Origin of the sequence: [Actinomadura] parvosata subsp. kistnae (assembly GCF_900323885.1) — a bacterium.
In the GTDB taxonomy this organism is placed as follows: Bacteria; Actinomycetota; Actinomycetes; order Streptosporangiales; family Streptosporangiaceae; genus Nonomuraea; species Nonomuraea composti.
In genome coordinates this window covers 2,906,147-3,357,853 of sequence record NZ_OOHJ01000018.1, presented here as the reverse complement: position 1 = coordinate 3,357,853, position 451,707 = coordinate 2,906,147, and the positions used below count along the sequence as shown (strand labels likewise).

Here is a 451,707-nt window from a genome sequence, read left to right as displayed (position 1 = left end):
TCACCCTCCTCGAACGGCTCGCGGAGAAGCGCCCCACCATCCTCGTCATCGAGGACATCCACTGGGCCGACCGCTCCAGCCGCGACCTCATCGCCTTCCTCAGCCGCAACCTGCACGCGCCGCAGGTGCTGATGGTCATGACGTACCGCTCCGACGACCTGCACCGCCAGCACCCGCTCCGGCCGGTCCTCGCCGAGCTGGGCCGCGTCAACGGCGTGCACCGGCTCGACCTGCCCCGCCTGTCGCGCGACGAGGTCGCCCAGCAGATGACCGCGATCCTCGGCAAGACCTCCGAGTACGGCGCCGTCGAGCAGGTCTACGAGCGCAGCGAGGGCATCCCCCTGTTCGTCGAGGCGCTGCTGGAGTGCGGCGTCGACTGCACGTTCCCCGAATCCATGCAGGACCTCATCCTCGGCTCCGTCGAGCGGCTGCCCGAGGAGACCCAGCGCGTGCTGCGCGTGGCCGCCGCCGGCGGCAACCGCGTCGGCCACGCCCTGCTGGCCGCCGTCAGCGGCCTGTCCGACGTCGAGCTGGAGAGCGCGCTGCGCCCCGCCATCGCCGGCAACGTGCTGCAGATCGCCGACAACCGCGCCTACGTCTTCCGCCACTCCCTCATCCGCGAGGCCGTCCACGACGAGCTGCTGCCGGGCGAGCACCAGCGCCTGCACGCCAGGTTCGCCGAGGAGATCTCCAAGGACCGCCGGCTCGTCCCGCCCGGCCGCGCCGCCGTCGAGCTGGCCCACCACTGGTACGGCGCCCGCAACGACCGCTGGGCCCTCATCTCCGCCTGGGAGGCGGCGCAGAAGTCGTTCAAGTCGTACGCCTACACCGAGGCCGTCCAGCTCCTGGAGCGCGTCCTCATGCTGTGGGACCGGGTGCCCGACGCCGCCGACGTCATCGGCGCCGACCACACCGCCGTGCTGGAGCGGGCCTCCGAGGCCGCCAACGCCGGCGGCGACGTCGACCGGGGCCTGAAGTTCGTCAAGGCCGCGCTGTCGCAGCTCGACGAGACCAAGGAGCCCGAGCGGGTGGCCCAGGTCATCAAGCGCCGGGCCGCGTTCAAGAACTCCAAGAACCAGACCGGCGTCATCGACGACCTGCGGCACGCGCTGCAGCTCGTTCCGGAGGACAGTCCCGACCGGGCCGAGGTCGTCATGACGCTCAGCCGCCACCTCATGCTGCGCGGCCAGATCGAGGAGGCCGACGGCCTCATCGCCGAGGGCCTGCGCCTGGCCAGGCAGTACGGCGACCGCTGCCTCGAAGGCGACCTGCTGATGAACCAGGCGCTCGGCCACTCGCTCAACGGCGAGACGGAGAAGACGATCGCCCTGAACGAGCAGGCGCTGCGCATCGGCCGCGAGAAGCGCTCGCCGCGCCTGATCACCCGGGCGCTCGGCAACAACATCGACGCGCTGCTCGACATGGGCCGCGAGGACGAGGCGCTGCGCCTGGCCGAGGACGGCTACGGCATCGCCAAGCAGTACGGGCGGCTGCGCGGCAGCGGCCTGTTCATCGCCAACAACTGGGCCGAGTCGATGGAGGTGCTCGGCCGCTGGGACGAAGCCATCGAGATCGTCGAGAGCGCGCTCAGCCACGGCCCCGTCCTGCGCCACCGGCTCGCCCTGCTGCGCGTGCGCGCCGACATCGCCATGGCCAGGGGCGAGCTGCAGCTCGTCGAGGCGCTGCTGGCCGAGATCGGCGTGTTCAAGGACCACCAGGAGGAGTTCGTCCAGGACCTGGTCAACAACGCCCGCCTGCGCATCGGCTACCGGCTCACCACCGGCGAGCCCGCCGCCGCCCTCGACGAGGCCGAGCGGGTGCTGGCCCGCCCCAAGCAGCCCAGCAAGGCCATGCTCGGCTGGCGGCTGCTCGCCCTGCTCCGCGTCGTCTGCGACGCCGCCCAGGACGTCGAGCCGGCCCGCACCGAGACCGTCCGCAGGCAAGCCGCCGAGGTGGCCGCGGAGCTGGCCGTCATCGGCCCCGTTGTGGAGGCGTACCGGCTGACCTACCTCGGCGACTTCGACGCCGCGGCGGCGGCGTGGGAGCGGCTGCGGCGCCCGCACAACCAGGCCAAGGCCCTGCTGCGCGCGGCCGGCGCCGCCGCGGCGGCCGGCGACAGGGAGGGCGCGGCGACCCGGCTCAAGGCGGCGCTCCCGCTGGCCGAGGCGCTGCGCGCGGCCCCGCTCGTCGCCGACATCGAGGCGCTGTCGCGCCGCGTCGGCGGGCTCCCGCCGGCGCAGGAGCCGTCGGAGCTGCTCACGCCGCGCGAGCTGGAGGTGCTGCGCCTGGTCACCCAGGGCCGCACCAACCGCGACATCGCGGCCGAGCTGTTCATCTCGGCGAAGACGGTGAGCGTGCACGTGTCGAACATCCTGGGCAAGCTCGGCGTCACCACGCGCGGCGAGGCCGCGGCCGCCGCCCACCGCCTGTCGCTCCTGTCGTCCTAGAGGCTTTTGTCGTCCTAGAGGCTTTGTCGCCCTGGAGGCTTTTGTCGTCCTTAGAGGAACGCTTCCACCAGGAGGATCACCCCGAAGACGGCGAACGCGGCGGCGGCGCCGTACCTGATGGCCTTCTCCGGCAGGTGCTTGCCCAGCAGGCGCCCCACCAGGATGGCCAGCGCGTCGGCCGCCACCATGCCCACCGTCGAGCCGATCCACGTGCCGACCCAGTCGTCGTAACGCGACGCCAGCGTGATCGTGGCCAGCATCGTCTTGTCGCCCAGCTCGCTCAGGAAGAACGCCACCGTCACCGCGATCAGCGCGTTCCTGGTGGTGCGCTGGGCCTTCTTCGACTCCTCCTCGGTCAGCTCGTCGCCGCGCAGCGTCCAGACGGCGAAGCCGAGGAAGGCCAGGCCCGCCACGATCGAGATGGCCGTCGTCGGCAGCCAGTCGCCGACCAGGCCGCCCAGCGCCACGCTGAGCAGGTGCACGACGGCCGTGGCGACCGTGATGCCGAGGATCACGGTCCAGGCTTTGAAACGGGTGGCGAACGTCATCGCCATGAGCTGGCTCTTGTCACCGAGCTCCGCCACGAAGATGGCAACGGTGCTGATCCAGAACGCTTCCAACGGTCCTCTTCCGCGCGGCCAGGCCGGAAGCAGGCACCCGGGGAGAGATTTTCGGGCACGACTTCGGCCCGGCAGCGTCTTCACGTCATGACTGCCAGGCCGAAGGTCTCGTCCGCCCGCTCTAAGAAGGCCCGCGCGACCGGGCACCCGGAGGCGCCAGTATGTCGATCACGCGATTGGGACTACTCCCCTTCGGTAATTCCAACCCACCATAACAGCCCCAGGCGGGTGCCTATTCCCCGAGGTCGCAGCCGACCAGCACCGGCTCGTTGACCAGCGTCACCCCGAACTTCTCGCGCACCCCGTCACGCACCTCCCTGGCCAGGGCCAGGAGGTCGGCGGCGGTGGCCGCGCCCGTCGGGTTGGTGAGGGCGAGCGTGTGCTTGGTGGAGATGCGTACGGGGCCGCGCTCGTACCCCTTGGGGAAGCCCGCCTGCTCGATCAGCCACGCGGCCGGCACCTTGACCAGGCCGCCGGGCAGATCCCAACCCGGATGGCCGGGCGCGCGCACGGCCAGCTCCGCCGCCTGCTCCGCCGTCAGCACCGGGTTCGTGAAGAACGAGCCCGCGCTGCGCGTGTCGGGATCGTCGGGGTCGAGCACCATGCCCTTGCCCCTGCGCAGCTCCAGGACGGCCGCACGGGCCCGGTCCAGCGGCACCCGGCCGCCCGCCTCGGTGCCCAGCCTGCGGGCCAGCTCCTCGTACGCCAGCTGGCCCGACAAATCCGACAGGTCCAGCGCGTACGTCACCGCCAGCACGACGTACCTGGACAGGTCGCGCTTGAAGAGGCTGTCGCGGTAGGAGAAGCCGCACTGCCGCGCCTCGATGTCCACCACCTGCCGGGTGCGCCGGTCGTAGGCCCGCACGCACCTGATCGTCTGGGCGACCTCCTGCCCGTACGCGCCGACGTTCTGGATCGGCGTCGAACCCACCAACCCCGGCACGCCCGACATGCACTCGATGCCCGACCAACCCTCCGCCACCGCGCGGGCCACCAGCCGGTCCCAGTCTTCGCCCGCCTCGACCACCAACACCACCTGCTCGCCGTCGCGCGAGACGGTCATCCCCTGCGTCGCGACCTTGACGACCAGCCCGTCGAACCCGTCGTCGGACACCACGACATTGCTGCCCCCGCCGAGCACCAGCGTCGGGACGTCGTTCCTGTCGGCCTCGGCGATCAGCGACACCAGCTGCTCCGCCGAGGTCGCCTCGGCGAAGTCGCGGGCGGGGCCGCCCAGGCGCAGCGTGGTGTACGGCGCGAGCATCTCCATGAGCAACTAGCTTAGGAGGCACTCAGCATGCGCAGCACCCCGTCGTAGTTGCGGCGGGACTCGCGGTCCAGGTAGCCGTCCGGCACGTCGTGCCGGCCCAGCGACTCCACCGGCGGCGTGTCGTCCGGCACGATCAGGTCGCCGCGCAGCGCCAGCGAGAGCTCCAGATCGGCGTACGCGCCGTAGCAGGCGTCCTCCGGCAGCGCGGCCAGCGCCTGAGCCCTGCGCACCGCGATCACCCCGCCGGTCAGCGCCCGCACCCGCCCAGGGCCCGCCTCCCGCCACTCGGGCCCCGCGCCGCCCGGCCCCTCCCGCCACTCCGGCACGATGCCGATGCTCGTCCGCGCCACCGAGCCGTCCGACGGCTCCAGGCCCCGCCAGCCCGCCGCGACCGCGCCCTCCACGACCTCCGCGACCAGCGGCGTCAGCGCGTCGCCGCGCAGCACCATGTTCGTGTCCATCAGCACGTGCACCTCGGACTCGTCCAGCCGCAGCAGCTTCGCTCTGCCCTCGCCCCACGTCGCCGTGCCGCCCCGCCAGTGCGGCTCCTCCGCCACGTGCCAGGCGGCGATCCGCTCCGGATACCGCCCGGCCAGCTCGCGCAGCACGTCGCCGGCGCCGTCCACGTTGCCGAGGTCGATCGCCAGCACGCGGGCGTTCGTGTGCGCCACGATCGACTCCAGACACGCGCGGACGTCCTCCGGCCAGCCGTCCACCAGCAACCCCACGCCGACCGTGACGTCCTTGGTCTCCACGCGCTGCCGCTCGGTGTTCACGCCCATGTCGTCGAGCCGGTTGGTGGCCAGCGTGCCGTCCCAGACGCGCTGGGCGTGCAGCATGCTGTCATCCGGGTTGCCGTGCTGGCCGGGGTCGCCGGAGAAGCCCAGCTCGGCGGCCGGGTTCATGCGGGCGTGCTCGCCCGAGGTCCGCCGGGACCCGGCCGTACCGACTCCCGGCGCTCCCCCACCACCTGTGGAAGCACCTCCCGCGGTGTCCCGTCCGGTGCCCGTGCCGCCCGCCACTCCCCCCGGCCGGGCGGGCCGCAGGTGGGCGGGCGGCTTGGCATCGGTCACCGCGGAGACGGGGATGGATCGAATCGTCGGCCAGACCTGTCGCGCAGCATCATTCATACGAACACGCGCTACCCGCGAGCCGCCCGCCTTATCACGAGCGCCTTCTCAGGAACCGCCGTCTCACGAGCCGCCGTCTCACGAGCCGCCGTCTCACGACAGCCGCAGCAGGCCGCATCAGGAGAGAGCCGTGTCGGGAGAGCCGTGTCGGAAGAGAGTCGCGTCAGGAGAGCTGCACCACGGCCCGAGCCTTGGACAGCACCTTCGCGTCCCCCGCCTTGGCAGTGAGCCCGACGACCACCCGCTTGTCCTCCAGCTTCTCCTCCACTACCCCGCTCACCGAGATCGTCGCCCCGCGATCGTCGTCGGGCACGACCACCATCGACGAGAACCGCACCCCGAAGTCCACCACCGCCCCCGGATCCCCCACCCAGTCGGTGACGAACCGCCCGGCCTGCGCCATCGTGAACATCCCGTGCGCGATCACGTCGGGCAGCCCGACCATCTTGGCGAACCGCTCGTTCCAGTGGATCTGGTTGAAGTCCCCGGACGCGCCCGCGTACATCACCAGGTTCACCCGGCGCACGTTGTACTCCGCGGCGGGCAGTTCCTGCCCGACCTCGACCTCGTCGTACCTCACGGCTGCGGTCATCTCAGGCGGCCCCTCCCCGCTCGACGATCGTGTTGTACGTCACGCACACCGGCTCGCCCTGCACCGTCCGCACGTCACTCCTGACCGTCAGCACCTCGTTGCGCCCGGCGGTGCGGATGTCGGTGATGGTGGAGGTCATGACCAGCTCGTCGCCGGCGTGGACGGGCCGCACGTACTCGAACCGCTGCTCGCCGTGGACCACCATGGCGAGGTTCAGCCCCAGGTCGGGGTCCACCAGCGCCTCGCCGCCGCTCTGCAGACTGAACACGATGGGGAACGTGGGCGGCGCGATCACGTCCGGGTACCCGGCCGCCTGGGCGGCCTCTCTGTCGCGGTAGAGCGGGTTGTGGTCGCCGATCGCCGCCGCGAACTCCTTGATCTTCACCCTGCTGACCTCGTACGGGGCACTCGGCGGATAGGTCCTGCCCACGAAGTCACGATTCAAGGCCATCGCTGCTCCCTCGCATGTCTCCGTTCCGGCACTGATGGGCCAGACGCTAACAGAACAAGGTTCGGCTGTCGCCGGTGATGGCCTGCTTTTTGCCTGCACCCCGAACGGAACCCACACGAGACCTGTCGAGGCTTCGCACGGGACCTGTCGAGGCGTCGCACGGGACCTGCGCGGGCTTCGCGCGGAGCCTGCCGGGGCTCCGCATGGGGCCTGCACGGGGCTTCGCATGGGGGCCGCACGGGGCTTCGCAAACCCTCCACAAACACGACAAACCGGCGCCCTGCTAGGGGACGCCGGCTGTGCGGTATGTCAATGTCAGGAGGAGGGCAGAAGCCCGCCCTACCCGGGAGGCCCTATCGGGTCTCGCGGTGCGCGCGGTGGCAGCGGCAGTTGGGGCAGTACTTCTTCAGCTCAAGCCGATCCGGGTCGTTGCGCCGGTTCTTCCGCGTGATGTAGTTGCGGTGCTTGCACTCCTGGCAGGCCAGCGTGATCTTCGGCCTAACGTCGGTGGCAGCCACTTGGGAGTGCCTTTCTACGTTCGGGACATGGACACGCCCGTACCCAGGTCTGGCGACCTGGGCTGGGGCAGTAGCGGAGGCCGGACTTGAACCGGCGACACAACGATTATGAGCCGTTTGCTCTGCCTGACTGAGCTACTCCGCCTTGAGCCGGAAAGGCCCGGCCCGTAGAGAATACCCGACGCGGCGAGCAGATTCGTAACTCACCCGGTCGGGCGGGGTGCTCCCAGTATGCCTCAGGAACCCCCGACAATCGAAATCCACGACGACAGCCCCACCTGCCGCCCCGCCACGAGGATGATCCAGACGAGGGAACGCCCAGCGTAGCAGCGCCCACCACCCCTCGCGACCCTGCGCACCACCCCTCGCGACCTCCGCCCACCACCGCCTCCCGCAGCACCGCTCACCCGCCCGCAACGTCGACGAGCCGCCGCAGCCTCTCCTCATGCGGCCCTACGTCCAGCCCCTTCGCCTTGGCCCACCCGTCGTCATGACAGGTCGCCAGGGGCCGCTCATTCGCGTCCCCGATGAGCGACACCACAGTGCCGCTCTCCCCTCTGGCCCGCATGCGCTCGACCAGCTCCAGCGCCGCCCAGAGCGCCGTACCCGACGAGGCCCCCACAGCCAGCCCGGTCACTTCCCTGAGCAGCCGCGCCGCCGCCACACTGGCCGCATCGGCAACGGGAACGACGAGATCGACCAGATCGGCCCGGAACCCCGGCTCAACCCGGGGCCGCCCGATCCCCTCGATCCGCGACGGCATACCCGTGGCGTAGTCAGCGACATCGAGCGTCCACCCCGGGAAGTAAGCCGAATTCTCCGGATCCGCCACCGCGACCCGGCATCTCTCCCCCTGCCGGCGAATCCACGCCCCCAGCGTCGCCGACGTGACCCCCGTAGCCGCCCCGCTCACCACCCAGTCAGGCCGCACCTGCCCAAACAGTTCCTCCGCCAGATCATGCTCAACCGCCCGCCCGAACTGATCAGGAAAATGCCCCTCGATCTTCCGCGCCGCCTCATAGATGGCCACCGGTGGCGTCACGAACCGGCACTCCCCACCCAGTTCCTCGACCGGCCGCGCCCGCGCAGCGCTGTACTCCCCCGGCATGACCACGACGTACGACAACCCCAGCCGCCGCGCGAACCACGCCTGAGCCACCGCCGCATTCCCCCCGGTGGCCTCCACCACCGTGTCCCCCTCGGCGATGAGCCCCTCACGCATCGCCCGCCGGAACAACGCCCTGGCATGCCGATGCCGCAAACTCCCGCTCGGCTGCTTCGACTCGTCCTTCAACAGCAGCCTGACCCCGCCCCCACCCAGCGGAAACTCCACCAACGGCGTAGGCTCCCCGGCCGCCAGCACGTCCTCCCACCCCATCCCGCTCCCCTTTCCCACACCGCGCCAGGACCCGCCGCACTTCGCTAGGAACCCCATCCTTTACGCGCTGCCATGGTCCACCACCCACCGCACTCCGGCTGATGACCTTCCAGGAAACGCCCTCTGAGCCCTTCAGTGGCGGACCGCCGCTACGCGAGCCCAAGTTGCCCGACTCCGTGGTCAAGCTGGACCGATCTCGCGTCTATGGATCTCCGCACTCGAGGGGCACCTCGACCCCGTGGCCATGGTCACGTGGGTACGTCCCGGGCGGCCCCGGTCTCAGGCAGAGGTCGCAGCGATACTCATTCAAGCCTGATACTGATCTGCGCACCGTCCGGCAAATCCTTGACCTGACGATGGATGTCGGCCCTGAAGCGCATAAGTTCCATCGAATCCTTCATGCGCATCTCTTGTGCCTCGAACTTGCCGCCCAAGAAGAAGGGGACGGCGGGAGCGAGCCTGTGGCCGCGCAGGATGGCGCCGTTACGGACCTGCCACTCGTGCATCACCGGGAAGCCGGTCTGGACGTCAGGGTCGTCCAGCATCAAGGAAGCCCACTCCTCGACACCCGAGGCGATCAGGTCACGCTCGGCAGTCTCAGGGTCGAAGGTGAAGACCCCGCCTTCTCCTATCGCGAAGGGGAAGCCGAAGGCATCTTCGGCGAAGAACGTCAGACTGGCGACGGCGTCGCCGTATTCATGCTGCCACAAGCCATCCTCATTCCAGAACTCCCCGCCCCCCGGAATCTCTCCCCAGGGGAATACGTGCAAGGAGGATTCGAAGGCATAGAATCCGTTCTTCTGAAGGAGGAGCGGCCGAAGCATCTCGGGGGCCTTCAGATCCGCGTCGTTCGCCCTGCCCAGCGGGGGCGAACCAAGCGTGACCAGCCGGTCCAGCGAATCAGCCATTTACCTTCACCACTGCACCCTTGTTCATGCTCGACTTCCGTTCGGGCAGAGCTCAGCTCGCTTTCTATCACTCACCCGCCGGCGCGGTGCCGGACGCCGACTCCCTGCGAATCGGCTCAGGTCGTGGTGCCGAGACGGGTGCGAACCTGGGCCAGCAGGCTGTCGGGGAGTGGGGCGTAGCCGTACAGGGACAGGTAGGACTGGCCCGCGTCGCTGGCGGCGTATCCAAGAAAGGCCAGGGCCGGGGGGTCGGTGCCGTGGGAGCAGATGATCTCGTAGGTGACGAGGACGAGGGGGTAGGCGCCGGGTTTCTTGGTGGCGTAGTCGATGTGCACCACCAGGTCGTTCGTGCGGCCGGCGCTCCGGGCTCCCTGGAGTGCTTCGCTGGCGTTCATGGGGTTGAGGGCGGCGAAGTGGCCGGAGGCGTTGCGGAGCTTGGCGACCTTCAGGCGGGCGCTGCTGGCGAAGCCGTACTCCACGTACCCGATCGAGTCCTGGCTGTGCTCCACGGCCTGCGTCATGCCGCTGGAGCCCGTGACCCCCTCCCCGGCGCCGTTCCACTTCCTGGAGGGCTCGTGGGGCCAGTGGCCGGTCGTTCGGAGGTAAGAGAGGAAGTTGTGGGTGGTGCCGGAGTCGTCCGCGCGGTGGAAGGCGCGGATCTCGGTGTGGGGCAGGCGGCTGCCGTGGTTGTCGGCGGCGATCCGCGGGTCGTCCCAGTGGGTGATGCGGCCGCTGAAGATGCCGGTCAGGGTGGCGGGTGACAACTTCAGGTCCGGTACGGACGGCACGTTGTACGCCAGCGCGACGGGGCCGATGACCATGGGCAGGTGGACGGCCCGGCCGCCGCAGCGCCGGTCGGCCAGCGCCTGCTCCTGCGCGTTCATCGGGACGTCCGAGCCGGCGAACGCGCTGCGTCCGGTGATGAAGTCCGCGATCCCGGCGCCTGAGCCGTTGGCCTCGTAGCTCACCCGCAGCCCCGGGTGCATACGCTCGAACTCGGCGCGCCAGGCGTCCATCGCCCCCTTCTGGGCCGTCGAGCCGGAGCCGTGGGCGGTGTCGGTGACCGGCGGGGCGTGCGGTTCGTCCTTGGTGCCGAGGAGCAGGATCCCGCTCACCAGGGCGACGCCGACCGCCACGGCGAAGGCGACGACCACGGCCGCCACAGCGATCCACGTTGACCTTGCCATTTCCCTCAGGCTATGGACCTGCGGGGATGCCGCCCGTCAGCCACATCTCAAATCTCGGGCTCGAACGGCACAAGCCACGCCAAGCCCCACAACTCGTGGTCTGGGTGATGGTGCTGAGGGCGTTCGTGACCCGATGGTTCGTGGAGGCCGCCACGGCGACCGCGCTCGCCGTCGCGGCGCCGGGAGGAGTGACTCAAGGGGGAAAGCGAAACGCCCGACCCCGTGAACTTCCGGGTCGGGCGTGAGATGCGAGCCCCCAAACGGAATCGAACCGTTGACCTTCTCCTTACCATGGAGACGCTCTGCCGACTGAGCTATAGGGGCCTGTCCGGCGCTGCGGACAGGTGTAACCATACACGGCACTCAGCGATGATGCGAACTCGATCGGGCCGTCGCCGGCGGCTCGGCCCGGCGGCGCGCGGGCAGCTCGATGACCTCGCAGAGATCGGCCAGGTCAACGTGCCTGGCGACTTCCTCGACGGAGGTGCAGTCAGCGACCAGCCATCCGTCTTTGCGCACCCGGAGCACCTGCCGCCCCGCGCGCACCGCGCCGACGACCTCGTAACCGTCGAGCCCGACCCATCGCCTGTCCATAGCGACACACGTTAGCCGTGGGGTCTCTCATTTTCGGCCCCGTCACAGGCGTTCCAGGTATACCGATTCGGTACAGGTACCTCATCAGTACCGGTAGAACCCGGCGAAGTCCTTCTTGCGGCCGATGTCGTCGACGCGCACCACGGCTCCGGTCTCGGGGGCGTTCATCATCTTGCCGCCGCCGAGGTAGATGCCGACGTGGTGGGTCTTGACCGTCTTTTTCGTGATCTTCCCGAAGAACACCAGGTCTCCGGGCCGGGGCGAGGAGACGCGGCGCATCCTGCGGACGTGGTCGTCGGTGTTGCCGGGGCCCAGCACGTCCTCGCCGTGCGCGAGGGCGTACACCCAGCGGGCGAAACCGGAGCAGTCGAGCCCGCGCGTCCGGGCCGCCGGGCAGGGCTTGATCCGCCCCTGGTAGCCCCTGCACGTGCCCTTGGACGGCCCGGGGGAGGCGCCGTGGCCGCCGCCCCACGCGTACACGATGCCGCGCTGCTCGATCTCGTACGCGATCCGCACGATCAGCGGCGGCAGGGACAGCCCGAGCGGCACGGAGGCCGTGGCGGTCAGCAGGAGCAGCACCGCTGCCACGGCCAACCGCCGCCTCATTCACGCCCCCAAAAGCCCTACGACAAAAGCTCTTGGGAAATATCCTGCCTCATCGTGACTTAAGCGTGAGTTTCACTGAACCGACGGTAACGTACATCCCGACCGTGCCCGTCGATTTCCTGGGCTTCGTGGTGAACGTGAACGTCTTCTTCTGCCCGCGCGGCAGCTCCGCGACCGTGCAGCGCACCGCCGTACCGCTGACGTCGCACCCGGGCGCCCGCACCACGTTCTGACCGCCGAACGCGCGACCCGACAGCTTGATGTCCTTGACCGGGTGCGGCCCGGTGTTGTTGATGGTGACGGTGTACGTCTTCCTGTTCCTGGCCTGGCCCGACACCGTCACCGAGGCGGGCGGGTTGGCCAGCGTGGCGAGCTGCGACTCCGAGCCGTTGAACGTGTTCCCGCCCCCGACCAGCGGCCCCTTGTCGGCCGACTGCCAGAACGTGTGCTTCTTCCAGCCCTTCGGCAGCTCCCCCGGATCGCTGCCCCAGCGGGCCAGCCACAGGGGGTTGGACTTGAACTTGGCGGAATTCCCCGTGCACGTCTGCCACCAGCTCGTGGTGGTGTAGATGATCGCGTGCCGGCCGGTCGACTCGTAGTACTTCTTCGTGAAGTCCTTGAGCCAGGTCACCATGTCCTCGGGCGACAGGTCGTAACAGTTGTTCTTGCCGTTCGTGTCCTTGTACGGATTGTCCTCCATATCGACGACACCCGGCAGCGTACGGCCGTCGCTCACCCAGTTACCGCCGTGCTGCAGGAAATAGTCGGCCTGGGTCGCGCCATCGGTTTCGTGCGGTTGCGCGAAGTGGTAGGCGCCGCGGATCAGCCCGGCCGCGGCGGCGCCGTCGTACTGGGCGCTGAAACGCGGGTTGGTGTAGTCGGCGCCCTCCGTGGCCTGCACGAACGCGAATTTCCCGCCCCCGGCGACAACACTCGCCCAGTCGATGTCGCCCGTCCAGTTGCTGACGTCCACACCGGGCACCCCGTCGGCCGCGTGCGCGACGCCCGTCATGCCGACCGTGGCGATTGCCGCGAATAACAAGAGACGTTTCACGCCGGAGATCCTGGCGGAGCCGCGCAGAATTCCGCAAGTCCAGGAATATCAATTTCCCGCGTCATTGGGAGCCGGCGCACGGGGCCGATCCCCAGGGGCCGCGCCCCGGCCGCCCATTCCTTCCAGCGCTCGTCCCCGACCTCCCCGTCGAGGTGGATCGGGTGCCGTACGCGCTGCTCGTAGCGGCGCCTGGCCACCTCGGGCGGCACGTCGCACCAGACCTCGCGCACGCGTGGGCCCGCCTCGACGCCGGCCCGGCGCAGCCCGGCGAGCACCACCGGCCGCAGCGGCGCCAGCCAGGGGCTTTCCAGCACCGCGCCGCGGCCGGCCGCCGCCAGCAGCGTCCACATGCTCTCCCCCGCGGCCATCCCCAGCCGGCTGCTCCACTCGCGCGGCGACAGGTCCTGCGGCCTTTCGAGGACGTCGGCCAGCGTCTCCTTGATGGCGTCCTTGCTGATGACGGGCCAGCCGAGCGCGTGCCCCAGCGCGCGGGCCACCGTGGTCTTGCCGGAGCCCGGCAGGCCGTTGACGAGCACGACGAGATCACACATGCGCGGAATGCTCGCAGAAATCATCCCCGGAATGGGAGAAACCGCACTTCGGAGCCCCGAAATTCGGTACGTCAGCAGCCCCGCTCCCGACGGTGTTTTCGCAGGTCAGAGCCGTTTATGAACATCACATTCGCGTTTGCCAGACCCCTCCGAACGTGCGCAAACTGGATCCGATTCCTTGAAAGCGCCCCCGACCAGGGGTTTCTTCGCCATGCCCGGAGGAGGGCGACCATGATCCACGCCCGTGGACTGACCCGAGTGTTCAAAGTGAAGAAGGAGAGCGTGCAGGCCGTCCGCGGCATCGACCTCGACGTGGAGGCCGGCCAGCTCGTCGCGTTCCTGGGGCCGAACGGCGCGGGCAAGTCCACCACTTTGCGCATGCTCACGACGCTCCTGCCACCCACCTCGGGCACGGCCACGGTGGCCGGCCACGACGTGGCCCGCGACCCCGCCGGGGTGCGGGCCCGCATCGGGTACGTGGGGCAGCGCAACAGCGCGGGCGAGGAGTTCCTCGTCCGCGACGAGCTGGTCACCCAGGGCCGCTGCTACGGCCTGCGCCCGAGGGAGGCCGCGGCCCGCGCGGACGAGCTGCTCGACCTGCTCGACCTGGCGCCGCTGGCCAGGCGACTGCCGGGCACCCTGTCGGGCGGGCAGCGCCGCCGCCTCGACATCGCCCTGGGCCTCATCCACCGCCCCGACCTGCTGTTCCTCGACGAGCCCTCGACCGGTCTCGACCCGAAGAGCCGCGCGGAGGTCTGGGAGCACATCCTGCGCCTGCGCGAGGCGTACGGGACGACGTTGTTCCTGACCACCCACTACCTGGAGGAGGCCGACAGCATGGCCGAGCGGGTGGTGATCATCGACGGCGGCCGGATCATCGCGGACGGCACCGCCGAGCAGCTCAAGAACGACCTGGCCGGCGACCACATCGTCATCACCACCGCGACCGAGCGGGAGGCGGAGACGGCCGTTCAGCTCGGTGGCGGCGTCCGGGAGGGCGTCACCGTGCGCCTGCGGGTCGCGCACGCCACCGCCGCGCTCCCCGGGCACCTGCGCACGCTCGACGCCGCCGGCGTCAAGGTCGTCACCGCCGAGACCATCCGCCCGACCCTCGACGACGTGTTCCTCACCCTGACCGGAAGAAGCCTCACCGATGACGACATTCCTGCGTGACACCACCACCGTCTTCTCCCGCGAGATCAGGCCCAGCCTGCGCAACCCGGCCGGGCTGCTGTTCGACATGGGGCAGCCGCTGCTGTTCCTGTTCCTGTTCGGGTCGCTGCTGGACGGGGCGGTCGGCTCGTCCTGGCAGTGGTTCGTGCCGGGGATCCTGGTCATGATGTGCCTGACCGGGCCGATGAGCGCCGGTTACACGCTGCTGGTCGAGCTGATCGGCGGCGCGATGGAGCGGCTGATGGTCACGCCGCTGAACCGTACGGCGATGCTGGTCGGCAAGAGCGTGAAGGCCATGCTGACGCTGCTCGTGCAGGCGGTGCTGATCATCGTGCTGGCCCTGCCGCTGGGCTTCGAGCTGCACCTGGCGGGCGTGCTGGGGGCGCTGGCGCAGCTCGTGGTGTTCAGCGTGGGGCTGGGGGCGCTCTCGTTCGTCCTGGCGATCAAATCGGCGCCGGGCGGCACCCTGTTCTACGTCGTCAGCCAGTCGATCATGTTCCCACTGCTGCTGCTCTCGGGGGTGCTGCTCCCGCTGGAGACCGCGCCCGGCTGGTTGCGGGCGCTCGGCCAGGTCAACCCGGTCACCTACGTCGTGGACGCCCAGCGCGCGCTGTTCGCCGGCGACCTGGCCAACCCGTCGGTCCTGTACGGCACCGCCGCCGCCTGCGCCGTCGCCGCGATCGGCCTCCACCTCGGCAACCGCGCGATGCGCCGGGGCGTCTGACCCCGTTTTGACATCCGTTTCCCGTCGCCACCACAGTGAGCGGGTGACTGTTGTGGTGGCGACGCGGACGGTGCCCTGGATCCCGGTGGCGCACCGCCTCGACGTGATCCTTTCGGACATCCTGCCGCCGGTCGAGCAGACCACGTCGGCGTTCGCGTTCGTCTCCGACACCGCCGGCCGGACGCTGATGACCTGCGTCGACCGCGAGGGCCGCGGCTGGGACATCCCGGGCGGACACGTGGAGCCCGGCGAGGGCCTGGCCGAGGCGGCGGCCAGGGAGCTGCACGAGGAGACCGGCCTGCGCCTGCCGCCCTCATCCCTGTCGATCTTCGCCTGGCAGCGCATCGAGCTGCTGGAGCCGCCGCCGGCCGGCTACCGCTACCCGGCGCTGACGTACATGGCGATGTTCCGGGCGGCCGTGCCGGGGGCGGGCGCGCCGACGCGGCCGCCCGCGGGCTCGGAGAGCACGCACGCGGGCTGGCTCTCGCGCGCGGAGATCGAACGTGTCTGCCCGCAGCGCACCTGGTTGACGCTGTTGCCCGCATGATGGAGGCATGATCTGGCGATCGCCGGAGATCACCCGGCTCAACCCCCACCTGACCGTGCCGGCCGCCGACGAGCGGGCCATCGCCGACGCCTGGCTCGACCACCACCGCGAGACCCTGCTCTGGAAGTGCGGCGGCCTGACCGCCGCCCAGCTGAAGTCGCGCCACATCGAGCCGTCGCACCTGTCGCTGCTCGGGCTGCTGCGCCACATGGCCGAGGTGGAGCGCGACTGGTTCCGCACCCGGTTCGCCGGCGAGCGGGTGCCGTACCTGTTCTGCACCGACGACGACCTGAACGCCGAGTTCGACGTGGACGGGGCGGACGCGGCGGCGGACCACGCGACCTACCTGGCCGAGCTCGACGCCGTCCGCCGCACCCTGGCGGGCCACTCACTCGACGAGACGTTCACCGACCCGCGGCGCGGCATCACCATGTCGCTGCGCTGGGTCCACACGCTCATGATCCAGGAGTACGCCCGCCACAACGGCCACACCGACCTGCTCCGCGAGCGCCTCGACGGGGCCACCGGCCACTGAGTCACCAGGCCACCGGCAGCTCGTACACGCCGTAGACGAGGCCGTCCTCCTTGAACGGGATCTCCTCCAGGCCGACGGCGGCCCGCAGCGTGGGGATGCGGCGGTAGAGCGTCCCGAGGACTACCTGGAGCTCCATGCGGGCGAGCTGCTGGCCCAGGCACTGGTGGACGCCGTACCCGAACGCCACGTGCCGCCGGGCGTCGCGCCGCAGGTCGAGCCGGTCGGGGTCGCCGGGGAACGCGTCCGGGTCGCGGTTGCCCGTCGCCTGGTCCAGCACCACGCCCTCGCCCGCCCGCACGGTCAGGCCGGCGATCTCGATGTCCTCGGTCGCCACCCGCCGCAGCCCCTGATGGGTGATCGTCAGGTAACGCAGCAGCTCCTCCACGGCCGAGACGGTCAGCTCGGCATCGCCCGCACGCAGCGCGGCGAGCTGGCCGGGGTGCTCCAGCAGGGCGAGCGTGCCCAGCGCGATCATGTTCGTGGTGGTCTCGTGGCCGGCCAGCAGGATGAGCACGCCCATCTGCATGGCCTCCGCCTCGGCCAGCTCACCGGCCGCGACCCGCTGGGCCAGCTCCGACAGCAGGTCGTCGCCCGGGTCGGCGGTCTTGCGGGCCATCAGGCGGCCGAGATACTGGGTGATCCGCAGCCCGGCCTGGGCGCGCTCGTCGAAGGTGACGTCGTGCTTGATCAGGATCCGGCTGTTGGCCTGGAAGAAGCCGTGATCCTCGTACGGCACCCCGAGCAGCCTGCAGATCACCAGCGACGGCACCGGCAGCGCGAACGCCTCCACCAGATCGACCGGCTTCGGCCCGGCCAGCAGGTCGTCGATGAGACCGTCCACGATCTCCTGCGTGACCGGCCGCAACGCCTGCGCCCGCCGCGTGGTCAGCGGCGCGGTCACCATCCGGCGCAGCCGGGCGTGCTCGGGGTCGTCCATGAGGATGAAGCTGAAGCCCGCCTCCGGCCCGGCCTCCACCATGTGGGGGTAGCCGGGGCGCCGGAGGTCGGCGCTGAGCCGGGGGTCGCTCAGCAGGGCGCGCTGCTCGGCGTGCCGGGTGACCAGCCAGGGGGTGCTGCCGTTCCACAGGCGCACCCGGACGAGCGGGGCGTCGCGTTGCAGGTCCCGGAGCTGCGGCGGCGGGTCGAACGGGCACTTCTCCGCGCGCCGCATCGGGAATCGCGGGATCTCGGTCATCGCCCACCTCCGGTGGTCCGCCCCGAGCCTGCCCCCGCGCCGTCCCGCCGTCAAGCAAGGCGGTGGGCCGTCAAGCAAGGCGGTGGACGGTCACAGCACGTCGGGGGACGGCACCCGGACCAGCCCGGTCACCTCGGTCAGCGCCCGCCTGGCGAGGTTGCGGATCTCGGCCCAGTCGGGGTCGGTGGCCAGCCCTACAGCGGTCCACTTGTCGGCGTTGGCCTGCCCGCCCATCCTGCCGAGCAGGTCGTCGATCTGCCGCAGGCACTCGTGCAGGGCCGGCGACAGCAGCCCGGGGGCCTGCTCGTCCACGTTCGGCACCAGCCCGTTGGCCCAGTCGAAGTCGAGCGCCAGCTCATCCTCGCACCAGCCGTGCCGCCGGCACCACGCGACCTGCTCGTCGGCGGTCGCGGCCAGCATCACCAGCGTCTCCACCAGGCGCAGCACCTGCACCAGCACGGCCGGCTCTTCTTGGTCGGAAGCCATGGGCCGGACCCCCGGGACGAGGTCGCGATGAGAGCGTCACGATGAAATGCGGAGGTCACACCTCCCGCCACTCTCAACGTATAGCGCAACGGGGGGCTTGCGGCAAGACCCCGGTCGTGCCGCACAATCGACAGCCGCGAGTCACCCCAGATCGGAGCCTATGACTGTGAACCCGGCCACCACCAGCGCCTTCGACCTTCCCGCGCACCTCGCCCCCAAGGCGGACCCGGCGCTGATCGCCCGCGACGAGCAGCACTTCGCGGCCATCGCGCGCAGCCTGGAGCAGGCGATCGCCGAGCTGTCGGAGCGCCTCGACGCCGAGCGCAAGGCGCCCGGCGGCAAGGGCCGGCAGGCTCTGGACCGGGACCTGGAGATCCACCGCCTGACCGGCCGCCTGCGTGCGCTGCGCCGCTTCGGCCTCGACCTCTGCCTCGGGCACATGGTCAGTACGGACGACCCCGAGCCCGTCTACATCGGCCGCCTCGGCCTCACCGACAGCGACGGCCGCCGGCTCCTGCTCGACTGGCGCTCCCCCGCCGCCGAGCCGTTCTTCGGCGCCACCCACGGCAACCCGATGGGCCTGGCCAGCCGCCGCAGGTACCGCTGGACCCGGGGCCGGATCAGCGACTACTGGGACGAGGTGTTCACCCCGGACGGCATCGAGGGGCGCGCCGCGCTCGACGACCAGTCCGCCTTCATCGCCAGCCTGGGCAGCAGCCGCTCGCCCCGGATGCGCGACGTCCTGGCCACGATCCAGGCCGACCAGGACGCCATCATCCGCGCGGGCTCCCGCGGCGCCCTCGTCGTGGACGGCGGCCCCGGCACGGGCAAGACCGTCGTCGCCCTGCACCGCTCCGCCTACCTCCTCTACTCCGACCCTCGCCTCGGTCACCGTAAGGGCGGCGTGCTGTTCGTCGGGCCGCACCAGCCGTACCTGGCGTACGTGGCCGACGTCCTGCCCAGCCTCGGCGAGGAGGGCGTGCAGACCTGCACGCTGCGGGACCTCGTCGCCGAGGGGGCCACGGCGGCGATCGAGACGGACCCGGAGGTGGCGCGGCTGAAGGCGTCCGCGGAGCTGATCAAGGCGATCGAGCCGGCCGTGAAGTTCTACGAGAACCCGCCCACTAAGGGCATGACCGTCACCACCCACTGGTCCGACATCTGGCTGAGCGCCGACGACTGGGCCGAGGCGTTCGCCGCGCCCGACCCCGGCACCCCGCACAACGAGGCTCGCGACCAGATCTGGGAGGAGCTGCTCACGATCCTCGCCGACAAGCACGACGACGAGGACGTCTCGCCCGAGCTGCTGCGCACCTCGCTCCTGCGCAACCGGGAGCTGCTCACCGCCTTCAACCGCGCCTGGCCGCTGATCGAGGCCGCCGACCTGGTCGGTGACCTGTGGTCCGTGCCCGCGTACCTGCGGATGTGCGCGCCCTGGCTGAGCGCCGACGAGATCCGGCGGCTGCAGCGCGCCGACGCTCAGGCGTGGACGACGTCCGACCTGCCGCTTCTGGACGCGGCCCGGCAGCGGCTCGGCGACCCCGAGGAGTCGCGGCGGCGCCGCCGCCAGGAGGCCGCCCTCGCCGCCGAGCGCGAGCGCATGTCGCACGTCGTCGACAACCTGCTGGAGGCCGACGACGACGGCGAGGGCCTGGTGACGATGCTGCGCGGCGAGGACCTGCGCAACAGCCTCGTGGACGAGAGCGTCGTGCCCGCCGCCGACCCCGACCGGCTGGCCGGCCCGTTCGCGCACATCGTCGTGGACGAGGCCCAGGAGCTCACCGACGCCGAGTGGCAGATGCTGCTGCTGCGCTGCCCGTCCGGGAGCTTCACCATCGTCGGGGACCGGGCGCAGGCCAGGCACGGGTTCACGGAGTCGTGGGAGGACCGGCTCAAGCGGGTCGGCCTCGACCGGATCACCCTGGCCTCGCTCGGCGTCAACTACCGCACGCCGGAAGAGATCATGACGGAGGCGGAGCCGGTCATCAGGGCCGCGCTCCCGGACGCCAACGTGCCCACCTCCATCCGCAGCACGGGCGTGCCGGTCGTCCACGGCTCGGCCTCGGAGCTGGGCTCGATCCTCGACGCCTGGCTGGCCGAGCACGCCGACGGCACCGCGTGCGTCATCGGCGATCCGGCGTTCGCGGAGCGGCCGCGGGTGCGGTCGCTGACGCCCGAGCTGTCGAAGGGGCTGGAGTTCGACCTGGTCGTCCTCGTCGACCCCGACTCCTTCGGCGAGGGCATCGAAGGGGCCGTCGACCGGTACGTCGCGATGACACGCGCGACGCAGCGGCTCGTCATCCTCACGAGCTGACAGGGGCGGGAAATGACCGCTTCGTACTTCGACGGCCGGGCCGGCCGGTATGCGGGCGCGGACTGGCACGTCCGCTACGCCGAGCGCCTGGTGGAGCTGGCCGCGCTGCCGCCGGGCGGGCACGTACTCGACGCCGCCACCGGCACGGGCTTCGCCGCCGTGGCCGCCGCCCGCGCGGTCGGCCCGGCCGGGCGCGTGGTCGGGGTGGACGTCTCGGCGGGCATGCTGGCCCAGGCCGGACGGCTCGGCACGGGCCTGCCGAACGTCACCTACGAGCAGGGCGACGTGCTCCGGCTCGACCGCTTCGGGGAGGGCACGTTCGACGCGGTGATCTGCTCGGCGGGGATGTTGTACCTGTCGGTCGAGGAGGCGCTGGCCGCCTGGCGCCGGGTGCTGAAGCCGGGCGGGCTCGTCGGCTTCTCGGCCATGCGGGCCGGCTTCCCGGTCATGGCCCGGCTGTTCCGCGCCCGCGCGGCCGAGCTCGGCCTGGACCTGCGTGACCCGATGGAGGCCCTCGGCGACGAGCGGCGCTGCGCGGCGGCGCTGGCCCGGGCGGGCTTCACCTCCGTGCGCACGGTGCCCGGAGAAGTCGTCCTACCGCGTTCCGACGACGAGCAGGTGTGGCGCATCTACAGCCGCAGCCCGCACTACCCCGAGGTCGGGACGCTCGGCCCCGAGGACCTGTCAGCCCTGCGGGCGCGGTTCCTCGGCGACGTGCGGCGGCTCGACGGGGAGGCTTCGGCGCGGGCGCCGGTCGTCTACGCCTTCGGTCACAGGTGAGCGCATTCGAGCACGATGTGCCCGAGCGGCGTGTGACGCACGCCGGCCAGGCCGAGCCCGGCTTCGGCGGCGATGGCGCGGTAGTCGTCGACGGTGCGCTCGCGGCCGCCGGTGAGCACGAGCATCCGCAGGTTCATCTCGGCCAGCCCGGCCGGGTCGGAGCCGAGGCCGCTGTCGGTCTCGATCACGACGACCTTCCCGTGCGGCCCGGCCGCCTCCGCGCAGCGGCGCAGGATCCGTACGGCGTCGTCGTCACCCCAGTCGTGCAGCACCCGCTTGAGCACGTACACCTCGCCCCCGGCGGGCAGCGGCTCGAAGAAGCTCTGGCCGGCGAACGCGCACCGCTCCGCCAGCCCGCGCCCGGCCAGGTAGCGCCGGCCGCGCTCCACGGTGTCCGGCAGGTCCACGAGCGTGGCCCGCAGGCCGGGGTGGGCGCGCAGGATCTCCGACAGCAGCACGCCGGTGCCGCCGCCGACGTCCACGACGTGCCGCACGCCCGACCAGTCGTACGCCTCGGCCGCGTCGGCCACGTAGTCGTCGCCCGAGGCCATCATGGCGTCGAACGACGCGCTGACCTGCGGCTCGGCGGCGAGATAGTCCCAGTACGGGGCGCCGAAGACCGCCTCCCACGCGGGCTTGCCGGTGCGGACGGTGTGCAGCAGGCCGGTGAACGCCAGGTCCATCCGCCCGCCGAAGCCGTCCAGGTCGAGCCGCTGCCGTAGCTGCGCCGGGTGGTCGGAGGCCAGCAGCGCGGCGGGCTCGTTGACGGCGAACGTGCCCGGCTCCGGCTCGGTGAAGATCCCCCGGCAGACGAGGAGCCGCAGCAGCCGGCCCAGCGCGTCGGGATCGGTGCCGGACCTGCGGGCCAGCTCCTCGACGGGTATGGCGGGCTCGCCGGCCATCAGGTCGGTCAGCCGCAGCGACGCCGCGACCCGTACCGCCATCGGGGTGACCAGGTCCGTCACGGGCCCCAGCACCTGCCAGGCGCGCGCCCACTGCGAGGTGTTGTCCTGCTCGCCGCTCATGGCCGCGGTGTTGTCCTGCTCGCCGCTCATGTCGCGCCCCTGCCTCGTACGGGATCAAGGCTTGCTCGGCAGGAAGCTACCACGCGGTCTTAGCTGCAGAAAGGGGACGTACCACTCCTTTCCACTCTCAACGTATAGCGCACCCGGGGGCTTGCGGCAAGGCCCCCGGCATGCGGCAGAATCGCCGGCCTAGGCCGAAGACCTGCAGAAATGAGAACGTTGTGCGAGTGTTGCTGTCCACCCGTGGGTCCCGCGGCGATGTCGAGCCCATGGCGGCGCTGGCCGTCCAGTTGCTCGGCCTCGGCGCCGAGGTGCGGGTGTGCGCGCCGCCCGACGAGGAGTTCGCGGCGGTGCTGGCGCGGGCCGGCGTGCCGCTGGTGCCGGTCGGCCCGACGGCACGGTCCATGGTGAAGGGGCCGAAGCGGTTCAGGAGCGCGGACATGGCGCAGCGGGTGGCCGACATGGTCGCCGAGACCTACGACACGGTCACCGAGGCCGCCTCGGAGGGCTGCGACGTGGTGGTGGCCACCGGCATGTTCCCCGCCGTGGCGGGCGCGCGGGCGGCGGCCGAGAAGCTGGGCACGCGTTACGTCTACACGTGCTTCCAGCCGACCATGCTGCCGTCGCCGCACCACCCGCCGTTCGAGTACCCGAGCCACCCGCACCCCGCCGGCGTGACCGACAACCGGGTGCTGTGGGACCTCGACATCCAGCACATGAACGCCCTATTCGGCGGTCCGGTCAACGCCCACAGAGCGTCGGCCGGCCTTCCCCCTGTGGACAACTTCCGCGACCACCTGCTCACAGATCACCCGTGGCTGGCCACGGACCCGCTGCTCAGCCCGTGGGTGCTGCCCGCCGACCTCGACGTCGTCCAGACCGGCGCGTGGATCCTGCCCGACGAGCGCCCGCTGCCCGCCGACCTGGAGGCGTTCCTGGACGCGGGCCCGCCGCCCGTGTACGTCGGCTTCGGCAGCATGCCCATGGCGGCGGCCGAGGACGTCGCCCGCGTGGCCGTCGAGGCGGTCCGCGCCCACGGGCACCGCGTCCTGCTCGCCCGGGGCTGGGCCGACCTGTCCCTCGTCGACGACGCCGCCGACTGCTTCGCCGTCGGCGAGGTCAACCAGCAGGCGCTGTTCCGCCGGGTCGCCGCCGTGGTGCACCACGGGGGCGCGGGCACCATGACCACCGCCGCCCGCGCGGGCGCGCCGCAGGTGGTGGTGCCGCAGATGGTGGACCAGCCCTACTACGCGGGGCGGGTGGCCGCGCTGGGGATCGGGGTGGCGCACGACGGGCCGGTGCCGACCGTCGCGTCCCTGTCGGCGGCGCTCGGGACGGCGCTGGAGGCCGGGACCCGGGCGCGGGCGGCGGAGGTGGCGGGCGAGGTCCGCTCGGACGGGGCGATGGCGGCCGCGAAGCTGCTGTTCGAGGGGGTCAGCTCGGAGTGACGTCGGTCCCTGATGCCTCCACCAGCACGTCCCCCGCCGCCGTCCGCACATAGAGGACCGACCGCCCGGCCCGCCGCCGCTCCACCAGCCCCGCGTCCAGCAGCACCCGCAGGTGCCGCCCCACGGACCCGAGCGCCTGCCCGGTCACGGCGACGAGCTGGGTCGTGCTCATGGGGGTGCCCAGGAGCACCAGCACCCCGGCCCGCGCGCCGCCGACGAGCGCGGCGAGCCCGGCCGGGGCGGGCCGCCGGTCGTGGTCCTCGGCGAGCACCCCCAGGCACGGGTAGACGAGGGCGTACCGCTCCCGCCCCTCCCACGACACCCACCCGGCCCGCGGCGTCACCGGCATGAACAGCAGCTCCGCCCCGGCGGCCACCTCACGGGGCGGATACGCGTTCATGTTGACCTGGAAGCGGCTCTCCCCGAGCCACCGCGTACCGGGCCGCAGCGAGTCCAGCACGGCCGCCCAGCCGCCCTGGCTCACCCGCGCCGTCCGCGCCACCATGTCCGCTTCGAGGATGCGCCGGCGGCGCCGCCAGTACGGTCGTACGGTCTCGTCCCAGACGTACGTCAGGAGGGCGGCCGCCCGCTCGGGCAGGTCGTCCCGCTCCAGGGCGGCGGGGAGCGGGCCGCGGAGCGAGACGCGCAGGTTGTCGCGCGCCTCCCGCGCGCCCGCCGCCCGCACCCGGGCGACGGTCTCCTCGAAGCTCTCCCCCTCACGCGAGGTGGGGCAGAAGAAGTCGGCGATCCAGGACGCGCCGAGCGCCGCCCGCACGATCAGCGCCGCCACCGGGTCGTCGGCGAGGCGGGCGCGGTAGCCGGGCAGGTGCGCGCGCAGCCACGCCGCCTCGCCCGGATGCCGGCCAGCGCCCGCGTGCAGCAGCTTCAGGCTCGCGAACGTCTCGGCGAACGGCGACAGCACGAACCGGCTGCGCGCCAGCGTGTCGGTGTCGATCTGCCACAAGCCCATCCGTGTACGACCTTTCGCGCGCCGGCGAAACAGTAAACACGGTCCGGGGGCCTCTCCGAGACTTCGTACCCATGCGCAGCTACCGAGCCCTGCTCCGCACGCCGGAGTACACCCCGTTCCTGCTCTCCTTCACCGCCCACTCCTGCGCCCAGACGATCGGCGCCCTGGCCCTCGGCACGCTGGTCTTCCGTGCCACCGGCTCGCCGTTCCTGGCGGCGGTGAGCATGTTCGGGCCGCAGCTCGCGCAGCTGGTGGGGGCCGCGTTCCTGCTCTCGGCCGCCGACCGCCTGCCGCCGCGGGCGATCCTGTGCGGCCTCTCGCTCGCGTACGCGGCCGGCGCGGCGCTGCTCGCCTGGCCCGGCCTGCCGGTCGCGGCGATCTTCGCCGTCCTCCTCGCGCAGGGGCTGATCGCGTCGCTGGGCGGGGGCGTGCGGTCGGGGCTGCTGACCGAGATCCTGCCGAAGGGCGGCTACGTGCTGGGCCGTTCGGTGTTCAACATGGTGTCGGGGCTGACGCAGGTGGCCGGGTTCGCGGCGGGCGGCGCGCTGCTGACGTCCCTCACACCGCGAACGTGCCTGATCCTGGCGGCGGCGCTGCACGTGGCGTCGGCCCTGGCCGCCCGCCTGGGCCTCACGGCCCGCCCGCCGCGCGTCGCCGGGCGCCCGTCCGTCTCGGCGACCTGGCGGGCCAACGCCTTCCTGTGGTCCGCGCGGCCCCGGCGGGTGGCGTACCTGCTGTTGTGGATCCCGAACGGCCTGGTCATCGGCTGCGAGTCGCTCTACGTGTCGTACGCCCCCGCGTTCGCCGGGACGTTGCACGCGTGCGCGGCGCTCGGCATGTTCCTGGGCGACGTGGCCGTGGGGCGCCTGGTGCCGCCCGCGTGGCGGCCCCGTCTCGCGATCCCGCTGCGCCTGCTGCTGGCGGCGCCGTACCTGATCTTCGTCCTGCGGCCGGAAGGGGTGGCGGCGGCCGTCGTGGTCGCCGTCGCCTCCGCCGGCTTCGGCGCGGGCCTGATCCTCCAGGAACGCCTGATGTCCCACACCCCCGCCGGCCTCGCCGGCCAGGCCCTCGGCCTGCACTTCGTCGGCATGTCCGCCGTGCAGGGCCTCTGCGCGGCCCTCGCGGGCGCGGTGGCCCAGCTGACCTCGCCGGCCGTGGCGATGACGGTGCTGGCGACCGGCTCAGTCGCCGTGACGCTGATCCTCACCGCGCTGGGCCGGCGCGCGGCACCCGACCGGGTGCCGGTCAGCGCCTGATGCGGGCCTGCGCCTGCGCCGTGGTGTTCTCGTGCGGGAACGGCTCGTCGGGGACGGGAACGCCGAGCGCCGCGCACACCGGCTCCCACCCCTCCGACGGCTGCCACTCCAGCAGCCGGTGCGCCGGCACCGTGGCGCGGACCTCGGCGAGATGCCGCTCGTAGGCGGCGACGATCCGGTCACGGTCGTACGGATCGCCGAACGCGCCACCGAACAGCGCCCTGATCACGTCCTGCATCGCGTCGGCCTGCTCGGCGCTCCCGGCGAGCAACGGCGGCCGCTCACCCGCCGGGCCCCCGCCCATCAGGTGGCGGGCCCCCTGCAGCACCGTGCGGTCCATGCTCTCGTACCAGCGCTCGGGGCTCTCCCGCCGCGACAGCAGCACCAGCGCGTCCGGGTACGCGGCGGACAGCTCCCGCCAGAACCACGACACCGGCCAGTCCACCCCCGCCGCGTACCCGGCCAGGAACCCGTCCCAGTCCGGCAGCGTCCCCGCGCAGGCGTCACGCCAGACGGCGGCGTCGCCCGGCCGGGCGAACAGCTCCTCCATGTGGTAGCAGGGCGCCCCGAGCAGCCGCTCCAGCGCCTTGCGCAACGACGTCGTCCCCGTACGCGGGAACCCCGCCCCCACCACGCGTAACCCCATATCGACCCCTTCCTCCAGACCCTGCCTACCACGAGGCATACCAGAATCGTTATTCCGTAGTCGTACGATTACGGATCGCCTAACGTGTATGAGGCTGATCTCTCCGTCGAGAGGAGCCGGGCATGCACACCAGTCCTTCCCCACCCCCGCCGGCCACCTCGCAGGCCCCCTCCGGCACCGCCATGCGAGACGCGACCCGGTACATGTCCGTCGCCGCGTACCTGGATCCGACGTACCGCGAGGTGGCGCTGCGCGAGCTGGTCCGCAACCGGCACCGGGGCGTCGCGCCCTCGCACGGCGGCTTCGACGTCGTGCCCGTGCTGCGGCACTGCCTGCGGGCGCGGTCGTTCCTGCTGGCCCGCGAGGTCGTGCTGACCCTCGTGCTCGTCCTCGGCCTCCTGGTCCTCACCACTGGCACGATCCAATGGCTCGCCGTGGTGCTCCCGTTCGCCTTCCTCACCGTTCGGCCGATACGCAGGCTCCCCTGGACGCACAAGCTCATCGCCTGGCTCGTCTTCTCGGCGCTCCTGGCGGTGCCCATGGCCCTCGTGCTCGTGGCCTCCGTGTCCACGCGCTTGCTGCTCGGCGGAGGCATCCCCACCGATGCCGGGCTGGTGACGCAGTGGCCCATCATGGCGCTCGTCACCCTCGGCGTCGCCATCGCCTACCGCATCGCCGTCTACCGCGTCATCGGCCGCGACCTGCGCCCGGGCGCGCCGCCGCCGTCCGGCCCCGCCGCCGGCGACGAGACGGAGCAACGGCTGCAGTGGATCGGCGCGGCCCAGCACGGCAACATCACGCTCTACTCCGGGCGCAACCCGTTCCTCGGCGCCGGCGACACGGCCCGCGCCTGGACCATCGCCGTCGAGATGGACCGCACGGCCGGCGCGCACAACGGCTCGGGGCCGGTGCGCCCGCTCGTCGAGATCGACCCGCTGGAGCTGCACACGTTCGTCCGCGAACGGCTGGAGCAGATGAGCGCGCAGTCCCACCCGGCGGGCATCATCAACCTGCGCATCCGCGACCAGATCGTCGCCAGTGGCCGGTTCAACCAGCTGCACGGCTGGAACGGCGCGGGCCCGGCGCTGCACCCCCTGGTCGACTCCAAGCAGCTGCGCCCCTGGACGAACCTGCCGGAGCAGGTCGTCTCCGCCGTGATCCGCAGCCCCCAGGCCGGGGCGCGGCACTACCAGCGGCTGGACATCAACTCGGAGGGGCCGAGCGTGCTCGACCCGTCGGGCCGCATCATCATCCCGGCGGAAGACCGGGGGACGTCGGTCACCGCGTTCGTGCACCTCGCGGTCGAGGGCCGCATGCTCTACACCGAGTTCGTCGTCACCGTGCTGCCGCCCGCGGCCAAGGCGTACCGGCACGTGGACGAGCTGCCGCTCTCCTCGCCGCCGCTCCTGGCGTACCACGCGTTGCGCGGGAGCGTCCTCTACCTGTTCCGCGACATCGTCGCCGCGCCCGTGCGGCTGCTGCGCATGGGGTGGCAGTCGTTCCGGCACAGCATCGGCGTGGACGACCCGCGCGCGTACACCGCCTACGACTACGGCGCCCGCCTGAGCCTGCGCGAGCTGGGCGCGGCCGAGCGGGCCGACACCATGATCCACGAGCTGGACACCTTCAAGTACACCAAGCTCATCGAGGAGCGGCTGACCTCGGCCGTGCTCGACTTCCTGGAGGACAAAGGCGTCGACACCACCGCCTACCGGCGCCAGGCCACCGCGGTCTCCATCTCCAGCACCACGCACTACAGCGGCAGCTTCCAGGGCGGCCAGTTCGGCGGGCCCGGCTCCCAGTTCGTCCAGAACACCACCGAGCAGCGCGGCGAGGGCAAGTCATGACCGACGACAGCTACACCTACAGCGGGACGTTCACCGGCAGCCAGTTCGGCGGCCCCGGCTCCCACTTCACCCAGAACGTCACGACATCGGGCCAGAGCGCCGCCGCCCCTGACCCGGACCTGGTGCGGCTGGAGGCGCTGCTCGCCGACCTCATGACGCGAGTCGCCGCCCGTTCCGACGAGATCGACCACCCCGAACGGGCCGGCCGCGACGCGCAGGAGCTCCTCGACGAGGCCGCCCGCCCGGCCGCGGAGCGGGACACGAGCCGCATCGCGGACGCGTTCCGCCGCCTGCGCGACCGGCTCCGCCCGGTCGCCGACTTCGCCGACTCCCTCGCCAAGCTCGCCGACCTCCTCACCAAGTTCCTTCCTTCCTGAACATTTGAGCGTTCGCTTGCCCTCATCACAGGCGATGCCGGGCACCACCGTCGCATGGCAGACCTTCCCTTCCACGACCGGACCGACTTCGACGACGCCGACCGCGGCTTCGTCGCCAAGCTGACCCCCGCCCTGATCAGGGCGGCCGACGGCAAGGTCGTCTGGGACAACGACGCCTACGCCTTCCTCGACGCCGACTGCCCGCCCACCGCGCACCCCAGCCTGTGGCGGCAGGCGCAGCTCTGCGCCAAGCAGGGCCTGTACGAGGTCACCGACGGCATCTACCAGGTACGCGGCCTCGATCTGGCCAACATGACCCTCGTGGAGGGCGAGCGCGGCGTCATCGTCATCGACCCGCTGATCTCCACCGAGTGCGCGGCCGCGGCCCTGCGGCTCTACCGCGACCACCGCGGCGACCGCCCGGTCACCGCCCTGATCTACACCCACTCCCACGTGGACCACTTCGGCGGCGCCCGCGGCGTCACCGACGGCGACGGCATCCCCGTCATCGCCCCCGCCCGCTTCATGGAGCACGCCGTCTCCGAGAACGTCCACGCCGGCACCGCCATGAACCGCCGCGCCGCGTACATGTACGGCCAGTTCCTGCCCCGTGACCCGGAAGGCCGGCTCGGCTGCGGCCTCGGCATGGGCGCCTCCACCGGCACCGTCTCCCTCGTCCCGCCCACCCTCGACGTCACCCGCACCGGCCAGGAGGAGACGGTCGACGGCGTGCGCATCGTCTTCCAGCTCACCCCCGGCACCGAGGCCCCGGCCGAGATGAACTTCCTCTTCCCCGGCCACCGCGCCCTCTGCCTGGCCGAGAACGCCACCCACAACCTGCACAACGTCCTCACCCTGCGCGGCGCGCCCGTCCGCGACACCCGGGTCTGGGCGCGCTACCTGACCGAGGCCATCGCCCTGTTCGCCGACCAGGCGGACGTGGCCTTCGCCTCCCACCACTGGCCCACCTGGGGCCCCGAGCGCATCGTCACGTTCCTGTCGCAGCAGCGCGACCTGTACGCGTACCTGCACGACCAGACCCTGCGCCTGCTGAACAGCGGCCTGACCGGCCCCGAGATCGCCGAGACCATGCAACTGCCGCCCGCCCTCGAACAGGCCTGGCACACCCGCGGCTACTACGGCTCCGTCAGCCACAACGTCAAGGCCATCTACCAGCGCTACCTGGGCTGGTTCGACGGCAACCCCGCCCACCTGTGGGAGTACCCGCCCGTCGAGCAGGCCCGCCGCTACGTCGAAGCCTTCGGCGGCACCTCCGCCGTCGTCGCCCTGGCCGGCGGCTACATTCAGGAAGGCGACCTCCGCTTCGCCGCCACCCTGCTCAACCACGCCGTCTTCGCCGACCCGCGCGACTCCGCCGCCCGCCGCCTCCTCGCCCAGGTCTACACCCGCCTCGGGCACGGCGCCGAGAACGCCACCTGGCGCAACTTCTACCTCACGGGCGCCCAAGAGCTGGCCGGCGGCCCGTCACCCGCCGCGACCGACACCGCCCCGCCCGGCCTCCTGAACGCCCTGACGCCGGCCCAGCTCTTCGACTCCCTCGCCATCCGCGTCAACGGCCCGTCCGCCTGGACCGAACACTTCACCATCGACTGGCACCTCACGGACACCAGCCCGGGCGAGCATCATCGCACCACGATGTCCAACGGCGCCCTGATCCACGAGCAGTCCCCGTCCGGCGGCAGCCCCGACCTCACCCTCCGCCTCACCAAGGACCGCCTGCTCGGGCTGCTCACCGGCGACACCGACCGCGGCCTCGACCACGACGGCGACCCGGCCGTCCTCCAACGGCTGATCGCCGTCCTGGAGACCCCCACCCCGGACTTCGCCATCGTCACCCCGTGACCTGCGCCACCCCCTCACCACGCCCCGGACGCTGAAGGTGTCGACGCGGTTGTCCGGCTCGCTCTCAGGGGCCCAGGCCATCACCAGCATGCCGCCCACCAGCCCCAGGACCATCCCGACCAGAAAACCGCCCAGATTGGAGTAGACGAAGGACGCCAGCGACAACACCAGCGCCACCAGCCCGAGAAAGACCCGCTGAGCCGGCTGCACCCAGACCAGCACCCCTGCCATCACCATGAGCAGCGCGATCAGATAGCTGACCCCCACAGCCCCGAACATGACGGCCACCGGCAAAGCCTCAAGCGCCATCGGAACGGAGAGCAGTTCCACCCCCGCCGCGACGACGAACACCCCACCCCAGAACGGCCGCCCCCGCCGCCATCCCGCCCTCAGAAGCATTCGCGCTCCCCTCGCACCACATCCCGCCCTCAGAAGCATTCGCGCTCCCCTCGCACCACATCCCGCCCTCAGAAGCATTCGCGCTCCCCTCGCACCACATCCCGCCCTCAGAAGCACTCGCGCTCCCCTCGCACCACGTCGAGCCCGAGATCCGGCAACCTGAACGTCGCCGCCGTAGCCGCCCGCGGGCTCAACCTGAGATCACGAAGCGTGACCGCCGAAGCCTGACTGCCGAACGCCCCGGCCGGCCCCCTGAGCCCCGGCACCTCGTCCAACGTGGCAGCATCCCGCCCCAGCTCCAGCGCCCGAAGATCGGCCCCCGTCCGCCCGGTCTCCACATCGAGCACCAGATCATCGATCGTCACCACGTTCCCGCCCCGCCCCCCGGTGAGCCGCATCGTGACGGGCCCGAACGGCGTCCTCACCAGCACGCTCTGGCACAGATCGGTCACCACAGCCCGCCGCACCCCAGTCGCGATGACCGGAATCGACCGCCCCGCCCTGTTCTCCACCACCCCACCGGTCATGGCGAACCCCTGCCCCCGCAACTCCCCCACGGAAAGCTTGAACGCACTACCGGCCACCACGAACGTAGCCCCGATGACCCCCTGAGCCGTGGCACCCACCACCACCGACGTCACCACCGCCACCGGAGCCAAGATCACGGCAAACCGCTTCCACCGCACGCGCCCCTGCTCAGCCATGATCCGGCTCCGCTTCACCCTCGGATACTCGAACGAGCCGGTCAATCACCACGCACGGTGACACTCGGCTCCATTGACGAGCATGAGCGACATCCACCCCGTCCGCCGCCACACTCGCCGCCCCCAACGACGCCCATGACCTGCAACTATCCAAATTTGCCCGAACCCCGAAGCCTCCCGTGGAGTCACGTCAGAGACGCACCTCCTCACTCCCCCCGACCCCTGTCCAGCCACCCCTCCTCAAGATCCGGGCGATACGATCCACCCCATGGCGGATCAAACCCTTCGGCGGGGTACGGGCTGAGCGTGCACCTGAATCGCGGGGAGGCCGTCTCCTTGGTGCAGCGCATCATGGATGGGGAGTACGCGGACGAGCGGGAACTCGACAGCTGGCTGGAGATACTGGACCGCTCATTCGCATGCCCTTCAGGCCATGTCTCCGACCTGATCTTCTGGCCCTCAACAGCTGAACCAACCCCGGAACAAGTCGTTGCCCAGGCGTCCGCTTACCGCCCCATCGCACTGTGACCAGTTACCAAGTTCGCGCGTTGCCGATCGCAGCTCGCGCCACCGCACAACGCAGCCGGCCCCGTGCCAGTTCAAAGCTCAAGCGAAATCAGGCGCCCCGACGGGCGCCTGACGTGTCATTCAGAGATGCCATGGTCCTTCAGCCGGGCAATGAGTTCGTCCATGCTCCTGGGCTGGAGCCAGGCATTGCCGCCCGCCGAAAGTGGCTCTCGTCCTCCGACGAGCGCGGTCTGACCACCAGAGCGCTGTGCGGCCAGAACGGGGTCTTCCAGAACGAGCCCTTGCGGGGGAACCAGCATGAGCTGCGCCGAGCCAGGCAGCTTGGCACCGGGGATGCGTACTGCGCCGGTGAGTGCCTCCTGTGGCAATTCCCTCGGATACGCGAGGATCTTGGTGCCCGACGGCATCGCCTTCTCGAAGTCGGCAACGCTTTTCGCCGGCTTCCATTGGTCTGCCGGCACAGAGTCGTCGCGGACGACAGCGCCCTGATCCCACGCGACGTACGCGATCCCACCGGCAAGGGACCGTGTCTTCTTGACGCCTTTGAGCGGTTCGGTGATGCGAATGCGGAGGACGACTCGGTATTCGAGAGGGCCACCGGCGTACGTCTCTGTCGCGGGCCCCTGTTGCCAGCCGTCGATGACACCGGCGAGAACGATGGGCCTGGCTGCCGCGAGCGCTTCAGGTGAATCGTATGCCGGATAGTCGGACTCCGAGACCCGTAAGAGGGAGACGTCGAGTGAGCCGTTCCGCTCACTGCGAAGAAACTCCTGCGCCGATACGGGCGCTTGCGTTCCGCCGGGACCGCAGCCGGACACCATCGTGGCACCCGCGATCAGCAGAGCGGCAGCGAGATGCTTTTTCACAAGGACATCGTTGACATGCATGTCAAGAGAGTCGAAATGCCTCGCGCGAAGCGAACTCAATAGACTACGGTCCGTGATGTCGACGGACTTGCGTTCTGCGTTGTCGGGGCGCGACTGGAATCAGGTGCGAGACAGGCGGGTGACGTGCGTGAGAGCGCGAGTAGCTGGAAGCGCCGGCACGCGGTTCGAGCTGCGCTCCGGCTCCTTCTTCCCCAGCCTGCGCGAACGGCGCCCATCGTGAACGTGTCCTTCCGGGGAGAATGAGCCGCTTCCCTTCGACCGTCACACGATGGCTCACCTTCTGCCAGACCCCAGTGACTGATCGTCACGACGCCATCGACCGACGACGAGCGGATGTCAATCAGAGGCCGAAGTAATCGAGCTGCGACAGCCCCCTCAAGCAGCCAGCATGGCGACATGACTGATCTCCAGTGGGACGAAGTGAGGGAATTCTTCGATCCCGACTTGATGGGCGCACTGCCCGACCTCTTTGTACCGGGCATCACCGTCAAGGACTGGCAGACCGTCCTGGACCTGGTCACAGCACGCGGATGGAAATGGCAGTACTCGCAAGGCGACACGGCACTGCCGCTGCCCACCGCCGCCGAAGCTCTCGCTCGCCCACCCGAGGCCGAGACGGCGTCACTACGAGTCTGGCCCGCTCCGGGCGTGCTCGCGATCTTCCGATTCATGTCGGACACCGAAATCGACTTCGACGTCGACCTTCACGAACTGCAAGGCCAGAAGGGCGTCGACACCCTCTGCGACTTCCTGCGAGCGATCGGCAGGGAACTCGGCAAGCCGGTGCTGATGACCCCGGAAGGCGGAAGCCAAGAGCACGTGGTCCTCGGCTTCGACCCCGCCGCCGGCAAGGTCGTCCTGCTCGGCGACCCGGGATCCAACTGACCACCGCCGTACGATCAGGCCGGTTCCAGTAGGTGAGCAGTGGGGCTGTAGTCGATCTTCCAGTCCGCGTAGACGCCGAGGCTTCCGTCCCGCAGGCAGCGCAAGCCGACACTGACCCACCGCACCTCACCATCACCGCGCAAGGCGAACCCCACCGCTACAGCGAACTCCTCGCCTCCACACGGGCAAGCACATTCTCCAAGATCCGCCTCATCCACGTAATCGGCACTGTCGGCGACATAGGAGGCGTCCCCGCACGCGACACAGATCCGTCGGACACAACCCGCATCGTCATCGGCCATGACGTTGAAGTGCCTGCCCGCGCATCCACCGCACACAGCCTCCCTCACTTGCTGAACGGCGTAACCACCCGCCCGGTATTCACGGAGAAAGCCGTCAAGACCCTCAAGTTCACCCGACGCGTCGGTCGCCATGGCTCACGAGTGTAGGAACCAAGGCATGGGCGATCATCCCGGAGCCGGAGTGTCTCTGCCGGAGGCATAAGGTGCCGCCACGTGACCTACCGAGCTGGACGAGATCAGAGCCGCACGCCCGACTGCGATCTCAAGCCTGGAGCCGCGCCCCCTCCTCGCGCCGAATCAACGCCAAGAATGCGACCAGCACTGCGCCCGCCACATAGTGCAGGATCGGGCCGTACATGACGATGTCCCAACCACCGAATCGGATGGTTTCCGTACAGTCGTCCAAGCTGACCTGAACGGCGTACGGAATGCTGAACACCCCGGCGATCACCACGAACAGCGCCGCCGTCAGCCACGCGGCGGCGACGCCCCACCTTCCCCGAAGAACGAGAACCGCACACAGACCAAGCGCCATTACGGCGGTGGGCCAGCCGTTCAAGTCCGCGGAGACGGTGCGCCAGTTGAGCTCTGTCAGCCAGCCGATATCCGTAGGGGCCAGTGGCTCGGAGCTCAGCGGACAGGCAAAGCCCTTTGTCGAGTAGGTCGGCCCTTCGGGGAAGTACAGCGAATAGGTACGCAAGGCGGGGGCCGCCAGAGCCGCCAAGGTCAGCGAAGACACGCCCCAGCGCGGGGGAATCGCCGGTAACGGAAGCAAGAACGCCGCCAGGTGATCGTGGACAGGGGCGCCCAGCCTAGATCATCTCTCGCACCCGTTCACACTGGCCCGAAGCTCATCCCTTACCAGGAACCCCGTATGTCTCACACGCGAACGTGACCCGGAGGTCTCTGGCCACGTGCCGCTTCCCCTTGGAACACCACAGCTCACGGATCTGCCTCAGACGGGCTGGCCGACCGGCCGGATGGTCAGGGTGTTGAGGTCGACGCCGGCCGGCTGGCCGAGGGCGAAGCAGATGGCCTCGGCGACGGGCTCGGGGGACATGGTGAGGGGCGGGACGCCGCCTTGCCAGAAGGCGGTGTCGGTCATGCCGGGGTTGACGAGGGTGACGCCGATGCCGCGGCTGGTGGCGTACATGCGCAGGTTCTCAGCCATGCCGGTGACGGCCCACTTGGTGGCGGAGTAGAGGTTGGCGGGGCTGTTCTTCAGGCCGGCGACGCTGCCGATGAGGACCAGCCGCCCGCCGGTGGCTTCGAGATGGGGCAGGGCGGCGTTGGCCAGCAGGGCGGGGCCGAGGACGTTGGTGAGGACCATCGGCGCCCACAGCTCCGGGTCGCCGTCGGCGATGGTGCGCGGGTGGTCGGCGGCGGCGAAACCGGCGTTGGCGACCGCGGCGTGCAGGGCGCCGAAGTGTTCCACGGTGCGGGTCACGGCGGCTTGGGTGGCCGGCCAGTCGGCGGCGTCGGCGATGATCCCGAGCAGCCGGTCGGGGTGGCCGGTCTCGTCGAGGAAGGACTTGAGCCTGGTCTCGTCGCGGCCGGTGACGGCCACGCGGTGGCCGCGGTCGAGGAGCAGCCGCGCGGTGTGGGCGCCGATGCCGCTGGTCGCGCCGGTGATCAGTACGGTCTTGCCGGTCATGGTCGTACTCCTGAGTGGTGGAGGTCCTGCTGGTGCGTCACAGGAGGGCTTCGACGGGCGATGGGCGGGCCGATCACCACGCCAAGAGCTGGCGTCCTCTCTGCTGATCCCAGAAAACCCGCCCGGCCGCACACGAGGCAGAGCGCGCTTATAGGGGGAACAAGCTCAACCTCCTTATCACCGCCACCTGCGCTTACCGTGGAGGGCATGGACGACCGGCCCGACAACCGCGCCCAGATCCGGGACTTCCTCGCCACCCGGCGCGCCAAGCTGACCCCGGAACAGGTCGGGCTGCCTGCCAGTGGCCGGCGCCGGGTCCCCGGACTGCGCCGCGAGGAGGTCGCGGTGCTGGCCGGGGTGAGCACCGAGTGGTACACCCGGCTGGAGAAAGGCCACATCAGCGGCGTATCGGAAGAGGTACTCGACGCGGTGGCCCAGGCCCTGCGCCTGGACCAGGACGAACGCACCTACCTGTTCGCCCTGGCCCGCGCCGCCCGTCCCGTCCGCCGCACGCCTTCCCGCCGCACGGACGCCCAGGTCCCGCCGCCGGTCCAGTGGCTGCTGGACTCCATGACGCTGTCGGCGGCGTGGGTACGCAACGGCCGCACCGACATCGTCACCTGCAACGCGCTGGCCCGGGTCCTGCTCGCCCCGGTCTTCGACAGCCCCGCCACCACGCCGCACACCCACGCCAACCTCGCCCGCTACGTCTTCCTCGACCCGGGCGCGCAGCAGTTCTTCGTCGACTGGGACGAGGCCGCCGCCGTCAGCGCCGCCCTGCTACGCGCCGAGGCCGGCCGCGAACCCCACGACCGCGCCCTGCGCGACCTGGTCGGCGAGCTGTCCACGCTCAGCACCGAGTTCCGCAGCCAGTGGGCCGCCCACAACGTCCGCATCCACCATGCCGGCCGCAAGCGGCTGTGGCATCCGCAGGTCGGGGACCTGGAGCTGACCTACCAGTCCCTCGACCTGCCCATCTCCAACCGGACGGTGTACGGCCTCACCATCTACACCGCCGAGCCGGGCAGCACCTCAGAGGAGCGGCTCAAGCTCCTGTCCAGCCTGACAGCCACCCCTCCGACGCACCCCACCAACCGGCCGCGCTGAATCGCCAACGGCCTGCTCGCGAGCGTAGCCCAACAGGTACTGCGAACGAATCGCCGTGCCCCCAGGCTCCCCGTCACTCCCCGCCGTCTCAGGCTCCGGGAAGATAGCGAGGCTGAAGTGGAAGCCTGATCTTCCGTCGCTGTCGCCCCAGAACAAGCCAAGCAGACCAAGGGCGAAGCGATGGTCGGTCTTCCAGTGGCGAGTTCCACCTTGACCTTTCGCCCTTGGCCCGCGCCCTCCCAGATAGGACGACGGCGACGGAAGATCAGTTAGGAGGTGGCCGGGCCGAATTTGCATCGCACCGAAGCTGCCCGATTGTCTACCGTTGTTCGAAGAGAGAAAGGGGCTTGTCCCGTGATCAGACACGAAGGGCGGTACCGCTGGAGAACCCAGCTTCGCAGCCGTTTGCCATGGCGTCTTATTGATCTTGGAGTGGCGAGAAAGAGTCGCCGCGACTGCGGTGATCATGAGTGGTACAACCATGACGATCAAGTGGATCGCTGCTACCACTGCGAAGTTGGCCAGCGCCAACGCGTTGATTGAGACAGGCATGGTGGCCGGTAGCCGAGCGCAGGCGCCGACCGTTGCAGAATTCCTCGACCTAGCGCATGACCTGGCTTTTCACCTTGACCTGGGTGACGAAGACGAAGCGGTGCAACCACTCGTTCTTCAGCGCGGAGAAGAACGATTCGGCCGTGGTTGTCGTAGCAGACGCCGGTGCGGCGCTCATCGCGGGCTGACACTCGAACTGCGTCATCGATGATCGAAGACGTCGGCCTGACGACGCCCCCGGCGCCGTTCGACGTGGCGAAGCTCTTTCCCGAACTGGCCGGTCAGAGCAAGATCGCCGTCCGGCTGCACCCGCGTTCCGGAGCGCCTTCGCCTGCGGACAGTTCCATGGGCGGTCCGCTGCTCTGGCCCATCGGCGAGCCTTGACCGTTCTGCATGTCTCCTGACCACGAAGACTTCACAGGAGCATGCCCGGGACGTACCTGAGCTGCCGTTCCCGCCGGACACGGACGTGTGCCAGATATTGTGGTGTCCCTTCGTTCACGAGTCCGACTTCCGGCCGGTGGTACGCGTGCTCTGGCGGAAGGCGAGCCTCGTCGCAGAGCTATGCCGCGCTGTCAGGCTTGGGAACTGGAAGGATCGCGGCACGTGAAGGTTCTGAGCTGGGCGGAAACTCAGCCGTGAGTGACCGTGGTCGACCCCTCGTCACCCCGTTCAATTGCACGGCGGCCGGCCTGGTGTTTCTCGCGCGAGACGCGCACCCTGCGACCTGATCATCCCGTCTGCCGTCGTCCTGCCCGAAGGGGAAGCGGCCCAGGGCCGCGGGGACAAGACCGAGGCCGCCCCGGAGCGCCGCCCCCATGTTCACGTCGGCTGATGACCCGGAATCGCCCGGTTTACTGGGACCTCTGACCGAGAATATGATCTCGGTTGGCATCTGCCGCTGAGCCGCGGACCGCTGGAGGAGACCCGTGCCGGGTGCGCCCCTGAGCATGACGCGTCACGCCGCCGCGACGAACGGCGGCTCAGGCGGCCGGAAGGCGTCCGGCCGTCCATCCCGTGCCGAGGGCGTTGAACCAGTTGTTGGGATAGGGATAGAACGACGCGGACGGCAGCCCGGGCACGCCGTACGCGTTCAGCACGCGGATCGTGGCGTCGAGGCAGTTGTTTCCGATGCCGGTGTACCCGGCCGTGAGGTTGCCGCTCGCGGCCGTCTTCGCCGCTCCGACGGAGCTGCCGTCCGTTTTCACGCATTTGTACGACGTGTACGGATGCGCAGGGCCGGGCTGCTTGGCCGTCGCGGGGAAGTGCCGCTGGGTGACGAAGTCGTTCAGCATGCTCGCGTAGTTCCCTTGGGCCGACCAGGCACCATTGAACCCGGGAGCGTAGATCTGGTAGTCCCCGTTGGGGTTCTCGGTCGAGCCATAGATCCACTGGTCGCTCCCGGCGACGAGAAAGCCCCAGCCGATGTGGCCCACGTTGCCGAGCACCGGGACGGGGGCGCCTTCCGGTTCGAGGAACACGCAGGCCTGGCCGGGGCCGAGGGCGTACGCGGGAGATTGAGGGGCGCTCATCAGCGCGGCGGACGCCCCCAGGGCGGCGAGGCAGACGGTGGTGGCGCGGGCCACGGATCGGGAGGTGTTCATGTGCCCCACGATGGCCGCCGGCCGCGCGTAGGTCATGTCAGGTAAAAGACCTAGGCTCAGGAAAGGACGCCGGATGAGAGCGGGTGAGGGCGCCGGCAACGCGGCGCGCGCCGAGCGCGTCCTGGTGATGGCGTTCGTGCTGTTCAGGGTCGGCGGGCTGGTCCAGATCCCGACGGCGCTGATCACCGGGTTCGTCCACTACCGGCTGCCCTGGGGGGCGGTCGGGCTGGGCCTGCTGCTGGTGGCGGAGGCGGCCGCGGTCATCGCGTGGTTCGTGCGCCGGTGGGCCATGCCGGTCCGCGCCGTGGTGCTGGACGTCGCGTTCTGCTGCGCGAGCGTGCTGGCCGGGGCGCCGCTGCTCGCGCCGGAGGGCAGCCACACCTGGGCGTACTTCATGTATCCGTTCTCGCTGCTGGCCTGCGTGGGCGTGGGTGTCGCGATCACCCGCCCGGCGCCGATGCTGGCGGCCACGGCCGCCCTCGCGGCCTCCTACCTCGTCGCGCAGTTCGGCTACATGGGCGGCGGCTGGAACGACCTGCCCAACACCATCAGCTACTTCGTCAACAGCGGCATCGCCTGGCTCCTCGCCGGCCAGCTGAGGCGTTCGGGCAGGTCGGCCGACGAGGGCTGGGCCGTCGCGCTGGCCAGGGCGGAGGAGATGGCCCGCGACAAGGAGATGAACCGCTACAGCCGGATGTTGCACGACCGGGTCCTCCAGACGATGGAGATCCTGGTCAGCAGCGGTGAACTGGACTCGACCAGGCTCGGGGAGCAGTTGCGGGCCGAGACGCGCTGGCTGCGTACCGTGGTGGAGGGCGGGGTGTCCGAGCAGGCGGACGACATCGTGGGCGCGCTGCAGCAGGTGGTCTCCGAGCACACTCGGCGCGGCCTGCACGTCGACCTGACCGATGCCCGGCTGCGCGGCAGGAAGGAGCTGTGCCGCCAGGTCCCGGCCGAGGTCGTGGCGGCGGTTGCGGGCGCCGTGCGCGAACTGCTCACCAATGTGCGCAAGCACGCCGGGGTCAACGCTGCCGTCGTCAGCGCCGGCTTCGAGGGCGGCGCGCTGGTGGTGAGCGTGGCCGACGAAGGCGCCGGGTTCGAGACGGGCGAGCCGCGGGGCGGCACGGGACTGACCCGGTCCGTACGGCAGCGCCTTGAGGAGGTCGGCGGCCAGGTCATGCTGGACAGCGCTCCCCAGGCGGGCACGTACGTCGAACTGCTGGTCCCGGTACAGGTGTCCGACCCGCGGCTGATCCGTTCCGGCTAGGTGTGGCACCACAGCATGTAGTCGCACTCTCCGTTGCCGTACGGGCCGGTCGTGCCGGGATCGGTGACGTTCAGGTCGACGGGGGTGTTCATGCCGTAGTACTGCCGGCACACCCCCGCGTCGCCGTACTGCCACATCAGCGCGGGTAGTCCCGCCGCCGTGGCCGGCGCCCAGGACGGGCCGGGTGAGGAGCAGGCGGCGACGCCGCCCGCGAGCTGCGGCTGGTTGCTCCAGACGCCGTAGCATTTGGTGGCCACGCTGACCTGTGCGGCCGCGATGGTGGCGGCGTTGGCTGAGCCGGTTCCACCGCCGATGCTGCCGAGGTAGGCGCAGGCGTATAGCGGGTAGGCCGTGCCGATCTTGTGGTTGTTGACGGCGCTCGCCCAGCCCTGCCAGTACGCCGTGCTGATCAGTGAGCCGTTCTCCACGTCGAGGTAGACGTGCAGGGTCTGGCCGCCGGGCAGCGAGACGATCGCGCTCAGCGCGGCCGTGATGGCGTCGGCGAACGTCAGGCCCTCGGCGTACCCCGCCCCGTAGCCGCCGCCGACCGCGCTCTGGTCGGGCACGTCGATCGGGACGACCCAGCCGGAGCCGCCCGGGCGATAACCTCGCACGGCGTTGACGAGGGCGCGTGCCTCTCCGTCGCCGCGCCAGGTGTACTGGGGGTAGTACGCGTTGGTGAAGTAGCGTCCCCAGAACACGATCTGGTCGTGAGGCTGGCCCGCGTAGTAGTGGTTGATCACGTGGTCGGCGACCGTGGTGCCGTTGTAGGGCGAGTCGAGCGGGAGCAGGGAGTCGGCTCCCCATTGGATGGTCATCGTCGTCTCCGCTGGTAGGGGGTTCAGTCGTCGTCGCGTAGGAGGCGGAGCGCGCCTGGGGTCTCGATGGCGGAACCGGCCGTTCCGGAGGGGGACAGCACGTGGAGTCGGCCCTGGGCCGCGCTCAGCGCGAACACCGCGTCCGGCGCGGCCCGCACCTCGGTGAGCGGAGTACCGGCGAGCAGGTGACGCGCGCCGCCCGCTCCGGAGGCCGGCAGCCGCCAGAGCCCGCCGGGCTCGGCCAGGCCGTCCACCATCCACAGGCTGGAGCCGTCCGCCCCGAACGCGAGGGCACCGTCGGTGGCCCCGGGGTTCCCCCGGGCGTTTCCCGCGGCTGCTCCGCCGCGCAGTGACCGGATTCCCGCACTTCGGCCGGATGCGGCGTCCAGCAGTTCGACGGTGCCGCCGACCGGATCGGCGAGCGCGAGCCGCCGCCCGAAGAACGCGTGTGCCGACGGACGGGCGAACCGGTGCTTTCGCACCACACCCGGATCATCCGGCGTGGCCCAATGAACCTCTCCGCCGCCGTACCAGAGCATGGCGCCACCCGGCACGGGTACGGTGCCCGCCGTCAGCCCCGCTCGGCCAGGGCCGCCACGTGACAGCCGCTTGCCGTCGAACGCGACCGCGATCACCGTCCCGCGGTCGAAGACGTGGACCCGCGCGCCGTCCGCCGACAGGCGGACGAGCGCCCGCGCGGCCGGGACCACCTCTTGCGCGGGCTCCAGCTCGATCAGATCGGCGCTCCGACCGGCCGAAAGGTCGATCATCTCCAGGGACACGGCACAGGTGTGCCGGAAGCCGGCGCTGTCCGCCTGCTTGCCCGCCGGAGGGTTCCACTGGCGGTTCACCCGGTGCAGGACGGCCGCCCTGCGCCCGTCCGCGCTGAACCGCACCTCGACGTCGTCCCAGGCGAGCGGCGCGTCGTCCACAGGGATCGGCGCGCCGGTGACCGTGCCGAGAGGCCGGCCGTCGCCGGCGTCGTAGACGCCGACGACCGTGACCAGCGCCGCGCCGCCGCGGCGGGACCAAGGGTGCAGGATCCGTGAGCCGTCCGCGCTGCGCCGCACGTCGGAGGAGAGCCCGGGGATCTCTCCGGTGACGCGGCCCGAAGGCTCGTACCCGCGCAACGTCCAAGCGCCGCCGGCGGCCGCGTCCGGGCTCATGGTCCAGCAGACGGCCCGTGGGGACGTGGTGAGCCGCTTCCTCGGACCGGCCCAGGGGGCGACGGCGGCGAGCGGTAAGGCGGCGGCGGCCGACAGGAAGGCCCGGCGGCTCGGGGGCGTGAAGTTCATGGTCGTGCTCCTCGTGGCAGGCAGACGCGCCGGGGAGCCTGTCGGCCCCCGGCGCGAAGGGGATCAGGTGGCGACCAGGACGGAGGGGCTGATGAAGTTCCAGCTGTAGGTGAAGGGGTGGTCCGGATCGTAGTTCCCGGAGGCGTACTTGCCGTACGGGTCGTTGACCAGGAAGTTCCCGTTGTCGTCGTAGCCGACGATCACGGCGTAGTGGCCGCTGCCGCCGAGCCCGTACGTGCCGCCCGCGATGACGAAGTAGCCCTTGTTGATCTCGCTACGAACCCACGCCGCCTGGTCGACCCCGGCCGCGGGCTGGTGCGGGCTGGCGCTGTTCGCCTTGAGGAAGGACAGCAGGTAGCTCAGGTATCCATAGCCGTCGTCGCCGACGACCCAGCCGTACGCGCCCGCCCACCAGTTGCCGTTGCGGTCGGGCGCCTTGTAGGTGAACCGCGTCTTCCCGTCCGGGGAGGTGTACTCGCGGGTGATGTAACCCCCGTACGGCGAGACGTGCTTGTAGGGGGAGCTCACCGTCACCGGGAACTGGTTCTTGAGCTGGTACCCGGCCAGAGCCATCACGGCCGAGGTCGGCGCGCACGCCCAGTTGCCGTCGAAGGCGTCCTCGGTGTCCCAGAGCTGGTGGATGTACACGCTCGGCGTCGGCAGGTGGACGGCGTTCGTGCTGACCCCGCCCGTGACGGTCCTGCTCTTGTCGGCCAGCGTCACCTTGCCCGTCGCCGGCGTGTCCAGCGTCGCGGCCGACACCGGGGCCGACGGGTCGATCACCCGCATGCCGTCCCTGGGCGTGCCGACGGCGACGCCTCCGCGCTGAGCCTTCAGCTGGTAGGCGGCGGAGATGCCGTCCACCAGACGGGTACGGGTGCCGCGGGCGACGTCGGCCGTCCAAACGCCGTTCACCGACGAGGCCCGCGATTCGGACGCCTGCTTGCCGGCCTTGCGGTCGGGGCAGGACTGCACCTCGTACGTCACGGTGGTGCCGTCCTCGCTCCAAAGGCCGTCGCGGTAGTGCACGGCGCGGTCGGTGCCGAAGCGCCGGACCTGCTCGCCTGTCGTGCTGGCCAGGCCCAGCTCGCTGGTGCCCATGCAGACGTCCTTCGCGTCCGTGGCCACGTAGCTCACCCGCTGCTCGCCGTTCACCTGCGGCAGGCGGAAGGCGGAGTAGATCTTGTGCGCGGAGAGGTCGCTCTTCAGCACCGGCGACACCTTCCCGTCGGCGAGGTCGACGCGCATGAGTGACTCCGCGTAGAACAGATCCGCCTGCTCAGGACGAGAGGTGACGAACAGGGAGGTGCCGTCGGCGGCCCAGCCGAGGACGCGCACGTCCCGGCCGGGAACCGTGGCGACCGCCTGGCCCGCGTCCGTGGCGGTGCCGACGCGGATCACGGCGGAGCCGGTACGGTCCTCGGCCGAGGCCAGTCGCTCGCCCGGCCCGAACACGGCCGAGGTGACCGGCGCGGACAGCACCCGCCGGCTGGAGCCGGTGGCGACGTCGAGCACCCACAGGCCGCTGCCGTGATGGCTGTCGAAATCGGGAATCACCGTGGCGCGCGCCCCGTCGGGGCTCAGCGCCGCCTCCACGGTGTAGGCGAGGTCGGTGACCGGGAAGCGGGCCTTGACCACGCCGTCGACCAGCACTTCGTACTGCTTGCCCACGAGCCGGGTGGACAGGGTGTCCGGGGAGACAGCGCTCGTGGCGGGGGAGGGAGCGGCGGTCGCGGGCAGGGACTGCGTCAGCATGGCGGCGGTCGCGAGCGCGCCGGCGGCGAGGATGCGCGAGGTGGGGCGGCTGAACATGGTGTCCTCCGTCAGGACGTCGGGTGGGGATGGCTCAACTGTCCTGTTCGGGAGGGCCGCGCAAAATCCGGGAAAAAATCCCAGATGGGATGTACCACCCCATTAACGGGAGTCATGTGGTGCGTCTACGGGAGCGGCACGAGAAGCTCATGAGAGCGGTCGACAGTCGCCGGCGAAAGCACCACTATCAAGGCATGATTCGCGTTGGGATCGTCGACGATCACCCCGTGGCCCGTCACGGAGTGGAACATATGCTCTCAGCCGCACCGGACATCCAGGTCGAGGCGTCGGTGGCCGACACCGCCCTCCTGCCTCCGCACGACCGGCTCGACGTGGTGGTCCACGACCTCTACCTGGTCGAGGACAGGCCCGCCATCGACGCCGTGGCGACCCTGAGCCCGGTGGTGCCGGTCCTGGTCATGTCCGCCTCACGTCGTCCCGGAGACGTCCTGGCCTGCGTACGAGCGGGGGCCAGGGGATACGTCACCAAGGACGCGAGCGCCCTGCTGATGCTGGCCGCTGTGACGACCGTCGCCTCCGGAGGGTTCGCGCTCTCCCCGCACCTGGCCGATGCGCTGCTCGCCGACCTGGCCGCGCTGGCCGAAACCCCACGGGACGACAGCGCGGAAGGCGCGGCACAGGACGATCCGCTCGTCCCGCTCTCCCCTCGCGAGGAGGAGACGCTGCGCTGGATCGCCCGCGGCCAGACGCACGGCCAGATCGCCCGCCGCATGGGCATCAGCAAGGCCACGGTCGACTCTCACGTGGAGCGCATCCGCGCGAAACTGCACGCGGGGAACAAGGCCGACCTGACCCGGTCGGCCCTGCGTCGCTTCGGCGACGAACTGTAGACCTTCCTGCGGACGGCCGCGGCACTCCTCACCGCGGCCACCGCGTCCACCGCGTTCATGGTGCGGGACCAGCCGAACTGCCGGCCGAGCAGCTTCCAGTGCCAGCAGGACCAAGGCTGACACCAAAACCGCCAAGCCTCGAGCCTGTGACCTGCACACTCTCAGTTCCTCATCATTGCCCGGGCGCCGTCACCTGCCTCGTGCACCACCTGACCGCCTGACGCCTGATGTGGTTTGCGGCCGGGCAACCCGCCCGGCCGCAACGGTCATTCTCCGGCCCGCAACCGCACCCGGTGGCTCAATCGTTGCGCCACCGAATCGTGGATCTCACAGGTGCGTCGGCAACGGCACAGTTCGCTGCGGTTCACCACCCCATGATCGCCAGGGAACGATCAACCGTAGAGCGCCGATGTCACCCGTAGACGGCCGGACACAAAGCGAGAGGCCCGTCACCGCGTTTCCGCTGGTGACGGGCCTCTTCGCGCTGGTGGGGCAGGTGCAAGGTTCGAACTTGCGTAGGCTGAGCCGACGGTTTTACAGGGCGTCGCGGACTGCGGACGAATCCGTGGGCTGACCTCAGCAAGCTGTCGACAACTCGTCGCGCGCGCCATAGATCATCCCGCAAATATCCCGGATCTTGATTCAGGTACCCGGCTTCCCCAATCCAGCGACCCGAGTAGCGTACGGCGACGATGTACCTATGCGCGGATAGCGCGCACCTCACCTGCCTGATCATCCCATCTGCCGTCGACCCGCCCGAAGGGGAAGCGGGCCAGGGCCACGGGTACCAGATGGAGCGCCCCACCGGACGAACGATCTGGTACCCGTGGCCCTGGCCCGCTCGGCTTGTCCCGGGTCGATGGCGGACGGGATGATCAGGCTTCCACCTCAGCCACCTACGGCCCCGCTCCCCGGCACGGCGATCATCCCGGAGCCGGAGCGCCCCCCGCCGGAGGCGAAGGGTTGGTTTACTCACAGTCAGCCGCACCGCCCGGCGAAGGAGCCGTGATGACCGTCAGCGATCGGGTGAAGGTTCTCTTCCACCTGGACAGGGATGAGGATGGGTGGCCTCCGGTGGGAGCGGAGTCGGTGTGGGGAGAGCTCACTGAGGATCCTCATGTGGTGCGACTGGCCAACGTCCCGTTCTTCGTGTGTGGGGTGGCCTGGGGCGATGAGGTCCGAATACGCCAAGCCGATGCTGGCGGCTTGCGGGAGTACGAATCGTTGGTGCGGGAGTCGGGTCATTCGACGGTGCGGATCGTGTTCCACGACGAGGCATGCGTGGCAGAGGTCCGTGCCAGGCTGGCAGATCTGGGTTGCGATTGGGAGGGCGTCTCAGCGTTCCCGAACTTGATCGCGGTGAACATTCCTTCGGAGTTGCCTTATGGGAGGCTTCGGGCCTGGCTGGACGAGAACAGGGCGGCTGGTCTCTTCGATTTTGAGGAGGGATGTATTTCGGATCGTCACCGTGCAGCTTGGCAACAGGTGAACCAATGAGCCCTGCAGCCGCAGTGAAGGCTGTAATCGTGCGGCGGCGTGGCAACCCCGGCCGGTGCGTTCGGTTCGTACGGCGGGGCTGGCGTGCGGTGCCCGGCCCGGTGTCCCGCCGCCGACCGGGACCGGCCCCCAGGCTGCACGCCCGGGGCGGCGGGCGGGCGGAGGGCCGGGGTACGGCGCCGCGCCGCGCCGGCGCTTGACGGCCTACACCGAGGTCTGGCAGGAAGCCCGCACTCTCGCCTTCACACCGGCTCAGGTCGCCTCACCGCTCGCACGGCGACCGTACGACCTGCGGCACGCGGCCGTCTCACTCTGGCTCAACGGCGGCGTCCCGGCCCCAGAGGTGGCCGCCCGTGCCGGACACGGGGTGGATGTCCTGCTCAGGGTCTATGCCAAATGCATCGACGGCCAGGAAGAGAGCGTCAACCAGCGGATCGCGGACGTACTCACCGCATGAGATCACGAACGGCACCACTCGAAAGGCTCTGGCTTCCCCCGGGGCCTTTCGGCGTTGCAGGGCCGCGTCATCCCGCACATACTCCGGATCATGGGCCTCGACCTGGTGAAACGCGCCCGGGTCCATCCCGCGTATATCCCGTGACCACCGACAACCGGCCCGCTCAGGGCTGCATCTGGCTGCACACCCCTGAAACGCAGAAGAGGCCCCGAAGGGCCTCTGATCTGCTGTTACTGCTGGTGGCAGGTGCAAGGTTCGAACTTGCGTAGGCTGAGCCGACGGTTTTACAGCTCGTGACCGTTGTGCTTCTCATATACGCGTCGGCCTGGGGCGGGACCCTATCGTGCGCCTCTAGCACACAAGATCATTGCATGCATATTGCACAGCAGATCGACCACATCCATGGCGGCGCTATGCGCGATCTCTCAGCCGGCACAGGCCGCCGTATTGGTCGCCAGAGGAACAGGGCGCAACGACAAGGTCGCTACCGCCAAGAGCCCACGATCACGAGTCTGTCCGGGGAGGCTACTCTCCTCCAAAACCAGGAAACCAGGAGACATCTTCGTCCTCGTCCTCAGGAGGCGGCGGGAGGATGGTAGCGAGATCGTCATCTACTTCGATCTTGTACTGAGTAGCTATTGCGGCGACGTAAAAGCCCATCTGGGATCGTAGGTCACCGAGCGCTAGTCCAAATCGGTTGGCTCCTATAGGACCCATCCGATAGCCGAAGTTCTCGCCTTGCGGACCAGCAACATCCACGAACTGACGGCAGGCGGCCCGCATTGCCTTCAACGCAGTAGAGAGCTCCCGCCCCATCTCATGCCGCTTGAGTTGTTCGGTAAGGAATGCCCGAATCTGGAGGGCCGAGCGAACACAGTGCCCTTCATCTTCGACGTGTCGATCCCCGAAAAGCAGCCTGCGATCTTCGAGAAAAACGATCACCTCACGGGCAATCCTGCGATCTGTACTCGTCTTTTGCCACTGGATGCCGAAGAGTGGCGTGCTCACTCCTGTGACTTCGTACGGTATGCGACCCATAGCCTGAGCGTAGTGCCCCACAATGGCAAGTGACGAGAATTTCCCGCCATCAGGACTTGATCAACATAGAGCCGCGTCGGTGATTCGTCTTAACATGGTCAAGCCTCGACTGACGGATGCTGTGGATTGGATGCGCTCTGTCAGCTTGGGAATTGCAGGGATCCTGGCTCGTAGCGGCGTTGACCTGCGACGAAGGCTGGTCTCGAGTGACCGTGGTTGACCCCTTGTCACTCCCCTTGATGGCGCGCTATTGGCACGGCGGTCACGACTCTCGGCTGTGCTTCTCCTTTTGCTCGGCCAGATCGCGTAGTCGCCGGATCTCCGCGTAGATCTCCTGATCGCTGAGCACTGTGATAACTGTCAGTCCTTGCGGCCCTGGTTCACTGTGGTACTTGCCCAATGTGTAACAGAGGCCGGCCCGCAGGTCGTTCAGCTCCTGTTGGATCTCATCGCGTTTCACCCTGCGTACCGTCAGTTTGACCCTAGGGCGGTGCGCCGTGCTGTGGTCGTCGTTGGAGGAGCGGATGTCTTCAACCCTCACGTACTCCTCGCCGGAGCGGACATCGATCACGACGGGCGTGTCGTCCGGTAGTCCTTCGAGGTACACGCGGAGCTGACCTACGGTCACCATGCCGGCAGCCTCACGGGTGTGGCGGATCAGCGCAAGCCGCGCCTGGCCTGGTCACTCCGTCTGCCATCGATTCACCGCAGGAGAAGCGGGCCAGGGCACCTCGGGTCCGTCGTGCAGCGTCGATGACACGCGGAAGATCTCGCTTGCCTGGGTTCATCCGGTGGGCGACACTACAGCGTGCACTCCGAAGAGCAAGCCAAGCAGCTGATCGACGAGTTGACAGGCCATATCTATACGGCATTGCGCGACGGTGGCCTGGACGCCGAACCTGTCCTCGAACTTGCCTGCTCGCTGGAGGAGTGGGGTGTGAGCACTCCGGCTACGCAGGAGCTCCTTGAACGCCCTGCGGCCCGCCTGCCCCCGGCCGATCTGACCCGTCTGGGCGAAAGCCTTCTACGCGACACCGGCTTCGAGCCTACCTTCGCCCTCGAACCGAGGATGTGGGATGTGCTGGAGCAGGCGCTGAAGGTCGTGGAGCGCGACGTCCGAGCCGCGGAAATCACTGGAACGCTTCGATTGATCACCCACGACCGGGACGACAATGGTCATGCCTGGGTGGAGTTCCAGGGTGGGTATTGGAGTAACCACGGCACCAGCATCCCGCCCATCGCGGGAGGCGACGTCCAAGGGGCGCTTGCATGCGTGGCCGATGCCACCCAAGAAGTAATCATGGAGCTAACGTGGAAGGTCTGGCCCGTCTGCGCCACTCACGATCGGGGCCTGCGTGCCGAGCTGGTACATGGGATCGCCGTTTGGCGTTGCACGGGCGATGGAACGCATACCGTCGCGCCAATCGGTGAGCTGTCTTGATCGCGTCGCGGCGTTCGGCGTGTATTCGGGATCTTGACTAGCCGGGGATCCACCAGCAGTAGAGCAGTTGATCGCTCTCCTTGGCCCTTCGCGCCAGCGCGACGAACTCCTTGACCAGATCGAGCACATGATCACTGTCGTGGAAGCTGGAGACATCTTCATTCATCCATCGTTGGGCCACTTCGGGCAGGCGGGCGTCATCGACCTCGGCCAGTGCGTCGCGGACGCTCACCGATAGTTCCTCGATCTCTGGTCCCTCGCGATAGGGAGAGCCCTCCGGCAGTGCCAGCCATTCGTCTTCGGTCTTTAGCGCCCCTTCGGGCGGCGGGTACAAGGTGACGGTCTGGACCAGGTCGTTGGAGTAGGGGACGCCCTTGATGACGGCCACGAGTTCGCCGAGGGATCCGGTGGGATCGATCCACTTGGTTTCCACGACGTCGAACAATGGAGCATCGGGGAGGGGTTTGGCTGACGCCCGAAGCTCGTCTGGTCGCCAGGTTGCGGTGGCGCGATCGGGAGCGCGGTAGTAGTCGTGCATGGCGCTCATGTGTGCGCTCCTGTCGACGAGGTCATGATCGTGAATCGTGCCGAGGACAGGCTACGGGCGCGGGAGATACGGGTGGAACTACGGGCAGGCGGGCCGCTATCTGGTGAGCCGGTGCTGAGGAACGAAGCACCGGCTCGTCGATCGCCCCCGGCCAACGACGGAGGCCAGCCCACACGTGGCGATCGTAGGGCTGTATTCGTGCGGCGGCGTGGCGCCAGGGTCGGTGAGTTCGCTTTGGTCGGCGGGTGCGGCGGTCGGTGTGGCGGCCCGTGCTGCGCCGCCCGGGACCGGCCCCCAGGCCGCATGCCCCGGGCGGCGGGCAAGCGACGGGCCGCTGTACGGCGGCGCGCCGCGCCGCCGCTTGATCCTCGTAAGGACAATTCGGCAACGCACCGATCTCTTGCTAATCACGCGTCCCGATACGCTCACCCACCGCTTCATACTCATTCGTCCGACATGCGAATCATCTGGCGATCTGGCTCCAAGCAGGGCATCAAGTGCTCCATACTCTATGCATGCGGCTAGCCTCCATTCACTCCCTACTCAAGCAAGACCATATTGGCAGGATTGTGCTCACCATCGCACGAAAATGGCCTACCAGCAAAGCCACCCGCCTTGAGCGGGCATATAGCATGGCGACACGCCATGCACGACTCGTTTCTTTTTATAGCTCCAACATTCGCAACATGCCCGATGATTTGCGCGACAAAGTAAGGCGCAAGGCGGTCTCCGCAACATGCCGACGCGCCATATATTGGATGATCTCTCCTCGATTGATGTTCGCAATCGCCTCCACTGCGACATTCGCCATCGCCGCATTCGGCATAGGAGTTGCTGCCAGCATCGAGTCTTTCAGGCCCACCACGCATCGTGCCGCACTAACAGCCACCGCCTTTGTGTTCATGATTCCAATCACGCTTTTCGCCACATCAGCATTCCGGGTTCTTCGCCGACATGATTTGAACGAGACGTCCTTTACTATGGTCACTCCAACGGCCAGACACGAAGGGCAGATTGCCCTAGCGATATCGTATCTACTAGCGCTCTATCAAATATCGGCCGCCGCCTTCGAATTTCCGTCATTTATTAGTATCGTCCCGGATATGGCGACATTTGCAGCTTGGGCTATAATATTCGTTCTAATGGCGCCGCTTATCAGCACTTTCTATGCCGTGCGTTATTATTTTGTTCGGCGAAGGTATCCGCGCCCAAGCGGGCTTGATCTAGTTATGCTTCGCCTATTGACGATTACCTACTGGATTGACTGGTGCCGAGACCCTCGGAGGCAAGACCCGCCGCCTATCGCTCCTCAAGGTGATCGTTCCAATGGACGGAAAAATGCTCACGGAGGAGGGAATCAAGCACCTTCAAAACAGAGGGCGGATTCTCGCCCGTGGGCTAACGGCAACTACATCCGTCTATTGGTTGCGGAGCTTGAGAGGGCAGCACAAGACGCAGAGAAGTTCGCGCTCCAGCATGTCCCTTATCGGGACACCGCGACTCGCAGAAAGGCTCAAATTCTTGGCCTCAGATTCGCAGAAGCAATCCGGTCACACAAGGAAGCCTTGGTGCGAACAGCGAAAGTCGAAGATTTAGCCGCCACAGAAGAGTCTCTTATCTTAGGTTTAGAGGCATGGACTAAAGGGGACCTTGAAACACTCCTCGCCGCAGTGCCAGATGCAGAAGTCAAAAGAAAATGGCAACCCGTTTTAGGACGTTTATGGCCAGCTGCAATCCTGTGTGCCGGGGCGTTCGCCATTCCGGCACTGCCTCTGTTTAGCAACGCCCCTGAAGCTGCATCAAGCGCCCGCATTACCTTGCTAATCGCCGCAGTACTTGCGGTATTATCAGGTGGCATTACCCCATCCGAACGCATAAATTCTGTTGTAGACAAGATCTTTCCTGCCACTAAAGCCTAGTCGAGCAGCTCATGTCTTCGAGTATGAAGCGCTCGACGCGCATTTATGAAGCGCTCATGGAACTCCTCTGAAAGCGCTTCGCGTCGGTAGCGCTTCCGCAGGACGTGATCGAGATCTCCGGCACGGTTCACGAGGTCAGTAAGGGATCGTCGATCAATGTCGAACGCAGCCAGTCCCTCATTGACAGCCGCATCGAGATCGCCGCGCCGGGCGTGGACGATACCAAGGTCTATGTGCGCGTCGGCGACTCGCATCGGAGCGTTAGAGGTGCCATCAGGGCGAGTATGCATCTGGATGGTCTCGCGGGCGTGCTCTTCGGCGCGGTCATCATCAGCAAGCCATGTGTAGCAGGTGGCGGCGTAGAAAACCCACTTGGCGTGGTCAAAAACGAAGTGGTGGTCGGGGTGGTCAGGCACTGGCAGGCTGCCGAGCACCTCGGCTCCGCGGGTCAGAGCACGATCGGCTTCGCGGCGGTCCCCGATGCGGGCAAGACCGCGGGCTTCTTGGAGGGTGAGTTGGACCATGGCGCTGCTGGTGCCGGCCACGGCTTGGCCCATGCGGGCGGCGGTAACGACGTCTTCATAGCGGCCTTCGACGAGGGCGAACCACGCTGACATTTCGTGTGCCCAGCCCATGAGTTCGCCGTGTCCGACCTGGCGGCCCATCTCGAAGGCAGCCCGTCGGGCCGTTTCGGCCTCTTCCCTCTCGCCCAGGTCGTAGTGGACGCAGCCCAGCAGGGCGGTCAGCCAGCCGGTGATCACGAGCAGTTCGCGATGCTGGTCCAAGGTGAGGCGTCCGGCAAGCAGGTGGTTGATCTGCGCCAGGCGCTTTTGCGTTCGGTCTCGTAGGGTGCTCGCGGGTACGACAGGGTAAGCCCGGCACAGGAGATCGACGCCTCGGCAAGGGCTTCCAGGGTTCCGCTCTCGACGTCGGATGCCTGGAGTTGCTGGGCGAGCTCCACGGTCCCGTACAGGTCAGCCTCCGCTCGAAGGGCGTCGGCGGGGATCACCCGAGCCTCGATGAGGCCGCTGCCGGTCTGCTTGGTCTGGGAGAACCCGAGAGCTTCCGGCTCCAGCCCAGTCAGTTGCGTCAGTGCCAGCCGATACGGCGTGCGCGGCCAGCGGACCTCGCCGGCCTCCCAGCGTCGTACGCGCGCCTCGTCGCAGGTCAGCCTTTCGGCAATGCCTGTGGGTGTGGCGTTGACCTGGTCGGCCATCTGGGCGCGCGAGAGGTGCCTTTCGTTGCGCCAGGCGCGGAGGCGAACGTTTAGGGACGTAGTCGGGCATCTTCGGGTCTTCCTCCCGGCTGGGGGCTCGAAAGGGGAAATGAGGGGGCCGTTCAGGGGTCCTGCTCAGACTCGGTTGCCGGTGGACTTGTCATCACTCAACCACGGTACGTCACGCGGCCTCCCGCCACAGGGAACGCCGGATGAACGAGGAGATGGCGACGGTGATCCGGCCAGACGAGATGAGCAAGACGTCGCCGTGCCCCGGCTGCCGGGGACGCGGGAACAAGCTGCGCGACTCGCGCCGTGCGCTCCTCATCAGCGACTGCGACACAGATCAGACCCCTAGTGAGGAGCGGGAGTGTCTCGACTGCCTCGGAGGCGGCCAGGCCGAAGGGAACGGATGATGAACTCGATCATGCAGGCCGCGATGAACGGCTTCCTGCAGAACCAGCGTGAGAGCGACATGCTCGTCCGGCTGCGCGACCAGCTCACGCACCTCGGTGTCAACGCCGAGTTGCGCGACGACAACACCGCGCTGGTCGTCTACAAGCGTGAGCCGGGGCTGCCAGTGTGGGTGTTCGTCGGGTTCGGCGGGGCCTACTACTCGTGGCAGAGCGCCGAACAGCGGCACCCCACTCGCGATCCCGAGGGCGCGGCGAAGCTTCTGTCTGAGTACATCGCCAGGTGATGACCGGCGCGGCGAGACAAGTGCGCTCCCTGACCAAAGGAGGTAGGGATTGCCGCCGCCTTATCTCGTCGCGCCTTTCCGGCAGGCAGTTGCAGTGGTGGTCCCCGCGGCGTCCTTCCCCCGCCCGGCCGCTGGGCTGCCTGCCGGGTTCCTCTGTACGGCTCCCGGCCTTGCCCCAACCGCGTGGACAGGCTGTGGTTCGCCGGTTACTCTCAAACTTGGTAAAACAACCTGTCGGCTGTTGGACGGTCATGATGTCGCTAGAGTCCGTGCCGCCTAAGTATGCGCAGCTTGTCCAGACTCTTCAAAGGCGCATCGAGGCAGGAGACTACCCACCGGGCACGCTCCTCCCCAGTGAGAACCAGCTCATCCAGGAGTTCAGCGTCTCCCGTCCCACCGTGGTCGCCGCCCTGCGCGTGCTCCGTGAGCAGGGCTGGATCGAGTCTCAGCAAGGCAAGGGGCGCTTCGTGCGCGGCCGACCGGCCATGGCCTCCGTCGAGCAGAAGCGGCCCGGACAGGCGTACCTGACCACGCCCGAGAACGACACCACCGGCGACGTTGTCGAAGTGGGCGCTGTCACTGCTCCGAACCGCGTCGGTGTGCTGCTCGACGTGTCGCCCAAGAGCAAGGTGTTCGTCCGGCGGCGGCTCATCGTACGTGACGCCGAGCCGACCGAGCTGGTGTCGCTCTGGTTGCCGTTGGATCTTTCCGGCGGTACGGATCTCACCAGTGGTGAGCCGTTGCGGCAGGGGCTGCGGGAGCATCTTCAAGCCCGTAAGGGCGTCCGGTTCGATCACATCGTGGAGCAGATCACCGCGCGCATGCCCTCGGCCGACGAGGCCAGGCAACTGGGCATGCCCAAGAACATCCCGCTCCTGGCGGTCTTCGGCGCTGTCCGTGATGCCTCCGGCCGGCCCCTAGCCGTCGTCGAGGTCCTGCTACCTGCCAACCGGCACGAGCTGGAAGACGCCTACCCGATCACGTGACGGGGCTGCCATCTATGTGCAGCGCCAATCCCAGTCGCTGGAGCTGATGTCGCTGAACTTCACAACGACGGCTCTACCGTCTGCGGTGTCCTCGCCCCAGTCGAGACGGACGTCGGCCGCGATCTCCACTCCAGTAATCGCGGCCTTGCGATAGTAGGCGCCGATCTCCCCTGCCGACAGGCCGGTGCTGAGAGGCAGTCGGATCTCGTAGTGGCAGTAGTCCCCACCACCACCGGAGTTCTTGCCGAATTCGGCTTCGCTGTCGCCAGCGCTGCGCGTCTCAGGCGGCAGCGGGATGGCCAGCACTCGCTCGTGGAAGTCGTCGAGCCGGGCATCGTCGCGCCACATGGGGATCTGGTACAGCAGGAACAGCGCGACCAGCGGGACGATCACGACCACGGCTAAGCAGCCCCATGAGGCTCGCACCAGATTCTCCCCAGATGTCGGGCTATCGGCTTGGGCGCCTGTCTATCGCACTGGTGACACGCCCGTCACCTCACACCTAGTCACTTGACCTAGCAAGCTACGGAGAGTTATCGTCTAGCTACTTGATAGGTCGAGTGCCTGTCATCCAAGAGAGGAACCAACGTTATGGCTCTGCAAGGCCCCATCCCCGTCACCTTCGCCATGGTCTTCCCGCACGGCTGCTACATCGTCGGCGAGGTCGAGCCCGTCAAGGACTTCGACGCCTCGACGAACGGCCGGTTCGTGCAGGCCCGCGACAAGCAGACCGCAGAGCTGGTCTGGCAGGTCGCAGTCATGGACGGTGACCCCACCCTCAAGCCCGCCCAGAAGACGGTGGCCGTCAAGATCCTGGCCCCGGTCCAGCCGGTGCCCCCGCAGCCCATGCCGGGGCTACCGTTCACGCCGGTCGAGTTCGACGGCATGTCCGTCACCCCGTACGTCAACGCGGCCGGACGCCTCGCCTACTCCATCAAGGTTCGCGAGATGCACGCTCCCCGCCAGCTCAACCAGCCCGCCCAGAACAAGGCTTCGGCCGGAAAGGAAGCCGCCTAAATGACCCGACGCCGTACTCCGCGCAACAGCGTGATCCGGCTGACCACCGGGCACGCCGCCCGCACCCTCAACCACCCGTTCCCGTGCCGTGAGCCCGTCCTGGCGCTCGACTTCGGAGCCACCTCCGTCCTGGTCACCACCAACGGACCCGTGACGGCGGAAGACCTGGAGTTCGCCCGCCAGCTCGCCCACGCCGCCCACCGCTTCGCCCGCTCCGTGGAGCGCAGCTTCTACGGCCTCCCCGACGGCAAGGGGGTCGCAGCGTGAGCGAGCCTCGGCCTTACACCTACGTCACCTTGTCCCTGCAGCCCGACTCCGCGCCGCACGTCGGCGTCTCCTTCCACACCTCGCGCCTGAAGGTCCGTGCCGGGCTCCTGCTCAGCAGCCCGCGCCCGTACCTGGACTTCGCCTCCTGCGAGGCGAACGTGCACATCTCCACCACCGGGGCTGGTCAGGTCACCGAAGACGATCTGACCCTCGCCCGCGACATTTTCAACGCCGCCGCTCGCTACCTCGCCGACTGCGAGCAGTTGCACGCCGAACAGTCGGCCAAGGACGCCACCGATACGGCGGCCTGACACATGAGGCGGGGCCGCTGGAAGCGGCAACTTCCGGCGGCCCCTCGGTTCTCCCACGACTTGCTCAATCACGAGAGGTTCCTAGCTTATGTTCAAGCGGCTGCCTGGCGATGAGGCGCGCAACCTCGTCTCCACCACGCCCGATACGGCCGTCGTCTTCCGCCCGGCCGTGCTCAAGACACCCGCCATCATCACCTTCCTCGTCTACGGCTGGCGCTTCCTGTCCGCCCTCGCCCGCACCACCTGGCGGTATCCGGTCGCGGTCGCCGTCCCTGTCGTCCTCGGCGGCATCTGCTACGGGTACGGCTGGCCTGCTGCGGCGTCCACGGTCGGCTTCGTTGTCCTGTCCCTGCTCGCCTGTGCCTGCACCGACGGCGATCTCTTCGCCCGCCTCGTCGGCTTCCGGCTGCTGGCCTGGTGGCGGCTCATGTCGATCTACCGGCGGCACTGTCACGGCGTCATGGACGTTTCCGGCCTGGCCAAGCGCGTCAACGGTCGCATCTACATGCCGCGGCTGCTGCGCGTCACCTGCGACGGCTGGGCCGATCGCATCACGGTCCGGATGCTCGGCGGGCAGGCGGTCAAGGATTGGGCCGACCGCATCGACAACCTCGCCCACGGCTTCGGTGCGACTTCGTGCCGGGTCGCGCTCGTCAAGGGTGGCCGGCTGCTGCTGACCTTCCCGCGCAGCGATCCGTTGGCCGCTCCCATGCCCGCCCTTCCTATCCCGGACGAGCCATCGGTCGGACCGGTCGAGATCGGCAAGCAGGAGGACGGCCGACCACTCCGGCTCAAGGTCCACGGAACGCACGTCCTGATCGCGGGCGCGACAGGGTCCGGCAAGGGGTCCTTCCTCTGGGACACCATCCGCGGCTTGCTCCCCGCCATGCGGGCGAGCCTGGCCCAGATCTGGGCGCTGGATCCCAAGCTGATGGAGTTGTCCTTCGGACGGGAACTGTTCGAGGGCCACTACGCTGCCGACCCGGCCGACTGCGCCGACCTGCGCGACGAGGCCGTCTCCGTCATGCAGAAGAGGGCCGCCCGCTTCGCCGGGCTCCAGCGCTCCCATGTCCCGACGATCGAGGATCCGTTCGTCCTGGTCCTCGTGGACGAGGTGGCGTTCCTGACCGCTTACCAGCCTGACCGGCAACTGCGGCAGCGCATCTCCGCCGCCCTGGCCACGCTCGCCACCCAAGGCCGTTCGGTCGGCGTAGGCGTCATGGCCGCTCTCCAGGACCCGCGCAAGGAAGTTATGAACATCCGCAACCTGTTTCCCGACAAGATCGCGCTCCGGCTGGATGAGTCCGAGCAGGTGGACATGATCCTCGGCGACGGCGCACGCGACCGGGGCGCCCTAGCCGATCACATCTCGCCAGTCCCGGGACTAGGCGCGGGTGTCGCGTACATGCGGCTGGAGACCTCACCCGAACCGATCCGGGTCCGCGCCGCTTACGTCTCCGACACCGACATCCGCGCCATGGTCGCCTACTACGGGCAGGCCGCATGACTCACCTGCTGCACGGGCTGCGCTGCGCCACCTGCCTCACCCTGGACGTTCTCTGGCTCGACCCCGTCCGCGGCCTGGTCGAGTGCTCTGAGTGCGGCCAGACCGCGCTCATCGTCACCGACCCCGACGAAGGGAGGACCATATGACCCATGCGCACGACCGCGCCCTCCCCAGGGCCGTCCGACAGGCCATGCCGATGGCCCGCGACGTGCTCGTAGAGGTCGCCAAGCAACACGGCGTCTGCATCCGCCCCATCCTGCTCAACCGCCTCGACACTCACACCGGCAAGACCGAGATCATCGACGTCCCATGCGGGGCCACCCTCGACAGCAAGTGCCCGCCGTGCGCCAAGCGCAACAAGCAGCTCCGCAAGGCCCAGTGCCGCGAGGGCTGGCACCTCGACGAAGAACCCGCCATCACACCCGACGAGGCCAACGAGGAACAACGCTGGCTGGTGGAGTTCCGCGCCGACTACCAAACCCAGCGCGACGCCGCCGAAAAGGCCGGCGACGACACCACCGAACTGGACGCGATCGTCATCGGCCTGGACGAGGAAATCAACGCCGCAGGCATGCGCGGCAACGTCCTCGGCCGTACCGCCGCCAAGCGCTCCCGCTCCACCAGACGGCGGCAGGATGCGCCCGACCTGCCCAAGCGCAAGATGACCAGCACCACCTTGGGACGCACCTTCCAGGGCACGGACGGCAAGGTCTACCGGCCGTCGCTGTTCGTTACGCTCACCTTGCCCTCGTACGGCAAGGTTCGCGACGGCGCACCCATCGACCCCGACACCTACGACTACCGGCGTGCCGCACGAGACGCGCTGCACTTCTCCAAGCTGGTTGATCGCTTCGTGCAGAACCTGCGCCGCGTCGCGGGCTACGACGTGCAGTACTTCGCCGCCGTGGAGCCTCAGAAGCGGCTCGCCCCGCATCTCCACATGGCGATCCGTGGAACGCTCCCACGCGCCGAGATCAAGCAGATAGCCGCCGCCACCTACCACCAGGTCTGGTGGCCCCAGGCCGACAAAGTCATCTTCGACGGCGACCACATGCCCGTCTGGCAGGACGGCACCGGCTACCTCGACCCGGCCACCGGCGAAGTGCTGCCCACCTGGGACGAAGCCCTCGACGCACTCGACGAGGACGCCGAACCCCTCCACGTCATCCGCTTCGGCGAACAAGTCGACATCCAAGGCGTGCTCGCGGGCACCCCGGACGCCGACCAGTGCATCCGCTACCTGTCCAAGTACCTCACCAAGAGCCTCGGCGACGCCCTCGACGGCGGCCAAGCCCAGCGCGAGCACGCAGTCTGCATGCTGGACGCCCTGCGCTACGAACCCTGCTCACCCACCTGCCCGAACTGGCTGCGCTACGGCATCCAGCCCAAGGACGCCAAGCCCGGCATGCACCCCGGCCGCTGCCGTGGCAAGGCCCACAAGCCCGAACACCTCGGCTACGCCGGACGCCGCATCCTGGTCTCTCGCAAGTGGTCAAACAAGACCCTGGCCGAGCACAAGCGGGACCGCCGCACGTGGGTCCTGGAAGCCCTCGGCCAGGCCGACGAGCCCACCGACCCACACCGCTACATCTGGCGCCCCGTCCCGGCCGGAGACGCCAACGTGCCACCCCTCGCCGTCCGCCTCCTCCGGTCCGTCCACGAACGCCAACGCTGGCGAGCCCACCTCAGAGCACTGGAAGCCAGAGCAACCGGACAAGACCTTTCGGCAGTCGAAGACGTGGGGAGGGCCGCATGACCGCACGAGACGAGCTGCTGACCGTTCGACAGGTCCTCGACGAACTCGGCGGCGTCTCCCGCCGGACCTTCTACCGCTGGCGTGAGGTCGGCAAGGCACCGGAGGGCATCCGCCTGCCCAACGGTGAACTGCGCATCTACCGCAGCGACCTCAACGCCTGGCTCGAATCCCTCCGGAGCGTCGCATGACGACCTCGTACGACGTGAAGTTCTTCGAGATCACTCGCAACAAGTCCAGCAAGACGCCCTCGTACGTCGTCCGCTGGTCCGTGGCCCGCAAGCGCTCCTCGAAGACCTACCGGACCAAGGCCCTCGCCGAGAGCTTCCTGTCAGACCTGCGCCAGGCCGCCAAGCGTGGTGAAGCCTTCGACGTGGACTCGGGGCTACCGATGTCCATGATCAAGGCCAAGGACGCTCGGAGCGTCCTGGAGTTCGCCCAGGCGTTCATAGAGATGAAGTGGCCACATGCAGCGGCCAAGAGCCGGGACAGCATGTCCGATGCCCTGGCGACGGTCCTGCCTGCCCTGACCAAGGACCGGGCGGGCCGCCCTGATGCCCGCGAGCTGCGCACGGTTCTCCGTAAGCTCCTCCTCCTGCCTGAAGACAAGCGCCCGACCGTGCCGCAGCAGCACACTGCCGCCGTGGCCTGGATGAAGGCGGCGTCGCTCGACCTGGCCAGCCTGGAGGAAGCCAAGACCGTGCGGCTCGCCCTGCACGCCCTGACGCTGTGCCTCGACGGCAAGGCGGCAGCGTCCACGACGATCGCCCGCAAGCGCGCCGTCTTCCACGCCCTCCTGGAGTATGCGGTAGAGCTGGAAGAACTTTCGGCAAATCCGCTGCACAAGATCAAGTGGAAGCCCCCCAAGACCACGGAGACGGTGGACCCTCGCGTCGTGGTGAACCCTCGCCAGGCACAAGAGCTGCTGACCGCGGTGACCTACGTAGGCCGACGCGGCAGGGGCCGGCGACTCATGGCCCTCTTCGCCTGCATGTACTACGCCGCCCTTCGACCAACCGAAGCCGTCGGCCTCCGCGTCCAGGACTGCCACCTGCCCGCCTCAGGTTGGGGACGGCTGACGATCGACGTGTCCCGCCCCGAGGTCAACACGCAGTGGACTGACACAGGGGACGCGCACGAGGAACGCGGCCTCAAGCACCGGGGCAGACAAGACGTCCGACCGGTGCCCGTCCCTCCCGAACTGGTCAAGATCCTCCGCGAGCACATCGCCGAGTACGGAACGGCCAAGGACGGCCGGATCTTCCGCAGTGAGCGAGGTGGGGTCGTCGCCTCGACCGCCTACACAGAGGTGTGGCAGGCCGCTCGGGTCCTGGCCTTCACGCCCGCCCAGGTCGCCTCTCCGGTCGCCAAGCGTCCCTATGATCTCCGGCACGCGGCGGTGTCCCTCTGGCTCAACGCGGGCGTGTCAGCCCCGGATGTGGCCGAACGAGCGGGCCACAGCGTCGATGTCCTGCTGAGGGTCTATGCCAAGTGCATCGACGGCCAACAGGAGATCGCCAACAAGCGGATCGGCGACGCCCTCGCCGCATGACCCACACCTCAACCCCGCCCAAAGCTCCGGCCACCACCGGGGCTCTTGCTCTTGGCCGTGTATTGGCCGGAACCAAGGCCCGACCTGCGGAAACGCGCCCAAGATCATTGCACGCATATTGGTGGACCAGCGACAACAGGCCGCTCAGAGCGGCATCTGGCTGCACACCCCTGAAACGCAGAAGAGGCCCCGAAGGGCCTCTGACCTGCTGTTACTGCTGGTGGCAGGTGCAAGGTTCGAACTTGCGTAGGCTGAGCCGACGGTTTTACAGGACATCCTTGGAATCGGCTCTGACCTGCACCTTTATCCTTGTGCCCGGCATGCTTCGCGTGCATTCGACACAGCCATCCCCTAGCGGCACTGTCCGCTGCCCCTCGTAGAGACCTCATTCTGTCAGTGCTTTGCCGTACTCTTCGACCAGCGAGGCCGCAAGTTCGAAGCAGAGGAAGGGGTATGAGAACCGATGCATGTTGTAGACCCTGCGGCGGTGACGCGCGAGCTGGACTGGCGCATGTCGGTATGGGCGCAGCTTCAATCCTTGTCCCGCGCTACCAATGTAGTTCGAGTGACTGCCGGCGAAGTGCGACATCTCGGCGCCTATGGTGGCGCGCAGGGTGTTTGGTCCGACGCCGCAAGAACCAAGTCACTACATCCACATGGCTTCTGCATATCCGTACTCCATACGGGCCGTCACTATGCGGATGACCTGACGAGAAACGGGATTATCTACCATTATCCTGCGACCAAGCGACCAGCGGGAAGGGATGCATCCGAGATCGCCGCCCTCAAGGCTTCCGCCGAAGCACGTCTGCCAATATTCGTCATAACACAACCCAGCGATAAATGGCGTGACATTTTTCTAGGATGGGTAGAGGGATGGGAGGACAGAAGCCAAATTTTTTCCATCAGTTTCGATAATACCTTCCCGGCAAAACTGGAAACAGAAGACACCTCCGACGAAGAACCATTTCAGCTAACACGCAGTTCCGAAAACACCAAGACGCGTAAGACGAAAGCACGCCCCAATCAACGCGTATTCAAACTGCGCGTGTTCCAGCGATATGGCCCCCGCTGCCCACTGTCTGGAGTGTCAGTTCCTCAGATGCTAGAGGCCGCTCACATTATGGGCCACGCCGAAGGGGGGACCGACGACCCGCGCAATGGAATTCCCCTTAATGTGGCCTTGCATCGGGCGTTTGATGCCCATCTTTTTGCCTTCGACCCCGACACACTGGAGGTGGTTATCAGGGACGGCGGACCAAGTCTCGACGATTTGGGAATTCGGTATCCTGCAGGTCTCAAGGATTTGCCTCGTCCCCCGCACCGCGACGCCCTCAATTGGAGGCATTCGGAGTGGTCGAGCAGATAGCGCAAGTTGTAAAGGAACTGGCCACGTGTTGAGATTCCTGCCGCTCATGTTTTCGGTGACTTTCGAGTCGCCGATCTTCGACGAGCGACTCCGCGGTGATATGCCTGTACAAGCAATTAGAGAAGCTCCCGAGATAGAGGAGCTTGCCTACGACATTATGCGTCTGATGAAGGCGAGGAGTTGGCGAATAGGCCCGTACGGGAGTGGCATATGGGAGGAGACCGACCACCTGCTGCGCCTCTGGATCGCCTTTACGTCTCCCGACTTCGATTATGCCGAACACGACCCAGACGACTTAGAGAGAGGCTATCGACCAGAACTTGAGGCGTTCGCTGAGGAAGTGCACGGGATAATAACAGCGCGCGCTTGGGGTGGCTTTGACTACAGTTTCGGCTACTACGACGACCGCCCACCCGAGTTCATGCGAATTGAATAATTTGGCTTGGAGCAGACACCCGACGCGTCACTAGATGTTGATGCCTGTAACAGTAACGCCGTCATGTTCTCGAATAAAAGGTGTGTCGTTGCCGCTAAGGGCATCGAGAACGCGAATGGCAAATGCAGGGACGCACAGTGCGCGAACCTCTTCCGCGGTCACCCAACGAAAATCCTGCGATTCGCTCGTCTCTGTCAGAGATCCACTAAATGGGCGACAGCGAAAAACGAGCGCAACAATGCCGCGTTTCATGTTTTTGTATACGCCAGTAAGCTGCTCCGGCTCAACATCGAGGCCCGTCTCTTCTCTGACCTCGCGCCGCACACCGCTGATGATGTCCTCATCAAGCTCAAGGATTCCACCGGGAGCCTCCCAGTGGCCGTTGTCCCGACGTTGAATAAGCAACGCTCTGCCCTGATCGTCCACAACGACACCAGCGACGCTCACGGAGTGACGCGACTCTTGATCCATGACTCATCCTCTGCGCTAGAACCTAGCTAGACTTCCAAGCTAGTACACGTATGTACGAGTGGAGGAGTTGACGCACAATGGAACTCACCCTTCCTGGCTTGGATCCAACATCGGACCGCCCCGTGTTCAAGCAGATCGCCGATCACCTCCGCGAGGCTATCGAGCGGAAGGATCTCGCACCTGGCGCCAAGGTGCCATCCGAGGCCACACTCATGACGCACTATGGCGTCGCACGCATGACTGTCAGGAGCGCACTACAGCTTCTCCAGGGTGAGGGTTTGACCGTTGCGGAGCATGGGCGTGGCGTCTTTGTTCGTTCGCGCCCACCAGTCCGCCGGCTGGCTTCTGACCGCTTCGCTCGACGTCACCGAGACCGCGGGAAGGCTGCCTTCATCGCGGAGACTGAGGAGGCAGGCGGCAAGCCTTCGGTGGATTCCATCCAGATCAGCGAGGCGGACGCCTCGTCCGACGTGGCGAAGCGGCTAGGTCTAACCACCCGAGACAAAGTCCTTGTGCGGTCCCGCCGCTACTTGATCAATGGTCATCCTGTAGAGACTGCCGTCTCCTACCTGCCTGCAGCGATCGCTGGGGGAACACGGATCGCTGAGCCCGACACGGGACCAGGCGGCATCTATGCCCGCCTGGAGGAGATGGGCTATCGGCTGGATCACTTCGACGAAGAGATCAAGGCGCGAATGCCGCTACGTGAAGAGGTCAAAGCCCTCAGGCTTGCGCCTGGCACGCCGGTCTTTCACCTGGTGCGAACAGCCTTCGCAGAGGATGGGATGGCTGTAGAAGTCTGCGACACCGTGATGTCGAGCGATGCCTACGTGCTCTCATACCAGCTTCCTGCGAGATAGTTGCCCGCCTCCGGCGCCGTGAGCCGCGCGTGGGCGGCCTCCGCCGGACTCGCACGCTTCGACTATGCGCGAGGCACTCGTTGCGGTCACCCGTGGCTGGCGCGTCTTCCTCCTCACTCCCGCACGGAAAGAACCCGCTGCGCGGCTTCACTGACAGCACTTGACTCCTCTAGACGAGTCTGGGATACATGTATCAGAGCTCCTCTAGTCGAGTAGTCGCCTAGGCGAGATCTATGCGCAGCCCGAAAGACCCCTAGGAAGGCGGCTCAAGCCGCGCGCCGAGGGCTGTAGCGCCTGCTGCTTGCGAAAACTTCATCGGGCCACCGCCTCCCACCGAAAAGGCGGTTCGCGTGGGGCGTCGAGCCCACGCCTTGCAGTCCAAATACCCCGAGGCGCACCAATCCGAAGGGACTCGCAATGAAGCCGCCCGGAACGTTCACCACATTCGATGACGCCTACGACAAGGCACAGTCCCGGCTGGTCCGGGACGCCGCCCGTGGTTATCGAGCCCTACTGGCCTCGGTTATCAAGGGTATGCCGCGCCACCTGGTCGAGCAGGCCGCCTGCCGATTCGACCCCGACCTGCACACCGGCCCCGACGCCTTTGCCGAGGAGCCCGCCGACGCCCGAGCCGCCCGCGAGCAGGTTGCCCGCGAGGTGTGCGCCGAGTGCCCTGTGTGGGCCTCGTGCCTGTTCTACGCCCTCGACGCCCGCCCCGATACGGGCGTGTGGGCGGGCTTGACTCCTGACGAGCTCGCCGCGTTCGCCGGCGGCCAGGGCGCCTCGACGCCCACGCCGCGCGAGGCGGCCTGACGGCTTCCTGTTGCGAAGTCGGTGATGGACTCGTGAGCCGTATCCGTGCCCGTTTCTGGGACCCGACCGGCCAGCGCTACGCGCTGCCCACCTGGCCGTGGCGGATGGCGCCGCCGCACCTGCTGACCCGCCGTCAGCTCACCGCCGCTGGGCTTCGGCCCGGTGGTCAGGACGTGCAGGGGCAGGTGTTGTGGAGCTCTCGCCGCTACCGCGCCCGTGGTGGCGTTCGGGTCGCTTTCCTGTACGACGTGCGCCTGGCCCTGCCCAAGCGCGCGGCGACCGTCCGGCAGCGTGCCGCCCTCGCCAAGGCGAATGCCACCCGCCGGACCTGTCCCGAGTGCCTGCGCGATGTCGGCTACGTGCTGTCGCACCGGCTCGGCATCTGCAACGACTGCGCCGAGCAGGCCGCCGCCTGACCGTGCCGCCGTCCACCGTAAGCGGTCCCCGACCCGTGGTCGCAACACCGGTCGGGGACCTCAATCTGTCCCCGCTTCACAAGGAGAGCCAGACTGTGAACCCGAACCCTACCGAGCCGGCCAACCCGCCGCCCGCCCCGCCCGGCGTCAGGGTGGCCGCGGGCCTGGCCACCCGCCGGACCGCCATCGCCGTCGTGTCCGTCATCGCTGGCGTGGCCGCCTACGTTAGCTTCCGCCACCAGCACGGCCTGGCTATGACGGCGGGCGAGCCGGTCGCGACGGCGTGGACGCTGCCCGTTCTGATCGACGGCGTGATCATCATGGGATCGCTCGTCATGCTCGACGCCTCCCGCCGCGGCGACAAGGCGCCGTGGCTGGCCCGGCTCGCGCTGATCGCCGGCGCGGTGGCCACCCTCGCGGCGAACGTCGCGCACGGCTGGTCCGGCGGCCTGGCATCGAGCCTGATCAGCGCGGTCGCGCCGATCGTGCTCGTGGTCGCTTACGAGCTGCTGATGGGCATGCTGCGCCGCACCCCGCGCCCCGCCGCCGAGCCTGTTCCCGAGCCCGCGCCCGAGCCGGTCGAGGACCGCACCGAGCAGGAGGCCGCCGAGCCGAACGAGCCCTTTGCCGCCGTGGCAGCCACGGTCGAGGAGGCTGCCCGGCTGGCTTATGAGGCGAGTGTGATCGCCCATGAGCCGCTGTCGGAGCGCAAGCTGTCCGACCGGTTCAAGCTCAGTCGCACCGCGGCCCGGACCATCATCGGCGAGGTGGTCGATGAGGAGGTCATGGTCACGCTGCGGATGCAGGGCCGGCCGCCGCACCCGGACCACCTGATCGACCGGTTCGGCATCACCGAGCGGCGCGCGGTCGAGCTGATCAACGCCCGGCTGGCCGACTGGCCCACAGAGCCCGTCGAGGACAGCGACCCGGCCGGCGTCGAGCCGGTCGCCGAGCCGCTCGACGCCGGCGTGCGGCACATCGTCACCCGGCTGCGCCACGAGGCGTTGCTGAGCGATGAGGCGTTCACCGACCGGCCCGCCCTGACGACCGGCACCAGCGCGGGAGGTGCCGCGTGATGGCCAAGCGCCGTTTCTCGCCTCCCGCCGAGGTGTGGACGATCCTGCCCACCCTGGCCCTGCTCGGCTTCGCCGGCTGGGTCGCGCTGATGGCCTCGACGGGCAACCCGCTCGGCGTCGTCATCTTCATCACCGGCTTCCTCGCCGCGACGTGGCGCGCGTGCCAGCGCTGGCACGCGCTGAGCGCCGAGATCGACGAAGCGCGGCACCGGTTGAACCGCCCGCGTCGAGGGGGTGGCGCGTGATGGCCCGCAGGAAGTACACCACCCGCCACAGGATCGGCCCCGACTTCGGCAGCATGCTCGCCATGGCCGCGGTCGTCGGGCTGGTCTGGCTGCTGCTGGGCTGGTCGCCGGTCGCGTTCGGGCTGACGCTCGCCTGTGTCGTGATCGTCCTGACCGCCGTCGAGGCCGCCGTGTTCCCGCGGCGCCGCACGACCCGCCGCACCTCGCGCCGGCAAGCGCGCCGCGACGGCCGTATGCGAGGGGGCCGCCGGTGAACCGCCTCTACATCGACCGGCGGGGGCTTCACGCGCGGCAGGCCCGCTACGTGCTGATGTTGGCGGTCTCCTGCACCGTGGCCGCGCTGACCATGCTCGGCCACGTGGTCGTGCTCGCGGCCAGCGCGTTGGACGCCTACGCCGCATCCCTGGTGGGCGTGCCCCGGCTCGCCTACCTCACCGGCCGCATCGTCGAGATCGTGCGCGAGTGCGCGCGCAAGGAGAACCTGTGAGCAACAACGGCATTTTCATCAACGAGGAGCGCGGATCCGCCGGCTACGCGAACGGGAGCGGCGGCGCAGCGCGTCACGCGGCCCCGTCGTCCGGCGGCAAGGGCCGCGTCCCCGAGCTCGCCACGATCCCCTGGTCCGGGCCGCGGTCCATCACCGACTACGCCCGCGTCGGGCGCGGCCTGTGCCGCGAGCTCGGCGAAGAGTTCGCGATGGGATCCGATGAGCTGTACGCGGTGCTGATCCGCTCGTTCAAGGGTCACCCGCTGCTGGCCATGGTCGGCGCCCCGGACGTGCGCCGGCGCGCCAAGCGGGTCGTCAAGCGGCTCAAGCGGGCCGCCGAACTGCAGCGCGGGGCGGGGGTGGAGCTGGTGAAGTTCCACGCCCAGTTCCGTAAGGAATTCGTGGACATCCTGCCCAAGGCCAAGCCTGAGCAGCGTCCCTCGACCTTCCGATGGGATGACGACTGATGCCCGGACGCACCACCACCAGCGGTCGCGAGCTCGCCACCGCCACCATCGAAGAATCCAGCATGGCCAAGGTGGCCGCCAAGGGCGTGTCCAAGCTGCTCACCCTGGTCACCCCGTGGGTGGTCGGCGTGTTCGGCTTCGGCCTGGCCGCCGCCCTGCATTTCATCCTCTACAGCCCCGAGGCGATCGGTGCTTGGTCGAGCGTGGTCACCGTGTGCGTGATTGTGCTGACCGGCGTCACCTACGGCACCTCGCACGCCCGCGGCCCGTGGGGCAAGACCCACACCACCGCGAGCACGTTCCTGGCCGGCGCCTGGACGGTGGCGGTGGTCAACCTCGGACCTTGGCACCCGGTGCTGTGGCGGCTCGGCGTGCTCGGCGGCATCACCATGGCGCTGTCGTGGAACATCCGCTCGGTCATCCGCATGAAGGGCTGGGATGATCCTGGCACCGTCACCGACCCGCTCTCGTTCCTGTTCGGCCAGGGCGCCCAGCGCGCCGGCATGAAGGAGATCGAGGCCCGCACCGTCAAGGCCACCGCGCACAAGGTGGAGGGTGAGGTGCAGCTCGACCACGGCCGGCACATCGCCGACGACCTGCAGAAAAAGGTCGCCTACATCGAATCGGGGATCCCGCTGCCGCCCGGCTCCATCACCACCACGATCGACCCGGACGACGCGTCCAAGGCCAAGCTCACCATCTCCGACCCGCGGGTGATGAAGCACCCGATCATCTGGCCCGGCCCGTCCCGTCCCGGACTGTCGATCGCCGACCCGATCCGGCTGGGCCTGTGGCAAGACCTCGATGAGATCGAATACGTGATCGTCGGCCACCATCTGCAGGTGATGGGGCAGACCGGCTCGGGTAAGAGCATCGGCGGCGCCTGGAACTTCCTAGCCGAAGTCGTCACCCGCTACGACGTGGCCGTGTTCGCCGGCGACATCACCAAGGGCGACCAGACGCTCGGCCCGATGCGCGAGGCCCTGCACCGCTTCGAGACCAGCAAGGCCGGCGTCAAGGCGATGCTGGCCGACCTGCAAGCCCAGATCAAGCCACGCACCAACTACCTGGCCGGCAAGGGCCTGCAGAAGTGGGTCAAGGGCTGCGGCCTGACGTACTGGATCGTGTGGTTGGAGGAGTTCCCGGACATCTTCGACGCGCTCACCGACGCCGAGCAGGACAAGTTCCTGTCCATGCTCAAGGCGATCAGGTCCGCCGGCGGCACCATCGTCATGAGCCTGCAGCGCTCGGACTACTCCCAGATGCCCACCATCGCCCGCGGCCAGTTGGCCAAGATGTGCTTCGGCGTGGACTCCCCCGCCGACGCCTCCTTCGGCCTGTCGGAACGCCAGCAGGACGCCGGCGCCCGCCCCGAGCTGTGGACCAACGCCCAACCCGGCATGGCCTACCTGGATGCCCCGTCCATCCCGGACGCGCGGATCGCGATGCCGCTGCGCACCTTCGCCTGGGGCATCAACGCCGCCGGCACCTTCGACGACGAAGCCGCCAACACCGCGATGCGCGAGCACGCGGCCCGCTGGCCCGCCGCCGGCAAGAAGGTGGACCCGACCACGGCCCGCCTGTCCGTCCTGGCCGGCGGCGCTCACCCGCGCGCCACCTGGCCCGTCGAGCTGGAAGAACCCCACCAGGCCGACCCCGACGCCGAGCAGGCCGACGACGATGAGGAGGACGTGCGCAACGTGGCCGCCGAGTACCTGGCCACCGACGACCCCGACCCCGACATCATCGGCGACCTCGACGATGCGATCCCCGACCTGCCGGACGGACAGCCGCCGCTGACGTTCGCCCCGCCCGAGCACAGCATGACCCCGCAGCAACGCGGCCAGGCCCTGCTGGAACGGCTGCAAGAGCTATGGGACGACGGCGCCCGCGACTTCTCCTCCGGCGACCTCAAGCCGCTGTGGGAGAGCACGGACATCTCCCGCTCGTGGTGTCAGAAGCAGCTCAAACGCCTCGTGGAAGCCGGCGTGCTCGGCGGCTACGACGACGAAGCCCAGCGCTACCTGATGCCCGACCGACCCGAGATCGAGCAGGAGGCGGCCTGACATGGACCCGCTGAGACTCACCCCCGGCCAGTGGCGCGCGCTGCTGTTCCTCGGCGCGCACAGCGCCAGCGCCAGCCGCGCCGGCTACCGGGTCGGGCAGCTCTGCAAGCTCGCCCCCGCCGAGCCGGCCGACCTGCCCGACCTGGCCGCGGCCGGCTACGTCGAGGGCATGCACCCGGACCCGGCGCGCCGCGGACCGTACGGCAACTCGCCCACCCTGGACGCGGTCACACCGCAGATGGTCAAGGACGGCAAGCTGCGCCTCTACCTCACCGCGTCGGGCAAGACGGCGGCCGACCTGCTGTACGGCGCCAACCAGGTGGTGACCCATCTGCATCTGTCCGGCTCGCTGCCGGTGCCGCTGCTGCAGCACGACGCCGGCGCGCCGCTCGACCTGCTGACCCGGCTCCACCAGCGCGGCCTCATCCAGGTCACGCCTGGGGAGCACTTGGGGTGGACCGAGGGGTTCAAGGCGCACGTCTACCGGCTGCGCGCGGCCGGCGACAAGGAAGAACACCCGTGCCAGCGGTGCGGCACGCTGCCCGCGCGCCGCTTGCGCATCTGGGAGAACATCGCCAAGCCCGCCGAGCGGTACTGCCACGGCTGCATCCCGGACAAGGCCACCGTCTACGGAGCGCCCGCCGAGCTGGTCAGCCTCACCCGTGCCGGGCGCGCCTACATCTGGTCGTTCAAGTAGGCCACGCGCCCTCGCGCGTACGGCTGCGCGTGGGAGCGAGCGACACCCCTTGTCGATCTTGCTGCCACGGGTGCCACGCGGGGGTGCCACACCCCTGCCACGGCCGGTGCCACGGGGGTGCCACAGCCGGTGCCACGCACCGTGGCACCCCTCCTGACCTGTAACCCTCCCCCCGACCCCCCGCCCGTGGCAGGGGGCGGGGGTGCCACACCCCTGCTCGCAACCCCTTCACGACGCTTTCGACGATCTCGGAAGGAAGACCCGCCATGTCCGGCGACACCACGATCACCATCATCGGCAACCTGACCGGCGACCCCGAACTGCGCTTCACGCAGTCCGGCGTGGGGGTGGCCGGCTTCACCATCGCTTCCAGCGCCCGCACCTACAACAAGAGCATCGAGAAGTGGGAAGACGGCGAGGTGCTGTTCATGCGCTGCTCGGCGTGGCGCGACCTCGCCGACCACGTCGCCGAATCCCTCACCCGCGGCACCCGCGTCATCGCCACCGGCCGGCTGCGCCAGCGCACCTACGAAACCAGCGACGGAGACCACCGCACCGTCATGGAGATGACCGTAGACGAGATCGGCCCGTCCCTGCGCTTCGCCACCGCCAAATCCCACAAGGCCGCCCGCACCGGCAGCAACGGCCACGACGGCGGCGCGCCCGCTGACGACCCGTGGGCCAGCGCCGCACCATCGAGCGACAAGCCACCGTTCTAACCCAGGCTCTCGCCCCCTGGTGACCAGTACAAGAGCGGAATGCGGCCTCGACGACACGCCGCCAAGCATCACCGTCGAGGCCGCCAGCCCACTCCCCAATCACGAGAAGGAAGGCACCCGTCAGCATGACAGCCACCCGCACCCGCGACCAAGCACACCACCATGGCCGTGCTCCGGCGCCGCCGCCCGCCGCCCCAACCCGCGCCGCCGACCTGCGTCCGGGGCACGCGGTCCGCATCGCCGGCTACGGCACCATCCCCGTGGCCGCCGACCCCGGCCCGGTACTCCCACCCCTAGTGGCCATCCGCTTGGGCTGGTCGGGCCTATCCCTGATCGTCCACCCGGCCACCCCCTTGGACGCCCTCACCCACGCCCCCGCCCAGACGTTCCGAACCTGGTGGTGCCGCCACTGCGACGGCACCGGCCAGTGGCAACCCGAAAGGACAGCGTCCAATGGGGGGCGGTGAGGCCGCGCGCCTGACGATCGTTCGGGCCGGCGATGCGTCGCGTTCCGCCGGCGACATCCGACGCGTCGCGTCCGTCGCCGAGAGACGCGACACGTCGTGTCGAACGGCCGCCGAAGACGACGCGTCGCGTTCCACCACGGCGCCGCTCGACGCATCCCACCCGCGGCTATGTGCATGGTGCGATCGACCCATCCCTGCCACCGCACGCCGCGATGCAGTGTGCTGCTCGGTGCGCTGCCGGCAGGCTCGGCACCGCTTCCTACGCACGGTGGGCAGCGCGCCGCAAGCCGTCGAGGGCGGCCGGCCGCTACGGCTCGCCTACGCCGACCCGCCCTACCCGGGCAACGCTCGCCTGTATCGCGGGCATCGCGACTACGCCGGCGAGGTAGACCACGGCGCTCTGATCGCCCGCCTCCTCACCTATGACGGGTGGGCGTTGTCCACCTCTGCCGGCGCGCTGCCGGCCGTGCTGGCGCTGTGCCCACCGACTGTGCGAGTCGCAGCCTGGCACCGAGGCGAGCGCCCCACCGTAAGCCGCTGGCCGCTCAACGCCTGGGAACCCGTCATCTACGTGCAAGGGCGCCCCGCCAACCCGTCGTGCAGGACCTCCGCGACGCGCCGGGTGGATTCCCTGGTGCATGGCGTTTCGCCGATGACGACACTGCCTGGCCGCGTGATTGGCGCCAAACCGGCCGCGTTCTGCCGATGGATATTCGACCTGCTCGGGGCTCAACCCGGTGACAGCCTGGATGACCTGTTCCCTGGCTCCGGCGCCGTGAGCCGTGCGTGGGCGGCCTTCACCGGCCTCGCAGACCCGTCACATCAGTGCTCCGATGACGCGTCGGTTCCAGCTGGACGCGACGCATCAGGCGAACGCCAGCCGTCGTGCCCGCCGGCCTACGCGACGGCTTCGCTCCTGAGCTCCACCAGTACCGAGCTGACCAGGGAGCGCACATGACCACTCCGACCATGCGCGCGGCGCTGGCTGCAGTGACCCGCGGCTGGTACATCTTCCCCCTCACCCCGCGCGGCAAGAAGCCCCTACGGGGCTTCACAGACTGGGAAGCCCACGCCACCGCCGACCCCGACCGCATCGCCGCGTTCTGGACGCACGCGCCCTACAACATCGGCATCGCATGCGGCCCCTCGAACCTGGTCGTGATCGACCTCGACATCCCCAAGCCCGGCGAGCACCCGCCCGCCGAGCACGCCCGCGACAGCGCCGCCTGCGGGCAGGAAGTCTTCCGCCTCCTGTGCGAGCGCCGCGGCCAGCCGTATCCCGGCGACACACTAACCGTGCGCACCCGCCGCGGCGGCCTGCACCTGTACTACACCGCGCCCGCAGGCGTCCGGCTGCGCAACACCGCAGGCAGCAAGGGCGGGCTCGGCTGGCTGATCGACACCCGCGCCCACGGCGGCTACGTCGTCGCCGCTGGCAGCTACGTCCGCCAGCGCGACGGCACCGGCCCGTACGAGATCATCCGCGACGCGCCGCCGGTGCCGCTTCCGGCTTGGCTCACCGAGGCACTGGCCCCGGCGCCGCCGCCTGCCCCGTGCGGCGACCTGCTCGCCAACCTGCCCGGCCGCCGGCTGAGCAGGTACGGCGAGACCGCCCTACGCTCCGAAGCCGACCGCGTAGCGAGCGCACCCGGCGGAAGCCGCAACTACGCGCTCAACCTCGCCGCTTTCAACCTCGGACAGCTCGTCACCCGTCACGTCCTGCCCGAGCAGGTGGTCACCGCCGCCCTCACCCGCGCCGCCGAGCTCGCCAACCACCGCCACCCCGAGCTAACGCCCAACTCTCCCCGCGAGATCGCCGCCGTCATCACCTCCGGCCTGCGAGCCGGGATGACGGCACAACCGCGCCGCCGCAAGGCCGCACCAGCACCACCGAGGGAGAACCGACCATGAACCAGCAACCGCCCGCCGGCGCGGCCCTGCTCGACCGGCTACGCGCCGCCCTGACCCGCTACGTCATCCTGCCCAGCAACGAGGCCGCCGACGCTGTCACCCTGTGGATCGCCGCCACCCACGCGCAACCCGCATGGGCGCACGCGCCCCGCCTGGTCATCCGCGGTCCCGAAAAGCGGTGCGGCAAGTCCCGCCTGCTCGACATCGTCGAGGCCACCTGCCACGCCCCGTTCATCACCGTGAATTCGTCGAGCGCCGCCGTCTACCGGTCCATCACCGACGACCCACCCACCATGCTCGTAGACGAAGCCGACACCATCTTCGGCCCCAAGGCAGACGGCAACGAAGACCTGCGCGGCCTGCTCAACGCCGGCCACCAGCGCAACCGGCCGGCCAAACGCTACGACGCGGCCACCAACCGCGTGGAAAGCATTCCGACCTTCGCCATGGCCGCACTCGCCGGCATCGGCGCCATGCCCGACACCATCGAAGATCGCGCCGTGGTGATCCGCATGCGCCGGCGCGCCCCCGGCGAGACCGCCGCACCCTACCGGCACCGCCGCGACCGCACCCCGCTCCGCGACCTGGCCTCCGCCCTCAACCAATGGCTACGGGCCGATCTGAGCAGCTTGGAGGAGGCAGAACCCGCCATGCCCGTGGAAGACCGCGCCGCCGACACGTGGGAACCGCTCGTGATCGTCGCCGACCACGCTGGCGGCACCTGGCCCGAGCTTGCCCGCGCCGCCGCCGTCGAGCTCACCGCAGAAGCCGACGACAACGGCCGACCCTCCACCGGGCTACGCCTACTGGCCGCCTGCCGTACCGCGTTCGGCGCCGATACAGCGCTGCCCACCGCCGTCTTTCTGGAACGGCTCAAGGCCGACCCGGAAGGCGAGTGGCACGAACACGGTCCCGGCGGGCTGACCGCGATGCGCCTCGGCACGATGCTGCGCGAGTACGACATCCGCCCGACCCTGATCCGCTTTCCCCACGGCCCGCTCAGGGGGTATCGCCGCGGGGACTTCGCCGACGCGTGGGCGCGCTACTGCCCCGCCGCCGACCCCCTTCCCGAGGCCGCCATTGTGCCCCTGGAGAGGGGAGCTTGCAGTAGCCGTTACAGCCGTAACACCGCAGGTCACGACGGTACGGCTTCCGGCCCTGTAACGGCCTGAGTCGTTACGCCATACCAAGCCGTATCAACCCTGAGCTGCACTGTTACGGCTGTAACGGGTTGATACGGCTCCCCCCTCTCAAGTGGAGATTCGCACCCCGTAGCGATCACGAAAACCCGGAAGGACACGCGCTCATGGCGACCACCAACGCAGGCAAGCCCATGACCGTTGCCGACTTCTGTGCCGAGCTGGGCATCGCCCGTTCCACCTTCTACGACTGGCGCGCGAAAGGCCGCGCCCCGCGCTGCCTCAAGCTGCCCAACGGCGACCTGCGCATCCGCCGCACTGACTACGACCGCTGGCTGACCAGCCTGGAGGACGCGGCCTGATGGACGCCAGCTACGACGTTCGCATCTGGAAAACCGAGGTCTACCAGGGGACTGAGGTCAGTACCTACACCGTTCGCTGGCGGGTGGCCAAAGCGGCATTCAGAGCGCCTTTCCGCCTCAAGGCCCAGGCGGAGAGCTTCAAGGCGGAACTCACGGTCGCCGCCAACAAGGGCGAAGCGTTCAGCGTCGAGGACGGACGACCGCTCTCGTGGAAGCGCGATGAACAGGCCGTTAGCTGGTTCACGCTGGTCTGTGCCTACATGGATGCCAAATGGCCGTACGCGTCGGGCAACCACCGCAGAAGCATCGCTGAAGCCCTCACCGACGCGACTGAGGCGGTGTCGGCAGGGGGCAACGGGCGACCCGCTCAAAAGGAGCTCCGAGCCGCCCTGCGTGACTGGGTTTTCAGCACTCGCACGCGCGATGGCGAAAGGGGCCCCCGCAAGGACCAGAGCCCGGCGATCCGCTGGCTTGCCCCACCGGCGGACATTGAGCATGTGATCCGATGGCTACAGAACAACACCATCGACGTTCGCGAGCTGACGCAATCGAAGCACGGTGCCAGCCTCACCCGCTCGATCCTCGACCGCATCAGCCGGACGCAAGACGGCACTGCCGCTGCGGGCAACACCGTGAAGCGCAAGCGACAGGTCCTCAACAACCTCTTCAAGTTCGCCATAGAGATCAACGCCCTGACAGAGAATCCGCTCCACAACATCACGTGGACCAGGCCCAAGACGGAGGAAGCAGTAGACCCCGGCGTGGTCACCAATCCCACGCAGGCCCGCGCCATCCTCTCCGAAGTCGGCAAGGAAGGCGCCATGGGCAAGCGCCTCGTTGCCTTCTTCGGTTGCATGTATTACGCCGCACTCCGTCCGGAAGAAGTGATTGACCTGCGAAAAGAGAACATCGCAACCCTTCCCGATGCCGGTGGATGGGGTGCATTCATCCTGACCAATGTCGCCCCCGAGGTCGGAACCAAGTGGACCGACGACGGGAGTGCACGACAGCGCCGCGGGCTGAAGCACCGCGCGCCGAAGGCGAAGCGGTCAGTACCCATTCACCCCGATCTCGTTGCTCTGTTGCGCGCCCACATGGCCGAATTCCCTGCTGATCGAGAAGGCCGCATCTTCACTGGGCCCCGGCGCGGCATCATTCGTGACAGCACTTACCTCCCGGTCTGGCACGCGGCACGTAAGCGCGCCCTCACGCCCGCTGAGCGGGCGTCAGGCATCGCTGGCCGGCCGTACGACTTCCGGCATGCGTGCGTCTCCGCGTGGCTCAACGCCGGCGTGAACCCGCCCCAAGTTGCCGAGTGGGCTGGGCACGGTGTCGAGGTGCTGCTACGGGTCTACGCCAAGTGCATCTCTGGTGGGCAGGCCGAGGCCATGCGGCGCATCGAAGCAGCCCTACCACCGGTGTCGCCGAAGCCGCCGGACTCCCCCGAGCAGGCCCGCTGATCTTCAGCGTGTATTCAGCGTAGCCACCCGTAGGGAACCGGCGTGAGCCGTTGACAGCCGGACACAAAGCGAGAGGCCCGTCACCGCGTTTCCGCTGGTGACGGGCCTCTTCCCGCTGGTGTGGCAGGTGCAAGGTTCGAACTTGCGTAGGCTGAGCCGACGGTTTTACAGACCGCTCCCTTTGGCCACTCGGGCAACCTGCCGTGTCTTCCGCTCTCGCGGCGACAGAAAGAAGAATAGCGGACTTCGGAGGTGTACGTGACACCGGTTTGTCCCGAGGCGAGTCTGAGTCGTCCTTGCCGCACCTCCACGACTCCTTCGCCGGCCGATGAGGTGGCACCCGACGTGAGGCCGGCGGGGTCTCGCCTCGCTGACGGGTGGTGGTGGGGCGGGGGGTTCGGGGGTGGGGGGATGGTTTGCGGAGGGGGCTGTAAGGGGGCGTGGTCCTGCACGGCGGGCCGATGCTGGCTAGGCTCGTTCGCTGGGTCCGGGCGTACGTGGGCCGGGCCGGATACGCCGCAGCTGAGAGGATGGGTGCATTGGCCGATTCATCTTTCGACATCGTTAGCAAGATCGACCGCCAGGAGGTCGACAACGCGCTCAATCAGACGGTGAAGGAGATCGGACACCGCTTCGACTTCAAGGGCACCGGGGCGAGCATCAGCTGGTCCGGGGCCGGGCAGAACGTCATCGAGATCAAGGCGAACAGCGAGGAGCGGGCGGGTGCCGCGCTCGACGTGTTCAAGGAGAAGGTGGTCAAGCGGGGCCTCTCCCTGAAGATCCTCGATGCGGGTGAGCCCAAGTTGTCGGGCAAGGAGTACCGGATGCTGGTCAGCCTGAAGGAGGGCATCGACCAGGAGAACGCGAAGAAAATCTCCAAGCTGATCCGGGATGAGGGGCCGAAGGGGGTCAAGGCGCAGATTCAGGGCGAGGAGCTGCGGGTCAGCTCCAAGAAGAAGGACGACCTTCAGGACGTCATCGCGCTGCTGAAGGGCAAGGACCTGGACATCGCCCTGCAGTTCGTGAACTACCGCTAGTTCGAAGGCATGCTGCTGTACGGCTCTGAGCCAGGCGTGCGACGATCGCGGAGAGCGTATCCGGGACACAGGACACAGGTCACAGGTCACAAAGCGAAGGAATTTCCATCGCGTGTCCCGGGACGCTCCGCAAGCCGCAGGCGTCAGGGTCGCTGCCGCCGTTAGTGTCGGTGCCGCTGCTGGTCCGGTGTCCGCATGTCCGGGTATCCCGTATCCGGGTGTCCCGTGTCCCGTGTCGGCGTGTCTGGTCAGTGGTTCTGTTGTCTTTCGCGCCAGCCCCGGGCGGCTTCGGCGTGGTAGCGGGGGCTTTGGCGGGGCTTGACCGTATGCTCGGTTGATGTGACGAAGATCCCCTTGCGCCGGTTCACGGCACGTGTGCTGCCCATTGACGAACAAGGTCGGGTTCTCCTGCTCCACGGCTTCGACCCCGCCCAGCCGGAGCGGCGGTTCTGGTTCACGATCGGCGGGGCCGTGGAGGACGGCGAGACGCTGCAGGAGGCGGCGGCGCGGGAGCTGTACGAGGAGGTCGGGATCCGGGCCGGGGTGGAGGAGTTCACGGGGCCGCACGCCGAGGCGCTGATCGAGTTCGAGTGGGGTGAGTACGCGTTCACGCAGGATCAGGCGTTCTTCGCGATCCGGGTGGGCGAGGCGGCCGCCGTGTCGTTCGATCACATGGAGCAGATCGAGAAGGACACGACGATCGAGCACCGGTGGTGGAGCGAGGAGGAGCTCGAGAGCACCACGGAGGTCGTTCATCCCGCGGATCTCGCGACGCTGCTGCGGAAGATCGCCACTGAAGAGCCGGAATGAGCGGTTGAGCTGCGCCGCGCGGGCGGTCAGCGGCGGTAGCCGGCCATGCGCTCCAGGCGGGCCACGCGCTCCGAGGTGGGCGGGTGGGTGGAGAAGAGGCGGCCGAAGCCGGAGCCGCTGAACGGGTTCGCGATCATCATGTGCGAGGCCGACGTGAGGCGGCTGTTCTCCGGGAGGGGCAGCCTGCGGGCGCCCAGCTCGATCTTGCGCAGGGCCGAGGCGAGGGCCAGCGGGTCGCCGGTGAGCCGGGCGCCCGACTCGTCGGCCTGGAACTCGCGGGTGCGGGAGATCGCCATCTGCACCATCGTGGCCGCCACCGGGCCGAGCACCATCATGAGCAGCGCGCCGAGGAAGCCGGGGCCCTCGTCGTCGTCGGAGCCGCCGAAGAAGACGGCCACGTAGCTGAGCCACGTGATCATGGTGGCGAACGCGCCGGCGACCGACGAGATGAGAATGTCCCGGTTGTAGACGTGGGACAGCTCGTGGCCGATCACGCCGCGCAGCTCGTTCTCGGTGAGCAGCTTGGTCAGCCCGTACGTCACGCACACCGCGGCCTTCCTGGGGCTTCTGCCCGTCGCGAAGGCGTTCGGCTGCACGGTCGGCGAGATGTACAGGCGCGGCATCGGCTGCCTGGCCTGGGTGGAGAGCTCGCGGACGATCCGGTAGAGGGTGGGCTGCTCGACCTCGCTGACCGGTCTGGCCCGCATCGCCGACAGCGCGATGCGGTCGGAGAAGAAGTAGGCGACGCCGTTGCTCACCAGCGCGAGCACGAACGCGATCCGCGCACCCGCGCCGCCGCCCAACCACGCGCCCCCCGCGATGATCAGCGCCGACAGCCCGCCGAGCAGGATGGCGGTACGCAGACCGTTGTGGTGCAAGGTTCCCCCTCTCGTGGTCCGGGTTCACCTCGTCCAACGATCCGGCCCCGGTGCTTCGTTCCCCGCCGTGCTCAGCTGAGGGCGGAGCGCGACCTCTCAGCCCGGCGTCCCCTCGCGCCGCAACCAGCACGGCCTCTCCTCGTTCCGCACTCAGCCCGGTGTCCGCTCGTTCCGCACTCAGCCCGGTGTCCGCTCGTTCCGCACTCAGCCCGGTGTCCGCTCGTTCCGCACTCAGCCCGGTGTCCGCTCGTTCCGCACTCAGCCCGGTGTCCGCTCGTTCCGCACTCAGCCCGAAGCGGACAGGGAGGTGAGATCCAGGACGAGCTGGGGCGCGACCGAGAACAGCACGGCCGCCGCCAGCGCCAGCCCCACGGCCAGCCAGGCGGTCAGCGGTGGTCGGTACGGGGACGGCTCCGGCCGGCCGGCCGGCGTGAAGAGGCGGGCCGTCCAGACGGCGTAGTAGTACAGCCCGATCACGGTGTTGACGGCCATGACCACCGCCAGCCACCCGGCCCCGCCCCCGACGATCTCCCGGAACACGAACACCTTGGCGAACAGCCCGGCCAGCCCCGGCGGCAGCCCCGCCAGGCAGACCAGGCAGAACGCCAGCGTGACCCCCGCCGCCGGGCGGCGCAGCGCGAGGCCGCGGTAGTCGTCCAGCTCGTTGCGGGTCGCGGCCCTGGACACGAGCATGACGACGGCGAACGCGCCGAGGTTCATGGCGGCGTAGATGACCAGGTACGCCATGGACGTGCCGACCGCGCCCGGAGCGGTCGCCGCGACCGCGAGCGGCGCCAGGATGTAACCGGACTGCGCCACCGACGACCAGGCCAGCAGGCGTACGGCGGAGCGCTGGCGCATGGCGAGCAGGTTGCCCGCGGTCATGGTCAGCGCCGACAGGATCGCCACGATCGGCGCCCACGTGCCGGCCTGCCCGGACAGCGCGGTCACCAGGACGAGGATCAGCCCGGCGAACCCGGCCGCCTTCGAGATGACCGACAGCAGCGCCGCCACCGGGACGGGCGCGCCCTGGTAGACGTCGGCCGCCCACGAGTGGAACGGCACGGCGGCGATCTTGAACGCGAACCCGGCCACCACGAGGACCACGCCCACCGTGACGACCGCCGGCAGGTCCATGGCCTGCCCTCCGAAGACCTCCCGCAGGCGCGACAGGTAGACCGAGCCCGCGATGCCGTACAGAAGGGACACGCCGAACAGCATGATCGCCGTGGACACCACCGACACGACGAAGAGCTTCACGGCCGCCTCGGACGAGCGGCCGTCGTAGCGTTTGAGCGCGGTGAGGGCGAAGACCGGGAGCGAGACCAGCTCCAGGGCCACCACCAGCATGATCAGGTCGCGGGACGCGGGCAGGGTCACGGCGCCGACGAGGGTGCACAGGAGCAGGAAATACCACTCCCCGACGGGGATGGCGCCGCCCGCCAGCTCGGTCATCGACATCAGGACGATCACCACGGCGGCCACCAGCACCATGCCGGCGAACACCAGCGTGAACCCGTCGGCCACGAACGAGCACAGCGTCCCGGACCCGGCCAGCCCTGGCGGCACGCAGAACGTCGAGCGCGGCGAGCCGCCCCCGAGCGCCTGCGCGACCACGAACCCCAGAGCGACCAGGATGCCCGCCAGCGTGACCAGCCCCAGCCCGGTCGCCGTGCCCGACCGCGAGGGAAGGGACGGGCCCGGGCGTTCAGCGATGATCGCGCGCCGGCGGGCGGGCAGGAACGCGTCGAGCAGCAGCACCAGACCCGCCGCCAGGGCGAGCACCAGCGGCGGCGCGATGACGAAGTAGTCGATCTGCTGGATCATGAGAGGGCTCCCAGCAGGGCCTGGACGGGCGGCGTGGTCAGCGACAACAGCAGGCCGGGCCACAGGCCGAACAGCAGGATCAGGATCACCAGCGGCGTCCAGGCGGCCAGCTCGTACCCTCTGACGTCACTGGGCGCGAGGCTCACCGCGATGGGGCGTTCGTCAGGTGACTCGTGGCGCTCGGCGGAGTCTCGTGGCCGGCCGTGAGTGACGCGGGACAGCATGACCAGGAAGTACGCGGCCGTCAGCACCGCGCCGAGCCCCCCGATCACCATGTACGTGAGGAACAGCCCGCGCGGCAGCCCGTTCGCCGGCTGGAACGCCCCGAACAACGCCAGCATCTCCCCCCAGAACCCGGCCAGCCCAGGCAGCCCCAGCGACGCGATCGACGCGAACGTCAGCATCGAGCCCAGCCGCGGCATCGTCGCCAGCATCCCGCCGCCGAGCGCGGGCATCTCGGAGGTGTGGTAGCGCTCCTTGACCGCTCCGGCCAGGAAGAACAGCAGGCCGGTGATCAGGCCGTGGGCGACGTTCGCGAACAGGGCGCCGTTGACGCCGACGGGGGTGAGCGTGGCGAAGCCGAGCAGGACGAAGCCCATGTGGCCCACCGACGAGTAGGCGATCATGCGTTTCAGGTCGCGCTGGGCCAGGCAGGCCAGGGCGCCGTAGACGATGCCGACCACGGCGAACGCCCCCAGCCACGGCGCCACCGCCGCCGCCCCCTCGGGCAGGACGGGGATGGCGATCCGGGCGAAACCGTACGTGCCCATCTTGAGCAGCACGCCCGCGAGCAGCACCGAGCCGACGGTGGGGGCCTCGGTGTGGGCGTCGGGCAGCCAGGTGTGCAGCGGCCACATGGGGGTCTTGACCGCCAGGCCGATGCCGATCGCCACGAACGCCAGGATCTGCACGGATCTGGGCATTCCCGCGCCGTGTGCGGCGGTCAGTGCCTCGATGTCCAGTGTCCCGGTCTGGGCCCAGACGAGGAGCAGGCCGAGCAGCATGACGACCGAGCCGAGCAGCGTGTAGAGGATGAACTTGATCGACGCCGCCCTGCGCCCCTCGCCGCCCCAGACGCCGATCAGGAAGTACATCGGGATGAGCACGATCTCGAAGAAGACGAAGAAGAGCAGCAGGTCGAGGGCGAGGAACGTCCCGATCATGCCGACCTCGAGCACGAGCAGCGTGAACACGAGCGCCCTCGGCCTGGCGCTCATGAACCCGCCGGTCGCCCGCGCGCGCCCCCAGCACAGATAGACGAAGCAGAGGAACGTCAGCAGCGCCGTCAGCACGATCAGCGGCAGCGAGACGCCGTCCACGCCCAGGTGCAGGCGCAGCCCGAGCCCCGGGATCCACGGCAGGTCGAGCTCGAAACGCATGCGCGCGGGCCCGCCGTAGTCGTAGAGCGCCAGGAGCGCGAGGCTCAGGGCCAGCGTCACGCCCGAGAAGATCAGCCCGTACGCCGGGAGCACGCCCCGGAACGTACGCGGCGCCAGAAGCAGCAGGAGGGCGCCCAGCAGGGGGACGGCCAGGAGCGCGACCGGGATCCAGCCCATCATGCGACCCCCAACGGTTCAGTCACGTGAACACCACCGCCCCCACCGCGATCAGCAGGACACCGGCCAGCACGCCGCTCACGTAGAGCTGGACGTTGCCGTTCTGGGCCAGGCGCAGCATCCCGGACAGGCCGCGCGCCGACTTGCCGGAGCCGCGCACCGCGCCGTCCACGACCACGTCGTCCGTCCTGACGACGAGCCTGGCCAGGGCCAGCACCGGGCGGACGAACAGGGCGGCGTACAGGGTGTCGACGTAGAAGGCACGCTCGCACGGCGCCCGCAGCGGCCCCAGCAGGCGGGCGGGATCGGCGACCGGGTCGAGGCGCCAGAACGCGTACACCGCCCCCGCGCCCAGCGCCGCGAGCAGGACGCTGACGGCCGCCACGCCGAGCTCGACGTGCGGCTCGCCGGCGAAGCCCAGCAGCAGGGCGGGAGCCGCGAGCAGAATGACGGGCACGAGCATCGTCCGCGGGGCCTCCCTGACGTCGACGACGTGGGCGGTGCCGGGCTCCGGCTCCGGGAGCGCCACCGCCCGCGCCTCGCCGAAGAACGTGCGCAGCCAGGCCCTGGTGGCGTACGCGCCGGTGACGGCCACGGTCGCGAGCGCGCAGCCGTACAGGAAGAAGGCGGCCGCGTCGGTGAGGCCGCCGGACGACAGCGCGCCGTCCATGGCCAGCAGGACGCCGTCCTTGCTGAAGAAACCGCTGGCCGGCGGGATGCCCATCAACGCGGCGAACCCGATCGTCATCGTGACGAACGTGACCGGCAGCTCGCGGCGCAGGCCGCCCATCTGGGTCATCAGGTTCGAGCCGACGTGGTGGATCACCGCGCCCGCGCAGAGGAACAGCAGCGCCTTGAACGCCCCATGGGTCAGCAGGTGGAAGACGGCCGCGGTGTCGGAGCCCGCGGCCAGGCCGCCCGCCATGTAGGCGAGCTGGCTGACCGTGGAGTAGGCGAGAACGCGTTTCAGGTCGTCTTGGGCGAGCGCGGCCAGTGCGGCGCCGAGCATGCCGAGCGCGGCGATGACGGCCAGCACGTCGAGGGTGGGACGGGCGGCGGCGAACGCGGGGAACAGCCTGGCCACGATGAAGATGCCGGCCGCGACCATGGTGGCGGCGTGGATCAGCGCGCTGATCGGCGTGGGGCCCGCCATGGCGTCGGGCAGCCACGTGTGCAGCGGCACCTGCGCGCTCTTGCCCGCCACGCCCGCCAGCAGGAGCATCGTGGCCGTCACCAGCGTGGCCGCGGACATCTCAGGGACGCGGGCCAGCACCTCCGAGACGCGGAAGCTGCCCGCCGCCGTGCCGAGCACGAAGATGCCGAACAGGAAACCGACGTCGCCGAGCCGGGTGACGAGGAACGCCTTCACCGCGGCGCGCGAATTGCCCCGATCTTCCCACCAGTGGCCGATGAGGAGGTAGGAGCACAGGCCCATGATCTCCCAGCCGACGTAGAGGACCAGGAGGTCGCCGGCGTACACGACCAGGAGCATCGCGCTGGTGAACAGGCTGATGAAGGCGCTGTAGGAGGGGTAGCGGGGGTCGTCTTCGAGGTAGCCGACCGAGTAGACCTGTACGGCGAGGGCCACCAGGGTCACCAGGACACCGATGACGCTCGACAGGGCGTCGGCCTGGAGGGTGAGCGAGATGGGCAGGCCGCCGGTGACGATCGTGCCGTACGTCTGGCCGGTGGGTGGGGTGGCGGTACCGCTGAAATAGGCCAGGCCCGGCTTCCACGCCAGCCAGATCGTGAGGATCGCCGCGGCTGCCGTGGGGAGGATCGCGATCCAGGCAGCTCGGGTGTGCGCTTTGTCCCGTCCGTACGTGGGCGTGCTGTTGCGCGGCAGGCTGGTCCGTCCGGACGTCGCCGTGCTGTCGTGCGGCAGATCGATCCGTCCGGACGTGGCCGTGCTGTCGTGCGGCAGGCTGGTCCGTCCGGACGTCGCCGTGCTGTCGTGCGGCAGATCGATCCGTCCGGACGTGGCCGTGCTGTCGTGCGGCAGGCTGGTCCGTCCGGACGTCGCCGTGCTGTCGTGCGGCAGATCGATCCGTCCGGACGTGCGCGTGTTGTTGTGCGGCAGGCGGGAGAGCAGGAGGCCCGCGCAGGCGGCGATGAACGGCAGAAGGACGGCCAGCAGCGGGAACGTCGTCACAGCGGTCCGCCTCCTCGCTTAACCGTGGCGCCTTGGCCGTCGTGCTCGTGGTCGGGATGTGCGGGCTCCGGCGTCGACTGGAGTCTTACCCGGGTGGGGCGGGTCTGCGGCGCTTCCTCAGGCGGTTCGGCCAGGTCGCGCAGGTGATCGATGTCCACCGTGCGGCGGTTTCTGAACAGCGCGAGCACGATCGCGAGGCCCAGACCCACCTCGGCGGCCGCGATGACGATGACGAACAGGGTGAGGACCTGGCCGCTGTGCAGGCGGTCACCCAGCCACACATCGAACGCCACCAGGTTGAGGTTGACGGCGTTGAGCATCAGTTCCACCGACATCAGCACGAGGATCGTGTTGCGGCGGGCGAGCACGCCGTAGACGCCGATGGAGAACAGGAGCGCGGAGACGACCGCCGGATAGACGATGTGCACTAATGACCCCCGCTCTGCTCGGGCGGTGTGTCGTCCACGGCCCGGTCCGGTGGTGTGTCGTCCACGGTCTGCTCTGGTGGGGAGGTGCCGTTCGGGCGTACCGATGACGAGGTGCTTTGCGGCGGTGAGGCGCTCTGCGGTGGCGAGGCGTTCTGCGGCGCTTGCGGGGCGGTCGGCGAGGTGTCTTGCGGCGCTTGTGGGGCGGTTGCCGAGGCGTTATGCGGTCGCGGGCCGGCTGGTGAGGCGTTTTGCGGCGCTTGCGGTGCAGCTGGCGAGGCGTTATGCGGTCGCGGGCCGGCTGGTGAGGCGTTTTGCGGCGCTTGCGGTGCAGCTGGCGAGGCGTTATGCGGTCGTGGGGCGGCTGGTGAGGCGTTTTGCGGTGGTCGTGGGGCGGTGTCCGGTTCGGGTGGGGCGCCGCCTGGGATGTCCGTGCGGGACAGGACGATGGCGCCGATCAGAGCGGCCAGCAGCAGCACGGACAGGGCCTCGAACGGCAGCACCCACGTCGCGAACACGCTGGCCCCGAGCTCCTTGGCGGCTCCACGGCCGGGGGTGAGCGGGGTGTAGGCCGTACGGAAGCCGTCGATCACCACTGTGACGAGGATCGCCGCCGTCGCCACCGCCACCAGCGCGGCGAGCAGCCTGTTGCCGCTGTCGAGGTCGGCGGAGCGGCCGATCGGGGCGCGCGTGAGCATGATGCCGAAGAGCATCAGCACGACCACCGCGCCCACATAGATGAGCACCTGCACCCAGGCCACGAACTCGGCGGTCAGCACCAGGTAACCGCCCGCCAGGGCGCCGAAGCAGACCACGAGCCAGAGGGCGGCATGGACGAGTTGCCTAGTCGTGACGACGAGCAGCGCCGATCCAACCGCTACCGCGCCCAGCAGCAAGAACACGATCTCTTGCCCGGTGGGTGACAGGTAGGAGGGCACCGCCTCGGTCACGACTCCTCCTCGGACTCCTTCGGCTCGTCAGGGCCGAGCCGCCCTGGCGGTCGGATGGATCGTGGATCGGCCATCCTGCGCCGGCGGGGGCTCGCGGAAGAAGTCTGCTCCTCGTTTTCAGGCTTCGATCGCGATTCGGCCGCGGCTGTGGACAACTTGTCTTCGGGTGGCTGTCCTGTGGATGACGCTTGGTCTTGCGCTTCCTGGCCCTGCCTCTGGGGCTCGTCCTGAGCCGCCTTCTGGCCTTCCCGTTGAGACTCGCCTTGAGCCGCCTCCTGGCCTTCCGGCTGGGACTCACCTCGAGCCGCTTCTTGGCTCCTCCCTGGACGCTCGCCTTCCTGGCGATCGCCTTGGGGACGGTCGCCTTGGGGACGGTCGTTCTGCGGGCGCGTCTGCTCCCCGGCCGAGCCCGGCTCGGCGTTCGCCGCGCCTTCCTGCTGCGAGGGCGTGCCGCTCGGAGGCGTGGACGGGAGGGCGCCGGGAGGACGGATGCCTCGTACGTTCGTCATCGGGCGGCGAGGGCGGCCACCAGGGGTGCGTGACGGGGGCGCGGCGGGCCCGGTCTCGGGCGCCGGCTCAGCGGTCGCGGACGGCGCCTGCTCTTCTGGGGCGGTCTCCTGAGGGACGGTCTCCTGTGGGGTGGTCTTCTCTGGGACGGTACGGGGGCGCTGAGCTGCGGGTGTACGCGCCGGACGGTCGGCGGCGGGACGACGGGGGGCGGCCGTCAGCTCCTTCGGGGCTCGGCGCCGACCTCGTGGGCGGGAGGCGGAGGTACGGATGGCACCCAGGTGGCCAGCTTGTCCTTCTCGTGGAGGAGGTTACGGATGTCACCTTCCGCGTACTCGAACTCCGGGGCCCAGAAGAGCGCGTCGAAGGGGCAGACCTCGATGCAGATGCCGCAGTACATGCACAGGGCGAAGTCGATGGCGAAGCGGTCGAGGACGTTGCGCTGGCGGGCGCGGCCACCCTCGGGGGCCGGGATCGTCTCCTTGTGGGAGTCGATGTAGATGCACCAGTCGGGGCACTCCCGGGCGCAGAGCATGCAAGAGGTGCAGTTCTCCTCGACCAGGGCGATAACGCCTCTGCTCCTGGGCGGCAGATCGGGCTTGACCTCGGGATATTGCTGGGTGACTGACTTGCGCAGCATGTGGCGAAGGGTGATGGACAGCCCCTTTGCCAGTCCGACTCCCGGTATCCGCGCCATGGTTCAACATCATGACGCACTTGGCCCCGGAGGTGAATGAGCGGGCGCGTTGTCCCCAGTTTTTCCACAGCTGTCCACAGGTTGACGGGAGGTTATCCACAACCTGTGTGCATGCCCGATATGAACCACGGCATGGCGATAGTCTCTCCGCCATGCAGCACAGCCATCCCGTCCGCCCCAGTGGCCTGAGGTGGACAGCCGCCGTCGGGTGGGCCTGTCTGCCCTTGTTCACGTGCGGCCTGGCGACCCCGGTGACCATCGGGATCGCGGCGTTCTGGCTGCGCAACATCTGGCACGGTGTCGCCGCGGCGGTTTATCTGGTGGGCATCGGCTCGTTCGTCATCGTCATACTGGCGTACGACACGTATGAGGACATCCCGGCGTCTCTGTCCATGATCATAACGGTCGGGCTCTTCGTGAGCTGGTTCGGTGGGCTCGTCCATGCGGCGGTCCTCGTGCCGTTCATGGCTCGTGCCCGGCTCACCGCTCCCTCGTACCCTCAGGTCGACCTGCGGCAGCGCACCACCGCGCCCAGCCACCAGCGCCGGCCGGGCGATCCCGAGTGGGTCGGCCACTACCGGGTGCTCCAGCAGCTCGGTCGTGGCGGGCAGGGGTCGGTCTACCTCGCCATGGCGCCCAACGGGGCGCGGGTCGCGGTGAAGGTGCTGCACGATCTGGTGGACGAGGTGGCGCGGGCCAGGTTCGCGCGGGAGGTGGAGGCCGCGCGGCGGGTGGCCACGTTTTCCACAGCCCGCGTGCTCGACGTGAACATCACCGGCCGGCACGCCTACATCGTCAGCGAGTACATCGAGGGGCCGTCGCTGGAGCAGCTCGTCAAGAAGTACGGTCCACGCGACCAGGACAGCCTGACGCGGCTCGCGCTGTCCACGGCGGGGGCGCTGGCGGCCATCCACAAGGCGGGGGTCGTGCATCGCGACTTCAAGCCCAGCAACGTGCTGATCGGGCACGACGGGCCGCGAGTGATCGACTTCGGCATCGCGCGGGCGCTCGACCAGGTGACGGTGACGTCGGGGAAGATGGTGGGGACGCCGCCGTACATGTCGCCGGAGCAGCTGACGGGGGCGGCGGTGGGGCCGGCCTCCGACGTGTTCAGCTGGGCTGTGACGATCATGTTCGCGGCCACGGGGCGACCGGCGTTCGGAGAGGACACGGTACCTGCGGTGTTCCACCGGGTCCTCACCTTTCACCCCGACTTATCGCCGCTACCGCCTGGGTTACGAGGCATCGTGAAGGCCTGCCTCAACAAGAAGCCGGAGGAACGCCCCTCGGCCTCCGACGTGATGCTGGCTATCGTGCGCTGAGCCGAGCCCACAGGCCGGCTGCGCCGCCATACCGTCGTATCGCGGCGACGCGTTGGGGCCGCACCGAGTGACCGTGGCCATGTCCGGTGACGCGGTGGCCTCGCGGTGATGTGGTGACGGGATGCGGCCGTGACGCCGTCTCGCCGTGCCGTCGTATCAGGGCGACGCGTTGGGGCCGTGCTGAGGTGACCGTGACCGTGTCCGGTGACGCGGTGGCCTCGTGATGATGGGATGACGGGACGTGGCCGTTGCACGGTGGACCGTGACGTCGTGGGCCATGGGCCGTGACGCCGTGGGCCATGGGCCGTGACGCCGTGGGCCGTGGCGCTGGGCTGTCAGCCTCGTGCTGCCGGGGTGCGCATCGGTGGAATTCGCATGACGTCATGGTGGGCTGCCGGATTCGTGGCCGGTCAGGGGGTGGCTTCGTTGGCGTGTTTTGTCAGGGCGAGGTATTCCTCGCGCGACACCCTGTGGACGGCCAGGGCGAGGTTGTGGCGTTTCGCAAAACGTTCCACGTCCTGGGGAGGCCAGAGGCCGGGGATGTGGTGGAGGGCTCGGCGGCCGAAGCGGTCAAGAATGAGGAGGCCGCTCAGGTCCTCGTACCGGTAGAGGAGGAGGCTGAAGGCCTGGCCCGGGTTCTCGCCCAGGCGGAGCTTGGCCACCGTGTGGTTGCCCTGGGTGATCTGGAGCTTGGTCGCGGAGTGCAGGCTGAGGTAGGGGCCACCGTACGGGCCGACGATCGTGCCTCGTTTGACGCGCCTACGGTGGATTCTGGCTAGTGCGGGGCGGAAAAGGAGTAACGCTGGGCTGAACGCCACCACGAGCCATTTGGCTTCGAGGAGATCGACGATCACTCTGCCTATCGTGGACACGCCGCGCCAGGCGGCCCACATTCCCAAGGAGGCGAGATAGACCATCAAGGCTCCACCTGCGATTCCTAACCCTATGCCGACCGGTTTTCGCCATTTCGCCATGGAAGGGCACGGCAGGCCGCGTACGCGCCGCCAACCCGGGGCGCGGGCTGCGAGAACTGCGCGGATCTCGTTCGCGGGGTGGTTGCGGGCGTCCTCTAAGGGGATTGCGGCCTTACGAGCGAATTCTGCGAGGTCGACTGCGTGCCAGCTGCCAGGCAGGTCTACGAGGACCAGACCGTCAGGGTCCAAAGCTGCCAGGCCGTGGATGGTCGTCGGTTTTTCGCCGGAAGTCGGCTGCTGGTCGTATCGGTAGTGGTAGAGGCTGGCCGGTTTCAGGCTGGTCGAGTCGCCGGTGATTTCGTCGGTGACTGTCAGCGTTTGATCGTCGGAAGTCAGGATTGTTTGCGGGCAGCGGCTGTCTTTTGTCGCGCCGGCGCATGGTCGGAGTTGGTTCACGCGTCATACCCCCAATGGCCCCCGGGCCCCCTTGTTCCGATACGACGAATAAGGCGGGCATAAGGTTTCCGGGCTTGCTTGGACGGTTGTGGGTGTGCGATGCGGGGCCTGGTGATGATGCGTTGCCGTGATGCGTTGGGGTGATGCGGTGGAGTGATGCGTTGGCGCGGGCCGAGACGTGACGGCGGGGGCGATGAGGTGGGTCGGGATGCGGCGGTGGGGGCGATGAGGTGGGTCGGGATGCGGCGGTGGGGGCGATGAGGTGGGTCGGGATGCGGCGGTGGGGGCGATGTGATGACGCCGCCTGGGCATGGTGGCGGGCGGGCGAGGTGTTGGCGCGGGCCGAGGCGTGGCTGCGGGTTGGCACGGGCCGAAGCGTGACGACGGCGAGACGATGCATCAGCACGAGCATGGCGCGTGGATGCATCGACACGGGCATGGGGCGTGACGGTGGGGCCAATGCGATGACGCGACCGGGTATGGCGGTGAACGAGCCGTTGGCGTCGGCGCGCGCGTCGGGCACGACGCGCTGGCGCGGGCGGCGGCGGGTGAGGCGATGGGGTGGCGCGGGCCGAGGCGGGCCGGAGGAAGGCGCGCTCGTGGGAAGCGGGGCGGAGGACAGCGCGCCCGTGAGAGGCGGGCCGGAGGAAGGCGGGGCAGAGAACGGCGCGCCCGCGAGAGGGGACCGGAGGAAGGCGGGGCAGAGAACGGCGCGCCCGCGAGAGGGGACCGGAGGAAGGCGGGGCAGAGAACGGCGCGCCTGTGAGAGGCGGACCGGTAAGGGGCGGACCGGTGGGAGGCGGGCCGGTGGAGGCAGGCCGGAGGGAGGCAGGCCCGTGGGAGGGCGCGTCCACGGACGTGGTGTATGGATGGATCTTCGCATGATCCTGTTTCTGCAGGTTAAGCGGTAAGTGTCTGCGGAAGTGGGGCCGGGGTGGGTGTGTCGCCGTGGATCACCCTGATGCGGGCTTTGGCCAGGATGTCCAGGACCATGTAGCGGCGTACCGCGAAGGCGCCCGTGAAGGTCGTCGCCGTGCTCTTTCCCGGGCTGGCGGGGGTAGGGCTGGCGGGGCTGGGCGTCTCGCCGGTCGTCCTGCTCCTCGCCCAGGGGTTCATGTCGCTCGCCGCCGCGTCCGGGCCAGGGGCGTTCGTGCAGCGCACCGGCGCGGCGGTGTCCGACGGCGCCCGACGGGGCTAGGTCGACGGCGATGGGCCTGCTCAGCCTCTGCTACCTGCTCGGCGACGCGTTCGGTCCCGCCGTCGCCGCCGTACTCACCGGCTGACCCCGAGCACCCCCGAAGGGGCGCGGGCGTGCTCACCGGCTGGCCCGAGCGCCCCCTGAAGGGCGCGGGCGTGCTCACCGGCTAACCCCGAGCGCCCGCTGAAGGGCGCGGGCGTGTCAGACTCGACAACGTGCAAGAAACCGCGACGAATCGTGCCACGGATCCCGGCGGCGGCCTGACCGTCGGGGCCGCGGCGTCGCATGTGGGGGTCACCATTCGCACCCTGCACCACTGGGACGAGATCGGGCTCGTCAGCCCGTCCGGGCGTACCTCGGGCGGTTACCGGCTCTACTCGGCGGCCGATATCGCGCGCATCCATCGGGTGCTCGTCTATCGCGAGCTCGGCCTGCCCCTTGAGGACATCGGGGCGTTGCTCGACGCTTCCGCGGTGGACATGACCGTGCCGTTGCGGGAGCAGCGCGCTCAGCTTGTGGAGCGCATTTCCCGGTTGCAGGCGATGGTCGACGCCGTCGATCGCATGATCGAGGCCGCGAACGCGGGGATCCTGCTGTCGGCGGAGGAGCAGGTCGCGATCTTCGGGCAGCGCTGGGAGCCGTCGTGGGCCGCGGGGGCGCGTGAGCGCTGGGGTGACACGCCACAGTGGGTGCAGTACGCCGAGCGGGCCGCGGGCCGCACGCCCGAGGACTGGCAGCGGATCGCCGACGACATCGCCTCGCTCGAAGCCGATCTGGCGGGTGCCAAGCGGGCCGGCGTCAGGCCGGGGTCCGCCGAGGCCAACGTGCTGGCCGAACGCCACCGGGCCTCCATTGGCGTGTACTTCGACTGCACCCTGTCGATGCAGGTCTGCCTGGGCAGGAAGTACGCCGCCGACCCCGGCTTCGCGGCGTACTACGACGCGATCGAGCCGGGGCTGGCCGGTTGGCTGCGTGACGTCATCGACGCCAACGCGCGCGAGCACGGCGTCGATCCCGAGTCGGCCACCTGGGCCTGACGCGCCCCGGTCACCGGCCGTCCCGCGAGGGAGCGGCGGCGGTGGCCACGCCTCCCGCGAGGGAGCAGCGGCGGTGGCCACGCCTCCCGCGAGGTGGCGCCGAAGGCTGTGGGTCGGCCGGTGGTCGTGACGGTCTCCACCGCCCGTGGGTCCTCCCCCGTGCGGTGGTCGGCTTCTGGTCGTGGCGGCTCACACGGCCTGCGCGGTGGGCAGGATGGTGATGTCGGTGAGGTTGACGTGGCGGGGCGAGGCGGCGATGAACGCCACCGTCTCGGCCACGTCGGCGGAGCGCAGCGGGTCGATCTCGGTGAGCAGGCCCTCCATGAGCGGCTGGCGTCCGGGGGCCGGTGGCCGTGCCAGTGGGCAGGCCGGAGGCCGTGCCCGAGGCCGGGGGCAGAGGCCGTGCTGGAGCCCGGGCCGGTGGGCAGGCCAGAAGCCGGGCCGGTGGCCGTGCCGGAGCCCGGGCCGGTGGGCAGGCCAGAAGCCGGGCCGGTGGCCGTGCCGGAGCCCGGGCCGGTGGGCAGGCCAGAAGCCGGGCCGGTGGCCGTGCCGGAGCTCGGGCCGATGGCCGTGCCGGAGCTCGGGCCGATGGCCGTGCCGGAGCCCGTGCCGGTGGCCGGGGTGGAGCCCATGCCGATGGCCGGGCCAGAAGCCGGCCCGGTGGCCGTGCCGATGGCCGTGCCGGAGACCGTGCCGATGGCCGGGCCGGAAACCGGGCCGATGGCCGGGCCGGAAACCGGGCCGATGGCCGGGCCGGAGACCGTGCCGGAGACCGGGCCGGTGGTCGGGCCGGTGGTCGGGCCGGTGGTCGGGCCGGTGGTCGGGCCGGTGGGCAAGGTGGGCGTGGTGGTCGACTTTCTTCAGGCGGCGTCGTCGTGGGCGGTGGCGGCGGACTTGGTGCGCCACGGCGCCAGGTCCTCTTCGATGCGGCGCAGCTTCACCTGGAGCCGGTCGAGGGTGTCGGGGCCGAGGTAGAGGTGGCTGGGCAGGGTGTCCTGGCCGGTGACCTCGTAGATCAGGGCGGCGCCCTTGGCGGGGTCGCCGAGCTGGGTGTGGTTGGCGGTGCCGGCCCAGTCGAGGGTGACGTGCGCGGGCGTGCCGTCGTAGTCGGCGATCCGGTGCGCGGCCACGGACAGGGAGCTGACGTCCAGGAAGTCGGTACGCAGCACGCCCGGCTCCACCACCATGGACTGGATGCCGAACGGCGCCAGCTCGGCCGACAGCGCCTCGCTGATCCCGGCGATGGCGAACTTCGAGGCGCTGTACATGCTGACCCCCGGCTCGCCCTCGAACCCCGACCGCGACCCGATGTGGACGAGCTTGCCCGAGCCCTGGCGGCGCATGACGGGCAGCACGGCGCGGGTCATGTTGACGAGGCCGAAGACGTTGAGGTCGAACAGGGAGCGCGCCTCGGCGTCGGTGATCTCCTCCAGCGCGCCGAGCAGGCCGCGGCCGGCGTTGTTGACGAGCACGTCGATCCGGCCGAACCGGTCCACGGCGGCCTGGACGGCGGCGGGGATGGCCGCGGTGTCGGTGACGTCCAGGGCGACGGTCAGGACGTTCCCGGCCTTCTTCAGGTCGTCGGGAACGTTGCCGGGGTTGCGCACCGCGACGACGACGTCGTCGCCCTGCGCGAGGGCGGTGCGGGCGATCTCGGCGCCCAGCCCGCGGGAGGCGCCGGTGATGAACCAGGTTGCCATGGCGGTGGTCTTCCTTCCGCTGTCCCAGCTACCTGCGGCGGGCGGTTCCCGCCGCTGACATATTCGAGTTTGTCCAGGTCAGCGGGGTGGAAGAAGGCCGGGGACTTCCTGGGAGCGATGTACCTAGGAAACGGTCACCTGGTTCTCGGTGCGCGCGCGCAGCCGCTCGAACGCCTGCGCCGTCGGGCCGGCGGGCTCGGCCTGGTAGACGACGAGCTGCTGGTGCGGCGCGCTGTTGACGGTGAACGCCGAGAACAGGATGTGCAGGTCCCCCACGCGCGGATGGCGCAGGTGCTTGCCCTCCTGGGTCTTGGGCTTGACGTCGTGGCGTGCCCACAGCTCGGCGAACTCGGGGCTGCCCGCCGAGAGGTCGGCCACCACCTCGGCGACGCGCGGATCGCCGGGGTCGTGGCCGTAGGCGGCCCGCAGCTCCGCGGCGCAGGAGTGTGCCGCGCGCTCCCATTCCTGGTAGAACTCGCGGCCCGCCGGGTCCAGGAACACCATGCGGGCCAGGTTGTCGGCGGGGCTGAAGCCCTCGTGCAGCGCGGCCGCCATCGGGTTGCAGGCGAGGATGTCGAGCGCGGGGCCGAGCACGAACGCCGGCGCGGTCGTCCAGCCGTCCATCAGCCGCAGCAGCTGCGGGTCGACGGCGGTGGCCGCGCCGTGCCGCCATGTGCGGGCCTCCGGCGGCTGGACGAGGCGCCACAGGTGCTCGGTGGCGAAGGCGTCCAGGCGCAGTGCCCGCGCCACGGCCTCGACGACCTGCGGGGACGGGCTGGACTCGCGGCCCTGTTCGAGGCGTACGTAGTAGTCGCTGCTCATGCCGGCCAGCAGCGCGACCTCCTCGCGGCGCAGGCCCTTGACGCGGCGGCGGCCGTACTCGGGGAGCCCGACGTCCTGGGGCTTGATCGCTTCGCGGCGGGCACGCAGGAAGTCGCCCAGCGGGGTGGCGCTCATGCCGCCGCTCCTTCTCCGGGCTCGCCGCCCCCGAGAGGGGCGTCCGGGATGTGGGTTGCGATCATGTCCGTCCTTTCGCCGCCCGGCTCTTCCAGCGGTTCGTACGAGCGGGAGACCAGGCCCGCGCATGTCCTCCTTACAGCCTCACCTGTGCGGGGTGGTGGTGGCATCGGCGGGGCTCCTTATTGGGCAGCGATATACCCCGTTTTGCACATTTCCTGCCGAGGCCCAGCGGTGCGGCGGCGCTCGTCCAGCCGTTGGGCACGTGAATCCGCCCGCCGGGATGTCAGGTGAGGACCCTGACGATGCCGGTGAGGGCGAGCTGGGCGAGGGACAGGGGGACCAGGACGGCCCAGGCCAGCTTCTGGAGCTGGTCCTCGCGCAGGCGCGGGTACGTGACCCGCAGCCAGATCACCACGAAGGCCAGGAAGAAGACCTTCACCAGCGTCCACAGCCAGCCCGGCAGGAACGGCCCCTGCCAGCCGCCCAGGAACAGGACGGTGGTCAGGAACGACAGGACGACGATCCCGACGTACTCGGAGAGCATGAACAGGGCGAAGCGCATGCCGGTGTACTCGGTCATCGGGCCCATGATGATCTCCGACTCGGCGATCGGCATGTCGAACGGCGGGCGGCGCAGCTCGGCGAGGCCGGCGAGGAAGAAGACGACGGCGCCGATCGCCTGCCAGGGCAGCCACCACCACTGCCACGCTTCGACGATGCCCGGGATCGACAGGGTGCCCGCCGCCATGGCCACCGAGGAGGCGGCCAGGACCAGCGGCAGCTCGTACGACATGAGCTGGGCGGCGGAGCGCATGCCGCCGAGGACGGAGTACTTGTTGGCCGACGCCCAGCCCGCCATGATCGAGCCGAGCACGCCGATGCCCATGACGGCGAGGACGAAGAACAGGCCGAGGTCGAGGTTGACGGCGACGGCGTCGCGGTCGATGGGGATGGCGATCAGGACGACCAGGTACGGCACCAGCGCCACACCCGGGGCGATCATGAAGATGCGGCGGTCGGCCGCGGCCGGGACGACGTCCTCCTTCTGCGCGAACTTCACCCCGTCGGCGATGAGCTGCGCCCAGCCGTGGAAGCCGCCCGCGTACATGGGGCCGAGCCTCGACTGCATGTGCGCCATGACCTTGTGCTCGGTCTGGCCGATGATCAGCGGCAGGACCAGGAACACGGCGAGGATGACGACGAAGCTCAGCACCACTTCAAGCATCAGGTGGCCCCCAGTCGGCTGGAACTCCTGGCGGAAGGGTCTTGCGGCGGCTCGGCGCGCCGTGGCCCGACTCTCCCGGCTCCTTCGCGCCCGGCCACGGCTTGGCGACGCGCGCGGCCAGGATGAAGTCCTTGCGCAGCGGGTGGCCCTCGAAGCCGTCGGGGAGCAGGAGCGGGACGAGGTTGGGGTGCCCGTCGAAGATCACCCCGAACATCTCGAACGTCTCGCGTTCGTGCCAGTTCGCGCCCCGGTAGACGCCGACGGCGGTGGGGAGGCGTGGGTCGTCGCGCGGTACGTGGGTGCGCAGGAGCAGGCGGCGGCCCGCGGCCGGGTTGTAGACGTGGGCCACGACGGCGAACACGTCGGGCGGCTCGTCGACGCCGGTCAGCCAGTCGAAGAAGGCGAAGCCGAGGGAGTCGCGGACGTGGGTGAGCAGGGCGAGCCAGTCGGCGGGGGCGACGTCGATCGTGGTGTCGCCGAAGGACTCGGAGACCTGGGCGCGGTCGCCGAAGCTCTCGGCGAGGGAGGCGCGGAGGTCCGGCGCGTCACCGGGGTCGTTTGCGGTCACCGCTGCGGCTCCTCGTCCGGGCCCTCGGGGTGGTCGGCGTGGGAGCGGGACCAGACGTAGCGGTCGCTGAGCTTCTCGCCGGCGATCTTCTCCTGGAGCTTCGTGATGCCGTACAGGAGCGCTTCGGGACGGGGCGGGCAGCCGGGCACGTAGACGTCGACCGGGATGATCTGGTCGACCCCGTTGGTGACGCAGTACGAGTCCCAGTACGGGCCGCCGGAGTTGGAGCAGGCGCCGAACGAGATGACGTACTTGGGGTCGGGCATCTGCTCGTAGAGGCGCTTGACGGCCGGGGCCATCTTGTCGGTGACCGTGCCCGAGACGATCATGAGGTCGGCCTGCCTCGGGCCGTTCGCGAACGGGATCACGCCGAAGCGGATGAAGTCGTGGCGGCTCGTCGAGGCGGCGATGAACTCGATGGCGCAGCAGGCCAGCCCGAAGTTGAACACCCACAGCGAGTAGCGGCGACCCCAGTTGAGGACGAAACGCATGGGTTTGGGCGCCAACCGTGAGATCGGGCCCACGGTGGGCATCGGGAGATCCGTCGCTGCCATATGGCCATTCTTGCGCGGATCAGAGGGGAGGCAAAGGAATCACGGAGCCGGGGCGTCCCAGGGTCAGTGGTAGAGGGCCGAGCGGGCGTTCTCCTTGATCGCCTGCGCCACGTGCAGCGCGACCGCGCCGAGCTCCCGGTCGACCGCCTCGCCTGCGGCCTCGGCCGGCACCCGTCCCTCCTGGTGCGGCAGCGCGGCCACCCGCTCGATCCGCAGGTACGTGGGCGGGTGGGTGCTGTCCCAGCGGACATCCTCCGAGCGCGCGGCCTCCCGGCGGCGGTCCAGCTCGGCGGCCGGAACGGCCTCGACGGCGGCGCCGAGAGCCGTCCACAGGTTCTCGGGCTTGGCGGTGAGCGCGCTCGTCTCCAGGAAGCTGATCACGGACGGCGCCCTCGTGGTCGTGGTGTCCAGCAGCGTGATCATGGCGGACGTGCCCGCCGCCCGGACGCCCAGCTCGTCGGCGCGGTACTCGGCGCGCTGGGACGAGCGGTGCAGCGGGAGCTCCATCGCCACCATCAGGCCACGGACGGGCAGACCGACCAGGGCGAGCAGGCACTCGGCGAAGAGCCGGGCCACACCGTCGCCCTCCCGCCAGTCGAAGCGGGTCACGTCGATCAGCACGGCCAGCGAGTGGAGCGCGCTGCCCACGACGAGGCCGTGGCGGCTGTCGCCGTTCGAGGAGTGGGCCATCTCGTGGGCGAGCAGGGCGATCCGCTCCTGCGGGGTGAGGATCAGCCACATCGGGTAGCCGATCTCGATCACCGGGCGGCGGCGCCAGCCGTACGCGTGGGCGGAGGCGTTCACCTCGCCGCTGATGGCGACGATGTCGGTGCGCGGGGCGTGCACCTCGGCGCCGATGCGGTCGAGCAGGGCGAACAGGTGCGGGGCCGTCTCCCGGGTGAGGGGCCGGGTCTCCGGCGGGAACGGGGCGGGGCGGGGCGTAACAGCCAGGCCAGGTCGAGCGCCACCAGGGCCGGGAGGATGGCGAAGAGGGTGCCCCGGGTGAGGAGGTAGACGCCGAGGAGGAGGAAGGCGGGGGTGAGAAGGTGGGTCAGGAGGGCGAGGGTGTGGACGGCGACCCGGGCGAGGCCGGCGGACATCGCGAGCCCCTGCCCCGTGGAAGCGGGCGGGGCGGGCGGTAAGGGCTGTGACGGCGGGCCGGACGGGGGGTGGGAGGACATGGCACAGCAAGATAGCCGGGGCCCACGGCGTGCCGCCCGCCGAAAGCGCACCGCCCAGCAAAGCGCGCCATCCAGCAAAGCGCGCCGCCCACCAAAGCACGCCGCCCGTCGGAAGCGCGCCACCCTCCGAAAGCGCGCCACCCTCCGAAGCGCGCCACCGCCGAAAGCGCGCCACCGCCGAAAGCACGCCGCCCCCGAAAGCACGCCACCGCCGAAAGCGCGCCGCCTGCCTCACATGGCGTCTACGTCCAGGACAGGACGCGCTTGCGCCACGCGTACAGGATGCCCAGCGCGATGAAGCCCAGGAAGACGAACATCTCCACCAGCGTGGTCATCCCGTAGCCGGGCGCGTCGAAGACGGTGGCCCAGGGGAAGAGGAAGACGGCGTCCACGGCGAAGACGACGTACAGGTAGGTGAAGACGTAGTAGCGCACCTGCGACTGCGCCCAGCCCTCCCCCACGGGGTCGACCCCGCACTCGTACGTGGTGAGCTTCTCGGGGGTGGGCCGGGTGGGCCGGAGGAGGCGGTTGGCGAGCAGGGCGCCGGCCACGATGGCGACGCCGAGGGCGAGGAGCGCGGCGACGAGCACGTACGACCCGAAGTAGCCGTCCATGAAGTGATCGTAACCCGCACCCGCTCGGGTACCCACTGCGGTCAAAGTGTCCGGAGCTATCACACAAAATCGGGGTAAATCGTAAGATCGACGCCATACCCTGACATGCATGCACAAATCGCGATTCTTCTCCGGAATCGCCCTGCTGGCCCTCTCGGCCTCAGGGTGCGGTCTGGCCGCCGCCTCCCCCGAGAGGGACGTCGTGGTCCCGGCTGAGCCGACGGCCATCGACTTCGTCGACCCCGCGACCGTCATCGGCCTGTCCACCAGGACCGTGACCGAAGGCGACTCCTCGGGCAGCAGGTACGTGCACATCGACTACCCCGAGTTCGCCGGCGCGACCGCGCTCAACCGCGAGCTGCGCGCCCAGGCCGAGCGCCAGTTGCGCGACTTTCGAGCCAGGAACCGCAATGTCGAGCCCGTGAGCCCGCGCCCCGAGCTGAACGTCGACTGGCAACTCGCCGTCGCCTCCCCGGAGGCGGTCGCGGTGCGCCTGCGCACGGGCGAGTTCCAGGGCGGCAGTTGGGCGAACTCGACCCGGACGTTCTGGTTCGACCCGCGCACGGGCCGGGCGACGGGCTCGACCGGGCTCATGAACGGGCAGGCCGCGCTCGTCCGGCTCGCCGAGCTGGTCCGGGAGCAGCTCAAAGGCAGGGAGCAAGTCAAAGGCAGGGAACTGCTCAAGGGCAGGGAACCGGTCGGAAAGAAGGGGAGCCAGGCCGAGGGCGACGTGTTCGACTCGATGGCGTTCAACCATCGCGGCGACCTCGTCGTGGAGTTCGACGACTGCCAGATGGGCCCGTGCTCGCTGGGCCGGGTGGCCGTGGCGGTCCCGGCCGACCGGGTCGCGCCGCTGCTGTCGGCGCTGGGCCGGCAGGCGCAGCGCAGCGTGCGGGAGACGCGGGCGGGCAGGAGCGCGGACACCCCGCGTTTCGCCCCCACGACCAGCCCGGACGCGGTCAGCAACCGGGCGGGCAGCGTGGACTGCAGGAAGGTCAGGTGTGTGGCGCTGACGTTCGACGACGGGCCGGGGCCGTACACGGGCCGGCTGCTCGACCTGCTGAAGGAGGGGCGGGCGCGGGCCACGTTCTTCACCGTGGGCAGCAACGCCATGGCGCAGCCGGCGCTGCTGCGGCGGATGAGCGTGGAGGGCCACCTCGTCGGCAACCACACGTGGGCCCATAGGGACCTGTCGAAACAGGCCAGCGGCAGGATCACCGACACGCTGGCCAAGACGGGGGACGCGGTGTCGGCCGTCATCGGGCAGACGCCGACGCTGGTGCGGCCGCCGTACGGGGCGACGAGCCAGCGGCTGCAGAACGTCGCGCGCGAGATGGGGTTCGCCCTGGTCACGTGGGACGTGGACACGAAGGATCAGAACGGCGGCAAGGTGGAGGACATCGCGGACCGGGCCGTGCGCGGAGCGCATCCGGGTGCGATCATTCTTATGCACGACATTCATCGGGAAACCGTGGATGCGGTTCCGGACATCCTCAAAAGGCTGCGCGGGAAGGGTTACACCTTCGTGACCGTTCCAGAGTTGTACGGCTCGATGGGGATGCAGGCCGGACGCCTTTACAGGTCAGGGAACGAGCTGCCGCGCAAGCAGCCCCTGACATAGCGCACGTGTTGGGGGGACGTATAGTTGGCGCTCGTGACCCGAACCGTCCTGTTCGCCCGCCTGCATGTAGACCTCTGCAGGCTCGCGTCCGGGCTGTGTCGTCGTTCTCCCACCTCACCCTGACTGACTCCGACCGCGTTTACCCGCTTTGCGCGGCATGCAAACGCGTGACCTTCCGAGGATCTAGCATGGAAACAGAGAACGCGCCCGAAGCAACCGCGCATTGGCGCGTCGAGGAGGACTGAGCTGTGACGAAGCAGGTCCAGCAACTCGACCGCGTGATCATCAGATTCGCTGGGGACTCCGGCGACGGCATGCAGCTGACCGGTGACCGCTTCACGGCCGGCACTGCGGAGTTCGGCAACGACCTGTCGACACTCCCCAACTTCCCAGCGGAGATCCGCGCGCCCGCAGGCACCCTGCCCGGCGTGTCGAGTTTCCAGTTGCACTTCGCCGACCACGACATTCTCACGCCCGGCGACGCGCCGAACGTGCTCGTGGCCATGAATCCCGCCGCGCTCAAGGCCAACCTGGGCGACCTGCCCAGGGGCGCGGACATCATCGCCAACACCGACGAGTTCACCAAGCGCAACCTGCAGAAGGTCGGCTACGCCGCCAACCCGCTGGAGGACGACTCGCTCAGCGAGTGGCGCGTGCACGCGGTGCCGCTGACGTCGCTGACGGTCAAGGCGCTGGAGGGCTTCGACCTGTCCAAGAAGGACGCGGAGCGCTCGAAGAACATGTTCGCCCTCGGCCTGCTGTCGTGGCTCTACCACCGGCCGATCGAGAACACGATCAAGTTCCTGGAGCAGAAGTTCGCCAAGAAGCCCGAGGTGGCCAAGGCGAACATCGCGGCCTTCCAGGCGGGCTGGAACTACGGTGAGACGACCGAGTCGTTCTCGGTCTCGTACGAGGTCAAGCCCGCGCAGCTGGCTCCCGGTGTCTATCGCAACATCTCCGGCAACCAGGCGCTGGCCTACGGATTGATCGCCGCCGCCGTGCAGTCGAAGCTGCCGCTGTTCCTGGGCTCGTACCCGATCACCCCGGCCAGCGACATCCTGCACGAGCTGAGCAAGCACAAGCGGTTCGGCATTCGCACGTTCCAGGCGGAGGACGAGATCGCGGGCGTCGGCGCGGCGCTCGGGGCCGCGTTCGGCGGCGCGCTCGGCGTGACGACGACCAGCGGCCCGGGTGTGGCGCTGAAGGCGGAGACGATCGGCCTCGCGGTCACCACGGAGCTGCCGCTGATCGTGGTGGACGTGCAGCGGGCCGGGCCCAGCACGGGCATGCCGACGAAGACCGAGCAGACCGACCTGCTGATGGCGATGTTCGGGCGCAACGGCGAGTCGCCGGTGCCGATCGTGGCGCCGATGTCGCCGAGCGACTGCTTCGACGCGGCCGTCGAGGCGGCCAGGATCGCGGTCAAGTACCGCACGCCGGTCATGCTGCTGTCGGACGGCTACCTGGCCAACGGCTCCGAGCCGTGGCGCCTGCCCGAGGTCTCCGAGCTGCCGGACATCTCGCAGGAGTTCACCACCGAGCCGAACGGCGCCGACGGCGAGTTCCTGCCGTTCAAGCGCGACACCGAGACGCTGGCCCGCCCGTGGGCCATTCCCGGCACGCCGGGTCTGGAGCACCGGATCGGCGGCATCGAGAAGGCCGACGGCACGGGCAACATCTCCTACGACCCGAACAACCACGACCTGATGGTCCGCACGCGGGCCGCCAAGATCGCCGGCATCGACGTCCCCGACCTTGAGGTCGACGACCCCGACGGCGACGCGAAGGTGCTGGTGCTCGGCTGGGGCTCGACGTACGGGCCGATCGCCGCCGCCGCGCGGCGCATCAGGCGCTCGGGCGGCAAGGTCGCCCAGGCCCACCTGCGTCACCTCAACCCGCTGCCCGCCAACACCGGCGAGGTGCTCAAGCGCTACGACAAGGTGCTGCTGCCCGAGATCAACCTCGGCCAGCTCGCCCTGCTGCTGCGGGCCAGGTACCTCGTGGACATCATCAGCTACAACCGTGTGCGCGGGCTCCCGTTCAAGGCCGAGGAGCTGGCCGGAGTCATCCAGGACGTGATCGACAGTGACTGAGCTGGTCAACGGGAAGGGCCTGTCGCTCGTTCCCAAGACGGACGTCAAGCAGACCCTGAAGGACTTCAAGTCCGACCAGGAGGTGCGCTGGTGCCCCGGCTGCGGTGACTACGCGATCCTGGCCGCGGTGCAGAGCTTCCTGCCCGAGCTGGGGCTCAAGCGCGAGAACATCGTGTTCGTCTCCGGCATCGGCTGCTCGTCCCGGTTCCCGTACTACCTCAACACCTACGGCTTCCACTCCATCCACGGCCGGGCGCCGGCGATCGCCACCGGCCTGGCGGCCAGCCGGCCCGACCTGAGCGTGTGGGTGATCACGGGTGACGGTGACGCGCTGTCGATCGGCGGCAACCACCTGATCCACGCGCTGCGCCGCAACGTCAACCTGAACATCCTGCTGTTCAACAACAGGATCTACGGTCTGACGAAGGGCCAGTACTCGCCCACCTCCGAGGTCGGCAAGATCACCAAGTCGACGCCGATGGGCTCGCTGGACAAGCCGTTCAACCCGATCTCGCTGGCCATCGGCGCCGAGGCGTCGTTCGTGGCCCGCACCATCGACTCCGACCGCAAGCACCTGCAGTCGGTGCTGCGCGAGGCCACCGCCCACCGCGGCACGTCGCTGGTCGAGATCTACCAGAACTGCAACATCTTCAACGACAACGCCTTCGAACAGCTCAAGGACCCCGAGGTACGCGACGACATCACGCTGCGGCTGGAGCACGGCCAGCCGATCGTGAGCGCGTCCAAGGCGGTCGTGCGCGGCGCGAACGGCGGCGTCGAGGTCGTGGCCCGCGACAGCGTGAGCGAGGAGCAGATCCTCGTGCACGACGCGCACAACCCCGACCCGTCGGTGGCGTTCGCGCTCAGCAGGCTCGACGAGCCGGCGTTCGAGCACGTGCCGATCGGCATCTTCCGCAGCGTCGACCGGCCGTCGTACGAGACGCTGATGGCCGAGCAGCTCGACGAGGCCGTGGCGCAGAAGGGGCCGGGCGACCTGAGCGAGCTGCTGATGGGCGGCGACACCTGGCGCATCGGCTGATTTCGCAAACAAAGGGATGGCGATGACCTCTGGTCGTCGCCATCCCTTTTTGGTGGAGCGAATCGGTGGAGCGAAACGTCCGGTACGACCCGGACGATCCCCTACCGGCAGCCCATCGACACGACTGAGGCGGGGGCGTATGTGGCAGGGGACGCGGGCCCTGGTGACGGGCGCGACCGGGTTCATCGGGGCGCGGCTGGCCCGGCGCCTGACCGAGCTGGGCGCGCAGGTGCACGCCGTCAGCCGCAGGAGCCCGGCGGGCGAGGGCTGGCACCAGGCCGATCTGAGCGACGCCGCCGCCACGGCCGCGCTGGTCGAGCGGGTCCGGCCCGAGGTGGTCTTTCACCTGGCCAGCGAGGTCACCGGGGTCCGCGAGCCGGAGACGGTGGCGCCGACGCTGGCCGCCAACCTGGGTGCCGCGGTGAACCTCATGACGGCCGTGACCGGCACCGGCGTGCGCAGCGTGGTGCTGGCGGGCTCGGTGGAGGAGCCGCGTGACGGCCAGGCGCCCGGCTCGCCGTACGCGGCGGCCAAGGCGGCGGCGACCGGGTACGCCCGCATGTTCCACGCCCTGTGGCAGGTCCCGGTGTCGGTGCTGCGGGTGGCCATGGTGTACGGCCCCGGCGAGCCGAACCCGCGCCGGCTGGTCCCGTACGTGACGGCGTCGTTGCTGCGCGGCGAGTCGCCCGAGCTGACCTCCGGCACCCGGCTGGTCACCTGGGTCTACGTCGAGGACGTCGTGGACGCGTTCGTCCGGGCGGGGGCGAGCGGCGAGGCGGCCGGGCACGTGCTCGACATCGGCACCCCCGAGCCCGTCTCCATCCGGCACACCGCGGACCTGATCGCCGACATCGTCGGCGGGCCCGCCCGCCCGGTCTACGGGGCGGTGGCGGCACGGCCGCTGGATCGCACGCAGCGCTCGGACATCGAGCCGGCCGCGCGGGTGCTCGGCTGGCGGCCGGTCACCTCGCTCGCGACCGGCCTCACAAAAACTGTCGAATGGCATTCAAAGCGCGTGTAACGGTCCATCCCGGGCCGCGATAACACTCCTGGCGGCACTCTGATCAGGGGGCGGGATGCGTGCGGTGACGAATCTGACCGTGCACGGCATCGGCGGCACGACCCGGGAGCTGGATCGGGGCGAGGACGCGACGTGGGTGTCGGTCGAGCAGTTCGAGCAGGTGGTGGACGCCGTGGCCGGCCGGCCCGACGTCCGCATCACCTTCGACGACGGCAACGCCTCCGACGTGGAGATCGCACTCCCCCGGCTGCTGGAGCGCGGGCTGAAGGCGGAGTTCTTCGTGCTGGCCGGGCTGCTCGGCGAGCCCGGCAGGCTGGACGCCGACGGCGTGCGCGAGCTGGTCGGCAAGGGCATGCGGGTGGGCTCGCACGGCTGGGCGCACCGCGACTGGCGCACGATCACCGAGCGGCAGGCGGCCGAGGAGCTGGAGCGGGCGCACGAGGTGCTCGGCGAGCTGACCGGCGCGCCGGTGTCGCGGGTGGCGATCCCGTTCGGCTCGTACGACCGGCGGGTGCTGCGCCGCTTACGCCGGGCCGGCGTGACCAGGGCCTACACCAGCGACGGCGGCCGGGCCAGACCCGGCTCCTGGCTGCAGGCCCGCAACAGCCTCAGGCACGACCTCGACACCTCCTGGATCGGCCGGGTGATGAGCGGCCCCTCGCTCGGCCGGCGGGCCGGCAAGCTGGGCATGCGGCTGTACAAGCGGGTGCGCTGATGCGCAGGGCCGCGGTCGTCATCGTCACCTACAACAGCGCGGGCGTGCTCCAGGGCTGCCTCGACTCGCTGCCGCCGGGCGCGAAGGGCGTGGAGCTGGCCGAGGTCGTGGTGGCCGACAACGCCTCCAAGGACGACTCCGTCGCCATCGCCGAGAAGGCCGGGGCGACCGTGGTGCGGGTGGGCAGGAACGCCGGGTACGCGGCGGCGATCAACGCCGGCATCGCCCGGCTCGACCTCGACCGGCTCGACGGCGTCTACGTGCTCAACCCCGACTGCCGGCTGCGCCCCGGCGCCATCGCGCCGCTGCTGGACTCGCTGCGCGAGCCGGGGCGGGGCATCGCGGTGCCCTACATGGTCAACCCCGACGGCACGCTGCAGCCGTCGCTGCGGCGGATGCCGACCGTGGGCCGGGCGCTGGTCGAGGCGGTGGTCGGCGGCGGGCTGGCCGGGCGCATCGGCACGCTGGGCGAGCTGGTGACCGACCCGCGCGACTACGCCGAGCCGGGCGCGTTCGCCTGGGCGACCGGCGCGGCCATGCTGCTGTCGCCGCAGGTCATCCGGGACGTGGGGCCGTGGGACGAGTCGTTCCTGCTCTACAGCGAGGAGACCGACTACTGCCTGCGGGCCGCCGACCTGGGCTACGCCACCTGGTACGAGCCCGCCTCGGTGATCGAGCACATCGGCGGCGACTCGGGGGTGAACCCGATGCTGGCCTCCATGCTCGTCGTCAACAAGGTGCGCCTGTACCGGCGGCGGCACGGGCCGGTGTCGGGGACGGCGTACTACCTGACCGTGCTCGCGGGCGAGGCGGTGCGGGCGCTGGCGGGCCGGCGCACGTCGAGGGCCAGCGTGGCGGCGCTGCTGCGGCCCTCCCGGCGGCTCACGGCGCTGCCGCAATGAGCGCGATGGAGGTCAAGGGGTTCGACGCGCTGACGAGGGCGGAGCTGGACGCGTGGGAGGAGGTCCGGGCCGGCAATCCGGCGCTGGACAGCCCGTACTTCCATCCCGGCTTCTCGGCGGCGGTGCACGCCAGCGGCCGGGCCGTGCACGTGGCGGTGGGCGGCGGCGTGTTCGTGCCGCACCACAGGGACGGGCGGCTGCTGCGCCCCGTCGGCTGGCCCGGCGCCGACTTCCAGGGGCCGATCCTGGCCGCGGGCACCCCGTTCCGGCCGCTGGACCTGCTGGGCGGGGGTGCGGGCGGGTACGCGTTCGACCACCTGGTGGAGGGGGCGCCCGGGTTCGAGCGGTACGTGGTGACGCGCCGGCCGTCGCCGTACCTGGACGTCACCGGCGGCCTGGAAGGGTACCTGGGGCGCGCCTCGAAGAGCGGCAAGGACAACATGGGGCAGGCCAGGCGGCGGGCCGCCAAGGCGGGGCGGGAGCTCGGCGCGGTGCGCTTCGAGGCCGACTCGGCCGACGCCGACGCGCTGGCGCGGGTGATCGAGCTGAAGCGCGCCCAGTACGCCGCGACCGGCGCCAGGGACTACTTCGCCGAGCCCGACCGGATCCGGCTGCTGGAGAGCCTGCTGAAGACGCGCGACCCGGCCTTCGGCGGCGTGCTGTCCACGGTGCACGCCGGGCCGCGGCTCCTGGCGGCGCACTTCGGCATCAGGTCGGGCGGGGTGCTGCACTGGTGGTTCCCGGTCTACGACCCGGAGCTGGCGCGGCTGTCGCCGGGCTGGATCCTGCTGCGGGAGCTGGTGAGCGCCGCGCCCGCGCTCGGGGTCACGCGGATCGATCTGGGCCGAGGCGAGGACGAGTACAAGCGGCGGGCCAAGACCGGCGAGAGCGTGGTGTGCCAGGGCATCGTGACCCGCAACCCGGTGCGCCGGGCGGCGGTGACGGCGCTGGCCAGGGCCAGGGAGATGGCCAGGAACGGACGTTTCCGAAGAAGTCGGTAACGTTCCAATCGGCCTGCCCGACATATCCCTTGGAGGCGGGGGAAATCGCGCGCTGCCCTCCAAAAGACGGTCCACGGTAGACGGTCCAACACGGAGGGCGGCTATGCGGATCAGTGTCTTCGGGCTCGGTTACGTGGGGTGCGTCTCGGCCGCCTGCCTGGCCTCCCTGGGCCATCAGGTGACCGGGGTGGACGTGAACCCGGACAAGGTCGATCTGATCAACCAGGGGCAGGCCACGATCGTCGAGGAGCGCATCGGCGAGCTGATCGCCAAGACGGTCGCCGACGGCCGGTTGCGCGCCACCACCGACGCCGCCGCGGCGGTCGCGGGCAGCGAGGTGTCGCTGGTCTGCGTGGGCACCCCGTCGGCGCAGAACGGCAGCCTGTCCACGGCGTATCTGGAGCGGGTGGCCGAGCAGATCGGCCGGGCGCTGCGGCCCGGTCACGTGGTGGTCTTCCGCAGCACGATGTTGCCCGGCACCTGCGCCGAGCTGCTCGTGCCGATCCTGGAGCTGTCGTCGGGCCTGCGGGCGGGGGTGGACTTCGGGGTGGCGGTCAACCCCGAGTTCCTGCGCGAGGGCACCAGCGTGCGCGACTTCTTCGCGCCGCCCAAGACGGTGATCGGCGAGTCGGACCCGGGCTCCGGGGACAAGGTGGCCGCCCTGTACGAGGGCCTGCCCGGCGAGGTCTTCCGGGTGCCGATCCCCGTCGCCGAGATGACGAAATATGCGGACAACGCCTTCCATGCGCTCAAGATCGGCTTCGCCAACGAGATCGGCGCCATCTGCCAGGCCATGGGGCTCGACTCCCACCGCGTCATGGACGTCTTCCTCGCCGACCGCAAGCTCAACGTCAGCCCCGCCTACCTGCGCCCCGGCTTCGCCTTCGGCGGCTCCTGCCTGCCCAAGGACCTGCGCGGCCTCGTCTACGCCGCCAGGAAGGCCGACGTGAGCATCCCGCTGCTGTCGCACGTGTTGCCGGCCAACGAGGCCCACCTGCAGCGCGCCTTCGAGCTCGTCACCGCACCCGGCCGGCGCCGCATCGGCATCTTCGGCCTGTCGTTCAAGCCCGGCACCGACGACCTGCGCGAGAGCCCTCTCGTCGAGCTGGCCGAACGCCTGCTCGGCAAGGGCTACGACCTGCGCATCTACGACGCCAACGTGTCCCTGTCACGCCTGGTCGGCGCCAACAGGGCCTACATCGCCGACCGCCTGCCGCACCTCGGCGACCTGCTCGGCGACTCGGCGGACGACGTGCTCGACCACGCCGAGGTGTGCGTCGTCGGCTGCAAGGACGCGCCGGTGCTGGAGGCGCTGGCCCGCGCGGGCGACCGCGTGATCGTCGACCTCGTACGCCTTCCTGACGCGGAAACCCATCGGGGCAGAAGGGACTACACAGGCATTGGGTGGTAGAGCGCTCGTCCTCGTCGAGAACCTCTCCGTACCGCTCGACCGGCGCGTCTGGCAGGAGAGCACCGCCCTGCGCCAGGCCGGCTGGGAGGTGCACGTCATCTGCCCCAAGGGCGCCAAGCAGGACACGGAGGCGGAGGTCGTCATCGACGGCATCCACATCCACCGCTACCCGCTGCGCGCCGCCACCGGCGGCCCCGTCGGGTTCGTCCGGGAGTACGGCTCCGCCCTGTGGCACACGCTCAGGATCGCCCGCCGGCTCGGCCGGTTCGACGTCGTGCACGGCTGCAACCCGCCCGACCTGTTCTTCCTGGTCGCGCTGGCCATGCGATGGCGGGGCACGCGCTTCGTCTTCGACCAGCACGACCTGGTGCCCGAGCTGTACCTGTCGCGGTTCGGGCGGGGCAAGGACCTGCTGTACCGGGCGGTGCTGCTGGCGGAGCGGCTGACGTACCGGGCGGCGCACGTGGTGATCGCCACCAACGAGAGCTACCGGACGATCGCGCTGACCAGGGGCGGCAAGCGGCCTGACGACGTGTTCGTGGTGCGCAGCGCGCCCGTCGTCGAGCGTTTCCACCAGGTGCCGGCCGACGCGTCGGTGCGGCGCGGCAAGCCGTACCTGCTGTGCTATCTCGGCGTGATGGGCCCGCAGGACGGCGTGGACTACGCGCTGCGCAGCCTGGCCAGGCTGCGCGGCGAGCACGGCAGGACGGACTGGCACGCGGTCTTCGTCGGCGGCGGCGACACCTTCGACGCGATGGTGGCGCTGGCCGGCGAGCTGGGCCTGGACGACTGCGTCGAGTTCACCGGCCGCATCCCCGACGAGGACCTGATGCGTTACCTCTCGACGGCCGACGTGTGCCTGTCGCCCGACCCGCTCAACCCGCTCAACGACGTCTCGACCATGAACAAGGTCATGGAGTACATGGCCATGTCCCGACCCATCGTCTCCTTCGAGTTACGCGAGGCCCGCGTGTCGGCGGGCGAGGCGGCGCTCTACGCGCCCGCCAACGACGAGTCGGAGTTCGCCAAGCTCATCGCGCGGCTCCTGGACGATCCGGACGAGCGGCGGCGCATGGGCGAGATCGGGCGCGAGCGCGTGGCGGGCCCGCTGTCGTGGGAGCACTCGAAGACGGCACTGCTGGCGGCCTACGAAGCCGCCGTACGGCCGCGATGACGGCGGCAAGGGCCAGGCGCGAGGCCGCCCTACCGGCGGCACGGCGCACGGGTCACGAGCCCGCCGCGGGGTCGCGATGACGGCTGCCCGCGTCGGTGCCCCAGCCGGCCGAGCCGCGGCGGAGCCTGGTCAGCAGCCGGTCCAGCACGAGCACGGCCAGGTAGCAGGCGGCGTCGAGCGGGCCGACCGTCCGGGAGGCCAGCAGCCGGCCGAGCGCGCCGAGCCGCAGCGGGCGTCCAGGACGGCCGAGCGCGGCCAGCTCGCGGTTGCCCTGCCGGACCCGGACCCGCCGGCGCAGGTGCGCACGGACCGTGCGCGGGGCCGCACCACCGACCGGGCCGCGGTCACGACCACCCGCTCGGAGCCGGTGAAGCAGCCGTCCACCCAGCCGTCGTCGGAGATCACGTCGGGCAGCGGGAAGGCCCGCTCGTGCCCCTTCTCCGCGAGCACGTACACGCCCACCCCGGCCAGCGCCCGCGTGGGCGCGATGAGCCGGTCGTGCACCCGGTGCACCCGGCGGACCACCGGCCCGGTGCCGTCCAGGTCCCACTCGGGCACGGGCGCGCAGGCCAGCACGCCGGGCCGGCTCGCCGTCTCGGCCAGGGCCCGCAGCGAGGCCGCGTCGAGGCGCACGTCGGCGTCCACGTAGGCGCGCGGGAAGGTGCGGCAGGCGGCGTCGCCCAGGCGCAGCGCGCCGGCCTTGCCCGCGACCGGCGTCTCCAGCACGCGCACGCCCGGCCGCGCCGCGGCCGCCGCCGTGCCGTCGGAGCAGCCGTTGGCCACCACCACGACGTCGAACTCGCCGGGCCCGGCCCCCGCGAGCAGCAGGTCCAGCCCGGCCGCGACGACCGCTTCCTCGTTGTGCGCCGGGATCACGACACTGATCACAGGCTTCATCGGACGACGCCTTCCGGGAAGGACGGGACATGAAAGTGGAGCAGGGCGAGCTCGACGGGGTGCTGCTGTTCACCCCGGCGCCGCACCGTGACGGCCGCGGCCTGTTCACCAGGACGTTCGACGCGGCCGTGGCCGCCGGCGCGGGCCTGGACCCGTGCGCGTTCATCCAGGACAGCCAGTCGAGGTCGCGGCGCGGCGTGATCCGCGGCCTGCACGGGCGCTCCGGCAGGGGCGAGGCCAAGCTGGTGCGGTGTGCGCGCGGCGCGGTCCACGACGTGCTGGTGGACGCCCGGCCGGGCTCGCCCACGTTCGGCCGCAGCATGGCGGTGCGCCTGGACGACGAGGACTTCGTCACGCTCTACGTGCCGCCGGGGCTGCTGCACGGCTTCCAGGCGCTCACCGAGCAGGCCGACACGTGCTACCGCATCGACAGGGAGCACGATCCGAGCGAGGATCTGGCGGTCCGCTACGACGATCCGGATCTGGGGATAGCCTGGCCCCTTCCGGCGGCGGAGGTCAGCCGGCGCGATCTCGACGCGGGCTCCTGGGCCGAGCTGCTCCCCCGGCTCGGCGCCTGAAAGGTGGCGGACATGCGCGGACGTGTGCTCCTGATCCTCGCCGTGATGATGACGGCGGCGGCCTGCCAGGCCGACCCGGCGCCGCCGCCCCGGACGTCCGCGCCCCCAACGGCCGCGCCCCCGACGTCCCCGCCGCCCGCGATCGTCCGCCCCGACGGCTCCTCCTGCCCCGACCACCCGACGCCCGCCTGCACGGGCGCGCCGCGCGGCCTCCAGCTCAAGGAGGTGCAGCTCAACACGGAGAACGTCGCCTTCCGCGTGCGCAGCTCCGGCACCGTGCTCGACGGCGTGCACATCCCCGGCCACCTGCTGGTCCACGCCGACGACATCACGATCAGGAACAGCGTGATCGACGGTGAGGTGATCAACGCCGACGGGGCGCGCTCGTTCCGGTTCACGATCACCGACTCCACGGTGGGCACCCCGGACAAGTGCGCGACGATGCCCGCCATCGGCTACGACAAGTACAAGGCGACCAGGGTGCTGGTGCAGGGGCACGGCGACGGCTTCCGCTTCTCCGGCGACGACGTGGAGATCCGCGACTCCTACGTCAAGCTGTGCTCGCGGCCGGGCGACCACTCCGACGGCATCCAGGCCTACAACGGCGGCAAGGGCCTGCTGTTCCACCACAACACGGTCGACCAGCGGGGCGTGAAGGACATCACCGCGCCGATCTTCCTCGTGGACGGCAAGTCGCGGGACGTGACCGTCACCGACAACCTCGTCATGGGCGGGACGTACAGCATCCAGGTGCGCAACGCGAGCGGCAAGCAGATCGTGCGCGGCAACAAGCTCGTGGACAAGTCGTGGGTGTACGGGCCGGTCGACTCCGAGTGCGCGAAGACGGAGTGGGCCGGCAACGAACTGGTCACCATCGACGAGAGCTATCGGGTCACCTCGATCGTCGGCCCGCTGGCCTGCGCGGGAGCGAGCTGACCCGCCCTTGAAGGGGCGGGGGCGAGCCGGTCGGCCCTGGCCGCCCTGAGCAACGCGCCCGCCGCCCCCACCAGCACGAACGACACGCCGGTCGCGGTGTGGAAGGACAGCAGGTCGAAGGTGAAGGACCCGACGAGCGGCGCGACCAGGACGGCGGCGATGGTCAGGCCGAGGTCGCGGTCGTCCGGGTCGATGCTCAGGTGCCTGGCCCGCAGGGCCGCGTAGAAGGCCGTGGCGAAGACCCCGGCGAAGGTGAGGGTGCCGAGCAGGCCGGTCTCGACCATGGACAGGATGTACTGGTTGTCGAAGACCTGGTGCTTGGGGGCGTACCAGGTGCCGACGCCGCGGCCGAGCCAGAAGTGCCGGCCGATCTCCTGCGCCGCCACCGCGTAGTCGTGGGTGCGGTACTGGATGCTCTCGTCATGGCCGAGGTTGGAGAACAGCCCGGTGATGGCGCCGAGCAGGCCCGGCACGGTGATCCTGATCAGGAGGAGGAAGCCGGCGGCCACGGCCAGCGTGTAGAGCCGCCGCCGCCACGTCCATCCGGCGAACAGCACCGTGCCCACCGCCGCCAGGCTCAGCATGGCCGAGCGGGACACCGAGAACATCAGGCCGAGCCCGATCAGCCCCGTGCACGCCCACCACCGCAGCACGGGCTCGCCGCGCCGGCGCGCCTGGACGGCGTAGTGGGCGGCCAGCGGCAGCAGCATGGCGCACAGCACGCCGAACTCGATGGGATGCCCGGTCGTCGCGGCCACGCGCCGCAGGTCGGCCCGCTCCAGCACGAACGAGTCGCCCTCGCTGCTGTAACGCAGGATCGGCAGCTCCAGGTAGCGGGTCAGGTCGATCGAGAGCAGGAACTGGAAGGCGCCGATCACGGCGATCACCGCGCCGCCGACGACCAGCGTCTGCATCAGGAAGTCCAGCCGCCGCCGGTCGGTGACGCCGTCGCAGACGACGAGCGCGATGCCCACGAGCGCGATCACCAGGACGAACGCGTGGTCGCTCAGGCTCAGCTCGTCGGAATCCAGGTAACCCCAGGTGGAGTAGCCGAACGTGGCCAGGATCGAGGTGAAGTAGGCGAACAGCGCCGTACGCACCGGGTTGCGGCCCTTGGCCGCGCCGAGCGTGAGCGTGAGCTGCGCGCACAACCACAGCACCGCCGCGACCAGGCTCACCACGTTGGCGGGCGTCAGCGAGAGCGGCAGCCCCTTGATGACCAGCCGGGCGGGCACGATCAGCAGCACCGCCGTGAAGATCGCGGCGACCGTGGCGCCGTCGGCACGCCGCAGCCCGGCCTGGGCCGGCGCGCCGCCTCCCGCGAGGCGGGCCACCGTCTAGGCCCCCTTCCGCGCGGCGGAGACCAGCTCCGGCTCCTCCGCCGGGGTCTCGTCCCGCCGGCGCAGCCGCCCGAGGCCCCTCCGCAGCGGCTTCGCCAGGCTCTCGGCGGCGAAGGCCGCGGTCAGCGCGCCGATCAGCCCGAGGCCGAGCGCCGACGCGGCCGAGCGCAGCTTCTTGCCCTGCTGCGGCACCGGCGTGGTCGGCGGGACGGCCTCGCTGATCGTGATGTACGTGCCCGCGGGCGCCTGCACCTGCCGCTGGCGCACGTCGAGCTCCTTCTTGACCCGCTCGATGGCCTTGCGGGCGATGCGCGTGGCCTCCTGCGGCGTCTGGCTCTCCCCCTGCACGAAGACCAGCGGCCCCGTGGCCAGCGACTCCAGGTTCTGGGTGCCGTTCGTGACCGCGTACGTGGTCGGCCCGTCGCTGGTGACCCCCATGTCGGCGACCATGTCGGGCGTGCTCATGACGCTGATGAGGATGGAGGCGGCCACGTCGAGCCCGTGGTCGAAGTTGAGCAGCGGGTTGACCCTCGGGATCGGCTGGTCGGGGTCGGGGAGCTGGATGCCGCCGCTGGTGGGCGCGGTGAGCACGAGCACGGCGGAGGTGGTGTAGGTGATCGGGATCGTCGAGTACGAGTAGAAGGCCGCGCCCAGGGCCGCCAGGAAGGCGGGCAGTGCGACGTACCAGCGCCGCACCAGGACGAGGACCGTCCCCCAGAAATCCACGCGCCCTCCCTCGCGAGTCCCGCCTCCTACATGTCGTCCGGTAAGGGGTGGAGCGTTACACAAATCCCTGTAACACCACCTTTGATGAGCCGATATGAGGTACGAGGGGCGTCTTTCACCCGGGCCGGGGACGGAGATCACTTTTCATGAGCGCATTGGCCGTCGTCACCCCCACGTACGCCCCTGACGCCGAGCTCTTCGCCGACCTGCACCGTTCCGTGCTGGAGCACACCTCGGACGACACGGTGCACCACGTGGTGGTGGCCGACTCCGACCGCCGGCTGTTCTCCCGGTACGCGGGCCCCCGCTGCCGGATCTGGACCTATGCGGAGATCCTGCCCCGCCGTATCTTCAAGGCTCCGCTGGCCGGCGTGTGGATCGATCCCATACGGCCGTGGCCGCCCCTGCGCGGCTGGGTGGCGCAGCAGGCCGCGAAGGTGGCGGTGACGGCCCGGCTCGACGCGAAGGTGGTGCTGGTCGCCGACTCCGACGTCGTGCTGGTGCGCGAGGTCACGCCCGACCTGTTCATCCAGGACGGCCAGGTCCGCATGTTCCGGCTCGACGACGGTGTGCACGAGGGCATGGCCGACCACGTCACCTGGCACCGGGTGGCCCGCGAGCTGCTGGGCCTGCCGGGGCCGGCGCCGCTGCCGCTGCCGGACTACGTCAGCTCGCTGGCGTGCTGGGACCCGGCCGTCGTCCGCGAGATGCAGCGGCGGATCGCCGGGGCGACCGGCCGGGACTGGCTGCCCGCCTTCACCTCCCACCTCCAGGTCTCCGAGTTCATCGTCTACGGCGTGTTCGTGGACGAGGTGCTGGGGGCCGCGCCCGCGCTCAGCACCGCGATCTGCCACAGCAGGTGGGATCGCACCCCTCTCGACCCTGCCGGAGCCGTCGCCTTCGCCGACCTGCTGCCCCCCGACGCGGTGGGAATGATGATCTCGGCCAAGTCGGGGACGCCCATGGCGGCCAGGCTGGCGGCGATCCGGCGATGCTCCCAGATCACCGGACCCGACGGGAGTCATCCGTGAGCAAGCTGGCGGTCATCACGCCCTCCTACGCCCAGGACGTCGAACTGTTCGCCGACTTACACCGTTCCGTGCTCGAGTTCACCTCCGACGACACCATCCACCACGTCTTCGTGCCGCCGGGCGACCGTGAGGCGTTCGCCCGGTTCGAGGGGCCGCGCTGCCACGTGTGGGTGCGCTCGGAGCTGCTGCCCCGCCGGTACCTGCGCATGCCGGGCACCGACCTGTACGTCAACTACCGCCGCCCGTGGCCGCCGCTGCGCGGCTGGGTGATGCAGCAGACCGTCAAGATCGCCTCGGCGGGCCTGATCGACGCCGACGCCATGCTCGTCGTGGACTCCGACGCCGTGCTGGTCCGCCCCACCGGCGTCGAGTCGTTCAGCAGGGACGGGCGGCTGTGCCTGTACCGGCTGGAGAACGGCGTGACGGCCGAGATGAAGCGGCACGTCATCTGGCACCAGGTGGCCCGCGACCTGCTGGGCCTGCCGCCGTCGCCGCCTCCGCCGCTGCCGGACTACGTGACAGCGCTGACTTTCTGGGACCCGGAGGTCGTCCGGGCGATGCAGCGGCGGATCACGCAGGTGACGGGCCGCGACTGGCTCGACGTGTTCAACTCGCGGCTGCACGTCTCCGAGTTCATCCTGTACGGCGTCTTCGTGGACGAGGTGCTGAAGGCTGACCTGCCGGTCAACACCACGATCTGCCACCTCAGCTACAACCACGAGCCGTGGGACGAGGCCACGGCCACCGCCTTCGCCGACCGGCTGCCGCCCGACGCGGTGGGCATGATGATCTCGGCCAAGTCGCACACCCCGATGGAGGTGCGGCAGGCCGCCATCAGGAGGTGCGCTCAGGTCGTCGAGTCGAGCTGACCGTCGTCGTCCTCGCTCCCGTCGCTCTTGTCCGGCTGCCCAGGAGCCGTGTCCGGCCCGTCACCGATCTTGATGACCTGGATCGGTCCCGTCCGCTCCTGGGACAGCTCCTCCACCGTCAGGGGGAAGCCCGCGGCCGGCGGGTGCGGCCGGGTGCCGTTGAGCGCCTGCTTCTCCTCCGTGGCCGGCTCCTCCGCCACGACCTCGGACCAGATCTCCGGCTCCGGCGCGGATCCGGGCTGGGGCTCGGGCTCAGACTCGGGCGCCGTGCGCCCCCACCGCACCCGCTGGATGCCGTACGCCACGCCGATCCCCGCCACCACGCCGAACATGCCGCCGAAGGCCGCGAACTGCAGGCGGTCGCCGAGCTGGGCCCTGGGCCCCGACGGCGGCATCACGTCCATGATGCCGATGTGCGTGCTGATCGGCGCGTGCAGCGCCGTCTGACGCTTGCCCAGCTCCAGCCGCACCCGCTGCTGCGCCTTGCGCATGACCTCCCGCACGGTGGCGGGGTCGTCGCTCTCCACCTCGACGTAGACGAAGGGCCCGTTGGTGCTGATGCCCAGCAGGTCGGCGTTGGTGCGGCCGTCGTTGATGACCACGTGGGTCGGCCCGCCGTCGGGGGCGCCGATCTCCTTGTAGACGTCGGGCGTGTTGGTGGCCAGGATCAGGATGCCCGCGGTGGTCCGCAGGGCGTCGTTGAACTGCAGCAGCGGGTTGGTCAGGCCGGGCTTGCTCTCCGGCTGGGTCTCCAGCGTGCCGCCGGTGGCGGGCACGGTGAGCACCATGGAGGCGGTGGAGACGTATCGGGTCGGCAGCAGGAAGTACGCCGCCAGGGCAAGCCCGACGGCCACGACGGCGACCGGCACTCCCACGGATCTCTTCGTGGCCAGACCAAGGATGGTCTTCCAGAAGCGCACTATTTCCGCCCCCGTCGACTTTTGTACCGATGCAAACGGGAAATCGCTGAGTTCATCAGGTCTGTTACACCAGGCGGGCCAGGGTCAGCAGCTTGTGCGCGCGATGCGAGAGCGTGCGGCGCTGCCGGCGGGCGTACATGCGCAGCACCTCGCCGCGCGCCCGCCGCCGCTGCTCGTCGGTCAGGTCCGCGTCGTGCACCCATCGCAGCAGCTCCCTGCACTGAAGCGTGTTGGCCAGGTGGGACTGCCAGGGCGGCACGTCGAGCCGGCGGGCGACGCGGCCGATCCGCTCCAGCCGCCAGTTGCGGTGCGAGAGCACCTCGGGCAGGTGCGCCCACGGCCCGGCCAGCGCCAGCTTGGCGGCGAACACCTCGTCCTCGCGCAGCATGTTCCGCCGCGGGATGCCGGTCGCCGCCTCGCGCCGCAGCAGGCCGTAGAGCGGGTCCATCAGGTACGGGCTCTCGTTGAGCAGCCGCAGCATCTCGGCGAGGCGCTCCACCGGGTCGTCGGAGCCGAGCTTGGTGCCGGTGTAGGGCACGCTCACCTCCCCGTCGGGCCCGGAGTAGGAGACCTGGTTGGTGACGAGGATGAGGCGCTCGTCCGCGGCGAAGGCGGCCAGGGCCGCCGACACGCAGGTGGGCTCCAGCCGGTCGTCGTCGCCGATCCAGCGCACGTACGCGCCCTTCGAGACGCGCGCCGCGTGCATGAAGTTGCGCAGCAGGCCGACGTTCTCCGGGTGCCGGTGGTAGACGATCCTGGGGTCCGAGGCCGCCAGGTCGCGGCACAGCTCCTCGGTGCCGTCGGTGGAGGCGTTGTCGGAGATGACCAGCTCGATGTGCGGATGGTCCTGCGCCAGCACCGAGCGGACCACCGCCTCCAGGCGGCCGGCGCCGTTGCGTACCGGCAGCGCGATGGACACCAGCTCAGAGTCGCGCATGCGTCGCCCTCCTTTGGCGTACGAGTCGCATCAGCTCCGCGCGCGGCACCACGACCAGCAAGAACAGCAGCAGCCCGGCACCTCCCGCCACGCACAGCTCGGTAAAGGCGCCGTCGACCACGAGCGACAGCGCGACCATGACGAGCCCCGCCACGGCCGCGCCCAGCAGCGGCCTGGCCAGCCCGGCGCCGACCAGCGCCACGGGCACCCCGGAGCGGTGCAGGGCCACGCCGAGCAGCGGCAGCGCCACCACCACGGCGACGACGGCGTGCGCCACGGCCGCGCCCTGGATGCCGTCGAGGCGGGCGCCCGCCATGAGCGCGGGCACCAGCGCCACGGCCCACGACAGGTTCACCCACATGGTCGCCTTCGTGCGGCCGAGCGCGGCCAGGATGTCGGTGATGAGCAGCGTCAGCATGCGCACCGCCATCACGATCGCGAGGAAGCGCAGCACCTGGGCGGCGGGCAGCCAGTTCGCGCCGTACAGGAACTCGACGACCGCGGGGGCGAGCGTGCCCATCAGCACCGCGATCGGCAGCACCATGCCGGCCAGCAGCGGGACGGCCTGCCGCACGCCGTCGCGCAGGGCCGGCCCGCCCTCCTCGGCCAGCCGGGAGAAGCTGGGCAGCGCGACGTAGCGGACGGCGGTGCCGATCAGGCCGGGCACCCAGCTGGAGATGTTGAAGGCGAGCAGGTAGAAGCCCAGCCAGACGGGGCCGAGCGCGTCGCCGACGATGACCGAGTCCACGTTGAGCAGCAGGCCCTCGATGCCGAGGCTGACGCACAGCGGCAGCCCGAACCGCAGCAGCCGCACGGCCCGCACGCGGTCGAAGCCGAGCTCGATCTTGATCCTGGCCAGGGCGACCACCAGCACGCCGGTGAGCACGCCCCCGCTGAGCTGCCCCCACGCGAAGCTGTAGGCGCCGGCGCCGTTGGCGGCCAGCGTGATGGAGACGGAGGCGTTGGCGACGAACCCGGCCAGGTTCGCCCAGGCCAGCTTGTCCTGCTCGAAGCGGCGCATGAGCGCGGCGCTGCGCACCGCGGTCAGCCCGTAGACGACGTTCGTGGCCATGAGGATGCGGATCACCCAGGTGGCGTCCTCGCTCCCGGCCAGGCTCGCGTAGAACGGCGCGATCACCCAGAAGACCCCGTAGAGGGCGCAGCTCGACAGGATCGCGACGACGGTGGCCGTGGGCGCGATCTCCTCCAGCCGGCCCCGCCACTGCACGGTCGCCGCGATCACCCCGGCGTCGTTGATGTAGATGACGAACTGGGTGGCCGCCAGCGCGATCGCGAACACGCCGAAGTCCTCGGGCACCAGCAGCCTGGCCAGGATGAGACTCATCCCGAACGAGCCCGCCTTCATCACCAGGTTGCCCAGCAGGCTCCAGCGCAGGCCGCGACCGGCCTTGCGGCCGATGTCGCCGACCTCGCTCACGAACTCTCGACCCTCTCCAGCCAGATCTCCCGCCAGAACGGCACGAACTCGCGCGGGCAGTTGGCGTTGTAGACGCCCTCGCAGACCAGGTCCTCGAGGATGATGCACGGGCTCTTCATGGTCAGCATCCGGCCGGTCTTCTCATCCAGGCAGCGCTCGACCCTGGCCCGGACGCGGGCGGTCCTGCCGCAGTAGCGGGCCATCTCCTCCTCGAAGCCCATCCCGCGGTTGAGCAGGTCGTCGTTGAGCGTGTCGAGGATCTCCTCCTTGGACTTGATCCGGACCAGCTCGCCCGGCCGCAGGTCGAGCGTGGCCGTCGGCGTCTTCTTGCCGGCCCGGCCCTCGATGAAGCCCCAGCGCAGCCCGCGCCTGATCCACAGGCGGCGCGGCAGCACCTTCTTGCTCGCGTCCTGGAAGCGGTTGAACAGCCCGACCAGGAAGGTGCGGACGGTCTGCGCGACGCCCACGTTGCCGCTGCGCACGTCGGTGACGTACTGGCCGAGGTCGCGGAACGGCAGGCAGGCCGGCGCGGCCCGCAGCAGTTCGGTGGCCTGGCAGGCGTAGCCGTCGGAGCCCTTGCGCGTGTTGGCGTCCAGCAGCTTGAGCAGCCGCTCCTCCGGGATCTGCGGGGTGGCGGGCGCGCCGGGTTCGACCCGTTTGAGCCACGCCTCCTTCCAGTACAGCGAGCAGGCCGTCTGGCAGCCGCCGTGCCCGCCGCCGTCGCAGCGCGCGCCCGTCAGGTGCACCGCGTTGTCCATGCGCCGCATGCCGCTGCGGCTGATCGTGTCGCACAGCTTGTGCGCGACCTTGTGGACCGTCAGCCGCTGCCCGCAGAAGGCCAGCATCTCCGGCATGAACGGGAGACTGTCCAGCTCGCCCCGCTCGTCCAGCGTGGCCAGGATCTCCGCCGCGCTCCGCACCTCGACGAGGTCCCCCACCCGCAGATTCATGCGCCCTCTCCCACCCGTTTGAGCAGGCCCGCGCCCTCCAGAGCGGCGGCCGCCTCGGCGACCGCGCGGAAGGGCAGGCCCGATCGGCCGGTCACGTCCATCAGGCTGTGCTCACCGTCCGACAGGTTCAACACCCATAACATCGCCATTTGCGCCTGTTTCGTGTCACTCCGGCCACCGAGAGATCCGTACAGGCCGCGCCGGCCGAGCTGCGGCTCGCCGTACGGGCTCAGGTTCTCGTAGCGGCCGTCGTGCTCCAGCACCTCGACCGCCGCCCACAGCGCCTCCAGCGTGTCGGCCATGGCCCGCGGGGAGACGAAGCCCACGTCGTCCCCTGAGGTGTGGTACTCGGGGTAGCCCGCGTACGGCGTCCTGGTCAGGCTGCCCACCGGCAGGTTGAACCCGGGCGAGCAGAACTGGCGCTCGTCGTAGCCGTACGGGGAGAAGTCCACGACCGTGTGCGGCCGATCGCGCAGCACGAGCGCCATCGCCCGGTCGATGGGCGCGTCGCCGCGCCTGCTGCGCTTGTACGTCAGCGCGCCCGCGTCGCCCGCGCAGGCCAGCGTGAGCCCGTGCCGGACGCGCCCGGTGCGCTCGCGGTTGCGCGCCAGCCAGGTGATCGCGCCGATCGTGCCCGGCGCGAACAGGAACCGGTAGGTGAAGCGCGGCTCCTTCAACCGGCCCGCCAGCGCCGTGGCCACCGCGATCCCGGCCAGGTTGTCGTTGGCCAGCGACGGGTGGCAGACGTGGCACGAGATCAGCACCTCGTCGTCGGTGCGGCCCGGCACGACGTGCTCGGCGTACGTCAGGTGCCCGTCGGCCAGCGTCGAGTCGATCACCACCTCGTACGGCCCCTCGTCCATCCCGTCGAGCGTGTCCTGGCTCAGGCAGAACCCCCACGTCTCGGCGTAGTACGAGGTCCGGTACGGCACCAGCCCCGGCTGTGCGGGCAGCGTGTGCAGGTGGGGCCGCAGCTCGGCCAGCGTCATGGTGGCCGACACCGGCACGCTGTAGCCCACGACGTGCAGGTTCGACCTCTGGAAGTCCACCACCCGGTTGCCGGCCCGGTCCTTGATGTAGGCGTCGCGGATGTTCCACTCCTTGGGGATCGTCCAGTCGAGCACCTGGGTCCCGGTCGGCACCTCGTGCACGTCCAGCTCCAGGTGCTCCCCGACGATCTCCAGCGTGGCCCGCACGCCGTCGCCCGTGATGGAGCGGCACAGCGGGTAGAGCCGCTCCACCAGGGCGTGCATCTCCTCCCCGGTCACGTGCGCAGCTCCGCCGAGACGGTCCCGGCCTTGCGGCGGTCGTCCAGCCACGCGAGCCGGGTGAAGCGGCGGCGGAAGTCCTCGGCGCTCAGCCCGTGGTAGCGGTAGGCGTCGGCCAGCTCGACGGCGCCCGCCTTCACCGTCCAGCGGGCGTGGTAGCCGGGCAGCGCCTCGCGGATCCGCGCGAAGGAGACCCGGTAGGAGCGCGGGTCGGCGCCGGTCTCGCCGGTGATCAGCAACTCGGAGCCGGGCACCGCCTCCACGACGTGCTCGGCGATCTCGGCCACGGTCAGGTTGTTCATCTCGCCGCCGACGTTGAACGCCCTGGCGTGCACGGCCTCACGCGGCGCGGTCAGCGCGGCGAGGAAGGCGTCGGCGATGTCGGCCACGTGCACGAGGGGCCGCCACGGGGTGCCGTCCGACAGCACCCGCACCTGGCCGGTCAGGTGGGCGTGGCCGACAAGGTTGTTCAGCACGATGTCGGCGCGCAGCCGGGGCGAGAACCCGAACGCGGTCGCGTTGCGCAGGAACACCGGCGTGAAGCCGTCGCCGGCCAGGTCGACGAGATCGTCCTCGACGCGCACCTTCGACTCGGCGTACGGGGTGACGGGCCGCAGCGGGGCGTCCTCGTCGAGCAGGTCGTCGCCGCCGGAGGCGCCGTAGACCGAGCAGGTGGAGGCGTACAGGAAGCGCCGCACGCCCGCCTCCTTCGCCAGCCTGGCCAGCCGCACGGAGGCGTGGTGGTTGATGTCGTAGGTCAGCTCGGGCGCGAGCGCGCCGAGCGGGTCGTTGGACAGCGCGGCCAGGTGGATCACCGCGTCGAAACCTTCGAGCAGGCTCGCCGGTACGTCCCGCAGGTCCACGCGGTGCCCCGGCGGGTCGTCCGGGGCGGGCCCGAGCACGCACTCGGCGAAGAGCCCGGAGTCCAGGCCCGCCACCTCGTGGCCGGCCTGGGCGAGCACGGGCGCCATGACCGTGCCGAGATAGCCCTGGTGCCCCGTGAGCAAGACACGCATGTCGATCAGCCTCCAGCTAGATCTAGAGCGAGTTTGTGCAGGTAGAAGGCCTCCGCGTAGCGTGCGTGACACTCGATGCCGCGGATCCTGGCCAGCCCGAGGAACGCCTCCCTGTCGAACCACGGGCGGTGCCGCTGCGAGGGGTAGTGCTCCCAGAGCAGGGAGACCTTGCGCTCGGCCAGCGCGAGGTCGAGCGGCTGGTACGCGTTGGGCCGGCCGAGGTCCCCGTCCCATTTGAGGATCTCGTAGCCGAGCGTGAGGTGGTCGCGGAACGCGGTCGGCACCATCCGCGCCAGGCCCCGGTGGTCCTGGTGGGCGTCGCCGGCCTGCGGGGCGAGGATCAGGTCGGGCTCGCAGCGCATGCGCAGCTCCTCGACCGCGTTCTTGGCCTCGTCCCAGTGGGCGGGCAGCCGCCCGTCGGGCACCTTGGCGACGGTCACCCGCAGGTCCGCCCCGGGGCAGAAGGCGGCCAGCGCGTTGCGTTCCTCCTCCTCGCGCACGGTCCCGCCGCCGGACAGCACGAGCGCGTCCACCTGGAGGCCCGGATGCGCGGTGCACATCACGAGGAGGGTGCCGCCGGCGCCGATCGCCAGGTCGTCGCAGTGGGCGGCGAGCAGGGCGACGCGGCTCAGGCCGCTGGGGAAGAGGCGGTTCACGTGCGCTCCCACAGGGCCCAGGGGCGGTCGCCGCGGGCGTAGGCGCGGTCGAGCTCCAGGCGCTGGTTGATGGTGTCGGTGGGGCGCCAGTAGCCGCGGTAGGGGTAGGCCATGAGCCGGCCGCGCTTGGCCAGCTCCTTGCAGCCGTCCACGAGCAGGTCGCCGCCCTCGGGGATGTGGTCGAAGATCTCCTGGCGTAAGACGAAATATCCGCCGTTGACCCACAGCGGCATCTCGGTGACGGCGGTGATCTGCCCTACCATGCCGTCCTCGGCGACCTCCACGCAGTGGAAGGTGCCAGGCGGCGGCACGGCCATCAGCGCGCCGCCCGCGTCCGCCCTCTCCAGCCGGCCGATGATCTCCGGCAGCGGCGCGTCCGTCAGCACGTCCGCGTAATTGGCCAGGAACATCTCATCGCCCTGGAGGTGGTCGCGCACCCGGCGCAGCCGCTCCCCGATCGGCGACTCCACCCCCGTGTGGATGAACGAGATCGTCCAGTCCCAGATGTCGGTGGCCAGCAGCTCGACGTGCCCGCCCCGGAGCACGAAGTCGTTGGAGGCGGTCTCCTCGTACCGCAGGAAGAAGTCCTTGATCTGCTCGGCCCCGTAGCCGAGGCACAGGATGAACTCCTTGTGGCCGAAGTGCGCGTAGTAGCGCATGACATGCCAGATCAGCGGCCTGGGGCCGACCAGTTGCATCGGCTTCGGGGCGTCGCCGGCGCCCGTACGCATGCGGGTGCCGTAACCCCCGCAGAACAGCACGACCTTCACACGACCTCCAGAGCGGGAATGGGGAAGACCAGCCGGCCGCCCCAGTCGCGGATGTAGGAGAGCTGGTCGACCAGCTCGTCGCGCAGGTTCCACGGCAGGACGAGCACGTAGTCGGGCCGGTCGGCCGCGATGCGCTCGGGCGCGAAGATCGGGATGCGCGCCCCGGGGGTGAACTTGCCGTGCTTGTACGGGTTGCGATCCACCGTGTACGGCAGCAGGTCGGGCCGGATGCCGCAGTGGTTGAGCAGCGTGTTGCCCTTGCCCGGAGCCCCGTACCCGACCACCGTGCTGCCCTCCTCGGCGGCGGTGATCAGGAACGTCAGCAGGTCGCGCCGGACCTTGGCCACCCGCTCGGTGAAGTCGATGTAGCCGGACAGCTCGTGCAGCCCGGCCGCCTTCTCCATGGCCAGCACGTCCGACACCCGCTGCGACGGGGCGCCCTCCGGCGCGGCCCACAGGCGGATCGAGCCGCCGTGCGTGGTCAGCAGCTCCACGTCCACCAGCGTCAGCCCGCCACTGGCCAGGGCCCGCTGGGCGGAGGCGACGGTGTAGTACTGGAAGTGCTCGTGGTAGATCGTGTCGTACTGGTTGAGCTGCATCAGCGTGAGCAGGTGCTGCACCTCGATCGAGACCAGGCCGTGGTCGGCGACCAGCGTGCGCAGCCCCTTGGTGAAGCCGACGACGTCCGGGATGTGCGCGTAGACGTTGTTGGCCACCACGTAGTCGGCCTTGCCGTGCTCCCGCACGACCGCCTCGGCGCTGTCCGGCGTCAGGAACGCCGTCACCGTCGGCACGCCGCGCTCCCTGGCCGCCTGGCCGACGTTCACCGACGGCTCGATGCCCAGGCAGCGCACCCCGCGTTGCACCACGTGCCGCAGCAGGTAGCCGTCGTTGCTGGCCACCTCCACCACGAACGAGTCCGGCCGCAGGTCCAGGCCCGCCACGAACGCGCGGGCGTGCTCCACCCAGGAGGCCGAGTAGGAGGAGAAGTAGGCGTAGTCCGTGAACGTCTCCTCGGGAGTGATCAGCGGCGGGATCTGCGCGAGCCAGCACGACGTGCACACGCGCAGGTGCAGCGGATAGGTCACCTCGGGCTCGTCGAGCTGCTCCGCCGTGAGGATCCGCTCGCAGGGCGGCGTCGCCCCCAGGTCCACCACGCCCATGAGATCGTCCGAGCCGCATAACCGGCAAGTCATCATTCGCACGCTCCAAGAGATTGATATTTCGCGAGGGCCGGTGGTCTCGTTACTGTCAGCCCATGGATCCCCTCGGCATCGACGGCGTCTGGCGCCACACGCCGGCCGTCCACGCGGACGCCCGCGGCTCCTTCCACGAGGCCTTCCGCGCCGCCGACCTGCCCGGGCGGCGCTTCGACCTGGCCCAGGTCAACTGCTCCGTCTCGGCCCGCGGCGTGCTGCGCGGCCTGCACTTCGCCGACGTGCCGCCCGGACAGGCCAAGTACGTGATGTGCCTGTCCGGCAGCGTCATGGACGTCGTGGTGGACCTGCGCACCGGCTCGCCCACGTTCGGCCGGTGGGAGAGCGTGATCCTCGACGACGTGACCAGGAGCGCCGTCCTGGTCGCCGAAGGGCTCGGGCACGGGTTCATGGCGCTCAGCGAGCGCGCCACGGTGCTCTACCTGTGCTCCGAGCCGTACACGCCGGCCCGCGAGCACGGGGTGCACCCGCTCGACCCGGCCCTGGAGATCGCCTGGCCGGCCGGCGTCGAGCCGCTGTTGTCGGAGAAGGACGCCAAGGCGCCCCTGCTGGACGAGGCGCTGCGGGCCGGGCTGCTGCCCGACTACCAGGTCTGCCAGGAGTTCTACGCGACGCTGCGCTGACGACTCCCCGCCAGGTCTTGTACGACGCTGCGCTGACGGCTCCCCGCCAGGCTCTATGCGACGCTGCATCGGCGGCTCCTCGCCAGGACGGGCCAGGCGGCGTGGAGCGCCGTGCGCCAGGGGCGGATCGGCTCCCACCGGGTGTGCGCCAGCACGCTGTTGGCCGGCCGCCGGGCCGGGCGCGGGAAGGCCGAGGTCGGCACCGGGCGCACCCGCTCCGGGTCCTCGCCCAGCAACGCGAAGATCTCCCTGGCGAACCCGCACCACGTCGTCTCGCCCGCGCTCGTGCCGTGGTAGACGCCGGGCGGCAGGTCCGACTGCGCCAGCCGGACCAGGTAGTCGGCCAGGTCGGCGGTCCAGGTGGGCTGGCCACGCTGGTCGTCCACCACGTTCACGGTGGGCCGCTCCCCGGCTAATCGGATCATGGTGGTGGCGAAGTTCGGGCCGTGCGCCCCGTACAGCCAGGCCGTGCGCACCACGTACTGGCCGTGCTCCAGCACCGCCGCCTCGCCCGCCAGCTTGGTCCTGCCGTAGGCGTTCACCGGCCCGGTCAGCGCGTCCTCGGTGTAGGGCGGGCCCGCCGCCCCGTCGAAGACGTAATCGGTGGAGACGTGCACGAGCCGCGCGCCGACCCGGTCGCACGCCTCGGCCAGCCAGCGCGGCGCGTCCCCGTTCACCGCCAGCGCCTGCTCCTCGTGCGTCTCCGCGTCGTCCACGGCCGTCCAGGCCGCGCAGTTCAGCACGGCCCTCGGCCGGTAGGCGGAGACGAAGTCGTGCACCGCGCGCCTGTCGCACACGTCCAGCTCGGCCCGGCCGAGCGCGAGCACCGGCTCGCCCGTCAGCGCGGTCCTGCAGAGGACGTCGGCGGCCAGCATGCCGCCCGCCCCCGTGATCAGCCACCTCATGCGGCCTCCCGGCCCAAGTGGGAAACGGTCAACGACTCCACCAGTCGCGGTGGGTGGCATACCACCGGACGGTGTCCTTGAGCCCCTGCTCGAACGGGATCTCGGGCCGGTAGCCGAGCGCCCGCAGCTTCGAGTCGTCCAGCGAGTACCTGCGGTCGTGGCCCTTGCGGTCGGCCACGTACGTGACCATGTCCCAGTCCCTGCCGCAGGCTTCGAGCAGGCGCGCCGTGAGCTCCTTGTTGGTCAGCTCCGCCGTGCCCGCGATGTGGTAGACCTCGCCCGGCTCGCCCTTCTCGGCGACCAGGCGGATGCCCGCGCAGTGGTCCTCGACGTGGATCCAGTCCCGCACGTTGCCGCCGTCGCCGTACAGCGGCACCTTCCTGCCGCGCAGCAGGTTCGTGACGAACAGCGGGATCAGCTTCTCGGGGTACTGCCGGGGCCCGTAGTTGTTGCCGCAGCGGGTGATCGAGACGTTCAGCCCGTACGTGATCGCGTACGCGCGGGCGATCAGGTCGCCGCTCGCCTTCGACGCCGCGTACGGCGACCGGGGCCGCACCGGGGCCGACTCGTCCCAGGAGCCGATGTCGATGGAGCCGTACACCTCGTCGGTCGAGACCTGCACCACCTTCGGCACCCCGGCCTCCAGGCACGCCTGCAGCAGCGTCTGGGTGCCGAGCGCGTTGGTGCGCATGAACTCGGCGGCGCCCTCGATCGAGCGGTCCACGTGGGACTCGGCGGCGAAGTTGACCACGAGGTCGTGGCCGGGGACGACCCGGGCGAGCAGGTCGGCGTCGCAGATGTCGCCGTGCACGAACTCGTGCCGTACCCCGTCGAGGTTGGCGCGGTTCCCGGCGTACGTGAGCTTGTCGAGGACGGTGACGTACCCGTCGTGGAGGTTCCGGACGAAGTGGGAGCCGATGAATCCCGCACCACCCGTCACCAGGATTCTTGTCATGAACTGATCTGTACCTTGCTGTGATCGCCCAGCACGAGACGGTGGGCTTTGGGCGTGTTGGGAGCCGGGGTGACCTCGACGTCGTGGCCGATCAGCGACGACTCGATGCGGCCCACCCCGGCGATGGAGGCGCGGGGCAGCACGATCGAGTACTCGATCTCGCTGCCGACGACGGCGCAGGAGGCGCCGATGGAGGTGTACGGGCCCACGTAGCTGTCCTGGATGCGGGCGCCGCCGCCGATGATCGCCGGGCCGACCACGCGCGAGCGCTCGACCACCGCGCCCGGCTCGATCGCGACGCGGCCGATGAGCTCGCTGGCCTCGTCCACCCGCCCCTCGATCCTGGGCTCGACCGACTCCAGCACGAGCCGGTTGACCTCCAGCATGTCGGTGACGTTGCCGGTGTCCTTCCAGTAGCCGGTGATCACGGAGGACTCGACGCGCTGCCCCGACTCGATGAGCCACTGGATGGCGTCGGTGATCTCCAGCTCGCCCCGCCACGACGGTTTGAGCTCGGCCACCGCCGCGTGCACGGCGGGGCTGAACAGGTAGACGCCGACGAGCGCGAGGTCGCTCTTGGGCCGCTCGGGTTTCTCCTCCAGGCCGATCACGCGCCCCTCGGCGTCCAGCTCGGCCACCCCGAACTGGGTGGGGTCGCCGACCCTGGTCAGCAGGATCTGGGCGGCCGGCCGGTCCCTGGCGAACCGGTGGACCAGGTCGTTGATGCCGCCCACGACGAAGTTGTCACCCAGGTACATGACGAAGTCGTCGTCGCCCAGGTAGTCGCGGGCGATCAGCACGCCGTGCGCCAGCCCGAGCGGGGCCTGCTGCCGCAGGTACGTCACCTGGAGGCCGAACGCCGAGCCGTCGCCGACGGCGGCCTCGATCTCCGCGTGCGTGTCGCCCACGACGAGGCCCAGCTCCTGGATGCCGGCCTGCGCGATCGCCTCCAGGCCGTAGAACAGGACCGGCTTGTTGGCGACCGGCACCAGTTGCTTGGCCGAGGTGTGCGTGATGGGGCGCAGCCGGGTGCCCGACCCCCCGGCGAGCACGAGTGCTTTCACCTAGTAAGCCCCTTCTCCACGGGTGACGACGGACCAGGTCTTCCACAGGATCTGCAGGTCGAGGATGAGCGACCAGTTCTCCACGTAGCGCAGGTCGAGGCGTACGGACTCCTCCCAGGAGAGGTCGGAGCGCCCGCTGACCTGCCAGAGCCCGGTCATGCCCGGCTTGACGACCAGGCGGCGGCGCACGTCGGTGCCGTACTCGGCGACCTCCTCCGGCAGCGGCGGGCGGGGGCCGACGAGGGACATCTCGCCGCGCAGGACATTGAGCAGCTGAGGCAGCTCGTCGAGGGAGTATTTCCGCAGGAAAGCGCCTACCCTGGTGATCCTTGGATCGTTCCTAATCTTGAAGAGCACTCCGTCGAACTCGTTCGAGTCGAGCAGGGTGCGCTTGAGCCGCTCCGCATCCACCACCATGGTCCGAAATTTCACCAGACGGAAGTCTTTGCCGTCTTTGCCGACTCTTGTCTGGTAGAAGAAGGCGGGACCGGGGCTGGTCAGCCGGATGAGCAGCGCGATCGCCAGCAGCGGCAGCGCCAGCACCAGCAGCGCGAGCCCCGCCGCGAGGCGGTCGAACACGGTCTTCACGAACTGCCGCATGCCGTCGAACTCGGGGTGCTCCACGTGCAGCAGCGGCATGCCCGCGACCGGCCTGATGCTGATCCTGGGCCCGGCCACGTCGAGCAGCGCGGGCGCCACGAACAGGTCGGTGCGCGCGGTCTCCAGGCTCCAGGCCAGCCGGCGCAGCGCCGCGCCGTCCAGCTCCGGGCAGGCCAGCACGGCCACCGCGTCGGCCCGCTCCCGCTCCACGACATGCGCCACGTCCCCGAACGAGCCCAGCACCGGGACGCCGTCGAGATCCATGTCCATGGCGCTGTCGGGCACGCAGGCTCCCACCACCCGCATCCCGTGGTACGGCTGGCGCCTGAACTGCACCACCAGGTCGAGGATCGACTCCCGGTGCCCGACCGCGATCACCTGGCGCATGTAGTCGCCCACGGCCCTGCGCTGGTGCAGCCGCTTGCGCATGCGGTAGCGGTAGTAGAGCGTGGCCAGCAGCGCCAGCGGCAGCATCGCCATGACGAAGCTGCGCGCGATGGCCGTCTGCGTGGCGTAGGCCAGGATGGCGACGGCCGCCATCAGCCCGATGCCGCCATTGAAGACGGCCTTGAACTCCTCCGACCCCTCGCCGTTGGCGCGCTGGCGGTACGCGCCGCCCATCCATAAGGCGATGGGCCAGGCGATGACGAGGCCGAATCCCAGCAGGAACTCGGCCGGCGGGATGTACGCGCCGGTGATCAGCCGGATGCCCAGCACGCACACGCACGCGAGCAGCGCGCACACCGTGTCCCCGTACAACAGCAGCCGTAAGTACGCACGCGTCCAGATGCTCGACGCGCGGCGCGGCACGGCCTCGAGGAGCACGACAGCGGACTCCCCAGTCCCCACCCTCATGAGCACACCACCCTGACAACTCTGTGCACCGCGATAACAGGACGTTCCTTGAACCACATGGGTTGACAAGTCCCACGCACAACAAGGGCGGCGGCCCCCACTAAAGAGTAAAGATCGATTCCGGCATGAGGAATACCGGCAAATGTCCACAATCGGACGATTGATAAATTGGCGGGGGGCTTGACGGAACGGTCCACGAGTGGCAGCAGTTGACGAGCGAAATACGAAAATAACTACCGCATTTCACCAGGTTGCCGCAGCGTGAAGCGCTAGTCGTACTCCAGGTCAGGTAGCGCCGACGGAGGGTCAGGGCTGCGCCAGACCACGACGACCCCGTCGTGGGCGGAATCGGCGGCCAGAGTCAGCCGATCGAGGTCGAAATCCGGCAGATAACGCAGGCGGGCGAGAAACGTGGCGTCCGTGGCCGAGCGCGGCACGACGCAGCCCTCGCCGTCACGGTCGAGCAGGATGTAGAGAACGTCTTCCCCGGTTTCCGTGACGACACGGACCTCCACCACGTCCTCCCACGCGAGGGCCTCGACGCTACCGTCCGCATAGTGACGCGTGACGCCCTCTTCCGTGACATACACGTAGGAGTCCGGCATCGGATTGCCGTGCATGGCCGCGATTCTTGCGAGTTACGGGCCGGTCCCGCAAGGGTTCGCACTCAAAGGTGCCGATGTACCTCGCCGCCACTGCCCCATGAGTGGCTCAAAGGCCCCCATGCGGCGCGCCGTCGCCGCCCCACGAATGGCTCAGATGTGCGGCGACCGCCGCCCGTGCGGCCTCCTCCGGGCCGTTCGCGAGCGCGTCCAGCAGCTCGCGGTGCTCGGCCACCAGCACGTCCCTGTCCTTGTAGACCTCGCGCAGCCGCACCAGGCCCAGCCGCGTCTCGGCGGCCAGCACGCCGTAGAGCCGCTCCAGCCGCGGGCTGCCGACCGCCTCGATGAGCGCCTGGTGCAGCGCCATGTGCTCGGCCACGGTCTCCGACCAGGGCGCGCCGGCCGGCAGCGCGGCCATGCGGTGCAGCGCCGCCTCCGCCTCCGGCACCGTGCGGCCCGTCACGGCCCGCGCCATCAGGTCCTCCAGCGGGCGCCGGACGTACATGAGGTCTTCGAGGTCCGAAAGCGTTACTTCCGGGACATAGGCGCTGCGGTTGCGCTCACGCCTGAGCAACCCCTCATGGACGAGGCTCGCCAGCGCCTCCCGCACGGTCGGCCTGGCGACGCCGTAGGACGCGGCGATCTCCTGCTCGGGCAGCGCGGTGCCGGGCGGGATCTCGCCGGACAACACCCTGCTGCGCAGGGCGTCGGCGAGCGCGCCGACGGTGGAGACGGGTCTGAGCGGCAACGTCACGGCTGCGACTCTAGCTCCCTTTCCGGCCCGCGCTCCCTTTCTGCCCCATGCTCCCTTTCCGGCTCCCTTTCGGGCTTTCTTTCCGGCCTTCTTTCCGGCCTTCTTTCCGGTACGGCCACCGCCACCAGGCTCAGCCCCAGCAGCACGAGCCCGGCGATCGAGACCGGGGCCAGCCGCTCACCCAGCACCACCACGCCGAGCAGTGCGGCGACGGCCGGCTCGGCCAGCGAGAGCGTGGCGGCCGTGGCCACGGGCGTGGTGCGCAGGCCCCGGCCGTACAGGAAGTAGGACAGGGCCGTGGTGCCGAGCCCGAGGTAGAGCACGGCGAGCAACGCGCGCGGCTCGGCCAGCCAGCCGATGCCGCTGAGCGCCAGCACCGGCGTCATGATCAGCGCGGCGCCGCCGAACATCATGCCCATCACCGCGTTCGACCCACCGCCCCGGCCGATCGCCTGCGCCGCCATGACGGCGTAGAAGGCGTACAGCAGGCCGCCCAGCAGCGCGAGCGCGATGCCCGGCACCACCTGCGCGCCCGCCTCGGCCCCGCCGCCGACGATCAGCGCCGCGCAGCCGCAGATCGCCGCGGCGGTGGCGGTGCTCCACCGCTTCGTCGGCCGGCGCCCGTGCAGCAGCCAGGACAGCAGCCCCGTGAACACCGGCCCGCTGCCGATCGCGACCACCGTGCCGATGGCCACCCCCGTACGGCTGACGGCGGCGAAGAAGCAGAGCTGGTACGCGGCCACCGCCACCGCGCCCAGCAGCACCCCTGGCTTGACGGCACTCTTCAGCTCGGCGCCGGCCAGCAGGGCCAGCGCGGCGCCGCCGATCACCAGCCGGGCCGCGGCCAGCGCCACGGAGTCGGCGGAGACCAGCAGCCCGGCCGTGCCCGCGGTGCCCCAGAGCACGCCGGCGCCCACGACGGCGAGCGGTCCATTCCTCATGGGTACATTGTCAGACAATCAGACAGCGTTCGTCTAGTTGTCAGACAATTCTTCGAGCATTTGCCCGATCAGCCGCTCCGCCGGCGCCGCCACCTCCCCCGCGTAGTCGTCGAACGCGGCCAGCCCCTCCTCGATGTCCGGCACGCTCTTGCGCGGCAGCTCCAGCAGCGTCTCCTCCTCCGACTGGATCCCGCCCTCCACGTGAAACGCCCTGCCGGACGCGGCGATGGACACCTCGAACGTGATCTCGCGGCCGTCGGGCAGCACGACCGTGGTGCCGACGCGGGCGCCCGCCGGCGGGAAGAAGTAGGAGAACCGCTCGCTGCGCACGAACGGATGACGTAAGTCGGCGAGAATCTCCGACGCCCGGCTCAGAGCTTCCAACAGCCCGGCCGCGGCCAGACTCTCGCTGTTCACCCGTCAAAGCGTAGTTCAGCCCGCGCGAAGGACGCCAGGCGACCGGCTCCCCCGATCAGCCCGTGGCCGCGGGCGCCCCGGTCAGCTCGTGGCTGCGAGCGCCCTGATCAGCTCGTGGCCGCCGGCGGCTCCTCGACGGGCTCCGGCGCGCTTGGGGCGCGGCGGCCGAGCCGCCCGTACCGCGACCGCCCGTACCGCGACTGCCCGGACCGCGACTGCCCGCGCCGCGCCCACCACTCCCGCAGCGCCGCTCGCAACGCCGGGCCGCTGCGGTGCCGCTGGAACGGCAGCTCGAACACCGCCGCGAACGCCCGCGCGAACAGGACCGACGCGGGCACCGCGACCGCCAGCAGCACCAGGAGCCGGCCCACGCCCGGCGCCACGTGCGGGGAGACGACGAAGTGGGCGAGCGCGACCACGATGGGCGCGTGCACCAGGTAGAGGCTGTAGGAGAAGGAGCCGAGCGTGCGCACCGGCCGGCTGTCCAGCAGCCGCACCAGCGGGCGCGGCCGGCCCTGGGCGACGGCCGCGAGCAGGAGCGCGGCGGCCGGGGCCAGCGCCAGGTCCACCCAGAAGAGGTTGGACACCGTCCACGTCGAGCCCCGCACGGCGATCAGCACGAGCACCGGCGCGCCCGCCAGCGCCGCCAGCCAGTGCAGCGGCGCGCGCACCCGGGCCCGCACCACGCCCGCCGCGAGCACGCCCGCCGCGAACAGCACGGCGAACTGCGGGGTCAGCCGCATGAGCAGGCCCACCGCCGGAACGAGCGGCGCCGCCACCCCCACGGCCACGACCACGACGGCGACCAGGGCCACCATGGCCCACGCGCCCAGCCGGCGGACCATCAGCAGCAGGAGCGGGAAGACGAGGTAGAGCTGCGCCTCGATGGCGATCGACCACAGGGCGCCGTTCGGGCTGGGCGAGCCGAAGACGTCCTGCAGCAGCAGCCCGTACACGACGACGGTCTTGCCGGTGGGCACCGCCTCGCCCGGCTGCGGGACCGCCAGCCACGCGACCAGGAGGCTGAAGGCCAGCGCGGCCCAGTACGGCGGCAGGATGCGCCAGGCGCGGCGCTGCGCGAAGCGGCGCACCCCGCCGAGCCGCCATCCGGACCGGGCCGGGGAGACGGCCAGCGAGAAGCCCGACAACGCGATGAACAGGACGACGGCGAAGTGCCCGTACAGCAGCCAGCTCGCCCACCACGGCCCCGTGTCGGCGGGGAAGCCGGGGAAGGACAGCAGCCGGCAGTGGTGCAGGACCACGAAGAGCGCGGCCAGGCCCCGGATGCCGTCGAGGCCGTCCAGGCGGGAGCGGGCCCTGGTGCCCGCCGGAACGTTCGCGGTCGTGCTCGCCGTCGCGTCCATCCCCACCCCCGCCTTCGGCCCCGACGTGGATATATCGGGACGCGCCCAGCGGACGTAACAGACATATCTCCAGTAACGTCGCCGAGTTTGGAACGGTGCAGGCAGGAGGGCGGGAAGCAGCCCCCAGCCGGAGGACGTGAAGCGGCTCCAACCGGCGGGCGGGAAGCGGCTCCAACCGGAGGACGTGAAGCGGCTCCAGCCGGCGGGCGGGAGGTGGTGCGGGCCCGAGGGCTCAGTCGGTGGCGAGGCGGGCGTGGCGCTCCACGTCGTAGCGGACGCCCGCGTAGCAGAGCTTGCCCCGTTCGATGCCCTCCGGCAGGAAGCCGGCCTTGGTGGCGACCCGGCACGAGGCCGGGTTGTCGGCGCGGTGCCCGAGCTCCAGCCGGTAGAGCCCGCGCTCGTCGAACGCCCACCGCGCCACCAGCCGGGTGGCCGCCACCGCGACGCCCCGCCCCCTGGCCTCGGGCACCACCCAGTAGGACACCGAGCCGTTGCCGTGGCCGTCGATCTTGGTGACGGCGACGTTGCCGACGACCCGCTCGTCGTGGAGCACGGCGAAGGCGTGGCCGGCCCCGGCCCAGGAGGCGATCCAGCCGGAGGCGTCTTTGAGCGTGACGACGGGCCAGGGTGCCTGCAACCGCAGGTCGGGGGCCTGGAAGGCGCGCAGCACGGCGGGCGCGTCGGCCTCCCGCCACTCGCGCAGCCGGACGTTAGGAGCGGTCACATTGTCGGAGATTACCCGGATTGCACCTTCTTCCCGATCGGGTGGGTCGCCTCGAAGTCGGCCACGAGCTGCTTGGGCGCCGTCAGGCACCACGCCTCGGCCATCAGCTCGAACAGCTCCTCCGCGTCGATGCGGTCGAGGTGCACCACCACCCAGCCGAACCGCCCGGCGGTGAACTGCACCTCGAACACCTCGGGCCGCTCGCTGACCAGCGCGATCTGCTCCTCGATCGTCGCCTTCAGCCCGACGGTCTCGGTGGCCTCCCAGAGGTAGCCGAACCCCTTGTCGTGCACCTTGAGGCCGATCCACTCGCCGCCGTGGCTCATCCGCACGTCGGGCAGCTCGTCCAGCAGCTTCAGGAACTCATCGACGGTGACACCCATGCCGCCTGTGTACCAGACGCGACCGACACTTCCCGCCCTCTTGAGCGGTCGCTCAAATCGCCCTATATTCGACTTGAGCGACCGCTCAAATCGGACATCGTGCGGGGTCATGCGGCTGTACATCGAGATCCTGATCAGGGCCGGCATGGAGGCGCTGTGGCAGGCCACCCAGGACCCGGCCCTGCACACCCGCTGGGACCTGCGCTTCGGCCGCATCCACCCTCTTCCGGAGGAGCCCGGGGTGTTCCGCTACGCGACGCTCGGCGTCAGCGGCACCGGCGTCAGCACCGGGAACCGGCACGCCGCCGACGGCACCCGCACCTCGGCGCTCCGCTTCGGCTCCACGCACCCGCTCTCGCCCATCCGCGCGGGCTCCGGCTACTGGCGTTACGTCCCGACGGCGGCCGGCATCCGCTTCCTCACCTCCTACGGCTACCGCCCGCACGTGCTGCCGCCCCGGCTCATGTGGTGGGCCACGGCCTGGTCGTTCGACCGGCTGCGCCTGTGGCTGGAGACCGGCAGGTCCCCCGCCCGCACCCTCCTCCAGGCCCTGGCGGAGGCGGCCGGCCGGACGGCCGCCGTCGCGCTCGCCGCCTGGACGCTCGGGCCGCTGCCCGCCGCGGCCGTGGCGGCGCTCGCCGTCGCCCTGCCGCCCCTGCCAGGCACGCCGGCGGCCCGCCGGTGCCTGCGCCACCCCGACCGAGCTCTCAAGGAGCGACCATGCCCTCGATCTTCCAGCGCGCGCTCGGCCCCGACTTCGACCGCCTCCACCCGCAGCTCCAGCGCCGCTTCGGCGTCGGGCTCGACAGCGGCGAGGCGTGCGTAGGCCAGGGCGTCATGGACCGGGTCTGGAACGCCGGCCCCGTCGTCCGCCCGTTCCTGTCGCTCGGCAGCCTCAGGAACATCCTGGTCACCGACACCGGCCGCGACGTGCCGTTCCGCATCGAGAACTACCCGTACGCCGACTCCTACGGCCGCGAGACCGTCACGTTCGTGCGCACCTTCCCCCGCAGCCGCTTCGACGCGACCATGATCTACGACCCGGCCGGCGCCCGCGTCGTGGACTACCTGGGCACCCACCAGCACCTCGCCACCCCGCTCACCCTCTCGGTCGACGACCGGGGCGGCCTGGCCATCCGCTCAGGCCCGCTCCGCCTCCTGGAGGGCCCGCTCGCCGTCCGCGTCCCGGCCGCCGCCACCGGCACCGCCCTGGTCACCGAGCAGTACGACGACCGGGCCGGCCGCTTCAGGATCGCCGTCACCGTCTCGAACCCGCTGCTCGGCCGGATCGTCGGCTACTGGGGCAGCTTCACCGTCTCGTACGTGGACGTCGCCAGCCACGGCGTTCCCGCTAGCGTGAGGCCCAGGCGGGAGGTGGCCCGTCTCTGACCCGTATCTCTGAACCTCGCAAGGGAGCCCGGTGGCCGACACACGGACGAAGCTGCTCGACGCGGCGCTGGAGACGCTCAAGAAGCAGGGCATGGCCGGCGCCTCCGCGCGGACGATCGCCGCGGCCGCGGGCGTCAACCAGGCCCTCGTCTTCTACCACTTCGGCAGCGTCGACCAGCTCCTCGCCGCCGCCTGCGAGCACGGCTCGCAGCAGCGCATCCCCCTCTACCGCGACCGCTTCGCCGCCGTGACCTCGCTGCGCGAGCTGCTCGACCTCGGCCGCGAGCTGCACGCGGAGGAGCGTACGGCGGGCAGCGTCGCGGCGCTGGCCCAGCTCCTGGCAGGCGGCCAGAGCGACGAGAAGCTGGCCGCCGCCGTCGTGAAGGGGCTCGACCTGTGGACGGCCGAGGTGGAGCAGGCGCTGGGACGGGTGCTGGCGGCCTCGCCGCTGGCCGAGTTCGTGGACGTGAGCGGGCTGGCCAAGGCGGTCTCGGCCGCGTTCGTGGGCCTGGAGCTGTACGAGGGCGTGGACGCCGACGGCGCGGCCCAGGCCCTCGACGCGCTGGAGGAGCTGGCCGCGCTCGTCGCCGTCCTGGACGAGCTGGGGCCCGTGCTGCGCAGGACCGTGCGGGCCAGGCTCACCCGCAGCCTCGGGCCGCGCCGCCGGAACCAGTGAAGGACTCGCCCGGAACGCCGAAGGAGTCGCCCGGAACGCCGGAGGACCGGCTCACCACGGCTCGACGTCGAGGCCGGTGACGGTGATCCAGATGGCGCGGAAGGCGTGGCCGGCCTGCCCGTTGAGGTCGTCGGCCGGCAGGCGCCTGATGAGGTCCAGCGCGGCGCCGAGATGCCCGCACTCGGCCGCCTGCACGGCGAGCAGCTGCGTCGGGTGCTCGCGCTGCGACCGGGGCGTCTTCCGCAGCGTCGCGTAGGCGTCGATCAGCGCGGCCAGCTCCCCCTCGCTGGGGCGCGGGCGGGCCGGGTCGCGCCTGGCGTTCGCCTCGGCCTGGGCGAGCTGGTCCTCGTACGCGTACCCGTCGCCGTAGACGCGCGCCCACTCGCGCAGCAGGTCCGGGCGGCCCAGGCGGGCGAGCACCTCCACCGCCTCCCATCCGTCGAACCAGCCCTGCGCCTGCCACTCCTCCGCCGCCGGGTCGCGCAGCGGGATGATCTCCCGGGCGAGGTGGTCGCGGTGGGTGAGGATCAGGTAGGCCAGCAGCGGCACGCTGGAGAAGACGGTGGGCGTGCCGCCGTCCAGCAGCAGGGCGCGGCCCTCGTTCTCCCGCCCGCACTCGATGAGCGCCCACGCCACCGCGAGGCGGTGCTCGCCGGGGTTCGTCTCGGGCTCGATGGCGGCGCGGGCGCGCGCGAACCAGGCGTCGGCGCGCGGGTCCCCCATGGCCGCGTACGCGCCGGCCACGGACGAGGCCACGAACGCCACGTTGTACTCGTCGAGCGCCGCCTCGGCCCGGGACTCGTCGCCGTCGAAGAACGTGCGGGCCTCGTCGTGGCGCCCGGCGGCGGCCAGGATCGTCGCCACGTCGGCCGCTCCCCGTACCCGGTCGGCGGGGGTGGGGATCTCGTCGAGCAGGGCGCGCGCCCCGGCCGGGTCGCCCAGGCGGGCCTTGAGCCGGGCCGCGTGCCGCAGGTTGCGGCTCACGTGATAGTCCCAGCCGCTCGCGAGCGGCCGGACCGAAGCGAGGGCGAGCTGGAAGAGGTCCTCCAGCGTGACGGTGTTCGGCGGCGGCCAGTCCTCGTCGGCGGGCGGGGTGTGGCCGCGGAACGGCTCCAGGTACTCGCGCAGCGGTGGGCCGAACCGCTCGGCGGCGGTGGCGGCGTCCGGGGCGACGTCGAGCGTGCCCCAGCGGACCGGCCAGCCGAAGCGGCGCTGCACCGTCCAGGCCAGGGCGCCGTCGAGGGCGTGCGCCCGCTCGGGCGGGGCGATGACCTGGCCCTGCTCGAAGGCCACGGCCCACGTCTCGTCGTCGAGCGCGAACGTGGGGTCGGCGCTCGCCTCCTCGCCGGCGCGTACCTCCTCACCGACGTCCTCGCCGTCGAGCTCCAGCGGGCGCGGCTCCGGCGGGGTGCGCAGGAACGCGAAGTCGCCCGTGATCCGCCCGTCGGCGGCCTGGAAGAAGCGCAGGCAGGTGGGCCCGACCAGGGCGATCACGCCGTCGGCGCCCCACACGACGCCGGCCGCGCCCGCCGGCGCCTCGACGGCGCCCACCCGGGACGGCACGTCCCCGAGGCTCCAGACCTCGACCTGCCCGTGGGCGGTCAGCGCCGCCGCGTGCAGCCCGTCCGGCGACCACGCCCAGGCGGCGCCGTCGTAGTCGGGGTCGACCCACCGCAGCGCCACGTCCACGTCGTAGCGGTGCCGGCCCTGGTCGTGGATGGTGACGTGGGGGCGGGCGTTCGCCTCGTTGCCGTCCGGCACGACGACCGCCAGCCGGGCGACGGGCCCGTACGAGCCCCAGCACAGCTCCGACGCGCCCGGATGCCCCGGCAGCTTCGCCACCGTCCACCCGGTCAAGGAGTCGCCGATCAGCAGCTGCCCGTGGAGCTGGTGCGCGAAGTACCGCTCGTCCCTGCTCCAGGAGGGCGCGTCGGCACCGGTGCCCGCCTCGGCGAACCACAGGACCCGGCCGGAGTCCGCGTCGAGCGCGCAGACCCAGCCGTCCGCGCACCCGTGCAGCCGCCGCCCGTCACGAGACCAGAAGACGTCGCGCAGGAACAGCTCGTCGTCGCCCAGCAGCGTCCTGACCGCGTCGGGCAGCGGCTCGGACAGCAGCGCCACCCCAAGGCCGCCCTCGTCCTCGTCGTCGTAGGCCCAGTAGACCTCGCCCTCCGTCAGCGGCGCGACGCACCCCTGCACCTCGCCCTCGGTCCCCGTCACGATGAACGCGCGGGTGCCGTCGGGCGCGAACGCGAAGCCGGGCGGGCGCGAGTTGCCGTCCGTCACGTAAGCCTCGCCCAGCGGCTCCGGCTCCTCCCCGAACGGGTCCCACACGCCCACACCGTTGGTGTTGTACGCCAGCGCGACCCGCCGCCCGTCGGCCGACCACTGGATCGTCCGCCTGTACCCGGGCCAGCCGACGCCGCCGGTGATCCCGTCGAGCACGTTGACGCACCGGGCGCCGGCCAGCTCCCAGACCTGCAGCATCCCGCCCTGCTCGTAGTCGTCGCCGCACCAGCTCCCGATGGCGAGGTAGCGCCCGCACGGGCTCAGCCCGTACCCGTTGATCTCGGCGGGGTGCCCGTCGGGGTGCCGCAGCACGGCGCCGAGCCCCTTGATCCGCTCGGTCGCGAGCCGGTGCGCGTCGGTGATCCCCTGGGTGCGCTCCAGCTCGGCGAGCGCGGCGCGCAGGGGTGGGAGGTCGCGGGCCGGCTCGAACGCCGACCAGTCCGTGGCCTGCAACGCCGCCAGGAACGCGCCGGGATCGGCCGTTGGGTACGTGATCGCCATAGCGCGCGACCTTACTGAACTATCTGCGCATTGTCCGGAAATCTTGTGGATCACTGGTGACGCGGAAAAAGTTCCGCCCGGCGTGTAGAAGCCGGGCGGGCGGCTCCGACCTGAGGGTGAAACAACACCGGAGCCTCAGGAGGCAGTGAGATGAGCAGTGGGACCAGCAGGGTCGTTTGTGACATGGCGATGTCCCTCGACGGCTACGTGGCCGGCCCGCACCAGAGCCTGGAGCAGCCGTTCGGCGAGGGCGTGGGCGACCGGCTGCACCAGTGGATGTTCGACGAGGCCGAGGAGCACGCCGAGGTCATCGAGGCCGTCACCGCGGCGGGGGCGTTCATCATGGGGCGCAACATGTTCAGCCCCGGCCGGGGCGCCTGGGACCTGGGCTGGACCGGCTGGTGGGGCGAGGAGCCGCCGTACCACGCGCCGGTCTTCGTCCTCACCCACCACGAGCGCGAGCCGCTGCCGATGAAGGGCGGCACCACGTTCCACTTCGTCACCGGCGGGATCGAGGCGGCGCTGGAGCGGGCCCGCGAGGCGGCCGGCGACCGGGACGTCGCCATCGCGGGCGGCGCCGCGACCGTGAACCAGTACCTGGCGGCGGGCCTCATCGACGAGCTGCGCCTGCACGTCGCGCCGGTCATCATCGGCAGGGGCGAGCGGCTGCTGCACGACGTCGGCGACATCACCCTCGAACCCGTCGCCGCCCCCACGGGCAGCCGCCTCGTCACCCACCTGACGTACCGGATCGTCCGGTAAGCGCGGCAGGCGTGCGGCGCGGGATCGCGGCCCCTGCCAGCAGCCCCAGCAGCGCGATCCCCGCGGCGGTCAGGAACGCCCCGCGCAGCCCCTCCACCATGGCCGCCGCCCCGCCGGCGCCGGGATCGGCCACGGGATCGGCCACGGCCACCAGCACGGCCAGCCCCACCCCGCTGCCCGCCTGCAGCACCGTGGACGACAACCCCGACACGGCTCCCTGCTCGTGCCCGGCCACCCCGGTCGCGGCGAGGATGAACATGGTGGTGAACGACAGGCCGGCGCCGAGCCCGAAGCCGACGGCCCCGGCGAGCAGGCCGAGGTACGTACCGTCCGCCGACAGGCTGAGCGCCAGCAGGCCCGTGCCGGCCACCCCCACGAGCACGCTGAGCAGCAGCGTGCCGCGCAGCCCGAGGCGCGGGATGAGCCGCTCGCCGAGCAGGTTCCCGGCCGTGATCCCGAGCGTCGGCCCGAGGAAGGCCAGGCCCGACTGCATGGCGTCGTAGCCGAGCACGTCCTGGAAGTGCAGGGTGAGGAAGTACGGGACGCACTGCAGCGTCATGCCGTAGACCAGGATGGCCGCGGCGGCGGCGCTGGTGTGCCGGTTGGCCAGCAGCCGCAGCGGCAGCAGCGGGCTGCGGCTGCGCGCCTCGATCCGGACGAACGCGGCGAGCAGCGCCACCGCCGCCAGCAGCGGCACCAGCACGCCGGTGGAGCCCCACCCCCACTCGGCGCCGCGCGAGATGGCGAACACCAGCCCGGTCACGCCCGCCGTGCCCGTCAGCGCCCCGGGCAGGTCGAAGCCGCCCGCCCGCCTGGCCCCGTCGGGCGCCAGCACGCCGAACGCCGCCGCGACGGCCAGCGCGGCCAGCGGCACGTTCACGAAGAAGACGGCCGGCCAGCCGAACGCGCCGGTCAGCACGCCGCCGAGCAGCGCCCCGACGCTCATCCCGCTGGCGCCGCACACCGCCCACACCGTCATCGCCCGGTTGCGGGCCCGCCCCTCCTCGAACATGGTGACCACCAGCGACAGCGTGGCCGGCATCAGCACCGCGCCGCCGAGCCCCTGCACCGCCCGCGCGCCGACCAGGAGCCCCGGCGTGCCGGCCAGCCCGCCGAGCAGCGAGGCGGCGCCGTACAGGAGCATGCCGAGCACGAACATGCGGCGGCGGCCCAGCAGGTCCGACAGCCGGCCGCCGAGCAGCAGGAAACCGCCGAACGGCACGGCGTACGCGCTGACCACCCACTGCAGGTCGTGCGAGGAGAAGCCGAGCGCGCGGCCGATCTCCGGCAGCGCGACGTAGACGATGGTGAAGTCCAAGGCAGTGATCATGCTGCCGAGACCCAGCAGCACAAGAGGGATGACCGATCTCATGCCGGACAGCCTGCTGACGGCCCGCGACCCCAGCCAGCCCCGTGCTCTGGGTAGCCAAACTTTGCCTAGGCTGGGCTGATGTGGATCGAAGCGTCGAGCTGAGCGAGTTCCTCAAGTCCCGCCGGGCCCGGCTGCGGCCCGAGGACGTCGGCGTCCCGTACCGCAGCAACGGGACCCGCCGGGTGCGCGGGCTGCGCCGGGAGGAGCTGGCGCTGCTCGCCGGCGTGAGCGTCACCCACTACACCCGCCTGGAGCAGGGCCACAGCCGGCACGTCTCCGCCGAGGTGCTGGACGCCATCGCCGACGTGCTGCGGCTCACCGGCGACGAGCGGTCGTACCTGCACGCGCTGGCCCACCCGGCGCACCGCTGCCGCGACTTCCCGCGCACGCCCGTCCGGCCGGGGCTGCAGCGGCTGCTCGACTCGCTCGTCCTCACGCCGGCCTTCGTGCTGGGCCGGCACGCCGACGTCGTCGCCTGGAACCGGCTCGTCGCCGCCGTCTTCGCCGACTTCGCCGCGATCCCCGACGAGCGCCGGACCATCGCCCACCTCATCTTCACCGACGAGGGCATCCGGCGGCTGCACGGCCCGCGCTGGCCCCGCCTGGCCAGGGAGCACGTGGCCCAGCTCCGCATCCTGGCCGCCCGCTACCCGGCGAACCCGCAGGTCACCGCGCACGTCAACGCGCTGCGCCAGGAGAGCGCCGAGTTCCGCGACCTGTGGGAGGAGCACCACGTGGCCGCCGCCACGCACCGCGACTACGTGCTCGACCACCCCCTCGTCGGCGAGCTGCGGCTGTCGGCCGAGCTCGTCGCCCTGCCCGGCGACCCCGAGCTGCAGGGCATGGACATGTTCGCGGCCGAGGCCGGCTCGGAGTCGGAGGCCCGGCTGCGGCACCTCGCCGAGACCACCACCCGCCTGCCGTCGTCCGTGGAGGGAATTCCCCACCCTCCGCAGGGGTTGGGGCCGTCATGACGACAATCGCCTTCATCGGCAGCGGCAACATCGGCGGCACCGTCGCCCGGCTCTCCGTGCAGGCCGGCTACGACGTCGTGCTCAGCAACTCCCGGGGCCCCGAGACGCTCAAGGAGCTGGTCGACGAGCTCGGGCCCAAGGCCCGCGCGGCGACCCCGGCACAGGCGGCGGCGGCCGGCGACCTCGTCGTCGTCAGCATCCCGCTGCGGGCCTACCCCGACGTCCCGGTGGAACCGCTGGCCGGCAAGACCGTCCTCGACACCGGCAACTACTACCCGCAGCGCGACGGGGACATCCCCCAGCTCGCCGACGGGTCCACCACGTCGAGCGAGCTGCTGCAACAGCACCTCCCGACGTCGAAGGTCGTCAAGGTGTTCAACAACATCTACTCCGAGCACCTGCGCGCGTTGGCCCGCCCGGCCGGGGCCGACCGCACCGCCCTGCCCATCGCGGGCGACGACGCCGCTGCCAAGGAGGCGGTGACCGCGTTCCTCGACGCGATCGGGTACGACGCCGTGGACGCCGGCCCGCTCGCGGAGAGCTGGCGCTTCCAGCCCGGCACGCCCGTGTACGGGAACCCGTACGCGGGAGGCAACCCGAACTTCTGGGAGTCGCCGGGCGTACCGGCCGGCACCACCGTCATCCGCGAAGCCCTCGACGCCGCCGAGCTCCGTCAGCGATAAGAGCCGGCGGTCAGGTCCTCCAGCAGGGTGGGGCCGGCCGGCGCCCAGCCGAGCAGCCGCCTGGCCCGCGACGCGTCCATCGGCGCCGACCGGGTCAGCGTGACGGCCTGCTCGCCCATGGCCGCCACCGCCTGCTCGACCGTGAGCGAGATCGCCCGCGCGCCGGTCAGCTCCGCCACCGCCTCCGCGACCCGGCGGAGGGGCGTGCGCTCGACCGCGGCCGCGTTGACGACGATCCCGGGGTCCGGGCGGTCCAGGATCGCCGTGTAGAGCGCGGCGAGATCGTCCACGTGCACCGACGACCACTCGGCGGCGCCGTCCCCGACGTAGGGCACCGTGCCGCTCTGCCGGCCTGCGCCGATGAGCCCCCGCAGCAGCCCCGACCCGCCCCTCCCGTGCACCAGGGACGCCCTGATCACCGCGCCCGCCACGTGCCCGGCCGCCAGCACCTGCCGCTCGCCCAGCACCTTGTACGGCTGCGACGACGTGGCCGGATCGACCGGATACCCCTCGTCCACGGTCTCGCCCTTGGTGTCCGGGTAGACCAGGCCGGTGCTGGTGTAGACGAACGTGCTCCCGTCGTGCATGCCGGCCAGCATCGCGGCCACCGCGCCCCGCTCGATCTCCCCCATCTCGGGGTGGAAGTAGTCGACGGCGGCGTGCACGACCGCGTCGGCATCCCCAGCCGCCATACGCAGGGCCTCGTGATCCTGGAGGCCGCCGGGCACGGCCACGGCCCCCAGCCCGGCCACGCGCTCCCGCGCGCTCTCGGAGCGGGCCAGCGCCCTGACCTCGTGGCCGGCCTTGACCAGGTGCTCGGTGACGACGCCGCCGACATAGCCGCTCGCGCCGGTGATGAAGATCCGCATGGTTCCTCCTTCGTGGGGTGGCTTCAGGCTTCCGCCCGCCCGCCGGGGCAACCAGGGACCATGAGTCCTTGGGTAACACCCCACCCGCGGACATAGAGTCATTTCCATGGACAAGCACGCCCTCGGGGAGTTCCTGCGGAGCAGGCGCGAGCGGGTCAGCCCCTCCGACGTGGGCCTGCCGCAAGGGCGCCGCCGGCGTACCCCCGGGCTGCGCCGCGAGGAGGTCGCCCAGCTCGCGTACATCTCGGTCGACCACTACACGCGGCTGGAGCAGGCGCGCGGACGGCACCCGTCACGGCGCGTCCTCGACGGCATCTCCCGCGCGCTGCGCCTGTCCGACCAGGAGCGGGCGCGGCTGTTCCAGCTCGCCGGGGAACGCGAGGAGAGCCCCGCCGCCGGCCCCGTCCGCGAGGTCGAGCCGAGCCTGCTGACCCTGCTCGGCCGGCTGACCGACGCCCCCGCCATCGTCGTGGACCCGACCTGCCGCGTCCTCGCCTGGAACCCGCTGGCGGCGGCCCTGTTCGAGGACTTCTCCGCCCTCGACGGCCAGGAGCGCAACGTCATCCGCCGCTACTTCCTCAACCCCGACCACCCCGACCGGCCGCGCTACGGCGTGCTCGACCCGGAGCGGTTCGTCGTCACGGCCGTCAGCTACCTGCGCATGGCCGTCACCCGCTACCCCGACGATCCCGAGCTGCGCGAGCTGGTGGACGAGCTGGTGGCCGGCAGCGCCGAGTTCGCCCGGATGTGGAACTCCCACGAGTTCCGCATCGACCGGCACCTGCGCCAGACCGTGCACCACCCGCAGGCCGGGCCGATCGAGCTGGACTTCGACATCCTCACCGTGCCGGAGCAGGAGCAGCAGGTCGTCATCTTCACGGCCGAGCCGGGATCGGCGGCCCACCGGTCGCTCCAGCAGCTCGCCGGGGCTCCCTACCCGTACGCCTTCTCCGCCCGCTCGTAGGCGGCCACCTTGAGGTCCAGGTCCCGCACGTAGGGGTCGTCCATGCTGCCCACGCCCGAATCCAGGATGCGCGCCTGGACGTCCTGGAGGCGCCACTTGAGCTCGGTGTGGCTCTCGTCGGTGACGAGCAGGCCCGGCAGGCTCTCCTGGACCTGCTCCGGCACCAGGTCGTAGACGGCCATGAACGCGTCGTTCGCCTGCGCGAGGAAGCTGCGCGCCCGGCTGTCGGCCGTCCCGCCCAGGTCCCAGAACTCCTCCCACCCGCCGCGATCCGGGTCCGCCATGGCCTCGAAGTTCCTGCGGCACCAGTCCACGATCTCCGCGAACCTCCTGCTCGCGCCCGCCAGCGCCCCCGTGACGGCGGCCAGGGCCGTCGCGTTGCCGTAGATCTGCCGCAGCGCCGTCTGCGCGTTGTCGGCCGCCGCGCCGTGCCACGGGGCGTCCCGCAGGTCCTGCGCGCGCAGCTGCAGCTTGTTCGCCAGCTCGACCAGCGCCTCGGCCATCCGCTCGTAGTCGTGCGGATCCCGGACGCCGCCGTACCGCACCAGAGCCTCGATGTCCAGCTTCGCCTGGTCCGCGGTCATGTCGCCGACGCCGTGATCCCCCATCCTCGACAACCTCAGGGACACCCTGCCGTTCGGGTAGAGCTCGCTCGGCCCGCGCACGCCCCGGCCGTCCGGGTGCAGCTCCTCGACCCGCTCGTGAAGCCGGTCGAGCGGCAGGTCGCCCAGCAGGGGCTGGTCCGCGAGCCGGTAGTTGGCCGCGGCCCGCTCGATCAGCAGGCCCGCCATGCCCGTCTCGGCGTACAGGTCGCTCCAGAACGACGCCACCGCGCGATCCGCGTCCGTGAGGATCGCGTGCAGCTCGCGGGGCAGGTTCCAGCGCAGGCCCGCCAGGTCGTAGTGCGTGGCGTCGCTGAAGGCGAAGTCGCCGGCGTGCACCGCCAGCTTCACCAGCCCGCCCGCGACGGACCGCACGCCGGCGCGGTGGATCTCGAACCCGCCCGCCTGCTCCAGGCCCAGCCCCGGCCAGTAACCGGGAAGCTCCGGGTTCGTCTCCCAGGTGGACCACTGGTCGGCGGGCGTCGGCTGGGGCTCGGACATCGAGGCTCCGATCTTCGCAGGGGGGTGCCCCACCCTACGAAGATCGTCCCCGTGCTCGCAACCTTCCCACGGTCAGCGGTCATGGATGACGAACCACTTGTCGCCGCGCTTGAAATACAGCATCTCCGAGTCCGTGTAGAGCGTCGGGGAGGCCTTGTGGTCGTCCTGCATCCACAGCCTGCCCGCCTTCGACGTGGCCAGATCGAAGATCACCTGAGCCTTCCGCCCCCGCTCGTCGGTCTGACTGATGGTCACGAAGCGATCGGCCACGAGCGAGCGCGGGCTGTTGCCCGGCAGGTCCACGACCCGGCCGCCGTCGCGGAGCATCGCCCGGTCGCCGCCGACCAGGCACCAGGTCACGTCGCACAATGCCTGCGCCGGATCGTCGAGCCGCTCGCCGGTGCTCAGGTCGACCAGCTCCGTCATGCCCCCCATCGGGATGTCGGCGGACCGCCCCGCCCACGGCCAGCGGAAGAGCCGCAGCCCCTCCGTGCCCGGGACGGCCGAAGGCTCGCCACCCGACAGCGCAACCTGGTGCACGCCGCCCGACTTGGTGGACGACCAGAAGACCTTGCCGTCCCCGACGGCCACGTCCACGCCGTACACGGTGTCGCCGTTCACCTTGTCCACGTCCCGCTCGGCCTCGAACGAGACCACCCTGCGGGGAGTGCCGCCCGTCACGGGGACCGCCATGATGTCGATGTTCCGCTTCGCGTACTTGAACCAGACGATCACCCCCTCACCCACCGCCGGCGACTCCACCGGCGCGACCGGACGGTCGAGGGTGGCCAGGCGCTGGAAGGCCCGCGACTCCAGGTGGTAGACCCACCATTCGGGCGCGGGATCGTAGCCCTTCTTCGACACGTACCCGAGCAGGGTGCGCTCGTCGATGAACGTCTTCGGCGTGAACGCCTCCCCGTTCCCGGCCTTCCGCGGCACCTCCGCGACCACCGACGGCAGCACCTGCTCCAGCGGCGGCGCGATCTCCTTCACGACCCGCCGGGTGGCGGGCTCGCGCGACGTCGGCCGCGTGGTGGCGGTGGCCGGCGGCGTGTCGGCGGGCTGCGAGGTGTCGGCGGGCTGGGGCGTGCCGGCAGGCTGGGGCGTGTTCGCAGGCTGGGGCGTAGCGGCGGGCGGGGGCCCGGAGACCCACCGCGTCACCACCGCCGACCCCCAGACCACCAGCACGAGACCGGCGGCCACCGCGACCACCTGCACCAACCCACGACGCCCACGCCACCCACGAGGTCCACGAGGTCCACGCCACCCGCGACGCCGGGCCGGCGGCCGGGCCACCTCGCGCAACAGCTCCGGCGGCACGGCCGGGATCCGCGCCTCCGCGCGGGCGAACGTACGGCGCAGCGCCTCCTCGACGTCGTTCATCGCCGGCTCCTCCCTGGGTGACGGTCCTGGCTGACGGTGTCGCGCAGCTTCTCCAAGGCCCGGGACGCCTGACTCCGCACCGTCCCAGGCGAGATCCCGAGCATCTCGGCGATCTCCGCGTCCGGCCGGTCCTCGTAGTACCGCAGGACGAGCACCGCACGCTGACGCTTGGGCAGCTTGCCCAGCTCATCCCACAGATCCAGCGGCGACTCCGCCACCGACTGCGGCGGCTCAGGCACCTCCCAAGCCAGCTGCTCCCGCCTGCGCCGCCGCCACACGGAAATGTGCAACCGCGTGATCGTGGTTTTCACGTAACTCTCCGGACTGTGCTTGCGCCGCACCCGCGGCCACGAGTCCCGCAACCGGATCACCGCATCCTGAACCAGGTCGGCGGCGTCGTGCGGGTTGCCGGTGAGCATGTAGGCGTAGCGGAACAACGCATCACCCCGGTTGGCCACGAAGTCCGCGAAATCCGGTGCGTCATCCACGAGTGCGGGTCCTCTCGTTCATCCCGACTGAGACGCTCCGGACCCCCGGGAATGTTGCATCCCCCGAAAACTCGCCGCCCCTGAGAACCTCAGCCGGCGCTGAGCCCGCCGACACACCGATAACCGCCGGCATCCCAGCAGTCGTCAGCCGCCGACGCCAGAATCTCCACGCCCTCGTCCCCCTCGACCGACACGTCCACGACCCGCTCCCCGACCTTCTTCGTCAGGCCGTACGCATCGCACCCGGCAGCGCAGTCCCGGCTCCGCTCGGCGACCGGCCGACTGCTCCACCCGGCCTTCACGAAGGCGTCCACGACGTTCTCCGGCTGCACACCATCAAGGGAGACATACACATGGGACCCGTACGTGGAGGAATCACAGTCATCCCAGTCCTCCATGGCCCCATCCAGCCCCGCCTGGGCCAGAACGGGACTCAACGCCTCCCGGACAAGAGCGTTCTCATAATCCGCCCGTTCCTGACACACCCCTCCGCCGGCGGCCACTCCCAAGAACCCACACCCTGAGGAGAAGGCGACGACCAGGACGACGAGAACCAGGACAGGCCAGCGGTTTCCCATCGGAGCAGAGTAGCGCGCAGACGTCGCGCACGCGCAGGCCCCCGAAACGGGGCTATCTTCTTCACGATGAGTGCCCAGTACGCGTGGTCTGAACGCTTCCCCAAAAGGCATCCGGCGACCGAAGGTTCCGATCACCCGAAAGTCCGCCCACTCGGCGACCTGTATTCCCCCGCTACCGAAGCAGAGGTTCAGGGCCTTGAAGAGCGGCTGGGCGTGGAGCTGCCGCCGAGTTACCGGCAATTCCTTTTGTTCGCCAACGGATGGGGCAGCGACGATGACTGCTGCCTGCTGCGCACCGAAGAAATCGGCTGGCTCCGCGATGTCGATCCCTCGACCGCCGAGAGCTGGTCAGCACCCCAGCGCGAGAACTCGTGGAGCGTGCCCGACGAGCTCTACCTCGTCTACGGAACGGAGCAGGACTCCATCCATTACAGAGGGGAGTACGTGCCCAGCACCCTTCTGATCGGATATTGGGATGACGGAGCGGCTCTCCTCAATCCCCATGTCAAAACCTCTGAAGGCGAGTGGGAAGCCTGGTATCTCGCGCCATGGCTGCCCGGCGCCAACCGCTACAGGTCCTTCTGGGACCTGGCGATGAACGAGCTGGAAATCGCCGAAAGCACGCCCTGGCCCATGATCGACGCCGGGCGCCCATGAGCCGGGATCGAGCTGTCTCCGTAGTTCTACGCCTCGCCGGAGGTCAGGCCGACCGGGCAGGCGACTCCGGTGCCGCCGATGCCGCAGTACCCGTTCGGGACCTTGAACAAGTACTGCTGGTGGTAGCGCTTCACTCCAGGCAAGAGACGTGCAACCTACCGGGCCTTCGATCGGTAGTCAGCCCACAAGTCGACGGCCTCTTGGAGGTCAAGAGCAGCAACGTCCTCCCGGGCCATCCCGGCCGTGTAAATCAACCGATCCGCGAGCCAATCCGGAACCGGTTCTCTAGGGGGCGCTTTCTCCACCCGCATGCGATCGGCCAGCGTGCCCAGGCGCTCGATCACCTGGCCGAGTTGTACGATCTCGGGACGGCCAGCACCCGCTTCGCGAACCCTCGCCGTCGCCTCCGCGTACACTTCCGCGTCGGCCCGCTCGCCGACAGCCCACACCTCGCAGATCTCCACCGACTTGTCCTCGGTGATGCGGTAGACGACACGCCAGGTGTTACGACCGACCACCAGCTTCCGGAAACCCGTCAGTTCCCCGCCAAGCGGGTAACCAGCTTCAGGGTTGTCCAGCAGGAGAAGGATCTTCTTGAGTACTTTGGGCACCGTGTCTGGGCCAATGCGCCGGAGGTCGTCGACCGCCGGCGCCGTGAATACGACGTCGGACACGATTCACTCATCGTCCGGGATAGCAGACAGCGACTCGCGAGTATGCCCGAAAGCGGCGAGCACCTCATCGAGCGAGACCCGCTCCCCCGTGTCCGTGACCGATCGGGCAAGCACGAGCGCCAGATCACGCAGATCGGCCGCCGCCTTCTCCAACTCGTTGAGCCGGCGGATGCTCACCACTGCCGCCACCGGCTGATGCCGACGGGTGACCACCAGATCGGTTCCCTGCTCCGCATCAGCCACCAGGCGGGCAACTCCTCGCTGGGCCGCTTCTGTGACGCTCAGTTCAGTGGCGTCGTGCAGAACAGTCATACGCCAACTGTATATCTTTCTGCACAGAATCGCGATCCCTGAGCGAGCGCAGGCTCACGCCTCGCCGGAGGTCAGGCCGACCGGGCAGGAGACCCCGGTGCCGCCGATGCCGCAGTACCCATTGGGCACTTTGTACAGGTACTGCTGGTGATACTCCTCCGCATAGTAGAACGGGCCGGCCGACGCGATTTCCGTGGTGATGTCGCCGTAGCCGGCCGTCTTCAGGACCCGCTGGTAGGCGTCGCGCGAAGCCTCCGCCGCCTTCTGCTGCTCCGGGGAGTGGTAGTAGATGGCTGAGCGGTACTGGGTGCCGACGTCGTTGCCCTGGCGCATGCCCTGGGTGGGGTCGTGGGACTCCCAGAAGAGCTTCAGGAGCTCCTCGTACGAGACCTGCGCGGGGTCGTAGACGACGCGGACGGCCTCCGTGTGGCCGGTCTGGCCGGTGCAGACCTCCTCGTACGTCGGGTTGGGCGTGTAGCCGCCCTGGTAGCCGACGGCGGTGGTGTAGACGCCGGGGGTCTGCCAGAACTTGCGCTCGGCGCCCCAGAAGCAGCCGAGGCCGAAGTCGGCGATCTCCAGGCCGTCCGGGTAGGGAGGCGCGAGGGGGGCGTCGAGGACGGCGTGGCGGGCCGGGACGGGGATGGGGTCGGGGCGGCCGGGGAGGGCGTCCTCGGGTCGGACCATCGATGTCTTGTTGCCGCCGAACAGCCAGCCCATAGCGCTACCTCCACAGGTCGTGATCCAGCCTACACACGCCTCAACACTTAAGGATGTCTACACAATTCCGCTTAGTGCACGAAATTTGTGTTTAAAGGTGGTAAGGGGTGACAATCGGGGACATGCCTGACCTTCGGCGTGGCGTGTTCTACGGGATCGCCGCCTACACCATGTGGGGGCTGTTCCCCCTCTACTGGCCCCTGTTGAAGCCCTCCGGGGCCGTCGAGATCCTCGCCCACCGGATGGTGTGGTCGCTGGTCGTCGTCGCCGTCGCGCTGGCCGTGCGCCGGCACTGGTCGTGGGTGAAGGCGATCGTCCGGCAGCCGGCCAAGCTGGCCCTGCTGACCGTCGCCGCCATCGTCGTGACCGTCAACTGGGGCACCTACATCTACGCCGTCAACACCGGCCACGTCGTGGAGAGCGCCCTCGGGTACTTCATCAACCCGCTGGTCAACGTGCTGTTCGGGGTGGTGCTGCTGCGGGAGCGGCTGCGGGTGGCGGTCGGGTTCGGGGCGCTGGCGGTGCTGGTGCTGACGCTCGACTACGGGCGCCTGCCATGGATCGCGCTGACGCTGGCGTTCAGCTTCGGCATCTACGGGCTGGTCAAGAAGCGGGCGAACGTGGCGGCGACGGAGAGCCTGGCGGTCGAGACGCTGGTGCTGCTGCTGCCCGCCCTCGGTTACCTGGTGTATCTCCAGGTGACAGGTGGGTCGACGTTCGGCACGCAGGGGCCGGGGCACATCGCGCTGCTGGTGGGCGCCGGGGTCATCACGGCGCTGCCGCTGCTCTGCTTCGGGGCGGCGGCGATCAGGGTGCCGCTGAGCACGATCGGGCTGCTGCAGTACATCGCGCCGATCCTGCAGATGGTGTGCGGGGTGGTGATCGCGAAGGAGGTCATGCCGTCGAGCCGGTGGATCGGCTTCTCGATCGTGTGGCTGGCGCTGATCATCTTCACGTACGACAGCCTGCGGGCGGCACGGAGGACCCGTACCGCCCGTAAGGCGGCGGTGCCTCAGCCGGAGCGTTCGACCACGTAGTCGCAGAGCGCCAGGAACGCGTCCTTGGCCGGGATGTCGGGCAGGCCCGAGATGTCGGCGCGGGCGCGGTCGATCCAGGCCACCAGCTCGGCGCGGGCCTGAGCCATGCCGGGGTGGGCGCGCAGCAGCGTGAGCGCCTCCTCGACGTCCTGCTCGGCCACGGGGCCGGACAGCAGGGCGGTCAGGCGCGGGGAGTCGCCGGCGGCCAGCGCGTACAGGACGGGGAGGGTCTTGATGCCCTCGCGCAGGTCGGTGCCGGGCGTCTTGCCGGACTGGGCGCCGCTGGAGGCGACGTCGAGCAGGTCGTCGCCGAGCTGCCAGGCCACCCCGATGGCCTCGCAGGCGCGGCTGAGGCGCTCTTCCACGTCCGCCGGCGCGCCCGACAGCAGCGCGCCGAAACGGCCGGAGGCGGCGATGAGGGAGCCCGTCTTGTCGGCCAGGACGCCGAGGTAGTGGGCGATCGGGTCTTCGTCGTCGCGAGGGCCGATCGTCTCGCGGATCTGGCCCTGGACCAGGCGGGAGAACGTCTGCGCCTGGATGCGGATCAGCTCGGGCCCGAGGTCGGCCAGCAGGTCGGACGCCTGGGCGAACAGGTAGTCGCCGGTGAGGATGGCCACGGTGTTGTCCCACCGGGCGTTCGCGGACGGGGAGCCCCGGCGGACCGGGGCCTCGTCCATGACGTCGTCGTGGTAGAGCGAGCCGAGGTGGGTCAGCTCGATGACCACGGCGCCGGGCACGACACCCGGCGCCGACGGGTCGCCGAACTGGGCGGCGAGCAGCACCATGAGCGTACGGAACCGCTTGCCGCCCGCCTCGATGAGGTGCTTCGACACCTCCGTGACGAAGGCGTCGTCGCTCTCGACCGACGAGCGCAGGAGCTTCTCGACCGCGGCCAGGCCGTTGGCCACGTCCTGCGCCAACCGCTCGTCCGCAATGGGAAGGTCAACCACGGGAGGCGCAGACATACGAGATCCCCTTGTCTATCTGATGAACAGGCTGCTGGCAGCGTCGTTGGCGACACCGAGCACGGACTCCGGGTAGAGCCCCACTCCTACGGTAACCAGCAGCGAAACCGCGATGACCGCCACGGTCCCCATACTGGGGGCCGCGATGGCCGGGCCGTCGGCCGCCGGCTCGCTGAAGAACATCAGCACGATCACGCGGACGTAGAAGAACGCGGCGATCGCGGAGGCGACCACGCCCACGACGACCAGGCCGGCCATCCAGCCGCCCATGGAGTCGCCGGGCTGCGTGCCGCTGTTCAGTGCGGCGGCGAAGACGGCGTACTTGCCGAAGAAGCCGCTGGTCAGCGGGATTCCGGCGAAGGCGAGCAGGAAGAAGGCGAACACGCCGGACAGGACGGGCGCGCGCTTGCCGAGGCCGGCCCAGCGGGACAGGTGCCCCGCCTCGCCGCCCGGGTCGCGCACGAGCGTCAGTACGGCGAACGCGCCGACCGTGGTGATGCCGTAGACCGCGAGGTAGAACAGGATCGCCTTGAGCGAGCCGGCGTTCTGCTGGGCGCTGCCGTACGTGGCCATCACGCCGACCAGCAGGAAGCCGGCGTGCGCGATGGACGAGTAGGCGAGCATGCGCTTGATCTCGGTCTGCGTGATCGCCAGGATCGAGCCGACGATCATCGTGAGGGCGGCGACGCCCCAGATGACCGGCCGCCACTCCCAGTCGAGGTTGCCCAGGCCCACCCAGAAGACCCGCAGCACGGCGCCGACGGCCGCGACGAGCGTGCCGGAGGCCATGAGGGCGGTGATGGGGGTCGGGGCGCCCTGGTAGACGTCCGGCTTCCATGCCTGGAACGGCGCCGCGCCGATCTTGAACAGCAGGCCCACGCCGAGCAGCGCGAACCCGATCAGCAGCAGCGGGTCGAGCGTGTTGCCCGAGGCCAGGGCCTTGTTGATGCCCGGCAGCGAGACGGTGCCCGCGAAGCCGTAGATCATGGCGGTGCCGTACAGGAAGAACGCCGAGGAGAAGGCGCCCAGCAGGAAGTACTTCATGGACGCCTCCTGCGACAGCAGGCGGCGCCTGCGGGCCAGGCCGCAGAGCAAGTAGAGAGGCAGCGACATGACCTCGAGGGCCACGAACATCATCAGCAGGTCGTGCGCGGCCGGGAACAGCAGCATGCCGCCCACGGCGAACAGGACCAGCGGGTAGACCTCGGTGTGGCCGGTGCCGTTGTCGTGGGCCTCGGCCTCCTCCTCGTCGGCGCTGCCCGGCACGGCCGCGGCGGAGGCCACGAAGTGCCCCTCGTCGTTGATCAGCAGCACGCAGACGAACGACAGGACGAGGATGACGCCCCAGATGAACAGCGAGGGCCCGTCCACGGCGACCGCGCCCATGGCGGAGGCCGTGGTGGAGATCTGGCCGCGCACGGTCTGCACCAGCACCAGCGCGAACGCGCCGGCCAGGCTCAGCAGGGTGAGCGGCACGTGGATGGACTTGCGCAGGTAGCGCGGCGCGAACGCCTCGACGAGCACGCCGATGCAGGCCGCGCCGAAGATGATCAGCAGCGGCGCCAGCGTGCCGTACTCGATCGTCGGCGCTTCGATGGCGGGGTTCACTGACCTGTCCCCTTCTCAGCGATGGTGGAGGTGGGCACCTTCACGTTGGTCAGCGTCTGTTGCACAGACGGGTTGATCACATCGAGCAGCGGCTTGGGGAAGAAGCCGAAGCCGATGATGAGGGCGACCAGCGGAGCCAGCACCCAGACCTCGCGGGCGTTCAGGTCCTTGAACGCCTTGACCGGCTCGGCCGTCGGCCCGTTCATGGTGCGCTGCACCATCCACAGGATGTAGACGGCCGCGAGGATCACGGCCACCGCGGAGATGATCGCGGCCACCGTCAGGGCGCCGGAGCCGTGCGCCTGGCTGGAGTACGTGCCGATCATGACCATGAACTCGCTGACGAAGGACGACAGGCCCGGCAGCGAGAGACCGGCCAGACCGGCGACCAGGAAGAAGCCCGCGAGCAGCGGCGCGACCTTCTGCACGCCGCCGTAGTCGGCGATGAACGGCGAGCCGCGCCGCGCGATGAGGAACCCGGCGGCCAGGAACAGCGCGCCGGTGGCGAAGCCGTGGTTGACCATGTAGAGCGCCGCGCCGGACTGGGCGACGGACGACATGGCGAACACGCCCAGGACGATGAAGCCGAAGTGGGAGATCGACGTGTAGGCGATGAGCCGCTTCATGTCGGTCTGCCCGATGGCGACGATGGCGCCGTAGATGATGCTGATGACCGCCAGGACGACGATCGGCATCGTGAACGCCTTGGCGGCGTCGGGGAACAGCTCCAGGCAGAAGCGCAGCATCCCGAACGTGCCAACCTTGTCCAGCACACCCACCAGCAGCACCGCGGCGCCGGCCGGGGCCTGGGCGGCCGCGTCGGGCAGCCAGGTGTGCACCGGCCACAGCGGCGCCTTGATGGCGAAGGCGATGAAGAAGCCGGCGAACAGCCACTTCTGCGTGACCGGGTCCTGGATGGCCCCGACGAGCTCGGGGAACATGAACGTCTGCTTGCCGGCCACGAAGTACAGCCCGATGACCGCGACCAGCATGAGCAGGCCGCCGAACAGCGAGTACAGCAGGAACTTGACGGCCGCGTAGGACCGCTGGGCGCCGCCGTACGACCCGATCATGAAGTACATCGGGATCAGCATGGCTTCGAAGAAGACGTAGAACAGGAAGATGTCGGTCGCCGCGAAGACGCCGATCATCATCGCTTCGAGCACGAGCAGCAGCGAGAAGTACGTCTTCACCGACCGCTTGGGCGTGATCAGCGTGCCGTCGGCGGTCTTGACGCCGTCGGCGTCGTGCCAGGACGCCAGGATCACGATCGGCACCAGCACCGCCGACAGGGCGATGAGCACCAGGGCGACACCGTCGACGCCGACCCCGAACTTCACGCCGAAGCTCGGGATCCAGTTGTACTCGGCGACGAACTGGAAGCGCTCGCCCGACGGCTTGAACCCGGCGGCCACGACGCCCGTGAGGACCAGCACCAGCAGCGAGACGAGCAGCGCTACCTGCTTGGCCAGCTTGTCACTGCCCTTGGGAAGCAGGGCCACCACGATGGCGCCCACCACGGGCACCGCCATGAGTATCGGAAGCCAGGGTGACATCAGATGTTCCCAACGAGGAGCAGGGCGCCGGTCAGCAGGGCGGCACCGATGAAGATGGACAGCGCGTACGTTCTGGCGAAGCCCGTCTGGACCCGCCTCAGGCGCCCGGAGCTGCCGCCGATGCCCGCCGCCAGGCCGTTGACGATCCCGTCGACGCCGCGGTTGTCGAAGAACACCGCGAGGCGGGTCAGCCACTGGCCGGGGCGCATGAAGAGCGACTCGTTGAGCGCGTCACCGTAGAGGTCGCGCCGGGCGAACGTGGTGAGGAAGGAGCCGCGCGGCTGCACCGACGGCACCTCGGCCCGGCCGTACTTCATCCAGGCGAAGATCGCGCCGACCGCGACGAGGCCGAGCGTGGCCAGGCCGGACGGGGCGAACGGCGCGAACTCCGGCAGCTCCTCGGGCCGGCCGACGGCCGGGGCCAGGAACAGCAGGAGCCGGTTGCTGAGCACCAGGTAGGCGCCCAGGCCGAGCGCGCCGAGCGACAGGATCATCAGCGGCACCGTCATGACGAGCGGCGACTCGTGCGGGTGCGCGTCGTCGGCCCAGCGCTTCTGGCCGAAGAAGGTCATGAAGACCATCCGCGACATGTAGAAGCCGGTGATGCCGGCGCCGAGCACGGCCAGCCAGCCGAGGATGGGCTGGTGGTGGACCGCGGTCTCGATGATGCCGTCCTTGGTGAAGTAGCCGGACAGCAGCGGGAAGCCGATGATCGCCAGATAGCCGATGAAGAACGTGACGAACGTGATCGGCATGACCTTGCGCAGGGCGCCGTACTTGCGCATGTCGACCTCGTCGTTCATGCCGTGCATGACGGAGCCGGCGCCGAGGAACATGTCGGCCTTGAAGAAGCCGTGCGTGATCAGGTGGCCGATCGCGAAGGCGTAGCCCGCCGGGCCGAGGCCCGCGCCGAGCATCATGTAGCCGATCTGCGACATCGTGGAGCCGGCCAGGCCCTTCTTGATGTCGTCCTTGGCGCAACCGATGATCGCACCGGCGAGCAGCGTGGCCGCGCCGACGATGGCGACGGCGAGCGCGGCGCCGGAGCCCTCGGGGAAGAAGAACGCCCCGGAGCGGACGACCAGGTAGACGCCTGCGGTGACCATGGTGGCGGCGTGGATGAGGGCCGAGACCGGGGTCGGGCCCTCCATGGCGTCGAGGAGCCACGACTGCAGCGGGAGCTGCGCCGACTTGCCGCACGCGCCGAGGAGCAGCAGCAGGCCGATGGCGAGCATGGTGCCGTTCGTCTGGCCGGGCTGGATCTTCTCGCCCAGCTCGGCGAAGGTCAGGGTGCCGAACGTGGTCCAGATGATGAACATGCCGACCAGCAGGCCGAAGTCACCGACGCGGTTGACGACGAACGCCTTCTTGGCCGCGACCGCCGCCGACGGCTTGAACTGCCAGAAGCCGATCAGCAGGTACGAGGCCAGACCCACGCCCTCCCAGCCGATGAACAGGCCGACGTAGTTGTCGGCCAGCACCAGCAGCAGCATCGCGGCGACGAACAGGTTCAGGTAGGAGAAGAACCTGCGCCGGTGCTCGTCGTGGGCCATGTAGCCGATCGAGTAGATGTGGATCAGCGAGCCCACACCGGTGATCAGCAGCGCGAAGCTGATGGACAGGGGGTCGATGAGCAGCCCCATGTCGACCATGCCGGGGATGAACTCGTAGAGGTGGACGGCCCTGCGGCGCTCCTCCTCCCCGAACCCGATCAGCTCGAAGAACGCCAGCACCGCCACGACGAACGAGGCGAGGGACATGGCCACGCCCAGCAGATGGCCCCATCGGTTGGTGAACCGGTTGAACACCAGCAGGATGAACGCCCCGACGAGCGGGAAGGCGATCATCAGCCAGGCGTTGCCGATCACTCCACCGGTGTGCTGGACGATCTCAGCGATATGAGATTCCACCAGTCACCTCTTAGTACTTCAGCAGGTTCGCGTCGTCGACGGACGCGGACCTGCGGGTTCGGAAGATCGTCACGATGATGGCCAGGCCGACCACGACCTCGGCCGCGGCCACCACCATCACGAAGAACGCGATGATCTGGCCCTCCAGGTTGCCGACCTGCCTGGAGAAGGTGACGAAGGCGAGGTTGCAGGCGTTGAGCATCAGCTCGACGCACATGAACACCACGATCGCGTTGCGCCTGATCAGCACGCCGAGTGCGCCGATGGCGAAGAGGATGCCGGACAGGACGAGGTAGTGCGTGGTCACTTGGTCACCTCATTGGTCTCGGCGTCCTTCTCCGCCTCGGTCGGGGCGTGGTCGAGCTCGGCCGTGTGCTTGATGGCCTCGGCGAGCTTCGGGTCCTCGGGCAGGTGGTCGTGCTCGACGTCGTAGCGCGCGATGTAGCGGTTGACCGAGTCCGCGGCGACCGACCCGTCGGGCAGCAGCGCCGGCATGTCGATGGCGTTGCTCCTGGCGTAGGTGCCGGGGCCGGGCAGCGGGGACGGGCGGTCGCCGAGGAAGCGGGCCCGGGACAGGTCCTTCTGCGTGACCTTCTCGGTGAGCTTCTCGCGGTGCGCCAGCACCATCGCGCCGAGCGCGGCGGTGATGAGCAGCGCCGAGGTGATCTCGAACGCGAACACGTACTTGGTGAACAGCAGCAGCGCGATCGAGCGGATGTAGCCGCCCTGCCCGGTGGCCTGGGCCAGCCCGACCTGGGGCGCGAAGACCGCGTTGCCGACGGCCAGCACGATCAGGGCCAGGAAGCCGAGGCCGGCGAGGATCGCCCAGAAGCGCTGTCCCTTTAGCGTCTCCACGAAGGAGTCGGAGGAGTCGACGCCGACGAGCATGAGCACGAACAGGAACAGCATCATGATCGCGCCGGTGTAGACGATGATCTGCACCGCGGCCAGGAACGGCGCGTCCTGCACGGCGTACAGGACGGCCAGGCAGAGCATCACGGTGCCGAGCATCAGCGCGGAGTACACGGCCTTGCGGTTGAAGACCATGCCGAGCGCGGCGCCGACGGAGACGACGGCGAGCACCCAGAAAGTGATGGTCTCACCCATTGGTCCGCCCCAGCCGGTAGTAGTCCTCTTCGGTCTCACCGAGCCGCATGGGGTGCGGCGGCTGCTCCATGCCCTGGGTCAGCGGCGCGAGCAGCATCTCCTTGGTGTAGATGAGGCTCTCGCGGTTGGTGTCGGCGAGCTCGTACTCGTTGGTCATGGTGAGCGCGCGGGTCGGGCAGGCCTCGATGCACAGGCCGCACAGGATGCACCGCAGATAGTTGATCTGGTAGGTGCGCCCGTAACGCTCGCCCGGCGAGTAGCGCTCCTCCTCGGTGTTGTCCGCGCCTTCGACGTAGATCGCGTCGGCGGGACACGCCCAGGCGCACAGCTCGCACCCGACGCACTTCTCCAGCCCGTCCGGCCAGCGGTTGAGCTGGTGACGCCCGTGGAAGCGAGGAGCCGTGGGCTTCTTCTCCTCCGGGTAGTTCGTCGTGACGGGCTTCTTGAACATCGTGTGGAAGGTGACCCCGAAGCCCTTGACGGGGTTCAGCCAATCAGTTAGTCCCACTGGGAATCTCCTTGTGCTGCACCCCGTGGTAGTGCGGCAGGTCGAGCGGCGGCACAGGGAAGCCACCGGCCGTCGGCTCCTCGGACAGTTGCTCGAACTCGGCCTCCACCTGTGCCTTCTTCGCTTCCTTGCGCCGCTGGTTGACGGTGTCGAAGCGCATCCAGATGGCCAGCGCGCCGATCACGATGACCACGCCGAGGCCGATGCCGAGCGTGCGGTTGCCGTCGTTGACCACGACGTTGCGCACCGCGGCCACCAGCAGGATCCAGGCCAGGTTGACCGGGATCAGCACCTTCCAGCCCAGCGACATGAGCTGGTCGTAGCGCACCCGCGGCAGCGAGGCGCGCACCCACACGATGAAGCAGAAGGTGAGCACGAACTTGATGAAGAACCACAGCACCGGCCACCAGCCCTGGTTCGCGCCGTCCCACAGCGAGATCGGGAACGGCGCCCGCCAGCCGCCCAAAAACAGGGTGACCGCGATGCCGGAGGCGGTGAAGGTGTGCAGGTACTCGCCCATCATGATGAGGGCGAACTTCAGCGACGAGGAGTACTCGGTCTGGAAGCCGCCGACCAGCTCGCCCTCGCCCTCGGGCAGGTCGAACGGGATGCGCGCGGCCTCGCCGAACATGCAGATCACGTAGACCAGGAAGGACGGGATGAGCAGCACCGCGAACCAGGTCTGCTCCTGCGCCTTGACGATCTCGGAGGTCGACAGGGTGCCGGCGAACAGGAAGATCGCCACGAACGACAGGCCCATCGCGATCTCATAGGAGACCACCTGGGCCGCCGAGCGCAGCCCGCCCAGCAGCGCGTACGGCGAGCGCGACGACCACCCGGCCAGCACCACCCCGTACACCGAGACCGCGCCCATGGCCAGCATGAACAGCACCGCCACCGGCAGGTCCACCAGCTGCAGCGGCGTCTCCACCCCGAACAGGTTCACCACCGGGCCAAAAGGCACGATGGAGAAGGCCAGGAACGCCGGCACCACCATGATCACCGGAGCCAGCAGGTAGAGCACCTTGTCCACGGTCCGCGGGAAGATGTCCTCCTTCAGGCCCATCTTCAGACCGTCGGCCACGGACTGCAGCAGACCGAACTTGCCGGCCCGGTTGGGGCCGTAGCGGTGCTGCATCCGCGAGATCAGCTTGCGCTCGAACCAGACGCCGAACAGGATGCCCAGCATCAGGAAGACGAACAGCATCACGGCCTTGATGATGGTGATCCAGAGCGGATCGTGGCCGAAGTTCTCCAGAGTGGGACTCATGAGGCGCTCCCGATGGTGACGATGTCGCCGGCCACCGCGCGCAGGTCACGGGTGACCGAGCAGCCGCCGGAGTTCGCCGGCACCCAGACCACGCGGTCGGGCAGGTCGGCGATGCGCACCGGCAGGGTGACGCTGTCGCCCACGACGAGCTTGTCGCCGTCGGCGACGCCCAGCTCGGCGGCGGTGCTCTCGGAGACCAGGGCTTCGGCGGTGCGGGCGGTGCCCGCGAGGTACGGCTCGCCGTCCTGCAGCCTGCCCTCGTCGAGCAGCAGGTGCCAGGTGGCCAGCAGCGCCTGACCCTGCTCGGGCAGGTCGAGGGCGCGGGCCAGGGCGACCGGCGCGCTGACGCGGCTGCCGCGCCAGGAGCCGAGGCTCGACAGCTCGCGCCGGGCGGCCTTGGCGTCGGGCAGGCCCAGGTGCACGTCCATCCGGTCGGCCAGGTTGGCGATCACGGCGAGGTCGGACTGGATGCCGGGCACCTTGAGCGGCGCCTCGAACGAGCGGCCCCTGCCCTCCCAGTTGACGAACGTGCCGCCCTTCTCCTGCACCGCGGCGACGGGCAGGACCACGTCGGCGCGGTCGGTGACGGCGCTGGCGCGGATCTCCAGGCTGACGATGAACGGCGTGTGCTCCAGCGCCTCCAGCGCGGCGGCCGGGTCGGGCAGGTCGTACGGGTCGACGCCCGCCACGACCAGCGCGTCCAGCTCGCCGTCGCGGGCGGCGGCGAGGATGCCGGAGGTGTCGCGGCCGGGGGTGGCGGGCAGCGAGGCCACGTTCCACGCCCTGGCGACCTCGGCCCTGGCGCTCTCGTCGTCCACGGGGCGGCCGATCGGCAGCAGGTTAGGCAGCGCGCCCGCCTCGACGGCGCCGCGCTCACCGGCGCGGCGCGGGATCCAGGCGATCCGCACGCCGGAGGAGGCGGCGGCCAGGCGTACCAGCGCCGACAGCGCGCCGGGCACGGTGGCCAGGCGCTCGCCGGCGAGCACGATCGTGCCCTCGGCCAGCGTGCCGACCAGGTCGCCGATCGCGTCGGCCTCGCCGCCAGGGGCGGTGCGGATGAGCGTGCCGCCCATCTTCGCCAGGCCCGGGGAGGCGAACGGCGCGATCGAGCTGACCTTGAGACCCTTCTTCCGCCACGCCTTGCGCAGGCGCAGGAAGACGATCGGCGACTCCTCCTCGGGCTCGAACCCGACGAGCAGCACGTGCGGGGCGTTCTCGAGGTCGGCGTAGCTGATCTCGATGCCCTTGCCGGCCACCGCGTGCGCCAGGAACTGCGCCTCCTCGACGGAGTGCGGCCTGGCGCGGAAGTCGACGTCGTTGGTGCCGAGCGCGACCCTGGCGAACTTGGCGTAGGCGTAGGCGTCCTCGACCGTGACCCGGCCGCCGACCAGCACGCCCGCCTTGCCGCGGGCCCTGGCCAGGCCGTCGGCCGCCACCTGCAGCGCCTCCGGCCACGAGGCGGGCACGAGCACGCCCTCCTCGTTGCGGACCAGCGGCTGCTTGAGGCGGTCGGGCTGCTGCGCGTAGGTGAACGCCCAGCGGCCCTTGTCGCAGTTCCACTCCTCGTTCACCTGCGGGTCGTTGCCCGCCAGGCGGCGGGTGACGCGGCCGCGCCGGTGGTCGGTGCGCAGGCTGCACCCGGAGGCGCAGTGCTCGCACGCGCTCGGCGTGGAGACCAGGTCGAACGGGCGGGCGCGGAAGCGGTAGGCGGCGCCGGTGAGCGCGCCGACCGGGCAGATCTGCACCGTGTTGCCGGAGAAGTAGGAGTCGAACGGCTTGCCTTCGGCCGTGCGGACCTGCTCCTTGGCCCCGCGCTCGAAGAACTCGATGAGCGGGTCGCCGGCGATCTGGTCGGAGAAGCGGATGCAGCGCGCGCACTGGACGCAGCGCTCACGGTCGAGCAGCACCTGCGTCGACAGCGGCAGCGGCTTGGGGAAGGTGCGCTTCTGCTCCTGGAAGCGGGACTCGCCCTGGCCGTTGGACATCGCCTGGTTCTGCAGGGGGCACTCGCCGCCCTTGTCGCAGACCGGGCAGTCCAGCGGGTGGTTCATGAGCAGCAGCTCCATGGCCCCGCGCTGCGCCTTCTCGGCGACCGGCGAGGTGAGCTGGGTCTGCACCACCATGCCCTCGGCGACCTCGATCGCGCACGACGGCTGCGGCTTGGGGAAGCCGCGGCCGTTGCCCGCGTCGGGGATGTCGACCAGGCACTGCCGGCAGTTGGCGGCCGGGTCGAGCAGCGGGTGGTCGCAGAACCGGGGGATCTGGATGCCCAGCAGCTCGGCGGCCCTGATGATCAAAGTGCCCTTGGGGACACTGACCTGGAACCCGTCGATGGTCAGGGTCACCAGGTTCACTTCTGTCTCTACGACGGTCACTGCTCACCCCAGAGAGTGGACTTCTTCGGGTCGAACGGACAACCGCCGATCTCGAAGTGCTTGAGGTACTCCTCGCGGAAGTACTTCACCGAGGAGTGGATCGGGCTGGTCGCGCCGTCGCCCAGCGCGCAGAAGGAGCGGCCCAGGATGTTGTCCGCGATGTCGGTGATCGTGGCCAGGTCGTCCTCGGTGCCCTGCCCCTTCTCCAGGCGCTTGAGCACCTGCTTGAGCCAGTACGTGCCCTCGCGGCACGGCGTGCACTTGCCGCAGGACTCGTGGGCGTAGAACTCCGTCCAGCGCAGCACCGTGCGCACCACGCACGTGGTCTCGTCGAAGATCTGCAGCGCCCGGGTGCCGAGCATGGAGCCCTTGGCGCCGACCGCCTCGAAGTCGAGCGGCACGTCGAGGTGCTCGTCGGTGAAGATCGGCGTGGACGAGCCGCCCGGGGTCCAGAACTTGATCTGGTGCCCCTCGCGGATGCCGCCCGCCATGTCGAGCAGCTCGCGCAGCGTGATGCCGAGCGGGGCCTCGTACTGGCCGGGCCTGGTGACGTGGCCGCTGAGGGAGAAGATGCCGAAGCCCTTCGACTTCTCCGTGCCCATCCCGGCGAACCACTCGGCGCCGTTGGCGATGATCGAGGGAACAGACGCGATCGACTCGACGTTGTTCACGACAGTCGGCGAGGCGTACAGGCCCGCCACGGCCGGGAACGGGGGCTTGAGCCGCGGTTGACCTCTGAAGCCTTCCAGCGAGTCCAGCAGCGCCGTCTCCTCGCCGCAGATGTACGCGCCCGCGCCGCTGTGCACGACGAGCTCCAGGTCGTAGCCGGAGCCGAAGATGTCGGTGCCGAGGTAGCCCTTCTCGTACGCCTCGCGCACGGCCGCGTGCAGCCGCCGGATGACGTGCAGCACCTCGCCGCGCACGTAGATGAAGGCGTGGTTGGCCCGGATCGCGTACGAGGTGATGATGATGCCCTCGACCAGCGCGTGCGGGTTGGCCATCATGAGCGGGATGTCCTTGCAGGTGCCCGGCTCCGACTCGTCGGCGTTGACGACGAGGTAGTGCGGTTTGCCGTCGCCCTGCGGGATGAAGCCCCACTTCATGCCGGTGGGGAAGCCGGCGCCGCCGCGGCCGCGCAGGCCGGAGTCCTTGACGGCCTGGATGACCGCGTCGGGGTCCATGCCCAGGGCCTTCTTCGCCGCCTCGTACTCGCCGTAGGCGTCGAGGGTGAAGGAGTTGGGCTGGTCCCAGTTCGCGGTCAGGACCGGTGTCAAAGTGGTGCTCATGCCTCCGGTGCCTTCCATCCCTTGGCCTTGGCGACCTTCAGGCCCTCCAGCGACGCGCCGGCGGCCGACGGGCCCTCGCCCGCGAGGTCGTCGGGCAGGCCGGAGAGCACGCGCGAGGCCTGCTTGAACGTGCACAGCTTGCTGGGCCCGCGGGTGGGCGCGACCTCCTTGCCGGCGCGCAGGTCGTCGACGAGCTGCTTGGCCGACTCGGGCGTCTGGTTGTCGAAGAACTCCCAGTTGACCATCATGACCGGCGCGAAGTCGCAGGCCGCGTTGCACTCCAGGCGCTCCAGCGACACCTTGCCGTCGGCGGTGGTCTCCTCGTGGCCGACGCCGACGTGCTCCGTCAGCTCGTCCCAGATCTGGTCGCCGCCCATGACCGCGCACAGCGCGTTGATGCACACGCCGACGTGGTATTCGCCGGCCGGCTTGCGCTTGTACATGGTGTAGAAGGTCGCGACGCCCGTGACCTCGGCCTTGCTGATGCCGAGCATCTCGGCACAGAACTCCTGGCCGTCGTCGGAGACGTACCCGTCCTCGGACTGCACGAGGTGGAGCAGCGGCAGCAGGGCCGAGCGCGCCTTGGGGTAGCGCCCCATGATCTCCTTGGCGTCCCGCTCCAGACGCTCACGGATCTCCGGTGAGTAAGTCACCGGTCCACACCTCCCATGACGGGGTCGATAGAAGCCACCGCGGCGATCACGTCGGCGACCTGGCCGCCCTCCGCCATGGCGGGGAAGCTCTGCAGGTTGCAGAAGGACGGCTCGCGGAAGTGCACGCGGTAGGGCCGGGTGCCGCCGTCGCTGACCACGTGCGCGCCGAGCTCGCCCTTGGGCGACTCGATGCTGGCGTACGCCTGCCCGGCCGGCACCCTGAAGCCCTCGGTCACCAGCTTGAAGTGGTGGATGAGGGCCTCCATGGAGGTGCCCATGATGTGCGCGATGTGGTCGGGCGAGTTGCCGAACCCGTCGGGGCCGAGCGCGAGCTGCGCGGGCCAGCCGATCTTCTTGTCCTCGATCATCACGGGGTCGCCCTTGAGCGGACCGGCGATGCGGTCCAGCGCCTGCTCGATGATCTTGAGGGACTCCTCCATCTCCTTCATGCGGACGAGGTAGCGCGAGTACACGTCGCAGCCGCGCTCGGTGGCGACGTCGAACTCGTAGGTCTCGTAACCGCAGTAGGGCTGCGACTTGCGCAGGTCCCACGGGAGGCCGGCGGCGCGCAGGATGGGCCCGGTCACGCCGAGCGCCATGCAGCCGGTCAGGTCGAGGTAGGCGACGTCCCTGGTGCGGCGCACGTAGACGGGGTTCTCGTCGAGGAGCTTGCGGATGTCCTTGATCCGCTTGGGCATCTCCTTGAGGAACTCGCCGACCTTGTCCACCGCGCCGGCCGGCAGGTCCACGCTCACGCCGCCGGGGCGGATGTAGGCGTGGTTCATGCGCAGGCCGGTGATGTACTCGAACAGGTCCATGATCATTTCACGATCGCGGTACCCGAACAGGAACGGCGTGGTCGCGCCCAGCTCCATGCCGAACGTGCCCATCGCCACCAAGTGCGAGGCGATGCGGTTGAGCTCCATCATCATCACGCGGATGGCCTGCGCCCGCTCGGGCACGCGGTCGGTGATGCCGAGCAGCTTCTCCACGCCGAGGCAGTAGGCCGTCTCGTTGAAGATCGGCGAGAGGTAGTCCATGCGGGTCACGAACGTGGTCCCCTGGGTCCACGTCCGGTACTCCATGTTCTTCTCGATGCCGGTGTGCAGGTAGCCGATGACGCCGCGCGCCTCGGTCACCGTCTCGCCGTCGAGCGTCAGCACCAGCCGGAGCACGCCGTGCGTGGACGGGTGCTGCGGGCCCATGTTGACGACCAGGCGCTCCTCCTCGGAGTCGCGCACGCCGGTGACGACCTGGTCCCAGTCAGCGCCGTTGACCGAATAGACCTTGCCCTCGGTCGCCTCGTCATAAGCGGTGCTCATGAGTAGCTCCTTCTGTGGTCAGGCGAGGGGATGGTGGCGCCGCGGTACTCGACCGGGATGCCGCCCAGCGGGTAGTCCTTCCGCTGCGGGTGACCGTCCCAGTCGTCCGGCATCATGATCCGGGTGAGCGCGGGGTGACCGTCGAAGATGATGCCGAAGAAGTCGTACGTCTCGCGCTCGTGCCAGTCGTGACCAGGGTAAACGCTGACCGTCGAGGGGATGTGCGGGTCGGCGTCGGGGGCGCTGACCTCCAGGCGCACCCGCCGGTTGTGCGTGATCGACACCAGGTGGTAGACGGCGTGCAGCTCCTCGCCCGCCAGGTGCGGGTAGTGCACCCCGGACACGCCCGTCGACAGCTCGAAACGCAGGGCCGGGTCGTCGCGCAGCTTCTGGCAGACCTCGACCAGGCGCTCGCGCTTGACGTGCAGGGTCAGCTCGCCGCGGTCGACGACCACCCGCTCGATCGCGTCGTCCATCGCCAGGGCGTCGACGATCTCGTCGAAGTAGCCCCCGTACGGGCGGGGCGTCGAGATCTGCGGCGGCCGGCGCACGACGAGACCGCCGTAACCGGAGGTGTCGCCGCTGTCCTGGGCACCGAACATGCCCCGGCGGGCGACCGGCGGCTCCTGCGCCGCCGGCACGTCCGGGACCTGCGGGTCGGGGACCTCGGGCAGGTTGTCGGGCGAGGTCACTTCGAGGCCCCCTGGTCGATCAGCGGCAGCGTGCGCAGCGCCTGCAGCTCGAGCTCCTCGATCTGCTTGGCGCGGTGCGCGCCGAACTTCATGTTCTGGATCTTGTCGTGCAGCTTGACGATCGCGTCGATCAGCATCTCGGGCCGCGGCGGGCAGCCCGGCAGGTAGATGTCGACGGGGACGACGTGGTCGACGCCCTGCACGATGGCGTAGTTGTTGAACATGCCGCCGCTGGAGGCGCACACGCCCATGGAGATGACCCACTTCGGCTCGGCCATCTGGTCGTAGATCTGCCGCAGGACGGGCGCCATCTTCTGCGACACGCGCCCGGCGACGATCATCAGGTCGGCCTGCCGGGGAGACGCCGAAGCGCGCTCCATACCGAAGCGCGCCAGGTCGTAGTGGGGGCCACCGGTGGCCATCAGCTCGATGGCGCAACACGCGAGGCCGAACGTGGCCGGCCACACGGAGTTCTTTCGCGCCCACCCCGCGGCCGCTTCGACCGTGCTGAGGATGAACCCGCTGGGGAGTTTCTCTTCAAGTCCCATTTTCAGTCCCAGTCCAGACCCTTGCGGCGCCACACGTACGCGTAGGCGACGAGCACGGTGACGATGAACAGCAGCATCTCGACGAGCGCGAACAGGCCAAGGCCCGAGGAGAGCACGCGGCCGAGGTCGTCCGTCTGCGGAGCGAACGAGACGGCCCACGGGTATAGGAAGATGATCTCGATGTCGAAGACGATGAAGAGCATCGCCGTGATCATGTATTTGAGCGGGAACCGTCCACCACCGACAGGCTGGGGCGTGGGCTCGATGCCACATTCGTAGGCGTCGAGCTTGGCGCGGTTCCAGCGCTTGGGACCGGTGAAGGGAGCGATGGCGACCGAGAAGATCGCGAAGCCCCCCGCGAGAACGGCGAGCACCAGGATGGGCACGTAAAGGTCCATCGCTACGCCTCCTCTGGAGTCGCCGCGCGCGCGGGCGCGCAGCCGGATCTGTTGATTGCGAGATTCATGCTGATGGCGCGACCTTTGAGAGTGCGTTGATGATCATGTCTGACGCATCGCCTCGCCGGTCGGTGAGATTACCAAGGAGTTTGAGCGCGAAGCGCATCAGCCTCGGGTGCGGAAGCCCGTGCCTGGTGCCGAAGCTCATCACACCCGGCTTCCCGATCGCCTCGACGAACAACCTCCCGAGCGTGAAATAACCGCCGTAGGCGTCCTTCAGCACTTGAGGATAGGTCCGCAGGATCCGCTCGCGTTGCGCGGGGGTGGTGTTCCTGAACGCCTTGGCGATGACCTCGGCGGCGATCTCGCCGGTCTCCATGGCGTAGGCGATGCCCTCGCCGTTGAACGGGTTGATCGACCCGCCGGAGTCACCCACGAGCAGCAGGCCGCGGGTGTAGTGGGGCTGCCGGTTGAAGGCCATCGGGAGCGCGGCGCCGCGGATCGGGGCCGTCATGTTCTCCTCGGTGAAACCCCAGTCCTGAGGCATGGAGCGGCACCAGCGGCGCAGCAGGTCGCGGTAGTCGATGTTCTTGAACTGGGCGCTGGTGTTGAGCAGGCCCAGCCCCACGTTCGCGGTGCCGTCGCCGACGCCGAACACCCAGCCGTAGCCGGGCAGCAGCGTGTCGCCGTCCCACAGTTCCAGCCAGGTCTCGAGGTAGTCGTCGTCGTGGCGCGGGCTCTCGAAGTACGTCCGCACGGCCACGCCCATCGGGCGGTCCTCGCGCTTGTGCAGGCCCATGCTCAGGGCCAGGCGGGTGCTGTTGCCGTCGGCGGCCACGACCACGCGGCTGCGGTACTCGCGGCCGTCCTTGGTGGTCACGCCCACGATGTGGCCGCTGCGGTCGTCGAGCACCGGGCCGGTGACGGTGACGCCCTCCATGAGGCGTACGCCGTTCTTGACCGCGTTGGCGGCGACGATCTGGTCGAAGTCCTGGCGGGTGCGGACGAGCCCGAAGTCGGGGAAGCGCTCCAACCGCGGCCAGTCGAGCTCGAAGCGCAGGCCGCCACCGACGACGCGCAGGCCCTTGTTCCTGATCCAGCCGGGAGCGTCGATGTCGACGCCCATGTTCTGCAACTGCTTGACCGCGCGGGGCGTCAGCCCGTCGCCGCAGACCTTCTCGCGGGGGAACCTGGTCTTCTCCAGGAGCAGCACGTCGAGGCCGGCCTGAGCGAGGTAAAAAGCAGTGGCGGAACCGGCGGGACCGGCGCCGACGACGATGACATCGGCGTCAGCCTGTATGGCTGTTGGCACGGTCACTGGACTAGTCCTGTCCCTACACGCTCGAAGGCCGTGGGGTGTCGCGCCTTCGTTCCTTTGTGAACCCCTTCACAAACTTACCGGCCCGCAGTCTACTGCTTTTCCTGTACATAGTGGCAGTCGGGGTGCGGTTCTGTGACCCATGAGGACGGCGTGTCGCCTGAGGCCGCGCAGTCATGATCGTCACGCTAGCAGCAGCCCCCCGGGCGATCAGAGCCCGGCCAGTGAGGCGATGCAGTCTCGAGATGCTTCCTCGCCGAGCGCGGCCTGCCGCAGCACGTCGAAGAGCAGCGAATAACGGTAGACCCGCTCCTCCGACTCGATCAGCTCCAGCCCCGGATAGTCCTCCGTGTAGACCACATCGCTGGAAATCGGGCCGAGCAATGGCATCGAGGGAAATCGCAGGTGCACGAAGCTCGACAAGTCGATGGGGTGCGGCTGCTCCAGCAGCATGACATGAATCGTGATGTTCGGCAGAAGGGAAAGGCGCAGCAAGTGGCGTAACTGCTCGCGCATCATCGCCTCGTCGGCCTCGCCGAACCTGCGGCGCAGGGCCGCCTCCTCCACCACCGCCGTGTAGGTCACCCGGCCGTTGGTGAGCAACTGCTGGCGTCGCATGCGCACGCGGATCCGGCGCTCGATCTGGCTCGGCGTGGCCACCTCCACCGCGCGGTAGAGCCGGGCCAGCTCGGTGGCGTAGGCGCGGGTCTGCAGCAGGCCGGGCAGCACGTTGTTGTGCCACGCGCTGATGACGCTGGCGCCGTCCTCCAGGCCGACGTACTCCAGAGCGATCTCGTGCAGCACGTCGGAGTAGGACTCCCACCAGCCCTTGCTGACGTGGTTGCCGGCCAGCTCCAGCAGCAGGTCGCCCTCCTCGCCCAGGGCGTCGTAGTGCTTGAGCAGCCGGGCGACGTCCTTCGCGGCGGGCGCGACCTGCCCCGTCTCCAGCCGGGAGAGCTTCGAGGTGGACCAGCGCAGCGCCTGCGACACCTGAACCCCGTTGAGCCCCGCTTCTTCACGGAGCCGCCGCAGCTCAGAGGCGAGTTTCCGGCGGCGGAGTGTCGGATTGATCTCCCCGATCACCCGGGCTCCTCTCGGGACATTCTTCGAAATATGCCCGCCCCATCCGCGCGCAATCGTCGCCGGGAAGAATGAGTCACGTTCCGCCAGGAATCCCCTGACTCATCCCCGCGGGAATTGCACGGGGCCGCCCGATGGCACACCCTCAGGGTAGCCCGCAGGCAGGAAAGCGGGCCAGATGGAAATGAGGTTTTCGCCAGACGCGAGCGGGCGGATGGTGGGAGCCCATCCGCCCGTGACCGCGCAGCACCCCGACTCTGTCCGAAGAGCGGAAATTGGGAGCCGCGGCATGAACGACGCTACACGGGGCGCCGGAGATCGCAAGGGCGGATGGCAGCGATTAACCATCGCCGCCAACAGGTGGCTCTGGCGCCGGTCCAACGACTTCGCGAGGGAGCACGGCTGGGAGATCGACAGGTCGGCCTGGGGCGGGCGGAGATACCGCGACCCCCGGTTCGAGCAGCGCAAGAAGGAGATCCTGGAGTCGCCGCCCCAGGACGAGCCGATCAGCGAGCCACCCCCGCGCAAGTTCAGCCCAGGGGACGGGTTCCCCAGGAAACACCCGAAGATCGCCAGAGCCCACGGGCCCATCGCCACCGCGGGGCTGCTGTGGCGGTGGCGCAGCGAGATCACGTTCGCCGGCGTGATCTCGCTGATCGCCTGGCAAGGGCCGGTGGCGGCACTGCTGCTCGCGGGGGCGGTGCTCGCCGGCGGCGCGATCCCGGCCGTACGCCGGGCCGCGGGGCGGCTCGTCACCCGCCACCGCTTCCAGGGGTTGTGCCTGCGTACGTCGATGCGCACCCCCGAGGGGCGCCTGCCCCTGATCGTCCACACGCAGTCGATCCCCGGCGGGACCGCGATGCTGATCTGGTGCAGGTCGGGCATGAGCCCTGAGCTGTTCGAGGACTACATCCCGGAGATCAGGGTCGCCTGCTTCGTCAAGGAGGTCACGCTCCACCGCCATCCCCGCTGGGCCCACCTGCTGACCATCGAGCTCAGGCGGGCTTGAACCCCCTGTGCATGGCGACGATCCCCATCGTGAGGTTGCGCCATGCCACCCGTTGCCAGCCGGCGTCCTGGATGGTCCGGGCCAGCGTCGGCTGGTCGGGCCAGTCTCTGATCGACTCCGCCAGGTACTCGTAGGAGTCGTCGTTGGACCCGAACACCTTGGCCACCTTGGGCAGCAGCCGCATCAGGTATTCGCGGTAGACGAGGTCGAACGCGCCGAACGTCACGTGCGAGAACTCCAGGATCACCAGCCGGCCGCCCGGCTTCGTCACCCGCAGCATCTCGCGCAGCGCCTGCCCGGTGTCGTGCACGTTGCGCAGCGCGACCGAGATCGTCACCGCGTCGAACACGTCGTCGGCGAACGGCAGCCGCATCGCGTCGCCCGCGATGAACGGCACGCCCGGCCCCGACAGCGCGTTGCCGCCGTGCCGCCGCACCCCCGTGCTCAGCATGCCGAAGGAGAAGTCGGAGGCGATCGCCCGCGCGCCCAGCGTGGTGAACGCGTCGGTGGACGTGCCGGTGCCGGCACCCAGATCGAGCACGAGCTCCCCCGGCCCGGCGTCGACGGCGGCGGCCACCGCCTTGCGCCAGAGCCGCACCTGCCCGAGCGAGATCACGTCATTGACCAGGTCGTAGCGCCGGGCGGTGCGATCGAACATCGCGGCGACCTCGTCCGGCTGTTTGTCCAACTGAGCGCGCGTCATGCCTCACACCTTATTGGGGGCCGCCCGCCGGTACGCGGTCATGCCCATCCAGGACAATCAACGGAAAGTAGCCGCAGGACTACCCAACGTCTGCTAGATATTGGCGAATGCTTGCCCGTGCCGCTCTTGCGGCCATCCTCGCCTCTTCCCCCGTCGCGCAGGCGCGCGTCGTGTCGGCCGACCCGATCGACAGCACCCCCCACGTGCTCGACGGCATCGTCAACGCCATCACCGTCGTCGGCCGCACCGTCGTCGTCGGCGGCTCGTTCAGCGAAGTGAGCGACGCGTCCCGCACGACGGTGCTCGCCCGCGACAACCTGTTCGCCTACGACCTGGTGACCGGGCGCATTCTGCCCGGCTTCGCGCCGAGCATGGCGGGCCCCGTGTACGGCCTGGCGGCCGGCGACGGCGGCACCGTCTACGTCGGCGGCGAGTTCCACGGCGTCGACAACCGCCGGGCCCGCGCCCTGGCCAGGCTCAGCGTGGCCGACGGCTCCCTGGTGCAGAGCTTCCAGCCGCGCATCGGCGGCGGCATGGTGACGACGCTGGCCAGGCAGGGCCCGCACCTGTACGTGGGCGGCGACTTCAGCAGCCCGCGCACGGCGCTGGCCAGGCTGGACGCCACCACGGGCGCGGCCGACCCCGGCTTCGCCATCGAGCCGGACGCGCCGCTGACGTCGCGGGTGAAGGTCTACGCGCTGGCCGTCTCGGGGCGCCGGCTCGCCGTGGACGGCTCGTTCACCACGCTCGACGGGCAGTCGAGGCCGCAGCTCGGGCTGATCGACGTCGGCGGCCCGGCCGCCAGGGTGGCGCCGTGGCGCACCGAGGCGTACGCGCGCAAGTGCAGCAGCGCCTTCCCCTCCTACGTCCGCGGCCTCGACTTCGCCCCCGACGGGCGCTCCTTCGTGGTGGTCACGACGGGCGGCGCCAAGGGCGGCATGTGCGACACGGCGGCCCGCTTCGAGACCTACGCCAGGGGCTCCGCCATCCGTCCGACCTGGGTGAACAGCACCGGCGGCGACTCGCTCTACTCCGTCGCGGTCACCGGGGCGGCGGTGTACGTGGGCGGCCACCAGCGCTGGCTGGACAATCCGCAGGGGCGTGACTCGGCGGGCCCGGGCGCGGTGTCGCGGCCGGGGATCGGCGCCATTCATCCGAGCACTGGAAAGGCTCTCAGTTGGAATCCCACACGGGAGCGCGGCATCGGGGTGAAGGCGTTTTACGCGCACGCCAGTGGACTACTTGTCGGTAGCGACACAACGAGACTCGGACGGGAGTACCATGCCCGGATTGGCATGTTCCCCCTGCCCTAGTCGTTCTGCGGCTTCGGCCGGTCGATCCTGTCGCTGAGACGCGCACTCACGGCGTCGCGCTGCTTGGACAGCAACACGTAGCTGGCTATGCCGCTGATCAAGAAAGAAGCGGCGATGAGGATCAGCGGGTTTTGGAGTCCGAGCAGGTAGAGGACACCCAGGGTCACGAGAAACAAGCCGATCCGCGACGCGGTGTAAACGAGAACGGGACGCACAGGTTCGAGGTTACTCGGACCTGCGTAGCGGTCGCTCTTCGCATCGGTCGCGAGCACTGCTAGTGTTCCCAGTTAGGGAGTTTCGTAAAGAAACACCCACGAGAGCCCCAAAGAGGCTCTATCATATAACAATCGGGCAGTCAGCTGATAACAACCCGTGATCTTTGTAGAAAACCACGGATAAATCAGGCTTCGCTCGACACACTGGTTACCTGTCCGCCCGCTGGCAGGAAGCGGGATGCGAGGGGGAGAGATTGGTGGAGAGTAGCAGCGAGCGTCTGCTGACCCCAGGAGAGGTTGCCGCCCTCTTCCGGGTAGACCCAAAGACGGTTACGCGCTGGGCTGCGGCAGGCCGCATCAGCAGTATCCGCACCCCCGGAGGGCACCGGCGCTTCCGCGAGTCGGAAGTCCACGCCCTTCTCCGAGGCGAGGACGTTCTCACGGCCGACAGGCCGGCAGGTGAGTCCCCGCGCGTCTGACGTTCCGTCTAGTCGGTGATCCTGCACGGCGGGCCGCCTGAACAGCGGTCCCTCCCGCCAGGATCACCGCTGGCGGAACCACTGCAACGCGTGCCCTCCCGGCCACACTTCCGTACGGGAACGGCACGGGGCGGCGCCAACCGCCGACCGTGGCTGGCGCCTGTCCGTTCGCCCGGCCCCGGCCCGCACATCCCCTCGCCGGCCCCGGCCCGCGCGTCTCCCCGCAGGCTCCCGGCTCGCGCGCCCGTCCGCCAGGCCCAGGCTCGCGCGCCCGACCGCCTGGCTCAGGCCGCGTGTCCCCCTCCGCTGCCCGGTCAGGCGTCTTCCTGCCGCGCCTTGAAGGCCAGGAACTCCCGCTCCAGCTCGTCGTTCTCCTCTTCCCAGCGCCGCCGCCGCAACCGCGCCTCCTCCTCGGTCAGCGACTCGGCCAGCCACCGCTCGTAGTCGGGGTCACCGGGCTGGACCTCCACGTAGGCGTTGCCGATCAGACGGCCGTCCTGGCTGGTCAGGCTCTGCGGTACGCGCAACGTCCCGTCCGCGAGCCGGATGACGTACATGGCCGATCACCTAGATTCCGTAGCGCCGGTTGAAGAACAGCATGATGTCGAGCGCCATCCGCGTGTCGCCGCCGAGCATGTCCACCAGGGCCGGGCGCTGGCGCGCGGCGATCGCGGCGAAGGCGTCGGCGAAGAACTCCTTGCGGCCCAGCCCGCCCCCTGCCGGTGGAACGTCGAGGCCAGCAGCGGCGCGGCCGACTCGTAGAGGCGCACGAACTCCGGCGAGTCCGACACCCAATCGCCATAAGCCGCGTCGATGTCGTCGATGGCGTGGCCGACCTCGTGCATCATCACGTCGGGTGTGGGCGAGGGGCGGTCGCCCACGACGATCTTGCGGTCGCCGTACGCGCCCGCGCAGATGTCCCACGTCGCCCGGCTGGACGGGAGCGGGGCGCCGCGCAGGTATCCCATGTCGTCGAGGTCGGGCACGCCGCCCGGCCCCACGTAGATGCCCTCCAGGCCGGAGGCGAGCAGCTCCTTCAGCCGCTCGGGGAGCCTGGCCAGGCTCTCCACCGCCCTGACGACGTCCGCCGGCGGCGGGCCCTGCCGGGCGTCCCACTGCCGGTGCAGGATCGACTCCAGCCGGCCGCAGTGCCGCAGCCCGTCGCCCAGCGAGGGCGCGTCGGGGCGGTGCGGGCGAGCCCTGAGCGGCTCGTCCACGAGCTCGAAGTCGTCCCAGGTGTAGCGGGGGCGATCCACCACGACGGCGGCCGGCAGCCGCTCGCCGCGCTCCCGCACCGAGAACGCGTCCCAGCCCGCCCCAGGCTCACCACGCTCGCGCCCCTGGTAAGCGCCGCGCCCCGCGTCGGCGGAGCGGCCGGGCGCGCCGGTCAGGGGCCACATCGTGCGTTCGGGGCCGTCACCACCGGGCCATAACACCCTGTCCTGAGGGCCGGTCGCCGTCCCGTTCTCACCGGGCCGCCCCGTCCGGTGCGGCTCCCCGCCGCCCTCCTGGCGCCTCTCCTGGGCGTCGGACCAGAACGAGCGGTCGGCGTCGGGCCGCGCCTCGCCGCGACGGGAGAAGAGGTACGAGCCGCGCCGCCACCACCGGCCGCGCCGGTGCCGTCCTCGGTCGTTGGGTCCCCTGTCGGAAGAAAAGGCCATCGCACCCCTCAACGCCACGTGGAGCCCCTTGGACACCGACGCATCGGCTTCCACCGTACGACGCCGATCTTCCGCTAGTCACCCGAAAGGGGACATCAGGCAGCACGATCACGCCGAAACATGGCTTACAGTTCGGGACATGGCAGGTGTTCTGATCGGCCTGGCGCTGCTGGCCTTCTGGCTCTTCTCACTGTTCGACGTGGTGACCACCCCCGAAGACGAGGTGCGGAACGTACCGAAACCTCTCTGGATCCTCATCGTGGTGCTCATCCCGCTGCTCGGCGGCCTGGTGTGGATGGCGCGCGGCCGTCCGCGCGCGCCCAGGGCGGCCTGGCCGGTGCCTCCGGGCCCGGGCGTGCCGAAGGGCCCGGACGACGACCCCGACTTCCTGCGTGATCTCGACCGGCGGATGCGCGGCGACGACGTCTCCTGACCGCCCCTTACGGCACGTCGGCGTAGCTGTGCAGGCCGCTGATGAAGATGTTGACGCCGATCAGGTTGAACAGGAGGCAGCCGAACGCCACGAGCTGCACGATGGTCGCGGCCTTCCCCCGCCAGCCCGCCGTCACCTTCGCGTGCAGGTAGGCCGCGTAGGCCACCCACGTGATGAACGACCACACCTCCTTGGGGTCCCAGCCCCAGTAGCGGCCCCACGCCCGGTCCGCCCACAGCGCGCCCGCGATCACCGCGAACGTCCACAGCGGGAAGGCGAACACGATGGCCCGGTGCGCCACTTTCTCCAGGTCCGCCCGCGACGGCAGCCGCGACATCCCGTCGCCGCGCACCAGGTAGAGCACACCCGACACGCCGGCCAGCGTCAGCAGACCGCTGGAGATGATCGCCGCCGTGACGTGGATGGCGATCCAGTACGAGTTCAGCGCCGGCACCACGGGCCCGGCGGTGGTGTAGAAGACCTTGACGGCCAGCCCGAGCCCGAGCGCGGCCGTCACCATGACGAACCCGCCCAGGAAGCGCACGTTGTGGCGCAGCTGGGTGCCGAGGAACGCGGTCACGGCGGCGAAGCAGATCGCGACCACGAACTCGTACATGTTGCCCCAGGGCCACCGGTCCACGGCGAGGCCGCGAGTGACGATGGCGCCGAGGTTGGCCGCCCAGCCGAGCCAGGCGAGCACGAGCGCCACCGTACCGGCCTTGACGGCGCCTCCCGGCGGCGCGGGCACCGGAGCGTCGGCCGAGGCCGCGACAGGCGCCTCAGAGACGGTGCCGGCGTCCTCACCGGAGGAGGCGGCCCCGACCGTGACGGGCTGCTTGACCTCCGCCCGTTCGGCGGCGCCGGCCTTGCCGGGGCGGGCGCGCCCGAAGGCGAGCTCGATCGCGAAGCCCACCATGGCGACGACATAGAGCAGGACGGCTGCGACGACGAAAAGATCGCTCAGCTCGGCGAGTTGCTCAGCGGACATCCTTCTCTCCTGCTGATAGGGCCTTGACGATGTCGGAGAACTCTTCGGCGAAGCCCGCCGCGGAGCCCTCGGTGCGGGTCAGGCCGCCCACGTCGACCCTGCCCCCGGAGGTGCGGACGAAGACCCGCCGGCGGCGGATCATGAGCGACAGCGCGATGGCGATGACGGCCGTGGCGGCCGCCACCAGGGCGGGGAAACGCCCGGGGTCGTAGGACGTCTGGAGCGTGATCCACTGTTTGACGCCGGTGAACTCGAGCTTGCCCAGCCCGTCGGGCAGCTCCAGTGACTGCCCCACGGCCAGCGGCTTGGGCGCGGCGGACCCCATGACGAGCGGCTTGAGCTTCTTCAGCACCTCGGGCTCGGCCAGCTCGTAGACCGACTGCGGCTTGCCGGAGCGCACGCCGAGGTCGCCGGAGAACGCCCCGAGGAGCTTGACCTCGGGGTTGAGCTCGCCGGGGAAGGCGGAGGCGTAGTCGCCGTTGGTCAGCGGCACGCTGGTCGGCAGGAACCGCAGCAGGAACCCGAGCTGCGACGGCTGCGCGTCGGGCACCTTGACCACGCAGCCGGAGGTCATGGTGGTCTTCTGCTCGATGAGGCAGGGCACGGGCCCCTCGAAGGCCACCTGCCCCTTGCCGTCGGTGACCTTGAAGACGGGCGCGTAGCCGTTGCCGATGAGGTACATCTGCGTGCCGTCGACTTCCAGCGGCTCGTTGACCTTGAGCTCGAAGTCGCGCGTGGGCGCGGAGGGCGTGTCGTTGACCTTGAGGTGCGCGGAGTAGTCGAGCGCCTGCCCGCGCTTGTCGCCGGCGACCTGGTAGGCCACCTTGAACTTCGACAGCGTGAAGGAGAACGGCTGCAGCGACTCGGCGGAGACCTGGTTGCCGGGCATGAACCGGTCGTAGGCGGCCACGGTGTTGGCGAAGCCGTCGCCCTCGACGACCAGGACGTTGCCGCGGTAGCCGTAGAGGGAGCCGGCGCCGATGGCGAGCAGGATGCCGAGCAGGGCGACGTGGAAGAACAGGTTGCCGGTCTCGCGCAGGTACCCCTTCTCCGCCGACACCCAGCCGTCGCCGGTGACCACGCGGAAGCGCAGCTTGCGCAGCCGGCGCGCGGCCTCCTCGACGGTGAGCCCGGACTCGAAGGAGGCGGAGTGGGGCAGGCGCGACAGGTGCTTGGGCGCGGCGGGCGGCTTGCGGCGCAGCTCGCGCAGGTAGGTGGCGGTGCGCGGGATGATGCAGCCGATGAGCGAGGTGAACAGCAGCAGGTAGACGGCCGCGAACCAGGTGGAGGTGAACACCTCGAAGAGCTGGAAGCGGTCGTACCACTCGGCCAGCGCAGGGCTCTGCTCGTAGAGCTTGGCGACCTTGTCGGGCTCGACGCCGCGCTGCGGCACCAGCGAGCCGGGCACCGAGCCCAGCGCGAGCAGGAACAGCAGGATGAGCGCGGTCTTCATCGAGGTGAGCGTGCGCCACGCCCACCGCAGCCACGCCAGCGGGCCGAACCCGCCCTGCTTGGGCGCCTGCTCCTTCTCCAGCTCCTGGACGCTCATCAGATCACCGGCTCGAACGCGCCGATCAGCCCTTGCATGGCGGCGATCATCTCTCCCCAGAGCCCGCTCACCAGCAGGACGCCGACGGCCACCATCATGCCGCCGCCGATCCTGGTGATCAGGCGCGAGTGCTTGCGGATGGCACGGAACGTGCGCAGCGCCCTGCTGTAGGCCAGCGCGGCGGCCACGAAGGGCAGGCCGAGGCCCAGGGCGTAGGCGACGGCCAGGATCGCTCCCCTGCCCGCGCTGCCCTCGTTGAGGCCGAGCGTCAGCACCACGGCCAGCGTGGGGCCGATGCACGGCGTCCAGCCCAGCCCGAACACCACGCCGAGCAGCGGCGCGCCGGCCAGCCCGGCGGCCGGCAGGCGGTGGATGCGCACGTCGCGCATGAGCCCGGGCAGCACGCCCAGGAAGGCGAGCCCGAGCACGATGGTGAGGACGCCGAGCACGCGCGTGATGACGTCGGCGTTGCCCAGCAGGACGGAGCCGAGACCGCCGAACAGCGCCCCGCTGAGCACGAAGACCAGCGCGAACCCGGCCACGAACAACGACGCCCCGAGCACCAGCCGCCCCCGCTTGGGGTCGGCGCTCATGCCGGTGACGTACGACAGGTAACCCGGCACGAGCGGCAGCACGCACGGCGACAGGAACGACACCACCCCGGCCAGCACCGCGATCGGCACGGCCAGCAGCAGCGAGCCCGAGGCGACGACGTCACTCATCGCGCACCTTGGTCACGGTGTCGAGCAGGTCGGTGTACTTGACGGCGCCGAGCGCCCTGGCCGCGATCCTGCCCTGCTTGTCGATGATCAGCGTGGACGGGATGGCGGCGGGCGGCACGGTGCCCTGGAAGGCCAGCGCGACCTTGCCCGGCTGGTCGAAGATGTGCGGGTAGCCGGTCTGCTCGGTGCGCTCGAACGCCTTGGCGTCGGCCTGGCGGTCTTTGAAGTCGACGCCGAGGAACTGCACGCCGGTGTCCTTCGTCTTGGCCGCGACCTCTTTGAGCACGGGCGCCTCAGCCCGGCAGGGGCCGCACCAGGAGGCCCAGAAGTTGAGGACGACGACCTTGCCCTTGTGCGCGGCCAGGGAGGCGGTGCCGCCGTCGAGGGTGGGCCCTTCGACCGCGGGCGCGGGCTCGCGCTCGGCGGCCTCGAAGACCTGCATCTTCCCGTCGCCGGCGATGAACCGGGTGTCGCCCGCCTGCGGCTGGCCGCCCTGGTTGCCGGCGCATCCCGCGACCAGGACCGCCAGGGGGAGGATGAGGGAGAGGGACTTGGCGCGCACGGAGGAAGATCTCCTTGTACTACAACCGGTAGAGCTTGCAACTCTACCGGGGTGCCCCCGCGCTCCGGACATCAGGCCCCAGGGACGGAGGGGCCCGTCTCCAGTGATCCGGCGGGCTCGCTGTAGCCGATGCTGACCAGCCGGTCGCCGTCGAAGGTGAGCGTGGTCAGGCTGGCCAGCGCGCACTGGCGGCGCCGCGGGTCGTGCCAGAGCCTGCGGCCCTCGGCGGCGCACCTGATGGCCCAGATGGGCAGCTGGTGGCTGACGAGCACGGTCTCGTGCCCGCGCGCCGCCGCCCTGGCCATGTCGATCACCGCTTTCATCCGGCGGACGATGGCGGGGTACGGCTCGCCCCAGGACGGGCGCAGCGGGTTGTAGAAGTAGCGGTAGTTGCGCCAGTCGCGCAGCAGCCCGAGGCCCGGGCCGGCGGGGCGGCCCTCCAGGAGGTTGCCCGCCTCGATCAGCCGGTCGTCCTGCTCGATCTCCAGGCCGAGCTTGTCGGCGAGCGGGGCCGCCGTCTCCAGGGCGCGTTCGAGCGGCGAGCTGTAGAGCTTGACGATGTCGCGGCCGCCGACGGCCTTGGCGACCGTCTCGGCCATGAGCTGACCTGTCTCGGACAGGTGGTAGCCGGGCAGCCTGCCGTAGAGGACGCCGGCGGGGTTGTGCACCTCACCGTGGCGCAGCAGGTGGACGACGGTGGTTTCAGCCATGGTGCGCACAGCCTATCCGCTCGCCCGCGCCGGGCGGCGCAGGCCCCGGCCGGTGTCAGCTCACCGCCCAGGCGTTCTCCTGTTTCCTGCTCGACTCGGCCAGCGCCTCGACCATGGCCCTGATGGCGGGGCGGCGGGCCGCGTCGGTGCGCCACACCGCGTAGATGCGCCGGGACTGGCGCGGCAGCAGCGGGACGAGCCGCACGCCGGGCGGCACGCAGTCGCGGCCGAGCCGCGGCACGATGGCGCAGCCCAGACCGGCCGCGACCAGCGCGAGCTGGGTCGGGTACTCGTCGGCCATGCAGGCGATCACCGGCTCCAGCGACGCGCTGCGCAGGGTGAACACCAGCCAGTCGTGGCAGACGGTGCCGGGCGAGCCGCTGATCCACTGCTCGCCGCGCAGGGCGGACAGCTCGATCTCCCGGGCGTCCGCCAGCGGGTGGCCGTCGGGCACGGCCACGTCGGCGACGTCGTCGAGCAGAGTGGCCTTGGACAGGCCCTCAGGGATGGCCATGGGGCGGTTGAGCCAGTCCTGGATCACGCCGAGGTCGAGCTCGCCCCTGGCCACCTCGCGGACGACCCGCTCGGGCTCGCGCTCGTTGAGCTGCACCCACAGGTCGGGGTGGCGCTGCTTGAGCGAGACGAGCGCGCCCGGCATGAGGCCGCGGACGGCGGTGGGGAAGGCGGCCACGTTGAGCCGGCCGACGACCGCGCCGCGCAGCGCCTCGAAGTCGGCCTCGGCGGTCTCGACCAGGGCGAGGATGCGCTCGGCGTGCTCGGCCAGCAGGCCGGCGGCGTCGGTCAGGCGCACGCCGCGCCCGTTGCGCTCCATCAGGCGGGCGCCGGTCTCGCGCTCCAGCTTGGCGATCTGCTGGGAGACGGCCGAGGGGGTGACCATGAGCGCGTCGGCCGCCGCGCCCACCGAACCGTAGACGTGCACAGCGTGAAGAGCCTTGAGCCGGTTCAGGTCCAACATGTAAGCCAGCCTAAACGGTTTAGCGTAGAAAGTCTCGCTTGTCGTTGAATGTGTAGCAGATGAAAATAGATGCATGAGAATCCTGAAGACGAAGAAGCAGCAGACCGGCTCCGTGTCGTACCTCAAGGTCCTCGCCGAGCAGGCCCGCGAGCAGCGCATCCGCTACCAGAAGCCGGCTCGCTGAGCGAGCGCTCCGGGGGTGTGGGCAGGTACACCCCCAGCCGGTTACCAGACGCAGTGATCACGAGCTGACCCCACGGCATCGTCAGGACGGACAGATCCCCCGACCTGACGGAAGTGGGGGCAGAACAACAGAGAGGCCGCCATCCCGGCGGCCTTTGTCATGGTGGTGGGGGTGATGGCGCCGCTGTGGCCCGCGCCGGTGCGCCGCGCCCTGGACGGCGCCCGTCCGGCTCCGTCCCGTCGAGGGCGGGCGGGCCCTGGCGCTGCCCGCCATGGCTCCCCTGGTCATCGGCGGCCGGCGTGGCCGCGCGCCTACCTCAAGCGGGGATCACAGGGCCGCCGCGGCGGCCTCGGCGGCGGCGGGCAGCGCCTCGGCCACCCGCCCGATGGCCTCGTCGTCGTGCGCGGCCGACAGGAACCACGCCTCGTAGGCCGACGGCGGCAGGTAGACGCCCTGGTCGAGCATCGCGTGGAAGAACGCGGTGAAGGCCGCGGTGTTCTGGGTCTTGGCGTCGTCGAAGCCCGTCACCTCGGCGTCGGTGAAGAAGATCGAGAACAGGCTGCCGGCCCGCTGCAGCCGGTGCGGCACCCCGGCCTTGGCCAGCGCCTCGGAGGCCAGCTCGCCCACCTTGAGCGCCGCCGCGTCGACCCGGGCGTAGGCGTCGGCGTCGAGGGCCCGCAGCGTGGCCAGGCCCGCCGCGCAGGCCAGCGGGTTGCCCGACAGCGTGCCCGCCTGGTAGACGGGCCCCTCGGGCGCGAGGTTGGCCATCACGTCGGCCCGGCCGCCGAACGCCGCCGCCGGCAGCCCGCCCCCCATGACCTTGCCGAACGTCATCAGGTCGGCGTCGACGGGGTCGAGGCCGTACCAGCCCGCCGGGGAGACGCGGAAGCCGGTCAGCACCTCGTCCACGATGAGCAGCGCGCCGTGGGCGGTGCACAGCTCGCGCAGGCGCGCGTTGAAGCCGTCGCGCGGCGGGACGACCCCCATGTTCGCCGGGCACGCCTCGGTGATCACGCACGCGATCTCCGCGGCGGCGAAGGCCCGCTCGACGGCGGCGAGGTCGTTGTACGGCAGCACGATCGTGTCGGCCGCCGACGCCCCGGTCACCCCGGGCGTGTCGGGCAGCCCGAACGTGGCCACCCCCGACCCGGCCGAGGCCAGCAGCGCGTCGACGTGCCCGTGGTAGCAGCCGGCGAACTTGATCACCTTCGACCGCCCGGTGAACCCCCTGGCCAGCCGCACCGCGCTCATCGTCGCCTCGGTGCCCGAGCTGACCAGCCGCACCTTCTCGACCGGCGCCACCCGCGCCACGATCTCCTCGGCCAGCTCCACCTCGCCCTGCGTGGCGGTGCCGTAGGAGAAGCCGCTCGCGACGGCCCGCTCGACGGCCTCGACGACGGCCGGGTGGCGGTGCCCGAGGATCATCGGCCCCCAGGAGCACACGAGGTCGACGTAGCGGTTGCCGTCGACGTCGGTGATGTACGGCCCCTGCCCCGAGGCCATGAAACGCGGCGTGCCGCCCACCGAGTTGAACGCGCGCACCGGGGAGTTGACGCCCCCGGGCACGATCCGGCGGGCGCGGGCGAACAGGGTCTCGGAGTTCTGTGTACGGCTCACCGGCCTAGGTTATCCGGCCCTGCCTCCGCCCCCGAGGTCAGTCGGCCAGCCACTCCAGGATGCGCAGCGGGTCGGGCAGCGGCCGGCCGTCGGGCGGCCGCAGCCACGAGACGGGCTGCCCGCTCGGCAGCGTGGACGGCGGGGCCAGGACGTAGCTGTCGCGGCAGTGCCAGCGCAGCCCCGGCGTGTCGTCGATGGTGGCCGGGTCGCAGTCGAGGTGGCAGGACCACCATTCGTCCTCGTCCTCGGGGTTGCCGCGGGTGGCCACGTAGAACAAGACCCGGTCGCCGTTGGCGGCGACCGGGCCTGAGTGGGCGTCGGCGGCGTCGATCCGGGTGAGGGCGGACAGGCCGACGGTGAGGGGTACGTCGAAGACGTCGAACACGCGGCCCGTGGGCAGGATCACATTGGCCTCGGGCTCGGCCTGCCACCAGCGCGTGAGCTGGGCGGTGTCGGTCGTGGCCTGCATGTGCCAGGCGGGCGAGAGCGGGTGGGCGCCGGGGTCGGGACAACCGACGCGGTCACAGGAGCACGCGCGCGGCCCGTGCGGCAGCGGATAGGCACCGGGCACGACGGGCCAGCCCAGCTCGGCGTACTCCAGCACGGCCGTGATGCGTGTCGGCCGTGCTTGTTTCCGGGCCCGCTTTTTGGTACGCCGAGCCAGTGGTACCCCCACCATGGTGTCTCCCGTTCGACTCACAGCGCCTGAGGAGGCCCCGACACCGGACGGAACGGCAGCCGCGGTCAAGCGGCCTGCCGCAGGCACCTACGCACACGCGGGACACACCAGCACTTGTCATGCAACTCTAACCCACGAGCCCCATGAGTTGACGGGAAACCCCTTGGTTAGAGCCGTCGAGCCACTTCCGTGGCCCAGTAGGTCAGGATCAGGTCGGCGCCGGCCCGCTTGATCGCGACCAGCGACTCCATGATCATCCGCTCGCGGTCCACCCAGCCGTTGGCCGCGGCGGCCTCGATCATCGCGTACTCGCCGCTGACCTGGTAGGCGGCCACGGGCACGTCCACCTCGGCGCGGACGCCGGCGATGATGTCGAGGTAGGCCAGCGCGGGCTTGACCATGACCGCGTCGGCGCCCTCCGCGAGGTCGAGGCGGACCTCGCGCAGCGCCTCGCCCAGCCGGCCCGCCGGGTCCTGCTGGTGGGTGCTGCGGTCGCCGAACTGCGGCGCGCACTCGGCGGCGTCGCGGAACGGGCCGTAGAAGGCGGAGGCGTACTTGGCGGAGTAGGCCAGGATCGGCACGGTGCCGTGGCCGGCGGCGTCGAGGGCCGCGCGGATGGCGCCCACCTGGCCGTCCATCATGCCGCTGGGCGCCACCATCTGCGCGCCCGCCTCGGCCTGGGCCACCGCGACGGAGGCGTAGCGCTCCAGCGTCAGGTCGTTGTCCACGTCGCCGGACGGGGTGAGGATCCCGCAGTGGCCGTGGTCGGTGAACTCGTCGAGGCAGGTGTCGGCCATGACCACGATCGAGTCGCCCACCTCGGCGGCCACGTCGCGCAGCGCGACCTGCAGCACGCCGTCGGGGTCGTCGGCGGCCGAGCCGCGGGCGTCCTTCACCGCCGGGATGCCGAACAGGATGAGGCCGCCCACCCCGGCCGCGGCGGCGTCGTGCGCGGCCTTGCGCAGCGAGTCGCGGGTGTGCTGGACGACGCCCGGCATCGAGGCCACGGGCTGCGGCTCGCTGATGCCTTCCTTGGCGAACAGCGGCAGGATCAGGTCGGCGGGGTGCAGCCTGGTGCCCGCCACCATCCGGCGCAGCACCGGGCTGCGGCGCAGCCGCCTGGGACGGGCGACGGGGTACTCGGCGCTCATCTGGCTCTCCTCCTCGCGCCCCGGCGGTTCTGCGACGGCCGGCGCGGCGTGTCTCCCGCGGCCAGCGCCGCCTGGCGCTGCTTGGCTCCGAACTCGGCCACCGCGGCGGCCAGGGCGGAGGCTGACGGCTTGTCGGCCATGACGTCGACCCGGAGCCCGAACTCCTCGGCCGTCTTGGCCGTCTGCGGCCCGATGACCGCGATCACGGTGACGTTGTGCGGCTTGCCCGCGATGCCCACGAGGTTGCGCACCGTGGACGAGGACGTGAAGAGCACGGCGTCGAAGCCGCCGCCCTTGATGGCCTCGCGGATCGGCGCGGGCGGCGGGGCGGCCCGCACGGTGCGGTAGGCGGTGACGTCGTCGCACTCCCAGCCCAGCTCGGTGAGCCCGGCCACGAGCGTGTCGGTGGAGATGTCGGCGCGCGGCAGCAGCACGCGGTTGATCGGGTCGAGCATCGAGTCGTACGGCGGCCACTCGGCCACCAGCCCCTCGGACGACTGCTCGCCGGAGGGCAGCAGGTCGGGCTTGACCCCGAACTCGATCAGGGCCCGCGAGGTGGCGTCGCCGACGGCGGCCACCTTGAGCCCGGCGAAGGCACGGGCGTCGAGGCCGTACTCCTCGAACTTCTCCCGCACCGCCTTGACGGCGTTGGCGCTGGTGAAGGCCACCCACTCGTAGCGGCCCGTGACCAGGCCCTTGATCGCGCGGTCCATCTGCTGCGGGGTGCGGGGCGGCTCGACCGAGATGGTCGGCACCTCCTCGGGCACCGCGCCGTAGGCGATGAGCTGCTCGGACAGGCTGCGCGACTGCTCCTTCGTACGCGGCACCAGCACCCGCCACCCGAACAGCGGCTTGGTCTCGAACCACGACAGCTTGTCGCGCTGCCCGACGGCCTCGCCGACCACGATCAGCGCGGGCTCGGTGAACCCGGCGTGCTTGAGGTCGGCCTGGAGCCGGCCGAGCGAGGACACGACGGTGTACTGCTCGGTGGTGGTGCCGCCGCTGCTGACGGCGACCGGCGTGGTGTCGGGCTTGCCGCCGGCGATCAGCGCCTTGCCGATGGCCACGGCGTCGCCGATGCCGTTGTAGATGACCAGCGTGCCGCGGCAGGCGGCGTGGGCCGCCCAGTCCTGCTCCTGGGCGGCGTCGACGACGCGGAACTCGGGGACCGCCGTCGCCGGCGGGATGCCGGCGTAGGTGAGCACGGCGGTCGCGGGCGGCACGCCGGGCACGATCTCGAAGTCCACCTCCGCCGCGGTGCAGGCAGCGGCCTCCTCGGTGATCGAGGAGAACAGCATGGGGTCGCCTTCGACGAGGCGGACCACGAGCTGCCCCCGTGCGGCGCGCCGCACGAGGTCGCCTTCGGCGGCCTGGGCGACCTCGACGCCTTCACGGCAGTGGCGCAGCAACGGGGTCTGCGTCTCGGCGTCGAGCACCACAGCGTCGGCCTTGGCGAGCAGCTCGGCGGCGCGGAGCGTCAGCAGGTTGGGGTCGCCTGGACCCGCGCCCACGAACGCGACGAAACCGGAGGTTGGACTATCGGAGCTCAATGGGAATGCTCCCCCATCAATCTGTCGGCACCTTCGGCGATCATCTCGGCCGCTAGGAGGCGGCCCAGGTTCGCAGCCTCCGAAGGAGAGCCGGCGGCGGACTTGCGGACCGTTTCGCGGCCGTCGATGGAGACGACCACAGCGGTCAGGTTCAGAGTGTGCCCGTCATCGGCGGCGAACGCACCCACCGGAGCGGCGCACCCGGCCTCCAGGGCGGCGAGCAGGGCTCGCTCGGCGGTCACCGCGGAGCGGGTACGGGGGTCGTCGAGCACGCGCAGGAACTCGATGACGTCGGCACGGTCGGCGCGGCACTCGACGGCCAGCGCGCCCTGGCCGGGCGCGGGCAGCAGCTCCTCGACCTCGAAGATCTGCGCGATCTCGGCGTCGCGGCCGATGCGGTGCAGCCCGGCCGAGGCGAGCACGACCGCGTCGAGCTCGCCGGAATTGACTTTGCCGATGCGCGTGTCGGCGTTGCCGCGGATGGCGACGTACTCCAGATCGGGGCGGAGCGCGCTGAGCATGGCGACGCGGCGCGGCGAGCCGGTGCCGACCCGGGCGCCGGGCGCGAGGTCGGCGAACTTGTGCGTGCCGACCAGCGCGTCGCGGTGGTCGTGCCGGGCCGGCAGCGCGGCCAGCGTGAAGCGGGGGTCCTGCCTGGTCGGCAGGTCCTTGAGCGAGTGGACGGCGAAGTCGATCTCGCCCTCGACGAGCTTGTCGCGCAGCGCGCTGACGAACACGCCCGTGCCGCCGAGCTGCGCCAGGTGCGCCTTGGTGACGTCGCCGAACGTGGTGACGCCGACCAGCTCGACCGCCCTGCCGGTGCGCTCGGTGTAGGCGTCGGCCACCATCTGCGACTGCGTGGTCGCGAGGAGGCTGCGGCGGGTTCCGAGCCGCAACGCGCCGGACCGCGACGTCACAGCTCCACCTCCCTCACGGCCTCGGGCATCTTCGGATCCAGGTTGAACAGCTCACGCAGGGCTTCCGCATAATGATCGCCCCCCGGGCAGGTGGCGAGCTGCTTGACACGCACAGTCGGCTCGTGAAGCAGCTTGTCGACGACCCGCTGGACGGTCATGGCCACTTCGTCCCTGGCCCGCTCGTCGAGGTCGGGCACGCGCATGAGCAGGCGGCCCAGCTCCGACTCCACCACGCTCGCCGCCTTGCTGCGCAGCGCCACCACGGTCGGGGTGACCCTGGCGGCCCGCTCGGCGTCGAGGTAGGCGCGCAGCTCGGCGGCGACCAGGGCGCGGACGGACTGCACCGCGTCGCCCTCGCGCGAGCCGATGCCGGACTCCTGGATCGTCTCCAGGTCCACCAGCGTGACGCCGGGCACGGCGCGCATGGCGGGGTCGATGTCGTGCGGCAGCGCCAGGTCCAGCAGGAACGCCGGCCCGGCCAGCATGTCGGGCGTGATGATGTGCCGGCCGGCGCCCGTGCAGGTGATGACGATGTCGGCGGCGGCCAGCTCGTCGCCGACGCGGGAGAACTCGACGGCCCGCCCGCCGACGGACGCGGCCAGCCGGGCGCCCCGCTCGTACGTGCGGTTGGCCACGACGATGTCGGTGACCCCGGCGCGCGACAGCGTGGCGGCGGCCAGCGAGCTCATCGAGCCCGCGCCGATCACCAGGGCGCGCCGCCCCGCGAGGTCGCCCGCGAGCGCGAGGCCGGCGGTGACGAGGGAGGCGCCGTGCTTGTCGATGCCGGTGTCGGTCTGGGCCCGCTTGCCGACGCGCAGCGCCTGCTGGACCAGCTCGTTGAGGGTGGCCCCGACCGTGCCCTGGCGCTGCGCCAGCTTGAGCGCCTGGCGGACCTGGCCGAGGATCTGGCCCTCGCCGACCACCATGGAGTCGAGCCCGCACACCACGGAGAACAGGTGCTCGACCGCCCGCTCCTCGTAATGAACGTAGAAGTGCGGGGTCAGCTCGTCGACGGGGACGCCCGAGTGGACGCCCAGGAGGTTGCTGATGGATGTGACGGCGGCGTGGAAACGGTCGACCGTGACGTAGACCTCGACCCGGTTGCAGGTCGAGACCACCATGGCCTCCGCGACGCACGGATCCTGCCGTACGTCGTGCAGGAGCTTGACGAGCGCGTCGCCCGTGACCGAGACGCGCTCCAGCAGAGCCACCGGCGCGGTGCGGTGGCTGAGTCCGATGGCCAGAACACTCATTGACTGTCCACCGCCATGAGCGGCCCCCCAGCTTTGCGTTGCTCGTGGAACGCGAGAATCTGCAGTTCTATGGATAGATCGACCTTACGGACATCGACGCTCTCCGGCACGGAGAGCACGACCGGGGCGAAGTTCAGGATGCTGGTGACGCCCACGGCGACCACGCGATCGCAGACCTCCTGCGCCGCTGCCGCCGGTGTCGCCAGAACCACGATCGAAACTCCACGCCGCTTGATGACGGCTTCCAGGTCGTCGATGTGCTCCACATTCAATCCCGCGATGGTGTCGCCCACGACTTCGGGGTCGGCGTCCACGAGCGCGGCGACCCGGAAGCCCCTGGAGACGAAGCCGCCGTAATTGGCCAGCGCGCGGCCGAGGTTACCGACACCGACGATCGCGACCGCCCAGTCTTGCGTCAGGCCGAGCTCGCGGGAGATCTGGTAGACGAGGTATTCAACGTCATAGCCTACGCCGCGCGTGCCGTACGAGCCGAGGTGTGACAGATCCTTGCGCAACTTCGCGGAATTGACACCGGCGGCGACGGCGAGGTCCTCGGAGCTGACCGTCGCGATGCCCCGCTCGGCCATCCCGTGCAGCGCCCTGAGGTACAGCGGAAGCCTGGCGACCGTCGCCTCGGGAATACCGCGGTCACGGGGCTGGGACGGGCTCTTCACGTGCCGGTGCTCCAGGGAACGGGCGGCTTGGGGACCGCGTGACGGAATCGAACCGTCTTTCAGGTTAATCCCTTTGTGAACCGATGCACAAAGTCGGCGGCGGTACGGTTGCCGTATGCATCGCATCACGTTGCTCGGCAAACCCGGCTGTCACTTGTGTGACGACGCGCGCGAGGTCATCGCCAGGGTCGCGGGCGAGCTCGGCGTGCCGTGGGAGGAGGTCAGCATCGAGTCCTCGGCCGAGTTGCAGGAGAAGTACTGGGAGATGATCCCGGTCACGCTGATCGACGGCGTGCAACACGACTTCTGGCGGGTCGACGAGGCGCGCCTGCGCGCGGCGCTCAGCAGCTGACGGTCCAGCTCAGCAGCCGACGGTCTCTCAGTAGTCGGCGGTCTCTCAGTAGCCGACGGTGGGCAGCGGCACCACCTTCGCCGCGTTCACGTTGAGCTCGATGACGTTCGTGGCCAGCACCATCGCCTGCCGCTCGTTGACGAACCGCTCGACGTGCGGCTGCCGCTGGTGGTCGCGGTAGGCGACCTCGTCGCGGTAGAGCTCGTAGACGATGCGCTGCAGCGGCGCGGACTTCACGGCGTGGCAGACGTACACGAGCGTGTCGGGCTCGCCGCGCCGCACGGCCTCGACGGTCGCCTCGGCCAGCCGGTCGAACGCGTCGCCCGCGCCGTCCATGATCGTGAAGACGGTGAGCATGCCGTAGATGCCCGGCGCGGGCCGGCCGGAGCCGGGCTGCTGCTGCGCGGGCGAGAACAGGTCGGCGCCGGGGAAGATCGCGCCCGTGGCCGGGGCGGGCGGCGGCGGGGGCGGGCTCACGGAGGGGGCGCCGTTCATGATGTAGCCCGTGGAGGGGCCGTCGTCGAGCGGGGCGGCCATGCGGGCCGCGTAGTCGACCTCGCGCTGCCGGTGGCCCTCGTCGCCGGCGCGGTACTCGGCCACGAGGTCGCCCAGCCCGGACGCGCGGCGCGGCGGCGCGGGCGGCAGGTCCGCGGCCGGCACGGGCTCGGGCGCGCCCCTGCGGCCGCCGCGCGGCGGCACCTCGTCGCGGAACATCGGGCGCTCGCCGGGCGTCATCCGGTGCTCGTCGAGCGCCAGGGGACGCTCCTCGCCCGGAGTCGGACGCGGCATCGCCCGCGGCACCGGAGGCTCCTCGCGGCGCTGAGAGCGCTCCTCCCGGCGCGAGGAGCGCGGCTCGCGGTCGTCGTCGAAATCGTCCTCGTCGTCGTCCTCGTACGGCGCCAGCGGCCGCAGGACGGTGTACCAGACCGCGGCGGCGGCCACGGCGAGCAGCGCCGTGGTGAACAGCGGCGCCACCGCGAAGCGCAGCGCGCCCACCAGCGCCAGCCCCGACGGGACGACGACCACGGTCGCGTGCAGGTTGTCGGTGTCGTACTCGTCGCCGTTGCGCCACTTGATGCCCGCCACCACCAGCATGGCCAGCATGACGAGCAGGGAGACCACGTGGGCGCCGGTGAGCAGGTAGCCGGGGAAGACGTTCCAGTGGGCCGAGCCTGAAGGCAGGCTCTTGCCCATGTCCTCGGTTTTCAGCGGGTCCCAGACCATGATCACGACGGACACGAAGGTCAGCGCGCCGCCGAGCAGCCATGCCAGGAACCTGGGCGGCACCTTCTCCGACAGCAGCTGCACCAGGCCGATGGCCAGCCAGAGCGGCGCCACCAGCGACCCGGTCACCTGGTAGATCCGGAACGTGAGGCCGCCGAAGCCGGCGAGGTAGCCGATGCCGATCACAAGGAGTGACAGGCACAGGCCCACGACTGCAACGGTCCAGGCGACCAACCACCCCTCAGGCTCGTCGCGCAGTCGTTGGATCAGGGCACCGGCCGCGGCGGCGGCCAGGAGCGCACCGGCAAAAGCTATGACAGCAACGAGGATCTCCATGGTGACTCCAATGCTGCCGGACGATGCCTCCCAGCCGGTAGCCGAAGAGGGAACGGGTCGGTCCACCACGGTATCCGCCGATTACGCCTAGTCATGCATGACTTCCGTGGATTGTGGATTTTCCGGTTGATTTCTAGAGTGTTCGAGCACGCCGCACCCCTTACCCCTAGGGATACCGGATGCCTGACTCGTCGCCGTTCGCCGGGCTGCTCGCTCCAGCGGTCGCTGGACCTGCCCGGACGGGCGAGTTCGCCGTGCGCGAAGACGTCCCGGAAGATGTCTCCGGCGACCTGCGCACGCTGGTGATGCACGCCAAGAACGGCTGCACGCAGTCCTTTGGCACGCTCTACGACCGCTACGTCGACCTGGTCTACCGCTACATCTACTTCCGGGTGGGCTCCCACCCCCTCGCGGAGGACCTCACCAGCGAGACCTTCCTGCGGGCGCTGCGCAGGATCGGCGACTTCACCTGGCAGGGCCGCGACTTCGGGGCCTGGCTCGTGACCATCGCGCGCAACCTGGTGACCGACCACTTCAAGTCGGGGCGCTACCGGCTGGAGATCCCGACCGGCGAGGTCATCGACGTTCCGCTCGACGGCTCGCACATCCCCGAGAACGCCGTGGTCACGGCCATCATCAACGATCGGGTGCTGCGTGCCGTACGAGACCTCAATCCCGAACAACAGGAATGCGTCGTCCTGCGCTTCCTGCACGGCCTCTCGCTCGCGGAAACCGCGCTGATCATGGGGAAGAAGAGTGGAGCGATCAAAGCGCTGCAGTTCCGTGCCGTCCGGGCCCTGGCCAGGGCTCTCAAGCACGACCTGGCGTAACCTCCACCATCCGCCCCTCGTTAAGCAGGTGTCATGGCCGCGTCGGTCAGGGAGCCGTCATGAGTAGGGCGCGCAGGCGGCGCGAACGCGTGCTGGAGCAGCTCACCGAGCTGCGGGAGCTGCCTCTCGGCGGCGCTCCGGGAGCCGCCTTCAAGGAGCGGCTGCGTGCGGAGCTGCTGTCCGGGGCCCTGGAGGCCGAGCCGGAGCCCGCCGCCGAGCGGGCGCGCCGTGACCTGCCGCGGCGCCGGCCGCTGCTGTCGCAACTGGCCGCCGTGGGGCTGGCGGCGGCGCTGATGGTCTCCTCCTTCGCGACCTACCAGGCTGTGCCCGGCGACTCGCTCTACCCGCTCAAGCGCGCCGCCGAGACCACGCTCGTGCACCTCAGCCCCGGCGAGGCGGAACGCGCCGAGCGCGAGCTGGACTCCGCCAAGACCCGCGCCAAGGAGGTCGCCAGCCTGCTCGGCTCCTCCGCCGACGGCCCGCTGGTCAAGAAGACGCTCAAGGACATGGAGGAGTCCACCCGGTCGGGCATCAGCAGGCTCGAACGCGCCGAGCCGCGCTCGCCGAAGATCAAGAAATTCGCCCGGGAGCAGGAGGAGACCGTCAAGCCCATGCTCCAGGAGCTCGACGAGGACCAGCTCGCCCAGGCCGAGGGCTACCTCGACTACATCGAGGGTCTGGTCGCCCCTGAGTAGGTAAGTAAGCTGAAGCCCATGTGGCGGCTTATGCGACGACGACACGAGACGCAGCCCGAGGTCGCCGGCGAGGTCGCGGCGCAGGCGGCGGTCACCGTCGCGCCCGTCGAGCCGGACCTGGAGGCCGCGGCCTTCTTCGACGTCGACAACACGATGATGCGCGGCGCGTCGATCTACCACTTCGCCAGGGGCCTGGCCACGCGCGGGCTGTTCACCACGTCCGACCTGTTCAAGTTCGCGGTCGGGCAGGCGGTGTTCCGGCTGCGCGGCAACGAGAACCCCGAGCACATCGCGGTGGCCCGCGAGACGGCGCTGGCGTTCGTCGCCGGGGCCAAGGTCGACGACGTCGTCCGCCTCGGCGAGGAGATCTACGACGAGGTCATGGCCGACCGCATCTGGGGCGGCACCCGCGCGCTCGCCCAGCAGCACCTCGACGCCGGCCAGCGCGTCTGGCTGGTCACCGCCACGCCGATCGAGCTGGCCCGGGTGATCGCGCAGCGGCTCGGCCTGACGGGCGCGCTCGGCACGGTCGCCGAGACCAGCAACGGCGTCTACACCGGCCGGCTCGTCGGCGACCTGCTGCACGGCCCCGCCAAGGCCGAGGCGGTGCGCGCGCTGGCCCGCAGGGAGGGCCTCGACCTGACCCGCTGCACCGCCTACAGCGACTCGGCCAACGACCTGCCGATGCTCTCGCTGGTCGGCACCGCCGTCGCGATCAACCCCGACAACGAGCTGCGCGAGCACGCCAGGAAGCACGACTGGGAGGTCAGAGACTTCCGCACCGGCCGCAAGGCCACGCTGACGGCGCTGCCCATCGCGGCCGGCGTGGGCGCCGTGGCGGGCGGCGTGGCGGCGGGCATCGCCCTGCGCCGCCACTACCGCCGCTGACCGCCCCCTACTTCAGCGAGTCGAACAGCGCGGTGGCCGCCGGCTGCTTCCACTGGATCCGGTTGGGGTTACCCGGGTAGGGCTCCCACGGCACCGCCGCGACGCTCATCTCGACCTCCTGGAGCTGCCTGCCCAGCTCGTACATCTCCTCCACGCTCAGGTCCGTCCGCACGCCCTTGCGCATCTCGCCCAGGAACGCCTTGAGCTTGGCCGGGTCCGCGACCAGCTGCCGCTGCGCCTTCTTCAGCATCGCCAGCACCAGCGCCTGCTGCCGCTTGATCCGCGCGATGTCGGAGCCGTCGCCGTAGTGGCGCAGGCGCGCGTAGCCGAGGGCCTGCTCCCCGTTCAGCACGCTCTCGCCCGCGGGCAGCTTCAGCTTCGCGGCCGCGTCGTCCACAGGCCGGGGAAGCTTGACGGTCACGCCGCCGAGGGCGTCCACCATGGTCTTGAAGCCGTTGAAGTCCACGTCCACCGTGTGGTGCAGCCGCAGCCCCGTGAGCTTTTCCAGCGTCGCCCTCAGGCAGCTCACGCCGCCCTTGGCGTAGGCCGAGTTGATCATGTCGAGCCGGGCGGGCTCCGTCCCGCAGCGCGGGATGCGCACCATGGAGTCGCGCGAGACGCTGACCGCGGTGGCCTTGCCCCGGTCGGCGGGGATGTGCACGATCATGATGGTGTCGGAGCGCTGGCCCGCGTTCCGCCTGGCCGACTCGGGGCCGTAGCGCTCGTTGCCGGCGCCCTCGCGCGTGTCCGAGCCGATCACCAGGATGTTCCTGGTGCCGCTCATGTCGGCCGTGTCCGTCCCGGCGGGGGCGCGGCGGTCGGCCGGGCCGCGATGAACGCCACCGGCGCCGCGACCGCCGCGGCCGTGGCGGCGGCCACGAGCCCGGCCGTCCACCACGCCGACCAGCGGCGCCGGGGCCGGGCGCGCAGGAACCGCTCGCGCTGGCGGGCGAGCGTGGCGGGTGGCTGGTGCTCCAGCTCGGCCCCGAGGTCGCGGAGCAGCTTCAGGTCGTCCATCGTCACTCCTCCTCCATCGGGTTGGCGTCGCCGAGCGCGGCACGCACCTTCCGCCTGCCCCTGTTGAGGCGGGAGCGCACGGTGCCCACGGGGATGCCGAGCGCGCGGGCCGCCTCCTCGTACGTCAGGTCGCCCCAGGCGATCAGCAGCAGCACGTCGCGGTCCCTGGCGGGCAGCGCGGCCAGGGCGCCGGCCAGCTCCGCGCGCACGGCCTGCGCGGTCACCCCGGCGGCCACCCGGTCGGCGGGCGACTCCACCTCGGAGTCCACGGGGGCGCGCAGGAGGGCGCGGTAGCGGGCCGCCTCGGTGCGGTGGTGGCGGGAGACGAGCTTGGTCAGGATGCCGAACAGCCACGGCCTGGCGTCCGGGTACGCCAGGTCGTAGCTCTTCCTGCGGGAGAAGGCGACCAGGAACGTCTCACCGACGAGGTCCTCGGCGGGTTCGGGGCCGAGGCGGCGGGAGACGTAGCGGTAGAGCATGGCGGAGTAGCGGTCGAAGAGCTCGGCGAAGGCCTCGGGTTCGGTCCACGAGGCTCGTACGAGGTCGGCGTCCGCACCCCTGACGGCGGGTTGCGTGATCATCTCCGCCCTTCTGTGGGGGATCGGTCACGGATGTCTCGCCACAACCCGCCCAAAGGGTTCAGATCTCCTTGAGCTGGCCCCCGTCGATCACGAACTCGGCGCCCGTCGTGCTGCCGGAGCGGGGCGAGGCGAGCAGCGCGACCGTGTCGGCGATCTCCTGCACGTGGACGAGCCGGCCGGTGGCCAGCCCCATCATCGTAGGAGCCACCTCGGTGAGCACGCTGTCGCGGTCGGAGCCGACCATGCCGGCGAAGACCTCGGCCGCGCCGCCCTCCTTCGTCCACCAGTCCGTCAGCACCGCTCCGGGCGTGACCGTGTTGACCCTGATGCCCTGCGGGGCGTACTCGGCGGACAGCGACTTGCTCAGCGCCAGCACGGCCGCCTTCGCCGCGCCGTAGTCCACGTTCACGGCGGAGGGCTGCCTGGCCATGGTCGAGGAGACGTTCACAATCGAGCCGCCGCCGCGCTCCAGCAGGTGCGGCACGGCGGCGCGGATCATGCGGACGGCCGCGAACAGGTTGAACTCGAACATCGCCGCCCAGTCGGCGTCGTCCGGGGTCATGAACCCGGCCCGCGGCAGCGTCGTCCCGGGCGGCGGCCCGCCGGCGTTGTTGACCACGATGTCCAGCCCGCCGAACTCCTCCACCGCCCGCGCCACGACCCGGGCGGGCGCGGCGGGGTCCATCAGGTCGGCCGCGACGTGCGTCACCTTGGCGTCGGCGAGCGCGTCCGACGGCGTGCGGGAGACGGCGACCACGTGGGCGCCCTCCTCGGCCAGGGTGCGGGCGACGGCCAGGCCGATGCCCTTGGACGCGCCGGTGACGACGGCGACGCGGCCGGAAAGCTGCAGATCCATGGGGTTTCCCTTCGGTGTTCCTTCAGTCCGTGCACAGAACACCGGCGGGATCGGGGCGGTTGCACCCGGGAGCTACAGAAACGGCGGGAAGGCGTGCCCTCTGCGCAGCCGCAGCTCGTTGAGCAGCTGCTGGATGACCTCGCGCACGTGGTCGGTGATGTTGAAGACCAGCATGGGGTCGTCGGCGGCCGACGGTTCGTACTCATCCGTGCGGATCGGCTCGCCGAACTCGATCATCCACTTAGACGGCAGCGGCACCAGCCCGAGCGGGCCCAGCAGCGGGAAGAACGGGGTGATCGGCAGGTAGGGCAGCCCGAGCATCCTGGCCAGGGTCTTCAGATCGCCGATCTTGGGATAGATCTCCTCGGCCCCCACGATCGCGGTGGGCACGATCGGCACCCCCGCGCGGATGGCGGAGGCGACGAAGCCCCCGCGGCCGAAGCGCTGCAGCTTGTAGCGCTCGGAGAACGGCTTGCCGACGCCCTTGAAGCCCTCGGGGAAGACCCCGACCAGCTCGCCCTTGCGCAGCAGCCGGTCGGCGTCCTCGCGGCAGGCCAGCGTGTGGCCGGTCTTGCGGGCCAGGTGGCTGAGCAGCGGAAGCTGGTAGACCAGGTCGGCGCCGAGCAGCCGCAGCGGCCGGCCGGCCTCGTCGTGCAGCGCCACCTGCAGCATGAGCGCGTCGAGCGGCAGCGTGCCGGAGTGGTTGGCGACGACCAGGGCGCCGCTGTCGTGCGGGATGTTCTTCAGCTCGACCGTCTCGACCCTGAACCAGTGGGTGTAGAGCGGCCTGATGAGCTCCAGCACGACCTTGTCGGTCAGCTCGGCGTCGTAGCCGAACTCGTCGACCTCGTAGTCGCCGGTGACGCGCCTGCGCAGGAACGCCAGCAGCCTGGCGAGGTGGTCGGCGAGCTCGTCGGCGGGGCTCTGCCGGTCGTCGAAGGACGGTGCCGCGCTGATGGGGATCACGCGGCCCTTCTCCTCGCGGGGGACGCTCACGCGCGCACACCTCCGGACTGCTCGCGGGGGACGCTCACGCCCGCACACCTCCGAGCGGCCGCAGGCCGCGGGAGCGCAGGAAGTCGTCGAAGGCCGCCCCGGTGGTGAACTTGGGCTTCCAGCCCAGCTCGGCCTCCAGCCGGCTGATGTCGACGGCACGGCCGTGGCTCATCAGCCGGACCTGCTCAGGGGAGTACTCCACCAGCCCGATCCGGCGCACGGCGCCGCCCAGCACCTTGAAGGCGGGCGAGAGCAGCGGCAGCGTCGGCCGCCCCGCCCTCCTGGCGCACTGCGACAGCAGCAGCACACCGGCCCCGGCCACGTTGTACGTGCCGGGGTGATCCTCCGTCGCCATCCGGCGCAGCACCTCGACCGCATCGTCCTCGTGGACGAACTGCAGCCGCGGGTCGAAGCCGAACACCGTCGGCAGCACCGGCTGGGTGAAGTAACGGGTCAGCGGCGAGTCGACGCCGGGACCCATGAAGTTGGCGAAGCGCAGCAGCGAGACGACCACGTCGGGCCGGCGCCGGGCGAAGCCCCGCACGTAGCCCTCGACCTCGGCCGCGTCTTTCGCGTAACCGTGGACGGGACCCTCGTGCGGCTCCAGGTCTTCGGTGAACACCGCCGGGTCGCGGGGCGACGAGCCGTAGACGGCGGTGGTGGAGCGCACCACCACGCGCCGCACGGTCGCCGACCGCTGGCAGGCACCGAGCAACTGCATGGTGCCGATGACGTTGTGCTCTTTCATGGCCGCCCTGCCGCCGTTCTTCGACGGAGCGCTGACCAGGCTCATGTGCACAACAGTGTCGATGTCCGCGGCCGCGATCACCTGAGCGATGTCGGGGCTGCGCAGATCGACCCGGACGAACTCCGTCCGGCCCAGAGAGATGCCGCCGTCTCGCGTCAGCGAGGGGGGCGGCACGGTGTCCACTCCGATGACACGGCTGATGTCCGGGTCTGCCGCCAGAGCACTCGCCACCCGGGCGCCTATGTGGCGCGAGACCCCGGTGACAAGCACGGTGTGGGTCATCAGCGCCTCGCAGCTGCGTCGATTACTTCTTGTTGCGCCGCTGGATGCGCGTCTTCTTGAGCAGCTTGCGGTGCTTCTTCTTAGCCATCCGCTTGCGGCGCTTCTTGATCACAGAGCCCACGGGACCCCCAGGTACTGATAGCACGTCTGAACCGGAGTGCGAGCGCACACCGGCTCACAGACTACCGGCGATCCATGGTGGATCGCCCCTCGGGGGGTGAGGGCCCGGCCGCAGCAGCGCCGGCCGGGCCTCTCCCGCGAGAGCACTCACGACACGTCTCGGCGTGTCGCTACGTCAACCTGCCTCGATGTAGGCCTCCCGCAGATAGTCGTGTACCGCCTGCTCAGGCACCCTGAACGATCGGCCGACTCTGATGGCCGGCAGCTCACCCGAGTGGACGAGCCGGTACACCGTCATCTTGGACACCCTCATGACCGTCGCCACTTCTGCGACGGTCAGGAACTTCACCTCACTGAGAGGTCTTTCGCCTGCACCCATCGGACGCCTCTTCCGCACGTGTTTCCGGGTTATCCCCACTGGTGCCATTGCTCACGCACGTGTACTGCCGTCAGCGTAAGTCGGGACTCCGAGTGCGCAAACCCCCTAGTTTCTCAACGGGCGGAGCCACCTGTCAGCCGAACCAGCGAAATCGCTGGCCAACGGCCTGGCCGAGCACCGCACTTGGACGTTGGAACTGTCCAAGCTGCCACACATAAGAGTCGCCGAGGCCCCATCAAAAGTTGGCAAAGGGACAGCGAGCCTCTTGGAATGCAGGCGCGAAAAGACGGTATGCGGATGACCGAATTAGACTCAAAGGGCTTGTGAGACTCCTGTGACCAACCTCTCCGTCAGCGGAGCGTAATAACGCGGTAGCACGTTGTCGTCGAGTGGCACGACCACGTCAAGCTTGCCTTCCGCCTCACCGACGAAGAGCCCGGGGTCGTTGCTGTCGGCGAACGCCACCGTGGGCACACCCGCCTCACCCGCCGCTCCCGCCCAGCCATGGTCGGCGATCACGAGGTCGGGCAGGTCGCCGTTCAGCTCGCCGAGCATGTGCCGCATCGGGGCCGCGTCGTGCGTGTGCACCAGCGCGCCCCGGTCGTCGAGCATGGCGATGTCCTGCAGATAACGGATCCTTCTGGGACGACCGAAACCCGACCCCGCGTACGTCCAGCCCTCGGCGGGGGACAGCAGCCGCGCTCCCCTGGCCGCGCAGAAGGCGGCCAGCGGCAGGTGCACGGCCAGCAGGCCCGTGGGGTGGCCGGTGGCGAACAGGATGCGCGGCTCCGGCCGCGACAGCACGGCGGCGATGCGCTCGGCCATCGCGTCGATCGCGTCGATGGTCAGGTCGGGGTCGATGGTGTCCTGGCCCCAGCGGTGGCCCGCGTCGGGCACGACGCCCGCGGACTTGGCCATCAGGGCGAGGATGTCGCGGTACGACCACGGCTGGTCGAAGGTCAGGCCCAGCGCGTAATAGGGGTCGCCGTTCGCCAGCGAGCTGTAGTGGTCCAGGTTGTTCTCGCGGGGGGTCGCGACATCGCCGGCTATGCGGCTCTGGATGAGATGATCTCGGAGTTCGTCGCGGCTCAGCACTGGTTCTTCCTCGTCAGGGCAACGGATCGAGGCCGTGCAGCCTCAGTCAGGGCAGCGGATCGAGGCCGTGCAGGGGGAACACCGCGTTTCGGGTCGCCATGACCGCACGGTCAATGGGGTCCGCTGGATCATAACCACCGGACAGGTCACGAAATTCCGGGTTTCGGCCGTCCGTCATGGTCAGCGGCGGTGTCTCGCCCGTCCGCTCCCGTACGAACCGGCGCCAGCCCTGGCTCGTCGGCGTGGCCGGATCGACCGGATGGCCCGCCACCTCGGCGATGAGGTGCGTCCACGCCCGCGGCACCACCTGCACCAGCTCGTAACCGCCGCCGCCGGTGGCGATCCACCGGCCGCCCGCCGTCTCGTGGGCCAGGCGGTGCAGCGCGGCGTACGCGGCCCGCTGGCCGTCGACGCTCAGCATGAGGTTGGCCAGCGGGTCGAGCGCGTGGCTGTCGCAGCCGTGCTGCGTCACCAGGATCTCGGGCCTGAACTCGTGCAGCAGCGGCGGCACCACCGCGTGGAAGGCCCGCAGCCAGCCGGAGTCGCCGGTGCCGGCCGGGAGCGCGACGTTGACGGCCGTGCCCTCGGCCCCCGTCTCCTCGGGGAAGCCGGTGCCGGGGAACAGCGTGCGCGGGCTCTCGTGCAGGCTGATCGTCAGCACCCTGGGGTCGTCGTAGAAGATCGTCTGCACGCCGTCGCCGTGGTGCACGTCCACGTCCACGTACGCGACGCGGCTCACGCCCTGCCGCAGCAGCCAGGCGATGGCCAGCGCCGGATCGTTGTAGACGCAGAACCCGCTGGCCGTGGCCGGCATCGCGTGGTGCAGCCCGCCCGCGACGTTGACCGCGTGCTCGGCCGCGCCCTCCCACACCGCGCGGGCCGCCGCCAGCGACGCCCCGGCGATCAGCGCGGACGCCTCGTGCACGCCCGCGAACGCGGGATTGTCGGTCGTGCCCAGCCCCGCGGACAGGTCGGGGCGGCCGTCGGCCGAGACCCGCTTGACCGCCTCGATGTAGGAGCGGCTGTGCACCATGGACAGCTCGTCGTCGCTCGCGGGGCCGCAGCCGCTCAGCTCGACCTTGTCGAGCACGCCCAGCTCGCGGGCCAGCGCCATGGTGAGCTCCACCCGCACGGGGGCGAGTGGATGGCTCGGGCCGAAGTTGTAGGAGGTGAGAGCGTCGTCCCAGATCACCCGTGCCGACCGGCTCATGCCAACCCCTCCGCGTGTCCCTCGCCTTGCGCCGACGTTACCGCAGGGCAGACGGCGCGTTGTAGCCCGGGCTTCGGCTCGTTCTCGTACCGGCTGCGACGTTCTCCTCCTGGATGCGGCGCCGAAAACCTCCCGGCAATACCGACATTTACTGAATAGGGTTTGGTCGTGCGCGTGGTGCGGGCCTTGACGAGGGTGGTGCGGTTCTTCCAGCGTCCCAAGGTCGCCGACCGGACGCTGGTGATCCTGCTCGTCGTCCCCTCGATCCTCGGCGGCGTCGCCGTGCTGCTCCGGGGCGACCTCCCGCTCGCCCTGGGCAACGTGCACTACCTGCTGACCGTGCTGCCCCTGCTCATGCGCCGCAACCGGCCGGTCACCACCATGAGCGTGGTCGCCGCCATCGACGCCGTGTGCATCGTGACGGGCCTCGTCGACGGCCCCAACATCGGCACGACCGTCGCCCTCTACAGCCTGAGCCGCTACGCGCCCGGCCGCACCACCGCCATCGCCTCCGGGGCCGCCTGGCTCTTCTACGCCCTCCTCCTCGACCTCGCCACCCCGATGCAGGCCGGCTGGCTGGCCGCCGTGTTCCTCGTCGTCCTGCCCGTCGGGCTGGGCCAGGTCTTCCGGCTCAGGCACGAGCTCAACGAGCGCGGCCGGCGCGAGGCCGCCGACGCCGCCGTCCGCGCCGAACGGCGGCGCATCGCCAGGGAACTGCACGACGTCGTCGCCCACCACATCACCGTCATCAACGCCCTGGTCGGCGGCGCCCGCGCCACGCTGCCGCCCGAGCAGGCCGTCACCAGGGACGCCCTGGAGAGCGCCGAGCAGACCGCCCGCCAGGCGATGACCGAGATGCGCCGCCTGCTGGACGTGCTGCGGGCCGACGGCAGCGAGGGGCCGGACGCCGCCACCGGCGTGGGCGCCGACCGCCTGCCCGCCCTGGTCAAGGAGGCCAGGTCCGCGGGCCTGCCGGCCGAGCTGACCGTCACTGGGGAGCCCGTCGAGCTGCCCGCCGCCGTGGACCACGCCGTCTACCGCATCGTCCAGGAAGCGCTCACCAACACCCGCAAGCACGCTCTCGGCGCCAGGGCCAGCGTGCGCCTGGCCTACGAGACCTCCGCCGTGGAGGTCGAGGTGCTCGACGACGGCCTGCCCAAGGACGGCGGCACGCCCGGCTTCGGGCTCGGCGGCATGGCCGAGCGGGTCGCCCTGTGCGGCGGCCAGCTGTCCACCGGGCCCCGCCCAGAAGGAGGATTCCGCGTGCACGCCCGTATCCCGCTGGAGCAGGCATGACCCCTGGAGAGAAGATCGGCGTGCTGCTGGTGGACGACCACGCGCTCGTCCGTACCGGCTTCAAGCTGATGCTCGACGCCCAGCCTGACATGAGCGTGGTCGGCGAGGCCGCCGACGGCGAGCAGGCCGTGGCGCTGAGCCGGCGGCTGCGCCCCGACGTGGTGCTGATGGACCTGCACATGCCCGGCATGGACGGCGTCCGCGCCACCGAGCTGATCACCACCGAGCTGCCGGGCGTGCGGGTGCTCGCGCTCAGCACGTTCGACCTGGACGAGAACGTGGTGGCGGCGCTGCGCGCGGGCGCCGACGGGTTCCTGCCCAAGGACGTCTCTCCCGAGGAGCTGATCGAGGGCGTGCGCGTCGTGCACCGGGGCGAGTCGGCCGTCGCCCCGCGCCTGCTGACCCGGCTCATCGGCACGTTCGTGCGCACCACGCCGGCCCGCGCCGCGCCCGCCGAGCTGGCCGCGCTCACCGACCGCGAGCGGGAGATCCTGGTGCTCATCGCCCGCGGCCGCTCGAACGCCGAGATCGCCGCCGGCCTGGCCGTCTCCCCCTCGACCGTGAAGAACCACGTGACGAGCCTGTTCGCCAAGCTCGGCGTCAGGGACCGCGCCCAGGCCGTGATCATCGCGTACGAGGCGGCGCTCGTCCAACCAGGAGCGTAGGACCACGGTCCTATGACGCCGCCGCCCGAACGGTTCCCTGGCAGGAAGAAAACCGGCGGGCGCCTCGGCACGCTGGGACCATGAGCGCGATTCGAGCAACGAACCTGAGCAAGCGCTACGGCGGCACCACGGCCGTCGCGGACCTGTCGTTCGACGTCGAGCCGGGTCAGGTGACCGGCTTCCTCGGCCCCAACGGCGCCGGCAAGTCGACCACCATGCGCATGATCCTCGGCCTCGACCGCCCCTCCGGCGGGTCCGTGCTCGTGGCCGGGCGCCCCTACGCGGAGCTGCGGCACCCGCTGCGCAAGGTCGGCGCGCTGCTCGACGCCAAAGCCGTGCACGGCGGGCGCAGCGCCCGCAACCACCTGCTCGCCATCGCGCAGAGCAACGGCATCCCCGCCTCCCGCGTGGAGGAGGTGCTGGAGATCGTCGGGCTGCGCGAGGTGGCCAAGCGGCGGGTCGGCGGGTTCTCGCTCGGCATGGCGCAGCGGCTCGGCATCGCCGCGGCGCTGCTCGGCGACCCCGAGATCCTGCTGTTCGACGAGCCCGTCAACGGGCTCGACCCCGACGGGATCCTGTGGATCCGCACGTTCATGCGCAAGCTGGCCGCCGAAGGGCGCACGGTGTTCGTCTCCAGCCACCTGATGAGCGAGATGGCGCAGACCGCCGACCACCTGATCGTCATCGGCAAGGGACGGCTGATCGCCGACACGAGCGTGCAGGAGTTCATCGGCCGCAGCTCCCAGGGGTACGTACGGGTGCGCTCGCCCCGGCTGGCCGAGGTGGCCGAGCTGGTCAAGGTCGGCGAGCTGCACCCCGACCACCTGCGGGTGACCGCGATGAGCACCCTGGAGATCGGCACCCTGACCGCCAGGGCCGGCATCCCGCTGGAGGAGCTGACGTTCGTGCAGCCCTCGCTGGAGGCGGCCTACATGGAGCTGACGAAGGACAGTCTGGAGTTCTCGGCATGATCGACATCCTCCGGTCCGAATGGACCAAGATCCGCTCGGTGCGTTCCACGGTGTGGACGCTCGTGATCACCTTTGCGCTGATGGTCGGCCTCGGCGCGCTGCTCAGCGGCTCCGTGAAGAGCATGGCGGAAGGGCCGGTGCCCGCCGGGCAGGCCATCGCCTCCAGCCTGCTCGGCATCATGTTCGCCCAGCTCGCCATGGCCACGCTGGGCGTCCTGGTGATCTCCAGCGAGTACCGCACCGGCGGCATCCGCACCTCCCTGATGGCCGTGCCCCGGCGGATCAGCCTGCTCACCGGCAAGCTCGTCGTGTTCAGCGCGACCTCGCTGGTCGTCTGCGCGCTCGCCTGCGCCGTCGCCATGGGCGTCGGCCTGTCCATCACCCAGCCTCCGGGGCTTGAGGCCGGCGAGTTCCTGCGCGCCCTCGTCGGCGCCTCCCTCTACCTGACCGCCTGCGGCATCTTCGGGCTCGGCCTCGGCACGCTCATCCGGCACACGCCCGGCGCGATCGTGGCCGCCATCGCCCTCATGCTGGTGCTGCCGCAACTCGTGAACCAGCTGCCCGGCCAGTGGGGCAGGACCGTCGCCGACTACTTCACCACCAACGCGGGGATGCTGCTCGTCGCCGGGGAGGGCAACACTTCGCTGGGGCCGTGGAGCGGGTTCGGCGTCTACCTGGCCTGGATCGCCGCCGCCACCATCGCCGGCGCCCTCCTCCTGCACCGCCGCGACGCCTGACGCCCGCGACCGGGCGGGCGTGCGGGCGCAGGGCGGAGCGGCGCCGTGGCCGACGCGCGAGCGGTGCCGTGGCCGACGCGCGGGCGGCGCGACGCCGGAGCCCGCGTGCGGGTGGGCGGGTGGGCTGGTCACTCGGCGCGGAGGGCGATCACCGGGTCCAGGCGGCCCGCTCTTCGTGCCGGGGCCACGCCGAAGAAGACGCCGACCGCCGCCGACACCCCGAACGCCAGCACGATCGACCACCACGTGATCGACGCCGGCACCTCGGTCAGCGCCGCGATGGCCAGCGAGCCGCCCACCCCCAGCACGATCCCGACGAGACCACCGATCGTGGTCAGCAGCACCGCCTCGATGAGGAACTGGGCCAGGACGTCCCGCTGCCTGGCCCCCAGCGCCTTGCGCAGCCCGATCTCCCTGGTCCGCTCGCGCACGCTGACCAGCATGATGTTCGACACGCCCACGCCGCCGACCAGCAGCGAGATGCCCGCGATGGCCGCCAGCACCCCGGTCAGCATGCCGAGCACGCTGCCGACCGTCCCGAGCAGCGCGGTCTGCGTGACGGCCGAGAACTGCTCGCCCGGATACCGCTCCCGCAGCGCCGCCGTCACCTTGTCGGACAGCGGGTCGATCTCGTCCGGCCCGGACGCGCCCACCGCCATCCCGTTGATCCGCTCGATCCCCAGCAGCCGCTGCGCCGTCGTCACCGGGATGTGGATCTCCTGGTCCCGCGACAGCCCGAACGTCTGCCCCACCTCGGCGTACACCCCCACCACGCGGAAGCGCGCCCCCGCCACCGTCACCTGGCGCCCGATCGGGTCCAGCTCGCCGAACAGCCGGTCGGCCACCTCCGAGCCGAGCACCGCCACCCGGCGCCGCGTGTCCACGTCGGTCCCGCTCAGCGGGCGGCCCTTCGCGACGGGCCGTTCGAAGATGTTGACCAGGTTCTGGTCCGTGCCGATCACCGTCACGAACGCCTCGGTCCTGCCCACCCGCACGGTCTCGCCCGACTGCAGCGACACCGTCACCTTCGACGGGTCCCCCACCACCCGCCGCACGTAAGCCACGTCGGCCAGGCCCAGCTTGCTCTGCGTCGGCGCGGCCCCCAGGGTGATGCGGCCGGGGACGACGAGGATGATGTTCGTGCCGAGGCCGGAGATCTGCCTCTCGATCTCGTCCTTGGCGCCCGTGCCGATGGCCACCAGCACGACGACGGCGAGCACGCCGATGATCACGCCCAGCATGGTGAGCGCGCTGCGCAGCCGGTTGACCCGCAGCGCCTCCAGCGCCATCGCCAGCGCCTCACGCAGGCTCACACCCTCACCCCACCGCCGCTTGTGCCGCCTCGTGGGCCGTCGTCCCGCTCGATCAGGCCGTCCCGCATGTGGATCTGGCGCCTGGCGTGAGCGGCCACCTCGGCGTCGTGCGTGACCAGCACCACCGCCATGCCGCCTTCGGCGTTGAGCCGGTCGAGGATGGCCATCACCTCGGCCCCGCTGCCGCTGTCGAGGTTCCCGGTGGGCTCGTCGGCCAGCAGCACCTTGGGCTCGCCCACGAGCGCCCTGGCGATGGCCACACGCTGCTGCTCGCCGCCGGACATCTGCGCCGGACGATGGTGCAGCCGGTGCCCCAGCCCGACGGACTCCAGCGCCGCCCGCGCCCTGGCCCGCCGCTCGGCCCTGCCCAGCCCCCGGTAGACGAGCGGCAGCGCCACGTTGTCCAGCGCCGTCGTCCTGGACAGCAGGTGGAAGGACTGGAAGACGAACCCGATCGTCCTGTTGCGCAGCTCGGCCAGCTCCGCGTCCGGCAGGCGCGAGAGGTCCACGCCGTTGATCCTCAGCACCCCGGAGGACGGGCGGTCGAGGCAGCCGAGCAGGTGCATGAGCGTGGACTTGCCGGACCCCGACGGGCCCACGATCGCCGCGAACTCCCCCTCCCCGACCCGCAACGACACGCCCCGCAACGCCTCGACGGCCACCCCGTCGAGCTGGTAGCGCCGCGCCAGCTCGACCGCCTCGATGGCCGGAGCACCGCCGGAGGTCATGGAAGGGCCTGTCCTTCCCGTACGGAGTCCGCGCCCTTGACGACGATGCGCTCGCCCACGGACACCCCGTTCAGCACCTCCACCACCGCATCCCCCTGGGCCCCGAGCTTGACCACGCGCCGGTGCGCCCGGCCGCCGCTGACCGCCCAGACCACGCTCTCGCGCCCGCTGGAGACGATGGCCGAGGCGGGCGCGGCGACGGCCGACGGCGACTCGCGCACGGTCAGCCGGGCGACCGCGCTCATGCCCGGCTTGGGTGTCGGCGCCTTCGTGCGGTCGTCGAAGGCGCCCGGACCGAGCCTGAGGCTCACCGGGTAGCTGACGCCGCCGGTGGTGCCCTCCATGGGGGTGACGCCGATGCCGGTCACCACGGCCTCGTACGTGGCGCCCGGGACCGCGTCCAGCTCCACCTGCGCCTTGACGCCCTCGCGGACGAGCAGCACGTCCGTCTCGTCCACGTCGGCGGCCAGCGTGAGCACGGACACGTCGGTCACGGTGACGAGCGGGTCGCCGGCCGCGACCGGCACCCCGGCCGCCACCGGAGTGCTGCCCTGAGCCGACCCGCCGGACGGCACGGAGGGGAGCTGCCCGCCGCTCCCGCCGGGGAGCTGGCTGAGCAGGCTCTCGACGCCGCCCGGCAGGCCGCCGCCGCCCGACACCCGGCCGAGCGTGACGACGCCCGCGAACGGTGCCTTGACCGTCAGCGACCGCACCGTCCGCTCGGCCGCCTTGACCGCGGCCCTGGCCTGCGTCCTGGAGGCGGCCTGCAGCGAGGCCATCGAGCTGGACAGGCCGCTCGTGAGGCCGGACATGAGGCCGCCGATCGAGCGGTTGAGCTGGGCGGTGATCGAGGCCAGCGCCTTCGTCTGGGCCCGATACTGGGTGGCGGCCAGGTCGATCGCGCTCAGCAGCCGCTTGCGGGTCGGCCTGTCCTCGACCTTCCTGGCCTCCTTGCGGGCCTGGGCGAAGTGCCGGGCGACCTTGCGGTCGAAGGCGCTGGTGTCGAGCGTGGGCAGGCGCACGGCCGGAGCGCGGAAGCTCGCGGGGGCGGCCATCTCGGACGCCCGGCGCGCCTGCCGGAGCTGGTCCTCGGCCTGGGGCGAGCGGATCCTGGCCACGATCTGCCCCTTCCGGACGCGGTCACCGTCGCGGACGTAGAGCTTGGCGATCGTGCCCTGGGCGGGCGCGCGCAGGGTCGCGGAGGCACGCGCGCCGATGGTGGCCGGCGCCTCGACGACCTCGGTGACCGGCGCACGCCGCACCTCGGCGACCTGTACGGCCGCCGGTTGCTCGGAGGTGCAGCCGGTCAGGGCCATGAGGACGAGCAGCGGGGCGACCCCGCGACGGACCGTCACCCGACCCATCGTGAACGCCCGCCACTCCCATGCACAAGCGCCCGCTCGGGCAAATCCCTCGCCGGAACGGATCCGCCACGGAGACGGGCTCCGGCGCCGAGCGGGACCGGACGTGGGGACGGGCTCCGGCGCCAGGGCGGGCTCCGGCACCGTGACGCGCTCCGACGCCGGAACGTGCTTCAGTTCCCGGGGGTGCTCCAGTGCCGGGAGGGGTCCGGTGCCGTGACGTGCTTCGTGCGCCGGGGCGGGCTCCAGTGCCGCGTGGCCCGGCGCCGGTGTGACCAGGGCGACCGCGCCCCGGTCCGCCGTGACCACGCGGATGGTCAAGGATGCGCACGTAGCGGCGGCCGGCCACGTGCGGGGTCAGCGGGCGTTTTCCTGGAGGCCCTCAGCCACGTGCGGCGGGTGGCGGTGACGTCGGCTCTGCCGTAACAAATAAATCTTCACCCAGAGGCGAGCTGACGCCCGCGGTCGCGGGCGGCCTCGATGGCGGCGAGGAAGGCGGCGCGCACGCTGTGCCGTTCCAGCTCCGCGATGGCCGCGATCGTCGTGCCGCCCGGCGACGTGACCGCCTCGCGCAGGATCACCGGGTGCTCGCCCGAGTCGCGCAGCATCACCGCGGCCCCCACGATCGACTGGGTGACCATGTCGAGGGCGGCGGCGCGCGGCATGCCGAGCAGGATGCCCGCGTCGACCATGGCTTCCACCAGGTAGAAGAAGTAGGCGGGCCCGCTGCCGGACAGCGCCGTGGCGGCGTCCTGCTGCGACTCGGGGATGCGCAGCACCTTGCCGACCGGCCGCAGCAGCCCCTCGGTGAGCTTGAGGTGCTCCTCGCCCGCGTACGCCCCCGCCGAGATCACGCTCATGGCCTCGTCGAACCGGATCGGCGTGTTGGACATCACCCGCACCACGGGCACCTCGACCCCGAGCCGCTGCTCGACGAACGACGTGGTGATGCCGGCCGCCGCGGAGATGACCAGCCGCTCGGCGGGCACGTAGGGGGCGATCTCGGCGAGCAGGGTGCCCATGTCTTGCGGCTTGACGGCGAGGATGAGCGTGTCGGCGGCCTTGGCGGCCTCCGGGTTGGACACGACGCGCACGCCGTACGTCTCGCGCAGCGCCTCGGCCCGCTCGGCCCTGCGGGTGGTCGCCATGATGTCGCCCGGCTTGAACCCGGCGCGCAGCAGCCCGGACAGCAGAGCCTCGCCCATCTTGCCCGTGCCCAGAATCGCGATCATTTCGGCCCCTCGGAGGAAGTAGACGCTGACCTGGAGCCTATCGGCTACGCGCCACAGGGCCGTAGAAGGGGATCAGCGGCGCGATGCCAGCGAGCGGAGGAAGAAGGCGAGGTTGCGGGGGCGTTCGGCGAGGCGGCGCATGAGGTAGGCGTACCAGTCGGACCCGTAGGGGACGTAGACGCGCACCCGCGCCCCGAGCCCGGCCAGCCGCGCCTGTTCGTCGGGCCGCACCCCGTACAGCATCTGGTACTCGAACCCGCTCAGGTCGCGCCCGGCGAGGACGGCGAGCGCGGAGGCGATGCGCAGCAGGCGGGGGTCGTGCGTGGCGACCATCGGGTAGCCGGTGCCGGCCATGAGGATCTTGAGGCAGCGGACGAAGGACCGGTCGATGTCGGCGGGCCTGGTGTAGGCGCCGGGCGCGGTGTAGGCGCCCTTGCACAGCCGCACGCGGGCCCCGCCGAGCTTCTCGCAGCGGTCGAGCGAGTCGGGCAGGTACGCCTGCACGACCACGCCGACGTCGGGATGGTCGCGGCGCAGCGCGGCGTGGACGGCGTGCAGCCCGGGGACGGTGTCGTGCTCCTCGGCGTCGAGCGTGACGGTGACGCCCTTGCCGGCGGCGGCCGCGCAGATGGTGGCGGCGTTGGTGGTGGCGAGCCGCTGCGACTGCCGCAGGCCGAGGGCGGTGAGCTTGACGGACACGTCGGAGCCGGCGGGCAGCAGGTCGAGCAGCGCGACGTAGGAGGCGACGGCCGCTTCGGCCTGGGCGGGGTCGTTCACCTCTTCGCCGAGGTGGTCGACGCTGACGAGGAGCCCGTCGCGGGTGAGGTCGCCGACCACGGCCCCGATGTCGTCGGCGACGTAGCGCCTGACCACGTCGGCGGTCAGGGGCGAGGTGGTGACGAGCCGCTCGGCGCGCCGGCTCTTCGATAGGGCGAGCATGGCCTGTCGGAGCACGCGAACCACACTAGTCACCTGAACCGCCGGGCGCTGCGATCCGTCCTATGGGTATGCGGACTATGACAGCGACTCTCCTGGCCGGATGTCTGGCGCTCGCCACGGGTTGCGGCGCGGCTCAGCCGGCCGCCGAGCGGGCCTCCACCACCGTGGTCCCGCAGAAGCCCCCGGTGGTGTCGAACCCGGCCGCCACCGTCCCGCCGGCGAAGGATCCGGTGCAGGAGCCGAAGCCGGTCAAGCCGACGGGCGACGCCATCAACGTCCACAAGATCCGCTGGACCAAGGCGAAGGGCGTCTCGAAGGGCAAGAAGGTGCGGCTCACCTGGTGGTCGGGGGTGGAGCCGTGCACGGTCCTCGACCGGGTCAAGGTCAAGGAGACGGCCAGGAAGGTCACGATCACCCTGTACGAGGGCACGTCCCCCAAGGCGAAGAACGTGTCGTGCGTGATGATCGCGATCGAGAAGACGACGACGGTCAAGCTGAAGCGGGCCCTCGGCAAGCGCAAGATCGTGGACGGCGCCAAGCCCTGATCTGTCCACTTACGGACAACCCCAGTGACAAATGATCGATGGCGCGGGATACATCGATCAGAAACACCGTGGCGTGGGGGCGCCGGGGGTGATGTCACGCTCCAATGGGGGGACCCGTGAGAAGGCTCTTATCCTGCCTGGTTTCCGCTGCCCTGATCCTGACCGGCCTCGTCGTCCTCGCGCCCCAGGCGGTGGCCCTGCCCCAGCGCTTCCAGAAGCAGACCGTCTTCAGCGGCCTGACGAACCCGACGAACGTGGAGTTCGCGCCCGACGGCCGGGTGTTCGTGGCCGAGAAGGGCGGTTACATCAAGGTCTTCGACTCGCTCACGGACACCACCCCCACCGTCTTCGCGGACCTGCGCACGCGCGTGCACGACTACTGGGACCGCGGCCTGCTGGGCCTGGCGCTGCACCCGAACTTCCCGGCCGATCCGCGGGTCTACGTGCTCTATTCGTACGACGCGGAGCCCGGCGGCACCGCTCCCCGCTGGGGTCAGCCGAACGACGACTTCGACGACTGCCCCTCGCCTCCGGGCCCGACGGAGGACGGCTGCCGCGTCACGGGCCGCCTGTCGGTCCTGTCGGCGTCGGGCGCGGAGACTCCGCTGATCACCGACTGGTGCCAGCAGTATCCGAGCCATTCGATCGGCGACCTGCAGTTCGGCCGCGACGGCGCGCTGTACGCCTCGGCCGGTGACGGCGCCAGCTTCCAGTTCTCCGACTACGGGCAGGACAACCTGCCGGGCTCGGACGTGGTGCCGGACAACCCGTGCGGCGACCCGCCGGGCGCGGTGGGCACGGCGCTGAGCCCGCCCGCCGCCGAGGGCGGCGCGCTGCGGTCGCAGGATGTGCGGACGAACGGCGACCCGGCCGGCCTCGACGGCACGATTATCCGGATAAATCCGGACACGGGGGCTGCTGCTTCCGGCAACCCGAACGCCGGCAGCTCCGACCCCAACGTGGCCAGGATCATCGCCCACGGCCTGCGCAACCCGTTCCGCTTCACCCAGCGCCCCGGCACGGACGAGATCTGGTCCGGCGAGGTCGGCTGGGGCACCTACGAGGAGATCAACCGGATCCCCAACCCCACCGGCGGCGTCGCCAACTTCGGCTGGCCCTGCTACGAGGGCCCGGCCAGGGAGAACGGCTACGACGCCCTCAACCTGACCCTCTGCGAGAACCTCTACGCGGCCGGCGCCTCCGCGCACGCGCAGCCGTTCTACTCCTGGAACCACGGCCGGCGCCTCTACTCCGGCGACATGTGCACGCCCGGCGGCCAGTCGTCCTCCAGCGGGGTCGCCTTCTACCCGGGCGGCGCGTACCCGGACGCGTACGACGGCGCCCTGTTCTTCTCCGACTACAGCCGCAAGTGCGTCTGGGTGATGACGAAGGGCTCGAACGGGCTGCCGGACCCGGCGACGGTGGCCACGTTCGACACCGGGACCGGCGTGGTGGAGCTGGAGACGGGCCCGAACGGCGACCTGTTCGCGGTGGACTACGACCGCGGCACGATCGTCCGCTACCTGTTCAACAACGCGCCGCCCACGGCGGTCATCAGCGCCACGCCCACCTCCGGCAGCGCCCCGCTGACCGTGAACTTCTCGGGCACCGGCTCGACGGACGCCGACGGCGACCCGCTCACGTACGCGTGGGACCTCGACGGCGACGGCGAGCTCGACGACTCGGTGTCGGCGACGCCGTCGCGGACGTACCCGCAGGTCGGCTCATACGTGGTCACGCTGCGCGTCAAGGACGACAAGGGCGGCCAGGGGGACGCCACGGTCACCGTCAACGTGGGCAACACCGCGCCCACGGCGGCGATCACGGCGCCGACGGCCGCGACCACGTGGGCGGTCGGCGACACGATCGCCTTCTCGGGCACCGGCACCGACCCGGAGGAGGGCTCGATCCCCGGCTCCCGCATGACCTGGACGCTGATCATGCATCACTGTCCTGGCGCGTGCCACGAGCACGAGATCACCAGGTTCACCGGCGCGTCCGGCTCGTTCCAGGCGCCCGACCACGAGTACCCGTCACACCTGGAGCTGCGCCTGACCGTGACGGACCAGTACGGCCTGACCGACACCAAGAGCGTGCTGCTGCAGCCGAAGACGGTGAACCTCACGTTCCAGACGAGCCCGTCGGGTCTCCAGCTCGGCTTCAACCAGGAGCAGACGGTGACGCCGTTCACGAGGACGGTCATCGTCGGCTCCAGCAACTCGATCACGGCGCCGTCGCCGCAGGGTGAGCAGGCGTTCAAGTCCTGGTCGGACGGCGGCGCGGCGGCGCACAACGTGGTGGCGCCGGCCACGGCGGCGACGTACACGGCGACGTACGAGGCCGTGCAGGCACCGCCGGGCCTGGTGGCCGCCTACGGCATGAACGAGAACGCGGGCTCGGCGGTCGCGGACTCCTCCGGCTCGGGCAACACCGGCACCGCGGCGAACACCACCTGGTCGGCCTCCGGCAAGTACGGCCGCGCCCTGTCCTTCAACGGCACGTCGAGCTGGGTCACCGTGAACGACGCCCCCAGCCTGCGCCTGACCAACGGCATGACCCTGGAAGCCTGGGTGAATCCGGCCACGGTCAACAGCTGGCGCACGGTCATCCACAAGCAATACGGCAACGACCTGGCCTACGTCCTGGCCGCCGGCAACGACAACAACCGCCCCGCCGCCATCATCCACACCACCGGCGAGGTCGCCACCGGCGGCACCGCCTCACTCCCCCTCAACACCTGGAGCCACCTGGCCGCCACCTACGACGGCACCACCCTGCGCCTCTACGTCAACGGCGTCCTGGCCAGCCAGCGCGCCGCCGGAGGCCCCATCCGCACCGACAACGGCGTCCTGCGCATCGGCGGCAACAGCCTCTGGAGCGAATACTTCAGCGGCCTTATCGACGAGGTCCGCATCTACAACCGGGCGCTCAGCGCCGTCCAGATCCAGACCGACATGACCACCCCCGTCGGCGCGCAGCCCGAGCCCGACACGCAGGCGCCCACCGCGCCCGGCTCACCCGCCGCGACCGGTGGCCCCGGCAGCGCGCTGCTCACCTGGACCGCCTCCACCGACAACGTGGCCGTCGAGGGCTACACGGTGCACCGGTCCACCACGCCGGGCTTCACGCCGTCGGGCGCGAACCAGGTGGGCTCGGCGCAGGCCACCTCGTTCACGGACGCCGGGCTGGCCGCCGGGACGTACTACTACCGGATCCGCGCGTTCGACGCGGCCGGCAACGTGAGCCCGTCCTCGGCCGAGGTCTCGGCCACCGTCACCACGCCTCCGGCGAACCCGGGGCTGGTGGCGGCGTACGGGATGAACGAGAACGCGGGCTCGACGCTCGCCGACTCCTCCCCGTCGGGCAACACCGGCACCCTGGCCAACACCACGTGGACGGGCACGGGCAAGTACGGCCCCGCCCTCTCCTTCAACGGCACGTCGAGCTGGGTCACCGTCAACGACAGTGCCAGCCTGCGCCTGACCAACGGCATGACCCTCGAAGCGTGGGTCAACCCCGCCACCGTCAACAGCTGGCGCACGGTCATCCACAAGCAATACGGCAACGACCTCGCCTACGTCCTGGCCGCCGGCAACGACAACAACCGCCCCGCCGCCATCATCCACACCACCGGCGAGGTCGGCACCGGCGGCACCGCCTCCCTGCCCCTCAACACCTGGTCCCATCTGGCCGCCACCTACGACGGCACCACCCTGCGCCTCTACGTCAACGGCGTCCTGTCCAGCCAGCGGGCCGCCGGAGGCCCCATCCGCACCGACAACGGCGTCCTCCGGATCGGCGGCAACAGCCTCTGGAGCGAGTACTTCAGCGGCCTCATCGACGAGGTCCGCATCTACAACCGGGCGCTCAAGGCCACCGAGATCCAGACCGACATGACCACCCCGCTCTGAGCCATCTCCCATGCGGACCCCCGGTGACGCGCCCACCGTCCCGGGGGTCCGCCCCGCTTCACCTGCTGGGCGAGCAGGCCCGGGGACGGTCGGGCCGCGCGTCGGTCCAGCCGCTCTCGAAGGCGTCGTAGGTGAGGGCCGTGCCCTTGGCCAGCCCCGGCAGCGCCTGGTTCGTGGTCTGGACCTCGGCCAGCGTTGCGCCGGTGCCGGGGTCGATGACGTACGTGCTGGTCGTGGCCGCGATCACGGATCGGCCCTGGGCGTACCAGGCGATGTCCAGCCCGGCCTGGTCGCCGAAGCTCACCGACAGCCCCTTCCTGCCGAGCGGGTCGGTCACGGTGCCGCCGACCCGGGTGAGCGGGTGCGCGGCCAGCAGCCGCAGGACGGCGGCCCGCTGGCCGGGGCTCAAGGGCAGGCCGAGCAGCCGCGCCGCCTTCGTGGCCACGAACGTCTCAACGGGCTGTGACGGGTCGCTCTTGTGCTGGTCACGCAGGTAGGCGTCCAGGGCGCGGGGTTCGGCGGGGATCGCCTTAAGGTCGGCCAGGGTGACGTCCTCCAGGGGAGCCTGCGAGAGAGGGTTCTCCCGGTGGACGCCCCACAGATACACGCACCCGGGCCGGGTGGTGTCCGCCACCGGCAGCTCCTTGCACTCCGCCGTGGCCGAGCCGCTGGGGCACTCGGGCGTGATCCGCTTCGGCGCGCCCGCCGCGCGCCAGGCCCGCTCGTCCGCCCGGCCGTCGGGCCGGACGACCGGCGCCAGCCACCGGGTCAGCGCGGGGTCCTTGTCGTCGCGCGGGTACCAGTGGTCGGCTTCCGAGGTCACCCGCACCGTGTACGTGCCCGCGTACATGCGGCGCCCCGACTGGGTGGTCGTCCGCCAGTACGCGCCCTTCTCCTCGGGCCGCCGCTCGACCCGTGCGGCCAGGTCGAGCAGCGCCTGGCCGGGGTCGGCCGGGCGGACGGCCACCGGCGCCGGCGCCAGGTTCGCGACCAGCGCGAAGACCACCCCCACGACCCCCGTCGTGGCGACCGCCGCCCACAACGCCCACGGCCGGCCCCGGCGCGCGACTCGTGTCCCAACGGCCAGGCGGGCGCGGGCGCGCCGCACGACCTCCGGGGACGGCGGGCGCGCGTCGGGGAGCGCGCGGGCCAGCAGGTCCAGCTCATCCATCGAAGCCCTCCTTGAACGGATTGACGTCCCCCAGCGCCTTGCGCAGGTGCTTGCGCGCGCGGCTCAGCCGGGACGCGACGGTCCCGTACGGGATGCCGAGCGCCTGCGCCACCTCGGCGTGGCCGAGTCCGCCCAGCGCGATCAGCAGCACCACGTCCCGGTCGCGCTGCTTCAGCCCGGCCAGCGCCCCCGCGAGCGGCCCGGTGAAGCGGGCCGCGCTGACCCGGTCGAGCACCTCGTCCTCGTGCCCGCCGCCGCCGTCGCGCTCGGCCGCGCGGCTGATCGCCTTCCACCGCCTGATCTCGGTACGGCGGTGCCGGGCGATCAGGTTGGTGGCGATGCCGTAAAGCCAGGGCCGCACGGCCCCCACGGAGGGGTCGTAGCCGCCGCCGACGGCGATGACGAAGACGTCGGCGGCGAGGTCGTCGGCGACGTCCTCCGACAGCCGCCGCGCGATGTAGCGGTGGATCTCGGCGAAGTGCGCATCGAACAGATCGGGAGGAACCCCTAACCGTTCGGGTCCGTTACGCGTGTTGTGCACTGTCACGCCCGTTCTTGCCCGTTCGTCGGGAATGCTTTCACGCTCACAGGGGTTGAGTCGGGTAGGCTCAAGTCGTTTGACAAAGACGACACGCATCCATAGGTTGAGTCTGACCGACTCAACTTTGACTACAAGGACGTACTCATGGCACGTGCGGTAGGTATCGACCTTGGGACGACCAACTCCGTCGTCTCGATCCTCGAGGGCGGTGAGCCCACCGTCATCGCCAACGCGCAGGGCTCGCGGACCACGCCGTCCGTGGTCGCCTTCGCGAAGAACGGCGAGGTCCTCGTCGGCGAGGTCGCCAAGCGGCAGGCCGTCACCAACGTGGACCGCACGATCCGCTCGGTCAAGCGCGAGATGGGCACCAACTGGTCCCAGGAGATCGACGGGAAGAAGTTCTCGCCCCAGCAGATCAGCGCCTTCGTCCTGCAGAAGCTCAAGCAGGACGCCGAGGCCTACCTGGGCGAGAAGATCACCGACGCGGTGATCACCGTCCCGGCCTACTTCAACGACGCCCAGCGGCAGGCCACCAAGGAGGCCGGCACGATCGCGGGCCTCAACGTGCTCCGCATCATCAACGAGCCGACCGCCGCGGCCCTCGCCTACGGGCTCGACAAGGAGCAGGACCAGACGATCCTGGTCTTCGACCTCGGTGGCGGCACCTTCGACGTGTCGCTGCTCGACGTCGGCCAAGAGGACGGCCACGGCTTCGTCGAGGTCAAGGCCACCTCCGGTGACAACCACCTCGGCGGCGACGACTGGGACCAGCGCATCGTCGACGAGCTGGTCAAGCGCTTCCAGAACGCGCACGGCGTCGACCTGGCCAAGGACAAGATGGCGCTCCAGCGTCTGCGCGAGGCGGCGGAGAAGGCCAAGATCGAGCTGTCCAGCCAGTCCGAGACCAACATCAACCTGCCCTACATCACGGCGTCGTCCGAGGGCCCGCTGCACCTCGACGAGAAGCTGACGCGCTCGGAGTTCCAGCGCCTGACGGCCGACCTGCTCGAGCGGACCAAGGGGCCGTTCCACCAGGTCATCAAGGACGCCGGCATCAAGGTCTCCGACATCGCGCACGTGGTGCTCGTCGGCGGCTCGACCCGCATGCCCGCCGTGACCGAGCTCGTCCGCGAGCTGACCGGCGGCAAGGAGCCCAACAAGGGCGTCAACCCCGACGAGGTCGTGGCCATCGGCGCCGCGCTCCAGGCCGGCGTGCTCAAGGGTGAGGTCAAGGACGTCCTGCTGCTCGACGTGACCCCGCTGTCGCTGGGCATCGAGACCAAGGGCGGCATCTTCACCAAGATCATCGAGCGCAACACGACGATCCCGACCAAGCGCTCCGAGGTCTTCACCACGGCCGAGGACAACCAGCCGTCGGTGCAGATCCAGGTCTACCAGGGCGAGCGCGAGATCGCCTCCTACAACAAGAAGCTGGCCACCTTCGAGCTGACCGGCATCGCGCCGGCGCCGCGCGGCATCCCGCAGATCGAGGTCACCTTCGACATCGACGCCAACGGCATCGTCAACGTCTCCGCCAAGGACCTGGGCACCGGCAAGGAGCAGACGATGACGATCACCGGCGGCTCCGCGCTGCCGAAGGACGACATCGAGCGCATGATGCGCGAGGCCGAGTCGTACGCCGAGGAGGACAAGAAGCGCCGCGAGGAGGCCGAGGTCCGCAACAACGCGGACGGTCTGGCCTACCAGACGGAGAAGTTCCTGCGCGAGAACGACGACAAGGTCCCCGGCGAGATCAAGACCGAGGTCAACGACGCCCTGGCCGAGCTGAAGAAGGCTCTGGAGGGCACCGACACCGACGTCATCCGCACCTCGGCGGAGAAGCTCGCCACGGTCAGCCAGAAGATGGGCTCGGCCATCTACGCCGCCAGCCAGGGCCAGCAGGCCGGCCCCGAGGGCGCCCCGCAGGACGCCTCCGCCGGTCAGGGCCAGAAGGCCGATGACGACGTGGTCGAGGCCGAGATCGTCGACGACGACCAGCCGAAGAAGGACCAGTGATGCCGCCGCGTGACAACGGGCACGAGGAGCCGGTGATCCGCGACAACCGCAAGATCGACCCGGAGACGGGCCAGGTCAGGGAGTCCGCTCCCGCCGACGGCCAGGAGGGCGCCGAGCAGGCGCCCGCCCCGGCGGCGGGCGGCAACGGCGAGCTGGAGGCCCAGCTCGCCGAGCGCACCGCGGACCTCCAGCGCCTCCAGGCCGAATACGTCAACTACCGCAGGCGCGTCGAGCGCGACCGCGCGGCCGTGCGCGAGCAGGCCGTCGCGGGGGCTCTGACGGAGCTGCTGCCCGTGCTCGACGACATCGGCAGGGCGCGCGACCACGGCGAGCTGACCGGAGGCTTCGCGAAGGTGGCGGAGTCGCTGGAGTCGGCGCTCACCAAGCTGGGGCTCAGCTCCTTCGGGCAGAAGGGCGAGCCGTTCGACCCGACCGTCCACGAGGCGCTGATGCACAGCTATTCGCCGGACGTGAGCGAGCCGACGGCCGTCGAAGTGTTGCAGCCTGGATACCGGATGGGTGACAGGGTGCTGCGCCCGGCGCGGGTGGCCGTCGCCGAGCCCGAGGACGCCCCTGCCGCGTCCGATGACGACGAAAACTGAGCAAATAGGACGAAGGGCCGTAGATGAGCACCAAGGACTACCTGGAAAAGGACTACTACGCCGTCCTTGGTGTGCCCAAGACCGCCACCGCTGACGAGATCAAGAAGGCCTACCGGAAGCTGGCCAGGCAGTACCACCCCGACACCAACCAGGGCGACGCGACCAAGGAGACCAAGTTCAAGGAGGTCTCCGAGGCGTACGACGTGCTGTCCGACACCAAGCGGCGCAAGGAGTACGACGACGCGCGCACGCTGTTCGGGTCCGGGGTGGGCGGCCAGCGGCCCGGCGGTGGCGGTTTCCCGTTCGACTTCGGTGACCTGTTCGGCGGCACCAGCCAGCAGACCGGTCACGGCGGGAGCGCGGGAGAGCGGCTCGGCGACCTGTTCGGCGGGCTGTTCAACCGCGGTGGCGGGGCCACCCGCACCACCAGCACCACCCGCCCCAGGCGTGGCCAGGACATCGAGTCCGAGGTGACGCTGACGTTCACCGAAGCCGTCGAGGGCACCACCGTGTCACTCAGGCTGACCAGCTCCGCCGCCTGCACCGCGTGCAGCGGCACCGGCGCCAAGGCGGGCACGACCCCCAGGGTCTGCCCCACCTGCGAGGGCACCGGCGCGGCCAGCCGCAACCTCGGCAACTTCGCCTTCTCCGAGCCCTGCCGCGACTGCAAGGGCCGCGGGCTGATCGTGGACGATCCCTGCCCCGTGTGCGAGGGCAGCGGCCGCGCCAAGAGCACCCGCACCATCCAGGCGCGCATCCCCGCGGGGGTGGCCGACGGCCAGAAGGTCAGGCTCAAGGGCAAGGGAGCGCCGGGCGAGAACGGCGGCCCGGCGGGCGACCTCTACATCCTCACCCACGTCAAGCCGCACGCCGTGTTCGGCCGGTCGGGTGACAACCTCACGATCACGGTTCCCGTGACGTTCACGGAGGCCGCACTGGGGGCCGAGATCAAGGTGCCGATCCTCAAGGGCATGCCGGTCACGCTGCGCATTCCCGCCGGCACCCCCAACGGGCGCACGTTCCGCGTGCGCGGCAGGGGCGTTACGAGGAAAGACGGCACCAAGGGCGACCTGCTCGCGAGCGTCGAGGTGGTCGTCCCGAAGACGCTCGACGACAAGTCGCGTGAGCTGCTCAACGAGTTCAACACCGCCCACGCGAGCGAGGACCCGCGCGCAGAGCTCATTCAGCGAGCCAGAAGCGAGTAAGCCGATGGACGCCAACTACTTCGACCTGTCAGACGACACCCCTGTCTATGTGATCTCGGTGGCCGCGCAGCTCTCGGGGCTCCACCCGCAGACGCTGCGCCAGTACGACCGGCTCGGCCTGGTCAGTCCTGGCCGCACGGCGGGGCGCGGCCGCCTCTACTCCACAAGAGACATCATCCAGCTCCGCGAGGTGCAACGGCTCTCCCAAGAAGAGGGCATCAACCTCGCGGGGATCAAGCGGATTCTCGAGCTCGAGAACGAAGCTCTGCGGCTGCGTGAGGAGGTTCACCGCCTGCGCGCCGAGATGCGCATGGTCAGAGCCTTGATCCGCTACGAGCTGCCACCGGGGGCCTAAGACCATGGACTACAAGCTCACCCAGAAGAGCCAGGAAGCGCTCTCGGGTGCCATGCGGCGCGCCGCCGCCGAGGGCAACCCGGAGATCTCCCCGGCTCACCTGCTGACCACGCTGCTCTCGCAGACGGGCGGCACCGCCGTGCCGCTGCTCGAGGCCGTCGGCGCCGACTGGCGCACGCTGCGGGCCCGCACGGAGGAGCAGCTGGCGGCGCTGCCGAAGGCGCAGGGCGCGACGGTGGGGGCGCCGTCGAGCTCCCGCCAGCTCCTGACCGTGCTCAACACCGCGGCCCAGCACGCCAACCGCCTCGAAGACCTCTACGTCTCGACCGAGCATCTGCTGGTCGGCCTGGCGGCCGACGGCGGGCAGTCGGCCGAGCTGCTCAAGTCGCAGGGGGCCACGCCGCAGGCGCTGCTCGACGCGTTCGAGAAGGTACGCGGCAACGCCCGCGTCACCAGCGAGACGCCCGAGGACACCTACCAGGCGCTGGAGAAGTACGGCGTCGACCTGACCGAGCGGGCCCGCGGCGGCAAGCTCGACCCGGTGATCGGCCGCGACACCGAGATCCGCCGCGTCGTCCAGGTGCTCAGCCGCCGCACCAAGAACAACCCGGTGCTCATCGGCGAGCCCGGCGTCGGCAAGACCGCCGTCGTCGAGGGCCTGGCCCAGCGCATCGTGGCCGGCGACGTGCCCGAGTCGCTGCGCAACAAGCGGCTCATCTCGCTCGACCTGGGCGCGATGGTGGCCGGCGCGAAGTACCGCGGCGAGTTCGAGGAGCGGCTCAAGGCCGTGCTCTCCGAGATCAAGGAGAGCAACGGGCAGATCGTGACGTTCATCGACGAGCTGCACACCGTCGTCGGCGCGGGGGCCGCCGAGGGCGCGATGGACGCCGGCAACATGCTCAAGCCCATGCTGGCCCGCGGCGAGCTGCGTATGATCGGCGCCACCACGCTCGACGAGTACCGCGAGCGCATCGAGAAGGACCCGGCGCTGGAGCGCCGCTTCCAGCAGGTCTACGTGGGTGAGCCCACCGTCGAGGACACCATCGCGATCCTGCGCGGGCTGAAGGGCCGCTACGAGGCCCACCACCAGGTGCAGATCGCCGACAGCGCGCTGGTCGCCGCCGCCGCGCTGTCCGACCGCTACATCACCAACCGCTTCCTGCCCGACAAGGCCATCGACCTGGTCGACGAGGCCGCCTCGCGGCTGCGCATGGAGATCGACTCCCGTCCCGTGGAGATCGACCAGCTCCAGCGCAGCGTCGACCGCATGAAGATGGAGGAGCTGGCCCTGTCGAAGGAGACCGACGAGGCCAGCGTCCAGCGGCTCGAACGGCTCCGCCAGGAGCTGGCCGACCGGCAGGAGGAGCTCAACGCCCTCGTCGGCCGCTGGGAGCACGAGAAGGCCGGGCTCAACAAGGTCGGTGAGCTGAAGAAGCAGCTCGACGAGGCGCGCAGCGCCGCCGAGCGGGCCCAGCGCGACGGCGACTTCGAGGCCGCCTCGCGGCTCATGTACGCCGAGGTGCCCCGGCTGGAGCAGGCGCTGAAGGCCGCCTCCGAGGCCGCGCCGCCCGACAACGCCATGGTCAAGGAGGAGGTCGGCGCCGACGACATCGCCGAGGTGATCTCGTCCTGGACCGGCATCCCCGCCGGGCGGCTGCTGGAGGCCGAGACGGCCAAGCTGCTGCGCATGGAGGAGGAGCTGGGCAAGCGCCTCATCGGGCAGCGGCAGGCCGTGCAGGCCGTCTCCGACGCCGTACGCCGCAGCCGCGCCGGCATCGCCGACCCCGACCGCCCGACCGGCTCGTTCCTGTTCCTCGGCCCGACCGGCGTGGGCAAGACCGAGCTGGCCAAGGCGCTGGCGGAGTTCCTGTTCGACGACGAGCGGGCGATGACCCGCATCGACATGAGCGAGTACTCCGAGAAGCACAGCGTGGCCAGGCTGGTCGGCGCGCCTCCCGGGTACGTCGGCTACGAGGAGGGCGGCCAGCTCACCGAGGCCGTCCGGCGCCGCCCGTACACGGTGGTGCTGCTCGACGAGGTCGAGAAGGCGCACCCCGAGGTGTTCGACATCCTGCTGCAGGTGCTCGACGACGGCCGGCTGACCGACGGCCAGGGCCGCACGGTCGACTTCCGCAACACGATCCTGATCCTGACCTCCAACATCGGCTCGCAGTTCCTCGTCGATCCGGCGCTGGAGAACGGCGCCAAGCGCGAGGCGGTCATGGGGGCGGTGCGCGGCTCGTTCAAGCCGGAGTTCCTCAACCGGCTCGACGACGTGATCCTCTTCGACGCGCTCGGCTCCGAGGACCTGGCGCAGATCGTGGATCTGCAGGTCGAGCGCCTGGCGCAGCGCCTGGCCGACCGCAGGCTGACGCTGGAGGTCACGCCGGCGGCCCGAGAGTGGCTGTCGCTGACGGGCTACGACCCGCTGTACGGCGCCCGCCCGCTGCGCCGCCTGGTCCAGTCCGCCATCGGCGACAAGCTGGCCAAGGCGGTCCTGTCCGGCGAGGTCGCCGACGGCGACAAGGTGCTGGTCGAGCTGGGCGACGACGAGCTGCTCATCCAGCGAGCGGCATAAGGGCGCGTCCTAGAGAGCCCGGGGATCCAGGCGATCCCCGGGCTCCGGCGTGTCATGGCCCGGGTCCAGGTGATTCCCGGGCTCCGGCGTGTCATGGCCCGGTCATCGCGCCACGCGCTCGGTAAGGTTCGCCCCACCCTTCGGACAAGCCGCACCTCCCCCGGCCCGCGGGTGACTACGGTGAGCGTTCGTCAGATCACCGACATCGACTCAGGGAGACGTGCGGTGTCATTCCGAAAGTTCCGGAGCATGATCGCCGTGGCCGCGCTGGCCGCGGGCGTCAGCTGGCTGTTCACCGGCACCTCCATGGCCGGCGGGTGCGCGGAGACCGCGGTGCTGTCGCCCGCCTCGGTCGTCTCGGCCTGCGAGAACCCCTCCACGCTGCGCCTTGAGGAGGGCGGCTCGGCCGGCAGCCGCATGATCACCAGCGAGAGCAACAAGGTGGCCATGGCCGCCGGGGAGATGGCCAGGCAGGCCGGCTACAAGGGCCTGGCGACCGGCAAGCAGGTGCTGCGCATGGCCGACCTGAGCGGCACGGGAGCCACCTGGGGGCTGGCGTCGCTGTTCTCGGCGTCGCCCGCGCTGTTTCCCATGATGCCCGGCCCGGCCGGGGTGGCGGACCTGGCGACCATGGCGAAGCTGCCCCCGCTGCCGCCCCTCCCGATGCTGCCCGAAGTGCCGGGAACCTCGCTGAACAGCAGGCTGCCCGACGAGATGACGGTCGGCAGGGGCCCCTACGACAACCGCGTCGTCACCACCGGCACCGACTCGCCGCTCGGCCTCCAGGAGCCGGTCAGCGAGGTCAGCGCGGAGCTCATCGGCCAGGTGCTGCCCAAGGCGATGGACAGCCTGGACGGCGTCGCGGTGCTGCCCGGCGGCGGCTCCGGGGCGGCCGGGCTCACCGACGCCCTCGGCGGTCTCGCACTGAAATGAGCCACCCTGTCCGGGCGTGGACCGTGCCTGCCACGCCCGGCATCCCCTGAACGGAGGGGTCGCGGTCCCCACGAACGGACCGTGCGGGGACCGTGGCCCCTCCGGCCACCTTCATGGTGCGGGCACGGCTCAGCGAGCCCGGTCCGGTGGACGGGCTCGATCGACGCGCGGCCGCCTCAGGAGACGAGCTCGTCCAGCTCGTCCTCGGGCAGCCCGAGATCGACCCTGATGCGGTAGCGCGTACGCAGCAGCGCCACCTGCTCCGGGTCGTTCTCCTCGCACCGCAGGGCGGCCTGGGTGGCCCACTCGAGGCCCCCTTGGAGATCGCCATAGGCGACCAGCGTCTCGGCGATCGTGTGAGCGGTCGCCGTGGAGACGTTCCCCTCCGCGCGTATCGTCTCGATGACCTCCCTCGCCTCATCCGGCCTGTCGAGCTCGAAGAGCGTGTCGGCGATGCCGGCACGCGGGTCGAAACCCGCCTCGCCACCGTCCTCGACCGCGCGCTGGAAACACTCCATCGCGCGCGCGGGCTGCCCCGCCGCTCGCCACTCCTCGGCGGCGAGCACCAGGATGGAGGCCCTGGACACGTCGCCGGACGAATAGTCGAGCGCGACGTCGTAGAGCCGACTGGCCAGGGAATCGTGGTCGTCGGCCAACAGCGCCTGCTCAAGCAGACGATCAAGGTGCTCACGGGTCACATGCGCCACAACGCGAGACTACCGACCGGCCCGGCCCTTTGCCCGGACAATTCGCATCGCCGCGCGTCCCCTTAGGTAACATCTCCCCCAATACCGGGCACAGGGTGCGTGTTTTCGCAGGTCAGCGGGCATATACCAGTTGCTTTGCCGCCACGCGAGCGGAGGGACTGTGATGGGCCTGTCCAAGCAGATGACCTTCACGCTGGCCTGTGCTGTGGTGCTGTCGGCGCTCGTGCCCGGCGTCGCCGGCTACCTTTCGGCCCGCCTGGAGGCCATCGAGACCGCCGAACGCAACCTGCGGGCGCTGGAGACCCGCCTGAACGTGCGGGAGGCCAGGGACACGCGCCCGGTCTCGCTGCCCGCCCCCTGCCTGCGCACGCCGGCCACGTCACGCCTGCACCAGGCGCCCGCGACCGCGCTCGGCGAGCACGGCAGGCACTGGCTGCGCGGCGTCCCGGCCTGGCTGGCCGAGCCGCTGCGCGAGATCCAGGAGCGCCCCGCGCAATAGGCTCGCGCGACGTTCTCGGCCGGTCGTGGCGGCGGGCTCCCTGGTCCGGCCGGAGCCCTCCACCCACGGGTCGCGGCCCGTGAGGTGACCGTCTCGGTGCCACCTCCGGGCGGCCGGTGGGCGCCGGTCATGCACCTCGGCGGGCGGCGCGGCCCGCCCTGACGGCAGGGGCCGTCAAGGGCAGGCGTCACCCGCGATCCTGGAGTACCGTCGCGCCGTCCACGACTTCACCCGCTGAACGGGCCCGTCAGCGGACCGTCGGCAAGGATTTGAGCTGGCGGGCCAGGAACCCTCTGATCATCTGCTTGGCCGCGTCGATCATCTCCGGCTGCCCGTCGGGGTCGCGGCGGAAGGCCAGCTTCAGCACCGCGTCGCCCGCCTCGACCGCCACGAGCACGGCCAGGTCGAGCGAGGGGCTGTCGGCCAGCCCGAACTCCTTCAGGAACAGGCCGCGCAGCCGGCCGGCGATCACGGTGTTGTTGTCGGAGTCGGAGTCGAGCAGGTTGAGGTCGACGGCGTCGCCGAAGTGCAGGCTCTTGAAGCCGGCGACCTTCCTGTGCATGTCGACGTAGACGTCGATGATCGCATCGACGGCCTCCCACCAGCCGCGGTAGTCCTCCTCCAGGAACCTGCGGTCGACTCTGCGGACGAACTCCTCGACGTTGCGCCGGGTGAGCTCTTGCGTGATGGCGCGTTTGTCGGGGAAGAACTGGTAGACGGACCCGATGGCGACGCCCGCCCGCTCGGCTATGCGGGTGGTGGACAGGGCCTCGTAACCGGTCTCGTCGAGGAGCTCGGCACAGGCGTCGAGCATCCGCTCGACGCGCCGGGCGCTGCGGCGCTGTGCGGGCTGCCGCCTGAGGGCTTTGGGGTAGACGCACTCGTCATCCATTTGCGGCGAAGACACAGATTCATCTTCTCCTGTATGAGCGATCCTTACCCGCGAATTTGCTCAACCGGGCCAGTCCGCGCATCGCCCTTGGCGAAATCCGCGACAGCGCATAGCCGATTTTCCCCTCGGCGTTCACGGGGACGACCGCCTGGTTTCTGCGGACGGCGCGCAGAATGTGCGCGGCCACCCGTTCTGCCGGGTATCCGCGCCGCGCGAGCCCGCGCACCGCGTCCTCGCGCAGGCTCTCCTTCGTGTACGTGGCATGGCTCGCGATGCCCGTCGAGACGAACCCGGGACAGATGGCGCTGACCCCGATGCCATGGTCCGCCAGTTCGGCCCTGAGGCAGTCGCTGAGCATCTTCACGGCGGCCTTCGTGGTCGAGTACGCGGGCAGCACCCGGGAGGGCGCGAAGGCGGCCAGGGAGGCGACGTTGACGATGTGCCCGCCCGCGCCGCGCTCGGCCATGGCGGCGCCGAAGAGCCGGCAACCGTGCACGACGCCCCACAGATTGACGTCGATGGTCCTGCGCCAGTCGTCAATGGTGTGGTCGAGGAAGGCTCCCGCGACGGCGATCCCCGCATTGTTCACCACAATATCCGGCACGCCATATTCAGCGATGATATTTCGCGAAAAGTCCTCCATGGCGTCGGCATTCGCCACATCGACCCGCACCCCGTACGCCTTGACCTGAAAGTCTTTCGCAATATCCTCGGCCACGCGTGTCGCCGCATCCCTATCGATATCCGCACAGACCACTTCTGCCCCATGCGCCCCGAAAGCCCGCGCCGTCGCCCGCCCGATCCCCGAGCCCGCCCCCGTGACCACCACGAGCCGCCCGCCGAACGCCCCGCCCGCCCGCGCCCGCCGCAGCTCCCGGCTCTCGGCCCCGCCCTCGACGTGCTCCACGAACTCGGCGATCATCCCGGCCACCGTCTCGGGCCTGCTGCGCTGCACCCAGTGCCCGGCCGCGACCCTGCGCCGCCACAGCCGGGGCGCCCACCGCCCGACCGCGTCGAGCAGCGCGGGCGTGACGTACGCGTCCCGCGTGGCCTCGACGATCTGCACGGGCACGCCGGCCACCTGCGGGTCGGGCCGGGGCTCCCCCATGTTGCACCGGTAGAGCGCGAGCCCGTTCAGCCCGTCCCTGACCAGCGTGCTCGCCGGATGCCCCGGGCGCGGCTCGATGCCGTCGCCGCGCAGGGCGCGCGCGAGCAGGCCGGGCAGCACCGAGCGCCACGCCAGCTCGGGCAGCAGCGGCAGCCGGAACGCGCCGATGTACCAGGACCTGAGCCGCTGCGCCCGGACGTCGCGGGGCCGCCCGTTACGGAAGAAGTGCGCCGCCTGCCGCAGCCCGGGGCCGCCGATGCTGGTGAACGAGGCCAGCCGTTCACTGAAGCCCGCCCTGCTCAGCGCCTCCCAGCCCTGGATGGAGCCCCAGTCGTGCCCCACGAGGTGCACGCGGGGCCGTCCCACGGCGTCGAGCACGGCGGTCAGGTCGCCGAGCAGCCGGTCGAAGCCGTAGTCGTCCCGATCCGCCGGCTCGGTGGACGCGCCGGCGCCGCGCACGTCGTACCGGATCAGATGGAAGCGGTCGCGCAGCAGCGCGGCCACCTCGTCCCAGACGCGATGCGTGTCGGGGTACCCGTGCAGGAGCAGCACGGCCGGCTTGTCCGGGTCGCCTTCCTCGAACCCCTCCTCGAACACCGCCAGCCGCACGTCACCGGAGTCCACCATGCGCATCGCGACCTCCTATTGGACGATTTGTCCAGTAGAATAGATCGATCAGGGTCGCGCGGCCAGACCCGTGCAGGAGCGCAGCGCCTTCCAGTCGGCCACCGCCTGGGTGCGCGCCGACCCCGCCATCGGTATCGGGATACCCCCCTGGATCGTGGCCGGAGTCCACGAATCCTTCAAGATCTTGCGACCCTTGATGGTCAGGGTGAGCACGCCGGTCCTGCCGGTGGTGGCCGGGTTGGAGTTGTAGAAGACGAAGTTGCCCATGCCGTAGCTGACGTAGGCGTCGTCGAGGTAGCCGGAGCCGAGCAGGATGTGCGCGTGGCCGCCGACCACCACGTCCGCCCCGGCCGCGACCAGCTTGGGGGCCAGCGCGAGCTGCGCCTGGTTGGGGCACTTCTGCATCTCGGTGCCCCAGTGCAGGTGGACGATCACCGTGTCGGAGCTCTTGCGGGCCTGGCGGACCGCGCGCAGCAGGGCCGTCTCGTTCTTCGCCGAGGCCAGCCCGCCCTTGTCCGCGGTGGCCGTCCACGACGTGATGAACTCCGCGTCCATCACCTGCGTGGCGCCGATGATCGCCACCCGGTTGCCGTTGACGGTCTTCCTGAACGGCTTGTACGCCTGCGTCGAATTCGCCCCGATGCCGACGATGGGGAACTTGCTGCGCTTGATCGCCGCCAGCGAGTCGGCCAGCCCGGTCTCCATGTAGTCCATGCCGTGGTTGTTGGCCATGGAGGCGACGTCCACCCCGGCGGCCTTCAGCGCCGTCAGCGCGCTGGCCGGCGCCCTGAACGTGAACTGCTTGCCGGGCGCCGGCGTCCCGCCCGTGGTGATGGCCGTCTCCAGGTTCACCATCGCCAAGTCGGCCTTGCGCAGCACGCTCGCGATCGGCCCGAGCGCCGTGCGCGGGTTGTTCAGCCGGGGCCGGAGCATGCCCTCGAAGTGCACGTCCCCGCCGAAGGCGATGGTGAACGGCGCGCGCTCCGGGGTCGGCTTCGCCGTCGGCGTCTTGTCCTTCTGCTCCGGCGTGGCGGCCACTTCCTTGCTCTGCAACTGGCGCTCGGGCACCGCCGAACACGCGGCGAGTAACCCGACGACAGCGATCACCGGGAGGGCACGGGGGATTCTCATCTGCCGCCACTTCCGCTCGAAACCTGCCTTACAGGGTTCGAGCATGCCATGCAGGGCGGACTACCGCGCAGGCTCCCTCATGCTCATCAACCTGGACATAGCCAGTCGAGTCCTGTCATCCATCGGCGTGTAGACGATCAGCCGGATCTCCGGCATCGCCGACAGGCTCGTGGTGCTGAAGCGCAGGTTGCCGAGATCCCGGTGCTTGTAGCCCTTCACCCGCGGCCCCGGCTCGGCGACGTCCTGCCGCGCCCACAACCGGGCGAACTCGGCGCTCTCGGCGCTGAGCCGGCGTACGAAGTCCTGCCAGCAGGGCGAGTCGGCGTGCCGGGAGTAGGCGCCCCTGAAGACGGCCACCGCCCGCGCCAGCTCCTGGTCGCGGTCGGCCAGCCGGGTCACGGGCTTCAGGTGCAGGCAGGCGTGCCAGAGCGAGTTGCGCTCCCCGTCGGGCGCCTCGACCAGTTCGGGGAACAGGGCGGCGTACGCGTCGTTCCACGCCAGCACGTCGCACCGGCTGTTGGACACGCAGGCCGGCAGGTCGCCGAGCCGGTCGAGGATGCCCTGCATCTCGGGCGTCACCTGCCCGGAGTCCACCGGGACGGGGTCGGCCGCCTGCCCGGCCAGCCGGTAGAGGTGGTGGCGCTCGGCGCTGTCGAGCCTGAGCGTGCGCGAGATCGCGTCGAGCACCTGCGGGCTGGCGTTGATCGGCCGCCCCTGCTCCAGCCACGTGTACCAGGTGACGCCGACCCCGGCGAGCTGGGCGACCTCCTCGCGGCGCAGCCCCGGCGTCCGCCGGCGCGGGCCGGGCGCGAGATCGACCATCTCCGGCGTGATCCGCTCCCGGCGGGAGCGCAGGAACGCGGACAGGTCGGTACGTCTTGCCTCTACCACGGTCACTTCTCCATCATGGGGGCATGTGAGGCAACTTATCCAGTTACCGCCAATACCAGTATAAAGAGGCTCTCGTTACTGGTACCAGGATCGCGGCACACTGGATGACATGTCGCAAACTGCCGCTTTCTCCCCTCCTGTGAACACCCCATCGCAGGAAGCCGTTCCCAAGGCCAGCGGCCTGCTCCTGGCGATCATCCTCGTGGGGCAGTTCCTGGCGATCCTGAACGTCAACATCGTGAACGTGGCCACCCCCACCATCGAGGCCGACCTGCACTCGTCGGGGGCCGGGCTGCAGATGATCGTGGCCGGATACACCATTGTCTACGCCGTGTTGCTGATCACCGGAGCCCGGATCGGTGACCTGTTCGGCTATCGCAAGGCGTTCCTGGGCGGTCTGGCGGTCTTCACCATCACCACGCTCGCCGCGGGCCTGGCGCCCTCGACGGGCTGGCTGGTGGCCTCCCGGCTGCTCCAGGGCGCCGGCGCGGCGATGATGATGCCGCAGGTGCTGACGTTGATCCAGCGCAACTACCACGGTGCGGCCAGAGGCCGGGCGATCGGCCTGTGGTCGCTGGTGATCAGCGGCGGCATCGTGGTCGGCCAGGCGCTCGGCGGGGTCCTGCTGGGCCTCGGGCTGGGCTGGCGGGTCGTATTCCTGACGCTGGTGCCGATCGGCGCGCTGCTGCTGGTGGCCGGGCTCCGCGTGCTGCCCGCCGACCAGGGCGGCGGGCGCACCGGGCTGGACCCGCTCGGCCTGGTGACCCTCTCTGCGGCCGTGCTGCTGTTCGTGGTGCCGCTGGTGCTCGGCCGCGACCTCGGCTGGCCCTTGTGGGGCTGGATCTCCATGGGGCTGAGCGTGGTGATGTTCGCCGCGTTCGTCCGGATCGAGCGCTGGGTGACCGGGCGCGGCGGGCGCCCGCTCGTGGACGCGCGGGTGCTGCGCGCGCCCGGCATGCGGCCCGGCTTGGCGATCCTGCTGTTCGGGCCGGCGACGTGGGGCGCGTTCCTGTTCACCTCCGCCCTGCACCTCCAGGGCGACCTGCACCTGTCGCCGCTGGCGTCCGGCATGATGCTGGTGCCCTGCGCCCTCGCCTTCGGCCTCGTCGGGCTCCTCTGGCCGCGCCTGCCCGCCCGGCTCCAGCGGCCGCTGGTGCCCGTCGGCTACGTGGTGGCCGCGCCCGCCTACGTCGGCCTCGGCCTCGCCTCCGGCGGCGGCGTCGCGTACGCGATCATGAGCGCCCTCATCGGCGCCGGCCTCGGCGTGCAGGTCGCGGTCACCAACATGGCCACCGAGCAGGTGGACGGCGCCTACGCCGCCGACGCCAGCGGCGCGCTGCTCACCGTCATGCAGCTCGGCCAGGTCATCGGCGTCTCCACCGTGGGCACGCTGTTCATCTCCCTCGACCAGAGCGCCGGCGCCGCCTCCTCCGCGTCGCTGACCACGGCCCTCGCCATGGCGGCCCTGGCCGTGCTCGCCGGGCTGAGCTCGCTGTTCCTCGTACGGCGCCGCAGCGCCCCGGCGACAGCCACCGCCTAGACTTGGACAATTCCTTTACTTGAATCATTCAGGTTTAGCGCATAGGTTGTCGGCATGGGGACGACGACCTGATCCGCCCGGCCGGGCCGCGGACCACCGCGGCCCGGCCGGCGCGCGTCGCCGTCGCACACCGGGGCGTCTGCCCGAGCTGCCAGGAACGACCACGCGGAGGAACGCGCCATGACCACCAGGCCCGTCACGACCGACGACGCGGGCATCCCCGCGCCCAGCGACGAGCACTCGCTGTCCGTCGGCCCGAACGGCCCGCTGCTGCTGCAGGACCACTACCTCATCCAGAAGATGGCCCACTTCAACCGGGAACGCGTCCCCGAGCGAGTGGTGCACGCCAAGGGCGGCGGCGCCCACGGCATCCTGCAGATCACCGAGGACGTCAGCCAGTTCACCAAGGCCGGGCTCTTCCAGAAGGGCGCCGAGACCCCGCTGTTCCTGCGCTTCTCCACCGTCGCCGGCGAGAACGGCAGCGCCGACACCGCCCGCGACCCCCGCGGCTTCGCGATCAAGTTCTACACCGAAGACGGCAACTACGACATCGTCGGCAACAACACGCCGATCTTCTTCATCCGCGACCCGCAGAAGTTCTCCGACTTCATCCACAGCCAGAAGCGCCGCGCCGACAACCACCTGCACGACCACAACATGCAGTGGGACTTCTGGACCCTCTCCCCGGAGTCGGCCCACCAGGTCACCTTCCTGATGACCGACCGCGGCACCCCCGCCTCCTGGCGCCACATGCACGGCTTCGGCAGCCACACCTTCCTGTGGTACAACGCCGCCGGCGACAAGTACTGGGTGAAGTACCACTTCAAGACCGACCAGGGCATCCGCAACCTCACGGCGTCCGAGGCCCAGGCCCTGACCGCCACCGACCCCGACTACCACACCCGCGACCTGTTCGAGGCGATCAAGCGCGGCGACCACCCCTCCTGGACGGTGAACGTCCAGATCATGCCGTTCGAGGCCGCGGCCGACTACCGCTTCAACCCCTTCGACCTGACCAAGGTCTGGCCGCACAGCGACTACCCCGAGATCACCATCGGCCGCTTCGTCCTCAACCGCAACCCGGAGAACTACTTCGCCGAGGTCGAGCAGTCGAGCTTCGAGCCCGCCAACCTGGTGCCCGGCATCGGCGCCTCCCCCGACAAGATGCTCCAGGGCCGCCTGTTCTCCTACCCCGACGCCCACCGCTACCGCATCGGCCCCAACTACCTGCAACTGCCGATCAACCAGCCCCGCGTCCCGGTGCACTCGTACAACTTCGACGGCCCGATGACCTACCGCAACCCCCAGGACCCGGTCTACGCCCCGAACACGGCCGGCGGCCCCGCCGCCGACCCGTCGCTCTACTCCGGCGAGCACTACCACGTGACCGGGGAGATCATCCGCTCGGCTTACATCAAGCACGCCGAGGACGACGACTACGTCCAGCCCCGCGCTTTGTGGGAGAACGTCCTCTCGGAGACGGACCGCGCCCACCTGGTGAGCAACATCGTCGGCCACGCCTCCGCCCCGGAGGTCACGACCGACATGAAGCGCCGCGTAGTGGCCTACTGGAACAACATCCACAAGGACCTCGGCCACGGCGTCGCCCAGGGCCTCGGCCTGTCCTGACCTTCCGGGGCGCGCCGCGGGTGACCGCCAAAACGAAACGGCTCTGGGAAGTTGTTGCAGCAACTGCCCAGAGCCGTTTGTCATGAGCTGGCGGCGAGGGTGTCCAGGTCGAACTGGCGATCTTGGACGCCCGCCACAAAGGCAGCCCACTCCGAGGGCGTGAACACCAGGACCGGTCCGTCCTGCTGCTTGCTGTCACGCAGCGCGACGTTGCCGTCGGCCAGAGGTGCGACCTCGACGCACGCAGATGCGCCGTTGCAGTAGCTGGCCTTGCGCCAGGCCGCCTTCGTGATGTCGTTGTGCATAATTTTCCCAGGCTCCATTGCCTTTTAATGACGTGTCGGCGTCACCGCCGCCAGAGCATCGCCTTGCGCTGGATGAGTATGCGAGAGTCGTCCTCATCCAGCGCCTCCGACCGCATGTGGTCGAAGGCGGTCTCGTAGCCGGCCACTCGTTCGAGGTCCTCGACAAAGCGTGCCGAGTACAGCTGCTCCAGATACACCACGTCGTCGAATTCCGCGAACTTCAGATGAATGAATGCGCCGGTGTTGACCGGGTGAAGCGAGTCCAATGGTAGGACCTGAACGCTGACGTGCGACAGTAGGGACACCTCCAACAGATGTTCCATCTGCTCACGCATTACCGAAGGCTCCCCGAAACGACGCATAAGTGCCGCTTCGTCCAGAATGACGCTCATTCGGCAGGGATCGGGCCTGTGCAGGACCCTCTGCTGCCGATCGAGACGGGCCTCCACCCTGCTGCGAACACCGCTGTGCGTGAGGCGCGAGATGCCGCGCGTGGCGAGGATGACCTCCCGGGCGTAGCCTTCGGTCTGCAGGAGACCCGGCACTACCTGGGGTTCCCAGTCGCGCTGGTGAATGGCCTCCGCCTCCAGGCCGAGGAATCTTGTGTACTCCTCGGGGAGGGTGTCCTCGTAATCTTCCCACCATCCGCGCTGTTCCGCGTCACGCAACAGGCCGACGAGCTCTTCCAGTTTGTCGCCATCGGCGCGGTACAACTTGGCCATGGACTTGATGTCCTCGGCGGAGGGCATGGTCTTGGCGGCCTCGATGCGGCTCACCTTGCTCGGCGACCAGCCGAGCTCTCTTGCGGCCTTGGCCCCGGTGAACTTGCGGCGCTCCCGGAGAAGACGGAGCTCCTGACCCAGCCGGAGCCGCCGTACTGTTGGACTGCCCTGCTGCGATGGCACCGTCCACCCTCCTTCTCGGGAATGAAGGTGTAGCCGGATGGGACCGTTTCGAGCTCGGCTTTTTGGGCCGTTCGCCCAATCTTACACTGCAAGTTGCATGTGTAGTGCCGCGCAGCCTTGCCAGAAGGCTTTCATGGGTAGAGCGTAGGAGCAAGGACAAGCTCCGCGAAGTGGCAGGAGACGGTTGAGATCTTCCGCCTTCTACCGGGCCCGTGCCGCTTGTCGTGCAAGTTGCACTGCAATAAGCGAAGAAAAGTAAATCTTCCCTTGCTGGAAGCCTTGCAGCAAGGACGACTGCAAGGGACGATCAGAACAAGGAGGGATCCCGAGCTGTGAGGAGGCCGGACATGACGACACGGCCGAGCACGCCGGGCCTCCGGACCACCGTCGCGCGCCCGTACGAGGGCCGCATCTCCGGCAGCGTCGCCGTCCCGGAAACGAACATCCGCCCCAGGGAGGCCACTTGCCGGAAGGATCTCGTCATCGCCTGAACGACGCAGCGCGAGTTCGCTCATTCGAGCACGAAAAAAGCCGGGCCGAGGCTGACCACCGAGCGCCGCATATGGGCTGCCACCCTGCGGCGAAACTCCGTCATCAGCCGTCGGACCGGCCAGAAGCCACCTCTAAATGCCGCGAAAGGGGTCTTCTATGTACTCACAAGGTACCAAGGGGGTCAGCCGAATCAAGTCCTGGATCCAGGATCTCATTGCTTCCGCCGACTACGAGATCTGCGTGGAGCCCGACGAATTCGCCTTCCGGATGGGCTGGACCGTCACCAGGACGGGCTTCGGCTCCCGCAGGTACCGGGACCCACGCTTCGACCAGCTCCGCCAGCCGAGCCAGGTGATCGAGGAGGTGTCCTGACATGGCACGGAACCCGCGCAACCAGAGGTACCCGGCCAGCGAGGACCTTCCCGCCGCGCGCGGCGGCTCGCCCGTGGCCAGGCTGTGGCGGGCGCGCACCGAGCTGCTGCTGCTCGGCGGGCTGACGCTGATCGTCATGGGCCTGCTGGGGGCCGCGCACGCGGGCCACTGGGTGCCGTTCGTCCTGACGGCCGGCGCGGCGTCGGTGCCGGCCGCCACCAGGTTCGGGCGCAACTGGGTCGTGGCGCACTTCTGGTGCGTGGTCTCCCGGCGCCGCCTGCAGCGGACCTGCCTGGAGACGACCCTGCACACCAGGGCCGGCCGCATCCCGCTGGTGCTCTGGATCACGCCGACGACCACGGGCGAGAAGGCGCTGGTCATGGTGCGGGCCGGGATCAGCGCCGAGGCGTTCGAGGCGTACGCGGAGGAGATCGCGGCGGCCTGCTGGGCCCGGGCGGTGCGCGTGCACCGGCACCGTACCCGCGCCCAGTTCCTGATCGTGGAGATCGTCCGGCGCGACGAGGCGCCCGGGGCGACCTCCCCCGGGCTGGACCGCCTGTACGGCCGCCGCTCGTGGATCCCGCTGAGATCGGAGCTCGAGGAGCCGCCTGATCTGGCGACCCTGCCGCAGGCGGCATGAGACCTAGGGAACGGGGCCTTCCCTAGGGGGTGCAAGCCCCGGAGACCGCGGGGGCTCCGGGCTTCCCCATGTGGCTCGTCCGCGCCAAGATGAGTTCAGCTGGCGAACTCAGGAGTCGTGATGACGTCGACCGTCCACCGGACCTGTCCCCTGTGCGAGGCCGTCTGCGGCCTGACACTCACCCTCGACGACGGCGGCCACGTGACCAGCGTCAGGGGCGACAAGGACGATCCCTTCAGCAAGGGGTTCATCTGCCCGAAGGGCGCCAGCCTCGGACGGCTCGACGAGGACCCCGACCGGCTGCGCAAGCCGCTGATCAGGGAGGGCGAGCTGTGGCGCGAGGTCGGCTGGGACGAGGCGTTCGAGGCCGTGCGGGCCGGGCTGGAGCGGGTCGCCGACCGCCGCTCGATCGCCGTCTACCTCGGCAACCCCAACGCCCACACGATGGCCGGCGCCCTGTACGCCACCCCGCTGATCAAGGCGCTCGGCACCCGCAACGTCTTCTCCGCCAGCACCGCCGACCAGATGCCGAAGCACGTGGCCAGCGGGCTGATGTTCGGCCATCCGCTGGCCATCCCGGTGCCCGACCTCGACCGGACCGACTATCTGCTGATGCTGGGCGCCAACCCGCTGGAGTCGAACGGCTCCCTGTGCACCGCGCCTGACTTCCCCGGCCGGCTCAAGGCCCTGCGCGGGCGCGGCGGCCGGCTCGTCGTGGTCGATCCGCGCCGCACCCGTACCGCCGCGCTGGCGGACGAGCACGTCTTCGTCCGGCCCGGTACGGACGCGTACCTGCTGTTCGGCATCGTCCACACGCTGTTCGCCGAGGACCTGGCCCGGCCCGCGCACGAGGTCAACGGGCTGGACGAGGTGCGCGAGGCGGCCAAGCACTTCCCGCCCGAGGCCGTGGCCCGGCGCACCGGCGTGCCCGCCGAGACGATCACGCGGCTGGCCAGGGAGCTGGCGGCGGCGCCCACGGCCGCCGTGTACGCGCGGATCGGCACGTGCACGGCCGAGTTCGGGACGCTGGCCCAGTGGCTGGTCGACGTGCTGAACGTGCTGACCGGCAACCTCGACCGGCCCGGTGGCGCCATGTTCCCCAAGCCCGCGACCGAGTTCGGGGGGCGGCGCCGGCCGTACGCGGTGGGCCGGTGGAAGAGCCGCGTCAGGGGCCTGCCCGAGGCGAACGGCGAGCTGCCCGTGGCCACGCTCGCCGACGAGATCGAGACGCCCGGCGAGGGGCAGGTCAGGTTCCTGCTGACGATCGCGGGCAACCCGGTGCTGTCGGCCCCGCACGGCGCCCGGCTGGACGCGGCGTTCCGCGAGCTCGACTTCATGGTGAGCGTGGACCCGTACCTGAACGAGACCACCAAACACGCCAACGTCATCCTGCCGCCGCCGCGCGTCCTGCAGTCGGGGCACTACGACTTCGCGCTGCTCGGGTTCGCCGTGCGGAACTACGCGCGGTACTCGCCGCCGCTGCTGCCGCTGGACGAGCGGCCGTCGGAGGCCCAGATCCTGGCCAGGCTCGCCATGATCGCCTCGGGGCTGGAGGGGGACCTCGACGCGTTCGTCATCGACGAGCTGCTGCGCAAGGCCACGGAGACGCCCGGCTCGGGCGTCGAGGGGCGGGAGGTGGCGGAGCTGCGCGACCTGCTGGAGGGCGAGACGGGCGGCGAGCGGCGGCTCGACCTGATGCTGCGGCTCGGCCCGTACGGCGAGTGGGCCGGCAAGGGCGACCTGTCGCTGCGCAAGCTGCTCGACCACCCGCACGGGCTCGACCTCGGCGCGCTGGAGCCCCGGCTGGGCGAGGTGCTGAAGACCGCGTCCGGGCTGGTCGAGCTGGCGCCCCCGCAGCTCATGGAGGATGTCGAACGGCTGCGCGGCAAGCTGGAGGAGGAGCCGCCGGAGATCGTCCTCATCGGGCGGCGGCACCTGCGCTCCAACAACAGCTGGATGCACAACGTCGGCCCGCTGGTCGGCGGCAGCAACCGGTGCACGCTGCAGATCCACCCCTCCGACGTGGCCCGGCTGGGCCTGGCCGGCGAGGCCGTGGTGCGCTCGGCGAAAGGCCAGGTCACCGTGCCCGTGGAGGTCACCGACACGATCATGCCGGGCGTGGTGAGCCTGCCTCACGGATGGGGCCACGCGGGCAGTGCCCAGAACGTGGCGGCCGAGCACGCGGGCGTCAGCGTCAACACGCTCACCGACGAGACGACGATAGACGTACCGAGTGGTAACGCAGTGTTCAACGGAGTTCCGGTCACGATTTCACCAACCGGGGTGATCATCGCACATTAGGGTGTCGCGCGTGACTATCGCGCCAGAAGAGGACCGCCTGAACGCCCAGATCGCCTTCGCCATCGAGATCGACAAGTTGAAGCGGATCATCCGCCGCAACCATCTCATCGACGGCTCGCGGCGGGAGAACACCGCCGAGCACTCCTGGTACGTGGGCACGCTGGCGATGGTCCTCGGAGAGCATGCCCCACCCGGGACGGACCTCCAACGGGTGGTGGCCATGTTGCTGGTGCACGACCTGGTGGAGATCGACGCCGGCGACACGTTCATCTACGACACGGTGGCGGTCGAGGCCCAGGCCGCGGCCGAGCGGGCCGCCGCCGACCGCATCTTCGGCCTGCTGCCGGGCGAGCAGGGGGTGTGGCTGCGGGAGCTGTGGGACGAGTTCGAGGCCAGGAAGACGCCCGAGGCGCGCTTCGCCAAGGCGCTCGACCGGTTCGCCCCGATCCTGGCCAACCATCACACCGACGGGGGCACGTGGCCGCTGTTCAAGGTGAAGGCGGCTCAGGTCAGGGAGAAGGTGCGGATCATCGAGGAGGGCTCGCCGTCGCTCGGTGCGTACGCCCTGGAGCTGGTCGAACTGTCGGTGGCCCGAGGGCACCTGTCCGAGTGATCCCCACATGGCGGGGGTAGGGGACTTGTCGTGAAAGAGACAGTACGAGCGAGACGTCGGCAGTTGCGGGGTTTCGCCGGGCCGGTCGCCATCGCCGATCGGCTCGAGAAGTCGAAGGCCATGGACACGCCGATCCGGGGGCTGGCCAAGTTCGTACGCCAGCGGCTGCGCCAGGGACGCCTGCGCGACCTGCTGCACGGTGTCCCCATCGGAGAGCCGGTGCACCCACCGCTGGCCACGGTCAGCCTGGGCTGCTGGCTCTCCACCGCCGTGCTCGACCTCGCGGACGCCGACCCCCGCGCCTCCCGCCTGCTCCTGGCCACCGGACTGGTCAACGCCCTGCCCACGGCGGCGGCAGGACTGACCGACTGGTCCTCCCTGCACCGCGAACAGCAGCGCGTCGGATTCGTCCACATGGCGGCGAACATGACCGCGCTCAGCCTTTTCACCGCTTCCCTGCTCGCCCGCCTGCGCGGCCGCGAACGGCCCGGCCGGATGCTCTCCTACGCGGGACTCGCCGTCGGCGGGCTCGGCGCGTACCTCGGCGGGCACCTCGCCTACCGGCAGGCCGCAGGCGCCAACCACGCGCCCCAGGTGACGCACCTGGTGCCGCTCGGCTGGCACGACCTGTGCCCGCTCAAGGACCTGCCGGACGGCCGGCCCGTCGCCAGGCGGCTGGGCTACATCCAGCTGTTCGTGCTGCGCCAGGGCGACGGCGTCACCGTCCTCGCCGACCGCTGCCCGCACCTGGCCGGCCCCCTGCACCAGGGCAGGCTCGTCATGGAGGACGGGGAGGCGTGCGTGGTGTGCCCCTGGCACAGCAGCACGTTCCGGCTGACGGACGGGTCGGTCAAGCACGGGCCCGCCACCGCGCCGGCGCCCGTCTTCCAGACGCGCATCAGACGGGACGGCACCATCCAGGTACGGCCGGGCTTGACCTGAAGCATTCTTGAGGTTCTACCGTCGAGGTCATGAGCAAGATTCTCGTGACCGGAGCGACCGGCAACGTCGGCAAACATGTGGTGTCCCAGCTCGCCTCGGCGGGCATCGACGTGCGGGCACTCGCCAGGAGGCCCGAACGGGTGCAGGCGGGCGTGGAGGCCGTCCAAGGAGACCTGACCGCCCCCGAGACGCTCGGACCGGCGCTCAAGGACGTGGAGAGCGTGTTCCTGCTCTGGCCCGGCTTCACCACCGGCAACGCCGCCGACACCATCGCCGCCATCGCCTCCGCCGGGCAGGTGCGGCGCATCGTCTACCTGTCGGCGCTCGTCCCCTCCAGCGAGGACGCCGCCGGGCACTACGCCGAGATCGAAGGGCTCATCCGCCGCTCCGGGCTCGGCTGGACGTTCCTGCGGCCCGGCGGCTTCGCCGTCAACACGCTCGGCTGGGCCGACCAGATCAGGCAAGGCGTCGTACGCTGGCCGTACGGGCAGGCGTCCCGGGCGCTCATCCACGAACGCGACATCGCCGCCGTCGCCGTCCACGTCCTCACCTCCGCCGGCCACAACGGCGCCGCCTACGCCATCACCGGACCCGAAGAGCTCACGCAGGCCGAGCAGGTGAAGGTGATCGGCGAGGCGGTCGGGCGGGAGGTCCGGTGGGAGGAGCAGCCCCCGGAGGAGGCCCGGGAGCAGTTGATGGCGCTGTGGGGGGACGCGGCGTTCGTCGAAAGCGCCCTGACGACCTGGGCCGGGTTCGTCGAACGGCCCGAACGCGCCACGGACACGGTACGGCGGCTCCTGGGACGACCGGCGCTCAGCTTCCGCCAGTGGGCCGAGGACCACGCCCCCGACTTCCGCTAGGAGCCTTCGGCGGGACATGACACCACCGTGGGATCGCTCGCATCAGCGGCACCACCTAGGCTCATGGGTCAGCGCACCACCCTTGGCTCGCCCGTCAGCCGCACCGCTCTGGGCTCGCCGGTCAGCGGCACCGCTCTGGGCTCGCGTATCAGACGGACCACCCCGGGCTCGCGGCGTCACGTCGGCCCGACGCCAGATTGCTGCGAGGGCAGGGCCTCGCGGCGCCGCACCACCATCGCGCCTCAGGCACCACCACCTCACCGCGCACGGCACCGCCCTGGCCTCCCACCGTCGAGGCCGGGGCGCCGCTGCTGCCCCTGCCGCCCCACCACCGCCCTGGGCGCCGTGCACGTTGCGCCGAGCTCCACCGCACACCGTCCCGCCGACCCGGCGCCGGGTTGGCCGTGCCGAAGTGCCCGGCGGCGCGCCGCACCGCCGCACTCCCACCGACGCCTGGGCGCCGTGCCCGTTGCGCCGAACTCCACCGCACACCATCCCGCCGACCCGGCGCCGGATTACCGTCGCAGGGCCGGTGGCGTGCTGCACCACCCTGCGCCACCGCCGTGCGGCGCACCACCCCGCCCACCCGCACGCTGCGCCATCCCATGCCGCCCAGCCGCCGCTGCACCGCCGCGCGCGACCCACCCGCGCGCCACCACCCCACCGGCGCGGCACTGCCCTGACCAACCGCCGCCGAGGCCGGGGCGCCGCTGCTGCACGTGCCACCCCACCACCGCCCGCCCTGGGCGCCGTGCGCGTTGCGCCGAACTCCACCACACACCGTCCCGCCGACCCGGCGCCAGGTTGGCCGTGCCGAAGTGCCCGGCGGCGCGCTGCACCACCGCACTCCCACCGACGCCCTGGGCGCCGTGCGCGTTGCGCCGAACTCCACCGCACACCATCCCGCCGATCCGGCGCCAGGTTGCCGCCGAGGCAGGGCCCCGTAGCGTGCTGCGCCGCCGTGCACCGTCCCCACCCCGCAGCTTCACCGCCGCCTCATCGCGGCCGCTCCATCGTGAACCTCGCCGTCCCCGGGCCTCACCGATCCCCCGGGGCCACCGGGCCGTTCGGGGCCGGGGTGGTCAGGCGGCTGGGGGTTCGTCGGCGGGGTGTTCGACGAGGGCGAGGACGCGGCTGGACATGAAGCGGGCCGTGCGCACCGGTGTGCCGCTGCGGGTGACCTCGCTCACCTCCACGAGCCCGCGCCGGCTGGCCACCTCGACCCGGCGCCCGGCGCGGGTGGCGCTGATCTCGTAGGTGCGCGGCGACGATCCTCCCGCGTCGATGACGATCTCCACCCGGTCACCTTTCATACCGGGTTCATACCCACCCCCGATTATCCGTACACCAGTACGATAATAGCGACGACTCCCACGGCCACGATGACGCCGCGCAGCACCGGGGCGGGGATGCGGCGGCCGAGGCGGGCGCCGAGGAAGCCGCCCGCGATGGCGCCGAGGGCGACGCCGCCGGCGGCCTGCCAGTCCACGTCGGCGGCGACGATGAAGAAGGCGGCGGCGACCCCGTTGACGATGAGGGCGAGCACGTTCTTTGCGGCGTTGACGCGTTGCAGGCCGTCGTCCAGGAAGATGCCGAGCAGGCCGATCAGGAGCACGCCCTGGGCGGCGCCGAAGTAGCCGCCGTAGATGCCCGCGCCGAGCACCCCGAGCCACAGGGCGGTGCCGCCGTGGGGGTGGGCGTGTTCGCGGCGGGCGGCGACCCAGGCGTTGAGTTTCGGCTGGGTCAGGACGAGGACGCAGGCGAGCGCGATGAGGGCCACGACGACGATCTCGAAGACGTCGGGGTCGAGGAACAGCAGCAGGATCCCGCCGATGAGCGCCCCGAGCGCCGAGGCCAGGCCGAGGCGGAGCAGGCGGTCGCGCTGGCCCTGGAGCTCGGTGCGGTAGCCGTAGGCGGCGCTGAAGGAGCCGGGAACGAGGCCGACGGTGTTGGAGACGTTCGCGGTGACGGGGTCGACGCCCAGCGCCACGAGGGTGGGGAACGTGATGAGCGACCCCGATCCGACCACCGCGTTGATGGCCCCGGCCACCACTCCGGCGGCGCACACCGCCGCCAGCTCCCAGCCCGTCACGAAGCCCTCCCGCTGCCGCCACGATGGTGCGCCCGGTCGAGGCCGCGGCGGCGGGGTTCCTACGGGCCGTCCTGTCCCTTGGGGGGTGAGAACAGGCCGCCCAGGTTCTCCAGGACTTTGCCCATTTCAGAGGGGACGATCCAGATTTTATTGGCGTCGCCCTTGGCGATCTCGGGCAGGGTCTGAAGGTACTGGTAGGCGAGCAGTTGCTGGCTCGGGTTGCCTTCGTGGATGGCCTTGAAGACCATGCCGATGGCGTCCGCCTGGCCCTTGGCGCGCATGGCCTGGGCTTCCGCCTCGGCCTGGGCACGCAGCACGGCGGCCTCGGCCTCGCCGCGGGCCCGCAGCACCGCGGCCTGCTTCTCGCCTTCGGCGGCGAGGATGGCGGCCTGGCGCTGTCCTTCTGCGGCGAGGACGGCGGCGCGCTTGTCGCGGTCGGCGCGCATCTGCTTCTCCATCGAGTCCTGGATGGAGGTGGGCGGGTCGATGGCCTTGAGCTCGACGCGGTTGACCCGGATGCCCCATTTGCCGGTCGCCTCGTCCAGTTCGCCGCGCAGCGCGGTGTTGATCTCCTCGCGGGAGGTCAGCGTGCGTTCGAGGTCCATGCCGCCGACGACGTTGCGCAGGGTGGTGACGGTGAGCTGCTCGACGGCGATCAGGAAGTTGGCGATCTCGTACGTGGCCGCCTTCGGGTTGGTGACCTGGAAGTAGATGACGGTGTCGATGGAGACCACGAGGTTGTCGGAGGTGATCACCGGCTGCGGCGGGAACGACACCACCTGCTCGCGCAGGTCGATCATGTCCTTGATGCGGTCGATGAAGGGCACGACGAGGTTCAGCCCGGGGGTGAGGGTGCGGTGGTAGCGCCCCAGGCGCTCGACGATGGCGGCCGTGGCCTGGGGGATGATGCGGACCGTGCGGGCCACCCCGAAGCCCACCGCCGCGACCACGACCAGGGCGACGACGAGCTGCTCGACGGACATGGCGACGCTCCGGAGTCGGGGGACGACTTCGTAGATCCTATTTGGTTTTCAGGTATCGGCACCTTTTATCACCATAAATGGCGATCTAGTGAGCGCGCGCGTACCCACTAGTGAGCACGCGCGTACCAGCGGCCCTCCGCGCTGCGATCGAGCGACAGCGGCACCCCGAACGTCTGCGACAGGTTGTCGGCCGTCATGACGTGGTCGAGCGGCCCCTGCGCCACCACCGAGCCGTGCCGCAGCAGCAACGCGTGCGTGAACCCGACCGGCACCTCCTCCACGTGGTGCGTCACCAGCACCAGCGTCGGGGAGCGATAGTCGCCCGCCAGCACCGACAGGCGGCGCACGAGATCCTCCCTGCCGCCCAGGTCGAGGCCGGCCGCCGGCTCGTCGAGCAGGAGCATCTCGGGGTCGGGCATCAGGGCGCGGGCGATCTGCACCCGCTTGCGCTCGCCCTCCGACAGGGTGCCGAACCGCCGCCTGATGAGGTGCGCGGCGCCCATCATGTCGATCAGCTCGACCGCTCTGGTGACGTCGTTGGAGTCGTACTCCTCCGTCCAGCGGCCCATGATCCCGTACGAGGCGGTCAGGACGAGGTCGATGACCTTCTCCTCCGGCGGGATGCGCTCGGCCAGCGCGGCGCTCGCCAGCCCGATCCTGGGCCGCAGGTCGAACACGTCCGCCTGCCCCAGCCGCTCACCCAGCACCTCGACGACACCCTCGCTCGGGTACAGCAACGTGCCCGCCACCTGCAGCAACGTCGTCTTGCCCGCGCCGTTGGGCCCGATGACGGCCCACCGCTCGTCGCCGTTGACCGTCCAGTCGATGCCGCGCAACAGGGCCGCTCCGTCGCGCCTGACGGCGACGTCCTGGAGCCGCAGCACCTGACCACCCATCCCCGATACCTCCTTAGGAGTCACCCTCGGGACAAACCTATTGCAGGGCGAGCGCTTATCGTGGATCGGTGCGCCCTGAATCGCCTGTCTGTCCAACCCTGGTCGCCTGGGGCAACGCGTGGCTGGCCGGTCACGTGGGGCTCGACGAGGCGGCTGACCACGTCGAAGCCGCCGGCGGGCCCGTCGTCGCGGGCGAGGTCCCCCTGCGTAAATACCTCGCAAACCTGCGCTCCGAGGGCCTGCGCGAGCTGCGGCTGGCCCTGCCCGCGCCCGGTGATCCACTCGGGTTGTCGGGGCCGCCGCCGTTCAACTCGGCCGCCGTCGACGCCGGCCAGGCGGCCATCGCCGTGCTCGCCGACCGCAACCTCGGCTTCGTGCCCCAGCCCGACCGGCGCGGCTCGTCCTACGTCGGCGTGCTGCTGGAGGTGCACGACGCCGGGCCCGTCCGCCACGACCTGCCCTCGCTGGCCGAGGCCGAGCGGGAGCTGTCCGACGCGATGCGCTCGGCCACCGAGGCGCTGACCTCGGTGGAGGGTCCCGCCCAGCACCGTCCCGAACGGCCGGAGCGCGGCGGGGAGCTCGCCCCCGGCTATCCCGGGCGCGCGCACCGCGTGTCCGTCCTGGCCACGCGGCTGGCGGCGGTGCTGCGCGTGGCCGACGAGCGGGGCCTCACGTCGGGGCAGCTCGCCGTACGCGGCGCCGCGCTGCGCGAGCTCGACCGTGCGGTACGCCGCGCGCTCGTGGCGGCGCACCACGCGATCTTCGAGCCCGTCAGGAACCGGTAGCGCCATCCTCCGCCTTCCACAGCCTGACCAGCTTGTCCTTGCCGGCCGAGACGATGGCGACGCCCTCGTCAACGGGGACGATGCCGACGGCGTACACGCCGCTCTTGTGCGCTTTGACCGGCTTGCCGAGCGCCTTGCGGGTCTCCGGGTCCCAGAGGCGGATCGTGCCGTCGGTGCCGCCCGACAGCAGGACGGTGCGGCCGCTCATGGTGCCGAACGACAGCGAATAGACGATCTTCTTGTGCCCCGACATGGTGCCGAGCGTCTTGCCGCTCTTCGGGTCCCAAAGCCTGATTTTTCCGTCTTTGCCGCCTGATGCCACGACCGTCTTGCCGTCCACCTTCGACACCGCGACCGCGTACACACCCTTCGAATGGCCCTTGTACGTCTTGCCGTACTGCTTGCGCGAGGACATGTCCCATACGCGCAACGTCTCGTCCTCGCTCGCCGAGACCGCCACCGCGCGGTCGCCGACGTGGGTGGCGCTGAGCCAGTTCACCGGCTTGCGGTGCGCCCTGATCATCTTGCCCGTCGCCTTGCGCTTGCCCAGGTCCCAGAACTTCAGGTAGCCGTCGGCGTCGCCGGTCACCGCCACGTACCGGCCCTTCACCTTCGTCAACGCCACCGCGTACACCGCGTCGCCGTGCCAGCCGAGGACCTTGCCCTTGTGCGTCTTGAGATTCCAGAGGCGGACGCTGCCGTCGTAACCGCCGGACACCGCCATGGGGGTCTTGCCCATCATCACGCAGGCGACCGCGTACACCTCCTCGCTGTGACCCCTCATCGTGGCCAGCGACTTGTGCCGCGCCAGGTCCCACACCCGCACCCGGCCGTCCTGACCGCCCGTGACCAGCCACGTCTTGTCGCCGGTACGGATCGCCGAAAGCGTCTGCACGCCCCTGGTGTGGCCCTTGAGCGACTTCCCATCCTGCTTACCCAGCACCGGCACCACCTCGGCAGGCGTGGGGGTGGGGGTGGGTGTCGGCGTGATCACGGGCGTCGGTGACGTCGGTGGCGACGCTGGGGCCGTCGGGGCCGTCTGGGTGACGGACGTCGTCACCTGCGCCACCGTCCCGCCGCCGCCGTCCTGGGTGCCGAACATCCGAGGGCCGAAGTACAGGACGCCGCCCGCCAGAGTCAGCGCCGCCACCAGCGTCCCGGACACCAACGCCGCCCGCTTCCGCCTGGCCCGCACCTCATCAGGCTTCTCCTCGACGGGGGCATGCTTGAAGAACGCATCGTTACCGTCGTCCCCGACCTTGTCGGCGCCGGCCCCCTCGTGCGACACGCCCATCCCCAGCGCTCGCCCGTGTTGGGGCGCCTGCCCGTGTTGGGATGCCTGGCCGTGTTGGGATGCCTGGCCGCGTTTGGACGCCTGCCCACGTTGGGGCGCCTGCGCGTGCTGGGCTACCTGCCCCGGCTGCGGCACCGCACCAGCCGTAGACGCCGGGCCAGACGTAGGCGCTGGGCCAGACGTAGGCGCTGGGCCAGACGTAGGCGCTGGGCCAGACGTAGGCGCTGGGCCAGACGTAGGCGCTGGGCCAGGCGAGCCGACCTGGTGCGCCGCCGACGAACCGGCCGCACGCCCCTGCGGCGGCTGCGGCGCGGGCGCTTCGGAAGGCGCGGCAGGCGGCCCCTGCGGCGGGGCGGGCGGGCGAGCCGAGCGCTCCGCCGGCGAACCCTGCGGCGGCGCCAACGAGCGCGGCGCGGCCCCAGCGGACGCGCCCTGCGAAGGCGCGGCCCCTGCGAAAGGCGCAGCAGGCGCATGCGGCGCCGATCCGGCGGAAGACCCGGCCGGTGACCCCTGCGGCGGCGCCGACGAGCGCGGCGGGGCTCCAGCGGGCCCGCCTCGCGGCGGCACAGGCGGACGCGGCCCAGGCGCACCGGGCGCGCTGTGCTGCGGCACGGGCGGACGCGACCCAGGCGCACCAGGCGCGCCATGCGGCGGCGCGGGCGGATGCGACGCCGACCCAGCCGGCGCGTCTTGCCAGCGCGCAGGCGGGCGCGGCGCCGGTCCGGCCGGGGGCGACGGCGGTGGCGTGTAGCCGTCAGCGGACGGGTTGACCCACCCGGTCGGGCTCACCCAGGCCGAGGCGGCGGGCTCCGGGGAGGGCGGGCGGCTGTCCGGAGCAGCCCAGCCCGCGCCGGCCGCGGCGCCCCACGCAGGGGCGGAGGGCGTGCCGGGCTCGGGCACCCCAGGCCCGGCAGCAGGCCCGGCGTGGGGACCCGACGCGGGGCCAGGTGGCGCGGCGGGGGCGGCGGCGCTGGAGCCGGCCGGGGCACCCCAGGCAGGGGCAGGCGGCGCGCTGGGCTCGGCCGCGCCAGGGCCGACCGGGCCGCCCCACGAAGGGCCAGCAGGTGCGCTGGGCTCGGCCGCGCCAGGGCTGGGCGGGCCGCCCCATGAAGGGCCAGGAGGCGTGCTGGGCTCGGCCCCACCGGGGCCGGGCGGGGTGCCCCACGCAGGGGCAGGGGTGGAGGCCAGTTGGGAGCCTGTGGTCATGGCGACCTCGTCGTCCGACCCCGGCGACTCCCCCTGGTTCGTCAGAAGGGAGAGGAGCACTTCGGCCGCCGCAGGCCGGTCCTCGGCGCGTTTGCGGAGGCAGGCCTGCACGATGGGCCGCAGGTCGTCGGGCAGCACCGACAGGTCGGGTTCCTCGTTCATGACCCGGTAGATGACCGCGGGCAGGCTGTCCTGGCCGAACGCGGGCCGCCCGGTGGCGGCGTACACCATGGTGAGTGCCCAGCTGAACATGTCGCTGGCCGGTCCGACCCGCTCGCCGGAGATCTGCTCGGGCGACATGTACGCGGGCGTCCCCACGACCCCGCTGCTGATCGTGATGGCGGAGTCGAGCGCCCGCGCGATGCCGAAGTCGATCACGCGGGGCCCGTCGGTCCCGAGCAGCACGTTGCTGGGTTTGAAGTCGCGGTGGACGATGCCGGCGCGGTGGATGGCGGCCAGGGCGGTGACGGTGCCGACGGCGAGGCGGTAGAGCGCGCCGCCTTCTCTTGGCCCGTCGCGCTGGACGACGAGCTGGAGTGACACCCCGTCGACGAGTTCGCTGACGATGTACGGGTGCTCCCCGTCGAGGTTGGCCCCGAGCACCTGGGCGGTGCAGAACTGGGCGACGCGGCGCGCGGCGGCGACTTCGCGCAGGAAGCGTTCGGAGTCGAGGCCGGGTTTGTCCAGCCGGGTGTTGAGCAGCTTGATCGCCACGAGCCGCCCGTCGGGCGATTCGGCCTTGTAGACGATTCCCTGCGCACCCTTGCCCAGCCGTCCGAGCAACCGGTAGTCGCCCAGCGTGACCGGGTCACCGGACTGCAAGGGGTGCGTTTCCGGCACCTGGTCCTCCCCCTTGTGCTTGACCCCCGATCACAAGCGTGATGAGCGTACGGAGAACCCCGCAAGCCATCCCAGGTCACGAAAGATCATCGCTCTTTGCGAAAAATTTGCCCTACGCAATAATCATGGAGATGATCGGGGATTTCCAGCACCGTACGGGGAGCCGTCACATGCGCAGAAGCTTCAGCCTGTTGTTAGCCGGTGGACTGGCCGCCGTGCCCCTGGCCGCTCCCGGTCAGGCGAGCGCCGTGACCACGACGACCCCGGCTGCCGTGACCCGCACCGCCGGGATCACCGTCGCGCCGTACTCGAACTTCAAGATCTCCGTGAAGTACAACAAGAGCACGAAGCGCGGCGGAAAGATCACTTATTACCTCCGGGCGAAGAATCTCGGCCCGCACTACGCCGACTACTACTACATCGGCGGCCAGGTGCCGAAGGGCGTCAAGCCGACCCTGCGCTGGGGCGGCCCGAAGGGCACGAAGTGCGAGTGGGAGGGCCAGTGGTTCTGGTGCTGGGGCCCGCTGGCGCTGGAGAAGGGCAAGACCGACTGGCTGAACTTCCAGGTCACGCTCAAGAGCGGCACGAGGGGCACGGCCACGGCCCGGCTCGGCATCCTGTCGTTTGACGTGGACCAGGGCATGGAGAACATGAGCGAGGCCGAGCTCAAGCGCCTGGGCATCAAGCACCACTTCGACCTGAAGACGGTCAAGACGAAGATCGTCTCCCCGCCGCGCAACCCGGGCAGGGGCTGGACGCCGCCGCCTCCGGTCAAGGAGTACAACCCGCCGGCCAGCCACGAGGAGTCCAACAAGAAGAAGGACACGTAGGACGACGGGTCAGGCCAGGCCGTGCCGTACCGCGTACAGGGCGGCCTGGGTGCGGTCTTGGACGCCCAGCTTCATCAGCACGTTGGAGACGTGCGTCTTGACCGTCTTCTCCGCGACGGCCAGGCTCCGCGCGATCTCCCTGTTGGAGCGGCCGGCCGCGATCAGCGCCAGCACCTCGCGCTCGCGCTCGGTCAGCGGGACGGGCGCGGGTGCGGCCACGTCGGCGGCGGTGGCCAGCATCGCCTCCGCCGCCTCGGGCGCCAGCAGCACCTGCCCGCCGTGCACGGCGCGGACGGCCTGGACGAGCGCGGGCGGATCGACGTCCTTGTAGAGGAACCCGGCGGCCCCGGCCCGCATGGCGGGGCCCACGTCGGCCGGGTCGCTCACCGAGGTCAGCACCACGACCCTGGTCGGGCCGCCCGACAGGCGCTCCAGCGCGCCGAGCCCGTCGAGGACGGGCATCTTCAGGTCGAGCAGCAGCACGTCGGGCGCCAGCTCCGCGACCAGCTCGACGGCCTGCGCCCCGTCGCCCGCCTCGCCGACGACGGTGATGTCGTCGTGGAGGTCGAGGAAGGTACGCAGCCCCTGCCGGACCACCGGATGGTCGTCGGCGATCAGCACCCTGATCATCGGCTCACCTCCATGCGTACGGTGGTGCCCGCGCCGGGCACGGAGTCCACCCGCAGCTCGCCCCCGATCGCCTCGGCCCTGTCACGCATGGACACGAGGCCGAGCCCGCGCGACTCCGCCTGCTCGAACCCGCTGCCGTCGTCGCGCACCACCAGCTCCAGCCGGCCGTCGGCGTAGGCCAGCCGCACGGACACCGTGGCCGCCCCCGAGTGCCGTACCGCGTTGTGCAGCGCCTCCTGCGCGACCCGCAGCACCGCCACCTCGACGGCGGAGTCGAGCGGCGGCAGCTCGCCGCACTCGAACGTGACCGCGACGGGGTGCAGCCGGTCGAGCAGCCGCACGTGCTTGCGCAGCGTCTCGGACAGCCCGTGCCGGTCGAGCTCGGCGGGGCGCAGCTCGACGATCACCGCCCGCAGCTCGGCCAGGGCCTCGCCGGCCAGCCGCTGGACGCGTTCGAGCTCGGCGGCGGCCTTGTCGGGAGCCTTGTCCAGCATGGCGCCGGCCGCCTGCGCGGACAGGCGCAGGGAGAACAGCTTCTGGGTGACGGCGTCGTGCAGCTCCCTGGCCACGCGGTTGCGCTCCTCCAGCATGGCCAGCTCGCGCCCGCGCTCGTACAGCCGGGCGTTGATGAGCGCGATCGCGGCGTGCGCGGCGAACAGCGTGAGCAGCTCCTGGTCTTCCTGGGTGAAGCCGCGGCCGGTGCGTTTGTTGGCCAGGAAGATGATGCCGAGCACCTGCTCGCCGTCGCGGATCGGCACCCCGAGGAAGTCCTTCATCACGGGGTGCGCCTTCGGCCACCACTCGAACCGCTCGTCCTTGCGCAGGTCGGGCAGCCGCACGGGGGTGCCGTCGCGGAGCATCGCGCCGAGCATGCCGTGCTGCCTGGGCAGGGGCCCGATCGCGTCCCACTGCTTGTCGGTCAGCCCCTCGGCGACGAACTCGGCGAACGAGCCGTCGTCGTCGGGCACGCCGAGCGCGGCGTAGCGGGCGTCGAGGAGGCGTTGCGCGGAGCGTACGATGACCTGCAGCACCTCGCGGACCGACAGGTGGCGGGTGACCGCGAGCACCGCGGAGCTCACCGCCTGAAGGATCTCGTCTCGGTCGGAGGTCACGGCCCCCACTCTATGGTTCGTGGGAGGTCACGGCCCCCCTCTATGGTCCTAGGACGAAGTGCCGAGGCCCGCACCGGCCCTGCGCCCGATGTCCGGAACGCGCCGCGTTCCTACCGTCGGATACATGACGAACACCGCGATCATCACCGGCGCCTCCCGTGGACTCGGGCTCGCCCTGGCCAGGTCGCTGGCCGGCGCGGGATGGAGCCTCGTCCTCACCGCGCGCGGCTCGGGCGACCTGGAGCGGGTCGCCGCCGAGCTGGGCGCGACCGCGATCCCCGGGGACGTGACGGACCCCGCGCACGTGCGGCGGCTGGCGGAGGCGGCGCCCGAGCTGGACCTGCTGGTCAACAACGCCAGCGACCTGGGTGTGACGCCGCTGCCGCCGCTGTCGATCTATCCGCTGGACGCGTTCAGGGCGCTGCTGGAGACGAACGTGACGGCTCCGCTGGCCCTCGTCCAGGCCACGCTGCCCGCGCTGCGCGCCTCCCGGGGCGGGATCGTGAACATCACCTCCGACGCCGCGACCGGCGCGTACGAGGGCTGGGGCGGCTACGGCGCCTCGAAGGCGGCGCTCGAACAACTCTCCAACGTGCTGTCGGCCGAGGAGCCCGACCTGCGCGTCTGGTGGGTGGACCCGGGCGAGATGAACACCCGCATGCTCGCCGACGCCGTGGGCGCCGAGGAGGCCGCCGCGGCGAGTGACCCCGCCAAGGTGGCGGCGGCGCTGCACGACCTGATCGCCTCCCGCCCGGCGAGCGGGAAAGTGAGCCTGCAATGACCGCCGCGCTGGACTTCTCGCTGCCGCCCGGCCTGTCGGCGGCCGAGCCGCCCGAGGCGAAGGGCATGCGCAGGGACGGGGTGCGCCTCATGCTCTCGCGCGGCGCGGCGGAGCCGTCCCACCACCACTTCAGCGACCTGCCCGAGCTGCTGGAGCCGGGCGACCTGATCGTGGTGAACAACTCGGCGACCCTGCCCGCCGCCGTCCGGCTGGACCGGCTGGCCGTGCACTTCTCGACCGTCAGGCCGGACGGGACGTGGCTGGTGGAGCTGCGCCGCCGTACCGCGAACGGGTCCGAGCCGTACGGCGGCGGCGAGCCGGGCGAGTGGCTGCCGATGCCGGGGCGGGCGACGTTGCGGCTGGTCGGGCGGGAGACGCCGCGGCTGTGGCGGGCGGTGCTCGACCGGGACGTGGAGGCGTACCTGCGGGTGCACGGGGTGCCGATCCGCTACTCGTACGTGGAGCGGGACTGGCCGATCGAGGCGTACCAGACCGTGTTCGCGACCGTGCCGGGGAGCGCGGAGATGCCGAGCGCGGCGCGGCCGTTCACCGTCGAGCTGGTGACGGCGCTGGTGGCGCGCGGGGTCGGGATCGCGCCGATCACGCTGCACACGGGGGTGGCCTCGACGGAGAAGGACGAGCCGCCCTACGCCGAGCGGTACGAGGTGCCCGCGTCCACCGCGCGGCTGGTGAACCTGACCAGGGAGAACGGCGGGCGCGTGGTGGCGGCGGGCACCACGGTCGTGCGGGCCCTGGAGACGGCGGCGGGCGCGGACGGGCGGGTCACCGCGGCGGCGGGCTGGACCGAGCACGTGGTCACGCCGGAGAGCGGGGTGCGGGCGGTCACGGGCCTGATCACGGGCCTGCACGAGCCGCGCTCCAGCCACCTGCTCATGCTGACGGCGATCGCTGGGGAGGCGGCGCTGGCCCGCGCGTACGAGGAAGCGTTGCGAAAGGGATATCTGTGGCACGAGTTCGGCGACACACACTTGATTCTCAAGTAATAGACTTTACGGAGATTTTAAGTTTGTGATAGGAAAAGCGGACATTTACGGGGGCTTGGTGCTGTGACGTCCCCGTGTCCCTTCGTAACGGAGACGTGAATGCGAAACTCTCTTCTCAAGGGCGCCGCGCTGGCAATTGCCGCGGGCGCCCTGCTCATCCCCGCCGTGCCGGCCTCGGCCACCACGGCCGCGGACCCGTACTCCAGCTTCTCCGTGAGCGTGAAGGCGCCCAAGACGGTCAAGCCCGGCGGGAAGATCAACTACCTGGTCACCGCGGTCAACAAGGGCCCGCACTACGCCGACTACTACTTCATCGGCGGCGAGTTCCCCAAGGGCGTGGACCTGCGCAAGGTCTACTACCGCTCCAGCGTCAAGGGCACGGAGTGCGAGCTCGACGGCCGGGCGCTCTACTGCTACATCCCCGCGGTGCTGGAGAAGGGCGACGCCGTCTCCATGCTCTTCGAGACCAGGCTCACGAAGAAGGCCACCGGCACCCAGAAGGCGACCCTCGGCGTCGTCTCCTACAACGTTGACCAGGGCATGGAGAACATGAGCAAGGAGGAGCTGGACCGCCTCGGCATCCCCGAGTACGCGTTCGGCAAGACGGTCAAGACCAAGATCGTTCGATAGCCTCTCACCCGCTGCGCCCGCGTCCGAAGGCGGACCTGCTTCGCGAGCATCGGACCGGGCGCAGTACCGTGGCTGGATGTGGACCAGCGCACCCTCCTGATCACACTGACCGGCCCTGACCGCCCGGGCGTCACTTCGCGGCTTTTCTCCGTCCTGTCGCACTTCCCCGTGACGGTCGCCGACATCGAGCAGGTCGTCATCCGAGGCCGGCTCACCCTCGGCGTCCTCGTCGCGTACGCCGGAGGCCCCTCGACCGGCACCGGCACCACCCTCGGCGCCATGTGGACCGCCGTCGAGCGCGTGGCCGAAGACCTCGGCATGGAGGTGGAGCTCTCCACCGGATCGCAGGCCAAGGAGCAGCGCCGCCGCGGCCGCCTGTCCGTCAGCGTGCTCGGCGCCACCCTGCAGCCCGCCGCCATCGCGGGCATCGCCGGCCGCATCGCCGCCGCCGGCGCCAACATCGACCGCATCGAACGCCTCGCCCAGTGGCCCGTCACCTGCATCGAGCTGTCCGTCTCCGGCGCCGACCCCGACGCGCTGCGCGTCGAGCTGGCCGCCGAGGCCGCCGCCCAAGAGGTCGACGTCGCCGTGCAGCGCACCGGCCTGTCCCGCCGCGCCAAGCGCCTCATCGTCATGGACGTCGACTCGACCCTCATCCAGGGCGAGGTCATCGAGCTGCTCGCGGCCCACGCCGGCTGCCTCGAAGAGGTCGCCAGGGTCACCGAGGAGGCCATGCGCGGCGAGCTCGACTTCGCCGAATCGCTGCGCCGCCGGGTCGCGCTGCTCGAAGGGCTGCCCGCCGAGGTGTTCGAGCAGGTGCGCAAGGAGGTCGTGCTCACTCCGGGCGCCCGTACGCTGGTGCGCACGCTCAAGCGGCTCGACTACCGCTTCGCCATCGTCAGCGGCGGCTTCACGCAGATCACCGACGGCCTGGTCGAGGAGCTCGGCATCGACTACTCCGCCGCGAACGTCCTCGAAGTCGTCGACGGCCACCTCACCGGCCGCGTCGTCGGCGAGATCGTCGACCGCCCCGGCAAGGCCCGCGCGCTGGAGCGCTTCGCGCGCGAGGCCAACCTGCCGATCTCCCAGACGGTCGCCATCGGCGACGGCGCCAACGACCTCGACATGATCGCCGCCGCCGGGCTCGGCATCGCCTTCAACGCCAAGCCCGTGGTGCGGCAGGCCGCCGACACCGCGGTCAACACGCCCTACCTCGACTCGATCCTCTACCTGCTGGGCATCTCACGGGACGAGGTGGAGGCCGCCGACGCCGAGGACGGCGTCCTCACGGCTCTTTAGTCCTCTTTAGGATCCCACCTGGTCAGCAGGCGCCCCTGGCCCGGCCACAGCTCCTCCCACGACGACTCGACCCCGATGACCGCGAACGCCCCCGGCCTGAACACGTAGTCGCCGCCGGCCAGCCCCAGCGCGAGCTCGTGCACGCCCGGGTTGTGGCCGCACAGCACCACCGTGCTCAGGTCGGGGTCGGCGCGGCGGACCACCTCCAGCAGGTCCTCCGGGTACGCCTCGTAGATCTCGCGCTCGTAGCTGATCTCCACGTCGGGGAAGGCGAGCTCGGCGGTGCGCCTGGTCCTGACCGCCGGCGAGCACAGCACCACGCCCGGCTCCAGGCCGGCCGCCCTGATCTCGTCGCCCGCCCGCGCGGCGTCCCGCTCGCCCCGGTCCGTCAGAGGCCGCTCGCGGTCGGCCAGGCCGGGCACCTGGGCGGCTTTCGCGTGGCGCAGCACGATCAAGGTACGCACGGAGTCATCCCGTCCTCGAAGCCCAGACGGACAACGCGATGATCGCCGCGAGGATCACCACCATCGCCAGGAGGATCAGACCCAGGGTCCTGCCTCCGCTGGGCCGGTTGTCATCGTTCACGTGCCCAGTTTCCCATTGGAGGGCGCGGGGTGCCCTTCCGGGCACTATGAGACGCGCCCGTCCCCCTTGCAGCGGGGAACGGGCGCGCTGTGTGCGTGACTCAGGAGGCGACGGGCTCCGGGTCCCGGTCGGTGTGGTTGTTGTTGTCGTTGGTCGGCTCGCTGGTCACCGAGCGCCGCTTCGAGACGATGATCGCGCCGACCACCACGGCCACCGCCAGCACCGTGACGCCGACGCGCAGGGCCGGGTTGCCCGCGTACAGCACCACCGCGGGCGCCACCAGCAGCGCCACCAGGTTCATCACCTTGATCAGCGGGTTGATGGCCGGGCCCGCCGTGTCCTTGAACGGGTCGCCGACCGTGTCGCCGATGACCGTGGCGGCGTGCGCCTCGGAGCCCTTGCCGCCGTGGTGGCCGTCCTCGACGAGCTTCTTGGCGTTGTCCCAGGCGCCGCCCGAGTTGGCCAGGAAGACGGCCATCAGCGTGCCGCACGCGATCGCGCCCGCCAGGAACGCGCCCAGCGGCGCGTACCCGAGCGCGAACCCGACCGCGATCGGCGTCATGACCGCCAGCAGGCCCGGCGTGGCCAGCTCGCGCAGCGAGTCACGGGTGCAGATGTCCACGACGCGGCCGTACTCCGGCTTCTCCGTGCCGTCCATGATGCCCGGCTTGTTGCGGAACTGGTCGCGTACCTCGAAGACCACCCGCATCGCGGCCCGGCCGACCGCCATGATCGCCAGCCCCGAGAACAGGAACACGACCGCGGCGCCGACGATCAGGCCGACCAGCACGTTCGGCTGGTCGATGCTGAGCGAGAACGTCGAGAAGCTGCCCAGAGCGCTCTTCACCGCGCCCGTGGCCTGCGCCAGCTCGCCCTCCACCGCCGTGCGGAACGCGCCGAACAGCGCCGTGGCGGCCAGCACGGCCGTCGCGATGGCGATGCCCTTGGTGATCGCCTTCGTGGTGTTGCCCACCGCGTCGAGGCTGGTCAGCACCCGCGCGCCCTCACCCTCGACGTCGCCGGACATCTCCGCGATGCCCTGCGCGTTGTCGGAGACCGGGCCGAAGGTGTCCATGGAGACGATGACGCCGACCGTGGTCAGCAGGCCGGTGCCCGCCAGCGCCACCGCGAACAGCGCGATCGTCACGTTCCCGAAGCCCAGCAGGAACGCGCCGTAGACGGCGCCGCCGATGATCAGCGCCGAGTAGACCGCCGACTCCAGGCCGACGCTGATGCCCGACAGGATGACGGTCGCCGGGCCCGTACGGGAGCTCTCGCCGATCTCCCTGACCGGGCGCCGGTTCGTCTCCGTGAAGTACCCCGTGAGCAGCTGGATCGCGCTGGCCAGCACCAGGCCGATCAGCACCGCGCCGATCGCGATCAGCCGCGGGTCGGCGTCGAAGTTCGTGATGCTGGAGCCCGTCAGGCCGCTGAAGCTGCTCGGCAGGTACCAGAACGCCGCCGCCGTCACCAGCACCGCCGAGATCGCGGCCGAGATGAAGAAGCTGCGGTTGATCGCGGCCATGCCGTTGCGGTCGCGGTCGCGCAGCCGCGTGACGAAGATGCCGATGATCGCCGTGATCACGCCGATCATCGGGACGATGAGGGGGAAGACCAGCCCCTCCTCGCCGAAGGCCGCCCGGCCCAGGATGAGGCTCGCGACCAGCATGACCGCGTACGACTCGAACAGGTCGGCCGCCATGCCCGCGCAGTCGCCCACGTTGTCGCCCACGTTGTCGGCGATCGTCGCGGCGTTGCGCGGGTCGTCCTCGGGGATGCCCTGCTCGACCTTGCCGACGAGGTCCGCGCCCACGTCGGCGGCCTTGGTGAAGATGCCGCCGCCGACGCGCATGAACATCGCCAGCAGCGCCGCCCCGAACCCGAACCCTTCGAGCACGCCCGGCGCGTCGCCCTGATAGACGAACACCACCACGGCCGCGCCGAGCAGGCCGAGGCCCACGGTGAACATGCCGGCCACGCCGCCCGTCCTGAACGCGATGCGCATGGCCCGCTTCTCCCCGCCGTCCCTGGCCGCGGCGGCGACGCGGACATTCCCGCGCACGGCCAGCCACATGCCCATGAACCCGGTCAGCGCGGAGAACACCGCACCGACCACGAAGAAGATCGAACGTCCGATACGTACGTCGGTTTCCGCCGGTAGCAGCAGCAACAGGAAGGGGATCACGACGACGAAGATCGCCAACGTGCGGAACTGACGCGCGAGGTAAGCGGCGGCGCCCTCCTGGACGGCGCGCGCGATGTTCTGCATTCGTTCGGTGCCCTGGCCGGCGCCCAGCACCTCGCGCACCAGGCCACCTGCGACGGCCAGCGCGATCAGTGCGACCGCGGCGACCACGATCACGATGGTGAGATTGTTTCCGCTCAGGGCCAGATTGGACGCTGGCTCCGCTGCCAGCATGTGCCTGCTCATCGTTCTCCTCGGCAAGACCGGTCGTCCTGCCCGGGCGGTGCTGCAGTTTTCCTCGGCGGGTGTTGCGGCACCATCCGGGTTGTGGGTGCCGCTTCCGGTTGAATCCGCGTTCCGCCGGATCACCTTGGCCGGTGCCGGGAGTCTACGCAGGCACTCCGCGGATATGAAGGCTCTGACGGTCGCTAATTGTGCGAGTGTCTAGTAATCCCCTGACAGGGGCCCGGTTTGTGATCTGACAAGCAGAATTTCCGTGAGTTACGGTCTGAGCAAGGTAGGGAAACGGTCAGACCGTAATTGGGTTTGGAGCTGGCATGGTTTGGGGGCTGCCGCCGGATTTCACCACTTCTCCCCCCGCAAACCCCCAGCCCCCAGCCCCGCCGATCCCTGCCCGCCCGCTCCTTCACCCACCACCGCACCTTGCACACAGACCCTCAGCCAGTACGCCCCTCACCCGCCACCAGCCCTGTCCCGCAACTCTCCTGCCCCCCACCGGCCCCCGCCTCGCAGGCTGCCCGCCCGCTACAGCCCGGCAGGCTCGCCCACCACCGCCCCGTCTCGCAGGCTGCTCGCCCACCACCGGTCCGCTCCGCAAACTACCCGCTCGCCATGGTCCGCCTCACAGGTCCCGCTGCCACTGACCCCGACCTCGCAGCCCACGCCCGCAGACTCCACGCCCCCTGCGGCCCCGTATCGCAGGCTGCCAACCCGCCACAGTCCGCCTCACAAGCTCACCGCCTGCCACTGGCCCCGACCTCGCAGCCCATGCCCTGCCCCGCGGCCGTCGCCGCTCGGCACCACCTCTGCCTGCGTCGGCCTGCTCGGCGTCACCCGGACCGCATCACCGGGCCCGTAACAGCCTCATCCCGGTGGGCTTCCCGGTCTTGCCCGCGCGTACCTCGCCTGCCACCGCACCCCGCCTGGCGCCAGTCCCGTCCGCACGCAAAGCCCCGACATGCCCGCCCACGCGCCCCTGAGTCACGGCGACAAGCCCGAACCTCACCCCTGGCGGCGCACCAACCCAGACCGCACGCAGCCCGCAGCGCGCCCGCTCGCGTCTCACGCAACCCGCAGCGCCCTCTTAGCGCGCCTCACGAGCTCGCGCCTCACCAAGAGCCCCGTACACGCCCGCCCGAGCCTCATACAGCTCCCGGCCTGCCTGCCCGCATCTCGCCCAGCCCGCAGCTCTCACCCAGCCCGCGACGGATTCCGCCCGCACGACCATGCCCGCGCGCACGACCATGCCCGCGCAAGCCCAGGCCCGCACGCGCCCGCCGGTGCACACCTCCCCGCCGGTGCACACCTCGCCAGCACCCGGACCCACGCATACCGTCCACGTGCATCTGGTCATGGGCATTCACCCGCGCATCCACACCCGCACCCGCGCATGGCCCCGCGCCGCCCCCACACCAGGCCCGGATCACGACACTCGCCCGGATCATGACACCCGCACCCGCACCAGCGCATGGCCATCAGCCCGCACCCCGCGTCACCACGCGCACCCCGAAGTGAGACGTGCCACATCCAGGCACGCCCTCCACCCCCGACCGACAAGACCCGCGACCCCGTGCGCGCCCCGCAGGGACGCACGAACCCCCAGAGCGCGCCACACAGCCCCACAAAGGCGCGCCTCCAGGGACAAGCCACTCAGGGCCTGGCCCAGGCGAGCGAGGGTCAGACGCCGACGGCCGCCGGCCAGCTCATGCGGATGTTCGTCCCCTTAGGGCTGGGGAAGACCTGAACGTCATCGGCCAAGCCCGTGATGACCGCAATGCCGAAGTTCGACATGAACGAGTCGGAGAGCATGCCCAGATCGAGGGGTTGTTCCTGCTTGATCTCGTCACTGGGGGCTTGGTCGCTGACCGTGACCTCGAAACGTCCGGAGTCATCACGCAGCTCGATGCGGATGGGCTCGCCCGGACAGTGCGCGCGATGTGCTTCGACTGCCCGGGAGCACGCCTCACCCACGGCGAGCCTGACCTCGTCCAGCAGGGACTCCTGCACGCCGGTGCGGCGGGCGATCGCCGTCGCCACCAGCCGTGCGGTGCGCACGTGCGCGGGGAGAGCGCTGAACGTCAGCTCGACGGTAGCCATGCTACTTGTCTTTGCCGTGAGCTTCCTTGGCCTCGTCGACCGAAGCGTAGATCCCGAAGACCTTGGTCAGACCGGTGATCCGGAAGATCTTGAGGATGCGCTCCTGCGTGCAGACGAGCTCCAGGGAGCCGTCGTGCGCGCGTACCCGCTTGAGCCCCCCGACCAGGACACCGAGGCCCGTGGAGTCGAGGAAGTCGACCTTCTCCATGTTCACAAGAAGGTGGAAGTTGCCCTTGTTGACCAGGTCGATGAGGAGCTCACGCAATCTCGGCGCCGTGTAGACATCGATCTCACCCTCGACCTCCACGATGGTGAGTCGGTCTTCGGTGCGGTGATCCAACTTCAGATCCACAGATCCTCCAGCGCCTCGCCTGCGAAAGTACTCTTGCGGGCCTGGCAATCTGGAGCGTGGCCCCAGACTGTCCGACCCTGACGCGCGGCATTCAACCACGCGCCTGGCTTGTGTCTATACGAAATCACGATTCCCGGCGACTTTGCCCATCGATGCAAGACTGGAAACAGTGACTTCCTCCGGATCCTCCCCACAACAGGCAGGTCCACTCCTCCACCACCTGCTTGGCGTTCCCGCACGTCATGAGCGTGTCACCCATGTGGAGCATGTTCCAGCACGTCAGGCGGGTCAAGTTCGTTGGCCCGAGTGGACGCCTGAAGTACTTGTTACGCGCTTGGCGAACCGCGGGGTGACAGGACTCTGGCCTCACCAATACGAAGCCGCGGACCTGGCACACCGTGGCCGAAACGTGATCATCTCCACGGGCACCGCCTCGGGCAAGTCCCTCGCGTACCTCACTCCGGCGATCGCCTCCTGCCTCAGTGGCGGCACGGTCCTCTACCTGACGCCGACCAAGGCGCTGGCCGCCGACCAGCTGCGCGGCCTGCGCGAGCTGCGCATCACCCAGGTACGCGCGGCCTGCTTCGACGGCGACACGCCGTTCGAGGAACGCACGTGGGTGCGCCAGCACGCCAACTACGTCCTGACGAACCCCGACATGCTCCACCGCAGCATCCTGCCCCGCCACGCGCAGTGGTCGTCGTTCTTCCGCCGCCTGCGCATGGTCGTCGTGGACGAGTGCCACGGCTACCGCGGCGTCTTCGGCTCGCACGTCGCCCAGATCCTGCGCCGCCTGCGCCGCGCGTGCGCCCGCTACAACGCGCGCCCCACGTTCATGCTGGCCTCGGCGACGGCCAGCGAGCCGGGCGCGTTCGCGACGCGGCTGACGGGGCTTGAGATGGACGAGGTGACGGTGGACGCCTCCCCCAAGGGCTCGACCACCATCGCGCTGTGGGAGCCGCCCCTGACGGAGCTACGGGGCGAGGGAGGGGCTCCTGTACGGCGGACGGCCACGGCGGAGGCAGCGGACCTGCTGGCGGACCTCGTCCTGGCCGACGTACGCACGCTCGCCTTCGTCCGCTCCCGGCGCGGCGCCGAAACGGTCGCCCTGTCGGCCCGCGCCAAACTCGCCGACGTCGCCTTCTCCATCTCACCCCCCTTCCAAACAACCCCCTCGCCCAACCCCCACCGCCACACCACCCCAGCCCCATCGGGCGACGCCTCCCGACACACCACCCCAGCCCCGTCGAACGACGCCGCCCAACGCACCACCCCAGCCCCGTCGGACGACGCCGCCCGACACAGCACCTTGGCCCCGTCGGAGGACGCCCCAGCACACACCACCCCCGCCCCATCGAACGACGCCTCTCAACACACCACCCCAGCCCTGTCGGACGACGCCGCCCGACACAGCACCCTGGCCCCATCGGACGACGCCCCCGGACACACCACCCCAGTCCCATTGGGCGACGATCCCTCCGAACCACCGCACCCCAACCCCCCGGCACCCGTCACCACGACGGCTCCCACCCCTTCGCCCGCAACACCGAAGACCCCACCGACCCGGAGGTCCGCGACTTCACCGATCCCCGCCCCCTCAGCGCTGCCGACCCCCGAGCCATCGGCACCTCCGTCCGCCGAGCCATCGGCCTCCTCGGCTTCCGAGCCGACGGCACAACCGACTCCCGTTCCGTCGGCACCCCCAACCCCCGAGCGATCGGCACCCCGACCGCCGAACCCTCAGCACCCCCAGCCCCAAAGCAGCGGCGCAGCCGACCCCAGCACCGTCGGCGCCATCGACCCCCGAGCCGGCGGCGTCACCGGCTTCTGGGCCCTCCGCACCACCGACCCCCAAGCCCCCGACACCACCGACCCCGGGCGCTTCGGGGACCGCGGCCACCTCCCCCCACGGCCCCCTCACCTGGGCCATCCCGCAGCCTCCCGACCCGAACCTGGCCGACCTCCCCAACAAGATCGCCGCCTACCGCGCCGGCTACCTCGCCGAGGACCGCAGGCTCCTCGAAAAGGCACTCCGCGCCGGCACCATCATGGGCCTGGCCACCACGAACGCCCTGGAGCTGGGCGTCGACGTCTCCGGCCTGGACGCCGTCCTGATCGCCGGCTGGCCCGGCACCCGTGCCTCCCTGTGGCAACAGGTGGGCCGGGCGGGTCGCGACGGCCAGGACGCGCTCGCCGTCCTGATCGCCAGGGACGACCCCCTGGACACCTACCTGGTCCACCACCCCGAGGCCCTGTTCGGCCGCCCGGTGGAGGCGATCGTCCTCGACCCGAGCAACCCGTACGTCCTGGGCCCCCACCTCTGCGCCGCAGCCGCCGAGATCCCGCTGACCGAGGACGACCTGCCGATCTTCGGCCCCACCACGCCGAAGGTGCTCGATGATCTCGTGGCGCAGGGCCTGCTCAGGAGGCGTCCGACGGGCTGGTTCTGGACCAGGAGGGAGCGCGCCACCGACCTCGCCGACATCCGGGGCGGCGGAGGCAACCCGATCCAGGTCGTGGAGTCGTCCACAGGCCGCCTCCTGGGCAGCGTGGACGAGCCCTCGGCCCACACCACGGTCCACACCGGCGCGATCTACCTGCACCAGGGCGAGACGTTCCTCGTGGAGCTCCTCGACCTCGACGCAGGGGTGGCCCTGGTCACGAGCGCGTATCCGGACTACACGACGTTCGCCCGGGACATCACCGACATCTCCATCCTCTCCACCGAACGCTCCACCTCCCTCGGCCCGGGCACCCTCCACTTCGGCGAGGTGGAGGTGACCCGCCAGGTCGTCTCGTACCTCAAGAGGCGCCTCCAATCAGGCGAGATGCTCGGCGACGAGCCCTTGGAGCTGCCGCCCCGCACCCTCCGCACCCGCGCCGTCTGGTGGACGCTCCCCGCCTCCGCGGTAGCCCCTCTCGCCGAAGCCGGCATCGACCTCGGCGGCGCCGCACACGCCGCCGAACACGCCTCGATCGGCCTGCTCCCGCTGTTCGCCACCTGCGACCGCTGGGACATCGGCGGCGTCTCCACGGAGCTGCACGCCGACACGGGCCTGCTCACCGTCTTCGTGTACGACGGCCACGAGGGCGGCGCCGGCTTCGCCGAACGCGGCTACGCCCGCGCCACGGACTGGCTGACGGCCACCCGCGAAGCGATCATGTCCTGTGAGTGCGAACGAGGCTGCCCGTCCTGCATCCAATCCCCGAAATGCGGCAACGGCAACGAACCCTTGGACAAGCGCGGCGCCATCCGCCTCCTCAACACCCTCCTGACACCCCAATGACTTCGCCCCCGCCTCAACCCACGCTGCGATCAGACCCGTCCTCCCTGGCCTCAACACATCACCCCGCCCCATGACACCGAAAACCCACTAAAGCGTCATCAAGTGATCACTTACGCCATAGTCCGATCACACGGCCTTAGCTTCGCGTACACAAAACCCCCGGAATCCGCCGTTTCCCGACGAGAACATGACCACGCGAAGAAACTGCGAAGTGCAGGAGCACCCAACCACACCGACGACAGCATGCCCGCGTAACGACATCGACCAGAACAAGAGCACGCAACGACACCGACGCAAGCTCGACCGCGCGGCCAAACCGACAAGAGCGCGACCGCATCCAATAACGGCCGAACCTCAACGCAAGAACCGCAACACCGCCCCCACAGGCCCTAACTCTCACCACCTCTGTGCCGACGCCCCGCCTGAGCCCGCTCCTCCCCCATCACATCGCGGCTGCCATCGTCGTCCTGATCAGCGGCCCAGAAATCAGCCGCCCCGGGTTGCGGACGCTCCCAGAACCCGCTGTCCTCCATGGACCTCGGTGACGGCGGCAGGTAGTCATCCCAGCGCTCCTCAAGCGGCACAGCCGGAACAACCGTCGGAACGGCAGGCCCGGCCACATCCGTGACCGCCGAACTCGGCAGAGCAATGCGCAACGGCCCAGCCTGCCCACCCCCCTCCTCCTTCCGCCCCTGCCCGGCAGATCCAGCACTGGAGGGCGACGACGCAGGCTCGGCATACGACGGCCCTTGCACAGGAGCACCCCGAGACGCCCCCTGCCCAGAAGCCGCGCCGGCCGACGACAACCCATGAACGCCAGCCGACGGCGGCATGGAACCGACATGCCGCTGCGACTGCGACTGCGACTGCGACTGCGACTGTGACTGTGACATGCCAACACCCGACGCCGCCTGCCCGGCAACGGCATGCGTCGCCCCGGGCCCGGAAACGCCACGCGACGTCGGTATCCCGGAAGCATCCTGCGACGCCGACGCCCCGGAAACACCCCGCGACGCCAATGACTCGGAGACAGCAGGCGAAGCCGGCGAGTGGGAGGCCCCATGGGGCGCCGGCGACCCGGCGACGCCATGCGAAGCCGACAGCCCACCGTGTGACGCCGACAGCCCGGCCGCACCATGCGAAGTCGGCAACTCGCCACGCGACGCCACCAGCCCGGCCGCATCATGCGAACCCGGCAGCCCACCGCGCGACGCCACCACCCCGGCCGCATCATGCGAACCCGGCAGCCCACCGCGCGACGCCACCACCCCGGCCGCATCATGCGAACCCGGCAGCCCACCGCGCGACGCCACCACCCCGGCCGCACCGTGCGAACCCGGCAGCCCGCCACGCGACGCCGCCAACCCGGCGGCACCGCGCGACGCCGACAGCCCAGCCGCTCCGGCCGCCCCCGATGGATGGGAAGCGCCATGCGAAGCCGACGGCCCGGAAGCCCCATGCGATCCCGATGCCTCAGAGGCACTCGATGCCGATGCCCCTGGAGAAGCACCCGAGGCCGCCGACACCGCGAAAGAAGCACCAGACCCCGCTAAACCGGAAGAAGCGTGAGCTGCTGACTTGGCAGACCCGGCACCCGCTGCCGACTCCCCAGAAGCGGCGGCGGGCTGCTCAGGGATCCTGGTCTTGGCGACGGCCAGGATGACCGCAGGCCGACGGGGTGCTGTCGCGGCATGCACAGCAGTGCCCCCATCAGCGTGCCGGGCTTGAGCCCCAGCGTGCACGGTGGTTGAGGCCTGCGCCGCTCCTGACTCGTGCAGGTCAGTGCCACCTGCGACCACAGGCCGAGCACCACTTCCGCCAGCAGTCCCGGTGGCGAGTGCACGTCGCCTGGCCCACGCGCCCGCGTGGGCTCCGAGCAGCAGCAGGAGAATCCCACCCGCTACATACAGGCCGTACTGACCGATGTCCTCAATGGGCGACTCACTCGACTGGGCTTTCACGCCGTCACTTCGTACGGGATCCTCATCGCTATCGTTGCTGTCCTTGGCTTCGGCGTTGTCCTTCGTGTCGGCCGGCACCAGAGCATCGTTCTCGCCCTGATCGCCCGTGGTCGGGATCGGCAGGTTGCCGCTGGGGTCGGTGTCGGGAATGTCGGGCAGTTTCGTGGTGGTCGGCTTGCGGGTGGTGGTCGCCGGGTTGCGCGTGGCGGTGGTCGGCTTGCTCGAAGGGACGGTCTGCTTCTTGGCGGGCAACGTCGGCAACGCATCGACGCCTTGGGCGTCCCTCTTCTTGGGCTCCTGCGCGGTCTCGGCGGCCTTCTTCGTGGGCTGGGCCGCGGGCGGGGCGGGGAAGGTGACGTACGCGGCCGCCGAATCACCCGACCCGATCGACCCGCCTTCGCCGTCCCCTCTGAACGCCTTGACCGAGAAGCCCACCCTCTGCCCCGCCGCCTTGGACGGCACGGCCAGCACCGCCTTGCACGAGGAGCCGGCGCACGCGTTGTCGGCGGACAACCGGCCGACGACACCGGACTGCGTGTTCGACACCTCGTACGACTGCAGGTCGGGCTCGGCCCCCTTGCTCCAGGTGACGAGCACCTTGTCGGTGCCTTGCCTGCTCGCGTTCACACCCCCGGGCGCTTCGGCCGGCCGCCGCAGCCTGAACGTACTGCTCGCGTACCTGGTCCCGGTGATCTCTCCCTTGAGGGTCACGGTGAAGGTGCCGTTGGGGGCGCTGCCCGCGTCGAACGTTCCGGAGATCGTCTGGTTGGCCCCGCCCTCAGCGATCCTCTGGCTGGGCGTGGAGGGCCCGTCCACGTACAGCCCCATCTTCAGCTGCATGAGCCCCGTACGAGCGGAGACCACCACGGACGAGCCCGAGATCACCTCACCATCGGAGGGCGAGGTGATCTGCCCGGAGGAGCCGGCCTGCCCCACTGCCGTCGACGCCTGAGCGGTGCCGCCGAGCGCGAGCGATCCGGCCACGATCAACCCTGCGGCTACAACTCTGCCGACTACCGTCACGACGCTTCCCTCCATCGAGAGCCTCGCGCCGCCTGAGCACCCTCGGGGCGTTCACGCGACGACCGGAAGTGCAGTGCGCCCGGCCGATACGGTCACCGACCGTCCCCGGATCCGCACCCTAGCGACTGTGCTCCTGCTCTCCCAGGCTCCTCGTCGCATACGGCATGGACCGAGGGTAAGCGGAACCTTACGGGATACATCCGACTCTTGGACACCGCGTCCAAGAAGTCGTGACTCGATTGCGACATTGCCTCACAGACCCCAGCCGCCCCGCGGTTGTCGGCGGTATTCGATGGCTGCGTCGTGCATGACATCGAGATGACCAGGCCTTCCATTCGTGTTCGTGGTGCACGGCGTACTGCTGGGAGTGGAGCACCGAGGGCAAGCTGTCGAGCGCGCGTAAGTGACTGCGCGCGTCATTGCCATGGGCGCTGCTAGCCCTGGGCGCCCGACTGCCCCAACGAGGACCCCTACCGTTCCTGCTCGTGTACGTGATGCGGCTACTCGTGTAGGTGGTGCGGCTAAAGGTGTGCGCCGTGGGGCAGGCTGGCGGAGCGGGCAGCTCACCCCACGTCATTGCTATGGGGTGCTGCAATGCGGGGGTTGGTCAGCTCCACAGGCGCCACGAGCGGTGCCTGCCGTCCTGCGCGCTCCGTGCTGCGGCCCGGCGCCCGCCCTTGGCACGCGGGGAAGGTGATACTTGGGCCTTCGCCAGCGCTGTGGCAGGACTGCGCCCCCGCTGGGGCGGGAATCCCGCCCCAGCGCCGGGGCTGCAATCCCGCCGGATCGGCAATCCCCGCCAGGACGGCAATCCCGTCAAAACGGTTGTCCCATCGGGGACGTAAGATGCAGCACCCCTGCAACGACCGCCCATTCACATCGTCAGTTGGACGTCGATGTCGAAGGACCGGCGCGGGACCTGCCCTGGACAGTGCGGGTGCCTAATAACGGCAGCGAGATGGGCAACTCGGTCCATACATCGACTACATCGTCCTTTATCTGGCAGTCGGTGAGCTTGACGCCGTTGGCTGCGGCTAACTCGGAGGCCCTGTGGCAGGCCCCTTCGGGGTCGATCAGTGCGAGTTTGGCGGCTGCGAGGGCGCTGAGGTCGGCGGCGCTGTTGACGCGGTGGCGAGCCACGCGCACGGAGCCCACTGTGGCAAGGGCCGTGGCGGTCGCCATCAACAGGCCCATGAGCGCGACGCCCCACAGGGTGGCCGAGCCGCGGTCTTTGGGGTGCATGGTCGTCTCCTGATGCTCGTGCGGGTCTGGGCACTGCGGGTGGAACTCGGTGTCACTCTTCGGTGGCTGCTGTCGCTGCGGCTGAAACGCGGACTGTTGGCAGGGATTCGCCCCAGGAAGGGCGTACTTCGACTGTGATCTGCACCTTGGTGAGTTCGGGGTCTCGGGTTATGGCTACTTGGGCATTCGGGTCGGTGGCTGCTCGGGTGACGGCGCGGACCTGTTCCAGCGGCTCGCCTCTGGCTGCGGCTCGTGCGGCCAGCCGGGCGGCGTCCACGCATTCGAGCTGGACGCCGACGGCCTGGATCGCCCAGAGCCCGGCGGCTAGGACGACCATGAGGGCGGGCAGCATCGCGGCGGTCTCGGCCGTAACCGAGCCGCGCGATGCCGACCGCATGATGCTCTCGAAGGTCCGCGTATGGCGCGGGGTCATCCCTGTCCGGTGTTGAGTGCTCGGCTGATGAGTGAGGTCAGCATCTCCAGGACCTCAGGGCTGTTCACCACTTTGAAGAGGAGCGCGGCGAAGGCGCAGGCGGCGATCGTTCCTACGGCGTATTCGGCGGTCGACATGCCGCGCTCTCGGTGACTTGCCGCGTAGTGGAGCCACTTGTGGGTGCGTGGGCGGGGGCTGCTGATGCGACGTCGATCGATGACTGCGGAGGGGATGGACCGGCCGACGGCCGAGTTCAGAGGGCTATCCGTGGTGGTCCGGTTCAATGCCTGGTTGACGGCTGAGTTCAAGGTTGTGGCAGCGGCGAGGATCGAGGTTTTGGTGGCGGCTGCGTTCAAGGCTTGATCAGTGGTTGGCTCGCTGGCTGAGCGTGCAGCCGAGTCGGCGGCCGGGTTGCTGGCTGGGGCGGCTGCGATGTCGTCTGGCGTGATGGCGGGACTGTGCATCTTGCCTCCAGGGGTTGCGGGGCCGGGGTCTTGTCCGGCGGGAGTTCAAGGGTGTCCGAGGCGGGGGTGGGAGTTGTGGACCGAACCGCGTTCTGTGGATGCGGCAGGAAGGCAGATGTCGGCCTGTGGATAAGAGGGCCCGAAAGGTGTGCCGCTATGGAGGGCCGGCCCGGCCTCCTAGCGCGGCGGCCTGATTTGGCGTGAGGTGGCCCTGTGTGGGGGGATGCGGCGGCGCGATGTGACACCTTCGCGTGACATGGCGCCTTCGCGTGAGGTGGCGCCTTCATGGGACAAGCGCCTTCATGGGACGTGGTTCGCGTGGGGGTGAACCGGCATGGCATGGGTGATCAACGTGGCATGGTGCGGCGCGAGTGGCCCGACGTGGCAGTGGCCGCAGTGGCCTGGCGTAGCTGGGCGCGGGGTGGGCTGACATGGCCGGACGTGACTTGGTCTGGCGCGGATGGTCGGGCGCGGTCGGTGTGGCGTGGCAATGGCCGCATTGGCCTGAAGTGGCGCCTTCCGCAAGATGTGCCTCGGTGCCGTAGTGGCCGGACATGGCATGCATGGACTGATGTGGCGTGACCGAACCGCCGCGGCGGTGACTGTGGTGGATCTGGCATGGCGCGAGGTGGCCTTGGCGTGACCAAACGTGACTTGGCCCCGCGCGGGGTGGCCCAGACGTGACGGTCGCCGCGGGGCCTGACGTGGCGCCCTCCGCCAGGCGCGCCTCGGCGCCGTGGTGAGCTGACGTGGTGCCCTCCGCATGGCGTGTCTCGGCGCCGTCGTAGCCGCACGTGGCATGCATGGTCCGGCGGCGTGGCCGGGTCCCTGCGGCGGTGACTCTGGTGGGCATGGCCGGGTGGGCGTGGCGGGGTGGGCGCGCGGGTTGGATGCGGCTGGGTGGGTGGAGCGGGGTGAGTGCGGCGGGGTGGATTTGCCGTAGCCGGACGGGGCAAAGCTCCGCAGGTGGTCTGGCGTGGCGGCGATCGCGGTGGCAGGCGTGTGTGCGGCTTGGCCTGGTTTCGCGAGGTGGGATTAGGCGGGGTGAGCCAGGCCTGGGTGGCCAGGCGCGAGTCGGCCAGGCGGGGGTCGGTCACGCGGGGTCGGTCACGCGGGGTCGGTCAGGCGGGGTCGGTCAGGCGGGGTCGGTCAGGCGGGGTGGGTTGGGTTTCTGGTGGGAAAGCAGTCCGGCGGGGCTCGTTGGGGCTGGTTTGAGAGTTAGGGGAGGACGATCGCTGAGGCGAGGCCGGCTACTACCGGGATGATGCCCAGGAGGACGAAGGCCGGGAGGAAGCACAGGCCCAGCGGGGCTACGGCCTTGACGCCGACGCTTCTTGCTGCTGCTACGGCCGTGGCTCTCGAGGCGTCCCTGGCGTCGTCGGACAGGCGGGTCAGGACGTCGGCCATGGGGGCGCCGCTCTGGGTTGCTCGGCTCATGGCGCGCGCCAGCTGGCCCATCGCAGGGTCCTTTGCCAGGGAGGCCCAGGTGGGGTCGGGGTCGGCGCCCAGGCGTAGTTGGGTGCTGGCCCATGTCAGGCGTTCGCCTACGGGGCCGCCTATCGCCTTGGCGGTGGTTTCGGTGGCGGCGGCCACTGGGCGGCCCGCTCGTAGGCAAGCGGTCATCAGGTCGGCTGCGAACGGGAGGTCGGCGGCTGTGCGCTGGCGGTCCAGGTGGGATTGCGAGGGTTGTCTTCTGTGGAGGAACAGGGCTGTCGCAGGGGTGATGAGGAGGGCTGCCAGGGCTCCTGGGGTGCCTCCGATCAGGAGGGCGGAGAGTAGGCCGACGCAGGTGGCGGGGAGGGCTGTTCTGCGGGTCAGCCAGCCGAGGCGGGGAGGGGCCTGGGTTGGGGGTTGCCAGGGTGGGAGGTCGAGGGGGTTTGGAGGGAGGTGGGGTGTCTCATGGGGTTTTGCTGTTGGGTGGGAGGTTGATGTTCTTTTCGGGGGGTGGAGCTTGGTCAGGCGGTCGGCGGGTGTTCGGGGGGAGAGCCAGAGCCAGGCGGACAACGTGGCGCAGATGGCCGAGAGAAGCTGGAACATCGGGGTCCGATCGGTCAGGTCTGGGCGTGGGTGGCCATGCGGTTGGTCCACCACAGGCCGCAGACGTCCAGGGTGATGCCGGTCATCAGGCACATGAGGCCGGGGAAGGTGCCGAGCAGGAAGGACAGGGGGTGCATGTTCAGGGCTGCGGCCATGAGGAGACCCAGTGCTGGAAGGACGGCCAGCATGCGGGCCGTGGTGCGGGGGCCTGCCAGCTGTGCCGCGACGTCCTGACGATGGGCCTGGGCGGCTCGTAGCGTATGCGCGACCCGGTCCACCAACGCGGCCAGAGCTGCGCCTGCCGTAGTACTGACCTCCCAGCATGCCGCCAACTGGCGGATTCCTTCGCCTCCTTCTTGAGGGGCTGACGAAGTCAGGGCCGCTGCCACGTCGCCGCCGTCCCTTGCGGCCGCGATGACAGGGCGTAGAAGGTCGGGGTCGGGGAGGTCCACCGCTGTGATGGCTCTGGTCAGGGAATCGCTCGCGGTGCGGCCGGCGGAGAGTTCGGCTGCGAGGGCTTGGCACAGCTCGATCGACGCTCGGCGCCAGGCGTCGGCGCGGCGGGCTGGGGTGGCGGGGATGCTGCCCGTGATGGTGCCGGTGATCGTGGTGGCGTGAGTGAGCCGTTTGAGCATGGATGCCCAGGAGGGTGGGCCCGGGGTCGGTGAGAGCAGCAGCTTGTTCAGGCGGGTTGTGGCTGGGGTGGGGCCTGTCCACAGCCATATGGCGCAGGCTGCGGACAGCGCGGCTATCACGGCGCTGGTCATCGGGCTCCTTTTCTCTTCGGCTCTCCCTTTTCGGGGCGGGTGGGCGGTGCGGGCTGGCGGACGGGCTGAGTTGGCGCGCCGCACTGGGCCGGCGGGCCGGGCTCGACTGCGGGCCGGGCTGGGCTGGCGGATGCGAGGTGGCGAACTGCGTTGGGCTGGGCGGGCTTGTTGGTAGGTGCGGCCGAGCGGACGGAGGTGCTGGGCCAGACTGGGGGCGGAGCCGGGCTGGTTGGTGGGCGGGGTACCGGACTGGGTTGGGCGGTTCGGCGAGCTGGCCGGATTGGGCGGGCTGGTTGGCGGGTGCGGGCGCACGAACGGAACTGGCGGACCGAGGCGGGCTGAACGGGCGGGCTGAACGGGTGGGCTGGGCGGGTGGGCTGGGCGGGTGGGCTGGGCGGGTGGGCTGGGCGGGTGGGTGTCAGAGTTGGGTTCGTTGGGTTAGGGCGGTGTAGCCGGGGCCGGGGTGGGTGTGGCCTTGGGGGTCGAAGGTGAGGGCCGGGATGGATTCGACCAGGCCGGTCGGTGTTCTGGAGAGGAGGCAGATTTCGGCTATGCGTCTTCGGCCGTCGGGGCGGCCTCGTGTCAGGTGGATGACCGCGTCGAGGGCTGCTGCCAGTTGGCTGTGTACCGCCTCTCTTGAGAGGCCTGCCGCGCAGCCCAGAGCCTCCAGGCGTGGGGGGACGTCGGCTGCCGTGTTCGCGTGGAGGGTGCCGCAGCCGCCCTCGTGGCCTGTGTTCAGGGCGGCCAGGAGGTCGACAACTTCGGGGCCTCGTACCTCTCCGACCACCAGGCGGTCGGGGCGCATTCTGAGTGCCTGGCGTACGAGGTCGCGCAGGCTTACGCCGCCGGCGCCCTCCAGGTTGGCCGGGCGGGTTTCCAGGCGGACCACGTGAGGGTGGAGGGGGCGGAGCTCGGCTGAGTCCTCGACCAGAAGGAGGCGGTCTGTTGGGTCGGCCAGGGAGAGGAGGGCGGACAGGAGCGTGGTCTTGCCCGTGCCTGTGCCGCCCGTGACGAGGAAGGCGAGCCTGGAGGTGACCATGGCGGTGAGCACCGGGATCGCGGCCTGGGTGACCGTGCCCGCCGTTACGAGGTCGTTCAGGGTGAAGGCGCGGCGGGGTGGCAGGCGGAGGGAGATGCAGGTGCCGCCGGAGGCGACCGGGGGAGCACGGCGTGGAGGCGTACGCCGCCGGGGAGGCGGGCGTCCACGTACGGGGAGGCGTCGTCGAGGCGTCTGCCGGCCGCGGTCGCGAGGCGCTGGGCCAGGCGGCGGACGGAGCCGTCGTCGGTGAAGGTGATCGGGGTGCGGTGCAGGCCGGTGCCGTCGTCTGTCCAGACCTCTCGTGGGCCGTTGACCAGGACGTCCGTCACGTCCGGGCGGGCCAGGAGAGGCTCCAGAGGGCCTGCGCCTATCAGGTCGGCGCACAGGGCACGGGCGATCGCGAGGATCTCTGCGTCGCCGTAGACGGACTTCTCGGCCCTCAAGGCCAGGGCCACCTGGGCGGCGGTGGGCTCCGTGCCCGTTCTGGCCAGGCGTACGCGTACCGCCTCCACCAGCTCTGGGGAGATGGGAGAGCTTGAGGGGGACGGTTGCCGGGCGGGCGCTTCCGGGGGCTGAGGGTGGTGGGGTGTTGGATCATGAGGGGGGCAGGAGGTCTCGGAGGAGGGACGTGCAGAGGGCGCCCAGAACGGTGCGGGGGCCCAGTCTTGGGAGCTCGCCCCGGTTGAGGGTGGCCGTGAGCCTGGGCTGGTCGGGCAGGGTGCCAGCCGAGGGGATGCCGAGAGCCGTCATGGCCGTGTCGTCGTCCAGGATGCCCGGGCGGAGGATCGCCCGGATGTCGGCCGTGTGCTCGCGCAGCTCCGACAAGACCTGGACGGCCGACAGGATGCCGCGAACGTCCGCGGTGGCCACCAGCAGGGTGGATCTCGCTCTGGACAGGGCCTCCGTCGCGGACGGGTCGAGGTGCCTGGGGAGGTCCACGACCACCAGGTCGAAGCCCCGGCTGCCTGCCTCGAGGACCGAGCGCATGGCTTGAGGGGGGATCGCGTCGACGTCGCCTCTGTGGAAGGAGAGGACAGCCAGGTCGCCGAACGCCGGGAGGGCCGCCTGCAACGCGCTGGAGTTGATCCTGCCTTCCCTGGCCACCAGGTCCGCCCAGCGGGCGCCCGTCGCCTCCTCGTGGCCCAGTAGCGCGTCTATGCCGCCGCCCAGCGGGTCGGCGTCCACCAGGAGGGTGCGGAGGTGGTCGGTCGAGGCTCGCAGGGCCAGGCACGCTGCCAGGACGCTCGCGCCTGCGCCGCCTCGGCCGCCTATCAGGCAGATCACGGCGCCTGAGCGGGGGTCGGGGTCCATGGCGTCGGCGAATCTGTCCACCAGGTGGCGTTCGTCGGTGGGGAGGGTCACGAGTGATTGAGCCCCTACTGCTACGCATTTTCGCCACGTGTCCGGGTCTTCGGTGTCTCTGGTCACTAGGAGGACCTGGTCTCTGGGTGGGGGTGAGGTGGCTGCCACCGGCTCTGCCTGGTCGGCGCCTATGGCGATCAGTGGGGCGAGGTTCCAGAACGGGCGGGCGTGGGCGGGGGTGGGGCCACGTTGAGCTGGGCGCCTGCTGCGGCGGCTATGCGGACCAGGTCGTCGAGGAGGGCGGGGTCTTCGGTGATGGCCAAGGGGCGGTGCATGTCGGCCTCCCGGTGGTGGCGGGGGTTGGGCTGTTGGGAGGCCGAGTTTGGTGGAGGTGGGGGCGGAGGGGTGCGGCCGAATCGGGTTCTGGGGATGAGGGTGGGTCCGGGTGGGCGGGCTGTGGATAACGCGGCGTGGTTGGGGGCCTGTGTTGGGTCCTGGGCCTGGATTGGGCTGGTGGGCCTGCTTTTCGGGCGGGTTGGCCCGCGTGGTCTGAGGGGCGCCTGTGCTGGTGGTGGGCGCATGCTGGCGCGGGCGCGTGCTGGCCGCCGACAGGTCGAGCGTGCTGCGGGGGCGTGCTCGCGAGAGGGGCGTGCTCGCGGGCGTGCTCACGGGGGGCATGCTCGCGGATGGGGGTGCTGGTGGGTGGGCGCGTGTTTGCGGGTGGAAGGCGTGCTGACGGTAGGGGCGGTGCCTGGTTCGTGGGCGCTTGTTCTCGGGTGAGGGCGTGCTGGGGCGTGCGGAAGGCAGGCGCGGCAGGACGCAGGTGGGTTGCGAGATGGCACGTGGACGAGGGGCGGAATGCGGTGCGGCATGCAGGCGCACGAGCGGAGGTGCGAGCGCAGGCGCGGCATGCGGGCTCAGGGTACGGGTGCCGAGCGCGGACGCAGGGGTGCGCATAAACCCGGTAGGCGCGGCGAGGCGGTGATGGCCGTTGGCGGAGGGAGCGGAGGGGCGGGCGCCCGGTGAAGGGCGGCTGCAGCAGGAAGCCGACGAGAGGTGGAGGGCGAGAGGGCGAAGTGCCGGGGGCGAGGGCCGAGGGGGTGGGGGCCGAAGCCTGGGCCAGGGGCAGCGAGCCGATGATTAGGCGGGGGCTGGGCTGGGGCTGAGAGGGGCTGAGGGCTGGGCCGCTGGGGCATGGGCAGGTGGGGCCGCCGGCCGGGGCAAGGGCCGGGCCGAGGGCAAGGGCCGGGCCGAGGGCAAGGGCCGGGCCGAGGGCAAGGGCCGAGCCGAGGGCAAGGGCCGAGCCGAGGGCAAGGCATGAAGGCTATGAGAGGAGTCGTCATGACACACAACGGCAGCACCGGACCGGCCGGGAGGGCGAGGCATGGGGCCGGGGGCCGACGGCCGGGGGCCGACGGCCGGGCAAAGGCCGCCTTGGGGCGCACAAGCTGGGTGGGAGCGTGGCGCCGGGGCGAAGGCCGGGGCGTAGTGCCAGGACGGAGCCAGGGCGAGGCCGATGACCGCGCGAGGGCCAGGGTGAGGTACACGCGCTGGAGCGTGCTGGGCTGGAGGCCGAGAGCTGGGGCCGCTGGGCACGCGCAGGCGGAGGCCGACGACCGGGCAGGGGCTGGGCCGGGGCGCACAGGCTGGAGCCGGAATGTGGTGCCAGGGCGAGGGCCGCGGGGCCGAGAGGGCGGGGCCGAAGCAAGGGGCCGGGGGGCGATGGCCGACATTGGGGCTGGGCTGAGTGCCCGCACTGGGTCGGACCTGGAGGCCTAGGTTGGGACCGGGGCTTGGGCGAGGGTCGGCGACCAGGGGTACGGGCCTCGGCACACGAGCTCCGGGCGGCCCTGAGGCTGGGGTCGGCCTGAGGCTGAGGCCCGCGACCAGCTGAGGACGGTGATCCGCGGCGGGCTGACCGCTGAGGTATGTGGGACGGGCCCGAGGCTGAGATTGGGGCTTGAGGCCGGCTGGGGGCGGCGGTCCGCGGCGGGCTGACCGCCGGGATATGTGAGACGGGCCCGAGGCTGAGATAGCGGGCCTGAGGCCGGCTGAAGGCGGCGGTTCGCGGTGGGGTAGTGGCGGTTCGGGGTGGGTGGTGGCTGGGGGGCCTGGGGCGGAGCGTGGTGGGTGGGGCGGGAAAAGGGGCGACCCCCGCCGGGGGGAGAGCGGGGTCGCCTGATCGGTCCGGCTCCGGGGGGGTAGAGCCGGTCCCGTTTCAGAAGAAAGCTTTCATCACTGGACCGGAGCCTGGCAAGGGACTTGCAAAGCAATCCCGTACGAGGGCGCTCCAGTTTCGGGCGATACCACCGTATGCTGCCCGATCGACGCGAGTTTCGTCGAGCAGCAATCTCGCATTTTCGCCAAGTTTTTTCGCCACCCGATAACGATCACATAAAGGAGATCACGGAGAGTGATCGTCACAGGTTGATAACCGAGGCGGTGGGAGGCGGGCGGGCCGGAGCGGGAGCGGTCGGGCCATGCATGGGTAAAGGTCTTGGTCCGAGGGGTTCCCATCAGGGCGGATCCGTCGTAGAAAGGGGACACGGACCACTTGTCCGGGTGCATCAGCCGGGCACCCACGTGCGACCAGCCGCGGGAGGCGCGTCGTGACGGGCTTGACCCGCTCCGACGGATTGAGGTGCACGCTTGGTAACCCGGTGTGATGCACCGGCAGACGGCGTTCCATGACTGGGACGCCGTCAGCTATGTCACGAACGCGCATCCAGGCGTCAGCCGCGCTGCATGGCCTCACAGATCGCGGTCGTCTCGCGGACTCCGAGGGTTACCGCGGAGGCACAGTGTTGTACCCAGGCGGCGACGCCCTCCGGTGAGCCCCCCAGGTAGGCGCGCAGCGCCTCCGCGTACGGCAGCTCCAGGTGCCCCACCTCCACCGCCACCAGCGATTTCGGGTCGAGCCCGTACTCGACGAGCGTCAGCCGCCCGGCCGCGCGGGCCACGATCCCGTCGGCCGTCCCGAACGGCCGCAGCACCGCCAGTTCGGCGTGCACCACGGCGGCGAGCACGATCGCGGGGGCCTTGGTGGGGTTCGAGAGCAGGCTGAGCAGGCCCTCCATGCGGGCCGCGGTGTCGACGGCGCTCAGGGACGGGCCGAGGGCGAGCGGGTCGGGGGCGTCGTCTGTGGCGCGGGGGCGGCCGAGCGCTTCCTGCGGGGCGAGGCCGGCGGCGGCGACCGCGTGCAGCCGGGCGAGCACCTGCCTGGGCGCCTTCCTCCAGGTCGAGCCCAGCCTGCCCATCTCGGCGGACGCGCGCAGCGCCCCCTGCACGAGCGGGTCGTGGGCCTCGTCGCGGCGCAGGACGTCGAGGGGCACGTCCGCGCCCTCGATGGCGGCCGAGGCGCGCGCCCCGCGCAGGGACGACTCGGTGGACACCGCGGGGCTGGCCCGGCGCAGGACACGGTGGCGGTAGAGCCGGTCGACGGCCTGCCTGGCCTCGTCCACCGCCTCCGGGACTCCTGGGAGCTGGGCGATGACGGCCAGCGGGTCTGGGTCACTCACAGAACCTGACCTTACCCGCGAGTAGGACGACGCATCTCGCAGGTGAGGCCGAGGGGGAGGTCGCATCCCACGTGCGAGTAGCTCGCACCCCCGCCCACGAGTAGGACGCGTTCCACGTGCGACGAGGTCCCTCTCCACGTGCGAGGAAGTCCCCGCCCGACGTGCGAGGAAGTCCCCGCCCGACGTGCGAGGAAGTCCCCGCCCGACGTGCGAGGAAGTCCACGTCCCACGTGCGAGGAAGTCCCCGCCCGACGCGCGAGGAAGTCCACGTCCCACGCGCGAGGAAGTCCCCGCCCGACGCGCGAGGAAGTCCACGTCCTACCTGCGAGGAAGTCCCCGTCCCACGCGCGAGGCGGTCCCGTCCCCGCCCCCGCGAATAGGACCGAATCCCACGGACAAGGAGGTCGCGCCCACGCACCAGGAGGTCACATTCCACGCGCGACCAGGACGATCCCGCCCGCGACCAGGCGCACCCCGCACACGAGCAGGACGTGCCACCCAAGCTGACGCTTGGTGGGTAGCAGATGGCGGAGAGTGAGCGAAGCCCAGGGGGCCGCACCGGAATCGCGCCAAGCTCTCGGCCGTCGCGCCGGAAACCCCGCAAGCCCTCGTACGTCGATAAATCCGCCGACGAGGGGACCCAGAAAGCAGGACCCCTTCCCCGCGTCGCGTATTCTCACGATTTCAGGATGACAACATTTCAATAGCATTTGTAATGCACGCCGATAATCATCACCCGCCCCCACGGACTCGGTACAGACCTGTCTAGACCTCTTGTGTACGACGGTCATGAGCTGGTGAAGTGGGACACGAACCTGACCAATCTGGCCATAGAAGGAGCACGAGGTGGCCCCGGAGACCGCTGGTAACGAGACCCAGGCGCTGTCCAACCTGCTGAAGGAGAATCGCCGGTTCGAACCGCCGGCTGACCTGGCGGCGGCCGCGAACGTGACCGAAGCCGCGTACAACGAGGCCGCCGCGGACCGCCTCGCCTTCTGGGAGCGCGCGGCTGAGCGGCTGACCTGGGCCAAGCGGTGGGACACGACGCTGGAGTGGAAGGCGCCGTTCGCGAAGTGGTTCGTGGGCGGCGAGCTGAACGTCGCCTACAACTGCGTGGACCGCCACGTCGAGGAGGGGCGCGGCGACAAGGTCGCGTACTACTGGGAGGGCGAGCCCGAGGGCGACACCCGCACGATCACCTACAGCGACCTGCAGCGCGAGGTGAGCAAGGCCGCCAACGCCCTGGTGGAGCTGGGTGTGGGCAAGGGCGACCGGGTCGCCATCTACATGCCGATGATCCCCGAGCTGCCGGTCGCGATGCTGGCCTGCGCCCGGATCGGGGCGATCCATTCGGTGGTGTTCGGCGGGTTCTCGGCGAGCGCGCTGAAGAGCCGGATCGACGACGCCGACGCCAAGGTGGTCATCACCGCTGACGGCGGCTACCGCAGGGGCAAGCCGAGCGCGCTCAAGCCGACGGTGGACGAGGCCGTCGCGGAGTGCCCGCAGGTGGAGCACGTCCTGGTCGTACGGCGTACCGGCCAGGAGGTCGCGACCAGCGACAAGGACGTGTGGTGGCACGACCTGGTGGAGCGCCAGAGCGACCAGCACACCGCGGAGCCGCACGACGCCGAGGACCCGCTGTACATCCTCTACACCAGCGGCACCACCGGCCGGCCGAAGGGCATCCTGCACACCACGGGCGGCTACCTGACGCAGACCGCCTGGACGCACCACGCGGTCTTCGACCTCAAGCCGGAGACCGACATCTACTGGTGCACCGCCGACATCGGCTGGGTGACGGGTCACTCGTACATCGTGTACGGCCCTCTGGCCAACGGCGCGACCAGCGTCATCTACGAGGGCACCCCCGACACCCCGCACCGGGGCCGGTTCTGGGAGATCGTGCAGAAGTACAAGATCACGATCCTCTACACCGCTCCGACGGCGATCCGGACGTTCATGAAGTGGGGCGACGACATCCCCGCCAAGTACGACATGTCCAGCCTGCGCATCCTGGGCTCGGTCGGCGAGCCGATCAACCCGGAGGCGTACGTCTGGTACCGCGAGCACATCGGCGGCGAGCGCTGCCCGGTCGTCGACACCTGGTGGCAGACCGAGACCGGCGCCATCATGATCAGCCCGCTGCCCGGCGTCACGGCGGGCAAGCCGGGCGCGGCCATGCGCCCGCTGCCGGGCGTGGTGGCCGACGTGGTGGACGACCAGGGCAACAGCGTCCCGAACGGCGGGGGCGGCTTCCTCGTCGTCCGCGAGCCGTGGCCGTCCATGCTGCGCACCATCTGGGGCGACGACCAGCGTTACATCGACACCTACTGGAGCCGTTTCGAGGGCATGTACTTCCCCGGCGACGGCGCCAAGAAGGACGAGGACGGCGACCTGTGGCTGCTCGGCCGCGTCGACGACGTCATGCTGGTCTCCGGCCACAACATCTCCACCACCGAGGTGGAGAGCGCGCTGGTCAGCCACCCGAAGGTGGCGGAGGCGGCGGTCGTGGGCGCGACCGACCCGGTGACCGGCCAGGCCATCGTGTCGTTCGTGATCCTGCGCGGCACGGCGGAGGAGAGCGAGGACATCGCGGCCGAGCTGCGTAACCACGTGGCCAAGACGCTCGGCCCGATCGCCAAGCCGCGCCAGATCCTGGTGGTGCCGGAGCTGCCCAAGACCCGGTCCGGCAAGATCATGCGCCGCCTGCTGCGCGACGTGGCCGAGAACCGCAGCATCGGCGACGTCACCACGCTGGCCGACAGCACGGTGATGAACCTGATCTCGGAGAAGCTCCCCTCGGCGAAGTCCGAAGACTGAGTCACTAGGAAACAGCCCACGAGGCCGCATGTCCCGACATTTCGGGGCATGCGGCCTTATATCGGTACGCTAGTGGGCAGGTGTGCCGGGAAGTCTGGTCGGCGAAGCAGGGAAAGCGACAAGAGCGTCATGCCGACCGGCCGAAGGAGATCCGTGCGTACCGAGAAGTGGCCCTTCCCCACCGGCGCCCGCTATGCCCGCGCGCTCGCCGAGGCCCTGCGCACGGAGACGATCGGCGGCGTCATCATGCTCGCCGCCGCCATCGTCGCCCTGCTCTGGGCGAACGTCTCCAACGACAGCTACGAAGCGCTCCGCCACGCCTCACTCGGCCCCATGGAGCTGTACCAGTGGGCCCAGCACGGCCTGCTGACGATCTTCTTCTTCGTGGCGGGGCTGGAGGTCAAGGAGGAGTTCGTCCACGGCGAGCTGTCGAACCCGCGCAAGGCCGCCCTGCCCATCATCGCCTCCCTCGCGGGCATGGTCCTGCCCGCGATCGTGTTCCTGCTGGTGAGCTGGGGGGCGCAGGACGCCGCCCGCGGGTGGGCGATCCCGACCGCCACCGACATCGCCTTCGCCCTGGCCGTGCTCGCCGTCACCGCCGGCGCGATGCCCGCCGCGCTGCGCGCGTTCCTGCTGACCTGCGCCGTCGTGGACGACCTCGGCGCCATCGCGGTCATCGCCGTCTTCTACACCGAACGCGTGAACGTCCCCATGCTCGTGCTCGGGGCGGCGCTCGTCGCCGCGTACGGGCTGCTCCAGCGCCGCCTGGTCACCAGCCCCTGGGCGCTCGTGCCGCTCGCCGTGGCCGCCTGGTACTGCGTCGAGGTCAGCGGCGTGCACGCCACCGTCGCGGGCGTCGCGCTCGGCCTGATGACCAGGGTCACGACCGCCCCGCACGAGAGCCGCTCCCCCGCCGAGGCGGCCGACCACTACTTCCGGCCGGTGTCGGCGGGCCTGGCCGTGCCCGTCTTCGCGTTCGTGTCGGCGGGGGTGAAGCTGGACGGATCGAGTGTCGGCGCTATCTTTGCCGATCGGGTAGTTCTGGGAGTGATGGCGGGACTCGTACTCGGTAAGTTCCTCGGCGTGTTCGGTGGTGCCTGGCTGTCGGTGCGGCTCGGCCTGGCGAGACTGTCGGAGGAGCTCCACTGGCGGGACATGGCGGCGGTGTCGTTGCTGGCCGGGATCGGGTTCACGGTGTCACTGCTGATCGGCGACCTCGCGTACGGCGACGATCGGCAGCGCGCCGAGGCCGTCACCACCGGGATCCTCGCGGCCAGCGTCATCGCGTCGATTCTGGCGGCGGTGCTGCTGAAGATACGGGTACGCAAGCGTCGTATTGCGCTGGATGATGTTTGACACGGCCACCAGGCCTCGATAGGAGACGTTCATGCCGCAGACTCCCGAGGAAGAATCCCTGGGCTCGCTGGTCGCCCAGGCGAGCAGTCACATCTCGGACCTGATCCGCTCGGAGATCGAGCTGGCCAAGACCGAGTTCAGGTTCGACGCCAAGCGGGTCGGAACGGCGGCCGGGCTGTTCGCCGGTGCCGCGTTCGCGGCGCACCTGTGCCTGATCCTCGCCTCGTTCACGATCGCGTACGCACTGGCCCAGGTCATGCCCAACTGGCTCGCCTTCCTCATCGTCACCGTGGTCTACCTGGTGGCGGCGGGTCTCGCGGTGCTCGTCGGGGTGCGCCGGCTCAAGGGGCTGGCCGGGATGAAGCGGACGGCCCGCTCGATCAAGGACCTCAAGGAGATCGCCACGCCTGACGGGCAGGCGCCGCTGCCCGCGCTCGGCCCGGATCGCGAGCCGGTGACCCGCGATGGCTCCTGACGAGTCGGTCGTCCACATCGAGGGCCCCTGGACGCACCGCGCGGTGCACGCGGGCGGCACCCGCTTCCACGTCGTCGAGGCCGGCGAGGGCCCGCTGGTCCTGCTGCTGCACGGGTTCCCGCAGTTCTGGTGGACGTGGCGGCACCAGCTCGTCTCGCTGGCCGCGGCCGGCTTCCGCGCCGTGGCGCCCGACCTGCGCGGTTACGGCGGCAGCGACAAGCCGCCGCGCGGCTACGACCTGCCCACGCTGGCGGCCGACGCGACCGGGCTGATCAGGGCGCTCGGCGAGACCGGGGCGGTCGTGGTCGGGCACGACTGGGGCGGGCTGCTGGCCTGGACGATGGCCGCACAAGACCCCAAGTGCGTGCGCCGGCTCGTCGCCGTGTCCGCGCCCCACCCGCTGCGGCTGCGCAACGCCCTCCTGACCGACCCCTTCGGGCAGCTCAGGGCCAGCCGCAGGACGATCGGCTTCCAGCTCCCGCTGCTGCCCGAGCGGCGGCTCACCCGGCACGACGCCGCGCTGGTCGGGCGGCTGCTGGAGGAGCGGTCGCGGCCCGGCTGGCCGGAGCAGGAGGAGTCGCGGACGTATCGGGAGGCGTTCAGGATCCCGGCCGTGTCGCACTGCGCGCTGGAGTACCACCGCTGGTTCGGCCGCTCCCAGCTGCGGCCCGACGGGCGGCGGTACGCGCGGCTCATGCGTACCGAGGTGGAGGCGCCCACGCTGCACCTGCACGGGGCGCTCGACCCCAGCGTGCTGCCGCGCACGGCGCAGGGTTCGAGCCGCTACGTCGCGGCACCTTACAGGTGGCGGCTGTTCGAAGGGGCCGGCCACTTCCCCCACGAGGAGATTCCCGACGTGTTCGACACCGAGCTGCTCGGCTGGCTGGACGATCCGGAGCCCGACCGATGAGAGACCGCGACCCCGAGGGCAGGCCGCGCAACGCCCGGCCGCGCGACGCCTACGGCCGGCCCTCCCCTACGGGTCCCCCGGCATGCCCAGGGTGCCCGACGACTACGCCCCCACCACCGAGCAGGCGCTGGCCGACGGGCGGCGCTTCCTGGAGGAGGGGCTGCCGTTCAACGCGCACGAGGTGTTCGAGGGGCGGTGGAAGTGCGCGCCCGAGGAGGAGCGGGAGCTGTGGCAGGGGCTGGCGCAGATCTGCGTCGGGCTGACGCACCTCCAGCGCGGCAACGGGCGCGGCGCGATGACGCTCTTCAGCCGGGGCGCGGCCAAGGCGCAGTCGTACGGCGGCGCGTACGACCCCGTCGGCAAGGCGGCCTCGTCGCTGACCCAGGACACCGACCCCGCCGAGGCCATCGCCCTGATCCTCGACAAGCTGCCCACCTAACCGAGTGCTGCGCGGCCGGCGACCAGGGCGCGGGTGGCCGCCGCCGCCTGGCGCACCGCCGTCTCCACCGCCTCTTCCCCCGTCCCGAACGTCCCCCGGTGCAGCAGCCCCGCGTGCCCGTCGGCGGTCGCGATCACGGCCATCCCGAGCGCCTGCGCCGCCGCCGGGTCGCCGCCGGACAGGGCCGTGGCGGCGTCGTGGAAGGCGGCTTTGACGGGACGCATCGCGCGGTCCAGCTCCGGCTCCCCCTCGGGGGTGATCAGGTTGAGCAGCGTCTCGAACAGGGCCCGGTGCCGGGCGGCGAACCGGACGTACCCGCGCACGACCGCCACCAGCCGCTCCTCAGGCGCGTCGCCCCCGCGCTCGGCCGTCACGGCCGCGACCAGCAGCTCCCCCGTGCGCACCCCGACCGCGACCAGCAGCTCGTCGCGGTCGGCGAAGTGCCGGTAGGGGGCGCTGACGGCGACGCCGAGCCGCCTGCTCGCCTCCGCCAGCGAGAACCCCTGCGCCCCCTGCTCGGCGATCAGCTCCATCGCGGTGTCGATGAGCGCGGCGCGCAGGTCGCCGTGGTGGTAACGGTCGCGTCTGGCGGTTCTTGGCACCGCATCAGGGTAGCGAGAGCGCGTTCAGCCGGCCGATCTCGGCCTCGGTGAGGCGGAAGCCCATGGCGCCCGCCGCCTCGGCCGCCTGGCGCGGCTTGGACGCGCCGGGGATCGCCACGACGGTGTCGCCGTACCGGGTGATGACCCAGTTGACGGCCACCTGCGAGACGGACGCGCCGTACGCCTTGCCGATCGCGCGCAGCTCCTCGATCAGCGGCCTGGTACGGGCGAGCCCCTGGGCGCTCAGCTCGCGGCGGCCGAAGAACCGGCGCATCACGGGCGCCGACCGGGCCAGCGCGGGGTCGTCGTGGAAGCGGCCGGTGAGCAGCCCGCCCTCCAGCGGCGAGTACGCGATCAGCGTGACGCCCAGCCGGCGGGCGGTGTCGAGGACGCCGTCGCGCTCGACGTCGCGGTGCAGCAGGCTGATCCGCACCTGGTTCGAGGCCAGCGTGACGCCTTCCGCGGCGAGCACGCGGTGGGCGAGCTCCAGCTGGCGGGCGGAGAAGTTGCTGACTCCGACCGAGCGGATCCGGCCCGCCTTGAGCAGCAGGGCCATGGCCTTGAGCTGGGCCGGGAGGCTCGACAGCGAGCCGGTGGGCATGTGGATCTGGTGCAGGTCCACGGGGAAGCCGCCGAGGTGGCGCAGGCGGTCGCCGATCGTCCTGGTGATGCTGGCCGCGGTACGGCCCAGCGGCACCCACTTCGTGGCCACCGTCACCTCGCCCGGGGCGACGCCGCACGCCTTGAGCGCGCTGGCCAGCATCTCCTCGGAGCGCCCGTTGCCGTACATCTCGGCGGTGTCGAACCAGGTGACGCCGCCGCCGAGCGCCGCGCGTACGACGGAGGTGGCGCTCTCCTGGTCGATGGGCCTGACCATCCACCGCGCGACGTAGCCGGTGCCGGCGAACTGCATGCAGCCCAGCCCGACCGGGGAGATCTCGATGTCCGTCCGTCCAAGCCGTACCATGTGATGAGCTTTCACATTGTGAAAGGCTATCACATAGGGGCACGCGAAAGAAGGGAACCGAAGTCGGGACGATCAGTCGCACTCCTGCGTGCTGGCCGGCGTCGTGTCGTTGCGGCCCGCCGAGGCGTCGGGGGCGACCTCCTCGGCCGTCAGCACGTAACCCGTCTGCTCCTCGTTGATCGCCGCCGCGAAGATCACGCCGTAGACCTGGCCGTCGACCGTGAGCAGCGGCCCACCGGAGTTGCCCGGCAGCACCTGGCCGCGGATCGCGTACACCTTCCGCCGGACCGTGTTCTCCCGGTAGATGTCGGGGCCCTCGGCCTCGAGCTGGCTGCCGATCCTGGCCGGCTCGGCGGTGAAGCCCTTGCCCTTGGGGAAGCCGGCGATGATCGCGTTGTCGCCGCGGCGCCCCTCACCGTCGAAGGAGAGCTGCGGCAGGTCGAGCCCCGGCACGTAGAGGACGGCGATGTCGCGGCGCGGGTTGTAGCGCACGACCGTGGCCGCGTGGCGGTCGCCGTTGTGGTCGATGACCTGGAGGTCGCGGGTGACGCCGGCGACCACGTGCGCGTTCGTCATGATGCGGCCGCGCGCGTAGACGAAGCCGGTGCCCTCGATGTGCTTGTTGCAGCTCTGGGCGTCGCCCTGCACCTTCACGATCGCCTCGCGGGCCCGGCCCAGCTTGGCGCCCTGCAGCACGCTCTGGTCGGGCGGCTGCACGTCGATCAGCGCGCCCGCCCCGATCGCGTCGAAGACCGGCGGGAACTCCGAGCGGTCGATGAACTTCTTGAACGGCTGCTGCCAGTTGCGCGCGGCCTGCGGGATGGCGTCGTCGACGGTGGTGAGCAGCGCGGAGTTCTTCACCTGGTCGACGAGCGGGCTGAACGCGGTGGAGACGATGAGCGAGCCGATCAGCCACGCGATGACCAGCACCGACAGCGCGCTCGCGAACGTGCCGCCGATCGCGTCGGCCATCTTCGCCGGCTCCCACGTGACGTGGCTGCGCACGACGGCGCCGAGCGTCGAGGAGGCGAACTGCCCGATGGTCGCCGACAGGAACACGATCACGATCGCCAGCAACGCCTGCGGCGTGTCACCGTCGACGACCGCCTTCGAGACCGGAGGCGCGATGAACACGCCCAGCACGGCGCCGCCCACGAACCCCACGAAGCTCATCGCCCCGATGATGAAACCCTGCCGGTAACCCGAGATGCCGAAGGCGATCACGAGGCCGATCAAGATGAGGTCAAGCAGATCACCGCGCACGCTTCAAAGGTAACCAGCGATACGGTCAAGTGTGCACGTCTTCGATCAGGACGACGTCACTCACCTGGCTATCTTGAGCGGTATGCCGCCGGACGAGGGAACAGTGCGCGAACTCATCCAGGCTGCCCTGCGCGACACCGATCCTGACGGCCCGCTGCGCTGGCACGTCATCTCGTTGCTGCGCCAGCGCGGCGACCTGGAGTCGTTCATCGAGGCAAGGCGGCTGTGCGCCGCCGACACCGTGGAGGAGCGGCTGCTCGGCGTCGACATCATGGGCATGCTGCGGCCGTTCGTGGACCGGACGCTGCCGGTGCTGCGCTACCTGGCCGCCAGCGAGGACGACGCCGTGGTGCTCTACTCGGTGCTGATCGCGTTCGGTCACCTGGCGGACCCGCGCTCGCTCCCGTCCGTGATCGACCTGGCCGGTCACATGGACCCGCGGGTCAGGTACGGGGCGGCGTACGCGCTGCAGCACGTGCTCGGCGACCCGCCCGACAGGGCGGGGCTGGAGACGCTGCGCACGCTGGCGGCCGACAGCGACGCCGACGTGGCCGGCTGGGCCGCGCTCGGCGTCGCGCTCAGGTCGGCGCGCTGAGTCTCAGCCGGTACGGGCGGAGAGCCGCACCACGTCGGGCGGCAGGTCCTCCATGCGCGTCGGATCCCACGGCCGTTCGAGCCCGCCCTCACGCAGGACGGTGTCGAGGATCATCGCGGTGAACCCCCACACCAGCATCCCCCGCACCCGGAACGCCGGCCCCGCCGTGCCCCGCGGATGCCGCAGCATGACCCGGTTGGCGGGATCGACCAGCTCGGCGATCGGCACCCGCTCGACGGAGTCGACCTCGTCAGGCGAGGCCGCGTGCACCGCCGACGGCTCCCGCCACCAGGCGATCACCGGCGTGACGCGGTTGTCGCTGTAGGGCAGGTACAGCTCGGGCATCGTGCAGATGACGTGCACCCCGCGCGGGTCGGCCCCGGTCTCCTCCTCGGCCTCCCGCAACGCGGCCTCGACCGGCCCCGCGTCCTCCGGGTCCACGCCGCCGCCGGGGAAGGCGGGCTGGCCCGCGTGCCGGCGCCCGCGCGTGCTGCGCTGGATGAGCAGCACGTCAGGGCCGTGCGGCCCCTCGCCGAACAACATCAGCACCGCGGCCTCGCGCCCGCGCCCGTCGGGGGGCCGGAGGGGGGCGGGAACCCGGATCCGCTGCGCTTGCGCCGCCAGTCTCTCCAGCCAGTCGGGCACTTGGGTCACGCATCCTCCAACACGCCGCGCCGCGAATGACTTCCCCGCATCAGGAGAACGGGCCGGTGGCTTCCCGTCATCAGGAGAACGGGCCGGATCGGACGAGCTTCTGCGCCTCGGCCTGGCCGGTGGGACCGGTGCCGTACGAGGGGCAGAGCGCGGCCAGCGGGCACACGCCGCACGCGGGCCGGCGGGCGTGGCAGATGCGGCGGCCGTGCCAGATCACCCGATGGGAGAAGATCGTCCACTCGCGCTTGGGGAGCAGCTCGGCCACGACGTGCTCGATCTTGACGGGGTCGGTCTCCTCGGTCCAGCCAAAGCGGCGTACGAGGCGCTGGAAGTGCGTGTCGACGGTCAGGCCCGGCACCCCGAACGCGTTGCCGAGCACCACGTTGGCCGTCTTGCGGCCGACGCCGGGCAGCGTGACGAGGTCCTTCAGCTTGGCGGGCACCTCGCCGCCGTACCGGTCGCAGACCGCCTGCGCCATGCCGATGATGCTGTTGGTCTTCGCGCGGAAGAAGCCGGTGGAGCGGATGATCTCCTCCATCTCCTCCCGGTCGGCGGCGGCATAGTCCTCCACCGTCGGATATTTCGCGAAAAGGGTGGGGGTGACCATGTTGACCCGCTTGTCCGTGCACTGCGCGGAGAGGATCGTCGCGACCAGCAGCTCCAGCGGATTGCGGAAGTCGAGCTCACAATGGGCGTCAGGGTAGGTCTCCGCGAGGATGCGGTTCATCTTGCGCGCCCGCCGCACCAGTGCCAGCTGGGTCTCCGGCTTGCGCCCCGCCGCGTTCGTCGCCGCGTTCGTCGCCATGCCCGCAAGAGTAGAAGCTCCCGCGAACGGTTGAACCCAAGACGGCCCCGACCGCGTACAACCCGGTGCATCGGAAGGGGGTTCGGCCATGGGTGATCAGGGCTCGACACTGGCGGACTTCGTCAAGCAGGCAGGACCACTGCGCGGGCAGGCGCTGCACCGGCTGGCCGTGAGCTGCGTGGCCGCCCTGGCCAAGCTGCACGCGCGCGGCACCACCGGCATCAGGCCCACCAAGGAGAGCGTGGCGCTCGGCGCGCACGGGCAGGTGCTCATCGGCTGGCAGACCGTCCCCTCCCCCGGCCCGATGCCGGCGGCGGACGACGTACGCGCCTGGGCCGACCTGGTCGTCTTCGCCGCGACCGGCACCGAGGACGGCGACCTGCGCGTCCTGACGCCGGCGCTGCGCATCGCGATCCAGCAGTGCCGCCTCCCCGACCCGGCGGCTCGCCCGAAGTCGGTGGACGTCCTCCGCGTCCTGCTCAGCCGCTCGATGGCGGCGGCGGTCGCCTCGGTGGACGACCTCCTGTCGCAGGCCGGCTGAGCCCAGGAGCCGGTCCGGTCACAGTACGGAAACGGTCGTCCGGTACCTTTCCCCCGGGACTCCACGCACCTGGGCAAGCCCAGAACACTCCGGCATTCCCATAACCTGATGTGTGCTGCCTGGAGTGGGGTGAGTCACAATGGCAGCAGAGGAGGCAGAGTGAACACCGAAGATGTGCTGGGCAAGGCCCCCCTGTTCGCCGCGCTGGACCGCGAGAGCGCCGCGGCGCTGCGCACGAGCATCACCGAGGTCCAGCTGTCGAAGGGGCAGACGCTCTTCCACGAGAACGAGACGGGCGACCGGCTCTACGTCGTGCTGGAAGGCAAGATCAAGCTTTCCCGCACCTCCCCGGACGGGCGGGAGAACCTGCTGAGCGTGCTGGGGCCGAGCGAGATGTTCGGCGAGTTGTCGCTGTTCGACCCGCGGCCGCGCACGGCCACGGCGACGGCGCTGACCGAGGTGCGCCTGGCCGGGCTGGGCCACGACGACCTGCGGCCCTGGCTGACCGGCCGGCCCGAGGTGGCGCTGCACCTGCTGCGCGCGCTGGCGCAGCGGCTGCGCCGCACCAACGACGTGCTGGCCGACCTGGTCTTCACCGACGTGCCGGGGCGGGTGGCCAAGCAGTTGCTCGATCTGGCCGAGCGGTTCGGCAACAAGACCGATGACGGTCTGCGGGTGCACCACGACCTGACGCAGGAGGAGCTGGCGCAGCTCGTCGGCGCCTCGCGGGAGACGGTCAACAAGGCGCTCGCGGACTTCGCGCAGCGCGGCTGGCTGCGGATCGAGGCGAAGGCCGTGGTCATCCTCGACATGGACCGGCTCTACAACCGGTCGAGGTGAGCCGGGGCCGGTCAGGGCGAGTCGAGGTAGTCGAGCTGGGCCACCACTGACATCTCGGCGGCGGGCCAGAGTGAGCGGTCGACGTCGGCGTACACGATCTTGACGATCTCGCGGGGCGTGCGGGCGCCCTGTGCGCGCGCCGCCCTGATCTGGTCGAGCCGTTCGCGCCGGTGCGCGATGTAGCCGTCGAGGGCGCCGATCGGGTCGGGCAGCACCGGCCCGTGGCCGGGCAGGAGGGCGCGCGCGTCGAGGCTCTCGGCGACCGCTCTGAGGCGGTCGAGGCTGCGCAGGTAGTCGGCGAGGCCGCCGTCGCGGGCGATGATCGTGGTGCCGCGGCCGAGCACGGTGTCGCCGGTGAGCATGGCGCGGTCGGCGGGCAGCCAGAAGCACAGCGAGTCGAACGAGTGGCCCGGCGTGCCGTACACGTGGACCTCCAGGCCGCCCACGGTGACCACGTCGCCGTCGCCGAGCCCTTCTTCGCCGAGCCGGTGGCGCGGGTCGAGGGCGCGGACGGGGGCATCCACCATGCGGGCGAAGCGGCGGGCGCCGCCGCTGTGGTCGAAGTGGCCGTGGGTGAGCAGGATGGTGGTGACGCGGCGCTCGCCGAGCCGGTCGCGTACGCGGCTCAGGTGCGCCTGGTCGTCGGGCCCTGGATCGACGACGATCACCTCTTCGCCGGCGCCGATCACCCAGGTGTTGGTGCCGTCGAGGGTCATGGCGGAGGGGTTGGGGGCGAGCAGGTTCTCGGCGTGCTCGGTGCGGGAGCCGTCGGGGGTGCCGATGGGGATGTGCAGGCCGCTCACGACGTCACCAGCCGCATCTCGCCCTCGATCTCGACCGCCCTGGGCATGATCGTGACGATCTCGCGGCGCGCCGCCAGGACGCCGTCGAGGTCGTCGTACGCGGCCAGCTCGGCCAGGGTGGCACGGGTGGGCGGCATCAGGAAGAAGTCGCCGGCGAGGGCGTCGGCGGGCCGCTGCCACACCACCCGGTCGGCCTCCCCGCCCACGTCGCGGGTGCGCTGCCCCTCGGGCAGCACGGCGACGAAGAAGCGGGTGTCGAAGCGTTTGTGCTCGATCTCCGGCGTGATCCAGTGCGCCCACGCCTTGAGCAGGTCGGTACGCAGCACCAGCCCGCGCCGGGCGAGGAAGTCGGCGAAGCCGAGGCTGCGGTCGATGAGCGCGAGCCGGTCGGCCTCCCAGTCGTCGCCGGTCGTGTCGGCCACCACGGAGTCGGGCCCGTGGCCGGCGAGGAGCACGCCCGACTCCTCGAACGTCTCGCGCACGGCCGCGCACACGAGCCCGCGCGCCAGCCGTTCGTCCGCCTTGAAGATCTTGCCCCACGCGGCGGGGGACGGCCCGGCCCAGGCGACGGCCTGGTCGGTGTCGCGCGCGTCCACGGAGCCGCCTGGGAAGACGTACGCGCCCGCGGCGAAGGCCATCGTGGCCTTGCGGCGCAGCAGGTAGACCTCGGGGCCCGGGCGCAGGAGCACGACCGTGGCGGCGTCCCGGGCCGGCACGGGCTGGACCCGGCCGGCCAGGACGTCGCGCGCCCGGTCGGCGAGCTCGGCTGGAAGCGGCAATCCGGTCACATGACCTCCTTCTAGAACATCACTCGGTCATGGTGACATATGCCCGTTCAGCCGACTTCGGCGATCAGCTCCACCTCGACGGGCGCGTCCAGCGGCAGGGAGGCCACGCCCACGGCGCTGCGCGCATGCTTGCCCTGGTCGCCGAACACCTCGGCCAGCAGGTCGCTGGCGCCGTTGGCCACCTGCGGCTGCTCGGTGAAGTCGGGGGCGCTGGCCACGAACACGACGACCTTGACGATCCGCCGCACCCTGGACAGCTCGCCCAGCTCCGCCTTCAGCGCCGCCAGCGCGTTGAGCACGCAGATGCGGGCCTGCGCCTTGCCCTCGTCGACGCCCAGGTCGACGCCGAGCTTGCCGGTCTGGTGCAGCTTGCCCTCGATCACCGGCACCTGGCCGGAGGTGTAGAGCAGGTCACCGGTGCGGACGACGGGCAGGTAGGAGCCCGCGGGCTTGGCGGGCGCCGGCAGCGTGAACCCCAGCTCCTCGACCCGCTGCTCGGGCGTCGTCACTGCTTCTCCCTCTTGAAGTACGCGACGAGCTGCTCGGGCGTGGCACCCTGGACGATCTGGACCAGCTCCCAGCCGTCGGCGCCGAAGTTGTCGAGGATCATCTTCGTGTTGTGGATCAACACGGGGGCCGTGAGGTACTCCCATTTCTTCATGGGGATCACACTAGTGTGAGCAATCTCAAAGGTTGGTCGCAGGCGGACGACAAGTGACCGTTCGGTAGCGTGGAAACGTGGACTCTCCGGACACGGATTGGGCCGACGTACGACTGCACGTCGTCACCGGCAAGGGCGGCACCGGCAAGACGACCGTCGCCGCCGCCCTCGCTCTCGCCCTGGCCTCGGGCGGCCGCAAGGTGCTGCTGGTGGAGGTGGAGGGCAGGCAGGGCATCGCGCAGATCTTCGACCTGCCGCCGCTGCCGTACGAGGAGCGCAGGATCGCGGTGGCGCCCGACGGCGGCGACGTGTACGCGCTGGCCATCGACCCCGAGGAGGCCATGCTCGAGTACATGGAGATGTTCTACGGGATGCGCCGGGCGGGCCGGGCGCTGACCAAGATGGGCATCGTCGACTTCGCCACCACCGTGGCCCCTGGCTTCCGCGACGTGCTCGTCACGGGCAAGACCACCGAGGCCGTGCGCAGGCGGGGCAGGAACGGCCGCCGCGTCTATGACGCCGTCGTGCTCGACGCGCCGCCCACCGGCCGCATCACGCGCTTCCTGAACGTCACCAAGGAGGTGGCCGGCCTGGCCAGGGTCGGGCCCATCAAGAACCACTCCGAGCTGGTCAGCGGTGTCGTGAAATCTCCTGAGACGGCCGTGCACTTCGTCACGTTGCTGGAGGAGATGCCGGTGCAGGAGACCCTCGACGGCATCGCCGAGCTGCGCGCGGCCGGCCTCCCGGCGGGTGGCATCTTCATCAACATGGTGCGGCAGTCCCTGCTGCCCCAGGCCGCTCTTGACACGGCTGTCAAGGGCCGCTTCGACTCCGAGGAGCTGGCGGTCGGACTCAAGGCGGCCGGGGTCACCGACGGCTCGCAGGCCCAGGCCCTGGCCGAGGCGCTGGCCGAGGAGGTCGAGGAGCACGCCCACCGCACCGAGCTGGAGCGCGCCGAGCGCGAGTCGCTGACCGAGGCCGGCCTGACCAGGTACGAGCTGCCGCTGCTGGCCGACGGCGTGGACCTGGCCGGCCTGTACGAGCTGGCAGAGAGCATGCGCAACCAGGGAGCAGCGTGAGAAAGCCCGCCCGGCTCGACATCGACGCCATCCTCGACGACAAGGGCACCCGCATCATCGTCTGCTGCGGCGCCGGCGGCGTGGGCAAGACCACGACCGCGGCGGCGCTCGGCCTGCGCGCCGCCGAGCGCGGCAGGTGCGCGGTCGTGCTGACCGTCGACCCCGCCAGGCGGCTGGCCCAGTCGATGGGGCTGACCGAGCTGGACAACACCCCGCGCCTGGTCAGCTCGCCCGAGGGCGGCGGCCAGCTCTACGCGATGATGCTCGACATGAAGCGCACGTTCGACGAGATCATCGAGGCGCACGCCGACCCCGAACGGGCCCGCCAGATCCTGTCGAACCCCTTCTACCAGTCCCTGTCCTCCAGCTTCTCCGGCACGCAGGAGTACATGGCCATGGAGAAGCTGGGCCAGCTGCGCCGCTCCGACGAGTGGGACCTGATCATCGTCGACACGCCGCCCTCACGCTCCGCGCTCGACTTCCTCGACGCGCCCGAGCGGCTCGGGCGCTTCCTCGACGGCCGGTTCATCAAGCTGCTGACGGCGCCCGCCAAGGCCGGAGGGCGCAGCGCGTTCCGGCTGCTCAACGCCGGGTTCGGGCTGATGGCGGGAGCGATGACGAAGCTGCTCGGCGCCCAGGTGATCAAGGACCTGCAGACGTTCGTGTCGGCGCTCGACGCGGTGTTCGGCGGGTTCAGGCAGCGGGCCGAGATGACGTACCGGCTGCTGCAGGCGCCCGGCACGGCCTTCCTCGTGGTGGCCGCGCCCGAGCGCGACGCGATGCGCGAGGCGTCCTACTTCGTCGAGCGCCTGGCCGAGGAGCGCATGCCCCTGGCCGGCCTGGTGGTCAACCGGGTGCACGTCTCGCCCGCCTCGGGGCTCTCCGCCGCCCGCAGCGCCGCCGCCGCGGAGGACTTGGAGTCGAGGGGCGAGCACGAGCTCACCGCCGCCGTGCTGCGGCTGCACGCCGGGCGAATGCAGCTCGCCGCTCGCGAGAGCCGCGAGCAGGAGCATTTCGTCTCGGCCCACCCCACGGTGCCCGTGGTGCAGGTCCGCGCCATGTCCGAGGACGTACACGATCTCACGGGTCTGCGGGAGATCGGTAACCTGCTGGCCACCGCATAGAAGTACGGCCGGCGGCGGCGCCGGCCGTACGCGGTCGCCGGGCTGGGGTCAGCCGGCGATCAGCTCGTTGGTTCGTTCGTACTCTTCCTTGGCCGACTCGAGCAGCTCTCGCCACGAGTCCACGTCGGGCCGCCGTCGAAGCAGCGCACGTCGTTCCCGTTCTGTCATACCGCCCCACACCCCGAACTCGATGCGGTTGTCCAGCGCATCGGCGAGGCATTCAGTACGGACCGGGCAGCCACGGCAGATGAGCTTGGCCCTGTTCTGCGCGGCGCCCTGCACGAACAGGGCATCCGGATCCGCACCTTTACAGGCGGCACGGGAGGTCCAATCCGTGATCCACATTTTTCGACCCCACTCCCCTTAGGTGGTCAGTCGTCATTTGGGGCCGACGGGCGCGGGCGCCGAGCCTCCGTATTCAGTTGCCGCAGAGGAGAACGTACGCAACTACCCGTTCGGGCCGACAGACCCCAGAGGACCAATTTCTCGCGGCCGTCTTGACCGGGAATGACTAGTCACCCCCGCCAGTCAAGGCGAAATGGTGTCGTGCTACCGATTCGGTCAGTGTTTCCGCGTACTCTTGGTACCGTGCAAGCCCAGCGCAAAGATCGCTCCAACCCCGTGCTCAACGTCCTGCGACTGCTGATCGCAGGCGCCGCGGCGGGGGTGCTCGCGGCTGCCGTGGCCTTGCCGGCGGTCGGCGGTGCGGGCATGTCCACCAGGAGCGCGGTGGAAGCACTCGACCTCAAGCCCGAAGAGCTCGACGAACCTCCTCTGTCCGAACGCACCGAGATCTTTGATGCCGACGGCAAGAAGATCGCCCAGTTCTACTTCGAGAACCGGCAGTCCGTGACCCTCGACAAGGTCGCCCCGATCATGCAGACGGCGCTGATCGCGATCGAGGACTTCCGTTTCTACCAGCACGGGCCGATCGATGTGGAGGGAACGGTCAGAGCGCTGGTGAAGAATATGAGCAGCGGCGGTGTCACGCAGGGCGGCTCGTCGATCACCCAGCAGTACGTCAAGCAGGTGCTGGTCAACAAGGCGGAGACGCCGGAGGAGCAGGCGGCCGCCATCGCGCCGACGGTCTCGCGCAAGCTGTCGGAGCTGCGCTACGCCATGGCGATCGAGAGGAAGTACTCGAAGAACCAGATTCTCGAGAAATATCTCAACATCGCCTACTTCGGCGCGGGCGCGCACGGCGTCCAGGCGGCAGCGAAGCGCTTCTTCAACAAGTCGGCCGCCGACCTCAACCTCGTCGAGGCCGCCACGCTCGCCGGCGCCGTCCAAAACCCGGCCCGCACCGACCCCAACGTGGGCCCCGAGTCCCGCCAGCGACTGCTGGAGCGGCGCAACATCGTGCTCGACCGCATGGCCGAGCTGAAGAAGATCACCGCCGAGGAGGCCGCGGCCGCCAAGGAGAAGAAGCTGGGTTACAAGGACGTCAAGGTCCCCGGCGGCTGCGAGGCCAGCAAATATCCGTACTTCTGCCTGTACGTTCAGTACGAGATCCTCAACAACGAGGACTTCGGCAAGAACCAGGACGAGCGCAGGAAGCTGCTCCAGCGCGGCGGCCTGCGGATCAAGACCACGATCGACCCGAAGATGCAGGAAGCCGCCGAGAAGGCGATCAAGAAGTACGTCAGCACCAAGGACAAGCCCGTGGCCTCGCAGGCCATGGTGGTGCCCGGCACCGGCGAGATCAAGGCCATGGCCGCCTCGCGCAAGTTCGGCGGCAGCAAGAAGAAGAACGAGATGAGCTACAACATCGTGGCCGACGCGGCACACGGTGGCGGGCGCGGGTTCCAGCAGGGCTCCACGGCCAAGGTCTACACGCTGGCCGCCGCCCTGGAGGAGGGCCTCAAGTACGGCGACGGCTTCCCCGCCCCCGCGGGCTACCAGGCCGCCAGTTACGGCTCGTTCAAGAACTGCAAGGGCCAGAACGTCGGCGACCCCAGCCACACCGTGCGCAACTCCAGCGAGGGCGGCGGCGGCTTCAAGACGCTGCAGACCGGCACCTGGGGCTCGGTGAACACGTTCTTCCTCAAGCTGCAGGAGAAGGTCGGGCTCTGCGACACGGTCAAGATGGCCAAGAAGCTCGGCGTCAAGCGGGCCGACGGGCAGAAGCTGTCGGAGGTCGAGACGTTCACGCTCGGCGTCAACGAGGTCGACCCCGTCACCATCGCCAGCTCCTACGCCGTCTTCGCCTCGCGCGGCCAATACTGCAAGCCGCTGGCCATCACCGAGATCAAAGACCGCTTCGGCAAGGCCAAGCAGTACAAACCGAAGTGCTCCCAGGTGCTGGACGAAGAGGTCGCCGACGCGGTGAGCGGCATCCTGTCCGGCGTGTTCACCAAGGGCACCATGACGGAGGTCGGCGGCATCGGGCGCGACGCGGCCGGCAAGACGGGCACGACCGACAACTACATGTCCGCCTGGTTCGCCGGCTACACCCCGAACATGGCCTCCGCCGTCAGCCTCGGCGACCCGCGCGGCACCTCCGCCCACAAGCTCATCGGCATCACCATCGGCGGGCGCTACTACCCGTACGTGTACGGATCGTCCATCTCGGGGCGCATCTGGAAAGACTCCATGCTGCAGGCGCTCAAGGGCGTCGAGCCGGTCGACTTCCACCCCGTCGACACCTCGCGCTTCGGCGGCTGCACCGACAACTGCGCGCCCAAGCCGAAGAAGGACAAGAAGGGCGGCGACGGCCCCCGCGACCCGTTCGACATCTTCGACCCGGGCAACAACGGCGACGGGCCGCCCGACGGGCGTGGCGGCGGGTTCGACGAAGGGCCCGGCGGCGGGCGCGGCGGCCGGGGCGCCGGCGACGCCGGCCCGATCATCACCCCTGGCCGCTGAGAGGCGCTGAGGCCTCCGCCCGCCCGCGCAGCCGGGCTGGGGGAGGCCTCGGTCCACCAGGGCCCCCTTGAGGGCCCTCAGGGGCGCAGAGAAGCACCGACGGTCCGCTCGGCCCCTGCTTATTTGGCCAGGCGGGCCTTGACGGCTTACTGGGCCAGGCGGGCCTTGACGGCTTACTGGGCCAGGCGGGCCTTGACGGCGGCGGCCACCCGGCCGCCCTCGGCCCGGCCCGCGACCTTCGGGTTGACCGCCTTCATGACCTGACCCATCGCCTGCGGCCCCGCGGCGCCCGTCTCCGCGACGGCCGCCTCCACCAGCTCGGCCAGCTCCTCGTCCGACAGCTGCGCGGGAAGGTACTCCTCCAGCACCGCCTGCTCGGCCAGCTCCGCCTCGGCCTGCTCCTTGCGCCCCGCGTTGGCGAACGCCTCGGCCGCCTCGCGCCGCTTCTTCGCCTCCTTGGTCAGGACCTTGATGACCTCGTCGTCGGACAGCTCCCTGGCCTGCTTGCCCGCGACCTCCTCGACGTTGATCGCGGCCAGTGCCATGCGGACCGTCCGCAGACGTACCTCGTCCTTGCTCTTCAGCGAGGCCGTCAAGTCGGCCTTCAGCTTGTCCTTCAATGCGCTCATGCGCTCCATCTTGCCGCCTGCGCGGACCCTCCCGTCGCCGTCCGGCCGATGTCACGCCCGATCTCGGGCATCATGAAGAGGTGAGGAAAGCCGTCGCAGTACCCCTGTCCATGCTCGGTCTCGGCCTGGCCGGGCTGGGTTACGCCTCCGTCGTGGAGCGCAACTGGTTCCGCCTGCGCCGCTTCGACGTACCCGTCCTGGAGCGCGGCCAGCGTCCCGTGCGCGTCCTCCACCTGTCGGACCTGCACCTGACGCCGCGCCGGACCATGCTGATCAACTGGGTCCGCTCGCTCGGCGCCCTTGAGCCCGACCTCGTCGTCAACACCGGCGACTCCATCGCCCACCCCGACGCCGTCCCCGCCCTCCTCCACGCCCTGGAGCCCCTGCTCTCCCGCCCGGGCCTGTTCGTCTACGGCTCCAACGACCTCTACGCCCCCAAGCCGAAGAACCCGGTCCGCTACCTGTGGCGCACCTCCAAGAACGACCACCGCCAGCACGTCCCCTCCCTGCCCTGGGAGGAGCTCGGGGCCGGCATGGCCTCGGAGGGCTGGCTCGACATGAACAACACCACCGCCCGCATCAAGGTCGGCGACCTCGACGTGGCCGTGGCCGGCATCCACGACTCCCACATCTCCCGCGACCGCTACGACCTCGTCGCCGGCCCCGCCCCCTCCGACGCCGACCTCCGCCTCGGCGTCATGCACTCCCCCGAGCCCCGCAACATGACCCGCTTCGCCGCCGACGGCTACCAGCTCCTGCTCGCCGGCCACACCCACGGCGGCCAGCTCTGCATCCCGTTCTACGGCGCCCTGGTCACCAACTGCGGCATCGACCGCGCCCGCGTCAAGGGCCTCAGCCGGCACGACTCCGCCTGGCTCCACGTCTCCGCCGGCCTCGGCACCTCCCCGTACGCACCGGCCCGCTTCGCCTGCTTCCCCGAGGCCTCGCTCCTGACCCTGGTGCCCCGGAGATAAAGGCGGTCACAAGCACCTTGGAAGTCCGCTAGACTTTTCAAGCACGCACACCACGGTGTGTGGGCCGGGGTGTAGCGCAGCTTGGCAGCGCGCTTCGTTCGGGACGAAGAGGTCGTGGGTTCAAATCCCGCCACCCCGACACAGCTGAAAGGCCGCTTTCGACAACTGGAAGCGGCCTTTTACGTTTGCCCAGGCCCAACAGCATGGCCTTCGCAGTAGGGCGCTTCGCGCCGGGGCTCAGACAGCGTCTCCCTTGGGGCTTCGCCCCAAACCCCGGTCGAGGGGCTCCCGCCCCTCGAGCTCCCCGCCGTTGAGCCACGTGCCGAGTCCGGAGATTGGTTGGCCTTTCAAGAGAGCTCCAAAGGTTTCCGGTGAACGCGAGGTGACGGAATCAGCAGTACCGCCGAAATGACGGTCAGCGCGGACAGCAGGCCGACGATCGCGACGCGTTCTCCTGGGCTGTACATGCTCAGGTGCCGCAGGTGGTAGAGCAGGTGGAAGCAGTTGAAGGCGAGCCACGCCCCGCCGACCGTCCTGACGTACCGGTCGTCGTCGGCGAAGCGCCAGGCCGCGATGGTGACGACGAGCATGGCCATGTACAACGCGGCCATGTCGGTGACCAGATGCTCGCTGTACGGGCCGAGGCGGAGCAGCCAGCCCCGGCCGATGCCGGGAAAGGTCTCGTACCAGGTTTGGGGCGCGAAGTAGGCCCACACGTGAAGCAGGCAGGCGGCGATCAGGGTGCCGAGGAGGGTCCGGCGGGTTGTCAGGTTCGTCACGAAGATAAGACACATCGCTCGCCACCGTTCGTGACACCGCAGGGGCACATGCCGGTCAGGTCGGCGGGGCGGGAGGCAGCAGGCCGCGTACGAAGGCGCGGCGCTCGGCCGGCAGCCGGTGTGCCGCCGCCGCGGCGGCCTCGACCTCGGCGCCAGCCTGGTCGGGCGGCTCGATGAGGGCGCGCAGGCCCGCCCCGAAGACCGCCCGATGATGGTCGAACGACTCGGCGCCGGCCCCGGCCGCCAGGGCGAAGATGCCGCCGATCAGCGCCTCCATGACGAAGAACCCGCCGATCAACGCCTCCATGGCGGGCCCCTGGTCCTCGGAGGCCCCATGGTCCCTGGCCAGGCCATGGGTGCGCCACAGTTGGAGCAGGTCGCGGGACAGGAAACCGGGGCTGAGCAGATCGAGCAGGCGCCGGGTCTCCTCCCGCTCCGCGAGCAGGCCGAGCGTGCGCACATCGGGGTCTTCGCGCTCCGCGAGCAGGCCGGTCGTGTGCACGTCGGCCTCCTGCGCCGCGCGGACGAACGGGTGATCCAGCGTGGTACGGAACATGACCCGGCACCGCCGGTGCGGCCACACGGCAGCGGCGTCGGCGGTGAGATCGGGCGGTTCCCCGGCCGCGTCGCGGAAGTCGGGGAAGTCGCGGAAGTTGGGGAGGTCGCGGAAGTCGCGGAGGTCGGGCGGTTCCCGGCCGCGTCGCGGAAGTCGGGGAAGGCGCGGAAGTCGGGGAAGGCGCGGACGACGAGCCGCTGAGCGGGCGCGCGGGCGGCTCAGGGAGTGGTCTCGGTGTACTCGCGGCGTGACGGGATCACAGCGCGGACGCCGCCGCGCGGGTTCTCGACGTCGCCCGTGCGGCGCGGGATGAGGTGGGTGTGGGCGTGGAAGATCGACTGGCCGGCCGAGGTGCCGCAGTTCATGCCGATGTTGAAGCCGTCGATGCTCGCGTCCTCGCGCATCAGCTCCGCGCGGATAACGTGCAGGGCGGCCCGGGTGTCTTCCGTCTCGGCGGGGGACATGTCGAAGAACGTCTCCACGTGGCGGGTGGGGATGACCAGGTAGTGGCCCTCCGTGACGGCGTAGGCGGACCGGAAGTAGGCGACGGTGCCGAGGGTGCGGACCTCGCGCTCGTCTCCGCTCAGGATCTGGCAGAACGGGCAATCCATGGACGGATCTTGCCAGATGATCCGGTCAGCGTTCGGCGGGGTGGAAGTCGTAGGGCTCGGAGTCGTAGACGTAGTAGACGCAGTCGGCGCCCGGGGCGCACTTGCCCCAGTGGACGGCCTTGGAGGGGTAGTAGAGGTAGTCGCCGGCGCCCACCCGGTAGGTCTTGCGCCCTTCCACGTGCCACAGCATGACCCCGGACACTCCCACGACGTGCTCGGGGCTGGTGTGCCAGTGCGGGGAGAACGGGGTGCCGGCCTTGAGGGTGAACATGGCCTCGGAGGGGCCGGTCTTCGGGTCACCCTTGAGCTGGACGAACGTGCAGCCATCCAGCCCCTCGCAGGGTGAGCCCTGCTCCTTGTGCGAGTGGTAGACGGGCCGGGAGGGGCCGGAGTCGGCGAGTGAGCCGGTCGGACCGGTCAATACGACGGTCAGCGCACCGGCCAGGCCGGCCAGTCCGGCCAGGAAAAGTCTCTTGCGCATGCTGGTCTCCCAAAGAATCGGACTACGGTCCGATTCAACATAGCGGACTATGGTCCGGTACGTCAACGCGCCCGATCCGCGAACCCGCGGCACGCCCGCGGCATCCAACCTGGCATGCACAAGATCCAGCGAGCCGCCGCAGTGTCCGTGTTGCCCCTCGCCGCGGCGCTGATCGCGCTCCCGGCGCAGGCCGCTCAGCAGCGTCCCGACGGCTGCCCGACGCCGACCGCGGCGGAGGCGAAGCGGTCGGCCGACGCCAAGACCGACACGCCGCCCAGGGGCGCGGACGCGATCAAGGGGGTTCGCGTCGGCCACCTGCCGAAGGGGTTCACCTCCGGCGGCGTCGTCGTCAACAAGCACGACGGCATCACCGAGTACGGCTACCAGTGGAGCGACAACCGCGACGAGGTCGACCCCAAGCGGCGCTCGTTGTGGGTGCGAGTGGTGTGCTGGCCGAAGGCGAGCGGGCTGAGCCGGCTCAAGAACGCGCCGTTCGAGCTCGGCACGTTCTCCGGCGAGACGAGGACCGTGCGGATCGGCACCCGCCGGGTGCTCACCCAGGACGCCGACGGCGCGCTGGGACACGGGCGGTACGCGGGCTGGGTCGAGCGCAAGGGGGTCGTCGTCACCGTGCTGGCCAGCACGCCCCTGGTCCCCGACCTGGCGAAGATCATCAACGGGATCAAGCTCTGAGCCGTCCGGGCGGGCCTTCCAAGGGGAGCGTGGCGATGTTGATCGACGGGGACCCGCAGCGGCTCGGCGGCTACTGGCTGGCCGGGCGGCTCGGCGCGGGCGGGCAGGGCGTGGTCTACGAGGCGTACGCCGAGGACGGCCGGCGCGTGGCCATCAAGGTCCTGCACGGCGACCAGGCCGCCCAGCTCGCCCGGGAGGTGACGGCGGCGCAGCGGGTGGCCGCGTTCTGCACCGCCCCCGTCATCGAGGCCGTGCTGGAGGGGCCGCGGCCGTACGTCGTCAGCGAGTACGTCGAGGGCCCGAGCCTGCGCAAGGCGGTCGCCGACGGCCGCCGCTTCGGCGGCGCCGACCTGCACCGGCTCGCCACGGCGGTGGCCACCGCGCTGACCGCGATCCACGACGCCGGAGTGATCCACCGCGACCTGAAGCCCGACAACGTGCTGCTCGGCCCGGACGGCCCGCGCGTCATCGACTTCGGGATCGCCCGGACGGCGGAGATGTCGCTGACCGCGACGGGCCTGGTGACGGGCACGCCCACGTACATGGCGCCGGAGGTGTTCAGCGGGCAGCGGGCCGGGATGCCGGCGGACGTGTTCGCCTGGGGCGGCATCATGGTGTACGCGGCGACCGGCGCGGACCCGTTCGAGGCCGAGAGCCTGGGCGGGGTCATGCACCGGGTGCTGTCGGCCAGCCCCGACCTCAGCCCGCTGCCCGACTCGGTGCGCCCGCTGGTGGCCGCCGCGCTCGGCAAGGACCCGGCGCAGCGGCCCACCGCCCGGCAGCTCCTGATGGCGCTGATCAGCGCCGACTCCGTGCTCGACACCGCCCACCTGCTGGCCCAGGGCAGCGGACGGGCGGCCGGCATGGCCGTCGAGGCCGACGACCCGGGGCTGGGCGCGCTGGCCGAGCAGGCGTACGAGCTGCTCGGGCGCGACGAGCACGAGCTGGCCGCCGAGGTGTTCCTGCGGCTGGTCACCGTGGGCGAGCGCGGCGAGCTGCTGGTACGGCGCGCCGCCCTGTCGGAGCTGATGGAGGGCCGGCCGCTGCCCGAGTCGGCGGCCGTGGCGAGGATCCTGGAGGTCTTCGGCTACCTGCTCGGCCGTGACGGCGAGGAGGTGTGGCTGTCGCGTCCGGCGCTGCCGCACGCCTGGCCGCGCTACCGCCGCTGGATCGAGGCGAACCGGGACGGGCTGGCCGTGCACCGCGAGATCCTGCTCGCGGCCGGCCGCTGGCACCGGTCCGGGCGCAGGGACGGGGACCTGTTCCAGGACCACAGCCTGGAGAACGCGCTGCAGTGGGCCGCCACCGCCCGCCGCAACATCACGCTGTCACCCCTCGAAAGGGACTTCCTCGACGCGGGCGCCCGGCTCACCAGGCGCAGGGCCAGGCGGAACCGGCTGGTCACGCTCAGCATGGCGGGCCTGCTGGTGATCTCGCTGGTCGCCGCCGGGCTGGCCGTCCAGCAGGGCGTCCTGGCCGACCAGCGGGCCGAGGCGATCGCGGTGCAGCGCGACCGGGCGGAAGGGGCGCGGCTGGCGCAGGTCGCCGACGAGTTGCGGCAGCGCGACCCGAGGGTGGCGATGCAGCTCAGCGTGGCCGCATGGCGGCTGGCCGGGACGCCCGGCGCCCGGGCGGCGCTGACGGCCTCGCTCGCGCAGCGCGAGGTGGCCGCGTTCAAGGACCCGGCGCAGGCCGGCGACACGGTCCGCGCGCTGAGCCGCGACGGCAGGATCCTGGCCAGCGTGAGCGACGACGCGATCAGACTCTGGGACGTGCGCACCGGCGAACGCGCGGGCGGCGTCGCCCGGCTCGGGCTGCGGGCCGGCGAGGCGCTGGTGGCGGTCGCGCTGTCGCCCAGCGGGCGCGACGTGCTGCTGACCACGTCCGAGCGGCTCGTCGTGTGGCGCCCGGCCACCGGCCGCGCGGTCCGCTCGTGGCGCATGCCCAAGGACGTCCAGGCGTACGGCCGCTACGGCACCGTCGACCGGTACGTGCTGACCGAGTACGCCGACGACGACGGCCACGCGTACCACCACGTCTGGGACCTCGATCGCGGCACCCGCAAGGCCATCGCCGCCTACGACGGCGCGATGACGGCGGCGGGCGACGCGATCTACGTGCGGGCCGGCGGCGCGCGCGGCCGGATCGAGCGGCGCGGCCTGCCCGGCCTGGACCTGCAGCTCAGCCAGCCCCCGGCGGCGGCCTGCGACTGCCCGGCCCCGCTCGCCGTCACGCCCGGCGGCGGCGACCTGATCGAGCGGACGAAGAACGACCTGACCGTCCAGCCGGTCAAGGACGGCACCGCGTCGGGCGCCACCCTGCAGACCGGCGTCCAGCCGTGGAACGGCGGCGAGCTCACCGTCAGCCCCGACGGCCGGCTGTTCGCCTCGGTCACCGCGTCGCAGATCCAGGTGTGGCGGGCCTTCGACGACCACCTGACCACGCTGCGCCTGCCCACCGGCACCGACAACGGCTCCCAGCTCCCGCAGGTCGGCTTCGACGGCGACACCCTGCGCTACCTGAGCGAGGACCACGTCTTCACCGCCGACCTGAGCGACCTGCCCATCAAGCCGGCGAAGTTCACGCCGTGGTCGCCGCCCCTGCTGGGCCCCGGAGCGCGGCACCTGCTCGGAGTGAACACCGACGGCGACACGGTCTACCTGGGCGAGCGGCGCGGCCAGGGCATGCGGCCGGCGCTCCGGGTCACCGGCGACTCGGAAACCGTGCAGGCCACCGCGTTCAGCCCGGACAGCCGCCTGGCCGGGATGGGCGCCAGCACCACGATCACCGTCCTCGACACCACGACGCGGCGCGAGCTCGCCGAGTGGCGCCCCGTCGTCGACGGCCGGCCGCGCTCGACGGACCTGCTGGCGTTCAGCCCCGACGGCACCCGGCTGGTCGCCGGGCACACCGGCGCCAACGGCGACGGGGACGACCGAGCGATCGCCGTCTGGGACTGGAAGAGCCACCGGCTGCTCTGGTCGGCGACGTTCACCAACCTCAGGGACGCCGAGTTCTCGCCGGACGGCCGGACGGTCGCGGTCGCGGGCGAGAAGACGCTCGACGTCGAGGGCTACGACGTGCGGCTGTTCGACGCGGCGACGGGCAGGCAGCTCGGAGCGCCGTTCGGCATAAGCGGGCAGAGCTCGACCGTCGTCGACTTCGTGTTCACCCGTGACGGCTCGTCCATCGCGGTCGTGGACGGGCGCGGCCGCGTCACCCTCTTCGACGTCGCCAAGCACCGCAGGCTCTCTCAAGCCGGCCGGGACGGCGGGCTCACCGGCCACGCCGCCCGGTCGCCGCGCGAGGACGTGATGGCGATCGGCACCAAGTCCGGCCAGGTCCGGCTCTTCGACCTCAAGGCCGGGACGAGCCTGGGGCTCCTGCGCGACGGCGCCGTGGGCGGGCTCGCCGGCATGGCGTTCTCCGCCGACGGGTCGAGCGTGACGACCGTCGACAAGGCGGGCAACCTGTCCGAGCACCCGATCGAACCCGGCAAGATGGCCGCCGCGGTCTGCGCCCGGGCGGGCCGGCCGCTGACGGAGGGCGAATGGCGGACGTACGTGACGGGCGTCCCGTACCGGAAGGTCTGCTGACGGAGGGCGGATGGCGGGCGTGCGTGACAGGCGTCCCGTACCGGAAGGTCTGCTGACGGAGGGCGAATGGCAGGCGTGCGTGACGGGCGTCCCGTACCGGAAGGTCTGCTGACGACGCGACGCGTCGGCCCGGCCCCCGCTCAGCCCGCGAGGGCTTCGGTGATCTGGCGGGTGGTCTGGGCGGCCACCCGCGGGTTGACGGCGGCATAGAAGGTGTACGCGTTCAGGCCCGTGGCCAGGGCCCAGCCGCGGCCCCGGGTCCAGGTGGCGTCGTCCACGCCGAGCGCGTCACGGAAGACGGCGCGGCTCTCGGCCGACAGCAGCGTGAACGCGATCATCAGGTCGCGGGCCGGGTCGCCGACGCCGAGCTCGCCGAAGTCGATCACGGCGCTGAGGCGGCCGTCGAGGGTCAGCAGGTTGCCGGTGTGGAAGTCGCCGTGGGACCAGACGGGCGGACGATCCCAGGCGGGGGCGCTCAGCGCCGCGTCCCACAGCCGGGTCAGGGCCGCGCGGTCGAACACGTCCCCGACCTGCTGGATGGCGGCCCGGGTGGCCCGGTCCCGCTCGGCCAGCGGCCGCGCCACCAGCCCGTCGCGCGGCTCCTCCGCCGAGAGCCCGCCGCGCGGCTCCTCCGCCGAGAGCCCGCCGCGCAGCTCCTCCGATGGAGGATTCTCCGGCGTGAACCGGTGCAAAGCGGTCAGGAACTCCGCCAGGGCGACGGCGGCCGCCCGCGAGCCCGCGAGCGCCTCCACCGTCGCCACCTCGCCCTCCAGCCAGCGCGCCACCGACCACCGCCACGGATATCCGGACCCGGGCTCCCCCACCGCCACGGGCACCGGGACGGCCAGAGGCAGGTGCGGGGCCAGCCGGGGCAGCCACGTGAACTCCTTCTCGGCCTGCCCACGAGCGTCCGCATGGCGGGGCAGCCGCACGGACAGCTCCCCGCCCAGCCGGTAGATCACGTGATCCGAGCCGCCGGGCTCGACCGGCTTCAGCGGCAGCCCCGCCCACTGGGGGAACTGGGCGTCCACCAGCTCCCTGACCAGTGCGGCGGTGATCACGGGACGGGAGCCTGCGGTGCTCAAGGGCGACGTCCTCCGGTCGGGGTGGCAGGGGCATCCCGAAGATACCGGCGGCTCAGCCGCTGCCGCGCCCCAGCGGGCCGAACGCCACGTCCTTCTCCTGCCGCAGCACTTGACCGCCGTCCCCGTAAGCCGTCACCGTGACGGGCGGCGAGTCCAGCACCGTGGCCTCCTCCTCCCCCGGCTCGCGCACCGGCCTGCCGATGACCCGGACGATGAAGAACCCGTTCGCGATCCGCGCCGCCGTACGCCGGCCGTCCGCCCAGTCGACCTCCACCCGCCGCACCGCGTCGCTGACCCGCCCGGTGACGACCCGGTACACGTCGTCCCGCTGGATCCGCTGCGCGCCGACCGTGTACGAGTGCGTGTGACTGGTGTACGCGTCCACCTGCAGATCGCCGGAGAAACCCGCCAGATCCCCCGGCGGCTCGAACCCCCAGTAGGTGAAGACCGGGCGCTCCGCCATGTCCCGCTGCTCGGTCGGCGTGCACAGCACGAAGCCGGCGTCGCTGCCCACCAGCGCCGTGCTGCCGCCCTCGTCGCGGTACTCCACGAGCACCCGGAAGTCGTCGGCCCGCCCGTGCTCGGCGATCCGCCGGTTGCCGTCCATGTTGTGGACGGGGCCGCCCTTGGGCATGCACTCCCGTACGAACCGGGCCTGCTCCGGCGTGTTGGCCGGCAGGGTCGCCACCCCGGCGGCGGTGCCGGGGCCGAGGCCGTCCGGGAGCGGGACGATCACCGCCGTGACCACCGCGGCCGCCGCGGCCAGCCCGGCGAACCCGGCCACCGACCAGGCCCGACGACGACGGCGCGCCAGCGTCCGCGTGACGTACAGCACTGGGTCCACCGGGGCGGCCTCGCCGGCCATCGTGCGCAGCTCTTCGGCGATCCGCCGTTCGTCGATCGTCACTGCAGTCCCTCCAGGATGACGGCCTCTCCGACCAGCTCGCGCAGGCGGGCGACGGCTTGATGGGTCTGGCTGCGCACGGTCCCCACCGAGCAGCCCATGATCTTGGCGACCTCCGACTCCGAAAGGTCCTCGTAGTAGCGCAGCACGAGCACCGCCCGCTTGCGCGCGGGCAACATCCGCAACGCCTCGGCCAGCGTCACGCGCGTGTCCACCTCGGAGGTGCGGTCCTCCACGCCGCGGTCGGGCAGCGCTTCGAGCACGCGCTCGCGCCCCCAGCGCGGGCTGCGCCACCGCCCGACCTGTTCGTGGTACATGACGCGGCGCATGTACGCCTCCGGGTTGCCGCGGATGCGCCGCCAGTGCCCCGCCGCCTTGGCCAGCGCCGTCTGCAGCAGGTCCTCGGCGGCGTGCTGGTCGTTGGTCAGGACGTACGCGAGCCTGATCAGGCTGTCGGATCGGCTGGCGACGAACTCGGTGAAGTCGCGCTGGTGGTCCGGGTGCAAGGGCTCTCCTCGTCTCTCGCACCCTTAGATGGAGGCGACCCCGTGAATCTATGGCGTGGCGAAGGTGCGACGCCAGAGGCGCATGACGGCCTTCATGTGGGTATGCGCTCTTGCCAGAAGGGTCGGGATCCTTCCGCGAAGGGTCGGGATCGACGGAGAAGCGCCGTACGATGACACATCATGCCGTCGGGAGGGTAGAGGTCCGTGTCCGATGACCGTGCGTGGCACCCGGATCCCCGCCGAGGCCAGGGCCGTGCACCCCAGACCGGCAGGGCGGCGTCCGGAGGTGATCGGACGGGCTGGTGGGTGGCCGGGGCGCTGGTGCTCACGTTCGCGGTCGCGGTGGCGGCCACGCTCTACGCGGTGAGCCCGGACGAGCCCGAGCCGGCGCCGCCGGCCGCCGGCGTTCCGGCGGGGTGGCGGCTGGTCTGGTCCGACGAGTTCGACGGGCCGGCGGGCCCGCCGGACCCGGCCAAGTGGAACCTGGTGGACGACCATCTCGGGTACAACAACGAGCTGGAGTACTACACGCCGCGCAATGCCGTCGTGGACGGTCAGGGGCGGCTGGTGATCACGGCCAGGTCCGACGACGCGGGCGGCCACGACTGCAGCCCGCGCGTGTGCGCGGCCACCTCAGCGCGGTTGTTCACGGCGGGGAAGTTCGAGCAGCGGTACGGGCGCGTCGAGGCGCGGATCAAGTTACCCGAGGGGCAGGGCATGTGGCCGGCCTTCTGGGCGCGGCGCTCCCCGCAGGGCAGCGGGCGCGGGGAGATCGACATCATGGAGCATCTCGGGCGCGAGCCCGACACGGTGCACGGGAGCCTGCACGGGGAGCAGGGGTACGACGTGCAGAACTCCTACCGGTTGCCCGACGGGGGCAGGTTCGCCGACGACTTCCACGTCTTCGCCGCCGACTGGCATCCGGACCGGATCTCCTTCCTGGTCGACGGGCAGGTGTACGCGACCGAGCGCAAGGCGGACGCGCCACCGGGCGGGTGGGACTTCGACGTGCCCTACTACCTGCTGCTCAACCTGGCCGTGGGCGGCGACTGGCCGGGGCCGCCCGACGAGACGACCCGCTTCCCGCAGCAGATGATCGTGGATCACGTGCGCGTGTACGCGGCGGCTACCGATCCGCCACGCTGACCGCCGCCCGCCGCCTGCCGGCGAAGCTGACGACCAGCACGCCCGCTCCCAGCAGCAGGGAGACGCCCTGCGCGAGCGTCCAGCCGAGGGCCGCCGCCGTCAGCCCGTACGGCAGCAGCGCCGCCACCAGCCCCAGCACCAGAGCCGCGTTGGCGCCGTTCATGAGGACGTACGCGCCGGTGCGGTCCCTGCTGATCAGGATCGTGTCCACCAGGTAGTTGCCCGCGCCGACCAGCGCCGCCAAGGCCAGGACGCGGAGCGTCTGCGCCGCCTGCGCCGAGTAGCCCTCCCCGAACACCCGCAGGATGTACGGCGCGCCGGCCACGATCACCGCGACGGCGGGAACCAGCAGGCCGTAGATGCCCACCACGGCCTTGCGCAGGTAGCGGCGCAACGAGATGCGCTGCGCCTCGGCGAACAGCACCTGCGCGCTCGTCGAAGGGATGAAGTTGAGGAACGCCGCCACCTGGAAGGCGATCGCGAAGTACGCCGCCGCCTGCGGTCCCTGGAAGGCCAGCACCTCCAGCGGCACCACCGTGCTCGGCAGCATGCCGAGGGCGGTCGCCAGGTAGCCGGCGGCGGAGAACGGCAGGTACCGCCGCAGCAGCTCCGCCGGCCGCGCGCGGGCTGCGGAGGGGCGAGGTAGCCGCCGCCACAGCGACACCCCGCCGAGCAGACAGGCGAGCAGGGTGCCGCCGCCGTAGGCGATGACCAGGCCGGTGAAACCGAGCGGGACCAGCGGCAGCAGCGCCCCGACCTTCAGCACGGTGCCCGCCGCGTTCTTGGCCAGCAGTGCGCCCGTGCCGCGGACGGCGATCAAGCCGGCGTCCAGGGTTCCGCCCACGGCGGTGACCATCACCAGGACGGTGATCAGGGCGATCGTCTCCGGCCGGCCGATCAGCTCGGGGCCGCCCGGGAGCAGCGGGGCCAGGATCAGCAGCGACAGCAGGGCGAGCGCGCCGCCCAGCGCGCCGACGGCGATCACGGCGACCGCCGCCAGCCGGCGCGGGTCGTCGGCCTTGACGAGATGGCGCAACAGCGTGGTGGGCAGGCCGAGTGCGGCGACGGTCGACAGGAGGTTGACGCTGGAGGTGACGGCGGTCAGCCAGCCGACGGCCTCGACCGGGTAGTTGCGGGCCGCCAGCGTGAAGAACACGAAGCCGCCGGCCGCGAGCAGGACGGTGTTGACCAGGAGGAGGAGGGTGCCGCGGACCAGGACGTTTCTGAGCAGCGAGCGCAGGCGCGCCCCGGCCCCACCGGCGATCGCGCCCTCCGGCGGGGTGGGGTGAGGCTCGGTGGCGAGGCCGGGGTGGGTGTCTTGCCGGGTCCGGTGGCGGAGGACGGTGGCGTAGCCGTTGCGGGTCGCGTGGGCGATCTCGGGCCAGCCGGTCCCGTTCACGTGCTCCAGCGCCGCCTGCGACATCCGTGCCAGCGTCGCCGCGTCCCAGCCCGCCGCCGCCCGCAGCGCCGGCGTGAGCCCGGTGACGCCGCCGCGGTAGCAGGTCACGGCGGCGCCGGGCAGCCCGGTCAGGGCGGGCAGCTCGGGGACGATCAGCGGCCGGCCGTGGGCGAGCGCGAGCAGGGCGCTGCCGCTGGTGGTGATCTCGCGGAACGGCAGCACGACGACGTCGCTTTCGGCGTACAGACCGGCGATGTCCTTGTCGGGCACCCGCCCGAGCCGCAGGTCCACGCGGTCGTCGGCGGCGGCCGACGCCTCCAGCCGGGCCGCCAGCTCCTGGTCCGGGCATGCTCCGGCGACGACGAGACGCACGTCCGGCTCGCGGGGCAGTGCCGCGAAGGCGGCGAGCAGGTCCTCGACCCCCTTGTACGGCTCGATCCGGCCGAAGAACAGGAACGTGCGCGGCCGGCCCGGCCGTCCGGGCGGCGGCAGCGGCGGGGCGGGGAAGGGACCGTGCGGGATCACGGCGGCCCTGGACGGCACCGCCCCCAAGGCGGCCAGCCGGTCCAGCGTCGTCGAGTGGTGGGCGATCACGAGGTCGCAGTGCCGCACGAGCGTGCGCCGGGCGGCGGCGTCGTCGGCGAAGACCTGCCGGTGCGGCAGCACGTTGTGGGCGGTCCACACCAGCCGCAGCCCGAGCGGCCGCAGCACGCCGAGCACGGCGGCGAACCACCATTGGGCGAGCCGCCGCGTCCGGGCCCCGCCCGGCAGCGCGAACTTCCACACCCAGTGCAGGTGCACGACCCTGGCCCCGCCCAGCCGACGGGCGGCCAGCTCCACGGGCAGCAGCAGCAGGTTGAGCGTGTGGGAGGGGGTCAGCTCGCCGAGGTGGCGGACGTGGACGCCGGCGCGGCGTAACTCGCCGTGCAGCAGGTCCTGGTACGGGTTGCTGTCACGGGGGAAGACCAGCACCTTCATCGGCCGGCGCGACCCCGGGGCGTGGCGAGTTCGGCGAGCACGCCCGCACCGTACACCAGGTGGTCGGCGAGCACCCGGATCGGGCCGTTGTGCCGGTTGCGCCAGGCGGGCACCAGCAGCAGCGCCGGGTAGAGCGGGAACCACAGGGTCAGCGGCAGGCCGAGCAGGAAGAGGGGGTAGACCACGACCATCGGCTCGCGGCGCAGCAGGTCCGCCCGCCGGCCGCGGTGCTTGAGGTAGAGCCGGGCGCGGGCCTTGCCGTAGACGTATGAGCGGCGGAGCTGCCGGCGGTGGTCGCCCCAGTCGTGGGTGACGACCGCGTTCCCGGCGCTGCGGATGCGGTGCCCGGCGTCCTGGACCCGCCAGCTGAAGTCGACGTCGGAGCCGTAGCCGAACGTCTCGTCGAAGCCGGCGACCTGGTCGAGCACCTCGCGGCGCACGGCCAGGTTGCCGGTGCCGCACTCGTGGAGGTAGCGGGCGCCGGCCCGGCGGCGGGCGTCGGCGTCGTAGAGGCTGCCGTGCCCCTCGGGGCCGGTGACCAGGCCCGACACGACGGTCTCGCCCTCGTCGAGTATCGGCGTGACGAGGTGGCGCAGCCAGCCGTCCTGGGGCAGGCAGCCCGCGTCGGTGAAGACGACGATCTCGCCCTCGGCGGCGCGCACGCCGGCGTTGCGCTGGTGCGGGATCGTCACGGGCACGCCTGGCGGCGGCGTGAAGGGCAGCCAGCGCACGCGCGGGTGGGCGGCGGCGATCGCGTCGAGCCGGCCTCGCGAGGCGTCCACGACGACGATCTCGTACGGCAGGCCGGCCGCCTCGGCCGCGCGGGTGACGCCGCCGAGGGTGCTGTCCAGGGCGGGTTCGTCCTTGCTGATGATGACGATGGAGATCATCGGTGGAAGACCTTCGTGACGCCGCTGGTGTAGACGAGATCGTAGTGCGCCTCGATGAAGTCGGCCGGGAACGCGTACAGGGCGAGCTGGTTGTCGAACAGCGACCTGGCGCGGCCGACGGCGGTGTTGGCCCAGCTCGCGTACACCCAGGCCGTCCGGTCGAGGGTCAGCGGGGTGATGTCGGTCTGGATCCGCCGGCCGGGGCCGAGCTCGGCGAACAGGCGCAGCTGCGCGTACCGGTCGGCGTAGAGGCGGTCGGGCGAGCCGCGGGCGGCCTCCTTGAGCCAGCGGGCTCCTGCCAGCTCGGCCTCGTACATGCAGTACCGCTCGCAGTCCTCGCCGCGGGTGGACAGGTTCGTCGCCCGCTCGCCGCCGAGCAGCACGTTGTCCAGGCCGCTGCCGGTCGTGAAGGTGACGACGACGGCCGCGCCCGTCAGCCCGTAGACGGTGCGGCGGAGCCGCGCGGGGAACTTGGCCGCGGAGACGCGGTGCAGCAGCCAGAACATCGCGATGGACAGCAGCGTCAGCGCCTGCAGCTGGGCGCGGCTCTGGTTGTACGCCGCCGCGAGCGTGCCGGACAGGCGCAGCAGCACCAGCACGCCCAGCATCGGCACCGCCAGCACGCCGATCCGCCGCACCAGCCACGACGAGTGCCGGCGCACGGCCATGACCAGGGCGCCGAGCAGGCCGAGCAGGTTCGCGAGCTGCTGGATCAGCAGCACGCCGAGGTCGAGCGACGCGCTCACCGCGGGCGCGACCTTCGGGGGGACGGGCACGCCCGCGTCCCCGAGCTCCCACCGGGGGTCGCCGGCGTCGGCGGCGGGCGTCACGCTCGCCTTGGGCGGGCGGTACTTGGGCACCACCCGCTTGGCGTACAGGTAGGTCGGGATGCGGGTCACGTCGGTGCCCCGCAGGTAGGCGGACAGCAGCGTGCCCGCCGTCCCGGCGCCCGGCAGCAGCCGCAGGCCCTCCGAGCTCAGCGCGGTACGGAACTCGCCGATGTTGGCCGTCGACCGGGTGATGGGGACGTACCAGAGCACGCCGGCGAGCAGCCCGGGCAGCAGCGCCGCCGCGACCGCGCGGGGCGCGATGCGCGGCCGCCGCATGACCCACAGCACGGCCTGCAGGACCAGCGCCCCGCCGAGCATCACGGCGGTGAAGTACGCGCTCGTGTAGTGCGAGACCACGATGCCCGGCCCGAACAGGCACATCAGCGCCGCCTTCGGGAAGTGCCGCAGCCGGGCGTCGAGCAGGGCCCCGCACAGCGCCGCGAACAGCAGCATGGCGATCTCCTGCCGGGCCAGCGCCGGGAACTGCTGCGACAGCGCGCCCTGCGCCGTCACGAACGCGGCGGCGGCGAACGCCCACTGGTCCGGCAGGAAGCGCCGGGCGAGGTGGAAGATCCCGACGGGGAACATCGCGAAGATCGCCGGGTAGACGACCTTGAGCACCAGCAGGACCGGCAGCCCGGTCAGGGCGTGCAGCCCGGCGGGCAGGACGGTGATGCTGAGCATCGCCCCGTACGCGTCGGGGTGTGGCCCGGTCACCCAGATGCCCGAGGTCACCGTCTCCTGGGCCACGGCGTACTCGGAGGCGATGTCGAAGCCGTAGACCAGGTCGCCCCGCAGCGCGTACGACCACATCATGGCCAGCGAAACGGCGTACAGCAGCATCGCGGACCGGCCGCTGCCGAGCCGGCCGGCCCGGAGGACCCCGAGCACCAGCGCGAGCACGCAGCCGGCGACGGCCGCGATCGCCACCTCGGGGCCGTACCCGTGGTTGAGCCGCAGCGCCCCCGCCGCGGCGAGCAGCGGCAGCAGCAGGGGCAGCGCCAGCCAGCCGGCGGCGGGCAGGGACCGCCAGGGGACGGCCGTCTCCTCCGGCGCCCGCACCCCGGCCAGGAACAGCCCGAGGCAGGTCACCATGAGCCCGGCGAGCAGCGGCCCCGGCCGCAGCGGCGCACCCGGGTCGGCGGCGGGGCCAAACACCGCGTCGAGGACGCCGCCGTCCACCAGCGGCACGAGCAGCGTGACCGCGAGCCCGGACACCATGAGCACGACGAGCGACGCGGCCGGCACGTACAGCGGGAACGCCGCCACGCGGTGACCCGGCACCCGCAACGCCCGCAGCAGCAGGCACCCGGGCACGATCAGCAGGAGCGGCACGAGCAGGAGCTGGGCCGCCCACACGCCGCGCACCTGCGTCAACGCGACGATCAGGACGAGCGCCGCGCCGTAGAGCAGCAGGCGCCTGTCTTGCTCGCGGACGGTCACCCGCTCTGCCCTCCGCCCCGGCCGGCCCTGTCTCCGGCGAACATGAGGCGGAAGGCCCACAGACCGTGCAGGAAGCCGATATTCTCGCACGCTTCCTGCGCGATCCGGAGGTACGGGTCGGCAAGCGCCTCGATCCTGCCCGCGAGCACGTGCCGCAGCCCCACGGGGTAGAGCAGCAGGGGCAGCACCACCGCCACGATCGCGGCCGGCGGCCACGCAGGAGACACGAGGACCAGGCCGGCGGCGAGCACCGGCCACGGGAACAGCGTCGGCCGCACCTCCGGCCACTTGGTGTACTGCATGGCGGCGCCCCGCCCGTACGCCAGGCTGCGGCGCAGCAGCCCGCGCACCGTGGGCGTGTACCAGTGCGTGACCGGCGCGTCCGGGACGAGGACCAGCCGTCCGGGGCGGTCCCGCCGGAGCCTGCGGGACAGGTCCTCCTCCTCGGCGGCGTACCGGAACCTGGTGTCGAACCCGCCGACGGCCAGCAGGCGCTCCCGCTCGAACGACATGTTGCCGCCGCTGAAGGCGTGGACGTCCCGCCGTCCGGGCGGCGGGCCCGGCCGGCTCCATTGCCGGCGCAGGTACAGCCAGAACCGGTACGGCAGCGCGGCGCTGACCGTGAGCTCCAGCTCCAGCGGCTCGTGCCGGTTGTTGCGCTCCAGGAACCTCGGCAGGTAGCCGTTCCCGGCTCCGGGCACGATGGGGCCGCCCGCCCCCGCGACGCCCTCCTCGGCGTAGGCGGCGAGCAGCAGCTCGGCCCAGCGGGGGCCCGGCTCGCAGTCGTCGTCGAGGAAGGCGACGATCCTGCCCTTCGCGGCTCTCAGGCCGGTGTCGCGGGCGGCGGCGGTGCCCCTGTTCGTCTCGTGGCGCAGGACCGTGACGGCGTGGGCGCGGGCGACGTCCCCGGTGCCGTCGTGGGAGGCGTCGTCGACGACGATGACCTCCAGGTCGGGGTGGAGCGTCTGGGCGGCCAGCGCTTCGAGGGTCCGCCCGAGGCGGGCGGCGCCGTTGTAGGAGCAGATGACGACGGAGAGGCTGGCAGGCATCAGGACGGTTTCCCGGGGACGCGCGGGCCGCGGTCGCGGGCGGCCTCGTAGACGGCGATCGTGCGCAGCGCGACCGCATTCAGGTCGGTGTCGGGCGCGTGGGCGGCGCCACTGTCCCGGGGGCCCTCCCCTGCACCGGTCGCCAGGAGGTCGGCGATCGCCGCGGCAAGGCGGCCGGGCGCGCCCGGCGGCACCGCCCACCGCGAGCCCTCGAACAGCTCGCCCAGCCCGCCGACGGTGGTCGCGATCACCGGTACGCCGAAGGCGCGGGCCAGGTTCGCCACCCCGCTCTGCTCGGCGTCACGGTAGGGCAGCACGACGGCCTCGGCCGCGCCGAACCAGGCCGCGATCTCGCCGTCCGGCACGTAACCGGTGAACGTCAGCCGGTCGAGCACCCCGTGCCGGCGTGCCAGGCGGCGCACCTTCGCCTCGTGCAGGTGGTCGCGCGCCTCGAACAGCCGGAACGGGCCGTGCCGCCGCCGGACCGCGCCGGCGACCACGACCCGCACCCCGTCCAGCGTCGCGGGCGGCAGCGTCGCCATGGCGCGCACCAGGTCGTCGAGCCCCTTGCTGACGTGGATGTGGCCGAAGGCCAGCAGCAGGCGGGCGTCGCCCAGCCGATGGCGGGCGCGCAGGTCGCCGGCGGTGCAGGTGGCGGGGGCGGCGGTGCGGAGAAGTGCGGGACCACCGTGGCCCTGCCGTCGAGGCCGAGGGAGGTGAGCGTGTCCAGCGCCGCCCGCGTGTGCACGATGAGCCGCTGGCCGGCCCGCCCGACGCGCCGGTACAGCGCCCGGCCCGGCCCGCGCAGGAGCGCCGTGTCGCGGCTGACCTCGTGCAGCGTGGCCACCACCGGGACCTCGGGGGCGGCCAGCCAGCGCGCCACCGCCACGGTACGGGCGCCGAACGCGGGCACGGCGAACTGCACGTGCGCCACGTCCGGCCGGAACCGGGCCACTGCCGCCCGCAGCGCCCCCACCCCATCGTCCAGCGCGCCCACGACCTCCTCGGGCGCGCCCGGATGGGATCGGGCGGCGACCACCGCGACCTCGTGCCCGTGCTCGCGCACGGCGCGGGCGAGCACGTGGGTGTAGGTCCCGATGCCGTCACGGGCGGGCGGATAGGGGCTGACGTAGAGGATCCTCACGGCAGCATCGCCTTCACCACATGGGCGGCGATCGAGTCCAGGGCGTACTCGCCGACCCACGGCTCCACCGCAGCGGGGTCCGCGGGCCCGTCGAGGGCGTCGGCGAGTGCCGCGGCGAACGCGTCCAGGGTGTGCTCGCAGACGATCCCCCGCCGGCTGCGCCGCACCAGGTGCTGGGCCAGGTTGTCGCGGGCTGAGGTGGTCACGACCGGCACGCCGCACGCGATCGCCTCCAGCACGGCGATGCCGAACCCCTCCCTGGTGGACGGGAACGCGAACACCCGGCCGGCCTTGACCAGCGCGTACACGTCCTTCTGCTCGCTGACGTCGTGCCGGAACTCCACCACCTCCGCGATGCCGAGCCGCTCGGCCTCCTCGCGCAGCGCGTCGCGCTCCGGGCCGTCGCCGATGATCCGGCAGGTGATCGCCCGGCCGCGCTCGCGCAGCTCGGCGATGGCGGCGAGCAGCAGGTCCAGGCCCTTGTGCCGCATCAGCCTGCTCACCACGACCAGGTCGGTGGCCTGTTCGTGCGGTGCGGCCCGGCTCACCTCGTCGAGGTCGACCCCGTTCGGCGCGATCGTGATCGCGGCCCGCTCGCCGAGCTCGGCCCGCAGCCGCCGGGCCGTCTCAGGGGAGACGGCGATGATGCGGTCGGGTGCCCGCATCGCCAGCCGCTCGATCCACCACGCGGGCCGCCAGCCGACGCGCGTGCTGTAGCGCCAGTACTCGGGGCCCCACACCTCGTGCCAGGTCGCGATGAGCGGCTTGCGGCGCAGCGTGGCGACCACGCGCAGCGTCAGCAGGTGCAGGAACGGGATCTGGTCGACGTTGAGCACGTCGAAGCGCTGCCGCAGCAGCCGGAGGCAGGCCAGCGCGAAGATCAGCGCCTGCCAGATCGACCGGACGCCGTGCCGGTACATCGGCAGCAGCGGCGAGATCGCGTGGAAGGTGACGCCGCCCTCGGTGCGCACCCGGGGCCCGTGCCACCAGCGCATGGTGAACACGTGCAGGTCGGCGTGCGGCGTGAGGTGCGCGTACAGCTCGTGGTAGCGGATCTCCCTGCCGCCGAAGCTGTACGGGTGGATGGCGTCGGTGACCAGTGCCACCACGGGCCTTCTGGGCACGCGCCTACCCCTCGTCGATGTTCGCGGAGCAGGTGGCACGGAACGAGATGGCCTCGCCGCTGTCCAGCCGGACGCCGACGGTGACCGGGCCGGGCTCGCACAGCGCCTTCGTGGACGGCGTGATCGTCACCGGCTGACCAGCGGCGAGGGTCACCCGCCCGCCGGCGACGTCGCGGGTCCTGCCGGACTCGGTCAGGCGGATCGACCAGGCGTACTCGTGCCGCCGTCCGGTGACGTTGCGGATGGTGAAGGAGGGCGGGGCCAGGTACGACGTGGCGGGCACACGGTCCGGGAGCGCCTGGGGCGCGGTGAACGCCAGCTCGGTGTATCCGCCGTACGCGCCGGCCAGCCCTGCCGCGACGAGCAGGCCGCGGCCCTGCTCGGTCTGCGCGCCGAGCGCGGCCACGACGACCGCGCCGAGCAGGGCGGCGGTCGTGAGAAAGGTGGAGCGGGGAAATAATCGCGTCATTTACGGCGGGACTTCACCACGATGCTGATGGGACGGTTGATCCTAGTGCTCAGAAAGGGTCTGGTGTCCCAAGATGATAGTCACGGCCGTTCAAACGTTATTATCGACCGCCGTAATCGGACATTTCCGATGTCTCAGCGCTGGCGGTACACCCGCACCCAGTCGACGACCATCCGGGCGGGGAAGCGCGTGCTCGCGTTCGGGTTCCCCACCCACGTGCCGCCCACCTGAAGGTTGAGTATCAGGTAGAAGGGCTTGTCGAACGGCCAGCCGGGATAGCGCGGATACTGCGCGTACGGCTTGCCGTCCACCCACCAGGTGATGCTCTGGGGCGTCCAGTCCACGCCGTACACGTGGAAACCGGCGTCCAGCCGCTCGGGCAGCTTGATCTGGCCGCCGCCCTTGCGGCCCTTGGAATGGGTGTAGGCCCGGACGAGGTGGGTCTCGTGGCCGCGGTTCTCCATGATGTCGATCTCGCCGTACGTCGCGGAGCCCGAGCGGCCCGAGTCGGTGCGCTTGAGCCAGAACGCCGGCCACAGCCCCTTGCCGAGCGGCAGCTTGATCCGCGCGGCGAACCGCCCGTACGCCTGGTCGAAGGTGTGCCGGGTCTCCAGCCGGGCGCTGCTGTAGTCGCACCGGCCGTACCAGCAGGTCTGGCCGTTCGCGGCCGGCGCCCGCTGGGCGGAGATGACCAGGTGGCCGGAGCCGGTCTGCACCGCGTTCGCCGGGGTGTAGTAGTGCAGCGCCTTCCGGTTGGACCAGCTCGTGCCGGACAGGGCGGTCCACTTGGCCGGGCGGCCCCGCCCGTTGAACTCGTCGGACCAGCTCAGCTTCCACGACGCGTCGGGCAGCGCCAGCGGCGCGGGCTCGATCGACTGCGCGGGCGGCGGCGTGGCCCCCGCGTTCCCGGCTCCGCCCGAAGGCGTCTCGCCGATCGTGCGCACCCCCGCCGCACTTGCCGCGGCAACAGTGGCGCAGACCGCCGCGGCGAGGATCCAGGTGCGGGAGCGGGCCCGGACGTCAGCCGCCGTCATCGGGCCGGCTCGCGCTCGGACTTCGTTTCGTCGCGCTTCCCATAAATAATGACTTCCGGCGAGGGGCTCCGTCCTGGCCGGGAGAATACCAAAGGGAGAGGCTGCGGTGACCGGAGGTGGTTGGAGGAGCGAGACGGGCGATCCGGACGGCTCGCCCGAGCTGGTGAACGAGCGGCTCTCCCAGCCGTCACTGCCGCCGGGCGAGCGGTCGTCCCCGCCGTCGGGGCCGCTGGACGAGCGGCTCTCCCAGCCCTCGCTGCCGCCGGTGGAGCGCTTATCGCAGCCCTCCTCCCCCTTTTCGTACCCCTCGCACCCGTCGGTCCCGTCGGTGCCTTCGGTGCCGTCTATGCCGCCGACCACCGAGCTGACCGATCCCGACGTCGGCCATCCCGCGCCTCCCGGCGGGCCGCGCAAGCGGTTCCGCTCGCTGCTCATCGGCGGCGCCTCCGTCGCGTTCGCGGTCGTCGTGGCGGCCGGTGTGCTGGTGGCCTCCCGCCAGGGCGACGACCAGACGGCGCAACTGGCCGGCAACCTGTTCGCGGCGGGGACGGCCGGCGCCGCCGACGGCCGCCAACTGGAGCTCAACGGTGTCGCCGCCATGGGCGCCACGGTGGTGGTCGCGGGCGGCGAGGACGCCGACTCCGGCTACCGCACCGAGTTCTTCCTGTCGAAGGACGCGGGCCGCACCTTCACCCGCGCCCAGGTGCGTACCGCGAAGGGCGAGCCGCCCGTCGCCGGCGAGGTCCCCCGCCACCTGGCCGCGGGCCCGGCCGGCTCCGCCGGGTGGGTCGCGCTCGGCGACCGCGTCGGCGGCACCGTCGTGTGGACCAGCCCCGACGGCGCCTCCTGGACCCGCCAGCCCGACGCCACCGCCAGCCTCGCCTTCGGCCCGCGCGACCGGGTCGCCGACGTCGCCTGGACCGGCGGCGGCTTCACCGCCGTGGGGCAGACCTCGGACAAGGGCGACTTCACCGACGCCGCGCCGGTGGTGTGGCTGTCGCGCGACGGCCGCAGCTGGGAGCGCCGGGCCGGCTGGCGGCTCCACCCGCCCACCGGGGGCACCCTCGCCCTCACCGACGTGGCGAGCGTCAAGAACGCCATCGTGGTCCGCGGAGAGAGCTCCATCAAGCCGTACGACATCACCTGGCGCTCCACCGACGCCGGCGACACCTGGCAGGCGTTCGCGGTGCCCGGCACGTCGAGCGAGCCGGAGCTGTCGTTCGCCTCGACCGCGACGGCCATGCTCGCGCTCCGCCAGGGCGGCTCCCACGCCACCACCTACACCTCACCCGACGGCGTGCACTGGACGACGGCGGCGAAGATCGACGTACCGGGCTTCAAGCGCCTGTCGCGGCTGACGGCCACGCCGCAGGCCGCCGTCGCCGCGATCGAGACCGACAGCGGCATCCGGCTGGTCCGCAGCGTGGACGGCCGCTCCTGGCAGCCCGCGGGCACGACCGCCGGCGGCGCCGAGGTACGCGACACCGCCGCGGTCGGCGACAACACCGTCGCGGTGGGCGCCCAGGACGGCACGGGCGCCCTGCTCGCGGTGCGCGACAAGGCCGGCAAGGAGGTTCCCGCCCGCATCCCCGACACCACCGGGAGCGGCAAGGTCGTGGACGCGCTCGGCACGGCCGACGGACGGGTGGTCGCGGTCGGCGGCGCCAACGGCGACGCCACCGTCTGGACCTCCGCCGACGGGTCCTCCTGGCAGCCCGTCCAGGACAAGGACAAGGCGCTGACCGGCCAGGGCCGCCAGCGGCTGACCGGCGTCACGGCCGGCTTCGCCGGCTGGCTGGCGGTCGGGTCGAGCGGCCGGACGCCCGGCCGTCCCCTGGTCGTCACCTCGGCGGACGGCGAGAGCTGGCGGCGGGCCGACGGCGCGGCGGCGTTCCAGTCGACCGGCAAGGAGCCGCTGATCGCCCGCGCCACCGCCGCGGGCCCCGACGGCTACGTGATCGTGGGCGAGGACGGCTACGGCGCGGGCACCTGGTGGTCCCCCGACCTCAAGACCTGGGAGCGCGGCACCCCGGCGGGCCAGGACAACCTCGTCGGCACGCCGACGACCAGGCGGTGGATGAACTCCGTGACCAACGGCATGTTCGGCTTCGTCGCCGCCGGCGGCGTGACCGACCCCAACGCCTACGGCGGCGTCTTCGTCCGCCGCCCCACCGTGTGGATCTCGCCCGACGGCCGCAAGTGGTCGCTGGTGCGGCTGCCGATCCCGGCCGGCGTCAACGAGGGCTGGCTGACCCACATCGCCTCCCATGACGACGTCCTGGTCACCGCGGGCACGGCCGTCACCGGCAACGGCACGGGCACGGCCGCGTTCGGGTACGCCTCGACCGACGGCGGCCGGAGCTGGCAGCAGATCACGTTGCCGGTCACGGCCGGTGAGCAGTCCGGCGTCACGGCCGTCGCCACGACCCCGCGCGGCTTCGTCGTGGCCGGCACGGTGGGCAGCCCCGGCGACGTGGTCGTCTGGACCTCGGCGGACGGCCGTTCGTGGAAGCCGGAGCAGCCGCGCGGCGCCGGCGTGTCCGGGCCCGGTGACCAGCGGCTGAGCGCGTTCACCACCGTGGACGGCGAGCTCGTCGGCGTGGGCTCCACGGCCACCGGCCACGGCGACGAGCCGACCCTGTGGCGGCGCCCGCTGTCGCCCGACGAGGCCGGCACGCCCTGAACCGGCAGGTCTAGCGGGTGCCCCACACCCTGAGCGTGGCGTCACCGGCGACCCCGGTGACGGTCGCGCCGTCCCGGCTGAACGCCACCGAGTAGACCCAGTCGGCGGGCCCGTCCAGCTCGCCGGTGCCGCGCCCGCTCGCCACCTCCCACAGCCGCACCTTGCGGTCGTAACCGCCGCTGGCCAGCGTCTTCCCGTCGGGGCTGAAGGCGACCGCGGTGGCCCAGCCCCGGTGCCCGGCGAGCACGGTGCGCTCCTTGCGGGCGGCGACGTCCCACAGCCGGACGGTGCGGTCGGCGCTGGCGCTGGCCAGCGTCTTCCCGTCAGGGCTGAAGGCCACCGAGAAGACCCAGTAGCGGTGGCCGGACAGCACGGCGGCGGCCTCCCCGGTCGCCGCCTGCCACAGCCGCACGGTGCGATCGTGGCTGCCCGTGGCGATCGTGGTGCCGTCGGGGCTGAACGCCACCGAGTCCACCCAGTCGGTGTGGCCGCCGAGTATCGCGGTGCCGTCGCCGGTCTCGGCGTTCCACAACCGCACGGTCCGGTCGCGGCTGGCGCTGGCCAGGGTCTTGCCGTCGGGGCTGAACGCCACCGCCCCGACCCCTCCGGTGTGGCCGGTCAGCGTGCCCTTGCCCGTGCCCGAGGGCAGGCTCCACAACCGCACGGTCCCGTCGTCGCCGCCCGTCGCCAGCGTCTTGCCGTCGGGGCTGAACGCCACCGCGTGCACGCCCTTGGTGTGGCCGTCGAGCGTGGCGGTGACGCGGCGGGTGGCGGCGTCCCACAGCTGCACGGTGCCGTTCCCGCCGCCGGTCGCGAACCGCTTCCCGTCCGGGCTGTACGCGACCGCGTACGCGGGGTCCGGGGAGAGGGTCCTGGTCACCTCGGGCTCGATCACCGGCGTCGTGGGCCCCGGCACGACCGTGGGCCGGGCCACGACCTTGGGCACCGCCGGCGTGGCCAGGGCGAAGTAGGCTCCCGTGGCGACCACCCCGGCGGCCACCAGCCCGAGCGTGGCGGTGAGCAAGCCGCGCCGCGACCTCAGCCCGCCGCGCTGCCCCACCAGCGACTCCGTCACCGAGGCCGCTCCGGGGTCGGGCAGCGAGATCCCGCCGGACGCCTGGGACGGGCCCGAGAGCGAGGCGGGCCCGGACTGCGACGACGGGCCCGGCGGGGAGAACGGGCCGGAGAGCGACGGTGCCGCCGCGCGGAACGCGGCGCCCTCTCGCGCCGGGAAGAGGGACTCCTGGCCCGGCGTCTCCCGCGCGGGCTCGGGCACGCCGTGGCCGAGCAGGTTGAACAGCACGTCGGTGGCCGTCGGCCGGGCCGCCGGGTTCTTGTCCAGGCACGCCACCACCAGTGACCGCACCGGCTCGGTGAGGCCGGTGAGGTCCGGCTCCTCGTTGAGTATGCGCTGGAAGAGCGCAGGAATGCTGTCGTTGCCGAACGGTGGCCGGCCGCTGGCCGCGTACGCCATGGTCGCGGCCCAGCTGAACATGTCGGACGCCGCCGTCACCACGCCGGCGCTGAACTGCTCGGGCGCCATGTACGCCGGAGTGCCCAGGATCTCGCTGCTCTCGGCGACCGTGGAGTCAAGGGCACGCGCCAGGCCGAAGTCGATCACCCGGGGGCCGTCGGGGCCGCAGACGACGTTGCTCGGCTTGAAGTCGCGGTGCACGATGCCGGCCTGGTGGATGGCGACCAGCGCGGTCACGGTGGCGACGGCCAGCCGCTCCAGCGCGTCGGGATCGCGGACGCCCTGGGTGGCGATGAGCCGGCTCAGCGAGATGCCCTCGACGTACTGGCTGACCACGTACGGCTGGTCGCCGCTGGTGTCGGCGTCCAGCACGCGGGCCGTGCAGAACTGCCGCACCTGGCGGGTCGCCGCGATCTCCTGGAGGAACCGCTCGCGGGCCTGGGGCTCCTCCGACAGCCGGGCGTGCAGCACCTTGATCGCGACGACCTGGCCCTCGGGTGACTCCCCGACGTACACGGTGCCCTGGCCGCCCGCGCCCAGATAGCCCGTCAGGCGGTAAGGACCTACCTGCCGCGGGTCGGTCGGCCGCAGAGGACTGGAACTGGGCACACGTACCTTCCCCAAGAACGAGGCTCAGCAGGATGATGGCCACGGACGCTTACGCACGAGATGCAGCGCTAAAAGCCTACTCTCATAAGGCGTGCATCCGGCCTATCCGGCTATTTGCCCTGCCCTGATGAGGAGGTGGGCGTACTCGTCGGCTTGGCCGTCGGTGTCGGGGTGGTGGTGCTGGTCGGGGTGGTGGTGCTGGTCGGGGTGGCTGAGGGTGGGCGGTTCCGGCGGTGGGGGCGGAGGGCGTACCGACCGAAAGGTAGGCCAGCACTCCGATCGCCACGAACACCACCGACACCACCGCCGCGGCGCCGAACCCGATCCTGCGGCGCAAACGCCTGCGCCGCTCCTGCCGCAGAGCCTCCTCGCGCCGCATCGCGGCGCGCCTGCGCTTCACCTTTCGCTGTGACATGGCTGCTCCCGAGTACGGTCTCGGGCGTCACCATAGAAGGGCGGGTGTAATGCCGGTCTAAACCGAGAACGCCCTAGTCGCGCAGGGCGTGGCGGCCCTTGCGGCGTTCGGCCACGCGGACGCCGACGAAGATCGCGACGGCGAGCAGCACGACGGCGATGACCGCGTTGGTGCCCATGCCGACGTAGGTCTCCACCACCGACCAGTTGCGGCCCAGGGCCCAGCCGGCCAGGACGAACAGGGTGTTCCAGATCAGGCTGCCGGCGGTGGTGAGGAGGGTGAAGGTGATCAGGGGCATGCGTTCGACGCCGGCGGGGATGGAGATCAGGCTGCGGAAGATGGGGATCATCCGTCCGAAGAACACCGTCTTACGGCCGTGCTTGAGGAACCACGCCTCCGTCTTGGTGATGTCGGAGACCTTCACGAGGGGGATCCTGGCGGCCAGGGCGAGCGTGCGCTCGCGGCCGAGCAGCGCGCCCACCCAGTACAGCGCCAGCGCCCCGGCCACCGAGCCGGCGGTGGTCCACAGCAGGACGGCGAGCAGGTTCATCTCCCCCTGGGAGGCGGTGAAGCCGGCCAGGGGCAGGATCACCTCGCTGGGGAGGGGCGGGAAGAGGTTCTCCAGCGCGATCGCGATCCCGGCCCCGGGGGCGCCGAGTGCTTCCATCAGGTCGATCAGCCATTCCGTCATGTGATCGAGCGTAGGAAGCGGCAGGGTCCGCTCACCATGGGGCGTGTGGCCGTTCCGGGGGTGGGGGAAACCACACCCCCTGGCCGGGGCGCGCGCGGGTCAGGGCAGGGCGGGGACGGCGGGCTGGGCGTCGGTCCAGCCGACGTCGGTGAGCGTCTCGCTGTACGACTTGCCGGGGAACGCCTTGTCCTGGATCTCGACCAGCTGGTCCCGTGACAGCAGCACCATCCGGCCGGTGTCGATGATCAGGGTCATGGTGACGTCGGTGCGTTTCTTGCCCTCGCCGTTCGACTCGTCGATGACGACGGCGGTGCCGGGCCTGCCGAGGGTGTCCTTGGCGGCGCCGGCCTGGCGCACCTTCGGGGAGGTCAGCAGGGCCTGGTAGGCGGCGGCGCGGACCTCCTTCGGGGCGGGCAGGTCGTAGAGGAGCTGCGGCAGGGTGGAGGTGACCCAGTCGCCGAGTCGGGCGGCCGGGATCTCGCCGACCTGGCCCGCCCTGCTGAGCCAGTCCTTGAGCTTGTTCGGGTCGGCGGGAAGGCGCTGCACCTCGTCGTACGTCAGCCACTGGCCCGCGAGGTGGAACTGCCGGCGCTCCCCCCGCATCGGGGCCACGTGGCCCTTGGCCGGCTCGGTGGACAGCTTCACGACCTTGCCGTCGATCGACTTGCCCCATTTGGCGGGCGAGCCGTCGCGCTGCCACGCCTTCTTGTCCTTCTCGGTCGCCGGCAGCGTCCCCAGGTCGCGGTACCCGTACCAGGACCTGCCGTCGGGGGTGGTCCACCGCTCGGAGACCTGCCGCTCCACCAGCGAGTAGGGGTCCTGCTTGGAGCCGAACTGCCAGGGGTGGAGGCGGGTCATCACCGCCCTGGTGTGCCAGTAGGCGCCCTCGGGCGGCGCGGCCGCGGCCGCCGGTGGCGCGCCCAGGACGGCGGCTGCCACGGCCAGGCCGGCGCCGAGCACGACCAGCCGCCGGGCCGGCGCGGTGGCGAACGTCATCGACTTGCTCACTGGTTTCCAACTCACGACCTTCCATACGCCTGGGCCGCACGGAAGGGTTGCCCGCGAACTCTTTTCGGGCGGGCGGGCAACGGTCTGCCGTGGCCGGGGCGTATTAGGAGGCGTGAAATCGGACAGACAGCCATGAGCGGCGCGGAGCACGACTTCGGCGCTTTCGTGGCCGCACGTGCCACGAGTCTGCTGCGGGTCGCCTATCTCGCCTGTGGCGACGAGACGGAGGCCGAGGACCTGCTGCAGACGGCGCTGGAGCGTACCTACAGGAAGTGGGACCGGATCCGCCACGACAGCCCGGAGCCCTACGTCCGCCGTGTCATCGTCAACGCGGCCATCAGCAGGGCCCGGCGCCGGGCCATCCTCAAGATCATCCCCATGCACAGTCCTCCGGACACGCCGGCCCGGACGGACGACCCCGACCTGCAGCACGTGCTCAGGGAGGCGTTGCGGGCCCTGCCGCCCCGGCAGCGGGCCGTGGTGGTGCTGCGGTACTGGGAGGACCTCAGCGAGACGCAGACCGCCGAGGTGCTGGGCTGCTCGGTCGGCACGGTCAAGAGCCAGGCGTCGAAGGCCATGGCCAAGCTCCGCTCGGCGCTCGGCCAGGACACAGTGAAAGGAGTGATCAGGAATGCCCACGCTTGAGGACGAGCTCCGCCGGCTCATGGCGGACGACACCGCGCGGCTGCACGCCGCGCCCGACCTGCTGGAGCGGGTGGTTCGCTCCCACCGGGCCAGGAGGAGCAGGGTGAAGGCCGTGGCGGTGGCCGCGTCCGTGGCCGCCGCCCTGGTCGTCGTCGGCGGCCCCGCGGTCTACCTGTCCGCCGGGCCCGCGCCCACGGCGGGCGGGCCGGGGACGACGTCGGCGGTGCCGGAGCCGCCCGCCATCGACGACACCCCGCCCGCGCCGACCGAGCCCGCGAACCTAGGGGACCTGGGCGACGGGAAGGAGTTCGGGCACGTCAAGGTGGGTTACCTGCCCGAACGGCTGGTGTGGGGGAACTGGTCGATCGACCACGGCGACAGCTACTCGACGTCGTACAACTACAAGGGCGACGACGAGGGCTCGTACCGCGTGCAGATCTTCGTCTACGAGAACGGCGCGGTGCAGGAGCTCGAAGACCGGCTCCAGACGTACCGGGACGAGGAGGAGGGCCAGGAGGTCACGGTGGGCGGCCGGAGCGGCTACCAGGTCGTGACGAACGTCGGCGAGGACGGCATGGCGGGCACCCCCACCCTCTTCCTCAAGCTGGGCGACCGGCAGTGGGCCGAGATCACCTTCAGCCCCGTGTACGCCAAGGAGTTCCGCGACGCCGAGGCCGTCACCGCTGAGCTGAACCGGATCGGGGAAGGGCTCACCTCCACCCTGTGATGCCGGGAACCGGTCAGTTTTCAAGAAGCCGCCGCCTGGGGTGACTCCCTAGCATGAGATCCACCCAGAAAGACCTGCACGGGAGGAACACCCCAATGGCGGACAACAAGGCGTTCGAGGGCTTCACCGACGAAGAGCGCGCCGCGATGAAGGAGCACGCCCAGGAGCTGAAGAAGACCGCGCGCCGCGGCGCGCGCGCCACCGCCGCCGACGGCGAGAACGACGTGCTGGAGAAGATCGCCGAGATGGAGGAGGCGGACCGGGCGCTGGCCGAGCGCGTCCACGCCATCGTCAAGGAGCACGCGCCGGAGCTCACGCCCCGGCTCTGGTACGGCCAGCCCGCCTACTCCAAGAACGGCAAGCTCGTCTGCTTCTTCCAGCCGGCCCGCAAGTTCAAGACGCGGTACGCCACACTTGGTTTCAACGAGGCCGCCAACCTCGACGAGGGCACCATGTGGCCGACGGCCTACGCCCTGACCGCCCTGACCCCCGAGGTCGAGGAGCGGATCGCGGCGCTGGTGAAGCAGGCGGCGAGCTGACGCACGGCGGTGGCCACATGATCATGTCTTCCCGATCGTTCGCCGAGTACCGGGCCATGTTCGCGCTCGGCGACCGTGACCTGGACGGCGTCGTCCTCGACTGCGCGGGCGGCGCGTCCGGTTTCGTGGCCGAGGCCCGCCGCATGGGGGCGCGGGCGCTCGCCACGGACCCGCTCTACGCGCACGGCGCCGCCACGCTGGCCGAGCGGCTCTCGGGCGACCTGGAGCAGGGCGACGCCATGATCGACGCGAACGCGGGGCGGTTCGTGTGGGAGTGGTACGGCTCCGCGGCCCGCCGGCGGGAGCTGCGGGTGGGGGCGAGGCGCGCGTTCATCGCCGACCTGCGGCGGCGGCCCGGCTCGTACGTGGCCGCGAGCCTGCCGCACCTCCCGCTGGCCGGCCGCAGCGTGGACCTGGTGCTCTGCTCGCACCTGCTGTTCACCTGGGCCGACCGGCTCGATCGGGAGTGGCACCGGGCGGCGATCATGGAGATGAGCCGGGTCAGCCGGGGCGAGGTCAGGATCTTCCCGCTGGTCCGGATGGGTGACGGCGAGCCGGTGCCGTTCCTCGGAGCGCTGGTGGCGGAGCTGCGTGATGCGGGGCTGGGGTGCGAGGTGCGCGAGGTGCCGTACGAGTTCCAGCGCGGCGCCCGCCACATGCTGACCGTCACCTGCTCCTGAGCCGTCAGCCCGCCCTGGACGGGTCGTCGTCGCGCGCTCCCGAACCGTCAGCCGGCCCCGACAGGGCCGTGAGGCGGCGGGCGAGGCGGGCGGCCGTCTCGCGCAGCTCCGGCGGATCCAGGACCTCCGCCTCGAACCCCAGCAGCGCCACGTGCATGGCGATCCAGTCGAGGCTGGGGCCGCCGGAGATCAGCACGCACCAGCCGTCGCGATCGTCCTCGACCCGCCCCACCTGGGGCGGCACCACCTCGCGCACCTGCTCGGGCCGGGCGCGCAGCCGGATCCGCGACAGATACGGGTAGGGCGCCTCGGTCACGCCGCGCTGCACGTACGTGACCGGGTCGGGGTGCTCGCGGGGCTGGAAGCGCCAGGTCGTGGCGGTGGCCTCGCGCATCCGGTCGAGGCGGAAGGTGCGCCAGTCGTCGCGGTCCACGTCGTACGCCATGAGGTACCAGCGGCGGCTGGTGGCGACCATCCGTACCGGCTCGACCGTGCGCTCGTGCTCCTCGCCGCCGTGCCCGGCGTACCGGAACCGCACCCGGACGGCGTCGCGGCAGGCCCGTGCGAGCGTCACCAGCAGCTCGGCGTCGATCTCGACGCCGGGGCCGAGCAGGGTGTCGGTGGCGCCGTGCACCGCGCGCACCTCGGCGCGCAGCCGGGGCGGCATCACCTGGTCGAGCTTCGTCAGCGCCCGCAGCGCCGCCTCGCCCGCCCCGGCGACGGTGCCGCCGGAGGCGAGCCGCAGGGAGACGGCGGTCGCGATGGCCTCGTCGTCGTCGAGGAGCAGCGGCGGCAGCCGGGTGCCGGCGCCGAGCTGGTAGCCGCCTCCGACGCCGGCCGTCGCGTGGACGGGGTAGCCGAGGGCGCGCAGCCGCTCCACGTCGCGGCGTACGGAACGGTCGGTGACGCCGAGCTCGGCGGCCAGCTCGGTGGCGGTCCAGGACAGCCGGCTCTGCAGCAGCGAGAGCAGGCGCAGCACCCGCTCGGTCGTCCCCTCGGCGGTCATGGGCTCATGCTCGCACAGAACACGGACCGTTCCTGTCCGGTATTGGCGGCAGGCTGAGCCCCATGACCTGGAACGCGCTGCTCCGCGAGCAGATCGACTGGCACTGGACGAACCAGCTCCGCCCCCGCCTGGCGGGCCTGACCGACGACGAGTACTTCTGGGAGCCGGCCCCCGGAAGCTGGAACGTGCGCCCGCGCGGCACCGGCACCGCGCCCGTGCAGGGCGGATCGGGCGCGATGACGATCGACTTCGAGATCCCGCCGCCCGACCCGGCGCCGTTCACCACCATCTCGTGGCGGCTCGCGCACGTGATCGTCGGCGTGCTCGCCGCCCGCAACGCCTCCCACTTCGGCGGCAAGCCCGCCGACTACCACTCCTTCGAGTACGCCGCCACGGCGGACGAGGCGCTGGCCCAGCTCGACGCCGAGTACGCCACCTGGCTGGCCGGGGTCGAGTCGCTCGGCGAGGACGGGCTCTCCCGCCCCTGCGGGGAGGCGGAAGGCCCGTACGCCGAGTACCCGATGTCGGCGCTCGTGCTGCACATCAACCGGGAGCTGATCCACCACCTGTCCGAGGTGTGCCTCTTGCGCGACCTCTACCTGCACACGGTCAGTGCCGGGACTGCTCCTCCACGGCCTTGAACACGGCGTCGGCGATCGAGCGCGGATCGACCCCGAAGTGCCTGCGTACCGACTCGCGCGTGCCCGACAGGCCGAACCCGTCGGTGCCGAGCGACGTCCACGGCTGGTCGATCCACGGCCGGATCTGGTCGGGGACCGCCCGCATCCAGTCGCTGACCGCGATCACCGGGCCCTGCGCCCCGGCCAGGGCCTGCCGCAGGTACGGCACGCCTGAGGAGGTCATGGCGTCGCGGCGCAGCTCGCTCCACGACGTGACCGACCAGACGTCGACGCCGAGGCCGTAGTCCTCCTGGAGCAGCTTCTGCGCGGCCAGCGCCCAGTGGATGGCGGTGCCGCTGGCCAGCAGGTGGGCCTGCCCGCCGCCCTCCGCGTAGCGGTAGATGCCGCGCAGGATGCCCTCCTCCACGCCCTCCGGCATGGCGGGCTGGGGCATCGGCTCGTTGTAGACGGTCAGGTAGTAGAACACGTCCTCGGGGGACGGGCCGTACATGCGCCTGAGGCCGTCGCGGACGATCGTGCCCACCTCGTACGCGAAGGCGGGGTCGTAGGCGACGCACGCCGGGTTCGCGGAGGCGAGGAGCTGGGAGTGGCCGTCGGCGTGCTGGAGCCCCTCGCCGGTCATCGTGGTGCGGCCGGCGGTGGCGCCGACGAGGAAGCCGCGCCCGAGCTGGTCGGCCAGCGCCCACATCTGGTCGCCGGTGCGCTGGAAGCCGAACATCGCGTAGAAGATGTAGAACGGGATCATGGGCTCGCCGTGGGTGGCGTAGCTGGACGCGGCGGCGGCGAACGACGCCATCGACCCCGCCTCGGTGATGCCCTCGATCAGCAGTTGCCCGTCGGTGGCCTCCTTGTAGGCCAGCAGCAGCTCCCTGTCGACCGACTCGTAGCGCTGCCCCAGCGGCGAGTAGATCTTGGCGGTGGGGAACAGCGACTCCATGCCGAACGTCCTGGCCTCGTCGGGCACGATCGGCACCCACCGGCGGCCGGTCTCCGGCTCCTTCATCAGGTCCTTGACGAGACGGACCAGGGCCATGGTGGTGGCGACCGGCTGCGTCGAGCCCTTCTCCAGCGCGCGGAAGGCCCGCTCGCCCGGCTCGGGCAGCGGCCGGGGCACGACCGTGCGGCGCGGGACGGCGCCGCCGAGGGCGCGGCGCCGCTCGGCCGCGTACCGGGCCTCGGGGGAGTCGGGGCCGGGGTGCGCGTACGGCGGCAGCTCGCCTTCGAGCGCCTCGTCCGGCACCGGCAGCCGCAGCCGGTCGCGCAGGACGCGGAACTCGTCCTGGGTGAGCTTCTTCATCTGGTGGTTGGCGTTGCGGGCCTCGATGCCGGAGCCGAGCATCCAGCCCTTGACGGTCTGCACGAGGACGACGGTGGGCGCGCCCCGGTTGTCGAGCGCCCTGCGGTAGGCGGCGTACACCTTGCGCGGCTCGTGGCCCGCCCGCGAACCGCCGACGATGCGCCGCAGGTCCTCGTCGGAGTAGGGGACGTCCAGCCCGTGGAACAGGTGCTGCCTGATGTAGTCGCCGGACGAGGCCGCGAACGTCTGGAACTGCCCGTCGGGCACCTCCCCCAGCCGGGCCACCAGCTCGTCGGAGTCGAGCAGCCCGTCCCACTCGTGACCCCACAGCGCCTTGACGACGTGCCAGCCCGCGCCCCTGAACACGCCCTCCAGCTCCTGGACCACGCTCGTGTTGCCGCGCACCGGCCCGTCGAGCCGCTGCAGGTTGCAGTTGATCACGAACGTGAGGTTGTCGAGCCCCTCGCGCGCGGCCAGCGTGAGGGCGGCGGTGGACTCGGGCTCGTCCATCTCGCCGTCACCGAGGAAGGCCCACACGTGGCTGCGCGAGGTGTCCTTGATGCCGCGATGGTGCAGGTAGCGGTTGAACCGCGCCTGGTAGATCGCGTTCAGCGGCCCCAGCCCCATGGACACCGTGGGGAACTGCCAGAAGTCCGGCATCGAGCGCGGATGCGGGTACGACGGCAGCCCGCCCTCCGGCTCGCACCTGAACAGGTCGAGCTGCTCCTCGCTCAGCCGGCCCTCCAGGAACGCGCGGGCGTAGATGCCGGGCGAGGCGTGGCCCTGGAAGTAGATCTGGTCGTGCTCGCCGTCGAAGAAGTGGTTGAAGCCGACCTCGTACAGCCAGGCGGCCGAGGCGTAGGTGGCCAGGTGGCCGCCCAGGCCGTGCTTGCTGCCCCGGGTGATCATGACGGCCGCGTTCCAGCGGTCGTAAGCCGAGATACGCTCCTCCAGTGCCAGGTCGCCCGGGTAGGGCGGCTCCTCGGAGGTCGGCACCGTGTTGACGGGCCGGCTGCTCGTGGCGAGCCTTCTCAGCAGGTAGTCGGCCCGTTCGGGGCCGGCCGCGCGGCGCACCGCCTCCAGCGACTCAAGCCATTCGGCGGTCTCCTGCGGATCCAGATCCTTCTCCATGCTTCCATTAAACACCCTATGATCGATCATCCGACATCTGTAGTCTGATGGCGTGAAACCCGTCGTCCGCTCGCCGCTCCGCGACCAGATCCGCCAGACCCTCCTCGACGGCCTCATCAGCGGCCGCTGGGGGCCGGGCGACCGCGTTGTGGAGCGCCAGCTCGCCGCCGAAGCGGGTGTCAGCCAGGCCCCGGTCCGCGAGGCGCTGCGCGAGCTGGCGGCACTGCGCCTCATCGAGTTCTCCCCCAACAAGGGCGCGCGCGTGCGCGAACTCACCCAGGCGGACCTGCGCGAGGTCTACGTGGTCCGGGCCGGCCTGGAGGAGACCGCCGTCCGCCTGCGCCGCCCGCCCATCGCCGCCCTGCGCACCCACCTCGCCCGCATGCACGCCGCCGGCCCCGTCGCCGACCAGGTCCGCCACGGCGTCGCCTTCCACCGCGAGATCGTCAGAGCGGCCGGGAACGAGGTGCTGCTGTCGGTGTGGGAGTCACTCGGCATCGAAGTGTGGACGCACCTGTCGATCCGCCTGTTCAGGACGCACGCTCTGGAGAACGCCGCCGACCACGCACACCTCCTCGCCGCCTTCGAACGCGACGATCCGGGGGCTGGGGTCCTGCTGCGCGAGCACGTCCTCTCCTACGCGGAAACCCCCTGAATCCGTTACGGCAAAGCGGGGGTCACCCCACCCGCCGCAGCTGGCTGACGACCTTCCAGGGAGACGCCCGCTGACCCCTTCAGTGGCGCACCACCGTTACGACGCCCCGTGGGCCATCTTCGTGGCCGAATCGGTCACCATGGCTTCGCCTACCGCATCGCGGTCATCATGGCCTCCGCCACCCACCGCATGCGGACACCATGGCCCACGCCCCCGGCCCGCTACCTTGCAGGTGGCACGGCAGCCAGGTTCAGCACCCGCACCCCGCCGTCCCGCGCCTTCCACGAGATCACCCCCGGCGCCTCGGACCACTCCCCGTCGGGCGGCTCGATCGGCACCAGCTCATCGGCCTGGGCGTCGTACACCCCCAGCCCCACGAAGAACCGATCCCGGAACGGAGCGGATCCCACCTGCTCGGACAACCCCCGCCGCACCCGCAGCCGGCTGCCGTCCGTCCGCTGCAGCACAGCATCCCCGTCCCTGACACCCGAGCACCACGTGGGCCCGCACCGCAGCCCTTCGACCCCGCGCGCAGCCTTGATGGGCACGGTCCGGCCGGTCGCCAGGTTGACCAGCCTCGTGGGGTTGCCGCGCAGGTCGAGCGGCTCGTCGATCGCCCACGGCCAGGAGACGAGCTGCAGCCCGTCCGACCCGGCGATCTGCTCGATCATCCCGGCCGGCAGGTCGAGCCGCCACACCCCGCCGACCGGCGCGGACCACACCACCTGATCGCCGACGACCTGGATCCGATCGACGAACTCACCCTCGACCGGCCCCTGCCGCACGGGCTTCGCGCCCCCACGCAAGGGCACGAACCCGACCTCCCGCTCACCCACCCACGCGACCCACTCACCATCGGCCGCCACCCGCCCCGGCGGCTCGGAAAGCGTGGCTACGAGGCTCGCCCGTCCCGTGGCGGAGTCGTACACCTCGATCGTGGCCGGCGCGGCCAGCACCAGCACCCGCGTCGCGTCGATCGCCGCCAGCGGCCGGTACCGCTCCGGCATCGTGAACACCGCCTGCGGCCACCTCCGCTCGACGGCCGTGACCGGCTCCGGCGTCCTGATGACGGGCTCCGGCGTACCGATGACCGGCTCCGGCGTGCTGATGACCGGAGCGGTCGGCGACGGCCACAGGACCACCGCGACCCACCCGAGCACGACGGCGCACACCGCCGCCAGCACGCCCCGCGCCCGCCGCCCCTCCTGCGCCGCCGCCTGTCGGCCACACCCGCCAGCAGGTCCACCGGCTCGGCCCGCTCCCCGATCGTCCGGATGGCGCGCGCCAGCTCCTCCTCACTCCTCACCACGCCACCTCCCGCCACGTCCCCGAACGACCCCGCACCTACGAATGAGCCCGCACCCGCGAGCGATCCCGCCCGCGCGATCACGCCCGCACCCGCAAGCAAGCCCGCCGACGCGAGCGGTGGTCCCGTACGCGGGAACGACCCAGCCCCCACCCCTACGGCGAGCAAGCGCCTGTCCGGTCTTCACTCCCACCTCCCGCTGAGCGCCTGGGCGCGGACGCGCAGCGTGGCGAGGGCGCGGGACGCCTGGCTGCGGACCGTCCCCCGTGAGACCCCGAGGATCGCCGCGATCTCGTCGTCGCCGAGCTCCTCGTGGTACCGCAGCACCAGCACGGCCCGCTGCCGGGGCGGCAGGGCGCGCAGGCGTTGCCACACGTCCTTGAGGTCGTGCTCGTCGTCCCGTACCGGCGCGACGACCTCGTCCGTGAGGTGTTCGCGCCGCCGCCCGCGCCACCAGCTCACGTGCTGCCTGGCCATGATCGTGCGGACGTAGCCTTCGGGATCGTCCTTGTTGCGGACCCGCCGCCAGGAGGAGCTGAGCCTGAGCAGCGCCTCCTGCACCAGGTCGGCCGCGTCGTCGGCGTTGCCGGTCAGCACCAGGCCGTACCGCAGCAGCGCCGGCCCCCTGGCGCGGACGAAATCCTCGAAGTCCACCTCCCAGGGACGTGCCGGCGCCCGCCTTCGTTGCAAAAATCTTCCCGGCTCAGTCCTCCTTCGCGGTGACGGGCAGCTCCTGGCTCCAGAGGAGGGTCTGGAAGCCGGGCGGGTTCGTGGTCTCGATGACGCCGAGCGCGGTCGCGAGCACGGTCATGCCCTCCTTCAGCTCCTGCGGCCTGGGGAGGGGCGGCACGACCCAGGTGGTCTCGGGGGCGGGGTTCGGGGGGACGCTGCGCGGCAGGACCGTGTCGGTGTCGCCGCGTACGAGTGCGACGTCGTCCTTGCTGAGCACGAAGTAGTAGTGCACCAGGCAGCCTTCCTGCTCCGGCGACGGGGTGTGCTTGCCGACGACCGTCACCTCGTCGTCCGTGACGAGGACCTTGATGATCTGGGACAGGGACATGGAACGTCTCTCTCATTCACTCGGGGATCGGGCCGCGAGCCAGGCACGCACGTGCCCGGCCGACACGGTGTTGCCCTTGCGCTCGTGCAGGGCTCCACTCCTGCGGGCCTCGGTACAAGCCTGCTCGTGCGCGCCCGAGGCGTACAGGACCACTGCGAGATCGAACAGGGCGTCCGCGATGATCGGCGACAGGTCCGTGCGCTGGGCCAGCCGTACGGCGTCGCGGGCCATGTCCACGGCGCCGTCCCGGCCCTGAGCGGCGAGGACGCCGGCTTGGACGCCGCGCCACATGACCTGCGTGGGCAAGTCCTCGTCGCCGGCGTTGCGGGCGCTGACCTGGCACGCGGCCTCCGCCTCCGCGTCGAGGCCGCGCAGGTGCAGGGCGCGGGCGAGCATCGCCGCCGTGGTCGCGAGCAGCGTCCGCTCGCCCATCTCCGACAGCCGCTCGTAGCCGGCCCGCAGCAGCGTCTCGGCCTGCTCAGGACGGCCGGCCAGCAGCTCGATCATGGCCTCGTGGTGGGACACCGCCGACTGCAGCCGGCCCAGCTCGCCGAGAATGTCGTCGGCCTCGCGCAGGCACTCCCTGGCCTCGCCGAACTCGCCCCGCATCGCCAGCAGCAACGCCGACGGATGCAGGATCACGGCCATCGCGGCGGGGCTGCCCGCCACCCGGTCGCGGCTGCGGGCGCACAGGTCGAGCGCCGTCGCCACCGGCATCGGTCCGAACGCCGCCGCCGACGCCCGCCAGCCCAGGATCTCGTACAGCTCCCGGTCGTCGCCCGCGAGCACCGCGTGCCGTTCGGCGTGCCGCCACGACTCGTCGGCCGCGGCGGCCCGCCCCTCCGTCCAGTCGATCGAGGCCCGCAGGCACCACGCCCGGCACAGGCCGCGGTCGTCGCCGCGCAACACGCCCAGGGCCCGGTCCGCCACCCGCCGCGCGTCGGCCAGCGACCAGCCGGTGCCCGCCTGCAGCCGCACCCGCTCCCGCTCCACCTCGGCCAGCGCCACCACGCCCGGCTCGCCGACGGAGATCGCCTCGGCGAGCACCTCGTACGCCTCCTCGAACCGTCCCGCCTCGTGCAACGCCGCCCCCAGCCTGGGCAGCAACGCGGCACGTCCGGGATCACGGCACGGCATGAGCGCGACCGCCCGCCGCCACAACCGGGCGCCCGCCACCACGTCCCCTCTCAGCAACGCGGCAGGCGCGGCGGCGGCGAGCTGCGCGGCCGCCTCCCGCGCCAGCGCCCGCTCCCGCTCCCCCGACAGCCCCAGCTCGCCCCGCAGGCGCACGCACGACTCCAGATGGTGGCCGATCGCCGCCGGCTGCGCGCCCGCCTTGCCCGCCAGCCAGCCCGCGATCCGCTCGTGCAGGTCGGCGCGGGTCCGCTTCGGCAGGCTGTCGTAGGCGACCTCGCCGATGAGCGCATGCGAGAACCGGAACGCGTCCTCGTCGGCGAACTCCGCCGTGTCCGCCCTGACCAGATTCTTCCGTACGAGAGACATGAGAGCCGCCCGCGCACCCCCCGGCACCAGCGCCGCGACCGCCCCCCAATGAAACGTGACACCCTCGACCGAGGCGTACTGCAACACCATCCGCTCACCAGGATCGAGATGATCGATACGGGCCGCCAGCACCGCCTGAACGGTCATGGGCAACGCCGCCGTCCCCGTCTCCTCCCTGGCCGCGACAAGCTGCTCCAGAAAGAACGGGTTCCCCTCCGCGACCCGCACGACCGCCTCCACCTCGCCCTGATCGAGGGCCCCGGCCGCCGCGTTCTCCGCCAGCTTGTACGCCTCCTGCTCCGACAACGGCCCCAACACCACCGCCTCCGACCAGGACGGCCGCCGCTCACGCGACAAACACAGGAGCAGGATGGGCGCGCCGGTGGAGCAGGCGACGAGGTAGTCGAGCAAGTCCAGCAACTCGGGCGGAGCATGCTGAGCATCGTCAACCACGACGACCAGCGGACGACGGGCGGCGGCCCGTTCAAGCAGCCTCCGCACGGCCCAGAACATCTCATCGGCCTGCAACGGCTGCCCCACCACCCCCAAAACCCGCCGCACCCGCTCCTCCTCGCTGACGGGGGCCCGGCGACCACGCTCCCGCTCACCTCCTGCCAAAGCCCGACCGGTACGTTCCTGCTCGCCCCCTGCCAAGCCCCGACCGACACGCTCCTCCTCTCCGATCCGAGATCGGCCAGCACGCTCCCCCTCCCCGCCTACCGGAGTCCGGCGGGTGCCCTCCTGCTCGTCGCCTGCTGCCAGAGCACGCCCGACGTGCTCCTCCTCCCCTGCAGCCGGAGTCCGACCGGCCCGCTCCTGGTCGCCCCCTCCCGGAGCCCGACCGGCGTCCTCCTCCCCTCCAACCTGTGCCGGGCCGACGCGCTCCTCCCCTCCAACCTGAGCCCGACCGACGCGCTCCTCCCCTCCAACCTGAGCCCGACCGACGCGCTCCTCCCCTCCAACCTGAGCCCGACCGACGCGCTCCTCCCCGCCGACCGGGATCTGCCTGACGAGTTGCGGCAGCTCCGCCCCCGTGCCGTACGAGGCGCAGCGGACGATCACGACCGAGACCTGGACCGTGTCCTCCTCCAGCAGGCGCGCGGCAAGCCGGGACTTGCCGATGCCCGGCGGCCCGATCACGGTCACCAACCGGCAGGCCCGGTCGGCGACGACCTCTTGGAGCGTTTGCCGGAGCTGGTGCAGCTGCTGGTGGCGGCCCACGAACGGGACCGGCGACCGCCCAAGCGGCGGCGGATCGCGCCGCAGCCCGCACAGCAGCCACGCGGGCGCACCCGCCACCGGAGCGGCGTGCGGCTCCGTCTCGGCAATCGTGCGGACCAGGCTGTACGTGCGCCCACCGATCAGGATGCCCCCGTCGGGGGCCGCCTGCTGGAGCTGACTCGCAGCCTCGAACACGTGCCCAGTGGCCGCCTGCCGCCCCGTATCGGGCGCGTGCCCGCGAACCGGGGAGCCGCCCGGAACGTAACCCTGGACCGGAGAGCCATACGGAACGTGCCCGTGAACCGGGGAGTCGTCCGGAACGGGAAGACCCTGAACTGGGGAGCCGTCCGGTACGTAACCCCAAACTGGGGAGCCGTCCGGTGCGTGCCCCTGAACCGGGGAGGCGTCCGGTACGGGACCCTGAACCGGGGAGCCGTCCGGAACGCGGCTGTGGGACGGGGAGTCGTCCGGAACGTACGCCTCCCCCGACTCGACGCCGAGCCGTACCGGCAGTGTGACGCCGTGGTCGCGCTCCACCTCCGCCTGCCAGGCTCGGAGCGCGTCGCGCAGCTCAACGGCGGCGCGCACCGCCCGGGGCGCGTCGTCCTCGCGCACCTCGCTCAGCCCGAACACCCCCGCCATCGGCCGTCCGGGCGGCCGCAGCACGCTGCCGCCGTGCCGGATGACCACGTCGGCGCAGGTGCGGGTATGCGCATCCAGCACGCGGTGCAGCAGCTCGGGGTCCAGCGCGGCGGTGCTGGCGGCATTGGCGGCGAGAACGGTGACGAGCCGCCTGGTCCCTTTGGGTTCCGGCGCGTCGGGCCAATGGAACGCGTCAGGGACATCCGCCACCTCCGGGGCTTGCGACACGTCGGAGGGCTGGGGCACCGCAGGGGCTTGCGACATGTTGGAGGGGTGGGGCACCTCGGGGGCGTGGGGATTAGGGGGCTGCGGCACCGCAGGGGTGCTCTGTGCGAGCGGTGTGGGCGCTCCAGGCAGTGCGCCGGTTTCCCGTGAAACAGGCGCGGATGCTGTGCCGCCCGGAGCAGGCGGGCGATCGTTCGCCACGTGGCCTGAGGCTGGTGGGCGGTCGGTCGCCGGATGACGCGGCGCGGGCGCGCGGCCGGTCGCCGGATGGCCCGGCGCGGGCGGACGGTTGGTCGTCGGGTGGGCTGGGGCTGGTGGATTGGTCGTCGGGTGGGCTGGGGCTGGTGGATTGGTCGTCGGGTGGGCTGGGGCTGGTGGATTGGTCGTCGGGTGGGCTGGGGCTGGTGGGTGGTGCAGTGGTGGGTGGTTGGGGGTGAGTTCTGGGGACTGGGTCAGGACCAGGTGCTCCATGCGGCGTAGCGCCGGGCCCGGCTCCAGCCCGAGTTCCTCGGCCAGCAGTCGCCGGGTGTCGCGGTAGACGGCCAGGGCTTCGGCCTGGCGTCCCGATCGGTAGAGGGCGAGCATGAGCTGGGCTCGTGGCCGTTCCCTGTACGGGTGGGCCGCGGCCAGCTCTCGCAGGTCCGGTACGAGCGCGGCCCCGCCGCCCAGGGCCAGCTCCGCCTCCATCAGCTCTTCGGTGACGTCGATTCGCTGTTCGGTAAGCCGTTCGACCTCCCCGGCCGCCGCGGCCATGAACGTCAGCCCGGCCAGCGCCTCCCCCCGCCACAACGACAGTGCCCGCCGGTACAGCTCCGCCGCCCGCTCAAGATCTGCCGCACGTCTGAGGTCAGCCGCCGGGCCGAGGCCGGCCCCACGTCCGGGATCCGCCGCACGCCCGAGACCCGCTGCCGGTCTGTGCCCGGCCCCTCGTCCGGGATCCGCCGCACGCCCGAGACCCGCTGCCGGGCCGAGGCTGGCCGCCCATCCGGGATCGGCTGCACGTCCGGGATCCGCCGCCCGTCCGGGATCCGCCGCCCGTCCGGGATCCGCCGCTGGCCTGGGATCCGCCGCAGGCCCGAGGCCGGCCGCGCGCCCCTGATCCGCTGCCGGGCCGAGGCCGACCGGCCGAGCGGGATCCGCCGCACCTCCGGGATCAGCCGCACGTCCGAGATCCGCTGCCGGGCCGAGGCCGGGCGTCCGCCCGCAGTCCGCTGTGCGTCCGAGATCGGACGCGGGTCCGAGGTCAGCCGCCTGACCGGGATCCGCCGAACGTCCGAGACCCGCTGCCGGGCCGAGGCTGGCCGCCCGCCCGGGATCAGCCGCACCTCCGGGATCGGCCGCACGTCCGAGATCCGCCGCACCGCCGACGTCAGCCGCCCGAGCGGGACCCGCCGCACCTCCGAGATCCGCTGCATGGCCGAGGTCGGGCGGTCGCCCGGAGTTCGCCGCACGTCCCAGATCGGCAGCCGGTCCGAGACCAGCCACACCCCCGAGATCCGCCGCCCGACCGGGATCCACCGCACGTCCGAGATCCGCTGCCGGGCCGAGGCCGGGTGGGTGTTCGGGGTTTGGTGCCCAGCGGGGGTCGGATGCCGGGTCGGGGTCGGTTAGCCGTCGGGGAGGCGGTGGGTGGTCGAGATCGGCTGCGGGGCCGGCGTTTGCGGTCCTTCCGAGGGTGGTCGGTCGCCACGGATCCGGCGGCCAGGAAAAATCAAGTGGTCGGCCGAGGCTTGCTGCTCGGCCTTGTTGGGCGAGGTGTTCGAAGTGGGCGGCGTCGAGGGTGCCCGGTGGGACTACTGCCAGATAGCCGCGTCCTCTCGTGAGGATCGCGTCGCCGCCCAGGATGCGGCGCAGCCCCGACACGTACCCCTGGACGATTTTGGAGGCGCTCGGAGGCGGTGCCGGTCCCCAGACCTCGTCCACGAGGCGGCCGGCCGGTACCACCTCGTTGGGGTGCAGCAGGAGCACGCCGAGGATGACCTGCTGCTTGGCGGCGCCCAGGTCGAGCGGGCGGCCGCCCTGCAGCACCTCCAGCGGGCCAAGGATGCGGAGCTCCATGGGTGTCCTCCTTCGCGCGGGCGAACGAGCCACGACCCCCGTAGGCATACTGACTCCGCCGTCCGGGGACTTCCAGGTCTTTTCGCACATCCGCGATCTACCGGCGCTGAACCGGGGCTGAACCGGGCCCGCGCACGATCGGAGACGCAAGGCTCTCGAAAGGACCGGACGCATGATGAGTGGGATCGACGACGCGGAGCTGCACGAGCTCGTTCCGGGGGTCTACGCCTGGGTTCAGCCGGACTGGACCTGGTGGGTGAACAACGCGGGCGCCGTGACCGGCTCCGGCGGCACCGTCGTGATCGACACGTGCGCCAGCGAGCGGCGTACCCGGCGTTTCCTGATGCAGCTGGCCGCCCGTACGCACGGCGCGCCCGTGCGGATGGCCGTGAACACGCACGACCACGGCGACCACACGCACGGCAACAGCCTGCTGCCGGCGGACACGGTCGTCGTCGGGCACGAGAGCACGCGCGAGGGCATCCTCCGGGACATCCTCATCGACGGGGCGCCGCCGTTCTGGGAGCCGGTGCCGGACTGGGGGAACGTCTCGCGGCGCGCCCCTTCGATGGTGTTCCGGTCGGAGGTGGCGTTGTACACGGGTGAGCGGCGGATCGAGCTGCGGCATCCGGGGTTCGTCGCGCACTCGGCGGGTGACGTGGTGGCGTGGCTGCCGGAGGAGCGGGTGCTGTTCGCGGGGGACCTGCTCTTCAACGGGGTCGCGCCGCTGGCGATCAGCGGCTCGCTGGAGGGGTCGGTGCGGGCGCTGGACTGGCTGGCGGCGTTCGCGCCCGAGCTGGTGGTGCCGGGGCACGGGCCGCTGGTGGACGCGCGGGCGCTGCCGTACGTGCTGGCCGAGCAGGAGCGGTACTTCCGGTTCGTGCAGAAGGAGGCGGCGAGGGGGCTCAGCCCACTGGAGGCGGCGCGGCAGGCCGACCTGGGCGAGTTCACCGCGTGGGGGGATCCGGAGCGGCTGGTGCTGAACCTGCACAGGGCCGCCACGGAGGGCAGGGTGGACATGGTGGCAGCCGCAGCGGACGCGATCGCCTACAACGGGGGCCCGCTGCGGACCACCCTCTGACCCCGCCCCAGGCCGGGGCCATCTGCGAGCGCGCCACCTGCCGGGCTCGCGCACCACCTGTCCGCCCCCAGACCGCCTGCCCGCCCCGGACCGCCTGCCCGCCCCGGACCGCCTGCCCGCGCGCCACCGACCGGTGCCCGCCCGGGTTCGGGAGGGCGGATCTAGCATGAGGGCATGTTCTCGAGTCGGTACAGACTGAAGAAGTAAACCCGCGCCACGTCCCCGAGCTCCCCCCATGGATGGGCCCGTCCATGGCGGAGAAGGGCACGCTGTTGCCCGTCGATCTGGAGCTGGCCCGCAGCGATCAGGTGGTGCTCGGGCTGCCGTTCGTCCGGGCGTACCGGACGGGGTGCGCGTTGCCGGTGGAGGTGGCGGTGCGGCAGGACGGCCTGGACGCCGGCGACTTCCTGGACCTGCACATGATGACGGTGTACGCGACGCCCCGCCTGCGGGTGCGCGCCGGCGAGCCGCTGCCCGACCGCCTGCTGCGCTGGGGTGTGCGGTACGCCGACGGCACCAAGCTCACCACCCTCGACGAGCGGGGTTTCCCGCCTGCTGGGCCGTTGCTGCTGCTGAGCCCGGCCGGTGACGTCATGACGGGCACCCTGCACTCGGGGGTGCGGCTGTGGTTGTGGCCGCTGCCGCCGCCCGAGCCGTTCGAGCTCGCCGTGGAGTGGCCGCTGGGCGGGATCGGGCTGACGATCGTCGAGTTCGACGGCGCGGCCATCACGGCGGCGGCGCAGCGGTCCACCCCGTACTGGCCCTGATCAGAGTTTGTTGCCGGGTGCCTCGTGCGGCACCGGCCAGACCTCCACGGCGCCCACTGACGCGAACGGGATCTCGGCGGCGATCTCCAGGGCGCGCCGCTCGTCCGGCACCTCCAGCAGGTACCAGCTCGCCAGGTGCTCCTTGGCCTCCAGGTAGGGCCCGTCGGTGACGGCGGGCACGCCGCCGCGCACGCGGACGGTCCGCGCTTCCGAGGCGGGGGCGTTGCCGTAGGCGAGGAGCAGCTCGCCCGTCCCGGCGTACTTGCGGTTGAACGCGTCCTGCCCCTCGATGGCCCGCTGCGCCTCCTCCGCCGAGAACGACTCCCAGAGCTCGGCGTTGCCGTAGATGATGACCATGTACTTCACGATGTCCTCCTCCTTGTACGAGATGAGCACCCACTGGTCGGAGCCGGGGCGGCGTTCTCGACCTCCCGCCGGAGATTTTTCTCGGCTTACGCATGCGTTCATGGCCTGGACAAGGGAAGGCAGTGTGATCCTGACGTGTTCTCTCCCCGTTCGTGGCTCGCCGCGGCGATCACCGGTGCGCTGGTCGGCACCGTCGTGGCCGTCCCGGCGACGGCCGCCACCAGCACGTTCGTCCCCGCCAAGGTCAAGGACCCGGTCGCGTACGTCGACCCGCTGATCGGCTCGGCCGGAGGCGGCAACACCTATCCGGGCGCCGTCCGGCCGTTCGGGATGATCTCCTGGAGCCCCACCAACACGGCGGGCGACCAGACGAACGCCGCCGGCGCCAACGGCTACTCCTACAACACGCCGCGCGTGCGTGGTTTCGCGCTCACGCACGTCAACGGCGCGGGCTGCCATCCGGGTGCCGCCGGGGACGTGCCGATCATGCCGTTCGCGGGCGAGGTGGTCTCGTCCCCGACGGCGGACACGACCGACGCGGTCTACGCGAGCACGTTCAGCCACGACAACGAGCGCGCCGAGCCGGGCCGCTACACGGTGACGCTGGACTCCGGCGTCAAGGCCGACCTGTCGGTGACGACCCGGGCGGGGGTGGGCGAGTTCACGTTCCCGCAGGGCAAGCAGGCCCATCTGCTCTTCCGCGTGTCGAACTCGCTGAACGGCAGCGAGGACGCCGAGATCACGATCGACCCGGCCACCCGTACGGTGACCGGCTCGGTGCTGACGGGCGCGTTCTGCGGCCGGCGCGCGAACGGCGGCGTGAACAACCGCAAGAGCTACTACCGGCTGCACTTCGCCGCCACGTTCGACCGGGCCTTCTCGGGCACGGGCACGTGGGTGAACAGCGAGCTGCGCGAGGGGACGACCACGGCTTCCGGCGGCGAGGGTTACGCCACGGGCGCGGACCGGGCGGGCAGGGGCTCCGGCGGGTACGTCAGCTTCGACACCACGACGGACGCCGACGTCCGGATGAAGGTCGGCATCTCCTACACGAGCCTGGACGCGGCCAGGCAGAACCTGGCGAAGGAGCTGTCGCGCCGCGCGGACGTGGCGTCGGTGGCGGCCGATGCCCGCCGCTCCTGGAACGAGGCGCTGCGCTCGATCGAGGTGGCGGGCGGCTCGGCGGATGAGCTCACCACGTTCTACACCGCGATGTACCACGCCTACCTGCAGCCGAACGTCACGAGCGACGTGGCGGGCACCTACCTGGGCAGCGACCGGAAGGTGCACCGGCTGGCGAGGGGGCAGCAGGTCCAGTACGGCAACTTCTCCGGCTGGGACCAGTACCGCGCCCACACCCAGCTCCTGGCCCTGCTGGAGCCCGAGGTCGCCGGCGACTACGCGCAGTCGTTGTACAACCTGGCCCGGCAGAACGGCGGCGTCTGGGACCGCTGGGTGCACGTCAACGGCCCCACCCACGTCATGACCGGCGACCCGTCGGCCCCGGCGCTGGCCGGCTTCTACGCGTTCGGGGTGCGCAACTTCGACGTGCGCGGCGCGTTCGACTCGCTCTACCGGCAGGCGACGGTGCCGCACGAGTCGGGTCTGTCCGACAAGGGCTGCCCGGGGCAGTGCGAGGGCCAGCGCCCGAACCTGGCCGAGTATCTGCGCCTCCGGTACGCCCCTCAGGACACCTGCCACTGCTGGGGCGGCGCCGCCGAGACGCTGGAGGGCGCGACGGCCGACTTCGCGCTGGCCGACTGGGCCGGCCGCATCGGGCGTGACAAGGAGCGCGCGCGGCTGCTGCCGAGGGCGAGCTGGTGGCGTAACACGTTCAACCCGTCCGCCGGCGCGGAGGGCGGCTACCAGCAGGCCCGCAAGGCGGACGGGAGCTGGCTGTGGCCGTTCTCGCCGACCTCGGACGCGGGTTTCGCGCAGGGCACGAGCGCCACGTACACGTGGATGGTCCAGCATGACGTGTCGGGCCTGGCCGCCGCCATGGGCGGCAAGGACCGCGCGGCCGAGCGGCTGGACGCGTTCTTCCACCGGCCCGACGGCTCGTGGGCGACGGGCGGCGACGGCTTCCGCTACGACCCGACGAACGAGCCGGGCATCCACGTCCCGTGGCTCTACAATGCGCTGGGCCGGCCGTGGAAGACGCAGGAGACGGTCCGCGCGATGGCGTCGCTGGTCTACAGGACGGGCCCGAGCGGGCTGCCGGGCAACGACGACCTCGGCACGATGTCGGCCTGGTACGTCTTCGCCGCGCTCGGCATGTACCCGCAGACGCCGAGCCGCGCGGAGCTGCTGCTGTCGAGCCCGATGTTCCCGAAGGCGTGGATCAGGCGCGGCAACGGCCGCACGATCACGGTGACGGCCCCGCAGGCCGCCCCCGGCGCGATCTACGTCCAGGACGTGCGGGTCGACGGCCGGAAGCACACCAGGTCGTGGTTGCCGGAGTCGCTGGTCGACCGGGGCGGCGAGGTTGTCGTCAACGTCGGCGCCACCGCGAACCGGCAGTGGGCCACCGCCGAGGCGGACCTGCCCGTGGACCACGTGCCCGCCGCGCAGACCCCGGTCCCGAACCTGCCGGAAGCGTGCGAGCCGACCGGCGCCGCCTGCGCCCAGAAGCTCCAGTACGACGTGGACGGCGTGGCCACCGCCGACGCCAAGGCGCAGGGCGACCTGGACGGCAAGGGCTGGAGCTTCCCCGCGGAGCAGCTTCCGGCGCCCGGCCCGTACGAGGGTCACGTGATCCCCGACACGAAGGGCACGGCGGGCAACTTCCACAGCCTGCGCGGCCAGCGCACCTACCTCACGCCGGGCCGCTACCAGTCGCTGGACCTGCTGGTCACGGCGGTGAACGGCGACCAGCAGACCGAGCTGACGATCACCTACGCGGACGGGACGACCTCCACGGCCCCGCTCAAGGTGACCGACTGGGCGGCCGGGTCGCCGCGCTTCGGCGAGCAGGCGGCGATCACGGCCGACACCCGCTACAACGTCAACGGCACCGCCGACGGCCGCAGGGTGAGCATCTGGCGGGTCTCGGTGCCGGCCGATCCGGCCAGGGAGGCGGTCTCGTTCACCAGCCCCGCCGTCCCGAACGTCAAGGTGTTCGCCCTCAGTACTAGGGCGTAGCCAGCGTCTTCGCGTAGCAGCGGGTCAGCGGGGCGTCCACGTACCTGCCGTACGGCTCGGTCAGCGTGTACGCGCACCGCTCGTACAGGGCGATGGCCTCGGGCTGGCGCAGCCCGGTCGCCAGCCGCAGCCGCTCGTAGCCAAGGCTCCTGGCCAGGTCCTCCAGGGCCGCCAGGAGCGCGGTGGCGATGCCGCGCCCGCGCCGGCCGGGCACGACGTACATGCGTTTGAGCTCTCCGGTGACGGCGTCCATGGGTTGTACGGCGCCGCAGCCGACGGCCTGGCCGTCGATGGAGGCGACCAGGAACCTGGCGCCCTCCTTCACCTGCGAGCGCCCTTCGGGGCCGTAGCGGGTGACGAGCTCGGCGAAGGCCGCGTCGAGCAGCGCGGCGAGCTCGGTGTCCGCGGCGGGCCGCTCCTCGATCAACATGCCGACATAGTAGGAAAAAGCCAGAGAACGGAAATCAGAGCCCCAGCATCTTCGCCGGCTCGGCCAGGATCTGCTGGATGATCAGCCCGGCCGCCCCGAGCACGGCCGCGTCGCCGCCCGTCCCCGAGACCACGAGCGCGGGCGGCGTGCCGCGCATCTGCCCCAGCCTGCCGCGCAGCCCTTCGCTCACCGGCCGCTCCAGCCAGCGGAACAGCGGCGCGAAGATCCCTCCGAGCACGATCCGGCCGGGGTCGAGCAGGTGCACGGCCGAGGTGAGCGCCACGCCGAGCGCGTGCCCGGCCCGCTCGCACGCCTCCTGCGCCCGCCGCTCGCCCGACTCCAGCCGGGCGACCAGGTCGCCGACCGAGGCGAGGTCGCCGAGCAGCGCGTCCTGGCCCGCGTACACCTCCAGGCAGCCCCGCCCGCCGCACCGGCACGTGGGCCCGTTGGGCACGACGACGACGTGCCCCAGCTCGCCGGCCAGCCCGAACGTGCCTCTGAACAGATCGCCGCGCACCACGAGGCCCGCGCCGATGCCGATCTCGCCGGACACGTAGAGGAAGTCCGGCTCGCGCGCGCCGAACCACAACTCGCCGAGCGCGGCCAGGTTGGCCTCGTTGTCCACCTCGAAGGGCAGGTCCACCAGGTTCGCCACGCGGATGTCGCGCCAGCCGAGGTGCGGGGCGCTGCGCAGCACGCCGTCCTCGACGGTGCCGGGCACGGCGAGCGCGGCGCCGATGACGCGCAGCCCGGCCTGCTCGGCCTCGGCGGTGATCTCCTTGACCAGCCCGCGCAGCCCTTCGAGGATCTCGCGGGGGTCGGAGTTGCGGTTGTCGGCCCGCCGGACGCGGCGCAGCCGCACGGTACGCGTGAGGTCCACCACGCACGCCGCCAGGTAGTCGATGTTGATCTCCAGCCCCAGCGCGGCCACCCGGTGCCCGCTCAGCCCGACCGCCACGCCGGGCCGCCCCGCTCGCCGCCCCGCACGACGCCGCCCTCGGCCACCACGCCCGCCTCCAGCAGGTCCGCGACCAGGCTGGATACGGTGGTCTTGGTGAGCCCGGTCCGCTCGGCGAGCGCCGCGCGGGTGGCAGGTCCTGACCGGTGAATGGTCGCCAGGACTACGGACAGGTTACGGGCGCGCATGGAATCATGCCGGACCCCTCTTGACGACACCATGCCCACCTCCTCAGGATTAATACAGATTATGGACTAAAGCCCGCAAAGGACACCAATGACCAACTTCACCCCGACCCCGGACGACCGCTTCACCTTCGGCCTCTGGACCGTGGGCTGGCAGGCCCGCGACCCGTTCGGCGACGCCTCCCGCCCCGCGCTCGACCCGGTCGAGACCGTGCACCGCCTGGCCGAGCTGGGCGCCCACGGCGTCAGCTTCCACGACGACGACCTGCTCGCCGTCGAGCCCGACCGCGACAAGGCCATCGCCGCCTTCAAGAAGGCCCTCGACGAGACCGGCATGAAGGTCCCGGCGGCCACCACGAACCTGTTCACCCACCCGGTGTTCAAGGACGGCGCCTTCACCAGCAACGACCGCGACGTGCGCCGCTACGCCCTGCGCAAGGTCATGCGCAACCTCGACCTCGCCGCCTCGCTGGGCGCGAAGACGTACGTGTGCTGGGGCGGCCGCGAGGGCTCCGAGTCCGACGCCGCCAAGGACGTCAAGGCCGCGATGGGCCGCTACAAGGAGGCCCTCGACGTCATCTGCCAGTACGTCATCGACAAGGGCTACGACATCCGCTTCGCCATCGAGCCCAAGCCGAACGAGCCCCGCGGCGACATCCTCCTGCCCACGATCGGCCACGCCCTGGCCCTGATCAACGAGCTGGAGCACCCCGAGATGGTGGGCGTCAACCCCGAGGTCGGGCACGAGCAGATGGCGGGCCTGAACTTCGTGCACGGCATCGCCCAGGCGCTGTGGCACGGCAAGCTCTTCCACATCGACCTCAACGGCCAGCACGGTCCGAAGTACGACCAGGACCTCATCTTCGGCCACGGTGACCTGAAGAGCGCGTTCTTCCTGGTCGACCTGCTGGAGACGCACGGCTACGACGGCCCGCTCGTCTTCGACTACAAGCCGCTGCGCACCGACGACCCGCAGGACGTGTGGGACTCGGCCGCCGCGAACATGCGCACGTACCTCATCCTCAAGGAGAAGTCGCGCGTCTTCCGCGCCGACCCCGAGGTGCAGGAGGCCCTGCGCGCCTCCCGCGTGGACGAGCTGGCCCAGCCCACGCTCGCCGCCGGCGAGACCTGGCAGGACCTGGCCAAGGACGACTTCGACGTCGAGGCCGCCGCCGCCCGCGGCTTCCACTTCACCCGCCTCAACCAGCTCGCCCTCGAGCACCTCATGGGGGTACGCGGATGACCCTACCGATCAGTGTCCAGCTCTACACCGTCAGAGACGAGTTGGCCGCCGACCGCGACGCCGTGCTGCGGCGGATCGCGGAGATCGGATACCGGGCCGTCGAGCCCTACGACCCCACGACCGACCCCGAGGGCTTCCGCCGGGTGGCCGACGACCTCGGGCTCACGGTGTCGAGCACGCACGCGTACGCGCTGCTCAGCCAGGAGCCCGCGAAGGTCTTCGACGCGATCGCCACGGTCGGCACCGACAAGGTGATCATCCCCGGCGGCATCGCCGAGGAGGAGTTCACCACTCGCGACGGTCTCGCGCGCACCGCCGACCTGCTCAACGGCCTGGCCGAGCAGGCCGCGGGGCACGGGATGCGGATCGGCTACCACAACCACTGGTGGGAGATCGAGCCGCGGGTGGACGGCCGGCACGCCATCGAGGTGCTGGCCGACCTGCTCGCGCCCGAGGTGTTCCTGGAGATCGACACCTATTGGGCGGCCGTGGGCGGCGCCGACGTGCCCGCCCTGCTCGGCCGCCTGGCGGAGCGGATCGAGGCGCTGCACGTCAAGGACGGCCCGGGGATCAAGGGCGAGCCGCACGTCGCGGTGGGCGCGGGCGTCATGCCCGTGCCCGCGATCCTCGCCGCCGCGCCCGGCGCGTGGCGCATCGTCGAGCTCGACGAGTGCGCGACGGACGTCTTCACCGCGCTCGCGGACAGCCACGCCTACCTCACCTCCCTGGAGAGCTCTTGAGCAACGGCCCGGTCGGCGTCGCCATCGTCGGCGCCGGAGTCATCAGCGGCCAGTACCTCCGCAACCTCAACGCGTTCCCCGACGTGCGCGTGGTCGCCGTCGCGGACCTCGACACCGACCGGGCCGCCGCCGTGGCCAGGGAGCACGACGTCCGGGTGTCCGGCACGCTCGGCGCCGTGCTCTCCCTGGCGGAGGTCGAGCTCGTCGTCAACCTCACGATCCCGGCCGCGCACGCGTCCGTCGCGCTGGAGTCGCTGCGCGCCGGCAAGCACGTGTACGGGGAGAAGCCCCTGGCCATGGACCTGGACGAGGCCGCCAAGGTCATGGCCGAGGCCCAGAGCCGGGGGCTGCGGGTGGGCGGCGCCCCCGACACCTTCCTCGGCGCCGGGCTGCAGTCCGCCGTGCACGCCCTGCGCGCGGGCACCATCGGCGAGCCGGTCGCCGTCACGGCCGCCACGCAGAGCCTCGGCCCGGAGTCCTGGCATCCCAGCCCGGAGTTCCTGTACGCCCGGGGCGGCGGCCCGCTGTTCGACCTGGGCCCCTACTACCTGACCGCCCTGGTCTCCCTGCTCGGCCCCGTGACCCGGGTGGCGGCGGGGACGCGCAGGGCGCGCGAGCAGCGCGTCATCGGCTCGGGGCCGAAGGCGGGCACCGCGTTCCCGGTGGAGGTGCCCACGCACGTCAACGCGCTGCTGGACTTCCCCGGCTCGGCCACGGCGACGGCGACCTTCAGCTTCGACTCGGCCGTGAACCGGCGGATGATCGAGATCATCGGCACCGAGGGCGCGCTGTCGCTGCCGGACCCCAACACGTTCGACGGCCCGCTGCTGGCCCGCGGGCCCGCCGACCTCGACTGGCGGGAGCTGCCGGTCGCGGGCACCACGGCGGGGCGCGGCATCGGCGTCCTCGACATGGCCAGGTCGATCCGCGCCGGCACGCCGCACCGGGCGTCGGGCGAGCTGGCCTACCACGTGCTGGAGCTGATGTCGGCCATCACCGAGTCGGGCGAGCTGGCGCAGTTCAGGACGGTCGGCTCGACGGTGGCGGCGCCGGAGCCGCTGCCCGCAGACTGGGACCCGTACGAGGCGACCCTCAGCTAGCCGGGCACGGAAAGTTACAACATCCTTACACAAAGGAGTCACCACCTGCCGGGCGGGGCACTATTACGGTGAGTAATCATTCCGTAACAGCACTCCCAAGGGGATCCCATGCGCGTCCTGATCCAGCTCCGCCCGGCCCCCGACGTCGTCGCGTCGGTGATCGACCCCGGCGTCCGCAGCGCGGTCTCCGACGTCGTCGCCGACCTCCCCGGAGTCCTCCTCGACTCGGCGTTCACCCCGGTGGCCGTGCCCAGGCCGGTCTCCGCCGACGGCGCCCCGCTCTCCCCGCACCAGCGAGTGCGGTTCTCGATGGCGCCTGAGGACGCCTCGGTGCTCGTGCGCGGCGAGATCTCCGACGCCGAGCTGAGCACCCGGGCGGCGCTGCTGTCCTCCTCGGTGCGCGAGGTGGCGGGCGTCTTCGCCGACCCGGCCATCCACTCGCACCCGACCTGCGGCGACAGCGGCCCGGTGGGCGACTGGGAGGAGGTCAGGCGGCTGCTGCACGCCTACGACCTCTGGTCGGCCGGCCACGACGGCGAGGGCGTGGCCATCGCGGTGGTCGACACCGGCATCAACGCCGACCACGTCGCCGCCCGCATCGGCCACGACGTGACCATCGACGCCGACCGGAGCTGGAGCCCGCCCGGGGTGGACAAGACACCCGGCCGCTACCCGGTGCAGCACGGCTCCATGTGCGCCTTCGACACGCTGATCGCCGCACCCAAGGCCACCCTGCTCGACATCCCGGTCCTGCTCAGCCGCAAGCCGGGCCCGACCGCCGACGGCCTGCTGTCGGACGCGGTGGCCGCCTACTCCCACCTGGCCACCGTGCTGGAGGCCATGCCCGCCGACTCCCGGTCCCTGGTCGTCTCCAACAGCTGGGGCCTGTTCTCCCCCGACATGGACTTCCCGCCCGGCCACCCCGGCAACTACTCCGACAACCCGGCGCACCCGTTCAACGTGATCGTCGGCAGCCTGGAGGGCGCCGGCGCCGACATCCTGTTCTCGGCGGGCAACTGCGGGCGCGAGTGCGCCGACCGGCGCTGCGGCTTCCCCGACCGGACGATCGCGGGCGCCAACTCCCACCCGCAGGTGCTGTCCGTCGGCGGCGTGGACACGCGCGGCGAGCGCGTCGGCTACTCCTCGCAGGGGCCGGGGCGGCTGTCGGAGCGCAAGCCCGACCTGTGCGCCTACACGCACTTCGCCGGCTCCGAGGCGGTCGGCGCCGCCGACACCGGCACCTCCGCCGCCTGCCCCGTGGCCGCCGGCGTGGTGGCCGCCGTGCGCACGCAGCGCTCCGCGGCCGAGCTGTCGCCCGCGCAGCTCCGTACGCTGCTGCACCGCACCGCCGACGACCGCAGCACGGTCGGCTTCGACCACGACTACGGCTTCGGCATCATCGACCCGCCCGCCATCCTGGCCGCGCTCGGCCGCCAGAACCGCACCCGCGCCGCCTGACGGGAGCCGCCTGCGCCGAGCCGCCCCCGATGCCGGCGTCCGGCAACGCGTTGGCCTGAACCGGGCGGACCCGCAAGAATGGCGCGATGGCTGACAGTGCCGAGACCGACTGGGTCTCCAGGTTCGCGGACGAGGTGATCTCCGAGGCGGAGCGACGCGCCCCGGGTAAAGCGATCGTCTGCGCCTCAGGGCTGAGCCCGTCGGGCCCGATCCACCTGGGCAACCTGCGCGAGGTGATGACACCTCACCTGGTCGCCGACGAGATCAGGCGGCGCGGCCTGGAGTGCGTGCACCTGATCTCGTGGGACGACTACGACCGCTTCCGCAGGGTGCCCGCGGGCATCGACCCGTCGTGGGCCGAGCACATCGGCAAGCCACTGACCTCGGTGCCCGCCCCGCCCGGCAGCCGGTACGCCAACTGGGCCGAGCACTTCAAGGCGCCCCTGGTGACCGCGCTGGCGGAGCTGGGCGTGGAGTACCACGCGATCAGCCAGACCGCCCAGTACACCTCGGGCGTCTACCGCGAGCAGATCCTGACGGCGGTGCGCGCGCGGGCCACGATCGACGCGGTGCTGTCGCGCTACCGCTCGAAGCAGGGCGACGAGGCCGAAGAAGGCGGGGCGCGCGGCGCGTACTTCCCGTACAAGCCGTACTGCGACCTGTGCGAGCGCGACCTGACCACGGTCACCAACTACGACGACGAGACGACCGAGCTGGCCTACACCTGTGAGTGCGGCTTCGGCGAGACCGTGCGCCTGGCCGAGCACGACCGGGGCAAGCTGGCGTGGAAGGTCGACTGGCCGATGCGCTGGGCGTACGAGGGGGTGGTCTTCGAGCCGTCCGGGGTCGACCACCACTCTCCGGGGTCGGCGTGGATCGTGGGCGGGCAGCTCGTCGGCGAGGTGTTCGGCGGGCAGCAGCCGATCGGCCCCATGTACGCGTTCGTCGGCATCACCGGCATGGCCAAGATGAGCAGCTCCAAGGGCGGCGTGCCGATCCCGTCCGACGCGCTGGAGATCATGGAGGCGCCGCTGCTGCGCTGGCTGTACGCGCGCCGCAAGCCGGCCCAGTCCTTCAAGATCGCCTTCGACCACGAGATCCAGCGCCTCTACGACGAGTGGGACTCCCTGGGCCGCAAGGTCGCCGCCGGGCAGGCCCAGCCGGCCGAGCTGGCCGCGCACCGCCGCGCGGTGTCCACGGCGGCGGGCCCGCTGCCGGCCACGCCGCACCCGGTCGCCTACCGCACGCTGGCCTCCGTCGCCGACATCACGACCGGGCACGCCGAGCAGACGCTGCGCATCCTGCGCGACCTCGACGGCGTCGAGACACTCGACGAGGTGCGGCCCCGCCTCGATCGGGCGCGGCGCTGGGTCGAGCTGCACCTGCCCGCCGACCAGCGCACCCGCGTGCGGGAGTCGCCGGACCAGGAGCTGCTCGGCTCGCTCGGCCAGGCCGAGCGCGAGGGGCTGCGGCTGCTGGCCGACGGCCTCGACGACTGGACGCTGGAGGGGCTGACCGCGCTCGTGTACGGCGTGCCCAAGCTCCAGGCGGGCCTGCCGGCCGACGCCCCGGCCACGCCCGAGCTGAAGACGGCGCAGCGGGCCTTCTTCACCCTGCTCTACCGCCTGCTCGTCGGCCGCGACACGGGCCCGAGGCTGCCGACCCTGCTGATGGCCGTGGGCGCCGACCGGGTGCGCAAGCTGGTGGGCGCGTGAGCGGGCTGAGCGGTGCGGTCCTGATCACGGGCATCTCCGCGTCGGGCAAGTCGACGGTCGCGCAGGCGCTGGCCGAGCGGCTGCCCCGCTCGGCCCACGTGCGGGGCGACGCGTTCCGCCGGATGGTGGTCGGCGGGCGCGCCGAGATGACGCCGGAATTGTCCGCGGAGGCGGTACGGCAGCTCCATCTTCGTTACCGAATCGCAGCCAAAACAGCAGATCTATATTTTGACGCCGGATTCACGCCAATTGTTCAGGATGTCATTCTCGGAGGGGATTTGGAGGTGTTCACGAAGCTGGTCGCCACCCGTCCCTTGCACGTGATCGTCCTGGCCCCCGACCCCGCCGAGGTCGAGCGCCGCGAGGCGGCCCGCCCCAAGACCGGCTACGGCGGAGGCTGGACGATTGCCCAGCTAGACGCCGCGCTGCGGCAGGAGACGCCGCGCCTCGGGCTCTGGCTCGACACCACCCGCCAGAGCGTCCCGGACACCGTGGACGAGATCCTCGCCAGGGCGGGGGAGGCCCAAATCACCTGAGTTTTCGTCATACGCATGATCTATGCAAGGCACTGTTAAGCGGGCTGCATGTGCGGGCGGCGAACCTTGGTGACATGAACAAGCAGCCTTTCGCCGCCAGTGTCAGCGTCATCGTTCCCGCGATGAACGAGGCCGAGAACCTTCCCCACGTCTTCGCGACGCTGCCCGACTGGATCGACGAGGTCATCCTCGTCGACGGCAACTCGACCGACGACACCATCGCCGTCGCGCGTAGGCTGCGCCCCGACCTGCGGGTCGTCGTGCAGAGCCGGCGCGGCAAGGGCAACGCCCTCATCGAGGGCTTCCAGGCCGCCCGGGGCGACATCATCGTCATGATCGACGCCGACGGGTCCACCGACGGCCGGGAGATCCGCTCCTTCGTGGCCACGCTCATGAACGGCGCCGACTTCGCCAAGGGCTCCCGGTACGCCCCTGGTGGCGGCTCGGACGACCTCAGTCCGATCCGCTCGCTCGGCAACAAGGTCCTGACGGGGCTCACCAACTTCCTCTACGGCACCCGCTACACCGACCTCTGCTACGGCTACAACGCCTTCTGGGCCCGCCACCTCGACGCCCTCGGCCTCGACTGCGACGGCTTCGAGATCGAGACCCTGATGAACGTGCGCGCCGCCCAGGCCGGCCTCATCATCCGCGAGGTCCCCAGCCACGAGCGCTCCCGCATCCACGGCGTCAGCAACCTGAACGCGGTGCGCGACGGCTGGCGGGTGCTCAAGACCATCTGGCGCGAGCGCTCCCGTGGCGCGGCCGTCTCCCCGGCGCAGTCCGCCCAAGTGGCGCTGGCCAAGTAGGGAGTGACATTCTCGAACAATGCGCTACATAGTGATCGGAGCAGGGGCAGTCGGCGGCACCATCGGCGCCCGCCTGTTTCAGGGCGGGCACGAGGTCCTCCTCATCGCGAGAGGAGCCCACTACGAGGCTCTCCGGCGAGACGGCCTGCGACTGATCACCCCAGAAGGCTCCGAGACCCTCGACCTCCCCGCCGCCGACGGCCCCGTGCCCACGCGCGATGACGACGTGCTCATCCTGGCGACCAAGTCCCAGGACACGATCGCCGCGCTGGCTCCCTGGCCGGCCGACCTGCCCGTGGTGTGCGCCCAGAACGGCGTGGCCAACGAGCGCATGGTCCTGCGGCGGTTCGAGCGCGTCTACGGCATGTGCGTGTGGTTGCCGGCGCAGATTCCCCAGCCCGGCGTCATCGCCGCCCACGGCCACCCCTACTCGGGCATGCTGCACGTCGGCCGTTACCCACAGGCTGTGGACGACGACGGCCTCGCCGCGAAGATCGCCGGCGACCTGAGCAAGCACGGCCTCGTCGGCCGCGCCGTGCCCGACGTCATGCGCTGGAAGTACGCCAAGCTCCTCAGCAACCTGGGCAACGCCGCCGAGGCGCTGCTCGGCCACGTGCCCGCCCTGACCGAGGTGGTCGAGCGCGCCAGGGCCGAGGCCAGGGCCGTGCTGGCGCACGCCGGCATCGCGTACGCCACCCCGGAGGAGGAGGCCGAGGTCCGCGGGCACAAGGTCGACGCGCGCCCCATCGAGGGCGTCAGCCGCGGCGGCGGGTCGTCGTGGCAGAGCCTGGCCAGGGGCAGCGGCTCGATCGAGGCCGACTACCTCAACGGCGAGATCGTCCTGCTGGGCCGCGAGCACGGCCTGGCCACCCCGGTCAACGAGACGCTGCGGCGCGAGGCCAACCGGTTCGCCCGCGAGAAGCAGCCGCCCGGCTCGATGCCGCCCGAGACGCTGACGGCGCTCATCGACGCGCGTTCCGCAGCCGGATCCCGCTGAACTCGAGGCTGCTGGCCGTCACCTCGTTCCAGAACGGCCACAGGTTGTCCAGCACCCTGAGCTGGATCCCGGCCTCCTCGTGCAGCTCGAACAGGTCGCCCACCGGCTCGGGCGGCCCCAGCGGCGCCACGGTCTCCTTGGAGACCACCGCGTGCGGCGGCTCCCCGATGGGCGCGAAGCGGTCGGCCGGCAGCCGGTAGGCGAACAGGCGCACCTCCATGAGCGCCTTCACCCAGCAGTACTCGATGGCGTGCACCCGCCGGCCGCAGCCCGCGCCGATGATCCGGGCCGTGTCCGCCTCGTCGGTGCGCGGCCCGACCCACGCCATCGCGCGCGGGCAGGCTCTCGGGAACCAGTAGTCGGGGCAGCGGTCGTAGCCGACCGCCCACACGTACGGCTCGCTGCGCGAGCTGGTCACCGCCACGTGCGGCACGAAGCGCTCGATCGTCGGGTCTTCGGAGAAGTGCAGGACCTGGCCCGGCTCGGGTCTCATGGACGTCATCATCGCGCATACCCCGCCGATCTACGGGCAGGAGAAACGCCTCTTACGACAAGGGGTGAGTTGGATGATCGTCATAGGACTGCTCCTGATCCTGCTCGCCGGCGCTGCGTTCGCCTTGGTGCTCACCGAGGAGAGCACCAGGTACATCCTGTTCGGCTACACCTTCGAGCTCAACCACGTCGAGATGTTCCTCGCCGGTGCGGCCGCCGCGGCCGTCCTGCTGCTGGGGCTCTGGCTGCTGGGCTCGGGTTCCCGCAGGACCGCCAGGCAGCGTCGCCGGCTGCGCAGTGCCAGGGCGGAGGCCTCCAGCCGGGTGGCCCAGCTGGAGGACGAGAAGCGCGACCTGCAGCGCAAGCTGGAGCGCGAGCACACCAAGGCCGAGCGCGAGAGCGCGAAGGCCGAGCGCGAGCACGCCCCCGTGCCCGCCGACGACCGGCTCGTGGCCCGCGCCGACCACCGCCGCTGAGCCCTGAAAGGGGCCGGGTCAGGCCACTTCCGCGCTCTGGCGCGAGGGCACCAGCCTGCCCTCGCGCCAGAGCGCGAATCCGGTGATCACCGCCCCCAGCCCCTCCCAGAGCCCGACGCCGAAGAACTTGCCCGGGGCCGCCCCCGTCAGCACCAGCGTCGTGAAGACCGCGAACGTCACGAGCCGGAACGGCACGGTCCAGCGGAAGAACGGGGTGTAGTCGTGCGCGGCGGCGAACAGGTAGTAGACGCCCATGTTCACGGCCGCCATGGAGCTGGCGGCCATATAGACCAGCGTGTAATCCCCGGCCGGCCGCACGTCCAGCACCTCGAATCCCAGCATGCTCAGCAGCGTGCCGGGCGAGATCAGCCCGAGCAGGCCGAGCGCGAAGGCGAGGAAGCCGAAGACCGCGATGGTCCAGCCGGAGAAAGAACGCGGAAGACGCACAGAAATCCTTCCAAAGGGGGGTGTAATCTGCGAGGCGATCTCATCATGCACCCGGAGGTCGCATGCCCCCCACGCGTGGCCGCCCCATCGCGCTGAAACTCCTCATCCTCCTGCTGGTCCCGCTGCTCTCCCTGGTGGGTCTGTGGGCGTTCGCCGCCGGCCTGACCGGCGGCGCCGGCATGCGCCTGCTCTCGATCAACGACCTGGCGACCAACTTTGCCCAGCCGGCCGAGGCCGTCAACATCGCGCTGCAGGACGAGCGGCTGGCCTCCGTCGAGTTCCTGGTGACCGGGCAGGGCGCCGACATCATGGCCGAGCGGCGCGGGCGCACCGACCGCGCCGTGCAGGCCTTCCGCTCGTCGGCCGCGAGCCTGCGCGACCTGACGCCGGAGATGCGCACCCAGCTCAACGCGCTCAACGTCAAGCTCGACCAGCTCGCCGACGTCCGCAAGGAGGTGGACGGCACGCTCGTGGCGCCGCTCGACGTCATCGACGGCTACAGCCAGATCGCCGACGCCTCCTTCCGCATGTACGACGCCATGATCCTGGTCCCCGACATGGCCCTCTACCAGCAGGCCCGCGCCGTGACCATGCTCGGCGAGGCCAAGGAGGTGCTCTCCAGGGAGCGGGCCGTGGTCGCGATCGTGCTGGCCAGGGGCCGGGTCGAGGCGCGGGAGCGGGAGTCGTTCACCGGCATGGTGGCGACCAGGCGGCTGCTGTTCTCCCAGGCGCTGTCGCACCTCGACGGCAACCTGCGCGGCCCGTACGGGAAGCTGGCCGGCTCGCCCGTCTACGAGGAGTTCCTGAAGGCCGAGGACGTCATCAAGGGCCAGGCGGCCGTCAACGGGCTGCCCGCGAGCGCCGCCACCTGGCCCATCGACGCCCAGAACCTGTGGAACGCCGTCGAGCGCGCCCAGGCCAAGACCAACCAGGGCATCGTGAACCGGGTGACCCCGACCGCCGTCGGCATGCTCGTCAAGATCGGCGTGGCGGGCGGCGTCGGCCTCGTCGCGGTCATCGCCTCGATTCTGCTCTCGCTGCGCTTCCGCAAGCGCCTGGTGCGCGAGCTGGCCGCGCTGCGTGACGCCGCCACCGAGCTGGCCGAGGTGCGGCTGGCCGGGCTGATCAAGCGGCTGCGCACCAACACCGCGCCGCCGACGTCGGCCGAGATGGCGCCGCTGGAGGTCAAGGCGAACACCTCCGAGGTGGCCGACATCGTGCGTGCCTTCAACGACGTGCAGTCGACCGCCATCGAGGCCGCCGTCGACCAGGCCAGGCTGCGCCACGGCGTCAGCCAGGTCTTCGTGAACCTGGCCAGGCGCAACCAGTCGCTGCTGCACCGCCAGCTCCTGCAGCTCGACAGCATGGAGCGGGCCACGGAGGCGCCGGAGGTGCTGGCCGACCTGTTCAAGCTCGACCACCTCACCACGCGCATGCGCAGGCACGCGGAGAGCCTCATCATCCTGTCGGACCAGGCGCCGGGGCGCGGCTGGCGCAACCCGGTGCCCATCCTCGACGTGCTGCGCGCCGCCGTGGCCGAGGTCGAGGAGTACGAGCGGGTGGAGATCATGCAGCCGCCGTCCGTGGCGCTGCTCGGCTCGGCGGTCACCGACGTGGCCCACCTGATGGCCGAGCTGATCGAGAACGCCACCCTCTTCTCGCCCCCGCAGACCAGGGTGGACGTGCGCAGTTCCGTGACCCCGCACGGCCTCGTCGTGGAGGTGGAGGACCGCGGCCTCGGCCTGCCGCGCACCGAGCTCGACGAGCTGAACGACCGGCTGACCACCGCCCCCGAGTTCGACCTGGCGCAGAGCGACCGGCTCGGCCTGTTCGTGGTCGCGAGGCTCGCGGCCCGGCACGGCATCAAGGTCGCCCTGGTGCCCTCGCCGTACGGCGGCCTGACCGCGATGGTGGCCCTGCCCGCGTCCCTGCTCGCCGACCAGCCCGCGCTGGCCGGCCGGTAGGACGTCGCGACCAGGGCCCCCGCCGGCCGACCAGGACGGCGGCCAGGGCCCCGCGGTCACAGGCGCAGGAACGGCTCGCTGAAGTGCCCGGTGGCCAGGATCGCCCGCTCGGCCCGCAGCGCGGCCAGGACCTCGGTCCTGCTGCGCACGGCGGCGTCCTGGTCGTCGTCGTAGAGGTAGGGCACGCTCGGGTCGTCGAGCTGCACGGGGTGCAGGACCAGGTCGCCGGTCATGGCCAGCTCGCCGGCCCTGGCGATCTGGTGGCCGGGCGTGTGCCCGGGGGTGTGCCGCACGCGCACGCCGGGCGCCACCTCGGCGTCGCCCTCGACGACGTGGAGCTGCCCCTTGATGACGGTGACGACGTCGTCGAGCACCGGCCCCTTGGCGGCGTCGAGATCCGCCTTCTGCACGACGTACCGGGCGTTCTCGAACGCGGGGCGGCCGTCGGCGACCGCGCCCGAGGCGTGGTCGCTGTGCAGGTGCGTGAGGATGACGGTGCCGATGTCGGCGGGCGCGACGCCCGCGGCGGCCAGCTCGCCGGCCAGCGTGCCGGGCACCGGCGCCCACGTGGACGCGGGTGAGTCCGTGCCGCCGATGCCGGTGTCGACCAGCGTCAGCCGGTCGGCCGCGTCGCGGATCAGGAAGCAGTGGAAGTGCAGGACCCACGGGTCGTCGGGCAGGCCGGAGCCGGCGAACATCTCACTCAGCGGGCGGCGGATCGCCGCCCCCATGGGGCCCACGGCGTCGCAGAGGGGTGTCACCTCGACGCCGGACACGGTCAGCGGTTGATGCGGCATCCCGCCAGGTTAGGCGGCGACGGGCTGGGCCGGAACGTACTCGTTCTCGACGTCGGCGGCGTAGACGGCGCGGCGGCAGTTCGCGCACCGGTACATGATGGGGCCTTCGTCCAGCTCGTGGTGGCACCGCGGGCAGTTGGCGGTCTTCATGATGGTGCTCCCCCAAGGAGATTCTTCGGTATTCGTCCCTATGGAACCCTCATCGAGTTGCAGGGACCCTGCATGCCACTTGACACGATGACGCTGCGTCGACGGGGGCTCTGTGCTGCTCGGCACATCAGGCGCGGTAATTTTCCTCGTTGCGCCTCGCCGAGAAGAACATTGTCATGCCTGGCGCCCCGGATTCGCGGGAGAAGCTCCGATAACCGTCCAGGAATAGCCCAAGAGGGCTAGGCGTTGCATGGACTGGACGGTGTGGTATCTTGCCACCAAGCGTCGAGCTCCAGCTCCGCTTGATCTTCCAAGCCGGCTCCGGCCCTCCTGTTCGCAGGGCGCCCGGCCTGCTTTCCTTCATCACCCGCCGGTCCTCGTCCGAGTGCCCCGGCGCATCTCCCCCAAAGGGGCTCATCATGTCTGTGCACACCATTCCAGAGCAGCGTGCCGCCGCGCCGGTCCGCCACGTGGAGGGACTCCTGGACGTACGCGACAAGTCCGCGTTCATCCGGGCGGATCACCTGCCGGGGCCGGGCGACGTACGCGTCACCCCCGAGAAGGTCCGCCAGTGGGGCCTGCGCCCCGGCGACCACGTCGTCGCGGCCTTCGACGGCAACAGACTCCTCAAGGTCGAATCGGTCAACGGCGCCGCCTCGTGGCTCGACCGGCCACAGTTCGACCAGCTCACCCCCATCCATCCGGACGAGCGGCTCAGCGTCGAGACGCCGTCGCTCACCACCCGGGTCATCGACCTGTTCGCGCCCATCGGCAAGGGGCAGCGCGGCCTCATCGTGGCGCCGCCCAAGGCCGGCAAGACCATGGTGCTGCAGGCGCTGGCCGCCGGGATCTCCCGCAACCACCCCGAGGCGCACCTCATGGTCCTGCTCGTCGGCGAGCGGCCCGAGGAGGTCACCGAGATGCGGGCCGGCATCGACGGCGAGATCTACGCCTCGACCTTCGACCACCCCGACCGCGACCACACCGCACTCGCCGAGCTCGCCATCGAGCGGGCCAAGCGCCTCGTCGAGTCCGGCCGCGACGTGGTCGTGCTGCTCGACTCGCTGACCCGCCTCGGGCGGGCCTACAACAACATCGCGCCCGGCGGCGGGCGCGTCCTGACCGGCGGCATCGACGCCCGCGCCCTCTACCCGCCCAAGCGCTTCTTCGGCGCCGCCCGCAACGTCGAGAACGGCGGCTCGCTGACCATCCTCGCCACCGCCCTCGTGGACACGGGGTCGCGGATGGACAACAACCTGTACGAGGAGTTCAAGGGGACGGGCAACATGGAGCTGCACCTCGTCCGCGAGCTGGCCGAGCGCCGCCTCTTCCCCGCCGTGGACCTCGACGCCTCCGGCACCCGGCGCGAGGAGCTGCTGATGCACCCGTCGGAGCGGGAGATCGTCTGGCGGCTGCGCCGCTCGCTGGCCGGGCTGGACCGGCAGCAGGCCCTCCAGGCCCTCGTCGACCGGCTCCGCTCGACCTCCTCCAACGCCGCCTTCCTGATGGAGACGGCCAAGGCCGCGTGAGCGGCGTCCCGCGGCTCGTACAGCACAATGGCCGCATGCTGGCTGACATCGTCGACTATCTGATCTGCCCCGTGTGCCGCGCCGAGCTGCGCCTGGCCGGGCCGACCGTGCGCTGCGCCGCCGGTCACACCTTCGACGTCGCCAAGCAGGGTTACGTGAGCCTGCTCACCGGCTCCGGGCAGCCGGGCACCGCCGACACCGCCGAGATGGTGGCCGCGCGGGCGGCCTTCCTCGACAAAGGGCACTACGCCCCCCTGACGGACGCACTGGCGGAAACCGTACGGGCATACGTGACAGCTGAGAACGTTCCAGGAAAACATGAGTCCTCTACCGAAACGCATGACGACGCGGAGTTGAGGGCGTACCGTGAGACGGAAGTGGAGGCCGGTTCCGGCCCGCCGCCCGCGGGCGGTGAGCGGGAGCCGGGCAAGGTCGAGGACCACCGCGCGGCGGGCAGGGCCGCGCCGGTGATCGTCGATGCGGGCGCGGGCACCGGGCACTACCTGGCGGCCGTGCTCAACGCGGTGGACGATGGCATCGGGATGGCGTTCGATGTGTCGAAGCACGCTGTACGCCGGGCGGCGCGGGTGCATCCCAGGGCAGGGGCGTTCGTGGCCGACGTGTGGCGCCCGCTTCCGATCAGGAGCGGGGTGGCCGATGTGGTGATCGACGTCTTCGCGCCCAGGAACGGGCCCGAGTTCCGGCGCGTGCTGCGGCCGGGAGGCGCGGCGGTGGTCGTCACCCCGGCCCCCGAGCATCTCAGCCCGCTCGTCGAGGAGCTGGGGCTGCTCTCCGTCGACGAGGAGAAAGAGCGCAGGGTGGCGCGCAGCCTGGAGGGGTTCGCCGAGACCGGGCGGTGCACGGTCGCGTTCGAGATGGAGCTGGGGCACGACGACATCGCCCAGGTCGTCGGGATGGGCCCGAGCGCATGGCATCACCAGGCGGACACGCTCGGCGAGCGGATCGCCGCAGTTGTCTCCCGAAATGTCGCGAAAAGACAGCAAAAAGTAGTAACGCGCGCCGCGTTTCATCTGTCTATCTACGAGCCGGCACCCCGTTCAAGACCTGTTCCTTGACGGGCATGTGCGACTGGTGTTACTGATGGGGCATTTAGTCCGAAATTCCCCCACATTCTCGGAGAATTTCCCCGGCACAGGCGCAATACTGGACGGCATCCCGAGCCCTGAGGCACGGGACATCAACGGGAGGGGGCGCGCCGGATGAAGGCGGAGGAACGCTGGCAGGCCAGGTTCCGCGCGTCGCGCATGACGCTGCCGTCCTGGGCCCGCCAGGCCCCGAACCGCGCCATCTACCGCTCCAACGCCACGGGCAAGTGGGAGGTCTACGCCTGGGACCGCGTGACCGGCGCCACCCGCCAGGTCACCGACCAGCCCAAAGGCACCGCGTACGCGGCGATCGACCCCACCGGCCAGTGGATCTACTGGTTCGCCGACACCGACGGCGACGAGTACGGCCAGTGGTGGCGCCGGCCGTTCACCGGCGGCCCCGGCCAGCCCGTCGCGCCCGACCTGCCGCCCGGCCAGCCCGGCGGCATCGCGCTGTCCACCGCCGGCGTCGCCGCGATCAGCCTGGCCGGCGAGGGCACCTTCCGCGTCCACCTCGTCCGCGAGGGCCAGCCCGCCGAGACCCTGTACGAGCACACCGAGGCCGCCTGGCTGGCCGCCATGTCGCTCGACGGCTCCCTCATCGCCATCAACCACGGCGAGTACGGCGACTTCCGGCACCCGGCGCTGCGCGTCGTCCGCCAGAACGGCCACGTGGTCGGCGAGCTGCACGACGGCCCCGGCAAGGGCGTGGTCGGCCTCAGCTTCGCCCCCATCGTCGGCGACCGCCGCCTGCTGGCCCTGCACGAGCGCCGCAGCCGCGACGAACCGCTGGTCTGGGACCCGGTGACGGGCGAGCAGCGCGAGATCTGGCTGCGCGACCCTGGAGACCTGCACGCCGAGTGGTACGACGACGGCCGCGGCCTGCTCATCCTGCGCGACGACCGCGCCCGCAGCCACCTGCACCGCTACGACCTGCGCGGCGGCGGCCTGACGCCCATCGAGACGCCGCACGGGGTGATCGACGAGGCCCGGCCCAGGCCCGGCGGCCACGTCGAGTACTCCTGGTCCAGCGCCTCCCGCCCACCGATCGTGCGCTCCAGCAACGGCCAGGTCGTGGTCAACCCCATCGGCCCGCCGGCGCCGCCGAGCGTCCCGGTCGAGGACATCGACGTGGAGGGCGAGGGCGGCCGCATCCACGCGCTGGTCTCCAGGCCGGAGACCGGCCAGGCCCCCTACCCGACGGTCTTCCTGCTGCACGGCGGCCCGACGGCGCACGACCGCGACGCGTTCTCGCCGACCGTGGCGGCCTGGGTGGACGCCGGGTTCGCCGTCGTCCGCGTCAACTACCGGGGCTCGACCGGCTACGGCTCCGCCTGGCGCGACGCGCTGCACGGCGACGTCGGGCACATCGAGCTGGCCGACGTCGCGGCCGTGCGGCAGTGGGTGGTCGACCACGGCATCGCCGACCCCGGCCGGACCCTGCTGGCCGGCACGGCGTGGGGCGGCTACCTGACGCTGCTCGGCCTCGGCACCCAGCCCGACCTCTGGGCGTGCGGCATCGCCGCGGTGCCGATCGCCTGCCACCAGACGTCGTACGAGGACGAGGCGGAGAGCCTGCGCGCCTTCCACCGCGCGCTGCTCGGCGGCTCGCCCGAGGAGCAGCCGGAGCGGTACGCGGCCAGCTCCCCCATCACCTACGTGGACCAGGTCAAGAGCCCGCTGCTGATCCTCGCGGCCGAGAACGACACCCGGTGCCCGCTGCGGCAGATCGAGAAGTACGTCACCAAGCTCGAAGAGCACGGCCGCCACCACGAGGTCTACACCTACGACGCCATCCGCGGCTCCCTGGTGGTGGCCGAGCGGATCGCGCAGACGGCCTTGCAGCTCGAGTTCGCCCGCAAGCACATCGGCTGACCGCGCCCCCCGCCTCGTCGCCACGGGGCGTCCCCAGCCTGTCGCAGAGTGCTCCCGCGTCGCCAGGACGCTCGGCGAGCTGCGAGAATGGCCTTGACCGGGCTCTTGACCATGCTCTTGACTGTCGGCCGGAGCGCCTGTCATCATCTCGCCACCCGCAGTCAGCCGGAAAGGCGCACCTTGACCAGCACGCCCCCGCCGCTGTCCCGCCTCTCAGCGGGCGCGCAGCACCACGATGGCGAGGTCGTCGGCGCTGGGCTCGGAGGCGAACTCGGCGGCGCCCCTGCGGATGCGCTCGGCCACCGCCCTGGCCGACAGCCCGGCGCACTCGGCCAGCAGCTTGGCCAGCCCGCCGTCGTCGTCGAGCAGCCGCCCGCCGGAGCGCCGCTCGGTGACCCCGTCGGTCACGGCCAGCAGCACGTCTCCGTGGTCGAGGTGCACGGTGTCGGCCTCGAACACGACCTCGTGGAAGACGCCGAGCAGCGACTGCGGGGTGGTGACCGCCTCCACGTGGCCGCTCGGCTTGAGGCGCAGCGCCTCGGGGTGGCCGGCCGAGACGAGCCGTACCTCGAGGCCGTCGGGCACGGGCGTGATGTCGCCGTGCAGCAGCGTGAGGAACCTCGCCCGCTCGCCCTCCTCCAGGATCGCCTGGTTGAGCCGCCCCAGCACGGCGGCCACGCCGTAGCCCTCGCGGGCCAGCAGCCGCAGCGTGTGGCGGGCCAGGCCGGTGACGGCGGCGGCCTCGGGGCCGGTGCCGCAGACGTCGCCGATGGCGAAGCGCCACGAGTCGTCGCCGGCCTTGAACAGGTCGTAGAAGTCGCCGCCGACCTCGTTGACCTCGCCGGCGGGCTCGTAGATGACGCCGTAGTCGAGGCCGGGCACCTCGGGCTCGTTCGGCGGGAGCAGGCTGCGCTGCAGGGCGCGGTTGGCGGCGGCCTGCTGGGCGTAGAGGCGGGCGTTGTCCATGGCCAGCGCGGCGCGCCTGCCGATGTCCTCGGCGAACTGGATGACCTCGTCGGGGAAGCGGTCGGGGCGGCCCAGGCACATCATGCCGAGGCTGCGCCCGCGCGCGGTCAGCGGCACGGCGAGCACCTGCGACTCGGGCAGGTGGATCAGGGAGGTGACGCGGGTGTCGGCGGCGTCGACGTCCATGTCGGTGAGCTGCTCGCGCAGGCCGTCGATCCTGGCCTCGTCGGCGTGCCAGAGGTAGACCAGGCGCAGCGGCCCGGAGTTGTCGGAGGTGTAGACGGCGCACCAGCTCGACAACCGGGGCACGACGACCTGGGCGATGATCGCCGGCACCATGTCGGGGTCGAGCGTGCCGGCGAGCAGGTCGCTGGCGTCGGCCAGGAACCCCAGCCAATGTGGCCCGCGGCTGCTCTCCTCCAGCCATTCGGCTGCCACCCGGTCGGCGGAGCCAGGTAGCGTGAGCCTTGCCCAATGGACACGGGAATCGCCCGCAAAGGTGACTCCCCACTCCTCGACGTTGACGGAAGGAGCCTTCGGATCACTCTGGGAGAGGTTTCGTTGCCGCAACTCCACCTGCACTGCGTCCCCGAAATGCTTCCAAATCACCTCAAACGGCTCATCAGCGACCTGCTCGGCCAGGTCCGCGGCGACCTGCTCGGCAGTATGGAGCACGCCGCCGGTGGCCCACGCGGTCATCACCTCGCGCGTGAACCTCATCGCAGCCGTCACAGCGGTCTCGCCGGGCGCGAAGGTCGCGGCCAGCACCGCATGGGGAGAAGCAGTCATCCCAACGTGCCTACCACACTTCCCGCTGACTTGGGGTAAATCCAAGGACAGGACTACGAGCTACTCATCGTGACAGACTTGAATCACTCGCCGTGCGGCAGCGACGAGTGAAGGAGGCCCCATGACCACGGCCAAGGCCGCTCTAAGCCCAGAGGAGAGGACTTACACCGAGTCGGATCTCGTGCCCATCCTTGAGACTCTTTTCTCTTGGCGTGACGGAGACTTCCGGCGTCGGGTCCCTCACGCGCCTCCTGGCATCCTCAGTGAGGTGCGGTTGCTGCTGAACGAAGTGGCCGACCGGCGCGAGCACCTCGCCAACGAGCTGTCACGCGTGCGCAAAGAAGTCGTCAAGGAAGGCCGCTTCGGCGAGCGGCTGACGCCCGGGCCGGGCGTCGGCGCGTGGGCCGAGAGCGTCGAGTCGGTCAACATGCTGATCGACGCCCTGGTAAGCCCGGTCAGCGGCGCGGCCGACGTCATCGACGCGGTCGCCAAGGGCGACCTGTCGCGCCGCATCGACCTCGACCGCTCGGCGCGGGGCGAGGTGCGCCGGCTCGGCAAGGCCATCAACGGCATGGTGGACCAGCTCGCGCTGTTCAACTCCGAGGTCACGCGGGTCGCCCGCGAGGCCGGCACGGAGGGGCGGCTGGGCGGCAGCGCCAACCTGCGCGGCATGTCGGGCAGCTGGCGCGACCTGACCGAGGCCGTGAACACGATGTCGTCCCGCGTGGCGGCGCAGGTGCGCGACATCGCCGTGGTGACCACGGCGGTGGCCAAGGGCGACCTGAGCCGCAAGGTGACGGTCGACGCCGTGGGCGAGATGTTCGAGCTGAAGAACACCGTCAACACGATGGTCGACCAGCTCTCCGGGTTCGCCGAAGAGGTGACCCGGGTCGCCCGCGAAGTGGGCACGGAAGGCCAGCTCGGCGGGCAGGCCCAGGTGACGGGCGTGTCGGGCGTCTGGAAGGACCTCACCGACAACGTCAACTTCATGGCCAACAACCTGACCTCGCAGGTGCGCAGCATCGCCACCGTGGCGACGGCGGTGGCCCAGGGCAATTTGTCAAAGAAGATCACCGTTGACGCGCAGGGCGAGATCCTCCAGCTCAAGGACACCCTCAACACGATGGTGGACCAGCTCTCGTCCTTCGCCGACGAGGTCACCCGCGTCGCCCGCGAGGTCGGCACCGAGGGCAAGCTGGGCGGCCGTGCCGAGGTGAAGGGCGTGTCGGGCGTCTGGAAGGACCTCACCGACAACGTCAACTCCATGGCGCGCAACCTGACCTACCAGGTACGCAACATCGCCCAGGTCACCACGGCCGTGGCCAACGGCGACCTCACCCGCAAGATCGACGTGGACGCCCAGGGCGAGATCCTCGAGCTCAAGTCCACCATGAACACGATGGTCGAGCAGCTCTCGTCGTTCGCCTCCGAGGTGACCCGGGTCGCCCGCGAGGTCGGCACCGAGGGCCAGCTCGGCGGCCAGGCGCAGGTGCGCGGCGTGTCGGGCGTCTGGAAGGACCTGACCGACAACGTCAACTCGATGGCCAACAACCTCACCTCGCAGGTGCGCCAGATCGCGGCCGTGTCGTCCGCGGTGGCGCAGGGCAACCTGTCGAAGAAGATCACCGTTGACGCCCAGGGCGAGATGCTGCAGCTCAAGGACACCCTCAACACGATGGTGGACCAGCTGTCGTCCTTCGCCGACGAGGTCACCCGCGTCGCCCGCGAGGTGGGCACCGAGGGCCAGCTCGGCGGGCAGGCGCGGGTGAAGGGCGTGTCGGGCGTCTGGAAGGACCTGACCGACAACGTCAACTCGATGGCCAACAACCTGACCTACCAGGTGCGTAACATCGCCGAGGTGACCACCGCGGTCGCCAACGGCGACCTCACCCGCAAGATCGACGTGAACGCGCAGGGCGAGATCCTGGCGCTGAAGACGACGGTCAACCGGATGGTGGACCAGCTCTCGTCGTTCGCCTCCGAGGTGACCCGGGTCGCCCGCGAGGTCGGCACCGAGGGCCAGCTCGGCGGCCAGGCGCGGGTCGAGGGCGTCGAGGGCACGTGGAAGCGGCTCACCGAGAGCGTCAACGAGCTCGCGGGCAGCCTCACCACCCAGATCCGCGCCATCGCGACCGTCACCAGCGCCGTGGCGCGCGGCGACCTGACCCGCTCCATCGCCATCGAGGCGCAGGGCGAGCTGGCGGAGCTGAAGGACAACATCAACTCGATGGTGGGCAGCCTGCGCGAGACCACGCAGGCCAACCAGGAGCAAGACTGGCTCAAGTCCAACCTGGCCCGCATCTCCCGGCTCATGCAGGGCCACCGCGACCTGCTCGAAGTGGCCAAGCTGACGATGAGCGAGCTGACGCCGCTCGTGTCGGCCCGCTACGGCGCCTTCTACGCCATCGACCCCGAGCACGAGCGCGAGCTGATCCTCATCGGCGGCTACGGCGTGCGCCCCGACCGGGGCCCGCGCCAGCGCTTCGTCTTCGGCGAGGGCATCGTCGGCCAGGCCGCCGAGGAGGGCCGGCACATCGTGCTGAACGACGTGCCGCCGCAGTTCATCACCATCGACAGCGGGCTCAGCCGCTCCACGCCGGCACAGATCGTGGTGCTGCCGATCCTGTTCGAGAACCGCGTGCTGGGCGTGCTGGAGCTGGCCTCGTTCACGCCGTTCGGGGAGGTGCACCACGACTTCCTGACGCAGCTCGTCGAGACCATCGGCGTCACGATGAACACGATCATCGCCAACTCCCGCACCGAAGACCTGCTCACCGAGTCCCAGCGGCTCACTCGCGAGCTGCAGGAGCGCTCCGACGAGCTGCAGCGCCAGCAGGAGGAGCTGCGCAGGTCCAACGCCGAGCTGGAGGACAAAGCGGCGCTGCTGGCCAAGCAGAACCGCGCGATCGAGATCCAGAACTTCCAGATCGAGCAGGCCCGCCGCACGCTGGAGGAGCGGGCCGAGCAGCTCGCGGTCTCCTCGCGCTACAAGTCCGAGTTCCTCGCCAACATGTCGCACGAGCTGCGCACGCCGCTCAACAGCCTGCTGGTGCTGGCCAAGCTGCTGACCGAGAACGCCGAGGGCAACCTCACCTCCCAGCAGGTCGAGTTCGCCCGCACGATCCACAGCGCGGGCTCGGCGCTGCTGCAGCTCATCAACGACATGCTCGACCTGTCGAAGGTCGAGGCGGGCCGGATGGACATCCATCCGATCCAGGTGTCGCTGCCGAAGATGGTGGACCTCCTGGAGGCCGCGTTCGCGCCGCTCGCCCAGGACAAGGGGCTGTCGCTGACGGTCGACGTCGAGCCCGACGTGCCGCACGAGCTGCGCGCCGACGAGCAGCGCCTGCAGCAGGTGCTGCGCAACCTGCTGTCCAACGCGGTGAAGTTCACCCCGCGCGGCGAGGTGAAGCTGCGCGTGTCGATGGCGCCTCCGGACATCGACTTCGACGACGACAGCCTGCACGACTGCACCGACCTGCTCGCGTTCCAGGTGATCGACACCGGCATCGGCATCGCGCCCGACAAGCGGGAGGTCATCTTCGAGGCGTTCCGGCAGGCCGACGGCACGACGAGCAGGAAGTACGGCGGCACCGGTCTCGGCCTCGCGATCTGCCGCGACATCGCCCGCCTGCTGGGCGGCGAGATCCACGTCGACAGCGAGCTGGGCAAGGGCAGCACGTTCACGCTCTACCTGCCGGCCTCCTACAACGGCCCGCTGGCCGCCACCGACCCCGGCACCGCGCGCCGGCAGCTCATGACGCCGCCGAGCGAGGAGCCGGCCACCACGGCGCCCGAGCCGCCGCTGCCGCTCGACCTGCCGCTGCCCGAGCTGGTCGAGCCGCCGGTCGAGACGCCCAGCCAGTGGCAGGGCGACGACCCGCTCAACGGCGCCAAGATCCTGATCGTGGACGACGACATCCGCAACGTGTTCGCGCTGACCAGCGTGCTGGAGCGGCACGGCTCGACCGTCGTCTACGCCGAGAACGGGCGGGAGGGCATCGAGCAGCTCGAACGCAACGAGGACGTCGCGCTCGTGCTGATGGACATCATGATGCCGGAGATGGACGGCTGGGCCACGACGTCGGCCATCCGCCGCATGCCCCAGTTCGCCGACCTGCCGATCATCGCGCTGACCGCCAAGGTCATGCGGGGCGATCGGGAGAAGTCCATCGCTTCGGGCGCGTCCGACTACGTGCCCAAGCCGGTCGACGTGGACCGCCTGCTCGAACGGCTGCGCGGCTGGCTCAGCCGCGGCCGGGGCGCCACGTCCGACTCGTCAGCCTCGTCGCCCGAAGGGTCGTGATCGATGCCGGATCGTGCAAAGATCCTCCTCGTGGATGACCGCGAGGAGAATCTGATCGCCCTCGAAGCCATCCTCAGCTCACTCGACCTGGTGCCGGTGCGTGCCAGGTCGGGCGAGGAGGCGCTCAAGGCGCTGCTCAACACCGAGTTCGCGCTGATCCTCCTCGACGTTCGCATGCCCGGCATGGACGGTTTCGAGACCGCCGCGCACATCAAGCGGCGTGAGCGTACCCGCAACATCCCGATCATCTTCCTGACGGTCGTGGACAGCGCCCCCGACTACGCCTTCCGCGGTTACGCGGCGGGCGCGGTGGACTACCTGACCAAGCCGTTCGACCCGTGGGTGCTGCGGGCGAAGGTGTCGGTGTTCACCGAGCTGTACAACATGAACAAGCGCCTGGCCGAGCAGGCGTCGATGCTCCGCGACCGCCTCAGCGGCGAGCTGCCGCCGGGGGCCGGTGACCACGCGTCGGTGCTGCCGGAGCTGTCGCGGCGGCTGACCGCGGTGGAGGACGAGCTGGCCAGGGTCAGGGAGCTGGCCCGCAAGTCGCAAGACCCGGCGCTGGCCGTGCCGCTGAACGACCTGTCCGATCGCGTCACCCACCTGCGCGCCGGCTTCGACGCGCTCTCCTGACCTCCCGCACCACCCCCGGACCCCGGACCGGTGTCCGTCCGTCCGGGGGTGGCGTGCGGTCAGTGGCGGGCGCGCTCCAGGGCGTCCCAGAAGCCGCGCCGCAGCGCGTGGCGCACCTCGTCGTGCAGCAGGAAGTCGATCGGCAGCGACGAGCCCTGCAGCAGCCGCGCCTCCAGGTCGGAGGGCATGCGCGGCTTGCGGGCCAGCACCGCCTCCAGCCACAGCGCGGGCGCGTCGCGGGCCACCGACTCGCCGAAGTCGTGCCCCTCGCGGTGGGCGGCCTTGACGGCGTCGGCCAGCGTGGTGGCGCCCGCCGTGGCGGCGGACTGGGTGACCGGCGCGGGCTGCGGGCCGGTGTACGGGCCGAGCTGCGACGGCTGGTAGGTGCCGCTCGACGACGTCGAGAACTGCCCGGTGGTGGGGCTGGACTGCTGCGGCTGCGCCTGGATGGGCCCGGTGACGGGCGACGCGGGCGGAGGTGGCGGCGGCTGCTCGGCCTGGTAGCTGCTGTACGTCGGCAGCACCGGCGGCGTGGACTGGCCGCGCGACCCGCCGGACGACTGGCCGTTGCCGGAGGAGGGCGGCGCGGCGTGGCTGCCCGCACTGCTGGAGGACTGCGGCATCGACGAGGGCATCGACGTCGGCGGCAGCGACGGCTGCGCGGGCGGCAGCGACGGCGTGTTGTGCCCGTTGCTGATCGGCTGGTGATGGCCGTTGGAGGCGGACTCGGTGATGCCCGTGACCAGGCTGACGTACGGCCGCAGGTGGGCCGCGCCCACCTCCACGAGGTCGTCGCACTCCTGCCGCAGCGACCGCGAGACGGCCCAGCCGCCCTCGGCCGCGATGTGGATGACGGTCACCCTGATGCCGAGGTCCTGCGCGTCGCACACGACCTGCGCGAGGTCCTCGTCGCCGCTGACCACGACGGCGTCGCAGATGGCGTTGTTGCGGGCCAGCGTCATCAGGTCGCGGTGCACCTGGGCGTCGACGCCCTCGCGGCGGCCCGGCCTGATGCGCGACAGCCTCAGCTTGAGGCCGGGGATGTCGGCCAGCGCGTCGTGCTCGGGGGTGCGGCGGCCCTCGATCGTGGCCTCGTACCAGTAGCACCGCAGCAGCGGCAGCCCGGTGCGCTCGCGCGACAGGCTGGTCATCAGCTGGAGCAGCCCTGGATAGTCCCAGGAGACCGCCTCCCGATGACGCGTGCCGTGCACGGCCATCGCTCCATCAGCCAGCAGATAGCCAGCGTCCACGAACAGCGCGCAGCGATCCACTGACACCCGCCCCTTTCCTGGTGGTCCGACCTTGCTGGCTCTGCACCGACAGAGACCGGACTCGGCGGCCCTCTCTCAGGGTAATGAAAGCAGGTGATCGCGCGAGGGTTTATCCCGACAGTTCGGCCCCCGGTCACCGATGCGCCAGACCACTTAGGCAGACCGTACCAGTTTGTCCCGTTCGTGGTCACGAGCGCGCCCGCACGCTCAGCGCGGCCACCCCGAACAGGACCACGTCCTTGTCCGTGACGATCGTCAGCCCGGGGTCCACCCCGAGCTCGGCGCCGACCGTGTCGACGTCGGTGCCGAACGTCATGCCCGCCACGCCGTTGGAGGAGCCGTCGAAGACGTTGGCCCGGTCGCGGTCGCCGCCGCCGGGGACGAGCGGGCCGGAGCCGAGCGAGACCTTGTCGCCCTTGAGGTCGGCGTCGCCCTCCCACGTGACCAGCTCCAGCCGGGCGGGCGCGGCGGCCGGGCTCAGCCCGCCCAGCGGCACCCGCACCCGCCGGGCCGCGCCGCCGATCACGGTGGCCGTGTCGAGCACCACAGCCTGGCTGTAGGGCTCCGACGGGTCGGTGACGATCAGCACGAGGCTCCATCCGGCATGGCGGGAGGCGCCCGTCGTCATCGGGACGTCGGCCGCCCACCAGGTGCCGTTCCTGCGCGAGCCGCCGACCAGGTCGCTCACGTCGGCGAACGCCTGGTAGGCGGCGCCCAGCGGCAGCTCCCGCATCGTCACCTCGTCCGGCTGGACCGTCACGTACTTGCGCCGCCCCGGCGGTCTGAGCTTGATGGGCCCGGCCTGCTCGCCGGCCGCCGACCAGTAGAGGCCCGCCCAGACGACCTCGCTGCCCTTCGGCAGGGACAGCTCGGCCCCGCTGGAGGAGGTCGTGTCGGCCCGCTCGTCCTGGTCGAGTGCGGTCATGGGCCACAGGTCGTTGTCGCGCTGGGCGCCTTGCCTGCGCCTGGTCTCCAGGCAGCCCTCGCGCTCGGCGGGGCAGCTCAGCAGCGTGTTGCCGATGGCCCTGACCGTAACCTTGCCGTCGGTGGCGAACCTGGCGGGCGCGCCGGACACGCGTACACCCTCCTCGGCCTGTGCCTGGAGCCGCAGCGGGCCGGCGGCGATGCGGACCGCGGGGCCCGCGCCCTGCGGCGCCTCGTCGGCCACCAGCACCCGCAGGAAGACCGCCGTGCCCTGGCCCGCCGCCAGCGGCTGCCTGGTGCACCGGGCGCCGCCGCCGACCGGCCGGCAGGACCAGCCGTCGACCGTGCCGACGGGGCCCAGCCGCGCGGCGCTCTGGTGGCGGCGCGCCGGAGGGATCAGGGTGACGCCGTCGGGCAGGTCGACCTGCGCGGACAGCTCCTCGCTCGGGCTCTCGCCGTAGTTGCGCAGGCGGATGCCGACGATGCCGGGCTGGGCGCGGACGAGGGAGCCGAGCGCGTCGATCGTGGCCCGCAGCCGCGCCTTGCCCGGCTTGTCCTTCTTGACCGGCGCGGGGATCGGGGCCGGCCGCTCGCTCGGCAGCGGCACCGGCACCGGGATCGGCACCGGCGACTCCGAGACGGGTGGCTGCGCGACCGGCGTGCTCGCGGGCGGCCTGACGATCGGCATCTCGTCGGCCACCAGCAGCAGCGCGACCAGCACGGCCGCCGCCACCGCCACCGTGCCGCCGGCCACCGCCACCTGCTGCTTCGGCACCCGCCGCAGCCGGCCGAACAGCCGCAGCGCGCCGCCCGCGCCCACGAGGCCCGTCTTGCCCAGCGCCGCCGCGTAGCCGCCGAACAGCGGCCCCGCGATCAGCGGCCCCACCATGACGCGCAGTCCGCGGTTGACGTCGGTCAGCTCCAGGAGCACGCCGTGGCACTCCTCGCACCCGCTGACGTGCTCGTCCACCACCTTGGAATCGCGCCTGGTCAGCCCGCCCCGCACGTAGGCGCCCATCTTGCCGAGCACGGGGCGACAGTCGTGCTGCGGCGGGGAGCCCAGGTGCATCTGCAGGTACGCCTGCCGCAGCCCCTCCCTGGCCCGGTAGGCCAGCGCGGCCACGCCGTTGGGCGACAGGCCGAGCAGCGGCGCCACCTCGGCCGGCTTGGCCCGCTCGACCTCGGTGTGCCACAGCACCGCCCGCCAGCGCTCGGGCAGCGACAGATAGGCGCGGGCGATCAGCGACTTCTCCAGCCCGACCAGGGCGGGGTCGACGAAGGGCAGGCCCGGGTCGTACAGCTCGATCTCGCCGGTGGTCACCTGGCGGCTCTCGACGCGGGAGCGGTCGTAGACGGTGCGCCGGACCACGGTCAGCAGGTAGGTGCGGAAGCCGGAGTCGGGGCCGCCGCCCCTGCCGACCAGGTCGAGGATCTTCGTGAACGACTCGGCGACGACGTCGTCGACCTCGGCACCCCTGACGAGCTGCCGGGCCAGGGCGCGGGCCGCCGCCACGTGGCGCTCGTAGAGCTCCCCGTACGCGGCGGCGTTGCCCGCCCTGACCGCCTGCAGCAGATCTGCATCGCTTTGCGGCGATTCGACACCCATAGTGACCTCACGATTACGCGGGGTTGCCCCGCGCAATCATTCCGCATTCCCCGTCATGACTAAACCGCGCCTGCGTCTTTACTCCTGGTGAGATCCGACGGAGGGGAACGGATGGAGGCGGACGTGCTGTCGCGCTGGCGTCGCAGGAGCATGGCGGCCGGCTGGTCGCTGGCCGAGGACTGGTGGACGCCCGAGGTGGAGGGCGTGATCAAGGCGGTGTGCGCGGGCTGCGGCCTGGCGCAGGCGTGCTGGGAGCTGGGCTCGGCGCGGGCCGCCGCCGGGATCGGCGTCGCCGAGGGCATGAACGACCTCGCCGCCCTCTTCGCCGTCACGGGCACGGGCGAGCCGCCGTTCACCGCGCTGCGCTCGTTCGCGGCCGGGTGGGCCGAGCACGGGTTCGCGCCGCTCGGGGAGCTGCACTGCGAGGACCCGCTGACGGGGCTGGCGACCCCGGCGTACCTGCGCACGAGGCTGGCGCAGCTCTACCGCGGCACGGCCAAGGGCACCTGCCTGGTGGCCGCCGAGCCGTCGGCGCCGCCCCTGGAGCTGGCCGAACGCCTCGCCGCCGCGCTCAACCTCGCCACCGCGCTACGCCGCGCGTTCCCCGGGGACGAGACGCTGGCGCTGCTCGGGCCCGTCCGGGTGGGGCCGTGACGCGTATGGACGAGGTCCTGCGGGACAAGCTCGCCCGGCTCGGTTCTGCCGAGATCCTGTACGGACGGCGGCCCCGGGTGCGGGTCCGGCCGCTGCCGAAGGCGTACGGGCAGGCCCTGGCCCTCATCAGGAGCCTGGGCTCGTGACGGATCCGCGGGTCCACTCCTGACGGGCCAGAAGCCGCGGCGGGCGGCGGTCCTAAGCTTGGAGCCATGACTGATCGCGACAACCTGCTGGCCGAGATCAAGAGCAAGGCCATCGTCCACGGCAAGGTCACGCTCTCCTCCGGCAAGGAGGCCGACTTCTACCTCGACCTGCGCCGCATCACCCTCGACGGCGTGGCCGCCCCCCTCGTCGGCAGCGTGATGCTCGACCTGACCGCCGACCTCGACTACGACGCGGTGGGCGGGCTCACGATGGGCGCCGACCCGGTCGCGGTCGCCATGCTGCACGCGGCGGCGGCGCGGGGGCGCACGCTGGACGCGTTCGTGGTGCGCAAGGCCGCCAAGGCGCACGGGATGCAGCGCCGCATCGAAGGGCCCGAGGTGAAGGGCCGGCGGGTGCTCGCCGTGGAGGACACCTCCACCACCGGCGGCTCTCCCCTGACCGCCGTGGAGGCGCTGCGGGAGGCGGGGGCCGAGGTCGTGGCCGTCGCGACGGTCGTGGACCGGGGTGCCAGGGAGCGGGTCGAGGGGGCGGGGCTGGAGTACCGCACCGCGTACACGCTGGAGGACCTGGGCCTCTGATCGGGGGTCAGCCGCCCCTGACGGTGAACGCCTCGCGGGCCCCTGCGCGGCCCTGGGCGCGCGGGGTGCCGTTCTCCTCGACGCGCACCGTGCTCGCGTCGCTGAGCACGACGTCCAGCTCGGGCTCGAAGTAGCGGACCTCCTCGCCCCTGCTCATCTCCCTGTGCTGCAGGACGTCGCCTCCCGGCACGCGTACCGTGACCAGGGGGCAGGTCTCGGCAACGCACTCGATGCGCACGGTGGGCACCTGCGCGGAGGCGGCCGGAGCGGTGGAGGCGTCCGTGGCGGGGGCGGCAGGCTCGCGGTCGGGCGGCGGCGCGTCGAGAAGATCGAGGAGTGCGCGACCGCCGATGACCAGGAGCGTCACCACGGCTCCCACCGCCAGGACGGCGAGCGCTAATCGGGCGATGCCCATCGGTTCTGAGCTGTGGCGTCCCACAAGGGGCAGCGTACCTTGCGGTGATCGGCCCGTTGAGATGTCGGCGACGAGGTGTCAGGCCTGGCCGTCGAAGCTGGACGGGACGCGGTGGTGCTTGCCGTTGGGGACCGGCAGCCGCTTGGCGGCGCGGCGGTGCTTGACGGCCTCGACGATGATCGGGATCAGGGAGATGAGCACGATCAAGAAGACGCCCGGCAGGATGTAGCGGTCGATCTGCTTGGGGTCGACCTGGCCGCCGAGGAAGTGGCCGAGCAGGAGCAGCCCCTCGACCCAGACGACGCCGCCGACGACGTTCCACATGAGGAAACGCTTGGGGGTCATCTCCAGGACGCCCGCGACGGGATTCATGAACGTGCGGACGATCGGCACGAACCTGGCCAGAATCACCGCCTTGGCGGGACCGAACTTCTCGAAGAACTCTTCGGCCCGCACCACGTGCTCACGCTTGAACAACCGCGAATCCGGTTTGTCGAAGAGTTTGCGGCCGAATCGCGCTCCGAGGAAATGCCCGAGCTGCGCACCGGCGATCGCGCACAGGGGCGTGCCGATCAGCAGGACGGGGAAGGAGAGCGGCGCGATGCCCATTCCCGAGGCGACCGACGCCGAGCTGAAAATCCCCGCGGCGACCAGCAGTGAGTCACCGGGCAGGAAGAACCCGAGCAGCAGACCCGTCTCGGCGAAGATGATCGCGAGAACGCCGAAGGTGGCGAACGCTCCCAAAATCGTGAGCCACCACGTCGGGTCCAGGAGATTCCAAAGCCAGTCCACGACGAGGAGCCTACCTGTAGCGGGGGTGGGGGAGATGACCAACAAGCGCGCGTTGTCTCTACCCCATCGGGTAGGGAGCCGGGATACTGGGCCCTGGCGCGCAGCCGCAACTTCTCAGGGAGATGAATCATGCCTATTGCGACTCCAGAGATCTACGCTGAGATGCTCGACCGGGCCAAGGCCGGCGGATTCGCCTATCCGGCGATCAACGTGACGTCCTCGCAGACGCTGAACGCCGCCCTGCGCGGCTTCGCGGAGGCGGAGAGCGACGGCATCGTGCAGGTCTCGACGGGTGGCGCGGAGTTCCTCTCCGGAGCGACGGTCAAGGACATGGTCACGGGCGCCACGGCGCTGGCGGAGTACGCGAGGGTGGTGGCCGCCAAGTATCCCGTCACGGTGGCGCTGCACACCGACCACTGTCCGAAGGACAAGCTCGACGGCTTCATGCGGCCGCTGATCGACATCTCCCTGGAGCGGGTCTCGAAGGGCCTCGACCCGCTCTTCCAGTCGCACATGTGGGACGGCTCCGCCGTTCCGCTGGACGAGAACCTGGAGATCGCCAAGGAGCTCCTGGAGAAGTGCGCGAGGGCGCGGATCATCATGGAGATGGAGATCGGCGTCGTCGGCGGCGAGGAGGACGGCGTCGTCGGCGAGATCAACGAGAAGCTCTACACGACGGCCGAGGACGCGCTGGCCACGGCCGAGGCCGTGGGCGTCGGCGACAAGGGCCGCTACATGCTGGCCGCCACGTTCGGCAACGTGCACGGCGTCTACAAGCCCGGTCACGTCAAGCTGCGCCCGGGCGTGCTGAAGGAGATCCAGGAGGCCGTGGGCGCCAAGTACGGCAAGGACAAGCCCTTCGACCTGGTCTTCCACGGCGGTTCCGGCTCGCTGCTGGAGGAGATCCAGGAGGCCATCTCGTACGGCGTGGTGAAGATGAACGTCGACACCGACACGCAGTACGCCTTCACCCGCCCGATCGCCGACCACATGTTCCGGAACTACGACGGCGTGCTCAAGGTCGACGGCGACGTCGGCAACAAGAAGACCTACGACCCCCGCTCGTACGGCAAGGCGGCCGAGGCCGGCATGGCGGCCCGCGTGGTGGAGGCGTGCCAGAGCCTGAAGAGCGCTGGGACGAAGATCTCCTAGCCAGTTCAGCGGCCCGGCGGGTATGACTTGTCCTATGGATAACCTTCTCGCCGGGCCGCCCCCGACTCACCTGCCGGACCTGCCCGAGGCCAGGGAGGCGCTGGAGTCGGGTGTCAAGGCCTCCGACGTGGCCGCCCGTTTCCCCGCCTACCCGGCGGCCTGGGCCGCTCTCGCGGAGGAGTACTTCGCCCAGGGCCATGCCGTGACCTCCTATGCCTTCGCCCGCACCGGCTACCACCGCGGGCTCGACGCGCTGCGCCGCAACGGCTGGAAGGGGCACGGCCCCATACCGTGGGAGCATGAGCCGAACCGGGGCTTCCTGCGCTGCCTGTACGCCCTGTCGCGGGCGGCGCAGGCGATCGGCGAGAAGGACGAGGCGGAGCGGTGCCTGCAGTTCCTCAAGGACAGCACCGAGAGCGGCTACGACGCGCTGACCAAGGGCTAGCCCTTGGGACGAATAGGCACGTTCGGGTAGTCTCTCTACGCAAGAGCCCCTGTCGCGCTTGCGCCAGGGGTTTCGTTTTGTGCTCGGGAGACTGAACCATGCCGGCTGCCGTTCTCGTTGGTGCCCAGTGGGGCGATGAGGGCAAGGGCAAGGCCACCGATCTGCTCGGTGGCGACGTCGACTACGTCGTCCGCTATCAGGGGGGCAACAACGCGGGTCACACCGTGGTCATCGGTGACCAGAAGTACGCGCTGCACCTGCTCCCCACGGGGATCCTGTCGCCGGAGGTGGTGCCGGTCATCGGCAACGGCGTGGTGATCGACCCGGGCGTGCTGCTCAGCGAGATCGACGGGCTCGCCGAGCGCGGCATCTCCGCCGAGCGGCTGCTGATCAGCGCGAACGCGCACCTGATCATGCCGCACCACAAGGCCATCGACAAGGTCACCGAACGCTACCTGGGCAAGGCCAAGATCGGCACGACCGGTCGCGGCATCGGCCCGGCGTACGGCGACAAGATCTACCGGATGGGCGTGCGCGTCCAGGACCTGCTCGACCCGGGGATCCTGGCCAAGAAGATCGAGGTCGCGCTGACCGAGAAGAACCAGCTGCTGACCAAGGTCTACAACCGGCGCGGCATCGACCCGGCGGCGGTGCTGGAGGAGTACCTCGCCTACGCGGAGCGGCTGAAGCCGCACATCGCCGACACCTCGCTGGTGCTGTCGAAGGCGCTGGACGAGGGCAAGTTCGTGCTGCTGGAGGGCGGGCAGGGCACGCTGCTCGACATCGACCACGGCACGTACCCGTTCGTGACGTCGTCGTCGCCGACCTCCGGCGGGGCGTGCGCGGGCGCGGGCATCCCGCCGAACCGGCTCACGAAGATCATCGGCATCCTGAAGGCGTACACGACCCGCGTCGGCTCGGGGCCGTTCCCGACGGAGCTGACCGACGAGATGGGCGACTGGCTGCGCACGACCGGCGGCGAGTACGGCGTCACCACGGGCCGCAACCGGCGCTGCGGCTGGTTCGACGCGGTGATCGCCCGGTACGCGACCCGGATCAACGGCGTCACCGACTACTTCCTGACCAAGCTCGACGTGCTGTCGGGGCTGGAGCGGATCCCGGTGTGCGTGGCGTACGAGGTGGACGGCGTGCGGCACGACGAGATCCCGATGACGCAGACGGACTTCCACCACGCCAAGCCGGTGTACGAGGAGTTCCCGGGCTGGCAGGAGGACATCTCCAGCGCCAAGTCGTTCGAGGACCTGCCGCCGAACGCGCAGGCGTACGTGCGGACGCTGGAGGAGATGAGCGGCGCGCCGATCTCCGCGATCGGCGTCGGCCCGGGCCGCGACCAGACGATCGTGGTGCGCTCGCTGGTCTGACCTACCGTCCGCCGGGGTCCCTGTCCGTGAGCACGGCCGCCGTCACGGGGGTGTGCAGGGTCCAGCCCAGGGTGGCGTAGAGCGCCTGGCCCTGGGCGGTGGCCACCAGGACGCCGGTGCGGGCGCCCCGCGACGCGGCCGTGGCGGCGATCGTGCGCATGACGACCGTGCCGAGCCCGCGCCTGCGGTGGTCGGCGGCGGTCTCCACCTGGTCCACGACGGCGGTGGAGCGGGCGAGCGCGAACTGGCCGCGCGCCGCGACCTCGCCCGCGCCGGTCAGCAGCCGGACCGCCGTGACGCCCGCCCTGGTGGTGACGGCCAGGTGGTAGCCGTCGGGGATGGGGGCGGGGTCGCGGGTGAGCGGGGCCGTCATCATGAACTCGGGGTCCTGGACGGCCCAGCCCGGCGTGAGCAGCGGGGCGACGGACTCGGCGGGGGCGCAGAGCTTGAGCCAGGTGCCCGGGGTGTGGAGCGTGGCGGTGAGGCGGCGCAGGGTCTGCGGCGTCGGCGCGGCCACGATGTGCCGGGCCACGTGGCCGGGCAGGCCGACGTCCACGCGGAGGCCCCAGGGCTCCGGTACGGGCCTGGGGGCGTTGCGGGAAATGACCCACCCCTCCACCCATGCCCGAACTGTCGGGAAATGGGCACCTTTGAGGACCTCCGTCATGGGAAACAGCCTATTGTCTGCTCGGAACACCACGACCGGGCGTAGCAGGATAAAAAGGACACGGCGTGGCACCGCCGTGACATTGCCCTAGCCAGGTAGGGTCCCCGTTGTGCGCGTTGAGATACATGGCCACCGGGGGGCTCGCGGCCTCTGGCCGGAGAACACTCTGCCCGGGTTGAGCCGCACGATGGAGCTGGGCGTGCATGCGCTCGAGTTCGACGTCGCGCTCACCGCCGACCGCCGCCTCGTGCTCACGCACGACCTGACCGTCTCCGCCGTCACCAGCGCCGACAGGCGTCCGGTGTACGCCGGCGACCCCCTCTACCCGTACGTCGGCAAGCCGATCAACGCGCTCACCCTGGCCCAGCTCCGCACGCTCGACGTGGGCGTGCGGCTGCCCCGGCACCCCGACGACCCGTTCGCGCTGACGCAGGTGCCCATGCCCGAGACGCGCATGCCGACGCTCGGCGCGGTGCTCGGCCTGGCCGGCGCCTACGAGGCCGAGGGCGTGCGGATGCACGTCGAGCTGAAGTCGGACCCGACGCGGCCCAAGCTGACGGCCGACCCCGAGATGTTCACCGAAATGGTGGTGGAGGAGCTCGACCGGCACGGCCGGCTCGGCAACGCCGCCATCCTCAGCTTCGACTGGCGGATCATCGCGCACGCCGCGAAGATCGCCCCGGGCACGCGGCGCTTCGCGCTGATCGAGCTCGACACCCTGCACTGGAACGAGGGCACCGTCAGGGGCGGCGACGTGCCGGCCGCGGCGCGCGACGCCGGGGCCACCACGCTCTCGCCCGAGCACGTCATGGTGGACGAGACGCTGATGGCGCAGGCGTCGGCCGCCGGGCTCGACGTGGCCGTGTGGACGGTCAACGACCCGGCGCTCGGCGCCCGGATGCTGGACCTGGGGGTGGCCGGGATCGTCACCGACTACCCCGACCGCATGCGGGAGCTGTGGCGGGAGCGGGGCCTCGCGCTGCCCGAGCCGGTCGGCCCCCTCAAGCCCGTCGGTGTCTAGAAGCGTCTGAAGACGCTAAAGCCCCAAGCGTCTAAAGAAGCTAGGAGCTGTTTGGAGTTCGGATCATGTGGTCGAGGTAAGGAGTCTTAACCACAAGGTCGAGCCCCGGAGGTAGAGCCCCGCCTCGTAGCTTTCCGGGGCTTTGTCGTAGCGGGTGGCCAGGCCACGCCAGGTCTTGATCTTTTGAAAGCAGCGTTCGACGGTGTTGCGTTGCCGGTAACGCTGCGGATCGAAGGTGATGGGCCGCCCACCGGCCGACCCCTTCTTCTTCCGGTTGGCCTGCTGGTCGCTCTTCTCCGGGATGACCGCGCGGATCCGGCGGCGACGCAGATAGGCGCGGTTGGCCTTGGAGGAATAGGCCTTGTCCGCGGCCACCGCAGCCGGGCGGGTCCGGGGCCTGCCCACCGGCCCGGCCACCCGGATCTTGTCCAGCACGGCGGTGAACCGCGGGCAGTCGGCAGCTTGGCCGGGCGTGAGCACGAACACCAGCGGTAGCCCGGCGGCATCGACCGCGGCATGAATCTTGCTGCTCAGCCCGCCCCGGGATCGGCCGAGCGCGGCCGCCTCCGCCCGCGCCTTACGGCGTCGCCGGACAGTGGCGCGCTCGTGCGGCGGTGACGTGCCGGCCTCGGGTGCGGCCTGGGGCGCATCACCCGCAGCACCGGCGGCTGCTCCGCCAACGGAGCCCCCTTTTCCTCGGTCAGCGCCTGCTCCAGCGCATCCAAGGTCTCCCCGGCCACCGCCAGCCCGGCCGACTCCTGATGCGCCCGCACGATCGTGGAATCCACGCTGACCAGCTCCAGTCCCACCTGCCCGCGCGCTGCGGCCTCGGCAATCAACGCCTCCATCAACCCCTGGAACACCCCGGCATTGGCCCAGTTGTTGAACCGGGAGTACACCGTGGACCAAGGCCCATAGCGTTCCGGCACGTCACGCCAGCCCGACCCCGTCCGGAACCGCCACAAGATCCCATTGAACTGCTCACGCATCCGCCGTGGCAGCGGCCCGGTAGCCGCCACCGGCAGATGCGGCTCGATCAACGCCCACTCGGCATCGGTCACATCAAAGCGCGCCACATCGGAGTTCTACCAGCCACAGCCAGCCCAGCGTCGACCTAGCCAAGATCCGAACCCCAAACAACTCCTAGAGCCAGCCGTTGCGGCGGAAGCCCCGGTGCAGCAGCACGCAGACCGTGACCATCACGGCCAGCACCGCCGGATAGCCCCAGACCGCCTTGGTCTCGGGCATGAAGTCGAAGTTCATGCCGTAGATCCCGGCGATCATGGTCGGCACGGCCAGGATGGCCACCCACGAGGAGATCTTGCGCATGTCCTCGTTGGCCAGCGCGTTCGAGCGGGCCAGCGCGGCCTGGAGGATCGAGCTGCACAGCTCGTTGGAGGACTCGACCTGCTCGCACACCCGCGACAGGTGGTCGCCGACGTCGCGGAAGTAGTCGCGCATCTCCGACGGGATGACGCGGCGTTGCGGCAGCGCCGCCATGGGCGACTGCAGCGGCGTGATGGCCCGCTTCATCTCCAGCATCTCGCGCTTGAGCTGGTAGATCCGGTTGATGTCGCGGGAGCTGACGTCGGCGAACACCGTCGCCTCGACCTCTTCGAGCTCCAGCTGCATGAGGTCGGCCACCTGGAGGTACTGGTCGACCACGTGGTCGGAGATCGCGTGCAGGACGCCCGTGGGGCCCCTGTTCATCAGCTTCGGCTTGTCCTCCAGGCGCTCGCGGACGCCGGCCAGCGAGCAGTGCTTGCCGTGGCGCACCGTCACGACGAAGTCCGCGCCGAGGAACACCATGATCTCGCCGGTGGCGATGATCTCGCTGGTGGCGGTCAGCTCGTCGTGGTCGAGGTAGGCGATGGTCTTGAGCACCATGAACAGCGACTCGCCGTACCGCTCGACCTTGGGCCGCTGGTGGGCCTTGACGGCGTCCTCGACGGCCAGCGGGTGCAGGCCGAAGACCTCCGCGAGCCATTCCACCTCGGGCGCGGCCGGCTCGTGCAGGCCCACCCAGACGAACGCGCTGGCGCCGGAGTTGCTCTGGTTGTGTGCGCGGACGAGGCCGAGCGCCTCTTCGATGCCCTGGGCGGAGACCTTCTTGCCCTGGACGTACGCGCCGAACTCTACGAGGGAATCGACCGGGGGCACACAGACCTCGCGCACTGGCTTCGTGAGCGAGTGCGGGGCGCGCGACGGCACGGTGTGACGGTTGATGCGACGGAAAAGGGTGGACGAGCGCATGGCAGTCCCTTTCCGCCCGACCAGGGACGCTCCACGCGCGATGAAGTCACCTCAATCAACACAAATGGCGTGGAGGCACGATCAGGCTGCCGGATTGGAGTGGTCGGGGGTATGCGGGCCGTACGTGGGCGAGCACGTACTGCTGGGATCACCAGGATTCATCCCGGACCACCTCCAATCACACGAGACGCCATAAAGCCGCCCTAAGCTACCACAGGCGGGTGAACCTAACCGACGATACTCGCCAGGAGGGCCTCGGCTCAGGTAGAACTCCACAAAGTTGCTCACCTATTCCGGCAGTTGGTGTCCTGGCGACCTGAGCCAGGCCGAGGCGGCGGGCCTGCGACAATGGACCGCGTGCGCGTTCTAGTCATTGGTTCCGGAGGGCGTGAGCACGCCCTGTGCCGTTCACTCAGCCTCGATCCCCAGGTCAGCGAGCTCCACTGTGCGCCAGGCAATCCTGGCATCGAGCAGGTCGCGACCGTCCACGCCGTCGATCCGCTCGATCCCGGGCAGGTGGCCGCGCTGGCCGGCCGGCTCCGCGTCGACCTCGTGGTCGTCGGGCCCGAGGCGCCGCTCGTGGCGGGGGTGAGCGACGCGGTGCGCGAGGCCGGCTTCGCCTGCTTCGGGCCGTCGAAGGACGCCGCCATGATCGAGGGCTCCAAGGCGTTCGCCAAGGAGGTCATGAAGGCGGCCGACGTCCCCACCGCGCGGGCCAGGGTCTGCGTCACCGAGGAGGAGGCCGCGGCGGCGCTCGACGAGTTCGGGGCGCCCTACGTGGTCAAGGACGACGGGCTGGCCGCGGGCAAGGGCGTGGTCGTCACCGACGACCGGGACCAGGCGCTGGCGCACGCGCGGGCGTGCGAGCGGGTGGTGATCGAGGAGTACCTCGACGGGCCCGAGGTGTCGCTGTTCGCCCTGTGCGACGGCAGCACGGCGGTGCCGCTGCAGCTCGCGCAAGACTTCAAGCGGGCCTACGACGGCGGTGAGGGCCCCAACACCGGCGGCATGGGCGCCTACACGCCGCTGCCGTGGGCGCCCGACGGGCTGACCGAGCAGGTCATGCGGGAGGTCGTGCACCCCACGATCGGCGAGCTGTCGCGGCGCGGGCTGCCCTACCAGGGCGTGCTCTACGTCGGGCTGGCGCTGACGTCGAAGGGGCCGAAGGTCGTCGAGTTCAACGCGCGGTTCGGCGACCCCGAGACCCAGGTGATCCTCGACCGGCTGGAGACGCCGCTGGGCGGGCTGCTCATGGCCGCCGCCACCGGCGAGCTGGGGCTCGACCCGGTGTTCAAGGGCGGCTCGGCCGTGACCGTGGTGATCGCGGCGGAGAACTATCCGGCGGCGCCGGTCAAGGGCGACCCGATCACGGGGCTGGAGCCGACGCCGAACGCGTACGTGCTGCACGCCGGCACCAAGAGGGACGGCGACGCCGTCGTCTCCGACGGCGGGCGGGTGCTCAGCGTCGTCGGCCACGGCCCCGACCAGGACAGCGCGCGGCGGGCCGCCTACGACCTCGTGGGCCGCGTCAAGCTGCGCGGCTCCTTCCACCGAACGGACATCGCCCGATGAAGCACCTGCACTCCGGCAAGGTACGCGACCTCTACGAGACCGACGACGGCCTGCTGCTGATGGTCGCCTCCGATCGCATGTCGGCCTTCGACTACATCCTCGAGCCCGAGATCCCCGACAAGGGGGCCATCCTCACGCAGATGTCGCTGTGGTGGTTCGACCAGCTCAAGGACGTCGTGCCCAACCACGTGGTGGCGCCCGGCGACGAGCCGCGCAGCGTGCTGTGCCGGCCGCTGAAGATGGTGCAGGTCGAGTGCGTGGCCAGGGGCTACCTGGCCGGGGGCGGGCTGAACGAGTACCGCGCCGACGGCACGGTGTCGGGCGTGCGGCTGCCCGAGGGGCTGGAGGACGGCTCGCGGCTGCCCGAGCCGATCTTCACGCCGTCCACGAAGGCGCCGCAGGGGCAGCACGACGAGCCGATGTCGTACGAGCAGGTCGTGGCGGAGGTCGGCGCGGAGGTCGCGGCGGAGCTGCGGCGCGTCACGCTGGCCGTCTACACGCGCGGCGCGGAGATCGCCCGCGAGCGGGGCATCATCCTGGCCGACACGAAGATCGAGCTGGGCTGGGATGCCGACGGCGTGCTGACGCTGGGTGACGAGGTGCTGACGCCCGACTCCTCGCGCTTCTGGCCGGCCGACGAATGGAAGCCCGGAAGGTCCCAACCTTCTTTTGACAAGCAATTTGTACGCGATTGGCTACTATCGCCCGAATCCGGATGGGACAAATCCTCAGGAAACCCACCACCGCGACTCCCCGACCACGTCGTCGAGCGCACCAGGCAGCGATACCTAGAAGCGTATGAGCGCGTCACGGGGTCTCCCTTTAGCGGATGATTCGGCTGGGTCATGTGGTGTGAGCGACTACTGTTGGCCCGATCGAGCCCTCACCGCTGAATTCAAGGAGCCGCACGAATGGTCCGTTACCGCGTGCGCGGTGGCAACGCACTGCGTGGAACCGCGTTCATTCAGGGCGCGAAGAACGCCGTGCTTCCCATGATCGGTGCGGCTCTGCTCGCCCCGAAGGGCCGCACGGTCCTGCGCAACGTGCCGATCATCGAGGACGTCCGCCGCGCGGTCGAGCTGGCCGAGGCGGTCGGCGCGTACGTCGAGCTGCACGAGTCCGAGCGCACGCTGGTCATCGACGCCTCCCGGGTGAACAGCCCCGTCCTGCCCGCCGAGATCGCGCGGCGCTTCCGCGGGTCGGTGCTGTTCACCCCCGCGCTGCTGCACCGCCTCGGCGAGGCGGTCGTCGAAGGGGTCGGCGGCTGCAACCTCGGCAGCCGCAACCTCGACTTCCACTACCTCGGCTACAAGCGGCTGGGCGCGATCGTGGACGAGGGCGAGACCGTCATCCACGTCAAGGCGTCCGGCCTGACCGGGGCGACCCTCTACCTCGACACCCCCTCCCACACCGGCACCGAAAACCTGATCATGGCCGCCGCCCTGGCCAAGGGCACCACCGTGATCGAGAACGCGGCGCTGGAGCCCGAGGTCCTCGACGTCATCGACATGCTCACCAAGATGGGCGCGCGCATCAGCGGCGGCGGCACCGGGTTCATCACCGTCGAGGGCGTCGAGGAGCTGCACGCCGTCGAGCACACCGTGATGCCCGACCGCCTCGACGCCGGCGTCTTCGCCATGGCGGCGGCGCTCACCAAGGGCGAGGTCAGCCTCGTCGGCACCGGCCTCGACCTCGGGGTCGTCCGCTACAAGCTGGAGCAGATGGGCGTCGAGTTCCACCGCCAGGGTGCCGTCCTGCACGTCCGTTGCGACGGCCCGCTGCGCCCGATCAACATCATCACCGACACCTACCCCGGCTTCGCCACCGACCTGCAGTCGCCGATGATGACGGTCGCCGCGCTGGCCGAAGGCACCAGCTACATCCACGAGCGCATCTTCGACGGCCGCTTCGCGCTGGCCGGCGAGCTGAACAAGATGGGCGCGAACGTCGAGGTCGACGGCAGCCGGGCCATCGTGCGCGGCCGCACGCCGCTGACCGGCGCCCAGGTGACGGCGCACGACCTGCGCTCCGGCATCGCGCTCGTGCTCGCCGGCCTCGCGGCCGAAGGCGAGACCCTGATCGACTCGGGATACCTGATCGATCGCGGTCACGCGCATCTCGCCGCGCGAATGCGCGCTCTCGGGGCGGACATTACACGAGAGATTTCCGAACGCTAAAAAGCGCGAGAAATGCCTCGTTGAGCTGCTAAAACATGATGTCGGGCGGTCAACCAGAACGGCTTTCCGGAAAAGTCGGGCGTGACATTACGGCCCCCGCGAGCGATCGTTCCAAAAGAGAGCACTGCAACGGACGGCAGGATGGGACGAACATTGGTCGAGAGGGCCGAAGAAACTCCCCGAGTGTCACGCCCGGGCGCTATGACACCGGACCTCACCATCGGCGTGGTCGGACCCCACGACCTGGTCGAGCGAGTCATGCTGATGGGTCACGCCGCGGCGCCGCTGCCGTGTCGCCTGGTCGCGGCCGCGTACCGCGACGAGCAGGAGGCGCCCGACAAGGTGACGCGGCTCGGTCCCGGTGTCGACGCATGCCTGTTCGCCAGCCCGGTCCCCTATGACCTGGCCAGGCGATCCGGCGTGCTGACGATGCCCGCGACGTACGTGCAACTCGGCGGAGCAGCACTGGTGGCGGCGCTGGCCAAGGCCGCGCTCGACCCCCGCATGGACCCCCAGCGGGTCAGCATCGACGTGGTCAGCAGGGCCGATGTCGAGGAGGCGTACACCGACCTCGGCATCCCCGCGGCGGACGTGCACAGCCGCGACGAGCCGGGCGCCACCGGCACGATCGCGGCCTACCACGAACGCCTGGCCCGCCAGGGCGCCACCACGGGAGCACTGACGTGCCTGCCCGCGGTGGCCGAGCGCCTGCACACCGCGGGCGTTCCGGTCATCAGGATCAGGCCGACCTCCGCGGCGGTCCGCACGGCGCTGCACACCGCGGCGCTGCTCGGCGCGCACCACCGGCTGGAGGAGTCGCAGCTCACCGTGGTGCTGGTGGAGGTGCCGACGCTGCGCGAGCCGGTACGCCGGGCCGCGCCGCGCTACTGGCGCGACGAGCTGCGGCTGTCGCTGCACCGGCTCCTGGTCCAGGAGGCGAACCGGATCAACGCCACCGTCTGGCCGATCGACGATCACAGCTACCTGGTGACCGCCACCAGGGGCTCGATCGCGGCGGCCACCGACGGGTTCAGGGTGTTGCCGTTCGCCGCCAGGATCAGGGACGAGCTGGGGCTGGCGGTCGAGGTCGGTGTGGGCATGGGGCGCACGACGCACGACGCCGAGTCGCACGCCAGGGCCGCGCTGGCCCGGACACAGGCGGGCAAACAGGCACAGGGCTTCGCGGTCGACCGCGAGGGGCGGGCACTCATCCCGGCCCCGCGGATGCCGCCCGCCGGAGCCACCGCACTGAAGCCGAAGGGGGTGGAGGTGCTGGCCAGACTGGCGGCCAAGCTCGAAGGCGGCGACACCGTGGTCGATGCCGAGGGCGCCGGCAAGATGCTCGGGGTCACGCCTCGTACGGCCCGGCGGTTGCTGCGCACGTTGGTTGACGAGGGACTCGCGTGGCCGCTTCCGCCGAACCGTACGCCGCAGCCCGGCCGGCCGCGTCAGCTCTACCGGCTGATCGTGGAGAAGCTCGGGCCGCGCTGAGCGGCCGCCACGGAGCGGGCCCGCCATGAGCGGGTCCGCCCCTTGGCATGCCTTCGGCCTTGACGGAAGGTGTCAGGTTCGCAAACTTGCGGCTTGACTCTCATGAACTCATTGGTTGGCCCGTGTAGATGGGGGTATGTTCTCCGACGCCCCCGATCGACGAGATTCGGACGGGGGCACCAAATTCTTCCGCCGCCGGCCTCCGCCCCGAGGTGTCGTTCTTGATGAACGAATCTCGTCGATTGGCGGCGATTTCGAGCAGTCGCCCCCCGTTGTGGTACTGATCTGGCGGGTTTCGGGCGGACTTGTGCGCCCCAAGGGGCCGGAAAGACGGCTGTACGGCGCTGTGGAGCCGCTGGAGCCCCGTTCACCGTCCGGTCAACAGGCACAGGCGGCGCCGGAGATCGGCGCCGTCAGCGCGTCCACCGGGCGGCGCGAGACCCCCGACGCCGTCTCCACGGGAAAGCCCTCCCGCGCCCAGTACTCGAACCCGCCGATCATCTCCTTGACCTGATAGCCGAGCTTGGCGAACTCCAGCGCCGCGCGGGTGGCGCCGTTGCAGCCCGGCCCCCAGCAGTACGTCACGACCGCCGCGTCCTTCGGCACCATCGCCCCGGCCCTGGCGGCGATCTCCCGGGTCGGCAGGTGCACGGCGCCCTCGATGTGGCCCTGGTCCCAGCTCTCGCGGCTGCGCGAGTCGACGACGACCAGGCCGGGGGTGCCGGCGAGCAGGTCGGCGGCGACGTCGGAGACGTCGGTCTCGAAGGACAGGCGGGCGGAGAAGTGCGCGATGGCGGCGGTGTTCGACATGGCTCGATCCTGCCGGGCGCGGCCATGGAGCCACCAGTGGCGTGAAAGCCGCCTATCGCTAATATCCCGCCATTGTCCGAAGTCTGATACCCGCGAGCATTTTGTCGGGGACGCCCTGTAAGTTCATGAGCCATGAGTGCAAACACTGCTGACAGTCGCCGGACCCTCATGATCTGGGGCGCGCTGGCGATCGTCTACGTGGTGTGGGGCTCGACGTACCTCGGCATCAGGATCGCCATCGAGACCATGCCGCCGCTGTTCCACGGCGCCATGCGGTTCGTCTCGGCCGCCCTGCTGCTCGCCGCCTTCCTCCTCGTCACCAAGAGGCTCGCGCCCTTCAGGATGACGCTCAAGCAGCTCGGCGGCGCCGCGCTGGTCGGGCTGCTGCTGCTCACCGGCGGCAACGGCATGGTGGCCGTCGCCGAGCAGCACATCTCCAGCGGCCTGGCCGCCCTGCTCGTGGCCTCCGTGCCGCTGTGGCTCGTGGTGCTGCGGCTCGTGTTCAGGGACCGGCCCGCCATGCTCACCCTGGTGGGCGTGCTGGTCGGCTTCGGCGGCGTCGCCGCCCTGTCACTGAACGGCGGCGGCGAGAGCGCCGGCACCACCGGCATCGTGATCATCCTGCTCGGCTCCGTGTCCTGGTCGATCGGCTCGTTCCTGTCGTCGCGCATCCCCATGCCGCCCAACGTGTGGACGGCCAGCGCCATCGAGATGCTCGCCGGCGGCGCCGGCCTCGCCATCGTCGGTGCCTCCATCGGGGAACGGCTCGACGTCGCCGCCGTCTCCGGGCGCTCGTGGGCGGCCCTCGCCTATCTCGTGCTGGTGGGGTCGCTCGTCGGCTTCACCGCCTACACGTGGCTGCTCGGCAACGCGCCCATCTCCCTCGTCTCCACGTACGCCTACGTCAACCCGATCGTCGCCGTCATCCTGGGCGTGCTGGTCGTGAACGAGCACGTCACCGTGCAGATCGTGCTCGGCGGCCTGGTGATCCTCGTCGGCGTCGCCCTCGTCGTCTCGACCGAGCGGCGGGCCCGGGCCAGAGCGGCGCTCGAACCCGAGAAGGTCGCCTCCTCGGCCTGAACCCTTGGCGTCCGGCGTGCGTACCTCCGGTGGGACGACACCGGGAGGTCTTGCCGGATGGGATTCATGATCGTCGCGCTGCTGGCGGCATCGTCGCTGGCCGCCGGGCCCGCTGCCGCGTCCATTGCCGGGCCCGCCGCGCCCGCTGCCGTGCCCGCTGCTGTGCCCGCTGCCGCCGGCTTGACAGTGCGGGCGCACGGCGCGCTGGAGGAGCCGGCCAGCAGGGCCGCCGCCTGCGGCGCGGAAGGCTCCGCCGCCGCGGCCCGGTCCGCGGCCTGCCGGGCGGCCGTGCGGGCCAGCGGCGGCGTCCTGCCCCGTGCCTGGGACGACCTGCGCGTCCCCGACGTGGCCGGACGCGACCGCCAGGTGATCCCCGACGGGAAGCTGTGCAGCGGCGGGCTGCCCGCCTTCAAGGGGCTCGACCTCGCCCGCGCCGACTGGCCCGCCACCCCGGTACGGCCCGGCGCCCGCTTCACCTTCAAGTACCGCGGCACCATCCCGCACCGGGGCACCTTCCGGCTGTACGTCACCAAGAAGGGCTACGACCCCGCCAAGCCGTTGCGGTGGGCCGACCTGGAGCGCGAGCCGTTCCTCACCGCCACCGACCCCGCCTTCAAGAACGGGTCCTACACGATCAAGGGGCGGCTGCCCGCCAGGACCGGCCGCCATCTCATCTACACGATCTGGCAGAACTCCGACACCCCGGACACCTACTACTCCTGCTCGGACGTCCTCTTCCGGCCCTCCACCGGCCCCTCCACCGGCCCCTCCACCGGCCCCTCCACCGGCCCCTCCACCGGCGCCGCCGGAGCGGGCGCGGCCGGTGCCCCGCCCGTCAGGCAGGCGGCGGTGAGCACCCAGGCCCGCGCCAGACGCGCCGACGCGAGCTGGCTGGTGGGCGGCTCGGTCGTGCTCGCGGGCTGCGCCGGCACCATGGGCCTGCTCATCGGCCGCCTCCGCCACCGCCGCCCCAACTGACCGGCCACCGGCCTCACCGGCCACCGGCAACGGTCCGGGCGTCCCTCCGATTTGGGCGGCGGGCCGCAGGCGGCATGTGCCTGGCTCGGGAGGGCGGGAGGTGGGTCAGGTCAGGGTGGCGGTGGCGGCCACCAGGGCCTTGAGCTCTTGGCGGGCGATGGTGGCGAAGCCCTGGTCGTTGGCCGGGTCGATCCAGCGGGCGAAGGCGTTGCGGAAGGCGAGGCCGGCGAGCTCGGCGGCCAGGCCGGCGGCCGGGTCGGGGACGCCGCGTCCGCGTAGCGCGTCGGACAGGCACCCGGTGAGCGCGGCGAGCTTGAGCAGCTCGCGCTCGCGCAGGTCGTCGTGCCCGGCGACGATGGCCTGGCGCCGGCGGGCCAGCGCGCGCCGCTCGTCGGTGAAGACGACCGCCACCGCGTCCAGCGCCGCGCCCAGCATCTCGATCGGCGTCGCCTCGGGGGGCGAGCCGGTGATCGCGTCGGCGACGAGGCGGTTGAACACCTCCTGCCCGCCGAACAGCACCTCCCGCTTGTCGGCGAAGTGCCGGAAGAAGCTGCTCTTCGCCAGCCCCGCGCGCTCGGCGATGCCCGCCGCGGTGGTGCTGTCGTAGCCACGCTCCTCGAACAGCTCCAGCGCCGCACGTTCCAGGCGCTCGCGTGCGTTCGGCTCCCATCGCCCCATGGCGGAATTCTACGCGATGAGACTCAGTCCCATCGCGTGTTACAGTGATGAGACCAAGTCCTGTCACTGAGGGCCCAGGAGGCTTCTTCATGCGTGTCTTCGTCACCGGAGCGACGGGCCACATCGGCTCCGCCGTCGTTCCCGAGCTGCTCTCCGCCGGTCACCAGGTCGTCGGCCTGGCGCGTACCGACGACTCCGCCGCCGCGCTGAAGGCGCTCGGCGCCGAGGCCCGCCCCGGCGACCTCGACGACCTCGACGGCCTGCGCGAGGCCGCCGCCGACGCCGACGGCGTCATCCACCTCGCCTTCAAGCACGACGCGATGATGGCGGGAGACATCGCCACCGCCGTGGAGGCCGACCTGGCGGCCCTGCGGGCCTTCCGCGAGGCGCTCGCCGGCACCGGCAAGCCCTTCGTCGGCACCTCCGGGACGGCCCTGCTGGCCCACGCCTCGGCGGGCCCCGCCACCGAGGACGTCGTGCTGACCCCCGGCCCCGGCCTGGCCGCCCGCATCGGCGCCGAGAAGCTGGTCGCCGAGCTGGCCGAGAGCGCCATCCGGTCCTCGGTCGTGCGGCTCCCCCCGACCGTGCACAGCGAGCTCGACCGCGCCGGGTTCGTCCCGATGCTCATCGCCACCGCGCGGAACAAGGGCGTGTCCGGCTATCTCGGCGACGGCGCCAACCGCTGGCCCGCCGTCCACACCCTCGACGCCGCCCGCGTCTACCGCCTCGCCCTGGAGCGGGCGCCCGCCGGCTCACGGCTGCACGCCGTGGCCGACGAGGGCGTGCCGCTGCGGCACATCGCCGAGGCCATCGGCCGGCACCTGGACGTGCCCGTCGCCGCCATCCCGCAGGACCAGGCGGAGGCCCACTTCGGGTTCCTCGCGGCCGTCGTCCCGCTCGACAACCCGGCCCGCAGCGAGCACACCCGGCGGCTGCTCGGCTGGCAGCCGGCCCACCCGGGCCTGCTCGCCGACCTCGACCTCGGCCACTACTTCGCCTGAACGGCCGCCCTTTCGTCCGAACGGCGCTGTTTCGTCCGAACGGCCGCTGTTTCGTCCGAACAGCCGCTCTTTCGTCTGAACGGCGCTGTTTCGTCAGAACGGCCTTAACCGTTCATCTTCCCGACCAGCTCGCCGGTCACGGCGAGGAAGGCGTCGTTGGCCTCCGGCGAGCCGATCGACACGCGCACGCCCTCCTCCCCGAACGGCCGCACCGCCACCCCCTGCTCGGCGCAGGCCGCGGCGAAGGCGGGGGTGTGCGCGCCGAGGCGCAGCCAGACGAAGTTCGCCTCCGTGGGCGGGACCGTCCAGCCCTGCGCGATGAGCGCCTCACGCACCCGCGTGCGCTCCTTGACCACCCGCTCGACCCGGTCCAGCAGCTCGTCCTCGGCACGCAGCGAGGCGACGGCGGCGACCTGCGCGAGATGGTTCACCGCGAACGGGATGATCGTCTTGCGTACCGCCGTCGCCACCGGCTCGGGCGCGATCAGGTAGCCGACCCGCAGGCCCGCCAGCCCGTACGCCTTGGAGAAGGTGCGCAGGACGGCGACGTTCGGCCGGTCGCGGTAGAGGGTGAGGCCGTCGGGGACGTCCTCGTCACGCACGTACTCGCGGTACGCCTCGTCCAGCACCACCAGCACGTCCTCGGGCACCCGGGCGAGGAACGCCTCCAGCTCGGCCCGGCGGATGGCGGTGCCCGTCGGGTTGTTCGGGTTGCACACGAACACCATGCGGGTCCGGTCGGTGATCGCCTCGGCCATGGCGTTCAGGTCGTGGTCCTCGCCCGCCAGCGGCACCGTGACGGACGTGACCCCGGCCAGGTCCGCGAGCAGCGGGTACGCCTCGAACGACCGCCACGCGTACACGACCTCGGCGCCCGGCTCCCCCACCGTCTCGAACAGCTGCTGCGCGACCGTCACGGACCCGGCGCCGAGCGCGACGTGCTCGGCCGGCACGTCGAAGCGCTCCGCGATGGCCTCGGTCAGCTTGACGGAGGCGGGGTCGGGGTAGCGGTTGACCTGCCGCGCCCCCTCGGCGATGGCCTCGACCACGGAGGGCAGCGGGTCGTACGGGGATTCGTTGGAAGACAGCTTGTACGAGCGCCCGTCGGGCGCGGCGACCGCCTTGCCCGGCTTGTAGGCGGCCATGGTGTCCAGGATGCGGCGGAAACGAGGCATGGCATCACTTTAGATGAGGCATCAACCCGTGCCCGCGCGCTGCACCCGCTTCCGAAGTGCGTCCGCGACCAGCTTGGCGACCTTCTGCGAGCCCGCGTCGCCCGGCCGGCCGCGTTGCAGGCTGACGGTCACGGAGACGTTCGAGACCGTGAACGCGACCTTCGTCATGTAGGACGGCAGGCCCTCCAAGAGCCGGCCCGTGTGGCTGTACGCGTCCTCGCCGATGTCGGGGCGCTCGCGGAACTTGGTGCCCGGGTTGCGTTTCGGCTCGTCCCGCATGTACTTCACGGTCTGCTCGTGCATCGTGCCCGCCACCGACGTGCTGGGCGCGCGGTACGCCATCACGGTCAGCACCTGGAACGTGCCGCCGCGCCAGGAGCACGACGCGTCCGTCAGCCACTGGCGCTTCACGGTGTGCCCGAACAGGGAGCGGACCTGCGTGGTCGTCAGCAGCTCGCACGCCTCGAACTCGCCGATGAGCGGCGTGGACGGGGTGGCCGACGCCGTCGGGCGCGGCTTGAAGGTCGGGAACGTGGTGCTGGGGGGCGACAGGGCGTAGCCGATGAGGCGGATGACGTTCGGGAAGAGCTGCGGGATGACGACCACGCTCGCGGTCACGAGCAGGACCAGCGCGAGCGCGGCGCCCACGACGGCCTTGGTGCGGCGACGGCGGCGCGGGCCGCTGTCCTGCGTGAGCGGCTGCGGCCCGACAGGCGGATGGGCGGCGGATACGCCAGGCGGATGGGTGCTTTGGATGCTTTGGGCGCTTTGGAGGCCTTGAGCACCTTGGGTTCCTTGGGCGATGGGGGTCAGCCAGGCGGTCGCCTGCTCAGGGGAGCAGCGGCGGGCCGGGTCCTTCTCCAGGATGGCGGCCAGTGCCGGGCCGAGCGGCCCCGCCAGCCGGAACGGGGCGGGCTCCTGCATCAGCACGGCCGCCAGCACCGCCGCCTCGTTGTGCCGGGAGAACGGCGGGGCGCCCTCCACCGCCAGGTAGAGCGTGGCGCCGAGCGACCACAGGTCGGCAGGCGGGCCGTCCGGCTCGCCGCGCAGCCGTTCGGGGGCGATGTAGCCGGGCGAGCCGGACAGTAGCCCGGTCTGGGTGAGCGCGACGTCACCGGCGATGGTCGCGATGCCGAAGTCGGTCAGCAGCACCCGGCCGTCGTCGGTGAGCATGACGTTCGCGGGCTTGACGTCGCGGTGCAGGATGCCGGACGCGTGCGCCGCCGACAGCGCCTCGATCATCCGCAGGCCGATCCCGGCGACCCGGGCCGGCGGGAGGGGGCCGTCGTCGCGTACCACCCGATCCAGGGAGCGGCCGCGGACGAGCTCCATGACGATCCAGGGGCGGCCGTCGTCGAGCACCACGTCGTGCACGGTCACGATGGACGGGTGGTCGCGCAGCGCCGCCGCGGCCCGCGCCTCGCGCAGCGTGCGGTCGACCAGCTCGGAGCGGGCGCTCTCGTCGAGGTTCGGCGGGAGGCGGACCTCCTTGATCGCCACCTCCTGGCGGAGCAGCTCGTCCATCGCCCGCCAGACCGTGCCCATGCCGCCCTGCCCGAGCTGCGCGAGCAGCCGGTACCGGCCCGCGAGGGATGTCACCGCGCCGCTGCCGCCGTCGCGATCAACCGTCGTCTCCTTGTCGCCAGGGGTACGGGCCCAACAGATCTTAGAGGGCACAAGCTGCCATCGTCACCGATTCATCACCATTCGTCACCTAGCTGGCCCCGCCCACTGATCGCACCGTGAGGTCACCGGCCAAGCGTGACACCTGGCGCCGGGCCGGGAAGCCCCTGCCTCAGCCGGCCGTCCACGGCGAGGTGAGGAACGTCCTGGCGGACGTCACGAAGTCGGCGACGAGCGGGTCGCGGTCGCCCGTGCGGTGCACCACGACCACCCGGCAGGGCTCGATGCCCTCGACGGGGACGGTGGCGAGGTCGTCCCGCAGCGTGACGCGCCGGTCGCCGGCCGGGACGACCGCGAGGGCCCGGCCCTCGGCGACCAGCTCCAGCTTGTCCTCGAACGTGTCGACGACCAGGGCGAGCGGCGCCGGCTGGCCGTCCGGGCGCGGCTCCAGCCGCCAGAACCGCGCCCACATCGGGGCCACGCCCGCGCAGGCCACCAGGGGCTCGCCCGCGAAGTCGTCGCGGGTCAGCGACTCCTCGCCGGCCAGGCGGTGACCGGCGGGCACGAGCAGGACGCGGGGCTCGTCGTAGAGGACGGTCTCGGTCAGGCCATCACCCGGAATCGGCAGCGGGGTGCGGGCGACGAGCACGTCCACCTGGCCGTCGGGCAGGGCGCGGGCCTCGTCCCAGTCGAGGTGACGGGTGCGGACGTGGGCGTCCGGGTGTCGGCGGCGCAGGTCGCGCACGGCGGGGGTGATGACCAGGTCTTCGAGGTAGCCGACGGTGATCGTGCGCGGCGGCGCGGCGGCCCGCGCGCTCAGCGCCGCCCGGCGGGCGGCGTGCAGCAACGCCTGCGCCTGCGGCAGGAACGCCGCCCCCGCCGCGGTCAGGCGGCTGCCCTGGGTGGTGCGTTCGAGCAGGCGCACGCCCAGCATCTCCTCCAGGCGCTGGATCTGGCGGCTCAGCGACGGCTGGGCGAGATGGAGCGCGGCGGCGGCCCTGGCGAAGTTGAGATGCTCGGCGACGACCGTGAAGTACCGCACGAGCCGCAGGTCGAGATCGAAATGCACCTCCGGCTCGGCCTCTGTGCTTGCCCCTGGGCCTGGGCCTGGGCCGGCTCCGGGGTCGGTTCCGGCGCCGACCGGCGGTGACGATGCGGCGATTTCGGACACTTCCTCACTGTATTCCGTCATACGGATTCCGCATGTCGAGGTGCGAACCAGGTCTTGGACGCCCAGGTCAGAGCGGGTGTTCACTCGATCTCGTCCCGCCACTCCACCAGGACGGGACTCGACCAGCGACATTTGGGGGTGCCCGGATATGGGCGAGTACGAAGGCAAGAAGGTCGTCATCACGGGCGGCAGCAGCGGCTTCGGCCTGGCCACCGCGCGGCTGCTGGCGGCCGGCGGAGCACGCGTGCTGATCACCGGACGGAACCAGGACACCCTGGACGCCGCCCGCGAGCAGCTCGGCGGCGACGCCATCGCGGTACGCAGCGACGCGTCGTCCGCACCCGACATCGACGCGCTGGCCGACCGGGTCAAGGCCGAGTTCGGCAGCATCGACGCCCTGTTCGCCAACGCGGGCGTGAACGGGTTCGCGCCGTTCGAGTCGACGAGCGAGGAGCTGTTCGACCAGTTGATGGCCATCAACGCGAAGGGGCCGTACTTCACCGTGCAGAAGCTCGCTCCGCTGCTCGCCGAGGGCAGCGGCGTCGTCCTCACCACCTCCGTCGCGAACGTGCTCGGCCTGCCGATGCTCAGCGCGTACGCGGCGAGCAAGGCGGCACTGCGCTCCATGACCCGCGGCCTCGCCCGCGAGCTGCTGCCCCGCAGGATCCGCGTCAACGCGGTCAGCCCCGGCCCGATCGACTCCGGCATCCTGGAGAAGTCGATGCCCAAGGAGGCGGCCGAGCAGATGAAGGCGCAGATGGCCGCCGACAACCCGATGCTCCGCATGGGCACGCCCGAGGAGGTCGCCAGGGCGGTGGTGTTCCTCGCGTTCGAGGCCACGTACACGACGGGCGCCGAGCTCACCGTGGACGGCGGCGGCTCCCAGCTCTGACGGTGCGGCGAGAATCGCCATGCGCGCGTTCATCGCCGGCGCGTCGAGTTCATCGCCGACGCGTGTTCGTCACCGGCGCGCGCGTTCGTCACCGGCGCCGCTTCGGGCCCTGAACCTGAGCAACGGCGCCGACCTGCAAATACGTGCCGTGCCGAGATCGCATGACATATGGTGCCCACGCGACCGTCCGCTTACTTTCAGTTTATGAGCCGATACACGCAGTACGCATGGGGAAGGGTGGCGGTGGCGCTCACCGCCCCGCTCGCCACCATCCTCCTCGCCGCACCGGCCGCACAGGCAGCCTCCGGCACCTACACCTGGATCACCCCAGCCGGGCAGCCGTTCCAGGTGGTGGAGCCGCCCAGCGACACCTGCCTGGAGCTGAGCGGCGGCGCGATCCGCTTCTCCAACGACACCACCGACACCGCGTTCCTGTACGGCACCCCTGACTGCTCCGGCGGCTGGGCCCTGGTCGGCGTCGGAGCCACCTGGGACGCACCCACCGGCGTACAGGCGTTCGCCGTCCGGCTCGGCTCGACGCAGTAGCCCCGCATGTGAGGCCCCATGAGGCCCTTCGCTCGAACGAGCGGAGGGCCTTACTCATGGGAGTGGCCAGGGGCCGGGGGACGAGGTCGCAGGCCCGCCCGAGGCGGCGGGGGCGGCGATGGGGTCCTGATCAGCGGTCGGGAGCGTGTCAGCGGTCGTGTCAGCCCTGCGACGGCCCCGTATCAGAGCAGCCCGCGATGGTAAGCGCCATGAACGGTGCAGCGATCACGGCCGGTGGGCCGCAGAGGACGAGTAACGAGAGCAACGACGTGCGCACCCGGGTCACGGGGGCCCGCCCCACGAGGACCTTGCGGCGAGCGGGAGTCGCGGCACTGGCAGCCGCGCTCCTGGCCGGCGCCGCCACCCCCGCAATGGCCGCCACCACCCCAGTCGACAGCCGCACATCCGCCGGCAGCCGCACGACCGCAGACGGCAACACCCCGGTGTCGCAGAATGCTGCAGCAGCCGCCGCCACCTCCGAACAGAACCGCCCGGAGCTTCAGCAGGCCATCCAGGCATTCGTCGACGCCGGTTTCCTCGGGATCCAGGCCCGCGTACGGTACGAGAACGGCGAATGGGTAGGCACCGCCGGATCGAGCGAGCTGGGCCAGCCGGCCAAGCCACCGGCGAACGGCCGGTTCTGGGTCGGCAGCGTCACCAAGACCTTCACCGCGACGGTGATGCTGCAACTGGTGTCCGAGGGCAAGCTGGGGCTGGACGATCCAGTCGCCACCCATTTGCCCGAGTTCGGCCTGGACGAGCGGATCACCGTACGGATGCTCCTGCAACACACCAGCGGCCTGTTCAACTACACCGGCGACTTCGACCCCGACGGCGCGTGGGTCCTGGGCATCCCCGCCACGGGCGACGACTGGCTGGCCAACCGCTTCCACGCCTACCAGCCCGAAGAGCTGGTACGGGTGGCGCTGTCCAAGCCGCCCCGCTTCGAGCCCGGCACGGACCAGAACTACACCAACACCAACTACACGCTGGCCCGCCTGGTGATCGAGCAGGTGACCGGCCGCCCCTTCGCCGACGAGCTGCATCGCCGCGTCCTACGCCCCCTCGGCCTGAAGAACACGGTGGTGCCGGGCAACCGCACACAACTCCCGGGCCCGCACGCCCACGGCTACTACCGCTACCAGGACGCGACCGGCAAGTGGAAGGTGGTGGACGTCTCCCGCCAGAACATGTCCCTGCTGGCCGGCGCCGGCGACATGATCTCCACGACCAAGGACCTCCAGACGTTCTTCTCCGCCCTCAACAGCGGCCGGCTCCTGCCCGCCCCGCTGCTCGCTCAGATGCGCACCCCGCACCCGAAGCAGAGCTACGGCTTCGGCCTGTTCGTCCAGGACCTCGGCCCCGGCTGCGGCACCGTCTACCAGCACAACGGCAGCCCGCCGCACGCTTACGGGGCGCTGATGTACAGCTCCCCCGACGGCCGCAAGACCCTCACCGCCTCCCTCAATTACGTGGACGACGCCACGAGGTCCCCGGCCGCGAAGTTCCCGCAGGCCCTCGACACACTGATCAAGACGGTGTTCTGCGACGGCCAAGCAGCGGGCTGACGATGCGCGGGCGCACCTGAGCACCTGCGACCTCCCATGGAGGAGGGGCATCGAACCGCCTCATCTTCCGGCGCTCGGCCGGCACACGGGCCCCCTCAGCTTGTGCCGTTGGGAACGCCTGCGACCGTCCCAAGGGGTGGGCCCGTTCGCGGCCGGGGCCGGTGAAAGAATCGTTGTAGTTGATCCGGCACGGCCGCGAACCCCGACGACCTCAGCAGCAAAGGACGTCCCGCCCATGGCCCCGTGCCGTTTCTACGCATCGCGGCTCACCTGCTCCTTGGCTTGATCGAATGGCATGACTCGCCTGATGGCCATGGTCAAGGGCACGCAGCCAGTTCTCATGCCAACTGACGAGTCGGGATGGGTGCCTCGACTCGGGCCGTCCTTGCGCCTGCCTGTCCGGTGAACTTGGGGCGACAGCTCTGCAGGAAGGGCGGCTGAGCGGAGCGAAGGCGATTGTGCGCGAAGCGCCCGCAGGGGAGGGAGTCCGAGCGGGAGCGAGGTCCTTTGAGGGCGGGTGGGTGGGAGGGGAGCTGGTGTCCGGTCGTTACTCCTTGAGGCTGCGGAGCATCGGGGGGTGGAGGAGTTCGGCGGGGCCGCGGCGGTAGAGCTTGGCGGGGCGGCCGCCGTCGCGGGTGGTGGTGCCGCCGGTTTCCAGGAGGAAGCCTTCTGCCTTGGTGACCTTGCGGTGGAAGTTCCGAGGATCGAGCGGGCGGCCCCAGACGATTTCGTACACTCTGCGGAGGTCTGCGACGGTGAACTCCGGGGGGCAGAAGGCGGCGCCCAGGGAGGTGTACTCCAGTTTGGCTCTTGCGCGTTCGATGCCGTCCAGCATGATGCGGCGGTGGTCGAACGCCATGACGGTGAGTGAGTCGATCGGCTGCCAGCTCATGTGGGCCTTTTCCGAGGCCGGGAGGTCGGGGGCCAGGCCGAGGTAGGCGACGCTGAGGACGCGCTGGCGGGGGTCGCGGTCGGGGTAGCCGTACGTCTGGAGCTGCTCCAGGTGGACGGGGGCGCCCGGGAGACCGGCCCGTTCGGCGAGGAGGCGGTGCGCGGCGGCCGGGAGGTCTTCGTCGAGCTGGATGAAGCCGCCCGGGAGCGACCAGCGGCGCAGGAACGGCGGGTTGTCGCGGCGCCACACGAGGGCGCACAACGCCTGGTTGCGCACGGTGAGCACGACCAGGTCGACACTGACCGGGATGCTCGGGACCATGGCAGGCACGTTACACGCAGGAGTACCAGCCAGCGAACCGGCCAACCGGACGAGGGCCGCCTGTCTCCGCTCGCTGTCCCTTGTCCCTCGCAGCCGCCCTCTGTGCTGGGCGCGCCCGCCGTGCCTCCTCAAGGGATGCGGCTCGGCGGCGACGTCAGCGGCCTTCCGCGCCGAGCCGCACAACGCCGCTGCCCGCCTCAGCCGCCTGACGAGGCTCATGGCGCGGCGGGGAGGGCGGCATGGCGTGACCCGCCAGGCGGCCACGAAGCCACGGCTGGGCATGGCGTGTTACGGAAGGGATGGCATGGCCTGGCGTAGCGGGCACCGGCAGGAAGGCGGCACAGCTCGGCACGAAAGGCGGCTGGCGTCAGCGGTGGGGCATGATCTAACGCGGGCGGCGGCTGACGCAGGCGGCGGCTGACGCGACGGGGGCGATGCGGGAGGCGGCTGGGGGATGCGGCTCGGCGGCGACGTCAGCGGCCTGCCGTGCCGTGTCGAGCCGCACGCCGCTGCCCGCGTCAACCGCCTTCCGTCCTGCGCCACGCCCCGCCGCGAGTGGTGTCAGCCGCCCTCTGTGCCGGCGGCCTGGGTGGGGATGCGTACGTGGAGGGGCTCCGTGGCGGCCTGGCCCGTTGACGTTTTGACGCCGATTCGGACCCATTCCCCGCCGGGTACCTGGGTCCAGTCGAAGGGGACCCAGGCCGTGGCCATTCCTACCGGTAGTTCTTCCTCGATGGGGTCCTCGTCCAGCCAGCCCACCGAAGACACGACCATCTCCTTGGTGCCCCCGGACCACGTGATGGTGATGGTGCTGTTCTTGAGGTTGTAGCCGCGGACCTCCACCCCGTCCTGGATGTCGCGGGGGCGGCGGATGGCGTCTACGGCGATGGGGCGCTGCCAATCCCGGGCAATCTCCGTTTCGAGGGACGGATCGCCACATGTCATGAAATCGCTCCACATATAGGAGACGATCTTCTGCACATAACGCCCCGCCATCGTCACCGCCTGGTCCAGGCGTTTCTTGTCGGTCTTGCCGCGGGTGCCCGACGGGGCGCAGGGGCGGTCTCCCGATGGTTCGAAGGCCTCCACGTTCGCCCACAGCTCCACGTGGTAGCCCTCGTCGATCAGCTCCTCGCGGGCCGCCGCCATCTCGCGGTAGTAGTCGCGGGTCGAGCCGTGGTAGGCGGTGTCGTACGTCGACTCCCCCACCATGGGGCGCAGCCGTTCGTCCACCTCCTGGTCGCGCTCGTCGGGCCAGAACAGCCCGACCTTGCCCGTCCCCCGGCTGTCCTGTGGCGCGATGATGCCGACCCCGGTCTTCACCAGAGCCTTGAACCCCTCGGCCACCTGCTTGGGCGTCTGCCCGAACGGGACGCGTTTGCGGGCGTCGAGGTAGGGGCTGATGAGGATGGGCTTGCGGAGCTCCTGCTCGACGATGGTGTGCTGGTCGGCGTACACCTCAAGGGTGGGGTTCGTGGCGAGGGTGGCCGACATCTGCACCTCGAACGGCTGGTAGACGCCGCCGAGCGAGTCGCGGCCCTCGAAGCGGGCGCCGTAGTCCTGGAGGATGCGGCGGGTGAGGGTGGTGAGCGTGCCGAGGTGGCGCTTCTCGGCCCTGATCTTGTTCTTGGAGTCGCGGGGGGCGAGCGGCAGCGCGGGGAAGACGCGCATGCCGAACTGGTCGGCCAGGTCGAGGAGCTGGGTGAGGCTGTCCTCGCCCTTGTTGGAGCCGGCCACGAGGATCATGTCGTACGAGCGGGCCTTGCTCTCGAAGTCGCAGGTGGCGTCGTCGGAGCCGTCGGGCTGGGTGAGGAGCCGGTAGTAGGTGCGCTTGCCGGCCTGGACGGCGTGCTCCATGCCGGGGCAGCGGAACAGGTCCTGGCCGAACAGCTCGTCGGTGCGGTAGACGTAGACGCGGCCGACGCGGTTCTCGGGGTTGGCCTTCTGCAGGTCGCTCAGGGCGGCGTCGTGGCAGCTCAGGCCGTCTTCCTCGCACGGCTTGTAGAGCGGGTCGACCTCGCCTTCCTTGAGGATCTGGCCGGCGTCGTTCACCGTGCGGAACTGCAGGCCGTAGCCGATCCTGATGATGGTGTCGCCGCCGACGCCGTGGATCTCCTGGAGCTGCTTGCGCCAGGTGCAGGGGTTCGACTGGGGGGTGATCCAGTAGCCGGTGACGGCGTACGGGGCCTTCTTGTCGGTGTCGAACGTTCCACAGTCGTCGGTGAACTCGCTCACCTTCGGCGTGGGCTCGGTCTTGGTCGGCTTGGGCGCGGCGGACGTGGACGCGACGGGGGCCGGGTCGCCGGACGGCAGCACGATGATCACGGCGGCGACCACGGCCAGGATGGCTGCGCCCGCGACCAGGAAGAGCCAGCGCACGTTCAGGAACCTACCCCGCCCTCGGAAGTTACGGCTTGACCCCGGCCCAGGCTTCGAGCTGTGCGACGAACCGCTTGGCGGAGTTGGGCCAGTGGTGGTTGGCGCGGGCCGCCGCGTAGCCCCGCGCGCCCTGCGCCCGCCGCTCCCGTACGTCGTCGCGCAGCGTCAGTACGGCCTGCGCGACCGCCTTCGGGTCCTCCCACGGCACCACGACGCCGCTGTCGTAGCGCTCGACCAGCTCGACCGCGCGCGGCGACGGGGTGGTGATGACGGGGATGCCGTGCGCCATGTATTCGACGATCTTGGTGGGCATGGAGTGCCGGTAGTTCGGCTCATCGTGCAGCAGCGACAGGCCGGCCAGTGCCCCGTCGAGCCGCTTGAGCGCCTCGTCGTTGGGCATGAAGTCGCGCCACTCCAGCAGGCCCTCGGTGACGGCCTGGTTGAGCATGGGGCGGCTCTGCGGGTCGGCGTACCCGATCAGCTCGACCGCCACCCGGTACGGCTGCAGCAGCTTGGCCACCTCGACCGCCTCGACCACGCCGCGCGCCTTGGACAGCCAGCCGAGGTAGACGATCCGGTCGTCGCCGGGCGGGGTGACGGAGTCGGGCACCCACGTCTCGTTGGGCACGATGAGGTGGGCGTGCTTGAACCGGCCCGCGTACGCCGTCTCGGCCAGCAGCAGGTGCATGTGGCGCTCGGCGGTGCCTTCGAGCATGCGGGCCAGGAAGCGCACCGGCGGCCGCAGCGGCGCCGGCAGCCAGGGCTTGAGCGAGAGGGTGGCGGGGGTGTCCTCGTGGACGTCCCACACCACGGGCGGCCTGTTGCGGATGCCCCACACCGCGAACAGCAGCTCGGGGTCGTGGATGAGGACGAGGTCGACCTTGTCGCGCATGCGCTTGAACAGCCTGCGCGCGGCCCAGACCGCGGCCACCCGCTTGCGCTGGGCGGCCCGGGGGAGGTCGACTCCGTTGACCCACGGCCTGGGGACGACGCCGTGCGCCGTGAACGACGCGGCGTACGTGACCTCATGACCGGCATCCACAAGGGCACGGATCTGCCGATGCAGAATTCTCGCGTCCTCGGGGTTATGCACCACCGTCATGACGAGCACGTGCACTGCGCGCAGCCCTCCGTCGCTACAGCCGCTCGACGCGTTCACCCTCGGCGAGCACGCCGCGGGTGTCCAGCACGAGCTTGGCCTTCGCCTCGACCATGTCGAGGTCGAACGCGGCGTGCTGCTGCAGCAGCAGCGTCACGTCCGCGTTGATCACGGCCTCGGCCAGATCCTCCTCACGCGGCACCGGGGTGCCGTCCACCGCCCACTCCTTGACGTACGGGTCCGCGAACGAGAGCTCCGCGCCCAGCTCCAGCAGCGCTCGCGCCACGGGCAGGGCCGGGGTCTCGCGCTCGTCGGCGATATCCGGTTTGTAGGTGACGCCGAGCATAACGACTCTGGCGCCGTTCACGGGCTTCTTATGCCTGTTGAGCAACCGCTGTACGCGGGCGACCACGTACGAGGGCATCCGCTCGTTGATTTCCTGTGCCAGCTCGACGAACCGGAACGGGTAGCCGAGCTTGCGCACGGTGTACGAGAGGTACGAAGGGTCGACGGGGATGCAGTGCCCGCCGACGCCGGGCCCGGGCAGGAACTTGTGGAAGCCGAACGGCTTGGTGGCCGCCGCCTCGATGGCCTCCCACAGGTCGATGCCGAGCTCGTCGCAGAAGATCGCCATCTCGTTGACGAGGGCGATGTTGACGTGCCGGTAGGTGTTCTCCAGCAGCTTGGCCATCTCGGCCTCGCGGGTGCCGCTGACGGGCACCACCTGCTCGATGAAGCGCCCGTAGAACGCGGTGGCGCGGTCGCGGCAGGTCATCGTGTAGCCGCCGACGACCTTGGGCGTGTTGCGCAGGCCGAACTTGGGGTTGCCCGGGTCGATGCGCTCGGGCGAGAAGGCGAGGTGGAAGTCCTCGCCCGCCTTCAGCCCGGAGGTCTCCAGCAGGGGCCGGGCCAGCTCGTCGGTGGTGCCGGGCCACGTGGTGGACTCCAGCACGACGAGGGTGCCCTTGCTGAGGTTGCGGGCGACGGCCTTGGTGGCGCCTTCGACGGCGGACAGGTCGGGCCGGTGGTCGTCATCGAGCGGGGTGGGCACGCAGATGACGATCGTGTTGCTCCTGGCCAGCACGGACTCGTCGAGCGTGGCGCTGAAGCCGTTGGCCAGCATGTGCTCGAGGTCGGCGTCGGAAAGGTCATCGATGTAGGACTGCCCGGCGTTGAGCGCGTCGACCTTGGCGGGGTCCACGTCAAGGCCGACGACCCGCAGGCCGGCGCCCACAGCCTCCTTGGCGAGAGGCATGCCGACGTAGCCCAGGCCGATGACAGTCAAGTCGATTTCTGTCACAGCTGTGCCTTTGGGAGCCGGAAACAACACTTCATGGTCGCAAAGGTTATCTCAAGTCCACCTAGCTCACGCCTAATGCGACCGAACCCGTCAGAACTGGGAGGAAGATTCATGGTCATCATTCGGCAAGCGAACGGTATAGGGCTTGATAAGTCTCGGCAACGCGGCTCCATGTCCGCTTCGCCGCCACTTCCGCGCGGCCCGCCTCGCCCATCTCGGCGCGCTTGGCCGGGTCGTCGCGCAGACCCGCGATGGCCTTGGCCAGCTCGGCGGGATCGCCCGCCGGCACGAGCATGCCGGCCCCGTCGGAGCCGACCAGCTCGGACAGCGCGGGCAGATCGCTGAGCACGACGGGCTTGCCGAGCGCCATCGCCTCGACGGGTTTCAATGGCGTAACAAGTCGGCATACCCGCAGGTCCTCCCGCGGGCAGGCGAAGATGTCGATGGCGTCCTGGGCCTGCAGCGCCTCGTCGGGGCCGACCCGGCCGGGCAGGATCGCCGTGCTCAGGCCCAGCTCCTCGACCAGCTCCAGCAGGTTGGGGCGCTCGGTGCCGTCGCCGACGATCAGCACGCGCACGGGGGCGCGCTGGTCGCGCAGCAGCGCCGCGGCCCGCAGCAGGGTGGCGAAGCCCTCGTAGGCCACGATGCTGGACACCGAGCCGACCACGATCTCGTCGTCGCCGATGCCGTACGCGCGCCGGAACGAGGCCCCGTCGTAGTGGGCCGTCAGCAGCGAGTCGTCGACCGCGTTGGGCGCCAGGTGGATCTTCTCCCTGGGCACGCCGCGCTCGACGATCTCGGCGGCCATCGTCTCGGCCAGCGTGACGACCGCGTCGGCCTCGCGCATCAGGAACGCCTCGCGCTCGCGCTGGAGCACGTGCCGCTGGCTGCCGATGCGCTTGGGGTCGCGGGAGGCCCAGGTCTCCTCGAGGAAGCCGCGCACCTCGTACACGAACGGGGTGCCGGTGCGGTCGCGCACGGCGTGCGCGATCGAGCCGTTGCGGTGGTCGGTGGCGGCGTGCAGGACCTGCGGCCGCAGCTCGGCGGTGAGCTTGGTGACCCGGTCGGCGCCCCTGATGATGCGGCCCTGCGTCTCGAACGGCATCTCGCGGTGCGGCTCGGGCAGCAGCCGGTGGTAGGGGATGCCGTCGATCTCGTCGTACGGCGCCGCGTCGGCGTGCCCCTGCAGCATCGGCCAGCCCCAGCTCGTGACCACGTGCGGGTCGATCCCGGCGGCCTTCTGGGAGGTGACGATGCGGTGGGTGCGCACGGTGTAGCCGGCCTGCGTGTACGGCAGGGCGTTGGTGACCACGTGCAGGACCCGGTTGGGGACCCGGCTCAGGATGGCCACCTTGGGGCCGGGCGGGATCGGGTCGGGGCTGATCGCGGCCAGCTCGCCCCGGTAGTAGGCGGCCCTGCGCTTGACGAAGGGGTACTTGGTGTGGGCCTCGAGCACGGCGGCCGCCTCGCTGACCCGGCCGGCGTCCCAATGTTCCTTGGCCTCGTTCCACGGCCCCTTGACCACGCGCATGCCGAACTTGCGCACGGCGCGCCGCGCGCGGCGGGCGGCCGGCCAGGCGACGCTGCCGACGATGGGCCGCAGCTTGGGCGGGAGCGTGTCGGCGGCGGCCTGGGCCACGCGCACAGGGTCGGATCTGACCTTCGTCAGCACCACGCGGGAGACGATGATCGGGTGCTGGACGAGTCCCTTGAGAAGCCCACCGACGCCGGCACGGGCGGACTTCGCGGAAACCCTGTCTGATGAACGGGAGGAGTCTTGACGACTGGCGTCGGATGCCACGCAGGGACCGTACCATAGGCAGCGTTTTTTCCCTTCCGCTATGAAAGGCGAGGTCAATGAGGGAGAACCCCCTGGTCCTGCACGTTTTGGGTGCTCGTCCCAATTTCGTGAAAGCGGCCCCGGTGGTGCGGGCACTCGGCGAGCTCGGCGTGCGGCAGGGCATCATCCACACTGGTCAGCACTATGACGCGCTGATGTCCGACGTCTTCTTCGCCGACCTCGGCCTGCCCGAGCCGGTGGCGAACCTGGGGGTCGGCTCCGGCAGCCACGCCAAGCAGACCGCGGCGCTGCTCGTGGGTCTGGAGGAGGTCGTCCAGGAGCAGGACCCCGACCTCGTCGTGGTCTACGGCGACGTCAACTCGACGCTGGCCGCGATCCTGGTCTGCGCCAAGCTGGGCGTGCCGACGGCGCACGTGGAGGCGGGGCTGCGCTCGTTCGACCGGGGCATGCCCGAGGAGGTCAACCGGGTCGTCACGGACGCGCTGGCCGACCTGCTGTTCGCCACCTCGCCGGAGGCGCTGGCGTTCCTGGCGAACGAGGGGGTGCCCGCGTCGAAGGTGCACCTGGTGGGCAACCCGATGATCGACAGCCTGTTCTCGGCGCTGCCGAAGCTGGACCCGGCGCCGGTGGTGGCGCGGCTCGGCCTGCCGGCGCGGTACGCGGTCGCCACCCTGCACCGCCCCGCGAACGTGGACACCCCCGAGGCCGCCAAGGAGCTGGTGGACGCGGTGCTGGAGGTCTCGCGGCAGGTCCCGATCGTGGTGCCGATCCACCCGCGCGGCAAGGCCAGGCTGGCCGAGGCCGGTCTCGTGGACGGCGAGACGATCAAGGTGGTCGACCCGCTGGGCTATGTGGACTTCCTCTCACTCGTCCGCGGTGCCGCGCTCGTCGTCACGGACTCCGGCGGCGTCCAGGAGGAGACGACCATGCTGGGCGTCCCCTGCCTGACGGTCCGGCCCAACACCGAGCGCCCGATCACGATCACCCACGGCACGAACCGCCTGGTCACGCCCGCCCTGCTGCCGGCCGCCGCGGAGAAGGCCCTGGCCGACGGCGCCGCCACCCCGGCCGGCGAGCTGCCGGTGCTGTGGGACGGCAAGTCGGGCCCGCGCATCGCCACGGTGATCGCCGCCTGGCTCAAGGGGGACAACCTGGCGCCCGCCTCTCAGGGCAAACGCCCCGAATAACGGCGATATCCGCCGTACTATGACTTACCTCTGCTGAGCGATTGGCGTACCACCATGGCCGAAACCCCTGAACAGCCCACCTTCCAGCGTCTCGGCCCCGTCAACTGGCTGCCCGAGGAGCGCAAGCTCGTCGAGCGGTACGAGGCGGAGGTCAGGGAGCTGCGGCGACGGCTGGAGATCGCCGAGGCCAAGGCCGCGTACGCCAACTGGAAGCTGGAGGCCACGCAGGCCAAGCGCACGTACAAGCTGGGCGAGGCCCTGGGCTCGAAGAGCCCGGGGAAGATCGTCGAGGCCGTCCGGTCGAAGGACAAGGCGCCCAAGGCGCCCATCCCCGTGAGCCTGGCGATCGCGGCGGCGGAGAACCGGCCGCCGCAGGTCGAGGTGCCGACGGTGAAGTGGCCGAACGGCCCGGTGAACCGCCCGGACCTGAAGGTCGCGGTGATCCTCGACGACTTCTCCAGGATGGCCTTCCGCTACGAGTGGGACCAGATCGAGTTCGGCCTCAAGGACTGGCCGGAGATCTTCGCGGAGAAGCGGCCCGACCTGCTGTTCTGCGAGTCGGCCTGGCACGGCAACCAGGGGCGCTGGCGCTACCAGATGACCGGCACGAACGCCCCCAAGGAGCCGCTGCGCGACCTGGTGGCGTGGTGCCGGCGCGAGGGCATCCCCACGGTCTTCTGGAACAAGGAGGACCCGCCGAACTTCGACTTCTTCATCGACACGGCCAAGCTGTTCGACTACGTGTTCACCTGCGACGGTGACATGCTGCCGAAATATCGGGAAATTTTGGGACACGACCGGGTGGACGTGCTGCAGTTCGCCGCCCAGCCCCGCGTCCACAACCCGATCCAGCAGAACAAGGGCCGCCTGCACGACGTCGTCTTCGCCGGGATGTACTTCCGCGACAAGCACCCCGAGCGGCGCGAGCAGATGGAGACCGTGCTCGACCCCGTCAGGGAGCTGGGGCTGCACATCTTCGCCCGCAACGGCGAGGTCGACGAGAAGTACGCCTGGCCCGAGAAGTACCGGCCGCACATCGTCGGCGAGCTGCCCTACGACCAGATGCTCGCCGCGTACCGGATGTACAAGGTCTTCCTCAACGTCAACTCGGTGCTCGACTCGCCCACCATGTGCGCGCGGCGCGTCTTCGAGCTGTCCGCCTGCGCGACGCCGGTGGTGTCGGGGTGGTCGCGGGCCATCGAGGAGACGTTCGGCGACCTGATCCCGATCGCGCGCGAGCCGGTCGAGTCGTACAACCAGGTGCTGCACCTGATCAACAGCCCCGAGCTGCGCGCCAGGATGGGGCACCTCGCGATGCGCGAGGTGTTCGACAAGCACCTGTTCTCGCACCGCGTGGACCAGATCCTCCAGGACCTCGGCCACCACGTGACGCCCCGGTCGCGCTCCATCACCGTCGTGCTGCCCACCAACCGCGCCTCCCAGATCGAGCACGCGATCTCCTCGGTGGCCAAGCAGATCCACCGGCCGCTGCAGCTCGTCATGGTGCTGCACGGGCTCGACATCGACCCCGTCGTGGTCGCGGACAAGGCCCGCATGGCCGGCATCACGGACGTCACCGTCCTGCCCGCCGACGCCTCGCTGTCGCTCGGCGCCTGCATGAACCTCGGCATCGCCGCCGCCGAGGGCGAGCTGATCGCCAAGATGGACGACGACAACCTGTACGGCGAGCACTACCTGTCGGACCTGGCCCGCTCCTTCGACTTCTCCGATGCGGAGATGACCGGCAAGGGCGCGCACTACGCCTACTTCGAGGGCACGAACACGACGATGTTCCGGCTGCCCGGCCTCGAACACCGCTACTCGTGGCTGGTCCAGGGCGGCACGTTCCTCGCCAAGGCCGACCTGTTCCGCGCGTACCCGTTCGCCGACATCACGCGGGGCGAGGACACGCACCTCGTGCGGCGGCTCAAGGAGGACGGCGTCAAGATCTACTCGGCGGACCGGTTCAACTTCGTCTACTGGCGCAGCGCCGACACCTCGATGCACACCTGGCAGGCCGACCACATCAAGCTGACCAGGAACGCCCAGTTCTCCTTCGTCGGCCGCCCCGACGACCACGTGCTCATCTAGGACGACCGGCGCGGGACCCGCGCCCCCTGAAGGACGCGAGCCGTCGCGCCCGGGACGCGACGGTGGTCGCGGCTATAGTGTCGTGTGACCAAAGGGACACATGGGGTTATAGGCGGACATGCGTACGAGCCTGGTCATCGAACGGCTTGACCGTATCCCGGTGTCGGTGACGCTGACACCGGGCCTGTCGATGCTCGCCCTGATCACGGACGCCCTGTCAGGCCGAACGCGGGGCGCCCCCGAGCCGTGGCGCCGCCTGGTGCGCTCGGCCGCCGAGATCCCCGACCAGATGGTCGTCCGCTCCCTGGCCACTCCGGGTTTCAGCGTGCTGCCCGACCTGGTGCTGCCCGGCGAGTTCACCCGCGACCTCGACGTGCCGACGCAGGTCGAGATGCTGCGCGACCTGCCACCCGACGCCCTCCTGGAAGAGCTGGACACGATCACCGACGGCCGTCCCCCCGAGCACTGGCACCCGGCGCTGAAGGACCCGAACCGCTGGCTGCACGGCTACGCCGACCTCGTGGAGGCGGCGTGGGCGGCGATGCGCCCGATCTGGGCGAAGGCCAGGCCGCTGTTCGAGCGCGAGGTGGAGCGGGTCGCGGTGGCCGCCGCCCGCCGGTCGCTGGACGTGGTGCTGAACGACCTGCACGCCAACTGCAGCTTCAGCGACGACACGCTCAGCTTCCCCGACTTCGAGCCCGAGCGCTTCTCGATCGGCTCCCGCGGCCTGGTGCTGATGCCGATGCTGGCGGGCCCGAACGCGCTCATCGCCCGCCTCGACGGCCCCGACGCCGTCTGGATCGGCTACCCGCTGCCCGGCACGGAGATGGGCGAGCCCGGCGGGAAGGACCGCGACGACCGCCTGGAGATCCTCGTCGGGGACGTGCGCTCGGCGATCCTGACCAGCCTGGAGCGCCCGCTGACGATGGGCGCGCTGGCCAGGCGCGTCAAGCACGCCCCGAACGTGGTCACCTACCACTGCAACTGGCTGGAGCAGGCCGGCCTGATCACGCGGCGGCGCGACGGCAGGGAGATCCACGTGTTCCGGACGCCCCGCGCGTCCGTCCTCGTGGACCTGTACGCGGCCGCCGGCTAGATCGCTGATGTGAATTTGGTTAGTGGTCATAGGCGGTCAGTGACCGTTTCACCGGTGCGTCAGTGTTCCAGTTGTGCCAGATTGCGGCGTTGAGGGCGAGGACGCGTTGGCTGATGCGTGCCCAGAGGCCGTCTGGATGGCGGGCGTTGTGACGTTCGAGGCCGAGCTGGTTCTTCAGCGTCCAGATGATCGCCTCGATGCGCTGGCGCAGCCAGCCGGGAAACGGCAGGGTGCGTGCAGGCTCGTCTTCGCGGGCCGGCCGGATCAGGAGGTGGCCCAGATCGGCGGCGGCCTTCTCGATGCCGGCTCCGGCGAATCCCTTGTCGCACACGATCGGGCATGGACCGCCGGCTATCTGGTGGACGTGCAGCAGGTGCAGGGCCTGCTTGCGTTCGTCGAGCTCTTTGGGGTGGGCCAGGCTGAAGCCGGTCACCGCGCCGTCAGCGGTAGTGATCAGCATCAGCTTGGCACCCCAGTAGAAGGCGTGGTGGGACTTGTCCATGCCGTATCCGGCGATCTCACCCAGGTGCGATCTGTTGACCGTCACCCGCGAGGCGCCGCAGCGGATCGGGGTGCCGTCCATCAGTCGCAAAGGCTCGTGCCAGGTGGGGACCTGGCGTGCCAGCCACAACGCCGCCGCCGACATAGCCGGCCCCAGCGCACGCAGTTGCCGGTTGTACTGCGACTGGGACGGCAGTCTGGGGAACAGATGCCCGATCCGGCCGGCCGCCATCCGCATCCAGCGGCGTTCGTCGTCACACCGCAGCAGCACTTGCGCCACTGCCACGACCACCGCCTCGGCCGGGGTCAGCACCGGCGGCCGGCCCCGCCCGCGAGGCCGGCCCTGCGAAGGCATCACGTGATCGTCCAGATGCACGTAGAGTGCGGTTAGAAGGGCGTCCAAGTCAGTCTTCACACACCGACCATGGACGTCCTTCGTCATGCCTGCAGCCGATCACCAATTTTCACATCAGCGATCTAGCCCCTGACGTACCCGAGGCGGCCCTCGGCCGTCACCTTGGTCGTGGGCGTGTTCTCGCAGTCGGCCTTGATCGAGTAGAAGTGGCTGTCGGCCGCGGCCCAGTGGCAGCGGTAGATGGGGCGGGTGAAGCCGGCCGTGGGCTTGGCGTAGAGGTAGCCCTCCAGCCGCAGGTACGTGTTGTTCTCGCCCTCGCAGTCACGCCGCAGGCTGAGGAACTGGTCCAGCTTGGCGTGCCCGGCCATGCAGCCGTACAGCGGGATCGCGCCGGGGACGCGGCCGGCCAGGATCGTGACGTGCCCCTCCGGCTTGTACCGGCCGCCGGGCGCCTCGCCGGTGGTGCTCCAGTGCTTGGCGCCGCTGTAGTAGCGCACCAGGTCCGCGGTCGGCACGGTGGCGGCCTGGGCGGCGGGCACGGCCAGCGTGAGGCTCGCGGCGCAACCGGCCAGGAGGGCGGCGGCTCGGCGAACGATCATGTTTCCCCCTGAGATGTCGGTCCTGATCAACGCTCGGGACGTTAACAAGGGCCGCGGAGCCGCCTCCGTCACTTCCAAAGATCGCGAAGTTTATCGCGTGACCCGGGCGAGGTTCTGGTCGGCCAGGTTCGCCAGCTCGTACAGGCCCTGCGGCTTGACCCGCTGCCCGACGACCAGCATGCTCATGATCACGGTCCCCCGCCGGATCATGACCGAGCCGATCTGCGCGTTGTTCTTGCCGCCCGCCGCCGTCGTCAGGTAGGCCCGCGACTGGTCGCCCTTGGTGGGCATGTCGAGGGTCTTCGTCTTGTACGTGACCTTCGTGCCGCCGACGTCGGCCGTGTAGTCGGTGCACTGCTTGGGCAGCGGCTCGGGGAAGGCGGCCTTGGGCAGCGAGACCACGGCCTGGGTGATGGAGCCGCGGGCCGCGGAGAAGGCGACGACCGCGGCGGGCGACTTGGCGACCTCGGGCTTGGCCGCGTCGAGCTGGGCGGCGCCCGCGCACTCGGGGTGCTCCGCCCTGGCCTTGCGCACCGCTTCAAGCCCCTGCTGGGTGGACTTGAGCGTGCCGAACTCGCCGGTCTCCGGCCCGTACGCGACGCTCATGCCCTTCGGCACGGGCAGCAGCGCGGCCCGCAGCTTGGCGCCGGCGGCGGAGGTCTGGGCGGGCGGCGCCGAGGCGGCGGGCGCCTTGGGCTCTTCGGCCGAGGAGCACCCGGCGATGACCAGAGTGCTCAGAAATATGCCGGGAATGGCTTTATGCATGGCCGCTCCATTTCACTGCATGGACATTGGTCAAAACGCTAGAGGAAGCCCGGTGCGCGAGAGAGAGTAACGTCGCTATTTGCCGGAATCAGCGTTTTGACAAGCATCGCCACCACTACTACCTGGGACGATGCGGGCGAAGGCGGTCCGGCCCACTGAATCGGCCTCCCGGTAATAGGGCGGGCAAAATGTTTCCCGGGCCCTGCGCGTCCCGATGCGGCTTTTCTCCCGGCTGCTGATGATCGCGGCATGAGCCTCACTCCGCGCGCACTCGGGATGGACGTCCCCATGACCCGCCGGGACTTCTTCGACGGCATCGCCGTCAGCTGCGTGGCCGGGGCCGGCAGCGCGGCCCCCAAGCTCCTGGACCCGCCGGGCCCGCTCACGGTACGCGGGGACACCAGTTGGGCGCTCAGCGTGCCGCACGCGCTGCGGGACGGCCGGTTCTGGGCGCACGCGGGCCCCGCCGTCCCCACGGGCGAGAGCTACGACCTCGTCGTGGTCGGCGCGGGGCGCGGCGGGCGCGGCGCGGCGGCCGAGTGGCTGCGCCGCCACCCCGCGGCGAGCGTCCTGCTCCTCGACAACCACGAGACCCTCGACCAGCACGAGACCCTGGACGAGCCCGGCACCTGGGAGACGGCCGGCTTCGACGCGGTCATGTGCGACGAGGAGAGCTTCGGCGCCGACACCCTGGTCTCGATTGCCGCCCCCGGCTGGATCGACCGGCTGCCGATCGCCCGCCGCGCCCGCCGGGACCTGCGCGCGCTGCACGAGGACCCGCCCGACTGGTTCCCCGGGACGACGGCCGAGGGCCGGCTGGAGCGGCTGGCCGGGCTGACGTACTCGGCGTTCCTGCGCGAGGCGTGCGGGGCGCATCCCGACGCGGAGCGGTTCTGCCGGACGATGCCGTCGGCCGAGTGGGGGTACGACGCGCGGGCGTTCGGCGCGATCGACGCCTGGGGCACCGGCTATCCGGGGTTCGCGGGGCTGGGGCTCAGCAGGGCGGAGCCGTCCCGGTACAACTCGCCGACCGTGCGGCGGCACTGGCACGGGCGCCCGCCCGCGACCGCCGCCCCCGCGCTGGACGGGCGGGCGCGGACGCGGACCGGCAGCCCGGTCGTCTCCGTGTCCAACGGCCCGGCGTCCGCGACCGTGGCCTACTTCGACGGCCACCAGGTGCGTACCGTGGAGGCCGGGGCGGTGATCCTCGCGTGCTGGAGCGCCGTGGTGCCGTACCTGGTGCCCGGCCTGCCGGCGGAGCGGCGGCGGGCGCTGCGGCAGGCGGCGCGGGTGCCGCTGCTGGAGGCCACCGTACGGCTGCGCGACCCGGGCGCCTGGCGGCGGCTCGGCGTGCGGAGCGTGCGGTGGACGGGCGCGTACTGGTGCGCGACCGCGTTCACGCCGCCGGACACCGTGCGGATGCGGGCCACGCCGTGCCGCTCGGAGCTGGGGCCGGCCGCCGGGTCCGTGGCGGGCAGGAGGGAGCTGCTCATGACGCCGTACGAGACGCTGGAGCACAGCGTACGCGGCCAGCTCGCCCGGCTGCTCGGCCCGGCGGGCTTCGATCCGGGCGGCGGCATCGCGGCGATCACGATCCACCGGTGGGGGCACGCGCTGGCCCCCGAGTACGGCCGGCCGTGGCACGCGTTCTACCCGGACGGGCCGTTCCCGTCGGAGGCGGCGCGCGGGCCGTTCGGCAGGATCGCGATCGCGGGCTCCGACGCCGAGCCGGCGGCCCGCGGCGAGGCGGCGCTCAAGGCGGCGCTGCGGGCGGTCGAGGAGCTGGCGCCATGAGAGCAGAAGGGCCGCGGGCGGCCGGGGAGGCCGCGCGATGAGGGCGGTGTGGCTAAGGGTCTTCGTGACGGGGCTGGTGCTGTGGCTGGCCACGGTGGTCGTGACGGGCTGGACGGGCAACTCGAACCTGGTGCCGACGGTGGTGCTGTTCGGCAGCTTCCTGGTGCCGGTGACGTTCGTGGTGTGGGCGTACGGGCGGGCGCGCTCGCCCGAGGTGACGGTCGAGCGCATGTTCGTGGCGTTCGTGGTGGGCGGCGTGCTGGGGGTGCTCGGCGCGTCGCTGCTGGAGAGCTGGCTGCTGCGGCCCTCGATCATTATGTACGTGCTGGTCGGCCTGATCGAGGAGGGCGTCAAGCTGGCCGCCCTGATCTTCGTCACCCGGCACGTGGTCAGGCGCGCGACCAGGGACGGCGTGGTGCTGGGCGCGACCGTCGGGTTCGGCTTCGCCGCGTTCGAGAGCGCCGGGTACGCCTTCAACGCCCTGTTCACCGCCGACGGGCTGTCGCTGTCGCAGCTCGTCGAGACGGAGGTGCTGCGCGGCATCCTGACCCCGGTCGGGCACGGCCTGTGGACGGCGATCGCGGGCGGGGCGCTGTTCCGGGCGGGCGGGCTGGTGACGGGGCCGGTGGTGCTGACCTATCTGGGCGTCTCGCTGCTGCACGCGCTGTGGGACTCGATGAGCGCCATCGCGATCGCGATCACGCTGGTGCTGACGGGGCGGCCGTGGCAGTTCGAGCTGCTGCGCATCGGCCGGGTGCCGCACGTGACGCAGTGGCAGGTGCACGTGTACACGCTGCTCAACTGGGCGGGACTCATCGTGATCTCGCTGGTGGCGCTCGGGTGGCTGTGGGCGACTCTGGCCCCAGGACGCCGGGATCGGGGGATCTTGTCCCAATAATCCCGGTAATGAACGTCTTCCTCCCACTGCGCCGGAAGCATAATCGGTGCTAGTCTCCTGTGCGATCTTCCGGAGGTGTATTTACACAAGGTGTGGAAATGCCCCCGACTAGAGGTTGGGACATGGGCTCGCGAAACCGGTCAATTCGGTTCAAGATCTTTTTATTGCTGCTGCTACCCCTCCTGTCTCTGAGCGCGCTCTGGGGTTTCGTCCTCAACCTCACCATGGGCGACGCCCAGTCACTGCTCCGCGCGAACACCCTCTACGACACGCTCGGCGTCACCTCCACCGACCTGGGCCTACAGCTCCAGGCCGAGCGCGTCCGCTCCGCCGAGGCGCTCACCACGCGTGAGCTCACCGAGGTGCTCGGCGGCCAGCGCGCCCGCACCGACAAGTCCGTCGCCGACTTCCGGCAGGCCGTCACCGACGCCGGCGGCGCCATCGGCGACGACCTGCGCCGGCCGCTCGACAACCTCAACATGGCCCTCGACAGGCTCGCCCTCATCCGGTCGGACATCGACAACGGCATCAGCTCCCGCCTGGCCGGGCTGACCGAGTACAACCGCGTGCTCGACGCGATCTTCCAGCTCTACGACCACCTGATCACCGTCTCCGACCTGGAGATCTTCCAGCAGGCGTCGTCGCTGCAGGCCATGGGCATGGCCAGGGAGTACATCGCCAGGGAGCACGCCCTCGTCATCGGTGCCCTCGCCGACGGGCGGCTCACCCCGCAGGAGACGGCCGCCTTCACCGAGTACGCCGCCTCCAGGAAGTTCCTGCACTCGCGCGGCCTGGCCGGGCTCGACGTGACCCTGCGCCGGCCGTACGAGCAGATCTTCGCCACCGAGCCGTTCCTCACCTTCGCCACCATGGAGTCGCGGGTCATCAAGACCGGCACGCCTCCCCCCGACGCCGACGGCTGGCACGCCGCCGTCGACAAGCTCACCGGCCGCCTCGACGACCTCGGCAAGACCTCCTCCGACACCCTGGCCGCCCGCACCTCCGACGCCGCCACCGGCACCGTCGTCGAGATCGCCGTCGCCGGCGGCCTCGGCTTGATCGCCGTGCTCGCGTCGATCATCATCTCTGTACGCTTCGGTCGTCGCCTGGCCGGAGAGCTGGCAGGGCTGCGCGCCGCCGCGGTCGAGCTGTCGCAGCGGCGGCTGCCCGACATCGTCGCGCGGCTGCGCAAGGGCGAGGACGTCGACGTACGGAAGGAGGCCAAGGCGATCAAGGTGAGCGGTTCCGCGGAGATCACCGACGTGGCCAGGGCCTTCGGGTACGTGCAGCACACCGCCGTGACGGCGGCCGTCGGCCAGGCCGCGCTGCGGCACGGCGTCGGCCAGGTCTTCCTCAACCTCGCCCGGCGCAAGCAGGGCCTGCTGCACCGCCAGCTCGCGCTGCTCGACGCCATGCAGCGGCGCACCCACGACCCCGACCGGCTCGAAGAGCTGTTCCGCCTCGACCACCTCACCACGCGCATGCGGCGGCACGCCGAGAGCCTCATCGTGCTGTCCGGCGCCGCGCCCGGACGCGCCTGGCGCAAGCCGGTGCCCGTGATCGACATCGTCCGGGCCGCCGTCGCCGAGATCGAGGACTACACCAGGGTCTCCGTCGAGACCATGCCGCCCGGCGCCATCGAGGGCACCGCCGCCGCCGACGTCACCCACCTGCTGTCCGAGCTGGTCGAGAACGCCACCATCTACTCGCCGCCCGACACCGTCGTCCAGGTACGCGGCGACATGGTGAGCAACGGCTACGCCATCGAGGTGGAGGACAAGGGGCTCGGGCTGCCGGCCACCGAGTACGCGCGCTTCAACGCGCTGCTCGCCGCGCCCCCCGAGTTCGACCTCGCCGACAGCGACCGGCTCGGCCTGTTCGTGGTCGCCACGCTGGCCCAGCGGCACGGCATCAAGGTGCTGCTGCGCCGCTCGCCCTTCGGCGGCACCACGGCCATCGTGCTGGTGCCGCGCTCCCTGGTGACCGAGCAGTCCGCGCTGGAGGCGGCCGGCGGTGACGGCAAGGCCGCGCTGCCCAGCCGTACGAGGAAGAAGGCGCTCGCGGTCGTGAGCTCCGGCACCCACGCGGGGCTGCCGAGGCGGGTGCGGCAGGCCAATCTGGCGCCCCAGCTCAAGGAGAGCGAGCCGGAGCCGGCCGCCGAGCAACCGGCCTCTGAGCAGCCGGCCTCAGAGCAGCCGGCCGAACGCTCTCCCGACGAGGTACGCGACCTGTTCTCCGCCTTCCAGCGGGGCACCCAACGCGCCAGAGAAGAAGCCTCCCAGGAGGGGCCTGTGAGTAAGGGGGATGCATGAGTGCGCCGAGCACGAACACCGGTGAGCTGAACTGGCTGCTGGACGACCTCGCCACAAGGGTCGCCGCCGTACGCCAGGCGGTCATCCTGTCGACCGACGGTCTCGCCGTGGGGCATTCCAAGGGACTGACCCGCGAGGACGCCGAGCACCTGTCGGCCGTGGCGGCCGGTTTCCAGAGCCTGGCCCGCGGCACCGGGCGCCACTTCGGCGGCGGTGACGTGCGCCAGACCATCGTGGAGATGGAGTCGGCGTTCCTGTTCGTGACGGCCGCCGGCCAGGGCACCTGCCTGGCCGTCATCGCCGACGCGAACGTGGACGTCGGCCAGATCGCCTACGAGATGGCGATGCTGGTCAAGCGGGTGGGCCAGCACATCACCACCAACCCGCGCGCTGGAGCGTCATGAGCGATAGCCCGCAGTGGTTCGATGAGGAGGCGGGACCCGTCGTCCGGCCTTATGCTCTCATTCGCGGTCGCACGCGCTCATCAGGAGACGCGTTCGACCTCGTGGCCACCGTGCGCGCCATCGGTGATCCCCCTGGCGACCTCGGGCCCGAACAGCAACTCATCCTGCGGGCAGCCCGTGAGCCGATCTCGCTGGCCGACCTGGCCGTCGAGCTCGACCTGCCCGTCGGTGTCGTCCGAGTCCTGCTCGGCGACATGCGTGACCACGGCCTCATCTCGGTGACGTCGCCCTCCGCCGGAGGGGCGCGTTCGAATGAGCGCATTCTCAAGGAAGTGATCAATGGACTCCGTGCTCTCTGAGGACCCCGTCGCGCTCAAGATCCTGATCGCAGGGGGGTTCGGCGTCGGCAAGACCACACTGGTCGGGTCGATCAGCGAGATCAAGCCGCTGCGCACGGAGGAGGTGCTCTCCGACCGCGGGATCGGCGTCGACGACCTCGACGGCGTCGAGGCCAAGACCACCACGACCGTGGCGATGGACTTCGGCCGCATCACGATCCGCGAAGGGCTGGTCGTCTACCTGTTCGGGACGCCCGGCCAGGAGCGCTTCTGGTTCATGTGGGACGAGCTGTCCTACGGCGCGCTGGGCGCGGTCGTGATCGCCGACACCCGGCGGCTGACCGACTGCTTCCCCTCCGTCGACTACTTCGAGCAGCGCGGCACGCCGTTCGTGGTGGCCGTCAACTGCTTCGACGGCGCCGAGCAGCACAGCGTGGACGACGTGCGCATCGCGCTCGACCTCGACGACGACGTCCCGGTCATGCTCTGCGACGTGCGGCGCAGGACCTCGGCCAAGGAGGTCATGATCACGCTGGTCGAGCACTCCCTGAGGACGCTCACCTCGGCCAACTGAGCACGGCGCCGCCGCGCCGGCCGCCGGTCACAGCGCCCGCAGGCCGTTGATCACCTCGCGGAGCAGGCTCTCCGACGGGGCGGCGGCCCTGTCGCGCGGCGGCCGCACGGTCACCAGGCCGTGCTCGAGCAGGTCACCCAGCAGCACCCGGACGACACCGACGGGCAGGCCCAGGTCCGAGGCGACCTCGACGACGGGCCTGCTCCGGCCCGCCACGCAGGCCAGCAGGCGCCGGTGCTGGGCACTCAGCTCGGCCTTGGACGGGGCGGGCTGCCCCGTCGAGACGACGATCGCCAGCAGGTCGACCTCGGAGGAGGCGGACTTGGTGCGCCCGCGCGCGACCGCGTAGGGCCGCACGACCGGCCCGGCCTCCTCGTCAACCCACTCGTGCTCGCGGCTCACGATTGAGATCCCCCATCCTGGTCGCTTTCCTGCCGTCCGCGCTGCCAGCCGGACTGGAGCGAGGAGAGCAGCGCCCTGGTCTCCTCCGGCGAACGCTCCTCGATCGGTGCCGCGAGGGGCGGCTCCTGGCCGAGCCGCTGCGGCAGCCCCGTCTGCCGCTCCCGCTGCGGCAGGCTCGACGTCCTGTCGCGTTGCGGCAACCCGGTGGTCCGCTCGCGTTGCGGCAGACCGGTCGTCCTGTTGCGCTGGGGCAACCCCGTGGGCCGCTCGCGCCGGGGCGGCTGCTGCCGCGGGGGCGCGTCGTCCTGCGGCGGCGCCTGCTGCGGCAGCGCCGCGGGGGAGGAGGCGGCGCCGCCCGCGTTGCGCCTGCTGGTACGCACGCGCCGCGGCAGCTCGCCCGGCCCCGTGGCCTCCTGCTGGTCCGAGCGGACCACCGACACCGTCGCCGGCTCGAACCCCAGCGGCTGCACCGGCGACGCCATCGGCTCGACCAGCGTGGCGGGCACGAGCACGATGGCCGTGGTGCCTCCGTACGGCGACGGCTTGAGCGTCACCTTGATGCCGTGCCGGGCCGCGAGCATGCCGACCACCGCGAACCCCAGCCGCTCGGTCTGCGCGGCGTCGAACTCGGGCGGGCTGGCCAGCCGCTCGTTGACGGCCTTGCGGGTGGCCTCGTCCATGCCGAGGCCACGGTCCTCGATCTCGACCGCGAAGCCCCTGCCGACCATCTCGCCGTGCACGGAGACCTCGTTGCTGGGCGAGGAGAACGTGGTGGCGTTCTCGATCAGCTCGGCGAACAGGTGCATGAGGTCGGCCACCGCCGAGCCGGACACGCCCGCCTCGGGCATCGGGTAGACCCGGACCCGGGTGTACTCCTCGACCTGGGCGGCGGCGCCGCTGAGCACGTCCTCCATGGGGATGACGCCGCGCCACCTGCGGCCGGCCGCGCCGCCCGACAGCAGCACCAGGCCCTCCGCGTGGCGGCGCATGCGGGTGGTCAGGTGGTCGAGCTTGAACAGGCGCTCCAGCGCCTCGGGCTCCTCCGTCTGGCGCTGCATCTCATCCAGCAGCCTGAGCTGGCGCTGCAGCAGCGACTGGCTGCGCCTGGCCAGGTTCCGCAGCGCCTCGGAGACGCCCTCGCGCAGCCTGGCCTGCTCCACGGCGGCGTCCACGGCCGTGGACTGCACGCTGTCGAAGGCCGCGGCCAGGTCGCGTACCTCGCTGGTCGACTTCTGGCCGACCGTGATGGGCGGGGCCTCCGTCGCGATGTCGACGGGCTCGCCCTTGCGCAGCTTGGCGACGACGTCGGGCAGCCTGATCTCGGCCAGATCCAGCGCCGTACGGCGGAGTGCGCCCAGCTCGCGGGTGAGCCGGCGGCCGATCCTGATGGAGATGACGATCGAGACGATGACCGCGATCAGGCCGAGGGCTCCGGCGACGCCGGCCCGCACCGCGATGGCCACGCCCGCGGGTTCCATCCGGCCCAGCAGCTTGTCGCCGGTGCGCCAGATGGCCTCGCGGTACTCCTTCTGCACCTGGTCGGCGATGCCCTTCCAGAGGTCCAGGTCCAGCGGCTCGCCGCTGATGTAGGCCTCCAGGAGGTTCTCCATCGTGACGTAGCGGGGCGAGTAGTACAGCTTCTCGAACGGGGCCCGCAGCTCGGTGTCGAGGTTGGCCAGGGCCTTCGGGAACAGGTGCTTGCGGGTGCCGTCGATGCCGGACAGCAGGTGCACGTCGTGCATGTTCACCCGGCCGTTCGCGGCGATGATCAGGGCGTGCTCGCGGGCCAGCAGCTCGCGCACCTCGTCGGCGTTGATCAGGCCCTGCGCCTGCAGCGCCAGCTCCAGGTCCGTGCTCATCGTCAGCCGGGAGTACAGGAGGTGGATCTCGTCGGAGATCTTCGCGTACTCCTCGACGAGGCCGCCGGGGGTGAGCCGGCGGTCGTCCACCTTGCGCCGGATGTCCGGCAGCCGGTCGATCGCCTCGAAGACCGTCTGGAGCTGGGCCCGCATGTCCTCGGTGAGCGCCGACTGCGCGTCCTCGCCCATGGCCCGCTGGCGCAGCGTCTTGTTGTTGTTGTCCACCTTGGCCCGGGCCTTGGCCAGCGCGTCCGGGTCGCTCGCCGTGCCGGCCAGGCGCTCGGCGGAGGCCAGGCGCTCGGTCTGGAGGTTGCCGACGAGGCCGTCGGCGTTGTTGATCACGTCCGTCCAGATGGTCTCGACCTTGAGCAGGTTGAGAGCCTCTCCCGACGTGGTGCTCGCGGCGAAGCCCCAGAGCGCGATCAGGGAGATCAAGGGGATGACGAGCAGCGTCGAGATCTTGAATCTGATGGATCTGCCCGATGCCATGACACCTGCTCCCGGATAGAAGATCGCGGGAGAGAATAGCACCGAAACAGATGCTTTTAAGATCGACTAGCGATAAATCTGTGATATGTCGGGAAATTTGCTGCCATGGCGGCCCGGATGGCACTCCTCTGCCAGGCGAGACGCACCAGCCACCCCGCCAGGACCGCCAGCAACGCCACCTCGGCGCCCAGCAGCAACCGCTCGACGAGACCGATCATCACCCGCTCGCCCGGCAGAGCCACGTAGGTGATCGCCAGAAGCCCGAAACCCCCCGCCAGGGACACCCACTCCACCGCCCGCGCCACGGGCTTCCAGGAGGCGTCTGAGGCCAGCCTGGGCACCATCAGCGCGCCGGCGGCAGGAAGGCTCACGAAAGCCGCGACCGAGACGTACCGGTGGATCTGGGCCGCCAGGTCGAGGTTCTGCCCGATCGGCGTGGTCGGGACCAGCGCGGCCACCACGAGAGCACCCGACCACACCATCAGCAACCACTGCGGCGCCCCCTTGATGGGCGCCCCCGCCGACCGCAGGCCCGCCAGCAGGGCCAGGGACCCCAGCCCGAGCACCGCCATCGCGACCTCCGTGACGCCCCCGCGGTCGGACACGGCGTACTCGCTGATGGTGACGTTCATGGGGTCGAAGGACGGGTCGGGGCCGAACTGGCCCACCACCACGGCGACCACCGAGAACAGGATCGAGGCGCAGGCGATCCAGGGGTAGATCCCGGGGTGGAGCCTCTTCACTGCGGTCATGCCCCCACTCTCCCTGCCTGCCCCCTTACGTCACATCCGGCGCCTCCCCCGACCCGACCCTGAGCCGTCCCTGAGTCAGCGCCCGTCGGTTGGCCGTGACGCGTCGGCCGGTCGTGACGCGTCGGCCGGTCGTGACGCGTCGGCCGGTCGTGACGCGTCGGCCGGTCATAGCGCGTCGGCCTCCTGGACGGCGATCCGGTGGCTGGCCACCAGGAAGGCGTGCACGGCGGCCAGCTGCTCCTCCGAGAGCTCCGCCATCAGGGCGCGGCTGCGGGCGTCCAGCCCCGCGTAGAGCTCCGCGATCCTGGCCAGCGCCTCGGGCACGGCCTCGACCACGACGCTGCGCCGGTCCTCAGGGTTCGGGCGGCGCCGGACGAACCCCGCCTTCTGCAGCCGGTCGATCATCTGGGTGATGGCCCCGGTCGTCCGGCCCAGGCGGGCGCTCAGCACGCCCGCGGTGCTGGGGCCCAGCCGGTTGAGCGTGTGCAGGCACAGCAGGTCCGTGGGGCCGACCCCGGACCGCTGCGCGATCAGGTCGTTCAGCCGCCCCAGGGCGCCGGCCAGGTCGGTCATGGCCAGCACGATCCCGTCGGCCAGCTCCTCACGCGATTTGGCGGTCACGCACACTCCCATTTATCTTCGTAGCTAAGATACTTAGTGACTAAGATACTTCTCCGCTAAGACAACATTCCCACGTCCGCCAGGAGAGCCCTCATGTCCACCACCGCCTTGAGCGGCCGCCGCACCCGGACGACCGCCCTGGTCGTCATCCTGCTCGCGAGCTTCATGGACCTGCTCGACGTCACCATCGTCAACATCACCGTCCCCTCCATCAGGGCCGAGCTCGGCGCGTCGCCCGCGCAGCTCCAATGGCTGCTCGCCGGATACACGCTCGCCTTCGCCCTCGGCATCATCACCGGCGCCCGCCTCGGCGACCTCTACGGCTACCGCCGCGTCTTCCTCATCGGGATCGCCGGCTTCACCGCCGCCTCCGCCCTCTGCGGCGCCGCCCCCACCGCCGACCTGCTCGTCGCCGCCCGCGTCGCCCAGGGCGTCTGCGCCGCCGTGATGGTGCCCCAGGTGCTCTCGCAGATCCAGCTCATGTACGCGCCGCACGAGCGCGGCGGCGCCATAGCCGCCTTCTCCTCCCTGTCCGGCCTGGCCGCCGCCGTCGGGCCCATCCTCGGCGCCACCCTCCTGGAGGGCGACTGGTACGGGCTGGGCTGGCGGGCCGTCTTCTGGATCAACGTCCCCGTCGGCGTCCTCGCCCTGGCCGTGGCCGCCCGCGTCCTGCCACGGGGCCGCGGCACCACCCGGCCCCGCCTCGACCTCACCGGAATGGCCATCTGCGGCGCCGGCCTCCTGCTGATCCTCTACCCGCTGATCGCCGGCAGCGAGCACCTGCCCTGGCCCACCTGGACGTACCTCAGCCTCGCCGCCGGCGCCGCCGTCCTCGCCCTCTTCCTCCTGCACCAGCGACGGCTGGCACTCCGCGGCGGCACCCCCCTCGTGGAAGTCTCCCTGTTCCGGATGCGCTCGGTCGGCGGCGGCCTGCTCGTCCAGTTCCTCTTCTTCGTCCCCGTGATGGGCTTCTTCTTCACCTTCACCCAACTCCTCCAGACCGGCCTCGGCATGACCCCGCTGGCAGCCGGCCTGACCATGCTCCCCTGGCCGATCGCCACCACCGCCGGCGCCACCCTCGGCGCCGCCGTCCTGCTCCCCCGCCTGGGCCGGGCCACCGTCCAACTCGGCCTCCTCACCCTGGCCGCCGGCCTCACCCTCCTGGCCCTCACCGCCACCTCCGGAGGGCTCGCCTTCCTCCCCGGCATGATCGTCGGCGGCGCCGGCATGGGCCTCACCGTCGCCCCCCTCGCCCAGCTCACCCTGGAACGCGTACCGCCCGCCCACGCCGGCTCAGGCTCCGGCCTCTTCAACACCATCGCCCAACTGGGCGCCTCGGCCGGCGTGGCCACCATCGGCACCATCTTCTTCCCGGTGCTGGCGGCACACCCCGGCCCGGCCGCGCCCGCCTACGGCACCGCCTTCAGCACCACGATCTGGGCCAGCCTCGCCCTCCTGACCCTCACCCTGGCCGTAACTTTCCTCCTCCCCCGCCGCCCCTGAGCGTCCGGCCCGCCACTGCCCCACCCGGGGGCTGAGCGCCACACTCGTCGCGCCGACCCCCACCGCACCCCACCCCACCGACCCGGCGCCGCGCGGCATCCGGAGGTGGCGCACGGCGCGACGCCCTCCGTGCCACACCCGGGACGCCCGCCGCGCACCACCCGGTCCGAAGCGCGTCGCGAGACGTCCGCCGCGCACCGCGCGAACGTGGCGAGCGGTGCGACGGCCCGGTATGCGTCGGAAACCTCGCACCCTCGAAAAGCCTCAGAAGGGGCGCATCCCGGAAAGGCCGCACCCCCGAAGGCAGGAAACCGTCGGGGGTGCGGGGAGGAGGAACTGTCAGTCCAGGATGTGGCCTGTGGCGCGGGCGTAGCGGGTGCGGATGGAGGGGACGGGGTCGCCCTCGTACACGGCCGTGTCCCCGGACTGCCAGTCCGGGGTGGTGACCAGGGTGGCGGCCTGGAAGGCGGCGCCGTCGGCGACGTATTCGGCGGGTGGCGGCACCGTGATCGGTACGCCGAAGATCGTGGGGGCGATCCGGCGTACGGCTTCGGAGCGGGCGGCGCCGCCGATCAGGAGGACCCGCTCGGGTTGCATGGCGAGCGCGTCCAGGGCGTCGGCGAGGCCGCAGAGCATGCCTTCGACGGCGGCCCTGGCGAGGTGGGCGGGGGTGGCGGTGGCGAGGGTGAGGCCGTGGACGGAGCCGGTGGCGGTGGGCCGGTTGGGGGTGCGTTCGCCTTCGAGGTAGGGGACGAGGGTGAGGCCGTCGGCGCCGGGCGGTGCCTGGAGGGCGAGGGTGCTGAGCTCGTCGAGGGTGACGCCGGCGATGCGGGCGGCGGCGTCGAGGACGCGGGCGGCGTTCAGGGTGCAGACGAGCGGCAGGAACCGCCCGGTGGCGTCGGCGAAGCCGGCGACCAGGCCCTTGGGGTCGGCGCTGGGCGTCTCGGCGACGGCGAACACGGTGCCGGACGTGCCGAGGGACACGACGACGTCGCCGGGCCGGGCGCCCACGCCGAGGGCGGCGGCCATGTTGTCGCCGGTGCCGGGCGCGATCAGGATGGGGCCGGCGCCGCCGGCGACGGCCGCGCCCGCCTCGTCGGTCGGGCCGAGCACCTTGGGCAGCAGCGGGACGGCGCCGAAGGCGGTTTTGAGCAGGTCCGTACGGTAGGCGCCGGTCGCGGGCGACCAGTAGCCGGTGCCGGAGGCGTCACCCCGGTCGGTGACCAGGTGGGAGAGTGGGGGCAGCGGCGCGTCCGCCCAGGCCGCGGCGGAGAACGGCACCCCGGAGGCCAGCGCCCCCATCAGGCGCCAGGTGAGCCAGTCGTGCGGCAGGCACACGGCGGCGGTGCGGCGGGCGTTGTCCGGCTCGTGCTCGGCGAGCCAGCGCAGCTTGGTGACCGTGAACGAGGCCACGGGCACCAACCCCACGGCGTCGGCCCACACGTGCGGCCCGCCCAGCTCGGCGACCAGGTCGAGGGCGGCCTGCGCGGAGCGGGTGTCGTTCCACAGCAGGGCGTCGCGTACGACGTGCCCGTTCTCGTCGAGGCAGACCATGCCGTGCTGCTGCCCGCCCACACTGATGGCGGCCACCCCGTCGAGCCCACCGGCCTCCTCCAGGGCCCGCAGCAACGCGGTCCACCAGTGGGAGGGGTGCACCTCGGTGCCCGCCGGGTGAGTGGCGCGGCCCTGCCGTACCAGCTCTCCTGTTTCCGCGTCTCGAATGACGACCTTGCAACTCTGCGTGGAGGAATCGACCCCAGCGACCAGCGTCACCCACGAACTCCTAACAAGTGCTCCAGCGCAAGCTGGTTGAGATGGGAGAAATGGTATCCGCGCCGCGCCGCTGCGTCGGGATCGAAGTCGTCGGAGGCGAGATCGGCCAGCGTCTCACCCCGGTTGAGGGTGGGCAGGCCGAGCTCGTCGACGCGGGAGGCGCGCATCGCCTCGCGTACTTCCGGGTCGGCCCGGAAGTTTCGGGCCTTCTCCTTGAGGATGAGGTACGTCCGCATGTTGGCGGCGGCCGAAACCCAGACGTCCTCGGGGTCCTCCGTACGCAAGGGCTTGTAGTCGAAGTGCCGCGGCCCGTCGTAGCCGCCGTGTTCGAGCAGGTCGACCAGGAAGAACGCGCTCATCACGTCGCCGTGGCCGAAGACGAGGTCCTGGTCGAAGCGGGGGCCGTGCTGGCCGTTGAGGTCGATGTGGAAGAGCTTGCCGTGCCACAGGGCCTGGGCGATGCCGTGCACGAAGTTGAGGCCGGCCATCTGCTCGTGGCCGACCTCGGGGTTGAGCCCGACCATCTCGGGGTGTTCCAGTTGGCCGATGAAGGCGAGGGCGTGGCCGATGGTGGGCAGGAGGATGTCGCCGCGGGGCTCGTTCGGCTTGGGCTCGATGGCGAAGCGCAGGTCGTAGCCGCGCTCGCGGACGTAGCCGCAGAGCAGGTCGATGGCCTCCTTGTAGCGGCCGAGCGCGGCGCGTACGTCCTTGGCGGCGTCGGACTCGGCCCCCTCGCGGCCGCCCCAGCACACGTAGGTGGAGGCGCCCAGCGAGGCGGCCAGGTCGAGGTTGCGCATGACCTTGCGTAAGGCGTATCGGCGCACGTCGCGGTCGTTGCTGGTGAAGGCGCCGTCGCGGAAGACGGGGTGGGTGAACAGGTTCGTGGTGGCCATGGGCACTTTCAGCCCGGTCTCGGCGAGCGCTTTCCTGAAGGACGCGATCGCCCGCTCGCGATCGGGTTCGACGGCGAGCAGGTCGTCGTCGTGGAAGGTGACGCCGTAGGCCCCCAGCTCGGCAAGCCGGTGCACGCTCTCGACGGGGTCGAGGGGCGCCCGTGCGGCGTCCCCGAACGGATCGCGCGCCTGCCAGCCGACCGTCCACAGACCGAACGTGAATCGATCGTCAGGGGTTGGCTCGTACATGGTTCGATGCTCCCCTGGCGATCAGTTGTTCACAAGCGGTTGTTCACAGGCCCGACGGGTCACGCCCCACACTGATCTCCTCAGCGATCTTCCTGATGTCCGTCACCTCGATGCCCGGAGCCTTGGGCAGGTGACGCAGCAAGGCCTCCATCACCACCGGGACGGGCTGGCCGGCGAACCTGCCCGCGACCCCGTGAACCGCCCTGAACAGTGCATCGTCAGTGTCGTGCATCGGCCTCTCCTCGGTCGGGTACCGGGAGAACGCTACGGCCTCCGGGCGACAGTTCGCTCGTTACCCCGGCCCGCGTGTCCGGGCGTCCCGACCTGTGAGACGCCGCCTTTCCGTAGGCCGGTACGGGCGAGCCGATCGCCTCATGACGTACCGTGGACGTAACGGCCCTTTCACGGAGCAATCGTCATGCCAAGCGATCCTGATCACGTGCTCGACGCCATCGACGGCGTCGTCGACGAGTGGGAGACGCTGAGCGCCGACGCCATGCGCTGGGCGCCTCCCGAGAGCAAGAGCCCCGACCTCATGACCGAGGTGAGCGAGATCTTCGGCCCGCTCGTCACCGCGTTCTCGCAGGCGCTGCGGCCGGTCAGCGACGCCTTCGAGCGGGCGCTGCGCATGCTGGACGACGAGCTGGATGGACAGGACGACAGGAACGACGGGCCAGGCCCGGATTAGTCAGTGGCGCGCCTGCGGCGGGTCCTGCGCGGGTACGCCTTGGCGGCCTCGGCCAGGCGGACGGCGTGCTCGGCCTGCCGCCGCCAGTGCCCGTAGGCGTCGCCGCGCTGCGCGAGCCGGTCGAGCTCGCTCATCGTCTCCAGCGGGATGAACGCCGGCTCGGCGTCGCGCCACGGCGTGCCCGGCAGCGGCATGAACGTGTGCGTGTGGATGCGCGCGCCCAGGTCGGCCAGGTCGCCGGCGAGCCGCAGCGACTGCGCCTGGTCGGACTCGGACTCGCCGGGCATGCCGAAGATGAAGTCGACGTTGGGCCGGAAGCCGTGCTCGACGGCGATCCTGACGGCGTCGCGTACGGGAGAGGTGTCGTGCCCGCGCCCGGATGCGGCCAGCACCCGGTCGGAGCCCGACTGGGCGCCGATGATCAGGTTGTCGTTGGCGACGTACCGCTTGAGCAGCCGCATGGCCTCGGGCGTGACATGCTCGGGCCGCACCTCGGAGGGGAAGCTGCCGAAGAAGACCCGCCCGTGCGGCGGCAGCTCCTCCTTGACGCCGGACAACAGCTCCTCCACCGCCCCGAGATCGGGGTCGGGGCCGGGGGAGCCGTACGAAAGCGAGGTGGGCGTGATGAACCGCACGTCGCGCAGGCCGCGCTCGACCATGCCGCGCACGTGCTCGCGCACGCTGGCCACGGACCGGTGGCGGAACTGGCCGCCGAACATGAACGGCGTCTGGCAGAAGCGGCACGTGTAGCGGCAGCCGCGGGTGATCTCGATCGGCCCGCTCCTGCCGACGAACGAGGGGAACGCGTCGAGCGGGAGCTGGGGCGCCGGCCTGGTGCGTAGCGCGACGCCGTCGGCGTCCTTGATCGCCAGGCCGGGGACGGTGGTGAGCGGCGCGTCCTCCTGGAGCGCCCGCACGAGGGAGATGATCGTCGACTCGCCCTCGCCGATGCCGGCCAGGTCCCAGCCCGCGTCGATGACCTGCTGGGGCTCGGCCGTGGCGTGCACGCCGCCGGCGATGTGCAGCCCGCGGCCGCCGCTGAGCGCCCGGACCTCGGCCAGCTCGGCGGCCATGGCGTCGGCGTCGGGCGAGTAGAACGACCAGAGCACGAGCACCCGGTCGGCCTGGCTCGCCTGGATGTGCGCGGCGGTCTCCTCGGGGGTGGTGCCGAGCCGCAGCCCGTGCTGGACCTTCGCGGTGTCGAGGGCGGCGAGCAGCGCGTGCACGCCGTACGTCACCGCCTTGCGGTATCGCACCACCACATCCACTGCCAGCGCCACGTCCGGCAGCGTAGCCCAGGCCACCGGCCGCCGCATCGCGGCCAAGGGCAGCGTCGCTCAGGCCACCGGCTGCCGCATCGCGCCGAGCGCCCCGCTGTAGCGGGCGAGCTCGCCGAACATGGCGTCGGCGCCGGCCTCCATGACGTCGTTGGGGTGCAGCGTGCCGTCCTCGCCGATGAACTGCGGCACGAACGGGATGATCACGCCCTCCATCACCGGGACCATCTTGAGCGTGCTGACGACGTGGCGCAGCCCGGTGACGGCGCGGGTGCCGCCGGAGACGCCGCCGTAGCTGACGAAGCCGGCCGGCTTGTGCTGCCACTCGTGGTGCAGGTAGTCGAGGGCGTTCTTCAGCACGCCGGGGAAGCTGTGGTTGTACTCGGGGGTGACGAACACGTACGCGTCGGCCCGGTCCACGGTGGCGCTCCACTCCTTGGTGTGGGCGTTCACGTACTGCTTGAGCCTGGGGTGGTGCGGCTCGTCCAGGAACGGCAGCTTCACCTCGGCGAGGTCGACCAGCTCCACCTCGAAGAGCCCGGAGGCCACGGCCTTGGCGTGCACCCAGTCGCCGACGGCGCGACCGGCGCGGCCGGGGCGGGTGCTGGCGACGATGATCTGCAGGACGGGCTTGTCCATGATCGCTCCTCAATGCGGGATGTCAGGGGTGACTGCTTGCTCAACATTATTGAGTAGCTACAGATTCCTTAGCAAACGGTAGACTGTGAGGCATGAGCCTCGACCAGGTCTGCGCCCGCTTCCACATCGCCTTAGAGCTGATCGGCGCCCGGTGGACCGGCGCCGTGATCCACATGATCTTCAAGGGCGCCCACCGCTACGCCGACATCAAGGCGGCCATCCCCGGCATCAACGACACGATGCTGGCCAGGCGCCTGCGCGAGCTGGAGTCCGCCGGCCTGGTCGAGCGGCGGGTGCTGGCCACCTCGCCGGTACGCGTCGAGTACCACCTGACCGCGATGGGCCAGGAGCTCCGCCCCACCCTCGACGAGCTGGTGAAGTGGTCCCACAAGTGGATCCCGCTGCCGGACGAGGAGCCCGACAGCACTGTTACTTTGGTGTCGTGATCGCACTGGGCACGCTGATGCGGCACGTGCACGAGCTGATGGACGGCGCGATCGCCGACGTCTACGCCGAGCACGGCCTGCCCGACTACCGCCCCCGCTACTCGCCCGTCGTCCACACGCTCGTGGCGCGGGGGCCCCTGCCCATCAGGGACCTGGCCGCCGCGATCGGCGTGACCCACTCCGCCGCCAGCCAGACGGTGGTCCAGATGCGCCGCGGCGGCTTCGTCACCCTGGAGAAGGGCGCCGACGCCCGCCACCGCATCGTGCACCTCACCGAACGCGCCCGCGCCGCGCTCCCCCTCATCGAGGCCGAGCGGGCGGCGACGGAGCGGGCCGTTCGCGAGCTCGACGCCGAGCTGCCCGTTCCGCTGGAGCAGCTCTTGAGCGAAGCGCTCAAGGCACTGGAGCGCCGCGATTTCCGCGCGCGCATCGGGCCCGTCACCCCTAGACTCGCCGGTATGACCTGGCGACATTGATGCACGACCCAGGACCTGCGCGGGGCGCGCGGGCCTCCGAGACGGCAAGCACTCGGAGCCCTCACTCGTCCCCTGGAAGGTCCCATGCTTGTCGTTTCGCTGTACGTCTACGCGTTCCTCAGCGAGTTCATCCTGATCTACCCGGTGTACGCGTTGCTGTTCACCGACACCGGGGTCTCCGTCGCCGAGGTCTCGTCCCTGTTCGTCATCTGGGCGGTGACGGGCATGGTGCTGGAGATCCCCTCCGGCGCCTGGGCCGACACCGTCTCGCGGCGCCTGCTGCTGTTCCTCGGGCCGCTGCTGAGCGGGCTCGGCTTCGCCTTGTGGGTGATGTTCCCCTCCTACTGGGTGTTCGCGGCCGGGTTCGTGCTGTGGGGGGCCGAGGGGGCGCTGGTCTCGGGCGCGTACGAGGCGCTCGCGTACGAGGAGATGGAGCGGCGCGGCCGGGCGGGCAGGTACGCGGCCGTCATGGGCCGCGCGACCGCCCTCGGGCTGGCCGGCAGCGCGGCGGCCATCGGCCTGGCCGCGCCCGTCTTCGCCGTCGGCGGATATCCGGCCGTGGGGGCGGCCAGCGTGCTGGCCTGCGTCCTGTGCGCGGCCACCGCCCTGACCCTGCCCGAGCACCGCACGCCCGCCGCCGCCGGGGGCCAGGGCTACCTGGCGACGCTGCGGGAAGGGCTCGCCCTCGCCAGGGCCGATCGCAAGGTGCTGCGCGCGGTGCTGCTGGTCGCGTTCGTGACCGCGATCTGGGGCGCGCTGGAGGAGTACGTCCCCTTCCTCGGCGAGGAGAGCGGCGTGGCCAAGGCCGCGATCCCGCTGCTGATCCTCCTGGTCTGGGTGGGCGCCACGGCCGGCGGCCTGCTCGCGGGCCCCGCCGAGCGGCGCCTGCGCGGCCGCGCGTACGGCGCGCTGCTCGGGCTGGCGGCCCTGGCCATGGCGGCGGGCGCGCTCAGCGGGCACCCGGCCGGGTTCGTGGCGATCGCGGTGGCCGTCGGGGCGTTCCAGCTCGCCCAGGTGCTGGCCGACGTGCGGCTGCAGGAGCGCATCAGCGGCCCGGCGCGCGCCACCGTGACCTCGGTGGCCGGCCTCGGGACGAACGTGGTGACGCTCGGGGTCTACGCCGTGTACGGGACGGCGTCGTCCTCGCTGTCACACGGGACGACGTTCGCCCTGGTGGCGCTCACGTACCTGATCATCGCTTTGGGTTTTTCAATAGCGTGACGGGATGCGCTTGGGCAGCGGCGGCGGCTCGGGGACGGCCTCCTCCTCGGGCTCCGCCGGCGGCTCCGGGCGGGCGGCGCCCCGCCAGCGCGCCGGGAACACCGAGGCGGCCAGCAGCACGCAGGCCAGCGGCAGCGCCCAGGTCTCGGCCAGCCGCGCGTACGGCTCGGCGTACTCGGCGGGCACCAGCCTCGCGACCGGCACCCCCGGCACGTACGCGAGGGCCGCCACGGCGGCCAGCGCCAGCCCCGGCACCAGCGACCCGATCGGCGAGACCCGAGATCCGGCCAGGGCTCCGACGACGGCCATCGTGGCGCCGAGCGCGACGGCGGCGATCCAGGCGGCCAGGGCCCGGCCGCTGACGAAGTAGAGAAGGCCCGCCGCGATCAGCGGTGTGGCCAGCAGTCCTGCGCCGGCGCCGAGCAGATGACGAACACCATTACGCACAGAGAACACCTCCAGCCACGGCACCTTACCCATCCCTCACGCTCGGCGCCTTAAAGGCTGAAATTTTCATATTCGGGTCTATGTCCGTAAAGGTTCCATAACACCGAAATAGTGCTCGTTTGATATCTAAGCAGGGACCGAAGCAACCGTTAGCTTGACAGCACCCCCACCCGAGGAGTGCACATGTCGAGTAAACGCTGTGCGCTGGTAGGCGGCGCCATCCTCGCCGTCTGCCTGGCCACCCCCCTCAGCCCCGCAGCAGCTGACACGGCGCCACAAGCCGCCGCTCCCCCCTCCGCACCCCCTGCCATGATCGACGCGCTCGAGCGCGACCTCGGCCTCTCCGAAGCCCAGGTCATCACCCGCCTGGCCAACGAGGAGCGCGCCGCCGCCGCCGAGGCGAGCCTCACCCCCGCACTGGGCGGCTCGTACGGCGGCGCCTGGCTGAACGACGACGCCTCCAAGCTCATGGTCGCCACCACCGACCCGGCGGCGGCCCCGACCATCGAGGCGAAGGGCGCGCAGCCCGTCGTCGTCCAGCGCTCGCTGGCCCAGCTCAACGGCATCGTCGCGCAGCTCGACCGGGCCCCCAGGCGCGCCACCGCCGGCGCCTCGCTCTGGTACGCCGACGTCAAGACCAACACCGTCTCCGTCCAGGCACCCACCGTCGAGGCCGCCGAGGCCCTCGTCGCCGCCGCCGGCGTCGACAGGAGCGCGGTCGTCGTGACGGCCACGGCCGAGCGGCCGACCACGTTCATCAACATCGTCGGCGGCGCCGCCTACTACATCGGCTCCAGCCGCTGCAGCATCGGCTTCTCCGTCACCCGCGGCAGCACCCCCGGCTTCGTCACCGCCGGGCACTGCGGCCGGGCCGGCTCCAGGACCACCAACCCGACGGGCACCTTCCAGGGCTCGTCGTTCCCCGGCAACGACTACGCCTGGGTCGCCGCCCCCGGCAACACCGTCACCCCGTACGTACGCGGCTCCGGCGGCGCGAACGTCACCGTACGAGGCTCCACCCAGGCCTCCGTCGGCGCGTCCATCTGCCGCTCCGGCTCCACCACCGGCTGGCGCTGCGGCACCATCCAGCAGCACAACGCCACCGTCCGCTACGCCCAGGGCACCGTCACCGGCCTGACCCGCACCAGCGCGTGCGCCGAGCCCGGCGACTCCGGCGGCTCGTTCATCTCGGGCAACCAGGCCCAGGGCATGACGTCCGGCGGCTCGGGCAACTGCAGCGTCGGCGGCACCACGTACCACCAGCCGGTGAACGAGGCGCTGGGCGCGTACGGGCTCACCCTCACCACGGGCTGAGCCTTTCCCCGTCGAGACCGCGCGGCGCGTCCTTTCCCCAGGGCGCGCCGCGCTATTTCGCGATCTTCCCCTCTTCCGATGACTTTTCTCCCGCCGCTTGGTCCACACGTCGAGAAGAAGAGAAAGGAACTCGCGATGAAGCGACCCGTCCTCGGCAGCCTGCTGCTGTCCAGCACCGACCCCGACCGGCTGGCCTCCTGGTACACCTCCGCGCTCGACCCCGCCGAGCAGAGCGACGTCAACGGGTACCGGGTGCTCAAGTTCGGGGAGTTCTTCCTGTTCATCGACACGCGGACGGACATCTCCGCCAAGACCCAGGAGCCCGGCAGGGTCATCCTGAACTTCGACGTCGAGGACGCCCGCGCCGTCGCCGCCCGCATGGAGCAGGCGGGCACGCAGTGGCTGGCCGAGCTGGAGGACCGCGACGGCAGCCTGTTCGCCACCGCGATCGACCCGGACGGCAACTACGTCCAGATCATCCAGCTCAGCGACGAACACCGGCAGGGGATGTGACCATGCCCGACACCCTGTTCGACACGAGCAAGGCGTTCAGCGGCTTCTCCGTCAACGACGTCGAGGCCGCCAAACGGTTCTACGGCGAGACGCTCGGCATCCACGTCACCGAGGAGCACGGCATGCTGACGCTGCACCTCGGCGGCGACGTCCTCGTCTACCCGAAGGGGCCCGCCCACGCGCCGGCCACGTTCACCGTCCTCAACTTCCCCGTCGAGGACATCGACAAGGCCGTGGACGAGCTGACGGCGCGCGGAGTCCGGTTCGAGCGTTACGACGGGTTCGAGCAGGACGCGCGCGGCATCCTCCGTGGCGGCGACGGCCCTCCGGTCGCCTGGTTCACCGACCCCTCGGGCAACATCCTGTCGGTGCTGCAACTCGAACCCTAAGGCTCGGACAGGTGCCGCTAGGCCGCCGACGTACTGAAACAGGGCGGACGTCCTGAAGGGCAGCGACCGCAGCGGCGGTGAAGTACGGGTGCATCCCGACGAACTCGTCGAAGCCGGCGGTGGTCAGCAGCGCCGCCGGCACCTCGAAGACGAGCACCGTGACCACCGGCCCACCCGCGACGAACGCGTAGAACCCGCACCAGACCCCATCACACCCCTGGCACCGGCATGCACGACCACATTCACCGTGAAGCCGCCGCCCGACCCGGACGACTGCGCCCGCTCACCGCCTTGCCGACCCCCTCACCCACCACCACCCCGCCGCCGCAACGGCCACGGGGGCGATCAACGGTGCCGCCGGCTCGTACAACCGCAGGCTCAGCGCCGCCAGCCCCGCCCCCGCCGCGAGCGCCACCACGACCCCAACGGCCGCACCACCCCGCCCCCACCGTCCCGCCCACCGCCCCACATCGAGACGACCTGCCCCGCCAGCCCGGTGACCGTGCCGGTCACGTACGTGGTGGACAGCCCCGATCCCCCCGCCCGCCGCGTGACCGCACTCTGCAACCCCATCGCCACCGCCGACCCCGCGACCAGCCCCAGCCTGGGCACCTGAGCCGCCCACCCGGCGGCCACCCCGGCCAGCACCAGCACCTCCACGACGAGCACCACCGCCGCCCCCCGAGCCACCCGCCCGGCAAGCACGAACCCCGCCCCCAACCCGCACAGAACCCTGCGAACGCCACCCCCGACCCCACCAGGTGCGCCATGCGCCCGGAGCCCAGCGCGAGGCCGAGCAGGACGACGTTCCCGGTCATGTTCGCGGTGAACACCTCACCGAGCGCCAGAAAGCTCAGCGCGTCCACGGCCCCCGCCGCGAACGCCAGACCGAACACCGCCCCCCGCACCATCCGCACTCCATCCCCCACAAGCAGTAGCGAACTCAGGGAGACGCCGGCCACCCCAGCACGCTCACCGTTGCTGCCACGCCTGCTCCCCAGTGATCTTGCACGGCCACTGGATCGCCTTCTTACCCGCCCGCTTCTCCCCGGACCCGATGGCCAGACACATCCCCGTGGCCCTGTTGTGCAGCCGCTGCATCCCGTCGTAAACCCACTCCTGCGCCAGCCCGCCGTCCGTGCACGGCCACTGGATGGCGGTCTTCCCCCGCTTCTTCTCACCACGCCCGATGGCCAGGCACAGCCCGGTCTTGACGTTCACCAGCCGCCGATCGCCCCGGTGAATCCACCGCTGCGCCTTCCCCCCGTTGCACGGCCACTGAATCACCTCCTTGCCCGCCTTGACCTCCCCCCGCCCCACGGCCAGGCACATGCCGGTCGCCCCGTTGACATAGGCCCGCCCGGCCGCGGCCTGCACCGGCACACCAGGCACCACGGTCACAGCGGCGACGACCACAGCAGCGATCTTGAAACCCGGACGCATGAATGTCCCCTCCTCCTACTGGAAATCACGGGCCCACACCGAGATCGCCCCCTGCCGGCAACCCCCGGACAACTCCCCGGCCCCGCGACACCAGAATCGGACCGGCCGCATTGTTCGTCACCCCAGCTCAACCAGGCGAACAATGCCCAGCCGTGTCCGCCCACGCCACGAGCACGAGTTCATCGGCGTCGCGCATCGCTGCAGACGCTCTACACCGCTCCGCTACTCGCTCAGACCGGCTGCCAGCACCTCTTCCAGCTTCGCCTTGGCCATGCTCTCGGCCAGGTCATCGAGGCACCTGCATCGGTTGAGGATGCCGGCCATAGCGCAGGAGTAGATCCCCATGATCCGTAGCGCGTGAGCTGAGATCGCCAGAACCTCTTCGCCGGGGATCGGCACCTTCTTCGCGTAATTGCGGAGAACTCCCGCCACGCAGGCCCCCGCCCAGTCGGCAGGAGGTGCGCCCACCAGCGCGTCGGCGACCAGTTCGTGCGCCTGCTCCTTCGCCTCCAGGAGCCTGCGTGCAGCCGCTGCGAGCGGATCACAGCCACGGCGCGTCGACGTCTGAACCTTCCGCCAAAGACCCCTGCCGAGGAGATCGGCACCTTCCTTGGCGACCGCGGACCGCCAGCCTTCCGTCACCACGTTCGCGGCGAGCTGGACGACCTCTTCGTTCACGGTTGCTTCGGGACGTTCAGGCGTTCTCGGAGCCCTGGGTCCCTTCGCACGCCCCTGGTGATCGCCGCAAGGGACCCGCCTGGGACGCCGACACGGCTCTCCTGTCCGTGTCTCCACCGAACCACACAGACCAGCCATGACCCGACCATGAGCCGCACCAGCGTCTTCACCTAGTGGCCGAGCCGCCACGGTTGTCCGACCGGCGCACAACCGACCTCACACCTTGCCGAACTGCCGCTTGCCCGTGACCCGCACCGACCGGCTCGCCGGTGCGGGTGCCTGGAGAAGGGCTCGTGTTCAGGCCCCGGCGGCGTCGAGGCGGGCGAGCTGCTGCTCCGTCAGCTTGACGTCGAGCGCCGGCAGCGCCGCCTCGTACTGCTGGAGCGTCCGCGGCCCGATCAACGCCACGATCTCCGGCGACGTCTGGTGCATCAGCCACGCCAGCACCAGCGCGTTCGGCGTCACCCCGACCTCGGCGGCCACCTCCGCGACCGCCGCCAGCCGCGCCTCGGCATCCGGCCCCTGGTACGGGTCCATCGCCCAGTGGCCCTCCCGCTTGCCCGGATCGTCGTAGATGCCCTTGAGGATCGGCGAGTAGGCGACGAGGGTCAGGTCGTCGTGCGTCTCCAGGTAGTCGAGCTGCTCGTCGTCCACGATGGACGCGTGCCGCAGCCCGGCACGCCGCCTCAGGTAGGAGTGCTGCTGCTGGAGCGCGACCGGCGCCGGCCAGCCGTGCTGCGCGCAGAGCTGCCGGATGCGCTCCAGCCGCCACGTCCGCACGTTCGACCAGCCGATGTAACGCGCCTTCCCGGCCTGCACGATGCCGGCGAGCGCCTCCAGCGTCTCCTCAAGCGGCGTGCTCCGATCGTCCACATGCACGTAGTACAGGTCGACGTGGTCGGTGCCGAGCCGGCGCAGGCTGCCGTCGATCGCGTCCCTCAGCGTCTTCGCCCCGGCTCCGACGAAGTTCCGGTACGCGGCCTCCCAGTCCGGTCGCCCGTCGGCGTCCCAGACCTTGTCCAGGTCACGCGGGACGGCGGTGCCCTTGGTGGCCAGGAACACGTTCTCGCGCCGCCCGCTCCTGGCCAGCCAGCGGCCGATCAGCTCCTCGCTCTCCCCGCCGTAACTGCCCCGGTTCTCCCACCAGCAGTAGCAGTCGGCGGTGTCCAGGAAGTTGCCCCCGGCCTCCACGTACCGGTCGAGAATGGTGACGGCCTCGTCCTCCGGCGTGACGGTGCCCATGATCATGCACCCCAGGGCGAGCTGGCTGACCTGTTCGCCGGTACGGCCGAGCTGTACGGTCTTCACGCGAATTCTCCTGTCGTCGATGGCGTCAGAAGCCGAGTGAGCAGCGGGAGACACCTCCCGTCGCGTATCAGCGCGGGCCGCCCGCCCACCCCCGAGGGCGGCGACCCGTCGCGACCTCGACGCTAGGAGCTGGAGCACACTCCAGGTCAAGGTGGTTCATCTCAGACTTTGCGACCATGCACACATCCGGTTACAGGCTGGACCAGCGCATAATTCCACCGCACAGCCGCAAGACGCCATGATGGACGTTCCTCGAACATCCTCGACAACTCCCGCAACAGCAGCCTGCTGGAATCACAAACCGCTAGCGCAAAACCACGCCGAACAAGCCACACCGACCGCGACCGAGCACGCCTGCGACAGAGTCGACAACGCCGACCACGGTTACCTCTGGCGGTTCGACAGCTACGGAAAGATCGCCTTTATGGATCTCTCAAGCGCGCGCTAAGCACACTCATAACTTTCCGCGATTCCATGCTATGCAGCCCGCGCCCCGCCTACGATAGGTAGGTGACAGAACGTCGAGCGCTGCTGATCGGCGTACCTGAATGCGATGACAAAAGTTTTTCTCCCATCTCGCAGGTGGTACGGAACGATATCCGCAAGATGCGTGTTGCTCTGACCGCATCCGCATATTCAATCGATTCGGTCGGAGACGACGGGCACGACCCGAGCGGAAGCCGCATTCGAGCTGGCATCAGGCGAGCATGCTCCGAGGCTCCAGAGCAGAGCGTTCTCATTCTCTACTTCTCCGGTCACGGCATAAGTATCGACGGCGTCGATTACCTTGTCCCTAGCGACGCCTTTCGTGAAAACGGGATCCCTGTTACAGAAAGCCTTGTCCCAGTCGTGCCCGATCTCAGACATTGCCGTGCCAAATTGGTAGTTTTCTTCGTCGACGCATGCCGTGACGCACCCGCAGGACAGCCTTCAGAGGGGGCCTGGGGCGGGGTCCTTCACTATCCTGGCGGTGGTTCCCAGGTGATCGTCGCAGGCTGCGGCCCAGGGCAGGTCTGCCAGTATGGCGAGGATGGCAGCACCTTCACCAGGACCCTCGCCAGGGTACTCGACCGCCGCCATCCTGCCCGGACGCTTGCCGGCGTACTGAGCGAAGTGACAAAGGAGATGCGCCGTACGACCGGCCTCGCCGACGAGCGAGCACAACTGCCCAACGCTTATCCGACGACGATGCTTCGAGACGCAGTCGACCTGGTGATCTGCGAAGGCGACGAACTTGTCTCTGCATGGCGGCGTGCCGCATCCGACAACCGCCTCTGGAGCTTGGCCAGCAGCACTCCCGAAACGATGCGGGAAAAAGTAGCATTTCTTGCCGAGATGTGCGCCCGGAGGCAACTTGGTGTCGCCGATCGCCTCCGCGAGAAGACCGGCATGGCAGACCACTGGTTTGATCCGAATTATCCCGCACGGGTCGTGGACTTCACTGCACAACTGCTGCAACCACGTCTGCCAGTGCGCCCGGAGGAGGCGGCGGTGCTCATCTCGGCCCCCTTCCTTCGAGAGGCGATGCTAGCCGAAGGGCTACACCTTGCGGCCAGCATTCGGCCTGGCGATTTCAAGCGTAGTTATGAAACGGGAGCACGCACCGACCTAGAGCTCACTCATGAGATGTATCCGCAGGTTATCCGTCGCGCAGAAGGACTCGCACATCGCCACGAACGGGAGGCGGCTGAGACTCTCATCATGTGGTTGGTACATCGCTGGCTCAATGGGCTCAGCAGCCTGTGGAAGCACGAGCAGTCGCGGCGTCTTACCGAAGAGGGCTCGACCCTTCTACAAGACGCCATATCGGAGTTTAGTGAGGGGGAGTGCCGGCGGCTCGTAGAAACACTCATGCGGGCGGTCGCAGCAGACCCGGTAGACCCCCAATTAGAGGAGAGGCTCGCCACACTCCCCGACCGATGGCGGGGACATGTCGGTGTGTTATGGCTGGCGGGAACGCTGGCTGCGGATCCCCGGCGTTGGCCCACCGTCATTGCCGATCATATCGGCACCGGACTGGAGCTGCCGATCAACTTCGCGAAAAACGCTGCCGACTTGCTTCGCATTCAGGAACATAAAGACACTCTAGACATCGCCTTGATTTGCTCGCACCCGGCTCAGCACGCAGCATTCGAGGCTATCGCCGGCGCAAGCCAACATATTCTTGAGCGCATTCGCCATTTGGGACGACTTGGGCCGATCGAAGATTACCTACCGACACGCATCACGCATCACGGAATTCGACCGGATCGACCCGGGTCCGACGACATTCCCGCGTACGAGGTCCCACTCACCCGGTTCAGGCTATCCGAAGATAAAATTCGCGAATTACTGATGGGCCGTCAACTGTACGACGATCCGTCACTAGCCATTCGCGAGCTCTACCAGAACGCCCTAGACGCCTGCCGATATCGCGACACGCGTTTGGAAGGGCTGCGAAGGCGAGGGAAGCGACCGGCCATGTGGGAAGCGGTTATCACTTTCCGGCAGGGCTTCGAGAACGGCCGCGAGTACGTCGAATGTGAGGACAACGGCGTCGGCATGGGCCGGAACGTGCTGGAACAGGTCTTCGCGCACGCGGGGGAACGCTTCGTCTACTTGCAGGACTACCGTGCAGAGCATGCGCTTTGGCAGGAACTCGACCCGCCGCTGCGGATGGTGTCCAACAGCCAGTTCGGCGTCGGTGTCTTCAGTTATTTCATGATCGCACATGAGATTCTGCTGTTCACCCGACCAGTGGATCTACAAGGCATTCCGTCCGCGAGCGGTTTCACCGTGCGCATTGCCAGTAGTGGCAGCCTCATGCAAGTGACTCCGTCGGAGGAAATACTTGGTGGTGGCACCCGTATCCGCCTCTACCTCACTGGCGACGGGGAAGATGACGAAAGAAAGGTTTCCGTTCTGCAGACCCTGCGTCGACTGCTGTGGATCGCAGAGTACCGGGTCGTGGCATCGGAGCATGGCTCCGCACCTGAGGTGTGGCATCCACGGAGACTTCGCTACCAGGATGAGTCAGCTGAATCCCTCGAATACGACCGTGACCTCTGGTGGGTCTCAGGCGAAGGGGGACTTGCCGCCGACGGTCTGCGAACAAATGAAGAGATTTATGGGCTCATCATCAATCTTCGGGACGAACACCGCCCACAGTTCACTGTCGATCGCAAAAAGCTTCGGAGCTGGCACGAGGAATGGGTGAACGAGAAGATCGACAAGTCATTGTCGCTGCTCACGGACTGGCCGGGACTCTCACTCACCTGGCTCTGGGCGGTTACCGATTCCACGCCTGAAGTGGCGCAGAGAGTCTTTGGCTCTCTGATTCGAGGCGAGCGCGACATTCAGGTCGGCGGCGGCTGGGGCCATGGCATGGCGGTCTCTGTGGCACGGGTCGGTTGCGTACCGCAGGACAAGGAACTTTTCGACCCTAACAAGTACGGCTATCCGTACGCTCGATGGTTCCTGACCTGGCGGTCTGGCGCTTGGAAAGGTGTGGCCAGCGCCAGAGGAAACTTCCGGCGTATTCCAAGCGCCCAGTCCGTCGAGGGCTTCCCTGTCGCAGACCCCATAGATGGCGCTCTCTTGAGCCGATTGAATTGGATCACCGAGGATGCGCCAGTCCGTGCGGAGGTGATCATAGACGCGGCTACCCATCCGAAGCATCAACTGTCCGATCTGATACGACGGTTGCGGAGGTTCGCCATAACCGGTCTGGAACTGCGCCACCTCCGCCGTTGCCCGCCCGTTCCCCGCATGTTCAAGAAAGAAGACGCGCCTCTAGCTGGAGCATTGTCGGCGTGGTCTCCACCTGATCTACCTCGGCCGTCGGTCGTGGCTGGATGGCTCGTCAACGCCTCTGCTCAGTTGGACCTACCGTTGAAGGAAGTCCTAAGGAGAGCCGCTGAGATCGCACCTCCCGGCTGGTCCGCACCTGAACTCGACCTCGGAGATTTGGCTGATGCTATTTGCACGGTAGCAGAAGCCAAACTCGTTTCACGCTACCTCAACGGCAGAGCTCCGTGGATCGACGGAGAACTCCAGCCCGATCACATAGCACATGCGGCCGGCGAACTCGGCCGGGATGTTCCGCAGATCCTCGAAATGTGCGATCGACTCAAGCCACTTGGCATCAAGGTGGCTGGCCGTTCTCGTTTCCCGGAGACCCTGCAGAAGGTAGAGGCAGAAGCACTTCGGCACCTGAAGCATGTCGGGGATCGATTGACACCGATCAAGCTCTTGATGATCGCTGGTCTAGTGGAGATGAGCGTCCTAGACGCTAGGTCGGCACTCATCTCACTGGAGGACCGCGGTCTCCTCCAGCTTCCGCAGATCACTGCTACGACGGATATGACGCCCAATGCCGATGTCGTCGAGTTCATCAAATGGGCACTGCAGACGCTTCATCCTGGGACCCGTCGACAGGAGTTCACCCGGGCTGAACCATGCCTAGCAGTGGCGGCACTGCTGTCCGGCAGGTATTGGCGGCGAGGAGCAGTCTGCCAGCTTAAGAAGCTGATTCCATACACCATTCCAGAGGGAGAGATAACATACGTTCATCTGGTCCGTCTGGCCTCTATGATCACAGGGACCATTGGAGACGCGCGGCGCCTTTTGTCCTCCACCTACCCTGATGTCTCGCTGCCGGCGGCGACCCAGCACAGCGAGAGCCTGCAGCCGTGGCTCCTTTCTGCCTATCTCGTGACCCCGTTTTGGAGTTGGAAGTCGCCAAGCTGGGCAGTGAACGCCGGGCAGATAGTTGATGGGACCCTTGATTTCGGGATAACCGTAGGGGATTTTCTCAGGCAGCTCGCTCCCTACCGCGAGCTAGGCGCGCCAATACCTGAGCTTGGACAGGACGCATTCGCCGAGATGGCCGGCTGGCGTCCAGATCAATACGACATCGACATGCTGGCACTTCCACAAGCTAACCCTTTCCTGAACGATGTCGACTACGCGACGGAAATTGATGGGCTGCGGCTGGTTCAAATTGCGGGGCGTCTCGGGATGAATTTGACCGAGGCGCACCGGCGGCTTAATAGAATGGCCCCCTTAGGATTGCAGCTGCGTTATGTTTCCGACGCAGTGCCGGACGAGATCGTGTTGTGGCAGGACCTACTCCTCCTGACTGTTCACCTGGACGGACAGCATCCAGTAATCAGCGGGCATGTAGATCTTGGACATTGTAGACGGGCGGCTGAGGAAACACAGGAACCAGTCATGCGACTCTTCGACAGGCTGCGGATCTACGCACCCCTATTCTCCCTCACGCTGCCTCAGGAGCCTGTCGATGTCTGAGCACCGTGCTGTCCCCTTCGCTGAGACCGAATTCAGCACAGAAACCGCCTTCACCGTGACAAAGACTCCCGAGGAGGTAGTCGTCACGGGACGATGCCCAGCATGTGGGGTACGGACGTCCATGACTTTCTCCCGCGGGACGCCGCACGGAACGAAGGGAGTGTTCAACCGAAGATCTCCTATCCCTCCTGTCCAAATCTCCAAGGTGACTGTTTACTGTGAATGCGGTTACCAACATCCGGACCGGCCACCTGAGGCCCCCGATAGCGGATGCGGAGCTTACTGGTCGGTTGACATCTGATGAGCATCGAGCGAAAGCGCTGGGCACAACGCGCTCAGGAACTACGGTTCGAACAGCTAACGATCGCCCGCAAGCAAGCCGAAGGGTGGCGAGCAGGTCTGGCCGCGCTCATCGCACTACTGAGTGCTGTGCTGATCGTCAAAGGCCGCGACACCGTCCTCGGTCTGGAGGACTGGGTGAAAGTCTCTGTCGCCCTCCTCCTGGCGGCCGCGCTTGCGGCACTGGTCTCAGCGACAGTGCTCGCATTGCGCGCTGCGTCCGGAACGCCTGGTTCGGAGATCTTGCTGACCGGTGAAGGCCTTCGGGAATGGACCCAACGTGAAGTCCGCGCTATCGGCCGTCGAATCCATGGAGCTGCAGCCTTGACCATCGTGGCCCTCACGATGCTGGTGACCGCTCTGGGCTTCACTTGGTTCGGCGCTAGTGCCGAAAACTCGACGTTGCAGATCGAAGTCGTCGGCCGAACCGAGAGGCTTTGCGGAGAGTTGGTCGGGAGCGCAGATGGGGAACTCATTGTGAAAGGGAAGTCGCTGCAGCGGATGCCCTTGAGCGGAGCTACCTCGATCAACCCCGTCAAGCACTGTGGTTAGCACGGCTGCTGTCCGAGCACTCATGCAGGCGGCAACGACCAGATCGAACTGCGGGTGCTCGGTGGAGGGGTTTCCTGGGTTCCGGCTCGCATGGCAGGGTCGACGCGAGGTACCGGCCCAGTGCCCCGTCGCTGTCCGGTACCGATCCTCAGCCCACGCGCCTGGACGGCACGCTGAGGAAGGGGCGAGATATGGCGGCGCATTCCATCGCCGCGTGACGTGGCCGGGACCAAGCGATGAGGCACCCACTAGGCGGGTGGTGCTCGCGCTGGGAATTTGCCAAGGCGGGACCCTCGAGATCATCTCGAGTAGGCCGCAGTTCGGTCTCCAGGCGCGTGATCCTCGCTGGGCAAGCGCCGCACCCCCGTGGCGACGATGACGTCCTCATAGAGCAAAGAGGGCCCTCTCCTCAAACTGAGGAGAGGGCCCTCCATCTGCGGAGGATGAGGGATTTGAACCCTCGATGGGCGTTAAACCCAAACCGCATTAGCAGTGCGGCGCCATAGACCTGACTAGGCGAATCCTCCTGGAGCCACCGCGGCTCAGCACAGCGTACCGGCCTTCTGGCGAGGCGGCAAAGCGATAACCCCGCCCGTCTTCGCCAAGAGTTATCAACAGCC

General features: G+C 70.7%; 430 protein-coding genes, 5 tRNA genes and 14 pseudogenes (1 of these 449 running past the window's edge). 197 read left to right on the top strand and 252 right to left on the bottom strand.

Features of this window, described 5'->3' with window-relative positions; translation table 11 throughout:
- On the top strand, positions 1-2,447 hold the 3' portion of the coding sequence (locus KIS93_RS67700) for an ATP-binding protein (RefSeq protein WP_281261986.1). It extends 409 nt beyond the left edge of the window; only the last 2,447 of its 2,856 coding nucleotides appear in the window; its start codon lies off the left edge, out of view; the stop codon is at positions 2,445-2,447.
- 50 nt (positions 2,448-2,497) lie between these two features.
- Here the strand turns inward: KIS93_RS67700 and KIS93_RS35870 are convergent, their stop codons facing one another.
- From KIS93_RS35870 to KIS93_RS35800, 15 genes are all read right to left on the bottom strand, one after another.
- Positions 2,498-3,067, bottom strand: a complete 570-nt coding sequence (locus KIS93_RS35870) for a TMEM165/GDT1 family protein (protein WP_080043498.1) — start codon at positions 3,065-3,067, stop codon at positions 2,498-2,500.
- Positions 3,068-3,299: 232 nt separating this feature from the next.
- A complete protein-coding gene (locus tag KIS93_RS35865) occupies positions 3,300-4,337 on the bottom strand; it encodes a UDP-N-acetylmuramate dehydrogenase (protein ID WP_080043499.1) in 1,038 nt (345 codons plus the stop codon).
- An 11-nt stretch (positions 4,338-4,348) separates the two neighbouring features.
- Positions 4,349-5,410: a glycosyltransferase family 2 protein gene (locus tag KIS93_RS35860; RefSeq protein ID WP_155128666.1), complete on the bottom strand. Its 1,062-nt coding sequence runs from the start codon at positions 5,408-5,410 to the stop codon at positions 4,349-4,351.
- A 220-nt stretch (positions 5,411-5,630) separates the two neighbouring features.
- Positions 5,631-6,059: a MaoC family dehydratase gene (locus KIS93_RS35855; protein WP_080043501.1), complete on the bottom strand. Its 429-nt coding sequence runs from the start codon at positions 6,057-6,059 to the stop codon at positions 5,631-5,633.
- Between the two features lies 1 nt (position 6,060).
- Positions 6,061-6,510, bottom strand: a complete 450-nt coding sequence (locus tag KIS93_RS35850) for a MaoC family dehydratase N-terminal domain-containing protein (RefSeq protein WP_080043502.1) — start codon at positions 6,508-6,510, stop codon at positions 6,061-6,063.
- 353 nt (positions 6,511-6,863) lie between these two features.
- Positions 6,864-7,028, bottom strand: a complete 165-nt coding sequence (rpmG, locus tag KIS93_RS35845; RefSeq protein WP_019632658.1) for a 50S ribosomal protein L33 — start codon at positions 7,026-7,028, stop codon at positions 6,864-6,866.
- Between the two features lie 71 nt (positions 7,029-7,099).
- Positions 7,100-7,173, bottom strand: a tRNA-Met gene (locus KIS93_RS35840).
- A 258-nt stretch (positions 7,174-7,431) separates the two neighbouring features.
- Complete coding sequence (locus KIS93_RS35835; protein ID WP_080043503.1) at positions 7,432-8,406, bottom strand: PLP-dependent cysteine synthase family protein; 975 nt, start codon at positions 8,404-8,406, stop codon at positions 7,432-7,434.
- A 302-nt stretch (positions 8,407-8,708) separates the two neighbouring features.
- Positions 8,709-9,314, bottom strand: a complete 606-nt coding sequence (locus KIS93_RS35830) for an SMI1/KNR4 family protein (RefSeq protein ID WP_080043504.1) — start codon at positions 9,312-9,314, stop codon at positions 8,709-8,711.
- 116 nt (positions 9,315-9,430) lie between these two features.
- Positions 9,431-10,501, bottom strand: coding sequence for a phosphate ABC transporter substrate-binding protein PstS (pstS, locus tag KIS93_RS35825; protein WP_080043505.1), 1,071 nt, complete (start codon positions 10,499-10,501; stop codon positions 9,431-9,433).
- Between the two features lie 251 nt (positions 10,502-10,752).
- Positions 10,753-10,825 (bottom strand) — tRNA-Thr (locus tag KIS93_RS35820).
- A gap of 39 nt (positions 10,826-10,864) precedes the next feature.
- Entirely contained in the window at positions 10,865-11,095 is a 231-nt protein-coding gene (locus tag KIS93_RS35815; protein WP_080043506.1) for a transposase, read from the bottom strand.
- Positions 11,096-11,179: 84 nt separating this feature from the next.
- Positions 11,180-11,683: a C40 family peptidase gene (locus KIS93_RS35810; protein WP_230466575.1), complete on the bottom strand. Its 504-nt coding sequence runs from the start codon at positions 11,681-11,683 to the stop codon at positions 11,180-11,182.
- Between the two features lie 67 nt (positions 11,684-11,750).
- Positions 11,751-12,755 carry a lysozyme gene (locus KIS93_RS35805; RefSeq protein ID WP_222107696.1) on the bottom strand — a complete coding sequence of 335 codons (1,005 nt, stop codon included), beginning with the start codon at positions 12,753-12,755 and terminating at the stop codon, positions 11,751-11,753.
- Positions 12,752-13,306 carry a P-loop nucleotide/nucleoside kinase family protein gene (locus tag KIS93_RS35800; protein WP_222107695.1) on the bottom strand — a complete coding sequence of 185 codons (555 nt, stop codon included), beginning with the start codon at positions 13,304-13,306 and terminating at the stop codon, positions 12,752-12,754. Before KIS93_RS35800 ends, KIS93_RS35805 begins: the two co-directional genes overlap by 4 nt.
- A 231-nt stretch (positions 13,307-13,537) precedes the next feature.
- Here KIS93_RS35800 and KIS93_RS35795 point away from each other — a divergent pair, with 231 nt between their 5' ends.
- The 4 genes from KIS93_RS35795 to KIS93_RS35780 are packed head-to-tail and all read left to right on the top strand — an operon-like array spanning position 13,538 to position 16,285.
- On the top strand, positions 13,538-14,479 hold the full coding sequence (locus KIS93_RS35795; protein ID WP_080043508.1) for an ATP-binding cassette domain-containing protein: 942 nt from the start codon (positions 13,538-13,540) through the stop codon (positions 14,477-14,479).
- Positions 14,460-15,203, top strand: coding sequence for an ABC transporter permease (locus KIS93_RS35790; RefSeq protein WP_080043509.1), 744 nt, complete (start codon positions 14,460-14,462; stop codon positions 15,201-15,203). Before KIS93_RS35795 ends, KIS93_RS35790 begins: the two co-directional genes overlap by 20 nt.
- A 43-nt stretch (positions 15,204-15,246) precedes the next feature.
- Complete coding sequence (locus tag KIS93_RS35785; RefSeq protein WP_281261985.1) at positions 15,247-15,750, top strand: NUDIX hydrolase; 504 nt, start codon at positions 15,247-15,249, stop codon at positions 15,748-15,750.
- Positions 15,751-15,757: 7 nt separating this feature from the next.
- Entirely contained in the window at positions 15,758-16,285 is a 528-nt protein-coding gene (locus KIS93_RS35780) for a DinB family protein (protein WP_080043510.1), read from the top strand.
- A 1-nt stretch (position 16,286) separates the two neighbouring features.
- On the opposite strand, the gene KIS93_RS35775 is transcribed toward KIS93_RS35780, so the two are convergent.
- Together KIS93_RS35775 and KIS93_RS35770 are read right to left on the bottom strand one after the other, a co-directional pair.
- Positions 16,287-17,480 carry a cytochrome P450 gene (locus tag KIS93_RS35775; protein ID WP_080043511.1) on the bottom strand — a complete coding sequence of 398 codons (1,194 nt, stop codon included), beginning with the start codon at positions 17,478-17,480 and terminating at the stop codon, positions 16,287-16,289.
- A 90-nt stretch (positions 17,481-17,570) separates the two neighbouring features.
- Positions 17,571-17,966, bottom strand: a complete 396-nt coding sequence (locus tag KIS93_RS35770; protein WP_080043512.1) for a hypothetical protein — start codon at positions 17,964-17,966, stop codon at positions 17,571-17,573.
- Between the two features lie 160 nt (positions 17,967-18,126).
- Here KIS93_RS35770 and helR point away from each other — a divergent pair, with 160 nt between their 5' ends.
- Both helR and KIS93_RS35760 read left to right on the top strand, forming a co-directional pair.
- The gene (helR, locus tag KIS93_RS35765; protein WP_222107694.1) at positions 18,127-20,280 is read left to right on the top strand and encodes an RNA polymerase recycling motor ATPase HelR; all 2,154 of its coding nucleotides are present in this window, start codon (positions 18,127-18,129) and stop codon (positions 20,278-20,280) included.
- Positions 20,281-20,292: 12 nt separating this feature from the next.
- Positions 20,293-21,060 carry a class I SAM-dependent methyltransferase gene (locus KIS93_RS35760; protein ID WP_080043514.1) on the top strand — a complete coding sequence of 256 codons (768 nt, stop codon included), beginning with the start codon at positions 20,293-20,295 and terminating at the stop codon, positions 21,058-21,060.
- Here KIS93_RS35760 and KIS93_RS35755 read toward each other — a convergent pair.
- The gene (locus tag KIS93_RS35755) at positions 21,051-22,115 is read right to left on the bottom strand and encodes an acetylserotonin O-methyltransferase (RefSeq protein WP_230465639.1); all 1,065 of its coding nucleotides are present in this window, start codon (positions 22,113-22,115) and stop codon (positions 21,051-21,053) included. The genes KIS93_RS35760 and KIS93_RS35755 overlap by 10 nt on opposite strands.
- 191 nt (positions 22,116-22,306) lie before the next feature.
- Here KIS93_RS35755 and KIS93_RS35750 point away from each other — a divergent pair, with 191 nt between their 5' ends.
- Positions 22,307-23,533 (top strand): glycosyltransferase, encoded by a 1,227-nt coding sequence (locus KIS93_RS35750; protein WP_080043515.1) that lies wholly within the window; start codon positions 22,307-22,309, stop codon positions 23,531-23,533.
- Here KIS93_RS35750 and KIS93_RS35745 read toward each other — a convergent pair.
- Positions 23,520-24,503, bottom strand: coding sequence for an ArsR/SmtB family transcription factor (locus KIS93_RS35745; protein ID WP_080043516.1), 984 nt, complete (start codon positions 24,501-24,503; stop codon positions 23,520-23,522). The genes KIS93_RS35750 and KIS93_RS35745 overlap by 14 nt on opposite strands.
- Before the next feature lie 71 nt (positions 24,504-24,574).
- Between KIS93_RS35745 and KIS93_RS35740 the strand changes: the two genes are divergently transcribed.
- A complete protein-coding gene (locus KIS93_RS35740) occupies positions 24,575-25,759 on the top strand; it encodes an MFS transporter (protein WP_186404593.1) in 1,185 nt (394 codons plus the stop codon).
- Here the strand turns inward: KIS93_RS35740 and KIS93_RS35735 are convergent.
- The gene (locus KIS93_RS35735; protein WP_080043517.1) at positions 25,749-26,405 is read right to left on the bottom strand and encodes a sulfotransferase family protein; all 657 of its coding nucleotides are present in this window, start codon (positions 26,403-26,405) and stop codon (positions 25,749-25,751) included. The genes KIS93_RS35740 and KIS93_RS35735 overlap by 11 nt on opposite strands.
- Before the next feature lie 122 nt (positions 26,406-26,527).
- Between KIS93_RS35735 and KIS93_RS35730 the strand changes: the two genes are divergently transcribed.
- From KIS93_RS35730 to KIS93_RS35720, 3 genes are read left to right on the top strand one after another with little or no spacing between them, the layout of a single operon-like run.
- Positions 26,528-28,252: a hypothetical protein gene (locus KIS93_RS35730; RefSeq protein ID WP_080043518.1), complete on the top strand. Its 1,725-nt coding sequence runs from the start codon at positions 26,528-26,530 to the stop codon at positions 28,250-28,252.
- Positions 28,249-28,629, top strand: coding sequence for a hypothetical protein (locus tag KIS93_RS35725; protein WP_080043519.1), 381 nt, complete (start codon positions 28,249-28,251; stop codon positions 28,627-28,629). The genes KIS93_RS35730 and KIS93_RS35725 overlap by 4 nt, the downstream gene beginning before the upstream one ends.
- A 54-nt stretch (positions 28,630-28,683) precedes the next feature.
- Positions 28,684-30,492, top strand: a complete 1,809-nt coding sequence (locus KIS93_RS35720; protein ID WP_080043520.1) for an alkyl/aryl-sulfatase — start codon at positions 28,684-28,686, stop codon at positions 30,490-30,492.
- An 81-nt stretch (positions 30,493-30,573) separates the two neighbouring features.
- Here KIS93_RS35720 and KIS93_RS69190 read toward each other — a convergent pair.
- Positions 30,574-30,891: pseudogene (locus KIS93_RS69190) on the bottom strand (DUF6114 domain-containing protein); the annotation flags it as partial.
- 107 nt (positions 30,892-30,998) lie between these two features.
- Complete coding sequence (locus KIS93_RS35715; RefSeq protein ID WP_155128668.1) at positions 30,999-31,595, bottom strand: DUF6230 family protein; 597 nt, start codon at positions 31,593-31,595, stop codon at positions 30,999-31,001.
- A gap of 336 nt (positions 31,596-31,931) precedes the next feature.
- Between KIS93_RS35715 and KIS93_RS35710 the strand changes: the two genes are divergently transcribed.
- Entirely contained in the window at positions 31,932-32,123 is a 192-nt protein-coding gene (locus KIS93_RS35710) for a hypothetical protein (RefSeq protein ID WP_206068350.1), read from the top strand.
- 116 nt (positions 32,124-32,239) lie between these two features.
- Here KIS93_RS35710 and KIS93_RS35705 read toward each other — a convergent pair whose 3' ends face one another.
- Positions 32,240-33,010: a hypothetical protein gene (locus tag KIS93_RS35705; RefSeq protein ID WP_080043522.1), complete on the bottom strand. Its 771-nt coding sequence runs from the start codon at positions 33,008-33,010 to the stop codon at positions 32,240-32,242.
- A gap of 396 nt (positions 33,011-33,406) precedes the next feature.
- Here KIS93_RS35705 and KIS93_RS35700 point away from each other — a divergent pair, with 396 nt between their 5' ends.
- Positions 33,407-33,895, top strand: a complete 489-nt coding sequence (locus KIS93_RS35700) for a hypothetical protein (protein ID WP_080043523.1) — start codon at positions 33,407-33,409, stop codon at positions 33,893-33,895.
- Between the two features lie 14 nt (positions 33,896-33,909).
- On the opposite strand, the gene KIS93_RS35695 is transcribed toward KIS93_RS35700, so the two are convergent.
- From KIS93_RS35695 to KIS93_RS35685, 3 genes are all read right to left on the bottom strand, one after another.
- Entirely contained in the window at positions 33,910-34,329 is a 420-nt protein-coding gene (locus KIS93_RS35695; protein WP_080043524.1) for a hypothetical protein, read from the bottom strand.
- A gap of 130 nt (positions 34,330-34,459) precedes the next feature.
- Positions 34,460-34,936 (bottom strand): hypothetical protein, encoded by a 477-nt coding sequence (locus KIS93_RS35690; protein WP_080043525.1) that lies wholly within the window; start codon positions 34,934-34,936, stop codon positions 34,460-34,462.
- A gap of 216 nt (positions 34,937-35,152) precedes the next feature.
- Positions 35,153-35,851: an SDR family oxidoreductase gene (locus tag KIS93_RS35685; RefSeq protein ID WP_080043526.1), complete on the bottom strand. Its 699-nt coding sequence runs from the start codon at positions 35,849-35,851 to the stop codon at positions 35,153-35,155.
- Between the two features lie 207 nt (positions 35,852-36,058).
- Between KIS93_RS35685 and KIS93_RS35680 the strand changes: the two genes are divergently transcribed.
- Positions 36,059-36,958, top strand: coding sequence for a helix-turn-helix transcriptional regulator (locus KIS93_RS35680; RefSeq protein WP_080043527.1), 900 nt, complete (start codon positions 36,059-36,061; stop codon positions 36,956-36,958).
- A 601-nt stretch (positions 36,959-37,559) separates the two neighbouring features.
- Here the strand turns inward: KIS93_RS35680 and KIS93_RS35675 are convergent.
- Positions 37,560-37,715 (bottom strand): hypothetical protein, encoded by a 156-nt coding sequence (locus KIS93_RS35675; protein ID WP_155128670.1) that lies wholly within the window; start codon positions 37,713-37,715, stop codon positions 37,560-37,562.
- 2 nt (positions 37,716-37,717) lie between these two features.
- Here KIS93_RS35675 and KIS93_RS35670 point away from each other — a divergent pair, with 2 nt between their 5' ends.
- Entirely contained in the window at positions 37,718-37,894 is a 177-nt protein-coding gene (locus KIS93_RS35670; protein ID WP_155128672.1) for a hypothetical protein, read from the top strand.
- Positions 37,895-38,493: 599 nt separating this feature from the next.
- Here KIS93_RS35670 and KIS93_RS35665 read toward each other — a convergent pair.
- Positions 38,494-39,150, bottom strand: a complete 657-nt coding sequence (locus tag KIS93_RS35665; RefSeq protein WP_080043528.1) for a hypothetical protein — start codon at positions 39,148-39,150, stop codon at positions 38,494-38,496.
- Positions 39,151-39,187: 37 nt separating this feature from the next.
- Between KIS93_RS35665 and KIS93_RS35660 the strand changes: the two genes are divergently transcribed.
- Entirely contained in the window at positions 39,188-40,381 is a 1,194-nt protein-coding gene (locus KIS93_RS35660) for a sensor histidine kinase (RefSeq protein WP_080043529.1), read from the top strand.
- Here the strand turns inward: KIS93_RS35660 and KIS93_RS35655 are convergent.
- The 3 genes from KIS93_RS35655 to KIS93_RS35645 all read right to left on the bottom strand — a co-directional run bounded on the left by KIS93_RS35655 (position 40,378) and on the right by KIS93_RS35645 (position 44,306).
- Entirely contained in the window at positions 40,378-41,199 is an 822-nt protein-coding gene (locus tag KIS93_RS35655; RefSeq protein WP_080043530.1) for a hypothetical protein, read from the bottom strand. The two genes, KIS93_RS35660 and KIS93_RS35655, sit on opposite strands and share 4 nt — an antisense overlap.
- Positions 41,200-41,222: 23 nt before the next feature.
- Positions 41,223-42,494 carry a hypothetical protein gene (locus KIS93_RS35650; protein ID WP_155128676.1) on the bottom strand — a complete coding sequence of 424 codons (1,272 nt, stop codon included), beginning with the start codon at positions 42,492-42,494 and terminating at the stop codon, positions 41,223-41,225.
- Positions 42,495-42,557: 63 nt separating this feature from the next.
- Positions 42,558-44,306 (bottom strand): C39 family peptidase, encoded by a 1,749-nt coding sequence (locus KIS93_RS35645; RefSeq protein WP_080043533.1) that lies wholly within the window; start codon positions 44,304-44,306, stop codon positions 42,558-42,560.
- Positions 44,307-44,335: 29 nt separating this feature from the next.
- Between KIS93_RS35645 and KIS93_RS35640 the strand changes: the two genes are divergently transcribed.
- From KIS93_RS35640 to KIS93_RS35630, 3 genes are all read left to right on the top strand, one after another.
- Positions 44,336-45,157, top strand: coding sequence for a LuxR C-terminal-related transcriptional regulator (locus KIS93_RS35640; protein ID WP_155128678.1), 822 nt, complete (start codon positions 44,336-44,338; stop codon positions 45,155-45,157).
- A 1,008-nt stretch (positions 45,158-46,165) separates the two neighbouring features.
- Entirely contained in the window at positions 46,166-46,654 is a 489-nt protein-coding gene (locus KIS93_RS35635; protein WP_080043535.1) for a DUF4265 domain-containing protein, read from the top strand.
- Between the two features lie 196 nt (positions 46,655-46,850).
- Complete coding sequence (locus KIS93_RS35630) at positions 46,851-47,111, top strand: site-specific integrase (RefSeq protein ID WP_080043536.1); 261 nt, start codon at positions 46,851-46,853, stop codon at positions 47,109-47,111.
- Positions 47,112-47,636: 525 nt separating this feature from the next.
- Here the strand turns inward: KIS93_RS35630 and KIS93_RS35625 are convergent.
- Positions 47,637-48,149: a DUF6650 family protein gene (locus tag KIS93_RS35625; protein ID WP_155128680.1), complete on the bottom strand. Its 513-nt coding sequence runs from the start codon at positions 48,147-48,149 to the stop codon at positions 47,637-47,639.
- Positions 48,150-48,411: 262 nt separating this feature from the next.
- A complete protein-coding gene (locus KIS93_RS35620) occupies positions 48,412-48,780 on the bottom strand; it encodes a hypothetical protein (RefSeq protein WP_080043537.1) in 369 nt (122 codons plus the stop codon).
- Positions 48,781-48,957: 177 nt separating this feature from the next.
- Here KIS93_RS35620 and KIS93_RS35615 point away from each other — a divergent pair, with 177 nt between their 5' ends.
- Positions 48,958-49,590, top strand: coding sequence for a hypothetical protein (locus KIS93_RS35615; RefSeq protein WP_080043538.1), 633 nt, complete (start codon positions 48,958-48,960; stop codon positions 49,588-49,590).
- Between the two features lie 37 nt (positions 49,591-49,627).
- Here KIS93_RS35615 and KIS93_RS35610 read toward each other — a convergent pair whose 3' ends face one another.
- Positions 49,628-50,137, bottom strand: a complete 510-nt coding sequence (locus tag KIS93_RS35610) for a hypothetical protein (protein WP_080043539.1) — start codon at positions 50,135-50,137, stop codon at positions 49,628-49,630.
- Positions 50,138-50,652: 515 nt separating this feature from the next.
- On the opposite strand from KIS93_RS35610, the gene KIS93_RS35605 reads away from it, so the two are divergent.
- Entirely contained in the window at positions 50,653-52,056 is a 1,404-nt protein-coding gene (locus KIS93_RS35605; RefSeq protein ID WP_155128682.1) for a hypothetical protein, read from the top strand.
- Here KIS93_RS35605 and KIS93_RS35600 read toward each other — a convergent pair.
- Together KIS93_RS35600 and KIS93_RS35595 are read right to left on the bottom strand one after the other, a co-directional pair.
- Positions 52,053-52,841 carry an NsdA family TPR-like regulatory protein gene (locus KIS93_RS35600; protein WP_155128684.1) on the bottom strand — a complete coding sequence of 263 codons (789 nt, stop codon included), beginning with the start codon at positions 52,839-52,841 and terminating at the stop codon, positions 52,053-52,055. The two genes, KIS93_RS35605 and KIS93_RS35600, sit on opposite strands and share 4 nt — an antisense overlap.
- The gene (locus KIS93_RS35595) at positions 52,814-53,272 is read right to left on the bottom strand and encodes a hypothetical protein (RefSeq protein WP_080043541.1); all 459 of its coding nucleotides are present in this window, start codon (positions 53,270-53,272) and stop codon (positions 52,814-52,816) included. The genes KIS93_RS35600 and KIS93_RS35595 overlap by 28 nt, the downstream gene beginning before the upstream one ends.
- Before the next feature lie 412 nt (positions 53,273-53,684).
- Between KIS93_RS35595 and KIS93_RS35590 the strand changes: the two genes are divergently transcribed.
- A complete protein-coding gene (locus tag KIS93_RS35590) occupies positions 53,685-53,972 on the top strand; it encodes a hypothetical protein (RefSeq protein ID WP_080043542.1) in 288 nt (95 codons plus the stop codon).
- Positions 53,972-54,958, top strand: a complete 987-nt coding sequence (locus tag KIS93_RS35585; RefSeq protein ID WP_335673911.1) for a GntR family transcriptional regulator — start codon at positions 53,972-53,974, stop codon at positions 54,956-54,958. The genes KIS93_RS35590 and KIS93_RS35585 overlap by 1 nt, the downstream gene beginning before the upstream one ends.
- A gap of 12 nt (positions 54,959-54,970) precedes the next feature.
- On the opposite strand, the gene KIS93_RS35580 is transcribed toward KIS93_RS35585, so the two are convergent.
- Positions 54,971-55,357, bottom strand: a complete 387-nt coding sequence (locus tag KIS93_RS35580; protein ID WP_080043543.1) for a hypothetical protein — start codon at positions 55,355-55,357, stop codon at positions 54,971-54,973.
- Between the two features lie 192 nt (positions 55,358-55,549).
- Between KIS93_RS35580 and KIS93_RS35575 the strand changes: the two genes are divergently transcribed.
- From KIS93_RS35575 to KIS93_RS35530, 10 genes are all read left to right on the top strand, one after another.
- Positions 55,550-55,975, top strand: a complete 426-nt coding sequence (locus KIS93_RS35575; RefSeq protein ID WP_080043544.1) for a plasmid replication, integration and excision activator — start codon at positions 55,550-55,552, stop codon at positions 55,973-55,975.
- Positions 55,976-56,242, top strand: a complete 267-nt coding sequence (locus tag KIS93_RS35570; protein WP_080043545.1) for a hypothetical protein — start codon at positions 55,976-55,978, stop codon at positions 56,240-56,242.
- Positions 56,239-56,553, top strand: a complete 315-nt coding sequence (locus KIS93_RS35565; protein WP_080043546.1) for a hypothetical protein — start codon at positions 56,239-56,241, stop codon at positions 56,551-56,553. The genes KIS93_RS35570 and KIS93_RS35565 overlap by 4 nt, the downstream gene beginning before the upstream one ends.
- 88 nt (positions 56,554-56,641) lie before the next feature.
- On the top strand, positions 56,642-58,060 hold the full coding sequence (locus KIS93_RS35560) for an FtsK/SpoIIIE domain-containing protein (protein ID WP_080043547.1): 1,419 nt from the start codon (positions 56,642-56,644) through the stop codon (positions 58,058-58,060).
- On the top strand, positions 58,057-58,206 hold the full coding sequence (locus KIS93_RS35555; RefSeq protein ID WP_155128686.1) for a hypothetical protein: 150 nt from the start codon (positions 58,057-58,059) through the stop codon (positions 58,204-58,206). Before KIS93_RS35560 ends, KIS93_RS35555 begins: the two co-directional genes overlap by 4 nt.
- Positions 58,203-59,816, top strand: a complete 1,614-nt coding sequence (locus KIS93_RS35550) for a replication initiator (RefSeq protein ID WP_080043548.1) — start codon at positions 58,203-58,205, stop codon at positions 59,814-59,816. The genes KIS93_RS35555 and KIS93_RS35550 overlap by 4 nt, the downstream gene beginning before the upstream one ends.
- On the top strand, positions 59,813-60,004 hold the full coding sequence (locus tag KIS93_RS35545; protein WP_080043549.1) for a helix-turn-helix transcriptional regulator: 192 nt from the start codon (positions 59,813-59,815) through the stop codon (positions 60,002-60,004). Before KIS93_RS35550 ends, KIS93_RS35545 begins: the two co-directional genes overlap by 4 nt.
- Positions 60,001-61,365 carry a tyrosine-type recombinase/integrase gene (locus tag KIS93_RS35540; RefSeq protein ID WP_080043550.1) on the top strand — a complete coding sequence of 455 codons (1,365 nt, stop codon included), beginning with the start codon at positions 60,001-60,003 and terminating at the stop codon, positions 61,363-61,365. Before KIS93_RS35545 ends, KIS93_RS35540 begins: the two co-directional genes overlap by 4 nt.
- A 487-nt stretch (positions 61,366-61,852) precedes the next feature.
- Positions 61,853-62,734, top strand: a complete 882-nt coding sequence (locus KIS93_RS35535; protein ID WP_222107692.1) for an HNH endonuclease — start codon at positions 61,853-61,855, stop codon at positions 62,732-62,734.
- A 25-nt stretch (positions 62,735-62,759) separates the two neighbouring features.
- Positions 62,760-63,170, top strand: coding sequence for a hypothetical protein (locus KIS93_RS35530; protein WP_080043552.1), 411 nt, complete (start codon positions 62,760-62,762; stop codon positions 63,168-63,170).
- Positions 63,171-63,200: 30 nt separating this feature from the next.
- Here KIS93_RS35530 and KIS93_RS35525 read toward each other — a convergent pair whose 3' ends face one another.
- Entirely contained in the window at positions 63,201-63,641 is a 441-nt protein-coding gene (locus KIS93_RS35525; RefSeq protein WP_080043553.1) for an NUDIX hydrolase, read from the bottom strand.
- 122 nt (positions 63,642-63,763) lie between these two features.
- Here KIS93_RS35525 and KIS93_RS35520 point away from each other — a divergent pair, with 122 nt between their 5' ends.
- The 16 genes from KIS93_RS35520 (at position 63,764) to KIS93_RS35445 (ending at position 76,826) form a co-directional block, all read left to right on the top strand.
- Positions 63,764-64,501: a GntR family transcriptional regulator gene (locus KIS93_RS35520; protein ID WP_230465641.1), complete on the top strand. Its 738-nt coding sequence runs from the start codon at positions 63,764-63,766 to the stop codon at positions 64,499-64,501.
- 534 nt (positions 64,502-65,035) lie between these two features.
- On the top strand, positions 65,036-65,314 hold the full coding sequence (locus KIS93_RS35515; protein WP_186404591.1) for a WhiB family transcriptional regulator: 279 nt from the start codon (positions 65,036-65,038) through the stop codon (positions 65,312-65,314).
- Positions 65,315-65,346: 32 nt separating this feature from the next.
- Positions 65,347-65,730 (top strand): RRQRL motif-containing zinc-binding protein, encoded by a 384-nt coding sequence (locus tag KIS93_RS35510; RefSeq protein ID WP_080043556.1) that lies wholly within the window; start codon positions 65,347-65,349, stop codon positions 65,728-65,730.
- A 95-nt stretch (positions 65,731-65,825) separates the two neighbouring features.
- A complete protein-coding gene (locus KIS93_RS35505) occupies positions 65,826-66,806 on the top strand; it encodes a DUF2637 domain-containing protein (protein WP_186404590.1) in 981 nt (326 codons plus the stop codon).
- Positions 66,806-67,051 (top strand): hypothetical protein, encoded by a 246-nt coding sequence (locus KIS93_RS35500; RefSeq protein WP_080043558.1) that lies wholly within the window; start codon positions 66,806-66,808, stop codon positions 67,049-67,051. The genes KIS93_RS35505 and KIS93_RS35500 overlap by 1 nt, the downstream gene beginning before the upstream one ends.
- A complete protein-coding gene (locus KIS93_RS35495) occupies positions 67,051-67,305 on the top strand; it encodes a hypothetical protein (protein WP_080043559.1) in 255 nt (84 codons plus the stop codon). Before KIS93_RS35500 ends, KIS93_RS35495 begins: the two co-directional genes overlap by 1 nt.
- Positions 67,302-67,538, top strand: a complete 237-nt coding sequence (locus KIS93_RS35490; RefSeq protein WP_080043560.1) for a hypothetical protein — start codon at positions 67,302-67,304, stop codon at positions 67,536-67,538. Before KIS93_RS35495 ends, KIS93_RS35490 begins: the two co-directional genes overlap by 4 nt.
- Complete coding sequence (locus KIS93_RS35485; protein WP_080043561.1) at positions 67,535-68,005, top strand: hypothetical protein; 471 nt, start codon at positions 67,535-67,537, stop codon at positions 68,003-68,005. The genes KIS93_RS35490 and KIS93_RS35485 overlap by 4 nt, the downstream gene beginning before the upstream one ends.
- Positions 68,005-70,071 carry a hypothetical protein gene (locus KIS93_RS35480; protein WP_080043562.1) on the top strand — a complete coding sequence of 689 codons (2,067 nt, stop codon included), beginning with the start codon at positions 68,005-68,007 and terminating at the stop codon, positions 70,069-70,071. The genes KIS93_RS35485 and KIS93_RS35480 overlap by 1 nt, the downstream gene beginning before the upstream one ends.
- Position 70,072: 1 nt before the next feature.
- Positions 70,073-70,768, top strand: coding sequence for a hypothetical protein (locus KIS93_RS35475; protein WP_080043563.1), 696 nt, complete (start codon positions 70,073-70,075; stop codon positions 70,766-70,768).
- A 266-nt stretch (positions 70,769-71,034) separates the two neighbouring features.
- Positions 71,035-71,487, top strand: coding sequence for a single-stranded DNA-binding protein (locus tag KIS93_RS35470; RefSeq protein WP_080043564.1), 453 nt, complete (start codon positions 71,035-71,037; stop codon positions 71,485-71,487).
- A gap of 453 nt (positions 71,488-71,940) precedes the next feature.
- Positions 71,941-72,912, top strand: a complete 972-nt coding sequence (locus tag KIS93_RS35465) for a hypothetical protein (protein WP_155128688.1) — start codon at positions 71,941-71,943, stop codon at positions 72,910-72,912.
- Entirely contained in the window at positions 72,909-73,865 is a 957-nt protein-coding gene (locus KIS93_RS35460; RefSeq protein WP_080043565.1) for a bifunctional DNA primase/polymerase, read from the top strand. The genes KIS93_RS35465 and KIS93_RS35460 overlap by 4 nt, the downstream gene beginning before the upstream one ends.
- On the top strand, positions 73,862-75,037 hold the full coding sequence (locus KIS93_RS35455; protein WP_155128690.1) for a DUF3631 domain-containing protein: 1,176 nt from the start codon (positions 73,862-73,864) through the stop codon (positions 75,035-75,037). The genes KIS93_RS35460 and KIS93_RS35455 overlap by 4 nt, the downstream gene beginning before the upstream one ends.
- 134 nt (positions 75,038-75,171) lie before the next feature.
- The gene (locus KIS93_RS35450) at positions 75,172-75,366 is read left to right on the top strand and encodes a helix-turn-helix transcriptional regulator (protein ID WP_080047325.1); all 195 of its coding nucleotides are present in this window, start codon (positions 75,172-75,174) and stop codon (positions 75,364-75,366) included.
- The gene (locus tag KIS93_RS35445) at positions 75,366-76,826 is read left to right on the top strand and encodes a tyrosine-type recombinase/integrase (RefSeq protein WP_080043566.1); all 1,461 of its coding nucleotides are present in this window, start codon (positions 75,366-75,368) and stop codon (positions 76,824-76,826) included. The genes KIS93_RS35450 and KIS93_RS35445 overlap by 1 nt, the downstream gene beginning before the upstream one ends.
- A gap of 121 nt (positions 76,827-76,947) precedes the next feature.
- Here the strand turns inward: KIS93_RS35445 and KIS93_RS35440 are convergent.
- A tRNA-Tyr gene (locus KIS93_RS35440) sits at positions 76,948-77,029 on the bottom strand.
- 327 nt (positions 77,030-77,356) lie between these two features.
- Between KIS93_RS35440 and KIS93_RS35435 the strand changes: the two genes are divergently transcribed.
- Both KIS93_RS35435 and KIS93_RS35430 read left to right on the top strand, forming a co-directional pair.
- A complete protein-coding gene (locus KIS93_RS35435; RefSeq protein ID WP_206068353.1) occupies positions 77,357-77,863 on the top strand; it encodes a YajQ family cyclic di-GMP-binding protein in 507 nt (168 codons plus the stop codon).
- Positions 77,864-78,202: 339 nt separating this feature from the next.
- Positions 78,203-78,673: an NUDIX hydrolase gene (locus KIS93_RS35430; protein ID WP_186404589.1), complete on the top strand. Its 471-nt coding sequence runs from the start codon at positions 78,203-78,205 to the stop codon at positions 78,671-78,673.
- A gap of 26 nt (positions 78,674-78,699) precedes the next feature.
- Here the strand turns inward: KIS93_RS35430 and htpX are convergent, their stop codons facing one another.
- From htpX to KIS93_RS65930, 7 genes and pseudogenes are all read right to left on the bottom strand, one after another.
- On the bottom strand, positions 78,700-79,551 hold the full coding sequence (gene htpX, locus KIS93_RS35425) for a zinc metalloprotease HtpX (RefSeq protein ID WP_080043569.1): 852 nt from the start codon (positions 79,549-79,551) through the stop codon (positions 78,700-78,702).
- 285 nt (positions 79,552-79,836) lie between these two features.
- Positions 79,837-81,378, bottom strand: a complete 1,542-nt coding sequence (locus KIS93_RS35420) for an NADH-quinone oxidoreductase subunit N (protein ID WP_080043570.1) — start codon at positions 81,376-81,378, stop codon at positions 79,837-79,839.
- Positions 81,375-82,937 carry a complex I subunit 4 family protein gene (locus tag KIS93_RS35415; protein WP_329607644.1) on the bottom strand — a complete coding sequence of 521 codons (1,563 nt, stop codon included), beginning with the start codon at positions 82,935-82,937 and terminating at the stop codon, positions 81,375-81,377. Before KIS93_RS35415 ends, KIS93_RS35420 begins: the two co-directional genes overlap by 4 nt.
- 19 nt (positions 82,938-82,956) lie before the next feature.
- A complete protein-coding gene (locus KIS93_RS35410) occupies positions 82,957-85,086 on the bottom strand; it encodes an NADH-quinone oxidoreductase subunit 5 family protein (protein ID WP_230465642.1) in 2,130 nt (709 codons plus the stop codon).
- Positions 85,087-85,232: 146 nt separating this feature from the next.
- A pseudogene (gene nuoK / locus KIS93_RS35405) lies at positions 85,233-85,514 on the bottom strand (NADH-quinone oxidoreductase subunit NuoK); the annotation flags it as partial.
- A complete protein-coding gene (locus KIS93_RS65935; RefSeq protein WP_230465643.1) occupies positions 85,514-86,461 on the bottom strand; it encodes an NADH-quinone oxidoreductase subunit J family protein in 948 nt (315 codons plus the stop codon). The gene KIS93_RS65935 and the pseudogene nuoK (KIS93_RS35405), both read right to left, overlap by 1 nt.
- A gap of 724 nt (positions 86,462-87,185) precedes the next feature.
- A complete protein-coding gene (locus tag KIS93_RS65930) occupies positions 87,186-87,608 on the bottom strand; it encodes a 4Fe-4S binding protein (protein ID WP_246005397.1) in 423 nt (140 codons plus the stop codon).
- 308 nt (positions 87,609-87,916) lie between these two features.
- Between KIS93_RS65930 and KIS93_RS35390 the strand changes: the two genes are divergently transcribed.
- On the top strand, positions 87,917-88,987 hold the full coding sequence (locus KIS93_RS35390; RefSeq protein ID WP_186404588.1) for a serine/threonine-protein kinase: 1,071 nt from the start codon (positions 87,917-87,919) through the stop codon (positions 88,985-88,987).
- A gap of 410 nt (positions 88,988-89,397) precedes the next feature.
- Here KIS93_RS35390 and KIS93_RS35385 read toward each other — a convergent pair whose 3' ends face one another.
- Positions 89,398-90,357 (bottom strand): hypothetical protein, encoded by a 960-nt coding sequence (locus tag KIS93_RS35385; protein ID WP_155128692.1) that lies wholly within the window; start codon positions 90,355-90,357, stop codon positions 89,398-89,400.
- A 1,018-nt stretch (positions 90,358-91,375) separates the two neighbouring features.
- Between KIS93_RS35385 and KIS93_RS35380 the strand changes: the two genes are divergently transcribed.
- Both KIS93_RS35380 and KIS93_RS35375 read left to right on the top strand, forming a co-directional pair.
- Positions 91,376-91,555, top strand: a complete 180-nt coding sequence (locus tag KIS93_RS35380) for a hypothetical protein (RefSeq protein WP_080043574.1) — start codon at positions 91,376-91,378, stop codon at positions 91,553-91,555.
- A gap of 215 nt (positions 91,556-91,770) precedes the next feature.
- Positions 91,771-92,592, top strand: coding sequence for a MerR family transcriptional regulator (locus KIS93_RS35375; protein WP_080043575.1), 822 nt, complete (start codon positions 91,771-91,773; stop codon positions 92,590-92,592).
- 189 nt (positions 92,593-92,781) lie between these two features.
- On the opposite strand, the gene KIS93_RS67695 is transcribed toward KIS93_RS35375, so the two are convergent.
- On the bottom strand, positions 92,782-92,916 hold the full coding sequence (locus tag KIS93_RS67695; protein ID WP_268966905.1) for a hypothetical protein: 135 nt from the start codon (positions 92,914-92,916) through the stop codon (positions 92,782-92,784).
- A 78-nt stretch (positions 92,917-92,994) separates the two neighbouring features.
- Here KIS93_RS67695 and KIS93_RS35365 point away from each other — a divergent pair, with 78 nt between their 5' ends.
- Positions 92,995-93,567 carry a hypothetical protein gene (locus KIS93_RS35365; RefSeq protein ID WP_186404722.1) on the top strand — a complete coding sequence of 191 codons (573 nt, stop codon included), beginning with the start codon at positions 92,995-92,997 and terminating at the stop codon, positions 93,565-93,567.
- Here KIS93_RS35365 and KIS93_RS35360 read toward each other — a convergent pair.
- The 7 genes from KIS93_RS35360 to KIS93_RS35330 form a co-directional block, all read right to left on the bottom strand.
- A complete protein-coding gene (locus KIS93_RS35360) occupies positions 93,453-94,292 on the bottom strand; it encodes an SDR family NAD(P)-dependent oxidoreductase (protein ID WP_080043576.1) in 840 nt (279 codons plus the stop codon). The genes KIS93_RS35365 and KIS93_RS35360 overlap by 115 nt on opposite strands.
- Positions 94,293-94,415: 123 nt before the next feature.
- Complete coding sequence (locus tag KIS93_RS35355; RefSeq protein WP_080043577.1) at positions 94,416-95,249, bottom strand: helix-turn-helix transcriptional regulator; 834 nt, start codon at positions 95,247-95,249, stop codon at positions 94,416-94,418.
- Between the two features lie 286 nt (positions 95,250-95,535).
- On the bottom strand, positions 95,536-96,477 hold the full coding sequence (gene nuoH / locus KIS93_RS35350) for an NADH-quinone oxidoreductase subunit NuoH (RefSeq protein WP_080043578.1): 942 nt from the start codon (positions 96,475-96,477) through the stop codon (positions 95,536-95,538).
- A complete protein-coding gene (locus KIS93_RS35345; protein WP_080043579.1) occupies positions 96,470-97,045 on the bottom strand; it encodes an NADH-quinone oxidoreductase subunit C in 576 nt (191 codons plus the stop codon). The genes nuoH (KIS93_RS35350) and KIS93_RS35345 overlap by 8 nt, the downstream gene beginning before the upstream one ends.
- The gene (locus tag KIS93_RS35340) at positions 97,042-97,536 is read right to left on the bottom strand and encodes an NADH-quinone oxidoreductase subunit B (RefSeq protein ID WP_230465645.1); all 495 of its coding nucleotides are present in this window, start codon (positions 97,534-97,536) and stop codon (positions 97,042-97,044) included. Before KIS93_RS35340 ends, KIS93_RS35345 begins: the two co-directional genes overlap by 4 nt.
- A gap of 126 nt (positions 97,537-97,662) precedes the next feature.
- Positions 97,663-98,880, bottom strand: a complete 1,218-nt coding sequence (locus KIS93_RS67690) for a M48 family metallopeptidase (RefSeq protein WP_281261983.1) — start codon at positions 98,878-98,880, stop codon at positions 97,663-97,665.
- Positions 98,881-99,022: 142 nt separating this feature from the next.
- Positions 99,023-99,394 (bottom strand): NADH-quinone oxidoreductase subunit A, encoded by a 372-nt coding sequence (locus KIS93_RS35330; RefSeq protein ID WP_155128696.1) that lies wholly within the window; start codon positions 99,392-99,394, stop codon positions 99,023-99,025.
- 109 nt (positions 99,395-99,503) lie between these two features.
- Here KIS93_RS35330 and KIS93_RS35325 point away from each other — a divergent pair, with 109 nt between their 5' ends.
- From KIS93_RS35325 to KIS93_RS35285, 10 genes are all read left to right on the top strand, one after another.
- Positions 99,504-101,015: a polysaccharide deacetylase family protein gene (locus tag KIS93_RS35325; RefSeq protein ID WP_080043583.1), complete on the top strand. Its 1,512-nt coding sequence runs from the start codon at positions 99,504-99,506 to the stop codon at positions 101,013-101,015.
- 33 nt (positions 101,016-101,048) lie between these two features.
- Positions 101,049-101,138 (top strand): putative leader peptide, encoded by a 90-nt coding sequence (locus tag KIS93_RS69185; protein WP_311132193.1) that lies wholly within the window; start codon positions 101,049-101,051, stop codon positions 101,136-101,138.
- A gap of 125 nt (positions 101,139-101,263) precedes the next feature.
- Positions 101,264-103,108: a 2-oxoacid:acceptor oxidoreductase subunit alpha gene (locus KIS93_RS35320; protein ID WP_080043584.1), complete on the top strand. Its 1,845-nt coding sequence runs from the start codon at positions 101,264-101,266 to the stop codon at positions 103,106-103,108.
- Positions 103,101-104,147, top strand: coding sequence for a 2-oxoacid:ferredoxin oxidoreductase subunit beta (locus KIS93_RS35315; RefSeq protein ID WP_080043585.1), 1,047 nt, complete (start codon positions 103,101-103,103; stop codon positions 104,145-104,147). Before KIS93_RS35320 ends, KIS93_RS35315 begins: the two co-directional genes overlap by 8 nt.
- A 139-nt stretch (positions 104,148-104,286) precedes the next feature.
- Positions 104,287-105,168 (top strand): NAD-dependent epimerase/dehydratase family protein, encoded by an 882-nt coding sequence (locus KIS93_RS35310; protein ID WP_186404586.1) that lies wholly within the window; start codon positions 104,287-104,289, stop codon positions 105,166-105,168.
- Positions 105,169-105,223: 55 nt separating this feature from the next.
- Positions 105,224-105,883, top strand: a complete 660-nt coding sequence (locus tag KIS93_RS35305; RefSeq protein ID WP_080043587.1) for a polysaccharide deacetylase family protein — start codon at positions 105,224-105,226, stop codon at positions 105,881-105,883.
- Positions 105,883-106,785 carry a glycosyltransferase family 2 protein gene (locus KIS93_RS35300; protein WP_080043588.1) on the top strand — a complete coding sequence of 301 codons (903 nt, stop codon included), beginning with the start codon at positions 105,883-105,885 and terminating at the stop codon, positions 106,783-106,785. Before KIS93_RS35305 ends, KIS93_RS35300 begins: the two co-directional genes overlap by 1 nt.
- Positions 106,782-107,786 (top strand): GNAT family N-acetyltransferase, encoded by a 1,005-nt coding sequence (locus KIS93_RS35295; RefSeq protein ID WP_230465646.1) that lies wholly within the window; start codon positions 106,782-106,784, stop codon positions 107,784-107,786. Before KIS93_RS35300 ends, KIS93_RS35295 begins: the two co-directional genes overlap by 4 nt.
- A 103-nt stretch (positions 107,787-107,889) precedes the next feature.
- Positions 107,890-109,197, top strand: a complete 1,308-nt coding sequence (locus KIS93_RS35290) for a nucleotide sugar dehydrogenase (RefSeq protein ID WP_080043590.1) — start codon at positions 107,890-107,892, stop codon at positions 109,195-109,197.
- Positions 109,187-110,371 (top strand): glycosyltransferase family 4 protein, encoded by a 1,185-nt coding sequence (locus tag KIS93_RS35285; RefSeq protein WP_080043591.1) that lies wholly within the window; start codon positions 109,187-109,189, stop codon positions 110,369-110,371. The genes KIS93_RS35290 and KIS93_RS35285 overlap by 11 nt, the downstream gene beginning before the upstream one ends.
- Positions 110,372-110,500: 129 nt before the next feature.
- Here KIS93_RS35285 and KIS93_RS35280 read toward each other — a convergent pair whose 3' ends face one another.
- Positions 110,501-111,268, bottom strand: a complete 768-nt coding sequence (locus tag KIS93_RS35280) for a glycosyltransferase family 2 protein (RefSeq protein WP_186404585.1) — start codon at positions 111,266-111,268, stop codon at positions 110,501-110,503.
- Positions 111,269-111,297: 29 nt separating this feature from the next.
- On the opposite strand from KIS93_RS35280, the gene KIS93_RS35275 reads away from it, so the two are divergent.
- Both KIS93_RS35275 and KIS93_RS35270 read left to right on the top strand, forming a co-directional pair.
- Positions 111,298-111,846, top strand: coding sequence for a dTDP-4-dehydrorhamnose 3,5-epimerase family protein (locus KIS93_RS35275; RefSeq protein ID WP_080043593.1), 549 nt, complete (start codon positions 111,298-111,300; stop codon positions 111,844-111,846).
- 12 nt (positions 111,847-111,858) lie between these two features.
- Positions 111,859-112,782, top strand: coding sequence for a right-handed parallel beta-helix repeat-containing protein (locus tag KIS93_RS35270; RefSeq protein ID WP_155128698.1), 924 nt, complete (start codon positions 111,859-111,861; stop codon positions 112,780-112,782).
- Here the strand turns inward: KIS93_RS35270 and KIS93_RS35265 are convergent.
- Together KIS93_RS35265 and KIS93_RS35260 are read right to left on the bottom strand one after the other, a co-directional pair.
- Positions 112,731-114,116: an O-antigen ligase family protein gene (locus KIS93_RS35265; RefSeq protein WP_186404584.1), complete on the bottom strand. Its 1,386-nt coding sequence runs from the start codon at positions 114,114-114,116 to the stop codon at positions 112,731-112,733. The two genes, KIS93_RS35270 and KIS93_RS35265, sit on opposite strands and share 52 nt — an antisense overlap.
- A 3-nt stretch (positions 114,117-114,119) precedes the next feature.
- Positions 114,120-114,848 carry a hypothetical protein gene (locus KIS93_RS35260; protein ID WP_080043595.1) on the bottom strand — a complete coding sequence of 243 codons (729 nt, stop codon included), beginning with the start codon at positions 114,846-114,848 and terminating at the stop codon, positions 114,120-114,122.
- 146 nt (positions 114,849-114,994) lie between these two features.
- On the opposite strand from KIS93_RS35260, the gene KIS93_RS35255 reads away from it, so the two are divergent.
- Entirely contained in the window at positions 114,995-115,879 is an 885-nt protein-coding gene (locus KIS93_RS35255; RefSeq protein ID WP_155128700.1) for a DUF6492 family protein, read from the top strand.
- Complete coding sequence (locus tag KIS93_RS35250; protein ID WP_080043597.1) at positions 115,876-116,748, top strand: DUF6492 family protein; 873 nt, start codon at positions 115,876-115,878, stop codon at positions 116,746-116,748. Before KIS93_RS35255 ends, KIS93_RS35250 begins: the two co-directional genes overlap by 4 nt.
- Here the strand turns inward: KIS93_RS35250 and KIS93_RS35245 are convergent.
- The 9 genes from KIS93_RS35245 to KIS93_RS35205 all read right to left on the bottom strand — a co-directional run bounded on the left by KIS93_RS35245 (position 116,727) and on the right by KIS93_RS35205 (position 125,899).
- Positions 116,727-117,623: a hypothetical protein gene (locus KIS93_RS35245; protein WP_155128702.1), complete on the bottom strand. Its 897-nt coding sequence runs from the start codon at positions 117,621-117,623 to the stop codon at positions 116,727-116,729. The genes KIS93_RS35250 and KIS93_RS35245 overlap by 22 nt on opposite strands.
- 109 nt (positions 117,624-117,732) lie before the next feature.
- The gene (locus KIS93_RS35240; RefSeq protein WP_080043599.1) at positions 117,733-118,605 is read right to left on the bottom strand and encodes a glycosyltransferase family 2 protein; all 873 of its coding nucleotides are present in this window, start codon (positions 118,603-118,605) and stop codon (positions 117,733-117,735) included.
- Positions 118,592-120,043, bottom strand: coding sequence for an oligosaccharide flippase family protein (locus KIS93_RS35235; RefSeq protein WP_230465647.1), 1,452 nt, complete (start codon positions 120,041-120,043; stop codon positions 118,592-118,594). Before KIS93_RS35235 ends, KIS93_RS35240 begins: the two co-directional genes overlap by 14 nt.
- Entirely contained in the window at positions 120,040-120,993 is a 954-nt protein-coding gene (locus KIS93_RS35230) for a hypothetical protein (RefSeq protein ID WP_080043600.1), read from the bottom strand. The genes KIS93_RS35235 and KIS93_RS35230 overlap by 4 nt, the downstream gene beginning before the upstream one ends.
- On the bottom strand, positions 120,990-122,261 hold the full coding sequence (locus KIS93_RS35225; RefSeq protein WP_222107690.1) for a DUF4910 domain-containing protein: 1,272 nt from the start codon (positions 122,259-122,261) through the stop codon (positions 120,990-120,992). Before KIS93_RS35225 ends, KIS93_RS35230 begins: the two co-directional genes overlap by 4 nt.
- On the bottom strand, positions 122,258-123,277 hold the full coding sequence (locus KIS93_RS35220) for an NAD-dependent epimerase/dehydratase family protein (protein WP_080043601.1): 1,020 nt from the start codon (positions 123,275-123,277) through the stop codon (positions 122,258-122,260). Before KIS93_RS35220 ends, KIS93_RS35225 begins: the two co-directional genes overlap by 4 nt.
- A gap of 5 nt (positions 123,278-123,282) precedes the next feature.
- Positions 123,283-123,933, bottom strand: a complete 651-nt coding sequence (locus tag KIS93_RS35215) for a PIG-L deacetylase family protein (protein ID WP_155128704.1) — start codon at positions 123,931-123,933, stop codon at positions 123,283-123,285.
- Positions 123,930-124,703: a sugar phosphate nucleotidyltransferase gene (locus KIS93_RS35210; protein WP_080043602.1), complete on the bottom strand. Its 774-nt coding sequence runs from the start codon at positions 124,701-124,703 to the stop codon at positions 123,930-123,932. Before KIS93_RS35210 ends, KIS93_RS35215 begins: the two co-directional genes overlap by 4 nt.
- Positions 124,700-125,899, bottom strand: coding sequence for a class I SAM-dependent methyltransferase (locus KIS93_RS35205; RefSeq protein ID WP_281261993.1), 1,200 nt, complete (start codon positions 125,897-125,899; stop codon positions 124,700-124,702). Before KIS93_RS35205 ends, KIS93_RS35210 begins: the two co-directional genes overlap by 4 nt.
- Before the next feature lie 62 nt (positions 125,900-125,961).
- Between KIS93_RS35205 and KIS93_RS35200 the strand changes: the two genes are divergently transcribed.
- On the top strand, positions 125,962-126,543 hold the full coding sequence (locus tag KIS93_RS35200) for a dTDP-4-dehydrorhamnose 3,5-epimerase family protein (protein WP_080043604.1): 582 nt from the start codon (positions 125,962-125,964) through the stop codon (positions 126,541-126,543).
- 53 nt (positions 126,544-126,596) lie between these two features.
- Here the strand turns inward: KIS93_RS35200 and rfbD are convergent, their stop codons facing one another.
- The 11 genes from rfbD to KIS93_RS35145 form a co-directional block, all read right to left on the bottom strand.
- Entirely contained in the window at positions 126,597-127,448 is an 852-nt protein-coding gene (gene rfbD, locus KIS93_RS35195; protein WP_080043605.1) for a dTDP-4-dehydrorhamnose reductase, read from the bottom strand.
- Between the two features lie 28 nt (positions 127,449-127,476).
- Positions 127,477-128,403, bottom strand: a complete 927-nt coding sequence (rfbB, locus tag KIS93_RS35190) for a dTDP-glucose 4,6-dehydratase (protein WP_080043606.1) — start codon at positions 128,401-128,403, stop codon at positions 127,477-127,479.
- Positions 128,400-129,467, bottom strand: a complete 1,068-nt coding sequence (locus KIS93_RS35185; RefSeq protein WP_080043607.1) for a glucose-1-phosphate thymidylyltransferase — start codon at positions 129,465-129,467, stop codon at positions 128,400-128,402. Before KIS93_RS35185 ends, rfbB begins: the two co-directional genes overlap by 4 nt.
- A complete protein-coding gene (locus KIS93_RS35180) occupies positions 129,468-130,922 on the bottom strand; it encodes a sugar transferase (RefSeq protein ID WP_080047331.1) in 1,455 nt (484 codons plus the stop codon).
- A 269-nt stretch (positions 130,923-131,191) separates the two neighbouring features.
- Positions 131,192-131,542 carry a hypothetical protein gene (locus KIS93_RS35175; RefSeq protein ID WP_080043608.1) on the bottom strand — a complete coding sequence of 117 codons (351 nt, stop codon included), beginning with the start codon at positions 131,540-131,542 and terminating at the stop codon, positions 131,192-131,194.
- A 91-nt stretch (positions 131,543-131,633) separates the two neighbouring features.
- Positions 131,634-132,278: a GntR family transcriptional regulator gene (locus tag KIS93_RS35170; RefSeq protein WP_080043609.1), complete on the bottom strand. Its 645-nt coding sequence runs from the start codon at positions 132,276-132,278 to the stop codon at positions 131,634-131,636.
- A complete protein-coding gene (locus KIS93_RS35165; RefSeq protein WP_080043610.1) occupies positions 132,275-133,219 on the bottom strand; it encodes a DMT family transporter in 945 nt (314 codons plus the stop codon). Before KIS93_RS35165 ends, KIS93_RS35170 begins: the two co-directional genes overlap by 4 nt.
- 33 nt (positions 133,220-133,252) lie before the next feature.
- The gene (locus KIS93_RS35160) at positions 133,253-133,636 is read right to left on the bottom strand and encodes a hypothetical protein (RefSeq protein WP_080043611.1); all 384 of its coding nucleotides are present in this window, start codon (positions 133,634-133,636) and stop codon (positions 133,253-133,255) included.
- 107 nt (positions 133,637-133,743) lie between these two features.
- A complete protein-coding gene (locus tag KIS93_RS35155; protein WP_080043612.1) occupies positions 133,744-135,000 on the bottom strand; it encodes an acyltransferase family protein in 1,257 nt (418 codons plus the stop codon).
- Between the two features lie 232 nt (positions 135,001-135,232).
- Entirely contained in the window at positions 135,233-135,724 is a 492-nt protein-coding gene (locus KIS93_RS35150) for a GNAT family N-acetyltransferase (RefSeq protein ID WP_222107689.1), read from the bottom strand.
- Between the two features lie 11 nt (positions 135,725-135,735).
- Positions 135,736-136,050 (bottom strand): MmcQ/YjbR family DNA-binding protein, encoded by a 315-nt coding sequence (locus KIS93_RS35145; RefSeq protein WP_418115096.1) that lies wholly within the window; start codon positions 136,048-136,050, stop codon positions 135,736-135,738.
- 166 nt (positions 136,051-136,216) lie between these two features.
- Between KIS93_RS35145 and KIS93_RS35140 the strand changes: the two genes are divergently transcribed.
- From KIS93_RS35140 to KIS93_RS35130, 3 genes are read left to right on the top strand one after another with little or no spacing between them, the layout of a single operon-like run.
- Positions 136,217-136,933 carry a hypothetical protein gene (locus KIS93_RS35140; RefSeq protein ID WP_080043614.1) on the top strand — a complete coding sequence of 239 codons (717 nt, stop codon included), beginning with the start codon at positions 136,217-136,219 and terminating at the stop codon, positions 136,931-136,933.
- Positions 136,828-137,496, top strand: coding sequence for a DUF4166 domain-containing protein (locus tag KIS93_RS35135; RefSeq protein WP_080043615.1), 669 nt, complete (start codon positions 136,828-136,830; stop codon positions 137,494-137,496). The genes KIS93_RS35140 and KIS93_RS35135 overlap by 106 nt, the downstream gene beginning before the upstream one ends.
- Positions 137,497-137,527: 31 nt before the next feature.
- Positions 137,528-138,172, top strand: coding sequence for a TetR/AcrR family transcriptional regulator (locus tag KIS93_RS35130; RefSeq protein WP_080043616.1), 645 nt, complete (start codon positions 137,528-137,530; stop codon positions 138,170-138,172).
- A gap of 51 nt (positions 138,173-138,223) precedes the next feature.
- Here the strand turns inward: KIS93_RS35130 and KIS93_RS35125 are convergent, their stop codons facing one another.
- Positions 138,224-140,962 (bottom strand): WD40 repeat domain-containing protein, encoded by a 2,739-nt coding sequence (locus KIS93_RS35125; RefSeq protein ID WP_080043617.1) that lies wholly within the window; start codon positions 140,960-140,962, stop codon positions 138,224-138,226.
- A 150-nt stretch (positions 140,963-141,112) separates the two neighbouring features.
- Between KIS93_RS35125 and KIS93_RS35120 the strand changes: the two genes are divergently transcribed.
- A complete protein-coding gene (locus tag KIS93_RS35120) occupies positions 141,113-141,724 on the top strand; it encodes a dihydrofolate reductase family protein (RefSeq protein ID WP_080043618.1) in 612 nt (203 codons plus the stop codon).
- On the opposite strand, the gene KIS93_RS35115 is transcribed toward KIS93_RS35120, so the two are convergent.
- Positions 141,693-143,096, bottom strand: coding sequence for an MFS transporter (locus KIS93_RS35115; RefSeq protein ID WP_080043619.1), 1,404 nt, complete (start codon positions 143,094-143,096; stop codon positions 141,693-141,695). The two genes, KIS93_RS35120 and KIS93_RS35115, sit on opposite strands and share 32 nt — an antisense overlap.
- 80 nt (positions 143,097-143,176) lie before the next feature.
- Here KIS93_RS35115 and KIS93_RS35110 point away from each other — a divergent pair, with 80 nt between their 5' ends.
- Together KIS93_RS35110 and KIS93_RS35105 are read left to right on the top strand one after the other, a co-directional pair.
- Positions 143,177-144,070: a helix-turn-helix domain-containing protein gene (locus KIS93_RS35110; protein WP_080043620.1), complete on the top strand. Its 894-nt coding sequence runs from the start codon at positions 143,177-143,179 to the stop codon at positions 144,068-144,070.
- Complete coding sequence (locus KIS93_RS35105) at positions 144,067-144,753, top strand: NADPH-dependent F420 reductase (RefSeq protein ID WP_080043621.1); 687 nt, start codon at positions 144,067-144,069, stop codon at positions 144,751-144,753. Before KIS93_RS35110 ends, KIS93_RS35105 begins: the two co-directional genes overlap by 4 nt.
- Here the strand turns inward: KIS93_RS35105 and KIS93_RS35100 are convergent.
- Entirely contained in the window at positions 144,744-145,622 is an 879-nt protein-coding gene (locus tag KIS93_RS35100; RefSeq protein WP_186404583.1) for an NAD-dependent epimerase/dehydratase family protein, read from the bottom strand. The genes KIS93_RS35105 and KIS93_RS35100 overlap by 10 nt on opposite strands.
- A 106-nt stretch (positions 145,623-145,728) precedes the next feature.
- Here KIS93_RS35100 and KIS93_RS35095 point away from each other — a divergent pair, with 106 nt between their 5' ends.
- Entirely contained in the window at positions 145,729-146,586 is an 858-nt protein-coding gene (locus tag KIS93_RS35095) for a helix-turn-helix transcriptional regulator (protein ID WP_080043623.1), read from the top strand.
- Here KIS93_RS35095 and KIS93_RS35090 read toward each other — a convergent pair.
- From KIS93_RS35090 to KIS93_RS35075, 4 genes are all read right to left on the bottom strand, one after another.
- Positions 146,556-147,689, bottom strand: coding sequence for a hypothetical protein (locus KIS93_RS35090; RefSeq protein ID WP_080043624.1), 1,134 nt, complete (start codon positions 147,687-147,689; stop codon positions 146,556-146,558). The genes KIS93_RS35095 and KIS93_RS35090 overlap by 31 nt on opposite strands.
- Before the next feature lie 72 nt (positions 147,690-147,761).
- Complete coding sequence (locus KIS93_RS35085; RefSeq protein WP_155128706.1) at positions 147,762-149,072, bottom strand: hypothetical protein; 1,311 nt, start codon at positions 149,070-149,072, stop codon at positions 147,762-147,764.
- On the bottom strand, positions 149,069-149,560 hold the full coding sequence (locus tag KIS93_RS35080) for a SigE family RNA polymerase sigma factor (RefSeq protein WP_080043626.1): 492 nt from the start codon (positions 149,558-149,560) through the stop codon (positions 149,069-149,071). The genes KIS93_RS35085 and KIS93_RS35080 overlap by 4 nt, the downstream gene beginning before the upstream one ends.
- 89 nt (positions 149,561-149,649) lie before the next feature.
- Positions 149,650-150,138 (bottom strand): hypothetical protein, encoded by a 489-nt coding sequence (locus KIS93_RS35075; protein ID WP_080043627.1) that lies wholly within the window; start codon positions 150,136-150,138, stop codon positions 149,650-149,652.
- Between the two features lie 66 nt (positions 150,139-150,204).
- Here KIS93_RS35075 and KIS93_RS35070 point away from each other — a divergent pair, with 66 nt between their 5' ends.
- On the top strand, positions 150,205-150,795 hold the full coding sequence (locus tag KIS93_RS35070; RefSeq protein ID WP_080043628.1) for an SMI1/KNR4 family protein: 591 nt from the start codon (positions 150,205-150,207) through the stop codon (positions 150,793-150,795).
- A gap of 26 nt (positions 150,796-150,821) precedes the next feature.
- Here the strand turns inward: KIS93_RS35070 and KIS93_RS35065 are convergent.
- The 4 genes and pseudogenes from KIS93_RS35065 to msrA form a co-directional block, all read right to left on the bottom strand.
- A pseudogene (locus tag KIS93_RS35065) lies at positions 150,822-150,920 on the bottom strand (peptide-methionine (S)-S-oxide reductase MsrA); the annotation flags it as partial.
- 30 nt (positions 150,921-150,950) lie between these two features.
- The gene (locus tag KIS93_RS35060) at positions 150,951-151,469 is read right to left on the bottom strand and encodes a type II toxin-antitoxin system RelE family toxin (RefSeq protein WP_080043629.1); all 519 of its coding nucleotides are present in this window, start codon (positions 151,467-151,469) and stop codon (positions 150,951-150,953) included.
- A 3-nt stretch (positions 151,470-151,472) separates the two neighbouring features.
- Positions 151,473-151,781 carry a type II toxin-antitoxin system prevent-host-death family antitoxin gene (locus KIS93_RS35055; protein ID WP_080043630.1) on the bottom strand — a complete coding sequence of 103 codons (309 nt, stop codon included), beginning with the start codon at positions 151,779-151,781 and terminating at the stop codon, positions 151,473-151,475.
- A 54-nt stretch (positions 151,782-151,835) separates the two neighbouring features.
- Positions 151,836-152,498, bottom strand: a complete 663-nt coding sequence (gene msrA, locus KIS93_RS35050; protein WP_080043631.1) for a peptide-methionine (S)-S-oxide reductase MsrA — start codon at positions 152,496-152,498, stop codon at positions 151,836-151,838.
- Positions 152,499-152,620: 122 nt separating this feature from the next.
- Here msrA and rarD point away from each other — a divergent pair, with 122 nt between their 5' ends.
- Positions 152,621-153,535, top strand: coding sequence for an EamA family transporter RarD (rarD, locus tag KIS93_RS35045; protein WP_080043632.1), 915 nt, complete (start codon positions 152,621-152,623; stop codon positions 153,533-153,535).
- On the opposite strand, the gene KIS93_RS35040 is transcribed toward rarD, so the two are convergent.
- The 17 genes from KIS93_RS35040 to KIS93_RS34960 form a co-directional block, all read right to left on the bottom strand.
- A complete protein-coding gene (locus tag KIS93_RS35040) occupies positions 153,511-154,500 on the bottom strand; it encodes a polyprenyl synthetase family protein (RefSeq protein ID WP_080043633.1) in 990 nt (329 codons plus the stop codon). The two genes, rarD and KIS93_RS35040, sit on opposite strands and share 25 nt — an antisense overlap.
- Before the next feature lie 15 nt (positions 154,501-154,515).
- Complete coding sequence (gene nuoN / locus KIS93_RS35035; RefSeq protein WP_080043634.1) at positions 154,516-156,108, bottom strand: NADH-quinone oxidoreductase subunit NuoN; 1,593 nt, start codon at positions 156,106-156,108, stop codon at positions 154,516-154,518.
- Entirely contained in the window at positions 156,105-157,664 is a 1,560-nt protein-coding gene (locus tag KIS93_RS35030) for an NADH-quinone oxidoreductase subunit M (RefSeq protein WP_080043635.1), read from the bottom strand. Before KIS93_RS35030 ends, nuoN begins: the two co-directional genes overlap by 4 nt.
- Positions 157,664-159,511 carry an NADH-quinone oxidoreductase subunit L gene (nuoL, locus tag KIS93_RS35025; protein WP_186404712.1) on the bottom strand — a complete coding sequence of 616 codons (1,848 nt, stop codon included), beginning with the start codon at positions 159,509-159,511 and terminating at the stop codon, positions 157,664-157,666. The genes KIS93_RS35030 and nuoL overlap by 1 nt, the downstream gene beginning before the upstream one ends.
- Positions 159,512-159,584: 73 nt before the next feature.
- Positions 159,585-159,881: an NADH-quinone oxidoreductase subunit NuoK gene (nuoK, locus tag KIS93_RS35020; protein ID WP_080043637.1), complete on the bottom strand. Its 297-nt coding sequence runs from the start codon at positions 159,879-159,881 to the stop codon at positions 159,585-159,587.
- Positions 159,878-160,681 carry an NADH-quinone oxidoreductase subunit J gene (locus KIS93_RS35015; protein ID WP_080043638.1) on the bottom strand — a complete coding sequence of 268 codons (804 nt, stop codon included), beginning with the start codon at positions 160,679-160,681 and terminating at the stop codon, positions 159,878-159,880. Before KIS93_RS35015 ends, nuoK (KIS93_RS35020) begins: the two co-directional genes overlap by 4 nt.
- Positions 160,674-161,189, bottom strand: coding sequence for an NADH-quinone oxidoreductase subunit NuoI (gene nuoI / locus KIS93_RS35010; RefSeq protein ID WP_080043639.1), 516 nt, complete (start codon positions 161,187-161,189; stop codon positions 160,674-160,676). Before nuoI ends, KIS93_RS35015 begins: the two co-directional genes overlap by 8 nt.
- Positions 161,176-162,459 carry an NADH-quinone oxidoreductase subunit NuoH gene (gene nuoH / locus KIS93_RS35005; protein ID WP_080043640.1) on the bottom strand — a complete coding sequence of 428 codons (1,284 nt, stop codon included), beginning with the start codon at positions 162,457-162,459 and terminating at the stop codon, positions 161,176-161,178. Before nuoH (KIS93_RS35005) ends, nuoI begins: the two co-directional genes overlap by 14 nt.
- Entirely contained in the window at positions 162,456-164,813 is a 2,358-nt protein-coding gene (locus KIS93_RS35000) for an NADH-quinone oxidoreductase subunit G (protein ID WP_230465650.1), read from the bottom strand. The genes nuoH (KIS93_RS35005) and KIS93_RS35000 overlap by 4 nt, the downstream gene beginning before the upstream one ends.
- A gap of 17 nt (positions 164,814-164,830) precedes the next feature.
- Positions 164,831-166,120: an NADH-quinone oxidoreductase subunit NuoF gene (gene nuoF, locus KIS93_RS34995; protein WP_080047333.1), complete on the bottom strand. Its 1,290-nt coding sequence runs from the start codon at positions 166,118-166,120 to the stop codon at positions 164,831-164,833.
- Complete coding sequence (nuoE, locus tag KIS93_RS34990) at positions 166,117-166,773, bottom strand: NADH-quinone oxidoreductase subunit NuoE (RefSeq protein WP_080043642.1); 657 nt, start codon at positions 166,771-166,773, stop codon at positions 166,117-166,119. Before nuoE ends, nuoF begins: the two co-directional genes overlap by 4 nt.
- Positions 166,770-168,095 (bottom strand): NADH-quinone oxidoreductase subunit D, encoded by a 1,326-nt coding sequence (locus KIS93_RS34985; protein ID WP_080043643.1) that lies wholly within the window; start codon positions 168,093-168,095, stop codon positions 166,770-166,772. Before KIS93_RS34985 ends, nuoE begins: the two co-directional genes overlap by 4 nt.
- Positions 168,092-168,787, bottom strand: a complete 696-nt coding sequence (locus KIS93_RS34980; RefSeq protein ID WP_080043644.1) for an NADH-quinone oxidoreductase subunit C — start codon at positions 168,785-168,787, stop codon at positions 168,092-168,094. The genes KIS93_RS34985 and KIS93_RS34980 overlap by 4 nt, the downstream gene beginning before the upstream one ends.
- Positions 168,784-169,335 (bottom strand): NuoB/complex I 20 kDa subunit family protein, encoded by a 552-nt coding sequence (locus KIS93_RS34975; RefSeq protein ID WP_080043645.1) that lies wholly within the window; start codon positions 169,333-169,335, stop codon positions 168,784-168,786. The genes KIS93_RS34980 and KIS93_RS34975 overlap by 4 nt, the downstream gene beginning before the upstream one ends.
- Before the next feature lie 2 nt (positions 169,336-169,337).
- On the bottom strand, positions 169,338-169,733 hold the full coding sequence (locus KIS93_RS34970) for an NADH-quinone oxidoreductase subunit A (protein ID WP_080043646.1): 396 nt from the start codon (positions 169,731-169,733) through the stop codon (positions 169,338-169,340).
- A 64-nt stretch (positions 169,734-169,797) separates the two neighbouring features.
- Positions 169,798-171,051, bottom strand: coding sequence for a geranylgeranyl reductase family protein (locus tag KIS93_RS34965; RefSeq protein ID WP_080043647.1), 1,254 nt, complete (start codon positions 171,049-171,051; stop codon positions 169,798-169,800).
- Between the two features lie 210 nt (positions 171,052-171,261).
- Positions 171,262-172,134 (bottom strand): helix-turn-helix domain-containing protein, encoded by an 873-nt coding sequence (locus KIS93_RS34960; protein ID WP_186404582.1) that lies wholly within the window; start codon positions 172,132-172,134, stop codon positions 171,262-171,264.
- 286 nt (positions 172,135-172,420) lie between these two features.
- Here KIS93_RS34960 and KIS93_RS34955 point away from each other — a divergent pair, with 286 nt between their 5' ends.
- Positions 172,421-173,140 carry a hypothetical protein gene (locus KIS93_RS34955; RefSeq protein ID WP_080043649.1) on the top strand — a complete coding sequence of 240 codons (720 nt, stop codon included), beginning with the start codon at positions 172,421-172,423 and terminating at the stop codon, positions 173,138-173,140.
- On the opposite strand, the gene KIS93_RS34950 is transcribed toward KIS93_RS34955, so the two are convergent.
- Positions 173,127-173,843, bottom strand: coding sequence for a demethylmenaquinone methyltransferase (locus KIS93_RS34950; RefSeq protein WP_080043650.1), 717 nt, complete (start codon positions 173,841-173,843; stop codon positions 173,127-173,129). The two genes, KIS93_RS34955 and KIS93_RS34950, sit on opposite strands and share 14 nt — an antisense overlap.
- Before the next feature lie 107 nt (positions 173,844-173,950).
- Here KIS93_RS34950 and KIS93_RS34945 point away from each other — a divergent pair, with 107 nt between their 5' ends.
- Positions 173,951-175,156 (top strand): hypothetical protein, encoded by a 1,206-nt coding sequence (locus tag KIS93_RS34945; protein WP_080043651.1) that lies wholly within the window; start codon positions 173,951-173,953, stop codon positions 175,154-175,156.
- Here the strand turns inward: KIS93_RS34945 and KIS93_RS34940 are convergent.
- The gene (locus KIS93_RS34940; RefSeq protein WP_230465651.1) at positions 175,153-175,428 is read right to left on the bottom strand and encodes a DUF4229 domain-containing protein; all 276 of its coding nucleotides are present in this window, start codon (positions 175,426-175,428) and stop codon (positions 175,153-175,155) included. The two genes, KIS93_RS34945 and KIS93_RS34940, sit on opposite strands and share 4 nt — an antisense overlap.
- A gap of 200 nt (positions 175,429-175,628) precedes the next feature.
- Between KIS93_RS34940 and KIS93_RS34935 the strand changes: the two genes are divergently transcribed.
- The gene (locus tag KIS93_RS34935) at positions 175,629-175,850 is read left to right on the top strand and encodes a BldC family transcriptional regulator (protein ID WP_026214226.1); all 222 of its coding nucleotides are present in this window, start codon (positions 175,629-175,631) and stop codon (positions 175,848-175,850) included.
- Between the two features lie 314 nt (positions 175,851-176,164).
- On the opposite strand, the gene KIS93_RS34930 is transcribed toward KIS93_RS34935, so the two are convergent.
- Both KIS93_RS34930 and KIS93_RS34925 read right to left on the bottom strand, forming a co-directional pair.
- Complete coding sequence (locus tag KIS93_RS34930; RefSeq protein ID WP_080043652.1) at positions 176,165-176,407, bottom strand: hypothetical protein; 243 nt, start codon at positions 176,405-176,407, stop codon at positions 176,165-176,167.
- Between the two features lie 6 nt (positions 176,408-176,413).
- Positions 176,414-177,511, bottom strand: coding sequence for a hypothetical protein (locus KIS93_RS34925; RefSeq protein ID WP_246005396.1), 1,098 nt, complete (start codon positions 177,509-177,511; stop codon positions 176,414-176,416).
- 139 nt (positions 177,512-177,650) lie between these two features.
- On the opposite strand from KIS93_RS34925, the gene KIS93_RS34920 reads away from it, so the two are divergent.
- On the top strand, positions 177,651-177,944 hold the full coding sequence (locus KIS93_RS34920; RefSeq protein WP_080043654.1) for a PLD nuclease N-terminal domain-containing protein: 294 nt from the start codon (positions 177,651-177,653) through the stop codon (positions 177,942-177,944).
- Positions 177,945-177,951: 7 nt separating this feature from the next.
- On the opposite strand, the gene ccsA is transcribed toward KIS93_RS34920, so the two are convergent.
- The 13 genes from ccsA to KIS93_RS34855 all read right to left on the bottom strand — a co-directional run bounded on the left by ccsA (position 177,952) and on the right by KIS93_RS34855 (position 191,476).
- On the bottom strand, positions 177,952-178,932 hold the full coding sequence (gene ccsA / locus KIS93_RS34915; protein WP_080043655.1) for a cytochrome c biogenesis protein CcsA: 981 nt from the start codon (positions 178,930-178,932) through the stop codon (positions 177,952-177,954).
- Positions 178,922-180,481 (bottom strand): cytochrome c biogenesis protein ResB, encoded by a 1,560-nt coding sequence (gene resB / locus KIS93_RS34910; protein ID WP_080043656.1) that lies wholly within the window; start codon positions 180,479-180,481, stop codon positions 178,922-178,924. The genes ccsA and resB overlap by 11 nt, the downstream gene beginning before the upstream one ends.
- Complete coding sequence (locus tag KIS93_RS34905; protein ID WP_080043657.1) at positions 180,481-181,203, bottom strand: cytochrome c biogenesis CcdA family protein; 723 nt, start codon at positions 181,201-181,203, stop codon at positions 180,481-180,483. The genes resB and KIS93_RS34905 overlap by 1 nt, the downstream gene beginning before the upstream one ends.
- Complete coding sequence (locus KIS93_RS34900) at positions 181,196-181,765, bottom strand: TlpA family protein disulfide reductase (RefSeq protein ID WP_080043658.1); 570 nt, start codon at positions 181,763-181,765, stop codon at positions 181,196-181,198. The genes KIS93_RS34905 and KIS93_RS34900 overlap by 8 nt, the downstream gene beginning before the upstream one ends.
- A 71-nt stretch (positions 181,766-181,836) precedes the next feature.
- Positions 181,837-182,475, bottom strand: a complete 639-nt coding sequence (locus KIS93_RS34895) for a histidine phosphatase family protein (protein WP_080047335.1) — start codon at positions 182,473-182,475, stop codon at positions 181,837-181,839.
- 55 nt (positions 182,476-182,530) lie between these two features.
- A complete protein-coding gene (locus tag KIS93_RS34890) occupies positions 182,531-183,451 on the bottom strand; it encodes a LysR family transcriptional regulator (protein ID WP_080043659.1) in 921 nt (306 codons plus the stop codon).
- Positions 183,452-183,962: 511 nt separating this feature from the next.
- On the bottom strand, positions 183,963-185,252 hold the full coding sequence (gene hemL, locus KIS93_RS34885) for a glutamate-1-semialdehyde 2,1-aminomutase (protein ID WP_080043660.1): 1,290 nt from the start codon (positions 185,250-185,252) through the stop codon (positions 183,963-183,965).
- 37 nt (positions 185,253-185,289) lie between these two features.
- A complete protein-coding gene (locus KIS93_RS34880) occupies positions 185,290-185,931 on the bottom strand; it encodes a bifunctional DNA primase/polymerase (RefSeq protein WP_080043661.1) in 642 nt (213 codons plus the stop codon).
- Between the two features lie 167 nt (positions 185,932-186,098).
- The gene (gene hemB, locus KIS93_RS34875; RefSeq protein ID WP_080043662.1) at positions 186,099-187,082 is read right to left on the bottom strand and encodes a porphobilinogen synthase; all 984 of its coding nucleotides are present in this window, start codon (positions 187,080-187,082) and stop codon (positions 186,099-186,101) included.
- Positions 187,079-188,593 (bottom strand): bifunctional uroporphyrinogen-III C-methyltransferase/uroporphyrinogen-III synthase, encoded by a 1,515-nt coding sequence (locus tag KIS93_RS34870; RefSeq protein ID WP_155128708.1) that lies wholly within the window; start codon positions 188,591-188,593, stop codon positions 187,079-187,081. Before KIS93_RS34870 ends, hemB begins: the two co-directional genes overlap by 4 nt.
- A gap of 35 nt (positions 188,594-188,628) precedes the next feature.
- Complete coding sequence (gene hemC, locus KIS93_RS34865; RefSeq protein WP_080043664.1) at positions 188,629-189,549, bottom strand: hydroxymethylbilane synthase; 921 nt, start codon at positions 189,547-189,549, stop codon at positions 188,629-188,631.
- Positions 189,546-190,802, bottom strand: a complete 1,257-nt coding sequence (locus KIS93_RS34860; protein WP_080043665.1) for a glutamyl-tRNA reductase — start codon at positions 190,800-190,802, stop codon at positions 189,546-189,548. The genes hemC and KIS93_RS34860 overlap by 4 nt, the downstream gene beginning before the upstream one ends.
- Complete coding sequence (locus tag KIS93_RS34855; protein WP_155128710.1) at positions 190,799-191,476, bottom strand: redox-sensing transcriptional repressor Rex; 678 nt, start codon at positions 191,474-191,476, stop codon at positions 190,799-190,801. The genes KIS93_RS34860 and KIS93_RS34855 overlap by 4 nt, the downstream gene beginning before the upstream one ends.
- A gap of 115 nt (positions 191,477-191,591) precedes the next feature.
- Between KIS93_RS34855 and KIS93_RS34850 the strand changes: the two genes are divergently transcribed.
- Positions 191,592-191,828, top strand: coding sequence for a glutaredoxin family protein (locus tag KIS93_RS34850; RefSeq protein ID WP_080043666.1), 237 nt, complete (start codon positions 191,592-191,594; stop codon positions 191,826-191,828).
- A 45-nt stretch (positions 191,829-191,873) separates the two neighbouring features.
- Here KIS93_RS34850 and KIS93_RS34845 read toward each other — a convergent pair whose 3' ends face one another.
- On the bottom strand, positions 191,874-193,388 hold the full coding sequence (locus tag KIS93_RS34845) for a putative quinol monooxygenase (protein ID WP_080043667.1): 1,515 nt from the start codon (positions 193,386-193,388) through the stop codon (positions 191,874-191,876).
- A gap of 179 nt (positions 193,389-193,567) precedes the next feature.
- Between KIS93_RS34845 and KIS93_RS34840 the strand changes: the two genes are divergently transcribed.
- The 3 genes from KIS93_RS34840 to KIS93_RS34830 are packed head-to-tail and all read left to right on the top strand — an operon-like array spanning position 193,568 to position 195,801.
- Positions 193,568-194,218 carry a sigma-70 family RNA polymerase sigma factor gene (locus KIS93_RS34840; RefSeq protein ID WP_080043668.1) on the top strand — a complete coding sequence of 217 codons (651 nt, stop codon included), beginning with the start codon at positions 193,568-193,570 and terminating at the stop codon, positions 194,216-194,218.
- A gap of 59 nt (positions 194,219-194,277) precedes the next feature.
- Positions 194,278-194,913, top strand: coding sequence for a DUF5667 domain-containing protein (locus KIS93_RS34835; protein ID WP_155128712.1), 636 nt, complete (start codon positions 194,278-194,280; stop codon positions 194,911-194,913).
- Between the two features lie 30 nt (positions 194,914-194,943).
- Positions 194,944-195,801 (top strand): HAD family hydrolase, encoded by an 858-nt coding sequence (locus KIS93_RS34830; protein WP_230465652.1) that lies wholly within the window; start codon positions 194,944-194,946, stop codon positions 195,799-195,801.
- A 7-nt stretch (positions 195,802-195,808) separates the two neighbouring features.
- On the opposite strand, the gene KIS93_RS34825 is transcribed toward KIS93_RS34830, so the two are convergent.
- From KIS93_RS34825 to KIS93_RS34780, 10 genes are all read right to left on the bottom strand, one after another.
- Positions 195,809-196,585 (bottom strand): LCP family protein, encoded by a 777-nt coding sequence (locus KIS93_RS34825; protein ID WP_186404581.1) that lies wholly within the window; start codon positions 196,583-196,585, stop codon positions 195,809-195,811.
- Positions 196,582-196,818, bottom strand: coding sequence for a hypothetical protein (locus KIS93_RS34820; RefSeq protein ID WP_186404580.1), 237 nt, complete (start codon positions 196,816-196,818; stop codon positions 196,582-196,584). The genes KIS93_RS34825 and KIS93_RS34820 overlap by 4 nt, the downstream gene beginning before the upstream one ends.
- A 2-nt stretch (positions 196,819-196,820) precedes the next feature.
- Complete coding sequence (locus KIS93_RS34815; protein WP_080043672.1) at positions 196,821-197,399, bottom strand: RNA polymerase sigma factor; 579 nt, start codon at positions 197,397-197,399, stop codon at positions 196,821-196,823.
- 58 nt (positions 197,400-197,457) lie between these two features.
- On the bottom strand, positions 197,458-198,255 hold the full coding sequence (locus KIS93_RS34810; protein ID WP_080043673.1) for an SDR family NAD(P)-dependent oxidoreductase: 798 nt from the start codon (positions 198,253-198,255) through the stop codon (positions 197,458-197,460).
- 72 nt (positions 198,256-198,327) lie between these two features.
- Positions 198,328-199,251 (bottom strand): lysophospholipid acyltransferase family protein, encoded by a 924-nt coding sequence (locus KIS93_RS34805; RefSeq protein WP_418113260.1) that lies wholly within the window; start codon positions 199,249-199,251, stop codon positions 198,328-198,330.
- Between the two features lie 34 nt (positions 199,252-199,285).
- Complete coding sequence (locus tag KIS93_RS34800; RefSeq protein WP_080043675.1) at positions 199,286-200,281, bottom strand: NAD-dependent epimerase/dehydratase family protein; 996 nt, start codon at positions 200,279-200,281, stop codon at positions 199,286-199,288.
- 22 nt (positions 200,282-200,303) lie between these two features.
- Complete coding sequence (locus tag KIS93_RS34795) at positions 200,304-200,402, bottom strand: 30S ribosomal protein bS22 (RefSeq protein ID WP_018654693.1); 99 nt, start codon at positions 200,400-200,402, stop codon at positions 200,304-200,306.
- 174 nt (positions 200,403-200,576) lie between these two features.
- Entirely contained in the window at positions 200,577-200,780 is a 204-nt protein-coding gene (locus KIS93_RS34790) for a helix-turn-helix domain-containing protein (protein WP_026214222.1), read from the bottom strand.
- Positions 200,781-201,092: 312 nt separating this feature from the next.
- Positions 201,093-201,875 carry a phosphatase gene (locus KIS93_RS34785; protein ID WP_080043676.1) on the bottom strand — a complete coding sequence of 261 codons (783 nt, stop codon included), beginning with the start codon at positions 201,873-201,875 and terminating at the stop codon, positions 201,093-201,095.
- A 46-nt stretch (positions 201,876-201,921) separates the two neighbouring features.
- Positions 201,922-203,085, bottom strand: a complete 1,164-nt coding sequence (locus KIS93_RS34780) for an acetoin utilization protein AcuC (protein WP_080043677.1) — start codon at positions 203,083-203,085, stop codon at positions 201,922-201,924.
- A gap of 168 nt (positions 203,086-203,253) precedes the next feature.
- Here KIS93_RS34780 and KIS93_RS34775 point away from each other — a divergent pair, with 168 nt between their 5' ends.
- The 4 genes from KIS93_RS34775 to KIS93_RS34760 all read left to right on the top strand — a co-directional run bounded on the left by KIS93_RS34775 (position 203,254) and on the right by KIS93_RS34760 (position 206,754).
- A complete protein-coding gene (locus KIS93_RS34775; protein WP_155128714.1) occupies positions 203,254-204,381 on the top strand; it encodes a sensor histidine kinase in 1,128 nt (375 codons plus the stop codon).
- The gene (locus KIS93_RS34770; RefSeq protein ID WP_080043679.1) at positions 204,378-205,046 is read left to right on the top strand and encodes a response regulator; all 669 of its coding nucleotides are present in this window, start codon (positions 204,378-204,380) and stop codon (positions 205,044-205,046) included. Before KIS93_RS34775 ends, KIS93_RS34770 begins: the two co-directional genes overlap by 4 nt.
- 80 nt (positions 205,047-205,126) lie before the next feature.
- Complete coding sequence (locus KIS93_RS34765; protein WP_080043680.1) at positions 205,127-206,017, top strand: ABC transporter ATP-binding protein; 891 nt, start codon at positions 205,127-205,129, stop codon at positions 206,015-206,017.
- The gene (locus KIS93_RS34760) at positions 206,014-206,754 is read left to right on the top strand and encodes an ABC transporter permease (RefSeq protein WP_080043681.1); all 741 of its coding nucleotides are present in this window, start codon (positions 206,014-206,016) and stop codon (positions 206,752-206,754) included. The genes KIS93_RS34765 and KIS93_RS34760 overlap by 4 nt, the downstream gene beginning before the upstream one ends.
- 128 nt (positions 206,755-206,882) lie before the next feature.
- On the opposite strand, the gene KIS93_RS34755 is transcribed toward KIS93_RS34760, so the two are convergent.
- From KIS93_RS34755 to KIS93_RS34735, 5 genes are all read right to left on the bottom strand, one after another.
- The gene (locus tag KIS93_RS34755; protein WP_080043682.1) at positions 206,883-208,067 is read right to left on the bottom strand and encodes an ABC transporter permease; all 1,185 of its coding nucleotides are present in this window, start codon (positions 208,065-208,067) and stop codon (positions 206,883-206,885) included.
- A complete protein-coding gene (locus KIS93_RS34750) occupies positions 208,064-208,795 on the bottom strand; it encodes an ABC transporter ATP-binding protein (protein WP_080043683.1) in 732 nt (243 codons plus the stop codon). The genes KIS93_RS34755 and KIS93_RS34750 overlap by 4 nt, the downstream gene beginning before the upstream one ends.
- Complete coding sequence (locus KIS93_RS34745; RefSeq protein ID WP_186404579.1) at positions 208,792-210,150, bottom strand: efflux RND transporter periplasmic adaptor subunit; 1,359 nt, start codon at positions 210,148-210,150, stop codon at positions 208,792-208,794. Before KIS93_RS34745 ends, KIS93_RS34750 begins: the two co-directional genes overlap by 4 nt.
- 443 nt (positions 210,151-210,593) lie before the next feature.
- Entirely contained in the window at positions 210,594-211,388 is a 795-nt protein-coding gene (proC, locus tag KIS93_RS34740) for a pyrroline-5-carboxylate reductase (protein WP_080043685.1), read from the bottom strand.
- 72 nt (positions 211,389-211,460) lie between these two features.
- Positions 211,461-212,342, bottom strand: coding sequence for a proline dehydrogenase family protein (locus KIS93_RS34735; RefSeq protein ID WP_080047337.1), 882 nt, complete (start codon positions 212,340-212,342; stop codon positions 211,461-211,463).
- Positions 212,343-212,404: 62 nt separating this feature from the next.
- On the opposite strand from KIS93_RS34735, the gene KIS93_RS34730 reads away from it, so the two are divergent.
- Positions 212,405-212,872, top strand: coding sequence for a hypothetical protein (locus KIS93_RS34730; RefSeq protein WP_155128716.1), 468 nt, complete (start codon positions 212,405-212,407; stop codon positions 212,870-212,872).
- A 116-nt stretch (positions 212,873-212,988) separates the two neighbouring features.
- Positions 212,989-216,783: a LamG-like jellyroll fold domain-containing protein gene (locus tag KIS93_RS34725; protein WP_222107687.1), complete on the top strand. Its 3,795-nt coding sequence runs from the start codon at positions 212,989-212,991 to the stop codon at positions 216,781-216,783.
- A 58-nt stretch (positions 216,784-216,841) separates the two neighbouring features.
- On the opposite strand, the gene KIS93_RS34720 is transcribed toward KIS93_RS34725, so the two are convergent.
- Both KIS93_RS34720 and KIS93_RS34715 read right to left on the bottom strand, forming a co-directional pair.
- Entirely contained in the window at positions 216,842-217,954 is a 1,113-nt protein-coding gene (locus tag KIS93_RS34720; RefSeq protein ID WP_080043687.1) for a hypothetical protein, read from the bottom strand.
- Positions 217,947-218,501 (bottom strand): RNA polymerase sigma factor, encoded by a 555-nt coding sequence (locus KIS93_RS34715; protein ID WP_230465653.1) that lies wholly within the window; start codon positions 218,499-218,501, stop codon positions 217,947-217,949. Before KIS93_RS34715 ends, KIS93_RS34720 begins: the two co-directional genes overlap by 8 nt.
- 138 nt (positions 218,502-218,639) lie before the next feature.
- Between KIS93_RS34715 and dnaK the strand changes: the two genes are divergently transcribed.
- From dnaK to KIS93_RS34685, 6 genes and pseudogenes are all read left to right on the top strand, one after another.
- Entirely contained in the window at positions 218,640-220,511 is a 1,872-nt protein-coding gene (gene dnaK / locus KIS93_RS34710) for a molecular chaperone DnaK (RefSeq protein ID WP_080043689.1), read from the top strand.
- Positions 220,511-221,113 carry a nucleotide exchange factor GrpE gene (gene grpE / locus KIS93_RS34705; RefSeq protein ID WP_080043690.1) on the top strand — a complete coding sequence of 201 codons (603 nt, stop codon included), beginning with the start codon at positions 220,511-220,513 and terminating at the stop codon, positions 221,111-221,113. Before dnaK ends, grpE begins: the two co-directional genes overlap by 1 nt.
- A gap of 23 nt (positions 221,114-221,136) precedes the next feature.
- Positions 221,137-222,318, top strand: coding sequence for a molecular chaperone DnaJ (dnaJ, locus tag KIS93_RS34700; protein ID WP_080043691.1), 1,182 nt, complete (start codon positions 221,137-221,139; stop codon positions 222,316-222,318).
- A 4-nt stretch (positions 222,319-222,322) separates the two neighbouring features.
- A pseudogene (locus KIS93_RS34695) lies at positions 222,323-222,646 on the top strand (heat shock protein transcriptional repressor HspR); the annotation flags it as partial.
- 31 nt (positions 222,647-222,677) lie between these two features.
- Positions 222,678-225,251, top strand: coding sequence for an ATP-dependent chaperone ClpB (gene clpB / locus KIS93_RS34690; RefSeq protein ID WP_080043692.1), 2,574 nt, complete (start codon positions 222,678-222,680; stop codon positions 225,249-225,251).
- Positions 225,252-225,476: 225 nt separating this feature from the next.
- Positions 225,477-226,184, top strand: coding sequence for a hypothetical protein (locus tag KIS93_RS34685; RefSeq protein ID WP_155128718.1), 708 nt, complete (start codon positions 225,477-225,479; stop codon positions 226,182-226,184).
- A 176-nt stretch (positions 226,185-226,360) separates the two neighbouring features.
- On the opposite strand, the gene KIS93_RS34680 is transcribed toward KIS93_RS34685, so the two are convergent.
- Positions 226,361-226,891, bottom strand: coding sequence for a tetratricopeptide repeat protein (locus KIS93_RS34680; RefSeq protein WP_230465654.1), 531 nt, complete (start codon positions 226,889-226,891; stop codon positions 226,361-226,363).
- 163 nt (positions 226,892-227,054) lie between these two features.
- Here KIS93_RS34680 and KIS93_RS34675 point away from each other — a divergent pair, with 163 nt between their 5' ends.
- Positions 227,055-227,390 (top strand): hypothetical protein, encoded by a 336-nt coding sequence (locus KIS93_RS34675; RefSeq protein ID WP_080043694.1) that lies wholly within the window; start codon positions 227,055-227,057, stop codon positions 227,388-227,390.
- Positions 227,391-227,637: 247 nt separating this feature from the next.
- Here KIS93_RS34675 and KIS93_RS34670 read toward each other — a convergent pair whose 3' ends face one another.
- From KIS93_RS34670 to KIS93_RS34655, 4 genes are read right to left on the bottom strand one after another with little or no spacing between them, the layout of a single operon-like run.
- Entirely contained in the window at positions 227,638-228,282 is a 645-nt protein-coding gene (locus KIS93_RS34670) for a TetR/AcrR family transcriptional regulator (protein ID WP_186404577.1), read from the bottom strand.
- Between the two features lie 19 nt (positions 228,283-228,301).
- Positions 228,302-230,023 (bottom strand): SDR family oxidoreductase, encoded by a 1,722-nt coding sequence (locus tag KIS93_RS34665; RefSeq protein ID WP_080043695.1) that lies wholly within the window; start codon positions 230,021-230,023, stop codon positions 228,302-228,304.
- Positions 230,024-230,065: 42 nt separating this feature from the next.
- A complete protein-coding gene (locus KIS93_RS34660) occupies positions 230,066-231,148 on the bottom strand; it encodes a CapA family protein (RefSeq protein WP_080043696.1) in 1,083 nt (360 codons plus the stop codon).
- Positions 231,149-231,208: 60 nt separating this feature from the next.
- Positions 231,209-232,045: a helix-turn-helix transcriptional regulator gene (locus KIS93_RS34655; RefSeq protein WP_080043697.1), complete on the bottom strand. Its 837-nt coding sequence runs from the start codon at positions 232,043-232,045 to the stop codon at positions 231,209-231,211.
- Positions 232,046-232,148: 103 nt separating this feature from the next.
- Here KIS93_RS34655 and KIS93_RS34650 point away from each other — a divergent pair, with 103 nt between their 5' ends.
- Together KIS93_RS34650 and KIS93_RS34645 are read left to right on the top strand one after the other, a co-directional pair.
- The gene (locus tag KIS93_RS34650) at positions 232,149-233,579 is read left to right on the top strand and encodes an MFS transporter (protein WP_080043698.1); all 1,431 of its coding nucleotides are present in this window, start codon (positions 232,149-232,151) and stop codon (positions 233,577-233,579) included.
- 180 nt (positions 233,580-233,759) lie between these two features.
- Positions 233,760-235,208, top strand: a complete 1,449-nt coding sequence (locus KIS93_RS34645; RefSeq protein ID WP_080043699.1) for a catalase — start codon at positions 233,760-233,762, stop codon at positions 235,206-235,208.
- 80 nt (positions 235,209-235,288) lie between these two features.
- On the opposite strand, the gene KIS93_RS34640 is transcribed toward KIS93_RS34645, so the two are convergent.
- Positions 235,289-235,513, bottom strand: coding sequence for a DUF397 domain-containing protein (locus KIS93_RS34640; protein WP_080043700.1), 225 nt, complete (start codon positions 235,511-235,513; stop codon positions 235,289-235,291).
- A gap of 41 nt (positions 235,514-235,554) precedes the next feature.
- On the bottom strand, positions 235,555-236,418 hold the full coding sequence (locus tag KIS93_RS34635; RefSeq protein ID WP_080043701.1) for a helix-turn-helix domain-containing protein: 864 nt from the start codon (positions 236,416-236,418) through the stop codon (positions 235,555-235,557).
- Between the two features lie 347 nt (positions 236,419-236,765).
- Here KIS93_RS34635 and KIS93_RS34630 point away from each other — a divergent pair, with 347 nt between their 5' ends.
- The 7 genes from KIS93_RS34630 to KIS93_RS34600 all read left to right on the top strand — a co-directional run bounded on the left by KIS93_RS34630 (position 236,766) and on the right by KIS93_RS34600 (position 242,638).
- Positions 236,766-236,909, top strand: coding sequence for a hypothetical protein (locus KIS93_RS34630; RefSeq protein ID WP_155128720.1), 144 nt, complete (start codon positions 236,766-236,768; stop codon positions 236,907-236,909).
- A gap of 157 nt (positions 236,910-237,066) precedes the next feature.
- Positions 237,067-237,282, top strand: coding sequence for a hypothetical protein (locus KIS93_RS34625; RefSeq protein WP_080043702.1), 216 nt, complete (start codon positions 237,067-237,069; stop codon positions 237,280-237,282).
- A gap of 1 nt (position 237,283) precedes the next feature.
- The gene (locus KIS93_RS34620) at positions 237,284-237,922 is read left to right on the top strand and encodes a hypothetical protein (RefSeq protein ID WP_080043703.1); all 639 of its coding nucleotides are present in this window, start codon (positions 237,284-237,286) and stop codon (positions 237,920-237,922) included.
- A 120-nt stretch (positions 237,923-238,042) separates the two neighbouring features.
- Positions 238,043-240,223 (top strand): molybdopterin-dependent oxidoreductase, encoded by a 2,181-nt coding sequence (locus KIS93_RS34615; protein ID WP_080043704.1) that lies wholly within the window; start codon positions 238,043-238,045, stop codon positions 240,221-240,223.
- 1 nt (position 240,224) lies between these two features.
- Positions 240,225-240,836 carry an HD domain-containing protein gene (locus KIS93_RS34610; RefSeq protein ID WP_080043705.1) on the top strand — a complete coding sequence of 204 codons (612 nt, stop codon included), beginning with the start codon at positions 240,225-240,227 and terminating at the stop codon, positions 240,834-240,836.
- A 120-nt stretch (positions 240,837-240,956) separates the two neighbouring features.
- A complete protein-coding gene (locus KIS93_RS34605) occupies positions 240,957-241,778 on the top strand; it encodes a Rieske (2Fe-2S) protein (protein WP_230465655.1) in 822 nt (273 codons plus the stop codon).
- 29 nt (positions 241,779-241,807) lie between these two features.
- Positions 241,808-242,638 carry an NAD(P)H-binding protein gene (locus KIS93_RS34600; RefSeq protein WP_080043707.1) on the top strand — a complete coding sequence of 277 codons (831 nt, stop codon included), beginning with the start codon at positions 241,808-241,810 and terminating at the stop codon, positions 242,636-242,638.
- Between the two features lie 1,082 nt (positions 242,639-243,720).
- Here the strand turns inward: KIS93_RS34600 and KIS93_RS34595 are convergent.
- The 4 genes from KIS93_RS34595 to KIS93_RS34580 form a co-directional block, all read right to left on the bottom strand.
- Positions 243,721-243,951, bottom strand: a complete 231-nt coding sequence (locus KIS93_RS34595) for a hypothetical protein (RefSeq protein WP_080043708.1) — start codon at positions 243,949-243,951, stop codon at positions 243,721-243,723.
- Between the two features lie 23 nt (positions 243,952-243,974).
- A complete protein-coding gene (locus KIS93_RS34590) occupies positions 243,975-244,730 on the bottom strand; it encodes a sulfite exporter TauE/SafE family protein (protein WP_080043709.1) in 756 nt (251 codons plus the stop codon).
- A gap of 59 nt (positions 244,731-244,789) precedes the next feature.
- The gene (locus tag KIS93_RS34585) at positions 244,790-245,713 is read right to left on the bottom strand and encodes an SPFH domain-containing protein (RefSeq protein ID WP_080043710.1); all 924 of its coding nucleotides are present in this window, start codon (positions 245,711-245,713) and stop codon (positions 244,790-244,792) included.
- Positions 245,714-245,820: 107 nt separating this feature from the next.
- Positions 245,821-246,609, bottom strand: a complete 789-nt coding sequence (locus KIS93_RS34580) for an ABC transporter ATP-binding protein (RefSeq protein WP_080043711.1) — start codon at positions 246,607-246,609, stop codon at positions 245,821-245,823.
- 68 nt (positions 246,610-246,677) lie between these two features.
- Between KIS93_RS34580 and KIS93_RS34575 the strand changes: the two genes are divergently transcribed.
- Entirely contained in the window at positions 246,678-247,394 is a 717-nt protein-coding gene (locus tag KIS93_RS34575) for a hypothetical protein (RefSeq protein WP_230465656.1), read from the top strand.
- Here KIS93_RS34575 and KIS93_RS65925 read toward each other — a convergent pair.
- Both KIS93_RS65925 and KIS93_RS69180 read right to left on the bottom strand, forming a co-directional pair.
- Entirely contained in the window at positions 247,381-248,682 is a 1,302-nt protein-coding gene (locus KIS93_RS65925; RefSeq protein WP_230465657.1) for a WD40 repeat domain-containing protein, read from the bottom strand. The genes KIS93_RS34575 and KIS93_RS65925 overlap by 14 nt on opposite strands.
- Positions 248,683-250,008: 1,326 nt before the next feature.
- A pseudogene (locus KIS93_RS69180) lies at positions 250,009-250,734 on the bottom strand (serine/threonine-protein kinase); the annotation flags it as partial.
- Between the two features lie 170 nt (positions 250,735-250,904).
- Between KIS93_RS69180 and KIS93_RS34565 the strand changes: the two are divergent.
- The gene (locus tag KIS93_RS34565) at positions 250,905-251,564 is read left to right on the top strand and encodes a hypothetical protein (protein WP_080043714.1); all 660 of its coding nucleotides are present in this window, start codon (positions 250,905-250,907) and stop codon (positions 251,562-251,564) included.
- 9 nt (positions 251,565-251,573) lie between these two features.
- On the opposite strand, the gene KIS93_RS34560 is transcribed toward KIS93_RS34565, so the two are convergent.
- Positions 251,574-252,194, bottom strand: a complete 621-nt coding sequence (locus tag KIS93_RS34560; RefSeq protein ID WP_080043715.1) for a response regulator — start codon at positions 252,192-252,194, stop codon at positions 251,574-251,576.
- Positions 252,191-253,306, bottom strand: a complete 1,116-nt coding sequence (locus KIS93_RS34555) for a GAF domain-containing sensor histidine kinase (protein WP_230465660.1) — start codon at positions 253,304-253,306, stop codon at positions 252,191-252,193. The genes KIS93_RS34560 and KIS93_RS34555 overlap by 4 nt, the downstream gene beginning before the upstream one ends.
- Before the next feature lie 124 nt (positions 253,307-253,430).
- Between KIS93_RS34555 and KIS93_RS34550 the strand changes: the two genes are divergently transcribed.
- From KIS93_RS34550 to serB, 4 genes are all read left to right on the top strand, one after another.
- Complete coding sequence (locus KIS93_RS34550; protein WP_080043717.1) at positions 253,431-254,087, top strand: SDR family oxidoreductase; 657 nt, start codon at positions 253,431-253,433, stop codon at positions 254,085-254,087.
- Entirely contained in the window at positions 254,084-255,091 is a 1,008-nt protein-coding gene (locus KIS93_RS34545; protein WP_080043718.1) for an S-adenosylmethionine:tRNA ribosyltransferase-isomerase, read from the top strand. The genes KIS93_RS34550 and KIS93_RS34545 overlap by 4 nt, the downstream gene beginning before the upstream one ends.
- A 99-nt stretch (positions 255,092-255,190) precedes the next feature.
- Complete coding sequence (locus tag KIS93_RS34540) at positions 255,191-255,721, top strand: DUF11 domain-containing protein (RefSeq protein WP_080043719.1); 531 nt, start codon at positions 255,191-255,193, stop codon at positions 255,719-255,721.
- A gap of 78 nt (positions 255,722-255,799) precedes the next feature.
- A complete protein-coding gene (gene serB / locus KIS93_RS34535) occupies positions 255,800-257,020 on the top strand; it encodes a phosphoserine phosphatase SerB (protein WP_080043720.1) in 1,221 nt (406 codons plus the stop codon).
- Here the strand turns inward: serB and KIS93_RS34530 are convergent.
- The 4 genes from KIS93_RS34530 to KIS93_RS34515 all read right to left on the bottom strand — a co-directional run bounded on the left by KIS93_RS34530 (position 257,017) and on the right by KIS93_RS34515 (position 262,479).
- Entirely contained in the window at positions 257,017-257,484 is a 468-nt protein-coding gene (locus tag KIS93_RS34530) for a SixA phosphatase family protein (protein WP_230465661.1), read from the bottom strand. The genes serB and KIS93_RS34530 overlap by 4 nt on opposite strands.
- 221 nt (positions 257,485-257,705) lie before the next feature.
- On the bottom strand, positions 257,706-260,036 hold the full coding sequence (locus tag KIS93_RS34525; protein ID WP_080043721.1) for a sodium-translocating pyrophosphatase: 2,331 nt from the start codon (positions 260,034-260,036) through the stop codon (positions 257,706-257,708).
- Positions 260,037-261,707: 1,671 nt separating this feature from the next.
- Complete coding sequence (locus tag KIS93_RS34520) at positions 261,708-262,127, bottom strand: ATP-binding protein (protein ID WP_080043722.1); 420 nt, start codon at positions 262,125-262,127, stop codon at positions 261,708-261,710.
- Position 262,128: 1 nt separating this feature from the next.
- Positions 262,129-262,479, bottom strand: coding sequence for an STAS domain-containing protein (locus KIS93_RS34515; RefSeq protein WP_043629845.1), 351 nt, complete (start codon positions 262,477-262,479; stop codon positions 262,129-262,131).
- A 259-nt stretch (positions 262,480-262,738) separates the two neighbouring features.
- Between KIS93_RS34515 and KIS93_RS34510 the strand changes: the two are divergent.
- The 3 genes and pseudogenes from KIS93_RS34510 to KIS93_RS34500 all read left to right on the top strand — a co-directional run.
- Positions 262,739-263,614 (top strand): annotated as a pseudogene (locus KIS93_RS34510) (DEAD/DEAH box helicase); the annotation flags it as partial.
- Between the two features lie 823 nt (positions 263,615-264,437).
- A pseudogene (locus tag KIS93_RS34505) lies at positions 264,438-265,766 on the top strand (Zn-binding domain-containing protein); the annotation flags it as partial.
- 2,109 nt (positions 265,767-267,875) lie between these two features.
- The gene (locus KIS93_RS34500; protein WP_155128722.1) at positions 267,876-268,679 is read left to right on the top strand and encodes a hypothetical protein; all 804 of its coding nucleotides are present in this window, start codon (positions 267,876-267,878) and stop codon (positions 268,677-268,679) included.
- A 953-nt stretch (positions 268,680-269,632) separates the two neighbouring features.
- On the opposite strand, the gene KIS93_RS34495 is transcribed toward KIS93_RS34500, so the two are convergent.
- The 9 genes and pseudogenes from KIS93_RS34495 to KIS93_RS34460 form a co-directional block, all read right to left on the bottom strand.
- Positions 269,633-269,992 carry an Rv3654c family TadE-like protein gene (locus KIS93_RS34495; RefSeq protein WP_080043724.1) on the bottom strand — a complete coding sequence of 120 codons (360 nt, stop codon included), beginning with the start codon at positions 269,990-269,992 and terminating at the stop codon, positions 269,633-269,635.
- Between the two features lie 52 nt (positions 269,993-270,044).
- Positions 270,045-270,425, bottom strand: coding sequence for a TadE family type IV pilus minor pilin (locus KIS93_RS34490; RefSeq protein ID WP_080043725.1), 381 nt, complete (start codon positions 270,423-270,425; stop codon positions 270,045-270,047).
- Entirely contained in the window at positions 270,422-270,889 is a 468-nt protein-coding gene (locus KIS93_RS65910) for a DUF4244 domain-containing protein (RefSeq protein WP_230465663.1), read from the bottom strand. Before KIS93_RS65910 ends, KIS93_RS34490 begins: the two co-directional genes overlap by 4 nt.
- 1,218 nt (positions 270,890-272,107) lie before the next feature.
- Complete coding sequence (locus tag KIS93_RS65905; protein WP_230465664.1) at positions 272,108-272,512, bottom strand: type II secretion system F family protein; 405 nt, start codon at positions 272,510-272,512, stop codon at positions 272,108-272,110.
- 428 nt (positions 272,513-272,940) lie between these two features.
- Positions 272,941-273,693: a type II secretion system F family protein gene (locus KIS93_RS34475; RefSeq protein ID WP_080043728.1), complete on the bottom strand. Its 753-nt coding sequence runs from the start codon at positions 273,691-273,693 to the stop codon at positions 272,941-272,943.
- A 418-nt stretch (positions 273,694-274,111) separates the two neighbouring features.
- Positions 274,112-275,259, bottom strand: a pseudogene (locus KIS93_RS34470) (TadA family conjugal transfer-associated ATPase).
- Between the two features lie 67 nt (positions 275,260-275,326).
- A complete protein-coding gene (ssd, locus tag KIS93_RS34465; RefSeq protein WP_246005429.1) occupies positions 275,327-276,226 on the bottom strand; it encodes a septum site-determining protein Ssd in 900 nt (299 codons plus the stop codon).
- 5 nt (positions 276,227-276,231) lie between these two features.
- Positions 276,232-276,369, bottom strand: a complete 138-nt coding sequence (locus KIS93_RS65900; RefSeq protein ID WP_246005434.1) for a hypothetical protein — start codon at positions 276,367-276,369, stop codon at positions 276,232-276,234.
- Positions 276,370-278,766: 2,397 nt separating this feature from the next.
- Positions 278,767-279,618, bottom strand: a complete 852-nt coding sequence (locus KIS93_RS34460) for a Fic family protein (protein ID WP_080043730.1) — start codon at positions 279,616-279,618, stop codon at positions 278,767-278,769.
- A gap of 780 nt (positions 279,619-280,398) precedes the next feature.
- Here KIS93_RS34460 and acs point away from each other — a divergent pair.
- The 5 genes from acs (at position 280,399) to KIS93_RS34435 (ending at position 285,552) form a co-directional block, all read left to right on the top strand.
- Entirely contained in the window at positions 280,399-282,372 is a 1,974-nt protein-coding gene (gene acs, locus KIS93_RS34455) for an acetate--CoA ligase (RefSeq protein WP_080043731.1), read from the top strand.
- 153 nt (positions 282,373-282,525) lie between these two features.
- Complete coding sequence (gene nhaA / locus KIS93_RS34450; protein WP_230465665.1) at positions 282,526-283,728, top strand: Na+/H+ antiporter NhaA; 1,203 nt, start codon at positions 282,526-282,528, stop codon at positions 283,726-283,728.
- Between the two features lie 31 nt (positions 283,729-283,759).
- Complete coding sequence (locus KIS93_RS34445; RefSeq protein WP_080043733.1) at positions 283,760-284,203, top strand: phage holin family protein; 444 nt, start codon at positions 283,760-283,762, stop codon at positions 284,201-284,203.
- Positions 284,193-285,113, top strand: coding sequence for an alpha/beta fold hydrolase (locus KIS93_RS34440; RefSeq protein ID WP_080043734.1), 921 nt, complete (start codon positions 284,193-284,195; stop codon positions 285,111-285,113). Before KIS93_RS34445 ends, KIS93_RS34440 begins: the two co-directional genes overlap by 11 nt.
- Before the next feature lie 82 nt (positions 285,114-285,195).
- Positions 285,196-285,552 (top strand): DUF309 domain-containing protein, encoded by a 357-nt coding sequence (locus KIS93_RS34435; protein WP_246005395.1) that lies wholly within the window; start codon positions 285,196-285,198, stop codon positions 285,550-285,552.
- Here the strand turns inward: KIS93_RS34435 and KIS93_RS34430 are convergent.
- From KIS93_RS34430 to KIS93_RS34420, 3 genes are all read right to left on the bottom strand, one after another.
- Positions 285,549-286,154, bottom strand: coding sequence for a TetR/AcrR family transcriptional regulator (locus tag KIS93_RS34430; protein WP_080043736.1), 606 nt, complete (start codon positions 286,152-286,154; stop codon positions 285,549-285,551). The genes KIS93_RS34435 and KIS93_RS34430 overlap by 4 nt on opposite strands.
- A gap of 4 nt (positions 286,155-286,158) precedes the next feature.
- Positions 286,159-287,121, bottom strand: a complete 963-nt coding sequence (locus KIS93_RS34425) for an aldo/keto reductase (protein WP_080043737.1) — start codon at positions 287,119-287,121, stop codon at positions 286,159-286,161.
- Positions 287,122-287,193: 72 nt separating this feature from the next.
- Positions 287,194-288,384, bottom strand: coding sequence for a MarP family serine protease (locus KIS93_RS34420; RefSeq protein ID WP_080043738.1), 1,191 nt, complete (start codon positions 288,382-288,384; stop codon positions 287,194-287,196).
- A gap of 103 nt (positions 288,385-288,487) precedes the next feature.
- On the opposite strand from KIS93_RS34420, the gene KIS93_RS34415 reads away from it, so the two are divergent.
- Positions 288,488-288,979, top strand: coding sequence for a HEAT repeat domain-containing protein (locus KIS93_RS34415; RefSeq protein WP_230465666.1), 492 nt, complete (start codon positions 288,488-288,490; stop codon positions 288,977-288,979).
- Positions 288,980-288,982: 3 nt separating this feature from the next.
- Here the strand turns inward: KIS93_RS34415 and KIS93_RS34410 are convergent, their stop codons facing one another.
- Both KIS93_RS34410 and nth read right to left on the bottom strand, forming a co-directional pair.
- On the bottom strand, positions 288,983-289,633 hold the full coding sequence (locus KIS93_RS34410) for an NUDIX hydrolase (RefSeq protein WP_080043740.1): 651 nt from the start codon (positions 289,631-289,633) through the stop codon (positions 288,983-288,985).
- A gap of 70 nt (positions 289,634-289,703) precedes the next feature.
- Entirely contained in the window at positions 289,704-290,438 is a 735-nt protein-coding gene (nth, locus tag KIS93_RS34405) for an endonuclease III (protein ID WP_080043741.1), read from the bottom strand.
- An 88-nt stretch (positions 290,439-290,526) separates the two neighbouring features.
- Between nth and KIS93_RS34400 the strand changes: the two genes are divergently transcribed.
- Both KIS93_RS34400 and KIS93_RS34395 read left to right on the top strand, forming a co-directional pair.
- Positions 290,527-290,979 (top strand): hypothetical protein, encoded by a 453-nt coding sequence (locus KIS93_RS34400; protein ID WP_080043742.1) that lies wholly within the window; start codon positions 290,527-290,529, stop codon positions 290,977-290,979.
- A gap of 159 nt (positions 290,980-291,138) precedes the next feature.
- Positions 291,139-291,819, top strand: coding sequence for a Crp/Fnr family transcriptional regulator (locus tag KIS93_RS34395; protein ID WP_155128726.1), 681 nt, complete (start codon positions 291,139-291,141; stop codon positions 291,817-291,819).
- Between the two features lie 11 nt (positions 291,820-291,830).
- On the opposite strand, the gene KIS93_RS34390 is transcribed toward KIS93_RS34395, so the two are convergent.
- The 4 genes from KIS93_RS34390 to KIS93_RS34375 are packed head-to-tail and all read right to left on the bottom strand — an operon-like array spanning position 291,831 to position 294,071.
- Positions 291,831-292,622, bottom strand: coding sequence for an MBL fold metallo-hydrolase (locus KIS93_RS34390; protein ID WP_080043744.1), 792 nt, complete (start codon positions 292,620-292,622; stop codon positions 291,831-291,833).
- Positions 292,619-293,401, bottom strand: coding sequence for an NUDIX hydrolase (locus tag KIS93_RS34385; protein ID WP_080043745.1), 783 nt, complete (start codon positions 293,399-293,401; stop codon positions 292,619-292,621). The genes KIS93_RS34390 and KIS93_RS34385 overlap by 4 nt, the downstream gene beginning before the upstream one ends.
- Before the next feature lie 56 nt (positions 293,402-293,457).
- A complete protein-coding gene (locus tag KIS93_RS34380; protein ID WP_186404575.1) occupies positions 293,458-293,919 on the bottom strand; it encodes a RidA family protein in 462 nt (153 codons plus the stop codon).
- Positions 293,916-294,071 carry a Sp36 family protein gene (locus KIS93_RS34375; RefSeq protein ID WP_148438127.1) on the bottom strand — a complete coding sequence of 52 codons (156 nt, stop codon included), beginning with the start codon at positions 294,069-294,071 and terminating at the stop codon, positions 293,916-293,918. The genes KIS93_RS34380 and KIS93_RS34375 overlap by 4 nt, the downstream gene beginning before the upstream one ends.
- A 77-nt stretch (positions 294,072-294,148) precedes the next feature.
- Between KIS93_RS34375 and bagA the strand changes: the two genes are divergently transcribed.
- Both bagA and bagB read left to right on the top strand, forming a co-directional pair.
- The gene (bagA, locus tag KIS93_RS34370; RefSeq protein ID WP_080043747.1) at positions 294,149-295,150 is read left to right on the top strand and encodes an ATPase BagA; all 1,002 of its coding nucleotides are present in this window, start codon (positions 294,149-294,151) and stop codon (positions 295,148-295,150) included.
- On the top strand, positions 295,147-296,274 hold the full coding sequence (bagB, locus tag KIS93_RS34365; RefSeq protein ID WP_080043748.1) for an ATPase BagB: 1,128 nt from the start codon (positions 295,147-295,149) through the stop codon (positions 296,272-296,274). Before bagA ends, bagB begins: the two co-directional genes overlap by 4 nt.
- Positions 296,275-296,322: 48 nt before the next feature.
- Here bagB and KIS93_RS34360 read toward each other — a convergent pair whose 3' ends face one another.
- Positions 296,323-296,619, bottom strand: a complete 297-nt coding sequence (locus KIS93_RS34360) for a WhiB family transcriptional regulator (RefSeq protein ID WP_020542548.1) — start codon at positions 296,617-296,619, stop codon at positions 296,323-296,325.
- A 243-nt stretch (positions 296,620-296,862) separates the two neighbouring features.
- On the opposite strand from KIS93_RS34360, the gene KIS93_RS34355 reads away from it, so the two are divergent.
- Positions 296,863-299,139, top strand: coding sequence for a transglycosylase domain-containing protein (locus tag KIS93_RS34355; RefSeq protein ID WP_080043749.1), 2,277 nt, complete (start codon positions 296,863-296,865; stop codon positions 299,137-299,139).
- A gap of 173 nt (positions 299,140-299,312) precedes the next feature.
- Here KIS93_RS34355 and KIS93_RS34350 read toward each other — a convergent pair whose 3' ends face one another.
- Positions 299,313-299,768, bottom strand: coding sequence for a GatB/YqeY domain-containing protein (locus KIS93_RS34350; protein ID WP_080047343.1), 456 nt, complete (start codon positions 299,766-299,768; stop codon positions 299,313-299,315).
- Between the two features lie 110 nt (positions 299,769-299,878).
- On the opposite strand from KIS93_RS34350, the gene KIS93_RS34345 reads away from it, so the two are divergent.
- Both KIS93_RS34345 and KIS93_RS34340 read left to right on the top strand, forming a co-directional pair.
- Positions 299,879-300,742 (top strand): metallophosphoesterase, encoded by an 864-nt coding sequence (locus KIS93_RS34345; protein WP_080043750.1) that lies wholly within the window; start codon positions 299,879-299,881, stop codon positions 300,740-300,742.
- 65 nt (positions 300,743-300,807) lie between these two features.
- Positions 300,808-300,881, top strand: a tRNA-Pro gene (locus KIS93_RS34340).
- A 208-nt stretch (positions 300,882-301,089) separates the two neighbouring features.
- Here KIS93_RS34340 and KIS93_RS34335 read toward each other — a convergent pair.
- The 4 genes from KIS93_RS34335 to KIS93_RS34320 form a co-directional block, all read right to left on the bottom strand.
- Positions 301,090-301,521: a hypothetical protein gene (locus tag KIS93_RS34335; RefSeq protein WP_155128730.1), complete on the bottom strand. Its 432-nt coding sequence runs from the start codon at positions 301,519-301,521 to the stop codon at positions 301,090-301,092.
- A 55-nt stretch (positions 301,522-301,576) separates the two neighbouring features.
- A complete protein-coding gene (locus KIS93_RS34330; protein WP_155128732.1) occupies positions 301,577-302,077 on the bottom strand; it encodes a hypothetical protein in 501 nt (166 codons plus the stop codon).
- A gap of 218 nt (positions 302,078-302,295) precedes the next feature.
- Positions 302,296-302,688 carry an HIT family protein gene (locus KIS93_RS34325; protein ID WP_080043753.1) on the bottom strand — a complete coding sequence of 131 codons (393 nt, stop codon included), beginning with the start codon at positions 302,686-302,688 and terminating at the stop codon, positions 302,296-302,298.
- A gap of 25 nt (positions 302,689-302,713) precedes the next feature.
- Positions 302,714-303,169, bottom strand: a complete 456-nt coding sequence (locus KIS93_RS34320; RefSeq protein ID WP_080043754.1) for a cupin domain-containing protein — start codon at positions 303,167-303,169, stop codon at positions 302,714-302,716.
- 114 nt (positions 303,170-303,283) lie between these two features.
- Between KIS93_RS34320 and KIS93_RS34315 the strand changes: the two genes are divergently transcribed.
- On the top strand, positions 303,284-303,862 hold the full coding sequence (locus KIS93_RS34315) for a hypothetical protein (RefSeq protein WP_080043755.1): 579 nt from the start codon (positions 303,284-303,286) through the stop codon (positions 303,860-303,862).
- 35 nt (positions 303,863-303,897) lie between these two features.
- Positions 303,898-307,458: a protein kinase domain-containing protein gene (locus KIS93_RS34310; RefSeq protein WP_080043756.1), complete on the top strand. Its 3,561-nt coding sequence runs from the start codon at positions 303,898-303,900 to the stop codon at positions 307,456-307,458.
- Between the two features lie 140 nt (positions 307,459-307,598).
- Here KIS93_RS34310 and KIS93_RS34305 read toward each other — a convergent pair whose 3' ends face one another.
- The 3 genes from KIS93_RS34305 to KIS93_RS34295 are packed head-to-tail and all read right to left on the bottom strand — an operon-like array spanning position 307,599 to position 309,953.
- The gene (locus tag KIS93_RS34305; RefSeq protein WP_080043757.1) at positions 307,599-308,543 is read right to left on the bottom strand and encodes an aminoglycoside phosphotransferase family protein; all 945 of its coding nucleotides are present in this window, start codon (positions 308,541-308,543) and stop codon (positions 307,599-307,601) included.
- A 52-nt stretch (positions 308,544-308,595) separates the two neighbouring features.
- Positions 308,596-309,450, bottom strand: coding sequence for a hypothetical protein (locus tag KIS93_RS34300; protein ID WP_080043758.1), 855 nt, complete (start codon positions 309,448-309,450; stop codon positions 308,596-308,598).
- Positions 309,447-309,953: a SigE family RNA polymerase sigma factor gene (locus KIS93_RS34295; protein WP_080043759.1), complete on the bottom strand. Its 507-nt coding sequence runs from the start codon at positions 309,951-309,953 to the stop codon at positions 309,447-309,449. The genes KIS93_RS34300 and KIS93_RS34295 overlap by 4 nt, the downstream gene beginning before the upstream one ends.
- A 204-nt stretch (positions 309,954-310,157) precedes the next feature.
- Between KIS93_RS34295 and KIS93_RS34290 the strand changes: the two genes are divergently transcribed.
- Complete coding sequence (locus tag KIS93_RS34290) at positions 310,158-311,099, top strand: glycoside hydrolase family 16 protein (RefSeq protein WP_222107686.1); 942 nt, start codon at positions 310,158-310,160, stop codon at positions 311,097-311,099.
- Here the strand turns inward: KIS93_RS34290 and KIS93_RS34285 are convergent.
- The 9 genes and pseudogenes from KIS93_RS34285 to KIS93_RS34245 form a co-directional block, all read right to left on the bottom strand.
- Positions 311,080-313,476, bottom strand: a complete 2,397-nt coding sequence (locus KIS93_RS34285; RefSeq protein WP_155128734.1) for a glycosyltransferase — start codon at positions 313,474-313,476, stop codon at positions 311,080-311,082. The genes KIS93_RS34290 and KIS93_RS34285 overlap by 20 nt on opposite strands.
- A complete protein-coding gene (locus tag KIS93_RS34280) occupies positions 313,473-314,366 on the bottom strand; it encodes a glycosyltransferase family 2 protein (RefSeq protein WP_080043762.1) in 894 nt (297 codons plus the stop codon). The genes KIS93_RS34285 and KIS93_RS34280 overlap by 4 nt, the downstream gene beginning before the upstream one ends.
- Positions 314,363-316,639: a hypothetical protein gene (locus KIS93_RS34275; protein ID WP_080043763.1), complete on the bottom strand. Its 2,277-nt coding sequence runs from the start codon at positions 316,637-316,639 to the stop codon at positions 314,363-314,365. Before KIS93_RS34275 ends, KIS93_RS34280 begins: the two co-directional genes overlap by 4 nt.
- A complete protein-coding gene (locus tag KIS93_RS34270; RefSeq protein WP_080043764.1) occupies positions 316,636-317,688 on the bottom strand; it encodes a glycosyltransferase family 2 protein in 1,053 nt (350 codons plus the stop codon). The genes KIS93_RS34275 and KIS93_RS34270 overlap by 4 nt, the downstream gene beginning before the upstream one ends.
- Complete coding sequence (locus tag KIS93_RS34265; protein ID WP_335673920.1) at positions 317,688-318,269, bottom strand: glycosyltransferase; 582 nt, start codon at positions 318,267-318,269, stop codon at positions 317,688-317,690. Before KIS93_RS34265 ends, KIS93_RS34270 begins: the two co-directional genes overlap by 1 nt.
- Positions 318,270-318,376: 107 nt before the next feature.
- Positions 318,377-318,832 (bottom strand): annotated as a pseudogene (locus tag KIS93_RS65895) (glycosyltransferase); the annotation flags it as partial.
- The gene (locus KIS93_RS34255) at positions 318,829-319,956 is read right to left on the bottom strand and encodes a glycosyltransferase (RefSeq protein ID WP_186404572.1); all 1,128 of its coding nucleotides are present in this window, start codon (positions 319,954-319,956) and stop codon (positions 318,829-318,831) included. The pseudogene KIS93_RS65895 and the gene KIS93_RS34255, both read right to left, overlap by 4 nt.
- 4 nt (positions 319,957-319,960) lie before the next feature.
- A complete protein-coding gene (locus tag KIS93_RS34250; protein ID WP_080043767.1) occupies positions 319,961-320,425 on the bottom strand; it encodes a hypothetical protein in 465 nt (154 codons plus the stop codon).
- Positions 320,426-320,559: 134 nt separating this feature from the next.
- The gene (locus KIS93_RS34245) at positions 320,560-321,459 is read right to left on the bottom strand and encodes a glycoside hydrolase family 16 protein (protein ID WP_186404571.1); all 900 of its coding nucleotides are present in this window, start codon (positions 321,457-321,459) and stop codon (positions 320,560-320,562) included.
- A 106-nt stretch (positions 321,460-321,565) separates the two neighbouring features.
- On the opposite strand from KIS93_RS34245, the gene KIS93_RS34240 reads away from it, so the two are divergent.
- Positions 321,566-324,142 (top strand): DUF6242 domain-containing protein, encoded by a 2,577-nt coding sequence (locus tag KIS93_RS34240; protein WP_186404570.1) that lies wholly within the window; start codon positions 321,566-321,568, stop codon positions 324,140-324,142.
- A gap of 10 nt (positions 324,143-324,152) precedes the next feature.
- On the opposite strand, the gene KIS93_RS34235 is transcribed toward KIS93_RS34240, so the two are convergent.
- From KIS93_RS34235 to KIS93_RS34225, 3 genes are all read right to left on the bottom strand, one after another.
- Entirely contained in the window at positions 324,153-326,225 is a 2,073-nt protein-coding gene (locus KIS93_RS34235; protein ID WP_186404569.1) for a serine/threonine-protein kinase, read from the bottom strand.
- A 488-nt stretch (positions 326,226-326,713) separates the two neighbouring features.
- Complete coding sequence (locus tag KIS93_RS34230) at positions 326,714-327,331, bottom strand: DedA family protein (protein WP_080043770.1); 618 nt, start codon at positions 327,329-327,331, stop codon at positions 326,714-326,716.
- A gap of 99 nt (positions 327,332-327,430) precedes the next feature.
- Positions 327,431-328,354, bottom strand: coding sequence for a hypothetical protein (locus KIS93_RS34225; RefSeq protein ID WP_186404568.1), 924 nt, complete (start codon positions 328,352-328,354; stop codon positions 327,431-327,433).
- A gap of 117 nt (positions 328,355-328,471) precedes the next feature.
- Here KIS93_RS34225 and KIS93_RS34220 point away from each other — a divergent pair, with 117 nt between their 5' ends.
- From KIS93_RS34220 to KIS93_RS34205, 4 genes are all read left to right on the top strand, one after another.
- Positions 328,472-328,984, top strand: coding sequence for a SigE family RNA polymerase sigma factor (locus KIS93_RS34220; RefSeq protein ID WP_080043772.1), 513 nt, complete (start codon positions 328,472-328,474; stop codon positions 328,982-328,984).
- The gene (locus KIS93_RS34215) at positions 328,971-329,711 is read left to right on the top strand and encodes a hypothetical protein (RefSeq protein ID WP_080043773.1); all 741 of its coding nucleotides are present in this window, start codon (positions 328,971-328,973) and stop codon (positions 329,709-329,711) included. The genes KIS93_RS34220 and KIS93_RS34215 overlap by 14 nt, the downstream gene beginning before the upstream one ends.
- Before the next feature lie 95 nt (positions 329,712-329,806).
- A complete protein-coding gene (locus KIS93_RS34210; RefSeq protein WP_080043774.1) occupies positions 329,807-330,250 on the top strand; it encodes an iron chaperone in 444 nt (147 codons plus the stop codon).
- Positions 330,251-330,267: 17 nt separating this feature from the next.
- A complete protein-coding gene (locus KIS93_RS34205; protein WP_080043775.1) occupies positions 330,268-330,930 on the top strand; it encodes a class I SAM-dependent methyltransferase in 663 nt (220 codons plus the stop codon).
- Positions 330,931-330,934: 4 nt separating this feature from the next.
- Here the strand turns inward: KIS93_RS34205 and KIS93_RS34200 are convergent, their stop codons facing one another.
- The gene (locus KIS93_RS34200; protein ID WP_080043776.1) at positions 330,935-331,936 is read right to left on the bottom strand and encodes a helix-turn-helix transcriptional regulator; all 1,002 of its coding nucleotides are present in this window, start codon (positions 331,934-331,936) and stop codon (positions 330,935-330,937) included.
- A gap of 62 nt (positions 331,937-331,998) precedes the next feature.
- Here KIS93_RS34200 and KIS93_RS34195 point away from each other — a divergent pair, with 62 nt between their 5' ends.
- Positions 331,999-332,577 carry a DinB family protein gene (locus tag KIS93_RS34195; RefSeq protein ID WP_080043777.1) on the top strand — a complete coding sequence of 193 codons (579 nt, stop codon included), beginning with the start codon at positions 331,999-332,001 and terminating at the stop codon, positions 332,575-332,577.
- Here KIS93_RS34195 and aceE read toward each other — a convergent pair.
- The gene (gene aceE, locus KIS93_RS34190; RefSeq protein ID WP_155128742.1) at positions 332,546-335,005 is read right to left on the bottom strand and encodes a pyruvate dehydrogenase (acetyl-transferring), homodimeric type; all 2,460 of its coding nucleotides are present in this window, start codon (positions 335,003-335,005) and stop codon (positions 332,546-332,548) included. The two genes, KIS93_RS34195 and aceE, sit on opposite strands and share 32 nt — an antisense overlap.
- Before the next feature lie 52 nt (positions 335,006-335,057).
- On the opposite strand from aceE, the gene KIS93_RS34185 reads away from it, so the two are divergent.
- Positions 335,058-335,660: a GntR family transcriptional regulator gene (locus tag KIS93_RS34185; protein WP_080043779.1), complete on the top strand. Its 603-nt coding sequence runs from the start codon at positions 335,058-335,060 to the stop codon at positions 335,658-335,660.
- 221 nt (positions 335,661-335,881) lie between these two features.
- Here the strand turns inward: KIS93_RS34185 and KIS93_RS34180 are convergent, their stop codons facing one another.
- From KIS93_RS34180 to KIS93_RS69175, 6 genes and pseudogenes are all read right to left on the bottom strand, one after another.
- The gene (locus tag KIS93_RS34180) at positions 335,882-336,844 is read right to left on the bottom strand and encodes a hypothetical protein (RefSeq protein WP_186404566.1); all 963 of its coding nucleotides are present in this window, start codon (positions 336,842-336,844) and stop codon (positions 335,882-335,884) included.
- Positions 336,845-337,149: 305 nt separating this feature from the next.
- Positions 337,150-337,620 (bottom strand): SigE family RNA polymerase sigma factor, encoded by a 471-nt coding sequence (locus KIS93_RS34175; protein WP_230465667.1) that lies wholly within the window; start codon positions 337,618-337,620, stop codon positions 337,150-337,152.
- A gap of 49 nt (positions 337,621-337,669) precedes the next feature.
- On the bottom strand, positions 337,670-338,026 hold the full coding sequence (locus KIS93_RS34170; RefSeq protein ID WP_080043782.1) for a hypothetical protein: 357 nt from the start codon (positions 338,024-338,026) through the stop codon (positions 337,670-337,672).
- A 12-nt stretch (positions 338,027-338,038) separates the two neighbouring features.
- A complete protein-coding gene (locus KIS93_RS65890; protein WP_420895884.1) occupies positions 338,039-342,412 on the bottom strand; it encodes a BTAD domain-containing putative transcriptional regulator in 4,374 nt (1,457 codons plus the stop codon).
- Entirely contained in the window at positions 342,376-343,140 is a 765-nt protein-coding gene (locus tag KIS93_RS65885; RefSeq protein ID WP_230465668.1) for a hypothetical protein, read from the bottom strand. The genes KIS93_RS65890 and KIS93_RS65885 overlap by 37 nt, the downstream gene beginning before the upstream one ends.
- Before the next feature lie 289 nt (positions 343,141-343,429).
- Positions 343,430-343,675 (bottom strand): annotated as a pseudogene (locus KIS93_RS69175) (AfsR/SARP family transcriptional regulator); the annotation flags it as partial.
- Positions 343,676-343,847: 172 nt separating this feature from the next.
- Between KIS93_RS69175 and KIS93_RS34160 the strand changes: the two are divergent.
- Positions 343,848-344,756: an MBL fold metallo-hydrolase gene (locus KIS93_RS34160; protein ID WP_080043784.1), complete on the top strand. Its 909-nt coding sequence runs from the start codon at positions 343,848-343,850 to the stop codon at positions 344,754-344,756.
- A gap of 251 nt (positions 344,757-345,007) precedes the next feature.
- Complete coding sequence (locus KIS93_RS34155; RefSeq protein WP_080043785.1) at positions 345,008-345,523, top strand: hypothetical protein; 516 nt, start codon at positions 345,008-345,010, stop codon at positions 345,521-345,523.
- On the opposite strand, the gene KIS93_RS34150 is transcribed toward KIS93_RS34155, so the two are convergent.
- On the bottom strand, positions 345,524-345,880 hold the full coding sequence (locus tag KIS93_RS34150; protein WP_230466580.1) for a YciI family protein: 357 nt from the start codon (positions 345,878-345,880) through the stop codon (positions 345,524-345,526). It abuts the gene before it with no gap.
- 144 nt (positions 345,881-346,024) lie between these two features.
- On the opposite strand from KIS93_RS34150, the gene KIS93_RS34145 reads away from it, so the two are divergent.
- On the top strand, positions 346,025-349,030 hold the full coding sequence (locus KIS93_RS34145; protein ID WP_080043786.1) for a GH92 family glycosyl hydrolase: 3,006 nt from the start codon (positions 346,025-346,027) through the stop codon (positions 349,028-349,030).
- Here KIS93_RS34145 and KIS93_RS34140 read toward each other — a convergent pair.
- Genes KIS93_RS34140 through KIS93_RS65880 form a run of 3 tightly spaced genes read right to left on the bottom strand, consistent with a single transcriptional unit; the run spans position 349,020 to position 350,606 of the window.
- Positions 349,020-349,460 (bottom strand): GNAT family N-acetyltransferase, encoded by a 441-nt coding sequence (locus tag KIS93_RS34140; protein ID WP_080043787.1) that lies wholly within the window; start codon positions 349,458-349,460, stop codon positions 349,020-349,022. The two genes, KIS93_RS34145 and KIS93_RS34140, sit on opposite strands and share 11 nt — an antisense overlap.
- A gap of 34 nt (positions 349,461-349,494) precedes the next feature.
- Positions 349,495-350,418: an ROK family protein gene (locus tag KIS93_RS34135; RefSeq protein ID WP_246005393.1), complete on the bottom strand. Its 924-nt coding sequence runs from the start codon at positions 350,416-350,418 to the stop codon at positions 349,495-349,497.
- A complete protein-coding gene (locus KIS93_RS65880) occupies positions 350,403-350,606 on the bottom strand; it encodes a MarR family transcriptional regulator (protein WP_246005392.1) in 204 nt (67 codons plus the stop codon). Before KIS93_RS65880 ends, KIS93_RS34135 begins: the two co-directional genes overlap by 16 nt.
- A gap of 88 nt (positions 350,607-350,694) precedes the next feature.
- Here KIS93_RS65880 and xylA (KIS93_RS34130) point away from each other — a divergent pair, with 88 nt between their 5' ends.
- From xylA (KIS93_RS34130) to KIS93_RS34095, 8 genes are all read left to right on the top strand, one after another.
- Positions 350,695-351,846: a xylose isomerase gene (gene xylA / locus KIS93_RS34130; RefSeq protein WP_080043789.1), complete on the top strand. Its 1,152-nt coding sequence runs from the start codon at positions 350,695-350,697 to the stop codon at positions 351,844-351,846.
- Positions 351,843-352,586 carry a sugar phosphate isomerase/epimerase family protein gene (locus KIS93_RS34125; RefSeq protein WP_080043790.1) on the top strand — a complete coding sequence of 248 codons (744 nt, stop codon included), beginning with the start codon at positions 351,843-351,845 and terminating at the stop codon, positions 352,584-352,586. The genes xylA (KIS93_RS34130) and KIS93_RS34125 overlap by 4 nt, the downstream gene beginning before the upstream one ends.
- Entirely contained in the window at positions 352,583-353,686 is a 1,104-nt protein-coding gene (locus KIS93_RS34120) for a Gfo/Idh/MocA family protein (RefSeq protein WP_080043791.1), read from the top strand. The genes KIS93_RS34125 and KIS93_RS34120 overlap by 4 nt, the downstream gene beginning before the upstream one ends.
- A 108-nt stretch (positions 353,687-353,794) precedes the next feature.
- Entirely contained in the window at positions 353,795-355,144 is a 1,350-nt protein-coding gene (locus KIS93_RS34115; protein WP_080043792.1) for a S8 family serine peptidase, read from the top strand.
- An 86-nt stretch (positions 355,145-355,230) separates the two neighbouring features.
- Entirely contained in the window at positions 355,231-356,859 is a 1,629-nt protein-coding gene (lysS, locus tag KIS93_RS34110) for a lysine--tRNA ligase (RefSeq protein WP_080043793.1), read from the top strand.
- Entirely contained in the window at positions 356,856-357,395 is a 540-nt protein-coding gene (locus KIS93_RS34105) for an AAA family ATPase (RefSeq protein WP_230465670.1), read from the top strand. Before lysS ends, KIS93_RS34105 begins: the two co-directional genes overlap by 4 nt.
- Before the next feature lie 74 nt (positions 357,396-357,469).
- Positions 357,470-358,204, top strand: coding sequence for a glycosyltransferase family 2 protein (locus KIS93_RS34100; protein ID WP_080043794.1), 735 nt, complete (start codon positions 357,470-357,472; stop codon positions 358,202-358,204).
- Between the two features lie 19 nt (positions 358,205-358,223).
- The gene (locus KIS93_RS34095) at positions 358,224-359,201 is read left to right on the top strand and encodes a ketopantoate reductase family protein (protein ID WP_080043795.1); all 978 of its coding nucleotides are present in this window, start codon (positions 358,224-358,226) and stop codon (positions 359,199-359,201) included.
- On the opposite strand, the gene KIS93_RS34090 is transcribed toward KIS93_RS34095, so the two are convergent.
- A complete protein-coding gene (locus KIS93_RS34090) occupies positions 359,167-359,694 on the bottom strand; it encodes a DUF6886 family protein (protein WP_080043796.1) in 528 nt (175 codons plus the stop codon). The two genes, KIS93_RS34095 and KIS93_RS34090, sit on opposite strands and share 35 nt — an antisense overlap.
- Positions 359,695-359,767: 73 nt before the next feature.
- On the opposite strand from KIS93_RS34090, the gene KIS93_RS34085 reads away from it, so the two are divergent.
- On the top strand, positions 359,768-360,169 hold the full coding sequence (locus KIS93_RS34085) for a hypothetical protein (protein ID WP_080043797.1): 402 nt from the start codon (positions 359,768-359,770) through the stop codon (positions 360,167-360,169).
- Positions 360,170-360,187: 18 nt separating this feature from the next.
- Here KIS93_RS34085 and KIS93_RS34080 read toward each other — a convergent pair whose 3' ends face one another.
- Positions 360,188-360,616, bottom strand: coding sequence for a hypothetical protein (locus KIS93_RS34080; RefSeq protein WP_230465671.1), 429 nt, complete (start codon positions 360,614-360,616; stop codon positions 360,188-360,190).
- Between the two features lie 62 nt (positions 360,617-360,678).
- Between KIS93_RS34080 and KIS93_RS34075 the strand changes: the two genes are divergently transcribed.
- The gene (locus tag KIS93_RS34075; RefSeq protein ID WP_186404565.1) at positions 360,679-362,580 is read left to right on the top strand and encodes a sensor histidine kinase; all 1,902 of its coding nucleotides are present in this window, start codon (positions 360,679-360,681) and stop codon (positions 362,578-362,580) included.
- 56 nt (positions 362,581-362,636) lie between these two features.
- Here KIS93_RS34075 and KIS93_RS34070 read toward each other — a convergent pair whose 3' ends face one another.
- Both KIS93_RS34070 and KIS93_RS34065 read right to left on the bottom strand, forming a co-directional pair.
- Positions 362,637-363,377, bottom strand: coding sequence for an MBL fold metallo-hydrolase (locus KIS93_RS34070; protein WP_230465672.1), 741 nt, complete (start codon positions 363,375-363,377; stop codon positions 362,637-362,639).
- A gap of 9 nt (positions 363,378-363,386) precedes the next feature.
- Positions 363,387-363,527: a hypothetical protein gene (locus tag KIS93_RS34065; protein ID WP_168010544.1), complete on the bottom strand. Its 141-nt coding sequence runs from the start codon at positions 363,525-363,527 to the stop codon at positions 363,387-363,389.
- A gap of 419 nt (positions 363,528-363,946) precedes the next feature.
- Between KIS93_RS34065 and rho the strand changes: the two genes are divergently transcribed.
- From rho to KIS93_RS34050, 4 genes and pseudogenes are all read left to right on the top strand, one after another.
- Positions 363,947-365,056, top strand: coding sequence for a transcription termination factor Rho (gene rho / locus KIS93_RS34060; RefSeq protein WP_080043799.1), 1,110 nt, complete (start codon positions 363,947-363,949; stop codon positions 365,054-365,056).
- A gap of 35 nt (positions 365,057-365,091) precedes the next feature.
- Positions 365,092-365,211: pseudogene (locus KIS93_RS69170) on the top strand (putative RNA methyltransferase); the annotation flags it as partial.
- A gap of 39 nt (positions 365,212-365,250) precedes the next feature.
- Positions 365,251-366,132 (top strand): annotated as a pseudogene (locus KIS93_RS34055) (methyltransferase domain-containing protein); the annotation flags it as partial.
- 144 nt (positions 366,133-366,276) lie between these two features.
- Positions 366,277-368,037, top strand: coding sequence for a prolyl oligopeptidase family serine peptidase (locus KIS93_RS34050; protein ID WP_080043800.1), 1,761 nt, complete (start codon positions 366,277-366,279; stop codon positions 368,035-368,037).
- A gap of 213 nt (positions 368,038-368,250) precedes the next feature.
- Here the strand turns inward: KIS93_RS34050 and KIS93_RS34045 are convergent, their stop codons facing one another.
- Positions 368,251-369,441 (bottom strand): PP2C family protein-serine/threonine phosphatase, encoded by a 1,191-nt coding sequence (locus tag KIS93_RS34045; protein ID WP_080043801.1) that lies wholly within the window; start codon positions 369,439-369,441, stop codon positions 368,251-368,253.
- A 472-nt stretch (positions 369,442-369,913) separates the two neighbouring features.
- Here KIS93_RS34045 and KIS93_RS34040 point away from each other — a divergent pair, with 472 nt between their 5' ends.
- Both KIS93_RS34040 and KIS93_RS34035 read left to right on the top strand, forming a co-directional pair.
- Positions 369,914-374,098: a HAMP domain-containing protein gene (locus KIS93_RS34040; protein WP_080043802.1), complete on the top strand. Its 4,185-nt coding sequence runs from the start codon at positions 369,914-369,916 to the stop codon at positions 374,096-374,098.
- A 3-nt stretch (positions 374,099-374,101) separates the two neighbouring features.
- Entirely contained in the window at positions 374,102-374,731 is a 630-nt protein-coding gene (locus KIS93_RS34035) for a response regulator (protein WP_080043803.1), read from the top strand.
- Positions 374,732-374,790: 59 nt separating this feature from the next.
- Here KIS93_RS34035 and KIS93_RS34030 read toward each other — a convergent pair whose 3' ends face one another.
- Positions 374,791-376,008 carry an NYN domain-containing protein gene (locus tag KIS93_RS34030; protein ID WP_418113302.1) on the bottom strand — a complete coding sequence of 406 codons (1,218 nt, stop codon included), beginning with the start codon at positions 376,006-376,008 and terminating at the stop codon, positions 374,791-374,793.
- Positions 376,009-376,189: 181 nt separating this feature from the next.
- Positions 376,190-378,532, bottom strand: coding sequence for a sigma-70 family RNA polymerase sigma factor (locus KIS93_RS34025; RefSeq protein ID WP_080043805.1), 2,343 nt, complete (start codon positions 378,530-378,532; stop codon positions 376,190-376,192).
- 111 nt (positions 378,533-378,643) lie between these two features.
- On the opposite strand from KIS93_RS34025, the gene KIS93_RS34020 reads away from it, so the two are divergent.
- The 3 genes from KIS93_RS34020 to pyrE all read left to right on the top strand — a co-directional run bounded on the left by KIS93_RS34020 (position 378,644) and on the right by pyrE (position 379,932).
- Positions 378,644-379,186 carry a hypothetical protein gene (locus KIS93_RS34020; RefSeq protein ID WP_186404563.1) on the top strand — a complete coding sequence of 181 codons (543 nt, stop codon included), beginning with the start codon at positions 378,644-378,646 and terminating at the stop codon, positions 379,184-379,186.
- The gene (locus tag KIS93_RS34015) at positions 379,183-379,332 is read left to right on the top strand and encodes a hypothetical protein (RefSeq protein ID WP_186404562.1); all 150 of its coding nucleotides are present in this window, start codon (positions 379,183-379,185) and stop codon (positions 379,330-379,332) included. Before KIS93_RS34020 ends, KIS93_RS34015 begins: the two co-directional genes overlap by 4 nt.
- A gap of 66 nt (positions 379,333-379,398) precedes the next feature.
- Complete coding sequence (gene pyrE, locus KIS93_RS34010) at positions 379,399-379,932, top strand: orotate phosphoribosyltransferase (protein WP_080043807.1); 534 nt, start codon at positions 379,399-379,401, stop codon at positions 379,930-379,932.
- A 7-nt stretch (positions 379,933-379,939) separates the two neighbouring features.
- Here the strand turns inward: pyrE and KIS93_RS34005 are convergent, their stop codons facing one another.
- Both KIS93_RS34005 and KIS93_RS34000 read right to left on the bottom strand, forming a co-directional pair.
- Positions 379,940-380,371 (bottom strand): hypothetical protein, encoded by a 432-nt coding sequence (locus KIS93_RS34005; protein WP_155128749.1) that lies wholly within the window; start codon positions 380,369-380,371, stop codon positions 379,940-379,942.
- Between the two features lie 54 nt (positions 380,372-380,425).
- Positions 380,426-381,139: a DedA family protein gene (locus tag KIS93_RS34000; RefSeq protein WP_080043809.1), complete on the bottom strand. Its 714-nt coding sequence runs from the start codon at positions 381,137-381,139 to the stop codon at positions 380,426-380,428.
- Between the two features lie 129 nt (positions 381,140-381,268).
- Between KIS93_RS34000 and fbaA the strand changes: the two genes are divergently transcribed.
- The 3 genes from fbaA (at position 381,269) to KIS93_RS33985 (ending at position 384,118) form a co-directional block, all read left to right on the top strand.
- Entirely contained in the window at positions 381,269-382,291 is a 1,023-nt protein-coding gene (fbaA, locus tag KIS93_RS33995) for a class II fructose-bisphosphate aldolase (protein WP_080043810.1), read from the top strand.
- Positions 382,292-382,325: 34 nt separating this feature from the next.
- Positions 382,326-382,736 carry a DUF3151 domain-containing protein gene (locus tag KIS93_RS33990; RefSeq protein WP_206067097.1) on the top strand — a complete coding sequence of 137 codons (411 nt, stop codon included), beginning with the start codon at positions 382,326-382,328 and terminating at the stop codon, positions 382,734-382,736.
- A gap of 98 nt (positions 382,737-382,834) precedes the next feature.
- The gene (locus KIS93_RS33985; RefSeq protein WP_080043812.1) at positions 382,835-384,118 is read left to right on the top strand and encodes an adenylosuccinate synthase; all 1,284 of its coding nucleotides are present in this window, start codon (positions 382,835-382,837) and stop codon (positions 384,116-384,118) included.
- Between the two features lies 1 nt (position 384,119).
- On the opposite strand, the gene KIS93_RS33980 is transcribed toward KIS93_RS33985, so the two are convergent.
- On the bottom strand, positions 384,120-384,737 hold the full coding sequence (locus KIS93_RS33980; protein ID WP_246005391.1) for a GNAT family N-acetyltransferase: 618 nt from the start codon (positions 384,735-384,737) through the stop codon (positions 384,120-384,122).
- A gap of 157 nt (positions 384,738-384,894) precedes the next feature.
- Between KIS93_RS33980 and KIS93_RS33975 the strand changes: the two genes are divergently transcribed.
- The gene (locus tag KIS93_RS33975; RefSeq protein WP_080043814.1) at positions 384,895-385,806 is read left to right on the top strand and encodes a glycerophosphodiester phosphodiesterase family protein; all 912 of its coding nucleotides are present in this window, start codon (positions 384,895-384,897) and stop codon (positions 385,804-385,806) included.
- Between the two features lie 63 nt (positions 385,807-385,869).
- Here the strand turns inward: KIS93_RS33975 and KIS93_RS33970 are convergent.
- A pseudogene (locus tag KIS93_RS33970) lies at positions 385,870-386,882 on the bottom strand (IS5 family transposase).
- Between the two features lie 67 nt (positions 386,883-386,949).
- Entirely contained in the window at positions 386,950-387,966 is a 1,017-nt protein-coding gene (corA, locus tag KIS93_RS33965; RefSeq protein ID WP_230465673.1) for a magnesium/cobalt transporter CorA, read from the bottom strand.
- 450 nt (positions 387,967-388,416) lie between these two features.
- Here corA and purD point away from each other — a divergent pair, with 450 nt between their 5' ends.
- The 4 genes from purD to KIS93_RS33945 all read left to right on the top strand — a co-directional run bounded on the left by purD (position 388,417) and on the right by KIS93_RS33945 (position 393,299).
- The gene (purD, locus tag KIS93_RS33960; protein ID WP_080047348.1) at positions 388,417-389,631 is read left to right on the top strand and encodes a phosphoribosylamine--glycine ligase; all 1,215 of its coding nucleotides are present in this window, start codon (positions 388,417-388,419) and stop codon (positions 389,629-389,631) included.
- A complete protein-coding gene (locus tag KIS93_RS33955; RefSeq protein WP_080043816.1) occupies positions 389,628-390,464 on the top strand; it encodes a phosphoribosylaminoimidazolesuccinocarboxamide synthase in 837 nt (278 codons plus the stop codon). The genes purD and KIS93_RS33955 overlap by 4 nt, the downstream gene beginning before the upstream one ends.
- Before the next feature lie 78 nt (positions 390,465-390,542).
- On the top strand, positions 390,543-391,808 hold the full coding sequence (gene murA / locus KIS93_RS33950; protein ID WP_080043817.1) for a UDP-N-acetylglucosamine 1-carboxyvinyltransferase: 1,266 nt from the start codon (positions 390,543-390,545) through the stop codon (positions 391,806-391,808).
- A 201-nt stretch (positions 391,809-392,009) separates the two neighbouring features.
- A complete protein-coding gene (locus KIS93_RS33945) occupies positions 392,010-393,299 on the top strand; it encodes a GTP cyclohydrolase IIa (protein ID WP_080043818.1) in 1,290 nt (429 codons plus the stop codon).
- A 378-nt stretch (positions 393,300-393,677) separates the two neighbouring features.
- Here KIS93_RS33945 and KIS93_RS33940 read toward each other — a convergent pair whose 3' ends face one another.
- Positions 393,678-394,109 carry a rhodanese-like domain-containing protein gene (locus KIS93_RS33940; RefSeq protein WP_080043819.1) on the bottom strand — a complete coding sequence of 144 codons (432 nt, stop codon included), beginning with the start codon at positions 394,107-394,109 and terminating at the stop codon, positions 393,678-393,680.
- 132 nt (positions 394,110-394,241) lie between these two features.
- Between KIS93_RS33940 and KIS93_RS33935 the strand changes: the two genes are divergently transcribed.
- Both KIS93_RS33935 and KIS93_RS33930 read left to right on the top strand, forming a co-directional pair.
- The gene (locus tag KIS93_RS33935) at positions 394,242-395,189 is read left to right on the top strand and encodes an EamA family transporter (protein WP_230465674.1); all 948 of its coding nucleotides are present in this window, start codon (positions 394,242-394,244) and stop codon (positions 395,187-395,189) included.
- Positions 395,190-395,246: 57 nt separating this feature from the next.
- Positions 395,247-396,167, top strand: coding sequence for a lytic polysaccharide monooxygenase auxiliary activity family 9 protein (locus KIS93_RS33930; protein ID WP_186404560.1), 921 nt, complete (start codon positions 395,247-395,249; stop codon positions 396,165-396,167).
- A 105-nt stretch (positions 396,168-396,272) separates the two neighbouring features.
- On the opposite strand, the gene KIS93_RS33925 is transcribed toward KIS93_RS33930, so the two are convergent.
- A complete protein-coding gene (locus tag KIS93_RS33925) occupies positions 396,273-396,845 on the bottom strand; it encodes a TetR/AcrR family transcriptional regulator (RefSeq protein ID WP_080043821.1) in 573 nt (190 codons plus the stop codon).
- Positions 396,846-396,934: 89 nt separating this feature from the next.
- Here KIS93_RS33925 and KIS93_RS33920 point away from each other — a divergent pair, with 89 nt between their 5' ends.
- The gene (locus tag KIS93_RS33920; RefSeq protein ID WP_080043822.1) at positions 396,935-397,846 is read left to right on the top strand and encodes an SDR family oxidoreductase; all 912 of its coding nucleotides are present in this window, start codon (positions 396,935-396,937) and stop codon (positions 397,844-397,846) included.
- A gap of 104 nt (positions 397,847-397,950) precedes the next feature.
- On the opposite strand, the gene hisC is transcribed toward KIS93_RS33920, so the two are convergent.
- From hisC to KIS93_RS33905, 3 genes are all read right to left on the bottom strand, one after another.
- Positions 397,951-399,021, bottom strand: a complete 1,071-nt coding sequence (gene hisC, locus KIS93_RS33915) for a histidinol-phosphate transaminase (protein ID WP_186404559.1) — start codon at positions 399,019-399,021, stop codon at positions 397,951-397,953.
- 21 nt (positions 399,022-399,042) lie between these two features.
- Complete coding sequence (locus KIS93_RS33910; protein WP_080043823.1) at positions 399,043-400,620, bottom strand: serine/threonine-protein kinase; 1,578 nt, start codon at positions 400,618-400,620, stop codon at positions 399,043-399,045.
- 196 nt (positions 400,621-400,816) lie between these two features.
- The gene (locus tag KIS93_RS33905) at positions 400,817-401,713 is read right to left on the bottom strand and encodes a LysR family transcriptional regulator (protein ID WP_222107685.1); all 897 of its coding nucleotides are present in this window, start codon (positions 401,711-401,713) and stop codon (positions 400,817-400,819) included.
- A 250-nt stretch (positions 401,714-401,963) separates the two neighbouring features.
- Here KIS93_RS33905 and KIS93_RS33900 point away from each other — a divergent pair, with 250 nt between their 5' ends.
- From KIS93_RS33900 to KIS93_RS33890, 3 genes are all read left to right on the top strand, one after another.
- On the top strand, positions 401,964-402,707 hold the full coding sequence (locus KIS93_RS33900; protein ID WP_080043825.1) for a glucose 1-dehydrogenase: 744 nt from the start codon (positions 401,964-401,966) through the stop codon (positions 402,705-402,707).
- A 204-nt stretch (positions 402,708-402,911) separates the two neighbouring features.
- Complete coding sequence (locus tag KIS93_RS33895; RefSeq protein WP_155128751.1) at positions 402,912-403,253, top strand: hypothetical protein; 342 nt, start codon at positions 402,912-402,914, stop codon at positions 403,251-403,253.
- A 209-nt stretch (positions 403,254-403,462) separates the two neighbouring features.
- The gene (locus KIS93_RS33890; protein WP_080043827.1) at positions 403,463-404,821 is read left to right on the top strand and encodes a serine hydrolase domain-containing protein; all 1,359 of its coding nucleotides are present in this window, start codon (positions 403,463-403,465) and stop codon (positions 404,819-404,821) included.
- Between the two features lie 547 nt (positions 404,822-405,368).
- Here KIS93_RS33890 and KIS93_RS33885 read toward each other — a convergent pair.
- The 5 genes from KIS93_RS33885 to KIS93_RS33865 all read right to left on the bottom strand — a co-directional run bounded on the left by KIS93_RS33885 (position 405,369) and on the right by KIS93_RS33865 (position 412,487).
- On the bottom strand, positions 405,369-406,034 hold the full coding sequence (locus KIS93_RS33885; RefSeq protein ID WP_080043828.1) for an NUDIX hydrolase: 666 nt from the start codon (positions 406,032-406,034) through the stop codon (positions 405,369-405,371).
- A 561-nt stretch (positions 406,035-406,595) separates the two neighbouring features.
- The gene (locus KIS93_RS33880) at positions 406,596-408,413 is read right to left on the bottom strand and encodes a DUF4434 domain-containing protein (RefSeq protein ID WP_080043829.1); all 1,818 of its coding nucleotides are present in this window, start codon (positions 408,411-408,413) and stop codon (positions 406,596-406,598) included.
- A gap of 28 nt (positions 408,414-408,441) precedes the next feature.
- Positions 408,442-409,530, bottom strand: coding sequence for a glycosyltransferase (locus KIS93_RS33875; RefSeq protein ID WP_080043830.1), 1,089 nt, complete (start codon positions 409,528-409,530; stop codon positions 408,442-408,444).
- Positions 409,531-409,549: 19 nt separating this feature from the next.
- Positions 409,550-410,797 (bottom strand): nucleotide sugar dehydrogenase, encoded by a 1,248-nt coding sequence (locus tag KIS93_RS33870; protein ID WP_268966906.1) that lies wholly within the window; start codon positions 410,795-410,797, stop codon positions 409,550-409,552.
- Positions 410,798-410,930: 133 nt separating this feature from the next.
- Positions 410,931-412,487, bottom strand: coding sequence for a glycosyltransferase family 4 protein (locus tag KIS93_RS33865; RefSeq protein WP_230465675.1), 1,557 nt, complete (start codon positions 412,485-412,487; stop codon positions 410,931-410,933).
- Between the two features lie 182 nt (positions 412,488-412,669).
- Between KIS93_RS33865 and wecB the strand changes: the two genes are divergently transcribed.
- From wecB to KIS93_RS33850, 3 genes are all read left to right on the top strand, one after another.
- Complete coding sequence (gene wecB / locus KIS93_RS33860; RefSeq protein ID WP_080043833.1) at positions 412,670-413,800, top strand: non-hydrolyzing UDP-N-acetylglucosamine 2-epimerase; 1,131 nt, start codon at positions 412,670-412,672, stop codon at positions 413,798-413,800.
- A gap of 54 nt (positions 413,801-413,854) precedes the next feature.
- Positions 413,855-415,891: a glycosyltransferase family protein gene (locus KIS93_RS33855; RefSeq protein ID WP_080043834.1), complete on the top strand. Its 2,037-nt coding sequence runs from the start codon at positions 413,855-413,857 to the stop codon at positions 415,889-415,891.
- A 166-nt stretch (positions 415,892-416,057) separates the two neighbouring features.
- Positions 416,058-416,987, top strand: a complete 930-nt coding sequence (locus KIS93_RS33850) for a winged helix-turn-helix domain-containing protein (protein WP_186404558.1) — start codon at positions 416,058-416,060, stop codon at positions 416,985-416,987.
- A 19-nt stretch (positions 416,988-417,006) separates the two neighbouring features.
- Here the strand turns inward: KIS93_RS33850 and KIS93_RS33845 are convergent, their stop codons facing one another.
- The 3 genes from KIS93_RS33845 to KIS93_RS33835 all read right to left on the bottom strand — a co-directional run bounded on the left by KIS93_RS33845 (position 417,007) and on the right by KIS93_RS33835 (position 419,207).
- Positions 417,007-417,903, bottom strand: coding sequence for a transposase (locus KIS93_RS33845; protein ID WP_080038125.1), 897 nt, complete (start codon positions 417,901-417,903; stop codon positions 417,007-417,009).
- A gap of 62 nt (positions 417,904-417,965) precedes the next feature.
- Positions 417,966-418,442: a hypothetical protein gene (locus KIS93_RS33840; RefSeq protein ID WP_080043836.1), complete on the bottom strand. Its 477-nt coding sequence runs from the start codon at positions 418,440-418,442 to the stop codon at positions 417,966-417,968.
- 90 nt (positions 418,443-418,532) lie between these two features.
- A complete protein-coding gene (locus tag KIS93_RS33835; protein ID WP_080043837.1) occupies positions 418,533-419,207 on the bottom strand; it encodes a hypothetical protein in 675 nt (224 codons plus the stop codon).
- Between the two features lie 249 nt (positions 419,208-419,456).
- Between KIS93_RS33835 and KIS93_RS33830 the strand changes: the two genes are divergently transcribed.
- From KIS93_RS33830 to KIS93_RS33805, 6 genes are all read left to right on the top strand, one after another.
- Positions 419,457-421,001, top strand: a complete 1,545-nt coding sequence (locus KIS93_RS33830; RefSeq protein WP_230465676.1) for an FAD-dependent oxidoreductase — start codon at positions 419,457-419,459, stop codon at positions 420,999-421,001.
- A 37-nt stretch (positions 421,002-421,038) separates the two neighbouring features.
- Positions 421,039-421,899: a PrsW family intramembrane metalloprotease gene (locus KIS93_RS33825; protein WP_080043839.1), complete on the top strand. Its 861-nt coding sequence runs from the start codon at positions 421,039-421,041 to the stop codon at positions 421,897-421,899.
- A 164-nt stretch (positions 421,900-422,063) separates the two neighbouring features.
- On the top strand, positions 422,064-424,211 hold the full coding sequence (locus KIS93_RS33820) for a sensor histidine kinase (protein WP_186404557.1): 2,148 nt from the start codon (positions 422,064-422,066) through the stop codon (positions 424,209-424,211).
- Positions 424,208-424,615, top strand: coding sequence for a roadblock/LC7 domain-containing protein (locus KIS93_RS33815; protein ID WP_080043841.1), 408 nt, complete (start codon positions 424,208-424,210; stop codon positions 424,613-424,615). Before KIS93_RS33820 ends, KIS93_RS33815 begins: the two co-directional genes overlap by 4 nt.
- Complete coding sequence (locus KIS93_RS33810; RefSeq protein WP_080043842.1) at positions 424,612-424,974, top strand: DUF742 domain-containing protein; 363 nt, start codon at positions 424,612-424,614, stop codon at positions 424,972-424,974. Before KIS93_RS33815 ends, KIS93_RS33810 begins: the two co-directional genes overlap by 4 nt.
- Positions 424,955-425,527: a GTP-binding protein gene (locus tag KIS93_RS33805; RefSeq protein WP_080043843.1), complete on the top strand. Its 573-nt coding sequence runs from the start codon at positions 424,955-424,957 to the stop codon at positions 425,525-425,527. Before KIS93_RS33810 ends, KIS93_RS33805 begins: the two co-directional genes overlap by 20 nt.
- A 27-nt stretch (positions 425,528-425,554) precedes the next feature.
- Here the strand turns inward: KIS93_RS33805 and KIS93_RS33800 are convergent, their stop codons facing one another.
- The 4 genes from KIS93_RS33800 to KIS93_RS33785 form a co-directional block, all read right to left on the bottom strand.
- Positions 425,555-425,929: a DUF742 domain-containing protein gene (locus KIS93_RS33800; RefSeq protein ID WP_080043844.1), complete on the bottom strand. Its 375-nt coding sequence runs from the start codon at positions 425,927-425,929 to the stop codon at positions 425,555-425,557.
- Positions 425,926-428,277 (bottom strand): sensor histidine kinase, encoded by a 2,352-nt coding sequence (locus KIS93_RS33795; RefSeq protein ID WP_080043845.1) that lies wholly within the window; start codon positions 428,275-428,277, stop codon positions 425,926-425,928. Before KIS93_RS33795 ends, KIS93_RS33800 begins: the two co-directional genes overlap by 4 nt.
- A 56-nt stretch (positions 428,278-428,333) precedes the next feature.
- Complete coding sequence (locus KIS93_RS33790; protein ID WP_080043846.1) at positions 428,334-429,029, bottom strand: DUF998 domain-containing protein; 696 nt, start codon at positions 429,027-429,029, stop codon at positions 428,334-428,336.
- 165 nt (positions 429,030-429,194) lie between these two features.
- Positions 429,195-429,650, bottom strand: a complete 456-nt coding sequence (locus tag KIS93_RS33785) for a MarR family winged helix-turn-helix transcriptional regulator (RefSeq protein ID WP_186404556.1) — start codon at positions 429,648-429,650, stop codon at positions 429,195-429,197.
- Positions 429,651-429,743: 93 nt separating this feature from the next.
- Between KIS93_RS33785 and KIS93_RS33780 the strand changes: the two genes are divergently transcribed.
- Complete coding sequence (locus KIS93_RS33780) at positions 429,744-431,153, top strand: MFS transporter (protein WP_080043848.1); 1,410 nt, start codon at positions 429,744-429,746, stop codon at positions 431,151-431,153.
- Positions 431,154-431,492: 339 nt separating this feature from the next.
- On the opposite strand, the gene KIS93_RS33775 is transcribed toward KIS93_RS33780, so the two are convergent.
- Genes KIS93_RS33775 through KIS93_RS33765 form a run of 3 tightly spaced genes read right to left on the bottom strand, consistent with a single transcriptional unit; the run spans position 431,493 to position 434,300 of the window.
- Positions 431,493-432,926, bottom strand: coding sequence for a xylulokinase (locus KIS93_RS33775; RefSeq protein ID WP_080043849.1), 1,434 nt, complete (start codon positions 432,924-432,926; stop codon positions 431,493-431,495).
- A complete protein-coding gene (gene xylA, locus KIS93_RS33770) occupies positions 432,923-434,068 on the bottom strand; it encodes a xylose isomerase (RefSeq protein ID WP_080043850.1) in 1,146 nt (381 codons plus the stop codon). The genes KIS93_RS33775 and xylA (KIS93_RS33770) overlap by 4 nt, the downstream gene beginning before the upstream one ends.
- 43 nt (positions 434,069-434,111) lie before the next feature.
- The gene (locus KIS93_RS33765) at positions 434,112-434,300 is read right to left on the bottom strand and encodes a hypothetical protein (RefSeq protein ID WP_080043851.1); all 189 of its coding nucleotides are present in this window, start codon (positions 434,298-434,300) and stop codon (positions 434,112-434,114) included.
- A 186-nt stretch (positions 434,301-434,486) separates the two neighbouring features.
- Between KIS93_RS33765 and KIS93_RS33760 the strand changes: the two genes are divergently transcribed.
- Positions 434,487-434,756: a hypothetical protein gene (locus KIS93_RS33760; protein WP_155128753.1), complete on the top strand. Its 270-nt coding sequence runs from the start codon at positions 434,487-434,489 to the stop codon at positions 434,754-434,756.
- Here KIS93_RS33760 and KIS93_RS33755 read toward each other — a convergent pair.
- Both KIS93_RS33755 and KIS93_RS33750 read right to left on the bottom strand, forming a co-directional pair.
- The gene (locus KIS93_RS33755; protein ID WP_230465677.1) at positions 434,753-436,036 is read right to left on the bottom strand and encodes a TIGR04013 family B12-binding domain/radical SAM domain-containing protein; all 1,284 of its coding nucleotides are present in this window, start codon (positions 436,034-436,036) and stop codon (positions 434,753-434,755) included. The two genes, KIS93_RS33760 and KIS93_RS33755, sit on opposite strands and share 4 nt — an antisense overlap.
- A 57-nt stretch (positions 436,037-436,093) precedes the next feature.
- Positions 436,094-436,672, bottom strand: coding sequence for an NADPH-dependent FMN reductase (locus tag KIS93_RS33750; RefSeq protein WP_080043853.1), 579 nt, complete (start codon positions 436,670-436,672; stop codon positions 436,094-436,096).
- A 92-nt stretch (positions 436,673-436,764) separates the two neighbouring features.
- On the opposite strand from KIS93_RS33750, the gene KIS93_RS33745 reads away from it, so the two are divergent.
- The 3 genes from KIS93_RS33745 (at position 436,765) to KIS93_RS33735 (ending at position 438,815) form a co-directional block, all read left to right on the top strand.
- Positions 436,765-437,118, top strand: a complete 354-nt coding sequence (locus tag KIS93_RS33745; RefSeq protein WP_080043854.1) for a winged helix-turn-helix transcriptional regulator — start codon at positions 436,765-436,767, stop codon at positions 437,116-437,118.
- On the top strand, positions 437,115-437,594 hold the full coding sequence (locus KIS93_RS33740) for a MarR family winged helix-turn-helix transcriptional regulator (RefSeq protein WP_222107684.1): 480 nt from the start codon (positions 437,115-437,117) through the stop codon (positions 437,592-437,594). The genes KIS93_RS33745 and KIS93_RS33740 overlap by 4 nt, the downstream gene beginning before the upstream one ends.
- Before the next feature lie 84 nt (positions 437,595-437,678).
- Entirely contained in the window at positions 437,679-438,815 is a 1,137-nt protein-coding gene (locus KIS93_RS33735; protein ID WP_080043855.1) for an MFS transporter, read from the top strand.
- On the opposite strand, the gene KIS93_RS33730 is transcribed toward KIS93_RS33735, so the two are convergent.
- Entirely contained in the window at positions 438,804-439,262 is a 459-nt protein-coding gene (locus KIS93_RS33730; RefSeq protein WP_155128755.1) for a hypothetical protein, read from the bottom strand. The genes KIS93_RS33735 and KIS93_RS33730 overlap by 12 nt on opposite strands.
- A gap of 309 nt (positions 439,263-439,571) precedes the next feature.
- On the opposite strand from KIS93_RS33730, the gene KIS93_RS33725 reads away from it, so the two are divergent.
- The 3 genes from KIS93_RS33725 to KIS93_RS33715 all read left to right on the top strand — a co-directional run bounded on the left by KIS93_RS33725 (position 439,572) and on the right by KIS93_RS33715 (position 441,478).
- Complete coding sequence (locus KIS93_RS33725; RefSeq protein WP_230465679.1) at positions 439,572-440,576, top strand: S1 family peptidase; 1,005 nt, start codon at positions 439,572-439,574, stop codon at positions 440,574-440,576.
- Between the two features lie 135 nt (positions 440,577-440,711).
- Positions 440,712-441,089: a VOC family protein gene (locus KIS93_RS33720; RefSeq protein ID WP_080043858.1), complete on the top strand. Its 378-nt coding sequence runs from the start codon at positions 440,712-440,714 to the stop codon at positions 441,087-441,089.
- A gap of 2 nt (positions 441,090-441,091) precedes the next feature.
- Complete coding sequence (locus KIS93_RS33715; RefSeq protein WP_418113317.1) at positions 441,092-441,478, top strand: VOC family protein; 387 nt, start codon at positions 441,092-441,094, stop codon at positions 441,476-441,478.
- Between the two features lie 378 nt (positions 441,479-441,856).
- Here KIS93_RS33715 and KIS93_RS67685 read toward each other — a convergent pair whose 3' ends face one another.
- The 5 genes and pseudogenes from KIS93_RS67685 to KIS93_RS33695 all read right to left on the bottom strand — a co-directional run bounded on the left by KIS93_RS67685 (position 441,857) and on the right by KIS93_RS33695 (position 444,907).
- Complete coding sequence (locus KIS93_RS67685) at positions 441,857-442,183, bottom strand: DUF1275 family protein (protein WP_281261982.1); 327 nt, start codon at positions 442,181-442,183, stop codon at positions 441,857-441,859.
- Between the two features lie 23 nt (positions 442,184-442,206).
- A pseudogene (locus tag KIS93_RS69165) lies at positions 442,207-442,389 on the bottom strand (DUF1275 family protein); the annotation flags it as partial.
- Positions 442,390-442,450: 61 nt separating this feature from the next.
- Positions 442,451-442,921 (bottom strand): RICIN domain-containing protein, encoded by a 471-nt coding sequence (locus KIS93_RS33705; RefSeq protein ID WP_080043860.1) that lies wholly within the window; start codon positions 442,919-442,921, stop codon positions 442,451-442,453.
- A 222-nt stretch (positions 442,922-443,143) separates the two neighbouring features.
- The gene (locus tag KIS93_RS33700; RefSeq protein ID WP_080043861.1) at positions 443,144-443,599 is read right to left on the bottom strand and encodes a hypothetical protein; all 456 of its coding nucleotides are present in this window, start codon (positions 443,597-443,599) and stop codon (positions 443,144-443,146) included.
- A gap of 297 nt (positions 443,600-443,896) precedes the next feature.
- A complete protein-coding gene (locus KIS93_RS33695; RefSeq protein ID WP_080043862.1) occupies positions 443,897-444,907 on the bottom strand; it encodes an aldo/keto reductase in 1,011 nt (336 codons plus the stop codon).
- A 510-nt stretch (positions 444,908-445,417) separates the two neighbouring features.
- Here KIS93_RS33695 and KIS93_RS33690 point away from each other — a divergent pair.
- Together KIS93_RS33690 and KIS93_RS33685 are read left to right on the top strand one after the other, a co-directional pair.
- A complete protein-coding gene (locus tag KIS93_RS33690) occupies positions 445,418-450,196 on the top strand; it encodes a wHTH domain-containing protein (protein ID WP_155128759.1) in 4,779 nt (1,592 codons plus the stop codon).
- 300 nt (positions 450,197-450,496) lie between these two features.
- Positions 450,497-451,087, top strand: a complete 591-nt coding sequence (locus KIS93_RS33685) for a hypothetical protein (protein WP_155128761.1) — start codon at positions 450,497-450,499, stop codon at positions 451,085-451,087.
- A gap of 437 nt (positions 451,088-451,524) precedes the next feature.
- On the opposite strand, the gene KIS93_RS33680 is transcribed toward KIS93_RS33685, so the two are convergent.
- A tRNA-Ser gene (locus KIS93_RS33680) sits at positions 451,525-451,614 on the bottom strand.
- Between the last annotated feature and the right edge of the window lie 93 nt (positions 451,615-451,707).

What these genes read in the sequence shown, in the direction of transcription:
- KIS93_RS35865 (WP_080043499.1), bottom strand. Translation starts at nt 4,337, where the DNA reads ATGGAGATGCTCGCGCCGTACACCACGCTGCGCCTGGGCGGCCCCGCC.
- KIS93_RS35855 (WP_080043501.1), bottom strand. Translation starts at nt 6,059, where the DNA reads ATGACCGCAGCCGTGAGGTACGACGAGGTCGAGGTCGGGCAGGAACTG.
- KIS93_RS35850 (WP_080043502.1), bottom strand. Translation starts at nt 6,510, where the DNA reads ATGGCCTTGAATCGTGACTTCGTGGGCAGGACCTATCCGCCGAGTGCC.
- KIS93_RS35835 (WP_080043503.1), bottom strand. Translation starts at nt 8,406, where the DNA reads ATGGGGTGGGAGGACGTGCTGGCGGCCGGGGAGCCTACGCCGTTGGTG.
- KIS93_RS35830 (WP_080043504.1), bottom strand. Translation starts at nt 9,314, where the DNA reads ATGGCTGATTCGCTGGACCGGCTGGTCACGCTTGGTTCGCCCCCGCTG.
- pstS (WP_080043505.1), bottom strand. Translation starts at nt 10,501, where the DNA reads ATGGCAAGGTCAACGTGGATCGCTGTGGCGGCCGTGGTCGTCGCCTTC.
- KIS93_RS35815 (WP_080043506.1), bottom strand. Translation starts at nt 11,095, where the DNA reads ATGGACAGGCGATGGGTCGGGCTCGACGGTTACGAGGTCGTCGGCGCG.
- KIS93_RS35800 (WP_222107695.1), bottom strand. Translation starts at nt 13,306, where the DNA reads ATGTGTGATCTCGTCGTGCTCGTCAACGGCCTGCCGGGCTCCGGCAAG.
- KIS93_RS35795 (WP_080043508.1), top strand. Translation starts at nt 13,538, where the DNA reads ATGATCCACGCCCGTGGACTGACCCGAGTGTTCAAAGTGAAGAAGGAG.
- KIS93_RS35790 (WP_080043509.1), top strand. Translation starts at nt 14,460, where the DNA reads ATGACGACATTCCTGCGTGACACCACCACCGTCTTCTCCCGCGAGATC.
- KIS93_RS35780 (WP_080043510.1), top strand. Translation starts at nt 15,758, where the DNA reads ATGATCTGGCGATCGCCGGAGATCACCCGGCTCAACCCCCACCTGACC.
- KIS93_RS35775 (WP_080043511.1), bottom strand. Translation starts at nt 17,480, where the DNA reads ATGACCGAGATCCCGCGATTCCCGATGCGGCGCGCGGAGAAGTGCCCG.
- KIS93_RS35770 (WP_080043512.1), bottom strand. Translation starts at nt 17,966, where the DNA reads ATGGCTTCCGACCAAGAAGAGCCGGCCGTGCTGGTGCAGGTGCTGCGC.
- helR (WP_222107694.1), top strand. Translation starts at nt 18,127, where the DNA reads ATGACTGTGAACCCGGCCACCACCAGCGCCTTCGACCTTCCCGCGCAC.
- KIS93_RS35760 (WP_080043514.1), top strand. Translation starts at nt 20,293, where the DNA reads ATGACCGCTTCGTACTTCGACGGCCGGGCCGGCCGGTATGCGGGCGCG.
- KIS93_RS35755 (WP_230465639.1), bottom strand. Translation starts at nt 22,115, where the DNA reads ATGAGCGGCGAGCAGGACAACACCGCGGCCATGAGCGGCGAGCAGGAC.
- KIS93_RS35745 (WP_080043516.1), bottom strand. Translation starts at nt 24,503, where the DNA reads ATGGGCTTGTGGCAGATCGACACCGACACGCTGGCGCGCAGCCGGTTC.
- KIS93_RS35740 (WP_186404593.1), top strand. Translation starts at nt 24,575, where the DNA reads ATGCGCAGCTACCGAGCCCTGCTCCGCACGCCGGAGTACACCCCGTTC.
- KIS93_RS35735 (WP_080043517.1), bottom strand. Translation starts at nt 26,405, where the DNA reads ATGGGGTTACGCGTGGTGGGGGCGGGGTTCCCGCGTACGGGGACGACG.
- KIS93_RS35730 (WP_080043518.1), top strand. Translation starts at nt 26,528, where the DNA reads ATGCACACCAGTCCTTCCCCACCCCCGCCGGCCACCTCGCAGGCCCCC.
- KIS93_RS35725 (WP_080043519.1), top strand. Translation starts at nt 28,249, where the DNA reads ATGACCGACGACAGCTACACCTACAGCGGGACGTTCACCGGCAGCCAG.
- KIS93_RS35720 (WP_080043520.1), top strand. Translation starts at nt 28,684, where the DNA reads ATGGCAGACCTTCCCTTCCACGACCGGACCGACTTCGACGACGCCGAC.
- KIS93_RS35715 (WP_155128668.1), bottom strand. Translation starts at nt 31,595, where the DNA reads ATGGCTGAGCAGGGGCGCGTGCGGTGGAAGCGGTTTGCCGTGATCTTG.
- KIS93_RS35705 (WP_080043522.1), bottom strand. Translation starts at nt 33,010, where the DNA reads ATGCATGTCAACGATGTCCTTGTGAAAAAGCATCTCGCTGCCGCTCTG.
- KIS93_RS35700 (WP_080043523.1), top strand. Translation starts at nt 33,407, where the DNA reads ATGACTGATCTCCAGTGGGACGAAGTGAGGGAATTCTTCGATCCCGAC.
- KIS93_RS35695 (WP_080043524.1), bottom strand. Translation starts at nt 34,329, where the DNA reads ATGGCGACCGACGCGTCGGGTGAACTTGAGGGTCTTGACGGCTTTCTC.
- KIS93_RS35685 (WP_080043526.1), bottom strand. Translation starts at nt 35,851, where the DNA reads ATGACCGGCAAGACCGTACTGATCACCGGCGCGACCAGCGGCATCGGC.
- KIS93_RS35680 (WP_080043527.1), top strand. Translation starts at nt 36,059, where the DNA reads ATGGACGACCGGCCCGACAACCGCGCCCAGATCCGGGACTTCCTCGCC.
- KIS93_RS35675 (WP_155128670.1), bottom strand. Translation starts at nt 37,715, where the DNA reads ATGACGCAGTTCGAGTGTCAGCCCGCGATGAGCGCCGCACCGGCGTCT.
- KIS93_RS35670 (WP_155128672.1), top strand. Translation starts at nt 37,718, where the DNA reads ATGATCGAAGACGTCGGCCTGACGACGCCCCCGGCGCCGTTCGACGTG.
- KIS93_RS35665 (WP_080043528.1), bottom strand. Translation starts at nt 39,150, where the DNA reads ATGACCTACGCGCGGCCGGCGGCCATCGTGGGGCACATGAACACCTCC.
- KIS93_RS35660 (WP_080043529.1), top strand. Translation starts at nt 39,188, where the DNA reads ATGAGAGCGGGTGAGGGCGCCGGCAACGCGGCGCGCGCCGAGCGCGTC.
- KIS93_RS35655 (WP_080043530.1), bottom strand. Translation starts at nt 41,199, where the DNA reads ATGACCATCCAATGGGGAGCCGACTCCCTGCTCCCGCTCGACTCGCCC.
- KIS93_RS35650 (WP_155128676.1), bottom strand. Translation starts at nt 42,494, where the DNA reads ATGAACTTCACGCCCCCGAGCCGCCGGGCCTTCCTGTCGGCCGCCGCC.
- KIS93_RS35645 (WP_080043533.1), bottom strand. Translation starts at nt 44,306, where the DNA reads ATGTTCAGCCGCCCCACCTCGCGCATCCTCGCCGCCGGCGCGCTCGCG.
- KIS93_RS35640 (WP_155128678.1), top strand. Translation starts at nt 44,336, where the DNA reads ATGGCTCAACTGTCCTGTTCGGGAGGGCCGCGCAAAATCCGGGAAAAA.
- KIS93_RS35635 (WP_080043535.1), top strand. Translation starts at nt 46,166, where the DNA reads ATGACCGTCAGCGATCGGGTGAAGGTTCTCTTCCACCTGGACAGGGAT.
- KIS93_RS35625 (WP_155128680.1), bottom strand. Translation starts at nt 48,149, where the DNA reads ATGGGTCGCATACCGTACGAAGTCACAGGAGTGAGCACGCCACTCTTC.
- KIS93_RS35620 (WP_080043537.1), bottom strand. Translation starts at nt 48,780, where the DNA reads ATGGTGACCGTAGGTCAGCTCCGCGTGTACCTCGAAGGACTACCGGAC.
- KIS93_RS35610 (WP_080043539.1), bottom strand. Translation starts at nt 50,137, where the DNA reads ATGAGCGCCATGCACGACTACTACCGCGCTCCCGATCGCGCCACCGCA.
- KIS93_RS35605 (WP_155128682.1), top strand. Translation starts at nt 50,653, where the DNA reads ATGCGGCTAGCCTCCATTCACTCCCTACTCAAGCAAGACCATATTGGC.
- KIS93_RS35595 (WP_080043541.1), bottom strand. Translation starts at nt 53,272, where the DNA reads ATGGCCGACCAGGTCAACGCCACACCCACAGGCATTGCCGAAAGGCTG.
- KIS93_RS35590 (WP_080043542.1), top strand. Translation starts at nt 53,685, where the DNA reads ATGATGAACTCGATCATGCAGGCCGCGATGAACGGCTTCCTGCAGAAC.
- KIS93_RS35585 (WP_335673911.1), top strand. Translation starts at nt 53,972, where the DNA reads ATGACCGGCGCGGCGAGACAAGTGCGCTCCCTGACCAAAGGAGGTAGG.
- KIS93_RS35575 (WP_080043544.1), top strand. Translation starts at nt 55,550, where the DNA reads ATGGCTCTGCAAGGCCCCATCCCCGTCACCTTCGCCATGGTCTTCCCG.
- KIS93_RS35570 (WP_080043545.1), top strand. Translation starts at nt 55,976, where the DNA reads ATGACCCGACGCCGTACTCCGCGCAACAGCGTGATCCGGCTGACCACC.
- KIS93_RS35560 (WP_080043547.1), top strand. Translation starts at nt 56,642, where the DNA reads ATGTTCAAGCGGCTGCCTGGCGATGAGGCGCGCAACCTCGTCTCCACC.
- KIS93_RS35555 (WP_155128686.1), top strand. Translation starts at nt 58,057, where the DNA reads ATGACTCACCTGCTGCACGGGCTGCGCTGCGCCACCTGCCTCACCCTG.
- KIS93_RS35550 (WP_080043548.1), top strand. Translation starts at nt 58,203, where the DNA reads ATGACCCATGCGCACGACCGCGCCCTCCCCAGGGCCGTCCGACAGGCC.
- KIS93_RS35545 (WP_080043549.1), top strand. Translation starts at nt 59,813, where the DNA reads ATGACCGCACGAGACGAGCTGCTGACCGTTCGACAGGTCCTCGACGAA.
- KIS93_RS35540 (WP_080043550.1), top strand. Translation starts at nt 60,001, where the DNA reads ATGACGACCTCGTACGACGTGAAGTTCTTCGAGATCACTCGCAACAAG.
- KIS93_RS35525 (WP_080043553.1), bottom strand. Translation starts at nt 63,641, where the DNA reads ATGGATCAAGAGTCGCGTCACTCCGTGAGCGTCGCTGGTGTCGTTGTG.
- KIS93_RS35515 (WP_186404591.1), top strand. Translation starts at nt 65,036, where the DNA reads ATGCCGCGCCACCTGGTCGAGCAGGCCGCCTGCCGATTCGACCCCGAC.
- KIS93_RS35500 (WP_080043558.1), top strand. Translation starts at nt 66,806, where the DNA reads ATGGCCAAGCGCCGTTTCTCGCCTCCCGCCGAGGTGTGGACGATCCTG.
- KIS93_RS35495 (WP_080043559.1), top strand. Translation starts at nt 67,051, where the DNA reads ATGGCCCGCAGGAAGTACACCACCCGCCACAGGATCGGCCCCGACTTC.
- KIS93_RS35480 (WP_080043562.1), top strand. Translation starts at nt 68,005, where the DNA reads ATGCCCGGACGCACCACCACCAGCGGTCGCGAGCTCGCCACCGCCACC.
- KIS93_RS35475 (WP_080043563.1), top strand. Translation starts at nt 70,073, where the DNA reads ATGGACCCGCTGAGACTCACCCCCGGCCAGTGGCGCGCGCTGCTGTTC.
- KIS93_RS35470 (WP_080043564.1), top strand. Translation starts at nt 71,035, where the DNA reads ATGTCCGGCGACACCACGATCACCATCATCGGCAACCTGACCGGCGAC.
- KIS93_RS35465 (WP_155128688.1), top strand. Translation starts at nt 71,941, where the DNA reads ATGGGGGGCGGTGAGGCCGCGCGCCTGACGATCGTTCGGGCCGGCGAT.
- KIS93_RS35460 (WP_080043565.1), top strand. Translation starts at nt 72,909, where the DNA reads ATGACCACTCCGACCATGCGCGCGGCGCTGGCTGCAGTGACCCGCGGC.
- KIS93_RS35455 (WP_155128690.1), top strand. Translation starts at nt 73,862, where the DNA reads ATGAACCAGCAACCGCCCGCCGGCGCGGCCCTGCTCGACCGGCTACGC.
- KIS93_RS35450 (WP_080047325.1), top strand. Translation starts at nt 75,172, where the DNA reads ATGGCGACCACCAACGCAGGCAAGCCCATGACCGTTGCCGACTTCTGT.
- KIS93_RS35445 (WP_080043566.1), top strand. Translation starts at nt 75,366, where the DNA reads ATGGACGCCAGCTACGACGTTCGCATCTGGAAAACCGAGGTCTACCAG.
- KIS93_RS35435 (WP_206068353.1), top strand. Translation starts at nt 77,357, where the DNA reads ATGGGTGCATTGGCCGATTCATCTTTCGACATCGTTAGCAAGATCGAC.
- KIS93_RS35420 (WP_080043570.1), bottom strand. Translation starts at nt 81,378, where the DNA reads ATGATCCAGCAGATCGACTACTTCGTCATCGCGCCGCCGCTGGTGCTC.
- KIS93_RS35415 (WP_329607644.1), bottom strand. Translation starts at nt 82,937, where the DNA reads ATGATGGGCTGGATCCCGGTCGCGCTCCTGGCCGTCCCCCTGCTGGGC.
- KIS93_RS65930 (WP_246005397.1), bottom strand. Translation starts at nt 87,608, where the DNA reads ATGCTGCGCAAGTCAGTCACCCAGCAATATCCCGAGGTCAAGCCCGAT.
- KIS93_RS67695 (WP_268966905.1), bottom strand. Translation starts at nt 92,916, where the DNA reads ATGGAGGGCCTGCTCACCGAGATCGACCCGCTGCGCTCCGCCGACGTG.
- KIS93_RS35360 (WP_080043576.1), bottom strand. Translation starts at nt 94,292, where the DNA reads ATGGCAACCTGGTTCATCACCGGCGCCTCCCGCGGGCTGGGCGCCGAG.
- KIS93_RS35355 (WP_080043577.1), bottom strand. Translation starts at nt 95,249, where the DNA reads ATGAGCGCCACCCCGCTGGGCGACTTCCTGCGTGCCCGCCGCGAAGCG.
- nuoH (WP_080043578.1), bottom strand. Translation starts at nt 96,477, where the DNA reads ATGCTTGAAGTGGTGCTGAGCTTCGTCGTCATCCTCGCCGTGTTCCTG.
- KIS93_RS35340 (WP_230465645.1), bottom strand. Translation starts at nt 97,536, where the DNA reads ATGCGTTTCGTCCTCAACTGGGGTCGCCGCTACTCGCTGTGGGTGTTC.
- KIS93_RS35330 (WP_155128696.1), bottom strand. Translation starts at nt 99,394, where the DNA reads ATGGACGGCTACTTCGGGTCGTACGTGCTCGTCGCCGCGCTCCTCGCC.
- KIS93_RS35325 (WP_080043583.1), top strand. Translation starts at nt 99,504, where the DNA reads ATGCACAAATCGCGATTCTTCTCCGGAATCGCCCTGCTGGCCCTCTCG.
- KIS93_RS35310 (WP_186404586.1), top strand. Translation starts at nt 104,287, where the DNA reads ATGTGGCAGGGGACGCGGGCCCTGGTGACGGGCGCGACCGGGTTCATC.
- KIS93_RS35305 (WP_080043587.1), top strand. Translation starts at nt 105,224, where the DNA reads ATGCGTGCGGTGACGAATCTGACCGTGCACGGCATCGGCGGCACGACC.
- KIS93_RS35300 (WP_080043588.1), top strand. Translation starts at nt 105,883, where the DNA reads ATGCGCAGGGCCGCGGTCGTCATCGTCACCTACAACAGCGCGGGCGTG.
- KIS93_RS35295 (WP_230465646.1), top strand. Translation starts at nt 106,782, where the DNA reads ATGAGCGCGATGGAGGTCAAGGGGTTCGACGCGCTGACGAGGGCGGAG.
- KIS93_RS35290 (WP_080043590.1), top strand. Translation starts at nt 107,890, where the DNA reads ATGCGGATCAGTGTCTTCGGGCTCGGTTACGTGGGGTGCGTCTCGGCC.
- KIS93_RS35280 (WP_186404585.1), bottom strand. Translation starts at nt 111,268, where the DNA reads ATGAAGCCTGTGATCAGTGTCGTGATCCCGGCGCACAACGAGGAAGCG.
- KIS93_RS35275 (WP_080043593.1), top strand. Translation starts at nt 111,298, where the DNA reads ATGAAAGTGGAGCAGGGCGAGCTCGACGGGGTGCTGCTGTTCACCCCG.
- KIS93_RS35270 (WP_155128698.1), top strand. Translation starts at nt 111,859, where the DNA reads ATGCGCGGACGTGTGCTCCTGATCCTCGCCGTGATGATGACGGCGGCG.
- KIS93_RS35255 (WP_155128700.1), top strand. Translation starts at nt 114,995, where the DNA reads ATGAGCGCATTGGCCGTCGTCACCCCCACGTACGCCCCTGACGCCGAG.
- KIS93_RS35240 (WP_080043599.1), bottom strand. Translation starts at nt 118,605, where the DNA reads ATGCGCGACTCTGAGCTGGTGTCCATCGCGCTGCCGGTACGCAACGGC.
- KIS93_RS35230 (WP_080043600.1), bottom strand. Translation starts at nt 120,993, where the DNA reads ATGAATCTGCGGGTGGGGGACCTCGTCGAGGTGCGGAGCGCGGCGGAG.
- KIS93_RS35220 (WP_080043601.1), bottom strand. Translation starts at nt 123,277, where the DNA reads ATGCGTGTCTTGCTCACGGGGCACCAGGGCTATCTCGGCACGGTCATG.
- KIS93_RS35205 (WP_281261993.1), bottom strand. Translation starts at nt 125,899, where the DNA reads ATGACTTGCCGGTTATGCGGCTCGGACGATCTCATGGGCGTGGTGGAC.
- KIS93_RS35200 (WP_080043604.1), top strand. Translation starts at nt 125,962, where the DNA reads ATGGATCCCCTCGGCATCGACGGCGTCTGGCGCCACACGCCGGCCGTC.
- rfbD (WP_080043605.1), bottom strand. Translation starts at nt 127,448, where the DNA reads ATGAGGTGGCTGATCACGGGGGCGGGCGGCATGCTGGCCGCCGACGTC.
- rfbB (WP_080043606.1), bottom strand. Translation starts at nt 128,403, where the DNA reads ATGACAAGAATCCTGGTGACGGGTGGTGCGGGATTCATCGGCTCCCAC.
- KIS93_RS35180 (WP_080047331.1), bottom strand. Translation starts at nt 130,922, where the DNA reads ATGAGGGTGGGGACTGGGGAGTCCGCTGTCGTGCTCCTCGAGGCCGTG.
- KIS93_RS35175 (WP_080043608.1), bottom strand. Translation starts at nt 131,542, where the DNA reads ATGCACGGCAATCCGATGCCGGACTCCTACGTGTATGTCACGGAAGAG.
- KIS93_RS35165 (WP_080043610.1), bottom strand. Translation starts at nt 133,219, where the DNA reads ATGAGGAATGGACCGCTCGCCGTCGTGGGCGCCGGCGTGCTCTGGGGC.
- KIS93_RS35155 (WP_080043612.1), bottom strand. Translation starts at nt 135,000, where the DNA reads ATGGACGCGACGGCGAGCACGACCGCGAACGTTCCGGCGGGCACCAGG.
- KIS93_RS35145 (WP_418115096.1), bottom strand. Translation starts at nt 136,050, where the DNA reads ATGAGCCACGGCGGCGAGTGGATCGGCCTCAAGGTGCACGACAAGGGG.
- KIS93_RS35140 (WP_080043614.1), top strand. Translation starts at nt 136,217, where the DNA reads ATGCGGCTGTACATCGAGATCCTGATCAGGGCCGGCATGGAGGCGCTG.
- KIS93_RS35135 (WP_080043615.1), top strand. Translation starts at nt 136,828, where the DNA reads ATGCCCTCGATCTTCCAGCGCGCGCTCGGCCCCGACTTCGACCGCCTC.
- KIS93_RS35125 (WP_080043617.1), bottom strand. Translation starts at nt 140,962, where the DNA reads ATGGCGATCACGTACCCAACGGCCGATCCCGGCGCGTTCCTGGCGGCG.
- KIS93_RS35120 (WP_080043618.1), top strand. Translation starts at nt 141,113, where the DNA reads ATGAGCAGTGGGACCAGCAGGGTCGTTTGTGACATGGCGATGTCCCTC.
- KIS93_RS35115 (WP_080043619.1), bottom strand. Translation starts at nt 143,096, where the DNA reads ATGAGATCGGTCATCCCTCTTGTGCTGCTGGGTCTCGGCAGCATGATC.
- KIS93_RS35105 (WP_080043621.1), top strand. Translation starts at nt 144,067, where the DNA reads ATGACGACAATCGCCTTCATCGGCAGCGGCAACATCGGCGGCACCGTC.
- KIS93_RS35100 (WP_186404583.1), bottom strand. Translation starts at nt 145,622, where the DNA reads ATGCGGATCTTCATCACCGGCGCGAGCGGCTATGTCGGCGGCGTCGTC.
- KIS93_RS35095 (WP_080043623.1), top strand. Translation starts at nt 145,729, where the DNA reads ATGGACAAGCACGCCCTCGGGGAGTTCCTGCGGAGCAGGCGCGAGCGG.
- KIS93_RS35090 (WP_080043624.1), bottom strand. Translation starts at nt 147,689, where the DNA reads ATGTCCGAGCCCCAGCCGACGCCCGCCGACCAGTGGTCCACCTGGGAG.
- KIS93_RS35085 (WP_155128706.1), bottom strand. Translation starts at nt 149,072, where the DNA reads ATGAACGACGTCGAGGAGGCGCTGCGCCGTACGTTCGCCCGCGCGGAG.
- KIS93_RS35075 (WP_080043627.1), bottom strand. Translation starts at nt 150,138, where the DNA reads ATGGGAAACCGCTGGCCTGTCCTGGTTCTCGTCGTCCTGGTCGTCGCC.
- KIS93_RS35070 (WP_080043628.1), top strand. Translation starts at nt 150,205, where the DNA reads ATGAGTGCCCAGTACGCGTGGTCTGAACGCTTCCCCAAAAGGCATCCG.
- KIS93_RS35055 (WP_080043630.1), bottom strand. Translation starts at nt 151,781, where the DNA reads ATGACTGTTCTGCACGACGCCACTGAACTGAGCGTCACAGAAGCGGCC.
- msrA (WP_080043631.1), bottom strand. Translation starts at nt 152,498, where the DNA reads ATGGGCTGGCTGTTCGGCGGCAACAAGACATCGATGGTCCGACCCGAG.
- rarD (WP_080043632.1), top strand. Translation starts at nt 152,621, where the DNA reads ATGCCTGACCTTCGGCGTGGCGTGTTCTACGGGATCGCCGCCTACACC.
- KIS93_RS35040 (WP_080043633.1), bottom strand. Translation starts at nt 154,500, where the DNA reads ATGTCTGCGCCTCCCGTGGTTGACCTTCCCATTGCGGACGAGCGGTTG.
- KIS93_RS35030 (WP_080043635.1), bottom strand. Translation starts at nt 157,664, where the DNA reads ATGTCACCCTGGCTTCCGATACTCATGGCGGTGCCCGTGGTGGGCGCC.
- nuoL (WP_186404712.1), bottom strand. Translation starts at nt 159,511, where the DNA reads ATGATCGCCTTCCCGCTCGTCGGGGCGTTCATCCTGCTGGTGTTCAAC.
- KIS93_RS35015 (WP_080043638.1), bottom strand. Translation starts at nt 160,681, where the DNA reads ATGGGTGAGACCATCACTTTCTGGGTGCTCGCCGTCGTCTCCGTCGGC.
- nuoH (WP_080043640.1), bottom strand. Translation starts at nt 162,459, where the DNA reads ATGAGTCCCACTCTGGAGAACTTCGGCCACGATCCGCTCTGGATCACC.
- nuoF (WP_080047333.1), bottom strand. Translation starts at nt 166,120, where the DNA reads ATGAGCACCACTTTGACACCGGTCCTGACCGCGAACTGGGACCAGCCC.
- KIS93_RS34985 (WP_080043643.1), bottom strand. Translation starts at nt 168,095, where the DNA reads ATGAGCACCGCTTATGACGAGGCGACCGAGGGCAAGGTCTATTCGGTC.
- KIS93_RS34975 (WP_080043645.1), bottom strand. Translation starts at nt 169,335, where the DNA reads ATGGGACTTGAAGAGAAACTCCCCAGCGGGTTCATCCTCAGCACGGTC.
- KIS93_RS34970 (WP_080043646.1), bottom strand. Translation starts at nt 169,733, where the DNA reads ATGGACCTTTACGTGCCCATCCTGGTGCTCGCCGTTCTCGCGGGGGGC.
- KIS93_RS34955 (WP_080043649.1), top strand. Translation starts at nt 172,421, where the DNA reads ATGAACGACGCTACACGGGGCGCCGGAGATCGCAAGGGCGGATGGCAG.
- KIS93_RS34950 (WP_080043650.1), bottom strand. Translation starts at nt 173,843, where the DNA reads ATGACGCGCGCTCAGTTGGACAAACAGCCGGACGAGGTCGCCGCGATG.
- KIS93_RS34945 (WP_080043651.1), top strand. Translation starts at nt 173,951, where the DNA reads ATGCTTGCCCGTGCCGCTCTTGCGGCCATCCTCGCCTCTTCCCCCGTC.
- KIS93_RS34930 (WP_080043652.1), bottom strand. Translation starts at nt 176,407, where the DNA reads ATGTACGTCATCCGGCTCGCGGACGGGACGTTGCGCGTACCGCAGAGC.
- KIS93_RS34925 (WP_246005396.1), bottom strand. Translation starts at nt 177,511, where the DNA reads ATGGCCTTTTCTTCCGACAGGGGACCCAACGACCGAGGACGGCACCGG.
- KIS93_RS34920 (WP_080043654.1), top strand. Translation starts at nt 177,651, where the DNA reads ATGGCAGGTGTTCTGATCGGCCTGGCGCTGCTGGCCTTCTGGCTCTTC.
- ccsA (WP_080043655.1), bottom strand. Translation starts at nt 178,932, where the DNA reads ATGTCCGCTGAGCAACTCGCCGAGCTGAGCGATCTTTTCGTCGTCGCA.
- resB (WP_080043656.1), bottom strand. Translation starts at nt 180,481, where the DNA reads ATGAGCGTCCAGGAGCTGGAGAAGGAGCAGGCGCCCAAGCAGGGCGGG.
- KIS93_RS34905 (WP_080043657.1), bottom strand. Translation starts at nt 181,203, where the DNA reads ATGAGTGACGTCGTCGCCTCGGGCTCGCTGCTGCTGGCCGTGCCGATC.
- KIS93_RS34895 (WP_080047335.1), bottom strand. Translation starts at nt 182,475, where the DNA reads ATGGCTGAAACCACCGTCGTCCACCTGCTGCGCCACGGTGAGGTGCAC.
- KIS93_RS34890 (WP_080043659.1), bottom strand. Translation starts at nt 183,451, where the DNA reads ATGTTGGACCTGAACCGGCTCAAGGCTCTTCACGCTGTGCACGTCTAC.
- KIS93_RS34880 (WP_080043661.1), bottom strand. Translation starts at nt 185,931, where the DNA reads ATGGTGGGGGTACCACTGGCTCGGCGTACCAAAAAGCGGGCCCGGAAA.
- hemB (WP_080043662.1), bottom strand. Translation starts at nt 187,082, where the DNA reads ATGAGCGCCGAGTACCCCGTCGCCCGTCCCAGGCGGCTGCGCCGCAGC.
- KIS93_RS34860 (WP_080043665.1), bottom strand. Translation starts at nt 190,802, where the DNA reads ATGAGTGTTCTGGCCATCGGACTCAGCCACCGCACCGCGCCGGTGGCT.
- KIS93_RS34850 (WP_080043666.1), top strand. Translation starts at nt 191,592, where the DNA reads ATGCATCGCATCACGTTGCTCGGCAAACCCGGCTGTCACTTGTGTGAC.
- KIS93_RS34845 (WP_080043667.1), bottom strand. Translation starts at nt 193,388, where the DNA reads ATGGAGATCCTCGTTGCTGTCATAGCTTTTGCCGGTGCGCTCCTGGCC.
- KIS93_RS34840 (WP_080043668.1), top strand. Translation starts at nt 193,568, where the DNA reads ATGCCTGACTCGTCGCCGTTCGCCGGGCTGCTCGCTCCAGCGGTCGCT.
- KIS93_RS34835 (WP_155128712.1), top strand. Translation starts at nt 194,278, where the DNA reads ATGAGTAGGGCGCGCAGGCGGCGCGAACGCGTGCTGGAGCAGCTCACC.
- KIS93_RS34830 (WP_230465652.1), top strand. Translation starts at nt 194,944, where the DNA reads ATGCGACGACGACACGAGACGCAGCCCGAGGTCGCCGGCGAGGTCGCG.
- KIS93_RS34825 (WP_186404581.1), bottom strand. Translation starts at nt 196,585, where the DNA reads ATGAGCGGCACCAGGAACATCCTGGTGATCGGCTCGGACACGCGCGAG.
- KIS93_RS34820 (WP_186404580.1), bottom strand. Translation starts at nt 196,818, where the DNA reads ATGGACGACCTGAAGCTGCTCCGCGACCTCGGGGCCGAGCTGGAGCAC.
- KIS93_RS34815 (WP_080043672.1), bottom strand. Translation starts at nt 197,399, where the DNA reads ATGATCACGCAACCCGCCGTCAGGGGTGCGGACGCCGACCTCGTACGA.
- KIS93_RS34810 (WP_080043673.1), bottom strand. Translation starts at nt 198,255, where the DNA reads ATGGATCTGCAGCTTTCCGGCCGCGTCGCCGTCGTCACCGGCGCGTCC.
- KIS93_RS34800 (WP_080043675.1), bottom strand. Translation starts at nt 200,281, where the DNA reads ATGACCCACACCGTGCTTGTCACCGGGGTCTCGCGCCACATAGGCGCC.
- KIS93_RS34790 (WP_026214222.1), bottom strand. Translation starts at nt 200,780, where the DNA reads ATGGGTGCAGGCGAAAGACCTCTCAGTGAGGTGAAGTTCCTGACCGTC.
- KIS93_RS34780 (WP_080043677.1), bottom strand. Translation starts at nt 203,085, where the DNA reads ATGAGCCGGTCGGCACGGGTGATCTGGGACGACGCTCTCACCTCCTAC.
- KIS93_RS34770 (WP_080043679.1), top strand. Translation starts at nt 204,378, where the DNA reads ATGACCCCTGGAGAGAAGATCGGCGTGCTGCTGGTGGACGACCACGCG.
- KIS93_RS34765 (WP_080043680.1), top strand. Translation starts at nt 205,127, where the DNA reads ATGAGCGCGATTCGAGCAACGAACCTGAGCAAGCGCTACGGCGGCACC.
- KIS93_RS34760 (WP_080043681.1), top strand. Translation starts at nt 206,014, where the DNA reads ATGATCGACATCCTCCGGTCCGAATGGACCAAGATCCGCTCGGTGCGT.
- KIS93_RS34750 (WP_080043683.1), bottom strand. Translation starts at nt 208,795, where the DNA reads ATGACCTCCGGCGGTGCTCCGGCCATCGAGGCGGTCGAGCTGGCGCGG.
- proC (WP_080043685.1), bottom strand. Translation starts at nt 211,388, where the DNA reads ATGATCGCGATTCTGGGCACGGGCAAGATGGGCGAGGCTCTGCTGTCC.
- KIS93_RS34730 (WP_155128716.1), top strand. Translation starts at nt 212,405, where the DNA reads ATGACAGCGACTCTCCTGGCCGGATGTCTGGCGCTCGCCACGGGTTGC.
- KIS93_RS34720 (WP_080043687.1), bottom strand. Translation starts at nt 217,954, where the DNA reads ATGGATGAGCTGGACCTGCTGGCCCGCGCGCTCCCCGACGCGCGCCCG.
- dnaK (WP_080043689.1), top strand. Translation starts at nt 218,640, where the DNA reads ATGGCACGTGCGGTAGGTATCGACCTTGGGACGACCAACTCCGTCGTC.
- grpE (WP_080043690.1), top strand. Translation starts at nt 220,511, where the DNA reads ATGCCGCCGCGTGACAACGGGCACGAGGAGCCGGTGATCCGCGACAAC.
- dnaJ (WP_080043691.1), top strand. Translation starts at nt 221,137, where the DNA reads ATGAGCACCAAGGACTACCTGGAAAAGGACTACTACGCCGTCCTTGGT.
- clpB (WP_080043692.1), top strand. Translation starts at nt 222,678, where the DNA reads ATGGACTACAAGCTCACCCAGAAGAGCCAGGAAGCGCTCTCGGGTGCC.
- KIS93_RS34675 (WP_080043694.1), top strand. Translation starts at nt 227,055, where the DNA reads ATGGGCCTGTCCAAGCAGATGACCTTCACGCTGGCCTGTGCTGTGGTG.
- KIS93_RS34670 (WP_186404577.1), bottom strand. Translation starts at nt 228,282, where the DNA reads ATGGATGACGAGTGCGTCTACCCCAAAGCCCTCAGGCGGCAGCCCGCA.
- KIS93_RS34665 (WP_080043695.1), bottom strand. Translation starts at nt 230,023, where the DNA reads ATGCGCATGGTGGACTCCGGTGACGTGCGGCTGGCGGTGTTCGAGGAG.
- KIS93_RS34660 (WP_080043696.1), bottom strand. Translation starts at nt 231,148, where the DNA reads ATGAGAATCCCCCGTGCCCTCCCGGTGATCGCTGTCGTCGGGTTACTC.
- KIS93_RS34650 (WP_080043698.1), top strand. Translation starts at nt 232,149, where the DNA reads ATGTCGCAAACTGCCGCTTTCTCCCCTCCTGTGAACACCCCATCGCAG.
- KIS93_RS34645 (WP_080043699.1), top strand. Translation starts at nt 233,760, where the DNA reads ATGACCACCAGGCCCGTCACGACCGACGACGCGGGCATCCCCGCGCCC.
- KIS93_RS34640 (WP_080043700.1), bottom strand. Translation starts at nt 235,513, where the DNA reads ATGCACAACGACATCACGAAGGCGGCCTGGCGCAAGGCCAGCTACTGC.
- KIS93_RS34630 (WP_155128720.1), top strand. Translation starts at nt 236,766, where the DNA reads ATGACGACACGGCCGAGCACGCCGGGCCTCCGGACCACCGTCGCGCGC.
- KIS93_RS34625 (WP_080043702.1), top strand. Translation starts at nt 237,067, where the DNA reads ATGTACTCACAAGGTACCAAGGGGGTCAGCCGAATCAAGTCCTGGATC.
- KIS93_RS34620 (WP_080043703.1), top strand. Translation starts at nt 237,284, where the DNA reads ATGGCACGGAACCCGCGCAACCAGAGGTACCCGGCCAGCGAGGACCTT.
- KIS93_RS34615 (WP_080043704.1), top strand. Translation starts at nt 238,043, where the DNA reads ATGACGTCGACCGTCCACCGGACCTGTCCCCTGTGCGAGGCCGTCTGC.
- KIS93_RS34605 (WP_230465655.1), top strand. Translation starts at nt 240,957, where the DNA reads ATGGACACGCCGATCCGGGGGCTGGCCAAGTTCGTACGCCAGCGGCTG.
- KIS93_RS34600 (WP_080043707.1), top strand. Translation starts at nt 241,808, where the DNA reads ATGAGCAAGATTCTCGTGACCGGAGCGACCGGCAACGTCGGCAAACAT.
- KIS93_RS34595 (WP_080043708.1), bottom strand. Translation starts at nt 243,951, where the DNA reads ATGAAAGGTGACCGGGTGGAGATCGTCATCGACGCGGGAGGATCGTCG.
- KIS93_RS34585 (WP_080043710.1), bottom strand. Translation starts at nt 245,713, where the DNA reads ATGTCCGTCGAGCAGCTCGTCGTCGCCCTGGTCGTGGTCGCGGCGGTG.
- KIS93_RS34580 (WP_080043711.1), bottom strand. Translation starts at nt 246,609, where the DNA reads ATGGGTGGTCAGGTGCTGCGGCTCCAGGACGTCGCCGTCAGGCGCGAC.
- KIS93_RS34565 (WP_080043714.1), top strand. Translation starts at nt 250,905, where the DNA reads ATGCGCAGAAGCTTCAGCCTGTTGTTAGCCGGTGGACTGGCCGCCGTG.
- KIS93_RS34560 (WP_080043715.1), bottom strand. Translation starts at nt 252,194, where the DNA reads ATGATCAGGGTGCTGATCGCCGACGACCATCCGGTGGTCCGGCAGGGG.
- KIS93_RS34550 (WP_080043717.1), top strand. Translation starts at nt 253,431, where the DNA reads ATGACGAACACCGCGATCATCACCGGCGCCTCCCGTGGACTCGGGCTC.
- KIS93_RS34545 (WP_080043718.1), top strand. Translation starts at nt 254,084, where the DNA reads ATGACCGCCGCGCTGGACTTCTCGCTGCCGCCCGGCCTGTCGGCGGCC.
- KIS93_RS34540 (WP_080043719.1), top strand. Translation starts at nt 255,191, where the DNA reads ATGCGAAACTCTCTTCTCAAGGGCGCCGCGCTGGCAATTGCCGCGGGC.
- KIS93_RS34525 (WP_080043721.1), bottom strand. Translation starts at nt 260,036, where the DNA reads ATGAGCAGGCACATGCTGGCAGCGGAGCCAGCGTCCAATCTGGCCCTG.
- KIS93_RS34520 (WP_080043722.1), bottom strand. Translation starts at nt 262,127, where the DNA reads ATGGCTACCGTCGAGCTGACGTTCAGCGCTCTCCCCGCGCACGTGCGC.
- KIS93_RS34500 (WP_155128722.1), top strand. Translation starts at nt 267,876, where the DNA reads ATGTCGGGCAGTTTCGTGGTGGTCGGCTTGCGGGTGGTGGTCGCCGGG.
- KIS93_RS34495 (WP_080043724.1), bottom strand. Translation starts at nt 269,992, where the DNA reads ATGCACCCCAAAGACCGCGGCTCGGCCACCCTGTGGGGCGTCGCGCTC.
- KIS93_RS34490 (WP_080043725.1), bottom strand. Translation starts at nt 270,425, where the DNA reads ATGACCCCGCGCCATACGCGGACCTTCGAGAGCATCATGCGGTCGGCA.
- KIS93_RS65910 (WP_230465663.1), bottom strand. Translation starts at nt 270,889, where the DNA reads ATGCACAGTCCCGCCATCACGCCAGACGACATCGCAGCCGCCCCAGCC.
- KIS93_RS65905 (WP_230465664.1), bottom strand. Translation starts at nt 272,512, where the DNA reads ATGACCGCTTGCCTACGAGCGGGCCGCCCAGTGGCCGCCGCCACCGAA.
- KIS93_RS34475 (WP_080043728.1), bottom strand. Translation starts at nt 273,693, where the DNA reads ATGACCAGCGCCGTGATAGCCGCGCTGTCCGCAGCCTGCGCCATATGG.
- KIS93_RS65900 (WP_246005434.1), bottom strand. Translation starts at nt 276,369, where the DNA reads ATGCACCGCCCCTTGGCCATCACCGAAGACCCCGCCCTCCTCGACGAC.
- KIS93_RS34460 (WP_080043730.1), bottom strand. Translation starts at nt 279,618, where the DNA reads ATGCGACCTCCCCCTCGGCCTCACCTGCGAGATGCGTCGTCCTACTCG.
- KIS93_RS34445 (WP_080043733.1), top strand. Translation starts at nt 283,760, where the DNA reads ATGCCGCAGACTCCCGAGGAAGAATCCCTGGGCTCGCTGGTCGCCCAG.
- KIS93_RS34440 (WP_080043734.1), top strand. Translation starts at nt 284,193, where the DNA reads ATGGCTCCTGACGAGTCGGTCGTCCACATCGAGGGCCCCTGGACGCAC.
- KIS93_RS34435 (WP_246005395.1), top strand. Translation starts at nt 285,196, where the DNA reads ATGCCCAGGGTGCCCGACGACTACGCCCCCACCACCGAGCAGGCGCTG.
- KIS93_RS34425 (WP_080043737.1), bottom strand. Translation starts at nt 287,121, where the DNA reads ATGGTACGGCTTGGACGGACGGACATCGAGATCTCCCCGGTCGGGCTG.
- nth (WP_080043741.1), bottom strand. Translation starts at nt 290,438, where the DNA reads ATGGCGACGAACGCGGCGACGAACGCGGCGGGGCGCAAGCCGGAGACC.
- KIS93_RS34400 (WP_080043742.1), top strand. Translation starts at nt 290,527, where the DNA reads ATGGGTGATCAGGGCTCGACACTGGCGGACTTCGTCAAGCAGGCAGGA.
- KIS93_RS34375 (WP_148438127.1), bottom strand. Translation starts at nt 294,071, where the DNA reads ATGAAGAAATGGGAGTACCTCACGGCCCCCGTGTTGATCCACAACACG.
- KIS93_RS34360 (WP_020542548.1), bottom strand. Translation starts at nt 296,619, where the DNA reads ATGTGGATCACGGATTGGACCTCCCGTGCCGCCTGTAAAGGTGCGGAT.
- KIS93_RS34350 (WP_080047343.1), bottom strand. Translation starts at nt 299,768, where the DNA reads ATGAGCGCATTGAAGGACAAGCTGAAGGCCGACTTGACGGCCTCGCTG.
- KIS93_RS34345 (WP_080043750.1), top strand. Translation starts at nt 299,879, where the DNA reads ATGCTCGGTCTCGGCCTGGCCGGGCTGGGTTACGCCTCCGTCGTGGAG.
- KIS93_RS34330 (WP_155128732.1), bottom strand. Translation starts at nt 302,077, where the DNA reads ATGTTCCGTACCACGCTGGATCACCCGTTCGTCCGCGCGGCGCAGGAG.
- KIS93_RS34325 (WP_080043753.1), bottom strand. Translation starts at nt 302,688, where the DNA reads ATGGATTGCCCGTTCTGCCAGATCCTGAGCGGAGACGAGCGCGAGGTC.
- KIS93_RS34320 (WP_080043754.1), bottom strand. Translation starts at nt 303,169, where the DNA reads ATGCGCAAGAGACTTTTCCTGGCCGGACTGGCCGGCCTGGCCGGTGCG.
- KIS93_RS34315 (WP_080043755.1), top strand. Translation starts at nt 303,284, where the DNA reads ATGCACAAGATCCAGCGAGCCGCCGCAGTGTCCGTGTTGCCCCTCGCC.
- KIS93_RS34310 (WP_080043756.1), top strand. Translation starts at nt 303,898, where the DNA reads ATGTTGATCGACGGGGACCCGCAGCGGCTCGGCGGCTACTGGCTGGCC.
- KIS93_RS34285 (WP_155128734.1), bottom strand. Translation starts at nt 313,476, where the DNA reads ATGAAGGTGCTGGTCTTCCCCCGTGACAGCAACCCGTACCAGGACCTG.
- KIS93_RS34280 (WP_080043762.1), bottom strand. Translation starts at nt 314,366, where the DNA reads ATGATCTCCATCGTCATCATCAGCAAGGACGAACCCGCCCTGGACAGC.
- KIS93_RS34270 (WP_080043764.1), bottom strand. Translation starts at nt 317,688, where the DNA reads ATGCCTGCCAGCCTCTCCGTCGTCATCTGCTCCTACAACGGCGCCGCC.
- KIS93_RS34250 (WP_080043767.1), bottom strand. Translation starts at nt 320,425, where the DNA reads ATGACGCGATTATTTCCCCGCTCCACCTTTCTCACGACCGCCGCCCTG.
- KIS93_RS34245 (WP_186404571.1), bottom strand. Translation starts at nt 321,459, where the DNA reads ATGACGGCGGCTGACGTCCGGGCCCGCTCCCGCACCTGGATCCTCGCC.
- KIS93_RS34230 (WP_080043770.1), bottom strand. Translation starts at nt 327,331, where the DNA reads ATGACGGAATGGCTGATCGACCTGATGGAAGCACTCGGCGCCCCCGGG.
- KIS93_RS34220 (WP_080043772.1), top strand. Translation starts at nt 328,472, where the DNA reads ATGAGCGGCGCGGAGCACGACTTCGGCGCTTTCGTGGCCGCACGTGCC.
- KIS93_RS34215 (WP_080043773.1), top strand. Translation starts at nt 328,971, where the DNA reads ATGCCCACGCTTGAGGACGAGCTCCGCCGGCTCATGGCGGACGACACC.
- KIS93_RS34210 (WP_080043774.1), top strand. Translation starts at nt 329,807, where the DNA reads ATGGCGGACAACAAGGCGTTCGAGGGCTTCACCGACGAAGAGCGCGCC.
- KIS93_RS34205 (WP_080043775.1), top strand. Translation starts at nt 330,268, where the DNA reads ATGATCATGTCTTCCCGATCGTTCGCCGAGTACCGGGCCATGTTCGCG.
- KIS93_RS34200 (WP_080043776.1), bottom strand. Translation starts at nt 331,936, where the DNA reads ATGACCGCCGAGGGGACGACCGAGCGGGTGCTGCGCCTGCTCTCGCTG.
- KIS93_RS34195 (WP_080043777.1), top strand. Translation starts at nt 331,999, where the DNA reads ATGACCTGGAACGCGCTGCTCCGCGAGCAGATCGACTGGCACTGGACG.
- aceE (WP_155128742.1), bottom strand. Translation starts at nt 335,005, where the DNA reads ATGGAGAAGGATCTGGATCCGCAGGAGACCGCCGAATGGCTTGAGTCG.
- KIS93_RS34170 (WP_080043782.1), bottom strand. Translation starts at nt 338,026, where the DNA reads ATGTCCCTGTCCCAGATCATCAAGGTCCTCGTCACGGACGACGAGGTG.
- KIS93_RS34160 (WP_080043784.1), top strand. Translation starts at nt 343,848, where the DNA reads ATGATGAGTGGGATCGACGACGCGGAGCTGCACGAGCTCGTTCCGGGG.
- KIS93_RS34155 (WP_080043785.1), top strand. Translation starts at nt 345,008, where the DNA reads ATGGCGGAGAAGGGCACGCTGTTGCCCGTCGATCTGGAGCTGGCCCGC.
- KIS93_RS34150 (WP_230466580.1), bottom strand. Translation starts at nt 345,880, where the DNA reads ATGGTCATCATCTACGGCAACGCCGAGCTCTGGGAGTCGTTCTCGGCG.
- KIS93_RS34140 (WP_080043787.1), bottom strand. Translation starts at nt 349,460, where the DNA reads ATGTTGATCGAGGAGCGGCCCGCCGCGGACACCGAGCTCGCCGCGCTG.
- KIS93_RS65880 (WP_246005392.1), bottom strand. Translation starts at nt 350,606, where the DNA reads ATGCGCGCCCGTAACCTGTCCGTAGTCCTGGCGACCATTCACCGGTCA.
- xylA (WP_080043789.1), top strand. Translation starts at nt 350,695, where the DNA reads ATGACCAACTTCACCCCGACCCCGGACGACCGCTTCACCTTCGGCCTC.
- KIS93_RS34125 (WP_080043790.1), top strand. Translation starts at nt 351,843, where the DNA reads ATGACCCTACCGATCAGTGTCCAGCTCTACACCGTCAGAGACGAGTTG.
- KIS93_RS34115 (WP_080043792.1), top strand. Translation starts at nt 353,795, where the DNA reads ATGCGCGTCCTGATCCAGCTCCGCCCGGCCCCCGACGTCGTCGCGTCG.
- lysS (WP_080043793.1), top strand. Translation starts at nt 355,231, where the DNA reads ATGGCTGACAGTGCCGAGACCGACTGGGTCTCCAGGTTCGCGGACGAG.
- KIS93_RS34100 (WP_080043794.1), top strand. Translation starts at nt 357,470, where the DNA reads ATGAACAAGCAGCCTTTCGCCGCCAGTGTCAGCGTCATCGTTCCCGCG.
- KIS93_RS34095 (WP_080043795.1), top strand. Translation starts at nt 358,224, where the DNA reads ATGCGCTACATAGTGATCGGAGCAGGGGCAGTCGGCGGCACCATCGGC.
- KIS93_RS34090 (WP_080043796.1), bottom strand. Translation starts at nt 359,694, where the DNA reads ATGAGACCCGAGCCGGGCCAGGTCCTGCACTTCTCCGAAGACCCGACG.
- KIS93_RS34085 (WP_080043797.1), top strand. Translation starts at nt 359,768, where the DNA reads ATGATCGTCATAGGACTGCTCCTGATCCTGCTCGCCGGCGCTGCGTTC.
- KIS93_RS34075 (WP_186404565.1), top strand. Translation starts at nt 360,679, where the DNA reads ATGCCCCCCACGCGTGGCCGCCCCATCGCGCTGAAACTCCTCATCCTC.
- KIS93_RS34070 (WP_230465672.1), bottom strand. Translation starts at nt 363,377, where the DNA reads ATGCCGCATCAACCGCTGACCGTGTCCGGCGTCGAGGTGACACCCCTC.
- KIS93_RS34065 (WP_168010544.1), bottom strand. Translation starts at nt 363,527, where the DNA reads ATGAAGACCGCCAACTGCCCGCGGTGCCACCACGAGCTGGACGAAGGC.
- rho (WP_080043799.1), top strand. Translation starts at nt 363,947, where the DNA reads ATGTCTGTGCACACCATTCCAGAGCAGCGTGCCGCCGCGCCGGTCCGC.
- KIS93_RS34050 (WP_080043800.1), top strand. Translation starts at nt 366,277, where the DNA reads ATGAAGGCGGAGGAACGCTGGCAGGCCAGGTTCCGCGCGTCGCGCATG.
- KIS93_RS34040 (WP_080043802.1), top strand. Translation starts at nt 369,914, where the DNA reads ATGACCACGGCCAAGGCCGCTCTAAGCCCAGAGGAGAGGACTTACACC.
- KIS93_RS34035 (WP_080043803.1), top strand. Translation starts at nt 374,102, where the DNA reads ATGCCGGATCGTGCAAAGATCCTCCTCGTGGATGACCGCGAGGAGAAT.
- KIS93_RS34025 (WP_080043805.1), bottom strand. Translation starts at nt 378,532, where the DNA reads ATGGGTGTCGAATCGCCGCAAAGCGATGCAGATCTGCTGCAGGCGGTC.
- KIS93_RS34020 (WP_186404563.1), top strand. Translation starts at nt 378,644, where the DNA reads ATGGAGGCGGACGTGCTGTCGCGCTGGCGTCGCAGGAGCATGGCGGCC.
- pyrE (WP_080043807.1), top strand. Translation starts at nt 379,399, where the DNA reads ATGACTGATCGCGACAACCTGCTGGCCGAGATCAAGAGCAAGGCCATC.
- fbaA (WP_080043810.1), top strand. Translation starts at nt 381,269, where the DNA reads ATGCCTATTGCGACTCCAGAGATCTACGCTGAGATGCTCGACCGGGCC.
- KIS93_RS33990 (WP_206067097.1), top strand. Translation starts at nt 382,326, where the DNA reads ATGGATAACCTTCTCGCCGGGCCGCCCCCGACTCACCTGCCGGACCTG.
- KIS93_RS33985 (WP_080043812.1), top strand. Translation starts at nt 382,835, where the DNA reads ATGCCGGCTGCCGTTCTCGTTGGTGCCCAGTGGGGCGATGAGGGCAAG.
- KIS93_RS33955 (WP_080043816.1), top strand. Translation starts at nt 389,628, where the DNA reads ATGAAGCACCTGCACTCCGGCAAGGTACGCGACCTCTACGAGACCGAC.
- murA (WP_080043817.1), top strand. Translation starts at nt 390,543, where the DNA reads ATGGTCCGTTACCGCGTGCGCGGTGGCAACGCACTGCGTGGAACCGCG.
- KIS93_RS33945 (WP_080043818.1), top strand. Translation starts at nt 392,010, where the DNA reads ATGACACCGGACCTCACCATCGGCGTGGTCGGACCCCACGACCTGGTC.
- KIS93_RS33940 (WP_080043819.1), bottom strand. Translation starts at nt 394,109, where the DNA reads ATGTCGAACACCGCCGCCATCGCGCACTTCTCCGCCCGCCTGTCCTTC.
- KIS93_RS33935 (WP_230465674.1), top strand. Translation starts at nt 394,242, where the DNA reads ATGAGTGCAAACACTGCTGACAGTCGCCGGACCCTCATGATCTGGGGC.
- KIS93_RS33930 (WP_186404560.1), top strand. Translation starts at nt 395,247, where the DNA reads ATGGGATTCATGATCGTCGCGCTGCTGGCGGCATCGTCGCTGGCCGCC.
- KIS93_RS33925 (WP_080043821.1), bottom strand. Translation starts at nt 396,845, where the DNA reads ATGGGGCGATGGGAGCCGAACGCACGCGAGCGCCTGGAACGTGCGGCG.
- KIS93_RS33920 (WP_080043822.1), top strand. Translation starts at nt 396,935, where the DNA reads ATGCGTGTCTTCGTCACCGGAGCGACGGGCCACATCGGCTCCGCCGTC.
- hisC (WP_186404559.1), bottom strand. Translation starts at nt 399,021, where the DNA reads ATGCCTCGTTTCCGCCGCATCCTGGACACCATGGCCGCCTACAAGCCG.
- KIS93_RS33900 (WP_080043825.1), top strand. Translation starts at nt 401,964, where the DNA reads ATGGGCGAGTACGAAGGCAAGAAGGTCGTCATCACGGGCGGCAGCAGC.
- KIS93_RS33895 (WP_155128751.1), top strand. Translation starts at nt 402,912, where the DNA reads ATGAGCCGATACACGCAGTACGCATGGGGAAGGGTGGCGGTGGCGCTC.
- KIS93_RS33890 (WP_080043827.1), top strand. Translation starts at nt 403,463, where the DNA reads ATGAACGGTGCAGCGATCACGGCCGGTGGGCCGCAGAGGACGAGTAAC.
- KIS93_RS33885 (WP_080043828.1), bottom strand. Translation starts at nt 406,034, where the DNA reads ATGGTCCCGAGCATCCCGGTCAGTGTCGACCTGGTCGTGCTCACCGTG.
- wecB (WP_080043833.1), top strand. Translation starts at nt 412,670, where the DNA reads ATGAGGGAGAACCCCCTGGTCCTGCACGTTTTGGGTGCTCGTCCCAAT.
- KIS93_RS33855 (WP_080043834.1), top strand. Translation starts at nt 413,855, where the DNA reads ATGGCCGAAACCCCTGAACAGCCCACCTTCCAGCGTCTCGGCCCCGTC.
- KIS93_RS33840 (WP_080043836.1), bottom strand. Translation starts at nt 418,442, where the DNA reads ATGATCGTTCGCCGAGCCGCCGCCCTCCTGGCCGGTTGCGCCGCGAGC.
- KIS93_RS33835 (WP_080043837.1), bottom strand. Translation starts at nt 419,207, where the DNA reads ATGCATAAAGCCATTCCCGGCATATTTCTGAGCACTCTGGTCATCGCC.
- KIS93_RS33830 (WP_230465676.1), top strand. Translation starts at nt 419,457, where the DNA reads ATGAGCCTCACTCCGCGCGCACTCGGGATGGACGTCCCCATGACCCGC.
- KIS93_RS33825 (WP_080043839.1), top strand. Translation starts at nt 421,039, where the DNA reads ATGAGGGCGGTGTGGCTAAGGGTCTTCGTGACGGGGCTGGTGCTGTGG.
- KIS93_RS33815 (WP_080043841.1), top strand. Translation starts at nt 424,208, where the DNA reads ATGAGTGCGCCGAGCACGAACACCGGTGAGCTGAACTGGCTGCTGGAC.
- KIS93_RS33810 (WP_080043842.1), top strand. Translation starts at nt 424,612, where the DNA reads ATGAGCGATAGCCCGCAGTGGTTCGATGAGGAGGCGGGACCCGTCGTC.
- KIS93_RS33805 (WP_080043843.1), top strand. Translation starts at nt 424,955, where the DNA reads ATGGACTCCGTGCTCTCTGAGGACCCCGTCGCGCTCAAGATCCTGATC.
- KIS93_RS33795 (WP_080043845.1), bottom strand. Translation starts at nt 428,277, where the DNA reads ATGGCATCGGGCAGATCCATCAGATTCAAGATCTCGACGCTGCTCGTC.
- KIS93_RS33790 (WP_080043846.1), bottom strand. Translation starts at nt 429,029, where the DNA reads ATGACCGCAGTGAAGAGGCTCCACCCCGGGATCTACCCCTGGATCGCC.
- KIS93_RS33780 (WP_080043848.1), top strand. Translation starts at nt 429,744, where the DNA reads ATGTCCACCACCGCCTTGAGCGGCCGCCGCACCCGGACGACCGCCCTG.
- xylA (WP_080043850.1), bottom strand. Translation starts at nt 434,068, where the DNA reads ATGTACGAGCCAACCCCTGACGATCGATTCACGTTCGGTCTGTGGACG.
- KIS93_RS33765 (WP_080043851.1), bottom strand. Translation starts at nt 434,300, where the DNA reads ATGCACGACACTGACGATGCACTGTTCAGGGCGGTTCACGGGGTCGCG.
- KIS93_RS33760 (WP_155128753.1), top strand. Translation starts at nt 434,487, where the DNA reads ATGCCAAGCGATCCTGATCACGTGCTCGACGCCATCGACGGCGTCGTC.
- KIS93_RS33750 (WP_080043853.1), bottom strand. Translation starts at nt 436,672, where the DNA reads ATGGACAAGCCCGTCCTGCAGATCATCGTCGCCAGCACCCGCCCCGGC.
- KIS93_RS33745 (WP_080043854.1), top strand. Translation starts at nt 436,765, where the DNA reads ATGAGCCTCGACCAGGTCTGCGCCCGCTTCCACATCGCCTTAGAGCTG.
- KIS93_RS33735 (WP_080043855.1), top strand. Translation starts at nt 437,679, where the DNA reads ATGCTTGTCGTTTCGCTGTACGTCTACGCGTTCCTCAGCGAGTTCATC.
- KIS93_RS33725 (WP_230465679.1), top strand. Translation starts at nt 439,572, where the DNA reads ATGATCGACGCGCTCGAGCGCGACCTCGGCCTCTCCGAAGCCCAGGTC.
- KIS93_RS33720 (WP_080043858.1), top strand. Translation starts at nt 440,712, where the DNA reads ATGAAGCGACCCGTCCTCGGCAGCCTGCTGCTGTCCAGCACCGACCCC.
- KIS93_RS33715 (WP_418113317.1), top strand. Translation starts at nt 441,092, where the DNA reads ATGCCCGACACCCTGTTCGACACGAGCAAGGCGTTCAGCGGCTTCTCC.
- KIS93_RS33705 (WP_080043860.1), bottom strand. Translation starts at nt 442,921, where the DNA reads ATGCGTCCGGGTTTCAAGATCGCTGCTGTGGTCGTCGCCGCTGTGACC.
- KIS93_RS33685 (WP_155128761.1), top strand. Translation starts at nt 450,497, where the DNA reads ATGAGCATCGAGCGAAAGCGCTGGGCACAACGCGCTCAGGAACTACGG.